Raw genomic sequence first — 368,316 nt, 5'->3', positions numbered from 1 at the left:
ACGTGGTCACCGGCGTCGGGCTCGGTCCAGCGCACGACGAAGAGGCCGTCGCGGAGCTGGGTGGTGGTGTACTCCATCGTCTGCTTCCGGCCCTTGATGGCGCCGCCGGTCACCTCGAAGCTGACCTGCGTCGCCGAGTCGAAGGTGATCTCCACCGTGAAGTGGCCGAGCGGGGTGTCCGGACCGAGGTCCGCCAGCCAGGTCTGCCCGACGCTGGGGAGAGTCGTGTTGCTGTCCATCGTCATTGCCTCTTTCTGTGGTGCTGTGAGCGGTGGTACCGGGCGTCAGCTCAGTGCCTTGACGACTTCCTGGGCGAGCGGGACGGCCGAGGCGGGGTTCTGGCCGGTGAGAAGGGTGCGGTCCGCTTCGAGGTGGGGGGCGAAGTTCTCCTCGCCCTTGCGGTAGTCCGCGCCCACGTCCGAGACGAGGCGGTCCTGGAGGAGCCACTTCGCCCGGTCGGCGAGGCCGTTCTGGATCTCCTCGGAGTTGGACAGTCCGGTCAGGCGGTAGCCGGCGAAGGGGGACTTGCCGTCGGCGTCCACGGTGGACAGCAGGGCGGCCGGGCCGTGGCACACCAGCGACACGATCTTGCCGGAGGCGAGCCAGGCGTTGAGCAGCCTGCCGGTGGCGGCGTCGTCGGACAGGTCCTCCATAGGGCCCCAGCCGCCGGGGACGAACACGGCGTCGTAGTCGTCGATGTTCACGTCCTCGATGCGGATCGGGTTGGCCAGCTCGGTGGCCTCCCGCAGCGCGGTCCGCATCTTCTCCGCGCCCTCCTCGCCACCGTTGAAGTCGGGGGTCAGGCTGAGCGCGTCGGCGGTCGGCGGGACGCCGCCCGGGGTGGCTGCCGCGATCTCGTAGCCGGCTTCCTTGAAGACGCCGTACGGGCCGATGGCCTCCTCGGCCCAGAAGCCGGCCGGCTGCTCGAACCCGTCGGCCAGGGTCCAGTGGTCGGCGGCGGTGACGAGGAAGAGGATCTTCGTCATGGTTTTCTCCCTGCGGGGTGGGTCGAGGGTGGTCAGTCGTCGTTCGCGGCCAGCTGGACGACGTGGCTGTCGGCGGCCTGGATCAGGTGGGTGAGCTTGCCGCCGCTCACCGTCCACAGGTGGATGAAGCGGGCGTCCGACTCGGCGCCGGACGTGGACACCGCGTGGTAGTGGCCGCGGACGAAGACCTGTTCACCGGCGTCGTAGAACTCCTCGGCCACCGCGCCGAAGGACGTGAAGCGGGGCGCGAGCCGGCCGAAGAAGTCGGCCCCTGCGCTCGCCCAGGTCTTGTAGACGCCGCCGTAGGGGAATCCGGGAGTGATGTCCCAGACGATGTCGGGGTCGATGACCTCGGCGACCACGTCCGGGGTCATGCCGGAGTCGTAGAGCCGGCGGACGAGGGCGGCGTTCGGGGAATCGGACATGGGGGTGCTCCTCAAAGTTCTGCGGTGGGTGTCTCAGGCGGCCAGCGCGGCGCGGCCCGCCAGGAAGAACGCGGTCTGCTGAGCGACGCGGGCGCCGAGGCCCTCGGCGGTGGCGATGTCCGACTTGTGGACGGCCTCCGGACCGGCGTCGACCGGGGTCTGGGCGCCGGCGCCGACGAAATAGCCGAGGCGGTTGACGTCGTCCTCGCTGCCCTCGGTGGTGGCCCAGCCCGGCTGCACGCCGAGGCTGATCCAGTGCATGCGGTGCTGGGCGGCCATCGTGAAGAAGTAGCCGAGGGTGGAGGACTTGTCGCCGTTCTTGGCACCGGAGTTGGTGAAACCGGCGGCGATCTTGTCGGCCCAGGTCTGGGTGTACCAGCGCTTGCTGCTGGTCTCGGCGAAGCTGTGGAAGGCGGCGGACGCCGTGCCCATGTAGGTCGGGGCGCCAAAGACGATCGCGTCGGCGGCGTCCAGCTGCGCCCACTGCTCTTCGGTGATGGAGTCCACGGGGATGGAGATCACCTCGGCACCGGCTTCGGCGGCGCCGCGAGCCACGGCCTCGGCCAGGACGGCGGTGTGCCCGTAGCCGGAATGGAAGGCGACGGCGACCGTGGGACGGGAGATGGAGGACATGGAGGTATTACTCCTGGAAAAGGATTGCGTGAATCGTTCTCCGGAAGCATGGCACGGAATTCGACAGCGAAGGTAGGAAGGATTTGTCCCTGCCTCGGAGGAAAGCCCAGGAGGGCATGCCGAAAATCGGAGGGCCCATTTCTTCCGGGCTCTCCTTCATTTCTCCGTACGGCTATGGGCGGAGGTCGCACCCGTCAGGCGGCGGTGTCGGACGCCGGGCCGTCCTGCCGAGTCGCCGCCCAGGAGGAGAGGAAGCGCAGCCCCTCGTAGGCACGCGAGTCGGGTTCGGCGGCCCAGACGATGAGTTGCTGGCCGGGGTCGGCCACGCAGGTGAGTGCGTCCCAGCCGAGGGTGAGTTCACCGGCGACCGGGTGGTTGAACGCCTTGGTACCACCGGCGCGGGGTGCCACATGGCGGCCTCCCCACCACGCACGGAACTGGTCGTCACTCACGGACAGGTCGCCCACGAGGGCGGTCAGCCGCCGGTCGTCGGGGCAGGCCGCGGCCTGCTGCCGCAGCACGGCCACGGTGTTGCGAGCGGATTCCTCCCAGTCGGCGTACAGCGTTCGCATGGCCGGGTCGGTGAAGAGCCGTCGGACGTAGTTGCGCTGCGGCCTGGGGATCTTCGCGAAGTCGGTGCTGAACAGGGCGGCGGCCATCGGGTTCCACGCAAGGATGTCCAGGTGCCGCCCCAGGATCATGCCGGGGGCCACGCTGAGCTCGTTCAGCACGGCACGCAGCCGGGGGTGCGCCTTCTGCGCGGTGCGCCGCCGTGACCCGCCGGCATCCTTTCCGGCCAGCTCGAAGAGATGGTCCCGTTGGGCGTCGCTCAGATGCAGGACGCGGACGAGCTCGGACAGCACGGCTGCGGAGGGGGTGATGCGCCCCTGTTCCAGACGGGTGTAGTAGGTGGTGCTGATGGAGGCCAGTGCGGCCACTTCGTCCCGGCGCAGGCCGGTCACGCGCCTGTGCCGGTCGGTTTCGGGCAGACCGACCGTGCGGGGGCTGAGCTCGGCCCGACGGGCCTTCAGGAATTGGCCCAGCTCCTTACGGTGCGCACTGCTGTTCATACCGACCAGTGTGGGCTGTCCGCCACTTGGCCGGGTAGGACGGTTCTATCCCTGGATACGTCGCCCCTTGGGTGGAATTCTTCTCCGTACCGGCCCTGCGGGCGGTGACAGAGTCGGAGATCGGCAATCATTTGCACTGGCCGTCGACGCTGCTTCCGTATACCCCATTGGCCATCGTCAAGGAATTCGGCAAGTCCGGGTGACATGACCGCCCCCGGCAGCACAGGAATGCACGACGAGAATCACGTGGGAACTCCTGAAGCGGCCGCGGAACGGCAAGGGCCACCCCTCAGTGCGAAGTGCCCACCCGGGCCCGAGCCCCACCCGAGAAACGCATCAGGAGAAAAGTCATGCGCGCGACCGTGATCCACGCCCCCGGCGACATCCGGGTGGAGGACGTCCCCGAGCCCAAGATCGTCAACCCCACGGACGCGATCATCCGTACGGTCGCCACCTGTGTGTGCGGTTCGGACCTGTGGCCGTATCGCGGTCTGGAGCCCGTCGGTGACCCGCACCCGATGGGGCACGAGTACGTCGGCATCGTCGAGGAGACCGGCAGCGAGGTCAGCCACGTCAAGCCGGGCCAGTTCGTGGTCGGCTCCTTCGCCACCTCGGACAACACCTGTGCCAACTGCCAGAGGGGCTGGCAGTCCTCCTGTCTGAACCGCGAGTTCATGAGTACCTGCCAGGCCGAGTACGTGCGCATCCCCAACGCCCACGGCACTCTGGTCGCCACCGACGAGCAGCCGGACGCCGACCACGTGGCCGGTCTGCTGGCCGTCTCCGACGTGATGGGCACCGGCTGGTGGGCCGCCCTCGCCGCCGAGGTCAAGCCCGGCTCGACGGCCGTGGTGGTCGGTGACGGCGCGGTCGGACTGTGCGGTGTGATCGCCGCGAAGGAACTCGGCGCGGAGCGGATCATCGCCATGTCCCGGCACGAGTCCCGGCAGAAGCTCGCCCTGGAGTTCGGCGCCACCGACATCGTCACCGAGCGCGGCGAGGACGGCGTCGCCCGGATCAAGGACCTCACGAACGGCATCGGCGCCGACTCCGTCCTGGAGTGCGTCGGCACCGCCGAGGCCATGAGCCAGGCCCTGCACTCCGCCCGCCCCGGCGGCAACGTCGGCTTCGTCGGCGTCCCGCACGAGGTCGCCGTCGACGGCCAGGAGCTGTTCTTCTCCCAGGTCGGCCTGCGCGGCGGCCCGGCGCCTGTGCGCCGCTACCTGCCCGACCTGATCGACCGGGTCCTGTCCGGCCGGATCAACCCGGGCAAGGTCTTCGACCTCACCCTGCCCCTGGAGCAGGTCGCCGAGGGCTACAAGGCGATGGACGAACGCCGCGCCATCAAGACCCTCCTCACGCCCTGACCCGATCGCCTCGTGGGCGTGAGCTGCGCCGGGCGCGCTCACGGCCACGAGGGCACACCCCACCGGACGGTCGTAGCCGTACAGGGAGGCAAGCCCATGACGACCTGGACGAACGACGAGCTGACCCGGATCGAGCACGCCGAGGAACTGCAGATGGCCCCCTCACGCCGCGACGGAACGCCGCGCACACCCGTGCCGATCTGGGTCCTCCGCGACGGCGACGACCTCTACGTCCGCTCCTTCCGCGGCGGCGCCGGCGCCTGGTACCGCACCGCGCGGGCCAGCCACCAGGGCCGCATCAGCTCCGGCGGCGTCACCAAGGACGTCGCCCTCGCCGAGGTCACCGACCCCGGCGTCAACGACCGCATCGACGCCGCCTACCGCACCAAGTACGGACGCTACGGCGCGCGTTACATCAACCCCATGGTGGCCTCACGCGACACCACCCTGCGGCTCCCCCGCTGAACCAGCCCTTTCGCCCTCCAGGAGGAGCACCTTGCTCGGTCTCGAACTCGTCGTGGTCCTGGCCGTGGCCGTGCTGGTGGGCAACGTCGTGGGACAGCGGCTCGGCATCGCCCTGCCCGTGGTCCTGCTCGTGACAGGTGTGCTCCTGGGGTTCGTCCCGGCGGTGCGGGAGGCGGTCTCCGGAGCGGCCGGTGCGGTCGGCGGCTGTGCCGTGCAGCCGGCCAAGGCGGACGGGTTCCGGGTCATCTCCGACGCCGCGCAGAGGGACGAACAGCTGGTGAAGGAACCTCGGCGCCGACGTCGTGCTGCCCCGCGGAGCCGGGTTCCCGAGTCTGGTGCGCGAGGAGGTACCGGACGGCGTCGACGGACTCGTCGACACCGCGGGCATCGCCAACCTCGCCGTCCATGCGGTACGGGACGGCGACCGGGTGGCGTCATCGGTCCGCGGCGTCAAGGCCCGCAGCACGTTCGTCCCGCAGTACGCGCGCGAACACGCCGAGCTCGACCGCCTGCGCCGGCTCGCGGAGGAAGGCCGGCCGGCACTCCGCGTCGCACGGACCCGGCCGGCCGATCAGGCCGCCGAAGCACACCGGCTGCTGGAGGCCGGCGGCCTCCGGGGGCGCCTGGTACTCACCCTCTGAGCGGGAGTGCGGCGACGTGTGAAACGCGTGAGCCGAAGCCGGTGGACGACCCGACGACCGGCGGTGGATGGCCGAGCACCCGGTCCCGGGCGGTGCTTGCGCTACTGGACGGGGCGCCGGTCGCGCAGGGGACCCGTCAGTTCGGTGCGTCGGGGCAGCCGGTGTATACGTGGGGCAAGCGCTACCACGCAGGTGAGCTGGACGCACTGCTGGACAAGCCGCGGCGACCGCACGTCTCGCCGCACCCCCCGGGGCGGGGCGGCGAAGGACAGGGGCCCTCGCCACGGCGCACGGTGACCGGGCCGGCGCCCGGATCAGGTCGAGGAACTCGGGGATGGTGCGAGCCTGGTGGACGGGGCTTCCGCAGGTGTGCGAGACGCGAGGAGTCCGCTGCAGGCGCTACCGAAAGGCCAGGCGCCGCGCCACTCCTCCATGACGTCGAGGAGGTCCTCCACCTGGGCCGCGCTGGTGAAGCCGAGCGCCTCGTCTTCTCCATGCCCTCTCGAAGTGTCATGTCCGCTGACGAGACCGTTGCACGAGGGCATTGCCTGAACGGCGTACGATCTCCTGCCGATGGATCAGAAAACATGACAGAACCACCTGTCTCATGGCGGATCCTGCGACAATTGATCAGCTGAAACCGATCGAATGGCTCGCGACTGTCCGGCACTGACCCCGTCGATGACCGGGCGCGGTCGGCTCAAAGGCTGCCCGGGCGGACCAGACCGGTCCTCTTGACTCCGGTCAGGATGGGGGTGACTTCGAGGATCGTGACGTGTTCGAGGGCGCCGATGGTCTCGCTGAGAAACACGTAGAGCGCGTTGAGGTCGGCTGCCGCCACGGCCACGAGGAGGTTGGCCGAGCCGGTGGTCGCGGAGGCGAAGCGGACCTGCGGGTGGCGGCTGAGCTGTCGGCCCGTCTCCTCCAGGCCGCCCGGCGCGACGGTGATCCACAGGAGGGCTTCGGCGCGGATGCCCAGCCGGGCCAGGTCGACCTCGGTCGCGAGTCTGAGGACCTGCCCGTTGACCAGTGCGTCCAGCCGGCGGCGGGCGGTGAGGGGGGTGGTGTCGGCGCGGACGGCGAGGTCGGTGCAGGAGGCCCGGCCGTCCTCGACCAGCGCGGCGATCAACTGGTGGTCGAGGGGCAGAAGGGCGGAACGCGTGGGTACGGCGGAGGTGTCCGGCCGGAGTGCGGTCAGCTCGGCTTCCGAGAGCAGGCCGCCGCTCCAGTCGAAGGCGGCGGGGAAGACCCGTAGCAGGACGTGCGAGGTCCAGGACTGGACCGCGGGGGTCGCGGGCAGGTCGCGCAGCAGCAGGTTGTTCCTGGCGTCCGGTCCGTCCAGGAACAGGATGGTGCAGATCTCGTCGCCGCCGCCGAGAACGTCCACCCAGACGGTGTCGGGGCGGCGGGCCAGGGTCGCGGCGATGGCGCTGATCCGGTTGGGCTTGCACCGGATGCGCAGGGCGAGCGGAATCAGATCGGGGAAGTGCACGGGGTTGCGCACGGCCGTGGCCCGCAGTGTCCCGTCGTGGAACAACGGCGCAGCCCGGCGTACGACGGTGCGCTCCGAGACACCCAGGACTCGGCCGACCGTACGCCACGAGGCACGCGGTGCGGCCAGCATCGCGGCGGCGATCCGGCTGTCCGTTTCATTCAATCGATGGCGCACTTTCTCCATGAAATGCGATTCTATGGCGTTCTTACTCGCTCATGGCCGTCGTTTCTGTCTCAGATGCTCACGCCGTCCTAGAAAGGTCTCAGAGCACGCGAGACGAGAGAAAGCAGGTGAGCACGATGACCGGCATCGAGCACAGGGTCGTGGACACCGACCGGGGCAAGGTCAGGGGAATCACGGAGGGCGAGGTGGTTTCCTTCCGGGGTGTCCCGTACGCGGCGTCGCCGGTCGGCGAGCTGCGGTTCGCCGCGCCGCAGCCGCACCCGGGCTGGACGGATGTGCGGGATGCGGCGCAGGCCGGCCCGTCCGTGCCGCAGGCGGCCTCGCGGCTGGAGCGGGTGCAGGGGCAGCGCGTGCCGGACTGGAACGAGGACGGCAGTCTGACCGTGAACGTGTTCACTCCGCGCCGGGCGCTGCAGGACGGCGCCTCCCGTCCCGTCCTGGTCTGGTGGCACGGCGGCGGCTTCACCAGCGGCTCCGGCGGCTGGGACTGGTACGACGGCGGCCGCCTCGCCGCACTCGGCGACATCGTCGTCGTCACCGCCAACTACCGGGTAGGACCGCTGGGTTACCTCTACCTGCCCGCGATCGGCGCGGCCAATCTCGGTGCCCAGGACCAGGCCGCCGTGCTGTCCTGGGTGCAGAACAACATCGCCTCCTTCGGCGGCGACCCGCGCACGGTCACCGTCGGCGGGCAGTCCGCCGGAGCGTACTCGGCCCTGTTCCTCGCGCTCGACCCGGCGACGAACGGGTCCGTCACCCGGGTGCTGCTGCAGAGCGGCCCCTTCGGCCTCGACCCACAGGATCCGCACCAGGCCGACGAGAACGCCGATGCCTACCTGCGCCTGCTGGGCGTCCCGGCCGGCACGGACACCGCGAAGGCCCTGCGCGCGCTGCCGGCGGAGCAGCTGCTGGACGCCTACGGCAGGCTCTCCGTCCAGCTCGCGGCTCCGGGCAACGCGGCTCCGCCGATGTACCCCGTCCTCGGCGCCCCCGGCATGCCCCGCACCCGGCAACAGGCGCTCGCCGAAGGCGCTTTGGAAGGCAAGCCGCTACTGATCGGCACCACCCGCGACGAGGCGACGGCGTTCTTCGCCTTCGACCCCCGTATCCAGAACCTCACCGACGACACCGCCCTGGACGTGCTCACCGCCCAGGTCGGCCGGCAGGCCGCCCTGGACGCCTACCAGCAGCACGCCGACCGCCTCCCGCAGGCGACACCGGCACAGATCTTCACAGCGGTGCAGACCGACGGCCTCTTCCGCGACGGCTCGCTTCAGATCGCCGACCACCACGCGGCCGGCGGCAACAGCACCTACGTCTACCAGTTCGACTACGTCCCCGCCGAGGACCCGTACGCCCTGGGCGCCACCCACTGCGCCGAACTGCCCTTCCTCTTCAACACCTTCGATGCCTACCCCGGCAGCCCGGTCCTCGCCGGCGCAGGCGACGCTCAGCGCGCCCTGGGCCGCGAATTCGCGGCCGCCGTGGCCGAGTTCGTCACCGCCGGAACGACCAGCGGCTGGCTGCCCTACGCCCCCGCGACCGCGGCCCGCATCCGCCACTTCGGCACTCACTGATCATCGCCGACCGGTTCGCGAACCGGAACCAGTGGGTGCGCCCCGCTCCCCTTCACCCTGGGACAGGCGAGCTGCTCGTGCTCGATGCGCGGGAGCTCGCCGTCCAGGCGGTGGTGGAACTGCCGTACCCCGTCCCGGCCGGTTTCCACGGCAGTTGGCTGCCGGAGCCGTCCGGACCGGGGCACGATGCTGCACAGGCACGCCCAGCATCCTCGGCCGGTAGCGGCTCGGGCCCGCGGACGCGAACCACGTCACCACGGAGGCGTACGCCACCATGACAGACTTCGACGCGCCAACGGACGAGGAACTCACCCGCAGAGCACAGGCCGGTGAGTCCGCGGCGCTCGGGCTGCTGCTGGCCCGTCACCAGGCACCGATGCGGGCGGTGGCACTGAGCCTGCACCGAGGACAGCCGCCAGGAGGCCGAGGCGACGCTGGACGGCGCCCGGCGCGGCTGCCGGCCCGGGGAGATCCTCGAACTGTGGCCGCCGGAGACCGAACTGCTCGGCGTCCTGAGCAAGCCGGGCGAACGCTGCCGCCCCTTCCCGGCCATGCGAAGGAACCGGGACAAGGCGTCACCAAGCATCTGCGCCATGTCGCGGCCAGCCGTTCCGTCACCATCTGGGAAATGGACGTCACCAACCCCGCCGGCATCGCCGATCCCTGCCCGCCGACCCTGGCCCGGCTCATGATCCGCCGCAACAGGCGCGTTCAGACCCTCCGCGTGGTCTTCCCCCAGCCACAGCGATGAGGGGACGGCTGCGGTCCCACGTTCTGCCACCCGCTGATCACCACGGCTGTTGAACCTCGCCTCACCCTGCGAACGGCCGCGCACGAGGCGCTGGCCGCCGCCTACCGGCTGCCGACCCGAGCCCTCGACGACGTCACCGGCGGCGCCCGGACCGAGAACTGGGACCGCCTCGGGATCCTCTACACCCTGCTGCTGGTCAGCCGCCGCACCCTGCGGGCCGAACCGTGCAAGCTGCTCGACACCGCGATGGCCCGGCTCCCGCCGGAGACGGTCAGCACGTTCCGGCTGTGCTACGACGCGTAGCGGGCCACGGCCGAGCTTCGCGCCACCGGCGTTTCCGTCGCCCGGCCCGACGTGGCACGGGAGCCGCTGACCGCCCAGGAACGACAGATCGCCGAGTTCGCGGCGACCGGCCTGAGCAACAAGCAGATCGGCGAACGGCTGTTCCTGTCTCACCGCACGGTCGGCTCCCATCTGTACCGCCTGTACCCCAAGCTGGGCATCACGTCCCGGAAGCGCGCTGCCTGACCGTGCCGACGACCGGGCCCGTAGCCGGTGAACCGTGGACGGGTCCGGTCCGTCGAGTCGTCGGCGGCGTCTGACGCCGATTGCCCGCGTGCCGGGTTCGCTCATGTGCGGGCGACTGCGGCTACGGTTACGGCAGGTCGCGCTCACGCGGTGCTAGCCGCATGTCCGATGCGCCCCGGGCCCGTGACATGGCGTCGTTCCCGCCGTCCCCGGAGAGGAAGCCCTCGCGCAGCTGCAGCGGTGCCATGCCGTGCCAGCGGCGGACCGCCCGGCGCAGGGCGCGTTCGTCGGAGAAGCCTGCTTGGCGGGCGACCTCGCGGAGAGTGAGGTGGGGACGGTGCAGGAGCTGTTCGACGCGTTCACGGCGGACGCCCTCGACGATCGCCTCGTAGGAGGTGCCGCAGTCGGCCAGGCGACGGCGCAGGGTGCGTTCGCTCGACGCGTGTCTGCGGGCCTGTTCGGAGAAGGAGGGGACGGCCGGGAGGCTCTGTGCGACGGAGATCTCCAGTACCTCCAGGAGATCCTGCTGCCGGCGACGTGAGGCCATCTGCGCTTCGAGCAGTTCGAGCGTCGAGGCGTACGTGACCGGATCGCGGCCCGGCATCGGCCGGTTGATCCATGCCTGCGGCACCACCATCCGGTTGCGGGGGGCGCCGAAGTGCAGCGGGCAGCGGAAGAGGTCGCGGAAGGGCTGGACGTCGCGTGGGGCGGGGAAGGTGAAGTGGACCTCTTGGGGTGCGAGGCCCGCGCCGGCGGCGAGCCGCCCCAGCGTGACGACGCTGGAGAACGCCTCCTCGACGAGGAAGACGGCGACGTTCGGGTCGACCATCGGATCCGGGAGGTCGGCCCGGACCACGTAGTCGGAATCCTCCTGCGCCGCCGACCAGACCGTCATGGCCCCGGACACGTTCTGGAAGCGCACTCCTGCCTCGATGGCGACCTTGAGGGTGTCGCTGGCGAGCATGGCGAAGCCCAGCAGGCCCCAGGCGGTGAGGTGCTGTGCGGCTCCGACCCGCAGGCCCAGGTTCTCGTCTCCGGTGAGTTCGACGGCGCGTCGGATGACGGCACTGCCCTGGCGGTAGGAGACGCGCAGGGCCGCCGATCGCATCAGCGTCTCGGTGAGACCGACGTGCGTCAGCTCCGGTCCGAGGTCGACGCCGTACTCCCCGGTGATCTGGCCCAGGTAGCGCAGGATGTTCGGGGAGATCGTCGCGGACGTGCTGCGGGTGGTGCCGTTCTCCGGACGGGGCGCCTCGCGCATGGCTTCTCTCCAGGGCCGTACTCGTGACCACTTTAGGCATTCGCATCCGGTTCCGGCCTTGCTAGCGAGTGCGGATCCAGACTGTCTTCTCCCTGGTCCACTGGGCGAAGGCGTCGGTGGATCGCTCCGCCCCGCCGAATCCGGACTGTTTCCAGCCTCCGAAGGGGGCGGTGATCTCGCCCTCGCTGTACGCGTTGACGGAGACCACTCCGACCTGGATGCCGCGGGCGAGGCGCAAGGCGGTGTCGAGGTCGTGGGTCCAGAGGGAGGCGGCGAGGCCGTAGGGGGTGGCGTTCGCCGTACGGATCGCCTCCTGCTCCGAGGTGAAGGTCTGGACGGTGACGACGGGGCCGAAGAGTTCCTCGGTGAGGACCCGGCTGCCGTCGGGGGCGCCGACGACGACGGTCGGCGGGTAGTAGGCGCCGTGCGGGTGCAGGCCGGCCGGCAGACCGGCGGTGTGGGCCACGGCTCCGGCGGCGACCGTTTCGTCCACGGCGCGGGCGACCCGGTCTCGCGCCGCCGTACTGATCAGCGGACCGATCCGGGTCTCCGGCTTGGCGGGGTCACCGATGACCAGGGCCCCGGCGGCGACCGTGAACCGTGCCACGACCTGGGCGGCGATGTCCTCGTGGACCAGGATCCGGGAGCCGGCCGTGCAGTTCTGCCCCGTCGTCAGGAACGCGGCCTCGATCATGTCCTCGATGAGTTCGGCGCCGAAGTCGAGCGCGTCCGGCATCAGGACCTGGGGGCTCTTGCCGCCCATCTCCAGGGAGACCCGTTTGAAGTTGGTCTCCGCGGCATCGGCAAGGATCCGTCGGCCGGTCGCCGTCGAACCCGTGAACGACAGGGCGCCGATGCCGGGATGGCGGGCGAGTGCCCGGCCGGCTTCCCTGCCGTAGCCGGGCAGGACGGTGAGCGCGCCGTCCGGCAGCCCCGCCTCCGTCGCCAGCCGAGACACGTGCAGGACCGAGCGCGGGGTCGCCTCGGCGGGCTTGAGCAGCAGGCTGTTGCCGGCGGCGAGGGCGGGGCCGATCTTCCAGGCGGCCATGGCGAGCGGGTAGTTCCAGGGGAGGATGGCGGCGGCCACGCCGACGGGCTCGCGGCTCATCAGACCGAGGTGCTCATGTCCGGTGGGTGCGATGCGGCCGTAGACCTTGTCGGCCGCCTCCGCGAACCAGCGGATCGACTCGATCGCGCCGGGCACGTCGCCGGTACGGCACTCCGTGATGGGCTTGCCCGCGTCCTCGCAGTCCAGCCGGGCCAGGATCTCGGCGTCGCGTTCCATCAGCTCGGCGAGGCGCAGCAGCACCGCGGCCCGCTCCCGGGGCGGCCGACCCGCCCACACCCCGCTGTCGAAGGCACGGTGGGCCTGGGCCACGGCCGTGTCCACCTCGTCCGCGGTCGCGGCGGGCAGGGTGTCGAGCGTCTCCCCGGTGGCCGGGTTGACGACCCGGAGCAGACGGTCGTCCGGGGGGGTGTCCGTGGTCACGGTCATGCCTCCTTCACCAGTTCCCAGCGGCCGTCGACCTGCCGGGCCAGTCCTCTGCGGCGCAGGTCCTCCAGGTACCGGGCCAGGCCGCGCTCGCCGCGCCTGCGGAAGAGCGGGAGAAGCCTGGGGAGGAGGTTCGGTACGAGCATGGAGAAGCGGACCAGGAGCGATTCGCCGGCGCGTGGATACGCTTCGAGACGCGGCCGGTCGAGCATGCCGACCACGGCGGCGACGACGTCGGACGGCTGTTGCGGCGGGTCCTGGAACTGCAGGGAGTTGCCGCCGTCGACGGCCTCCTGGCGCAGCATCGCGGTGTCGGTCGCCGACGGCAGGACCGAGCCGACGCGGATGCCCTTGCCCTCCAGGTCGAGGGCGATGGACAGCATCGCACCGCGCAACCCGAACTTCGACGCCGCGTAGATGGGGGTCTCGCCCTGCGGGAAGATGCCGGCGAGCGACACGGTGGTGATGATGCGGGGGTCGGCGGAGGCACTCAGCAGGGGGATGGCGAGCCGGGTGGCCACCAGCGGGGAGACCATGTTGAGGTCGATCTCCCGCTCGATGGTCTCCACCGCGCGCACGTCGAACCGCTCGGTGCTGGTCATGCCGACGTTGTTGACCAGGACGTCGAGGCGGCCGAAGGCCAAGGCGACGTGTTCGAAGAGCTCCGCCACTCCGGCCCGGTCCAGCAGGTCGCAGCCGAACCCCAGGTGGCCGGTGCCGGGCAGGCTGTCCGCGACCTGATGCGCCCGGCCGCCGTCGATGTCCACGACGACGCAGATGGCGCCGCCGATCGCGAACCGCCGGCACAGCGCGCTGCCGATGCCGCCCGCGCCGCCGGTCACCAGCATCACCTTGCCGGTGTAGTCGTAGCCGCTCATGCCACCGTCTCCTTGCTGCGGACGGCCGGCACGGCAGGAGGGCGTCCCTCGGTGGGCCAGCCCATGCCCGCGGCGACCTTGGTGAGGTACTTGGTGTACGCGGCGCTGTCGACGTAGCCGGTGTGGCGCGGGGAGTCCACGAACCTGAGCCCGCCGGACAGGTCGGGGCGGTCGCCGCGGATCATGCGGGCGAACCGCTCGGCGTTCGGCAGGCCCCGCCGGGTGTCCTGCACGAAGCCGGCGATCAGCTGTGCCTGTGCGTCGAAGATTTTGTAGGCACCGGAGTTGGTCTCGATGAAGCCGACGCCGAACAGACCCTCGTGCTCGCGGGAGAACGACGACAGGTACAGGTCGGGGTGCTGTTCGTCGCCGAAGTAGCGCTGCGCGACGGGCACCTTGTGGACGTAGCCGGTGGCCAGCAGGATCAGGTCGAAGTCGTTGCTGCTGCCGTCGGTGAAGTGGACGGTGCTGCCCTCGGCGCGGAGGATTCCCGGCCGCGCGGTGATGTCACCGTGCTGCAGGTGGTGGAGCAGCATCGAGTTGACCGTGGGGTGGGTCTCGAAGAGCTTGTGGTCCGGCTTCTGCAGGCCGAGGCGGCGCGGATCGCCGTTGACGATCCGCAGGAGGGTGCCGAACAGCTTCTGCTCCAGCCACTTCGGCATCCGCGGACCGACGCCTTCGAGGGTGTCCACGGGCCTGCCGAACAGGTGCTTGGGGATGAACCAGTAGCCGCGGCGCATGCTGATCTCCGCGTGGTCGGCGGCCCGGGCCGCGTCGCAGGCGATGTCGCAACCGGAGTTGCCCGCGCCCACCACGAGGACTCGCCTGCCGCGCAGTTCGTCGCTGCTGCGGTAGCCCACCGTGTGCCGGATCTCGCCGCTGAAATCACCTGGGATCTCAGGGATGTCGGGGTGCCACTGCGCGCCGGTACAGACCACGACCTGCGCGTGCCGGCTGGTGCGTCCGTCGGCACGGGTGACCGTCCAGGTGCCGTCCGGATTCTTCGCCACGTCCCGGGCCCCGGTGCCGAACTCGATCCGCTCCGTCAGCCCGTACGCGTCGGCGAAGGACGTCAGATACGACAGGATCTGGCGCCGCGAGGGGTAGTCGGCGAAGTGGTCGGGCATCGGCCAGCCGCCGAACCCCGAGAGGGTCTTGCTGGAGATGAAATGCGCCGACTCGTACATCGGGCTGCCCGGGTTGTCGATGTCCCACAGACCACCCGGCCCCGTGTGCCGCTCCACGTGCGTGTACGGAAGCCGTCGCTCACCGAGCGCCCGCGCCACCGCCAGCCCCGCGGGACCGGCCCCGATCACACACGTGTCGAATTCGGACTCCTTCACGAGTCCACCTCCTCTCGTCGCCACGTTCGGCGTGGGAGGAACTTAGGCAGCGTGCGGGCGCTCACGGACTGGCCTGTGCGGCCACAAAGGGGGCCGCAGCGGCCAGCCCCCTGACCGGCCTGGAGCGGCGCGGGCCGGTGCCCCTGCCGCCCGGCCGACGGTGAGCCGGTCCCCTGAGGCACCGCTCGGGCCACCCGGCCCGTCCGCTCGTGGCCGCCAGGGTCCTCCGTGTGGCCGCCGGTGCCCTCCGCTGCGCCGGTCCGCATTCCTACGGTTGCTCCCATTCGCGCACACCGGCCCGTCCGCGGTCCGTGACAGGAAGAGGGTCCCCATGACCGCATCCGTCGGAGCGGCGGCTCCGCCTCGGTCCGCGGGCAGCGGCCCGCTCGCGGGAGCCCGCCGGGTCGCGGCCACCGTGTTCGCCGCCCAGGGCGCGGCGGTGGCCGCCGTGTCCACCACCGTGCCCGCCGTGGAGAGCCATCTGGGGCTGTCGTCCCTGGCGATGACCGCGCTCACGATCGCCCTGACCCTGGCCGCGGGCGCCGGCAGCTTCGCGGGGCTGGCCGCCGTACGCCGCTCGGGCCCCGTCGCCGTCATGCGCACAGCGGTACTGACCGCGGCCGCGGCCCTGCTGTCCGTGGCCTGGGCACCCGGCCGGGTCGCCGCCTCGGCGGCCTATGTCCTCTTCGGGCTGGCGCTGGGCGCCATCGACGTGTCCGTCAACACCCGCGCGGCCACCGTCGAACGCCACTACGGGCGCAGCATCCTCTCCTCCTTCTACGCCGCGTGGAGCGCCGCGGGGGTTGCGGTCGCCCTGCTGACGGCAGGCCTCTCCCGGCTCAGCTGGCCGGTCGAGTACGTCCTGACCGCGCACGCCGCGCTCGTGGCCCTCCTGGCGCTGACCGTCCGGCCGCATGCCCTGCCGCCCGCGCTCTCCCCGTCCGGTGCCGGACCGGCACCGACTGAGGAGGTCCTGGGCGGACGGGTCTGGGCGCGGCTCGTCCCCTTCGGGGTCGTTCTCCTGGTCGCCTACGTCGTCGACTCCACGGTCTCGGCATGGTCGACCGCCTACCTGCATCAGACCCTCGCCGCGTCTCTGGCGGCCGCCCCGCTCGCGTACGCGGCCTACCAGGCGGGCACGGTGACCGGCCGGGCGGGCGCCGACCTCATGGTCCGCCGGGTCGGGCCGGTGGCGATGGTCCGAGCCGCCGCTCTGCTCGCGGCCGTCGCCCTGGCCGGTCTGGCAGCGGCCCCGAGCTGGCCGTACGCGGTGGTCTCGGCATGCTGCGCGGGCCTCGGAGTCGCGGCCCTCACCCCTCTGTGCGTCGCCGCGGCCGGCCGGCTGCGACCCGGTGCCCCCGAGACGGTGCTGGCCCGGCTCAACGTCTTCAACTACGTCGGCGTTCTCGTCGGAGCCGGAGCGAGCGGGGGGCTCGGGGCGACAGGCCACTTCCGCATCGCCTACGCGGTTCCCGCCGCACTCGCCCTGATCCCGGTGGCCTCGGCACGCTTCTTCCGGCCCGGTGACCTCCCTCCCCGCAGCCCCTGATTCGGTCAGGCGACGCCGAATGTCGCAGGTCCGCGACGGTCGTGGCCGGCGCGGTCTGCCAGTGCTCTGACCGGGAAGGTTCCGCTATCGCCGGGCGATGATGCTGCTGGCGTCCGTCGGCGGAAACCGCGTCCCGGTGACCGCCCAGCTGGTCCAGGCCGACGAGGACACGGTGCGGGAGCTGATCCACCGGTTCAACGAGATCGGCCTGGCCTGTCCGGACCCTCGATGGGCGGGAGGCCGTCCCCACCCGCTCAAGCCTGACGACGAGGACTTCGTCGTCCAGACGGCCACCACCCGCCCCACCAAGCCCGGCCGGCCACTTACCCGCTGGTCGATGCGCAAACTCGCCGCCTGCCTGCGCCGCGTGCATGGACGCGTCATCCGCATCGGCCGGGAAGCCTTACGGTGCCTGCTCCGGCGCCGTGGCATCACCTTCCAGCGCACGAAGGCGTGGAAGGAGTCTCCCGACCCGAGCGCGACGCCAAGCTCAACCGTATCGAGCAGGTGCTGGAACGCTTCCCGGACCGGGTCTTCGCCTTCGACGAGTTCGGGCCGCTCGGGACCCGACCTACCGGCGGTTCCTGCTGGGCCGAACAGGGCAAGCCCAACCGCCTGCCGGCCACCTGCCACCGCACCTACGGCGTCACCTGCTTCCACGGCCGCTACTCCGTCGGCGACGACCGGCTGTGGGGCGTCAACCACCGCCGCAAAGGCACCGCCAACAGCCTCGCCGCCTTGGAGTCGATCCGTGCCGCCCGACCCGACGGCGCCCCGATCTACATCATTCTGGACAATCTCTCCGCCCACACCGGCGCGGACATCCGCCGCTGAGCGAAGAAGAACAAGGTCGAACTGTGCTTCACCCCGACCTGCGCCTCCTGGGCCGACCCGATCGAGGCGCACTTCGGCCCGCTGCGGCAATTCACCCCGGCCAACTCAAACCACCGCAGCCATCCCGGGTGGACCCAGGCCCTGATCCGCTACCTGCGCCGGCGAAACGTCAACGCCCGTCACCCCGACGTGCTCGCCGCCCAGCGCAGGGAACGCGCCCGCAGCCGCAGCGAGGCCGCCGAAGTCATCGACCTGATGGCCGGCGGCACGATGATGGAGAAACTGGAGCGCAAGCAGGCATGAGCGCCACGCAGTACGCGCCTGCGGCGAAGGCTTCCGGATACACCGCGCCCCGGTTCGCGGGCCTCCGGGAAGCTTTCGAGAGCAACCTGCGCAACGGGGACGACCTCGGCGCCTCGGTCGCCGTCCACCACCACGGCCGGCTGGTCGTGGACCTGTGGGGCGGCGCCCGGGACACCGGCGCGACGCCGTACCCCGAGGACGCCCTGCACGTCGGGTACTCCACGACCAAGGGCGTCATGGGCCTGGTGCTCGCGAGCCTGGTCGACACGGGCGAGGTCGATCTCGACGCGCCCGTGTCGGCCTACTGGCCGGACTTCGGCGCGGTCGGCAAGGACGGTGTCCTGGTGCGTGAACTGGCCTCGCACCAAGCCGGATTGCCGGCCTTCGAGGAGCCGGTGACCGAGGCCGACCTGGCCGACTGGGACGGCTGCGTGCGGCGGCTGGCCCGCCAGGCGCCGGCGTGGCGTCCGGGTACCCGGCACGGCTACCACGCCCTGACCCTCGGCTACCTGGTCGGCGAGGTCGTACGACGCGCCAGCGGCAAGAGCGTCGGCCACCTGCTGCGCGAACGCTTCGCCCCTGACGGGGACCTCCAGGCATGGATCGGTCTGCCCACCGAGCACGACGGCCGCGTCGTCCGGTACCAGGACGCCTCCCCCACACCGGGAATCGGCGCTTTCGCGGCCACGGCCGCCGAAGCCCCGGACACGCTGACCCACGCCACCTTCCACAACCCCGTCGTCACGGCCGATCTCTTCAACGACCCCGCGCTGTGGCGGCCGGAGATCCCCGCCGCCAACGGCGTCTTCGACGCCAGGTCACTGGCCCGGCTCTACTCCACCGTGGTCGACGGTCCGCTGCGCGTCGTCTCCGCCATCTCCGTCGACCGGGTCCGCCGACCGCAGGTCCACGGGCCCGACGAGGTCCTGGTGGACCAGCCGACCCGCTTCGGAACCGTCTTCGGGCTCTCGTCCCCACGACAGCCCATGCTCGGCAACGGCTCGTTCGGCCACGACGGCCTCGGCGGACATCTGGCCTTCGCCTACCCGGAATCCGGTGTCGCGTTCGCCTTCCTCACCAACCGGGCCATCCCCGACCCCACGCCCCACACCCGGCTGTGGCGCCTGCTGTCGGCGGTGACCGCGGCGCTGTGACGAGTGTGCTGTACCGCGAGTCAGGTCGCCGATGCCGGACCGGGCGGAAGGTGCACCGTCATGATCAGGTGGCAGGTCTCGGTACCGGCGCCGCGGTAGGTGTGCGGGGTGTCGCCGTCGAACGTGGCGGTCTGGCCGGCTTCGACGGTGTGCTCGCTGCCGTCGACGACCAGGGTCATCCGGCCGACGGTGACGCTGACGGTCTCCACGACCCCGGCCTGGTGGGGGTGGCTGGGGTATTCCTCGCCCGGTTCCAGTCGCCAACGCCAGACCTCGACCGGAGCCGGCCCCGACGTCGTCAGCACGAGCCGGGCCTCGCCACCCCGCTCGCCAGTCCACAGGGGCGCCACGGCATCGGCCGCGACGACGCGTACACGCCCTTCGGGCGAGCCCTGCATCAGGGCGGACACCGAGATGCCCAGGGTGTCGGCCAGCCGGACCAGGGTGGCCAGGTTGGGGTTGCCCTGGGCCTTCTCCAGTCCCACGAGGGCGCCCTTGCTGACCTGGGCACGACGGCTGAGTTCGTCCAGGGACAGGCCCGCGCGCACGCGTGCCGCCCGGACGTTGTGCGCGACCGTTCGCAGCGCTGCGGCTGTCTCCGTCACCTGGTCACCTTCCTTACCGTCGGACATTCCACTGCACCGCACGGTCGATCGGTTGTGACCTTCGGTCGATTCAATGTACGGTGTGGTCGTTCCACTGAATGGTAAGGGATTGTGCTGTGATCGCTCTGCTGCTGGCCCTGGGCAGCTCACTCGCGTACGGATGCGCCGACTTCCTCGGCGGTCTCGGCGCCCGGAAAGCCCATGTGCTGCGTACCGTGATGGTCGCCGCCCCGGCCAGCCTCGCGGTCGAGCTGCTGCTGTGGCCACTGCTCGGCGCCTCCTTCGACCCCGGAGCCCTGGGCTGGGGCGCCGCCTCGGGCGTCGCCTCGGCCGCCGCGTTCGCCCTGCTGTACCGCACCCTGGCGATCGGCCCGATGAACGTGCTGTCACCCGTGACCGCGCTGGTGTCCGCCGCGCTGCCCGTCGGCGTCGGCCTGCTGCAGGGCGAGCACCTGGCAGCCACCGGGCTGCTGGGTCTGCCGCTCGCGCTGGTCGCGGTGGTGCTGGTCAGCGCCGGACACGGCGCGGGCTCGACGCGCCCCTCCCGTACGGCGCTGCTGCTGGCCTTCGGCGCGGGCGCCGCCATCGCCCTGCAGCTGGTCTTCCTGCACCAGGCGCCGTCCGACAGCGGGGTGGCCCCGCTGATCGTGGGCCGGGCCGTCTCCTCGGCCGTCACCCTGGCCGCGGCCGGGCTGATGCACCGCAGGCTGGGCCCCGAGCGCCCCGCGTACGCACTCTCGGCGACCGCCGGCGTGCTGGACTCCGTCGCGAACCTGCTGTTCCTGCTCGCCGCCCGCAGCGGAGACCTCACCGTCGTCGCCGTCATCACCGCCCTCTACCCGGCCGGCACCGTCCTGCTCGCCCGTGGCGTGCTCGCCGAACGCATACACCGCGCCCAGTTCGCCGGCCTCGGCACCGCCGCCGTCGCCGTCAGCCTCCTCGCCCTGACCTGAGCGGGCCCGCACAACCAAGGAGAAGAGAATGCTGGTCCACCCCTGGGACGCCGGCCTGGACGAGGCCGAGTGGCAGACCTGGATCGCCGACGGCCACGACTTCGGGCAGCTCAGCGTCAACGGCCTGCCGGGCCACCCGCCCATGGTCGTCCCCACCCACTTCACCTGCGACGGAACCCGTCTCCTGATCCACCTCGCCAAGCCCAACCCGGTCTGGCAGGCGATCGAGCAGGACCCGAACATCGTCTTCACCGTCATCGGCGACTACGCCTTCGTCCCCGGCCCCTGGCGCGCCAAGCCCGGCATCCCGCCCACCGACGGCGTCCCCACCAGCTACTATGCGGCCGTCCAGTTCACCTGCCGCGCCGGGATCGTCGACGACCCCGAGGCCAAGGCCGAGCTGCTGCGCCGCCAGCTCGCGCACTTCCAGCCCGACGGCGACCACGCACCCGTCGCCGTCGACCAGCCGCCCTACGGCCGGATGCTGCCCGGCATCCGCGGCCTGCGCCTCGAAGTCACCGACGTACGGGCCAAGTTCAAGTACGACGACCACAGGCCCGTCGAACACCGCAGCACGGTCGCCGAGCGCCTCACCGAGCGGGGCCAGGGCCTGGACGTGCCCACCGCACGCCAGCAGCTGCGCCGCCTCGACCGCATCGGTCCCTGGAAGTCCTGACCGCGCTACTCACCGCCCGCCCGCAGGAAACGGAAACGCCGCCCATGCCCGCCTTCCGCATCGCCCCCGCCGTCGCCGAAGCCTTCCCCGACACCCTGATCGCCCTGGTCACCGCCACCGGCCTGCGCGGCCGTGAGTCCTGGCCGCACACCTCCGCCGCCGTGGAGGAACTGGAGCAAGAGCTCGCCGACGGCACCTGGCACCCCGCCGACGAGACCGACCCCCGCATCGAGGCCTGGCACACCGCGTACCGCTCCTTCGGCACGAACCCCCGCCGGATCCGCCCCAGCGTCGACGCGCTCGGCCGCCGCCTCGCGAAGAAGGGGAGCCTGCCGCGCATCAACCCGGCCGTCGACTCCTACAACGCCGTCTCCGTCCGGCACGGCCTGCCCGCCGGTGCCTTCGACCTCGACCACGTCACCGGCGACGTCGACATCCGCCACGCGGACGGCACCGAGTCCTTCACTCCACTCGGCGAACCCGACACCGTCGAACACCCCAAGCCCGGCGAGATCATCTACACCGACACCACCGGTGTCCTGACCCGCCACTGGAACCACCGCGACGCCCACCGCACCCGCGTCACCGAGGACTCCACCCACGTCGCCTTCGTCCTCGAAACCCTCCACGCCGACCGCGACGGCGAGCTTCTCAAGGTCGCGGCCGACGAACTGCAGGGTCTGCTCGCCCCGCACGCCGAACAGACCGCCGTGCACTTCATCAGCCCGGCACAGCCCCAGGTCACCACCTGAGACCCGAGAGGCCTCAACCACCAGGAACGCAAACCGACCGCAGCGATTCAAGGGATCTCCATGCCGAATCCGAGCACTCGGCCCTCCGGACCCGACAAGCATGATCCGGCCACACTCGCGTTCCAGACCCAGGCGGTGCACTGCGGGAACCAGGCGGACGTCGGCACGGGCGCGATCCGTACACCGATCATCATGGCGAACTCCTATGCCCTGCCCGAGGATCCGTTCACGCTCGATCCGGACAACCCTGACCTGCTCGTCTACACACGGGAGTCCGGCGCGAACCAGCTCGGACTCCAGACCAGGCTCGCCGTCCTGGAGGGCGGCGAGGACGCGGTCGTACTGGGCAGCGGCGTCGCGGCTCTGCACGCCGTGTTCTTCACTCACCTGCGCGCCGGGGACCACGTCGTCGTCTCCGATGTCACGTACGGCGCCGTATGGCGGCTGTTCGCCGAGCTGCTGCCGGTCAAGTCGGGCATCGAGGCGACGTTCGTCGACATCACCGATCTCGACGCCGTGCGCGCCGCGCTGCGCCCCACCACGCGGATCATCCACACCGAGGTCATCGCCAACCCGACCGTCAAGACAGCCGACATCGCTGCCCTGGCCGACGTCGCCCATGCGGCAGGCGCGCTGCTGACCGTGGACTCCACCTGTACGCCGCCGCCCCTGTTCCGCCCGCTGGAGCACGGCGCCGACCTGGTGGTGCACTCCCTGACCAAGTACATCAACGGGCACGGCGACGCGATGGGCGGCGCCGTCATCGGGCCACGGGAGCTGATCCTCCCCATCAAGTCCGAGGCCATGATCAATGTGGGCGCCGCCATCTCCCCCTTCAACGCGTGGCTGATCTCACGCGGTTCGATCACGCTGCCGCTCCGTCTGCGTCAGCATCTCGCGGGTGCCCAGCGCGTGGCGGAGTTTCTGGACAGTGACCCCCGCGTGCTGCACGTCGCCGCGCGAGTACGGCCGTGGGGGGGGCGGGCTGGTGGAGCAGTCGGATCACCGCGTCCCGCGCCTGCTCGGGGGTGGCCAGATCGCCGACCACCAGCAGCGGGTCCTCCTCGATCCCGGCCTGGGCGAGTGCGTTGCGACAGCCGTTGAGCCGCTGGGCGCTGCGGAGGGAGCCGAGGCGGCCGGCGAGCGCGGCGATACGGCGGTGTCCGAGTCGGAGGAGGTGCTCCGTGGCCTGCTGGACGGCTCGGTCGTCGTCCTGTCCCGCACGAAGACGTGGAGGTGGCGGGTCGGGCTCTCCATGACCTGCCGCAGCCGCTGGTCCTTGGTCTGCCAGAAGCTCTCCGCCACCGCGTCGGTGGCGGTCTCGACGGTGAAGTCCACTGGCGGTCCTAACCTTTCAGGGTGTTCTGGCCGGTGAGGTGGTCGGTGAACCAGTCGCCGGTGAGCGCGTCGCGTTCGGCCGCGTGGTTGTAGAGGGTGTGCTCGCCGTCGGGCCAGACGCGGACGGTCGCGGCGGCGGGGTCGGCGGCGCGCAGGAAGGGTTCTTGGTCCTCGTAGCGGGCCAGGGGGTCCTGGCCGCCGTGCAGCAGGAGCAACGGACAGGTGATGGGGTGCTTGTCCGGGTCGAAGCGCAGGGCGTCCATGACCTCGGTCACCCTGTCCGGGGCGTCGGTGCCGACGACGGCGGCCATCTGTTCGCGGGCGGTGCGGTATTCGGGGACCGTGGGCGTGGCCGGGGCGCCGTTGACCACCACCGCGCCGACGCGCGGGTCGGCGGCGGCCAGGTGGGCGGCGAACAGGCCGCCGAAGCTGACGCCCTGCACCCCGATCGCGCCGCCGAGGCGGGGGTCGGCCCCGACGAAGTCGAGGAAGCGGGCGAAGCCCTCGGTGACGCGTTCGTCGACGTACAGTCCGTGACGCAGCCGCGACTCGCCCTGACCGGGACCTTCCGCGAGCAGGCAGGCCAGGCCGCGCGAGGTGTAGGCGTCGGCGACCGGCAGGTACGCGGCGCCCCAGCCGCTGAGCCCGCCCCAGAGGATGACGGTGGCCTGGGCCTCGCCGGTCGGCGGCAAGCACAGCCAGCCGCCGAGCAGCCCGTCGCGATACGGGATCTCCACGCGTTCCACGGCGGGTGCGAGAGCGGCGGTCGCGGCGGTGTGCCGGGCGTACAGATCCCGTTTTTCCGCGGTGTCCGTCTGGTGCGCCATCTGCGCGAACATCCACGCCGCGGAGGCGAACCGGTACGCCTGCCGGGCGGTCGTGCGGTGCCCTGATTCCTCAGCCAGGCGGGCCCGTTCCAGCTGCGCCTGTGCGACGGCCGCGGCTGCGTCCTGCCACGGTGTCCCGGCCGCGGTGTCGGCGAGGAGGCGGCGGGCGTCGGCCGGGTCCATGCCGCAGTCGGTGAGCCGCGTGAAGGGCATGGCCCGGTGCTGGGCCGCCACCAGCGGCGGCAGAGGTGCCGTCCCGGGGACCGCGGCCGTCACGCGATCGCCTTGGCCGTGCCGGACAGCGCGTCGTCCAGGTCGTCCACGAGCGCGCCGAGGTCCGTGCCGTCGGCCGCCGCGCCGAACAGCACGAAGTCGGGGCGTGCCAGGTAGGCGACCGCGCCGAGCCGCTGGAGGTACTCGCGGTGCCGTCCGTCGAGGTCGTCGACGGTGTCGAGGGCGACCACGGTGCAGCCCAGGCGCGTCAGCCTGGCGAGCCGGTCGGGGCCGAGGGCGGCGGTGGGATCTTCGGTGGTGACCAGGGTGAAGCCGTACCCGGTGAGGTCGTCGAAGCGTCCCGTGCGGCCGTCGGCGAGGCGGACGCGGCCCTGGGGGGTGAGGGTGCCGACGGGCGCGTCCCCGTCCGGCCTGAGAACTCCGCCCGCGAGGGGCGGGAACGGGGGCGGCGGGGGTACCTTGCCCGCGAAGAAGGCCGCGTCCCGGGCCGCCGCTGCCTCGACGTCGTGGGTGTTGGCGACCTTGCCGAGGCCGATCGCCATGTGGGTGAGGGCGGTGACGTGCGGGCGGCGCTCGCTCTCGTAGGTGTCCAGCAGATCCTCGGGGGCCAGGCCACCGAGGACGAGATGGAGTTTCCAGGCGAGGTTGGTGGCGTCGCGCAGACCGCTGCACGCGCCCTGGCCGAGGTAGGGGGGCATGGTGTGGGCGGCGTCGCCGGCCAGGAAGACCCTCCCGATGCGCCAGCGGGTGGCGATGCGGGCCTCGAAGCCGTAGACGAGCTGACGGGTGATCCGTACGTCGTCCGGTCCCAGGTCGTGGTAGTCGCGCAGCAGCCGCCAGGCCGTCTCCGGCGCGGTCATCTCCTCACGGGACTCGTCCGGCAGCAGGGCGAACTCGAAGCGCTGGCGGGTGGTGCCGATGTTGATGGTCATGTGGCCGCGCGCGGGATCGCAGTACTGGGTGCCGTAGGCGAACTCCGGGGGCTGGGGTCGCAGCCACTCGGTGTCGATGTTGACCCACTGCTCGTTGAACCCGAGATCCTCGCGCTCCACTCCGAGCAGTTCCCGTACCCCGCTGCGGCTGCCGTCGGCGGCGATCACATAGCGGGCCCGGACCTCGTCGCGCGGGCCATCCGCACAGCCGGTCTCGGCGTTCCAGCCGCACAGGCGGAGGGTGACGCCGTCGTCGTCCTGGTCGAGGCCGGTGACCGCCCAGCCCTGGCGGACGTCGACCGTGCCGTAACCGCGAAGCCGCTTGTCGATCGCGTGCTCCACGTCCGGCTGGTACATGGAGATGTGGTCCGGATATCCCATCGGGCCGTCGGAGTTGGCCGGGATGCGCACGAGCGTCTCGCCCTTGCCGTTGACCCACAGGTACTGGCACGGGGACGAGTCCCGCAGCGCGTCGTCGGCATCACCCGCCGCCTGGACGGTACGTGCGGTCTCGTCGTCGATGTGGGTGAGCCGGGGCAGCCCGTACAGGGCCGGCCAGCGTTCGCAGACCACCACCCGGTGGCCGAGCCGGCCGAGCAGGGACGCCGCGGCGAGTCCGGTCGGACCGTAGCCGACGACGGCGATGTCATAGTGCGGAGCCATCGGACACCTCCAGAGACAGCCCCGCGCCGTTGCGAGGGGTCGTGGTGGGATGGGAGAGGGGTGCGGCTCGACCGTGCGGTGCGTGCCGCAGCTCCGTGTGAATCTAGATTCACAGTCGGAGTGAAGCGAGATTCACACAACGGCAACATGGACGTCAAGAGCCCGGTCGATAAACTGCGCAGATGACCGAGTCCCCCACCCGCAGGCCTGCCGCCCTCCGTGAAGGCAGTCGCCGTTCGCAACAGGACCTCATGCAGGCCGGGTACGCGCTGCTCGAAGAGGGTGGAGTGGACGCGCTGACCGTGGCTGCGGTCGCCGAACGGGCCGGCATGGCGGTCGGCAGCATCTACCGCCGGTTCGGCGACAAGGAAGGACTCCTGCTGGCCATCCAGCACGCCTTCACCGAGAACCTCCAGGCCGAGATCACGGAACGGATGTCCGTCGAGCGGCTGCGCCTCCTGCGCGATCCGGCCGTGGCGATCGCCGAAGCGGTCGGCGCGATCACCGACGCCTTCCGGGCGCACGAGGCCCTGTTGCGCGTCTTCCTGCTGCTCGGCACCCGGCACGAAGCGGTCCGGGTCGAGGGCTCGCGCGTCAGCGTCGAGGGCAACCGCAACTTCGCCGAGGCTCTGCGCCACATCCCCGTCGCACACCCGGATCCCGCGGCCGCGCTGGACTTCGCCTTCCGTCTGGCCTACGCCACGATCGCGCACCGCGTCACCCAGGGCGAGTTCCTGGAGTCCGACCGCCCGCTGCCCTGGAACGAGCTGCGCAGCCACCTCCAGACCGCGGTCATCTCCTACCTCCTCGGCACCCCAGAAGGCCGCTGACCGCCCGGCTCGCCGTCGCACACAAGTGCGTGCACGGGGCTCGACGCGACGGGATCGGTTGTGAGCTCATGCTCACCACAAGTATGAGCGTTGACTCACACAGGTTCGCTCTCTTCGTTTCCCACACCCTCGTACCGACGGCTCAGACCCTCTCCCCTCCCCGGAACTCCGTCGTGGCCCGAGCAACTCGAAGGAGAGGAGAGTTGTCGATGCGTGCCCACGGTCCTTCCGCGCTACGAGCACGTGCGCGCGGCTCTGGCCGACCACGAGCGCTTCTCGTCCGCGCACGGCGTCGGCTACGAGGACCAGTTCAACGCCCAGATGAAGGGCACCGTGCTGGCCAGTGACCCGCCGGACCACACCCCGCTGCGGGCCCTGCTGTCCGACAAGTTGGCCCCCAAGGCCCTGGCGGGGCTCCGCGCCCGGATCACCGCTCTCGCGGACTCGCGGCCGAACTCGTCGCCGACGCCGTGGCCAAGGGCGGCTTCGACGCCGTGACGGATCTCGCCGCGGTGTTCCCCGTGACCCTGATCGCTGACCTGATCGGGCTCACCGAGGAAGCGCGGGGTCCATGGCTGTCGTTCGCGGACGCGGCGTTCAACACCTTCGGCCCGTCAACGCCCGCGCCCAGGCATCCATCCCCTTCGTCAGCCAGATGTTCGGGTACCTCAACACGGTGACGGTGCCGGAGAATCTCCGCCCGGACGGCTGGGCCGCCGCCATATACCAGGCCGCGGACCGGGGGACACCGAGGCCACCTCCGGGCGGGGCCCCTGCCGCTCAGTGTATTCCACACATGTTCCAGGAAGAGGAGATCAGGCCATGTGCGGTGATCGGCAGGTTCCCACGTTTGCCTGCCGCATCGGCTGCCGCCTCCGTGGCGCCTGACTTCGACTCTGGAGCGGTGGGTGTGTATCGAGATGCGAGCGCGCTAGTACGCGGTCGGGACCAACTGGGACAACTCGCTCAGCTGATGCCAGGTCCGGTTGTGGTAAACCAGCGGACCCGAAGCGTCACTTCGGGCGTCGGCGCCCGCCGGCGCATGGTGCGCGTGGGTGGCGTGGACGACGACGAGCGTCGAGGCCCCGGCTGTGCAGGTGGCCGCGATCCTGCCTCGGATGCTTACCGGAGCCGCGACGAAGTGCGGCTCGCCGGTCGGCAGCCGGGTCCAGGCGGCGGTGTCCGCGAAGCGGTCGGCTCCGCTCGTCGCACAAAGACGTGCGAGGTCGACCTGCCCGGCCCCCAGTAGGTGTACGACCACGGACGACGACTCCAGGATCGTCGGCGTCGAAGAAGACAGGGTCGAGGCGGAGAACACGAGAAGAGGGGGCGTAGCGCTCACTGATATCACCGATGTCGCGGTCAGGGCGACCGGACCTCGGCCGGCGTCAGCGGTCACTACCGCGACGCCGCCCGCATGGTTGCGGAACGCCTCGCGGAAAGCGTCAGGCGACAGCCCCGGCTCCAGAGAAAGTTCGTCGATCAGCGCGACGTGCTCTCGCTCCTGCTTGTAATCAGTGAGTTCAGACATCGGTGGCGTCTCCAGTCAACATCGACGAAACGATGTATTCATGGAACCCGAAGGGTGGACCTGCCCTCTTGCCCGATCTCACCAAATTGTCCTTTGCCGATTGCGCCGACGAACCAACGTCTCGTCGAGCGACTGGTTGTGTGGTCGGCGCGGGAGAGCTCGTCTCTGGGCCGATGACGGCCGCGAGGCGCAACGCGGCGCCCAGTTCGAGTTGCCGGGTCCTGATCTCTGGCCGAGCGGTTCCTCCGTGCGCTTGACGCGATAGATGACGGTGTCTCGCGCAGCACGCGCGGCGTCTCTCCGCTTCCGCTCAGCTTGTTCCACGGTGCTCGGTGTCGCCGGGCTCGGCCGGTTCCTCATTGAAGACGCGGTTTTCGTGCCGGTCGCCGCGGCATCTCCACCTCGAGCTCATCGGCCAGGGGCTGGCGGGCCATGGCTTTGTTCGTGGTTGTCGGCTTCGAACGTGATCCGGCTGCGCCGCTGGGGCGGGCGTGTTCTCAGGCGGTCGGGGGCCCTCCGGCCCAGGCGGCACGCAGGAGGTGGCCGAGGCCTTCCGCGGTCACCATGCGAGGGTTGGCATAGGGGTTGGCCGGCGCGACCTGGACGATCCGGTCGATGTCGCCCTCGGCCATGCCGAGTTCACGCAGGGACCGCGGCGCACCGAGCCGACCGGCGAGATCCCACAGGTACGAGGCCGGGTCGGCGGAGGTGCCCAGAGCGCGGCCGAGCGCGGCCACCGCCTTGGGTGCCGCGACCTGGTTGTAGGCGAGGGCATGCGCGAGGACCACGGCGTGGGTGGGGGCGTGGGGCAGGTCGAGGGTGCCGCCGAGGGCGTGGCAGAGCTTGTGGTGCAGGGACATGGTGGTGGCCCCGAGGCAGGCACCGCACAGCCAGGCGCCGTACTGGGCACGGGCGCGGGTGTCGAGGTCGGCGCCGTCGGCGACGACGCCCGGGAGCGCGGCGGCCAGCGCCCGTACACCTTCCTCAGCCATCAGGCGATGACCGGGGAGGCGTCCGGCGCGTACAGGGCCTCGACCGCGTGCGCGATCGCATTGATGCCGCTGGCCACGGAGACGGCGGCGGGCAGGTTCACGGCGCGCGGGGTCGTGGAGCACCGAGACCGGCAGGCCGGACCGCAGGGCGACGATCTTTCCGAGGCCGATGGCCGAGCCGCCACCGACGGTGACGCAGCCGTCCGCGTTCACCTCTTTCGCACGTCGTTGGGCCTCGGCCGCCGACTCGGCGGGCACGTGCATCCGGGCGTGAGGGGGAAGGGCCGCCGCTCGCGCGCCGTGACATCCGACCCCGACCTGACCAACGCCGGCAAGGTCCCGGTGACCGAGCTGCCCGGGGCGGCGTACTTCCACCACGCCGACTCCTCCGCGACGATGTGCGGCGGGCACCTCGACGTCTGCGTCCTCAATGCCTACCAGGTCGCCGTACGGATCCCGCAGACGTACGGCGTCAGCACCCACGAACTCGCGGAACGACTCGGCATCACGCCGTCTTGGGTTGAGCGTCGAGTCGTTCTACAGCGGGCTACGGCGGGGGAACCACCGGCTCCCGCCCCGCCCGGCCGGTCAGGCGCCGTCGTTCTTCGGGATGAGCACCTGCAGCTCCGTGATCAGCCCGCCCGCGTCGACGGTCACGTGCTCGATGCCGCTCTGGGATCCGAGTCGGCCGTCGGCGGCGCGCCACGCCGCTATGAAGCGGACCTCGATCGTTCCTTCGTCGAGCACCGTGGTGGTCCACACGTGCTTGCTGTCGGCCATGTCCGAGTAGAGGTTTCGGTAGAACTCCGTGATGTCGGCCAGGCCGGTCACCGGAGGGAGTTCGCCGAACTGCACAGTGGCCTTCGGCGCGAACACCGCCTCAAACTGCTTCAGTGCTTCGGGCTCGTGCACCGCGCGGTCGACGGTCGTCATGTAGCGATCGACCACTGTCTCGATCGTCCGAGTCATTCGCTTTCCTCTTTCTGGTGAGGTGTCAGCCCATCAGGGCTTTGCCGAGCTTGGCGCCGACCGGGGTGGAGGCGGCGCGGATCAAGGTGCTGCGGGCGATGCGGCCGAAGCGGTCGGCGGGCATGGAGAAGTGCCGCATAGGCAGGGCCTCCTTCTGGTGACGGGTGCCGAACAGTGGCGCACCCGAGACGCAAGGAAGCGCTGCCACAGCGCCCGGTCACACGCGACTGTTCGTGCCCGCCAACGGGAGCCGATCTCGCGGCAGCGTCCCTGCAGCTACCGGGTGAGCACACGCGGGGCAGAGTCGGACACGTCGAGGTTGGAATGGCTCGTCGGCCCTAGATGGTGTTCAGGTCCAGCCCGAAGTGGGCCCTCGCCGTCGTCACGGTGATGACGGGCACGTGCTCCGCGATCTGCGCCTTCGACATCTGCGTCACCAGGAAGTAGTCCTGCAGCGGCAGGCCCTTCCGCGCCACCGAGGATCCCACCGAGCGGAACAGCAGTTCCGTGGCCTCGTGCGACAGCCGACACGACGCGTACAGCACGTTGCCGAGAGCGACCCAGTCCTCGAATGACGGGAGGTCGCCGCTCACCCAACGCTCACCCAGGCGCTCGTAGTCGCGGGCCGCGGTGAGAAGGACCGCCTGCGCGGCGTCGATCGTCGCCCGCGCCTGGCCCCAGATCCTCTGGCCCTCTTCGTGCTTGTACCGCTCGACCAGCGGCGGGTACAGGCGCTTCTTGGTCAGGATGGTCTCTTCATAGGCATCGAGCGCCGCCCACGCCGCACCGACCTGGACAGCCGCGAGCGAGGCCGGATACAGCGGCTGGATCTGGCCCAGATACAAGGGGTTACCGGTGGAACGGGTGCCGTGCGTGCCTTCAGGGAAGTTCGAGTATCCCCACTCGAACAAGGGAGACACGTTCTCGGCCGGGATGAAGACGTCCTCCACGACGACCGTGTTCGACCCGCTCGCGCCGAGGGCCATCGTGGCGTGTGCTCCCCAGTCGTCCCGTACGGTGTAGTCGCCGCGCGGGAGGAGAGCCACGGCCGGGACGGGGTCACTGCCCTCGGCCAGGATGATCGTGCTCACCATCGCGTGGGTCGAGTACGGGACACCGGACGAGTACGGCCAGGCTCCCGTGAGGCGGAATCCGCCTTCCGTGGGGACGAGCGCGCCTCGGGGGGTGGCGGAGTGCGGCGCGATGAAGACGCCGTCCTCGCCGAAGGCCTTGCGCACGACCGCCTCGGGAAAGTGCGCGACCAGGGGGATCGTGTGACCGGTCCCCAGGGTCAGGCACCAGCCGATGCCGGGGTCTCCGCGCGAGATCTCGATCATCGTCCGGTAGTACGTCTCCAGGCCGAACTCGTACCCGCCGTACTTCCGCGGCTGCACGAGGCGGTAGAAGCCCGCGTCCTCGAACGCCTTGTGGATCTCGGCGGAGTACTTGCCCTCCTCCGCTGCTTTCACGCGATTCTCGCGGAGAGTCGGGCGCATCGCCGCGGCACGGGCGATGACCTGCTGCGGGGTGAGGTCCGGCTCCGGTACCCGGAGATCGCCGATCACAGCGGTTGTGTCGTTCGACGACATCGTCGTTCCCTTCGTCCGCTCCTTCTCACCCGGCCTCGTTGCCGTGGGATGAGGAGTGGATCGAGTCAAGCCCCCCACACCCGCGCGTCGCTTGCCCCGATACGCCAAATCCGGCGCAGCGGATTGCCCCAGGGAGGCAAGCGAAATCGGCGCGCGCCGAACGAGCATGAGAGACGGCTGCTCGACGAACGCGCAGTCCTACGACGAAACGACGGAAGAGTTGGTGGCGATGGTCGACGAGGACTTTTCGTACCCACTGGCGGATCGGGCTGCGAGCCTGCGCGAGCTGGTCGAAGAAGGGCGCTTCTGATGGCGAGTGTCCAGCACCTGGCCGTACGCGTCTCGGACATCGAGCGCTCCACGAGGTTCTACGTCGAGACATTCGGCGGTAAGGAAGTCCTCCACCCGTATCACACCGGCAAGCAGATGACCGAGATCATCTTCGGTCTGAAGGACACCGACTACCGGATCGGATTCATCGAGCTGCCCGACGGCTTCGGCCTCGAGCTGTTCCAGTTCCTCCCCGATCGCAACCCCACGATCGGCGTGCCGCAGCCGGAGGCGTCGTTCATGCACTTCGCCATCGCCGTCGACGACGTCGAGGCCACGTTGGCGCGTGCAGTGGCGAACGGCGGGGAGGGTTTCGGCGATCCGGCCGGGTGGGCTCCGAGCGATCCCGCGAAATACGCCTACGTCAAGGACCCGGACGGCAACATCCTCGAAGTGAACGACACCACGTGGGAGCGCATCCTGCACTCCGCGATCGAGCTGTACCCCGAGGCCAGGCAGTAACATGGGCTGAATCGAAGGGAGGGTCGGAGCACCGTCCCCGCCCCTCCCGCCAGCGCCGCCCCTCCAGCGGGATGCGCGCAGAGAGTGTGCTGCCGGCAGGCCCGACCGCCTCGGGCGCTCGCGACGATGCGAGAGGGGATGCGGATGCCCGCCACCGGGTCCTGGGTGTGTCGGCTGCGCCCTACCGCTCCCCCTGATGCGCTCGAGCCGACCTGTCTCCCGGAGACCTGGAACCGGACCGTTGCCGGCATCGGAATCGGGGCGGCTTCGTGGGCCGTCGAGTTCTGTCACGAGCTCGCGGCGCTCGCAGTCGACCCCGACGTCCTTGCCCTCCGCCGCGCAGAGGCCACGGAAGAGCTGCGCCCCACCGCCGAGGCGGTCGTCATGGAGGCCCTGGTGGCTCTTTGCCTCGGCCGGCCGGTCCCCACGACGGTCCCCACGGAGACCACCCGACAGATCGCCCGAGCGGTGAGACAACGGATTCCGCTCGAGCGCATACTCGCGTTCCAGCGAGCTTCCCATGCCCGCTTCAGCGACGCCCTTGTCTCTGAGTTCCGCCGCCTTGTGCCGGCCGATCAGCAGTCGGAGGGACTCTCCGACCTGTCGCGGTTTCTGGTCGACCTCGTGAGTTCGTTCTCGCTCGCATGCAGCGCCGCATACGCGGCCGAGGAGCAAGCATGGCTCACCAGCATCGACGGCTCGCGTGGGGAGCTGCTCAGGGCTCTGCTGCGTGGCGACCACACGGACCTGGACCCCGCCACGGCGCTGCGGTACGAGCTCGCGAACCGGACCCATGTCGGCCTGATACTGCGACGCGACGCGTGCGACGAGGACGCGGAGTCGGAGGGACTCGATCGGGTGGCCGCCAAGCTCCTGACGCGCATCGGCGCGACCGCACACCTGGTGATCCCGTCGGACGATCGCGAGGTATGGGCATGGGGAGGGTTCACCGACCCGCGGAGTGCGACGGTCCGCTCGATCCCCGTGGTGCCGGGTGCCCTGGTCGCGGCCGGTCGCCCGTCGCGCGGCCTCGATGGCTTCCGAACCACGCACGAAGAGGCGAAGGCAGCGGCCCGCGTCACGCTGTACTCGGCCGCCCGCTCACGCGGCCGCACGGTCTTCTTCGAGGACGTCCGGCTCGCGGCGTTGCTCACCTCGGACCCGGAGCGGGCGCAGAGCTTCGTCCGGGACGAGCTCGGGGCCCTGGGACATCCGCGCGAGGCGCTGCTCCGGGAGACCGTGCGCGTCTACCTCGAATGCAACTGCAGCCCCGCGACAGCGGCGGCGCGGCTCGACGTGGTGAAGAACACCGTCGTGTACCGCATCCGGCGTGCTGAAGAGATGCTGGGACGGAGCGTCAAAGAACAGCAGGGCATTCTGTGGGCGGCGCTCCATCTCGTCGACGTCGTCGACCCCGTGGAGTCGCAATATTCGGCCTGACGACGGAGCGCGCGGGCAGTGCGCCGTAGCGCCCGCTGATCGATCAGACGGTTCGAGCAGCAGCCCGCCGGCACGGGGACGCCCGAGGGCCGCGTCATCGACGGCATGTGGAGCCGGATGCGCTTCGACCTCGTCCGGTGGCTTTCGGTGGCGCCGACGAGGCCGGTTGGATCACTCCGGGGCGGGGTCGTCCCGGGGCGCCAGGTGGCTCGGCGGACGTCGACGACGAGCTGTGGGCGGTGATCGTCCTGCCACTGCTGTCCCGCCGACCCAAGACCGTTGCCGCGGCGCTGAGCACAACGGACACCGCAAGTAGTTGGCCTGTCCAACAAGGCCACCGGTAAGGTCGTCCATGTGACAGGGGAAGAGGCGACATCAGGAAAGTCGGGAGCGGCGTCCGGCAGGCAGCAGCGCCGGAGGCACCCCGGTGATCCCGGTCGTCAGCGCGACCCGGTGGGCACCCGGCGGGCCATTCTGGCCGCCGCCGGCGCGGAGTTCGCCGCCCACGGTTTCGACGAGGCCCGGGTCGTGCGGATCGCGGAGTCGGCCGGCGTCAGCCATCAGCTGATCACTTACTACTTCGGGGGCAAGCGCGGGCTGTACGAGGCGCTGAGCGATCAATGGCTCGAGGAGTCCATGCGCGTCAGCCAGGCCCGTACCTTCGCGGATGCCGCGCGGCGCTACGTCCACTGGGCGCATGAGGATCCCGCGTGGGTGCACACGCTGACACGCGAAGAGCCCGGCACGCGCCCGCCCGCCGAGGACGAGCGGGCCGCCGAGTTGTTCAAGCATGTCGAGGAACTCCGCGAGCGGCAGGCGCGCGGTGAATTCCGGAGCGACCTCGACGTGGGGGCCGTGGCCCTCGTCTTCTTCGCCGCCTCGATCGCTCCGGTGGCCATCCCGTGGATCGCCCGTGAACTCGGCCAACAGGACCCAGAATCACCGGAGTTCATCGACCACTACGCGGAGCAGGTGGGCCGGATCGTCACCGCGCTCGCCGAAGCGACAACAGCGACACAGGCGACACAGGACGAGGGCTCGCCGGTGGACGGCGAGCCCCAGGACTGACGACCACCGGATCCCTGGGTTCCGGGAGTCCGTGCGCCGCTCAGCCAGGCGGCAGCCGCCGAGCCATCTGGAGGTGCGCCAGCTGCCAGCCGCCCGCCTCGGCCGCCACCCAGACCCGGGTGACGGCGGCCTGGATGACGAACGGGGTCAGCTCGGGCACGAAGGCGACCCGCATCTCCTGCAGACAGCTGACCACGGCCGTGGTGCCGAAGCGCTGGACGGTCACGTCGTAGGTGTCCACCTGGCTGGTGCGGCCCAGGCGTGCCGCGTACCGCAGCCAGTCCTCCACCCCGTGGATGTGGCCCACCGCAGAGTGCACGATCACGCAGCCGGGGTGCAGCAGGGCACGGATGGCCTGCTCCGGTCCGGGGAGCGTCTGCGCGGCGAGCCAGGCGGCCTCGGCCTCCTCGACCGTGGCGGGGACGGGGGCAGCGGCGGCGAGGTCTTTTGCCGCGGTCGATGAGGTGGTCACAGCTCCAGCTCCAGGATCGGGGACTTCGACCGGGACGAGCATGGGGTGAACAGACCCTCCCCGCGCTCCTCGTCGGTCAGGACGTCGTCCCGGTGGTCGGGCTCACCGGCGCGCACCCGCACGATGCATTCGCCGCAGATGCCCTGTCCACACGAGTTGGGCGCCTCGACGCCGTTCGCCAGCAGGACGTCCAGGACGCTCTGGTCCTCGGGAACGAGGTACTCCGCTCCCGTGGAGGACAGACGCACGGTGAATCCGCCCTCCCCTCCCCCGCCGGGCTCGGCCGCGACCGGGGGCGAGGCGCTGAAGCGCTCCTTGTGCAGGGCGGACGCGGGCCATCCGAGCTCGGCCGCCCGCCCCAGCGCGTAGTCCATGAACCCGCCGGGGCCGCAGACGTAGATCGCGGTCCCGGGAGCGGGGTCCCCCAAGTCGCTTCCCAGATCCAGGCGTTGCTCCGGGGGCTCGTCGTCGAAGTGAAGGGTGACCCGCGGGTGGTTCTCCAGGTCGGCGAGGAAGGCGGCCTCGCTCCGGCTGCGGGCGCAGTAGTGCAGGTGGTAGTCGCCCCCGGTGGCGTCGAGGCTCTGGGCCATCGACAGCAGCGGGGTGATGCCGATGCCGCCCGCGAGAAGCAGGTGCCGGCGCGCGGACGTCAGGCCGAAGCGGTTGCGCGGCGCGGCGATGCGCAGCGTGTCGCCCTCGGCGAGGGCGTGCATGGCGCGTGAACCGCCGCGCGAGGCGGGTTCGTCGAGGACCGCGAGCCGGTACTGCTTGCGGATGCCCGGTGGTCCGCACAGGGAGTACTGCCGGATCAGTCCCGCCGTACCGACCTGTACGTCGATGTGGGCGCCCGGCTCGTACTCCCACAGCTCGTCGCCGTCGGCCCGGGCGAGGTCGAAGACCGCGATTCTCGGCGTGGCGTCGTACCGGGCCACGACGACCACGTCCGTCCAGGTGGTGCTCACGCTTCGGTCACGCCCCTGCCGCCGTGGGCGCTGCCGCCCGGTCCGTCCCCGTGGGCGCCTCCGGTCGGGTGACGAGGCCGGCCTCCACACGGCGGACCGGCTCGCCGGGGGTGGCGACGCCGAGCGGGGTGCGTCCGGCCTCGACGTCGTCCAGCATCGTGCGCAGCATGCGCCGGAGCATGACGACGCCCTTGTCGGACGGCGCCAGGGTCTCTTCGGAGTGCTGGGTGATGGGGCCCTGTGACCACTGGGCCTCGTAGTCGCCGGGGAAGCGCTGTTTCTCCTCCTCACTCAGCTGCCAGCCGTCCTTGCCGTTCTGCTTGATGCCGAACATGAAGGATGTGGCCCGCCCGGGGTCGGCGGAGCGGATGGAGAAGACCAGCCGGTGGTGGGTGTCGTCGGCGGGGACGACCCAGATCAGCATGTCGTTGCGGACGTCGGGGGTCGAGCGGATGAAGTCGGGCAGGGCGATGATGTTGGGCAGCATGCACTCCACCGACCACTCCAGGTCGACGGGTGCGCCATCGTCGCCCTTGGTGTCCTGGTAGCGCCAGACGTACTTCACGCCGTTGCCGGTGCGGTGGTAGGTGGTGCGCTCGGCGGCGGTGCGGTGGTCGTAGTAGTGCTCGGGGAAGCCGGTCGTGCCGGTGCCCTGGAACTGGAACCCGCTGTGGTTGGAGTGCAGCCACGCGGCGTGCACGGGGTCGACGGCGTTCTCGAACAGCTGGAGCCAGTTGTAGTCCTGCTCCAGGCCGATGACCTCGGCGCCGGGCACCATCCAGCTGGTGTGGTAGCTCTCGCCCTCACCCAGGGGTTCGAGGCTGTCGTAGCGCGGCAGCGGGGGCTTGAGCTCGGGCGGGCCCATGTAGACGAAGACCAGGCCGTAGGCCTCCTCCACCGGATACCACGGCTGACGTGCGAGATTGCGGCGCTTGCCGCCGTCGAGTTCGCAGGCCTGGTCCAGGCAGTGGCCCTGCACGTCGAACTTCCAGCCGTGGTAGCAGCAGCGGATGCCGTCCTCCTCGACACGGCCGTAGAAGAGGCTGCTGCCGCGGTGCGCGCACCGCTCGAAGACGACGCCGGGGCGGCCCTGGCCGTCCCGGAAGACGATCAGGTTCTCGCCCAGCAGACGCACTCGGTGCGGAACGTCGCTGGTCAGGGCAGTGGAGCTGGCGACCGGCTGCCAGTGGCGACGCAGCGCCTCACCCATCGGGGTGCCGGGGCCGACCTCGGTCAGGCGGGCGTCGTGGGAGGAGGGCTTACGGCCGTAGCCGGTTCCCGAGTCGGGCACGGTCGTGTCGGTCATGTGGACCATCTCCTCGGCGTTGAGGCAGTGGGGACGCGGGTACGAGGGCTGTTCGAGGGGGTCGGACAGCCCGCGGTCGAGGCTGCTTCGCGCTGTCGCGAGGCGTTACGGCGCGAGCGTGCGGCGGCTCTCCGGCACGCTCGGACAGGGGCGGACAGGCACGGCGAGCGGTGTGCGCCCCTGAGGCGGTTCATGCCGTTGTACGGCTCTGATGAAAAACTGTCAATGGCTCCGACCTGGTTTGATGAATTACTTGCAGACCCCTGTCGGATCGCCGGACGCCCTTGTTACGGTGACCCGGCACCGAGGTGACGCCCCGCTCGCGGACCTGGCCGCACCTCGCGACAACACCTGAGAACGTGCCGAGCCGGCGACCGCCTCCCTGCGATTTTCCGCAGCTCCTCCAGCGCGCGTTCGCTCCAGAGCCGAAGGAGACGAGATGTCCGGACCCAGCGCAGGACCCTCCGTATGAGCGCCGGACACGGCGCCGAGTACGACTACGTCGTCGTCGGCGCGGGTACGGCCGGCTGCGTCCTCGCCGCGCGCCTGTCCGCGGACACCGGGACACGGGTGCTGCTGATCGAGGCCGGTCCGCCCGCGGACCGCGGTCTGCTCGTTCAACTCCCCCTCGGGGTCGGGCTGCTGTCGGGACGCAAGGACATCGGCTGGGGTTACGAGTCGGAGCCCGAGCCGGGCCTGAACGGCAGGCGTATCCCGGTCCCGCGTGGCCGGCTGGTCGGCGGCACCGGATCGATCAACGGCTCGACCCATGTCCGCGCACACCGCCTCGACTACGACGACTGGGTCAAGTCCGGCGCGAAGGGCTGGGGTTGGGACGACCTGCTGCCGTACTTCCGCCGCTCAGAGAGCAGTTGGCGCGGGGACACCGAGCACCACGGCGGGTACGGACCCGTCACGGTGTCGACCACGGTCCGGCGAGGTCCCTTCGGCCGCCGTCTGGACCGCGCCGCCCGATCGCTGGGCATCGAGTTCCCCGACGACACCCAGAGTGGGGACCCCACCGGAGCAGGCCAGGTCGAGAACGCCATCCACCGTGGGCGACGGCACAGCACCGCCGCCGCGTACCTGCGCCCCGCGCTGCGGCGACGCCCCGGCCTGGCCCTGCTCACGGGGGTGCTGGTGGACACGCTCGTGCTCGACCGGGGACGCGTGACGGGCGTCCGTGTCGTGAAGGGCGGACAGAGCCGGGTGATCCGGGCGGCCCGCGAGGTCGTGGTCTGCGCGGGTGTCTACAACTCGCCGCAGCTGCTGATGCGTTCGGGCATCGGACCGGCGGATCACCTGCGCGAGCACGGCATCGAACCGGTGGCGGACCTGGCCGGCGTCGGCGCCAACCTCCAGGACCACCCGGCGGCTCCTGTGCTGTTCGACGTCAGGGATCCGGTGACCTTCCACGAGCACCTGCGCGTCGACCGCGCGGCGGTGGGCGCGCTCCGCTGGCTGCTCACGGGCAACGGTCCGCTGGCCGGGATGCCCGAGTTCCTCTCCGCGTACATTCGCACCCGCCCCGGCCTGGACCGTCCCGACGGGTTCCTCGGCATCCTGGCCGGCGGTTTCGACGCCCGGCCGTGGTTCCCCGGCATCCGGCCGCTGAAGGACCGCCACTGCGTGGCCCTCAACGCCGTCGCGACCCCCCGCAGCCGCGGCGAGGTCAGGCTGGGCTCCGCCGACCCGGCCGCCCCGCCGCGGATCACGTTCAACCTGCTCACCGAGCCGGAGGACGTCGCCGCGCTGCGGGAAACCGTGCGCACCACGCTGGCCCTCCTGCGCAGCCCGGAGGTCTCCCCGATGATCCGGGCGGAGCTCGCACCGGGCCCCGACGTGCACACCGACGCCGACTTCGAGCGCTATCTGCGCGAGACCGGTTACTCCGCCAACCACGCGTGCGGCACGTGCGCCATCGGAACCTCCGAGACCGCGGTCGTCGACCCCGAGCTGCGGGTGCGCGGCATCGACGGACTGCGTGTCGTCGACGCGTCGGTACTGCCGACCGTGCCCGGCGCGAACATCAACGCCACCGTCATCGCCGTGGCGGAGAAGGCCTCGGACCTGATCCGCGGGATCCCGGCAGCCTCCGGTGCCCCACTCGATGAGAGGACCGCGGGATGAGGGAACCCCTGTCGTACGCCATCGCGCACAAGGCGGCCGAGGCCGCGCTGGACGCGGCCCGGGCGGAGGGGGCGCGGATCTGCGTGGCGGTCGTCAACCGCAGCGGCATCACCAAGGTGCTGCTCAGCGACGACGGAGTCGGCCCCATCGGGATCGAGACCGCGCGCCGCAAGGCCTACACCGCTGCCGTCACCGGTGTGCCGACCTCGAAGTTCGCCGCTTTCGCCGCGTCACCCGCGATGGCGGTCGCGCCCGTGCACCACGTGGACGCCGACCTCCTCGCCGTGCCGGGCGGGGTGCCCATCACCGTGGACGACGGCGAGGTCATCGGTGCCGTCGGCGTCGGCGGAGCCGACGCCGAGACCGACGAACGACTCGCCTCCCGCGCCCTGGAAAGCCTGAAGGACCTGATCGCGTGAGCACCTCTGCCACCCGTGACACCAAAGGAGAACAACCGTGATCGAGGACTTCCTCGTCGTCGAGGGCGTGGCCCACAACTACAACTTCCGGCCCGAGAACTGTGTCAACCCGCACATCGGAGCGGCCATCGGCGAGCACCTCTACAGCCTGCACAAGCGGGTCAGCGGCCCCGCATACACCCTCGAACGCTCCACCTACATGCAGGGCGCGGGCGCGGACATCATCGGCCGGGCCCTGCTCGCGGAGAGCCAGACCGACGTGATCGCCTACCACGAGACGCCCATCTACGGCCACTTTCGGGACGGGGGCTCGGCGCTGGGCTTCGGCCTGGAGATGCGCGAGAAGTGGCCGGAGCGCGTGCTGATCTACGGCGCGGTGTCCCCGCTGCGCCCCGGCGCCCTGGACCGGGTGGACGAGCTGGTGGAGAGGCATCGGGTCAACGCCCTCAAGCTCTATCCGATCGACGTCGTCGAGGGCCGGGCGACCGCGCTGGACATGGGTGACCCGGAGATCTGCTTCCCGCTGTTCGAGCGGGCCCGGCAACACGGTCTGAAGGTCGTGGCCATCCACAAGGCCCTCCCGGTCGGGCCCGGGCCGACCTCCGCCCTCGGGATGGGCGACGTGGAAGCCGCCGCGCTGGCCTTCCCCGACCTCACCTTCGAAGTCGTCCACGGCGGCATGGCCTTCGTCGAGGAGACGGCCCTTCAGCTGGAGTCCTTCCGCAACATATGGGTCAACCTGGAGGCCACGTCGTTCATGGCGGTCTACGCACCCCGCCGCTTCGCCCAGGCAATGGGTGCCTTCCTCCAGGCCGGTGCCGCCGAGCGGATCATCTGGGCGACCGGCTGCGACGCCGTCCACCCCCGGCCGGCGATCGAGGCGTTCTGGAACTTCGAGATGCCCCGTGACCTGATCGAGGAGTACGGGCTGCCCGAGCTCACCAGGGAGATCAAGGCCGACATCCTCGGCCGCAACTTCCTGCGGATGCACGGCATCGACGAGAAGGACCTCCGCGAGCGCATCCGCGGCGACGAGTTCGACACCACCGAACTCCAGGAGCCGTGGGGCGGACGCGTCGCCCCGGTCGACGACGCGTTGGCCGGTGCCCGATGACGGTAACGGAAACCCAGGTCCGCGCGACGCTCAACGAGATCCTCGATCCGTGCAGCATCACCGCGGGAGTCCCCGCCGGACTCGACGACATGGGACTCGTCGGTGACATTCGCGTACAGGACGACGGCGCCGGCGGTCAGCGCATCGCGGTCACCGTCGGCGTGACCGAGCCGAGCTGCGTGCTCATCGGCTCGTTCGCGACCGAGGCCCAGGTCCGGCTCACGGCCCTGCCCGGTGTCTCCGCGGTGGACGTGCGGCTGGCGGACGACTTCGACTGGACCCCGGACCGGCTCGCACCGCACTACCGGCAACGGCTCGACGAACACCGTGAACACAAGCGTCGCGCCCTCCCCCTTCTCGCCATGACCAGGACAGGACCAGCCGTTGACCAGTGAGACCTCGCAGCAGCCGCACACCCCCGACCCGACGGCCGTGGCGGCGAACAACGCCGCGGTCATGGGCCGCTTCATGGAAGGGCTCAGCCGGGCACCGCTCCCGCCCGAGAGGGTCGACCCGACGTCCGTCCGAGTGGTGCGCGACATCACCTACGGCGCGGCACCAGGCGCGGACCTGCGGATGGATCTGTACCTGCCGACGTCGTCCGCGACGGCCCCCACCCCCGTGATCGTATGGCTGCCGGGTGGCGGCTGGCGGCATCAACGCCGGGGCTACGGACCCCACTTGCCCCGGCTCTTCGCCGAACGCGGCTACGCCATGGTGGACATCGAGTACCGCTCCTCCGAGGTCGCCGTCTGGCCCGCGCAACTGCACGACGTCCAGGACGCGTTGGGCCGCCTGCACGACCTCGCGGACACCTACGGCCTGGACCCGGCGTCGATCGGCCTGTGGGGCAGCTCGTCAGGCGCGCACCTCGCACTGCTCACGGCCTTCGCCACCGACGCCGACGGTTCCCCCGCGGTGCCCGGCGTACGCGCGGTGGTGGCGGGCTATCCCCCGACCGACCTGCTCCGGCTCAATGAGGACGCGCTGCCCGGCGGAGTGCTGGGCGTGGATCCCTCCGATCCGGCGTGGGGCCTGCTGGGCGGCCCCCCGTCGGACCGGGCCGCCGCCGCGGTCGAGGCCAGCCCGGCCCGGCAGGCCCACCCGCGGGTGCCGCCCGTGCTGCTTCTGCACGGCGACGCCGACCTGCTCATCGGCCCGGCCCAGAGCCGCCGCCTCCACGACACCCTGGTCGCCACGGGCGCCGAGTCCCATCTGCTGCTGGTGCGCGGCGCCGACCACGGCCTCCTCAACACCGGCGCCTGGGAACTGAACCCCATGACGGCCACGGTGCGGTCCTCACGCTTCCCGGACGCCGAGGGCTCCGTGCGGCTGACCCCCCAGCTGATCGAGCGCTTCTTCGACCGCCACCTGCGAACGGACCCCTGGAACACCTGACCCACCACGGCGCTACGACGACATCGGCCGCGCTCCGCCGCCACCTCGGTGACTCACATCCGGCTCACGGCATCCTGCGCCTCATCGTCACTCCAGGCGTCTCGTGCCGACGCGCTGTCCGGTTGCCGCTCGGCGTTGTCCACCTTTCGCGGCACGTGACAAGGGTCAGGGCACGACGACCCCGCCCGACACTCGCGGGCCCCCAGAACAGGACCGCAGTCCAGTACGGCGTAGCCGGGTTTCCGCGTACGGCGACCGAGGTGGGTGGAGCAAGACGGTCAGGACAGTCTCTGTGGTCCCGACGGAGTGGACGACCCCGACCTGGTTGACGCTGTTCAGCGGCCGGGACAGCGGGGCCGGTCGGCCAGCCAGATGGTCGCCTTCCGCCGGAACGCGGCACAGTCCGGGCGGTGCGGCAAGGAAGCGGTCTACGACAGTTGGATGCCGAGTCGTTCCGCGAGTTCGCGGGCGCTGACGCCGTACGTCTCCCGGATGCGTACGCCGTCGGGGCCGACGTCGAAGACGCCGTGGTCGGTGTAGACGCGGCTGACGCAGCCGATGCCGGTGAGCGGGTAGGTGCAGTGCGGCACGAGTTTCGGTTCGCCGGAGCGGGTGAAGAGCGTCATCATCACGTAGACGTCCTTGGCGCCGATGGCGAGGTCCATGGCGCCCCCGACGGCGGGGATGTCCTCGGGCTTGCCGGTGGTCCAGTTGGCGAGGTCGCCGTCGAAGGCGACCTGGTAGGCCCCCAGGACGCAGACATCGAGGTGTCCGCCGCGCATCATGGCGAAGGAGTCGGCGTGGTGGAAGTACGCCGCTCCCGGCAGCTCGGTCACCGGGACCTTCCCGGCGTTGGTCAGGTCGGGGTCGACCGCGTCGCCCTCGGCCTTCGGGCCCATGTTGAGCATGCCGTTCTCGGTGTGCAGCACCACCCCGGAGCCGGCCGCCAAGTGGTCGGCGATCTTCGTGGGCTGCCCGATGCCGAGGTTGACGAAGGCGCCGGCCGGGATGTCACGTGCGATGACACCAGCCAGTTCGTCCATCGAGAGCCGGTGGTCGGCGCGGGCCTGCTCGCTTGGCGTGGTGGTCATCGTGCCCCCTGCACGGTGTAGTGACGGGCCTCGACCTGGACGACCCGGTCGACGTGGATGGACGGGGTGACGACGGCCTCGGGGTCGAGCTTGCCGGGCTCGACGACCCGGTCGACCTGGACGATGGTCGTCGTCGCGGCCGTGGCCATGACCGGTCCGAAGTTGCGGGCGGTCTTGCGGTAGACGAGGTTGCCCAGCGCATCCGCGACGTGCGCGCCGATCAGCGCGTAGTCGCCCTTGATCGGGTACTCCAGCAGGTACTTCCGACCGTCGATCTCCCGCTCCTCCTTCCCCTCGGCAAGCGGCGTGCCGACCGCGGTCGGACAGTAGAACGCGCCGATACCGGCACCGGCCGCGCGCATCCGCTCGGCGAGATTGCCCTGCGGCACCACCTCGAGTTCGATCTTCCCCGCGCGGTAGAGGCCGTCGAAGACCCAGGAGTCGGCCTGACGCGGAAACGAGCACACCACCTTGCGCACCCGGCCCGCGGCCAGCAGCGCGGCCAGCCCGACATCACCGTTGCCGGCGTTGTTGGACACGATCGTGAGGTCCTTCGCACCCTGCCGGATGAGCGCGTCGATCAGATCGAACGGCATCCCGGCCAGGCCGAACCCGCCGACGAGGATCGTTGAGCCGTCCTCGATCCCGGCGACGGCGGCGTCGGTGCTTTCGATGATCTCCGCCCGGCTCATCGGTCCGCCCCCGTGACAGCGCAGTTCTCGAGTACGACGGCCAGCCCCTGACCGACCCCGATGCAGATCGCGGCGACGCCGTAACGTTGCCCGGTCTCGCGCAGCACCTTGGCCAGGGTGGCGAGGATCCGGCCGCCCGAGGCGCCCAGCGGGTGCCCGATCGCGATGGCGCCGCCCTTCTGGTTGACGATGCCTGGGTCGATCTTCCACGCGTCGAGGCAGGCGAGCGACTGCACGGCGAAGGCCTCGTTGAGCTCGACCGCGCCGACCTGGTCCCAGCCGATCCCGGCCCGGGCCAGTGCACGGTTGGCGGCCTCGACCGGGGCGTAGCCGAAGGCCTGCGGCTCCAGCGCCATCACACCGCGGCCCGCGACACGGGCGATCGGGTCGGCCCCGATCACGGCCGCGGCCTTCTCGCTGCCCAGCAGCACCGCTGAGGCGCCGTCGTTGAGCGGGCTGGCATTGCCCGCGGTGATGGTGCCGCCCTGCTCCGGTGTACGGAAGACCGGTCGCAGCCCGGCCAGCACCTCCGGTGTCGATCCGGCCCGGATGCCCTCGTCGCGCGCCAGGTCGACGCCTTCGATCGGGACCACCAGGTCGTCGTAGAAGCCCGACTCCCATGCCCGGTGGGCGAGTTGGTGGGAGCGGGCGGCGAACTCGTCCTGCCGCTCGCGGGAGATCCCAAAGCGCTCCCGCAACTGCTCGTTGGCCTCGCCGAGGCTGACCGTCCACTCCTTCGGCATCCGCGGGTTGACCAGCCGCCAGCCGAGCGTGGTCGAGACCGCGGTGACATCGCCGGCCGGGAACGGCTTCGCCGGCTTGGGCAGCACCCACGGCGCACGCGTCATCGACTCCACGCCGCCGGTCAGCACCACCTCGGCATCGCCGGACTCGATCGTCCGGCTGGCGGTCATGGCCGCGTCGAGGCTGGAGCCGCAGAGCCGGTTGACCGTGGTGCCGGGCACGCTCACCGGAAGACCGGCGAGCAGCGCCGCCATGCGGCCGACGTTGCGGTTCTCCTCGCCGGCGCCGTTGGCGTTGCCCCACACCACGTCGCCGATCGCTGTGGGGTCGAGGTCCGGCACCCGGGCGAGCGTCGAGGTGATCGCGGCGGCGGCGAGGTCGTCGGGGCGCACCCCGGCCAGCGCGCCGTTGAAGCGGCCGAACGGCGTGCGTGACGCGGCGTAGAGGAAAGCGCTCATGGCAGCGACGCTAATCCCGGGCCACGATATTCTGAAGTACGCATATCCGAGCCGATTGATATGGATGACATATGGATCTGCGTCACCTGCGGTACTTCGTGGCGGTGGCCGAGGAGCGCCACTTCGGTCGCGCCGCCGAGCGGCTCCACATGGCCCAGCCGCCGCTCTCCCAGCAGATCCGCCAGCTCGAGACCGAGCTCGGCGTCGAGCTGCTCCACCGCACCACACGCCGGGTCGACCTCACCGAGGCCGGCCGGGCCTACCTCGAGCGGGCGCGCGCGATCCTCGCCGACGTCGACGAGGCCGCCCACCACGCACGGCTCGTCGCCGCCGGCTCGGTGGGCCACCTCGCGATCGGATGCGTGGGCTCGGCAACGTACAGCCTCCTGCCCGCACTCTCGCGGCGGCTCACGGAGGAGCTTCCCGGCGTCGACTTCTCCTTCCGCGGCGAGATGCTCGCGCCCGACCAGGTCGAGGCGCTGCGCACCGGCGCGATCGACGTCGCCCTGCTGCGCCCTGTGGCGGCCGACCTCTCCCTCACCGTGCGCACCCTGCGCCGGGACCGGCTCGTCGTCGCCGTACCGGTCGGCCACCCACTGGCCCACCGGAAACGGCTGCAGGCAGCGGACCTGGCCGGTGCCGACCTGATCGTGCACTCCGCCGACCGCCGGTCGGTGATGTACGACGTGGTGCTGGGCCTTCTGCGCGACGCCGGTGTCGAGCCGCGCATCCGCCACGAGGTCGGCGAGACCTCGACGCTGGTCACGCTCGTGGCCGGCGGCCTCGGCGTCGCGGTCGTGCCCGAGCCCGTGACCGCGTTGGCGCTCGACGGCGTCACCTATCTGCCGCTGGCCGGCGCCGACGCCCGCGTGGAGCTGGCCGTCGCCCACCGCGCGGACCGCTCCGAGCCGCACCTGGCGCGCACCGTGGGGATCATCCAGGCGATGTTCTGAGACGTCCACCGACGCCGGACAAGGCCCCGCACTTGGCGCGACAACCCCGCCTGGCAACGTCGGGTGATTCAGTGGGCCCGGTGGGCGCCGGCCTGCGAAGCTGCCACCCCAACGGCTGTTCCTCCCCCTGGGCTCGGCCTTTACGGAAACTCATCCTCACCAGGAAGTCTCCGTGGCCGGTGCGCGCCGCGGTCTCGTCGGGCAGCGCGAAGAGTCTGGCCCAAATCGACGCCCGCGGGGTCGGCCGGCCCCTGAAGGAGCGGCCGGGTAGAGCTGCACGAGCACCATCTTCGATCGCATCCCGGTCACTTCCGGCTGTTCAGTGTGATCATTCGATTCGGCTGCACCTGGTTGCCGGAATCCGGGGGAGGCGCTGCTGCCGGTCCCGGCGGCGGCAGGTTCAGGAGGCCGGGCCTCAGTTCAGTACGGCGGGGTTGATCGTTCCGCGCTGCACCTTCGCGTCGTGGGGCTCGGCGAAACCGGCGTCGGTGATGTAGAGCCGGTTTCCGCGTACCGCGACGGAGGTGGGTGAAGCGAGGCCGTCCGACGCGGTCAGGGCGGTCTCGGCGGCCCCGTCGGGATGGACGACCGCGACCTGGTTGAGGCCGTTCTGCGCGGCGAACACCACGTCGGTGCGGTCGTTGAGAAAGTTGAAGTCGTCGACGCCGGTGAGGCCGCTGGTCACGGTGTGGATCCGGCCCGGGGCTCCGGTGGCGGTGACCGGGATCCGCAGCAGGGTGCCCTTGGCGAGGTTGGAGACCCAGACGGCGCCTCTGTGGAAGCGGAGACCGTTCGCACCGAGGGGTACGGGTCCGGACGGGTCGGCCGCGAGGGCGGGGTCGGTCAGCCAGGCGGTCGCCTTTCCGCCTGAGGCCGGGACGGCCCAGACGGTGCCTTTGTTGCTGTCGGCCACGTACAGGGTGCGCCCGGCGCGGTCGAGGGCCAGGCCGTTGGGGAGTCCGTCGGTGGGCAGAGCGGCGACGCGGCTAGGGGCGCCGCCCGGGGGCAGCTTCCATACGCCGGCCCGGGAGGCGTCATCGGAGACCACGTTGTAATAGGTGGTGCCGTCGCGGTCACGCGCGATGCCGCTGAATGCGTCGCCCTGCTGCCCGGCCACGATCACCGTGCTGCGCCCGGACGGGTCGATCCGCAACAGTGCCGGGCGCTCGCCCGCCGCGGTGTGCCCGCCCAGAGTGGAGACGGTCAGCGAGTTGTCCGGGTTGACAGTGATGTTCTCCGGGGAGTCGCCGGCGGTGAAGTCCAATGCGGCGAGAGTTCTCACGTCGGCGACGACCGGCTTGGAGGACTCGTGTTGTGTCGCTGCGGATGCGTACGGCGCCGAGGCGAGGACGGCCGCCGCGGCGGTCAACGCCGCAAGTCCGGACCGCTTCTTCAGGAGGGTTGCTGTGGGGACCCCTACGGAGATTTCCATGTGGACTTCGCACTCTTCTCGAGAGGGCGCAGATGTGCCTGCGCGGGAAGTGGGACATGAAGGGGGGCCGGGGCAGTCGCCCCGGCGTGTTGCGTGGTCAGTCCCGGGTGGCGGGGAGGGGCAGGAGTCGCCGGTAGGCAGGGACGGCGATGGCGGCGACGACGACGTGCATGACCATCAAGGCGATGACGGCACCCCAGCTGGTGCCGGGCCGGCTGTCGGAGATGCCGACCATGATGTCCGGGATCAGGCTGACGATCAGGATGGCGGGCACGAGGGTGCGCAGCAGCCGGGCCGGGTGTGCCGAGCGTGCGCGGATGATCGCCCAGGCGGCAGCGGCGGCCAGGACGCCGAAAACAGTGAGGGGGGCGTAGGCGGAGAGTTGGAGGGGCTGGAAGTCGTCCGAGGCGCCGGCAGCGTGGGCTGTCGCGGAGACGATGGCGTTGACGGCGACCGCGACGGCAGCGGTGCCGGTCAGACCGCCGGTGACGACGAGGCCGCCGGGGCGGGCCGGGCGGGTGGCGAGCTGGTGGCTCATGGTGATTCTCCGGATCGGGTGGGGAGGAGACGGGGGAAACGGAGTCGGGTCAGCCGGCGATGACGACAGAGCGACGGCTGGTGGTCGTGTCGGTGAGTGCGGTGAGCATCCAGGCGGCGACGTCGGCGCGGCTGATGGTGTCCCCCATGCGCAAGGTGGCCGACCCGGGCAGCAGCTTGGTGACACCTGTGGCAGGGCCGTTGGTGAGGCGGACGGCGTGGACGAGGGTGTAGTCGAGGTCGCTGGCGCGCAGCGCGTCCTCGGCGGCCGCCTTGTCCTTGACCATGGCGCCCATGGCCGTGCTGGACATGAGCTTGGCAGGCGCGCTCAGGCGCTCGCGCAGCACGGCGAAGGAGGAAAGCTCCACGAACCGGGTGACGCCGGTGGTGGTGGCACCGGATATGACGGCGTGCGTGGCGTCGGTGATGACGGTTCCGCCGGTGGCGCCGAGCGTGCTGATCACCGCGCCGACGCCCGACATGGCCTGCGTGACGTCATCGGCGTCGGTTGCCTGCCCGGCAACCACGTCGAGGCCGGGCCGGGCATCCAGCTTCTGGGGTGAGCGAACGAGCGCGCGCACGGTGTGGCCCGCGGCCAGGGCCTGGTCGACGACGAGGCGCCCGGTGGCACCGGTGGCACCGAGTACTAGCAGCTTCACGGGAGGACTCCTCAAGGGTTCGATGCTGCACGGAAACTCCGGGCACTGACTTCAAACGTTAACTAAAAACTAGCGGCAATGACTTAAAGCTTCAAGTGAGGATGAGGCGGATTCACTTCAAGCGTGAAGCATCGGTACAGTGGAGGGCATGACGAACACCCCGGCCGACGAGGCTCCCCGCTGGCTCGACGAGGAGGAACGCCGGGCCTGGCTCGGCCTGGTCGGCATCATGCGGCGGCTGGAACACGCGCTCGACACGCAACTGCGCGAGGAAGGGCTGACGCACTTCGAGTACGGGGTGATGGCGGCGCTGTCGGAGTCGCCGCAGCGGGAACTGCGCATGAGCGCGCTCGCCGCGTACGCCGAGGGCTCACTTTCCCGTCTCTCCCAGGTCGTGGCCCGCCTTGAGCGCAAGGGGTACGTCCACCGCCGCCCTGATCCGGCCGACGGCCGCTACACCCTGGCCACCCTGACCGACGAGGGATACGAAAAGATCGTCAGCGCCGCTCCTGGCCACGTCGCCGAAGTGCGCCGCCTGGTGTTCGACCCGTTGACCAAAGCGCAGGTCAAACAGCTCTCCACCATCGGCCGGCGCATCCTGCACGCCATCGACCCCGACAACAGCGACGGCGACCGCGGCTGAACCCTTCACACCGGCCGGGCGCCCACCCGTAGGCTCCGGCGTGCCGTCTTCCCGACGCGGCACGCCTCTCGGAGCAAACACACAGACAAGCCGGCTCGCACGGCCGACTGCTGCCGCTTCTCGCCACCGCCGCTTCTCCCGAATATGGAACACCCCCGGCAACGGCGCCGCCCAACGAGATGAACGGCCATGGAAGGCGCGAAGCTGCGGGGCGCCGGCGTCGCATCGGAGTCCGGGCAGACGACCCGCAAGCGGCTCCGACCAGAAGCTACGGAGAAGCGACCCCTCATGCGACAAGCGCGAGTCGTGATCGCCGCCGCGTCCGACCTCGGCATGAGTCCGACACACACGCTCCTGCTGCGAACTCCCGCTCACCCTTCTGCGTGAGCAGCGTCGTCATCGCATCGACCGGGTCGACGTTCCCGGGAACGCCGGGCGTACCACGCGAGGTCACGCGGACCGGCACCCGGAGATCAGCCACACCCAGGGCCGCGACGACGGCAGCAACGCTCAGCCCAGCCACCGCACCGACCGGAGGGCAGGCCCAGGCGACAACCTACGCCACGATCTTCGCGACGGAATCGCGAGCCTGCTGCGCGATGCGGTCGTCAGTGACGTCGTCAGCCCCGCCCACGCCGATCGCACCGATGACCTCCCCGTCGACCGTCACGATCGGCACGCCGCCGGCGACCGGCAGAAGGTTGGCATCGACCAGGTGGGGAGGCGCCACCTGCATCTGCGGGGACGCGGCGAATGCCGCGAACTTGGCCGTGGGGACACCACTCACCGCCGACGTGTAGGCCTTGCGTCGCGCGGTCTCCACGCCGAGGAGGCCGACGCCGTCGTCGCTGAGGAGGACCTTCGTGACGCCACTTCGGTTGACCACGACAGCACACACCTTGTGCCCGTCGGCCCTTCCTGCTTCGAGAGCGGCAAGTGCGGCGCTGTGCGCGATCTCGTAGCTGAGCGGCTCTCGCATGGAGCGGGTCCTTTCCTCGACGACCGAGCGCCCAGTATGGAGCCGCCCGACGCGAATGTGAAGCGATCCTCGCATTCGCATCACGGGCCCGGAGCTACTGCGCCGGTGCGCCGAGGAGGTACAGGCAGGCGACGCCCACGAGCTCGTCGGTGAGCTGATGCCACGTCAGTGGCCGGTCGGACTCGAACAGTTCGCCGTACAGCACGCGGTTCTGGCAGGTTCCATAGATCAACCGGTAGACGACATCCAGGCGCAACTCCGGCTCCGGCGCATCGATCATCGGCACGATCGGCTCCAAGAACTGCCGGAAGACACGGTTGGCGTCCATGGCGGCCTCGGACCCGACCCGAGCCACGGCGGTGTCGGTGGCGCCCGCGGCCAGAAAGACGCGCATCAGGCGCTCGTGCGCTTGATACGTCTCGGTGAGCCCGGTGACCGCCGAGGCGACGAGCGCGGTCGGATCCGTTCGCAGCGGAGCGAAGCGGTGAATGATGTCGGCGCGAAACTGGTCGATCATGTCGTGCTGCAGCGCCGCGAGCAGGCGGTCCTTGTCGCCGAACCGCCGATACACACTGCCCACCGAGACGCCCGCCCGGGAAGCCACGGCCGCGATGGTGAGCGCCTCAGTGCCGCCCTCTTCGAGGAGGGCCGTACCCGCCTCCAGGATCCGCTGCTGAGTCAGTCGGCTGCGCGCCTGCTGCGCCGGGGGCAGATCGAGTGTCGGTTCGGTACTCACCGCCCCAGCGTAAAGGCAGCCAGGGGCCGTACACCCCGGGCATGGACGGCACCGTGCCCGACCGGCCGCGGCCGGGGACCCCATCGGGCCGTCCCTCCCGGGCCCGAGGGAGCACCTGAACGTGACCCTTGACGCACCGCGAAGTGAAATGCGAATGTGAATTAACAATCCTATTTGAGCCGCACATGGTGGTGCTCTCGCAGGTGATCTCCCCTGCCCTGCGCGCGCCACCGGCTGTGCGCCCGAGCCGCACGGGAGACAGCACGATGACCACCACTTCAGACGTCGACACCGGCACGGCCTACGGCCGCCCGAGGCCCTCGTACAACGCCCGCCTGCGGGAGGTCGGGCCCGGTACACCCATGGGCGAGGCGCTGCGCCGCTACTGGCAACCGATCGCCAGCTCGGAAACACTGATCGCCGGTGCCCTGCCGCAGAAGACCCGCGTACTGGGCGAGGACCTGGTCGTGTTCCGGGACGGGCAGGGCAACCCCGGTGTCGTGATCGAGCGCTGCACACACCGCGGCGCCAGCCTCTTCTACGGGCGCGTCGAGGACGACGGCATCCGCTGCTGCTACCACGGCTGGAAGTTCGACGTCCAGGGCCGCTGTATCGAGCAGGCGTGCGAGCCGGGCCTGGGACGCAGGCGCGACGCCGCCCGTCAGCCGTGGTACCCCGTCGCAGAGCGCTACGGCCTCGTCTTCGTCTACATGGGCCCGCCCGAGCTCAAGCCCGAACTCCCCCGCTACGACGCACTGGAGAACCCCGCCGAGGACGAGAAGTACTTCGCCAGCTGGCCAGTCCCGCACGCCGCGGTTCTCGGCATGCCGGCGGACTTCAGCTGGCTCAACATCTACGAGAACTCCGCCGACCCGACACACGTCACCTGGCTCCACTCCACGCACAGCGGGTACCAGATGCTGGGTACCGGCACCTTCGGCTACCCCGAGAACTTCTTCGACCCGGCCACCATCGCCGAGCGCCTGACGTACGAGCGCACCGACCACGGTCTGAAGTACACCCAGCGGTTCGAGATGGAGGGCGAGGACGGCGAGGTCACCGAGTACGGCTTCGCGGTCGATCAACACCTGCCCAACGTCTTCGGCCTGCCGGACTACGTGAAGCCCACGCCCGACGGGCGGGCAGACCAGTTGCTGTGGGTCGTGCCCTCCGACGACACCAGCCACCGGCTCTTCTTCTCGATCCGCACGAACGATCCCGAACGCATGGTCCGCTTCGTGATCGGCATCACGCAGAACGGGAAGCAGAACCACGAGCTGACCGACGAGGAGCGCCAGAGGTTCCCGGGTGACACGGAGGCCCAGGGCTCGCAGGGAGCGATCACCCTGGACTCCGAGGAGACCCTGGCCACCGGCGACCGCGGCGTCGTCATGCTGCGTCGCATGCTTCTCGCGATGGCCGACGACGTCGAGGCCGGGCGCGACCCGATCAACATCGTCCGCGACGCGTCGGAGGTCCACCGCATCGAGACCGGCCTCTTCACCCTCGGCAGGCGCCCGGCGGGCGACGACGCCGCGGCCGCCGCAGTCTGAGCGAGAACGATGAACAACGAATGGCTCGACACCATCGTGGTCGCCCGGCGCGACGCGACCAGCCGGATCGTGGTGCTCGACCTGGTCAGGCCCGACGGCGGCGAGCTCCCGGAGTTCGCCGCCGGCGCCCATGTCGACGTCCTCGTGGACCGTGCCGCCGGGCTGGTCCGTCAGTACTCCCTGTGCGGGCCGCCGCAGGACCGCACCCGATACCGGCTGGCCGTGCTGGCCGAGGCGGCGTCGCGCGGCGGCTCGCTGGGGATGCACCGGCTCCGCGAGGGCGACAGGCTGCGGATCTCGCATCCACGCAACAGGTTCGGGGTCTCGGACGAGGCACGTCGCCATCTGCTGGTGGCCGGCGGCATCGGCGTCACTCCCCTGCTGGCGATGGCGCACGCGCTCGAAGCCAGGGGCGCGGAGTACGAGTTGCACTACTGCGCCCGGAGCCGGGCGGATTCGGCGTTCGTCGAGGAGTTGGAGAACAACCCCCGCGTGCAGCTCCACTTCGACGACGGCCCGGACGACCAGCGCTTCAGCGTCGCCGACGACATCGGCCCGCCCGACTCCGAGGCGGCGATCTACGTCTGTGGTCCCGGGGGCTTCATGGACTTCGTGATCTCCTCCGCACGCGGAGCGGGATGGCCCGCCCAAGCGATCCACAAGGAGCGCTTCGCACCCGTGGAGGACACCGCCGCGCACACGGCGGGCGGGACCTTCACCGTGCGGCTCGCCAAGTCCGGGGACGAGTACGAGATCAAGGACGGCGAGAGCGTCCTCGACGTCCTGCTCGCGGCCGGCGTGGACGCCCCCTACTCCTGCCAGCAGGGAATCTGCGGCGAGTGCATCGTGCGCGTACTCGCCGGAGAACCCGACCACCGAGACGACATCCTGACCGATCGTGAGCGCGCCGACGGCATGTTCACCACGTGCTCCTCGCGAGCACACTCACCGATTCTGGAGCTGGACCTATGACGACAACCACATCCACCGCAACCACCGGGACCATCGAGGCGATCGAGCAGGCAGAGGCCGCGTGGCTCGCGGCTCTCACCGAGAGCGAAGAAGCGATCGCCTCTCTCATGCTGGAGGACAGCCGGGCCGTCCACGGCCCCGTCGGAAAGATCGACGACTGCAGGACCTTCGCCCATTTCACCTGGACCCGCCGGCGCCACGTTTTCGCCAAGGCCGAGGAGCTCAGCATCACGGTGCGTGGCACCACGGCGATCACCACGTGTCTCCAGGAGATGCACATCGTCTTCGACGAGAGCCTCCCGCCGTTCCCGGTCCAGGAGACGGTGACGCGCGTCTGGGAGGAGACCTCGGAGGGCTGGCGCCTGGCGCACCTGCACCAGTCCAAGCGGATGCCGCCGGTCTGAGGCCCGGGAAGGCCGACACGTCCCCCCACTCCGCTGTTCGATGAACGGACAAGAGGCTTCAGTGCGGGCCGTCGGCCCCAGAGAGTTCGACACGAAGAGTTCGCGCGGCGATCGCCGCTGTCGTGAAGGTGAGGCAACACATGTCAGCCACTGAGACCGAGGCACCCACGTCCGGTGCGGTCCGGACCAGCGATCTCCTCATCGCGGGCGAGCACGTCGCGGCCAGGGACGGCCGTTATTTCGAGACGACCGAGGCCCTGACCGGTGAACCGATCGCGCGGGTCGCGGCGGCCTCCGTCGAGGACGTCAACCTCGCGGTGGACGCGGCGGCGGCCGCCCTTCCGGAGTGGTCGAGCCTCCCGCCGGCCGCACGCCGGTCGGTTCTGGAGCGTGCGGCCGTCCTGCTCGGCGAGCGCACCGACGAGATCGTGGCCACGATGAGCCGCGAGATGGGTGCCACTCTGCCCTGGTGCGGCTTCAACGTGCATGTCGCGAAGGGCATGTTCGTCGAGGCGGCCGCCCAGGCGTACGCGGCCGTCGGCGAGGTCATCCCGTCGGACGTGCCCGGCCTCACTGCCCTCGGCGTACGTCAGCCGGTCGGCGTCGTCGTCGGCATCGCACCGTGGAACGCACCGCTGATCCTCGGCGTACGCGCCATCGTGTGGCCGCTGGTGTGGGGCAACACCGTGGTCCTGAAGTCCTCCGAGCAGACGCCGCTCACCCAGGCCGCCATCGTGCAGGTGCTGCACGATGCCGGCGTGCCCGCCGGAGCGGTCAACCTCATCAGCAACGCGCCCCAGGACGGTCCGAGCGTCGTCGAAGCGCTGATCGCCCACCCGGCCGTGACGCGCGTGAACTTCACCGGATCCAGCAGGGTAGGCCGCATCATCGGCGAGCTCGGCGGTCGCCACCTGACCCGTGTGGTCCTCGAACTCGGTGGCAAGGCGCCCTTCCTGGTGCTTCCCGACGCCGATCTGGAGGAGGCCGCCGCCGCGGCCAGCTTCGGTGCCTTCATGAACCAGGGCGAGATCTGTATGTCGACCGAGCGCGTCATCGTCGACAGAACTGTCGCCGACGAGCTCTCCTCCCGCCTGGCCGAGCGTGCCGCCAAACTGGTCGTCGGGCCGCCGAGCGATCCCGCCTCACAGATCGGTCCGCTGGTCCACGCCGTCGCCCGAGACCACGTGATCGCGCTGATCGAGGACGCCCGTGACAAGGGTGCGCAGGTCCTGACCGGTGGCACGGCCGACGGCCTGTTCGTGCAGCCCACCGTGCTGCGCGGAGTCACGCCGGACATGCGCATCTACCGCGAGGAGTCCTTCGGACCGGTGGTCTCGATCATCGAGGTGGATTCGACCGACGAGGCCGTCGCGATCGCCAACGACACCGAGTACGGACTCTCCGCAGCGGTCTTCGGCAAGGACGCGGCCGCCGCGCTCGACGTGGCCCGCCGGATCAGGTCCGGCATCTGCCACATCAACGGCGCCACCGTGCACGACGAACCCCAGATGCCCTTCGGCGGTGTCGGCGCCAGCGGCTGGGGCCGGTTCGGGTCCCGCGCCGCGCTGGAGGAGTTCACCGAGTTGCGCTGGATCACCATCCAGTCGGGGTCCCGCCACTACCCCCTCTGACGATGCGCCGAGGTCGTACGGCGCACGTGACACGGCGTGCGCCGCGCCTCCGGTCCGTGCTCCCCTGGTTGTGGTGCCTTGCCGCGGCCTTCAGCCCGGCGGTGGGAGCGGCATGGCTGGCGGACGCGCGGGAGACAGAGGCCTCTCAGCAACTCGACCGAGAGCTGGAGGAGTTCTTCCGGCCTCTCTGACGAAGCCCCTGTACCAGGGATCTTCACCTCTCCAAGGAGTCAACAATGTCTCAGGCCGACCATGACCGCGACGAGATCCGCCGGCTCGTCGAGAACTGGGCGCTGTGGCGCGACGCCGGGGACTGGGGCCGCTTCGCCACGGTCTGGCATCCGCTTGACGGCTGGATGAGCGCCACCTGGTTCCAGGGAAGTGCCACCGACTTCATCAAGGCCAGTCGTGAGGGCTTCGAGAACGGAGTCAGCATCCTGCACTTCCTGGGTGGCCACACCGCGGACGTCGTCGGCGACCGGGCCGTCGCGCAGACGAAGATGACCATCAACCAGCGCGCGGGCATCGACGGCGTCGAGGTCGATGTCGTCTGCACCGGCCGCTTCTACGACTTCCTCTCCCGCCACGAGGCGCGCTGGACCCTGGTGCGCCGGCAGCCGATCTACGAGAAGGACCGGCTCGACGTCGTGGATCCCGCCGCCTCACTGACGTTGGATCCCGAGCTGCTGGACCGGTTCCCGACCGGCTACCGGCATCTGGCCTATCTACAGACCAAGGCGGGGTTCACGGTGAAGGACGGGCTTCCCGGCCTCACCGGCACAGCAGTCCAGCAGCTCTACTCGGAAGGCAAGCAATGGCTGGCGGGAGCCTGATGAAGTTCACCCACGAAGCCCTCCCCCAGCGGGTGGTGTTCGCGGCCGGGGAGTCGCCCGCCGCCGTGGCGGCGGAGGTCGAGGCGCTCGGCGGTTCCAAGGTCATGCTGATCGCGTCGGACCGTGAGAAGGAGCTGGCCGACCCGATCGCCAAGGAGGTCCCGGTCGTACTGCGTCACGAGGAGGTCGTGATGCACGTGCCGGTCGAGGTCGCGGCACGAGCCCTCCAGGCGGCGGCCGGCGCGGGCGCGGACATCCTGGTCAGCGTCGGCGGCGGCTCGACCACGGGTCTGGCCAAGGCGGTGGCGCTGACCACCGGACTGCCGATCGTCGCGGTACCCACCACGTACGCCGGCTCGGAGGCGACCAACGTGTGGGGCCTGACCGAGGGTGAGACCAAGACCACCGGTGTGGACGGCAAGGTGCTGCCCGCGTCGGTCGTCTACGACGCCGGTCTGCTGACCACGCTGCCCGGCGAGATGACCGTGGCCAGCGGCCTCAACGCGATGGCGCACTGCGTGGACTCCATGTGGGCGCCGCGTACCGACCCGATCGACCGGGCGCTGGCGCAGGAGGGCATCCGCGCACTGGCGACCGGCCTGCCGGCAGTGGCCGACGACTCGACGAGCGTCGAGGGCATCGAGCAGACGCTGTACGGCGCCTACCTCGCCGCGGTCGCGTTCGCCTCGGCCGGCTCCGGGATGCATCACAAGATCTGCCACGTCCTCGGCGGCATGTTCAACCTCCCGCACGCACAGACCCACGCGGTCGTGCTGCCCTACGTGCTGGCCTTCAACGCCCCGCACGCCCCCGAGGCGGAGGCGCGTATCGCTCAGGCCTTCGGCACGGTCTTCCCCACCGACGGGGCGAGCGCCGGCCTGGCCGCCCTGCGCCAGGTGCTGGACGCACCGAGGGCGCTGCGCGACTACGGCATGCCCGAGGACGGCATCGCCAAGGCGCTGGGGCCGATCACACAGGCGCTCCCGGCCGACAACCCGACCCCCGTCACCGACGAGAACCTGACCGCGCTGCTGCAGGCGGCGTGGGCCGGCGACCCGATCAACTGAAGGAGGCCGTCATGGCTACCTACGTCAACCCCGGCTCGGCCCAGGCCGGTGCCCACGGCACCATCTACCGCGAGGTGTCGCCGGAGCAGCAGGCGGTCGAGCAGCAACTCGTCGACAACGTCGTGGCCTCCTTCGACGCCTGCCAGGACCCGCGGCTGCGGGAACTCATGACCTCCCTGGTCAAGCACCTGCACTCCTTCATCCGCGAGGTCCGGCTGACCGAGGAGGAGTGGGGGACGGCGATCGACTTCCTCACCAAGGCCGGCCACATCACCGACGAGGTCCGGCAGGAGTTCATCCTGCTGTCCGACACCCTCGGCGCGAGCATGCAGACGATCAACGTCAACAACCAGGCCTACAAGGGCGCCACCGAGGCGACCGTCTTCGGTCCGTTCTTCGTCGAGGACGCCCCGGCGATCGAGCTCGGCGACGACCTGGCCTTCGGCGCCCCCGGTGAGCCCTGCTGGGTCGAGGGCACCGTCACCGACACCGACGGCACCCCGCTCGCCGGCGCGCGGATCGAGGTCTGGGAGGCCGACGAGGACGGGCTCTACGACGTGCAGTACGAGGCCGGCAAGCGGGCCGGCCGGGCGCACCTCTTCTCCGCGGCCGACGGCGGCTACCGCTTCTGGGGCCTCACCCCGACGCCGTACCCCATCCCGAACGACGGACCCGTCGGCAAGATGCTCGACGCGGTCGGCCGCTCACCGCTGCGCGCCGCCCATCTGCACTTCATGGTGTCCCACGAGGGCACGCGCACCCTGGTGACGCACATCTTCCCCGAGGGCGACCCGATCGGCCGCAAGGACACCGTCTTCGGCGTGAAGGACTCCCTGATCAAGCGGTTCGAGCAGCAGCCCACCGGCACGCCCACGCCCGACGGCCGCGTCATCGACGGCACGTGGAGCCGGGTGCGCTTCGACATCGTGCTCGCCCCCAAGGGCGTATGACCTGCCTACCAACGCTTCGCGTCTCGCCAGGGCGGAGGCCCTGGCGAGACGGTCCGTCTGTGACAGGTGCTCGGGGCGGCCCAGGCGCCGGGCGAAAGGCTCCTGCCCCAGTCCTGCCACGGGAGCGATGACGGCGAAGAGCAGGACGTCCATTCCCCATCGACCCCGGACCCGGTTACGAAGGCGGCGCCGCCGTCACCGGCAACACCTGCATCGAACTCACCAACGGCCAGTAGCGGTCCACGGGCAACGACGGCGAACGCTGCGGACGACCGGTCGTCCGCAGCGTTCGTCCGGCCTTCGACAGGAGTCAGGCCGGCAGCAACTCCGCGAAGTCGCGCAGAGGTCGCGACCCGTCCCAGTCGACTGATGCCCGCCAGACGCCGGTGAAGATCTCTCGCGTGATCTCGCTGTCCTGGACGAGCTCGATCATCCCCGGGGCATCCTCACCGGCGTCCAGGAAGTAGACGTCACCTCCCGGGGTCACATCGTGAAAGCGCACCGCCGCTCCGCTCACCTCACGACGTTCGACCTCTTCCCTGACGTTCGGCACGGCCTTGGCGACGTGATGGAAGCCGTAGCCGTGGCGTTCGTAGGCGTCCTTGTAGATGGACGGCTCGTCGTCGAGGGTCTGGACGAGTTCGACCATCGTGTGCCCCGAGAAGGCGAGGGCGAGGGCGAACTCGGCCTTCCCCGGCTCACCACGGTAGGTGGAGCCCTCGCCGCCGATCCTCTCGTTCACGAACCAGGGCCCGACGCCGAGTTCGTCGGTCCACCAGCGCATCCCGGCAGCGAGGTCGGGGACCGTGTACGCGACCTGGATGATGGCGTCGGTCGGCTGGCCGAAGGGAAACTCCATGGTGGTTGTCCTCACTCGGGTCCTGGGGCACGACTGGTGATCGACGGCGCCCGTCGCCTCTATGCCGGCGGGCGGGTGAAGCCGGTGGCGCCCCCGTCCACCGGGAGGGCCGCACCCGTGATGTAGCCGGCTTCGGACGAGGCCAGGAACAGCACGGCGTCGGCGAGCTCGTCCGGTTCCCCTTCTCGGAGCATGGGAGTGCTGAGCCTGACCCGCTCCCGGAAGGCGTCGGCTCCGCCCGGTGGAAGGCCCGTCGTACGTGCGGCGATGTCGGTGTTCATGCCGCCCGGGATGACGATGTTGACCCGGATTCCCTCGCCGATGACTTCGGCGGCGAGGATGCGTGTCAGGTGCTCGAGTGCGGCCTTGCTGGTCCCGTAGGCGGCAGTTCCCGCGCTGGCCCTTCGACCGGCCGCCGAGCCGCAGAAGACGACGGCCCCGCCGGGTGCGAGCAAGGGCCTGAGACCCTGCATGAGGAAGAACGAGCCCTTGACGTTGGTGTTGAACACCATGTCCCAGGTGGCTTCGTCCATGTCGTCGAGGCGCTTGATGCCCGCCTGCCCGGCATTGAGGAAGGCGGCATCGACGTGGTCGACTTGTGCGGCGACCTCCGTGACCGCGGCCTTGATGCCGGCCGGCGAGGAGAGGTCGGCTGCCACGGCGATCGTGCCCTCGCCGATCAGACCGCTCGCGGTCTTCAGCTGGTCGGGGTCGCGCGCGATGATGACCACGCGTGCGCCCTCGCGCGCGAACGCCTGCGCGGCTGCCAGTCCCAGTCCTCTGCTGCCGCCGGTGACGAGGCAGGTCTTCCCGAGGAAACGCTGACGCCGGTCCTCGACGGTCCGGTCGTGGGTTCCGGCGTCAGTCGTGTCGTTCATGGTTCTCCTTCGTGGGGGGTCAGGAGTGGTGGTTCATGCGTCGATCTCGATGCCGCCGAACGGAGCTCCGCCGTTCAGGACGCGCTCCTCCGGCGGAATGGGCGCAAGGCTCACGCGCACGTCGATGCACGTCGGCCGGCGGGCCGCGAGGGCGGCCTCGATCGCCGGGCGGAGCTGGTCGAGTTCCGTGACGTCGACACCGTCCGCACCCAGGGCTCGTGCCACGCCGCTGTAGGAGCCGTTCTGCAGGCGGTTGTTGGTGACGCGGTCCTGTCCGAAGAAGAACTGCTGGGTGTGCAGGGTGGCGCCCCAGGCCTGGTTGTTGAGGACGATCACGATGACCGGGAGTCCCGCGCGGACGAGGGTGTCGAACTCGGCGAGGCTGTAGCCGACGGCGCCGTCGCCGGTGACGAGGATGGTCGCCGTGTCGGGGGTCGCGTACTGCGCTCCGACGGCCACGCCGAAGTTGCTCCCCATCGAGCTGAGGTAGCCGTGCCCGAGGTAGTGGGCCAGCGGGGCGAGGGCGATCGTCTCGGAGAGCCACAGCTCGGTCAGGGCACCGTCGACGACCACGGTGGCGTTCTCGGGGACGCTGTCGGCGATCGTGCGGACCGCGAGGTACGGGTGGATCGCGTCGTCCCCGTGCTCCTCGGTCTCGGCGGCGAGCGCGGATCGCCGGGTGGCCGAGATGTCCCGCAGGGTCTTCAGCCAGTCGTCGCGGCCGGGGGGCACGGGGCTGTCGCCCAGGCGCTCGTTCAGCACGCCGACCGTGCCGATCGCGTCGGCCTGGATGCCGAGTTCGACCTCCTGCAGACGGCCGAGTTCACGGCCGTCGGGGTCGATCTGGAAGATCCGTGCGCTCTTCGGGAGCAGTCGGCCCGTGCCGAACTGGGTGGCCATGCCGAAGCGCAGCCCCAGCAGCAGGACCAGGTCGGGCCGCTCGGCCTCGGGGACGGTGGCCAGGGTCTGGAGGAGACCGACGTGCCGCTCGGAGCCGACGATCGCCCCGAGACCCTCCCAGTCGGAGAAGAGGGGCACTCCGGTACGGGCGGCGAACTCGTGCAACCGGGCCCGTGCGTCGGCGGTGACGAAGGACTTGCCGACCAGCGCGATCGGCCGCTCGGCCGTGCTGAGCGCCTCAAGGATCCGATCGACACCGTCGGCGGAGGCGATGCCGCTGCCGTCGATCTCGACGCGGTAGTCCTCGGCCTCTTCGACGTCGACCTGCTGGCGCAGGACGTCCCAGGGAATGTCGAGGAGCACCGGACCCTTGGGCTCCGACTGAGCGATCCGGATCGCCTGCGCGACCAGGCGGGGGATCAGCTCGGTACGGGTGACGCGGTGCGCGAACTTGGTCACCGGGGTTGCCATCGCCACCTGGTCGAACCCGGCCTGCTGGTCGTTGACCTGGTCCGTCTCGAGGGGCCCGGAGCCCACGAGGTAGAGGACCGGGGTCCGGTCCAGATGGGCGTTGGCGACAGAGGTCAGGACGTTGGTGAAGCCGCCGCCGGCCGTGACGATGGCAACCCCCAGGTTTCCGGTGACGCGCGCATAGCCCTCGGCCGCGTGGCCCGCGTTCATCTCGTGGCGTACGTCGACGACCCGGAGCTTGGCATCCAGGGCGTCCTGGAGGATGCCGTCGATATGCGCTCCGGGCAGGCCGAAGGCGACGTTGACTCCGGCTCGCTGCAGCGTTCGCACGACGAGCCCACTACCGGTTGCGGGTGCCATTCGATGATCCGCCCTTCTGGACGTACTCCGGGTTTCAAGAGAAATCACTGGGGACAGGGCCGTGCCTCAGGCCGTCCGCACCGGAGTCTCCGGCGTGGCCTGGGTGACGACAATGGCCGTGTTCGTTGGATGGTCAACGCCTTGTTCCGTATCGAAAGATCAAGACATCGTCGAACGGGCCGTTCACAGAAGCGATGTCAGGTTTCCGGCGTTCTGAGCACGGCCGACGGTGGCCGACTGAAGCCGGACGCCTCAGCCGAGCGCCGTTTACTGCTCGTCGATATGTCGTTCCAGGCAATGGCAGCTCAGTCGGCGCACAGTCCGCCTGGGCAACCGGTCGGTACTGGGACACTGCCGCGAGGACGGTGTGATGCGGCGGCTTCAGCCCTTCCTCGGCGATCGCCTCGTTTCGACCAGGCTCCGGCCACGCGTCGCTCCCCGTCCAGCCGACCAGCACGGCCGCCAGGCCGAAATCGACCACGGCGGCCCGCCTGGCCGGCTGTCGTGCCGACCGCCACGCCCGTGCGGCACCGAGGACACCAACACGGCTGACAGCCATGGCAGGGGCATCCGGTCATCAACCGGTCCGCGAGCTACATCTCGCGCTCGACGATCCGGCGTTGAACCTCGGCGAAACCTTCGCCCAAGACCTCCAGTTGCTGTGGGGTGAGGGCATCGATCACCAGTTCGCGGACCAGGCGGGCGTGACCGGGTGCCGCGCGGCCCATGACCTCCATGCCGAGCGGAGTGATGGTGGCGATCACTCCGCGGTCGTCAGTGGAGCAGGCTCTGCGACTGACCAGGCCCTCCTTCTCCAGTTGCACGATCTGGTAGGTCAGGCCGCTCTTGGTGAGCGCCAACGCTTCGGCGAGCGCCAGCATCCGCATCGACCCGTCGGGGATGTCGGCGAGGCGGGTCAAGATGCCGTACTGCACGTGGGAAAGCCCGGCATCGGTGCGCAACTGCTGGTCGAGCACACGGTTGAGCAGGGTGCTGGCGGTGACGAACGTGCGCCACGCCTGATGCTCGCGCTGGTTCAGCCACTTGGATTCGTTCACAGGCCCAAGATACCACTTGTTCAAGTTGGAACTACATGCTAACTTCTGCCTGTAGTTCAAGTTCGAACGTCTTGTTTCCAGCGCCGTACATTGTGGATTGGAAGCCGCGGCGAGTTCGAGACGACGTTATTCAAGGAGGAATCACATGATCGATCGTCGTGCTGTGCTCCGCGGCAGCGGAGCTGTCGCCGCGGGCGCTCTTGCCATCACCGCAGTGGAAAGCGGCAGCGACCCGGCGTTCGCGTCGGTCCTGCCCGCACTGATGGGCAACCCGGCCGAGACCGGGGAGTCGCTGGGCTACCCCAAGCACCTGACCCACCAGGAGCGGCACAATCTGGAGACCTTCGACGAGCTGGACTTCGTCGTCTACTCCGGCCAGCAGTGGGGCCGAGTCCGCGAAAGCCACTCGGACAAGATCCGCGCGCACTGGCCCGACGGGCACTACACCGACGGTCTGGCCGCGCACATCGAGGACCTGAAGTTCCAGTTCGTCTTCGCGCCCGACACCCGCGCGGTCGACCACCCGGTCCGAGTGGCCAAGGACAACCTCACCGCCGTGACCGGAGTCACCACCGGCACGTTCACCCGGCCCATGCCCGACGGCAAAGGCGGCTTCATCCCGCCCACCGGCAAGAAATACGCCATCAACTTGGTCACCGTCGGCATCTGGAACAGACAAGGTGTGATGGACGAGGAATTCATCATCTACGACCAGCTGACCTTCATGCGGCAACTCGGACTCGCCTGAATTCCTCGTTACGTAACCGCATCGGTCGGTATCGATCGGTATCCATCACGCGCCGGACCGCCGTCGGTGTGGCCGCCATCGCCTCCGATGCCCAATACCGCGATCAGCTGTCCGGCCCCGGGAGGCACATGTGCCTCCCGGGGCTGGTTCACACCGAGGCCGAGACGGCGACCTCGGGGTCGTACTCGTAGATCCAGCCGTTCGCCCTGAGTGGGTCGGCCTGCGAATAGGCGAGGTCGCGTGCCTGCTGCTCGGGGCCGTCCGGAAGGTGGTTGATGTGGGACCTTCCGTGCGACACCTCCTGCAGGCGTGCCGTGCGATGCCGACGCAGTTCTTCGTAGCGCCCCAGCGCCGCGATCGGGTGGTCCGGGTCCTCGGCAAGGCAGAGGGCGAGGACGGCGCCGTCCTCGATCGCCTGGGCGGCGCCCTGGGCGAAGAACGGGAACATCGGGTGGGCAGCGTCACCCAGGAGGGTCGCGTTTCCGCGGTTCCAGTGGTCGAGTGGCTCGCGGTCGAGCAACGCCCAGCGTCCCGGCGTGTCGGCCGACCTGATCAGCTCCACCAGACGCGGATCCCAGCCGGCGAACTCTTCGAGCAGTTCCTCGAGCGTCGCGGTAGCCGTCCACGACTCCACACTGCTCACCCCGGCCGGTGCGAAGGCGACGAGGTTGACGTACTCCTCGCCGGAGACTGGGTAGTGCACGAGGTGGCGATCGGGGCCGATCCAGAGGGTCTGGGCGTGCCGCCTGGCGAAGTCGGGCGCCTTCGCCGCCGGTACGAGGGCCCGGAAGGCGCAGATGCCCGACTCCCTGGCCTGAGTCGGCCCGACGACGGCGCCGCGCACCCGTGAGTGGACTCCGTCGGCGCCGATGAGGATGTCCGGGCGGATCGTGTCACCGTCCTCGAACCGCAGAACCGCCTGGTCGCCTTCGAACTCGACCGAGACGCAGCGCTTGCCGAGGTGGACCGAGTCCTCGGGGACAGCCGACCTCAAGGCGTCCAGCAGGTCGGCGCGGTGGGCGGCATAGGTGTGCTCGCCGTACAGGCGTATGCACCCCTCCTTGAGGTTCTCGGCGGAGAGGACCGTGCCGTTCTCCCAGCGCCGGAACTCCCAACCGATCTCCATCCGGACCGCGCGCTTGTGGAAACGGTCCAACACGCCGAGACGCCGGAGCAGGCGGGCCGCGTTGGGGGCGATCACCAGGCCTGCGCCGACCTCGGTCAGGGCGGCGGCCTGCTCGTAGACGTCACTGTGGAAGCCCTTGTCACGGAGGAAGGCCGCGGCAGCGAGGCCTCCGATGCCGCCACCGAGGATCGCGATCCTGGGTCCTGCTTCCGTACTCATCATGCTCTTTCACTCCCGTGGACCTTGAGCGAGGTAGGTGACTGGCTGCGGTACGAGACTTCAGCAAACCGTGCATTGTTAGAACAGGGTCATCCATCCAACGAACATGAAAGGTAGAGTGACCGGCGCCGCACATGATGAAGGAGAGGCCCATGCCTCGTGCGAACGAGCCAGGACGCACCGTCAGCTCCCGACTCTGGGATCTGCTGTTCGCCTTCGACCCCAACAACACCGAGCTGACCCTCGCCGACCTGGTCCGGCGCACCGGCATGCCGCACGCCACCGCCAGGCGCCTGACACTCGAACTCGTGGCGGCCGGCGCACTGGAGCGCACCAGCGACAACCGGTTCGCGATCGGCCTGCCCCTGTGGCGCCTCGGGACCCTCGCACCGCGCGCCGAGACGCTCCGCAGCGCCGCGCAGCCCTTCGTGGAAGACCTGTACACGGCGCTTCGCCAGCATGTGCAACTGGCCGTCCTCCAGGGCGACCAGGCCGTGATCATCGAGCGGATGTCGGCGGTCAACGCCGTCGGTCTGACGTCGCAGGTCGGCGGCCTTCTGCCCTTGCACTGCTCAGGTGTGGGCAAGGTGCTGCTGAGCCACGGCAGTCCGGCCTTCATCGATGAGGTGCTGGCGGGAAGGCTCCAGCGCTTCACTCCCAAGACGATCGTGGACCCGGCCGAACTCCGTCGCGAACTGGCGTCCTGCCGCTCGACCGGAACGGTGGTCGTCAAGGAAGAGCTGAGCGAAGGGGCCGAGTCGGTCGCGACGCGCATCGTCGACGGCAGCGGCAAAGTCGTCGCGGCCCTGTCCGTCGTGGTGGCCGCCGGCTCGATCAAACTGCAAGCGGCCGTGCCCTCCCTGGTCACGAGCGGACTGGGACTGTCCAGGAGTCTCGGCTGGAGACCGGGCATTCCCATTCGCACCGCGTGACCCTTCGCGGGGCGAGGAATCCGGCACGTCATACCGACGGTTGCCGCCGGGAGAGCTGCATGTGGCCGAGGCGCCATCCCTCGTCGGTCGAGAACCACACCCGGGTGGCCACTGCCTGCACCAGGAACGGCGGCAGGTCGGGCAGGCGCCGGATGCGCATCTTCTGAAAGCACGTCACGATGGCCCGTCCCCCTCGCTCCCGACACGTCACTTCGCTGGTCTCAGCCTCGACGGTGGGTCCCATGGACGCGTTGTAGCCGAGGAAGCGCTCGCGGTCATGGACGTTCCCGACCTGGCCGTGGACGATCACACAGTCGGGGAGCATGAGGTGACGCTGCTCCTCGTCGCCCTTTGTGATCGCGACGAGCCACGCCGCCTCCGCCTGAGCGACCGTGGCCGGCATGCGGTCGTCGTTCGTGCCGGTCGGCTCCGAGTATGCGGTGGTCATTGTTCGGCTCCTGTCCGAGTGCATCTGTCGATCGTTGTGTCGTGTACGCCTCGGCCCGCCGCGACTGCTGCTCCTGAGGAGGAGGTGGAGTCGCGGCGGGCGGTCGGTCGGCCTGGCCGGCCTGCTACCCGTGTACCGGCCCCGGCGCGTTCGTCATGCGGTCAGTCGGCGAGGGTGTGCGGGTCGTCGTCGAGATGAGCCTGGTCCACGCCGCCGCGCACGCCGACGAGAATGAGCGCCGCCGCCACGAGAGCCGCCACGCCGGCGAGCACGTACGCGATGGAGTAACTGCTGCTGAGGGCGTCGAAAGCGACGTCCTTGAGCGGGTTGAAGGGCACCACCTTGCCATCCGGCAGTGTGATGTCGGCCGGCACCGAGTTGGCGCCGAGCGGGCCCGATTGCACGGCGTGCACCGCTGCCTCGAGCTGCGGTCTCTGATCCGCGGGAGCATGCGCCGCGGATGCCTGGAATGCCTCGTAGGCCTTGCTCAGTCCGGGATCGCCGGCCAGCTTGCGGGCGATCTCGTCGGAGGCCCGGCCCAGTGCGACAGCACCGGCGATCGCGGGGCCGAGGGCGAACCCGAGGTCCCGGAACGTGCTCGTGACACCGCTCGCCATACCGGCGAGGTGGTTGGGCAACGTGTTGACGGCGACCGCGGTGATGGAGGCGAAGGCGAGTGCCGAGCCGACACCGGCGAGGATCAGCGGCCCGACGATGGCGCCGATGGACCGGCTGGTCGTCGGGATGACGGCGAACCACAGCCCGCTGGCACCGATGAAGGTCAGGGCCGTGCAGAGAACCCACCGGGGGTTGTAGCGCTCGAGCAGCTTGGAGGTGAGGGGCAGCAGTACGAAGCCGATGCCCCCGAAGAAGAGGTAGGCGACGGAGCTCTGCAGTGGGCTGAATCCCTGGATGATGGTGAGGCGGATACTGGTGCTGTACATGATCACGAGGAACGCGAACATACCGATCAGGGTGACCACCGTGTTGATGGCGAACGCCCGGTTCCGGAACACGCTGAGAAGAAGCAGCGGCGCGGCCGCACGGCTCTCGGCGAAGACGAACAGCACGAGGAAGACGGCCGCGGCGATGAACGCGATGGCGATCTGGGGGCTCCCCCAGCCGGTCTCGGAGCCCTGGATCACGGCGTACATCAGAGCGAACAGGCCGAGCGCGGCAGTGATCTGCCCCGGCCAGTCGACGGAGCGGCCCTGGGGCGAGGCGGAGTTCTGGGCGAGGGCCAGCGACAGGACCACGCTCACCACGGCGATGACAAGGACGCCGACGAAGGCCCATCGCCAGTTCGCGTTCCCGGCCCAGCCGAGGTCGATCTTGGCGGCGAGGCCTGCCAGCAGCGGGCCGAGGAAGCCGCCGACCGAGAGCGCGGTGGCCCAGATCGCCACGCCACGCGCGCGAGTGGCGGTGGTGTGCGTACCGGCCGCCACCATGGCCAGGCTCGTCGGGAAGATGGCCGCGGCCCCGATACCACCGAGGACTTGGGCAAGGATCAGCAACGTCACCCGGGTGTCGGACGAGTGTCCCGTACCCGGCACCAGGATCGCGAGAGCCGACCCCACGGCAATGAGCGCGGCGCCCCCGACGAGCAGGCGCTTGCGGCCGAAGAGGTCGCCGAACACGCCGAAGCCCAGTCCCAGGGCGGCGACGGGAAGCATGAAGGCCTCGGTGATCCACGTCAGTTGGGCCGAGGACGGCGCGAGATCCTGCTGGATCAGCCCGTTGATGAGCGAGGGGACGGAAAGGGCTATCTGCGCGAGGCACACGGCGAGAACCACCGCGGCCAGGGTGCCCGGGGCCAGGGTGTATCTGCCACCCTCTCCCTCCGCTGCCTTGGGTGAATCGATCTGAACCATGGACGACTCCTTGGCGCAAAGCGCTGCTGTCGGAACCGGCGTCCGCTGCCGGACCCTGCTGTGGGTGCTTTTGTCGCGGTCATCCCGGCAACACCGCTGCCGTGCCGCCCCTGAGCCTTGCGGAGTGCCTCCGCGCCGCCCTTCCACCGGACCTGATTCAGGACGCTCGGCGCGGTGGCCGACCCGCCGAGCAGCGTCAAGGTAGGAATGACCCCCGTCACGCTCAACAGCCATGTTCATTGGACGAACAAGCCGCCGCTGATCCGCCGTCTCGAAGCGCACCATCCCTGGAGGACGGCCTTGCCACGGCCGCCCGGAAGCACCGGAAGGAGCAGTGACTCATGGCTGGGAGGCTGACGGGCAGGACCGCCGTCGTGACCGGAGGCAGTACCGGCATCGGGCAGGAGATCGCCCGCAGGCTCGCGGTGGAGGGAGCGGACATCGCGGTCGCGGACATCGATCCGGCCGACGAGACGCGGGACCTCGTCGCGGAGACCGGTCGGCGATTCTTCAGCGACAAGGTCGACGTCTCGGACGAGGACGCGATCGTCGGGTTCGCCGCCCGGGTCCGACGTGAGCTCGGCGCCGCCGACATCCTGGTGAACAACGCGGCCGTCGTTCTGCTGGCCGATATCGACCACGTGACCTTCGACGAATGGCGTCGCACCTTCGCCGTCAACGTGGACGGCCCTTTCCTGACCTCCCGTGCGTTCCTGCCGGACCTGAAGGAGTCCGGGTCGGGACGGATCATCAACATCACGTCCGCGAGCTACTGGACTCCGCCGCCTCCCTTCGTTTCCTATGTCTCCGCCAAGGGCGCGCTGAACGGATTCACCTCGGTCCTGGCCGCCAACCTCGCCGCTGACCACATCACCGTCAACGGCGTCGCGGCGAGCCTGGTCCGGACGGCCACGGCCGCGGAGAAGACGAGCGAGTTCTTCTTCGAGCAGACCGTGCGGATGCAGAACATCAAGCGTGTGCAGATGCCGGCCGACGTCTCGGGCGTCGTGGCGTTTCTCGCCTCCGACGACGCCGCGTTCATCACGGGGCAGATCGTCGTCGCGGACGGCGGAAGCACGCGCCGCTGAGGGGGCTCTTCGGAGTGGGAGCCCCCTCAGCGGCCTCCTGGTCAGGTCCGGCGACGAGATGGCCGTCGACCTGCGCCCTCTCACCGGACCTGGGGAAACGTGCCGCTGTACCGACCATCCCCCAAGAAAGCACCGGCTCACGCACGGTACGGGGACGCATGGATGATCAGGTGGGCGCCAGGAGGCAGGCCGGCCGTCAGAAATTAGTATTTTGACATAGGTTTCTTTTCATAGGTACCTTGGGGTCGTGACCGGAATCAGTGAGGCTCGTCCGAGCCAGGGCGTCGACCAGGTGGCCGCAGGCCTCGTGGCGTGCCTGCCCGCGCTGAACCGGTACGTCAAGCAGAGCATCGACCGGCGACTGCCCTACCCCAAGCTCCCCGAGCGGCAATTGGCCCTGCTCCAGTACGTCGCAGAGCACGACGGCGCGACCGTCCACAAGGCCGCCGACGCGCTGCGGATGATGCCGAACAACGTCAGCGCCCTGGTCACCCGCCTCACCGACACGGGCCTGCTGGAACGGCACCAGGACGACACCGACAAGCGGGTCGCGCACCTGCGTGTCACCGCCGTGGCGCGTCAGCGCATCAGCCAGGCCGAGGGCGTCGCGGCGCGACAGCTCGCGGCCGCGCTGCGGACTCTCACGGACGGCGACCGCGACGCCCTCGGCTCGGCGCTCGGCGCCCTTGAGGCTCTCACCCGGCGCCTGCGCGACCACTCCGCCGCCTGACCGTTCGGTCCGGCTCCCGTACGCCAATTGCCCTTGCCGCTGCTGCGGCAGGGCTCGGCGCGCTGCCCCCCGCACAGCCCACACACAGCTCGCGCCCCACATGTCCACGCGCCCCAGCCGCGCGCCACACATCCCGAGGACAGCTCACACATGTCTGTCACCGCTGTTTCTACAGCGTCCACTTCCGTGTCCGACCCCCGCCCCCGCGGTCTACGCGCCAACCCATGGCTGACGCTGATCGCGGTCGGGCTCGGCCTGTTCATGGTCGGCCTCGACGGCTCCGTCGTCTCGATCGCCAACGCCGAGATCGCCCGCGACCTGAACGCCACCACCGCCGAACTGCAGTGGGTGACCAACTCCTACCTGCTCGCCCTCGCCGCTACCCTCATCCTGGGCGGCAAGCTCGGCGACCGCTTCGGGCGCCGCACGGTCTACCTCGTCGGCGTCGTCGGATTCACCGTCGCGTCCGTGGCGATCGGCCTCGCCGGCTCGGTCGAGGGCGTCATCGCCTTCCGCGCCGTGCAAGGTCTCTTCGGCGCGATGCTCATGCCCAACACGCTGGCGTTGCTGCGTGCGGTGTTCCCGCCGAAGAAGTTCGGCATGGCGGTCGGTATCTGGGCGATGATCTCTTCCGTCGCCACCGCGCTCGGCCCGATCGTCGGCGGACTGCTCGTCCAGCATGTCAACTGGGAGTCCGTCTTCTACATCAACGGCCCCATCGGCGTGATCGCCCTGGTCTTCGGTCTCGTGGTGCTGCCGCAGTCCAGGAACGAGGCGGCGTCGAGCGAGAAGTTCGACGTGCCCGGCGTCGTACTGCTCGCGCTCGGCCTGATCGCCGTCGTCTTCGGCGTCGTCAAGGGCGAGACGTGGGGCTGGACTTCGGCCGGCACGCTCGGAGCGATCGTCGGCGGTGTCGTCGTCCTGGTCCTCTTCGGCTGGTACGAGACCCGCGTCGCGCACCCCCTCCTGCCCATGCGGCTGTTCCGCAACCCGGCCCTGACCATAGGTGTGTTCGTCACCGCGCTGAACTTCTTCGTCCTGCTCGGCGCGATCTTCTTCGTGATGCTGTACCTCCAGAACGTGCACGGCTTCACGCCCGTCGAGTCCGGTGTGCGCACCCTGCCGCTCAGCCTCGCCTCCATGGTGGCCTCGCCGCTCGGCGCGAAGCTCACCGAGAAGTTCGGCCCGCGCCTGACCATGCCGCTGGGGATGGTGCTCCAGGGCGGCGCCGCGTTCACGATGCTCTCGTGGAGCGCCGACTCCTCGTACGCCACCATGTGGCCGCCGTTCGTCGCGCTCGGTCTCGGAGTCGGCATCGTGATGGCCGCGTCCTCCGACGCGATCGTCGGCAACGCCCCTGTCAAGGACGGTGGCATCGCGGGTGGCCTGCAGGCCACCTCGCTCCAGGTCGGCGGCGCGCTCGGCACCTCGGTGCTCGTCTCCCTCATCAGCAGCCGCGTCGGCTCCACGCTCATGGACTCACTGACCGACGCCGGCGTGCCCCGCTCGGCGGCCGCCCGCTTCGAGGAGGCGAAGGACGCGGTCGCGATGGGCGTCGCCCCGGTCTCCGGCGCGATGCCCGCACGACTCAGGGCGGCCGTGGTGGAGGGCAGCCACACCGCCTTCATGAACGGCGTCCACACCGCTGTCCTGGTCACCGGCATCCTCGCCCTCGTGGGCGCCGCCCTGGCGGCGTTCGGCCTCCGCGGCCGGGAGAACGCGACCCACGAGAACACCGAGCACGACGCGACGGTGCCGAGCCCGGCCGCCGTCCCAGCCGCGACCGGCGTCCGGTCCTCCACCGGCATCCCTGTCAGCGGTCAGGTCATCGGCGCCGAGTCGGCACCCGTGCCGCACCGCAGGCGGTCATCACCCTGATCTCACCGGGCGGGCGGCAGGTGGGTCGCATGGTGGCCCACTCGGACGGTGCGTACGCGGTGGACGCGCCGGGCGCGGGAAGCTACGTGCTCATCGCCTCCGCGGAGGGCTACCAGCCGCAGGCGTCCACGGTCGCGGTCGGCGGCGAGCCGGTCTCGTACGACATCCTGCTCTCCGGTACCAGCGGCCTGGTCGGCACGGTCAGGTCGGCCGATCACAGGAAGCCGGTCGCCGGCGCCATGGTGGTCGCGACCGACGTACGCGGCGATGTGCTCGCCGCAGGACTGACCGACACGGACGGCACCTTCAGCGTCACCGAACTCGTGCCCGGCCTGCTGACCCTCGCGGTGACCGCGGCCGGGTACCGGCCGATCGCGCTGCCCGTCGAGATCGTCACGCAGGGCGTCGCCAGGACCGAGGTCGAACTGTCCTCCGGCCTGCGCGTGCGGGGCGTGGTCCAAGCCGCGGGCCGACCGCTGAACGACGCGCGGGTCACACTCATCGACACGGCCGGCAATGTGGTGGCCACCGCGACCACCGGTGAGGACGGCGGCTATGCCTTCACCGACCTGGACGGCGGCGAGTACATGGTCGCAGCGGCCGGCTACCCGCCGAAGGCTACCCTTCTTTCCGTTCGCGGCTCTGGGGTGGAACGCCACGACATCGAGCTCTCCCACCTCGGCGAGTGACACTCGCCGGGTCGGACACTCCCTTCCGTTACATGCGTCTCCGACCCGGCGGTGAAGATCCCTGGACCCGGTGAACCCCGGACCGATGGCGGCGGCCTGTCGCCACCGGTCCGGGGTTCACCACGAAAGCCCGTCCGGCTCTGACTCGACCCCGGCAAGGACCGGTATCCCCGCCGCGCTGAAGCTGAAGAAGCGGATCAAGCGCTTCTTCAGCTGGACAACGATCTCGACCACCTGTCCATCGGCGACATCGTCTCCGTCGCGTTGGACGAATGGCTCGCCATCCGCGGGTTCTGACACACGGAGCCGGGTGGCCTCCCTTGCTGGATGAGGGACGGCCACCCGTTCCGCCGACTAATCCAACATCACGCCCGACGGCTGCGTGAGGTGGCCGACGCACTCGAAGCCCATCCCATCCCAACGATCGTGTCTCCCCCCACCCTGACACGATGGAGATCACTGGCAACCGCCACACCAAGCGAGGACAGCTCAACCACGCCGTTCCCGACGTTCTCCAGCTCCAGCGACGCGTACGCCGCTACAACGCCGACCACGACGTCCCGCACGGCGACATCGTCGCATCGGCTCTCGATGTCTGGTTGCGCGCCAAGGGCTATCCACCTGATCCCAGACCGCCCGAGCGAGACGCACGGTGAGCGGCCGCCCCGATCGCCTCTCAGTGGACGGCACGCCTCAGGGCCTCGTGGCACGCCGAGCGCCGCGGAACAGTTGTCGTTTCCTCGGACAGCCGACCTCCTGACGTTTTCAGCATCGGGTCTCCGGCTCCACGTCGCGGATGTGCGGCTTGACAAACATTGTTATCGGACACATCGTATCCGTTACGGGCTTCCGGCTCACCCCTCAGCCCGGTTAACGGTTCGCCACGGCCCGACTCATCCTGGAGCCGATGCCGGCCGCGTGCGCGGGTAGACATCGCCAGGTCTGTCGTACGGCCGGATCGAGCTCGAGGTTCCTCCTGGCATGCGTGCAAGTCGCCGGGGCGCGACAGAACAAGAAGAGGCCCTTTGATGGAGGACGGGTGCGGCTGGAGGCTGAATCCGCGACGTACGGCGCCTTGGATGACGACCCGGCGGCGGGCGAACAGGACTGAGGCCCCCGGCGAGGTCCCGGATGCCTAGCCATTTCGCGAAAGCCAGGGCCGCGCTGTCCCCCTCGGACACAGAGTCGTACGTCACCTGGGAGCTGAGCCTGAGGCCGCCGGTCCGGGTGCGGGCCCCGTCTGAGATCTCGTCACGGAACAGGCCTTCGGGGATTCCTGAGCAGTGCCGGAGGCAGCCGGCGGCACCGGTCGTACTCGAAACGGCGTACTCCGACTGTAGCGCTGCGCGTGCTCGGCGATGCCCACCTCACCCCGCCCCCGCCCTGCAGGATGGCGCCTGCGCGGACAGTCGGGAGCCGTCCGATCCGGTCCGAGGCGGGAGGGGCCTGTCGCACCGGAGGGTGATCTGCCAACCAAAGGTGTACTGCCAGATCAGTAGTGAGCTTCCTATCAGAAGGACGACGACAGCACGGACCGCTTCCCGACAGCCTGAGCGGGTTCCCGAAAGCAGATGTGGAGAGTCCCGCGTGGCTACCTTTCTTGATCGACTGGGCCGTCTGGCCTTCCGGCGACGATGGACCGTCGTCCTGATGTGGCTGGCCGTCATGGCCGCCGTCGGCCTTGCCGCCTCCCAGGCGCCCGGAACCTCCGACGAGAGGTTCTCCATGCCGGGTATCGAGGCGCAGAAGGCCTACGACCTGGCCCAAGAGCGCTTTCCCGGGGTCCTGGCCGACGGCGCGACCGCCCGCGTTGTGTTCGTCGCCCGGGGCGGGCAGAAGGTGACAGCGCCCGACAACAGAGCGGCCATCGAGAAAGCGGTGGCGAAGCTCGCCGGCGGTCCTCAGGTCAGCAGAGCCGACGATCCCTTCCGGACCGACGCGGTCAGCAAGGACGGTTCGACGGCGTACACGACTGTCACCTATGACGTGAAGGTCGCCGATGTCAGCGACACCAGCCGGGATGATGTGCAGGCGGTCGTCGACCAGGCCCGGGATGCAGGCCTGACCGTCGAGGCGGGCGGTGAGGCGCTGGACAGCGGCGGCGGGCCGGGCGGTGTGTCCGAGGTGGTCGGTATCTCGGTGGCCGCCGTGGTGCTGCTGATCACCTTCGGTTCGCTGGCCGCCGCCGGACTGCCGCTGCTGACCGCGCTCGTCGGTGTCGCCGTGAGCCTCTTCTCGATCACGGCGGTGGCCGACATCTTCGGGCTGTCGGACACGGCCAGCACTCTGGCTGTGATGCTGGGTCTCGCCGTCGGTATCGACTACGCCCTGTTCGTCGTCTCCCGCTACCGCGAGGAGCGCGCGAAGGGCCGCACGCCGCACGAGGCGGCCGGACTGGCGGTCGGCACCGCAGGGTCCGCGGTCGTCTTCGCCGGACTCACCGTCGTCATCGCGCTGGTGGGGCTGTCGGTGGTGGGCATCCCGATGCTCACCAAGATGGGTTTGGCCGCCGCGGGGGCGGTCGTCGTCGCGGTGCTGGTCGCGCTGACGCTGGTCCCAGCGTTGTTCGGCATGTGGCCGAACGCCGCTCTCTCGCGGACCTCCCGCAAGGACGCCGTCAAGGGGCACTGCACCGAGAACAACGGGGGCACCCGCTGGTCACGGTTCGTGCTGCGCCGTCCCGTACCCATGCTCCTGCTCAGCGTGGTGGGCCTCGGAGCGATCGCTGTACCGATGGCGAATCTGCAACTGGGCATGCCGGGAGACGAGGCGAAGCCCACCTCCACGTCCGAGCGCCGCGCCTACGATGACCTGGCCGAGGGTTTCGGGCCGGGCTTCAACGGGCCGCTGACCATCGTCGTGGACGCCAAGGGCGCGTCCGACGCGGCGGGCGCGGTGAAGGTGATCTCGAAGGAGGTCGCTGCCACGAAGGGGATCGTGGCTGTCTCCCCGGCCAAGTTCAACGACGCCGGTGACACCGCGATCTTCAAGGCTGTGCCGTCGACCGCGCCGACGGACGAGAAGACCAAGGACCTGGTGAAGACCGTCCGGGCCGAGCGTCCCGGCATCGAGACCCAGGCCGGGGCGACCTTCCAGGTCACCGGGACCACCGCGGTGAACATCGACATCGCCGACAAGGTCCAGGCCGCGCTGCTTCCTTACCTCGCGGTCGTGATCGGCCTGGCCTTCCTTCTGCTGCTGGTGGTCTTCCGGTCCGTACTCGTCCCCATAAAAGCGGCCCTCGGCTTCCTGCTGTCGGTACTGGCAGCCCTCGGCTCGGTGGTCCTGGTCTTCCAGGACGGCCACGGTGCCGAACTGCTGGGCGTGGACCAGACCGGGCCGATCATGACCTTGATGCCGATCTTCCTCGTGGGCATCGTCTTCGGGCTCGCCATGGACTACGAGGTCTTCCTCGTCTCGCGCATGCGCGAGGCATACGTCCACGGGGAGCGGCCCGCGCAGGCGGTCACCACCGGGTTCCGGCACAGCGCCCGGGTCGTGGTCGCCGCCGCGCTGATCATGATCGCGGTCTTCGCCAGCTTCGTCACCGAGACGGACTCCATGATCAAGATGATCGGGTTCGGCCTGGCCGCCGCCGTTCTCTTCGACGCCTTCGTGGTGCGGATGACGATCGTCCCCGCAGTCCTGGCCCTGTTGGGAGACCGGGCCTGGTGGCTTCCGGGCCGGCTGGACCGGCTGTTGCCCCGCGTCGACATCGAGGGTGAGGCGCTCACTCTCCGGTCCGCCGAAGGTGCCGAAACGGACGGCAGTGCCGCGGACAGCCCGGCCGAGGTTCGCGTCTGATCGGCCCTTCCCACGACCAGCTGTTCCCGAGCCGCCCATGGCGAAGTCCACGGGCGGCTCGTGCCGACCGCACGGAGCAAGTCCATGACTCACCCGGAGTGCCGATGACGAGCGCAACACAGGAGTACGCGAACTTCCGCCCACGTGCCGCCGGCGTGGTGATGTCCCTGGCGCTGTGGACCTGCGCCGCTGTCGGCGACTCGTTCACCGCCTCCGACGCCCCGTCACTGGGTGGGGATTGGCCGGCCAAAGCCCTCGCCGCCCTTTCCTGTCTCGCCCTGTTGGCAAGTCGTCGCCGCCCGCGAACCGTCCTGGTCGTGATCGCCCTGGCCACAGTGATCACCATCCCCCTGGGCTACGCAGTCACCCCTCTGCTTCTGGCACCTCTCATGGCCGGGCTGTACCGGCTGTCCGCCGGCACCGACGACAAGACCACCCACGTCTACGGGTTCACCACCGTGGCGGCGGTGGTGGCCACCGTGGTGATCAACGACCCCTCGGACTTCAAAGGCGGCCCCATCCTGTGGCTGCTGCTGCCCCTGGCGTTGGGACGCGGCGCCCGGCTCCGCACCGCCTACCTCGAGGCCGTCCACGCTCGCGCCGAACACGCCGAGCAGACCCGCGAGGAGGAAGCACGCCTGCGCGTCGCCGAGGAACGCCTGCGCATCGCCCGCGACCTCCACGACGTCGTCGCCCACCACCTGGCCCTGGCCAAGGTTCAGGCGGGCGCCGTCGCTCACTTCCTGCGGGGCCGTCCCGACGAGACGCAGAAGATTCTCGCCGACCTGATCGGCACCACGACCTCGGCGCTACGCGAGCTCAAGTCCGCCGTCGGGCTGCTGCGCGAGGCGAGCGATCCCGGCTCCGCTCCCCTGGAGCCGGCCCCCGGACTCTCACGCCTACCTGAATTGATCACGACGTGCGAGTCCGTCGGCATCACCGTCACGGTCACCACCCAAGGAGAGCCCAGACCGCTCTCGCCGGGAGTGGATCTGACCGCGTTCCGCATCCTGCAGGAGGCTCTCACCAATGTCACCAAGCACGCGCCGACGAAAGTCGCACACATTCGGCTTGCGTACTCCAACGCCCGCCTGGTCATGACGATCGCGAACGACGGAGCCACCGCCCCCGTCGCCGGTTTCTCGCGAGGCCGCGGCTTCGGACTCATGGGCATGACGGAACGCGCCCATTCCGTGGGCGGCGAACTTCGCGCCGGCCCCCGACCCGAGGGCGGTTTCGAGGTCACCACCGCCCTACCGCTGTATCCACCTGCCCCGGAGGAAGAACGAACGCCATGACGATCCGTGTCCTGCTCGCCGACGACCAGGCCCTGATGCGGGCCACCTTCCGGACTCTGATCGAGTCCTGCGAGGACCTGGAGGTGGTCGGTGAAGCCTGCGACGGCAAGGAAGCGGTGGACCTCGCACACATCCACCGCCCCGATGTCGTCCTCATGGACATCCGTATGCCCGGTACGGACGGACTGACCGCCACAGCCGCGATCGGCAAGGCTCCGGAGCTGTCCACGACCCGTGTCCTCGTCCTCACCACCTACGAGACCGAGGAGTACGTCGCCCGGGCCCTGCACGCCGGCGCGAGCGGGTACCTCGGCAAGGACGCCACCGTGGACGAACTCTTCACCGCCATCCGCACCGTGGCCTCCGGCGAGCCACTCCTCTCATCCGGAGCCACCCGCTCCCTCATCACCCACTTCCTCACCATCCGTATGTCTCGCGACCGCCTGGTGCCGTCGGGACGCCTGGCCCATCTCACCGCCCGCGAGCGCGAGGTCATGGCCCTGGCCGCCGAGGGGAAATCCAACGACGAGATCGCGAGCGCGTGCAGCATCAGCCCGCTGACCGTGCGCACCCATATCCAACGCGCCATGGCGAAACTGGAGGCTCGCGACCGCGCCCAACTCGTCGCCATCGCCTACCAGACGGGCCTGGTACAGCCCCCACCGCCGGCTCGCTGAGGGACCCGGCGGCGTCGGGGCGGTCCGCCTTCCGGGATCGCCTGCACCGGTCAGCGATCGCGTGCCGCACTGGGCGCGGTTTCCCTTCGCGATTTTTATGGCTACCATGTAGCCATAAAGATGCCCAACCCCAAGGCGGTTGCCGCGGCGTTCCAGCGTCGATCCGTAGCGGCATGGATACACAGCGCGATCACCCGCGTCGAAGGAGAGCAGTGATGAAGGCAGCAGTGGTGGCGACGGCCGGTGGGGTCGTACCCGAGTACCAGGACTTCCCCGAGCCCGAGGCGGGTTGGGGCCGGCAGATCGTCGAGCTCGTCGCCACAGCGATCCACCCTGTGGTGCGGGCCAAGGCGTCCGGCGGGCACTACAGCAGCACCGGGCAGTTCCCGCTGGTACCGGGCGTGGACGCGGTGGCCCGTACCGCCGACGGCACGCTGGTGTACACCGGCGACGTCGAGGAGCCCTGGGGCACCTTCGCCGAGCGGATGGCGATCACCATGGCCCTCCCCCTCCCGGACGGTATCGACCCGGTCGCCGTGGCGGCGGGCGTGAACCCGGGCATGTCGTCCTGGATGCCGCTCACCGGCCACGCGGACGAACACGGCACCCCGGACACCGTCGTGATCATCGGGGTCACGGGCGCGGCCGGCGGCCTCGCCGTGCAGAACGCCCAGGCACTCGGCGTGCGACGGATCATCGGCGTGGGACGCGGCGCGGACGACCTCAAGCGCGTCGCCGGCCTCGGCGCCGAGACCGTGGAGATCACCGGCGCCAAGGACGCCGACGCGGCGGCCATCGGTGCGGCCCTCGACGGCAAGGCACCCGACCTCGTCCTCGACTTCCTGTGGGGCGGCGCCGCCGAGGCAGCCTTCCAGGCGTTGGCGTACGTTCCCGGCGCGGGCACCACCAGCTATGTGGAGATCGGCGGTGCGGCCGGCGAGCAAGCCACCGTGCCCGCCTCACTGCTGCGCAGCCGCCCCTTCCGCCTCAGCGGCAGTGGCATCGGCTCCTTCGACATGCGCCGCTACTTCGCCCAGGTCGCCGCCTACGTGCAGCTCATCGCCGACGGCAAGGTGAAGGTGGACGCTCAGGCCTACCCTCTCTCCGAGGTCAGCCAGGCATGGACAGCCCCCGCCGGCCCCCGCCCCGTCCTGACCGTCGGCTGACAAGGCGGCATACCCCGTCTGCACACGCGGGCCATGCCGGCGGTCACATCAACCCCGACAAGGCCCGCGCGCCGTGCGCGGGGCTGCGCAGCGCGTCCGCGGGCACCGCCCAGGAGTCCGGCGAAGGCATGACTCGCCGGCCACCGTCACCACCGCCACTGTCACCGCCCGGTATGGCCAACCAGAAGTGACGATCCCCTCATCTCTGACGGGCTACGTATAGGGTGGGCCTGGACCCGTGAGAGGGAGCAGGCATGACGCAGGATGTCCCGAGCCGTGTGGAACGACGGAAGGCGCGCACCCGCGCCGCGCTCATCGAGGCGGCCACGGCCTTCCTCGCGGCCGGTAGGACGAACGTCCCGATCCTGGAGATCACCCAGGCCGCCGACGTGGGGATGGGATCGTTCTACAACCACTTCGAGAGCAAGGAGCAGCTCTACCAGGCCGCGATCGAGCACGCACTCGAGGTGTACGGGGACGTGCTGGACGAGCTGACAACGGATCTGACCGACCCCGCGCGTGTGTTCGCGCAGAGCTTCCGCCTGACTGGCCGTCTGCACCGCCGCCAACCAGAACTCAGCAAGGTCCTGCTGAACAACGGACTGGCTCTGGCCGCGTCGGACAAGGGCATCGCCGCCCGCGCTCTGCGCGACATCAAATCGGCGGTCCGCGCCGGCCGGTTCAGTGTGCGCGACGCCGAACTCGCTCTGGTCACTGTCGCGGGCGCGCAGCTCTGCCTCGGTCAGCTCTTGCACGACCACCCCGAGCGAGACGAAGTGGAAGCCACCGATCAGGTCACCGAGGACCTGTTGCGCATGCTCGGCCTTTCCGCCGACGAGGCCCACGCGATCTGCCGACTGCCCCTACCCGACCTCACCGCCAAAGGCCGTGAGGGCTCCGCCGCTTGAGAGGGCACGCCTCACTGGAGAGACCGGGCGCACAGTCAGCACCCGTCGGACACGTCGGCCACCTCGGACAGTTTGCGCCTGTCCTGCTCCAGGCCGTCGAGGAGCAGGACAAGTCCGAACCGGAACTCCTCCGGCAGCGGTAGAGAGGTCAGGTCGTCGGCCGCACCCTTCACCGCCGGCTGAGCGACCGGGTCCAGGGAGCGGTCATAACCCCGCAGGCGCGCTTGGCCATCGGGATGCGGTGCCCCCGAGCCATGATGCTGGACAGCGAGGCCCTGGTCGTCTGCGGCGAGGACCCCCTCGCGTCGATGGAATGACGGACGATGGAATGACGAAGGAGCCGCCGCGTCACGCGACCACAGACGTAGCGCTGGCCATCCGCGAGGAGGGCACCGGTCGTCGCGGTGCTCGACGCCGTCAGTCGGCGACGCCGGAGGGCAGGGGACACCGGGCGATCTCGCGAGCCTCGGCATCCGGCACGCCCAGCATGCGCAAGGCCATCTCGGCCAGGCTCGCGGCGGCCTCCTCGCCGTGGAGATCAGGGCGGGAGAACCTCAGCTCGACCAACGACAACAACACCCCGCCCAAGGCGGACAGGGCGAGGACCGGGTCGCCGACCGTGAATCGGCCGGCGGCGATGCCCCGTTCCAGGTCGCGTCGAGCACGCGGAGCGACACCCTTCCCGGAGTGAATCCGAGCGAGGCCGCGGTGACGCAGGATGCCCATCAGATCCGGATGCGAGTCGGCGTCCGGGCCGTGAGGCGGAAGCCTGCCGCGACGAGTTCGGCCGGGTCGCCGGTCCCCCGCAGCCGCTCGTCGAGGACCTGACCGAATTCCTCAAGGGCCTCCGACATCGCGGCATCGAACAGCTCCGCCTTCGATTCGAAGTGGGCGCAGAAGGACCCGAATCCCACGTCCGCCCGGTCGGCGATGGCCTGGATGCCGACCCCCGTGTCACCGGTCTCCGCGAGGATCTGCCGGGCCGCGGACACAAGGGCGTCGCGGGTCGCCGCACGGCGCCTCTCGAACCGGTTGCCAGGCGGCGCCGATGTGGGCATGGGGCAGAGCCTGGCAGCTCCCGTGACCGAGTCAACATCTCTGACTTTTTCGTCAGTTAACCAGATGCCAACTATTGACGATGGGGAGTGCAGAGTTGATTATTTCCTCATTACGGCAATGTTGCTTGGAGGACGCCATGTCCGAAACCCAGACCGCCCAGGCCGACCGCAGGACCGCGCACCAGGACCTCCACAGTGAGCAGGGAGCGTTGCGCGGCGAGCACCCCGGGCGCGCCCGGAACCCGGTGATCAAGGTCGCCGACATCGCCTGGGTGGAGTTCGAGAAGCCCGACCTCGACCGCGCCGAGGTCTTCGCGCGTGACTTCGGGTTCTCCATCGCCGCCCGCACGCCGGACGCCCTCTGGCTGCGCGGCACCTTCGCCGGCTCGCCCTGCGTGGTGATCCGCCGAGGGCGCACGTCCCGCTTCATCGGCCAGGCGTTCCGCGCGGCGGAACGGGCCGATCTGGACCGGCTGGCGCGCGCGACGGGGACCAGCGTGCGGGACGCGGACGTCCCCGGCGGCGGCAAGCAGGTCGATCTGCTGGACCCGTCCGGCCTCCCTGTGCGGGTGGTGCACTGCGCCGAGGAACTGCCGGAGCTGCCCGGACAGCGGCCTCTCGTCCTCAACTTCGGGACGGATCACCGTCGTACGAACGCCACCCAGCGCCCGCCGCGCGAGCCGTCGCGGATCCAGCGGCTGGGACATCTGGTGCTGGAGACGCGGGTGTTCACCCGGAGCATGAACTGGTATCTCGACACGCTCGGGATGATCATCAGCGACTTCCACTTCCTGGACGGGCAGCGGGAGCGCGGCCCGGTCATGGCGTTCTTCCGCTGTGACCAGGGAAGCGTCCCCGTGGACCATCACACGCTGGCGATGCATCTGGGACCGGGAACGCACTACGTCCACTCCGCCTACCAGGTCACCGACCTCGACGCGATCGCCGCGGGCGGGGAGTATCTGGCCGAGCGCGGCTACCAGCGAAGCTGGGGCATCGGCCGGCACATCCAGGGCAGCCAGATCTTCGACTACTGGCGTGACCCGGACCGGTTCATGGTGGAGCACTTCGCGGACGGCGACCTGTTCTCCTGCGACGTGGAGCCGGGGTGGGCTCCGCTGTCTGCGAGCGGGCTGGCGCAGTGGGGGCCGCCCATCACCCGCGAGTTCCTCGGTACGAATCCGTCTCCCGCCAAACTCCGCGAGGTGCTGCGCGCCCTGCGCGACGACAGCGAACTCGATGTCGCCCGGATGCTGGGCCTGCTGAAAGCGATGACGCCATGAGCACGAACGTCCTGCGTACCGAGGATGGCTGGTGGGTGGTGCGCGACGAGCGCGCCGTCCGCGTCGGGACCAAGGCCGTCACCACCGCCGAGTTGCTCGCGGACCGTGCAGCGGTGGAGGAGGCAGCCGTGTCCGGCGAGACGGGCACACCGGTCGCGGACCTGGCCGCGCTGCCTCCGGTCACCACCCCGTGCCGGGTGGTCGCGCAGATGGTCAACTACCGCAGCCACGCCCGTGATTCGGGCTTCAGCGGAGAGATCCCGCCCACCTTCTTCCGCAAGGCCTCCGGCTCCGTCAGCGGCCCGCGCGACCCCGTCGTCAAGCCCGCGCACGTGAAGTTCCTCGACTACGAAGTCGAACTCGGCCTGGTCATGGGCGCACCCGTCCCGGTGGGCACCGTGGTCGCCGAGCGCGACCTGCCCTCCTACGTCGCCGCTCTGGTCCTCACCAACGACGTCAGCGCCCGTGACGTACAGCTGACCAAGAGCCAGTTCTACGAGAGCAAGTCGTACCCCACCTTCACGCCGACCGGGCCCTACCTGGCGCTGCTGGAGCCGGAGGACTTCCCTCACCTCCTCGACCTGCGGCTGAGACTGTCGGTCAACGGCAGTCCGCGCCAGGACCGGACCCTGGCCGACATGATCGTCCGGCCGGCCGAGGCGCTGACGCTGCTGGCCCGCTTCCAGCACCTCGACCCCGGCGACCTGCTGCTCACCGGCACCCCGGGCGGCACGGCTCTGAAGGCGCCGCCGAAGCCGGTCGAGAAGATCGGCGCGCTGCTGCCGCCCGCACTGAAGTGGAAGGCGTTCTTCAGCAGCCAGGCCCGCAACCCGCACTACCTGCACGAGGGTGATGTCATCACCGCCACCATCGCCACACCGGACGGGCGCATCGACCTCGGCGAACAGCGCACCCCCGTCACGGACGCACGGTGAGCGCCGGCTCCCGGGTTCCCGTCGTCGTCATCGGTGCGGGGCCGGTGGGGGTGACGGCCGCGCTGCTGCTCGCCCGCCACGGTGTGCGGAGCGTCGTCCTCGAACGCCACCGGGACGTCTACCCGCTGCCGCGCGCCGTCGCCACGGACGACGAGGTCCGGCGGATCCTGCAGGCCGCCGGCGTGCACGAGGAGTTCGCCGCCATCTCCCGCCCGGCCAAGGGCCTGCGTCTGCTCGACGCACGCCATCGGGTGATCGGCGAGTTCCGGCGCTCCGAACACGGACACCACGGCTTTCCGCAGACCAGCATGTTCGACCAGCCGGAGCTGGAGAGGCTGCTGCGCGAAGCCCTGGCGCGGCGGCCGGAGTCCGAACTGCTCAGTGGGGTGGAGGTCGTCGGTATCGACCCGAGCGGCGACGGTCCCGTGCGGGTGAGCTTCCGCCGTGACGGCAGTGAGGTCCCCGAGTACCTGGAGGCGGACTTCGTCCTCGGTTGCGACGGGGCCGGCAGCCTCACCCGCGAGGCCATGGGCGCCGTATGGGAGGACCTGCGCTTCGAGGAGCGCTGGAGCGTCGTCGATGTCCGCACCCACCTCCCCGTCCGGTGCTGGGAGGGTGTCGAGCAGGTCTGCGACCCGGCCCGGGCCGCGACGTTCATGAGGATCGGTGAGGACCGCTACCGCTGGGAGTTCCGCCTGCGGGACGGGGAAGAGCTGGACGACCGACGCGTGCGGGAGCTGATCGCGCCGTGGGTGGAGGTGTCGCACGACGGCGACGTCGAAGTGATCCGGCAGGCTGAGTACACCTTCCGGGCCCGTGTCGCCGACCGCTGGCGCCAAGGGCGTGTCTTCCTGCTGGGCGACGCCGCCCACCTCACTCCGCCGTTCATCGGTCAGGGACTGTGCGCCGGAATGCGCGACGCGTACAACCTCACGTGGAAAATCGGCCGCGTCATCCACCGGGGCGCCCACGAGGGCCTGTTGGACACCTACGAGAGCGAGCGCAAGCCGCACGCCCGCCACATGATCCGCCTCGCCGTCGCAATGGGCTGGGCCATGACCGGCGGCCAGGGCCGTGCCGCCGCGCTGCGCCGGAGCCTCACGAGCGCCGCCTGCCGCATACCGGCCCTGCGGGAGGCGGCCGGCCGCGACCTCAGTCCGGCCCTGAGCCAGAACGCCCTCATACGGCGGCGCGCCCGCCTGGGCGGGCGGGACCTGGCCGGCACGGCCTGCCCGCAGCCCTGGGTGAACGTCGACGCCGCGCGGATCCGGCTCGACGACCTGCTCGGCGACTCCTTCACCGTCCTGAGCGCCGTTCCTGTCGCGCCCTGGCTGCGAGCCGTCGCCGAGGCGATCGGTGCACGGCTCATCCGCACGGACGACCTCGGCGACGACCGCACGCTTGCCGCCTGGCTGCGCGGTGGCCGGGCCGACGCCGTTCTGCTGCGCCCGGACCGGGTCGTCGTGGACGTCGTACCGGCGGGTTCCGCCGACTTCACGGACACCGTCGTCTGGGCACCGCTGCTGTGCACCACCCGGCGCCCGTCCCCCACCGAACCGCTCGCCACCGCATCCCTGTCGAGGAGCGCATCGCAGTGAACAGTGCATGGCTCACCCCGCCGGGGAAGCCCTTCTGGGCCCCTGACCCGGAGGCCACCACCACCAGCCGTATCGCGGACTTCGGCCGCTGGGTCACCCGACACCGGGGCGTCCAAGTCGCCTACGACCACACCGACTACGCCGCCCTGCACCGCTGGTCCGTCACGGACCTCGAAGGGTTCTGGAGCGCGGTGTGGGAGTACTTCGACGTCGACGCGTCCACCCCGTACGAGCAGGTGCTGGCCGAGGAGAAGATGCCCGGCGCCCGCTGGTTCACCGGAGCCACCCTCAACTACACCCATCACGCCCTGCGCCACCTCCACGACGACCGGCCTGCGATCATCGCACTGGACGAGACGGGGGCCGGCCACGAGGTGTCCGGGAAGCAGCTGCGCGCCCAGGTCGCCTCCGTCGCCGCCACCCTGCGCGACCTGGGCGTCGGCCCCGGCGACCGGGTCGTCGGCTATCTGCCCAACACCCCGCATGCCATCGTCGCCTTCCTCGCCGCCGCCAGTCTCGGCGCCGTCTGGTCGGTGTGCGGCCAGGACTACGCCCCCCAGGCCGCCGCCGACCGCTTCGCGCAGCTGGAGCCCACGGTCCTCATCGCGGCCGACGGCTACCTGTTCAACGACGCCACCCACGACCGCCGGGGCGCCGTAGTGGAGTTGGCCCGCGCGCTGCCCACCCTGAAGGCCACCGTCCTGGTGGACCACGTGGGGCTGGCCTGGTCCCAGGAGAACTACCCTGAACTCACTGTCCCTTGGGAGGACGCCTCCACCCGCACCGAGCAACTCATCTGCACGCCGGTGCCGTTCGACCACCCTCTGTGGATCTTGTTCTCCTCCGGGACCACCGGCCTGCCCAAGGGCATCGTCCACGGCCACGGCGGTGTCGTGCTCGAACATCTCAAGACCCTGGGCCTGCAGTCCGACCTGGGCCCCGGCGACCGCCTCCTGTGGTACACCACCACGCACTGGATGATGTGGAACCTTGCCGTCTCCACACTCCTGACCGGAGCGGCCACCTGCACCTACGACGGCAGCCCGGCTCGGCTCACCCGCCCCGACGTCCTGTGGGAACTGGCCGCACGGCACCACGTCACCCTCTTCGGCACCAGCCCCCAATACCTGCTGGGCATGGCCAAGTTCGGCATCGACCCGTCCGTCCACGACCTGTCGTCCGTCCGTGCCGTCGGCTGCACCGGTTCCACCCTGCCCGCCTCCGCGTACCCCTGGGTCCGCGACCACCTGGGCGAGCACGTCCAGCTCGCCTCCAGCAGCGGCGGCACGGACGTCGTCTCCGGTTTCGCCGGCAGCGCCCCCACCACGCCCGTCTGGGCTGGCGAGCTGTCCGTCCCCTATCTGGGGGTCGCCCTGGCCGCGTACGACGCAGAGGGCCGGCCGGTCGTCGACGAGGTCGGCGAGCTGGTGGTCACCCGTCCGATGCCGTCCATGCCGCTGTACTTCTGGAACGACCCCGACGGCAGCCGCTATCGGGACGCCTACTTCACCGGCTACCCCGGCGTGTGGCGGCACGGTGACTGGATCACCCTCACCTCCCACGGTTCGGTGATCGTGCACGGCCGCTCCGACGCCACCCTCAACCGCAACGGCGTACGGCTGGGCAGCGCCGACATCCACGACGTCGTCGAACGCCTCCCCGAGATCACCGAAGCCCTCGTCATCGGCGCCGAGGAACCCGACGGCGGCTACTGGATGCCCCTGTTCGTGGTCCCCGCCGCCGGGGTGGAAGTGGACGACGCCCTCAAGGACAAGATCCGCCACGCCATCCGCACCGGCGCCTCACCCCGGCACGTGCCCGACGAGATCCTCGAAGCCCCGGGCATCCCCCACACCCGTACCGGCAAGAAACTCGAAGTACCCGTCAAGCGCCTGCTCCAAGGCGCCCCCGCCGAACAGGTCGTCAACCCCGCGGCCGTCGACAGCCCCGACCTCCTCGCCTATTTCACCCGTCTCGGCGCCGCACGCCGGGAAGCGACAGACGGCACGTGATGTCGCCTATCGCCTCACCACGCTGCTCGAAGTAACCACTGCCGCAGGCCACTTCACGTCGGCGGCGACCGTGGGACACCGGTGCGGAACCGGCGCCGTACTCATGGCCGGGCGTCGAGTCGGGCTTGGAGACCGTCGAGGATCACCCGCAGGCCGAAGGCCAGGTCCTCGGCGGTCGACGCGGTGGCCTCGCCCTTGTGTTCGCCGAAGGCGGTGCCGAACACGAACGTCAGCACGGTCTTCGTCGCCTGCTCCGCTTCCCGTCCGGTGAACCCGGCGGCTTCGCACGCCGCGCGGAGGTGCTCCTCGTGGCGGGCTCGGCCAGGGGCGTGCGGGGCATGGCAACTCATGGCCGCTACGACCCACGGATGCCGCAAGGTCATCGCGTGCAGGTCGTTGGCCATGGTCGTGACCACCGCCCGCCACCCGCTCCCCTCCAGGTCGGGCAGTTGAATTTCCCTCCAGACCGCGTCGGCGGCCAGCGCGAGGATCTCTTCCTTGTCCTTCACGTGCCAGTAGACCGCTGCCGCGGTGGCTCCGAGGCGGCTGCCGAGTTGACGCATGCTCAGGCCGTCGGCTCCCCCGGCGTCCAGCAGCCCGACGACGGCCTGAACGATCTGCTCCCTGTTCAGCGCCTTGCACGGCACCTGGGCACTCCTCCCCTCCGAAACACGTGGCACCGCATCAGGACCGCGGGACGCCGGGCATGCCCAAGACGCGGAGAAGCCGTTCGCCGGAGTCCAGCAGTCGTCCCTTGACCCCTGCGACGTCCGCTCCGAGCAGAGAGTGCTCTCGCTTGCGCCATCGACCGGCGATCATCACGGCTTCGATGTTGGCGATCTCGGCGTGCAAGGCCGCGGCGATCGGGTCATGGGCGGGCCAAAGGTTCAGTGCGCGGGCGTCGATGACGACGAGGTCGGCCTGCATACCCGGCTCGATCCGGCCGACTCGATCCGCCAGGCCGAGGGCGCGGGCTCCTGCGACGGTCGCCCAGGCAAGCGCCTGCCTGCCGGTGATCGACGGTCGCTCGGATGCCGCGCCGTCCGACCGCCGGTGGTGCTCGTGATCGAGGGCGCGCTGGTGGGCCAGAGCGATGCGCGCGGCCGTGAGGAGCTGGCCGGGCACGACGCTGTCGACGTCGGTGCCGAGCGAGGGTGCCGCGCCGAGCCGCAGCAGTGGTCCGGTGATGGGGGTGCCGTGGCCCTGGCCGAGCTCGTTCTCGGGAGTCGTGGTGAAGCTGACGCCGGCATCGACCAGCGTCTTGACCCAGTCGTCGGTAAGACCGGCGCCGTGGACGACATTGGTGCGGGGCCCGAACAGGCCGGCGGTGCGCACCGCCTCCCAGGCGGCCGAGGGCTCACCGCCGCTCTGATGCATCGACACGACGACACCTCGCTCGTCGGCGGCCCGGAAGTCAGCCACCGCGACATCGGGCGTCGAATACTGTGGCCCCTGGAGTGCCATCCCGAGGGTGAGCAAGGCGTGCCCGCCGACGGCCTCCGACAGCCGGTCGATCTCGGGGAGCGGGTGGGCGACATCCGGCGCCCGATAGGGCGTCCCGTGCAGGAAGACCGCGCGGATTCCCGACTCCAGTAGTCCTGCCACAGCCGCGTCGGCGTGCGCGGGCGACAGGCTGTTGTGACACCAGTCGCCGATCGTGGTGGTACCGCAGTTGATCTGGTTCAGCGCGCCGGCGAGGGTGCCGATGAACATGTCGTCGGGGCTGTAGTGCGCGGCGACGCCGCCGTGCAGGTGGGCGAGGTACTGCAACAGGGTCCAGTCGGCGCCCACACACCGCAGTCCGGCCTGCCAGGTGTGCAGGTGTGCGTTGACCAGGCCGGGCATGACGATGCGCCCGGAGAAGTCGACGGTGTCGTCGTCGGGCCTGCCCATGTGCTCGCCCACGGCGGCGATGCTGTCGCCGTCGACCAGGATGTCGACGCGCTCAACGTCCGGCCGGCCGGGCGCCATGCTGATCACCTGCGCGCCGCGCAGCAACGTGCGGCTCATGTGACCGACCCCGCGCTGGTGAGGGCGTGACTCTTCGCGTACATGTCGCAGCTCCTTGCCAGGGGCGCAATTGACTGCGTGGCGGTTCGGACCCGGGTACCGGCCACCACATGCGTGAAGCCGTGCAGCAGCCGGTTGCGGGCCGTCCGGCGCGCTTGTGGGGATCGGTGGGCCGGCCGCGACTGCGCCGACGGCCGGGATGGGTGTGGGACGCCACGGATAGTTACGGATACATTGTTGCCATTATCAACCTCGGCGTCAAGGAAATCGTGCCTGCACGCCGTCCGTCCACGGGCCACGGGTGGGGTTCCTGGACCGGCTCCGGCACCTACATGCACGTCCTCGACCAGTCCACGGGCAAGCTGTCCACCACCGACAACAACCTCTGGCACATCGCCGTCGGCATCGAGAACCCGACGATCATCCTCAACGACGGCTACTACTACCTCTTCGGCTCCAAGGGCCTGTGCTGCAGCGGAACCAACAGCACCTACTACACCGTGGTCGGACGGTCCACCAGCATCACCGGCCCCTACCTCGACCAGAACGGCGTGGACATGGTCTCCGGCGGCGGGACCACCGTGCTCGCCGGCGCCTACCCGAAGGTGGCGGCCGGCGGCGCGGACGCCTACGACGACGGCACGTCGAAGTTCCTCGCCTACCACTACTACGACGGGAACAACAACGGGCAGGAGACCCTCGACATCCGCCAGGTCACCTTCTCGGGCGGGTGGCCCGTCCTGGCCGCCCCGCTGGGCTCCGCGAACAACCACCTGCTGAACCGCAACAGCGGCAAGTGCGCCGACGTCTGGTACGCGAGCACCGCCGACGGGGCGGCCGTGAACTCCGGGAACTGCAACTCCGGGACCAACCAGCAGTGGGTACCGACGCCCGTCGGGTCGAACTACCGGCTGGTCAACGTCAACAGCGGCAAGCGCCTGGAGATCCCCGGCGGTTCCAAGGCCGACGGTGCCACGGCCGACCAATGGACCTGTGACGGCGGCACGCACCAACTGTGGCGGAAGACCGCGGTGATCGGCGGCTACGTCACCTTCACCAACGTCAACAGCGGCCTGTGCCTCCAGGTCGCCGGAGCGTCTACCGACAACGGGGCGGCCCTCAGTCAGTCGAGTTGTGACGCCGGCGCCAACCAGCAATGGCTTGTCGTCTGACGATGGGGAAGCGGTCTTCCGACAGGAGGCGGAACGGGCGGGCCGAGGAACACCTCGGCCCGCTGCGACGGGATTCGGACCACCCGGCACGTTCCCAACCGGTCGTGATTCCTCAGGCGTTGATCAGGCCTCCCCCGTCCGCGTGGAGGTTCTGTCCCGTGATCCACCGGCTGTCGTCCGACGCGAGAAACACGGTCACCGGTGCGACATCCTCGTAGGGGTCTCCGGCGCGGCCGAACGGGTTGTTCACGAAGCTCTTCTCGATGTGTTCGCGTGTCCGGGGTTCCATCCACTCGAGGCCACCGGAGATGTTGTCCGTCATGCCGTTGGGACACAGGGTGTTGACGCGAATCCCGTACTGTCCCCATTCCCTCGCGACGACCCGCGACAGCCCTCGGACCGCCTCCTTCGACGCGGCGTACGGGGCGTACAGCGCGTCGCCCATGACGCCTGCTTCCGAGGCGAAGTTGATGATGGACGCGCCGGCTCCGGGCCGGTCACGCAGGTAGGGGAAGCAGAGCTTCATGAGGTGCCAGTAGGCGTACACGGAGCTGCGCATCTCGACATCGAGATCGTCGATGGTCTTCTCCAGGAACGGGGCCGGGACGGTGACGGTGTGCGCGTTGTTGACGAGCACGTCGATGGTGCCGAACCTCTCGACCGTCGCGGCCACGAACGCGGACAGCGCGTCGTGGTCCATGATGTCGGCCGGCATCGCCAACACCTCGGCGCCCCGGTCCTCGCAGATCTTCCTGGTCTCAAAGAGCTTGCTCTCGGTCCTCGCGCATATCGCGAGGTCGGCGCCCTCTTCGGCGATCCGTATCGCCTGCTGCTTGCCCAGGCCCGAGGAGGCTCCCGTGAGCATGACGACTTTGCCGTCCAGCTTTCCCATGTTTCTTCCTTCTTGGTATCGAGAAGTTGATGGCAACCGATCGGATTGCGCTGCCGGGCAGCCGTCAGGGGCGCATCGTGGTGCCGCCGTCAACGCAGAGGATCTGGCCGGTTGTCCATTGGGCGAGGTCGGACAGGAGGAAGGCGACGGTGGCGCCGACGTCCTCGGGCCGGCCGTGGCGCGGCGCCGGGGTGGTCGCGAGGATCATGTCGCGGAACTCCTCGGGCAGGTTGCGTTCGGTCTGCTCGGTCATGACCAGGCCGGGGGCGACCCCGTTGCAGCGCACGCCGTCCTTGCCGTAGCGGCGGGCGACGTGGCGGGTGAGTGCGCCGATGCCGGCCTTGGTCGCCGAGTAGGCGACCTTGTCGGGCATCCCGGCGTAGACCGCGCCGGACAGGGTGTTGACCACGGATCCGCCGCCGCCGGCGACCAGATGGGGCAGCGCGTGCTTGAGCGTGAGCAGGTATCCGGTGAGGTTGACGTCGATCGTGCGCTGCCACGCGCCCAGGTCGATGCCGGTCACGTCGGTGTCCTTGGCGACCTCGTCCTGGTGGATGTTCGCGGCGACATTGAACAGGCCGTCGATGCGGCCGTATGTCTTGATCGCCAGGTCGATCTGGTGCTTGACCTGGCTCTCGTCCGCGATGTCGACGACGGTGGCGATGCCGTCGCCGCCGGCGTCCCGGGCTGCCTGGGCAGTGGTCTCGGCCGACGCCCCGACGACGTCACCTACCACGATACGGGCGCCCCCGGCGCCGAGGAACTTCGCGGTGGCGGTGGCGATTCCGCCGGCGCCGGCGAAGACGATGACCTTGTCGTGCAGGCCCTGCATGAGTGATCTCCTACGTTCTTGTCGGTGACGGGGTGGCTGCGGGTCGGGCGGATCTCAGGTGATCTTCACGACCGGGCCCGGGGTGATGCCGTTCTCGTTGAAGGAGTCGACGGCCACCCAGTAGTCGTGTCCCGCGTTCAGGCTTCGGAGATCGAGAGCGTTCTGCTCGTAGAGCAGCCAGCTGTGGTACAGCTTGTCCGGCGCGATGCCGTAGCGGACGTTGTAACCGTGGGCCGTCTCGCAGGGCTCCCAGTCGAGCCTGGCCGTGAGGTCGTCGACGCGCCTGGCTCGCGCGGTGGCGGCCGCGGGTGCCGTTCCGTCGCCGGTGCCGAAGACGCGCAGGCCGCTGACGGAGACGGGGCCGTCGAAGGGCATCCGGCCGGCCGTGACCTTGACGAACCGGGCTCGTCGGGCGTGATCGAGCACCACGAGCGCGTGCGGAGCGTCCTCGCCCGATCCTCGGTTGTCCGAGACCGTGTCCCACTGCTCGCCGTCCCGCGAGATCTCGATGAGCACTTCGGTCGGCTGGAGATCGGGGTAGATCGCCCTCCAGGCCCCGGTGGCCTCACCGCCGTCGGTCCTCTCCGGCGCGTGCGCGGCCAGGTCCTGGTCGGCGAGGTTGAGCTGGATCGCCGAGACGGTGCGTTCCTCGCCCAGGTCGATCTGGAGCCACTGTCCGGGCTCGGCCGTCGCGGCGGTCCACCAGGTACGGATGTCCTCGTTGACCGCGAGGTCGGGTTCGTGGCCTTCCGCGAAGGACGACGCGGTCGTCCTCGCGCGAAACGACTGCAGCATCCATCCGGCGAAGGTGCCGGTCCACGGATCGACCCTGCGGTCCGGCATGATCATCGGATAGTCCGCGAAGTTCTGGTTGCAGAAGAGGACGCCCTCGGCGTCGAAACCGGCGGGGAACAGTCCGACGCGCCGTTCGAACTCGTGGTGCACCGAGATCCGCATGGTCGAGGCGTGCCACCAGTTGCCGTACGCGTCCTGGAAGGTGCTGCCGTGGCCCGCGCCGGTGATGAAGCCGCCGGGCTTCGACGAGAACGGGCTGTTCGGCGCGTACGCGAACGGCCCGAGCGGCGATGACCCGGTGTAGTAGCCGTCCGCGTAGGTGTTCCATTCCGTGCCCGGTGCGGAGTACTGCAGGTAGTAGGTGTCCTCGTGCCGGGTCATCCAGGCACCCTCGATGAACGGGGCGTCACCGAGGTACTCGGCGATCGCCTTCGCCAGTTCCGTCGTGGGTTCGGTCTTGACGTGGTTCTCCCCGACCTGTTCCCAGCCGTGGTGTTCGGGATCGCCGCTGACGAGCGGGACCGGTTCGCCGATCCTGTCCATGGTCTCCGGGTCGACGCGGACGCCGGTGATGGGTTCCTTGTTGGAACACCCCCAGTAGAAGTAGACGGCACCGTCGTCGTCCTGGAAGAGGTTCGGATCCCAGAAGGGGAAGCCCGGGTTCACCTGGGTGAAGTCGTCCGACAGGGGGTCCTCGCTGCGGAAGAACGGGCTGTCGGTCTGCCGGGACGCCGAGACGTAGAGGGCGCCGTTGATCTCTCGGACGTCCGGAGCGTAGTCGAGCGCGGGAAGTGTCTGGCTGGGCCGGTACTCCCAGGTCAGCAGGTCCGTCGAGTGCCAGAAGCCGGCCGACATCGACGCGAAGAGGTAGAACCGGCCGCGGTACAGGATCACCGACGGGTCGGCCGCTTCCCGGTGCACGGTCCGGCCCCCGGACATGGGGCGCAGGTCCTGGTAGCGATAGGGGAGGTTCAGCGGATTGCAGACAGCCCGTGTCGTGCCGTCGCGGGAGTCGGATGTCATCAGTTCCTGCTTTCTTCTTCGCTGGGGGAAGTGGGGCCGGAGTCGGCCAGCAGCGACAGGAGCCAGTCGCCGTCGATGGCTCCGCCGCTCAGGTTGAGGATCTGCGCCATCGGCATCGACGCCACCATGCTCATCTGGTCGCCGGCGTCGTCGAGTTCCGCCCCGCTCTGCGCCATGAGCGGAGCCATACGCGTCCGAAGCGGGGGGCCCGCGACGGGGTGTGCGAGCCATTCGCCGACGTTCGACTGCAGCGACGGCGGCGGCTGGATACCGTCACCGTCGAGGTGGACGGCGCGCTCGTGAAGCACGGTGGCGGCGTTCTCGCCGACCTGGACGACGTAGGTGCCGTCCGGCACGACCCATCGGGAGAGGAGGACGTCCCAGTACGCGAAGGCTCGCCGGTCCAGCCGCAGGTGGACCTCCTTCGCCTGTCCGGGCTCCAGGTGTGTCTTGGTGAAGGCCGCGAGCGCGCGCTCCGGGCGCCGCACGGGACCGGCCTGCGTGGAGACGTACACCTGCACCACGTACTTGCCGGCGCGCGTGCCCGTGTTGGTGACCGTGACGGCCACCGTTGCTTCGGCCGGCCCTTCGACCCGCACCTGCAGCTCGGAGACGTCGAACTCGGTGTAGCTCAGGCCGTGTCCGAACGGGTAGCGGACCGGGGCACCGACCGTCTCGTAGTAGCGGTACCCGACCATGACGCCCTCGCTGTAGCGGACGTGTCCCTGCTCCCCGGGGAACGACAGACAGGTGGGGGTGTCCTCGATGCGGTGGGGGATGGTCTCCGCGAGGCGGCCGGAGGGGTTGGCCGCGCCGAAGAGGAGATCGGCGAGCGCCGCGCCGCCGCCCTGTCCGAGGAGGAAACCCTCCAGGATCGCGTCGACGTCGTCGTGCCAGTCATCGAGCGAGACGACCCCTCCGTTCGCGAGCACGACCACGGTCCGCGGGGCGACCGCTGCGATCTCTTTGATGAGCTTCACCTGCGCGGGCGGGAGTTCGAGGCGCTCGCGGTCCAGACCCTCGGTCTCCTCGGCCTCCGGGTTGCCCGCGAACACGACGACCACTTCGGCGTCGGCCGCCGCGCGCACCGCCTCCGCGCGGAGCGCTTCGCCGTCCTCGTCCCGGGTGTCGAATCCCCGCGCGTACATGAGCGTGGTCCCCCGCGAGGCGGCATGGGCTTCGACGCACCCGAGCGGGATGTCGACACGTGTGGCGTTCACGTGTGAGCTGCCGCCGCCCTGATAGCGAGGTGTGGTCGCGAACTCCCCGACCACGAGGACGGACGACGCTCGGTCGAGCGGGAGGGTGCCGTGCGCGTTCTTCAGGAGGACCGCGCATTCGGCCGCGAGCTCGCGAGCCAGTTCGTGGTGCGCGTCCAGATCCGGAGCGGTTGTCCGGTCTCCGGCCGCGTCGACGAGTGCGAGCACGCGCTCCGCCGCGCGGTCCACCGCCGCTTCCTCGACACGACCGTCCCGGACGGCTTCGACGAGGGCCTGCGTAGCGTGGTGCCCTGGTCCCGGCATGCACAGATCCAGACCGGCGTTCAGGGCCGCGGGACGTGTGCGCACCGCGCCCCAGTCGGAGATCACCGCGCCGGTGTACCCCCATTCATCGCGCAGGACCTGTGTGAGCAGCCAGTGGTTCTCCGACGCGGGAACGCCGTTGATCTTGTTGTAGGAGCACATGACCGTGGCCGGCTCGGCCTCCGTGACGACGCGTTCGAAAGCCGCCAGATGGATCTCCCGCAGCGTACGTTCGTCGACATCGGCGCTGATGACCATGCGCTCGGTCTCCTGGTCGTTGGCCGCGAAGTGCTTCAACGACGCCCCTACGCCGCCCGCCTGAAGTGCCCTCACGTAGGCGGTGGCCAGCACCCCGGACAGCAGCGGGTCCTCCGAGAAGTACTCGAAGTTGCGTCCGCCGAGGGGGGAGCGCTTGATGTTGACGCCGGGTCCGAGCAGGACATCCACGCCCAGGGCGCGGGCCTCCTCGGCGAGCGCTGCGCCGATCTTCGCGGCCACCTCCTCGCTCCAGCTCGACCCCACCGCGACAGCGGGCGGAAAGCAGGTCGCCGGTTCGCTGTGGTGCAGCCCCAGGTGATCGGTGCCGTGCTTCTGACGCCGGACCCCGTGGGGACCGTCGGAAAGCACGATCGCGTCGATGCCTTCCTCGGGGACGGCCGCGGTGGACCAGAAGCCGCCGCCGGTCAGCAACGATGCCTTCTGTTCGAGCGACAAGGCCTGCAGGTCGACTTTCGCCATGAGATTTCTTTCTGTGCCGGCCCGGGCGGGGCCACGGTGAGAGTGGTGGGCGGGCTGTCGCGACGGGCGCGCGGCACCGCTCGCCCGTGCGGGTGGGTGAACGGATCCGGCTCGTTGGACGACGAGGTCGCCGAGGGAGCCGTATGAGAGCCGCGTGGGCGCCCAGAGACCGTGAGGGTCGGTCCGGCCCTGGGGCCGGACCGATTAAGTGCGGTCAGGAGGCCGCCGCTTGGCCCACTTCGGCTTCGTCGAGCCGCTTGACCTTCGGTATCAGCAGGATGAGGAGACCGCCCAGCGCTACGCAGCCGGCCTCCAGCCAGAACCCGTTGGCGAAGCCGGAGTCGCCGTAGAACTGGGTGCCCTTGAGCACTGTGCCGCCCTTGGCCATGACCACGAAGGTGAGTTGGAGGACGACCGCCTGGATAACGCCCTGCACCATGCTCTGGGCCCCGTTGGCCAAGGCCTGCTCCTCGGGCGGAACCGCACCGATGATCATGATGGGCACGATGGAGGCCGTCATGCCGGTGCCTACTCCGGAGATGAGGCCCATGATGATGATCTCGGACGCCGAGTGGTGCAGATGGGAGCCGAGAGCGAAACCGGCTGCGGCGAATACTGCGGCGGTGCCCAGCAGGATCCGGGCGTCCATCCGGCGGGCCAGCACCCCGGTCAGGACTGCCACCGCGATGATCAGGACGCTCATGGGGCTGGTCACGACCGCGTTTCTCGTCGCCGACCAACCCAGGCCCGCGGACATGCCGGGGATCTTCGGCATGAGGGCCAGCAGCTGCATGACCGTGCCCACCGAGTAGACCCCGGCCGCGACCACCGCCGTCGCGACCAGGACCGTCCACACTCTGCGCCGCCGGAGCATCGAGAGTGGGAACAGAGGGCTCGTGACGCGGCTCTCGACGACCGCGAACGCGATCAGCGCGAGCGTGCCCGCACCGAGGTAGGTGAAGAGTTCGCCGCTGGTCCAGCCCCACTCGGTGCCCTTCCCGATGGCATAGACGATGGCCGTGAGGCCACCCCCCAACAGCACTCCGCCCAGCCAGTCCATGCGGGCACGCTCCTCACGGACAGGGCTCTCGGGCACGACCGTGATCAGTAGGATCAGGCTCAGCACCGTGGCGATCGCCATGAACCACAGAGCGCCGCGGAAGCCGTAGTCGTCGATGACCCACCCGGACAGGAACGGCCCGCCCAGGCCGACCAGGCCGAGACCCCCGCCCATGAGTCCACTGGCAGGCCCCACCAGGTGGCGGGGGAACACGTCACGCGCGATCGAGTAGGAGAGCGCCGCGATCGGCACGTACAGGCCCGCGACAGCCCGCCCTACGAGCAGCGTGGCGTAGTTCGGCGCGAGGGCCGCGATGACGTCACCGACGAGCCCGAGCACGGAGATGGCGATCATCATGCGCCTCTTGCCGTACATTCCGGCGGCCTTCACCACGAAGGGCATGACGAACGTTCCGATCAGGACGCCCATCAGGCCGAACCAGGCGATCTGCGTGGTGCGGAAGTGGATGGCGACGGCGGACTGCGCGTTGCCCGCCAGCAGGCTGACGACCGGGAGGACCTGAGCGGTCCACACCAGGGCGAGCAGGGTGAGTGAGTGCCGGACACCGAACCGGATTTTGGCGTTCGGCTCTGCGGCGCCCTCAGTGATCGCGAGTTTCTGTGACATGTGCGGCCCTTCAATCAGGTGGTTCGGAAACGTGCGGAGCCTCCGGGATCGGCGTGCGTGCCGGAGTGTGCATGCCGCGGGCGGGCTCACGAAGTCGGGGCGCTGCCGCGCTCAATCAACTTGATGAGGGGTCGGGACCCATGCGGCCTCCGTGCAGGGAGGTCGCCATGTACGGCTCCCGGCACCTCGCCGGTAGTTCAGGTATCACGCGGCGACAGGCCACTGACTGTTAACGCGCGTCAAGACCTAAGCAGAGCGCATTAACGCGCGTCAATAGTGCTGCAGACTGTAGGTGTCACGCGTTAATAGCGATAGACTGCAGTGAGGGCCATGAGGGAAACGGAGGCAACGGTGATCGCTACCAGTCAGGACGTCGCCGACCGGGCAGGCGTCTCGCGATCCACCGTCAGCCAGATCCTGAACGGCCGCGGAGACCAGTTCGCAGCGGAGACCCGGGCACGCGTGCACCAAGCCGTAGCCGAACTCGGCTATGAACCCTCCGCAGCGGGGCGGACGCTGGCCAAGGGGTCGAGCGACATCGTCATCGCGCTCATCCCCGACACGACCTTCGGTGGGAACCTGCAGGACATCTACGGCGCCCTCACCGACGAGTTGTCCCGGCGTGGACTCGCCCTGGTCCTACGGCTCTCCACCCACACCACGGCGTCACTGGATCGCCTTGTCATCGGGATGAAGCCGCGGGCCATCCTGTCCCTCACCCCGTTCTCCGACGCCGACAGACAGCTACTCGAGCGTCGAGGCGTCGAGGCGATCGACCCGGAGAGCACGTCACACCGCGACGTCAACTCCGAGATCGGCAGGCTCCAGGCGCGCCACCTGATCGACCGGGGCTACCGGCATCTCGCCTACGCCCACCTGCACGACGCGCGCAGCGACACCTTCGGCGGCCCTCGTGAGCGTGAGTTCGTGGACGAGTGCCGTACACGCGGCGTCGACGACCCGCGGATCCTCACGCTCGGGATCAACGCCGCGGACGCCGTGGCCGCACTGGACCAGCTCGGCGATCCGGGCTTCGCCGTCGGCTGCTACAACGACGACGTGGCGACCGCCCTGCTCCACGCCGCCTCGCTCCGCGGATGGCGAGTGCCGCAGGACCTGGCGCTGATCGGCATGGACCACACCCCTCTCTCCCGTCTCACCACTCCCCCGCTGACGACCATGGAGTACGACACATCCGCGGTGACAGAAGCAACCGTCCAGTCGATCCTCTCCCGCCTGGACAAGGACGCGATCAGTGACACGCACACCGAAGTGCGCCTCCGGGTCATCCAAGGCGGGAGCAGCTGATCTCAGGGCTCTGCCCCGACCGAGGTGATCGGCGATGGCTGTAGTGGCGGGCGGCTGACGGCACGCAGCGGAATTCGCGTAGCCGCAGAAGTCATTGAACTGCGAAAGCAGGCACCGGCTGCAGCACTGGCCACCGGATGCGCGCACCTGGGGGATCGTCAGCCGGATGCGGCCTTGGTGTCGACGTTGTCGTGGATTACCTGTGGGGCCACGTCACCGAGACGGCGATGACCGCCATCGCCGGCGCGCGCAAGGACGCAGCTCGCCGGCTGCGCTGGATCCACGTCGGCGCGATGGCCGGTCCCGCCATCACCCTTCCCGGCGCAGCGCTGCGCAAGGTCAACATCGACCTCGTCGGCAGCGGTCAGGGCTCCGTCTCCCCCACGGACATGAACACCGCATACCGCGGACTCGCCGACCGCCTTCCCACCGCCAACCTGACCATCGAGACGCTCGCCATGCCTCTGAGCGAGGTGCAAGCCGCATGGAACACCACCACCCCGTCCGGCACCCGCATCGTGCTGGTCCCATGACGCACGCGCGCTTTCGAACAGGCGAAAGCTGTCTCGACCTGCCGCCAGGTTGACCACGCGCCCCGTCGGCGTCGCGGATGCCACAGACCGATCCGCGCCCTGGCCCTGGCGCGCTTGGCTACGCCGCCAGAACGGACTGTCCAACCGAGGAACCGCCGACTCACGGCCCCCAGCCGCACACACCTGGTCCGGGCAACGATTGCTCCATCCATTCCAACGTGGCTACACTGCAGCCACAGAAAAGGCTACGGCGTAGCCAATAATCAGGTCATCAAAGGTCCAGCCGTCGACACGCCATCGCCGGAGACGCGGCACTGCCGGGCGGCGACGGCATGCGCCCAGTGCTTCCACGTCCGCACCACCACCGTTCGAGAGGCAGACGATGCCCGTCCTCATCGCGATAGCGATCTACGCGATCCGGCTCGCGCGCGCCCCCATGGACGTGCGGCTGAAGAAGCGCCACGCCGGACCGCTGACAGTGACAGCCGGGGCCGTGGTCCTCTACCTGGCGTGGGACTGGCTCCGCCAAGACGGCATCAGCACCGTGTACTTCGTCGGCGAGTTCGCCGGTGTCGCGGCCGCCTATCTGATGACCTGCACCCTGGTGCTGGCCACCCGGCTCACGTGGCTGGAGCAGTGGTTCGGCGGACTGGACCGCATGTACTTCTGGCACAAGCAGTACGCCCTGGGATCCATGCTCCTGCTCTCGCCCCACCTCCTTCTCCACTTCTTCTCCGGCTTCGACGGCAGCGCGGACCACTACGCCGGCACCCCCCGGGCCGGCCAGCTCGTGGGGATGGGCCACGTCCTCGGCGCCGCGTCCGCCATCGGCCTGCTCGTGCTGGTCCTCATCTCGCTGGGCCAGGTCGGTCGCATCCTCCGCTTGCCCTACGAACGCTGGCTCTTCCTGCACCGCCTCACCGGTCTCCTGCTCCTGTCCGCTCTCATGCACGGCTGGTTCCTCGACCTCGTCATCAACGGATCCGCGATTCTCCTGGCCCTCTACGTCACCATGGCCACTGTCGGCCTGGCCGCCTACGCCTATGACGAACTGGTGCTGCGACGCAGGGAACCCCAGGCCGACTACACCATCCGCCGTGTCTCGCGGCCCGCCACCGACATCGTCGATCTCACCCTGGCCCCCACCGGCTCGCACGCCCTGCCCCTGATCGGCGGCCAGTTCGTCTACCTGCGCGTGGGCGGCCGACGCGCCTGGCGCGAGCACCCTTTCAGCGTGGCCGGAGTCCAGCCCGACGGATCGGTCCGTCTCACCGTCCGCGCGCTCGGCCGCGGCACCCGGAGGCTCTACACGGACGTACGCGAAGGACTGCCCGCCACCCTCAACGGCCCGTACGGCATGTTCGACCACACTCTCGGCGGACCCCGCCAGATCTGGATCGCCGGCGGCATCGGCATCGCTCCGTTCCTCGGCTGGCTCACACACCCGAGCGGCACGCTCCCCCGCGCCGACCTCTTCTACTGCGCTCCGACCGCCGACACCGCACCTTTCCTTGCGGAGCTGACGGAGGCGGCCGAGTGCCTTCCCGGACTCCGCCTCCACCCGACGTTCAGCCGCAGCCAGGGCCATCTCACCGCCGACAGGATCCGGACAACGGCCGGCCCGCTCACGCCGGACACCCACGTCTTTCTCTGCGGCCCCGCGTCCATGGTCGAAGACCTCAGCCGGGACCTCCACCGCCAGGGCATCCCCCGGAACCACGTCCACGCCGAACACTTCGCCTTCCGCTGACGAGCCGCCAGCCGGGACTCCCATAAGTGTGGGTCTTCCGGCGCCGTTGACAAAAAGGCCACGCCGGAAGCCGGGAAGACGATCGCCGTTGCCTTTCCTCCACCGAAGCCGGTCGGCCGACGTCGGCTCCCGTCAACGGGCCGACGGCGGTGGCCGGGGGGGGTCTCGTCGGTGTCCACCCGGATGATGGTCGCGCCGCCCATCGGGCGAGGGCCGGCTGTCGTGAGCGCCAGCCCCTAGGCCCCGCCCTCCAAGGCACCGCCCTTGCGGGCGACGCCGCCGAGCCAGGCCAGGCTCGGCTTGGGGGTGCGCTCGAACGTCTCACGGTCGACGGCGATGAGCCCGAACGTCGGTCCCCACCGGCCCCACTCGAAGTTGTCGAGCGCGGACCAGTGCAGGCAGGTACCCGCGGACGTCGACACCCTCGGCGACCGCGTCGTACAGGTGCCCCAGCGCCTCGCTCGTGTAGGCGATCCGGCGTGTGTCGTCGGCGGTGGCGATGCCGTTCTCGGTGACGAGCAGGGGGATCCCCTCCGTGGCCTCCCAGGCATGGCGCAGCGCGATGCCGAGGGCGTCCGGTCGGTACGCCCAACCGGTGAGCGTGTTGTCGGGGCTCTCGGGAGCGGGAACGATGCCGTCCCTGCTCACCAACTGGCTGGTGTACGACTGCACGCCGAGGAAATCGTCCCACGGGCCCCGTGGTGGTAGAGGTCCTCCCAGGCCCACCGCAGTTCGGCGTACACCTCCTCGCTGCCGGCCATGGGAACGAGGGCCTGTTGCGCCACGGTCCTGCCGACCTTCGCCGACGTGTGCTCGCGCACCACGGCCACAGCGGCCCGGTGCGCTCGCACGAGGGCCTCGCCAATGACCGGGGCGGGGGTGGGCATCCGGACGTCCGCGCCGAGGTTCATGTCGGCGCCCTCCGCCACCGCCGCGGCCATGCCGCTCATCATGGCCAGGATGTTCGGCTCGTTGATGGTGCAGACCCAGGTGACGTCGTGGAGGATCGCGCAGGCACGCTCGATGTACCGGGTGAAGCGGTCGACGGCGCTCGGGCTCGTCCATCCGCCCTCGTCGGTGAACCAGCGGGGGTCGCGTCGCCGCTGAGCTCCAGGTGCCCCGCGTTCTGGTGCTCCGTGCGCCACCAGTCGCTGTTGAGGTTGTTGCCCTCGATCTGGTGCGGCGAGGTGGACGCACCCCACAGGAAGTCGGGGCGAAGGTCCGTATTGCGGCTCATCGGGTTGCCTCCAGGATCTCGCTCAGGTCGTCGGCGCACTCGGGACGCCTAGGACGTTCGGGTATGGGCAGGCCGGGATGGACGCGAGGGGTGGGGTGGCCGCATGAGCATGAGCGGGAAGGGGGAACCCTGAGATCACAGAAACGTCGTCGAGTCGAAAATCTATCACTCAAAAAACTTCAGAGCCAGCCTGCGCGCCAGGAGTACACGGGCTCGGCTCCGGTAGCGCTGCCGTGGGCGGCCCGAACGAGCGGCCTCATCGTCCTGAGGGGGCGAAGGCCAGTCCGAGATCGCGATCCAGTACCACCCCGCCGACGCGGATCGTCGTGGAGGCCGGCTCCGGTAACGAGACGGAGCCGGCCGAGTGGCCGCTGGGGCCCCAGACCACACCAGAACGGCCCGTGCCCTCAGAACATGGCTCCAGCGCTGATGCCGCCCGAGAGGATCGCGGAAATCTCCGGTCCCGCCACGAAGACGCGGTCGCAGGGCGAGGGTCGGAGACCGCAGGGTGCCGCCGAACCCTGGTAGTCCGGTCAGTCGGCCCGCCTGGCCTCTCGCCCCGAGTCGGCCGACGGCAACAACATCCTGGTGAACGTCTCGGCGATCGCGGCGATGTCCACCGTGGGGTCATGCATCCACTGGACCTGCAGACCGTCCAGCACCGCCAACACTGTCCTGGCCACGTGGTCGGCCGGCACATCGGACCGGACCACACCATCCCGCTGCTGACCCTGGACGTACTGCGTGCTCTCGGCCGCGAGGCTCCGGTAGCGCTCGGTGAAGTAGCTGTGCGCCGGGCTCTCCGGATCCGTGGCCGCCGCCGAGAGCGTGACGTACAGCTTGGCCAGGCCAGGATGGTCGGTGGTGTGGCGTGTGCTCGCCACCATGCCGTCGACCATGGTCTGGCCTTCGCCAGCGCCGCCGGCGAAGGCCTTGCCCACCACGTCCCTCCGGTCCAGAACCGCAAGAAGCAGGTCGTCGCGCGTGGGGAAGTAGTAGGTCAGCGCCGGCTGCGTCACCCCGACCCGGTCGGCGATGTCCTGCAGCGAGGCTCGTTCTCCGTGCTCGTCGATGGCCTCGTAGGCGGCCTGGAGGATCTGCTCCCGGCGCTCCGCGCTCTTGCGGTACGGGCCGCGTGGCTTCCGCTGGTTCGTCACTCGACAGACCGTACTTCACCGTGTTCGTCGGCGAGTCGGCGTATGGCCTGCACTGTCGTACCTCGACGTCGACGGTCGCTCGCCAGCGGCCTGAAGGCACGGCAGGACGGAGGCGCTCACCGATGTCGCAGGCGCGGCCGCCCGACCGTCTCGGCGCGGCAGGGCACCGATGTGTCAGGGCACCGGCGCCCCGCCGGCCGTTCCCAGCGACCGTGATCGTCGCGGCGCGGGGAGTGCGTCGGCGGGCGGGGCCGCGGTCCGACGGCTGAGTGAACCGGTCATCAGCGCACGTGCCGCTGAGCCGGACGACTTTCGTTCCGGCGTCGCCGCGCGACCGGACGCCAGAGGCCGTCGGGCTTTCACCCGACCGTGGCCATGCCGGTCTGTTTCGTCGGCAGGTGATCTCAACGTCAGGGCCAGACCATGAAGCCCTCGTGCCGGACCTGCCATGTGCCGTCGCGGGGGAAGCCCGGACAGTCGGTGCCGGCGGCCTCGGTGCAGTCCCAGCCGGCCGCCATGAGGGACACGGCGGCGAGCAGGCCGCCGTTGGCCGCGTTGTAGAGCGGCAGGGGGCTGCCGAACTGAGGGCTGTGGCCGACCGGCGAGTACGTGTTCTTCGGGGTGTCCATGAGCAGGGCGTCCACGGCGAGGTCCGGACGGCCGACGCGGGTCGCGGTCATCGCCATGGCCGGGAAGTCCCAGCCCCAGGCGGACTCCCACTGCCAGTCGCCGAGGACGTCGAGGAGCGTCGCCTCCATCACGCCCGCGTCGATGAGCGGGCCGTCGGGGACGACACCGAGGGCGCACAGCATCGAGGGGTGGTCGTCGCGGCGTAGATGGGGCTCGGTCGCGATCGCCGTGTACGTCCCGCGCTCCGGATCCCGGTGCGGCGCGGCCAGGTTGTCCTGGACCCGCTGCCACCGCTTGTCACGCTCCAGGCCGAGGCGTTCGCGCCAGGACTGGGCGATCTCCAGTCCGTACCACCAGTAGGCGAGTTCGAAGGTGGGGTCCTCGGTGGTCTTCGCGTCGTAGAACTCCTGCGCGGGCATCACGGGCGCGGGCAGGTGGTAGGTGCCGGAGCGCTCCTCCACGAAGGAGACCATGAACCGGGCCGTCTCCTCGACGAGTTCGGCGAAGCGGGTGACCAGCCGCGTTCGCTGGTCCTCCTGGCCGCTGCGATGGAGCAGTTCGAGCAGGTAGAGGGGATGGGGCTGCTGCCAGACGAGCAGTGCGCCGATGTCCGACGGGCTCTCCCGTCCGTCCGGGCCGACATGTTTGGGCCAGCGGGCGCCCTCATAGCACTGCCGCCGGGCGGTCTCACGCGCGGAGTCGAGGATGGACAGGTACCAGTCCATGCTGCGGGCAAGCAGTTCGGGGCGGCCCCAGGCGGCGAAGTGGGCAGCGTGCCACCAGTGCATCTCCAGGTGGAACTTGCCCTGCCAGGAGTTGGCGACGAGTCCCGACTCCTGGGGCGGGAGAGAGCCGGCGTTGTTCACGGCGGTCTGGTACTGCGACAGCACCACGCGGCGCTCCAGCTCGGCCGCGCGCGGGTCGGTGCTGCCCGCGAAGTCGATGGCGGCACCCGAGGTCCAGAAGTCGCGCCACCATGCCGTTGCCGCCCCGGCCACAGAGGCGAACGTGTCGCCACCCGGTTCCTCGTCCGGAGCGAAGCCGACCACGAGTTCCAGCGTGGTCGCCGAACCGGTCAGCTCGAACTCGTGCGGCTGCCCGGTCGCGGACAGCGCGCCCTCCGTCCAGTCCAGCGTTACCGCGTAGGTCGTGTCGTCGAGAACCCGCCGGATCCGGGCCGCGCCTTCGCCCAGGTGCTCCGGTGTCGACTCGTGCCGGTCGGGTGAGGTCCAGTCGGAGGTCTGGAAGAAGCCGTCACTGGCATAGGGGAACCGCACGGCGATCCCCGCGAGGCCGCTCGCCAACAGCTCCGACTCGATGCGGAAGGCGACCCGTGCGTGGTGCGGGTGGGCGACCGTGGTGACCCGCACCTCCTGACCGGCGTACTCGAAGCCGCTGTGGATGGTGCCTGACCAGAGGTCGAGTCGCTGGTGAGTGTTCGTGAGCGCCTCGGGGTCGTTCTCCGGCTCGGCGCCGGGGGCGGGACGCAGGCGCAGTCCGACGCGTCCGAGGTCGATGCGGTGCGGGTTCATGTGCAGCCAGGCACCGGCGCGGAACTCCTCCGCGATCTCGCCCCCCATCATCGAGGCGATGTCGAACTTGTCCGGGTACTGCACCGGGCCACGTGCCGTCTGATAGGTCGACATCGCGTCGTCCAGGACGAACCCGTCGGGATTGGGCATGGAGTGCCATCCCCAGTTCGACATGGTCGCGTTGTGGACGGCGAGCCGCTGCTCGGCGAGGGCCGCGGACTGGTCGTGGTAGGCGACGAAGGTCTGCATGCCGGTGATGTCGGCGGTGTAGGCGAAGTCGCCGTTGCCGACCGTCAGGACGTGGGAGGGATCGGGGCGGGTGATCTCGATGGTGTGCCGGCGCACGAGGGATTCTCGGTCGATCATGGTCACTGTTCCTGGTAGTGGTGGCTACGGCTGCTGTTCGGCCGTGACGACGACGTCCACCGGATCGCATCCCGGCGCGGTCGCGGTGAGTCGGATCTTTCCCACGGCGGTGGGTCGCAGGACGGCCAGCGCGCGCCCCTCGTACGTACGGCGTTCCGTGGCGTCGAACCGCTCCTCGGTCGACGGATCGGCGCTGCCGAAGCCGATCAGTTCCCCGGCCCCGGACACCTCGACGCTGATCAGGCGGTCGGCGCCGGTGTGGCGGGTGCCGTTCGCGTCGGTGAGGGTGAGGGTTACGTAGGCCAGGTCGCCGCCCGTCGCGCGGATGACCTGGCGATCGGCCTCGGCGGTCAGCCGTACCGGCCCGTTGGCCCACTGCAGGCTGGAGCGGCCGGTCTCGGCGCCGTCCCGGTAGGCGACGGCGACCAGTTCCCCGGGCACGTAGACGATGTCGAACTCGGTGCGGAAACGGTGCCGCGCGCCCACCGGTCGCCGCCCGAAGGAGTTTCCGTTGCCGAGGAGTTCGACCTCGTCGGCGTCGCTGTAGACCTCGACCGTGATCGGCTTGCCCTCGAAGCCGGGCCAGGTCCAGCTGGAGACGGTGTCGCTCCACGCCCACGGCGACCCCGCCCAGGTCTTGCCGTGGTGCTCGGGTCTCCGCACCGCGATGTACGGCTCGGCGCGCAGGCCGAAGACGATCTCACGGTAGTAGGAAGCGGGCCTGCGATGGCCGGTGATGTCGATGTCGCCGCACCCCGCCACGAGGTGCGGGTACGGCGCGTTGTGCGCCTGCCGGGGCCCGTCCTCGGTGAGGTACTGGGGGCGGCCGATGCCGACCTCGCCCAGGTAGTCCCAGCCGGTCCAGGTGAAGTCGCCGATGACGTGTCCGTACTCCTCCACCAGGTGCCAGTTGCCGGCGATGCGGGTGGGGAAGGTCTCGGTACCGAGGATGATGCGGTTCGGGAACAGGTCGCGGTCGAGGGCGTAGCGGGCCTCGGCGTAGTTCATGCCGGCCACGTCGAGGACGGCGAAGGACTCGGCCGTGCGCTCGCTGACCAGGTCCGAGGAACTGATCGCGTTCATCGCGTCGCCCGCGTCCGCCATGAGGGTGTTGATGCCGGCGCCGTCCTCCGTGGCCTGCTCCAGCGCCTGCTGCTGGAAGGCGCCCAGCTCGGACATGACGGCGAGCATGCCGTTGACGGCGTTGGTGACATAGCGCGTGGGGTCCAGGGCACGGACTTTCTCGGCGAGCCTGCGTCCCCATACGGCCCCGAAGGGCGATCCGGTCTCGGGGATCTCGTTGCCGATCGAGTACATGATGACGCTGGGGTGGTTGACGTCCTTGGCGACCATCGCCTCGATGTCGCGCTCCCACCATTCGGGGAAGTTCAGGCTGTAGTCGAACTCGCTCTTGCCGGAGGTCCACACGTCGAACGCCTCGTCCACGACGAGCACGCCCAGGCGGTCGCAGGCGTCCAGCATCGGCCTGCTCATCGGCTGGTGGGAGATGCGGATCGCGTTGAACCCGGCCTCCTTGAGGATCTCGACCCTCCGTTCCTCGGCCCTGGCGTAGGTCGCTGCGCCGAGGACTCCGTTGTCGTGGTGGACGCAGGCCCCGCGCAGCTTCACGGTCTCGCCGTTGAGCCGCAGGCCCCGCTGCGGATCGAGTCGCAGCGAGCGGATACCGAAGGTGACCGTCTCCTCGTCCACGCCCACCAAGGCCACATGGCAGTCGTAGAGGGTCGGCGTCTCGGGACTCCACAAGGCCGGGAAGGGCACGTAGAGGCGCTGCCGGACCGTCGCCGGCTCGCCGGGCGGCACCGTCGCCTTCGACACGTCGGTCGCGACAACCGCCCCTGACTCGTCCCGTATCTCCGTGACGACATCGACCGTACGCACCTCGATCGAGTCATTGGCCACGTCGGTCGCGACCTCGACGACGGCCCGTGAGTCGTCGATGTCGGGGGTGGTGACCCTGACACCGTCGGGTGCGATGCGGACCACGTCCCCGACGAGCAGCCAGGCGTCGCGGTAGATGCCCGCGCCCGTGTACCAGCGGGAGTCGCGGTGGGCCCGGGCCTCGACACGGATCTCGTTGTCCTCGCCGAACCGCAGGAAACGATCGGCGTCGATGCGGAAGCGGGAGTAGCCGTAGGGTCGTTGGCCGGCATAGGCGCCGTTGATGTGGACGGTCGCGTCGCGGTACACGCCCTCGAACTCGACGAAGATCCGCTTCCCCCGGTACTCCCCCGGGACGGTGAAGGTCTTGCGGTACTCGAAGACGCCGCCGGGGAAGTACGCGCCCGCGGCACCCTCCATCGTGACCTCGCCGTCCGGAGCCGTGCGGTGCTGCTCGATCACCGCGTCGTGCGGCAGGGTCACCGGCCGGAACGGCACCACGTGACCGGACAGCTCGGCGAACGGGTTGACCTTGGGCCGGACCTGCCAGCCGTCGTTGAAGGACGTGCGGATCATGTGGACTCCCGGGCTCCATGAGTGGTCGACTCCCAGCCGACCGAGGGCGCACACACGGCCCCGCAGGACGCGATACACCTCGGCGAGCTCACGTTGAGTGACCGCGTTGTCTCGGTCCCGAAAATCTATCACTCAAAAAACTTGGCGGCCAGGACGAGCGCTCACCGCCATCCGCCGCACTCCGCCCCGGAGCCGAGCACGATGGATACCGCCCCGCCCACCGCCTGCCGCGTCCCACCAAATGACCCACCCACCACCGGCTTCTTCGCGGCGCCGACCGCGAGCGGCCGGCCGAACTGGCTGATTGCACGGCCCTCGACCGACGGCGTGCTCCTACGGGTTCGACCGTGGCCAAGGCGAGCCGGACGACTGCGCAGCTTGAGTGGAACCACCACCACTACGGCGACGCGACCGCCACGCAGGTCGTCGGCCACCGGGCGACCACCCATGTCGCCAGCACCCTGATCGGCTTCGCCAACCAGCCTCTCGTCACCGCGTTGCGTTCATGTGCCGTAACCAATACCGCCGTCACGCCCACCCGCGTGAACCGGGTGCCCGTCCACGACGGGACCGTCACCGTGCACGCTGTCGACGTCCCCGCCTACTCCGCAGTGGTGGTCGTGCTGTCGGGCAGGGCAACTCCACGCGTCCCTCCGGCACCGTGAAGCGGCACTGAACAGCACGTGCCGCGGAGAGCGCGAAGGGAATGGCCGTCCCTGGTCACGGCCTGCGTGACGGTCCGCCGAGTCGGCGGAGTCGGCGGAGTCGGCGGAGTCGGCGGACCGTCATGCCGTCCCTGCGGTCGACGGCCACCAGGACCGGGGCGAGCCTGGCCGGGCAGTACTCGACGAGGCTGCCGGTGAGGCGCTTCGATGTGCCTACTGGTCGAGGCCGACGGCGTTCGAGGGAACGTCGAAGGCCATCAGGGTGAGCGAGACCGCGCTGAACCAGCCCATCAGGACCGTCACGTCGGCGATGCCGGCGTCGCCGAGCAGTTCCTGCGCCCGCTGGAACATCCCCTGCGGCACGATGCGCGCAGCGGCCAGCGTCGAGGAGAGCTCGTACACCATCTGCTGCCGCGGGTCGTCGAACGCGGTCGGCAGCCCCGCGATCAGCGCCTGCGCCTTCTCCGCCTCAAGCCCTCCGAAGATCACACCGATCTTCTCGTGCTCGTAGCTGGCGTACGCGGCGCCCCAGCGCCCGCAGATCACACAGGTGGCGATCTCGATCTCGGCCTTCGACAACGTCGATTTCGTCTGGAAATACGCCCCGACCGGCGTGACCGTCTTGAGGAGCGTCGGGTTCGCCGCCCAGATCTTGTGCGGACCCGGAACGAGGCCGCGCAGCTTCAGCGTGAAGTCGAACGCCTCGCGCATCTCCGGCGACATCTGGTCGACCGGTGTCTCGGTGAAGCGCCCGAACGTACCGAAGTCCTCCGGGTGTTCGAGCATCGCCTTGAGTTCGTTGATATCGGGCATGATTCGCTCCTAGTCGGTCTGGGGCACGGCGCGGCCGGCGGGCACGTCGTACGCGTTGAGCAGGGTGCCGAGCGCCAGGTAGTGGACGGTGATGAATGCGACCGCGGCGAAGCCCTGCCGGCCGAGCTTCGCGACCGCGGCGTCGTACAGCGGCCCCGGCACCGCGCCGCCGCGGGTCAGGGCGGAGGCGACATCCGCGGCGAGGAGCTCGTCCTCGCCCAGGTCGGCCGGGCGCGAGCCTGCGCTCAGGGCCGCGATCTGGTCCGGGCGCAGCCCGGCGCGCAGGGCCAGCGGCGTGTGCGCGTAGAGCTCGTAGGCGACGTTGAACCTGCCGCCGATGGTCAGGATGACGACCTGCCGCGCCCGCTCGCTCAGGCCCGGCAGCTTCTGGGCGACGTCGATGAACTGGCCGAGCGGCACCGCGAGGTCGGGGAAGTGGAGCATCACGCCCCACGGCCCGACGAAGGCACCGTCGGGGTCGCGGACCTCGAAGCCCTGGTACTCCTCGGCCTGGATCATCTTCTCGAAGGCGTCGTAGAGGGGACGCTGCTCGGCGGTCAGCTCCGTGGGGGGAATCAGGGGCAGTCGCATGGTGCTCTCCTTGAGCTAGACGGCCAGAACACCGAGCGTTCACGCAGTTCTCAGGGCGGTGAGACACCGGTGGACCAGCCGATCAGCACGTCGTCGTGTCGACGTTGCCTTCGTCGTGGTTACCGGGCCGGCTCAGACGTCGCGTTCGAGCAGCGCGTCGAACGTGGTGACCGGGGCGATCCGTTCCTTGTCGACCACGACGTCGATCAGTGCCGGGCGGGCGCCGGCGATCGCCTGCTTCAGGGCTCCCCGGAAGTCCTCCGCCGAATCGACGCGAGCCGCGAACAGTCCGTACGCGGCGGCGACCTTCGCGTGGTCGACGTCGATGAAATCGCAGACCTCGTGCACGACGTCGCCTCCGAGGGCGTGCTTGAAGCCGACGTGCTCGTACCCGAGACTCGCGTTGTTCAGGACGATGGTCACCGCCGGGATGTCCAGTCGCATCGCGGTCTCGAGGTCTCCGACGTTGTAGCCGAAACCGCCGTCGCCGACCAGCGCGAAGGCACGCTGCCCCGCCGGCGCCGCCAGCTGGGCTCCGAGAACGGCGGGGAAGGCCCAGCCGAGTGTGCCGGCGGCACGCAGGAACGTCCGGCCGGGCGAGTGGACGGGAAACAGCGCGCCGCCCCAGGCCCCCATGAAGCCCGTGTCCACGACAAGCAGGTCGCGCTCGTGGGTGAGTTCCCGAAGGATCGAGACGATGGCCTCGGGCCGCACATGCCCGGTGGCAGGTCGGCGCGCCACTGCCTGGAAATCCTCCTTCCAGGCGGCGCGCCTTTCCTGGACGGACTCGCACCACGCGCGGCGCGCGTCGGTGACCGGCTCCGAGGCCAGCGCCGCGGCGAGTGAACGACACAACTCACCGGCGTCGGCGACCACGCCTGCCTGCACGGCGAGCGTCCGGCCGATGGCCTCGGGCGAGAGGTCGATCTGGACCACCTCGGTGGCAGCCGAGGGCAGCCTGTAGGTGTCGGTCGCGAGACCTCCGAGATCCGTACCGATGGCCAGGACGAGATCCGCCTCGCGCGCGATCTCGTTGGTGATCTTGCTTGAGTATCGTCCCGCGACGCCGACCGACAACGGATGATTCTCGGGTATGGCGCCCTTGCCGCCGAGGGTCGTCAGTACGGGGACCGACGCGGTCTCCGCGAGTTCGACGAGGTCGAGCGCGGCATCGGCGAGCAGCACTCCGTTTCCAGCGAGGATCATGGGCCGCTCACTCCGGGCGAGCCTGCTGACGATGTCGTCCACCGCGCTCGCCGACGGGGCCGGCGGCGTCGGTGTGAAGGCAGGCGCGTAGCGGGCGTTCGGCGCGACTTCCATGATCGTGTCGAAGGGGATGTCGAGGTGCACAGGCCGTGGGCATCCCGCGGCCGCGGTGCGCACGGCCTGAGCGACGAGTTCACCGGCGCGGTCCGCGCGGGTGACACGCGCCTGCCACTTCGTGACCGACTGGAACATCGGCGGCTGGTCGAGCTCTTGGTATTCGTTCTTGTACTCAACCTGTGTGGAGACGGTGCTGGTGAGTGCGACGAGGGGGCTGTGTGCCCACCAGGCGTCCGCGAGCGCGCCGGCGACGTTCGCAGCACCCGGCCCCCACTGGCCGTAGACGACCGCGGGTTTGCCCGTCACCCGGGCGTACGCGTCGGCCATGACGACGGACGCGGCTTCGCTGCGGGCGAGGTGCATGGCGATGCCGTGATCGCGCAGCGCCTGCCAGAGCAGCAGATCGCCACCAGTGACCAGGAAGACACGGTCGATCCCGTTGTCCTTCAAGGCCTTCGCCACAGCGTGCGCGACCCGGGGCGCACCAGCCTCGGCCTTTCGTTCCGCTGCGGTGCCACCGCTTACATTCGTCACGATTTTCTCTCTTCGTCGGCTCAGAACATGTGATTGCTACGCCGCTGGAACGCGGCACCTCGGCCGCCGTCGAAACTGCACGGCGCAAAGGAAGTCGGTGACAGCGCCTACCGGTGGAGCACCGGGGCTCGGATGGATGCGGAAGGACCAGAAGCCGGAGCGGCCACGGAACTCGCAGCGCAATGGTCGGTCGAAGGTGGGCGTCACCTGCTGTCAGACCTGCTCGGAGGCCTGCGGCCCGGAATGACGGGGTGGCGGCGGCCTTCGTCAAGCCACGGCGGAATGCCGTCAGAGGATGAGGCCCTTGGTGATCACGTTGGGCAGGGTGGTCATCTCGGCGAAGGCGCGTTGGTCGTGGGCGGGCACGACGATCATGTCGGGGATGCGCTGGAGGATGGAGGCCATCCGCAGGAGATTGCGCCGGTTGCCGTCCGCGTCCAGATCGGCGAACCTCCGCACCAGCCAGGGACGTTCTTCCAGCCGGGTGAGACCTTCGCGCTGCCACACAAGGTCCCCCACCAGGGCGTACCGCACGTGGTTGGCGAGCGTCACGAACACGATGATGCTGCCCGGGGTGTGCCCCGGGGCGGGGACGCAGACGATCGATCCGTCGCCGTGAACGTCGTGGCTGCGGGGGAAGCCGAGGTAGGGACCCGCCTCGAAGCGGATGCCCCTCCAGGGGATGCCGGTCTCGCTGAAGGGTGCGCCGAAGTAGCCGTGCATGCCCTCCCTGTCGAAGGCGGCCTTCTCGCGCTCGGTGACCAGTACCGGCACCCCGGGGAAGTCCGGGAGGCCGCTCACGTGGTCCCAGTGCGCATGGGTGAGGAGGATGCCCGCGAGCCGGCCGAAGTCGTAGCCGGCGGCCTCCAGTTGGTCCCGGGCCGGCTTCCACGTCTCGTACTTGGTCATGCGCTGGAACAAGGGCGGCATGGTGGTCATCTGCTGGTCGATACCGCGCCCGAACCCGGTGTCGACCAGCAGATCGCCGCTGGGGTGCCTGATGAGGACGGCGCCCATGTTGAAGTCGCGCTTCTCGAAGAACGACCCGCCGCGGTAACCGTACGCGGCGACGCGCTTGTTGACGCCGGTCGGCACCGCGACGACGTCCAGTTCCGCCGGTGGCTTGGCCTCGGGCATCGGAATCGAGTCGGACAGCGGGGGAGGCACAGGCAGTGGCGACGACGCGAAGCTGCGGGCCAGGCGCGCCACGGGCACCGCGGCGGCCGCGGCGACGATGAACCGCTTCTTCATGATTCGTTCTCCTTCTGGCGGGTCCGCGGTGGCCACGGCTCGGCGGGGAGTTTCCAGGAGCAAGGGCACGGGGCCGCGAGCGAGCTCGGAGCGCTGAGCGGCCACCCGTGCCTGTCTGATCGGAGACACAGCTGCACAACTGCGTCCTGTGCTTGGGGGAGCCCAGCCGGGGCTCCGTGGAAGCACGCCAGACATAAAAAACGAACGCACGCTGTCTTTGTCCACTGTGCACCGGCCGTCGACCAACGTCAAGGAGAACGACGCCTCGTTTTTCATGTACGCTGGCAGCATGCCCAAGGTGAGCCAGGAGTACCTAGACGCCCGCCGCGCAGAGATCCTGAGCGCCGCGAGGCGCTGCTTCGTGCGCAACGGCTTCCACGCGACGACCGTGCAGGACGTGCTGACGGAGACCGGCCTGTCCACGGGAGCCGTGTACAGGTACTTCTCCGGCAAGCAGGACATGATTGTCGCGATCGCCGAGGAGAACCTGGGCGAGGTGGTGGCCGAAGTCCGCAAACTGGCCAACCAAAGACCCACGGTCGGCATCGGAGAAGCGCTCACGGACCTCTTCGAGGTCATCAAGGCGAAGCATGCGGAGAACGGCTTCGCCGCGCTCACGCTGCTGGTGTGGTCCGAATCGCTGTACATCCCGGCACTCACCGAGCGGATCAACGCCACAATCGCCGAGGCCTGCAGTGAAATCGTCAAGATCGTGCGGGAGCATCAAAATGCCGGCACCCTGCCCCTGGGGGCCTCAGCAGACGAACTCGCACAGTTGATCGCGACGATCGTGCCCGGTTTCATTCTCCAGTTGACGGTCCTGGGCCCCTCAGGAGTTGCCGGACTGTCGGACGCCGCCCGCGCGCTGTGGCCGGAGGGAGGGACGCACGCGACCACTCCGCATACCGCAGGACAACTGGGCGACTGATTCGCCCTCAGCATGCGCGCAGGGACGGCTCGATACCGCGCCCGCCCAGCAGGGTGTCCGCCTTCGACGCGACGGAGACCCGCGACGTCGGGAGCAGCGACGGTAACCTCCGCCTCGCTCCCGTTTCCGCGTTCCCGAACCGCATACGGAATTACGCCTGCTTCACCATGTTACAGCCGGCGAAAAATCCAGCCGATCATGGTGTAGCCGTCGAGCGCGCAGAATTCCAGCCGGCATCTCCAGCCCTTCACACGGTCACACCGCCGCCCCCCTCCACAAGCACGCGCTATTCATTAACTGCCTCTTGACGCGACGAATGAATAGTGGCAACAATGTATTCGAAACGGGTCGGTTACTTCACCGCCGCCGCCAAGGCCAGTCCTCCTCATAAAGGACACCGCTCTGTCCAGCGGTTTCTCCGGCGCGCGCTCACCTGTTTTCCGCAACCACTCAGAGGATCACCATGGCAGAATTGAAGCGTTATGTCGTCGGCCTCGACGACAAGGGCAAATCGGCCGTTCTCCAAACGGGCGTATCCAACCAGCAGGAATTCCCCGGCTTCTTCTGGCGCGCAACGCTGTGGAAGACCCGCGAAACCCCTGTCGACAACAGCATCGCCGGAGATCGTTCGGTCGAGGGCGGTGCGGCCCGCTCCCCGTTCCCGAACGGGATGTTGGTGCGCGCCATGGAGTTCTGGCCTGAGCCCGACCCCGAGACAGCCGAGAAACTGTTCGCCGACCTCAACAAAGTGGCCGCGGAGAGCCACCAGCCCACGCAGGCCGAGAAGCTGCGCCACCCCACGATGCACAAAACCGACACTCTCGATGTCTTCCACATCGTCCGGGGCGAGATCTACCTCGTCCTCGACGAGGACGAGATCCTGCTGAAGCCGTCCGACACGGTCGTCATCCAGGGCACCCATCACGGCTGGAGCAACCGCGGCACCGAGCCGTGCCTGATACTCGGCAGCATGACCGACGCACTGCCGCGGGAACTCGCCGAATAGGTGCCGCACGCCGGAATGAGCTGCCGTGACCGGGCCCGTGCGGGCTCACCCTTGCGGGCTCGGTCACAGCAGCCGGATGCCCTGCCCCGCCAACTGCTGCGCGAAGCACCAGGAGTGCTCAGGTGCGCGCCCGAGCAGCCGGCGCGCGATGGGCGGTGGCCGGATTCCGCATTCCGTAGGCGCCGACGGTGGAACGCCCGTCGGGCCGTGCCCAGGTGATTAGACACGCACGGCGTGCTGCGCCAGGTCTTCGACGCGTACAGCGCCGAGCGGGTGTTCTGGGGCAGCGACATCACACGTCTCCACCACTCGTGGCACGAGGCGGTGACGATGTTCACCGAGGAACTGCTCTGGCTGCGAGGCCGCGACCTGGAGCCGGTCATTGGCCGCGCCGTGGCCGAGTGGATCGGCTGGCACCGAACGGCGGAACGACCGACACGGGGCGAGCGCCGTACCGCTGCCGGACAGCCGTTACGGCGAGCCACTCCCCAAGATCACGGGCCACCGCCCAGCACGCGCGCAACGCCACGGTGAGCGCCTCGCACCGAGATCGGTCCCACCGGCGCCGTCACCGTGCTCGCCGTGTCCGCTGCCGAGCTCAGTGCCCCACGGCTGCTTCGGACTCCCTCAGCGAGTCGGCTCTGGCCTTCTCCAGCCCGTCGAGGAGCAGGCCCAGGCCGAACCAGAACTCTTCGTCCACCGGTACGGAGGTCAACTCGTCGGCCGCGGCCATCGTCGCCGGATAGGCAGCCGGATCGAGCGAGAGGTAGTAATCCCGCAGCTGCGCATGGTCCTCCGGACCCGGGGTCCCGGGGCCGTGCTGCTGGATGGCGAAGCCGATCACATAGTGGCCGATGGCCGTGAAGGCACGGGCGGCCAGGCCGACCGGGAACCCGTGGCCCAGGAAGAGAGTGATGAACCGCTCCCTGGCTCGCAGAGCGTTGGGGCCGACGGGAACCTGGGCCGCCAGCAACGACAGCGCGTTGGGATGCCGGCACAGAGCACCGTAGAAAGCCTCCGCCACGGTGTTGACGGCTTCCCGCCAGGACAGGCCGTCCAGTTCCTCGGGCGCGACGCGGACTTCGCCCAGGATCCTGTCGGCGACCAGAGCGAGCAGTTCGTCCTTGCCGGTGAAGTGCCGGTAGAGCGTCGCCGTGCCCGAGTCCAGGGCATCGGCGAGCATACGCAGGGTCAGCGCCTGGATCCCCACTTCGTCGATGAGCTTCAGAGCCGTGTCGACGATTCGGCCGACGTCCATCGGGGGGCGCCCGCGCCGGTACGCAGGGGCAGGTGTCCGGCTCGCCCACCAGGCAGCACTTCCCGGAACGGACTGGGCCTCCGAAGCCATGAAAACGGTCACCCTTTCGGCGAGATCGACTGAGGACACGCGTCCCATACAAGAGTTTCGGCTCTATCGTATCCGTTTTCGCCGGCGGCAGGCGGGATGCCCCGCATCGCCAACGCCCCGATCAAGCGCCTTCTGATGGCTGCCCTGGGTCTCGCGGCGCTGGTGCCGAAGCCGGTGCTCGAGGCGGTGCAGCGCGAAGGGGAGTGCTTCCCCAAGGTGTCCCAGGATGACGTTTATCTTCGGGTGGCGGTCGAACAGGCCGGCTCAGCATCATCCGCAGTGCGTGTGTGGCGGCCTCGAGGCCGAATGCCCACGCAGAGCCCAGGAGTCCTTCGTATCCACGGTAGAGCCCGTGCTGGCTCGGCAGCGGCTCGCGCGGGTGCAGGTACCGCCTTGAAGGACCCTGGAACGACGAACATTCGCCGCCAACGACACAACACCATCGGCACGGCCGGTGCTCCTCCGCTGCCTCCTTGCCGTGAATCCAGCCTTGGGCGTTAGCGCGCACGCAGGTTATCGGCTACATTGTATTCGTAAAGCGCCGGGGAACCGGCCTTCCGCTGGAGACGGTTATGCGACGTCACAGCATCAGCCTTGGGTTCGCATGGGAAGTCCATGACACGGCTGCGCCATGGCTCGACGCCCCGTAGAACGGCTTGCGCCTTGGAGCGAAGACGGGCTGGGGCGCGCAGAACCGCACTGCGACGCCAACCGCACCGCGGGCCGACCTTCCCCGGTTCGAATGGAGAGCAGCACTATGGCCACGCTCAGGATCGGAGTGCTCGGTGCCGCGGAGATCGCGCCTGCCGCGCTGGTCGAACCAGCGCGTGAGACGGCGGGGGTGGAGGTCGCGGCGATCGCGGCACGCAGCCGCCCCCGGGCCGAAGCCTTCGCCGCAAAGTACGGCATCCGGACCGTCCATGACAGCTACGCGGCCCTGCTCGACGACCCAGAAGTGGACGCGGTGTACATCCCGCTTCCCAACGGTCTCCACGCCGAATGGACGCTCAAGGCGATCGAGCGCGGCAAGCATGTGCTGTGCGAGAAGCCCATGGCGTCCAACCGCGCCGTCGCCGAAAAGGTCGCTGCCGCGTCCGAGACGGCCCGGTTGCGATCAGGGCTGGTGGTGATGGAAGCGTTCCACTACCGGTATCACCCCCTGGCCGAGCGCGTGCGCACCCTGATACACGGCGACGAACCGAACTTCGGCGCGCCAGGGGCCGCCGGCCAACTCGGAGCGGTACAACGTGTCGAAGTCTCCGTTTGCATCCCTCTGCCCCGCTTCTCCGACATCCGGTACCAGTACGCGCTCGCCGGCGGAGCCACCATGGACGCGGGCTGCTACGCCGTGCACGCCGCTCGCCTTTTCGGCGGCGAGGACCCCAAAGTCGTCTCCGCAGCTGCCCGAACCCTGCGCACGGATCCGCGTATCGACCGGGCCATGACTGCGGAACTCGCCTACCCCGGCGGTGCCACCGGGCGCATCCGGGTCTCCCTGTGGTCGCGAACCCTGCTTTCGGTCGGGGTCCGCGTAACGGGTGAGCGAGGTGAGCTCAAAGTCACCAACTTCATCCTTCCCCAGCTCTACAACCGCCTGACGGTGCGCACCGATGGCAAACGTCGAAGCGAGCGGGTCCAGGGCGAGACGTCGTACACCCTCCAGCTACGCGCTTTCATGGCGGCGATCGCGGAGGGCAGGCCGCCCGTGACCTCCGCGCAGGACGCGGTGATCACCATGGGACTGCTGGATGACATCTACCGTGCGGCAGGCTTGCCGTTGCGGGAGTGACCGCCTCGTCGGAGGCCGTCCAGCCAACAGCCCTGTCTCGTGATCAGTGGTGCCGACGTGTGAGCAGGGGTGCGATCCGATCGGAAGACACCCCAAGTCATCGGCATCACACCCGGTCGAACAGCTCAATGACATCCTCCGCGCACCTCGATGACCGTTGCAGCGCCCGCCAAGAACATCTGCACGGCCTGCCCCCTGCCCCACTGCGGGCAATACCGGATAGAAGCCGCCACCCCATCGGTGAGCTTTCTCGCCGGGGCTGGACACGGCAACGAGCACGCTCAAGGGACAGGGCCAGCAGGCAACGAGGCTGGATCCCGGAGACTGCGCGACTTCATGGATCGCCCACCGATTGGGGCTGCTACGTGGTTTCGGAGATCCAGCCCGCGCCGGGCAGCCCCGCCTGGTGGGCGAACCGGGCACCAGGCCTTGCCCATCAGGCGGGCGTCCGCAGGCGGAGTCGGCCGGATCGTCGACGCCGCCCTGAAGCTCATCGACGACATCGGAATCCAGGCACTGACCCTGCGCACACTCGCCGAGACCCTCGAACCCGGGACGGCGACGTTCTACCGACGCATCAACGGCAGGGATGAACTCCTCATCCTCGTAGCAGAGAGAATCCTGGGCGAAGTCCGCATCGCACCCGAGGATCTGGAAGACCTGCCTTGCGGGAGGGCGCAGCCGTCGCCGCGAACGCCATGCACCACACCCTGCGCCAACACCCCCACGCGACATCCCTGCCGACAGGCCAGATCCCCAACGACCCCAACGCCCCCGCCAGGAAACGGCTCGGCGGGCTGTTTTTGATGCACGGGTTCGGCTTCGCCGTCCAGCAGCATGACCCCGGAACACCGAACCCAGAAGACCAAATGCAGCGACGGGACTACTTCCACTCGCTCGACCCGGCCGTCCACCCCAGCACTACAGCGGCAGCCGACGAACTGATCTCCATGCCGGTCCACGAGAAATCCCGCTTCGGCCCGGACCTGCTCCTTGACGGCCTGGAGCAGGGCACACACCGTCAGCCCCAGCGCTCCGCACTACCGGACAGGCGCCCACCCAAGCCCGCCCCGCTTGCCCCCTCACCCATAAGTGGATACACTGTATCCGAAATAAGCCGGTTCAAAGAGCCCCACAGCACAGCGTGGCCGCTCGCCGCCCGTCCGAGAGAACCACCTGAGGTCGATCACCATGACCCGAACCCCCGACTTCGACGTCCTAGTCGCCGGAGCCGGCCCGACCGGCTCCGCCCTGGCTTCCGACCTGCTGCGTCGCGGTCTGCGCGTCCGTGTCGTCAACAAGGCGCCGCACGCCTTCGAAGGGTCCCGCGCCAAGGGGATCCAGCCACGCACCCAGGAAGTCCTCGAGGATTTCGGCGTGCTCCACGAGGCACAGGCGGAAGGCGGACCCTACCCGCTCGCGGGACTCCACCTCGGGCCTTTCACCGCGCCATGGAGGATGCAGCAGCGGAACAAGCCGACCCCGGACGTGCCCTACCCGAACATCCTCCTGCTGCCGCAGCACCGCACCGACGCCATCCTGCACCGCCTGCTCGAACGCCTCGGACTGACCATCGAGTACGGGGTCGCCCTGGAAGGCTTCGAGCAGGACGCCGACGGCGTCACGGCGACGCTCTCCACAGGCGAGCTGGTGCGCAGCAAGTACCTCGTCGGCGCCGACGGCGGAGCGAGCGCGGTCCGCGTGGCCACCGGGCTCGGCTTCGTCGGGGACACCGACGAGTCCGACAAGACCCTCATCATCGACTGTACGATCGACGGACTGTCCCGCGACCGGTGGCACATGTGGCCCAAGGCATCCGCGGGAGCGTGCCCGCTGCCGCACTCCGACCAGTTCCAGGTGATGATCCGGCTGAAGCCGGGCGACACACCGAACCTCGACCACGCCGCCCTGGCCGACCAGTTCCACGCGCTCACCGGCCTCAAGCTCCGCGACATCACCTGGACTTCGGTGTTCCGGCCCAACGTCCGACTCGTCGAGCACTACCGCCAGGGCCGGGTCTTCCTGGCGGGCGACGCCGCCCACGTGCACACCCCGGCAGGCGCGCAGGGCCTCAACACCGGCGTGCAGGACGCCTACAACCTGGGCTGGAAGCTCGGTCAGGCGATCGCCGGCGCACCGGACAGCCTGTTGGACAGCTACGAGGCCGAGCGGCTCCCGATTGCCGCAGGCGTCCTCGGCAAGTCCAGCGAGCTCTACCAGAGCCTCAGCAAGCACCGCGTGTCCGGCCTCAAGCGCGGCGACGAAGAGCGTCAGCTCTCGCTCTCCTACCGTGGTGGCCCGCTCGCCCCCGCCGACTCTCCGGCCACCAGGACCCTGCATGTGGGCGACCGCGCGCCGGACGCGCCGTGCACCGCACCCGGCACGAACCGGCTGTTCGAGGTCTTCCGGGGACCGCATTTCACCGTGCTGGCGTTCGGCCCCGACGCCACCGAGGCTCTGCCCCGGCTGACATGGCCGGCCGAGGGCGCTGAACTGCGCCGCTACGCCGTCCGCGAGGGCCGTCGCGCCCGCCATGCTGCTGGTCGTGCCGAGGGCGGAATCGACAGTGGCTACGTCACCGACGCCACCGGCCAACTGGCCGGCACCTACGGCGCCGACAGCGACGCGCTGATCCTGATCCGGCCCGACGGATACATCGGCGGCATCATCACGAGCGACTGGGCGGCCTCGTTCACCGCCGCGGCCAAGGCGTTCATCCCGAGGTGACAGCCGTCCCGGCACCGCGAGCGTTGCTCGACGCGCAGACCGCCCCAACCCACTCGCCGAGACCAGGAATCGGACATGACCCAGGCGAGTGAGACCACCGACGGCCCCGCCCTGGCCGACAACGAGCGTCTGATCTTCTTCAGTGACGCGGTCGTCGCCATCGCCCTGCCCCTTCTGGCCCTGGAGCTGCCGGTGCCTCATGGGTCAGGCGATGCCGAGGTGTGGCGGGCGTTCCGGGAGCACCTCCCGGACTACGCGATGTTCGTGCTGAGCTTCGCGGTCATCGCCGCGTACTGGATGGCGCACAGGTGGCTGTTCGGGCGCATCGGCGGGTTCAGCCCTCGGCTGCTGTGGCTGAACTTCGTCTGGCTGCCGGGGATCATCCTGATCCCCTTCGCGACGAGGGTCCTCGTCGAGGACAGCCCGTACCAGCTCAGCGCCGTCCTGTACGCCGCGGTCGTCGGGGGCACCGGACTGGTTCTGATCAACTCGCTGCACCGTTGTCGGGCCCGTGGCCTGCTGCGGCCGCACGCCGCGTCCGACAGCATGCGGCGTTTCCAGCTGTTCCTCACGTTCCCGACGGCCGCCTTCCTGCTGTCGATCCCGTTCTCCTTCGTCAGCCTGAACGGCGCCAAGTACAGCTGGGCCGTGGTCTTCGTGCTCACCGCGCTCGCCGCCCGGTGGGCCACCCACCCCGGGGCTCAGCCGGGGCGCACGGTCGTCAAGCAGTAGGCGTCACCGAATCGCCGCTTTTGAGATGCAGTCCCTTCCTCGGCGCGCCGAGGCTCTGACTTCCGGAGGTTGTTGCCGTGCACGCAGCGGTCGTTACTTCGTTCGGTGATCCACCGCAGTACCGTGATCACCCCGATCCCGTCGTCCGCGGAACCGACGAGGTCGTCGTCGAGGTCCTCGCGGCCGGCCTCCACCCGCGTGTTCGCTCCCAGACGTCCGGCTCGCACTACACCAGCACCGGCGAGCTCCCGCTCGTCCCCGGCATCGACGGGGTCGTACGCGACCCGAAGGGCCGTATCCGGTACGCCGTCCTGGACGACACCGTCCTCGGCACGATGGCCGAGCGCACCGTGATCGACGTCCGGCGCAGCGTTGTCCTCCCGGACGGAATCGATCCGGTCCAGATCGCGGCGGCGATGAACCCCGTAATGTCCTCGTGGGTCGCGCTGCGCCGACGCATCGACTTCGGGCGTCGGCAACGCGTCCTCATTCTGGGCGGGACCGGAAACGCCGGCCGGATGGCGATCCAGGTCGCGAAACGGTTCGGGGCCGCACGGGTGATCGCGGCCGGACGCGACACAGCTCGCCTTGGCGAACTGCGGGCCCTCGGCGCCGACGAGACCTGTACCTTCGACGAACTCGCCCTGGCGGCCGACGTCGACATCGTCATCGACTATGTGTGGGGAGAGCCCACGGCCCAGGCCATGGTCGACATGCTCACCGCTCGCGCCGACCGCAGTGCACCGCTGACCTGGATCGAGATCGGCTCGGTCGCCGGTCCGACGGCACCGATCCCCTCCGCGGCGCTGCGCTCGACGCGACTGCGGATCGTCGGTTCCGGTATCGGATCGGTCCCCGGCCGCGACTTCGTCAAGGAACTCCCCAAGCTCGTATCCGCCGTCACGCATGGCGATTTCGACGTCAGGGCGCGCGCTGTACCCCTTGCGGAGGTCGAGCACGCCTGGACCGCGACCGCCGGCATGTCCGACCGGATCGTCCTGGTGCCCTGACCCGCACCGGCTTCGCTCCCCGTGTCCGTTGCGCAGGCCGGTCATTACGGCTACGTTGTAATCGAAATTAAGGCTGCCGGTCATTTCCGGACAGGCCGCCTTCCAGCGCCGCCTTTCCCTACGACGGCCGTTACCGACGCACCTCGCGCTTTCGCGGCTCGCCCGGCAGCCGCTGGGTGCAGCGCCCTGGGCCAGACCGCACAGGAGGAGCTTCAGGAATGTCAGCACAGCAGGAGGCCGCCGAAGACCGCCCGGCACCGGTCGTGGCCCTCGACTTCGTCGGCAGCCGCGCGGAGACGGAGGAAGTCACATCGAAGCTCTCGGTCGAATCGCAGGCCGCGCTGCGCCAGTTCTCGCTGGAGCGCATGACCGGCTACGGCGTCGACTACGCGGACGCCGTCGAGGTGCGTGCCCGCGTGGTCGAGGGACAGGACTGGCGATCGGCCGCCGCGGAGCTCGCGGAGGTGTGCCTGCGTCGCGTCGAGGGCGCCACGGAGCCCGCCGGGACGCCCACCCGGATCGGGTACCTGCGGCGTGCGTCCGCCCTGCTCCGCATGAGTCAGATGATGATGCTGTCCGACACCGCCGAGCGCCGGCAGATCTTCGCGCGGGCCGCGGAACTCTACGCACAGGCCGCCGCGTTGAGCGCCGACCGCGAGCGCGTCGCGGTCAAAACCGACCACGGTCCCTTGACGGGATGGCTGATTCCCGCACGCGGCACCGCGGTCGCCTCGACCATCGTCATCGGGGGCGTCGAGGGCTGGGCCATGGATTTCGACAGCATCGGCGAGGCACTCGCGGCGCGTGGCGTCGACGCTCTGATGCTCGACGGGCCGGGACAGGGCGAGACGCGGCTCACCCACGATCACTACCTCACGGATCACTGGCGTGACGCCTACGGGCTAGCTGTCGACTTCCTCGACGAGCGCTCGCCGGGCCGCCCGATCGGTTTCATCGGCAACAGCATGGGCGGCAGCGTCGCCATGGCCTTCGCGGCACAGGACGCCCGGATCCGGGCGTGCGTCGACAACGGCGGCATCCACGCCCCGTGGCTCGTACCGCCGAGCATGGGGACCTTCTTCTCAAAGATGGTGGCCGCGTGCGGAACCGATGACCCGGACCGGGCGACGAACGTGTGGAAGACCGTCACCCCGCTCGCCGACGGACCGAACGCCGGCTATCCGCTGCTGGTCGTGCAGGGCGGCAAGGACCCCATGGTCTCGAACGACCTCGCGCAGATCCTTCTGCGGGGCGCCCCCACGGACGACAAGCAGATGGTCGTCTTCTCCGACGGCAACCACTGCGTCTACAACCACAAGCACGACCGCGACGCCCTCGTCGCCGACTGGGCCAGGGCACGCCTGTGCGGCGGGCCGAGCCCCGAGGCCGCGAACTGAGAGGAAAGCCCCGTGCAGATCACCGACGCGCAGATCCACCTCTGGTCCGGCGAGAGCGCGCCGCCCCACCACTGGCGCGCACCGTACACTCTCGCCACCGCCCTGCGTGACATGGACGAGGCCGGCGTGGACCGCGCCGTCAACTGCCCGGCGATCTGGGATGCCGAAGCGAACGACTACGCGGTCGAGGCGGCAAAGCGTCATCCTGACCGGTTCGCGACCCTCGGCTGGTTCCCCCTCGACGGGGCCGCGGACGAGTCCCTCGTCGACGCATGGCTGGACAAACCCGGCATGCTGGGGCTGCGCTTCATGCTGGCGGCGCCGGAGATGGCCGACCGCCTCGCATCCGGCGGGCTCGACTGGCTCTGGGCGGCCGCCGACCGGCGCGGGATCGCCATGGGGCTCATGGTGCTGCCGCCGTACTTGCCCGCCGTCGACGACATCGCCGCGCGGTATCCGCGGATGCGTCTGATGATCGACCACCTCGCGGTCAACCCCTTCGAGAAGCTGCCCGTCGCGACGGCACACCTCGACGCCCTGCTCGCCCTCGCACGCCACCCCAATGTCGCGGTCAAGGCGACGGGCGTACCGAGCATGGCGACGGACCCGTACCCGTTCGCCAGCACCCACGGCGTCCTGCGGCAGGTCTTCGACGCGTACGGCGCCGAGCGGATGTTCTGGGGCACGGACATCACGCGTCTCCACTGCTCATGGCGCGAGGCGGTGACGATGTTCACCGAGGAGTTGCCCTGGCTGAAGGGGCGCGACCTGGAGCTGGTCATGGGCCGCGCCGTGGCCGACTGGATCGGCTGGAGCTGAGGTACGGAAGGCCCCCCACGTCTCCGGTGACGAGGTCGGACAAGTGCGGCAGTCCCACTGGCGTGCCCCGCACGGATTGCCGGCCGAGCACTTCAGCGGCGGCGATCCGTTCGACGACACTCTCGAATCCGAATGCGGAGTGTTCACTCCATCAGCCCGCCCCGGTGGGGGCAACCGCCCGACAAGGACTTCCCCGGCATCACATCAGGCCGGGAACCACTCCGCGAGTGCGTGATCATCAGCGCGCCGTGTGAGGACAACGAGAACGAGTTCGACCTGAATCGTCATCGCGGCCTGTTGAAAGTAGCCACCGCATGAGCATCTCCGTCCTGCGCACCGCCGACGCCTGGTGGGTCCTCACCCCCACAGGCGCCTCCCGGGTGCACACCAACGCCAGCACCACCGGGCAGCTGCTCGCCGACCGTCAGGCAGTCGCCGCGGCGGCGGCGAGCGGCGGCAGCGTCGCCGTCACCGATCTGTCGCTGATCTCGCCCGTCACCGCGCCCTGCCGCCTCATCGCCCAGATGATCAACTCCGTCTCGCACGTCAAGGACACCGGAGGAAATCCGGAATCCGCGCCGCTGGCGTTCTTCCGCAAGTCGTCGTCCTCCATCAGCGGTCCCTTCGACGACGTGATCCGGCCCAGCCATGTGCGCCTACTGGACTACGAGGTCGAGATCGGGCTTGTCATAGGCAAGCACATGCCGGTCGGCACCCGGATCAGCGAGGGCACGCTCTCCGACTACGTCGCCGGCCTGGTGGTCACCAACGACGTCTCGGCACGCGATGTCCAGCTGCCCAGCTCGCAGTACTACGAGGGCAAGTCCTATCCGACCTTCACGCCCGTCGGCCCCGCCCTGGTGCTGCTCGACGCCGACGACCTCAAGCGGTTCGGCGACCTGCGACTCAAACTGTGGGTCAACGGCGAGCAGCGGCAGAACATGCCGGTTGCGGGCGACATGATCTACCAGCCCCTCGAGGCGCTGCAAAGCCTGGCGCGCTTCCAGCGTCTCGACGCCGGCGACCTCATCCTGACCGGGACACCTGTCGGTACGGCCATCAGCGCTCCCCCGAAGCCGGTTCAGGCCCTCGTGTCCCTGATTCCGGAGGAAACCAAGTGGAAGCTCTTCTTCCAGAGTCAGTCCCGGAATCCGAAGTACCTCAAGCACGGTGACGTCATCGAGGCCACGGTGGCCACCGATGACGGCGCGATCGACCTCGGCCGACAGCGCACGGTCGTAAGGGACGCCGGATGATCGAGTGTCCCGGTGTGGAGTTCCTGTCGCAGTAGCGAAGGACGCGATCGACGGCCTTCAGCGATCCGGCAGGCATGGCAGCCGTACGCCCGAGCGTTCGATCTGCGGCCCGCAGGCAAACGGATCGCCACGGCGGCCCGGCACACCGACATCTGATCGGAAAGAGTTGACGTGAGACCCCATCCGCCCGCCAGGGCCGTCACACCGGACCGAGGGGACGGCACATGACCGTGCCCCGCTCAAGCGCCCGCCTGCCCGGAACTCCCCCGCCATCGCGGGCAGGCGGGCTTTCTCACCGGTGGACGGTTCCGCGCCGTACAGCGTTCTGGCTGGTGGCCCTGGCGTTCCACGTCACGATGCTGGGCACCACGTTGCCGACCCCGCTCTACCTGCTCTACCAGCGTCAGATGGGTTTCTCGACCCTGACGACCACAGTGATCTTCTCGGCCTATGCGTTCGGCGTTCTTGCCGCACTCGTGCTGTTCGGACAGGTATCGGACTCCATCGGACGCCGGCGGACCCTCCTGCCCGGACTGGTGTGCTCGGCACTGAGCGCCGTGGTCTTCCTGAACGCGCACGATCTGACACTCCTGCTGGTGGGACGGCTGCTGTCAGGGCTGTCCGCGGGCGTCTTCACCGGCACCGCAACCGCCACCCTGGTCGACCTGGCCGACAGGAACGCAACCGAGCGCGCCACTCTGGTGGCTACCGTGGCGAACATAGGCGGGCTGGGAGCGGGACCCGTGGTGTCGGGGGCGCTGGCTCAACTCGCCCCGGATCCACTCCGGTTGCCCTTCCTGGTGCACCTGGTCCTGGTAGCAGCAGTGGCGGTGGGTGTCTGGCTGGCTCCCGAGCCACTGATGACAACCACGGCTCGCCCGCGTCTGCGGGTGACACGGCCGCGGGTGCCTGCGGCTGTGCGGGGCACTTTCATACAGGCGGCCACAGCCGGGTTCGCCGGGTTCGCGGTACTCGGGCTGTACACCTCGGTCGTGCCGTCCTTCCTGGGTCGGCTCCTCGGCCTGTCCGCCCCTGCCCTGGCCGGGGCCGTGGTCTGCACTGTGTGCGCTGCCTCGGCGCTGGGGCAGATCACCCTCGTACGACCACTCGGCCGCGCCGCCCTGCCTGTCGCCTGCGTCCTGCTCATCGCCGGCATGGGCCTGCTGGCCGCGGGACTCACCGCCGGATCGCTCACGCTGCTGCTGGCCGCCGGTACGGTGGCCGGGCTCGGTCAGGGCGTGGCCTTCCGGGCAGGCCTGACCGTGCTCAACTCGGAGGCGCCCGGCGGGCAGCGCTCCGAAGTCGCATCAGCCTTTTTCCTGGTCATGTACACAGCGACCTCGCTGCCGGTGGTCGGTGTGGGTCTGGCCGCCGACGCCGTGGGACTGCGGGCAGCCGGTACCGGCTTCAGCCTGGCTGTGGCCCTGCTGGCTGCGAGCGCCCTGATGACCCTGCGAGAACAGGGCAGTAGCGGAAGAGGCGAGGCGCGTACTTCATGAGCGCTGCCGTCGTCCCGGCCAAGAGCATCGCAACGGTTTCTGGCACACCGAATTCGTCGACCGTCTCGACGACGCCGACCTTGCCGTGCCCGGGCCGACGGACCGCGCGGATCGGGTCGCGTCACCGACCCGCCCTCGGTTCCGGTCTCGTGCGGCGCCGCCCGCCGACCGCCCGACGGTTGACCCCCCGCAGGTCAGCGCGGCCCGGCACACCCCTGCCCGGACGAAGCCGTGGACGACGACGCGGAGTCGGCCTTCGACACAGAGGTGCCCGCGTCGTCCCGGGTGCGTTCCCGCCGTCCGGCCATTCAGCCCTCACTCCGGCCGATGCCGCTGATCCACAGCAGGGCCTCCAGCAGCGCGGCACGCTTCGCGTCCGGCAGGCCGCCGAGGACGGCCTCGTCGACCGCCTCGCCGAGTGGAAGGAGCCGGTCGAGGGTGGCGATTCCCTCGGCGGTGAGGGTCAGGAGCTTGCGGCGGCGGTTCGCGGGGTCCACTTCGCGGACGAGCAGGCCCCGCAGTTCCAGGCGGTGCACCAGGGGGGCCAGGGTGGCCAGGTCGATACTGGTGGCCTCGCCGAGCCGGGACTGGTCGATGCCAGGGCGATCGCGGACGGTCAGCAGCACGGCGAACTGCGGCGGCGTGACGTCGCCGACCGCTTCCTGCCACTTCGCTGAGTAGCTCTGCAGGGCGCGACGCAGCAGGTGCATGGGTGCACCCGCGAGGCCCTGCGGTGTCTGCGGCGTGGCGATGGCGGCCTCCGGGCGTGCGTGGCGTGTGGTGTGCGCGGCAATTTGATTCTGCCAGTTGATTACGGGACCAAGCGGCGTACTATCGTGCACGAAAGATTCGTACACGAAGGGATCTCGATGAGGCGACTGGTCGTAGGAATGACAGGCGCCACAGGGGCGGTTCTGGGCATCCGGCTGCTCCAGGAGCTTCAGCGGCAGCCAGATGTCGAGACCCACCTGGTGATGAGCCGCTGGGCCCGCGCCACCATCGAGCTGGAGACCGACTGGACGGCACGCGAGGTGGCCCGGCTCGCCGATGTCGTGCACGGACCGGAGGACCAGGCCGCGTCGATCTCCAGCGGGTCCTTCCGCACCGACGGCATGGTCATCACACCCTGCAGCGCCAAGACCCTCGCCGCGATACGGGCGGGGTACGGCAGCGACCTGATCGCCCGCGCGGCCGACGTCCAGCTGAAGGAGCAGCGGCGGCTGGTCCTGGTCGTGCGGGAGACTCCGCTGTCGACCATCCACCTGGAGAACATGCTGGCCCTGTCCAGGATGGGTGTCAGCCTGCTGCCTCCCATGCCGGCGTTCTACAACCGCCCCGCGAGCGTGGACGACGTGGTCGATCACATCGTCGCGCGCGTGCTGGACCAGTTCGGTCTGGACAGCGAGCGTGCGGTCCGCTGGGAGGGCCCCGCCACCGCCCGCACCGGCCGCCCCCGGCCCCTCGCCCCTCTCGGCAGCACCGATACCGACCGGGCGGCCGGCTGAACCACGAACTCCCGTCGGAGCGCCCTGTCCGCGTGCCCCGACGGGCCTGAAGGAAGGAACTCCCATGGCCCGTATCAAGGACCTGCGCACCTATCTCGAAGCCCTCGACGAACTCGGCGACCTGCGCACCGTGGACCGGCTCGTCGACCCCCACCTGGAGGTCGGCGCGATCATCCGCCGCTCCTACGAGACCGTCGCCCCGGCGCCCCTGTTCACCAACATCAAGGGCACGGCACCCGGCTACCGGCTGCTCGGCGCCCCCGCCGCCCTCAGCTCCGCACCCGGCCGGCCTCTGGCCCGTATCGCGCTCTCCCTCGGCCTGGACTCCGGTGCGAGCGCCCGCGAGATCGTCGACGCCCTCGCCGACGCCCGCACCCGCGAGCCGCTCCAGCCCGTGCTGGTCGACAGCGCGCCGTGCAAGCAGAACATCCTGCTCGGCGACGACGCCACGCTCGACCGCTTCCCGACCCCGCTGCTGCACGACGGCGACGGCGGCCCGTACGTCAACACCTGGGGCACGATCATCGCCCGCACCCCGGACGGCTCGTTCACCAACTGGTCGATCGCACGGATCATGCTGGTCGACGGCAAGCACATGACCGGCCTGGTGGTGCATCCCCAGCACATCGCGTACGTGTGGCAGCAGTGGGCCGACCGGGGGGAACCGATGCCGTTCGCCCTGGTCCAGGGCGGCGAGCCGGCCCTTCCCTTCATTTCCGGCATGCCGCTGCCGGACGGCGTGGAGGAGGCCGGCTACCTCGGCGCCCTGCTCGGCGAGCCGCTGGAGCTGGTGCAGTGCGAGACCGTCGACCTCCAGGTGCCCGCGAGCGCCGAGCTCGTCATCGAGGGGCACCTGTCCGTCGAACGCACCGGTGTCGAGGGTCCGATGGGCGAGTTCGCCGGATACCGGCCGAACGAGACCTCGATGCAGCCCGTCTACACGATCGAGGCCATCACCCACCGCGACGACCCGATCTGGCCCACCGTGGTCGAGGGCGAGCCCGTCGACGAGTTCCACACCGCCACAGGCCTCACCCTGGCCGCCGAGGCCCTGTGCGCTCTGCGAGCGGCGGCCCTGCCCATCACCTCTGCCTGGGAGCCCTTCCACGCGGCTTCACACATGCTGGTGGTCAGCGTCGCCGCCGACTGGCGCGAGAAGCTCCCCGGACTGTCCAGCGGCGAACTCACCCAGCGCATCACCGATGTCATCGACGCCCAGCGCTTCGCGCCCACACTGCCGCGCGTCTTCGTCCTCGACGACGACGTGGACGCCTCCGACACCACCGAACTCATGTGGGCGCTCGCCACCCGGGTACACCCCACCGGCCGGCGTATCGTGCGGCAGGGCAACATATTGCCGCTGCTGTCCGTGTACACACCCGAGGAACGGCGCGGGGCGGAGGGGCCGAGGGTCACCTACGACGCCCTGCTCCCCTCCGCCGATGAGGGCCGTGAGACCCGCAGCTCCTTCCGGTTCATCTTCCCGGAAGAAGTACAGCAGCGGGTGCTGCAGCACTGGGACAACTAACCCTGCCCGCGGCGACACGAACTCCGACCATCTGATGGACAGTGTGTCGTCTGACGGTGCTTCGATGGGTTCTGGTTCTGGTGAAGGGCGGCCGCAGGTGGTGCAGGCGCCGGTCCAGCACCTCAGCAGGTCCTGCACACCTCCAAGAACAGCCCCAACGCCGCCCGTATGCGATCCACTTCATGTGAGTCCACACACCCAACATGCCCTTGACCAGCGCCGACACATGGCCTTGACGAACCACCACTGACCGATGCGCGAGCCGGACATGACGGACGTCGGCCGATGCAGGTGGGCTGCGGCGAGTCGCCGGTCATCGGTACGGATCTCGGGGCGGATCCGGCACTTACTGCCGCCGGGTCCGCCCGGGGAAGTACCAGGACAATACTGCGTGGCGGGACCTGTCCGAGCGGTTCGGTCCTTGGCAGACGGTCTTCAACCGCTTCCGGCGTCGGGCAAAGGCCCGCACCGGCAGCGGATCCTTACCAACTCCAGGCCCAGGCGGGCGCGGCCAGAGGCATCGGCTTGCCGGTGAGCGTGGACTTCACACCATGCGCGCCCACCAACACGCCGCCGGCGCCCGTAAGAAGGGGCTGCAGCATGCCAACCGGACGACGACGCTCTCGGGCGGTCCCGCTTCGCCGTCGAACTCGGCCCGCACACGGCGCATACGGCGCCGAGCTCGACGACATACCGCGCCGCCCGGCCTCGTACCGGGAGAACGGCGCCCGTGCCGCGGTCCTGCCGGTGGCGGGCGTCATCTCCCCCACCGCACCGTTGGGGCTTGCGCACCGCACATCCGCACCGTGCTCGACACGCCAGCCACGTCATCGCCCAGGCCCATGCGGGCACGTACACCGACCCGGCCGCGTTGGGTATCCGGCCAGCCGCAAGTGCCCAGCCTTGACGGTGTGGGCCTCGACCGAAGCCGCCGAGTGGGAGCGCGGGCCCCTGCGGGCACCCTGATCCCGAGTCGACCGGCCACGACCTGCACGGGGAACGCCCGGGCCGCACAATCCGGCTCATCGAGATGGACTGACGGATCGGGCCGCGGACCGGGTGAGACGCCCTTCACTCGCCATTGACTGCACGACATCCCAGCAGCCTTCCCCTGCACCGCCGCATGTGCGGACCTCGCAGGTGAGTCCCCGGGCATCAATGCATGCCGAGATCAGGCCGGATCGACGAATATGTCGAGCGCGAGGTCTCCCACGAGGCCGGCCGGGCCGTAGACGGACAGGTCGGTGAGGCCTTCGGCCGACAGGACCTCGTCGTCGATGAACAGGTTGCCGGTGCACTTTCGCGCATCACGCGTGAGGACGGCGTACGCGGCGTCGGCCATGATCTGCGGGCTGCGGGCTTGTCCGGCGCCCCCGACCACATTGCGCACGGCTGCTGTGTCGATCAGGGTTCGCGGCCACAGCGAGTTGGCGGCGATGCCGTCGGCGGCGAGTTCCTCGGCAAGGCCGATGGTGCAAAGGCTCATGCCGTACTTCGACAGCGTGTAACCGAGATGCTTCCCCACCCAGTACGGCGCGAGGTTCAACGGAGGGGAGAGCGTGAGGATGTGCGGATTCTCCGCCCTGCGCAGGTGGGGGATCGCGGTCCTGCTCAGCAGGAACGTGCCGCGCGTGTTGATGTCCTGCATCAGGTCGTACCGCTTCGTCTCCAACTGCTCCGACGGCGAGAGGTCGATCGCGCTGGCGTTGTTCACCACGATGTCGATGCCGCCGAAGGCGCTGACCGCGGCGTTGACGGCGGTGCGCACATCGTCCTCGTTGCGGACGTCACCCACGATGGCCAGCCCCTTGCCACCCGCGCACTCAATCTCGTCGACGGCGGTGTGGACCGTGCCTTCGAGCTTCGGGTGCGGCACTGCGGTCTTGGCGAGCATCACCACGTTCGCACCATCGCGGGCCGCACGCTGGGCGATGGCGAGTCCGATGCCGCGGCTGCCTCCCGACATCAGGACGGTCCTGCCGGCCAGTGTCCGTGTCATGGTCGAGCCCGCGAACCAGCACTGGCAGTTCCTGCTCGCCGAACGGGCCACCGAGATCGAGAACGCCCGCACCCTTTACACCAAGGCCGCCCTGCGCCTGGACGCCGGCAACCCGTCCCCGGAGCCCGAGGCCGCGATGGCGAAGTACTACGCCACCAAGCTGTCCGTGGACATGGCACGCGACGCCGTCCAAGCCTTCGGAGGCCTCGGCTTCGCGCGCGAACTGGGTGCCGACGGCACTCCCGGTCCCGTCGAGGCGATCTACCGGGACAGCAAAATCGGCGAGATCTACGAGGGCACAAACGAGATCCAGAAGTGGGTCATAGCCCGGCAGATCTTCGGGCGGAGCATCGTCGGCTGACCGCCAAGTACGCGCTGGGCCGCGCACAAACGGTGAAACGAGTGGCCAGGCCGGACAGACCTGGCCACCAGCCGCAGGCGTTCCACCCCCTGTTCGCGGAGATCCCGACAACCTTCCCGCGGTCCGCCGGCCCGTGCTTCCTCGTACGATGGACCCAGACCATACGTCCGACTAACCATAGGCGGGATGAACGATGTCCGAGGCTCCGCTGGTACCGGGGACCGTGGCCGAACACACCACCTGCCTCCTTATCAAGCTCGGGCAGGTAGCGTTCAAGATCGCCGAGGACGGCATCGGCGGGACCGGTCTGCGAGTGAGGCACTACAGCGTCCTGCAGGCCCTGGCGGACAACGGCGCGATGCCGCAGCTGGCACTCGGTTCGTTCCTTCGCATCGATCCGGCGACGATGGTGACCAGTCTTGACGACCTGGAGCGATCCGGGTACGCCGAGCGGACACGAGATCCACAGGACCGCCGTCGGTACGCCGTGGACATCACCGCCGACGGACGCAAGGTCCTGGCCGACCTGAACCGCACACTCGTCGGTCTCGACGGCGAGATCCTGGCCGACCTCGGCACCACGGAGCGGCAGTCGCTTCATGCCCTGCTGAGCAGCCTCGCCGGAAGTCCCACCTTGACCTCCTTGTTCGACACCGTCCGGGAACAGAGCGGAACGAAAAGGGCTTAGCCCTTTACGGAGAAACTCACTCGGCCACCAGGCCTTCTCGCGGCAAGGAACTGCTCGCCGCGCATTCCGCCTGGGTTTGTCACCCCCCTGGCTACGCCGGCACCGTCATGGGTGACGCCAGGGACTCTCATCGGTTGTGAGGGCCTGTTCCGCCCAGATGACCTTGCCCTCGCGGCTGTATCGCGTGCCCCAGCGCTCGGTGAGTTGGGCGACCAGCATCAGGCCGCGGCCGCCCTCGTCGAAGGTGCGAGCACGGCGCAGATGAGGGGCGGTGCTACTGGTGTCGGAGACCTCGCACGTCAAGGTCGACTGGAGGATCAACCGCAGCTGGATGGGGCCTGTGCCATAGCGGATCGCGTTCGTCACGAGTTCGCTGACCACGAGCTCCGTGGTAAAGGCCACCTCCTCCAGTCCCCAGACCGTCAGCTGGTCGAGTGCGAACGTACGGGCCGTGGAGACGATCGCCGGATCGGAGGGGAGGTCCATGGTGGTGACGTGGTGGGCGTCGAGAGCTCGGGTCCGCGCCACGAGGACAGCGATGTCATCGACAGGCCGCCCTGGGAGCAGCGCGGACAGCAGTCCGTCGCATGTGTCCTCCAGCGAGACCGGTGCCCCGGCGAGGGCGTTGCACAGCAGTGCGAGTGCTGTGTCCACGTCACGGGTGCGGCTTTCGATGAGGCCATCGGTGTACAGAGCCAGGAGGCTGCCCTCCTGCAGTTCGAACTGGGCGGTTTCGAAGGCATACCCGCCCAGGCCCAGTGGGGGGCCGACGGACAGTTCAGGGAAAGCGACCTCAGAGGAGGCTCCAGCACCGCCTGCTGCGGCCAAGGGGGTCGCCACGACTGGTACAACGTGTCCGGCGCTGGACATGGAGCACGAGCGGGAGACCGGGTCGTAGACCGCGTAGAGGCAGGTGGCGCTGATCTCGTCTGCTCCCTCTTCCTCGCGCTGGAGACGGATGACCACGTCGTCCAGGTGAGTCAGGAGTTCGTCGGGTGCCAGGTCGATGTCCGCGAGAGTACGAACGGCGGTCCGCAGGCGGCCCATGGTGGCGGCGGCATGAAGACCGCGGCCGACCACATCACCTACGACGAGGGCGACGCGAGCTCCGGAGAGCGGTATCACGTCGTACCAGTCACCTCCCACACCCTCGCGGGATCCGCAGGGCAGGTACCGGGAGGCTGTCTCGACGGCGAGTTGTTCGGGCATGTGGTGCGGCAGCAAGCTCCTCTGAAGGGTGAGCGCGGTGGAATGCTCGTGGGTGTACTGCCGAGCGTTGTCGATGTAGACCGCCGCTCTGGAAGCGATCTCCTGGGCGAGGAGCAGATCGTCGTCGTCGAAGGGAGCCGCGGTTCGGTGGCGGAGGAATTGTGCGAGACCCAGGGTGCTACCGCGGGCACACAGCGGGACGAGCAGCACGGAATGGATACCGAATGCGAGGAGGGTCCGTCTGCAGTCCGAGGAGGCCGCCAGCCATGAGGGGACACCGGAGGCCGTGATGCTGTGCCGCAGGGGCTGTCCGGTAGCCAGTGCGCGAGCCGGCAGCGACCCCTCGGGGTAGGTGTGCCTCTGCCCCGAGGCGACTGTTGAGTCCGGACAGCCGTCCAGCACGGACCGCTGGGCCACCCGGTACAGTGCCGGGAAAACGGCTTCCGAGCGCGACTCATCATCCGGGAGCTCGGCGTCGAACAGGTCCACGGTGACGAGGTCGGCGAAGCGGTCCGTGGCGACCTCTGCCAGTTCCTGGGCGGTTCGTGTGGTGTCCAGGGTGGTCCCGATCCGTGTGCTCGCCTCATTGAGCATGATCAGCCGCCGCTGGAGCCAGCGGTCGCGCTCCTCCTGGTACGACGCGACGGCCTCTTCCGACATACGATCCACGTACTCGAAGCCGATGCCGCTCAATGCGGTCATCGTCGAGCTGACCAGTTCCGTATCGCTGGTGAGCTGGGGGACCTCGTCGTACAACAGCCGAAGCAGACCAGCGTGGCCGACGCGATAGACACGCAGGAGCTTACTGATCGGCACCCCGTGCTCAGCCAGTCGGCGAGCGAACTCAATGGCAGCGGGCGGCGCGTTGACCTCGGAGACGTCGAAGCCGTGCTCGAAAACATCCAGGGTGGCGTTGACATACTCGGACAGGGCCACAGGCTGGAGAGCCACAAGGTCCTCGTACTTCGACAACTCGGGAAATTCGGTGCGGAAACGCTGCGTCATCACGTCGATCAGCCGGTCGGCTCGGGGTCTGAGTTCTCGGGCGATACCGCAAAGCAAAGAATCGACGGTGCTCTCCACAATCAAGAATGTACGCCCAATCACCTGGACAGACATGTCATCAAGGCGGCGCTGCGGTGACAAGAGGCGCACATCTGACTACTAATCGTAGTTACATCTTGTACGGAGTGGCCTTCGATTCCCAACGACGGGGCCCGTAATGCTTCACTTCACGGCGGGCCTTTATAGCCGTCGCTGAGATGAGGATCGCCTCGGAAATGACCTTACTGCGCGCCAAGGTTGGGCCTGCCGTAAACGGCATCATCGACGCGCCCGGTATCCGCCTGCGTCCCCACGCCCATAGCGCTGAAACGGCCCCAGCGTGCTCACCGCCAGCCCGCAGCACTGACGCCGCGAAGAAGGTCGCCGGCCGCAAGCACAGCATCGCCGTGGCGCCTTCGGCTGCTGCCACTCACATGATTCCGGACAAGCAGTATCGGCGGGCGCAGAACCCGTCGCGGCGGTCGACGCGCCCCCGGTGCGGATGGCGTGACGTACGTCCCGCACGGCGCAACCGGAAGCACGGGCCGACCGGTCAAGGTCGGTCCGCGCTGCCGTGCGGATGGCCGACCCGATGAAACGGGACGTACGGCCGCGACGGATCACCGTGCACGGCGAGCCTGCGAACGCAGGCAACCACAGCGCGCGCCCGCTACGGGCGGCGATCCCGAAGCCGAGGCCGCGCGGGAAGACCTCCGCGCGGTAGAGGTCGGACTTTTAAAACTCCAGCCAGGCCAGGTCGGCTACGTTGACCAGAGAGTCGCGGGGGCGCCCGGGATGTTTGCCGCGCATGTCGCCCGGACCGCTGTGGATGCCCTGTGGGCTGTTGTGACACCGATCAATGTCGCGCGCGTTGAACCGGCCCGCGCGGAACCCGTCACTGATTTCCGGCTGACCGGCCTGACGGCGCGGTCCGTCAGTGAGCCGCCCCTGCCCGGTGTTCCGCGAGGACGTCCAGGCCGAAGTCGGAGGCCGGGTCACGCCATACCGAGTGGGCGTGGTTGGCGTGCCGTTGGGTGTTGTCGTACTCGATGAGGACGGCGGGGCCGTGGAGCCGGTAGTAGTGGGGTTCGCCGGCCTCCAGGCTGCCGGCCCAACTGAAGTGGACCTCGTCGAGGACGCTGTCGGAGGCGTAGTGGGCGCCGTGGTCCTTGGCGAGGTCCTCCGGGGCCCGGCCGGTGTACAGGGAGAGCAGCTGTCGCAGCCCATGGCGTTGCTCTTCGTCCAGGTCGCGGGCGCTGATGCCTCGGGGAGGGGCCGTGATCGCCACGCGCGCGTGGTCCTCCTCGGTGTATCCGCTGCCCTCCTCGGCCCGGCGGTCGATGTCGTCGACGAGACGTGCCAGAGCCGGGTCCTTGAAGCTCCCCCGCCACAGGTCCTGCATGTGCATCATGGTGTCGCCGTGGCGAACTCGCGGCCTGTTGCCGGAGACGATGTCGGACACGGCTGACGGGTGGAGCAGCGCGTGCCGGAGTTGCGGTGCGCTCAGCGTCCGTACGAGGTGCCGTGCCTGGTCCTCGCTCCCGCCCAGCGGGTGCAGGGATCCGCCGAGCAACGGGGTCTTCGCGGGGTCGGCGCCGATGAAGCACGGCGTCGTCGAGACGACTCTGTCCGCCACGATCAGGTTGTTCAGGGAGATGTGATGGCCCCCGAACCGCCAGGCCCACACCGGGTCGCTGGGTCGGCCGAAGAGCCGCAGCCAGTACAGGCCGGGATCGCGCCCACGCTCGCGGCCCCAGCCGACCCGCCACCCTTCCACCTGGTCCAGGATGTTCTCCAGACCCATCACCGTGGCGACCGTGGCGTATCCGGCCTCGGACAACCCGGTCGCCACCAACTGCATGGCCAGGCTCTGCTGGTAGGCGGTCTGCTCTCGGATGGCCAGTCCGCCGTGATGGGTCGGCGTGTAGTACCACCGCAGTCTCTCCGCGTCCCCTTCGGCGTCGAGCGGCGATTCGTACAGGGCGAAGGACATTTGTTCCCGACTCAACGTGCCCAGCCAGGTGGCGGCGGCTGTCGCCATGGCCGCTGCCGCCCTCTCGCGGCCGGCTGGAGGGGCAGCCGGCTTCCCGCCGTTGCGGCCGTCGTTCGTCACCGGGGCGCTCCCCCGTCCTCGGACACGTCCAGCATGACTTTGATGGCGTTGCCCCGGCGTTCGGCGTACGTGTCGAAGGCTTCGCCGATGTCCCGCAGAGGGAAGTGGTGTGTGATCAGTTCAGCGGTACGCAGACGTCCGCGGGCCGCGAGGGAGACCGCTCGGGCCAGCGAGCCTGTGCCCTCGCCGCGCACCGTCCCGATCGAGATGCCGTTCATCACCGCGCGATTGAGATCGGCGCGCACCGGCTCCTCGAAGAAGCCCACGAGCACGATCTTGCCGCCCCGCTTGGCCATACGCAGGGCATCGTCCACCGCGCCGGGCGCGCCCGAGCATTCCAGGACGATGTCGGCGCCCATGCCCTGCGTCGCGTCGCGGACCGCGGCGACGGCGTCTCCGTGCCGGGAATTGATCACGACGTCCGCACCGAACGACTTGCCGATCTCCAGACGGGCGTCACGGGTCCCGATCAGGGCCACCGTCCGGGCGCCGAGCTCGCGGGCGACCTGGGCGGCGAGGAGTCCGATCGGGCCCGGTCCGATCACGGCGACGCCCGCGCCGATCAGCAGGGAGTCGAGGATGTCGAAGGCGTGCATGACCGTGCCCACCGTGGTGAGGACGACAGCGGCGTCGAAGTCGACCGAGTCCGGAAGCCGGTGAAGGGTGGAGACATGGTTGACCGCGTACTCGGCGAATCCCCCGTTCACGGTCATCCCCTGCACACGATGACCCTTGGCGCGGTGACCGTAGTTGAGGCAGTCGGTGTAGCCGCCGGCCAGGCAGTTGGCGCAGCGCATGCAGCCGCGGTGCGCCTCCGTGACGACTCGGTCGCCGACGCGGAACTCGTCGACGGTGGCCCCGATGGCGACGACGACTCCCGCGTACTCGTGGCCTGGGACGAACACGTCGGGGGCCGGCCCGCCGTCGGGGAAGAAGTGCCGGCTGCGGACCTTGAGGTCCGTGCCGCACAAGGACGCTCTCCGGACCTGCACCAGGACGTCTTCCGGACCCACGTCGGGCACGGGCAGCGTTGCCGTCCTGATGACGCCCGGCCCGCCCAGCACTGCCGCCTGCATGGTCTCCGGCAAGGACATATCGCGTCTCCAACTGCGGGCCATGACGCCACGCGTCAACCGGGGTGAACGGGACGTTCACGACTCGCCACCATCCTCGCCATATTCATGCCGCCTGCCTACCGGTGTCACATAGGGGTTACCTATAGGACGCAAGGTGAATTCCTATTGGTGACGGCTTGCCCCGCGTGCCACAGTCGTCGGGATATGGCGACTCACCGTATTACCGGTGGGGCGAGGTGCCTTTGAGGAGCGGAACCGTGGATCTGGGAATTTCCGGGAAAACTGCGCTTGTGTTGGGGGGAGGCGGGGGTATCGGCGGCGCTGTCGCACAGACGCTGGCGGAGGAGGGTGCCGACATCGCCATTGCCGATATCGATCCGCAGGCCGCACAAAAGCGTGCAGAGGCGGTACGGAATGTCGGCGGAAACACCCTGGCAGTGGAATGGGATCTCAGCGACCTGGGCGCGATCGACGCGAATGTCGCACTCGTTGAGGATTCCCTGGGCCCGGTCGACATTCTCGTCAACAACACCGGCGGGCCTCCACCCTCCCCCGTGCTGGGTCAGGACCCCGGGGTCTGGTTGAGCTACTTCCAGTCCATGGTGCTGTCGGTGATGGCGATCACCGACAGGGTGGCGCCGTCGATGAGGAGTCGCGGCTGGGGCAGGATCATCACCAGCACCAGCTCCGGCGTGGTGTCCCCCATCCCCAATCTGGGTCTCTCGAACACGCTGCGCACCGCTCTCCTCGGCTGGTCGAAGACATTGGCACGGGAGGTCGCGGCCGACGGAGTCACCTGCAACGTGGTGGTTCCGGGCCGGATCCGCACGGAGCGAGTGCGGTTTCTGGACCGGTCGAGGGCCGAACGGGAGGGAAAGACCCCGGAGCAGGCAGCCGCGGAGAGTTTCGCGTCGATCCCCGTGGGCCGTTACGGCGAGCCGCGTGAGTACGCGTCCACGGTCGCCTTCCTGGCGAGCGTACAGGCCTCCTACATCACCGGCTCTGTCGTCCGGGTCGACGGCGGCCTCATTGCCGGCATCTGAACGTGAAGACCTGACAAAAAGAAGGTTGCGGCATGGCACTGCTGACGCGCACGACCCAGGGTGTTTTCGCTATCGCACCGACTCCGTTCGACGATGACGGGGCCGTCGATTTCGACTCGCTCAGCCGGCTCACGGAGTTCTATTCACGTGCCGGTGTCACCGGACTGACACTGCTCGGTCAGATGGGCGAGGCCCCCAAGCTGTCCCACGACGAGAGCGTGGGCATCGTCAGGCATGTGCTCAAGCGGACCGGCCTGCCCATCGTCGTGGGAGTGTCGGCGCCCGGCTATGCCGCCATGCGGGCGCTGTCCACGGAGGTCATGTCCGCCGGCGCGTCCGGCGTCATGATCGCACCGCCCAACACACTGCGCACTGATGACCGGATCGTGGCGTACTACGAGGGAGCTGCCGCAGCCGTCGGCGAGGACGTGCCCTTCGTGATCCAGGACTACCCGCTGTCGTTCTCCGTGGAGATGTCCCCGTCCGTCATCGCCCGCATCGTGCGCACCCTCCCCGGGTGCGTGATGCTCAAGCACGAGGACTGGCCGGGCCTGGAGAAGATCAGCAGCCTGCGGCGGATGGAGGCGACCGGTGACATGCCGCGTCTGTCGATCCTGTGCGGAAACGGCGGCCTCTTCCTCGACTTCGAGACGGAGCGTGGAGCTGACGGCGCCATGACCGGGTACTGCGTTCCGGAACTCCTCGTGGACGTGGTCCGTCACACGGCGGCCGGTCACCGTGACGCCGCCCATGACGTCTTCGACGCCCACTTGCCCCTGTTGCGGTACGAGCAGCAACCGGGCACCGGTCTGGCCGTTCGCAAGTACGTCATGATGCGGCGAGGGCTGCTGACGTCGGACGCGCAGCGCAGGCCCGGGGCCAGGCTCTCCGCCATGGCCCGCGCCGAGGTCGACTACCTGCTGACGCGGCTGGCACGCAGGGACAGTAGGGTCACTCTCGTGGCCTGACGAGCCCGGACCAGCCGCCAGCCGGGTAGGGCCGAACGACCGGCCGAAGCCCTGATGAGGCAGGAGAGCTCGATCGCATGCAACTGCGTCAGCTGGAGTACTTCATCGGCATCTGCGAGGCCGGCTCCTTCAGCGCAGCCGCTGTCCGGCTGTATGTCACACAGCCCTCGCTGTCCCAGCAGATCCGCGCTCTCGAGAAGGAACTCGGGGCGGATCTGCTCGAACGCGGCCGTCACGGCATCACGTTGACCCCCGCCGGCCGGGTCTTCCTGCCGCAGGCCCAACGCGCCGTTCAGGCCGTGCAGGACGCCCAGGACTCAGTTCGCCAGGTTGTGGAGGGCCGCAAGGGTGACGTCCACGTGCTGACGGTGAGATCCGTGGCATCGGGCATCCTGCCGTCGTCCGCCGCACGTTGGCACGCCCTGTTCCCCTCCACCGTCCTGCGCCTGCACGACTTCTCGCACCGCCGCGCCCTGGAGGGCGCCGTACGGAGCGGCCAGGGTGACATCGCCGTCGGGCCACGGCCGTCCTCATGGGAGGGGCCCGTGGTCTCACTCGGCTACGAGGAGATGGTGGTGGTCGGTCCGGTCGGGCACGAGGCGGAAGAGGTTGCAGAGCCCGCCGAACTGGCGGGCGCCGACTGGGTGCTCTACGAACCGGAGCAGGGCATGAGCGAGGTGGTGAACCGGGTGGCAGCCCATCTCGGGTTCACGCCACGCGCCGTTGCGCGTACGGGCCAGGTGTCGGCGGCTCTCCTGTTCGCGGTCGAGGGCCTCGGCATGACGGTGGCACCGGAGAACGCGGTGCCCCTCGGGTGGGGCAGGCACGCACGGCGCATCGACTCCGGGTTCTACCGGGAGCTCGTGGCGTACAGCAGAAGGCATCCCTCGCAGCTGGCGGAACGCTATCGGGACATGCTCACCTCTCTCGAGCTGCCACTGACGGCACAGAAAGACCTGCCCGAGGATGCCGTCCGCTGCTGAGGCGCCGCGGTTGTGTGCCGACATGGAGCCGGCCACGGCGCACGTCGGCCGGTGCGATCGTGCCTGAAGGCCGTCGCGTCGCACAGGGTGCCCCCTGCATTGCGGAGGTGGCACAGCTCCGGGCGCCGGCGGAGGTGCCGATGGGGCGAAGCTTCTGACCCGCATGTCCGTCGCCGGGAGCTGGTCAACCGACGGCGGACAGCCGGGTTTTGGACAGCGGGGTCAGGGTTGTTCCGGTGGCCGGGTGGTCACGCGGCGTGGCGGTGACGAGCGCGGTCTTCGAGTTCCTGGGCGAGCTGGTCCTCCAGCTGGACGCCCGTGGCGTTGAGGGTCATGGCGACCATGACGTAGTGACCGACGAGCAGGCACAGCTCCATGGCCTCGTCCGCCGAACAGTGGGAGGTCAGACGGGACCAGGCGGTGTCCGTCAGAGCTCCGCTGGCGAGCAGTTCGTCGGTGGCCTGGATCAGGGCGCGCAGGCGAGGGTCGTCGTCGAGGGTGAGCTGTTCTTGAGCCATGGTGTCGATCCGTTCGTCCGGTACGGCCAGACTCCCGGCGAGGTGGACGTGATGCGCCCATTCGTAGGCGCAGCCCCGGCGCCAGGCCACCCTGAGGACGACGAGCTCCTTCTCGGTCCGTGAGAGCTGTCCCCTGAGAAGGATCTGGGACAGGAAGAGGGAGTGAGCGGGGAAGATGCTGCCGAGCCGGGCCAGTGTCCGGAACACGTTGTAGTCGCAGGGCGCTTTGGTGCGGCGCCGGATCAGCCGCAGAACGAGGCGCGCCGTGCGGCCGAGTGAGTGTTGATCAGCAGGCAGAACGCGTGGGTGGGTCGGCATCTGCCAGGTGCCGGCGGGAAGGCCCTCGATTGCCGGTGCGCGGGTCATGACCGTTGCCCCCTTCGCTGAGTTGACCCGGCGCATCGTCGTCGTCGGGCCGCGATTGCCACTCACGAACTTATGGCATAAGTTTATGGGCGGTCAACAACGTGTCGCCGCCGCATGAAGGGATCACCCATGGCGCAGAGGATGACCCGCCGCGGTCCGCTGAGCAGGGAAGAGATCGTGCAACGGGCCCTGGAGCTAGCCGAGGCGGGGGGCATCGACCAACTGTCACTCCACAAGGTCGCCACCGCGGTGGGCGTGCGGACCATGTCGCTGTACAACCACGTCGACGACAAGGCCGATGTGCTGGACGCGATGGCGGACGTGATCCTCAGGAAGATGGCGATCCCCGACGTCGAGGCCATGACCTGGCAGGAAGGTCTGCGCGGCCTGGCCAGGTCCTTCCGGGCCGCCACGCTGGAATATCCGCGCTCCGCCCCGCTCGTGCTGACCAGGCGACTGAACGCACCGGCGGCGCTGCCCATCGTGGAGGCGGCCATGCGGACGCTGGGGCGAGCCGGCCTGGAGGGCGCGGCCGCCGTGCACGTCCTGCGTGCGTTCATCGCGTTCCTGATCGGTACCCTGTCACGGGAAGTGGGCACCGCCCCCACCTACGCGGGTGCCCTGCCCGCAGTCGTCGCCTCTCGCCGACAGGATCTGGTGGACAGCGGTTTCCCTGCCGTCGCCGCGGCGGCGGACGAGCTCGCCGTGTGCGATCACGAGGCGGAGATGGAGTTCGGTCTTGAACTCCTCATCGACGCGGTGCACCGCCGGGTCGGGGCCCGGGCATGACCGGGCGCGCCGACGGCCTGGACCGGGTCCTCCTCACCGGGCCCAGCGGCACGTCGGCCGGCTCCTTCTCACTGCCTTCGCCGGACGGTCCGAGCACGTGCGTGTCGTCACCGCCACCGAATGCCTCACCCCCGAGCACTCCCGCATGCCCGGCCTGGCCCGCTGGGCCCGCACGTGGCAGCAGGAAGTCGTCCTCAACACCAACACCATCGAGGCCACCGCCGAGCAGTACAACGCCCTGATCCTGAAGAAGGGTCCCGTCGACCGCTCCCAACGCGCCCCGCGGTCCCTTCAGTTCTTCCCCTCCAGCGAACTGGCCGCCCACCGGCTCAGCCCCAGTACCCGCCCCATCTTGACCCACGGGCGGATCCACCACGGTACGCCCAGCCGCGCGGCCGTCGGCACGCCCACCGCCCGGAGCACCTCATGAGCATCTCCGTCAGCATCCTGGAGACCGGCACCATCCGCATCCGGCCCAGTCACCGCACCCAGTCCGCCACCAGGCCGGTTCCCCTGCGCCGCCTGCGCGTGCTGACCGACCGGCGCTGGACCGAGCCACTGCCGATCAACACCTACCTGGTCGACCACCCCGAGGGGTACATCCTCTTCGACTCCGGAGAATCGCCGCACTCCACTGAAAAGGGGTACTTTCCCTGGTGGCAGCCCTTCTTCCACGTGGCCGTCGACATCCGCGTCGGCGCCGACGAAGGGATCGGAGCCCGCCTGCGGCAGCGCGGCCTGGATCCGGCCCGGGACCTGAAGGCCGTGGTGCTCTCCCATCTGCACCACGACCACGGGGACGGGCTGCCCGACCTCGTCGGCGCCCCCGTCCACATCACCCGCGAGCACTGGAAGGCGTTCGGCAAGCCGTTCCCGGCCACCATGGAGGGCGCGGTCCCCAAGCGGTGGCCGAAGGGCTTCACCCCGCACTTCCTGGAGGCCACCGGCGGCCCGGTCGGCCCCTGGAACCGCAGCTACCCGCTGGCCTCGGACGGCCGTATCCTCGCCGTCGACACACCCGGGCACGTCCCCGGGCACGTCTGCCTGATCGTCTTCGGTGATCAGGCAACATATCTCCTGGGCGGCGACTCCACCTACGACCAGGATCTCCTCGACGCCGAACTCACAGACGGCGTCAACAACAATCCGCGCCAGGCCATCGAATCCCTCCGCAAGATCAAGGAGTTCGCCCGGCAGCACGACGTCGTCGTCCTGCCCGCCCACGACCCCCGAGCGGCCGAACGCCTGGCCGACTCCGAGACCTTCCGCCCGAGCCCCGGCAGGACCTGAACAACCGGTGTCCTTTGCGGGGCAGGCCCCCTCGCACTCCGCACGCCTACCGGAGGAACCATGAGGACACGAAAACGGCTCCGTCTTCCCCACCGGACGCCGACGCGATGACCAGGAAAGGGTGCGCGTAGTGAACCAAGCAGAACAATCGGACGGTCATGGCGAACCTGCGATACGAGAGATAGCTGGACGCCGCGTCTGGCCGATCGCTCTCGGAGGAGCGGCGCTGTCCCTTCGACCAGACCTGAGCCGAACAGCGGCCGTATCCACGATCAACGCTGCGATCGACAGCGGAGTGAACCTCATCGACACTGCTCGGGCCTACACGACCGTCGACGATGAAGCGCACAACGAGCGTCTCATCGGCGACGTACTGGCCGCCCGCCAGGACGGAAGCACCGTGATGGTCGCAACCAAGGGCGGCCACTTCAGGGCAGGACCGACGGAATGGAAGAACGACGCCCGGCCCGCCGCGCTGAGAGCGGACCTCGAAAGCAGCCTTCGGGCGCTGAAGCGTGAGACGGTCGAGCTGTACTTTCTGCACTGGCCGGATCCCGACGTACCGTTCGCCGAGAGCGTCGGTGCTCTCAGCGAGATGCGCTCGGAGGGGAAGATCCGAGCCATCGGCATCTCCAATGTCGACCCTGCCCTCCTGGCTCTCGCACGCACCGTCACATCGGTCGACGCCGTGGAAAACCCGTATTCCGCGCTCGGCGGAGGCGACGACACGCTCCTTCGTGAATGCGAACGCCAGGGCATTCCGTTTCTGGCCTACTCACCGCTGCGAGGGTGGAACGCAAGCGATGCTTCGCCGTGTCTCCTGGATCTCGCGGCACATCGAGGTGTCTCGCCCGAGCAGTTGCTTCTCGCCTGTCTGCTGCACCGGTCCGACACACTCCTGCCGATCAGCGGCGCCGGACGCCCTGAGACGGCGGTGGATTCGGCCTCCTCGGCCCGGCTCTCGCTGAGCCCGGACGAACTGCGGATCGTTGCCGCCGTTGCAGAGACGGCCGCTCCGGACGCCGCAACATCCCCGCAGCCCTGACGATCCCACTGCCGACGGCCGGCCTGCCCACGTTGCCTCGTGCCCGTGGGCTGAACTGTCGCGCCGCAGCATCACCGCAGAACGGCGGCGAGCGACCCGTGGCCGCCCATCGTGCGTGTACCGGCTCCTGGGTGCCGGGGGCGTTGCAGCCCACCGACTCCCCGTAGCCGGCTTTGGCCAGGATGTCCGCCTGTCGCTCCCCGAAGATCTTGCCGCCGTCCGGCGTCGGAGGCGTGATCTGCGGAACGCGTGTCCGTGTGGTGCTGACGCGAGGTGATGGTCAGGGGATGAGGGCGAGCTTGCCGCCGGGGTGCCCGGTGGCCAGCCGGGCGATGGCAGCCTGCGCGTCGGCCAAGGAGTACGTCGCGGCCACCGGAACCACCAGTGTGCCGTCGGCTGCCATGTCGATGACTTCCTGCCGAACGCCGTTTCGGTAGGCCATGCTCTCGGGCAGCACGCCGATGAGAGCCCGAAGTCCGTCCTTGTGGGCCCGGGCGATCGCCGCGATGGTGGCGAACCTGGCGCCGTCCCCGCCCAGCAGGCTGAGCGAGGTGTCCACGGCTTCGTCCGTTCCCACGCAGTCGACCGCCGCGTCGACACCGTGCGGGGCCGCCGCGCGCACCCGCTCCAGGAGACCTTCGCCGTAGGCCACGGGAACGGCGCCGAACCCCCGCAGGAGGTCCGCGTTCGCGGCCGAAGCCGTCCCGATCACCCGCACACCACGGGCCGCGGCCTGCTGCAGCACGCTCACGCCGACCGCGCCGGACGCGCCGTGCACCATGACGGTTTCCCCGGGCTTCGCACCGACCGCGTCAAGTGCCTCCGTTGCCGTGGTGCCGGCCAGCAGGAGGTTGGCCGCCGCCGCGAAGTCGACGTTCGCGGGCTTGGCGAAGACGTCGGCCGCCGGAACGGTGATCGCGGCGCTCCAGGCGTTCCGCACCGGGTAGGCGATCACCTCGTCTCCGACGGCGACGGCGCCCGAGGCGATGCGCGTGTCCTCACCGACGGCGGTGATCACGCCCGCAGCTTCGAAGCCGACCCCTACGGGGAACCGGGAAGGGTCCCCGGGACCGACGTGGATGTCGGCGGGGTTCACTCCCGCGGCTCGGACGGCGATGGTCACCTCGCCCTTCCGGGGCGTCGGCACCTCGGCATCCACCAGTGTGTACACGCTGGTGTCGCCGTACTCCGGGACGATCCACCGTTGCACCATGGGCTCTCTCCTTCGCAGCTCACTTGCCGATTTACTTCGAATTCGAAGCACTAAATGGACGGTAACATACTTCGAAGTCGAAGCAAGGGCGGTGAACCGTGGGTCAGACAGAGGCGACACCCGAGCACCTCGCCGCGTACTTCGCGCTCATGGAAGCCGGCGCCCTGCTGCAACAGATGGTCGAACAGCAGCTGCGCCAGGATGGCGACCTCAGCTACGTCCAGTTCAGGCTGCTGACCCGGTTGGCCGACGCGGCCGACAGCAGTGTGCGCATGACGGATCTCGCAGACGGCCTCGTGCACAGCCGCAGCGGGCTGACCTACCAGGCCGACCTCCTCGAACGGGACGGGCTCATCGTCCGCAGCCCCTCGCCGGACGACGAGCGTTCGGTGACCGTCGCCATCACCGAGGCAGGACGCGACGTGCTCGCACGCGTGCGGCCCGGGCACATCGCCCTGGTGGCGAAGGAGCTCTTCGGCCCCTTGAACGAGCAGGACGTCGCCGCGATGGCGGACGTGCTCACGCGGGTCCGCGACCACCTGCGTACGGTTCCGCGCCCGCCCACAACCCGACGGCGCACTGCGAGGAAGTGAGCCCAGGCCGCATGCCCGGCGGAGTCGGCCGGACTCGGTCCTGGACTCCCGCGCGTCCTGCAGACTCTCTCGCAGAACCACCGGTACCGGGGCGGCAGTCGGCTCGAGCGCATGGACGTTGGTCCCATGTCGGTGAGTGGCGCGTCGAACGGGCCATTGGGGTTGAACGAGAAGCCAGTCATGCGGATCGACGTCCTCTCGCTGACGCGGCTCGCGGTGCCGGGCCGCACGCGAAGCGCCCGGCTCGGCACCGCGAAGGGGAGTCAGCCTGCGTAGACGTCCTCGACGTAGCGGTCCTGGTCCATCAGGTGCCGCAGCCACTCCTCGGCGGCCGCATCGTCGGCACCAGGCGTGCGCTGCACGTACAGGTCCCGGAACGCCGCACGCACACCGGGTGCCATGTGCCGGCCGTCACCGCAGACATAGACCTCGGCCCCCGCTTCCAGCAGCGCCCACACCTCGTCGCCGTCGGCGGCGATCCGGTGCTGCACGAACCGCAGGCCGTCTTCCGGCTCCTCACTGAAGACGGGGCGCATGGACACCGCGCCCGCCTGATCGGCGGCCCGCAACTCCTCGGCGTGCAGGTAGTCCGCGTCGGGCGCGTCACAGCCGAAGTAGCAGAGCGCCGGGGCGAGTCGCGCTCCGGACTCGGCGAGCCTGAGGCGGTCGGTGATCGCGCCACGGAACGGGGCGAGCCCGGTACCCGCGGCGATCATGATCACCGGGATCTGCTCGTCGTGGGTGATGCGGAAGGCCTCTCGGCAGGGCTGGAGCCGGCCCAGGACGACATCACCGGCGCCTACGGCGTTCAGGTACCCGGAACAGGCGCCCCGGTGGGTTCCGCGTCCCGAACGGGCCGGTGCCTGAAGCAGCGAGACCATCAGGTCGACGTGGCCCGAGGCGGTGACAGGTGAGGAGGAGACCGAGTAGGTACGCGGACGGATCGGGGGGAGCAGGTCGAGGACGATCGGCCAGGTGAGGGCCCCCCGCAGGGCCGGGTTGTCCTCGATGATGTCGAGCAGGGTGCGCGGATCGGCGGCCAGGGCCTGCTCGTCGTCCGCCAGGGCCGTCAGCGCCCGCTGTTCCGGTGGGCAAGGGTTGGCGGCGGCCAGGATGCGCAACTGGTCGGCGGTCGGCCGGTCCTGGAGTTCGACGTGGTGGGTGAGCAACTCCCGTACGGTCACGGGCCGGTCGACGGCGAGACCGTCGGGGCGGGGGCGTGCGGAGGCGATGTTGAGGACGGTGGCGAGGTCGGCGCCCAGCAACTTGGCGGCCCGCTCGACCAGGCCCGGATCGTTGGCGGGCAGTACGGCCAGGTGGTCCGCGGTCCGGTAGGTCTGCCCCGTCGGGAGCGCGACCCGCACGAACCGCTTGACGCGCGGGTGGGAGGGATCGCACAGGCTCCTGGAATCGGTGACGGTCATCGCGGTCATGCCGTGGCGGGCGGCCAGGCCATCCAGCGGGCCGCCGGTCACCTCGGTCACGAGGTATCCGCAGCCCTGCGCGGCAGGGGCAGCCGCCCCGACGGACGCCGGGTCCCCCGCGTGCTCCAGCAGGGCGGTGCACATCCGCTCCGTGAACTGCCCTACGGCATCGGCGAGATCACCGGACGCATCGGCCTCGGCACGCTCCACCAGCCGCGTGCCGCCGAGTTCGGCGAGCCGTCGGTCGATGAGGGCGGGGACACGTTGGTAGGTGGCCACCCAGTTACGGTCGCCGATGCCCAGCACGGCGTAGGTGACACCGTCCGCCGCACCGGGCTCGGCCGTCTCCAGCCACCGCACGAAGGCGGCCGCGTCGTCGGTCGGCTGCCCGTTGTAGGACGCGGCTGTGATGATCAGAGGCCGGTCGACGGGCAGTACGCCGGCGTACGCGTCGAGCGGCGCCACCTCCGTATCACAGCCCAACTCCCTTGCGGCAAAGGCCAGTCGGCTGGTGAACTCGCGGCAGGCGCCATAGTTGGAGCCGTGCAGCAGGAGCACACCCGTGCCCTGCTGCACGCGTGCGGGCAGGGAGCTGTCGACGGTCGGTGCGGGGGCGGAACCAGTGGTCGGAGTGGTTCGCGTGGCACGGTCGGCGGGTGTGCGCGGGAGGACGCCCAGAGTGAAGCCGTCGGGCTTGATGGTGAGCGTCTGCCTGATGGTGAGCTCGTACCGGCCGTGGTCGATCAGGCGGTAACGGTGGGCCAGCATGCCCAGCAGCATCGTTGCCTCATGGAGCGCGAACTGCCGCCCAATGCAGGCACGTTCACCGGTGCCGAACGGCTTGAACGCGTGCGGGGAGCGGGCCGCCTCCATCCCGGGGTCGAAGCGGGAGGGGTCGAACAGGTCCGGGTTGTCACCCCACACCGGGTTGCGGTGCAGCATCGGGATCGACACTATGGCGGGCTGTCCGGCGTGCATCCGGATGCCGTCGCCGATCACCGTGTCCCTCAGGGCCTGCCGGGCGAAGGCGGAAGCCGCAGGCCACAGCCGCAGGGTCTCGTTCAGCACCTGCCGGGTGTAGCGCAGGCGGCCGACATCCTCGTACGTCGGCTCGGGGTCGGCCGTGTCTCCCCACAGTTCGTCCACCTCCCTCTGCACCCGGTGCAGGACTTCGGGGTGCTTGGAGAGGAAGTACAGCGCGAAGGCGAGCGTGTTGGACGTCGTCTCGTGGCCGGCGATCAGGAAGGTGATGACCTGGTTGCGGATGTTGGCCTTGTCCAGGGTGATGCCGTCGGACGGATGCCGGGCGTTCAGCATGAGCCCCAGAAGGTCGTCGGCGTCAGGCTGCGGTTCTGCGGTACGCGCGGCAATGACGTCTTCCACCACGGAAGCCAGGTAGGCGGCGTCGGTTCGGAACGCCTCGTCCACCTCGCCGTAGTCCACACCGGACTTGCGGTCCATCTTGGCCATCGCCCAGGTCAGACAGCGCACCGCCGCGGAGACGAACGGATGCGGGCGAACGCTGTCGAAGGAGCCGAAGTCGAAGCCGAACCCGGCCAGGCCAATGGTGTCCAGTGTCATCCGGGACATGTCGCCGGGTACGTCCACCGGTGTGCCCGCGGCCGCGTGACGGTCCCAGGAGTCGAGCAGGCGGCGGGCCACACGCAGCATGACCGGGTGATACCGGCGCATCGACCCGAGAGCGAAGGCCGGCATGAGCAAGTCGTGGGCCTTGGCCCAGTTCGGCTCGTCGTTGAAAGCGGTGAACAGACCGTCGCCCGCGAACTCGCGGATGTTCACCTGCGCCGCGCCGACGAACTTCGCGAAACGCTCGTCGTCGGCCAGTTCGGTGACCAGGCCGAGGTCGCTGACGAAGAGCACGTCGTGACCACCGAACCGCTGGAAGTAGGCGGGTCCGTACGTTCTGGCCCGCTCCATGTTCGCCAGCACCGGCGGGGCGGAGTGGGAGGACGCGGCGGGATCGATGACAGGCAGGCCGTCGCGGATCTCGGTGTGCGGCGGGAGGATGACCTCGGTCATGTGGGGTTCCCTCTGCGTGCAAGGCTGTTGGGACTGCCGCCGACACCGACGGCCTACCCCCATGCTTGCGCCGCGCGAGTGGCGCCCGACGCCCCGCTCCTACCAGAACTGGTAGTCGGCAGTCGCCGGCCGGGCTTGCCCTTGCATCGGACCGGCGCCCGAAGCGGCATGACACACAGGAGAGGACCGTATGGACTACGGGGAGCCCCACTCGGACATCCCGTCGGACAGCCTTCCGGCCACCCACTCACCGGTGCCGGACAGCGCGGCGGCCGTCTTCTGGCGCAACCGCGCCACCAGCCTGTTCGACCGCATCCCACTGCCCGCCGCCTTCTGCAAGGCCGACTCCACCATCCTGCGGGCCAACCCCGCCCTGGCCGCCGAGTGGGGCCAACTCGCCGGATCGTTGCGCGGGCACAGCGCCCTCGACCTGTTCCATCCGGAGTCCAGGGACCAGATCCGCTCGATCGCGGAGGCCATCCGCCTGCACCGCCGGTCCCGCTATCCGGTCGCCGTTCGCTGGACCACCGCCGACGGCGTCGAGCGGCGCGGGAACGTGAGCGTCGACCTCGTCGACGACACCTCAACCGACGAGCCGAACCTGCTGGTCATCGTGCGCGTACTGGAGGAGAGACCGATCGCGCCCGCAACCCCGGCCACTGCGGTGGAGGACACCGAGGTCCGTATCCTCGCCCTGACCGCCCGCGGTGCCACAGCGGCGCAGATCGCCTCGGCCGTCGGCCTCACGGCGGACGGAGTCAACTACCACCTCAAGCAGTTGTCCCGTCGCTGGGGGGTGTCCGGCAAAGCGGCCCTGGTCGCCCGCGCCTACGTGGAGGGGATCCTGACACCGGACGTCTGGCCGCCGGCCCCGATCCCGTATCCCCCACGGACAATGCGGTAGGCGTTCCAGCTCCTTTGGTCCCCGCGCTCCTCGTCGCACTCACCGTCGCCCTCTCCGGCCAACCCAAGCGCGAACCGAACAGCAGTACCACCCGGGCCACCTACTCTGGCGACTAGGGGCTGACGGAACAGGGCTCCGACCAGCCTCTTTACAGAAGTTCTTTCGCCTGACAGAAGCCGCCTTGCCGAGCCGACACAAGCCTCACGACCCTGATTCCAACCACGGCACGCGGGGCGACGACGCCCCGCCGACAGGGACGGGAACTGCCATGCCGCACATGACCGCTTTTGCCAGGAACCAGTGGTACAGCTAGCGCATCTTCCTGACCTGCGCTTATGCGAGGCGATGAGGCTGCGACCTGCTAGGACGGGTTGCAGAGGCGTACGGAGGCAGTCAGAGGAAACCGCTCTGATTCGACCCGGGGTCCGGATCGCACGCAAAGGCATCGAGTCCAGCTAGCGATTGGGCCGCCGTCGCTGGGTGGTCGAACGCACGATGTCGTGGCTATCGGGCTACCGCAGACTCAGCCCCCGCTACGAGCGAAATCCCCGCAACTACCTGGCCTTTCTCGGCTTGGCCGCTGCCCTGTGCTGCTACAAGCGACTCGTCCGCCTGACCACGTAGGACACGGTCTAAGCCCGTCTCGCTCCATTCTGCTCCCGGACGGCGTCGAACAGGGAGGTCAGAGTGGGACTTCCCGCGAGGCTGCCCAGCAGGGCGTGAAGCGAGTCTCGTTCCGTGGCACCCAGGTCTGCGAGGATTTCGCCGTCGAGATCGACGAGTGTGCGGTTGAGGCGGGCCAAAACCTTGCGCCCTTCGGCGGTGATGTCCACGGCGTAGCGGCGACGATCCTGCGGGTGTCCGCTCCGCGTATCCGGCGCGCTCCAGGTCGTCGAGACTCGTCACCATCGTCGCGGGGTCGATGCGCAGGAACGAGCCAAGTGCCAGTTGCGGCATGGCACCGTTGTCCGCCAAAGCCTGCAGGACGCTGTAATGCCGCACTCGCAGGCCGGTCCCGCCGATGCCGTCCTCGGCGATCCTGAACGCCACCTGTCCGAGTTTGACCAGCAGGCAGATGGTGTGTTCGGCCACTGTCCCCGGTACCAGCGGAGCCTCGGACATCGTTTGTCCCGCCCATGGTTAGTCATACGTATGGTCCTGTCCATCGTACGAGAAAGCCCGAGGCGGCGAACCGCTGCAGGCCGACGGGATGCCCCACTGTCCGTCGGCTTACTGCACCGGCGCGTCCTGGGCGATCAGCCGACGATGGCCCGGCCGAAGATCTGCCGAGCTATGACCCACTTCTGGATCTCATTGGTCCCCTCGTAGATCTCGCCGATTTTGCTGTCCCGGTAGATCGCCTCGACAGGGCCGGGGCTGCCGTCGGCACCCAGTTCGCGCGCGAAGCCGAGGCCTCCGAAGGCTTGGACGGCGTCGCGTGCCATGTCCACAGACAGCTTGGTGGCGTAGTACTTCGCCATCGCGGCCTCGGGCTCCGGGGACGGGTCACCGGCGTCCAGGCGCAGGGCGGCCTTGGTGTAAAGGGTGCGGGCGTTCTCGATCTCGGTGGCCCGTTCGGCGAGCAGGAACTGCCAGTGCTGGTTGGCGGCCACCGGCTTGCCGAAGGCGTGTCGCGTCGACAGGTGGGCCACGGTGTGGTCGAAGGCGGCCTGCGCCATGCCGACCCCGGCAGCCGCGATGCCGATCCGGCCATAGGTCAGAGTCGACAGCGCATGGCGCAGTCCGTGCCCTTCGGCGCCACCAAGGAGGTCGTCGTCGGAAAGCTGCACTCCCGTGAAGCGGATGTCCGCGGTGAGCTGGCCGCGGTTACCCATCTTGCGGTCGGGAAGGCCGACTTCCACTCCGGGACGTGCCGTGTCGACGATGAACATGCTCAGCCGGGTGCCGGTGCGGGCGAGAACCACCACGAACCCGGCGACGGGCGAGTTGGAGATCCACCGCTTGTGGCCGTTCAGCACCCAGCCGGCCTCGGTGCGTATCGCCTCGGTCTGTACCGCTTGCGGAGACAGGTCGCTGGAGGCATCCGGCTCAGTGGTGGCGAAGGCACCGACCACTGAGCCTTCCGCGACCCTTCGCAGCCACCGCTGCTGCTGCTCCTCAGTGCCCTGCCGCAGGGCGTTGCCCGCCAGGATGCAGTGCACATCGAAGACGGCCGCGACGCTGCTCGAGTAATAGGCCAGTTCCTCGATGGCCGCGGCAGTGGCGGTCGCCGGGTGGGTCAGGCCATCGCCGCCGACCTCGCCGGGGAAGGGGATTCGGAAGACCCCCGCCGACGCAAGCCCGTCAAAAACATGCTGGGGGAAGCCGTCCGTGCGCTCGTCGCCACCGGCGATCGCCACGGCGTGCGGAGCCACTTCGCGTTCTGCGATCCGGCGCACGGCAGCGCGAACGGACTGTGTCTCTTTGGGGGCCAGGAGCTCGTGGTAGAGCCGATCGATCTGGCGTGTGGGAGTCGAAGTCATACGCGGAAGATACCATTAGCATCGCGTATCATTAGTCGGACAATCTATTTTGGAGGTTCAGCCATGACTCAGACGCTGGCCGGCAAGACCGTCCTGATGTCGGGAGGCAGCCGCGGCATCGGACTCGCCATCGCCCTGCGCGCGGCCCGCGACGGGGCGAACGTGGTGATGCTCGCCAAGACCGCCGTGCCGCATCCAAAGCTCGAAGGCACGGTCCACACCGCCGTCGACGAGGTTGAGCGCGCGGGCGGCAAGGGGCTGGCCGTGGTCGGCGACGTGCGCGAAGAGGACGATGTGCGCACCGCCGTCAACGCGGCGGTCAGCGCCTTCGGCGGCATCGACATCGTGGTCAACAACGCCAGCGCGATCGACCTGTCGTCGTCGGAGCAGCTGGAGATGAAGCGGTACGACCTGATGCAGGACATCAACACGCGTGGCACGTTCCTGCTGAGCAAGGCAGCGATCCCACATCTGCGCAAGGCGAGCAACCCGCACATCCTCACGCTCTCCCCTCCGTTGAACCTCGCGCCGCACTGGGTGGGAAAGCATCTCGGTTACACGCTGTCGAAGTACGGCATGAGTCTGTGCACCATCGGGCTCGCCGAGGAGTTCGCCGCCGACGGCATCGCCGCCAACTCGCTGTGGCCGCGGACCCTGATCAACACAGCCGCCGTGCGCAACGTGGTCGGCGGCGCCGGACAAGCCCGTAGTCCGCGGATCATGGCTGACGCCGCGTACGCCATCGTCACGCGTGACGCGCGGAGGTGCAGCGGCAACCTGTTCGTCGACGACGAGGTCCTCTCGGACGAGGGCGTCACCGACCTGTCCGCCTACAGCCCTGCCGGCTTTGAGGGTGATCTCGCGCTCGACATATTCGTCGATCCGGCCTGATCCCGCACCGCTCAGCACATGAACGCGAGGGCGTTCTCAAGGACCTCGTCGGCGAGCTTCGAGCCGAAGGCGACGCGGGACAGTTGCAGCGACCCCGCCGTCATCGCGAAGAGTCCGAGGGCCTTGGCGCATGCGGGCTTGGGATCCTCGGGTGCCAGATGGCCAACGATCTCGTCCACGATGGCCCGCGCGCCGTCGCTGCCGACCCGATTGACCGCGCCCGGGCAGCGGCTGACTCCTCGAGTAAGGCGACGGAAGGACATCCGACGCCGCACTGGTACCGGAGCCACCGACACCGTCCCGTCTGGAGCGCCAGCCGACGTGGCGAATGCCGGAGGCGGCACGAAGCCGTCCACTTCCCGGCCCAGCAGCGCGGCGAACTCGATGGTGGTGAGATCGCCCCCGCTGGGGCCCATGGCCTGGAGACCGATGGGCAGCCGCTCCTGCCCTTGCTCACCATCTCCTCTATCTGACTGTCTCGCGCGCAGGTCGGCAACGCGGCAGACCCCCGATGCATCCCCACACCGCATTTCGAGGGGACGGCGCCCTGCTACATGTTGATCATGTGGCCCGCGAGGCCGTGGACGGCTTCCTTGACCGCTTCGCCCAGGGTCGGGTGGGCATGGACGTTGCGGGCGACCTCGTGGACGGTGAGGTCCCACTGCTGGGCCAGGGTCAGCTCGGGGAGCAGTTCGGTGACGTCCGGGCCGATGAGGTGGGCGCCGAGGAGCTCGCCATACCTGGCGTCGCTGATCAGCTTCACGAAGCCGGTCGCATCGCCGAGGCCGTGGGCCTTGGCGTTCGCGGTGAACGGGAACTTGGCGACCTGGACGTCGTACCCCTGCTCCCTCGCCTGGGCCTCGGTGTAGCCGAAGCTGGCGATCTGGGGCTGGCAGTAGGTGGCGCGCGGGATCATCGCGTAGTCGAGCTCCATGGTCTCGGCATCGGCGAGGGTCTCGGCGGCGATCACGCCCATCGCCTCGGCGGCGTGCGCGAGCATCAGCTTCGCGGTGACGTCGCCGATGGCGTAGATGTGCGGCACGGAAGTGCGGCAGCGGCCGTCGACGTCGATCGCGCCGCGCTCGGTGACGCGCACGCCGGTGTTCTCCAGGCCGTAGCCCGTGACATTCGGCGCGAACCCGATCGCCTGGAGGACCTTGTCGGCCTCCAGGACCTGCTGGACGCCGTCCTTGCCGGTGACCGTGACACGGACCTGCGCGCCGGACTCGTCGATCGACTCGACGCGGGTCGAGGTGAGGACGTCGATCCCCAACTTCCGGTACTGCTTGGCCAGCTCGGCGGAGACCTCCTCGTCCTCCAGCGGCGCGACCCGGTCCAGGAACTCTACGACGGTGACCTTCACACCGTAGTTGTTCAGGACGTAGGCGAACTCGATGCCGATCGCGCCGGCGCCCGCGATCACGATGGACTGCGGCAGATCCTCGGCGAGGATCTGTTCCTCGAACGTCACCACTCGGGAGGTACGGCGGGTGCCCGGTAGCAGCTTCGGGGTGGCGCCGGTGGCGATGATGCAGTCGTCGAAGCCGATGGTGCGGGTGTTCCCGTCGTAGTCGGCGACCTGGAGCGTGTGCGGGTCCAGGAACGTGCCACGGCCGCTGATTTCCGTGATCTTGTTCTTCTTCATCAGGTAGTGGACGCCCTTGACCCGGCCGTCCGCGACCTTCCGACTGCGGCGGAAGGCTTCCCCGTAGTCGAAGGAGACCTGCCCGTCGACCCTGATGCCGAAGGTCTTCGCCTCGCGCGTGAAGATGTGCGCGAGCTCGGCGTTGCGCAGCAGGGCCTTGGTGGGGATGCAGCCCACGTTCAGACAGACACCGCCCCAGTACTTCTCCTCGACGACCGCCACGCGCTTGCCCAGTTGGGCGGCCCGGATGGCGGCGACGTATCCGCCGGGGCCCGCACCAAGTACGACGACGTCGAAGTGCTCGCCCTGCTCGTCCATGGAAGGTTCCTTTCCGCTGGGGTGGTCGGCTCCTCGCGAGGGACCGGCCGGCTCCCGATCGAACAACGTGTTCATCAACTCATCAGTGGCAGCTTCAGCCACCGCCTGCCTCAGGGAAAGCGCAGGCAGTCCCCTATACGTCCATCTCAGCGCCCCGACGCCATGATCTATGCCCGGGCAGCGATCAGCGGCCACGCGCCGACACCTCATGAACCTCATGCACTCCGGCCTCGGCTGCACCGAGCCTGAGGGTGTCGAGCCCGAAGGCCGCGACCGGTCCGTGCGCGCCAGGTTTGAGGACCGCATCCGGCGCCGCTGCCTGCACCGCGCCCCACGCCAGAAGAGATCCCGTCATCTCGTACGGATCCGGCCCGGTGAGGGTTGTCGTGACCAGGGGCCGGCCCTGTCCGTCACGGGCTACAGCGATCACCAGGGAACGGCCGTCGAGATCCGGTTCACGGCGGGATCCCGGGAGCCGCTCGGACCATCGCACCAACGCGGCCCGCACCTTCGCCGACCGCAGCAATGGCGCCTGCAGGGTGGCGGCGATCTGTATCGGCCGGGTCCACCGTCCGAGCCACCCCAGGCCTACCTCGACACTCTCCAACTGGGGGAAAACCGCCGGGAGTCCGAGATGCTCCGTGCCTGGGACAGTCATGGCCGAGCGCTTCACACCGGCGTAGCGAAATGTGCGGACCCTCTTGGCGGCACGCTCGTCGATCAGCCGGGGAGGCTGTCCGCGACGTGCAGGACGGTAAGCGAAGCCGTCCTCGGCCACCGCGGCAACGAGTGTCTGCCGCGTACCTGCCGTGGTCAGGGTGTAGGAGTCGCGCAGAGTGGTGCGGTAGAGCAGTTCGTCCCCGTGTCCCGAGCGGGTGATGAAGTAGCCGATCTCGACATGTCGTGCCCGCTCGCCTGCCGTGTCCAGAGCCAGCGCGCCGGCGAGGTTGCCCGGCACGTAGTCATAGCCGAACGACGGCACGAGAGTCGCTCCCCGGGCGGCGGCCACGGAGTCCAGCTCATCGCGGACACGGCGAGCGAAGGGCCCCTCCCCCGCGGAGTCGAAGTAGTGGGCCCCTGCCCGCGCGGCGGCCGTGACCGGGACCATCTACCACCACTTCCCGGACAAGAAGGCAATGTTCGCCGAGCTCTACACAGAGCTGATTCATCAGGTCGGGGCCTTGGGCGATGCAACGTCCGAGGCAGTCCGAGCCACGCCGGACGAACCCGCCACCACCGCGGTGGCCGGCCTCACGCACGCCTTCCTGCGCCGGACCATCGACGACCCCCTGCACCGTGAGCTGATGGCACAGGCACCCGCGGTCCTGGGCGAGCAGTACCGGCACATCAACGAAACCGTCGCCCAACCGCCGATCGAACGGCTCCTGACCGTTCTGGCCGAACGCGGCGACCTGCAACCGGATGTGCCCGTCGCCACCGTCGCCCGGCTGCTCCTGGCAGGCCTGTGCGAGGGCAACCAGATCATCGCCGCCGCGGCGGACCGGGAAGATGCCCTGGCCAGGACGTTCCGCGCGATCACCCTGCTGATGTCGGGCCTGGCCGCCGACGACATCAGCGCCCGCGGCTTGACCTGACCGGGACCGTGTCGACGGCGCCGACGCTGAGCGGCCCTCGTTGGCCGGCATGACCCGTCGCTACTGTGCCGCCTCGTCCTCGATGTCGCGGACCAGGTCGATGGCCCGGCCCAAGGTCGCGAGTCGGGCGGCGAGGGTCTCGCCGGCGGGATAGAACCGAACGGTGTCGACACCGGTGTCGCGCCACACCCGCAGCCGCTCGCGCACCATGTCCTCGGTTCCGATCAGCGTGGTCGCCAGCACCATCTCGTCGGTGACCAGGCCGGCCGCGCCGTCCCGGTCCCCCGCCTGCCAGCGTGTCCGGACCTCGGCCGCCACCTCGGCCCAACCCTGGCGGCTGTAGGCGTTGTTGTAGAAGTTCGTGGTCGCCGAGCCCATACCGCCGAGGCTGAAGGCAAGCTCCTTCTTGCGCCCGGCGACCATTGCGCGCAGCGCGTCCTCGTCTTCGGCGAAGGCGACCTCGGCGCCCTGGCAGATGTCCAGGTCCGAGCGGCTGCGACCAGCGGCAGCCAGGCCCTGGTCCAGGTGGTCGAAGTACGCCTTCTTGGCGCCCTCGGGTACGAAACTGGTGCCCAGCCAGCCGTCCGCGATCTCACCGGTCAGGTGCAGCATCTTCGGGGAGAGGGTCGCCAGGTAGACCGGGATGTCGTACTCGGCGCGCATCGACAGCCGCATGGGCTTGGCTTCCCCGCCCGGCAGGGGGATCTGGAACTCCCGCCCGGAGTAGGCGACTTTCTCCCCCGACGCGGCCCGCCGCACGATCTCGACGGTCTCTCGCATCCGTGACAGCGGACGGTCGAAGGGCACTCCGTGCAGCCCTTCGATCACCTGCGGCCCGGAGGGTCCGAGTCCGAGAAGGAAGCGCCCGTCGGAAATCCGGGACAGCGTGATCGCGGCGCGGGCGATGGCCATCGGCGTGCGGGTGCCGAGCTGGATGATTCCCGATCCGAGCAGCATGCGCTCGGTCCTCGCGGCGAGGTAGCCCAGCGGCGAGGGCGCCTCGGAGCCCCACGCCTCCGCCACCCAGCAGATGTCCAGACCGAGATTCTCCGCCTCGGTGACGTAGTCGACGATCTCCTGCCAATCGGCGCCGGAGGCTTCGATCGTGGTAGAGGTGCGCATCAGAGAGTCGCCTCGCCAGAGGCCCCGGCGCCCTCAGCCAGCTTCTTGATCCCCTCGACAGTGGCGGTCATGTTGGCCTCGAACTCCCGCATGCGCACGAAGACGATCTTCTGCTCCTTCTCCGGCATACGGTCGATGGCGAAGGAGAGACCCGAGCGAGCGGGCCCCATCTGCATCCATTCCCGCAGCAGAGTGCCGCCGTCCTGCGGCTCCAACGAGAACCGCCAGATCGCCGTCGGGTTCAACGGGTCCTCCACCGCCCAAGCGAGCCTCCTCGACGGCTCACACTCGACGATGTGGGACGTGGTGGCCCACTCCCCCAAGGACTCATGACTGCTCCGGCCGATGAATCGGGCCCCCAGGGCAGGGCCGCCTCCGCCATCCAGCCACTCGACCGATTGCAGCTCGGGACTCAGGCGCGGCATCAGCTCGATGTCGGACACCAGCGTCCACACCTCTGCCGGTGGGGCGGCGATCCAGGTGTGGACCTCAACCGTCGGCTTGTCCGCATAGCGCGCGCCCGTCCACTCCATGATCCCGCAGCCTCTCGCCAATGACACCCACGTAAGCTTGTGACCTGTAAAGTTGCGTAGATAGACTTACCTGTCAAGGGTGAGTGCGGATCTGCGGAACCGCTGAGTCAGCCCGCGAAACGCTCCTTCACATCCGGCCGCTCGGCCAGGTGCGGCGGATAGCCAGGGCCCATCCGAGCGCGGGTGTTGTCCGCGGTCATCGGCTCACCACAGGCGGCGCACATCACCTCGGCATGGGATTCCTCCCCGCTCACCTCGTGATGCATGGCGACCGGCGGGCCCGCTTCACCGGCCAGCCAGCGGTCCCCCCAGCGATTCATCACCAGCAGCACGCCGTAGAAGTCGCGCCCCTTCTCGGTGAGCACGTAGTCGTAGCGAACCGGCTCCGCCTGGTACGGCCGCTTCTCCAGCAGCCCCTCCTCCACCAGCCGGCGCAGCCGGTCCGTGTGCGTGTTGCGCGCGATCCCCAGCGACTCCTGGAACGCGTCGAACCGCCGGATCCCGTAGAACGCCTCGCGCAGCACCAAGGGCGTCCACCAGTCCCCGAGCAGGTCCATGGTCCGCGCGATCGAGCAGGGCCACTGAGCAAAGGATGTCCGCCTCATGAGAGCCAGCATAGGTTCGTCCAGTCATGAGACCCAGCAGGTACAGCGAGTACGGAACCTGCGCGCGATGCCTTGTGTTCCGAAAATAACGAAGTTATGTTGCCGCCATGAAACGTGACTTGCTGGGCAGAAAGCTGGTTGTCACCGGAGCGGCACGCGGGATCGGCGAGAAGGTGGCCCGCCTGGCCGCCGCCCGAGGGGCTCGTGTGGCCCTGATCGGCCTGGAGTCCGATCGGCTGCGCGCCCTCGCCGATGATCTGGGCCCCGCCGCCTCATGGTCTGAGGCCGATGTGCGTGACGGTGCCGCCCTCCGGTCAGCGATCGACGGGGCCGCGGAGGTCATGGGCGGCGTCGACCTCGTCGTCGCCAATGCCGGCGTCGTGGCGTACGGAACGGTGCGGCAGACAGATGAGGCGTCGTTCGAGCGGGTCCTGGACGTCAATTTGAACGGGGTGTTCCGCACCCTCAAGTACGCGACGCCCCATCTGGAGCGCAGCCGGGGCCATGTACTGGTCGTGGCGTCCGCGCTCTCCTTCACGCCGCTGGCCGCGATGGCCTCGTACGGCGCGAGCAAGGCCGCGGCCGAGTTGCTCGCCCTGACCTACCGCCAGGAGGTGGCACACCTCGGGGTCACGGTCGGCCTCGTGCACCCCTCCTGGATCGACACGGACCTCGTGCGGGGAGCCGAGGCAGACCTCCCCTCGTTCCAGGGGCTGCGCCGACGGCTGCCCTATCCGGGCAATGTCACCACCAGCGCCGACCGGGCTGCCGCTGCGATCGTCGACGGGCTCGTGCGCCGACGCAGCCGCGTGTACGTCCCGCGCGCCGTCGCCGTGGCCAACTGGGCCAAGGGAGCACTGAACTCGCCGCTGACCTGGCCCTGGGCTCGGCGTTTCGCGGCCCGGGCGGTTCCGTCCCTGGAACGGGAGGTCGAGGCATTGGGGAGGCATGACCAACTCACGCCGGGTACCAACAGCCCCACCGTGGAGACCAGGTCGCCCTAGCGTGGAGCGCAAGGGGCGGCACCCGGCCGCCCCCTTCTCACAGGCCTTGGATGATGGATTCGTACAAGCGCGCGCCGGCCTCGTGCGAGGCCTCGGCACGTTCACGCCTGTCACCCAAGCCGACAGAGAAGTTCACACCCATCGGTAGAAGCACCTGCATCACCGCGTCGTCGAACTCGACGAAGTGCTCGGCCAGTTCAAGGGTGATGTAGCCGTGCACGAAGCTCCACAGCTGAGCGGCTATGACCTCGGGGCGCTGCTGCCGGCCCCTGCCGGAGCGCACGAACCGTTCGCACGCCGCGGCGACATGGGCGTGGGCTTCTCGAAATCCCGGTGAGCGCCCACTCAGGCGAAGGTCCGCGTCCGACAGCGGCCGGTATGTCGCGCGAGTGGACAGGCCGAACATCAGGTCGTAGAGGTGAGGGTTCTCGTGGGCCATTCGACGACACGCCAAGGCCATGGCGAAGAGTTCCGCGATCGGATCCTCAGTCACCGGCACCTGGGCAAAAGCTCTACCGAGTTCCTTGAACCCATGGTCGGCAACGGCGCCCATCAGCTCAGGGATCCCGCCGAAGTGGCTGTAGACCACCATGGTCGACAGTCCGCTCGCGGAAGCCACCGTGCGCGCCTTGATGGCCGACGGCCCCTGCTCGGCCAGCAGACCGATGGCCGCCTGGACAAGTCGCTCCTGCGCGTCTCCGACCCTCGCCCGCCCTGCCACGTCTCGCTCGCCTCCACCGTTGACACATTGAAAATAACTTGGTTATCTAACTCTTCACGGCAATGTTACACATTGTGGGCGACATGTCGTCACGGACACGGCGTACGTCTCTGGACCCGTCGTCACGCGCTGCCCAGTCTCATGCCGCCTGCGCGGACACAACCCCCGGGGCGAACACGACCCCATCACCGCCACACGCGGCCGCAACTGTCCCACGCACTTTCCCACCCCTCCATGAACTCAGCACGGGAGCAGACTTCATGCCGTACACAGACAAGGGCCATCTCAAGATGAGGACCGGGGAGCCGTCCTGGTCGTCCGTGTCGACGGTGGCCCGCACCAGGAGTTCGGCCTCGACATCTCCACCCAGCTGGACAAACTGGTGGACCGGGCCGACCGCGATCCGAACATTCGTGCCGTCGTCTTCACCGGGGCGCATCCCGAACGGTTCGTCAGCCATGCCGCGGTCCGATGGCTTCAAGAAGAGGGCGCAGCCAGCCCTACCGTCGGCCGCCGCGGAGCCGCCGCCGTCGTGCGCATGGCAAAGCACGTGGACCGATCTCGTCTCCTGGGCACCTTGATGCGCAAGACTCCGATGCGAGGTGCCCTCCAACTGGAGCGCCTGCACACGACGTTCCTCCGGATGAACCGCAGCGGTGTCCTCTTCGTCGCTGCCCTCAACGGTTCGGCTCTCGGCCTCGGCGCGGAGTTCGCCTGGGCCTGCGATCTGCGGGTCATGGCTGACGGAGACTTCTTCATCGGCCAGCCAGAAGTCCTCCTCGGCATCATTCCCGGCGGAGGCGGCACCCAGCGGTTGACTCGCCTGATCGGTACCCACCGGTCCTTGGCAGCGATCCTCGAAGGCAAGCCCTTCACACCTGCGGAGGCTCTTGCCAATGGAGCGGTCGACCAGGTCGTTCCGCAGGACCAGGTGGTCACACAGGCGATAGAACTCGCTGAACGCCTCGGCAAGCGATCGAAGGGATCGGTCGCGGCTGCCAAGAGGTCGGTGTACTTCGGCGGCTCCATGTCACTGGAGGACGGTCTGCACGTCGAACGCGCCGAGTTCTTCACCAGGGTGATGTCGCAGGAAGGTCAGGAATTGATGCTCGGCTACCTGAATGCGACAGACGTGATCGGCGAACTCCCGCTCTACAGGCCTGACACCTACACGCAGGCACTCGCCTCGGGCAGCGTGCCCCGGCGCCGCTCGACGAATGAACGGTGACTCGACATGACAGCACCACAGCCCTTCATCCGGCACAACGTCACCTTCCCCTCCGGCGACAGTACCTGCGCCGGCTGGCTCTACCTGCCCACGGGTGTCACCTCCCCGCCCGTCGTCGTTCTCGGACACGGCCTGGGCGCCACCCGCGAGATGCGCCTCGACGCCTTCGCCGAGCGTTTCGCTCAGGCCGGCATCGCCTCCCTTGCCTTCACGTACCGACACTTCGGGGACAGCGGCGGCCACCCTCGCCAGCTCCTGTCGATCAAGCGTCAGCTGGCCGACTGGGACTCCGCCCTCGCCTACGTCAAGACACGCCATGATGTCGACCGCGCACGCGTCGCGGTGTGGGGCAGCTCCTTCGGCGGCGGCCACGCCATCACGGTGGCCTCTCGACACCCGGAACTGCGCGCGGCCGTGGCCCAGTGCCCGTTCACCGACGGTCTCGCCTCCGCGCTCGCGCTCGGCCCGGTCGCCTCGCTCAGAATGACTCCGGTGCTCGCCCGGGATCTGACGGCCAGAGTGCGTGGTAAGGCACCCGCGATGGTTCCCATCGCCGCCGCCCCTGGCTCGCCGGCCCTCATGAACGCTCCGGACGCCCTCCCCGGATACCAGGCACTGCAGCCACCCGGGAAGACGTTCCGCAACGAGGTCGCGGCACGCGTGATCCCGACCATCGCCGGCTATCGGCCCGGGCGGGCCGCGAAGAAGGTCGCCATGCCGATCCTCTTCTGCGTCAGCAACACCGACTCCGTCACCCCTCCCGCCCAGACCCTGCGGTACGCGCGCACCGCGCCCCAGGGAGAGATCAAGCGGTACGACGCCGGTCACTTCGACTTCTACACCGGTGAGACGTTCGAGGAACTGGTACGCGACCAGATCGAGTTCCTCGCCCGCCAGCTGCACCCGGCACCCGCCGCATCGACGACTTGACCGGATCGCATCACACCGAGACAGGTATGCCCGCCATGAATTTCGCTTCTCTGCCCGATCGCCGAGCCGAGGTCGACCCCCAGGGGGCCGCGGTCTCGGACGGGCGGCAGTCCCTCACCAACGCCCAGCTATTGAGCCGCGTCCGACGGACAGCACGTCAGCTCCACGATCTCGGAATCGGTCCCGGTGACGTCGTCGCCCTCAAGCTGACGAACCGCGTCGAGTTCGTCCTTCTGCTGTTCGCCGCCTGGCGGCTCGGCGCCACCATCACGCCGGTCAACCCGAGCATGACCGATGTCGAAGTGGTCCGGCAGCTCAAGGACTCCGGTGCGCGCCTGCTCGTGGTCGAGGACGGTTCGGAAACCACGGCAGGCCTGGCCACACTCAGCGTCGGTGAACTGAGCGAACATCAGGCGCCGGAGTGGGATCAGGCACCGCGTCTGGACTCGTCCGCGCTGGCTCTCCTCATCTACACCAGCGGCACGACCGGGGTACCCAAGGGCGTGATGCTCGACCACGCCAACATCGACGCCATGGTGGAGATGGGACGCCAGGCTCTCGAGCTGGGGCCGAGCGACCGCTGCCTGCTGATCCTGCCGCTCTTCCACGTGAACGGCATCGTGGTAAGCATCCTGACGCCGCTTCTTGCCGGCGCCAGTGTCGTCATCGCGGGCCGCCGGTTCGACCCCCACCACTTCTTCGACCTCGTCGAACAGGAGCGCCCCACCTTCTTCAGCGCCGTCCCGACGATCTACAGCATGCTCGCAGCACTCCCTGACGACGTTCGGCCCGACACATCGTCGGTGAGGTTCGCGGTCTGCGGCGCCGCACCTGCCTCCGACGAGTTGCTGACCCGGTTCGAGGCCCGGTACGGGTTTCCCCTCGTCGAGGGGTACGGGCTCTCCGAAGGAACCTGCGGCTCCACCATCAACCCCGTCGGGGGACCCCGTCGCGCAGGAACCGTGGGGCTTCCCTTCCCCGGCCAGGAGATCCGGATCCTCGACGCCGACGGTACGGAGGTGGCGCCGGGCACGGACGGTGAGGTCGTCGTGAGGGGCCCCAACGTCATGCGTGGCTATCTCGGCCGCCCGGACGACACGGCCCGGGTCATCGTCGACGGCTGGTTGCACACGGGCGACGTGGGCCACCTCGACGCCGAGGGCTATCTGACCCTGGTCGGACGCTCGAAAGACATGATCATCCGTGGTGGGGAGAACATCTACCCCAAGGAGATCGAGGACGTGCTCGCGAGCGACCCGTCGGTCCTCGAGGCCGCAGTGATCGGCGTACCCGACGAGAAGTGGGGCGAGGTGGTGGTCGCCTACGTTCAACCCCGGCCTGGTTCGACCGTCGACCCGGCGGCGCTCAATGCGCTTTGCGCGCGCAGCCTGACCGGCTTCAAGCGCCCGGCCTCATACGTCGTGGTGGAAGCCATCCCGAAGAACGCGGTCGGCAAGATCGACAAAGGCTCCTTGCGGGCAGGCCACACTGCCGTCCTTGCAGGGTCCTGATCAGCACAGTTGGGGTTATGGTCCGCACCTGTCCGACCGCATCGGCGGCACTCCCGCTGTCACAGTCGGCATGGCCCTGAACACAGTGGGCCTGGGGCTCTGGGCGCTGGCCGTCGAGCCGCAGGTGTCGTACACCTCGCTTCTGCCGGCGCTGATCGTCTGCGGAATCGGCATGGGTGTGTTCTTCGCTCCCAGCGCGAACCTCGTCATGAGCACGGTCCGCGCGCAGGAGCAGGGCAGAGCCTCCGGTGCCAACAACGCGATCCGCGAGGTCGGCGGTGCCATGGGCGTCGCATCGCTGGCGGCGGTGTTCTCCGCGCAGGGCGGCTACGAATCGGCCTCACTGGTCGTGGACGGGCTGGTGCCGGCGCTCTGGGTCGGTGCCGGTGCGGTCGGCCCGGCGGCGGCCCTGGCTCTCCTGATGCCCCGGCGGCACGGGGCTGACGGCCCAGCTGCCGGCCTTGCCACGGAGGACGCTCCGGCCGGCGCATCGGTCGCAATCTGAGCTCCACGCCGGGGGGTGGCCCAGCCTGTTTCAGCTGGGCCACCCCCCGGCGCTCCCGTCCTTCACGCTTCAAGCTCATTCGCCGCACACGGGGGCATCGCACCGTGGTCGAAGCCCCTCCGACGACTTGCCCATGCGGCCAGTGCGCACCCTCCGGAGGGACGCAATGTCCGTCACCGTGACGGCGTCAGCGGTTCGTCTCTCCGGCCAGGAACGGGCGCAAGTGCGCCAACAGCGCCTCCGGCTGCTCTTCCGGGATGAAGTGACCGCATTCCGGGATCTCGGCACCCGTGACGTCATCCGCGTAGTCGCGCCAGATCTCCAGCGTCGGCAAGCGGGCCGGCAGCCCTGCGGCACCCCACAAGGCCAGCACCGGCATGGCGAGGCGGCGCTCCGCGGACGCGTCGATGTCGTCCAGCGCGATGTCCTGCTCCATGGCCCGGTAATCGTCGAAACTCGCGCGCATGGCACCCGGACGGGAGAAGGCGCGGACGTACCCGTCGACTGCATCGGGTGTCAGTCCGTGGCGGTTGTAGGTCCACCGCTCGAAGAAGTACTCGAGATACCCCCGCATGTCATGCCCCACCAGCCGCTCGGGCAGATCGGGCTGCATCTGGAACAGCCAGTGCCAGTACCCGGAGGCAAGCGAGGCGTCCAGGCGGCGGAACATCTCCCGGGTGGGCACGATGTCGAGCACGGCCAGTCGTTCCACCTGCTCCGGGCGGTCCAGCGCCCAGCGGTGCCCCACCCGCGCGCCGCGGTCGTGCCCCACGACCGCGGCCTTCTCGAAGCCGAGGACTTCGACGAGGCCGGCGATGTCGGCGGCCATCCGCCGTTTGTCGTAGCCGGTGGTGGGTTTGTCGCTCAGGCCGTAGCCGCGCAGGTCGGGTGCCACGACGGTGTGGTCGGCAGCGAGATCCGCCAGCACCGGCCGCCAGCAGTCGGAGGTCTGCGGCCAGCCGTGGAGCAGGACGAGCAGAGGGCCGGAGCCCGCGCGGAGGTAGTGCAGACGGACCCCGTCCACCTGACTCACTCCGGTCGCCACTGTCGGCTGCCCCATGGATCCGCCTCCTTCGCACGCACTAACCCTCTTAGATGGTTAAGCTAACGTGCAGAATAGGGACGTGGCAACGGACGACATGTGGATCTGGGACGGCGGGCGGGTCTGCCTGGACCTCGTCAACACCCTGCGCGACCGTTGGCGGACATCGCCGACGGAGACACTCCGGAGTTCAGGCGACCTGGTCCTCTGGCTTCACGAGGCCGGGCTGCTCGCACCGGACCCCCCGCACCCCGCCACTGCCGCCACCCTGGCGTCGGGCCGCCGACTGCGCGAGGTCGTCGACCGGGCCGTGCTGGCGGGCGCCGACGGCCGTCTGCCGGCAGCCGACGACATCATGATGCTCAACCGATCAGCAGCGGAGGCCCCGCGCCCCGCCCTGCAGATCGCCATCACGGACGGACGCCTGGAGCCTGCCGGCACCGCGAAGCTGGCCACCCACCCCGCGGTCGCCTTGGCGCTCGTCGCTCAGGATGCCGTCGATCTACTTCTGTCCGCCGAGATCCGGCGCGTACGCGTCTGCGGCGCGGACACCTGCGCCCTGCGCTTCTTGGACCGCTCCCCTGCCCACAACCGCCGCTGGTGCTCCATGGCGCGCTGCGGCAACCGCACCAAGGTCCGCCTCCACCAGGCCCGGGCCAGACGGAGCGAGCACACCCCGAGAGGCTGAGGCCCCCCACCCGGCACCCTCGTCCACAGCCGGCGACGTCGCGCCGATCGCCCGATGCAACCGCGTTCAGCTCACTCGGCGGCCTTCATGCGAAAAGCGGGCCCAGGAACGCTCTCGATGTCTTCCTCCCGCACGGAGTGGCCTTGTTCGCAGCGGACGTGGACGTTGACGTGCGCGCCGCACCCACGGTGCCGCGTCAGCACGGCCGGCCCCTCCGGATCGGCGCGATACCGGTCGCCCCACTGCAGGAGCCCCATCACGGCCGGTACGAGATCCATGCCCTTCGGGGTGATCACGTACTTCGGCCGGCTCCGCGCACCCGGCTCCTTGTAGGCCTCGGTGGCCAGGATCCCTTCCTCCACCAGCATCCGGAGTCGCGCCGCGAGCAGGTTGCGAGGACAGCCCAGGACGCGTTCGAAGTCACCGAAGCGGGACGAGCCGTACCAGACCTCACGGAGGATCAGGATCGTCCACTTCTCCCCCACGACCTCAAGGGTCCGCGCGATCGAGCAGTTCGACATGTCCCGGTCGAGACGGGGGTCCATGCCGGAGTCCTGAAGAGCTTCGGTCCACACATCCATGGGGTGATACTAACCTCGCCTAAGTTTACTTTCCTATACCCAGCAAGTAGCGTCACAACTGGCACATCAACCCGGCCGCGCACGCGAAGCGGGGCCTCCCAGAAAGGCGGCCGGCATGAAGGCATTCGTCGTCGCGAAGTACGGCAAGGACGGCGCCCGCGCCGCACAGGTACCCGAGCCCACCGTCGGGGACCGCGACGTCCTGGTCAGAGTGAGCGCCGCCAGCATCAACCCGCTGGACAAGATGGTCCGCAACGGGGAGTTCAAGCAACTCCTGAAGTACAGGCTTCCGTTCACCCTCGGCCACGACGTGTCCGGCGTCGTGACGCGTGTTGGTTCCGCCGTACGCGGCTTCGAAGTGGGGGACGAGGTCTACGCCCGTCCCCGCGACCTGCGGATCGGCGGTTTCGCGGAGTTCATCGCGATCGACCAGGACGACGTCTCGCCCAAGCCGGCCTCACTCACCTTTGAAGAGGCAGCCGCAGTACCGCTGGTGGCCCTGGCTGCCTGGCAGATCCTCGTCGACCGCGCCCGCGTGCAGCCGGGCCAGAAGGTACTCATCCACGCCGGTGCCGGTGGCCTCGGATCGACGGTCATCCAGCTCGCCAAGCACCTCGGCGCCACAGTGGCGACGACGACTGGCACCGACACCGAGAAGCTGGTCAGGAGCCTCGGCGCCGACGTCGTCGTCGACTACACCAAGGAAGACTTCTCCAAGGTGCTGTCCGGCTACGACCTGGTGCTGGACTCCCTGGGCGGGACAAACCTCGAGAAGTCCCTGACGGTGCTGAGGCCCGGCGGTCTGGCCATCGGTGTCGTCGGCCCGCCGGACGCCGGGTTCGCCAAGCAGCTCGGCGCCCCCTCGTTCATGGGCCTGGTGATGAACACGCTCAGCCGCAAGGTCCGCAAGCAGGCCAAGGCGCTGGGCGTGCGCTACCAGTTCCTCTTCATGCAGGCCGACGGCTCCCAGCTGCGCAAGCTCAGCGCCCTCTACGACAGCGGGAAGCTCCGCCCGGTCGTCGACAGGACCTTCCCGTTCGACCAGACGCTCGAGGCGATGGCGTACGTCGAGCAGGGCCGCACCAAGGCCGGCAAGGTCGTGGTCTCGATGGTGCCCGACGGCGACTGAGATCAGGCCGGGCCGCTACGCCGCCCCGAACCGTGGTCGATACCTCGCACCCGTTGCGCGTCAGGCTGGGTCACGAGCCCGCCGAGGCGGAGAGACGGAGATTTCACCGCGCCAGGCGAAACCCCCTTACGGCTCGCGGTCATCGACGCTCATGACGGACAGGGCCTGACAGGCTTGCATCGACCAGGCACCGGCGCCGTGGACGGCTCCGCGTCCCTCCCGACCCCGCGGAATTACTCAGGACTGCAGCGTCCGTCCGCCGTGCGACGCGCGTTGCCAGTGGGGACTGCGGTCCTTGTCGACCAGGGCCGCACGGACGCCCTCCAGGAAGTCCGGCGTGCGGATGGTCGTGCGGGTGAGAGCGAGTTCGATGGCGAGGCATTCGCGCAACGTGTACTGCCTGCCCCGCGCGAGCAAGGCGTGAGTGATCTCCAGGCTCTGCGGCGAGGCCCCCTCCAGGGCGGCCAGCGCTGCTGCGGCCCAGGGGGCGTCGAGGTGGTGCAGGCGTTTCTCGATCTCGCCGAGGGTCGGCGCACCGAACGCCCAGTCCACGTCACCGCGTACGTCCGCCAGCCTGCTCTCCGCCACCGGGGAACGGCCGGCAAGACGGTTCAGGACGACGTCCACCGGGTCACCGGGGCTGTCGGCCAAAGCGTCCGCGACCGCGGCGAGCCGGTCGCTGGGGACGAAGTGCGTGGCCAGCCCCGTGTACAGGGTGTCGGCCGCGTCGAGCCGGTGCCCGGTCAGTCCCAGGTACATGCCGATCGCGCCGGGCAGCCTCGGCAGAAAGTAGCTGGCCCCGATGTCCGGGAAGAACCCGATCCCGGTCTCGGGCATCGCCAGCACCGCGCTCTCGGTGACGACGCGGAAGCCGCCGTGGACGGACAGCCCCAGACCGCCACCCATACAGAGGCCGTCGATGAGCGACACGATCGGGACGGGATACTCGGCGATCCGGGCGTTGAGCCGGTATTCGGAGGCGAAGAACCCTTCACTGGCCGCGGCATCCCCGGCAAGGCTGTGCTCTCGGATCGTGCGAATGTCTCCGCCGGCGCAGAACGCCTTCGTGCTGGTGCTGGCGAGCACCACAGCGGACAGGCGGGTGTGCTCCCGTGCGGCGAGTGCGCCGTCGATGGCGCCGACCATGCTCGTCGTCAGGGCGTTGAGCGCCTTGGGCCGGTTCAGCAGGATCCGGCCGACGCCTCGGTGCACGTCGGTGAGAACCGCGACCGCAGCGGTATCAGTCATGGCTCGTCATCTCGCACTCCGCGTGGACCTGACTGTCCTGGCCATCACGGTTCCTCACTCGCCGGGTGTCAGGCATAGATCTGGGCGTAGAGCTCCTGGATCTCGTCCGTGGTGGGTACGACGGGGTTGTTGGCCGGGGATCCGGACTCGAGCGCCTGCTCTGCCATGAGGGGCAACAGGCGGAACCACTCGTCCTTGTCGATGCCGTGGGCCCGAGGGGTGGGCACTTCAAGATCCTTGCACAGGTCACGGAGCGCCTCCACGAACCTCTCGGCGGCCATGGCGTCACTGTCGCCGTCGGTGGCGGCTCCGAGGGCGCGGGCGCAGTCGGCGTACCGGCTCTCGGCGGCGGGCACGGAGAACGCCGTCACCGCGGGGAAGAGAATCGCGTTCGACAGACCGTGGGCAACGTGGAAGTGAGCGCTGATAGGACGGCTCATGCCGTGCACGAGCGCCACGCTGGAGTTGGAGAAGGCGATGCCGGCCTGGGTCGCGGCGAGCATCATCGCCTCGCGAGCCTCGACGTCTCCGCCGTAGACGTAGACGCGGCGGAGGTGGCGGCCGATGGTCCGGATCGCGTTCAGGGCAAGGCCTTCGGAGAACGGATTGGCCTTGCGGCTCACGTACGCCTCGACGGCATGGGTGAGCGCGTCGACACCGGTGTCCGCGGTCAGCCGGGCCGGCATCGACAGGGTCAGTTCGAAGTCGACGGCGGCGGCGACCGGCAGGAACGCCGGCCCCGGACAGAGCATCTTCTCGTCCGTCGCGCTGTCGGTGATGATGGTGAACTGGGTGGCCTCCGAGCCGCTGCCCGCGGTGGTCGGGACCGCGATCACCGGAAGCGCCGGGCCGAGGCTGGTGTGCGGGGCCTTGTAGTCCCGCATCCGGCCGCCCTGGACGCCCAGCAGGCCGAGGGCCTTGGCAGTGTCCATCGGGCTGCCGCCGCCGAACCCGATCACCGAGTCCGCCCCGTGTTCCCGCAGCACGGCCAGGCCCGCCTCGAGCGAGTCGGTCGTCGGATCCGGGACGGTGCCGGCGAACAGGCACGGCTGTAGCCCGGCATCCCTCAGCGTCGACATCAGACGTTCCGCCACACCCGTCCCGGCAAGGAACGCGTCCGTCACCAGCAAGGGGCGGTGCAGGCCCAACCCTGCAACGACGTCACCCAGCTCGCCGACGGCACCGCCGCCGACGCGCAGGATCCGCGGGAGGGAAGGCTGGCAACCATGGCGGCCCTTTCGGCAAGAACAGCGGAGCATGTCGCGCCCGCTGCCCCGACTGTGAGGACCAGCTCGGCGCGCTGGGACTGGCCCTGAACGCCGTGGTGCTGTGGAAAAGCCTCTACCTGGACGGGCGGTCAAGCAACTCTCCGCTGGCGGCTTCCCCGGCACCGACGACCTGCTGGCTCGCCTGTCACCGCTGCAGTTTGACCACATCAACTTCCTCGGCCGCCATGCGTTTTTCCGTCCGCAGGAGGCCGGCCGCAGGCCGCTGCGCGAACCCTCGACCGGCGGGGAGGACGACGGCGAGTGATAGGAGCGCCAATCGCGCAACGGAAGGGCTGCGCGGACGCGGACAGCCGGCCTTGCGAAGGCCGCGCCCGGATGGCGACGGCATTCCTGGGAGTCTTGGGCGGACCGCGCAATGCGCGGCCCGACGCTTCTTACGGGATGAACTTCACCTCTGGGAAGGCCGCGCTCGGGCCGTCGAGCAGATGTCCCCGGCGGTGTCGCAGGTGTCGGTCGAAGAACGCGAGCGGGTAGGCCTGCTGGATCCGGACCGCCCGAGCCGGATCGAGGGTGCCGATCATGTCCTGGATCTGCTGGCTCGTCATGCCGAGGACCTTGCCCGCTTGCGGGATCAGTGTCGCGTCGTCGCCGTACGTCTGGTGGATGGCCCCGTCGGCCTGGATGTTCAGCCGCCAACCGCGAAGGTGTGTCCAGAACTCGGCGACGTCCGGCATGGCAGCCCGGCTAAACGAGGCGGTCATCATCATGAACGGCCGGTCCAGGTCGGTGGTGATGGTCGGCTGCATCGGACCGTCGATACTGAGCCCGGCGCCAACGCGCTGGTCGGCAAGCATGGTGAGCGCGGTGGCGGTGCCGCCCTTCGACCAGCCGAACGCGCCGATGCACCTCGGGTCGAGGGCGCCGGGCAGTCCCTGGGGCAGTGGCCTGCCGTCGACGTCGGGGTTGTGCCCGGCGGCCATGGCCTCGACGGTGTCGAGCACGAACCGGAGGTCCGTGGCGAAGTCCCGGGGACCCAGGAACGGCGGGGCCTCTGCCGGCACGGTGAGTCGGCCGTCGGGGAACTCGCTGAACGCGTCGTACGTGTGGTCGACGGTGACCACGGCGTAGCCGTGGCTGGCGAGTTCCTGGACCATGATGGTGTGGTCGCCGCGATGGCTGCCCGCGCCGTGCGAGTACACGAGGACGGGCAGGCGGTGGTCCGTTTGGTGCACGGGTGCGCCCATGTGTGCGGCGGTGAGTGGGCCGAGGGCGGGATCGAGGGGGAAGCCGACGTCCGCCAGAATCGCCCGCAGCGCACCCTGGGTCATCCAGGGAGCACGCGGCAGGTCCTTCGTCTTGCAAGCGGGGTACCAGACGCTGGCCATCAGCTCGCGGGGATGTCCCGGGCCGGCCGCAGGATCCGGACGCGAGGTGTCGACGAGGTGGAGCGGCACCGTGCCCACTGGGTGCGGCCCGGTGGGCTTGGACAGCGTGAGCCGCGACAGACCGGGGGCGGTCGGAGCCGCCCACGCCTGGCGCGCTGCGCTGATCGGCACGGCGGCCCCGACCCCCGTTGTCAGTGCGGTTGCGAGCATGCGACGGCGCGTCATGTCCGTCGTGGTGACCGGTGTGATGGTCACGTGTCCTCCCTGGGTTTCTTGGACGATGTTCGGCGTGCTGTCCGGGTCCGCCGGACGTCGGCGGGAGCCGCTCACGGCTCACCACGGTTCGCCGGGACGCGGATCAAAACTCTGGGCTGAGCTGCCGTGCTCGATCTGGTGGATGAGTCGCTTGAGCTGGGTTACCTCGTCCCGCAGGGCGCGGTCCCCCGCGGGGGTGAGGGAGAGCCAGGTGCGGGCACGTTTGCCCTCGTAGCCCTTCTCGATCTCCACCAGCCCGGCCTTCTCCAGCACGGACAGATGCTGGCTGAGGTTTCCGGCAGTGAGGCCGAGCGCCGTGCGCAAGAAGCCGAACTCGACCCGGCGCGCCTGGTGGGCAACGGTGAGGATGCCCAGGCGCACGCGCTGGTGGACCACGTCGTCCAGGCCGGTGACGGGGTGCTGCTCGGGCTGATCGGTCATGACGCGTTGCGCCTGCCGGACAGCTCGGCCAGGCCGAAACCGAGGGCACCGAGCAGGAGAAGCACGCCGGGGATGCCGAAGGTGGGCAGAGCGGACCACGGCGAGGTGAACGGGATCCCCGACCAGCCGGTGGTGAGCGGCACCAGCTCGATGGCCAGGTACACCACAGCGAGCAGCAGCAAGGCGAGGCTGCGCTCCACCCAGGCCAGCACCAGCAGTGGCAGCCCGACGGCCATGGCGCTCCCGGCGAGCCGTTCGAGGAACCTCGTCACCTCGGAAGCGGGGTCGAGGTGCAGGCCCCAGAAGTCGAGTGGTTCGCCGAGCTGTGGCATCCCGTGTCGCAGGCTCCACATCGCGGTGGCACTCGCCAGGGCGACCAAGACGATCCCCGTCAGGACGTAGGGCCGGACCCGGGTCCCGACGCCGCGGTTGCGGGAGCGGCGGATGTAGAAGAACGCCGTCGCGGCGTAGGCCAGGGCGAGACCGAGGGGCCAGTAGACCGCCGAGCCCTGCGTGACCAGGGTGCAGCCGCTGCCCGCGGCTTCACCCGCTGGGCAGGCAACGGTCTCGACCGCGAAGGTGAAGCGGCCGACCAGGATCCCGCCCAGTGTGAGAACGCCCAGCAGCAGGAGGGGGAACCAGGTGCCGCGCTGCGCGGCACGGACCTGGCGGGTCAGGTCGCCGAGGCCTGCGAGGACTTCGTGGGGAGTGCCCGGAGAGGACGTCGATGCGTCTGTCATGCCGTCAGCTTTGCATCACAAACTAGTTATGGCAAGAAATCTGTGTGCACTCCAAGTTCGGATCCGGGAACCCGGCGGGCAAAAGCTCGACCGCCAGATCGACGCACTCACCGCCGCCGGGTGCCGACGCATCTTCGCCGACAAGAAGTCCGGCAAGGACGACCTCCGGCCCGAGCTCAAGGCCGACCACGCCTTCCTCGCCGTCGGCGACACCTTGGTGGTCCCCGCGCTCGACCGCTACGGCCGCTCCTTCAAGGACTTGGGGAACATGGTCGGTAGCTGCGCCGCCGGGTGATCGGGTTCTGCTCGCTGCACGAGTCCCTGGACACCACCACCCCGGCGGCCGGCTCGTCTTCCGCGTCTTCGCCGCGCTCGCCGAGTTCATCCGCGAGCCGATCGTTTCCGGCACCCGCGAGGGCTTGGACGCCGCACGCTCCCGCGGCCGGGTCGGCGGTCGGCCCACCGTGGCCCCGAGATCATCCGCGCCGCCCGCGACATACTGCCCAACCCCGAGAACTCGATTACCTCGATCGCCAAGCTCCTCGGGGTCAGCCCCGGCACCCTCTACAACCACATCCCGGATCTGCAGGAGCTCTGAGCCTCCGGCCGCGTTCCGAACCAGCTCACTGACAGCTGACCGCTCCTGCTACTGGCCGTTCCGATCCTCCCCGAGGGCCACCTTCCTCGCGCGCTAAAGGGCGCCGAATCGTGATCGTTTTCTTAGTCCGGAAAAGACGCCTGGTGACAGCCGCCGACGCACTCGGGGTGGACCACACCACCGTGTCACGCCGTGTCGCCGCGCTGGAGAAGAGCATCGGCCTGCGCCTCATCGAACGCGGCCCGGACGGATGGACGCTGACGGAGATCGGAAGAGCCATCTCGGACAGCGCGCGCGTGATCGAGGAGGCCATCGACCGCGTCGTCGACACCGTGGAGGGCCAGGACTCGCCGTCCCTGCACGGCACGGTGCGCGTCAGCGCGCCCGACGGCTTCGGCACCGCCTTCGTCACGCCCGCCCTCGTACGGGTGCGCCACCACCCCCAGCTCCAGGTCGAACTCATCACCGCGACACGGCAGCTCGCCCTGCGCCCGTCCGGTTTCGATCTCGCCGTAGTCATCGGCGTTCCCTCCAGCAGCCGCCTGGTGACCGAGCACCTCACCGACTACACGCTGGGGCTCTACGCCTGCGACGACTACCTGGCCAAATACGGCCGGCCGAAGTCGCTGGCGGAGCTGCGCGAGCACCCGCTCATCTTCTACATCGAGTCCATGCTGCAGGTCGGCGACCTCGACATCGAGCGCCACCTTCCCGGCATGCCCCCCTTCTCCTCGACGAACGTCTTCGCCCAACTCGAAGCCACCCGGCAGGGAGCCGGCATCGGCGTCCTTCCGGCCTTCCTGACCCAGCGGAGGCAACTGCGCCGGCTGCTCCCCGACGAGATCGACATCCGGCTCCCCATCACCCTGGCCGTCCGCCGGGAGACGGTGACACACGCCGCCGTGCGCGCCCTGTGGGCCGCGCTACGGCAAGAGGTCGCCGAACGGGCCGATGAACTGCTTCCGGAGTGAACGCCGGCGAGATGCAGGTGCGGTGGAATCCCGCCGATCGAACCACAGCCGCCGCCCGGTCGCGGCGGTCGGGATCAGAGCCATGGCGTAGCCGAAAACCATCCTGATGATCGCCTGGGACGGAGTGCGGCCGCACTTCAGCGAGGCAGCAGGACGTCGACCTGCCCCCGGATGTCCTGCACGATCTCCTCGACACTCAAGGCGATGTTCACGCTCACCGCCATGCTGAGGAACATCACGGCGGACACGATGTGTGCCAGCGTCGCGGCGTCGCCCTCTGCGACCCGCTCGTCTCGGCGGAGCACGGCGGCGACGGCCTCCTCGGTCTGCGCGACGATGGCGAGTGCCGCACCGTGCCGGGGCTCCTCGGGGTCGCCGAAGACCATCTCTCGCAGGTAGGTACGTCCGTTGTCGATCTGGGTGCGATTGCACTCCACGATCGGCCGGACGATCGCCATCACCGCGTCCAGCACGCCGGGGACGGTCTCGGCGTCGGCCCGGCCCTGCTCGAGCGCTTCGATGTACTTGGCGTTCTGCACGAGCAGGAGGAGTTCGCCCTTGGTCTTGGCATAAAGGAACAGGGTCCCGGTGCCGATGTCGGCCTTGTCGGCGATCTGCTGGGTCGTGACCTCATCGACGCCGTGTTCGGCGAACAACTCCGTCGCGGCAGCGACGATGCGGTCGAATTTCTCCTGCTTGTTCCGCTCGCGCCGTCCGACCGGCCGGGGGGCGACAGACATGGCGGTGTCCTCCGGGAATAGATTATGACTGCAGTCAGTTATGATTACACTCGCCACCGCGTGGGCTCGAATATGGCTGTGCTCATTCTCCCACGACAGGGCGAGCAGTCATTGCTCCACCCGTGCAGAGCCACGCACCTCACATCCCCCTGGAACGAAGGAACACCCATGCCCTCCCTCGATGGAGCAGTCGTCCTCGTCACCGGCGCCAATGGCGGCATCGGCACCCACTTCGTCCACGACGCCCTGGCTCGCGGCGCCGCCAAGGTCTACGCCACCGCCCGTTCCCCCCGCGCCTGGGACGACGAACGCATCGTCCCCCTGACCCTTGACGTCACCGACCGCGCGTCGATCGACGCGGCCGTCGCCGCCGCGGCGGACGTCACCGTGCTCGTCAACAACGCGGGCGCCACCCCGCCGAGCGCGAGCCTGCTGGACGTCACCGAGGCGGACATCCGGGCGAACATGGAGACGAACTTCTTCGGACCAGTTCTTCTTGCCCGCGCCTTCGCACCGATCCTCGCCGCCAAGCAGGGGTCAATCCTCATCGACGTGCACTCCGTTGCCAGCTGGTACGCCTTCGGCGGCGCCTACAGCGCGTCCAAGGCCGCACTGTGGTCGGCCACCAACTCTCTGCGCATCGAGCTCGCACCCATGGGCGTCCACGTGACGGGTGTGCACATGGGCTACGTCGACACCGACATGGCCGCGCACGCCGAGGGACCCAAGATGCTGCCGACGCAGCTGGTGACGACGGTCTACGACGCGGTCGAGGCCGGCGAGTACGAGGTCCTGGCCGACGAGTTGACCCAGGGGGTCAAGGCGGCTCTGAGCGGCCCGGTCGAGGCGCTCTACCCGGACCTGCGCGGCACGAACGCCTGAACCTCGCCTTCGGTCCCGATGTGATGTCCTGACGTCGGGACCGCTTGATCCATGGGGTTCGAACGGTGTGCCGGCATCGCGGAGGCGTGCACCGTCGTATCGGCAGTCGGCCCAAGCAGCAGTCCGATCGATCAGCAGCCCGGCACCATCGGTGCAGTCGCCCAGCGACCGCCAAGGACACTTCCCCGACACCACCCGCAGCCCTGTCGGCGTACAAACCGCGCCACTGGGTGGTGAGCCCTGGACCACGGTACGGAAGACGTCGAACACCGCACCGCGTCCGCAGCAGCCCCGATCCGTCGGTCTTCCTCGATGGTGACCGGGCTTCGCGCCATCGTTCCCCTCCTCCATCGGGCAGGCGTACGACGACCCAGATGGGACTCGCGACAAAGCGAGCACGGCCGCGGCATCTGCTGCGTACGTGCTCGCTTCCTGCCGGGTGTCAGCGTTGCTGGTTGGCGACGCCGATGTGGTGCCCGAGACGGTATTCGAAGTCGATGCCGGCCTGTTCGGCGAGGGCCTGCGTGCCTGCGGCCCGGGTGAGGAAACCGGGGAGGGTGAGGGAGTGGGCGAACTCGCCGTACGCGGCGACCAGGTCCGCGTCCGGGGGCAGGGATGCCCGGTTGATCTGGGCTTTGGCCGAGGCGAGTGAGGTGCGGTCGAAGGAGGCCAGCCGGGCGGCGACGGTGCCGACGAAGGCGTCGAGTTCGCTGTCGGGGAGGGCGCGGGTGACCCAGCCCCAGCGCTCGGCGGTGTCGGCGTCGTAGTCGTCGCTGGTGAGGATGGCTTCCAGGGCGCGGTCGCGTCCGATGGCCCGGGGGAGGCGTTCGGCGCCGCCACCGCCGGGCAGCAGTCCGCTGCCGACCTCGGGCTGTCCGAAGATCGCCTTCTCACGACTGGCGTAGCGCAGATCGAGGGCGAGGGCGAGCTCGTTCCCGCCACCGCGGGTGCGTCCCCGGATGGCCGCGATGGTGATGTAGGGCGCTTTGGAGAGTTCCAGGACCAGATTCGTCCATGCCGGCACTGCTTCCGGGTCCTCGGGGGCGGGGAAGTCGGCGGCGGCAGCCAGGTCGAAGTGGTTGTAGAAGAAGTCGGGGGTGGCGCTGTCGAACAGCACGACCTGGATGTCCGGGTCGGTGGCCAGTTCTTCGACGATCTCGATGAGGCGCAGGACGGTCTCGCCGGTGATGAGGTTGACGGGCGGGTTGGCGAAGGTGATCTTCGCGATCTGCGGTGAGGTGCGCTCGAAACGGATGGGGCTGTGCTCGCTCATGGCTGGCTCCGGATACGGATTCGGATGTGTGAGGAGTGTCAGACGGCTACGGGGGCGCGAGGAGGGCGGGGAAGCATGGCGCGGATGCATTGCTGAGCAGAGCCCGCGCCGCTCACTCCTCGTAGTGCGGGAGGATGTCGCCGTTCCTGACGTAGGTGAGGGCGGCGGTGACGTCGTAGGCGTGGATCGCGGAGACCTGCGGTGCCAGACGGTTGGACAGGTCCTCGATCGCGTTGCCGGTGAAGAAGGCGTCCCGTGCTGCGGTGTCGGCGAACCCGAGGCTGACCGAGGCGTGGAAGTGCTGGTCGTGGGGGTTGTCGTGGGCGACGTCCGGGGTGTCCCAGAGCTTTTCGCTCCAGGGCAGGAACGTCTGCGTGCGCAGTTCCGTCAGCGCTCCGGTGCCGGCGAGCGTGGGGGCGAGCTGCTCGTTGACGAACTTCCGGAAGGCGCCGGAGACGACCCCGTTTCTGCGGCGAAGGTAGATCAGCGCGCGGGCACCGACCGTCTGTCCGGGGCCTGCGACGTCGTACCAGCGGGATGAGTTCGGCGGGCCGGCGTAGAGCAGGGTGCGGCGGAACACGTTGATCTCGTCGGCGTAGGCCAGCTTCGTCTGCTTGCGCCCTTTCAGGGGTGCAAGCACCGATTGGAAGGTGACTTCCGCGACGCCGTCGATCTTCCGGTCGGCGGGGATCGCGGTCTGGACCCCGTCGATGGCCGGCCACAGGCCCGGGTTGTGCTCGGCGAGGTGGATCTGCCGGTACTCGTCCAGGCCCGGGGTGGCGGAGATGATCCCTGAGTGCGGGCCCTTCCAGTGGTCCATGCCGGTCTGGCGGGGCTGGTCGGTGCGCACCCACAGCAGGATCGAGGAGGTGAGAGGCTTCTTCACTTCCGGGGGCGCAGCGACCGGTGACGTGCTCATGATGTTGCCCCTTTTTCCTGGTCAGGTGGTGGTCATCGGGCCAGGAACTCGACCGCTACGGGGGCGAACTCCTGGTGGTACTGGAAGATGCCGCCGTGCCCGGAGTCGGGGTAGATGATGAGCTCGCTGCCCTTGATGCGCCGGTGCAGGTCCTCCGACAGGACCGACGGCACCATGCGGTCGTTGTCGCCGTTGGCGATGAGGGTGGGCTGCGTGATCGACGACAGGTCGTCGGGGGCGGAGCGCCCCCACTTCTTGATCGCCTTCAGCTGTGTCTGGAACGCCTTGGTCTTGATGTCCGCGTCGCGGTCGACGGTGCGCTCCTTGAGCCGGTTGACGAACGCGCGTGCGGCGGGCTTGCCGGTGGCGTTGCGGTTGAAGAACAGGAACTCCTTGGGGTCCGAACGGGTCAACGTGGCACGCAGGATGTCCCAGTAGGTGACTCGGGCGACCTTGTCCATGTCCTTGCCGCCCTTGGGCCCGGTGCCGGTGAGGACGAGCTTGCGGACGAGCTCGGGATGCTTGACCACCAGGGCCTGGGCGACCATGCCGCCGAGGGAGAAGGAGAAGACGTCGATCTTGTCGTACCCGAGCGCCTTGACGAAGGTGTAGGCGTCGTCGGCCATCGCCTCGACACTGTCCGGCACCTGGCCGGTGGACGCCCCGACACCGCGGTTGTCGAAGGCGATGACGTGACGGCCCTTCGCGATGGGATCGATGATGCGGGGGTCCCAGTTGTCCAGGGTCGCGGCGAGGTGGACGAAGAAGACGACGGGGATGCCGCCCTTCGGTCCCAGCTCGCGGTAGGCGTAGGTGACGCCACCGGCACTGACGGTGCGGGCCGGGGCCTTCGCATAGGACGTGATGACGGCTTCGTTCGGGATGTCGGTGCTGCTCATGACGGATTCTCCTTGCGTGTTCTGTGTCGCTGTGTGTTTCGTGTCGCCCGTCGCGGTTGCGGCGGGTCAGCTGTTGCCGATGACGGCCTTGCCGCGGATGCCGCCCTGGGACAGGGACTGCAGCGCCTGCGGGGTCTGGTCGAAGCCGGCCACCTTTCCCACGACTGGGCGCACCACGCCCTGGTCGATGAGGGTGGTGATCTGGCGGAGCTGGTCGCCGCTGGCGCGCATGAGCAGGAACTCGTACGTCACGCCGAGCTTCTTCGCCTGCTTGCGGATCTTGCGGCTCAGGGCGGCGACCGCCAGGCGCAGCAGCGGGTTGAGGCCGGCCTCGCGCGCGAAAGTGGGCTCCGGGGGACCGGCGATCCCGATGGCTTTGCCGCCGGGCTTGAGCACCCGCAGGGACTTCTCGAGAGTCTCCCCACCGAGGCTGTCCAACACCAGGTCGTAGCCGGTCAGGAGCTGCTCGAAGTCCTGGGTGCGGTAATCGATCACCGTGTCCGCGCCGAGCGCGCGCACGAAGTGCGCGTTGTAACTGCTGGCGGTCGTGGCGACGCTCGCACCGAGGTGCGCGGCGAGCTGGATCGCGATCGAACCGACCCCGCCGGCGCCGGCGTGGATGAGAACCTTCTGCCCGGGCCGCACCTTCCCGCGCTCCACCAGCGCCTGCCACGCTGTGAGCGCCACCAGCGGCAGCGAGCCGGCCTCATTCATGCTGATCGATGCGGGCTTGAGCGCCAGGTCGCCCTCCGCGACGGCGATGCGTTCGGCGAAGGTGCCGATGCGGTCCTGGTCGGGCCGGCCGTAGACCTCGTCTCCGGGCTTGAAGCCGCGGACCGCCGTCCCGACGCCGATGACGGTGCCCGCGACATCGTTGCCCAAGATCAGCGGCAGCTTGTAGGGCAGGATCTGCTTGAACTCACCGGCGCGGATCTTCTCGTCCAGCGGGTTCAGCCCGGCGGCCTCCACCCGGACCAGTACGTCGTGCTCCCCGACGGTGGGCTCGGGGACTTCCGCCTCTTGCAGCGGCTCCTTGTACTTGGTGACGACGAACGCTCTCATGGGGCGCCACTCCTAGAATTTGTCTGGTTTATCCATGTTTGCGATTGGATCGCCCAACTCGGTGCGACATCCGGGGTCTCGCCCCGCCCGGCCAATCCGAGTACACTCAACTATGAGTCCACTCAGAAATATTGTCAAGGGAGGTCCCCATGGGAAGCGGTCACATGCCGATCGGGCGCCGCGAGAGGGCCAAACAGGACAAGCGCGAGCGCATCATGACCGCAGCCCGCGAGCTGTTCGCCGAACACGGCGTCGACAAGGTCACGACGCAGCAGGTCGCCCGCCGGGCCGATGTCGCGATCGGGACGCTCTACCTGTACGCGTCCACCAAGGCCGAGTTGCTGATCATGGTGCAGAACGAGAAGTTCGCCGCCGCCGTCGATACCGGCCTCGCCGCCGCGAACACCGCCGTCGGACAGGGCGCGCTGGAGCGGGTCATCGCTCTCATCCGTCCCGTCGTGGAGTGCGTGAGGGAGCACATCGAGAACGGCCGCACATACCTGCACGAACTCGTCTTCGGCGACCCGGCCGAGCCCTACCGGCGAGCGGGTCTGGCCCTTGCCGGCCGCCTCGAGGACGGCATCACCGGCCTGCTCACCCGCGACGAGCACGTCGGCGCAGCCGACGCGGCGACGCTGGCACGGGTGATTACCGCGATCATCCACATCAGCACCACCGCCACCCTGTATCTGCACCGCAGCGACGATGCCGTCCTCGCCGACATCCGCGACCAGATCCACGCCACCCTGGCGCCCCACCACCGCGCCGCATGACCGCTCGCTCCACGAGCCAGCCATCAAGCCCCCGGAAAGGGGGCACTTCATGAGCACGCACTACGGCGTCGTCGCCCTCGGCGCCGGAACAGCGGGTACGTCGCCGCGATCCGCGCCGCGCAACGCGGCAAGACCACTCGGCTGCGGTCAGGCTTCCGGGCCCCCGCCTCCGCCCCGTCGACATCGCCGTGTGTCAGTGATGCAAGAATCCCCGCGCGGCAGACATCGAGGATTTCGTCCGCCAGCGGAAAACCGTCGGGGCATGCGCGCGACAACATGACCGCGCCGACCGAGTGGGCGAGCATGTCGATCACCATGGTGCGGGTCGCGCGCTGGTCCGCATCCCCCGGCGTATCACCCTGAGCCTGAAGGGCCGTCAGCAGGTTCTCGATCCCGGCTGCGAACTCTGTTCTGATGTCCGCCGGCTGGCGTGCGGCGTCGCCGCTGAGGGCCGCGATGTACAGCCGTCACCGCGCCCGTCGCGATGCTCCCTCGAGACGTAGCGCTCGACGACCTCGGCGGGGTCCAGGCCTTCCGCCCGTTCCGCGGTCTGCGCGAGCCCGCTTGCGGACGCTTCGGCCATCAGGTCGGCCCTGGAGCGGAAGTGCCTGTAGAACCGCCATGCGTGAACCCGGCGGCCGCCATCAGTTCCGCCACACCGACACCGTCGTAGCCGCACTCGCGGAACAGCCTGGCGGCTGTCGCGACGATGTGGGCACGGTTGCGCTCTGCCTGCGCCTTGGTGACCCGCACGATCGGCCGCCCCTTCCTCAATTGACGCTCGACGATCAAGCGCACATAGATGTCGATCGACATCAAAGGTCTTGACTTATTGAATTACGATCGTCATTCTATTGCTTACCTGTTCCAGAGAGGCCAGACCATGAGTGACACCCACGCGACCGCACCGACCCAGTACATCGAGGTCGACGGCGACCGCTTCGCCTACCGACGCTGGGGCAAGCCCTCCGGCGTCCCGATCTTCCTGCTCCAGCACTTCCGCGGCGGAATGGACAACTGGGATCCGCTGCTCACCGACGGCCTGGCCGAAGGCCGCGAGGTCATCCTGTTCAACGGGCGCGGCATCGCCTCGTCTTCGGGCACCCCACGCAACCGGATGGAGGACATGGCCGACGACATCGCCGCCGTCATCCGGGCGTTGGGACTGGAGCAGGTCGATCTGCTCGGCTTCTCACTCGGCGGCTACCAGGCGCAGGAGGTCACGCTGCGCCACCCCCAGCTGGTACGCAAGCTCCTCCTGCTCGGCACCGGCCTCCGCGGCGGGGACCCGACGAGCGACCCCCAGGTGCCTCAGTACGCGCTCAATCCGGTCCCCACCCTGGAGGACTTCCTCTTCCTGTTCTTCGGCCGCTCGGAAGCCGCGGTCGAAGCGGGCCGGGCCTTCTGGGAGCGACGTCACCAGCGGGCCGACCAGGACACGCCAAGCTCGCCCGCAGTCGCGCAGGCACAGTTCGAAGCGGTTGTCGCCTACGCAGAACCGCTGCCGGGCGAGAATCCCTATGCCTTCCTGAACGCGATCACCCAGCCGACGCTGGTCCTCAACGGCGAGAACGACGTGATGATCGCCTCGATCAACTCCTGGCACCTCGCCCAGAACATCCCCAACGCGCAACTGCTGATCTACCCCGATGCCGGGCATGGAGCGCAGTTCCAGTACCCCGAGCGCTTCCTGAAGCACGCCATTCAGTTCCTCGAGGAGTAGCACCCGTGCAGTCGCTGATGCCTGGTGTGCAATGACGGCCCAGCCCAACGGGTCCCAGGACTGCGACAAGCGCGCCTGTTCATCCATGAAGTCATGTGCGCCTCCACGGTCGCGGACACAGGACAGTCCGGCGGCCGGATCGCCGCCGATCCCGTCGGCCTGACCAGTTGCTCGGCAAGCCGACAGGCCTACCGGTACGGCCGGCCGAGGCAGGCAAGCCCGCGCGATGCAGGCAGGGCGCACTGGCGCCCTGCTGTCGCGCCCGCACCCACCGCCACGCGACCGCACCGAAGCCAAGCTGGACGCGGCGGCAGAATCCCCGGATCGCCGGCGCGGGCGCCGCCCACAGGCGCGTCGCACGCACTCGCCCCACCGGCCCCGGGCGGTCCGGTCCACAGGTCGCGACCCGCCCGGCAGGCGCCCTGAAGGATCCATGCCCGATGCCCCGTCATGGGCCTCCGCGCATCCATCAGGTGACTCCGACTCACCTGAGTTTACTTTCTTATACTCAGCTACTAGCGTCAGGACCAGTACATCGACCCGCCCGCCGCGGGGGAACGCGGCACGGCACCCGCCCGACGAGGAGCAGCACCATGACAGTAAGCCAAGAGGCACACGAGTTCGCGGAGTTCCTCGCGAGCGTGAGCGCGAAGTCGTCGACACCCGGTCTCGACCTGGCCGTCATCCGCGACATCGTGGACTCGAACCACAAGGCGTCGACCGAGCCGGAAGGCGTCACCTACGCCGAGGTGGACGCGGGCGGCGTCCCCGCCCTCTGGGCCATCCCCGAGGGCGCCGACCCCGACAAGGCACTGCTCCACTTCCACTTCGGCGGATCCGTCACCGCCTCCATGCACTCCGACCGCAAGGCCGCCGGCCACATCGCCAAGGCCGCCGGCGCCCGCTCCCTCGTCGTGGACTTCCGCCTGGCGCCCGAACACCCCTACCCCGCACAGCTCGACGACGCCGAGACGGCCTACCGCTGGCTGCTCTCGCAGGGCTACGAGCCGCGGAACATCGGCAGCACGGGCCACTCGATCGGCGGCACCCTCGCGGTGCTGCTCCCGCTGCGCCTGCTCGCGCAGGGCGAGGCGACCCCGGGCGCGATCGTCAGCGTCTCACCCTGGACCGACCTCACCATCCAGAACGCGTCGGTGGACGAGAACGAGGACAACGACAAGATGCTCAGCAGGAACACCCTCGAACTCTTCCGAGCAGCCTGGCTCCAGGATCCCGGAGTGGACTTCGCCGACCCCGCGATCAGCCTCGTGAACGCCGATCTGACCGGCCTGCCGCCCACGGTCGTCCACTACGGCGAGTACGAGACCCTCGCCGACGACGGCGCCGAACTCGGCCGCCGCCTCGCGGACTTCAAGGTCACTTCCGAGGTCCACCCGCTGCCTGAGGGACAGCACTCGTTCGTCCTGGGCGCGGGGCGCGTACCCGAGGTGGACGAGGCGATCCAGCAGATGGGTCAGTGGCTCCGCAAGCACCTCGGCGCGTGAGCTCAAGCCGCACCTGGCGGAGAGGCCTGTCGGCCGGACCGCCGCACCACCGCGATGCCGGTGACCGGACCGCCGGTCGCCGGCATCCTGCTCGACCAGATCGGCCGGCATGCGGTACTTGTGTCCGACACGGTTCCGCACACAGCCACACCACCGTCCCTTGATGCCACAAAGGAGTGCGCGATGGGAACGTACGAGGATGTCTTCCGCGCCAGTACCGAGAACCCGGAGAGCTTCTGGCTGAAGGCGGCGGAGGGCATCGACTGGGATGTCACCCCACGACGCGCCCTGGACTCCTCTGGCGCCCCCTTCTACCGCTGGTTCCCCGACGGTCGGCTCAACGTCTGTTTCAACGCGCTCGACCGGCACGTCGAAGCCGGCCGCGGCGAACAGGCTGCCCTCATCTATGACTCACCGGTGACCGACACCCGGCGCACCTACACCTACGTGCAGTTGAGGGACGAGGTGGCGGCGTTCGCCGGGGCGCTCTCGCGGCTCGGTGTCGAGCACGGCGACCGTGTGGTGATCTACATGCCGATGGTCCCCGAGGCCGTTGTCGCGATGCTGGCCTGCGCACGTATCGGCGCGGTGCACTCGGTCGTCTTCGGCGGGTTCGCCCCGCGCGAACTCGCCCTGCGCATCGACGACGCGGCTCCGAAGGTGGTCGTCTCCGCCTCCTGCGGCATCGAGGGCAAGCGTGTCATCGCGTACAAACCCCTGCTCGACCGGGCGATCGAACTCGCGGCCCACAAGCCGGAGAAGAGCGTGATCCTGCAACGCCCGCAGGAGACGGCCGAATTGGGTCCCGACGATCTCGACTGGGGCGAGCTGGTAGCCGCCGCACCGCCCGCCGACTGCGTTCCCGTCGCCGCCACCGATCCCCTCTACATCCTCTACACGTCCGGAACGACCGGAAAGCCCAAGGGAGTCGTACGTGACTGCGGCGGCTACGCGGTCGCCCTCCACTGGTCGATGGGGTCCGTCTACGACGTGGGCCCGGGCGAGACGATGTTCACCGGCTCCGACGTCGGCTGGGTCGTCGGGCACTCGTACATCGTCTACGCACCGTTGCTCGTCGGAGCCACGACGGTCCTGTACGAGGGGAAGCCGGTCGGCACACCGGACGCGGGCCAGTTCTGGCGCGTCGCCGCCGAGTACCAGGTCAAGACCATGTTCACGGCGCCCACCGCCTTCCGGGCCATCCGCAAGGAGGACCCGAAGGGAACGCTCACCGCGGACCACGACCTGACCGGCCTGCGCCACCTCTTCCTCGCCGGTGAGCGCCTCGACCCCGAGACCTATCACTGGGCGAGCGATCTGCTCGGCATCCCGGTCATCGATCACTGGTGGCAGACCGAGACCGGGTGGCCCATCGTCGCGAACCCGGTGGGCATCGAGGCGGCTCCCCTCAAGCCCGGGTCTCCCACCCGCCCGCTGCCCGGGTGGGACGTCCGTGTCCTCGACCCCTCGGGCAAACCGGTGCCCGCAGGCGTCGACGGCGCAATTGTCGTACGACTCCCCCTGCCGCCCGGCGCACTGCCCACGCTCTGGCAGGACGACGACCGCTACATTGCCTCCTATCTCTCCGCCTACGACGGCTACTACCTCACCGGCGACAGCGGTCACATCGACGACGACGGCTACGTCTTCGTCATGGGCCGCACCGACGACGTCATCAACGTCGCCGGGCACCGTCTGTCCACCGGCAGCATGGAAGAGGCCCTGGCCGCCCACCCCGACGTCGCCGAATGCGCCGTCATCGGCGTCGCCGACGCCCTCAAGGGACAGGTACCGCGCGGTTTCGTCGTCCTCAAGGCCGGCGTCGACCGCGAACCGGGACAGGTCGAGTACGAACTCGTCCAGCTCGTGCGTGAACGCATCGGAGCCGTCGCCTCCCTCAAGGAGGTCGCGGTCGTGGCCGCCCTGCCCAAGACCCGTTCGGGAAAGATCCTGCGCAAGACGATGCGCGGCATCGCCGACGGGCACGACGAACCCATCCCCTCCACGGTGGACGACCCAGGCGTCATCGAGGCCCTGCGCCCTGTTCTCCGACGCCCTGGCCAAACCGCGTGAACGGCTGACCCGCAGCCCGGTCGACGACGGGCGAGCTTCCGGACCGTGCCGTGCGGCACACCAACTCGGAGGCCCCGAAGACTGCCGACTCCTGCTTGCAACTGCCCGCACACCCACATAGTATTACGATTGTAATTCCATAGATCGCGCCGACACAGCTCGGCCGACAGGGGTCATGACGGGTCCCCATCGGGCCCCAAGCAGGACGGCCCGGTCCTCCCGCTCGGCTGATCACACCTACTGCCGGCCCCCGCCCTCAGCGATCGACTACTCATCATCTGAGGAATCACCCATGCTCAACGCCCTGTGGAACCCGACCGTCGCCGGAGAGATCTCCCTGCCGCACCGGCTCGCCATGGCCCCCCTGACCCGAAGCCGGGCCACCCTCGACGGCGTGCCGACCGAGCTCAACGCCGAGTACTACGCTCAGCGCGCCTCGCACGCGCTCATCATCACCGAGGGCACCCAGCCCTCCGCCGACGGCCAGGGCTACCCCGTGACCCCGGGCATCTACACCGAGGAACACATCGCCGGCTGGCGCAAGGTCACCGACGCGGTACACGAGGCCGACGGACGCATCGTCATCCAGCTCATGCACGTCGGGCGCATCTCCCACCCGGACAACACCCCCCACCACCGGCAGCCGGTGGCACCCTCCGCGATCAAGCCGGCCGGACAGACGTTCACCCCGTCCGGGCTCCAGGAGATGCCGGTGCCGCGCGAGCTGTCGACAGCAGAAGTCGCTGCGACGGTCGACGACTTCCGGCGTGCCGCCGCGGCCGCCATCTCGGCCGGCGCCGACGGCGTCGAGATCCACGGGGCCAACGGCTACCTGGTCAACCAGTTCCTCTTCCCCAGCACCAACCAGCGCACCGACCAGTACGGGGGCTCCCTCGACAACCGCATCCGTTTCGCGGTGGAGGTCGCCACGGCCGTGGCCGACGAGATCGGCGCCGGCCGCACCGGCATCCGGATCTCTCCCGGCAACCCCTTCCAGATCAACGACCTCACGGAGAGCGATCCCCACGAGCTCTACCCGCACCTCCTGCGCGCCCTCGCTCCCCTCAACCTCGCCTACCTGCACATCGGCCACGGCGGCGACGAGGAACTCCTGCACACCCTCCGGAAGCTGTGGCCGACCACGCTGCTCCTCAACCGGGGCGGTGCCGATCTCTCCACCCGCGCCAAGGACATCGAAGACGGCCTGGCCGATGTGGTCACCGTCGGCACCATGGCACTCGCCAACCCCGACCTCGTCGAACGCGTACGCTCCGGCGCACCCCTGAACACCCCGGACCCCGCCACCTTCTACGGCGGCGGCGCGACCGGCTACACCGACTACCCCACCCTCCCCGCCTGACGAAAGACCGCGCCTCCGGGCGAAATCATCGCCCTCGCATGCCTGGAACAGGCCTACGCCGCACGGTGGTGACGCCCCGAGGAGCAGCGGGCCGTCACCACCGCGCCCGTAGGCATTTCCCTCGCACCTTCGAGAGGGAGACACACCGAAAAGGAGCATGCGGTTGCTGGAACCATGGGCAAGAAGGAGGTCCGCCCGGGCTGCCAACTGCGCCTGGGCCAGGGCGGTTTGACAGCCCTGGCCGACAACGGCGCCGATGGCCCGCACCGTGCCCGTGTCATGGAAATGGACGTTGCCGATCCCGCGTGACGCGACCAAGGAGTCCGACGCTTCGACGACTTCCACCGCCACATCGGCCTGCCGGAGGCGTCCCCAGTGACCGTTTCCAGAAGTTGATCTCGGCCGGCATCCTGAAGGCCGTCCCACTGAGCCAGTGGGGCGAAGCATACGTACTCGGCCCCGAGGGTCCCGTCCGGAGAACCGGCACCCGAATGGCCTGCCGATCGTAATATTACGTACATCAGGTCATGGATTAGGCTTGACTGCGAGGCATCGGCCTTACGGAGCGAACGGAGGATTCTCGTGGTGCGCTACGCCAAGGAGCACAAGCAGGCGACACGGCAACGGATCATCGAGACGGCGGGCCACCGATTCAAGCAGGACGGCATCGACGGTTCGGGCGTCTCCACTCTGATGTCGGATGCCGGGCTCACCAACGGAGCCTTCTACGCCCACTTCGCATCCAAGGACGACCTCGTCGCCAACGTCGTGACCGACCAACTGCGCACACAGGTCGCGAGGTACGGCACTCTGCGGCCCGGCCGCCAGGGTCTCGAAGACCTGGTTCGCGACTACCTGTCGCCTGAGCAACGGGACCACCCCGGCGACGGATGCCCCTCCGCCGCGCTGCTCGACGAGATCAGCCGCTGCGGGGACGAGACGCGGCAGGCTTACACCGACGGCGCACGAGACATCGTGGACGAGATCGCCGCCCGCCTGACGCCTGCGAATCCGCAGTCCGCCCGGGGCAAGGCCATCGGGCTCTTCACCATGATGGTGGGCACGTTGCAGCTCTCCCGAGCCCTCTCCGACCAGAAGTTCTCAGACGAGGTCCTGGCGCAGGGGATCGAGAACGCCCTCTCCTTCATGCGCTGAGGGGAACCGTTCACGGCCTCGCACAACGCCGCCGAGGGCAACGGCCGCGAGGCTGGAAGCCGCCCGATGCGACGGTCACGGCCAGTGGAATCACGATCATCGCGGACGGCGGCCATCCAAGGGAAACGCCATCGCGCGCGCCACGAGGCTCGTCCCCGCGTCGACCACGCCCTCGCCCGGCCGACGGACTGGGGCGGCCGGGCGTCCACCAGGCCAACCCCCCGTCTCATACGGCGACCGCACTCGACGCCTACTACCGTTCGAGGAACTCGAGAGCCGTCTGCACGAACTGTCTGTGGAACTGGAAGATGCCGCCGTGACCGGCGTCGGGGTAGATCACCAACTCGCCGTTCGGCACCCGCCTCGCCAGGTCGGCCGAGTTCTGCGACGGAACCATCCTGTCGCTCTCACCGTTCGCGACGAGCACGGGCTGATGGATGACGGAGAGATCGTGGGGCTGCTCCAGCCCCCAGCGATGAATGGCCTTGAGCTGAGCACCGTACAACGTGAGCCAGATCGCCTTGCCCCTGTCGTGGGTACGTTCCTTTAACCGGGCCAGGAACTCCTTGCCGACCCGGCGCCCGCCTGCGGTGCGGGTGAAGAAGAGGAACTGCTTCGGGTCCTGAAGGGTGAGCAGCCCACGGACAGTGCCGAAGTGGGACAACCGGCTCACGTTCTTGATGCCCTCACCGCCGGCCGGGCCGGTACCCGTGAGGATCAGCTTGCGGACGAGCTGCGGTTCGGTCTGCGCGATCACCTGGGCGACCACGCCGCACATCGAGAAGCCATGGAGATCGACGTACTCGAGCCCGAGCGCCCGGATGAAGGTGACGGCATCCTTCGCCATCGCCTGAATGGTGCGCGGAGTCGTACCGGTAGAGGCGCCGACGCCCCTGTTGTCGAATGTGATGACCGAGTCCGTCCAGCACTCCGCAGACCTGACGGCCGCTACCGCAACGCCGGCCGGCCCGACCTCACCGTCAACGGCAAGAACGCCAACGACCAGGCACTCTCCGCCGCGCCGCCCAGCGACGTCGTCCGGCATTGGAAACGCCACCGGCAAGTCCCGCACGCTCAGCGTCAACACACCTACGGCTGGCACGTACGCCATGTCGGCCGAACGGATGTCCCTGGGCAAACGCGACGAACACACCGGCACCGCGTCCCGCGTGTCGTCACCCTTCCTGGCAGAGCCATCGTCGACACCGGCATGCCTACCTGCCCGACGGTTCCACGCTCCACGCCGCGGTGTCTCAGCGTGAGAGCCGGACAGCCCGGCACAAGCGACTGTCGGCCGCCCGCTTGGGCAAGATCCGGACCAGGTCCGGGCTAAGGGCTGTCCCGTAATCCCTGGTGGATCAGCGCGCGGCGTCAGATGCGGTGCATCGCAAGGCGGAGGGTCGTCCTCATACTGGGCGTATTCGGGCGAGCCCGACAACGCTGCGAGGTGCCGTAGCTGTCGTCGTGCGCCCGCCGGGGATTACGGGACAGCCCTTAGCTGACTCAACGAGGAGCCACAGGCGCGCAATTGACCTGGTAGGCGGCCTGCCACGCTGGTACCACCAGCAGACGAAGAACCTGTCGGTGACCGCCTCCCGACCCTCGGGTACGGCAGCCGCTGACGCGACCAGGCGCATGACGTCTGATCACGCTGTTGACCTGCAGCAACCGACCGAACGTGGCGGGAGGAAGGCTAATTCGACCCCGATTCGACCCCGCCCCCTCCCTTCGCGGCAACGACCAGCCCTGATCTGCAGCCATGCGAATTCTGCCGCTGTACCAGCCATACACAGCCAGGAAGTCACCACAAAGAAACCAAATCAGCCACTCTTCGCAATTCATCGAAGCTGCAGTGACACGAGTCGCAGGCGAAGAACAGAAGGCACGGCTGCACGTTCCACTCGGGTCGAACTCCGAGGCGTATCCAGACCAACCCTCTGACCAGGCCCTTTACATCGACCCTTCCGTGAGGCGGAAGCAGTGTTGCGCCCCCCTGACGCCCTTCCGGACGATGTCGCCATCACCCAACGACGGGAGCCGCAGCCATGCCGCACATGACGACCTTCGCCAGGAACCAGTGGTACGTCGCCGCCTACAGTCACGAGGTCGGGCGGGAGTTGCTCGGGCGGACGATCCTCGGGGAGCCCCTCGTGTTCTACCGGGCCGAGGAGGACGGCACGCCCGTCGCGCTCAACGACCGCTGTGTGCACCGCCGTTACCCGCTGTCGGAGAGCGGGCTGGACGGGGACAGGATCGTGTGCGGGTACCACGGCTTCACCTACGACCGGACCGGCGCCTGCGTGTACGTGCCGGGGCAGAAACGCATCCCGCGCACCGCCCGCGTCGCCTCCTATCCGGTGGTCGAGCAGGACTCCCTGGTGTGGGTGTGGATCGGCGACCCGGCGCTCGCCGACCCGCAGTCCATACCGCGGGCGCGTCACCTCGACGCCCCCGGCTGGACGACCGTGCGGGGCATGGAGCCGATCGACGCCGACTACGGCCTCCTCGTCGACAACCTTCTCGACCTCTCCCACGAGACCTACCTGCACGGCGGCTACATCGGCACCCCCGAGGTCGCCGAGACGCCCATCACCACGGAGGTCGACGAGGGCGCCGGGATCGTGCGCGTCAGCCGGCACATGGACGACGCCGAATGCCCGCCGTTCTACGCCCGTTCGACCGGGATCGAGGGCCGGATCACCCGCTGGCAGGACATCGAGTACCACGCGCCGTGCCTGTATCTGCTGCACAGCCGGATCGCGCCGGTCGGTGTGGTGCCGGAGGCCGACGGCAGCGACCCGAACGGCTTCCACACCGAGATCACCTATGCGATCACCCCGTCCTCGGACGGCAAGGTGTACGACTTCTGGATGGTCTCCCGGGACTGGGCGACGGACGACGCCGAGGTCACCGAGTTCCTGCGGGGAAACAACCACACGGTGGTGATGCAGGACGTGGACGCCCTCAACCTCCTCCAGAAGACGCTGGGTTCGGAGCGGGCCGGCTACCAGGAGCTGAGCATCAACATCGACACGGGCGGCCTCGCCGCCCGCCGCATCCTCGCCCGGCTGGTCGAGGAGGGCGACAAGCCCGTGGAGAAGGTCCTGTGACCGCACCGACCGGCGAGACCGGTGAGATCTACCGCATCGACTGGCTGCCGGGCACCGACGTGCTGCACGGCACCTGCCACTGCGGAGCCGAGCACACCGCCCAGGACCCGGTCGAGATGTGGGAGTGGATGCTCGGCCACCCCGCAGGACACCAGCCCCCGGAGCGCACCCCATGAGCCTGTACGAAGCCGAACTCGTCGTCGCCGAGCGCGTGTCGGCGGCCGAGGGAGTCGTCGCCCTGACCCTGAGGCATCCGCTGGGCGAGGAACTGCCCGGATGGGAGCCCGGCGCCCACGTCGATGTCGTGCTCGGGCCGGAGCTGGAACGGCAGTTCTCGCTCTGCGGGGATCCCGGGGACCGGTCCGGCTGGCGGATCGCGGTGCTCAGGGAACCGGACGGGCGGGGCGGATCCGCCCACGTCCACGAGCAGTTGGGTGTCGGCGACAAGGTGCGGGTGCGCGGGCCGCGGAACCACTTCCGGCTCGAACCCGCCCCCCGCTACCGGTTCGTCGCGGGCGGCATCGGCATCACCCCGATCCTGCCCATGCTCGCCGCCGCCGAGGCCGCGGGCGCCGAGTGGACGCTGCTGTACGGCGGCCGGAGCCGTCGATCCATGGCTTTCACCGGTGAGTTGGCGCGGTACGGGGACGAACGGGTCATCGTCGCCCCGCAGGACGAGACGGGACTGCTGGACCTGGCCGCCGTCCTCGACGACATCCCGGACGGCACCCTCGTGTACTGCTGCGGTCCAGGGCCGTTGCTGGACGCGGTGGAGGGGCGCTGCCCGGCCGGCGTGCTGCGGGTCGAGCGGTTCCAGCCGAAGGCCCAGGAGGCGGGCGAGGAGCGGGAGTTCGAGGTCGTCCTCGCGCAGAGCGGTCGTACCGTCACCGTCGCGCCCGGCGTCTCCGTGCTCGACACCGTCCGGGCCGCCGGGGTCGAGGTGCTCTACTCGTGCACCGAGGGCACCTGCGGGACGTGTGAGACGGACGTCCTCGAAGGCGACCCGGACCACCGGGACTCGGTGCTCACCGAGGAGGAACGGGCGGCCGGGGAGACCATGCTCATCTGTGTGTCGCGGTGCCGAGGGACGCGTCTGGTGCTGGATCTGTGATCCGCAGGTCCGCCTCGATCGCCGCCACGGCCGCCCGGAGACGCGGCAGCAGATCGCGGCGGACCGTCGTGGCGGACATCCGCCCGGAGTGCACCGCGAGGCTCACCCCGGCCACCACCTGGCCGCCCCGGTCCCGGACCGGGGCGGCCAGTGTCGTCACGCCGTCCTCGGGGTCGCCGTCGAGCAGCACGTACTCTTCCGTCGGGTGAGCCAGCATCGCGCGGCCCACCGCCGTACCGTGCGCAGGGAAGCGCGCCCCCACAGCGACGGCCGCCGCCATGACCCGGCGGGCCGGCACCTGCGCGACGCAGACGGCCTCGTCCCCCTCCAGGACGCACAGCGCCGCCGACTCCCCCACCAGCGACACGAGTTGCTCCAGGTAGGGGGCGGCGAGGCGCGGCAGGTCGAGGCCGGAGGGGTAGGCGTAGCCGAGTTCGAGGATGCGCGGGGTGAGGCGGAACAGGCGGCCGTCCGAGCGCACGTATCCCAGGTCGGCGAGGGTGAGCGGCAGGCGGCGGGCGGCGGCGCGGGTCAGGTCGCAGGCGCGGGCCACCTCGCTGAGCGTGCGCGCCGGATGCTCGGCGTCGAAGGTGCGGATGACGGCGAGGCCGCGCTCGAAGGACCTCACGAAGTGCGGTGCGCGGGCGTTCACGGGCATCGTCGCCTCCCCGGTCCGACTTGGCCGACACCTGGAACACGGTGAGAGCGCGGTTCGATAACTGTCAACAATTTTGTCAGCCAAGCCCATTGACCCGCTCCTTCGGCCGGTTCTACCGTCCCGCTCAGCACCCCCCGATCGAGCACCACTGTGCGCGGTGCGCACAGCCTGTCGGAACACCGTTGTCTGCACAGGAGGAGCCATGCGTCGTCTGCTCGCCGGTCTCGCGGCCGGCACCTTCCTGCTCGCCACGGCGGCCTGCGGCTCCTCCGGGGGCTCGTCGTCGACTGCCGGCTCGTCGGGCGTCACCACCACGGTCAAGGTGGGGATCATCCCCATCGTCGACGTGGCCCCCCTCTATCTCGGCCAGAAGGAGGGCTTCTTCAGCAAGCGCGGCCTGAAGCTGTCGACGACACTCGCGCAGGGCGGCGCGGCCATCGTGCCGGGTGTGACGAGTGGTCAGTTCCAGTTCGGGTTCTCCAACATGACCTCGCTGATGATCGCCCGGTCCAACGGTGTGCCGGTGCAGGCGATCGCCAACGGCGTGGCTTCGACGGGCGTGGCCGGCAAGGACTTCGGCGGGCTGGTCGTGAAGAAGGGCAGCATCACGTCGCCGAAGCAGCTGGAGGGCAAGAAGGTCGCCGTCAACACGCTGAAGAACATCAACGAGACCGCCGTGCGCGAGTCCGTCCGCAAGGCGGGCGGCGACCCGGACAAGGTGAACTTCGTCGAGCTCGCCTTCGACCAGATGCCGGCCGCGCTCGACAAGGGCCAGATCGACGCGGCGATGGCCGTCGAGCCCGCGCTTGCGACCATGAAGCTCCAGGGCGCCACCGAGATCGCCTCGCCGTTGGTCGACGTGGCGCAGAACCTCACGGTGGCCATGTACTTCACGTCGACGTCGTACGCGCAGAAGAACCCGGCCGTCGTGAAGAAGTTCCAGGAGGCCGTCGCGCAGTCGCTGTCCTACGCCGACGCGCACCCGGACGAGGTCCGGCAGATCGTCACCACCTACACCAAGACCCCGGCGGACGTCCTGGCCGAGGTGACGCTGCCCAAGTGGCCTGCCGCGGCGAACCGTTCGTCGATCGAGACGCTGGAGAAGCTCAGCGAGCAGGACGGCCTCTTCAAGACGGCCCCCGACCTGGACAAGCTGCTGCCGTGACCAAAGCCGTGAAAGGTCCCGTGCAGGGTCTGAACGCCGTGCTGGGGGCGGCCGGGCTCGCGGCCTTCCTCGCCCTCGGCGAGGCGGTGCCGCGGCTCGGCCTGGTCAAGGCGGACTACTTCCCGCCGACCAGCCGGATCGCCCGCGCGCTGGGCACCGAACTCACCGACGGGGCCTTCTGGTCGGCGCTCGGCGAAACCCTCACCGGCTGGGCGGTGGGCCTGGCCGTCGCGGTCGGCGCCGGCATCGTGGCCGGCGTCGTCCTCTCGGTCGTCCCGCACCTGCGCGCGGCCACCGCCTCGACGATCGAGTTCCTCCGCCCGATCCCCTCGGTCGCCCTGATCCCCCTCGCGATCCTCCTCTACGGCACCGAACTCCGCTCGGTCCTCCTGCTCGTCGTCTACGCCTCCTTCTGGCAGGTCCTGATCCAGGTGATGTACGGCGTCCAGGACGTCGACCCGGTCGCCGAGGAGACGGCACGGTCGTACGGCCTCGGCACCTGGGCCCGGGTCCGCCACGTGCTGTGGCCGACCGCGCTGCCGTACGTGATGACCGGCGTCCGGCTGGCCGCCGCGGTCGCGCTGATCCTCACCATCACCGCCGAACTGGTCATCGGGGCACCGGGGCTGGGGCAGCAGATCGCGGTCGCGCAGGCCTCGCAGGCGGTGCCGGACATGTACGCCCTGATCGTGGTGACCGGGATGCTGGGGCTGGTCATCAACGTGGGCGCCCGGTCGGTGGAGCGGCGGGCGCTGGCCTGGCACCAGTCGGTGCGCGGGGAGGTGGCGGTGTGAAAAACGTCCTGCTGAAGGCCGGGTACGTCCTCGCCCTGCCCGCCGTCCTGGTCGCGCTGTGGTGGCTGGCCTCCGCCGGCAGCACGAACGTCTACTGGCCGCCGCTGCGCACGATCCTGAAGACCTTCCCGGACGTCTGGACCGGTCAGCGGCTCCGCGACGACCTGCTGCGCAGTGTGCTGCGGCTGCTCGCCGGATACGCGTCGGCGGCCGTCGTGGGCGTGGCCCTGGGCACGGTCATCGGCTCGTACCGGCGGGTGCGGGCGGTGTGCGAACCGGTCCTGGAGTTCCTGCGGGCGGTGCCGCCGCCCGTCCTGGTCCCGGTCATCATGCTGTTCGCGGGCATCGGCGACTCCATGAAGATCGTGGTGATCGCCAGCGGCTGCGTCTGGCCGATCCTCCTCAACACGGTCGAGGGCGTCCGGGCGGTCGACCCGGTGATGGCGGAGACGGCCCGTTCCTACGGCATCACAGGCGTGGCCCGGCTGCGTACGCTGGTGCTGCGTTCGGCGAGCCCGCAGATCTTCGCGGGCCTGCGGCAGGCGCTGTCGATCGGGATCATCCTGATGGTCATCAGCGAGATGTTCGCGGCCAGCAACGGGCTCGGTTTCACCATCGTGCAGTTCCAGCGCGAGTTCGCGATCCCCGACATGTGGACCGGGATCCTGCTGCTGGGCCTGCTCGGCTTCGCGCTGTCGGTGGTCTTCCAGGTGGTCGAGCGGCGCGTGCTCGGCTGGTACCACGGGCTGCGCGCGACAACCCGGCGGTCCTGAATGAACCTCGCGAAGGGGCGGTCCATGCTCGACGTACGCGGTCTGCAGAAGGTCTACGACGGATCCGGCCGCCGCGTGGAGGCGGTGCGGGACCTCACCTTCACCGTGGCGGCGGGTGAACTCGTCTGCCTGGTCGGGCCGTCGGGCTGCGGCAAGACCACCCTGCTGAAGTGCATGGGCGGCCTGCTCACCCCGACCGGCGGTGAAGTCCTCCTGGAGGGGCGGAAGGTGACCGGGCCACCGCCCGGGATGGCGTTCGTCCTCCAGGAGTACGGCCGCAGCCTGTTCCCCTGGATGCGGGTCGCCGAGAACGTCGAACTCCCGCTGAAGCAGAAGCACCTGCCACGCGAGCGACGCAGGGAGCTGGTCGCCGACGCGCTCGGCTCGGTCGGTCTCGCGGACGCCGCCGGCGCCTACCCGTGGCAGCTCTCCGGCGGTATGCAGCAGCGGGTGGCGATCGCCCGCGCCCTCGCCTACGAGCCCCGGGTGCTGCTCATGGACGAGCCGTTCGCCGCCGTCGACGCCCAGACCCGGGCCGATCTGGAGGACCTGGTCCGGAGGCTGTGGCGGGAGCGCGGGATCACGATCCTGTTCGTCACCCACGACATCGACGAGGCGGTCTACCTGGGCCAGCGGGTGATCGTCCTGTCCGCCTCCCCGACCGTCGTCCGCGAGCAGCTGAAGGTCGATCTGCCGGACGACCGCGACCAGCTGCACACGCGGGTCGCCCCGCGCTTCGCCGAACTGCGGACCCACGTCTACGAGCAGATCCAGGCGGCGAAGCGCGGGGTTCCCCGGGAGGAAGACCCGGTCACGAAGTCGGATACGCGTCCACTTCGCTGAACCGGCCCGTCGGCCGGCCCTTGTTGACGGTGACGGTGAGCCGCAGGCAGCGCACGTCCGGGCGGCTCAGCTCGTCAGCCAGGCCGCCGTGTCCTGCGGCAGCCGGCCGGCGTCGTCCAGCGGGCCGCTGCTGAGCAGGAGTCGGGAGTGGGCGGGGAGTTCGGCGGGGGCGGCGGCGAGGTTGACCACGCACGTCACGCCGTCGGCGCGGGTGAAGGCGAGGACGCCCTCGGGGGCGGGCAGCCAGGTCAGGGGGCCGTCGCCGAAGCGCGGGCGCAGCGCGACGGCGCGCCGGTAGAGGGCGAGCACGGAGTCCGCGTCGTCCTGCTGCCGGTCGACCGCGTACGACGCCCAGCCGGCCGGCTGCGGCAGCCACGGCTCCTCGCGCGAGCCGAAGCCCGCGTGCGGCGCCCCGGCCGCCCAGGGCAGCGGCACCCGGCAGCCGTCCCGGCCGGGGTCGGTGCCGCCGGACCGGAAGTACATCGGGTCCTGGATGCGGTCGACCGGGATCTCGGCCTCCGGCAGCCCCAGCTCCTCGCCCTGGTAGATGTAGACCGCGCCGGGCAGGGCCAGGGACAGCAGGGCGGCCGCGCGGGCCCGGCGGGTGCCGAGGGCGAGGTCGGTCGGGACGCCGAAGGCCTTGGCCGCGAAGTCGAAGCCGGTGTCCTCGCGGCCGTACCGGGTGGCCGTACGGGTCACGTCGTGGTTGCACAGCACCCAGGTGGCGGGGGCGCCGACCGGGGCGTGCTCGGCGAGGGTGGTGTCGATCGAGGTCCGCAGGCGGGCCGCGTCCCAGGGGCAGGACAGGAAGGAGAAGTTGAAGGCGGTGTGGAGTTCGTCGGGGCGCAGGTAGCGGGCGAAGCGTTCGGCGTCGGGGAGCCAGACCTCGCCGACGAAGACGCCGTCGTAGGCGTCGGCGACGGCGCGCCAGGAGCGGTAGACGTCGTGGAGTTCGTCGCGGTCGACGAAGGGGTGGGGGTGCGGGTGCGTGGCCAGGTCGGGCAGGTCCGGGTCCTTGGCGAGCAGGGCGGCCGAGTCGATGCGGACGCCGGCGACGCCCCGCTCGAACCAGAAGCGCAGGATGTCCTCGTGCTCCTGGTGGACTGCCGGATGGGCCCAGTTGAGGTCGGGCTGTTCGGGCGTGAAGAGGTGCAGGTACCAGTCGCCGTCGGGCAGCCGGGTCCAGACCGGTTCGGTGGAGCCGACGAACTGCGAGGGCCAGTCGTTGGGCGGGAGGTCGCCGTTCGGGCCGCGGCCGGGGCGGAAGTGGAACAGCTCGCGCTCGGGGCTGCCGGGTCCGGCGGCCAGCGCGGCCTGGAACCAGGGGTGCTGGTCGGAGACGTGGTTGGGGACGATGTCGACGATCGTCCGGATGCCCAGCTCCCTGGCTTCCGCGATGAGCTTCTCGGCCTCGGCGAGGGTGCCGAAGGCCGGGTCGATGGCCCGGTAGTCGGCGACGTCGTAACCGCCGTCCTTCATGGGTGACGGGTACCAGGGGCTGAACCACAGTGCGTCCACGCCGAGTTCGGCGAGGTACGGCAGCCTGGCGCGGACGCCCGCGAGGTCGCCGGTGCCGTCGCCGTCGCTGTCGGCGAAGCTGCGGACGTACACCTGGTAGATGACGGCCGAACGCCACCAGTCGTGGTCCTCGTGGTCCTCGTGGTCCTTCGGGGCATGGCTGGGCTGTCCCACTGGGCGAACCTTTCTGTCGGAGGAGGGGCCGTCAGCCCTTGGTGCTGCCCGCGCTGATCCCGGCGATGATGTGCCGCTGGAAGACGAGGAACAGCGCGACCATCGGGATGCTGGCGATCACCATCGCGGCGATGAGCACGGTGAGCTGGATGTTCTGCGACAGCTGGACCAGGGCCACGCTGATGGGCTGCTTGTCGGTGTCGGAGAAGACCATCAGCGGCCACAGGAAGTCCTGCCAGACCGCCACCAGGGCGAAGATCGACACGACCCCGAGGACCGGACGGGACATGGGCAGGACCACGGACCAGAGGGTGCGCAGCTTTCCGGCGCCGTCGATCTCGGCGGCCTCCAGCACGTCGCGGGGCAGCTGGTCGAAGAACCGCTTGAGGAGATAGAGGTTGAAGGCGTTGGCGACGGCCGGCAGCCAGATGCCGAGCGGGTCGTTGAGCAGACTTGTGTGGATGAGCGGCAGGTCGGCGACGGTCAGGTACTTGGGTACGACCAGCGCCTGGGCCGGGACCATCAGGGTGGCCAGGATGCCGCCGAGGATCACCTTGCCGAAGGCCGGCTTCAGCTTCGACAGGGCGTAGGCGGCGGCCGTGCAGAACACGAGCTGGAAGGCCCAGGCACCGGCCGCCTGCACCACCGTGTTCCACAGGTGCTCCGGGAGCTGCATCAGGTCCCAGGCGTCGGTGTAGCCGGACAGGTGCCAGTGCTGGGGAATGAGGGTGGGCGGGGTCTGGGCGACCTCGTCCGGCGACTTCATCGCCCCGGTCACCATCCAGTACACGGGGAACAGGAAGGCGAGCGCGAAGAGGACGACGACACCGGTGAAGACGCTCCAGTAGACCGCCCTCCCGCGCGGACGGGCGAGCGTCGCGGGCGAGATCAGGGTGCGGGTGGCGCTGCTCATCCGTCCTCCCCGGACCGGGTCAGCCGCAGGTACACGGCGGAGAAGATGCCGAGCAGCACCAGGAGCATCACGCTGAGTGCGCAGGCGCCGCCGAAGTCGTTATAGAGGAAGGCGTACTTGTAGATCAGGTAGAGCACGGTGACCGTGGCGTTCTCCGGGCCGCCGCCCGTGATGACGAACGGCTCGGTGAACACCTGCATGGTGGCGATGATCTGAAGCAGCATCAGCATGAGGATGACGAACCGGGTCTGGGGGATCGTCACGTGCCGGACGCGCTGCAGGAGATTCGCGCCGTCCAGTTCGGCGGCCTCGTACAGCTCGCCGGGGATGGACTGGAGAGCGGCCAGGTAGATCAGGACGGTGCCGCCCATGTTGGCCCAGGTGGCCACGATCACCAGGGAGATCAGCGCGGTGCCGGTGCCGTTGGTCCAGTTCGAGGTGGGCAGGTGCAGGAAGCGCAGCGTCTCGTTGGCGAGGCCGGCCCCGGGGTCGTAGAACCACTTCCACAGCAGGGCGCTGACCACCGGCGGGATCATCACCGGGAGGTAGACCACGACCCGGAAGAACGCCTTCGCGTGCCGCAGTTCGTTGAGGACCAGGGCGAGGACGAAGGGGATCGCGAAGCCGATCAGCAGGGCCAGCAGCGTGAAGGTGAGGGTGTTGCGCCAGGCCGCCGAGAACTCGGGGTCGTGCAGGACCCGGGTGAAGTTGGCGGTGCCGACCCACTCGGCGGACGAGCCCGGCGTGTACTTCTGGAAGGAGATCACGACGGCGCGGATCGCCGGGTACCAGGAGAACAGGGCGAAGCAGATCAGTCCGCCGAGCAGGAAGCCGTAGGCGCGGGCCTGCTCGGTGATCCGGCGCCGCCTCCGGTCCCCTGCCGGGGGCGGCGCCGGGGTCTGGCGGGCGTCGGCCGCCGCCGGGGCGGGCCGTCGCGCGGCCGTCTTGGTCGTCACGGGTCAGCCCCTGGCCAGGATGCCGTCGATCTTGTCGTTGGCGTCCTTGAGGAGCTGGTCGATGTCGGCGTCCTTCTTGGTGAGGACCGCGGAGACGGTGCCGTCGAGGACGGAGTAGATCTGCTGGGCGTCCGGCGGCTCGATCTTCATCTGCAGCGACTGGTTGCCGTCGAGGAACGCCTGGTAGTTCTCCACCGGCACGTTGGCGTTGGCCTTCTTGACCGCCTGGTCCTTGGCGTCGGCGGCGCCGGTGAACAGGCGGGGCTCGGGCAGGCCGACGGGCGCGTTGTTCTTCTTGGCGCGGGCGTAGTCGCCGAGGAAGCCGTCACCGGGGGTGAGGAACATGGAGTCGAGCCACTTGAGTCCGGCGCGGATCTGGGCGGGGGTGTCCTTCTTGTTGAACATGTAGCCGTCGCCGCCGATGAGCGTGCCCTTGCCGCCGGGCATCGGGCCGAGGGCGAGGTCCTTGTAGTTGCCGCCCTTCTCCTTCACCAGGATCGGGATGTTGTCCGGCGCCGAGAGGTACATGCCGAGCTTGCCCGAACCCATCATCTGCTGCACGTCGTTGATGATCAGCAGCTGCTTGCTGCCCATCGAGTCGTCGGTCCAGCGCATGTCGTGCAGGTTCTGCAGGACCGCGTGGCCCTCGGGGGTGTCGACGGTCGCCGACTTCCCGTCGGCCGACACCACGTCACCGCCCTGGGAGTACATCTCCGCGGTGAAGTGCCAGCCGCCCTGGTTCTGCGCGCTGTAGTCGGCGTACCCGACGGTGCCGTTGCCGAGGGCGGCGATCTTCTTGGCGTCGGCGCGGACCTCGTCCCAGGTCGTCGGCGGCTTGTCGGGGTCGAGGCCTGCCTGCTGGAAGAGCTTGCGGTTGTAGATCAGGCCCATCGAGTAGCCGGTGCGCGGGATGCCGTAGACCTTGCCGTCGACGGTGTAGATGTCCCGCAGCTGCTTCTGGATGGTGTCGTAGCTCTTCAGTTCCTTGAGGTACGGCGTGAGGTCGGCCGCCTGGTTGATGTCCACGACGTGCTTGGCGTCGGTGAAGTACGTGTAGAACACGTCCTCCATCTGGCCGCCGGCGAGCTTGGCGTCGAAGGTCTTCGGGTCCTGGCAGGGGAACGCGTCGTGCGCGACGACGTCGATGTCCGGGTTCTTCTTCTCGAAGTCGGCGATGTCCTGGTCGAAGAAGGACCGGTCGACCTTGGCGCTCTTCGGCGGCTCGCAGTTGACGGTGATGCGCGTCCTGCCGCTGCCCGCGTCGTCGTCGCCCGACCCGCAGGCCGTGGCGGAGAGCGCGAGTGAGGAACAGACGCCGATCGCGACGAGAGCACGGCGGAACCCGGTGCTGGACATCGGTGGACCCCCCAGAACAGGAGCAGTTGGGCGCCGCACCGGGACCGGTGGGCGCCGCACACTCAAGCACCGGCAGCACCGCCGCGCAAGATGTCACGCAGAATCTGTAATTATTCGACAGTGGATGGGATCTCCTGGGCTCAGGCTTTCGGCGCTTGCGCGGTCGACCCCCTGACGACCAGTTCGGGCTCGAACAGCAGCTCCTCCGCCGGTACGACCGTGCCGCCGATCTGCGCGTTGAGCAGCTCGACGGCGGCTCTGCCCATGGCCTCGATGGGCTGGCGGACGGTGGTGAGCGGGGGCTCGGTGCAGTTCATGAACGCCGAGTCGTCGTAACCGACCACCGAGACCCGGGAGGGCACCTGGTACCCCTTGCGGCGGGCCGCGCGGACGGCGCCCAGGGCGAGGGGGTCACTGGCGCAGATGATGCCGGTGACACCGCGGTCGATGAGCCGGGACGCGGCCGCGTGGCCGCCCTCGATGGAGAAGATCGCACGGGCCACGAACTCGTCCGGCACGTCGCCGATCGCCCGCGCCGCCGCCAGCTTCCGCGCCGAGGGGACGTGGTCGCCGGGGCCGAGGACCAGGCCGATGCGCTCGTGCCCCAGGGAGGCGAGGTGCCGCCAGGCCTGCTCCACCGCCACCGCGTCGTCGCAGGACACGCCGGGGAAGCCGAGGTGCTCGATGGCCGCGTTGACCAGCACCACCGGGATGTTGCGGTCGGCGAGCAGCCGGTAGTGGTCGTGCGGCGCCTCGGCCTGGGCGTAGAGCCCGCCGGCGAACACCACGCCGGAGACCTGCTGTTGCAGCAGGAGCTCCACGTAGTCCGCCTCGGAGACCCCGCCCTTGGTCTGGGTGCACAGCACGGGCGTGAGCCCGAGCTGTGCCAGGGCGCCGCCGATGACCTCGGCGAACGCCGGGAAGATGGGGTTCTGCAGCTCGGGCAGGACCAGACCGACGAGCCGGGCGCGCTCGCCGCGCAGTTGGGTGGGGCGCTCGTACCCGAGCACGTCGAGGGCCGAGAGCACCGCCTGCCGGGTCGCCTCGGAGACCCCCGGCTTGCCGTTGAGCACCCGGCTGACCGTGGCCTCGCTGACCCCGACCTTCTTGGCTACTTCCGCAAGTCGTCGCGTCATGCACGCAAGAGTAGCGTAATTTACGCAAGCTGCTTGCGTAAGCGGCACCCGCCGCTGCCGAGGGGCGGTCCAACCGGCGCCCCGGCCCCTTCGACAGCTGGAACTCGAAGAAGAGGCAATGGGGGTCAGTTGACCGACGGTTCGCTGTTCTCCCGTCGGGAGGTGGTGCCGAGCAATGCACGTGCGACGTCTTCCAGAGGTCCGAGCAGTGGGTTGGGGTCGTCTGCGCGCGTGACGAGGACGACCTCGCAGGGATCGATGTCGATGACCGGCACCAGGGCGATGTCCTCGCGCGCAGCGGCGCGTCGGTCGCCGGCAGGGAAGATCGCGACACAGTGGCCGGTCGCGATGAGTTCCAGCTTGTCCTCGTAGCTGTCGTCGATCGCGGGCGGGGGTGGTGCCGGACGGTCGCCGACCGGCTTGGGCGTGCTCCAGACGACCGGAGTGCTGACGCAGGCCACCAGTTCCTCGGCCGACAGGGTCCGCAGGCTGACAGCCTTCTCTTTCGCCAGACGATGTCCGGCCGACGTGACGAGAACCCGCGACTCCTCGTGGAGCTTGGTCACCCGGAAGCCGTCCGTGGGGAAGGACAGCGGCCTGTACGCGACGAGTGCGTCGACCCGCCTCTCGGCGAGGGCGTGCATGTCCCGCCAGTCGAGGTGCCGGGTGCGGACCTGGCCGTCAGGGTGCCGGCGGCGTAGTTCCTGCACACAGGCGGTGATGACCAGTCCTTCGGCGTAGCCGATGGTGACGGTTCGGGGCTGGGCGGCTGCCCTGGCCGTGCGAGCGGCTTGCTCGGCCTCCTGGAGCAGTGTCCGGGCCCTGGGCAGGAATGCCCGACCGGCGTCGGTGAGGCTGCTGCCCTGCGGCGAACGGTCGAAAAGCCGGACACCGAGCCGAGCCTCCAGTCGCTGGATCTGACGGCTCAGCGACGGCTGCGCCAGGTGCAGCTCGGTGGCGGCCCGGCCGAAGTTGCCGTACTCCGCCACGACCGTGAAATAGCGCACGAGCCGCAGATCGACGTCCATTCGCCCAGGGTACGTCGCATGTCTTCATACGCCTGGGACATGACGGCATACGGAACAGGTCTTGGACAGGGGGTGCGGGTGGATATTTGGGTTGAGGGCATGAGCACTTACGACGGCAAGAAGATCGTGATCACGGGTGGAAGCAGCGGTATCGGCCTGACTACGGCCCGGTTGTTCGCGGACGGTGGGGCGCGCGTACTGATCACCGGCCGCACCCGGTCCACCCTGGACGCCGCGCTGGAGCAGTTGGGGGACAAGGCGGTCGCCGTCCGCAGCGACGCCGCCGACCTGAAGGACATCGAGGCGCTGGCCGGTACGGTCAGCGAGTGCTTCGGCACCGTGGACGCGCTGTTCGTCAACGCCGGTGTCACTGCGTCCGCGCCGTTCGACGCGACGACGGAGGAGATGTACGACGCGCTGTTCGGCATCAACACCAAGGGCCCGTACTTCACGGTGCAGGCGTTGGCGCCGCTTTTGCGCGAGGGGAGCGGCGTGGTCCTCACCACGTCGGTGGTGAACGTCCTGGGCCTCGACGCGCTCAGTGTCTACTCGGCGAGCAAGGCGGCCCTGCGGTCGATGACGCGCACCCTGGCCCGCGAGTTGCTGCCGCGCAAGGTGCGCGTCAATGCCGTGAGCCCCGGCCCGATCGACACCGGCATCCTGGACCGCTCCCTGCCCGCCGACGTCGTCGAGACGATGAAGGACACCTACCGGAGCACCAACCCCATGCAGCGACTGGGGATGTCCGAGGAAGTGGCCGCCGCGGTGGCCTACTTGGCGTTCGGTGCGACCTTCTCGACGGGAACGGAGTTCCCTGTCGACGGAGGGGCTTCGCAACTCTAGGTGCTCTGACCGGTGGTCAGACGCCAGCGAAGGCGGACAGGAGGGTGTCCGTGCGGAGCCGGAGCTCACTTGTGTCTGCTCCTGTGACGCTGACGGACACTTCCTGGCCGCCGGCTTCGATGGTGTCCCACTCGGTTCCGTCCAAGGCGTATCCGGCGTAGCGGGAGAGCAACTCGAGGAAGGCACGCCGGTTCCGGCCCCAGATCCATCCGGCGATCGGCTCGGTCATACGTCTCCCGTCTCTGCGAGAGGGACGGCATCGCAGACGTGGTCTGCCGTCAGGCCGCGCCGGCGGCCCGAACGGGGAAGGCGGTCTGTTCGTCGAACGGCTCGCGGTGCCGGAGGCAGTGGCGGAGCTGTCCGAGCGTGCGGTTGAAAAGGTCCCTCTGGGCGGCAGCGCGCCAGTCTCCGTGGCTGTCGCGGCGCCTGGGTTCGGGGGCGACGGCAGGAGCACACGCAGCCGAAGCTCGGCTTCCCGGCTCGCCGTTCTCAGACGCGGCTGGCGGTCGCCGTGTCCGCCGAGAGCCGTTGCGCGACGTAGATCGGGACGACGGACAGCAGGACGAGCACCGCCGCCACCACGTTCACCACCGGCGCCTGCTGCGGGCGGGTCATGTTGTCGAAGATCCACAGGGGCAGGGTCTGGACGCCCGGACCGGCGGTGAAGGTGGTGACCACGATCTCGTCGAAGGAGAGCGCGAAGGCGAGCAGCCCGCCCGCGAGCAGCGCCGAGCGCACCAGCGGGAAGGTGACGTCGGCGAAGGCGCGGAAGGTGTCGGCACCCAGGTCGGCCGCCGCCTCCTCGTAGCTGCCGGAGGTGCGGCGCAGCCGGGCGACGACGTTGTTGAAGACGATCACGACGCAGAAGGTGGCGTGCCCGACGACCACGGTGAACAGGCCGAGCCCGACGCCGAGGGGTTCGAGGACCGCGCTGAAGGCCGAGTTGAGGGCGATGCCGGTGACGATGCCGGGCAGCGCGATCGGCAGGACGACCACGAAGGAGAGCGCGTCCCGGCCGAAGAAGCGGTACCGGGCGACCGCGAAGGCGATCAGCGTGCCGAGCACCAGGGCGATCGCGGTGGCGCCGAGCCCGGCCTTCACGGAGGTCCACAGGGCGTCGCGGGCGCCGGAGCTGTGCCAGGCGGCCGACCACCAGCGGGTGGTCAGGCCGGGTGGGGGCCAGCTCGCGCTGCGGTCGGGGTTGAGGGAGTTGACGAGGACCAGCAGCAACGGCACGTAGATCACGGCGAAGCCGAGGCCGGCGGCGAGGCGCAGGGCGACTCGGGCGGGCCGGGAGAGTGTCATGTGTGACATGTGACATAGCATCCTGTTGTCAGAGGCTGCTCAACGCCCCCGTCCGCCGCATCGCCAGCAGATACAGCACGATGACGACGACCGGGACGGTGGCGAGGGCTGCGGCCATGGGCAGGTTGAGTTCGATGTTGGCGTAGACGAGGTTGCCGATGAGCTGGGTCTTGCCGCCGACGATCTGCACGGTGATGTAGTCGCCGAGGCTGAGCGAGAACGTGAACACCGACCCGGCGGCGACCGACGGCAGCACCATCGGCAGCACCACGGACCGGAAGGTCCGCCCCGCACGGGCGCCCAGGTCCGCCGACGCGTCGAGGAGGTTGTCGGGCAGCTGCTCCAGCGCGGTGTGGATGGGCAGGATCATGTACGGCAGCCACAGGTAGGTCAGGGTCAGCACGGTGGCCGGCAGTCCGAAGCCCGGCCCGCTCAGCCCGAGCGGTTTCAGCAGCCAGTCGGCGAGCCCGCCCTCGGACAGGATCAGCCGCCACGCGTACACCTTGACCAGGTAACTCGCCCACAGCGGCGTGAGGATGGCGACCACGAGCAGCGGGCGCCGGCTCGGCTTGGCGACGCGGGCGGTGTAGAACGCGACCGGGAAGGCGAGCACCGCGCACAGGGCGGTCACCGCGAGGGCGACGCCGACGCTGCGCAGAATCACCTGCCGGAACACCGGCGTGGTGAACAGCTCGTGGAAGTTGTCGGTCGACCAGACCTTGACGACCTCGGAGGTGAAGGAGTCCGTCGTCCAGAACGCGGAGACGAACAGCACGGCCAGTGAGCCGAGATAGAGCAATGCCAGCCACAACAGCGGGGCGGTCAGCAGCAGGGCGAGGCGGAGCCGGGGGCGCCGGTGCAGCGCCCCCGCGGTCCGGGTGAGCAGGGCCATGGGTCAGCCCTTGATCTCGGTCCAGGCCTGCACCCACTTGGCGTACGGCACGCACTTGACGTCGGTGCGGCCGTCCAGGCACTGCTCGATGGGCGTGTTCCAGAAGGCGATGTTCTTCCAGTAGCTCTCGTCGGCCGCGTGGTAGGTGGTGCAGAAGTTCTTGTCGCTGGTCAGGGCGCAGGCCTTGGCATTGGCGGGGGCCTCGCCGAAGTACTCGGCGACCTCGGCGTTGACCTTCGGGGAGACGATCCAGTTCAGCCACCGGTAGGCGCAGTCGGGGTGCTTGGCCTTGGCGGAGACCATCCAGGTGTCGGACCACCCGGTGGAGCCTTCCTTGGGCACGAAGGCTTTCACCTTGGCGCCCTCGCCGGCGGCCAGGTTGGCGATGACCTGCCAGCTGGTGCCGATGACGGAGTCGCCGCTCTTGAAGGCGGAGATCTCCTTGAGGTAGTCGCTCCAGTACTCGCCGATGTCCGCGTTCTGCTGCTTGAGCAGGGCGACGGCCGCGTCGAACTGCTTCTGGTCGAGCGCGTAGGGATCCTTGATCTTCAGCTCGGGCTTGGTGGCCTTGAGATACAGGGCCGCGTCGGCGATGTAGATCGGCGAGTCGTACGCGGTGACATGGCCCTTGTACTTCCCGGCGTCGTCGAAGACGGCCGACCAGGAGGTGGGTGCGGGGCTGACCTTCTGGGTGTTGTACATCAGCAGGTTGGCGCCGCGGCCGTGCGGGATGCCGTACATCTGGCCCTTGACCGAGTTCCAGGCGCCGTTCTTCAGGCCGCTGAAGACATCCTTGTAGTTGGGTACGAGCTTGGTGTTGACGGGGGCGGCGTCGCCGGAGGCGATCAGGCGCAGGGAGGCGTCGCCGGAGGCGGAGACGGCGTCGTACTGGCCGGTCTTCATCAGTTTGACCATCTCGTCGGAGCTGGCGGCGACCTTGGAGTTGACCTGGCAGCCGGTCTGCTTCTCGAAGTCGGTGACCCAGTCCACCTTGGGGTCGTCGGAGCCGTCCTCGACATAGCCGGCCCAGGCGATCAGGTTCACCTCGCCCTCGGACTTGCCCAGCTTTGCCAGGGGTTTGAGGTCGGGCGGGTTGAGGCCGGTCGAGGAGCCGGAGCCGGAGGAGCCGCAGGCGGTGGCGGCCAGCAGCAGCGCGGCGAAGGCGGCCGCGGTGAGGGGACGGGTGAGGCGCACGGCGTACTCCAGACGTGAGGGACGGCGGATCCGGACGTGAGGGGACGGCGGGTCAGTCGGGGACGTGGACGGTGTGCCGGCGCTGCCAGCGCAGCCGGACGCGGGTGCCGCGGTAGGCGGTGACGTCCTCGGCGGAGGTGTCGAGGTTCTGCTGGAGCGCGGTGAGCCGGCCGCCGCCGTCCAGGTCGACCAGGAAGCGGGTGGCGTCGCCCAGGTAGACCACCTCGGCGACGGTGCCGAGAGCGGTGACGTGCCCTTCCGGGTCCGGGCCGGCGCTCTCGCCGAGGACCCGGATCTTCTCCGGGCGGACGCTGTGGGTGCCGCTCTCGCCGAGCACGCGCAGGGCGGTCTGGCCGGTGAGCAGGTTGGAGGTGCCGACGAAGGAGGCGACGAACGCGGTCTCGGGGCGTTCGTAGATCTCGGCGGGGGTGCCGACCTGTTCGATGCGGCCCTGGTGGAAGACGGCGACGCGGTCGCTCATCGTCAGTGCCTCCTCCTGGTCGTGGGTGACGAAGACGAAGGTGATGCCGACCTCGCGCTGCAGGGCCTTGAGTTCGATCTGCATCTGCTCGCGCAGCTTGAGGTCGAGGGCGCCGAGCGGCTCGTCGAGGAGGAGGACGCGGGGGCGTCCGACGAGGGCGCGGGCGAGGGCGACGCGCTGGCGCTGGCCGCCGGAGAGCTGGGAGGGGCGGCGGGCGCCGTAGCCGTCGAGGCGGACCTCGGCGAGGGCCTTGCGGGCGCGGACCAGGCGTTCGGCCTTGGGGATCCCCCGGACCTTGAGGGAGTAGGCGACGTTCTGCTCGACGCTCATGTGCGGGAACAGGGCGTAGTCCTGGAAGACGGTGTGCACGTCGCGTTCGAAGGGGGCGCGGCGGGTGACGTCCTGCCCGGCGAGTTCGATCGTGCCCGAGGTGGGGGTCTCGAAGCCGGCGATCAGGCGCAGCACGGTGGTCTTGCCGGAGCCGGAGGGGCCGAGCATCGAGAAGAACTCGCCGTCCCGGATCTCCAGGTCGACGCCGGCCACGGCGCTCGTGTCGCCGAACGACTTCCGCAGATCCCGCAACCGGATCGCGCTGGCCTCCATGGGCGGGAACCTCTCTGCCGCTCTCGTGCGTTGCACCTGGTGACCGGAAAGATATGAAGTCATAGTTCACATCTCAAGACCCTTCCGAGGTAAAGGTTGGGTCAACGCATAGGGTGGTGGGCCGTGAGACAGCACCAGACGGTGGGCGGCGCCCGAAAGGCCGTCTTCGCCCCGGTGGACAGCGGGGCCCGGGTCGACGCCGTGGTCCGCCGGATCGGCGACGCCATCGAGCTCGGCCTGCTCTCCGACGGGGAGCAGCTGCCCGGCGAGACCGAACTGGCGGGACAGCTCGGGGTGTCCACGGTGACCCTGCGGGAGGCGCTGATGGCCCTGCGCCAGCAGGGTCTGGTCGTCACCCGCCGGGGCCGGGGCGGCGGCAGCTTCGTGGCCTCCCCCGAGGTGCCCGACCGGGAGCGGCTCACGGAGCGGCTGCGCCTCTGGAGCCCCGAGGAGCTGCGCGACCTCGGCGACCACTGGGCGGCCCTGTCCGGCACCGCCGCCGACCTCGCATCGCGGCGCACCGAGGACCACGATCTCGACCAGCTCCGCCGGACCACCGAGGAGCTGCGCGGCGCGCCGGACGCGGCGGCGCGCAGCCGGGTGTACGGCCGCTTCCATGTGGAGCTGGCCGCCGCCGCCCAGTCGGCCCGGCTCACCCGGGAACAGGTCGCACTGCAGACGGAGATCGGGGCGCTGCTCTGCCTTGTGCTCGGCGACGACGAATATCGTGAAGAGGTGGCGGACCGTCACCGGTCCGTAATCTCGGCCGTGCAGGATGGGGCGCACACATCGGCCAGGGAGCTGGCCGAGCGGTGCGTACGGGACTCGACGGCACGGCTCATCGCCCTGCGGCTGGCCCTGTAGCCGCGCCGCGCCCGCTCCCCCGTCCGCCGGAGGGCACCATGAGCCGCGGCACCGTCCCCTCCGGTCCGGCGGCGGCCACGCTCGACGCCGCCGAGGAGTACGTGGCCGCGCGGGTCGGCCACGCCCTGGAGGCGGTGTTCGACGCCGTCGCGGCCACCCGCGCCGACACCGCCGCGCTGCTGGCCCGGGTGGCCGCCGAGGGCCGCCGGCCGGTGACCGCGGACCTGGCCGCGCTCCGCCCCGGGCTCCATCTGCGCCTCGCCCGGCAGGAGTTGGTCTCCGGTGTCGGGTTCGTGGCCGCGCCCGGGGTGCTGGCCGACGTCCCGGCGTGGCTGGAGTGGTGGCAGAGCGACGCGTCCGGGGACGTACGGCCGCTCCTCCTCGACCTGGACCCGCGCACCTCGGCCTACTCCGACTACACGCACTGGGACTGGTTCGCGCTGCCCCGGGAGACCGGGCGGCGGGCGGTGGCCGGGCCGTACGTCGACTACCTCTGCTCGGACGAGTACAGCCTCACGCTGTCCGCGCCGGTGGAGGTCGGCGGCCGGTTCCTGGGCGTGGCCGCGGCCGACGTGTACCTGCGGCACTTCGAGGCGGCCGCGCTGCCGTTGCTGCGCGAGCTGCCCGGACCCGCGCGGCTCGTCAACGCCAGGGGCCGGGTGGCGGCGTCGGCGGACCCGGCGCAGCTGGCCGGTTCGCTGGACAGGGGGCCGGACTTCGCGGCGGTCCTGGAGAGCGGGCGACCGGGCACGTTCGGCGGGCTTCGGCTGGTGCCGTGCCGGGGTGTGCCGCTGGTCCTGGTCGTGGCGGGCGGATGAGCGGGAGCCGAGACGGCCCGGGGCGGGGTCGCGCGAGGGCTGAGCCGAGGCCGGCGTCCGGCCCGGCGCCGTCGGCGACCTGAACGCCGACGGTGCCGGGTCAGCCTTCGGGGACCGGGACGACGGTCAGATGGGCGCCCAGGCCGCCGGGCCGCCGGGAGCGGCGCGGGGCGGCGGGGCGGGGGGCGGCGCGCAGCACCAGGGTGTAACGCGCGTAGCCCATGTCCTGAAGGGTCTTGGGGGTTTCACCGACGACCCGGCACTCGGTGGCGCCCAGCAGCGGGTCCGGGTGCAGCAGCAGCCGGACGGCTCCGTCGAGCTGCGCGCCGTCCTCGCCCACCGCGCGCAGCCAGTGCGGCAGGCCCTGCCGGAAGGCGGCCTCCATGATGGGGTCCTGGGCGATCTCCCGGCGGATCGACTGGAGTTCGTGGTCGTGACCGAACCGCTCCAGGGTCGCCTTGAACTGCGCCAGCATCGGCAGGCACCAGCCTGCCTCGTGGGCGCCGAGAATCGTTCCGGCATCCGGGTGGAACAGGACGAAACGCAGGAAGTTGTCCCCGGGCATCGCGGTGGGATGCGGGGCGACCGCCCGGAAAAGTGTCTCGAACGCGCCGTTGGCCAGCACCACGTCCCATCGGTGGTCCACCACCAGGGACGGGAAGGGGACGGCGTCCAGCAGTAGCACGTAGTCCTGGAGGTACGCCTGGGCCTCAAGGCTCTCGGGGACGGGCCGCGGCGCCGGCCGCCGCCCACCTGCCTGATATGCCATCGGGAGGTCACCCCTCTTGCCTATGCGGCCTTCTCGCGGCGTTGTGATCCTGCTGCCCCACCCTGAGTCATGTCAACTATCGTGGCATTTCATGCCTGTTGACGTCCGAAATTGGCCACAGTTGTGGCGAGACCTGGATGTGAGTTCGAACGACCCGCTAATCTCCGGGGGGTCGTGCGGGTGCCGGGACGTTCACGGCGCAGCTTGCGAGAAGCCCCTGATTCCCCTGAGAGACGTAGGAGTTCTGTCGGTGACGGATGGCTACGAGGATCCGGGCGCCACGGCGACCGCCCAGCTGCCGGCCGCCGTCGCCCGTGTCACCGCGCTCGCCGACCGGCTCGGCGTCGCGCATGCCGAGGTTCTCCACGTCGGACGGCTCTCCCACGCCTGCGGTGTCCCCGAGCCCGTGGTCCGGGCCCTGCTGACCGGCCGCCCGGCGGGCGAGCCCGACGTCCAGGCCCGCTTCCTGCAACGCCTCGACCTGCTGCGCCGCACCCGGCTCAAGCCGAACGGCCGCAAGCACACCCAGCAGGAGATCGCCGACGGCGCCGGCATGTCACGGCAGCAGGCAGGCGCCCTCATCAACGGCGACCGGCGGCCGACCATGGAGCACTGCGACGCCCTCCAGCGCTACTTCCGCGTGCACGCGGGGTTCCTCACCGCCGAGGACCCCGAGGCGCTCGCCGGCGCCCTGCAGCGCGTCGAGCAGGAGCTGCTGCAGAAGCTGGCCGACCGGGAGCGGGCCGCCGCCGAGGCCGCCGAGGACCCGCTGGAGCGGCTGCTGCAGGACCACGGGGTGCGCGGCATCGCCTGGCGGGCCGCCCAGCTGCCCACCGACCAGCACCGGGACAAGGTCGCGGAATGGCTGGACATGCTCCTGGAGAGCGTCAAGCGGCCCGAGTCGTGAGCCGACAGTCGTGAGCCGAGGGAGGAAAGTGGGCATCGGCAGGGACATGCGCCGGCTGAGCGGTGAGCTGGTCGGGGAACTGACCCTGCCCACGCCCGCCCCGCCGCAGGAGCTGTACCGGGCGCTGTGCGACGCGCTGGGCCGCCGCCGCGGCCGCCCCGTCCAGTTCCGTACGGCCGTCTTCCCGCCCGGCACGGCCAGCGGGCTGTGGCTGGACCTGGCCGACCGCGACCTGGTCGTCGTCGAGGAACGCACCGTGCCCGACCACCAGTTGGTGATCCTCGGCCACGAGCTGTGGCACATGCACGCCGAGCACTGCGGCCACGACGTGGAGGGGGTCGGGGTCGCCGCGCGACTGCTCGGCGCGGTCACCGGCACCGGCTCCGACGCGGGCACCGAAGCCGATCGGGCCGCGCTCCGGGCCGCCGTCCAGCGGGTGGTCGCCCGCACCCGCTTCGACCGGGCCGAGGAACGGGACGCGGAGACCTTCGGGCTGCTGCTGGCCAGCAAGTGCCGGACCTGGCTCACGGGTTCGGCGCTGCGCGGGCCGGTGCGACGGCACGACGTGGCGGGGCGCATCGAGGCGTCGCTGGGCTACCTGGGTAAGTGATCCGCCCCCGGCAGGGGCGGAACCATGTCCGCACGCCCGGGACGGGTGCCGGGCACGGCCGGTCGTCGTCCCGTCGTCCCGTCGTGGCGGCGGGGGATGCAGCGACCGGCGCGGCGCGGACTCAGGTGGCGCTGCGTTCGCTGGCCTCCCGCAGGTCACGTTGCGCGGCCGGGCCGGGTCCGGGGTCGGGGCGGCCGTCGAGGAGCAGGCTGCGCCAGTGCTCGCGGCTCCAGTCCGCCGGGGCGGTGGTGGCGGTGAAATCCTGGACCAGGGCGACGAACCGGGCGGGGTCGGCGTGGAACGGGAAGTGCCCGGCTCCCTCGAAGATCTCCAGCCGGGCGCCGGGCATCGCCTCGCGGGCGCGGTGGGCGTGCCGGACCGGGACCACGCTGTCGCGGTCGCCCCACAGGAGCATGGTCGGCATGCCCTCGGTGAGATAGCAGCGGTCCAGCATGGTGACGACCTGGCCGCGCCAGTCGACGACCGCGCGCAGGGTGCGCACGAAGGCGTTGCGGGAGGTCTCGTCGGGGAGCGCGTCGACCAGGGTGAGCAGTTCCGGGGCGTCCTGGCCGAGGCCGGTGTCCAGGAGCCTCAGCAGGCGTACGGCCAGGCCCACTTGGAGGCGCATGCCGGGCAGCCGCAGCGCCGACAGCAGCAGATGGGCGCCGGGGAGCGAGACGAGCCGGAGCGCCGGGTTGACCTCGCGGCCCACCCCGCCAGCGCTGACCAGGATGAGCCGCTCGGTGCGCTCGGGGAACTGGTAGGCGAACTGCATCGCGACTCCCCCGCCGAGCGAGTGCCCGACGAGGGTCGCGGACTCGATGCCCAGGGTGGTCAGCAGGTCCCGCACCCCGTTGGCGTAGGCGGCGACCGAGTAGTCGGCCCGCGGTTTGTCCGACTCACCGTGGCCGAGCAGGTCGGGGGCGATCACGGTGTGGGTGCGGGCGAGGTCGGGGATGAGCCGTGCCCAGGTCGCCGAGGAGTCCCCGATGCCGTGGACGAGGACCAGGGCGGGCCCGTCGCCTGCGATGCGGTAGGCGCGCCGGTAGCCGTGCACGACCCGGTGGCGCGTCTCCAGTTCGCCGTCGCCCACCGGGCGCAGGTGCGCCGTGCGCTGCGGACGGCTGGGCACCGCTTCTGGCACGGTCGGCCTCCCCCGCTGTCCCGGGCCCGCTGCGGCCCGGCCGGATTCGTCTCCTTCCAGGGTAGGAAGACTTTTCCCCGGGGAGTTTCGGTGAGGTTTCGCCTCCGCTAAGCGAGCGAACCGGGGCCCGGCACGGGGGCGTTGTCAGTGGCGACCGGCAAGCTGGGGGGTGCGCACCGCACAGCCGGTGTGCCCGCGCCGTCCGGGCGCGTGACCACGACGACCGACGGGGAGAGCCGACCGATGCACACCGCCGTACTGACCGACCGTGAACGCGCCGCCGTCCAGGCCTATCTGCGCCTGCTGCACACCGTGCGCGCGGCCTTCGACGGACCGCCCGACGCCCCGCGCCCCTTCGTGGTGCCACCCGCCGTGCTCGCCGAGGCCGAGGAGGCCCTGGCCGGCGCCGGACTGGCGGGCAACGAGGAGGCGTTCTTCCGGCTGCTGCACGACTGGTGCCCACCCACCTGAGCCGACGGCGCGTCAGGGGTGCGGCACGACCACGGCCGAGGTCAGCATGCCGTGCCCCACGCTCCAGCGGCCCTCGAAGACCTCCAGCCGCCGCCCGCCGACCTCCGGGCCGGGGACGAGGAGGCGGGCGCGCAGGATGCCGTACGGCCGCCCACCGGGCTCCGGGACGAGCTCTATGTCGGCCTCCATGAAGTCCAGCCACTTCCCGGTGAGGGGGAACCACGCCTTGTAGACCGACTCCTTGGCGCTGAACAGCAGCCGGTCCCAGTGCACGCCGGGCCGTGCGGCCGCGAGCAGGCCGAGCCGCTGCCGCTCGGCGGGCAGCAGCACGGCCTCGGCGACGCCCTCGGGCAGCGCGGCGTGCGGTTCGGCGTCGATGCCGAGGGAGGCCAGGTCGGTGGCGCGGACCAGGGCGGCGGCGCAGTAACCCTCGCAGTGGGTCATGCTGCCGACCAGCCCGTCCGGCCAGCGCGGGGCGCCGCGCTCGCCGCTCAGGACGGGCTGCGGCGGGACTCCCAGCTTCTCCATGGCGCTGCGGGCACAGGCGCGCACGGCGGAGAACTCACGGCGGCGCTTGGGCACGGCCCGGGCGACCAGCGCCGCCTCCTCGGGGTAGAGCGGGGCCTCGCGGATCGCCTCGTCACCGAGCATCTCCACGGCCACCACCGACTCCGGGAGCAGCTCCTCGATCACCGGTTCCGACCTCCATCGGCAGAATGCGGCGCAACCGGCCCGGTTCCCCGGACCGCTTGCGCCACTCGCGGGGATATCCCACGGAGACCTCTTCGAAGCGGACCCCGTCGAGCCAGGTGGTCCGGGGGATGTGCAGATGACCGTAGACCATGGTGGCGACACGGAACCGGCGGTGCCAGTCGGCGGTGCGGGTGGTGCCGCACCACATGGCGAACTCCGGGTACCAGAGCACGTCCGTGGGGTGCCGGTCCAGCGGATAGTGCCCCGCCAGCACCGTCGGCAGGTCCTCCGGCAGCTCGGCGAGCCGGCGCTCGGTCTCCTCGACCCGGGCGAGGCACCAGTCCTCGCGGGTCGGGTAGGGGTCGGGGTGCAGCAGGTACTCGTCGTTGCAGACGACGCCGGTGCCGTGCGCGTACGCGAGGCCCTCCTCCTTCGTGGCACAGCCGGCGGGCAGGAAGGAGTAGTCGTACAGCAGGAACAGCGGCGCCACGGCGACCGGGCCGCCGGGCCCCTCCCAGACCGGGTACGGGTCCTCGGGGGTGAGCACGCCCAGCTCCCGGCAGAGGCCGACGAGGTGCTCGTAGCGGGCGACCCCGCGCAGGGTGACCGGGTCCTTGGGGTGGGTCCACAGGTCGTGGTTGCCGGGCGCCCACAGCACCTTGCGGAAGCGGCCGGCGAGGGTCTGAAGCACCCAGCGGATGTCCGCGACGGTCTCCGCGATGTCACCGGCGACGATCAGCCAGTCCTCGTCCGTCTCCGGACGCATCTTCTCGACGAGCTCGCGGTTCTCCGCGTACGAGATGTGCAGGTCGCTGATGGCCAGCAACTGCCCGGCACCCGCCGTGGACTCCACCCCGTACCCCTTCCGATCACGTCGTCGGCCCCCACCCCAACACATTTCGGGGGCCGGGAACAAGAGCACCCGCCCGGGGGCGGGGCCGGGCTTCGGGCCGTCAAGGAAACCGGCGTGGACGGTGCAGGAGAACGCGCGTGGACAGTACGGGGAAATCCGTAACACTCGCGTTGCACGCGGGGCCCCTCGAAAGCCGTATGATCCCCCCAACACCACCGCCACGAACTTCCCTTCGCCCAGGGCGGTTTGGTGTCCCTCCAACCACCCTGCCCGGGCACGGGCCCGCTGCCCCCTGCCCGAAAACCCCGAAAGGCGGCTTTAATGCGCTCTCGCGTACGCGTCTGGCTCAACCGCACGTACGCGGAGAACGTGTTCTTCATGGATCAGCTGCGGAGAAATCCCAGCGACCGGGCGGTCGAGATCCATGCGACGCACGGTGACGCCGACTCCCCCGTGCTGGCCGCCGCCGACACCGCCGACCTGGAGCCGGAGGGCCTGTCCCCGGCCGGCTACGTCGAGTACGCCCTCGACCAGTGCCAGCGTCGCGGCATCGATGTCTTCGTGCCCCGGCTGCACCAGTCGGCGATCGTGGCCCACCGGGCCGACTTCGAGGCGATCGGCACGGCCCTGCTGGCGCCGACGCCGGAGGGCACCGCGGTCTTCGAGGACAAGGCGACCGCGTACGAGGCGGTGAGCTCGGTGGGCGTCCCGGTGCCGCCCTGGTCGCGGGTCCGCACGGCGGACGAACTCGTCGCCGCGGTGGAGGAGTTGGAGGCGGGCGGGCACAAGGCCTGCTTCAAGCCGGCCGCCGGTGCGGGTGGTGTCGGCTTCCGCGTGATCACGCGCGCCCCCTTCTCGCTCTTCCACCTCAACGGGTTCCCCGGCCCGTACGTCCAGCTCGACCTGGTCGTGGACGCGCTGCGCCGCGCCGACCAGCCGGTGGACTGGCTGGTGATGCCGCGCCTCGAGGAGCCGGAGGTGTCCGTCGACTGCCTCACCGGGCCGGACAACCGGGTCCGGCTGGCCGTGGGCCGCACCAAGAAGGGGCGCCGACGCGGGTTCACCCTCGACGAGCAGTGGCTGAAGCCGGCGCGGATCATCGCCGAGGGCTTCGGGCTGCACTACCTGTCCAACATCCAGTTCCGGATGTACGGCGACCAGCCGGTGCTGCTCGATGTGAACACGCGGCCGGCGGGCGGGTTGCACCAGCTGTCGCTCTGCGGGGTCAACGCGCCTTGGGCGGCCGTGCAGTTGGCGCTCGGCGAGGACCCCGGGGTGATCGAGCCGCCGTTCCTGGGGCAGGACTACGCGGTGGTGTCCGGGCCGAAGCCTGTTCTGCCGTCGGTTCCTGTACAGCGGGAAGAGGCGGAAGAGGTGGTGCTGCAGGCGGCGGTGCCTGCGCCTGTTGCCGTCGGGTCGGTGGAGGCGGCGGAGGCGCTGCCGCTGTAGGCACGACGCCGACTGCGGGTCCGTTGTGGCTGATCGCGCAGTTCCCCGTGCCCCTTTCGGGGCGCTTCATCTCACCGGTATGGACCAATTCACGTCTGTCTTCTTGACAGGCGGATTGGTCCATACCAACTTTGTTGCGCACCTCCTTGCACCTTCGTGCAACTCCCGAACACCCCCACTCCTTCAGGGAGATCGCGTGCGCAACTCGCTCAGACGTTCCAGACGTCGGATATTCGCCCTGCTCGGGTCCGCCGCTCTCGCGCTCGCCGGAGCCATCGCGCTGCCCGGTACCGCGCAGGCGGCCAACATCCTGTCCAACCCCGGTTTCGAGTCGGGGAGCCTCTCGCCGTGGTCCTGCTCCGGGAACCTCGGCTCGGTCGTGTCCTCGCCCGTGCACGGCGGCTCCAAGGCGCTCGCGGGGGCCGCGAGTTCCAGTGACAACGCCCAGTGCACGCAGACCGTCGCCGTGCAGCCCAACACGACGTACTCGCTCAGCGGCTGGGTCCGCGGCTCGTACGTCTACCTCGGGGTGACCGGCGGTGCGTCCACCTGGACGACCTCAACGTCCCAGTACAGCCAGCTGACGGTCTCCTTCACCACCGGGGCCTCGCAGACCAGCGCCCAGATCTACGTCCACGGGTGGTACGCCCAGGGGACGTACTACGCCGACGACATCAGCCTCGACGGGCCCGGCGGCAGCTCCGACACCCAGGCGCCCACCGCGCCCGCGAACCTCACCTCCACCGGGAAGACCTCGTCGAGCGTGTCCCTGTCGTGGTCGGCGGCGACGGACAACGTCGGGGTGACGGCGTACGACGTCTACCGCGGGTCGACCCTGGCGACGAGCGTCTCCGGGACCTCCGCCACGGTGAGCGGGCTGTCGGCCAGTACGGCGTACACGTTCACGGTGAAGGCGCGGGACGCGGCCGGGAACGTGTCGGCCGCCTCCAACTCCGTCTCCGTGACGACGAGCGCGGGCAGCGGCGGCGGGACCGGGTTCAAGCAGGCCGCGCCCTACCTGTACGAGGGCTGGGGCGACCCGCCGAACCCGGCCACGGTGATGAACGCGACCGGCATCAAGAACTTCACCATGGCCTTCGTGCTGGACTCCGGCGGCTGCACCCCGGCCTGGGACGGCAGCCGGGCGCTCACCGGCGGCGTCGACCAGAGCGCGATCAACCAGGTCCGGGCGGCCGGCGGTGACGTCACCCCGTCGTTCGGCGGCTGGCAGGGCAGCAAGCTCGGCGCCAACTGCTCCTCGGCGAGCGCGCTGGCCGGGGCGATCCAGAAGGTGATCGACGCCTACGGTCTGAAATCCGTCGACATGGACATCGAGAACACGGACGAGTTCGAGAACGAGGCCGTGCAGGCGAAGATCCTGACCGCCCTGAAGACCGTCAAGGCCAACAACGCCGGTCTGAAGACGATCGTCACCTTCGGGACGTCCACCACCGGCCCGACGTACTACGGCAACCGGCTCATCGAGCAGGCCCAGTCGATCGGCGCCGACATCGACGTCTTCACGATCATGCCGTTCGACTTCGGCGGCGGCTCCGACATGTACGGCAACACCGTGGCCGCGGCCGAGGGGCTGAAGACCAAGCTGAAGTCCACGTTCGGCTGGGACGACGCGACGGCCTACGCGCACATCGGGATCTCCGGCATGAACGGACTGTCCGACCAGCAGGAGAACACCACCCCGGCGATCTGGACGCAGATCCGTGACTGGGGGAACTCGCACCACATCGCCCGGCTCGCGTTCTGGGCGGCGAACCGGGACCGCGGCTGCGCGGGCGGCGGCGTGGTGAGCAACTGCTCCGGCATCAGCCAGAGCGACTGGCAGTTCACCTCGATCACGGCCGGCTTCACCGGCTGAGCGAAGGCTGAGCGAACAGGAACCGTCGGCGTGGGGGTGCCTAGACCGGGTATCCCCACGCCTTCGCCATCTCGGCGAGCCGGGGCGGGAGTTCGGCGGCCGGGTCGGCCTGGCGGGCGGCCTGGATCCGGCCGGACTTGATCTCCTTGCTCCAGTCGCCGAGCTTCGGCCTGAACGTGCCGTGGTCCTGCTTGCCGTAGTCGAGCATGCCGCTCTCCCACGGGACACCGAGGTACTCGCAGAGGCCCCGGGTGACCCGCTCCGGGTCGGCGGTGAGGTCCTCGTACGTGATCACATGGGCGCCGGTGAGGTTCTGGCGGGCCTCTTCGAGCTTCTCGGCGTAGCTCAGCACCTCGGCGCGGATCGCCTCGTGGTCGGGGTCGGCGCGGCGGCTGGTCAGGGACCGGATGACGGCGCCGGGGTGGCGCAGCAGCAGGATGAACCGGGCCTCGGGCCAACATCGGTGCAGCCGGGGCCAGATGAGGGTGTTCGGCGGGGTCTTGTCGACGATGACGTCCTTGCCGCTGCGGCTGAGCTCCAGGTGCAGCACCCGGTCCCACAGGACGTGCTCCAGCTCCTCGCGGTCGAGGGCGAGTTCCTTCATGGCGTCCGCCGTGAACTCCCGGGACATGCGGACGTGCACCGTGCGCAGGTGCATCTCGTGCGGGGCGCGGATGCGGCTGTGGCTGTTCAGCAGGACCCGCAGCAGCGTGGAGCCGGAGCGCACCGAGGAGAGCACGAAGGCCGGGGACTGCACGAGGCGCGGGGCGAGCGGGGCCGTATACCCGTCGTCGGGGGCCTGCTGCGGCCGCTCGGCGGGGCGCTGGGTCGGGATGGCGTCCAGGGTCTTGCGCGGCGGGCTCACCGCCTGTGCCATGAGCCGGCCACGGCGCTTGAGCCCCTTGGCGATCGCTGACATTCGCGGGTCTCGCACGGTGATGCCTTTCTGTCGTCCCTGCCGTCCCGCATCCCAGGGGTGTCAGGCGAACCCAAGGTGTCCAGGAGGGAAACCGACAGGGTCACGGCGGCCCGAAAAGCCGCCGTGACCAGCCTACTTACCGTTCTCTTAATTCTTCATATGAGAAATCCAGACTTATAGCTCGAACCGGTTCAGAACCGGCCGGAACCGCGGTACAGCTCCAGCTCCCCGTCCAGTTCGACGGCGAGCACGGTGGCGTACGGGTCGAGGTCGGCCGCCGCCGGCGGGTCGATCCACAGCACACCGACCGCCTCGTGCAGCCCGCCGACCACCCGGTGACCGAGTTCGGTGCCGGTGCCGAGGACGGTGACCCTGTTCACCTTGGTCGCCAGGCCCCGGACGCCGATCTCGGCGCGCGGCGCGTCGAACAGGGTGAGGTAGAGGGTGCGCCGGTCGGCGGAGAGGGTGCTCGGGCCGTAGTGGTGCCCGGCCGGCAGGCCGCGTCCCGTCCCGTACACCGCCTCCGCGTGCCGGCGGATCCACTCCCCCAGCCCCTCCAGGCGCTCGACCTGCGGCTGCGGGATGGTGCCGTCCTCCATGGGACCGACGTCCAGCAGCAGGTTGCCGCCGCCCCCGATGGTCTCGGTGAAGTAGCGGATCAGCTGGGCGAGGGACTTGTGGTTGTGGTCGTGGTGCTGGTACCCCCACGAGTCGTTGATCGTCAGGCACAGCTCCCACGGGCCGTCCGGTGGCACGATGGGGGCGCCCTGCTCGGGGGTCGCGTAGTCGCCCTCGCTGAGCATCCGCGCGTTGAAGACGACGTGCGGGACGTACGACCGGATCAACGCGGCGAGTTCGGGGATCCGCCACTGCTCCTCGCTGCGGTCCCACTCCCCGTCGAACCACATCAGGTCCGGCCGGAAGCGGGAGGCCAGCTCCGTGATCTGGCCGTCCCGGTAGGCGATGAAGCGTTCCCAGGCGGCCAGGTCCTCGTCCTCGGCCGCCACCTCCGAGTACCGGTTGTCCTCCAGCTCCGGCGGGCGGCCCGGCTTGCGCGTGGAGGCGTAGTCGGGATGGTTCCAGTCGGAGTGCGAGTAGTAGAGGCCGACCTTGAGGCCGTGCGCGCGCAGAGCCTCGGCGTAGGGGCCGAGGTAGTCCCTGCCGAGGTTGAGGTCGCCGTACCCGGTGTCCCACAGGGCCACACCGTCGTGGTGACGGCTGGTGAGTACGGCGTACTTCGCGCCGGCGCGGGCGAACAGGTCCGCCCACGCCTTCGGGTCGTACTTGGCGCCGGTGAAGCGGCCCAGCTGGGACATGTACTGGTCGTGCGGCACGATGTCGTCGTAGAAGGACCAGGACTCCTGGACCCCGTCCACGGCGTAGATGCCCCAGTGCACGAAGATCCCCAGCTTGGCATCGGTGAACCAGGGTTGCATGGCCATCCGGTCAGCTCCTCTGCAGGCGGAGGGTGAGGATCTGGAAGGGGCGCAGCGCGACGGAGACGGTGTCGCCGTCCACGTCGGCGTCCTCCAGGGGGCGCTCGAGGAGGTCGGTCACCCGGGCGCCGGCCAGCGGGAAGCCGGTGCGCAGGACGCCCTGGGCGCGGCCGCCCCGGGACTCGTAGAGGCGGACCACGACATCGCCGGAGCCGTCGTCGGCGAGCTTGACGGCCTCGACGGTCACGCCGTCGCCCTCCACCGAGACGACCGGCTGCGGCTCGCCCGCCGCGTCGGCCACCCGCAGCGGGAGGTTGAGGGCGTAGCCCTCGGCGACCGCGTCCCCGATGGTGGCGCCGGGCAGCAGCGCGTAGGTGATGCGGTGGCGGCCCTGGTCGGCGCCCGGGTCCGGGACGCGCGGGGCGCGCACCAGGGAGAGCCGGACCGTGGTGGTCGTACCGCCGTCCTCGCGGACCGTGCGGGAGACGTCGTGGCCGTACGTCGAGTCGTTGATGACGGCGACGCCGTAGCCGGGCTCCCCGATGTGCACCCAGCGGTGGCCGGAGACCTCGAAGCGGGCCGCCTCCCAGCTGGTGTTGGTGTGCGTGGGCCGCTGGACGTGGCCGAACTGGATCTCGGCGGAGGAGTGCGCGGCGCGGATGTCCACCGGGAAGCCTGCCTTGAGGAACTTCTCGGCCTCGTGCCAGTCGATGTCCGTCTCGAAGTCGATCCGGGGGCTGCCGGCGCGGACGGTGACCGTCTGGGTGATCGTCGAGCCGTTGCCGAAGAGGCGGGTGACGCGGATCGCGCCGAGCAGCGGGTCCGTGTCGACGACGGTGATCTCGGAGGGGTCGAGCAGGTCGGTGTAGCGGTTCTTGTAGTGCTTGTCGACGTCCCAGGCGTCCCAGTAGTTCGGGAGGTCGGTGTGCAGGCGGAGCAGGTTGCCCTGGCCGGCGAGGACCTCACGGTTCGCGCGGAGGTCGTACACCGACGACAGGGTGCCGTCCTCGGCGATCTCCACCCGGACGAGTCCGTTGTCGATGACCCGGCCGTCCACGGTCACCGGCCGCGGGGCCTCGGCAGCGGCCGTCAGCGGCGCGCTGCCGCCCGCGGGGACCTCGACGTACACCGGAGTGCCCGCGGCGTCCCGGACGACCTCCGCACGGCCGTAGGGACTGGTGTTGAAGACCCGGGCCGCGCCGCCGCCCAGGGCGGTGACCGCCTCGGTGGTGAGCGCCTCCAGCTCCGCGGCGACACGCGCGTACTCGGCCTCGGCCTCGCGGTGCACCCAGGCGATCGAGGAGCCGGGCAGGATGTCGTGGAACTGGTGGAGCAGGACCGTCTTCCAGAGCCGGTCGAGCTTCTCGTGCGGGTAGCGGTAGCCGGGCGCGTGCAGCGCGGCCGTCGTCGCCCACAGCTCGGCCTCGCGGAGCTTGTGCTCGCTGCGCCGGTTGCCCTGCTTGGTGCGGGCCTGCGAGGTGTAGGTGGCGCGGTGCAGCTCCAGGTAGAGCTCGCCGACCCAGACCGGGGCGTCCTCGTACTCGGCGCGGGCCTTGGCGAAGAAGGCGTCCGGGTGCTCGACCTCGACGCGCGGGGAGCCCTCCAGGTCCTTCAGGCGGCGGGCCCGCTCCATGATCTCGCGGGTGGGGCCGCCACCGCCGTCGCCCCAGCCGAACGGGGCCAGCGAGCGCGTCGCACCGCCCTTCTCGGCGTAGTTGCGGACCGCGCGGGACATCTCCTCGCCGCTGAAGCGGGCGTTGTAGGTGTCGACGGGCGGGAAGTGCGTGAAGATGCGGGTGCCGTCGATGCCCTCCCACCAGAAGGTGTGGTGGGGGAACTTGTTGGTCTGGTTCCAGGAGATCTTCTGGGTGAGGAACCACTCGTTGCCGGCGAGCTTGGCGATCTGCGGGTAGGCCGCGTTGTAGCCGAAGGAGTCCGGCAGCCACACCCCCTTGGTCTCGACCCCGAAGTGCTCCATGAAGAACCGCTTGCCGTGGACGAACTGGCGGGCGACCGCCTCGCCGCCCGGCAGGTTGCCGTCGGACTCCACCCACATGCCGCCGACCGGCGCCCACTGGCCCTTCTTGACCGACTCCTGGATCCGGGCCCAGACCTGCGGGTAGTTGTCGCGGACCCACTCGTACTGCTGGGCCTGCGAGCAGGCGAAGACGAACTCCTCGTACTCGTCCGCCAACGATGTCACGTTGGAGAAGGTGCGGGACGTCTTGCGCTTGGTCTCGCGGATCGGCCAGAGCCAGGCCGAGTCGATGTGCGCGTGGCCGACGCCGGAGATGCGGTGGGCGCTGGCGTGCGCGGGCTTCGACAGCGCGGGCCTCAGGGCCTCGCGCACGGCGGCGGCCGAGCCGGAGACGTCGTCCAGGTCGAGCAGGTCCATCGCGTGGTCGAGGGCGTGCGCGATCTCGTGCCGGCGCGGGTCGTGCTCGCCGAGCTCCAGCATCAGCTCGCGCAGCACCTGGATGTCCAGGTCGAGGTGCCAGACGTCCTCGTCGAGGACGGCGATGTCGGCGCGCCTGAAGGTGTAGAGCGGCTTGTCCCCGGCCGTCAGCACGTCGCCGAGCGGGGTCGGCGCCGCGAAGTCGTTGGCGAGGATGTCGGGGTTGGAGGCGGCCTCGACCAGGTAGTCGATCACCTCGCCGCCCGTCGCCGGGTTGGCGATCGCCACGTACTGGTTGAGCGGGTTGACGGCCTTCAGCGGGGTCCCGTCGGTGAGGTGGACCAGGGCCTCGGCCTGGTTGCCCGGCCAGTCGCCGACGAAGCCGAGGTCGATGACGGCCTCGACGCGGCGGCCCGCGAACTCGGCGGGCACCTGGCCACGCATCCGGAACCAGGTGGTGCCCCAGGGCGGACCCCACGGGGTGTCCATGGCGAACGGCTCGTACGCGGCGGCCGCGGCCTCCTCGAAGGAGACCGGCTCCCCCGGGGCCTGCCACGCGGCGACCTCGAAGGGGACGGTGGCCGCGTAGATCGCGGGCTTGATGCGCTGGTTGTGGAGGCGCTCTACGCGCTCCTCGATCCGGCGGCGTTCGTCGTGCATGGGAAGTCTCCAGAAGAGGTTTGGAAAGCGCTTTCCGAGCGGCTGGTCACTTAAGATACGCGAGGCCCGGGTGGACCTCGGTGTACCCCTCCACCAGCCGTCGGGCGACGTTCACCGAGTCGACCAGCGGGTGCAGCGCGAACGCCTTCACGGCCGTCGTACGGGAGCCGGACTCGGCCGCGGCGAGCACCTCGCGCTCGACCGCCTTGACCGCGCAGACAAGACCGGTGGCGTGGTCGGGGAGCGGGGCGACGGCGACCGGGTGGGCACCGTTGGCGTCGACCAGGCAGGGCACCTCGATGACGGCCTCGCCGTCGAGGGCCGAGAGGGTGGAGCGGTTGCGGACGTTGAGGATCAGGGTGGTGCGCTCGTCGCGGGCGATGGCCCGCATCAGGGCGAGGGCGACCTTCTCGTAGCCGCCGGAGAGGTCGTCGGCGTCGCGCTCGCCGGCGCCGGCCGTCTCCCGGTTCTCCGCCATGTAGGTGGCCTCGCGCTCGGCGCGGGTGCGGTCCCAGACGTCCAGGGCCCTGGCACCCGGGTCGGTGACCGCCTCGTAGAAGTGCGCCTGCTGGTCGCGCAGGAAGGCGCCGCGGGTCTTCTCGGCCTGCTGGTAGGCGCGGACGGCCTCGCGGTTGAAGTAGTAGTAGTGCAGGTACTCGTTGGGGATGGCGCCGAGGGACCGGAGCCAGTCGACGCCGAAGAGCTTGCCCTCCTCGAAGGAGCCGAGCAGGTCGGGGTCGGCGAGCAGGCGCGGGAGTTCGTCGCGTCCCTCGATGTGCAGGCCGCGGACCCAGCCGAGGTGGTTGAGGCCGACGTAGTCGATCCAGGCCTCCTTCGGGTTCCCGCCGAGCACCCGGGCGATCCGGCGGCCGAGGCCGACCGGGGAGTCGCAGATGCCGATGACGCGGTCGCCGAGGTGCCGGGACATGGCCTCGGTGACGAGGCCCGCGGGGTTGGTGAAGTTGATGACCCAGGCGTCCGGGGCGAGCCGGGCGACCCGCCGGGCGATGTCGACCGCGACGGGCACGGTCCGCAGGCCGTAGGCGATGCCGCCCGCACCCACCGTCTCCTGGCCGAGGACGCCCTCGGCCAGGGCCACCCGCTCGTCGTTCGCCCTGCCCTCCAGGCCGCCGACCCGGATCGCCGAGAAGACGAAGTCCGCGCCGGTGAGGGCCTCGTCCAGGTCGGTCGTGGCGGTCACGGCGGGGGCGCCCGGGACGCCGGCCGCCTGTTCGGCCAGGACCCGGGCGACGGCGGAGAGCCGGCCGGCGTCGAGATCGTGCAGCACGACCTCGGTGACCCGCCCCTCGGCCCGGTCCGTCAGCAGTGCGCCGTACACGAGCGGCACGCGGAACCCGCCACCGCCCAGAATCGTCAGTTTCACGCTTGAGCCTTTCCTGCCAGGACCACCTCGACGCGGGCTTCCTCCAGGGAGGCCCGCGTCGCCGGGTCCACCGGCGCGTTGGTCACCACCATGTCCAGGTCCCCGGGACCGCAGACCTTCGCCATGCCCGTGCCCGGGAACTTGGCGGCATCGGCGAGCAGCACGACCTTGTCGCTCGCCCCGATCATGGCGCGCTTGACCGGCACCTCCACGACCGTCGTGTCCATCACCTGGCCGCCCGGGCGCACCCCGCTGGTCCCGAGGAACAGCCAGTCGGCGTGCAGCTGGCGCAGGTTGTCCTCGGTGAGGAACCCGACCAGGGAGCGGTACTCACGGCGGAGCATGCCGCCGAGCAGCACCAGTTCGATGCCCTCGTCGTCGGCGAGCTCCTCGTAGACCACCAGGTTGCTGGTGATGACGGTGAGGCGGCGGCCGTGCAGCTGCCGGGCGAGCCGGAAGGCCGTGGTGCCGATGTCGAGCAGCACCGACTGGCCGTCCTTGACCAGCGCCGCCGCGCACGCGGCTATGGCGTCCTTCTCGGCCACGCGCACCTCGGCGACCTCGGCGAAGGGCTGGTCGCCCTCCTCGACGACGGCGCCGCCGTGGACACGTGTGAGCAGCCCGTCCTCCTCCAGCTTGACCAGGTCACGCCGGATGGTGGCCGGACTCACGCTCAGCTGCTCGGAGAGGTCGGTCACAGAAGCGGGGCCACCAGCGCGCAGGGCCCGCAGGATGAGTTGGTGTCGTCGTTCTGCCAGCACGCGGCGAACACTACTCGTCATCTTCAATCAAATCCATGCTCAGTTCTGCTCGGGTATTGACCAATCTCTCCGAGCAGCGCACGATTCCCGTCATCGAAAATGACGAGTTTTGACGAGAGGCTGCGCACGTGGACGACGACAGGCCCGATGTGCTGCTGACCGGGCTGCTCTTCTACGACCTCGTCCTCACGGGGCTCGGCAAGCCGCCGACGCCGGGCGAGGAGATCTGGACGGCCGGTATGGGCTGCGGCCCCGGCGGCATCGCGAACCTCGCGGTGGCCGCGTCCCGCTTCGGCCTGCGCACCTCGCTGGCCACGGTCTTCGGGGACGACTTCTACGGCGAGTACTGCCGGGACGTCCTGTGCGACCAGGAGGACATCGACCTCTCGCTCTCCCGCACCGCGGACGGCTGGCCCACCCCCGTCACCGTCTCGCTCGCCGCCGGCCACGACCGGGCCCTCGTCACGCACGGCCAGGAACCCCCGTACTCGCAGGACACGCTGATGGGCGACCCGCCCGAGGCGCGCACCGCGCTCGTGCACATCGAGGCCGAGCCGCGCGAGTGGATCGCCAAGGCCGCGGCGAACGGCACCCACGTCTACGCCGACGTCGGCTGGGACCCCACCCAGGAGTGGTCCCGCGACCTGCTCGACCAGCTCGCCCTGTGCCACGCCTTCCTCCCGAACGAGACCGAGGCGATGGCCTACACCCGCACCGACACCGCGGTCGCGGCCCTCGGCACGCTCGCGGAGCTGGTGCCGGTGGCGGTCGTCACCCGGGGCGGGGACGGCGCAGTCGCCGTCGACCAGACCACCGGCGAGTACGCCGAGGTCCCGGCCCTCCCCGTCGACGTCCTGGACGCCACGGGCGCCGGGGACGTGTTCGGGGCGAGCTTCGTCACCGCCTCCCTCGGCGGCTGGCCGCTGGCCGAGCGGCTGCAGTTCGCGGTCCTCGCGGCCGGGCTCTCCGTACAGCACCACGGCGGCGCCCTCGCGGCCCCCGGCTGGTACGGCGTCGACCGCTGGTGGCGCTCACTGACCGATCCCGAACTGAGGAAGACCTACGGCTTCCTCGCCGACCGCCTGCCGGCGGACGTGGGCCCCCCGGTGCACCACGCCCCGGTCACCCCGCCCGCCCGGCAGCCCTGATCCGCACCCGTCCGCAGCCCGACGCCCCACCGTCCAACGCCCCACCGCCCCACCGCCCCACCGCCCCCACGATCCACAGCACCAACGCCCCTCAGTACCACGAACAGGAACAACAGGAGTGACCCGTGGACCTTTCACGTAGAGGCTTCCTCCAGGCCGCCGCACTCACCGCGGCCGCGTCCGGCCTGACCGTCGCATGCGGCGGCTCCGGATCGAGCGGTACCAAGAACGGCAAGAACCTCACCCTGTGGTACTGGGGCGGCGCGCTCAGCGACAAGGTGGTCGCGGAGGCGAAGACCCACTTCAGCGGTTCGGTCAAGCTGACCGCATCCTCCATCGGCGGCGACTTCAAGCAGAAGCTCACCACCACCCTCGCCGCGGGCGGCTCCTCCGTGCCCGACATCACCGGCATCAAGGGCGAGGACATGGCGTCCTTCCTGCCCAACGCCTCCCGCTTCCTCGACCTGAACGACCTGGGCTTCAAGAAGCTGTCCTCGCAGTACCTGGGCTGGAAGACCAAGCTCGCCCAGACCAGCGACGGCAAGCAGATCGGCTTCCCGATCGACATCGGCCCCACCGCGCTCTTCTACCGCGAGGACCTGTTCGCCAAGGCCGGCGTCGCCACCGACCCCGACAAGGTCGCCGCGCTGGTCACGACCTGGGACGACTACTTCACCCTCGGCACCGAGCTGCAGAAGAAGAACCCCGGCACCTTCCTGGTCAACAACATCAGCTCCGTCTTCAACATCGCGGTCGGCCAGGGCACCCAGCGGTTCATCGACAAGAACAACCACTTCATCGGCGACCAGGACCACATCCGCAGCGCGTGGACCACGGCCGTCCGTCCCTACACCCTGGGCATCGACGCCAAGATCAACGACAACAGCTGGAACGCCGCCGTCGGCAAGAACCTCCTCACCGAACTCGGCGCGGCCTGGCACGCGCTGGACATCGAGCAGGCCGCGCCCCAGACCAAGGGCAAGTGGCGGGTCTGCGCGAACCCGGTCGGACCGGCCAACCAGGGCGGCTCCTACCTGGCGCTGCCCAAGCAGTGCCGGAACCCCGAGGAAGCCTTCAAGATCATCAGCTGGATCCTCAGCCCCACCAACGACGCCCGCGGCTTCACCGACGCCGCCATCTTCCCGGCCGCCCCGGCCGCGTACGCCATGCCGGCCATGACCGGTCCCGACGCCTTCTTCGGCGGGCAGAAGATCATCGAGGTCTTCGGCCCGGCCGCCAAGGCGATACCGGACAGCTACGAGGCACCGGCCGACGCCGCCGTCATGGCCCCGTACATGACGGAGCTGACCAACATCGAGGCCAAGGGCAAGAAGCCCGACGACGCCTGGAACGACGCGGTCAGCCAGGCCAAGCAGATCGCCCGGCGGCAGGGGGTGAACTGAGGTGACGTCACCTCCGGTGACCGGTCCCGCCGCGGTGCCCGAACACCGCGGCGGGCCGGGCCCGGCCCGGTTCCGCCCGCGGCGCGCCACGCCCGCGGGCACCACCGCACGGCCCCGGCGGCGCGGGCCGCTGTCGTACTGGCGGCAGTACCTCGCGATCTCGCCCTTCTACCTGATCTTCGCCGCGTTCTCCTTCTTCCCGGTCTTCTACTCGCTGTACCTGGCCTTCCAGCGCTGGGACGGCCTCGGCGACATGCAGTTCGTGGGCCTGCAGCAGTTCAGGTTCCTGTGGTCGGACCCGGTCTTCTGGCTGTCGATCCGCAACACCCTGGTGATCTGGGTGCTGTCCACCGTGCCCACCCTGCTGGGCGCCCTGGTGCTGGCGACGCTGCTGCACTCGGTGCGCCGTTTCAAGGGCTTCTACCGGATCGCCCTCTACGTACCGAACGTCACCTCGATCGTCGCGGTGGCGATCTTCTTCGGCGCGGTGTTCAGCAACAACTTCGGCCTGGTCAACGCGATCCTGGGCACGGTCGGCATCTCGCCGGTGCCGTGGCTGAGCAACCCGTGGCTGATCAAGGTGGTCATCTCGCTGCTGATGACCTGGATGTGGACCGGCTACAACATGATCATCTACCTGGCCGGTCTCCAGGCGATCCCGACCTCGATCTACGAGGCGGCGAAGATGGACGGCGCCGGCCCGGTCCGCACGTTCTTCCAGATCACCATCCCGATCATGCGGCCGATCATCCTGTTCACCGTCATCATCTCGACGATCAACGGTCTGCAGAGCTTCAGCGAACCCCAGGTCCTGTTCGCCAGCAACGCCGCCAACGCGAACCTCGGCGGCCCGGGACAGGCCGGTCTGACCACGCTGCTGTACTTCTACCAGTCGGCCTTCCTCAACAACGACTACGGCTACGGCGCGGCCATCGTGTGGGCCTTCTTCCTGCTGATCATCGTCCTCGTCGCCGTCAACTGGCGCATCACCCAACGAGGGAGGAAGCCGTGACCACAGCCGACCCGGCAGCCGGCCCGACGCGGCCGGCCCCGCGCGCGAGGCGGCTGCGCCGCCCCAAGGGCCTGACCGCGCACATCATCCTCATGGCGGCCGTCCTGCTCTCGGTCTTCCCGTTCCTGTGGACGATCGTCATGGCGACCAACACCACCCAGGACATCTACAAGAGCCCGCCGAAGTTCACCTTCGGCTCGCACCTGCTGGAGAACATCCGGCACGTGCTGAACACCATCGATTTCTTCGGGTCGATGCTCAACACGGTCATCGTCGCGACCGTCACCACCGTCCTGGTGCTCTTCATCGACTCGCTGGCGGCCTTCACCTTCGCCAAGTTCGACTTCCCCGGCCGCAAGGTGCTCTTCGGCACGCTGCTGCTGTTCATGATGCTGCCGCTGCAGCTGGCGATCCTGCCGCAGTTCATCCTCATGTCGAACATCGGCTGGGTCGGCATGCTCAAGGCGCTGATCCCGCCAGCCCTGGCCAACGCCTTCGGCATCTTCTGGCTGCGCCAGTACATCGAGAACGGCGTGCCCGACGAACTCCTCGACGCCGCGCGCATCGACGGCGCCGGGTTCTTCCGCCAGTACTGGAACATCGCGCTGCCGATGATCAGGCCCGCGCTGTCCTTCCTCGCCATCTACGCCTTCGTCGGCGCCTGGAACGACTACGTCTGGCCGCTCATCGTGCTCACCAACCCCGACCACGTGACCCTCCAGGTGGAGCTGGCCCAGCTCAACGTCGGCCACACCACCGACTACAGCATGGTCATGGCCGGGGTGCTGATGGCCTCCCTGCCGCTGGTGCTGGTGTTCGCCATATTCGCCCGCGGTTTCATCGCGGGCGCCACCGAGGGCGCGGTCCAGGGCACCTGACCCGCGCGCGACAGAGGAGGGATCCGGTGAGGGACATCGGCCGGGACGGCAGGGTACTCGTGGTGGGCATGGACGGGCTGCGCCACGACCGGCTGACCCGGCCCGGTGCCCACGCGCCCGTCCTGCACGGCCTCATGGCATCGGGCGCCCACGGCACCAGCCTGCTGCCGTACGGCGAGGTGGACGGCCAGGCCGGGGACGGGCCGTCCACCAGCATGGCCTACACCGACTCCGGCCCCGGCTGGTCGAGCGTGCTGACCGGGGTGTGGCCCGACCGGCACGGGGTCACCGGCAATGACTTCGCCGGCGCCGACTACACCCGCCACCCCGACTTCCTCAGCCGCGCCGCCACCGCCCGTCCCGGTCTGCGCACCGCGGCCGTGGTCTCCTGGCCGGAGCTGGTCCACCGCGGCGCCCTCGGCCCCGCCATCGGCCGGCGGGTCCACCACGACGGCGAGAGCGACGGCTACGCGGCCGCGGACGACCTCGTCGCCCGCACCGCCGTCCACTGGCTCACCGAGCACGACCCGGACCTGGTGTTCGTGTACTTCGGCGCCACCGACGAGGCCGGCCACGCCACCGGCCCGCTCTCCCCCGCCTACGACGCCGCCCTGCTCGCCCAGGACAGCCATCTCGGACGCCTGCTGGCGGCCGTCGGCGCCCGGGGCTCCGGCGAGCGGTGGACCGTACTGGTCACCACCGACCACGGCCACCTCGACGCCGGCGGCCACGGCGGCGACACGCGCGCCGAACGGGAGGTCTTCGTGATCCTGGCCGAGCCCTGCTCGCCCGGCGGCACCCTGCTCGACACCCCCCGCCTCATCGACATCGCCCCCACCGTCCTGGACCGGCTCGGCATCCCCGTCGACCCCGCCTGGGCCTGGGCGGGTCGCGTCCTGCCCGGACCCGCCACGTCACCCACGCCACCCACGACACCAGAGAAGTGAGCCACCAGCCGATGAACGGTCCGTCGATCCCCGGGCCCCGGCCCGCCGATCCCCTGATCGCCCTCCGCCCCTGGGAAGCCCCCGAGGTGACCTCCTGGGGGCGGCTCCCCATGAACGCCGTCGACCGGCGCGCCGGAGCACTCCCCCTGGACGGCGACTGGCACTTCCAGTTGCTGCCAGCTCCGGACGCGGCGGTCGGCGGCTCCTGGTCCACGGCCCACGTCCCGGGAGCCTGGACCGTGCAGGACACCGACGACCTGCCGCAGTACACGAACGTCACCATGCCGTTCCGCGAGTTCCCGCCGGGCTCCCCGGCCGCCAGCCCGACGGGGGTCTACGAGCGTGAGCTGGACGTGCCCGCGGAGTGGGCCGGGCGCCGGATCGTGCTCCAGGTCGGCGCCGCCGAGAGCGTGCTCCTCGTGCACGTCGACGGGCGGCCGGTGGGCGTCTCCAAGGACTCGCACCTGGCGGCCGAGTTCGACCTGACCGACGCCGTCCGCCCCGGCGCGCGGTCGGTCCTCAGGCTCACCGTCGTCAAGTGGTCGGACGCCTCGCACGTCGAGGACCAGGACCACTGGTGGCACGGCGGGATCACCCGCTCGGTGCTGCTGTACGCGACCGACCCGTTCCGGCTCGCGGACGTGACCGTGCGGGCGCGGCGGGACGGCGAGCTGCGCGTGGACTGCCAGGTGCGCAACGCGGCCGGCGACGGGTCGCTGCCCGGCGGCTGGTACGTCACCGGGGACCTCGACGGCGAACCGCTCGCGCAGGACGCCGAGTTCGACCGGCTCAACACCGAGGACGACCGGGTCTCCGACTTCCTCGGCGAGGCCCGCATCCGCGCCGCCGTGCCGGAGGTGCGCACCTGGAACGCGGAGCAGCCCGAGCTGTACGGGCTGACCGTGCGGCTGCACCGCGCGGACGGCACGGTCGCCGACACGTCGTACCACCGCGTCGGCTTCCGGGACGTCGAGATCGTCGGCCGGGACCTGCTCGTCAACGGCGAACGGGTGTTCATCCGGGGCGTCAACCGGCACGACTTCCACCCCCTCACCGGGCGGACGGTGTCCTACGACGACATGCGCACCGACCTCGTGGTGCTGAAGCGCTTCGGGTTCAACGCCGTCCGCACCTCGCACTACCCGAACGACCCGGCCCTCTACGACCTCGCCGACGAGCTGGGCTTCTACGTCGTCGACGAGGCGGACATCGAGTCCCACGACCACGCCCACGAGATCGCCGACGACCCGCGCTACCTGAACGCCTTCGTGGACCGGGTCTCGCGGATGGTGCTGCGCGACAAGAACCACCCGTCGATCATCATCTGGTCGCTGGGCAACGAGTCCGACTACGGCGCCAACCACGACGCGGCGGCGGGCTGGGTCCGGCGGCACGACCCGACCCGGCCCATCCAGTACGAGGGGGCCGCCAAACTCGGCTGGGCCGACCCGGACGTGGCCTCCGACATCGCCTGCCCGATGTACGCGGCACTGGAGGACTGTGTCGCCCACGCCCTGTCCGGGGAGCAGACCAAGCCCCTGATCCAGTGCGAGTACTCGCACGCCATGGGCAACAGCAACGGCACGCTGGCCGACCACTGGGCCGCCATCGAGTCCACTCCGGGTCTTCAGGGCGGGTTCATCTGGGAGTTCTGGGACCACGGAATTCTCCAGCGGGTGAGCGACGGAAGACCGGTCGGGCGCGCGGGCGCCGGACTGTACGACAACGGTGTCGCCGCGCCCGGCCACCGCTGGGCGTACGGCGGCGACTTCGGCGAGGCCCTGCACGACGGGGCCTTCGTCGCGGACGGGATCGTCTTCCCCGACCGCACCCCCAAGCCCGCGATGTACGAGCACCGGGAGATCGCGGCGCCGGTCCGCATCCGGTGTTTCCGGCACGAGGGCATCGTCCTCGCCAACCACCAGCACTTCCGGGGCTTCGACTGGCTGGCCGGCACCTGGGAGCTGGCGCTGGCCGACGGCCGTACCCTGACCGGCCCGGCCGAGCTGCCCGAGCTGTGCCCCGGCGAGACGGCGGCCGTACCGCTGCCGTTCGAGGTGCCGGCGGACGGCGGTGAGGCGTGGCTGACGCTGCGGGTGACGGTCGCCGAGGACCAGCCGTGGGCACCGGCCGGTACGGAGCTCTGCGCGCCGCAGATCCGGATCCGGGCGGCGGACCCGCTCGGGCCGCCGGTACCGGCGGGGCCCGCCGTCGAGGTGGACGGCGAGGGACTGCTGCTGCATCCGCTGCTGACCGCCGCGCCGGCCCTCTCGCTGTGGCGGGCGCCCACCGACAACGACGAGCTGGGCGGGATGGCGCTACGCTGGCGCGCCTGGGGCCTGGACCAGCTGGTGCGCAAGGTGGTCTCGGTACACCGCGACGGCGCCCGGGTGACCGTGCTCGCGGAGTACGCCGGCACGGTCGGGGTCGTACGGCACCGGCAGGAGTTCACGCCGGTCGAGGGCGGGGTCCGGGTCGACGAGTCGGCCGAGCTGCCCGAGGAGTTCGCGGACGTGGCCCGGGTCGGCTCGGTCTTCGAGACGGCGGCCGGGCTCGATCTGCTGGAGTGGTTCGGTCAGGGTCCCTGGGAGTCGTACCCCGACCGTGCCGCGGGAGCCCCGGTCGGCCACCACTGCCTCCCGGTGGACGAGTTGTTCACCCCGTATCTGCGGCCCCAGGAGAGCGGCGGCCGGCACGGCGTACGGCGGTTCATGCTGTCGGCGCCGGACGCCACCGGACTCGCGGTCGAGCTGGACGAGCCCCGCCAGGTCTCCGTCAGCCGCTACCGCGCCGAGGACCTCACCGCCGTCACCCACCACGACGAACTCGTGCCGCGGGCCGGCTGCGTGGTCCACATCGACGCCGCGCACCGGGGCCTCGGCACGGCATCGTGCGGTCCCGACACCTTCCCCTCCTACCTCGTCGCACCGGGCGTCCACCGCTGGAGCTGGACCCTGCGCGTGCTGTGAGATCCGTCTGCCGAGATCCGTCTTCCGAGTCCCCCCACGCCCTTGTCCCCCCACGCCCTTCGCCGTCACTTCTGCTTACTCACGGAGCACACGTGTGTACTTCGCATGACCACCCTCAGGGCGAGGCCGCGCAGGCCGGAGCCGGACGCCGCAGTTTCCTCCGGGCGACGGCGCTGCTCGGGGCCGCCGCCACCGCCGGGGTGGCGCTGCCCACCGTCGCCGACGCGTCCTCCGGCTCCGGCCGGCGGCCCGACCCGGAGAGCCGGCGCTTCACCCTCGCGGTGATGCCCGACACCCAGTACCTCTTCGACGGGCCGAGCATCAACCCGGCGCCCATCGAGGCGTCGCTGCGCTACCTCCTCGAGCACGGCGGCGAGTCCGACGAGAACATCGTCTTCCTGTCCCACCTCGGCGACCTCACCCAGAACGGCGCGGCGGAGGAGTTCGCCGCGATCAGCAAGGCGTTCGAGATCCTCGACCGGCGCGGGGTCGGCTACAGCGTGCTGGCCGGGAACCACGACATCAGGTCGTCCACGGACGACCAGCGCGGTGCCACGCCGTACCTGGACGCCTTCGGCCCGCAGCGCTTCGCAGACCAGCCGACGTTCGGCGGGGCCTCCGCGGACGGCTACAACACCTACCACCTGTTCAGGGCGGCCGGGCGCGAGTGGCTCGTGCTGGCGCTGGACTGGCGGCTGTCGGCCAAGGGGTACGCCTGGGCGAAGGACGTCATCGCCGCGCACCCCACGGCGCCGGTCATCCTCACCACGCACGAACTGGTCGTGGACGACGACGAGTTGTCGTCGTACGGGCAGCAGCTGTGGGACCAGCTGGTCGACGAGCACGACCAGATCTTCCTCACCCTGAACGGCCACTACTGGCCGGCCCGCCGCGCGACCCGCAAGAACGCGGCCGGGAACGACGTGCACCTGCACCTGACGAACTACCAGAACCGGTACTTCGGCGGCGCGGCGATGATCCGCCTCTACCACTTCGACCTGGACCGCGACGTCATCGACGTGGAAACGGTCTCGCCGTGGATCCTCGGCCGGGCCAAGAAGGGCCTGAACGAGCTGGAGCGGCAGGAGATGGAGCTGAGCGGCGACGCGGACCGCTTCTCCGTCGACATCGACTTCGCAGCCCGCTTCGAAGGCTTCGCCCCGGTGCCGGTCCGCCCGGCGCGGCCCGCCTCGCAGATGCTGGTCCGGGGCACGGCCGCCTACTGGCGGTTCGACTCGGCGGTCTCCGGCACGGTCCGTGACCTGTCCGGCAACGGCAACGACCTCACCGTGGTCCCGGTGGGCGGCGGCACCCTCGGCTGGTCGGCGGACCACCACCCGGACCAGCCGGGCCACGGCAGCCTGGAGTTCAGCGGCTACAAGTCGCCGCTGAAGGGCGCCTACCTGCAGACGGTCAGCGGCGCCCCGCTCAACTCGGCCATGTTCAAGGACGGTTACACCATCGAGGCGTTCTTCCGCCTGCCCGCCGACTGGGACCCCGACCACAACGCCTGGGCCGGCGTGGTCAGTCGCCGCGGCACCGGCGGAGCCGCCGGCAAGACCGCCGACGACCCCGACGAGCCGGTGGCCACCCTCTCGCTGTCCAACGACCGCGAACCGCAGTGGGCGATGCGCCCGCTCAACCAGGAGGGCATCGCCACCAACTGGGGCCAGGAGACGCCACTGGAGACCTGGTGCCATCTCGCCGTCGTCAACGACGGCAGACACACGACCCTGTACGTCGACGGCTGCCCGGTCGTGCGCAACCCGAAGGCCTCCGCGGTGGGCATCACCTCGGTCGGCGAGCCCTGGCTGCTCGGCGGCTACACCTACGCCGACAAGATCGACCAGATCCTCTACGGCCGCCTCGGCGACGTCCGGATCGTCTCGCGGGCCCTGCCCGTCTCCTCCTTCATGACCCACTGACCCCCGTTACGAGGATCATCTTCATGACCGAGCAGCAGCTGCCCACCTGGGCCGACCCTGCCGTCTCCCCCGCCGACCTGGACGCCCAGGGCATGTCGAGGCGTGGACTCCTGCGTCGCGCGGGCCTGTTCGGCGCCGCGTTCGCGCTCGGGTCGGCGGCGACCCCCGCGTTCGCCGCGTCCGGCCGGGGCCTGGGCGGCGAGGACCCCCGCCTCGCCTACCTGGTCGGCGACCACCACGTGCACTCCGTGTACAGCCACGACGCCAAGTACACGTTCTCCCAGCAGGCCCGGGCCGCCGCGAAGTACGGCCTGGACTGGATGGTGTTCAACGAGCACTCCAACTTCGGGCACGCCTACTACGGCGCGAAGACGGAGCACGCCGAGATCCTCAAGGCCCGTGCCGAGAACCCGCGCCAGCTGATCTTCCAGGGTCTGGAGTGGTACATCCCGGCCGCCGAGCACTGCACGGTGTTCGCCGCGCCGGGACCGCACGAGACCGACCTGCTCACGCAGTTCGAGCTGGCCTACGACGGCAAGCTCCTGGGCTACACCGAGGGGTCGGCGGGCGCGGCCGACACCGCCCGCAACGAAGGGCACGCCGTCAAGGCCATCCAGTGGCTGGCCGAGCAGCGCCGCACCGGCTACGTCGACGACGTCCTCGTCCTCGCCAACCACCCGCTGCGGCTCGGCATCGACTCCCCGCACGAGATGCGCAACTGGCGGGACGCGGCCGCCGAGATCATGATCGGCATGGAGGGCGCGCCCGGCGCCCAGGGTGCCGCGATCCCCGGCTGGCGCGGTGCCACCTCGATCCGCGGTGAGTACGAGAACAAGCCGTCCGCGCAGTCGTGGTCGGGCTACCCGGCGGACGCGTATCTGACGTACGGCGGCTTCGACTGGGCCACCGCGACGGTCGGCGGTCTGTGGGACGCCATGCTGTCCGAGGGCCGCCTGTTCACCATCACCACCAACTCCGACAACCACCGCACGGTCTTCGACACCTGGAAGAACGGCGACTGGCCGGCGGGGCAGAACTTCGACAACACCGGCAAGCTGCCCGACCCGGTGAACACCGACACGCCGCAGCCCGGCAGCGACTTCTGGCCCGGCGAGTTCAGCCGGACCCACGTCGGTGTCACCCGGTACGGCTACCGTGCGGTGATGGCGGGCCTGCGCGCGGGCCGGGTCTGGCTGGACCACGGGCACCTGCTGGACGGCCTCGACGTCCGGCTGAAGCGGGACTGCGACCACGGCGCCGGTGTCACGCTGGGTGGCCGGCTGCGCGTCCGCAAGGGCGAGCGGATCACCCTGAACGTGACGGTGACGACCGCGTCCCGGGCCAACGCCCAGGGCATCCTGCCCCAGTTGGCGCACGTCGACGTCATCCGGGGCGCCGTGCGCGGCCCGGTCGCCGACCGCGACACCTGGCAGGCGCCCGACACCAAGGTCGTCCAGACGAAGGACGTGTCGGGCCGCGAGGGCACCTACACCCTGCGCATCCCGATCACGGCCGGGGACGAGTCCTTCTACGTCCGCCTGCGCGGCAGCGACGGCAAGCGCAACGGAACGGGCTACCTGGGCGCGGCGATCGACCCGCACGGCCCGATCCCGCACGAGCCGGGCAACGGCGACCCGTGGGCGGACACGTGGTTCTACTCGAACCCGATCTTCGTGGACGTGGTGAACTGAGCTGAGCTGAGCGTCCCACAGGGGCGCGGGGAACTGCGCGACCAGCCCCCACCGGCCCGCAGTTCCCCACCACAGCAAGCCCCTACGCGTAAAAGCGCGACAGGCTCTGCAGTACGGCTGCGGGCTTGGCCCCGCCCTCGATCTCGATCGTCCCGTCGACGGCGATCTGCACACCGCCCGGCACGTCCTCGACCTCCGCCAGCCTCGCGGCCAGCCGGATCCGCGAGCCCACCTTCACCGGGGACGGGAAACGCACCTTGTTCAGGCCGTAGTTGACCTTCGTGGTGACGCCCTGGACGTCCAGCAGCTCGGTGAACAGGGGGATGAACAACGACAGGGTGAGGTAGCCGTGGGCGATCGGGGCGCCGAAGGGGCCCGCGGCCGCCCGCTCCGGGTCGACGTGGATCCACTGGTGGTCGCCGGTGGCGTCGGCGAAGGTGTCGATGCGGTCCTGGGTGACCTCGATCCAGTCGCTGGTGCCGAGGTCGCTGCCGGCGAGCTTCTTCAGTTCGTCGAGTCCGTTGACCGTGACGCTCATGTCGCTTTCCTTACTGGGAGTCGGTGCCGTAGCGCTTGCGCACCCGGGCCTTGAGGAGTTTTCCGGAGGCGGTGCGCGGGAGTTCGTCGGCGAGCACCACCGATTTGGGGAGCTTGTACTTGGCGAGCCGCCCCGCCAGCGAGGCCAGCACCTCCTCGGGGTCGAGGACGGCACCCTCGCGGGGCACGACCACCGCGCGCGGCACCTCGCCCCACTTCTCGTCCGGTACGCCGATCACGGCGCACTCGACGATGTCGGGGTGGGCGAGGAGCAGGTCCTCGATCTCGGCGGGGTACACGTTCTCACCGCCGGAGATGATCATGTCCTTGAGGCGGTCGACGATGAAGACGTAACCGTCCTCGTCGACCGTGGCCGCGTCCCCGCTGCGGAACCAGCCGTCCGCGAAGCAGGCCGCGGTCTCCTCCGGCAGCCCCCAGTAGCCGGGCATGACGTGGGGGCCGCGGACCACGACCTCGCCGGGCTCGCCGACCTCGACCGGGGTGAGGTCGGGACGCAGCACCCGCACGTCGCTGAAGAAGTGCGGTACGCCCGCCGAGCCCGCCTTGTCGATCGCGTGCTCGGCGTCGAGGAAGAGGGTGCCGGGCGAGGCCTCCGTCATGCCGTAGCCCTGGAGGAAGGTCAGGTCCCGCGCCTGGTAGGCGGCGATCAGCGGGGTCGGGACCGGGGAGCCGCCGCAGGTCAGGATGCGCAGCGAGGAGAGGTCCGCGGCGGGCCAGCGCGGGTGGCGGGCCACCTGCTCGAACATCGTGGGCACCCCGAACATGAAGGTGATCCGGTGCTGTTCGATCAGGTCGAGGGTGGTCCCCGGGTCGAAGGCCTCGACCAGGACGCAGGTGCCGCCCTTCAGGAGGACCGGCAGGGTGAGCATGTTCAGGCCCGCCGTGTGGAACAACGGGGCGGAGACCAGGGCACGTTCGTCGGCCATCAGGTCGGTGTCGACCAGGACGTTGAGCGCGTTCCAGGTGAGGTTGGCGTGGGTGAGCATGGCGCCCTTGGGGCGGCCGGTCGTCCCCGAGGTGTACATGATGATGCAGGTGTCGTCGGGGAGGACCGGCTCGTCGATCGTGTCGTCCGCCGCGGCCGCCAGCAACTCCTCGTACTCGGGGCCCACTTCGACGTAGGTCCGGACGTCGGTGGTGCCGGGCAGGCCCGCGACGAGTCCGGCGTGCGAGGGGCCGTACAGCAGGGCCTTGGCGCCGGAGTCGGCGAGCTGGTAGGCGATCTCGGGGCCGGCCAGGCGGGTGTTGAGCGGGACGAAGACCGCGCCGAGGGTACCGGCCGCGAACAGGGCCTCCAGGTAGGCGGGGTGGTTGGGGCCGAGGTAGGCGACCCGGTCGCCGCGGCGGACCCCCAGGGCGCGCAGGGCGTGCGCCAGGCGCGTGGTGCGGGTGTACAGCGTGCGGTAGTCGGTCTTCTCCTCACCGAACACCAAAGCCGTGCGGTGCGGGGTCTTGCGGGCCCGGCGTGCGGGCCACGATCCCAGTCCCTCGTTGCGCATCTGCGGCCCCTTACGGCGTGGCCAGCCCGAGCAGGCGGGCGGCGTTCTCCTTGAGGATCTTCGGCCTGACCTCGTCCTTGATCGGCAGCTTCGCGAAGTCGGCGAGCCACCGGTCGGGGGTGAGGACGGGGAAGTCGGAGCCGAAGAGGACCTTGTCCCTGAGCAACGTGTTGGCGTACTGCACCAGCTGCGGCGGGAAGTACTTCGGCGACCAGCCGGACAGGTCGATGTGCACGCCCGGCTTGTGGGTGGCGACGGCGAGCGCCTCGTCCTGCCAGGGGAAGGACGGGTGCGCCAGGATGATCTTCAGGTGCGGGAAGTCGGCGGCCACGTCGTCCACGTGCAGGGGGTTGCTGTACTTCAGCCGGATGCCGCCGCCCCCGGGCACCCCGGCCCCGATGCCCGTCTGGCCGGTGTGGAAGAGGGCGATGGTGCCGGTCTCCTCGATCACCTCGTAGAGGCCGTAGGCCACCGCGCGGTCGTTCGGGAAGAAGCCCTGGATGCTGGGGTGGAACTTGAAGCCCTTCACCCCGTACTCCTCGACCAGGCGGCGGGCCTGCCGGATGCCGGCCCTGCCCCGGAAGGGGTCGACGGAGGCGAAGGGGATGAGGACGTCGGCGTTGGCGGCGGCGGCCTCGGCGACCTCCTCGTTGGGGACGGGCGCGGTGCCGGTGGCGGACTCGGCGTCCACCGTGAAGATCACGGCGGCCATGTTCCGTTCCCGGTAGTAGGCCGCGGTCTCCTCGATCGTCGGCTTCCGCTTGCCCTCGACCTTGAAGTAGGCGGCGGAGGCGTCGTGCAGGTCGTCGTCGAGGGAGGAGTGTCCCCGGGAGGAGACCTCCGCGTGGGTGTGGACGTCGATCGCGGTGAGGGATGCCAGGTCCATCACGCCTCCGGGAGCTTGGGCGCCGGGATTCCGACCGTCTGGAGTTCGGCACCGACCGAGGTGGGGAAGGCCTCGGCCAGGGTGTCCGGGGTCCAGCCGCCGTCGGCGTAGGCCGCACTGATCTCCTGCGGATGCGACCAGAGTGCCACCTTGTCGCCGCCGATGCCGATGGCCTGGCCGGTGATCGAGCGGGCGGCCTCGGAGGCCAGGAAGGGCACGAGGGCCGCGCAGTCCTCGGGGGTGCCGAAGCCCTCGCCCTTGCGCAGGAAGCCCGGGAGCGGCTCGCCGTTCCGCATGGCCTCGATGTAGGGGGCGAAGGCGGGGATGGTCTCGGTCATCGCGGTGGCGGCCACCGGGACGATCGCGTTGACGGTGATGCCCGCCCGGCCCAGCTCCATCGACCAGGTGCGGGCCATGGCGGCGATGCCGGCCTTGGCGGCGGCGTAGTTGGTCTGGCCGAAGTTGCCGCGCTGGCCGGCCGGGGAGCCGACCAGGATCAGGGTGCCGCCCTCGCCCTGCTCGCGCATCCGGACGGCGGCGGCGCGGGCGCAGGTGAAGGTGCCCTTGAGGTGGGTGGTGACGACGGCGTCGAAGTCGTCGTCGGTCATCTTCCACAGCACCTTGTCGCGCAGGATGCCCGCGTTGGTGACGAGGATGTCGAGGCGGCCGAACTCCTGGACCGCCCTGTTCACGAGCCGGTCCGCGGCCTCTGCGGTGCCGACCGGGACCACCTCGGCGAGGGCGGTGCCGCCGGCCGCGGTGATGGACTTCACGGCCTGCTCGGCGACGGTCTCGTCCACGTCGTTGACGACCACCGAGGCGCCGTGGGCGGCGAGGGCGTGGGCGTAGGCGAGGCCGAGACCCCGGCCGCTTCCGGTGACGACGGCGGCCTTGCCGGTGAGATCGATGGTGGGCACGGTCGGTCCCTTCACAGACGACGGCGGCGGCCCCTGAGGCCACCTGCGGCTTTCGAGATCGAAGCTAAGAGCAATAATTGTTGTCGTCAATAGTTGTTGTCGTCCCACGGGTGCCTCATGCTGGAATCTGTGCCACAGACCGCCCCGCCGCCAGGGCCAGGACCAGGGAGACCGCCATCACCCGCCAGCACACCGAGAACCCGACCTCGATCGACGCGGACGAGCCGTGGATGCGCGGGCTGCACGCGGACACGGGCTACCTGCTGTACCGCCTGGGTCTGCGCTCCGGGCAGGTCTTCAACACGTTCCTGCAGGAGTCGGGGCTGCGGCTGCGCCACTACGCGGTGCTGCGTTTCCTCGCCGGCTCGGAGGGCTCGCTCCAGCGGGAGCTGAGCACCCGGCTCGGCTACGACCCGAGCGCGATCGTCGGCCTGGTCGACGACCTGGAGAAGCTGGGTTTCGCCGAGCGGCGCCCCTCTCCCGACGACCGCCGCAGCCGGATCGTCGTCCTGACCGAGGCCGGCCGGGTGTTCCTGCGGGACACCGACGAGGCGGGCCAGCGGGTGACGAACGAACTGCTGGCCCCGCTGGACCCCGCCGAGCGGGCGACGCTCCACGCCCTGCTGCTGCGCGTCGCCGACCAGCCATGACCGCCGCCGCCCGCTCCGCGCCCGACCGGCTGCTCGCGGTTCTGGCCGCCTTCGACCACGGGCACCCGGCGCTGAGCCTGACGGACATCAGCCGCCGGGCCGCGCTCACCCTGACCACCGCGCACCGCCTGGTCGGCGCGCTCACCGCGTGGGGCGCGCTGGAACGGGACGCGGACGGGTTCTACCACGTGGGACTGCGGCTCTGGGAACTGGCCGCACTGGCGCCGCGCGGTCTCGCGCTGCGGCAGATCGCGCTGCCGTATCTGGAGGACCTGTACGAAGCGACGCACGAGAACGTGCAGCTGGCGGTGCGGGACGGGTCGGACGTCGTCTACATCGAGTGGCTGTCGGGGCGTTCGGCGGTGGGCGTGCACATCCGGGTGGGCGCCCGCTGGCCGCTGCACGCGACCGGAGTGGGGCTCGCCCTGCTCGCGCACGAGACGCCCGGCTTCCAGCAGGACTACTGCGCGGGCCCGTTGACGTCCTTCACGCCGTACACCGTCACCGATCCGGCCCGGCTGCGCCGCTCGCTGGCCGAAGTGCGGCGTACCGGCGCCGCGGTGAGCAGCCGTCAGGTCACCGACGACGCGCTGTCGGTGGCGGCTCCGGTGCGCGGGGCGACGGGACAGGTGGTGGCGGCCGTCTCGGTGGTGGTGCCCGAGGCCGACGCCCAGGTGCCGGTGCTGGCCCCGGCGGTGCGGCTCGCGGCCCGCGGGATCTCCCGGGCGCTGGGCTGGCAGCCGGACCGGACGGCGGGCCAGGCCCTGTAGCGTGTCCGGGTGACGGCGAGCGAGGTGTACCGGGAGCTGGGCGAGGCCGCCTGGGCGTGGGTGCTGGGGCAGGTACGGCAGGACGAGGGTCCGTGGCTGCCGGAAGAGGTGCGTGACGAGGACCCCGACCCGGTCCCCGGCGAGGACCGCGACTCGCTGTACGCGGGGATCGCCGGACTCGCCCCGGTGCTGGCCGAGATCGCGCGGTACCGGCCGCTGAGCGGGCCGGAACAGGCCCTGGCGGCCGGGATCGTGAGCCGCCTGTCCGCGCAGGCCCCCGTCGTGACCGAACCCTCGCTCTACCTCGGCCTGGCGGGCCATGCCACGGCGCTGCGGCTCCTCGCCCCGGGCAGCGAGGCGGTCGTGCTGCGGCGGCTGGCCGAGCTCGCGACGCCCGAGGGCTGGCGGACCACCACCACGTTCGTGCCGGACTCCGACGCGCCCCTCAGCGACATCATCATGGGCGTCGCGGGCGTGGTCATGACGGCGGTCTGGGCGGGCGGCGAGTACGCGGAGCCGATCGCGACGACCGGCGGCGAGGCCCTGCTGCGGATGGCGGACCGCACGGAGGCGGGCCTGGACTGGGGGATCTCGCCGACCACGGAGTGGCGGTGCCCGAACTACTCCCACGGCGCCGCCGGGGTGGGCGCCGCCCTGGCGGTGGCGGGCGCGGCGGTGCGACGCGCGGACTTCGTCGCGGCCGCCGCGGACGCGGCCCGTCATGTACTGTCCGTGGGCTCGCTCGCGGACGGCGGTTTCGTCGTCCCGCACACGATCCCGCCGTCGAAGCGGGAGGTGGAACCGGTCACGTACACCTGGTGCCACGGCCCGGCGGGCACCTCACACCTGTTCACCGCGCTCGCCCACGCGGGCGTCACCGAGGTGGCGGGGCACGGCGTCGGGGAGCTGCGGCAGCGCTGCCTGGCCTCGACCCTCGCCTCGGGGCTCCCGGAGCGGCTGCGCCCCGGGTTCTGGGACAACGACGGCCGCTGCTGCGGGACGGCCGGCGTCGGGGACATCGTCCTCGACGCGGCACAGGACCTCGCGGGGACACCGGGGGCGGACCCGCTGGTGGACGCCGCGCTCCGGATGGGCGACGCGCTGGTCGAGCGGGCCGTCAGGGACGGGGACGGGGCCCGCTGGCGCTTCGTGGAGTACCGCATCGAGACCCCGCTGCTGCCGCCGGGCACGTCCTGGATGCAGGGCGCGGCGGGCATCGCGGCCTACCTGCTGCGCCTCGCCCGGTACCTCGACACCGGTCCGGACGCCCCGGTCGTGGACCGCCCGGACCAGTGGTGGGCGGTGCCGGCGCGGGTGCGCCGTGAGCGGCCGACCCTGGTCAGCTGACCGCCGCCGTCGCCGTGTAGGTCACCTCGTCGTCCCCGTGGTGGGCGGTGCCGTGGCAGGTGAGCGCCGTGGCGGTGGAGACCCCGGGGCGGGTGACACGCCAGTGCACCGTGAGGTGCTCGCCGGGGTCCAGGCGGGGCGCGGTGGCCGCCTCCCGGGCGTGGGCGGTCCAGCCGCTCGGGGTGTCGAGGGTGAGCCGAGCGGCGTTCCACGGGCGCGCGGAGCCGTTGGCGAGTGTGGCGGTGACCGTGAACTCCGTGCCCCGGCCGCTGACTTCGAGGCTCACGCCGAACGGCTTGCGCGGATACGCCGGCGCCCACGACGCGTGCATCAGCTTCACCAGCGCGTCCGCCCGGGCGGGCCGGGCGGCGGCCAGGTCGTGCTCCTCGCCGGGGTCCCGGGCCAGGTCGTACAGCTCCACGTCCCACTGGTCGTCCGGGGCGCGGCGGCTCTGGCCGGGCGCGAACCGGATCGCCTTGAGGTCGCCGTGCCGCAGGGCCTCGGCGAGCCGGTCGCCGCGGCCGTGGTCTGCGGCGTTCTGGCGGGCGGTGACGCCGTCGTGGTTGCGGTAGAAGTAGAGGCTGTCGTGGCGGGCGGTGTCGGCGGAGCCGCGCAGGAGCGGGGCGACGGAGAGGCCGTCGACGTCCGCGGGGGCGGGCGCGCCGGCGAGGTCGGCGAGGGTGGGCAGCAGGTCGGTGAGCGGGGTGGGCCGGTCGGTGGTGCCGGCCTTGACGTGCCGCGGGGACCAGGCGATGAACGGGACGCGGATGCCGCCCTCGTACAGGTTGCGCTTGTAGCCGCGCAGCGGGCCGTTGCCGTCGAAGAGGTCGGGGTCGGTGCCCGCCTCCTCGTGCGGTCCGTTGTCGCTGGTGACGAGGACGACGGTGCGGTCGGCGAGGCCGAGCGCGGTGAGCTTGTCGGTGACGTCGCCGACCAGGGTGTCGAAGGTGGTGACCTGGGCCGCGTGCCGCTTGTTGGGTCCGGTCCAGGGGCGGTCGGCGTACGCGCCGACGTGCGGGTCCTTGCTGGGGGCGTGCGGCACGGTTGGGGCGAGGTAGAGCAGGAACGGCTCGTCGCGGTGGGTGTGGAGGAAGCCGAGGGCGCGTTCGGAGATGAGGTCGGGGGCGTAGACCTGCTGGGCGCCGCCCTGGTTCGCCGGGATCTCCTCGCGGGTGCCGTTGTGCCACAGGTAGTCGGGGAAGTAGTCGTGGGCGTGGTGGTGGGTGAGGTAGCCGTAGAACTCCTCGAAACCACGGGCGTTGGGGTGGCTCGGCTGGCCCGGCGCGTTGGGCCCGAAGCCCCATTTGCCGATCAGGCCGGTGCGGTAGCCGAGCGCCCTGAGCGCCTCGGCGAACGTGAAGTCCCGGTCGGTGAGGGCGCCCTGGCCACCGGGACCGAAGGGGTTGGTGCGCACGGTCGCGTGTCCGCCGTGCAGGCCGGTGAGCAGCGAGCAGCGCGACGGAGCGCACACCGGGGCGGCCGCGTAGGCCTGGGTGAAGCGCAGGCCCTCGGCGGCGAGGGTGTCCAGGCGGGGGGTGTGCATCAGCTGCTGGCCGTAGGAGCCGAGTTCGCCGTAGCCGAGGTCGTCGGCGAGGATCACGACGAAGTTGAGCCGGCCGGAGGGGTGCTGCGCGGCCGGCGCCGCCACGGCGGGCTTGACGGTGTGCCGGGGCTGCTCGGCGGCCGGCTGGGCCGCACCCCCGTCCTCGCACCCGGTGACCGCCGCGAACGCGAGAGGCGTGGCGGCGGCCCCGGTGAGGAAACGGCGGCGGCTGGGCATACGGGTCCCCCGGTGTGACGACGGTGCGAGGTGCTGAGGAGATGATGATCGCAGCCATCTGTCCAGGACCATGCACACGTTTTGAATCCTCCCCTCCCTGAAGCAAGGGGATTCCTGGCTCAGGCCGCCTCCTGGAGCAGCGCTCCAGGAGGTCTTGCGCCGTCGGCACCAGCCGGGTCGAGACCTGCCCGGACGAGCATCACGCGCGCGCGGAGTTCTTGTCCCTTGGGGACACGGTTTCACACACGATGCAGGTGTACGTACGCTCACCCAGCGGCTGGGGGTCCCCCCACGCCCTTAAGGCAGTGGGGGAGCGTGCTTGGCTCTCGCTCCGCAGTGCGCGCAGTCCATCGTGGTGTACGCGGGGTGAACCAGGCGGATTTCCCGGCCGTGCTTGCGGCCCATCTCGATCAGAGCCGTCCTGGTGGCGCCGATGGCGGCGTCAGCGGCCTTGCGGGCCATCGCGGTCCTGGCCAGAAACTTCGGCTTGAAGTCCTCGACTGCGACGGCGTCGTGGTCAGTCACGACCTTCTTGGCCCACTTGCGGCCGGTGTCCTGCCGCTGCCGGGCAACCTTCTTGTGCGCCTTGGCCCGCAGATGCTTGGCCGCGCGGTAGCCCTTCGAAGCGGCCTGTCCCTTGGCCGGTCTGCGGCGGGCCATCATCCGGTCGTACCTGGTCAGCTTCTTCTGAGCCTTCCTGCCGTGCTCGGCGTGTGGCAGGTCGTGGTCGTCGGATGTGGTGGTGGCGGTCTCCTTCACACCCCGGTCCACACCGATCACACGGCTGGTCTCCGGCAGGGGTTCGGCCTGGGCGGGAACGACGAAGCTGGCGTACCAGGCGCCGGTGGCATCCTGGTACACCCGGACCGAGGAGGGACCGGCCGGAAGATCGCGAGACCACACCACGGTCAGGACGATACCGGCCGCCAGGTGCAACTTGCCGTCCTTGAGGCGGAATCCGCGCTGGGTGTAGTTCAGGGTCGGCTGGGCTTCCCGCCTCTTCTTCCACTTGGGCATACCGGTCCGGTGGCGCATCGGCCCGGTCCTTGATGTCCTTGTGCGCTTTGGCACGGGACTTGCCGAAGTCGCGCACGGCCTGCTGCTGCACCACGCTGGATCCCTCCGCGAGCCACGGGATCGTGCGCCTCGCCTCGGTCAGCATCTTGTCCAGCTGGGCCGGGCCGCACGTCCGACGGTCCCGTGGATGGGCCCTGTTGTGCTGATGCGTGGCCCTGGTCTTGGCCACGCACTCGTTCCACACCCACCGACACCGATCCCACTCCGCCATCAGGGCCGTGCGGGCGGTGGACGACACACGCAGCCGGAACGTGTACCTGGCACGTCCCGCACTTCCGGCCCCGGCCGCTGCCGCCATGCCTACGCTCCCGCCCGCTCTCCGGTCACACGCCCCTGTCGTCACACGACCGTACGAGCGAGATTCGCGCACCCACACCTGACTTCCGCCGCGATCACCTCCATCGGTGAACGCAGGCGCGTGTGTTCGACCCCACCTGGCAACGCCGCGCGAACGCGGTGGCGCTGCAGGGCGAAGTGCGAGGAGACGTGTGCCCCGTGCACCGCGCCCCGACGCCGCCCGAACACCCACCCGTCGAACCGGTCCCGCCTCCTGCGCCCCGGACTCGTAGTACACACGGGCGAGGGTGTGCACCGCGCGGATCACCCAGGGTCAGGGGACGGGACTCCCCTTACCCCCGGCCGGATCTCGCACCGCTCCGCAGAGTGATCACCCGCCTCCTCATCGGAATCTCAGGGATCACCCCCGTGATTCAAAGGAACCACCCATACAACCGGCGCAGGATGCCCTGACACAGGTGGACAAGTCAGGAAGGCGTGTCGTGGGCGTCCAGCACATATCGAACGGGTCCGGACGGCAGTCGGGGAAGTGGTCCCGGCGCGGGATCCTCGCCGCTCTCGGCGCGGTGCCCGCGGGGGCCGCGCTGGCCGGATGCAGTTCCTCCGCGGACGCCTCGGCCGGCTCCGACGGCAAGGGTGCCACGGCCTCCGTGAAGTCCGCGACCAAGAAGGCGACGATCACGGTCACGCCCGTCTCGGGCACCAAGAAGGCCGAGTTCACCACTCCGGTCGAGGTCACGGTGACCGACGGCACGCTGGCCTCCGTGACGGTCGCGGGCAACGACGGGACGACGCTGTCGGGCACCTTCAACGACGCGAAGACGAAGTGGACCTCGGCGAAGAACCCGTACTCCGGCACGAAGTACACGGTGACGGCGAAGGCGCAGGGCGCGACCGACGAGACGGTGGCCACCTTCACCACGAAGTCCCCCGGCGAGACGTTCATCGGCTACTTCACGCCCGAGGCGGACTCCACGTCCGGCGTCGGCATGCCGGTGTCGATCAACTTCACGCACGCGGTCGCGGACCGGGCGGCGGTGCAGAAGGCGATCACCGTGACCGCCGAGCCGGAGGTCGAGATCGTCGGGCACTGGTTCAGCGACACCCGGCTCGACTTCCGCCCGGAGACGTACTGGGCGAAGGGCACCACGATCACGCTGAGCCTGAAGCTGAAGGACGTGGAGGGCTCGGACGGCGTCTACGGCGTCCAGTCGAAGGACGTCACCTTCCACATCGGCCGCGAACAGATCTCCACCGTCGACCTGTCGACCAAACAGATGGTCGTGAAGCGGGACGGCGCCACCCTGGCCACCTACCCCGTCTCCGGAGGCAACGCGCAGCACACCACCTGGTCCGGGATCATGGTGATCAGCGAGCGGTTCAAGCAGACCCGGATGGAGTCCTCCACGGTCGGCCTCGGCGACGAGTACGACATCTCCGACGTCCCGCACGCCCAGCGGCTGACCACCTCCGGCACCTTCGTGCACGGCAACTACTGGGCGTCCACCTCGGTCTTCGGGCACGAGAACACCAGTCACGGCTGTGTCGGCCTGCACGACGCCAAGGGGGCGAGCGACTCCTCGGTGGACGGCTACAAGTTCTACGAGAGCTCGATCCTCGGGGACGTGGTGATCGTCAGGAACTCCGGCGAGAAGACCGTGGAGGCCTCCAACGGCCTGAACGGCTGGAACCTGTCCTGGGCGGACTGGAAGGCCGGCAGCGCGGTCTAGCGAGCGGCCGGCTTCACAGAGTGAACTCCCGTGAGAAACAAGGAGATTCTTTGTTTTAACTCTTGACGGCCGCAGCCACGGAGAGCACATTGGGCCCACTTTGAGAGCGCTCTCAGCCAGTCCCCCGTCACGCCTGGCGCTCTCGGAGGCACACCCGCGCACCCCCCTCCGTACCCGAGAGGCACCCCCATGAGCGAAACCTCCGGTATACCTCCTGCGGACCACAGACGGCGGCGCTCGTTCCGGCGCGCTCTCCTCGCCGGGCTCGCCACCATGGGCCTGGCGGTCGCGGCCGCCACGACCGCCACCCTGCCCGCCAACGCCTCGGCTCCCTCCGTCCCGTCCGGCTGGAGCCAGGTCTTCCTCGACGACTTCAACGGCACCGCCGGCACCGGCGTCAACACCTCCGACTGGCAGTACGACACCGGGACCTCGTATCCCGGAGGCGCCGCCAACTGGGGCACCGGCGAGGTCGAGACGATGACCTCGTCCACCGCCAACGTCGCCCTGGACGGCAGCGGCAACCTGAAGATCACGCCGGTCCGGGACGCGTCCGGCAACTGGACGTCGGGCCGGATCGAGACCACGCGCACCGACTTCCAGCCCCCGGCCGGCGGCAAGCTGCGCGTCGAGGCCCGCATCCAGATGCCGAACGTCACGGGCAACGCGGCCCTCGGCTACTGGCCGGCCTTCTGGATGCTGGGCGCCCCCTACCGGGGCAACTACCAGAACTGGCCGAGCGTCGGCGAGCTGGACATCATGGAGAACGTCAACGGCATCAACAAGACGTGGGCGACCATGCACTGCGGCACGGCCTCGGGCGGCCCGTGCAACGAGACGACGGGCCTCGGCAATTCGACCGCCTGCCCCAACACCACCTGCCAGTCCGGCTTCCACACCTACACGATGGAGTGGGACCGCTCGGTGAGCCCCGAAGCGATCCGCTTCTACGTCGACGGCGTCAACTACCAGACCGTGACGGCGAACCAGGTGGACGCCACCACCTGGACCAACGCCACGAGCCACGGCTTCTTCGTCATCCTGAACGTGGCGATGGGCGGCGGCTTCCCGGCCGCGTTCGGCGGCGGCCCGACCTCCGCCACCGAGTCCGGCCACCCGATGGTCGTGGACTACGTCCAGGTGCTGTCGCAAAGTGGGAGCGGTACCACCACCCCGCCGACCGGCAACCGTGACGCCTACAGCGCCATCCAGGCCGAGTCCTACGACAGCCAGGCAGGCGTGAGCACGGAGACCACCACGGACACCGGCGGCGGCTCCGACATCGGCTACGTCGCCAACGGCGACTGGGCGCTCTACAAGGGCGTCAACTTCGGCTCCACGGCGGCCACCCAGTTCTACGCGAGGGTGGCGAGCGGCGCCGCCTCCGGGGTGAGCGGCCTGGTCCAGGTCCGGCTCGACAGCCCCTCCAACTCCCCCATCGGCAGCTTCTCGGTCGCCAACACCGGCGGCTGGCAGACCTGGACGACGGTCCCGGCCAACATCAGCTCGGTGACGGGCACCCACGACGTCTACCTGACCTTCAGCAGCGGCCAGTCGGCGGACTTCGTGAACGTGAACTGGTTCGACTTCGGTCACTGACACGGGAGTCGGGCACGCGGCGCCGGAGGGGCCCCCTCCGGCGCCGTCGCCGTGTCAGCGCAGCTCCGCCCGGAACGCCACCGGGGTCTGCCCGGTGTGCAGCTGGAAGAACTTGGAGAAGTTCGCCGCGTCCGGGAAGCCGACCGCCGCGCCGACCCGGCCGATCGGCAGGTCCGTGTGGGCGAGGAGGCGTTTGGCCTCCAGGACGACCCGCTTGTCGATGAAGCCCTTGGGGGTCTCGCCGGTCGCGGCGCGGACCGCGCGGACCAGGGTGCGGCGGGAGTAACCGAGGGCGTCCGCGTAGGCGCTGACGCTGTGGTTGGTGGCGAAGTCCTTCTCGACCGCGTCCCTGAACAGGGTGAAGGTCGTATCGGCCTGGCGGCGGGCCGCCTCCGCCGAGCTCGCCGCGAGGTGGGCGAGGCGGAGGAGAAACGCCGTCAGGGAGTGCCGCAGCACCGAGGTGTGCAGGCTCAGGGGGAGGGTTTCGGTGTCCTCGTACTCGCGTTGCAGGTGGGCGAGCGACGCCTGGAGCGCGGCGAGCCGCGGGGCGTCGGGACGGAGCAGGGGCGGCAGGTCGTAGCGGTAGAGGCCGGTCGCCTCGACGGTGGCCCGCGGCAGGAAGCCGGGCTGCATGGTCAGGACGGTTCCGCGGTACTCGCAGGTCCGCGAGAAGCGGTGCACCTGTCCCGGGCGGATCCAGAGCAGGTCGCCGGCCCGGGCCTCGTACTCGGCGAAGTCGATCATGTGCCGGACCGGGCCCTCGGTGAAGAGCATGACCACGTGGAAGTCGATGCGGTGGACGCGCTCCAGCGGGGCGTCGGCGTGCCACCGGCGTTCGGTCCCCATCGGGCCGACCTGGATGCCGACGCCGCCGACGCTCAGATCCACCGGGAAGGGGAAGGTTCTGATCCCGTCACCGTCGCCTGCCCCATTGGGCGTTCTGTCCGCCATGTCCTTCTCGTGCCGTCCCTGTCGAAGATCCGTGTCCCACTTTCACCACAGGCTGACACACCCCGACCTTCCCTCCCAAAAGTCAGACTTTTACTTTTGAACGCGTCAGGCCAGCCAGAACGCTTCGAACGAGGACTTCTTGAAGATGAGCACGCAGACATCAGTGGGCGTCGACGACGGCTTCGAGTGGACCGACCTCGACCGGCGTGCCGTGGACACGGCGCGCCTCCTCGCGGCCGACGCGGTCCAGCAGGTCGGCAACGGGCACCCCGGCACCGCGATGAGTCTGGCCCCGGCCGCGTACACGATCTTTCAGAAGGTGATGCGCCACGACCCGGCCGACCCCGAGTGGACCGGCCGGGACCGTTTCGTCCTCTCCCCCGGGCACACCTCGCTCACCCTCTACACCCAGCTGTTCCTCGCCGGGTACGAGCTGGAGCTGGACGACCTCAAGGCCTTCCGCACCCACGGGTCCAAGACGCCCGGCCACCCCGAGTACGGCCACACGGCCGGCGTCGAGACCACCACCGGGCCGCTCGGGCAGGGCGTCGCCAACGCGGTCGGCATGGCCATGGCCGCCCGCTACGAGCGCGGCCTCTTCGACCCGGAGGCGCCCGAGGGCACCTCGCCCTTCGACCACACCATCTGGGCGATCGTCTCCGACGGCGACCTGGAGGAGGGCGTCTCCGCCGAGGCCTCCTCGCTGGCCGGCCACCAGAAGCTCGGCAACCTGGTCTTCGTCTACGACGACAACCACATCTCCATCGAGGGCGACACCGCGACCGCCTTCTCGGAAGACGTCCTCAAGCGGTACGAGGCCTACGGCTGGCACACCCAGCGCATCGAGCCGACCGCCGAGGGCGACGTCGACGTCCACGCCCTGTACGCGGCGCTCAAGGCGGCCCGGGCCGAGACCGGGCGGCCGTCCATCATCGCCATGCGGACGATCATCGCCTGGCCCGCCCCGAACGCGCGGAACACCGAGGCCTCCCACGGCTCCGCGCTCGGAGCCGACGAGGTCGCCGCCACCAAGCGCGTCCTCGGCTTCGACCCGGAGCGGAGCTTCCAGGTCGACGCCGACGTCCTGGCCCACACCCACCGGGCCCTGGACCGGGGTGCCGAGGCCCACGCGGCCTGGGACAAGCGCATCGCCGAGTGGCGGACGCAGCACGCGGAGCACGCCCGGCTCTTCGACCGGGTCGTGGCCGGTCAGCTCCCCGAGGGGTGGGAGTCCGAGATCCCCGTCTTCGAGGAGGGCAAGGCGGTCGCCACCCGCGCCGCCTCCGGCAAGGTCCTCCAGGCGCTCGGCCCGGTGCTGCCCGAGCTGTGGGGCGGCTCCGCCGACCTCGCGGGCTCCAACAACACCACCATCGACAAGACGTCCTCCTTCCTGCCGAAGGGCAACCCGCTGCCCGAGGCGAACCCGTACGGCCGTACCGTCCACTTCGGCATCCGCGAGTTCTCGATGGCCGCCGAGATGAACGGCATCGCCCTGCACGGCAACACCCGGATCTACGGCGGCACCTTCCTGGTGTTCTCCGACTACATGCGCAACGCCGTCCGTATGTCGGCCCTGATGCAGCTGCCCGTGACGTACGTCTGGACCCACGACTCGATCGGCCTGGGCGAGGACGGCCCGACCCACCAGCCGGTCGAGCACCTGGCCGCGCTGCGGGCCATCCCGGGCCTGAACGTCGTCCGCCCGGCCGACGCCAACGAGACCGCGACGGCCTGGGCCGAGATCCTGAAGAGGCACGCCACGCACCCCGCCCCGCACGGGCTCGCGCTGACCCGCCAGGGCGTACCGACGTACGCGCCGAACCCGGACGCGGCCAAGGGCGGCTACGTACTGCGCGAGTCGTCGACCGAGACCCCGGAGGTGGTCCTGATCGCCACCGGTTCCGAGGTGCACCTCGCCGTCGGGGCGCGCGACCTCCTGGAGGCCGAGGGGATCGGCACCCGGGTGGTGTCGATGCCGTCCGTGGAGTGGTTCGAGGAGCAGTCCCGCGAGTACCGCGAGAGCGTCCTGCCGCCGGCCGTGAAGGCGCGGGTCGCCGTCGAGGCCGGGATCGGCCTGACCTGGTACCGCTTCGTCGGCGACGCCGGACGGATCGTCTCCCTGGAGCACTTCGGCGCCTCCGCCGACGCCGGGACCCTGTTCGCCGAGTTCGGCTTCACCGCCGAGAACGTGGCGGCCGCGGCCCACGAGTCCCTCGCCGCCGCCCGCACCGTCTGATCCACCAGCCAGAAACAGTTCAGTAAGGGAAGATGATCACTGTGACCGAAGCAACCGCCACCGCGGGAGCACTGAAGCGCCTCTCCGACGAGGGCGTCTCGATCTGGCTGGACGACCTGTCGCGCAAGCGGATCAGCACCGGCAACCTCGCCGAGCTCGTCGCCGACCGCAACGTCGTGGGCGTGACCACGAACCCGTCGATCTTCCAGGCCGCCATCGGCTCCGGCGAGGGGTACGAGGAGCAGCTGTCCGACCTCGCGGTGCGCGGGGTCACGGTCGAGGAGGCCGTGCGGATGATGACGACGCAGGACGTGCGGGCCGCCGCCGACATCCTGCGTTCCGTATACGACGCGTCGCACGGCACGGACGGCCGGGTGTCCATCGAGGTCGACCCCCGCCTCGCCCACGACACCACCGCCACCGTCGCCGAGGCCAAGCAGCTCTTCTGGCTGGTCGACCGCCCCAACGTGATGATCAAGATCCCGGCCACCAGGGCCGGTCTCCCGGCGATCACCGCGGTCGTCGCGGAGGGCATCAGCGTCAACGTCACGCTGATCTTCTCGCTGGAGCGCTACCGCGAGGTCATGGCCGCCTACCTGGCCGGCCTGGAGCAGGCCGCCGCCAGGGGCCTGGACCTCTCCACGATCCACTCCGTGGCCTCCTTCTTCGTCTCCCGCGTCGACAGCGAGATCGACAAGCGGCTGACGGTGATCGGGACCGACGAGGCGCTCGCGCTGAAGGGCAGGGCGGCGCTGGCCAACGCGCGGCTCGCCTACGAGGCGTACGAGGAGGTCTTCGCGGGCGACCGCTGGACCGCGCTGGCCGCCGCGAAGGCCAACAGGCAGCGCCCCCTGTGGGCCTCCACCGGCGTCAAGGACCCGGCGTACAAGGACACCCTCTACGTCGACGAGCTGGTGGCCCCCGGCACCGTCAACACCATGCCGGAGGCGACGCTGAACGCGACCGCCGACCACGGTGACATCCACGGCGACACGGTGACCGGGGGCTACGCCCAGGCCCGTGCCGACCTGGAGGCGGTGGAGCGGCTCGGCATCTCCTACGACGAGGTCGTGGGCAAGCTGGAGGACGAGGGCGTCGCCAAGTTCGAGGTGGCCTGGCAGGAGCTGCTGGACGCCGTCACGAAGTCCCTGGACAGCAAGGGAGTTGAGGCGTAATGAGCGAGACCGCCAAGGAGGTGCGGGTGCCGGTGGTGCCCGCCGCCGACTGGGACAACCCGTTGCGCGACGCGCGCGACCGGCGGCTGCCGCGGGTCGCCGGCCCGTCGGGCCTGGTCATCTTCGGGGTGACCGGCGACCTGTCCCGCAAGAAACTGATGCCGGCCATCTACGACCTGGCCAACCGCGGCCTGCTGCCGCCGGGCTTCTCCCTCGTCGGCTTCGCCCGCCGGGACTGGGAGGACCAGGACTTCGCCCAGGTCGTCCACGACGCGGTGCGCGAGCACGCCCGGACCCCCTTCCAGGAGGAGGTCTGGCAGCAGCTCGCCGAGGGCATGCGGTTCATCCCCGGCGACTTCGACGACGACACCGCGTTCAAGCAGCTCAAGGCGGCCGTCGACGAACTGGACAGCTCCCGGGGCACCGGCGGCAACTTCGCCTTCTACCTCTCCGTGCCGCCGAAGTTCTTCCCGAAGGTCGTGCAGCAGCTGAAGAAGGTCGGCCTGGCGACCCCGCCGGAAGGGGCCTGGCGGCGGGCGGTCATCGAGAAGCCGTTCGGCCACGACCTGGCGTCGGCGCAGGACCTGAACGCGGTCGTCCACGACGTGTTCGATCCGGACCAGGTGTTCCGCATCGACCACTACCTGGGCAAGGAGACCGTCCAGAACATCCTGGCGCTGCGCTTCGCCAACCAGATGTACGAGCCGATCTGGAACCGGTCGTACGTCGACCACGTGCAGATCACCATGGCCGAGGACATCGGCATCGGCGGCCGTGCGGGTTACTACGACGGAATCGGCTCGGCCCGTGACGTCATCCAGAACCACCTGCTCCAGCTGATGGCCCTCACCGCGATGGAGGAGCCGATCGCGTTCGACGCGGACGCGCTGCTCACCGAGAAGCTGAAGGTCCTCAAGTCGGTGCGGCTGCCGGAGGACCTGGGCCGGCACACCGTGCGCGGGCAGTACGCCGAGGGCTGGCAGGGCGGCGAGAAGGTGATCGGCTACCTCCAGGAGGACGGCATCGACCCGAAGTCGAAGACCGACACCTACGCGGCCGTCAAGCTCGGCATCGACAACCGCCGCTGGGCGGGCGTCCCCTTCTACCTGCGCACCGGCAAGCGGCTCGGCCGCCGCGTCACCGAGATCGCGGTGGTCTTCAAGCGGGCCCCGCACTCCCCCTTCGACTCCACGGCCACCGAGGAGCTCGGCGCGAACGCGATCGTCATCCGCGTCCAGCCCGACGAGGGCATGACCGTCCGGTTCGGCTCCAAGGTGCCCGGCACCTCGATGGAGATCCGGGACGTGACGATGGACTTCGCGTACGGCGAGTCGTTCACGGAGTCCAGCCCGGAGGCGTACGAGCGGCTCATCCTGGACGTGCTGCTCGGCGACGCCAATTTGTTCCCTCGTCACCAGGAAGTGGAAGAGTCCTGGAAGATCCTCGACCCGATCGAGACGTACTGGGCGAAGCATGGTAAGCCCGCACAGTACGAGTCGGGCAGCTGGGGACCGCAGGAAGCCGACGAGATGCTCGCACGAGACGGACGGAGCTGGCGCAGGCCATGAAGATCGACCTGACCGACACCACGGCAAGCAAGATCAACAAGGCGCTGGTGCAGGGTCGCCGCGCCATCGGCACGCCCGCCGTGGGCATGGTCCTGACGATGGTGATCGTCACGGACGAGGAGAACGCCTACGACTCGATCAAGGCGGCCGAGGAGGCCTCGCACGAGCACCCCTCGCGCACCCTGGTCGTCATCAAGCGGCACGCCCGCACCCTGCGCGACCGCACCACTTCCCGTCTGGACGCGGAGGTCCGGGTCGGCTCCGAGGCCGGCACCGGCGAGACGGTCGTGCTGCGCACCTACGGCGACGTCTCCGACCACGCCGACTCGGTGGTGCTGCCGCTGCTGCTGCCGGACGCCCCGGTGGTGGTGTGGTGGCCGGTGGAGGCCCCCGACACCCCCTCCAAGGACCCGCTCGGCGCGCTCGCCCAGCGCAGGATCACCGACCTGTACGCGGTCGAGCGGCCGATGCAGGTCCTGGAGTCCCGCGCCCGCAACTACGCGCCGGGCGACACCGACCTCGCGTGGACCCGGCTCACCCTGTGGCGGTCCATGCTGGCCGCCGCCCTCGACCAGGCCCGGGTCGACGTGACCTCGGCGGCCGTGGAGGCCGAGGCGGACAACCCGAGCGCCGAACTCCTCGCCCGCTGGCTGGAGGCGCGGCTCAAGGTCAAGGTGGACCGCGTGGTCTCCCCCGGCCCGGTCGTGACGAAGGTACGGCTCGGCACGGCGAGCGGCGAGATCGTCATCGACCGCCCCGAGGGCCCCCTCGCGACCCTGACCCTGCCGGGCCAGCCGCCGCGCACCCTCGCCCTGAAGGTCCGCGCCACCTCCGAACTCATCGCCGAGGAACTGCGCCGCCTCGACGCCGACGAGATGTACGCCGTCGCTCTTCGGGGCGAGGGCACCAAGGAGACCGCTTCCCATGCCTGACACCCCCGAGCTCACCCGGCGGCCCGAGTGGGCCGCCCTGGAGGACCACCGGGCCGAGGGACAGCCCGTCCTGCGTGAGCTGTTCGAGGCCGACCCGGCGCGCGCCGAGCGGTACGTCGTACGGGTCGGCGACCTGTACATCGACTACAGCAAGCACCTGATCACGGACGAGACCCTCGCCCTGCTCCAGGAACTGGCCACCGCCACCGACGTGTTCGGGCTGCGGGACGCCATGTTCCGCGGCGAGAAGATCAACATCACCGAGCGGCGGGCGGTCCTGCACACCGCCCTGCGCGCCCCGCGCGACACGGTGATCGAGGTCGACGGGGTGAACGTCGTCCCGGCCGTGCACGCCGTGCTGGACAAGATGGGCGGCTTCGCCGAGCGGGTCCGCTCCGGCGAGTGGACCGGCCACACCGGCAAGCGCATCCGGAACGTCGTCAACATCGGCATCGGCGGCTCGGACCTCGGTCCCGCGATGGCCTACGAGGCCCTCCGTGCCTTCACGGCACGGGACCTGACGTTCCGTTTCGTCTCCAACGTGGACGGCGCCGACCTGCACGAGGCGACCCGCGACCTGGACCCGGCGGAGACGCTGTTCATCGTCGCGTCGAAGACGTTCACCACGATCGAGACCATCACCAACGCGACCTCGGCGCGCACCTGGCTGCTCGACGGGCTGGGCGGCGACGAAAAGGCGGTGGCGAAGCACTTCGTGGCCCTGTCCACGAACGCCGGCAAGGTGACGGAGTTCGGCATCGACCCCGACAACATGTTCGAGTTCTGGGACTGGGTCGGCGGCCGCTACTCGTACGACTCCGCGATCGGCCTCTCGCTGATGATCGCCATCGGCCCGGACCGCTTCCGGGAGATGCTGGACGGCTTCCACCTGGTCGACGAGCACTTCCGCACCGCCCCCGCCGAGGCCAACGCGCCTCTGCTGCTCGGCCTGCTGGGCGTCTGGTACGGCAACTTCCACGACGCCCAGTCGCACGCGGTGCTGCCGTACAGCCACTACCTCTCCAAGTTCACCGCGTACCTCCAGCAGCTGGACATGGAGTCCAACGGCAAGTCGGTGGACCGGGACGGCCGGCCGGTGCAGTGGCAGACCGGCCCGGTGGTGTGGGGCACGCCCGGCACCAACGGCCAGCACGCGTACTACCAGTTGATCCACCAGGGCACCAAGCTGATCCCGGCGGACTTCATCGGCTTCGCCGAGCCGGTCGCCGAGCTGAGCGGTGCGCTCAAGGCGCAGCACGACCTGCTGATGGCGAACTTCTTCGCCCAGACCCAGGCGCTGGCCTTCGGCAAGACGGCGGAGGAGGTCCGCGCGGAGGGCGTGGCCGAGGAGCAGGTGGCGCACCGCACCTTCAAGGGCAACCACCCCACCACCACGATCCTGGCCCGCGAGCTGACCCCGTCGGTCCTCGGCCAGCTCGTCGCGCTCTACGAGCACAAGGTCTTCGTGCAGGGCGCGATCTGGAACATCGACTCCTTCGACCAGTGGGGCGTGGAGCTGGGCAAGGTGCTCGCCAAGCGCATCGAGCCCGCCCTGACGGAAGGCGCCGACGTGCCCGGCCTCGACCCGTCCACCACCGCCCTCGTCTCGACGTACCGAACGCTTAGGAAGTGAATGACATGCAGCTCGGACTGATCGGCCTCGGCAAGATGGGCGGCAACATGCGCGAGCGGATCCGCCGCGCAGGGCACACCGTCATCGGCTACGACCGCAACCCCGACGTCTCCGACGTCAAGTCCCTCGAAGAACTGGTCGAGAAGCTCGACGCGCCGCGCGTGGTGTGGGTGATGGTCCCGGCCGGCCACGCCACCCAGTCCGTCGTCGACGAGCTCAAGGACCTGCTGTCCGAGGGCGACACGGTGGTCGACGGCGGCAACTCCCGCTGGACGGACGACGAGAAGCACGCCGCCGAGCTCGGCATCAAGGGCATCGGCTTCGTCGACGCCGGTGTCTCCGGCGGCGTGTGGGGCCTGCAGAACGGCTACGCCCTGATGGTCGGCGGCGACAAGCAGCACGTGGAGCGGCTGGAGCCGATCTTCGAGGCGCTCAAGCCGGAGGGCCCGTACGGCTACGTCCACGCCGGCAGGGTCGGCGCCGGGCACTTCTCCAAGATGGTCCACAACGGCATCGAGTACGCCATGATGCAGGCCTACGCCGAGGGCTGGGAACTCCTTGAGAAGGTCAAGTCGGTGGACAACGTCCGCGAGGTCTTCCGCTCCTGGCAGGAGGGCACCGTCATCCGCTCCTGGCTGCTCGACCTCGCGGTCAACGCCCTGGACGACGACGAGCACCTGGACAAGCTGAAGGGCTTCGCGCAGGACTCCGGCGAGGGCCGCTGGACCGTCGAGGCGGCCATCGACAACGCGGTGCCGCTGCCGGCGATCACGGCCTCCCTCTTCGCCCGGTTCGCGTCCCGCCAGGACGACTCCCCGCAGATGAAGATGATCGCGGCGCTGCGCAACCAGTTCGGCGGCCACGCCGTCGAGTCGAAGGAGTAGTGCACGGTGGGGGACCTTCTCCTGGTCCGCCACGGTGAGACCGAGTGGAGCCTGTCGGGACAGCACACCAGCTGGACCGACCTGCCCCTCACCCAGCACGGCGAGGAACAGGCCAAGTCCCTCGCCCCGCTCCTCACCGGCCGGACCTACGCACTGGCGCTGTCCAGCCCGCTGGACCGCGCGATACGCACCGCCGAACTCGCCGGCCTGACCGGGGTCGTGCCCGACCCCGACCTGCACGAATGGGACTACGGCGGCTACGAGGGTGTCACCACGGTGGACATCCACCGCACCCGCCCCGACTGGTACCTGTGGACCGACGGCGTCCCGCCCGGCCCCGAGGGCCACCCCGGCGAGTCGCCGGAGCAGATCGGTGCGCGGGCCGACCGGGTGCTCAGGAAGGTCGAGACGGCGCTCAACACCGGCACGGGTGACGTGATCCTGGTGGCCCACGCCCACTTCCTGCGGGTGCTGACGGCCCGCCGCCTGGGGCTGCCGCCCGCCGAGGGCAGGCTGTTCCAGCTGTCTACGGGAACCGTCAGCCGGCTGTCCACCGAGCACGGGTGGCCCGTGATCGCCGAGTGGAACACACAGCCGTAACCCATATCGCGACGGCCCGTCAGTGACAACTGGCGGGCCGTTTCGACTGCCGGCCCCCGGCCACCGCCGCGAAAGTTTCTACGGCCCCTTTCCTAACCCCTTGTCGAAAGTCCCGCGAAGCCCATAGCCTGACGCGGCGCCGGTGCCGTCGTACGCCCCGGCCCGGCCGTGACGGGATGGGAGGGGCAGCCGCGTGAAGCGCACGTCGCGTGACATCCGCACCGCGAACCGCTACGAGGTGCTGCGCCAGATCATCGCCCGGTCCCCCACCTCCCGGCAGACGCTGGCGGCCGCGACCGGACTCAGCGTCGCCACGGTCGCCACCCTCGTCGGTGAGCTGCTCGACCTCCGGATGATCACCGAGGTCGGCTTCGAGGACTCGGCGGGCGGCCGCCCCCGGGGCCTCGTCGCCGTCAACTCCGCGGGCGGCGCGCTGATCGGTGTCGACATGGCGGAGACGTACGTCCGGGTCGAGCTGTTCGACCTGGGGCTGAACGTGCTGGCCCGCGCGGTGGAGGACATGCGCCCCGGGGAGAGCCGCCCCGAGCAGGCGGTCGGCCATGTGGCCACGGCCATCGGCTCGGTGGTCGCGCAGGCCGGCGTCGAGGGCGCCCGGGTGCTGGGCGTCGGGGTGAGCGTGCCGGGGCAGGTCGACCGGGCCACCGGCATCGCCGAGTACGCGCCCAACTGGGACTGGCACGACGTGCCGTTGCTCGACCTGCTCGCCGAGCACATCGCCTATCCGCTGTATCTCGACAACCCGTTGCGGGCGAGTGCCGTGGCCGAGCTGTGGTTCGGGGCCGCGCGCGGGCGCGAGGACGCCGTCGTGGTGAACCTCGGGACCGGGGTCGGTGCCGGACTGGTGCTGGGCGGCGGGCTGTACCGAGGTGTCAGCAACAGCGCCGGGGAGTGGGGTCATACGACACTCGTGCTGGACGGGCGGCTGTGCCACTGCGGCAACCACGGCTGCGTCGAGACGTACGTCGGCGCCCCCGGCATCATGCTCAACCTGCGCGAACTCAGCCCCCGCTCCACGCTGTTGCATCCCGAGGACCAGACGGCGACCATCGACGCCCTGGCCCACGGAGTCGCCGCGGGCGATCCGGTGGCGGTCAAGGTGGTCCGCGACACCGCCCGGTACCTGGGCGCGGGCATCGCGGACCTGGTGAACCTGTACAACCCCGAAGTGGTCGTGCTCAGCAGCTGGGTCGCCAGGAAGCTGGGCGCACCGCTGCTCGACGAGGTGCGCGAGGCCGTCCGGCGGCACGCGCTGAGGCGGCCGTTCGCCGCCACCGAGATCGTCCTCTCCCCCGTCCCCACCGACCCGGTCTGCCTGGGCGCGGCCACGTTCGCGCTGGAGGGCGCACTGCAGTCGGTGGGGCAGCGGGGCGCCAGACGCACCGCCGGCCCCGCAAGGAGCCGTACCGCACCACCTTCATGACGACGGAAGGGATGCACGTGTCACACCCCCACCGCAGGAGATCGGTCCTCCTGACGGCCGCGGCCGCACTGGCCGTCGCCGGCCCCCTGATATCCGCCCCGCCCACCTCGGCCGCCACCGCCACGGCATCCGCTGCCGAGGTCTCCCCGCACGCCGCCCAGACCATCGACGACATCGGCGCCTCGGGCGCCTGGTGGGTCAACGACCTCCAGCACTTCTCCCCCAAGGTCCAGGCCAGGGTGGCGAAGCTGCTCTTCTCCAAGCAGGGCCTGGACCTCAGCTCGTACCGCTACAACATCGGCGGTGGCGGGGTCGCGGTCACCACCCCGGCCCGGGCCGCCGAGGACTTCCTGGACTCCGACGGCTCGTACGACTGGAGCCGGGACAAGGGCGGTCAGACCTTCCTCCAGTACGCGGCGAAGTACGGCGTCGAGGACCTGATCGGCTTCGTCAACAGCGCGCCCGCCCGGTGGACGACCAACGGGCAGAGCTGCGGCGGGCAGTTGAAGGCCGAGGACGAGACCGCCTACGCGAACTACATCGCCGACGTCACCGACCACTTCGCCCGGCAGGGCGTGAAACTGGACTACATCAGCCCCTTCAACGAGCCGGACAACGACTTCGGCTCGTGCGGCCAGGAGGGCATGCAGGTCACGGTCGACCAGCGCGACGACATCGTCAGAGCGCTGGGCGCCGAGCAGCAGGCCCGGCACCAGAAGACCTCGGTCATCGCCGACGAGTCCAGCCAGACGACCCAGTTCGTCTCCGAACTCCCGCAGTGGATCTCGCAGCCCGGCACCGCACAGTACGTGTCCGCGCTGGCCCACCACACCTACAACAACCCCAACGACGGCCAGCTCGCCAACGTCTACGAGACGTCGAAGACGGTCGGCCAGAAGTCCTGGGCCACCGAGATCTGCTGCTTCGGCAAGGGCTCCACGGGCTGGAACCAGGAGTACGACCCGTCCATCGACAACGCCCTGTTGATGTCCCGGATCATCTACAAGGACTTCGCGAGCGCCCACGACTCGGCCTTCCAGTGGTGGGTGGCGCTGGCCAGCGGCTACGGCACCGACCCGTACGCGAAGAACGACGTCGGCTGGAACGACGGCCTGATCTACTACGACCCCGACTACGCGACGAACGGCAACCAGACGCTGTACTTCACCAAGCGGTACTACGCCCTCGGCCAGTACAGCAAGTTCGTGAAACCGGGCTCGGTCGCGCACAACGTGACCGGGGCGCCGGACGGGGTCGAGGTGTCGGCGTACGACAGCGGCGACCGGTGGGTGGTCGTGGTCAACAACCACAACACCACCGACACCCCGCTGAGTCTGCACTTCAACAACGCGACGCCGGTGAAGGCCAGGCAGGCGGTGCGTACGTCGGCCACCGAGGACTGGGCCGAGGTCGCGAAACCGTCGGTGAGCGCGGGGACGGTCTCGGCCACCCTCGCCGCCCGCTCGGTCACGACGTACGTCTTCGACCAGAAGGGCCACGGCAGTTCGGCCGTGACCGGCGCGCTGGCCGGCAAACAGTCCGGCAAGTGCCTGACCGCAGGCGCCTCCGGGGCCGCCATCAGCACCTGCACGGGCACGGCGGACCAGTCGTGGTCGTACGACGCGAGGGGCACCCTGAAGGGCGCGAACGGCTATCTGACGGCGTCGGGTTCCGGCCTGACGACGAGCGCCGACTACACCGGTGACACCGGCCAGCGCTGGCTGCTGAACGCCAACGGGCAGATCCTCAGCGAGGCCTCCGGCAAGTGCCTGGACGTGAGCGGGCAGGCCACCGCCGACGGCGGCAAGGTGATCCTCTACAGCTGCAACGGCGGCACCAACGAGGCCTGGACCAGGCAGTAACGGACCCCGCTCCCCCGCAGACCGAGGGCCGCCGGCCCCTCCCTGACCCGGCGGCCCTCAACTCCCCCCGCCCCCCTCTCTGTTCGTCATCCCGAACCGGGTACAACGTTTCGCGCAGACTTCGTCCAACCTCTTGCCGAAGTATTAGCCGAAGGTTAACGTCCCGCTCCGCAACGCAATTTCAGCCATCCGGCTCCCGAGGTTTTCAGGGCCTCCCACGGCCACGGCGCCCAAGCCGCACTCGACAGACAAGGACGTCAGCATGTCGGCACTCAGCAACAACAACTGGTCCCGCCGGTCTCTCTTCCGGGCGGCCGCGGGCATGGCCGCCGCCGGCACCCTGGCCGCGTGCGGCAGCAACAACGGCAGAGGCGGGGGCAGCGGGTCGGGCACCCAGCTCACCCAGTACTTCCACGCCTACGGCGAGGCGGGCACCGAGCAGGCCCTCAAGCGGTACGCGGCGGCCTACAAGAAGGCCGATGTGAGCACCAGCTGGATCACGGGCAACAACTTCGAGTCCGCACTCTTCGCGGCCCTGCTCACCAAGAAGGCCCCCGACGTCTTCGAGTTCCACCCGCAGCTCCAGCTCGTCAAGAGCGGCCAGGTGGCGGACCTGAGCGACCTCATCGACCCGGTCAAGGACGACTTCAACCCGAACGACATCAACTCCCACACGGTCGACGGGAAGATCTACGGGATCCGGATGATCGACGACCCGCAGTTCTTCTACTACCGCAAGTCGATGCTGGAGAAGGCCAAGGTCGACGTGCCGACGACGCTCGACGAGCTGATCGAGGCCGCCGCCAAGCTCACCACGAGCAAGGTCAAGGGCGTCTTCCTCGGCAACGACTTCACCGCGATCCAGAACACCCTGATCTGGTCGGCCGGCGCCGACACCCTCGACGCGAAGAACCAGATCGCCTACCACACCCCGGGCGTCATCGAGGGCCTGAAGAAGCTCAGGACCCTGTTCACCAGCGGCCACGTGCTGCTGGACGCCCCGACCGACTTCTGGGACCCCTCCTCGCTCAACCAGGGCCTGTGCGCCATCCAGTGGGGCGGCATGTGGTCCATGCCGGCCATGCAGCAGGCCCTCGGCGACGACCTCGGCATCTTCCCGTTCCCGAAGATCGGCAGCGCGGGCAAGCCGTCCGTCTACAACGGCGGCTGGTCGATCTTCGTCAACGCCAAGGGCAAGAACGTCGACGCGGCCAAGGAGTACGTCAAGTGGCTGTGGATCGACCAGAAGCAGTACCAGGAGGACTGGGCCACCTCGTACGGCTTCCACATCCCGCCGCGCACCTCGATAGCCCAGTCGGCCACCAAGCTGAAGTCGGGCCTGCCCGCTGAGGGCGTCAAGCTCTTCACCGACTACGGCCACTTCGACAACATCGGCTTCGACCAGACCATGATCACCGCCTTCAACGACGTGATCGCCTCCTCCGTGCGCAAGAACGGAGACCCCGAGGCCGCGCTCGACGCCTGCGACAAGAAGGTCGACGTCGAACTCAAGAAGCTGTTCGGATAGGCCGCCGGGAAGACCACGACATGTCGACCACCACCACACGCGGGGTCGCCCAACCCGCCCCGGCCAAGGCCTCCCCGGCCCGGCCGCGGCGGGGTCTGCGGGGCAACCCGACGCTCAACTTCTGGCTCTTCACGGGGCCGTTCCTCATCGGCCTGGTGATCTTCGTCTTCGTGCCGATCGTCTGGAGCTTCTGGCTCAGCTTCTTCGACGCCCGGTACACCGTCACGCCGAGTCATTTCATCGGCTTCGACAACTACAAGCAGATCCTGACCAACAGCAACTTCCCCTCCTCGCTGGTGACGTTCACGGTGTTCGCCGCGTTCATCGTGCCGACCACCTGGGCGCTGTCGCTGGGCCTCGCGCTCCTGGTGAACCAGCTGCGCTTCATGAGGGCGTTCTTCCGGTCGGTGTTCTTCCTGCCCACCGCCGTCTCCTACGTGGCCGCGGCGCTGATCTGGAAGATGTCCATCTTCAACGGTGTCCGGTTCGGCCTGGCCAACACCGTCATGAGCTGGTTCGGCGTGGACAACACGTCCTGGATATCCAACCCGAGCCCGCCCTGGTACTGGCTGGTCATCGTGACCCTGCGGCTGTGGATCCAGGCCGGCTTCTACATGATCCTGTTCCTGGCGGCGCTGCAGAACATCCCGCCGGAGCTGTACGAGGCCGCCTCCATCGACGGCGCCAAGCGGGGCTGGCAGACCTTCCGGTACATCACGCTGCCCCAACTGCGCGCCACCTCCACCGCGGTGATCCTGCTGCTGCTCATCGCCGCGTACCAGGCGTTCGACGAGTTCTTCAACATCATCGGGACCAAGGCGACCTGGGCGCAGACACCGCTCATGGAGCTGTACAAGACGGCCCTGGGCACCGACCAGGACTACGGCGCCGGCAGCGCGGGCGCGGTCATCCTGTCCGTGCTGATCTGCATTGTCACCCTGGCCCAGGGCAAGATCATGGGCTTCGGCGGAGGGGAGGAAAAGTGACCGTCACCGCACCGCACGTCCGCAAGAACCGCAAGAAGCGCGGAGGCGTCCTCGGCAACACCGGTCTGTACATCGCCGTCAGTGTCGCCGCCTTCCTCTTCCTGATCCCCTTCTACCTGATCGTCCGCAACTCGCTCTCCACCGACCCGGAGATCACGGGCGAGAACTGGAAGCTGCTGCCCTCCTTCCAGTGGGGCAACATCTCCGAGCTCTTCGACGACCCCACCGTCGAGTTCGCCCACTCCATGTGGAACTCCACGGTGATCGCCGTCCTGAGCACCGTCGGCACCCTGTTGTTCTGCTCCATGGCGGGATACGGGCTCGCCCGCATCCCCTACAAGCACGCCAACAAGGTCTTCTACGCCGTTCTGGCGACCCTTATGGTCCCCACGGCCGTCACCTTCGTGCCCAGCTTCGTGCTGGTCTCGTCCCTCGGCTGGATCGACACCTACCGGGGCATGATCATTCCGGGCCTGTTCAGTGGTTTCACCTGCTTCCTTTTCCGGCAGTACTTCCTGGGGTTCCCCAAGGAGCTGGAGGAGGCGGCACGCGTGGACGGGCTCGGCTACTGGGGCGCGTACTGGCGGATCGTCGTCCCCAACTCGCTGAACTTCTTCGCTGCGATAGCCACGATCACATTCATCAGCGGCTGGAACGCCTTCCTGTGGCCGCTGGTCATCGGCCAGGACCCGAACGCCTGGACCGTGCAGGTCGCGCTCTCCTCGTTCATGACCAACCAGACCGTCAACTTCCATCTGATCTTCATGGCCACGGCCATCTCCATCCTGCCCCTGGTGTTCGTGTTCCTCTTCCTCCAGCGCTGGCTGGTCCAGGGGATCGCGCAGACCGGCATCAAGGGCTGACACCGCACTCTCACGACCTGGAGACCGATGTCTTTCCGCACCTCCGCCACCGACTATGTCGAGGACGTCTCCCCGGGTTCGGGCGCCCTGCCTCCCCGGGCCTGGTGTCCGCGCTCGGACGCCGCGTCCCTCTCCCTGAACGGCAGCTGGCGTTTCCGGCTGTCGCCCACGGCGGACGCCGAGGACGACGCGTTCGCCGAGCCGGGGTACGACGCCGGCGGCTGGGCGGAGGTGTCGGTCCCGGGGCACTGGGTGCTCCAGGGGCAGGGCGCGCCGATCTACACGAACCACCTGTACCCGTTCCCGGTCGACCCGCCGAGGGTGCCGACCGAGAACCCCACGGGTGACCACCTGCGCGCCTTCGACCTGCCGGAGGACTGGGACCTGACCGACGGCGGGACGGTGCTGCGCTTCGACGGGGTCGAGTCCTGCGCCCGCGTCTGGCTGAACGGCACGGACATCGGCGAGTTCAAGGGCTCCCGGCTGCCGCACGAGTTCGCGGTCGGCCACCTCCTGAAGGCGGTCGGCAACGTGCTCGCCGTCCGCGTCCACCAGTGGTCGGCCGGCTCCTACCTGGAGGACCAGGACCAGTGGTGGCTGCCCGGCATCTTCCGGGACGTGACCCTGCTGCACCGCCCGGCCGGGAGCGCCCTCGACTTCTTCGTGCACGCCTCCTACGACCACGTCACCGGCGCGGGCACGCTGCGCGTCGACTCCGACGTGGACGGCAGGGTCACCGTGCCGGAACTGGGCGTCGACATCGCGACCGGTGAGCCGGTCACCGTCCCGGTCGAGGCGTGGACGGCCGAGACCCCGAGGCTGTACGACGGGGTGCTGGCCACCGAGGGCGAACGGGTGCCGTTGCGGATCGGCTTCCGGACCGTCGTCCTGGAGGACGGCCTGATCAAGGTCAACGGGAAGGCGGTCCTCTTCAAGGGCGTCAACCGGCACGAGTGGCACCCCAGGAAGGGCCGGGCCCTCGACCCGGAGACCATGCTCGCTGACGTGCTGCTGATGAAGCGGCACAACATCAACGCGGTCCGCACCTCCCACTACCCGCCGCACCCGGCCTTCCTCGACCTGTGCGACGAGTACGGCCTGTGGGTGATCGACGAGTGCGACCTGGAGACCCACGGCTTCACCGAGCAGGCCTGGCGGGACAACCCGGTCGACGACGACCGCTGGACCCCGGCGCTGCTCGACCGGGCCGCCCGGATGGTCGAGCGCGACAAGAACCACCCGTCGGTGGTGATCTGGTCGCTCGGCAACGAGGCGGGCACCGGGCGGGGCCTGACCGCGATGGCCGAGTGGATCCACGGCCGGGACGCCTCCCGGCTCGTGCACTACGAGGGTGACATCGACTGCCGTGACACGGACGTCTATTCACGGATGTACGCCGACCACGCCGAGGTCGAGCGGATCGGCCGGAAACTGGACGGCGGTACCCATCGGCGTCGTCAACTCCCCTTCATCCTGTGCGAGTACGGGCACGCGATGGGCAACGGTCCCGGTGGGCTCGCCGACTACCAGCGGATCTTCGAGTCGTACGACCGGCTCCAGGGCGGCTTCATCTGGGAGTGGATCGACCACGGCATCGAGGACGAGCGGTACGGCTACGCGTACGGCGGCGACTTCGGCGAGGAGCTGCACGACGGGAACTTCGTCTGCGACGGACTGGTCTTCCCGGACCGGCAGCCCTCCCCGGGGCTGGTGGAGTACAAGAAGGTGATCGAGCCCGTCCGCATCGAGGGCGACGGCGCCACCGTCCGGGTCACCAACAGGCAGGACTTCGCCGATCTGTCGGCGCTGGACTTCGAGTGGTCGTACCAGGTCGGCGGCGAGACCGTCGAGTCGGGCCCGTTGGCGGTACCGGCCCTGGCGGCCGGCGAGTCGGCGGAGGTGAAACTGCCGGAGCCGCCGGTCGCCGCCGGCAGCGGCGAGACGCAGTGGACCGTACGGGCGGTACTGGCCGCCGACACCGGCTGGGGACCGCGCGGTCATGTGGTCGCCTGGGGTCAGTTCCCCGTCTCGGGGCGGCAGCTGCCGGCCTTCGCCGCCTCCGCCGGACCCGTGGTGTCCGGTGACGGGTCGATCGCCCTCGGCCCGGCCGCCTTCGACGCGCGCAGCGGCGCGCTGAGGAGCATCGGCTCTGTGGCGGTGACCGGACTGCGCCTGGACGTGTGGCGGGCGACGACCGACAACGACGACGGTGCCGCCTGGCAGACGGACATCCGCTACGGCGCGCTGTGGCGGAAGTTCGGTCTGCACCGGATGCGGCACCGGCTGGACGCGGTGGAGCAGACCGCCGACGCGCTGACCGTGCGCACCCGGGTGGCGCCCGCCGCCTGGGAGTTCGGGCTGGTGACGGTCTACCGTTGGACCACGGACGGCAGCCGCCTCGGACTCACCGTCTCCGTGACCCCGGACGGCGACTGGACGGTGCCGCTGCCCCGGCTCGGCGTCCGCTTCGGGCTGTCGGCGGCGGACCGTGTGCGGTGGTTCGGCGGCGGGCCGGGCGAGGCGTATCCGGACACCAGAACGGCTTCGGTGGTGGGCCGTTGGCAGTCGACGGTGGACGACCTGCAGACGCCGTACCTCCGTCCGCAGGAGAACGGCGCCCGCGCGGACGTCCGTTGGGCGGAGATCGGCGGGCTGCGGATCGAGGGCGACCCGGAGTTCTGGTTCACGGGCCGCCGCTGGACCACCGAGCAACTGGACGCGGCCGCTCACCGCAGCGACCTCACCCCGGGTGACACGGTCTGGGTCAACCTGGACCACGGCCAGCACGGCATCGGTTCGCAGTCCTGCGGCCCCGGCGTCCTGCCGCAGTACCAGCTGCACGCCGCACCCGCCGAGTTCTCCTTCGTGTTCTCGGACATCGGCTGATCCGCAGCACCCTGGAAGGCCCCGGACCGTGCGTGGTCCGGGGCCTTCGGTCCGCTCAGCGTCCGTGCCCGGCGGCCCCGCAGCGGTAGAGGGTGTAGCGCGCGACGTGGACCGGTGAGCAGTGGCCGATGGTCCAGCGGACCAGGGCCCGGCCCGGGGTCTTCGCGCCCCGGGCGCGGTGGGTGAGGTCGGCCGCGGAGAGCAGGACGTAGCGGAGCCGGCCGGTGTCGATCAGGTGGTGGAAGGTGCCGGGCGCGGGGTACGGCACATGGGCGGTGAAGCCGCCGAGCGGGAGGATGGAGGCGTTGTCCGAGAGGATGTACGGCGCCGCCATCTGCCAGCGGGGCACGGCGGCCAGGTAGCGGGCGCCCTCGCGGTGGGCGGTGAGGTAGGCGAGGACGCGCTGCTGGGCCGGGGTCAGGGCGGAGGCGCCGTTGCGGGTGGCGATGCTGCCCGGGCCGATCCGGCCGAACCCGCCGGGCTGGTTGTAGCGCAGGGAGGTCGCGGACGCGGACCAGACCGTGGGGACGACCAGGACCGCGGCGAGGGCGACGGCCAGGGCGGCCCTGCGCGGACGTGACCCGCCGACGGCGAGGAGGACCAGCGCCGGCAGGGCCAGGGCCGCGGCGACGCCGACCGACCAGGCGAAGAAGCGCGGGTAGTGCAGGGTGAGGGCCGCGCACCAGCCGACGTTGACGGCGAGGACCGCGCACAGTACGGTCCGGCGCCGCACCCGGGTCACGGCCGTCGCGGCCAGGGCCGACAGGCCGACCGCGACCACACCCATGTAGTAGGTGTGCCCGGTCACGCTGCCGAAGCTGAAGACCAGGAAGAACGTCACCAGCCAGACGCTCCACAGCAGGTACCCCGCCAGGAAGGGGTCGGTGCGCTGCGGGCGGCGGCGCCACAGGCCGTACAGCCCGGCGGCCAGGCCCAGCGCCGCCAGCGGGTACAGCCAGCCCGTCTGGCTGGCCAGCCCGGGGCTGAACATCTTCCAGACGCTGTCCCCCATTCCCACCGACGCCCTGCTGTGCGCCCGGTCGGCGACGATGCTCCCGGTGCCGGCCGCGTCGACGCCCAGCGTCTGGAAGCGGGTCAGGAAGTTGTAGCCGACGACCAGGGCGATCGGCGAGTTGTCGGTCGTGCCGTCGAGGTAGGGGCGGGCGGCGGCCGGGGTGAGGCCTGCGGCCAGCATCCAGGACAGGGACACCGCCAGCATGACCGCCCCGGACAGGGCGAGGTCCCGGATCCGGCGGCGCACCGTGGTCGGAGCGGCCACCAGGTAGGTCACGGCCAGCGCGGGCAGCACCGCCCAGGCCTCCAGCATCTTGCACTGGAAGGCCACCCCGACCCAGACGCCCGCCAGGACGAGGGTGCGCAGCCGGGCGCGGGCGGTGGCCCGCTGGGTGGCCTCGGCGGCCAGCAGCAACAGCAGGACGAACGGCGCGTCCTCGGTGACCGAACGGCCGAGGCCCACGGTCACCGGGGTGAGCGTGAGGAAGGCGGCGGCCAGCAGCCCGGCCGGTACGCCGGCCCAGCGCCGTACCACCACGTGGAGCAGGACCACCGAGGCCACGCCCTCCAGGGCCTGCGGGACCACCAGGGACCAGGGGTGGAAGCCGAGGACCAGCGCCGACAGGGCCTGCGGCCACAGGAATCCGGGCAGCTTGTCCAGGGTGATGGAGTTGCCCGGGTCGAAGGAGCCGTAGAGGAAGGCGACCGGGTTGTCGGTCATGCTGCGGACCGCGCTCGCGTAGAAGGTGTGGTAGGCGCTGTGCCAGATGCCCCAGAAGAAGAGCAGCGCGGCGACGGTGGCGATGCCGGCGAGGATCGGGCGCTCGTAGCGCCGGGTACGGCTCCGTGCCGGGGCCGGCGCGGGGGGCGGCCCCTCGACACGGACGAGCGGCTCGGCGCTGACAGGGCTCGGCATCGCGGACGGCCTCCAGGACTCCCGGTGTCCAGGGCTTCCTGAGCGCCCCGGAGTGCTACGGCCTGTAGGACGACTGGATTCCGGCGAACGTCACGTCCGGGTTGTCAAGGAACATTCAGGATGTTCGTGAGTATCACCCATGGAAGCTGTAAGAATCCTGAACCCCGCCTGTGACTCACCGTCCGGCGTGCTGGGCCGCGAGGCGCACCGGGGCGTTCTGGGCGCCGTAGCCGCGATACCCGGGATCCCGCTCGACGAGTTCGAAGAACACCCGTCCGACCGTCCGTGTGTAGCAGTGCCGGAAGACCCCGTCCGCGTCCCGGTCGTAGAGGATGCCGAGGTCGCGGTACGTCTCCAGCTCGCCGTCCGCGAACTCGTACCGGGCGGCGAGGTCGTCGTGGTAGTTGGCGGGGATGGGCAGCAGACCGCCGCCGGCCGCCCGGAAGGCCCGGGCGGCGGCGACCACGTCGGAGACGGCGAGGGCGATGTGCTGGGCGTGCAGGGTGTCGTCGGCCGGGGCGGCGCCGACCCCGAGGACGATCCGGACGGTGCCGTCGGCGTTGGTCACGGCTCGGGAGCGCAGTAGCCCGTAGGGGTCGGCGACGTCGACGCTCTCCTGGGGGTGCAGGCCGAGGACGCTGCGGTGGAAGAGGGCCGCCTCGTCGTACTGGTGCCAGGGCTGGGTGAGCGCGAGGTGGTCGAAGTACGCCGGGCCCGGCGCCGGTTCGTGCGGCACCTCGGCGAAGTCGGCGCGCCAGTCACGGAGTTCGGGGTCGTGGCCGGTGGCGCAGAAGAACAGTTCCGTGCCGTCGGGGGCGGCGACCGCGTCGAGCGGGGCGTCCTCCGGGGCGCGGCGGCGGGGCAGCACGGGGGCGAGCAGGGCCTCGGCACGGCGGGCTGCGGCCCGCGGGTCCGGTGACTCCAGGCCGATCGCGGCGAGGCCGGTGCCCTCGCGGCGGGCGGCGGGACCGGTGTTGACCAGGATCCGGGCCTTGCCCTGTTCCCACAGGTCGACGGGCTTGCTGCGGTGCCTGGCGGTCCGGGCGAAGCCGAGGGCGCCGAGCAGCGCCGAGACCGGTTCGGCGTCCGGCGTGACGAGTTCGGCGAACGCGACCCCCGTCGGCACGACCGGCGGGGGCAGCTCCCCCACCCCGACGGCCTCCTGGAGCACCAGCAGCGAACGGTGCGCGTCGACGGCGGTCGGCCCGGCCTCCGCCTGCCGGAAGACGTCGTTGAAGACTTCCAGGGAGAGCGGCCCGTCGTACCCCGTGCGCAGAACATGCCGCACCAGCCCGGCGACGTCGAACCCGCCCTGCCCCGGGAAGCACCGGTAGTGCCGGCTCCACTGGAGCACGTCCATGGCGAGCAGCGGGGCGTCGGCCAGCTGGAGGAAGAAGATCTTCTCGCCGGGGATGTCCTCGATGCCCTTCGGATCGGACCCGCGGGAAAGGATGTGAAAGCTGTCCAGGCAGGTCCCGAGGGCGGGATGACCGGCCGACTCGACGATCTGCCAGGCGTGGTCGTACGTACTCACGTGCCGCCCCCAGGCGAGCGCCTCGTAGGCGACCCGGATGCCGAAGTCCTGTGCCAGATCAGCGAGTCGGGCCAGTTGGGAGGCGGCGAGATCGTCGTCGTCGATCGCGAGCGCGCAGACGGAGGAACAGACGAGGACGGTGTCGGCGCCCAGTTCCCGCATGAGCTCGAACTTGTGCCGGGCGCGCCGCAGATTGCGCGCGAACTCGTCGTCGGGGACGGCTTCGATGTCCCGCATGGGTTGGTAGAGATCGACGGTGAGCCCCAGATCGGCGCACCGGGCCCGTATCTCACGGGGCGGGAGCGGGCTGGCGAGCAGGTCGTTCTCGAAGATCTCGACCCCGTCGAACCCGGCCCGGGAGGCCGCGGTGAGCTTCTCGGTGAGAGACCCGCTGAGCGAAACGGTGGCAATGGAAGTACGCATGACCCTTTTCCTCACGTGCACTGCAATTCCCTGCTTTCAGGGGCGCGGGGCTGTATCGATGTGCGGCTGCCGCCGCGTGGGCGCGATCAACCCCCACCGGCCCGCACCCGTCACACAACCTGACCCGCCGAGCTCTCTGCCAGCTCCTCGATATCGACGAGCATCCGAGCAGTGTCCGGCTCCCTCCCCGTGAACAACCGAAACGCATCCGCGGCCTGGAACACCGCCATCCCGCCCCCGTCCAGCACCGCGCACCCCAACGCCCGAGCGGTCCGCAACAACTCCGTCTCCAGCGGCCGATACACGACCTCAGCCACCCACAGCCCGGGATGCAGCAACTCCGCGGGCACCGGCAGCCCCGGATGCGCGGCCATCCCGGTAGGCGTCGCGTGGACGAGCCCGTCCGCACCGGCCAGCATGTCCGGCAGCCGCTCCAGGCCCGCGGCCACCGCGCGGCCCGCCCCGAACTGCCCGCACAACTGCCCGGCCAACCCGCCCGCCCGCTCGGCCACCGCGTCCACGACAGTGACCCGCTCGGCCCCCAACGTGAGCGTCGCGTGCGCGACCGCGGCCCCCGCGCCCCCGGCACCGAGCTGCACCACCCGCTCCAGCGAGGCATCCGGCAATCCCCGCGCGAACGACGCCGCGAACCCGGTCACGTCCGTGTTGTGGCCGACGGCCCTACCGTCGGCCCCGAAGACCACCGTGTTGACCGCACCGAGCGCCTCGGCCTGCGGGGCCAGGGCGTCGAGGTGCTCGATGACGAGCTGCTTGCAGGGGTGCGTGATGTTCAGCCCGTCGAAGCCGAGGTCCTGCGCGGCGCGCACCAGCTCCCCCACGGCCTCCGGTGCCACGCCGAGCGCGTCGATGTCGATCAGCCGGTACAGGTACCGCAGCCCCTGCCGGCCGGCCTCGCGCTCGTGCAGGGCGGGGCTGAGCGACGGGCCGATGCCGGCACCGACCAGTCCGACGAGATACGAGTCCTTGGCCACGTGGCCCTCCAGAGCGGCATCACAAACGTTAATGTACGAACTAGTACGTTAGCTATAACACCGGAGGCCGCGGCAGGGGAAGACCTCGCCGACAACACCTCCGCCCCGGGCTTCTACAATCTCCGCACCGGCCTCCCCGCGAAGGAACCCGATAGGAACCCGATGACCAGCGTCGACGAACCGGCACAGACCCACGGGCGGCTCCGTGACGCCGCCCGCACCCAGGCCGAGATCCTCGACGTGGCCACCCAGGAGTTCGCCCGGGCCGGCTACGACGGGGCCCGCGTCGACGAGATCGCGGCCCGCACCCGCACCACGAAGCGGATGATCTACTACTACTTCGGCGGCAAGGAGCAGCTGTTCACGGCGGTCCTGGAGCGCGCGTACGGCGTGATCCGCGAGGCCGAGCAGCAGCTGGACGTCGAGCACCTGGACCCGGTCGCGGCGATCCGCCGGCTCGCCGAGCTGACCTTCGACCACCACGAGCAGCACCCGGACTTCATCCGGCTGGTCAGCATCGAGAACATCCACGGCGCCGAGCACATCGCGGCCTCCGAGAAGCTCGGCAGGATCGGCTCGCCGGCGCTGGAGGTGATCCGCCGGATCCTGGCCGCCGGGCAGGAGTCCGGCCTGTTCACGGCCGACGTGGACGCCGTCGACCTGCACGCGATGATCAGCTCGTTCTGCTTCTTCCGGGTGGCGAACCGGGCGACCTTCCGCGCCCTCTTCGGCCGCGACCTGGTGGACCCGGCGCAGCGCGCGCACTACCGGGCCATGCTGGGCGACATGGTGATCGCCTACCTCACCGCGGAGCGCGCGGCGGACTGACCGCGCCGGGCACCGGACACCGGGCGGGACCGGACGGGAACGGCCCGACCTCTTGACACCGGGGAAACGCGAGCGCAACATCCGTACCCATCGCGACTAACTATCCAGTGGGTTAATTAGCACCGACCCCTGGTCCGCCGACCCCGTCATCCCTGGGAACCGGCCTTCTCCCCCGCCGCTCACTCCGCCTACGTTGGAGTTTCCCGAAGGAGCACCGCCGTGTCCGTCCCCGCCCAGTCCGCCGCCACCGCCGTACCGCCCGGTGGCCAGCCGAGGAAGGCCGCCCTGGCCGCCTGGATCGGCAGCGCCCTGGAGTACTACGACTTCTTCATCTACGGCAGCGCGGCCGCGCTGATCTTCCCGAAGGTCTTCTTCGACGAGTCGGACCCGGCCAACGCGACCCTGCTCTCGCTGGCCACGTTCGGTGTCGCGTACGCGGCCCGTCCGGTCGGTGCGCTGTTCCTCGGGCACTTCGGGGACCGGATCGGCCGCAAGAAGGTCATGGTCTTCACGCTGCTGCTGATGGGCCTGTCGACGTTCCTGATCGGCTGTCTGCCGACCCGCGCCCAGGTGGGCGGCCTGGCGCCGGTGCTGCTGGTGCTGTGCCGGGTGCTGCAGGGCATCTCGGCGGCCGGCGAGCAGGCCAGCGCGAGTTCCATGAGTCTGGAACACGCGCCGCCGAACCGGCGCGGCTTCTTCACCAGCTTCACGCTCGGCGGCACCCAGGGCGGCCAGCTGATCGCCACCCTGGTCTTCATCGCGGTCTCCCAGCTGCCCGAGGACCAGCTGATGTCCTGGGGCTGGCGGGTGCCGTTCTGGCTGAGTGTCGCGGTGGCCGTGGTCGGCTGGTTGATCCGGCGCAAACTCCAGGAGACCCCGGCCTTCGCCGAGCAGGCGGCGACCGAGGGTGTCGTACGGCTGCCGCTGGTGACGCTGGTGCGGTACCACTGGGCCGACGTGCTGCGGGTGGTCGGCGGTGCGCTGATCGCCTCGGTGAGCACGATCTTCACGGTGTGGGCCCTGGCGTACGCGACCAGCGACTCGGTCGGGATGTCGAAGACGTCGATGCTGTGGGTGGGTGCGCTGGCGAACCTGGTGGCGCTGGGCGCGATCCCGGCGTGGGCGACGCTGTCGGACCGGATCGGGCGGCGGCCGGTCTACCTGATCGGCGCGGTGGGCAGTGCGGTGGCGATGTTCGGCTACCTGTGGGCGATCTCCACCGGCTCGTACCCGCTGATCATGCTCCTCGGGACCGTCGCCTTCGGTGTCGTCTACAGCGCGGCGAACGGGGTCTGGCCGTCCTTCTACGGCGAGATGTTCTCGACCCGGGTCCGGCTGTCGGGCATGGCGATCGGTACCCAGATCGGGTTCGCGGTGGCCGGGTTCGCGGTGACCTTCGCGGCGCAGATCGCGGGTCCGGGCGGCGACGACTGGTCGGCGGTGGCGCTGTTCACGGCCGCGCTGTGCGTGCCGCCGGTGATCGCCGCGCTGTCCGCCCGCGAGACCCACACGGTGGCCACGGAGGACCTCGGGTCCCGCACCCCCCGCGAGGCGTCCCGGCCGGAGACCGTGACGGCCTGAGGGCCCGTCCGTACCGCGAAGCAGGCACACGTCCGCCCGGGCCGGCGCCCGGGCGGACCGTCGCCGCCGCTCAAGGAGATTTGGTCCCACGCCGTTCACACCCTGGACATGAGCGATGACCTGCGGGGATGCCGTTCGCTGCGATGGTGTGCCGTAGGCGGCACCATGTCCGACAACCTCGAGCAACGGCGGGGAACCGATGAGCCCGAGCACAGCTGACCGTTCTGAACAGACCGTCGCCGAGGGCGACGCCGACACCGCGGCCGGAGTCAGGCCGCTGCTCGACGCCCCGCAGAACGCCGCGGCCGGCGTCGCGATGTGGATCTTCGTGGTCGGCCCGCTGATCTGCCTGGTCGTCGCGGTGCCGCTGCTGTGGGGGCGGGGGCTGTCGGCGCTGGACGTCACGATGGCCCTGGTCGCCTATCTGGTGTCCGGCTTCGGCCTCACGGTGGGCTATCACCGCCTCTTCACGCACCGCTCGTTCAAGGCGAAGCGGGGTCTGCGCATCGCTCTGGCGGTCGCGGGTTCGCTGGGGGTCGAGGGCTCGCCGGTGCAGTGGGTGGCGAACCACCGCCGCCACCACGCCTTCGCCGACCGCGAGGGCGACCCGCACTCGCCGTGGCGCTTCGGAACCGACACGCGCGCGCTGCTCAAGGGGCTGCTGCACGCGCACATCGGCTGGATGCTCAAGCGCGAGCTGAGCAACCGGGCCAGGTTCGCGCCCGACATCGACGCCGACCGCGACCTGCGGATCGTCGGCCGGCTCTTCGGGCCGCTGACCGTCGTCTCCCTCCTGGCCCCCGCACTGGTCGGCGGGCTCGTCACCGGCACCTGGGCCGGTGCGCTGACCGGGTTCTTCTGGGCCGGCGTCATGCGGATGGCGCTGCTGCACCACGTCACCTGGTCGGTGAACTCGGTCTGCCACGTCGCCGGCAGGCGCCCGTTCGCCAGCCGGGACAAGGCAACCAACTTCTGGCCGCTCGCCCTGCTGTCCTTCGGGGAGAGCTGGCACAACTCGCATCACGCCGACCCCACGGGCGCACGCCACGGTGTACTGCCGGGCCAGATCGACCCGTCGGCACGTCTGATCCGGATCTTCGAGAAACTGGGCTGGGCCCACGACGTCCGCTGGCCGAGCCCGGACCGCCTCAGCGCCCGCCTGCTGCCCGAGCCGGCCGGCCGGCCGGAGTCGGCGGCCTGACGCCCCTCCCGGCGAAACCGCCGGACGCGGGGTCCTCGGGCACCGCGTGTCCCGCCTGGCCTCACCCGGACACCAGCAGCTCCGTCCACTCCCCGGCCACCCGCTCCAGCGAGAACCCCTCCCGCACCTGTTCGCGGGCCGCCGCCCCGGCGGACTGCCAGTCCTCCTGTTCGGCGAGGCCGGTGATCGCGTCGGCCATCGCCTCGGGGGTGTCGTGGATCCAGCGCCGGTCGTAGATCTCGTCGGCGCCCGGCCACGGCAGCAGCGCGGGTACGGCGCCGGAGGCCATGCCCTCGGCCGGGGAGAGGTGGAAGCTCTCGTCGTCGCTGGTGGAGAGCACGTGGCCGATGCGGCGCAGCCAGTTGGGGACGTCGGGGCCGAACTGGTCGAAGACGACGGCCCCTTCGAGGAGCGGCGAGGTCTGCATGCGGCGCAGGATCGCGTCGTAGTGCTCGCGTTCCTCGGGCTTGTTCCAGATCCACCAGTACTCCCACGGCGGCTTGGACTTGACCGAGAGGTGCCAGCGCCGGTCGCGGGCGCGGAGTGCTTCGAGGACGTCGAGGCCGAGGTCGAGGCGTTTACGGCTGGGCGCGATGCCGATCATGCCCAACCGGTGGCGGGCGCCGGGCGCCTTGGGCCGGTCGAGCTGGTCGACGTCGACCCAGTTGCCGATCGTGGTGATCTTCGCCGCGGGCCAGCCGGTGCGGTCCCGGGTGGCGCGGGCGTAGTAGGGGCTGACGCACACCACCCGGTCGACGGCGTCGATGTCGACCTGCCGCGGGTATCCGGCGTCGAGTTCGAAGCGGTGCAGGCGCACGATCAGCCGGCTGCCGCGCCGCTTGTGGCGGCTGTACCAGATGGCCGCCGGGCCGCACCACTCGACGACCACCACGTCGGCCCAGGCGGCGAGTTCGCGGCTGGCGGCGACGTCGTGCCGGGCGAGCGCGGGCCAGGCGTCGATCCGGACGTCGAGGCCGGGCAGCGCGCGGAGGTGGTCGAGGAGACGGGTGAGGAACTTCAGGTCGTGGCCGGCGACACCGACCCGCAGCGGGCGGGCCCGGTCGGCGACGGCGGCGGGTGCGGCGGGGAAGGCGCGGTCGAGGTGGCCGCGCCAGCGGGCCGCCGCGGCCTCCATGGTGTACTCCCGGGCGGCCGCCGCGCACCGGTCGGCGGCGAGGTGCCGGGCGGCGGTGTCGCGTACGGCGAGACAGACGGCGTCCGCCGCGTCCGCGAGGGTGGCGGTGCCCGGGACGAACAGGGGGTAGTCGGCGCCGAGCAGGGCCTCGTGGGCGGGGGTGCGGTTGAGCACGACGGGCAGGCCGAGGGAGCCGAACTCCAGTACTTTGGTGGAGAGTTCGAGGCTGGCGTCGAGGGAGGCGTCGCGCCAGCCGAGGCCGAGGTCGCAGTCGGCGGCGAGGCGCATGGCCTCCTCGCGCGGTACGCCGCCGTGGTGGACGACCTCGGGGGTGGTGCGCAGCGCCTCGGCCATGGCGGTGTCGAAGCCGGGGTGGCCCGGGTCCTTGTGGATCTTGTCGCCGACGGCGTGCAGTTCGGTCCTGATGCCGCGTTCGGCCAGCATCGCGGGCAGCCGGGTCATGGGCAGGGTGTTCCAGCGGGGCGCGAACTTGCCGGTGTAGACGAGGCGTACGGGATCGTGCAGGCCGTTACGGGCCGGGACCGGGAAGCCCGGCTCGGGCACCGCGGGCGGGCAGAGCACGGACCGGCCGCAGGCCTCCGGCACCCAGGCCTCCAGAAAACAGCGCAACTCCTCGGTCTGGCACAGGAGTTGCCGGGAGGCCGCGGCGATCCGGGCGAGGTCGGCGCGGGCCTCCTCGGTCATGTCGGCCGGGGACTGCGGGATGTCGGTGAGGTAGGCCCAGATCCGGCCCTCGAAGGCGCCGTCGCCGACGATCTGCTTGACCAGCCGGCGGCCGCGCAGCACCAGCAGGTCGCAGGGCTCCTCCGCGTCCAGCCGGGCGAGCAGCTGCGAGGCCTGGAAGGGCGAGAGGGGGTGCGCGCCCTGGCCGGGGACGAGGTGTTCCTCGTACGGCCGCACCACGGTGACCCCGGGCAGGCCTGCGAGGGGGTCGGTCAGCCTGCCCGTCTCGACCGGGGCCTTGAGGACGAGGCGGGTCCGGCAGCCCACGCGGGACAGGGCCTGGACCGTCGACTGGGCCCAGACGGCGGAGCCGTCGATGAGGTTGAGGTCCACGTCGCCGTAGACGAGCGCCCTGAGGGTGCGGGTCATGACGGTTCCTTTCCACGCACGGCGAACAGGCGGTGCCCGGCCCGCGACCAGGTGTCCGGCGGGGTGCCGGTGTCGAGGAGGGACCGGCGCACGAGCAGCGGCTTCAGGGCCGGTACGAAGGCGTAGTCGTCGGCGGCGGGGGTGTGGCCCACCGCGTCGGCGCCCGAGAACTCCTGGGCGCAGAGCAGGTCGAGGAGGAGGGTGTCCGGGCGGTCCTCGGTCAGGTCCGTCCAGTCGGCGACCCAGGGTGCGGTGGGCGGTCCGGCGTGCACGGCGACCGAGGCGGCGGTGAGTTCGTCGAGGGCGAGGCCCGCCGGGTCGGCGACGACCACCTCGGCCGGCCGGTGCAGCTGGCCGAGCGCCTGGGCGACGAGCCGGGCCACGTCGGTGGCGTCCCGGGGCGCGGCGAGGACGGCGATCCGGCGCTCGGCGAGCGGGTCGGGGCCGCCGGTGAGGGCGGCGAGCCGGGCCAGCCGGACCCGGGTGCTGTCCTGCACGAAGACGTCCCGGAGCCGGTCCCGGCCGTCGGTGACCGGGTCGAGGCGGAAGAGCGCCGTCCCGGTGTCGCCGTCGAGGACGGTGTCCCAGGGCAGCAGGGACAGCCCCGGGGCGGACGACGCCGGGCCGTCCCGCCACAGCACCGCGGTACGGCCCAGCCCCCTTGCCCGGGAGACCAGTTCGGCGAGCCGCCGGTCCAGGTCGGGGGCGAGCCCGGTGCCGGTGAGCGACCAGGGCCCGTCCTGGGCCGCACAGGCGCTCAGCTGGACGAGGAAGACGTCCGGGTCGGTGCGCTCGACCAGCAGCCGCCCGTCGTGCGGCAGCACCCGGCTGACCACCGCGTCCGCCGCGAAGTCCTGGGCGGTGCCGTCCGTGAGCACGCCGGTGATCACCAGCCGGTCGCGGGGCACGACGGACAGGGCGCGGTGGGAGAGGTGGAAGCGGTCGTCGGCGTGCGGCTCCGGCGCGAAGGCAGGGGCTGAGACGGCGGCCCGGGAGCCGGCGGGGCGGCCCTTGGCCTTCCGCTGCCGCCACAGCCCGTACAGCTCGCCCGGCAGCCGGGCCGCGCGGCGCTTCGGCGACCGGGCCGCCGACACCAGTGCCTTGCCGACCCGGAGCGAGGTGGAGCCCTCCAGCATGGACACCCGCGCCTCCAGCACGCCGGTCCGCTCCCGGGCCCGGCGCAGCGCGGAGGAGAGCTGGTCCTTGTCCCGCAGGGCGGCGGCGAGCCGTTCGGCGAGGCCGTCCTCGCGGGCGGTCTCCAGGGCGCGGGCGGTGTCCTCGGCGGCCCGCTCCAGGTCGATCAGGCGGGCCCGCTGGGAGCGGGAGACGAAGTCGGCCAGGACGTACTCGTCGGCGATCCTCAGGGCGGTGGCGAAGCCGTCGGCCGGCAGCGGGCGGCCGAACCAGTCGTGCGGGGGCAGGAGTTCCTCGGTGCAGGCGAACACCGCCCCGGCGTGCAGGTGGGTGTAGCCGAGCGAGGCGGCGTGCAGCACCTGGCAGCGGTGTGCCACCAGGGCGTCGAGGAGCCGGTGGTAGGGCAGGTCGGTGCCGGGGTGGCCGAAGACGATCAGGCCGCGGCCGCCGGGCCGCATCCGTTCCAGTGCGGCCAGACAGTCCGCCTCGGCGCCGTGCAGGGCGGGGTCGGGTCCGTAGCAGAGGAGCATCAGCTCCCCTTCGCCGACGGGTTCCTCGTGCCGCCGCAGCTCGACGCCGGGCGGCAGGTGCAGATAGGGGTCCAGACACAGGCCGCCGCTCGTCGCGTCCACGACCGAGGTCACGTCGTCCAGGTGCGGGTGGAGCAGATCGGTCAGGCGCATCAGCGGGTCCTTGTGAAGACATGGAAGCCGACCCGGTTCTCGCGGAAGCCGTAGGGCCGGAAGAGGGTGTGGCGCAGGCCCAGGGGATCGAGTTCCTCGCGGTAGGCGGCGATCGGCCGGTGCAGGATGTAGTCGCCGCGCGGGACGGGTTCGTCGGTGTTCTCGTCGGTGACGATCAGCCGGCCGGTGATCCGGACGAGCGAGGCGAGGTTGCGCAGGCTCGCGGCCCACTGCGCGTCGTCCAGGACGTGGAAGAGGACGTCCACGCACATCACCACGTCGTAGAGCCAGGGGCTGCGCCACTCGTCGAGGGCGGCGACGGTGAAGCGGGGGCCGCCGCCCTCGGACCGCGCGTGGGTGACGGCCTCCTCGCTGGCGTCGAAGGCGTCGACGTGGTGGCCGCAGCGGGCGAGGGAGCGGGCGAAGTGCCCCTTGCCGCAGCCGGCGTCGAGGACGAACAGCGGGGAGGCGGGGCTGGACAGGTCGCCGATCAGGGTGAGGAGCTGGCCGAGCCGGATCGCGTAGAAGATCTCGTTGCCGGGCCGGTCCAGGCCGATGTGGCCGCCGGAGGCGAGGTCGTCGCGTTCGCGGTGCCGGGTGTCCCAGTAGGTCAGAGGGGCTTCGGGGTAGGTACGGGTGGCGTCAGTCATGGCGCTCCAGCCACTCGGTGAGCACACGGGCGATGCGGGGGCCGGCCTTGCCGTCCCACAGCGGTGGTCCCTCGGGGTCGGCCGCCGTCTGCCCGTCGAGGACCTTGCGCAGGGCGGGCACCAGTTCGCTGTGCCGGACCAGGCGGTTGGTGCCGTGGGTGACGGTGACCGGGCGTTCGGTCGTGGTGCGCAGCGTCAGGCAGGGCACGCCGAGCACGGTGGTCTCCTCCTGGACGCCGCCCGAGTCGGTGATCACGGCGGCGGCCCCGCGGACCAGGCCCATGAACTCGACGTAGCCGAGCGGTTCGAGGAGATGGATGCCGGGCGCGTCGGCGAGGCCCGCCTTGCGCAGCGCCTCCCGGCCGCGCGGGTGCAGGGGGACGGCGAGGTCGAGGTGGCCGGCGGCCTCGGTGAGGGCCCGGGCGGCGGCCGCGGCGGCCTCGGGGTCGTCGACGTTGGCCGGGCGGTGCAGGGTGACCACGCCGTACCGCTCGGGCAGCGCGTGGGCGGTGCGGGCGGCGGCCGGGTCGAAATGCTCCAGATGGGTGAGCAGGGTGTCGATCATGGGGTTGCCGACGAAGTGCACCCGACCCGGGTCGACGCCCTCGCGGGCGAGGTGTCCGACGGCTTCCGGGCTGGTGACGAAGAGCAGCTCGGCGAGCTGGTCGACCAGGCGCCGGTTGACCTCCTCCGGCATCGCCATGTCGAAGCTGCGCAGCCCCGCCTCCACATGGGCGACCGGGATGCCCAGCTTGGCGGCGACCAGGGCCGCGGCCAGGGTGGAGTTCACGTCGCCGTAGACGACGACCAGGGCCGGGGCGCGGGCGAGCAGCTCGCCCTCCAGGGCCACCAGCAGGTCTGCGGTCTGCCTGGCGTGGCTGCCGGAGCCGACGCCGAGGTCGGTGTCCGGGGCGGGCAGGCCCAGCTCCCGGAAGAAGACGTGCGACATCCGTTCGTCGTAGTGCTGACCGGTGTGCACCAGGACCTGGTCGTGCCCGGTCGCGCGCAGGGCGGCGACGACGGGCGCGGCCTTCACGAAGTTCGGCCTGGTCCCTACGACATGGAGTACGCGGCCGTTCATGTCGTACGTTCTCCGCTCTGTCGGCCTACCTTGGCGACATGGCCCGACGTCCGTCCCGGTACCTGCCGCGTGGTGTGCTGCGGTTCCCCCGTGCACTCAGCTTGGCCGCATCCGTCGCCTGGGGCGAGTTGCGGCACGACCCCGCCCGGGCCGCGCTGCTCGGCGTACGGCTGCTGCCGGGGCGGGTGCGGCGCCGGCTGCTGCCTGTGGAGAAGCGGCTCGCGGCCCGGGCCCGTACGGCCGGGCCCGCCGCCGCCCCGTCCGCTGCCCGGGTACCGGCGCCCGCCGGGCGGGCGGTGCGGCCCGAGCCGGGCCGGGTGCTCCATCTGGTCACCAACGGGCTGCCGTTCAAACACGCCGGCTACACCGTGCGCACCCAGGCCCTCGCCGAGGCCCAGCGGGCCGCCGGGCTCGACCCGCACGTGGTGACCCGGATCGGGTTCCCGGTGGCGCAGGGCGTCCTGGACGCCCGCCCGTCGCAGGTCGTGAACGGGGTGCCGCAGCACCGGCTGCTGCCGTACGGGCTGCCCTACGGCCAGGGGGCGGTCCTGGCCCGCAACGCCGAGCTGGCCGGGCGCCTGGTGGAGCGGCTGCGGCCGGCGGTGCTGCACGCGGCCACCGACCACGGCAACGGGCGGGTGGCGCTGGCCCTGCGGGAGACCTACGGGCTGCCGGTGGTGTACGAGGTGCGGGGGTTCCTGGAGGAGACCTGGCTGACCCAGGCGCCCGGCCGCAGTGCGGACGACCCGTCGTACCGGGCCCGGCGTGCCCTGGAGACGTACTGCATGCGCGGGGCCGATCTGGTGCTGACGCTGGGCGCGGCGATGAGGGCCGAGATCGTGGCCCGCGGGGTGCCCGGGGAGCGGGTCCTGATCGTGCCCAACGCGGTGGACGACGCCTTTCTCGCGCCGCCGCCGGACGGGGCGGAACTGCGTGCCCGGCTCGGCATCGCGGCGGACGACTTCGTGGTGGGCACCGTGAGCAGCCTTACTCCACACGAGGGAATCGGAACATTGCTCCATGCGGGTGCCGAACTGCGCCGTCGGGGTGTCCCGCTGCGGCTGCTGATCGTCGGCGACGGGCCCGAGCGCGGCAGGCTCCAGGCACTGGCCGAACGGCTCGGGCTGGGCTCCGGCGCCGCCCTGTTCACCGGACGTGTGCCGCACCACCAAGTGCGCGCCTACCACGCTGTTCTGGACGTCTTCGCGGTGCCGCGCACCGACGAACGGGTCTGCCATCTGGTCACCCCACTCAAGCCGGTCGAAGCGATGGCGAGCGGTCTTCCCGTGGCGGCCAGTGATGTCACAGCCCTACGAGAACTGGTGAAAGACGAAGTGAACGGACGGCTGATCCCGCCTGAATCTCCGCAGGCTTGGGCAGAAGCTCTCGAAGTATTGCTCTACAGTCGAAATCGGCGGCATGAATGGGGAGCATCCGCCCGCGCGCTGGTGGCGCGTGAACGCACCTGGAAAAGGGTCGCTGCCACGACCCGAGACGCGTACCGCGCTCTTGGATGTGTCTGAGACCCCGCGCCCGGAACCGCTCACCGTCCGGGCTCTTCGGATCCATACGGCGTCTGCCGTTGCTGCCGTCGAGGGCGGAGTGAATCCCTATGCAGGTCGAAAAGGCCGTACCGCTCGGGGAATCGAGCGCATCGCTCGGGGATGAGGAACAGACCGACAGTTACGAACTGGCCGTCATCGGACTCGGCTACGTCGGGCTCCCGCTCGCGCGGGAGGCGTCGCTGGTCGGCCTGAGAGTGGCCGGGCTCGACCTCGACCCACGGGTCGTGGAGGGCCTCAACGCCGGGCACTCCCATGTGGACGACGTCTCCGACGAGGACGTCGCCCGGATGCGGGCGGCCGGGTTCACCGCGTACACCGACGACAAGTGCCTGGACCGGGCGCAGACCGTGGTGATCTGCGTGCCGACCCCGCTCAGCGAGGACGGCGGCCCCGACCTGAGCGCGGTGACCTCCGCCGCGCGGGCGGTGGCGGGCCGGCTGCGCCGCGGGCGGCTCGTCGTCCTGGAGTCGACCACCTATCCGGGCACCACCGAGGAGATCGTCAGGCCGCTCCTGGAGGAGTCGGGGCTGCGGGCCGGCGAGGACTTCGCGCTGGCCTTCTCACCGGAGCGCATCGACCCGGGCAACACCACGCACGGGCTGCGCCAGACACCCAAGGTGGTCGGCGGCTGCACCCCGGCGTGTGCGGCGAAGGCCGCCGCCTTCTACGGCAAGCTCGTCGACACGGTCGTGCAGGCGAAGGGCACCCGCGAGGCCGAGATGGCCAAGCTCCTGGAGAACACCTACCGGCACGTCAACATCGCCCTGGTCAACGAACTGGCCATCCTCTGCCGCGAGTTGCACGTCGACGTGTGGGACGCGATCCGCTGCGCCGGGACGAAGCCGTTCGGTTTCCAGCCCTTCCGGCCGAGCGCCGGGGTGGGCGGGCACTGCATCCCGATCGACCCCAACTACCTGTCTTACAAAGTGCGTTCGATCGGCTACGAGTTCCGGTTCGTGGAACTCGCCCGGGAGATCAACGCGCACATGCCGGAATACGTCGTCCGGCGCGCCCAGGACCTGCTCAACCACGAGGGCCGGGCGCTGCACGGCTCCCGGGTGCTGCTCCTCGGCGTCACCTACAAGCCGGACGTCGCCGACCAGCGCGAGGCACCGGCGGTGCCGGTGGCCCGGCTGCTGCGGGAGCGGGAGGCCGAGATCGCCTTCCACGACCCGTTCGTACCTGCCTGGTTCGTGGACGGGGAGGCCGTGCCGCGGGTCACGGACGTCATGGCCGCGGTGCGGTCGCACGACCTGACGATCCTGCTCCAGGACCACTCCGCCTACGACCTCCCGGCCCTCGGCGACGAGGCCCGCCTGCTCTTCGACACCCGGGGGCGGATCTTCCGGCCCGGCGTCGAGGTGCTGTAGCCGACCCGTGTAGCAACTCCCCTTCCGTGGCTCGGAGTCGAAGGGCTCCGAGCCACGGAGCCGAAAGGCGCTCAGATGCGGATACTCGTCGTCACCGTCGTCCACCACCCCGAGGACGCGCGCATCCTGCACCGGCAGATCACCGCGCTGCGGGACCGCGGACACCACGTCGTCTACGCGGCGCCGTTCTCGGCCCGCGAGGTGCGGCCCCGCCCGGACCTCGAAGGCATCGACCTGCCGCGGGCCGCGGGCCGCAGCCGCCGCGCGGCCGTGGGCGCGGCCCGGACCCTGCTGGCCCGGCGCGGCCACGAGGCGGACCTGATCCTGCTGCACGACCCGGAGCTGCTGCTGGCCCTCCCCGGCACCCTGCGCCGCTGGCGGCGGTCCGGCACCGGTCCGGTGGTCGTCTGGGACGTGCACGAGGACACCGCGGCCGCGCTCGCCATGAAACGCTGGGTGCCGGGAGCGCTGCGGCCACCGCTGCGGCTCGGTGTCCGCGCGGCCGAACGGCTGGCGGAGCGGCATCTGCGACTGCTGCTCGCCGAGGACGCCTACCAGGAGCGGTTCCGCCGCAGCCATCCCGTGGTACCGAACTTCACCACCGCCCCGACCACGGCACCGGAACCGCCGGGCACCGAACGGGTCGTCTACGTCGGTCACCTGTCACGGGCGCGCGGCGCGCTGGACCTGATAGAGACGGCCCGGCACCTGGGCCCCGGCCTGCGCGTCGAGGTGGCCGGCGCGGCCGACCCCGACGTCCGGGACGCGCTCACGGCCGCCAACCGGGACGGCGTCCTGCGCTGGCACGGCTTCCTGCCCAACGACCGTGCCCTCGCCCTGTTCCCGGGCGCCCTGGCCGGCCTCTCCCTCCTGCACGACCAGCCCAACTACCGCCATTCCCGGCCCACCAAGGTCGTGGAGTACATGGCCCACGGCGTCCCCGTCATCACCACGCCCACCCCGCTGGCCGCGGACATGGTGGAGCGGCACGGCTGCGGGCTCGTCGTCCCGTACGAGGATCCGCGGGCTGCGGCGGAGGCGATCCGCAGGCTGAGCACCGACGCGATCCTGCGTCACACCGCGGCCCAGCGCGGCCGTGAGGCGGCCCTCACCCACTTCAACTGGCCGGACAAGGCGGCAGAGTTCACGCAGTGGCTGGAGACCTGGGTACGGGAGGAGACCGGTGCTAGGCGCGCGGGTGACGCGGCTCGTACAAGGCGACCTCGCCTCCGCCCGGCAACCGGAAGCCCGTCACCCGGCCCCAGGCCGCGACCTGGACAGGTCGGCTGAACTCAACTCCCTTGCCGGTGAGTTCGGTGACCGTCTCGTCCAGGTCGTCGCACATCAGCATCAGTTCGTGCGAGGGCTCGCCGTCGGCCGGATGGCACGCCACCTCGGCCGGCGGCAGCCGGAAGATCAGCCAGCCGTGCCCCACGTCGACGTGCGGCCAGTCCAGCACGTCCCTCAAAAAGGCCCGGTCCGCCTCGGCGTCGCGGGTGTAGATCACCACATGTGCCCCATTGATCACGCGCGGAGGCTAGTCCCGGGAGGCCGGGACGGCAAGGACCTCGCGTCACGCGTTGGACCAGCCGCGCTCGCAGAGCACCAGCCGGTACCCGTCCGGGTCCTCGACCGTGACGCCCCACCGGTTCCAGTACGGGTTCGGCGAGGGCACCCGCTTGCCGCCGTGCTCCTCCAGCCGGGCGACCAGGTCCGCCGGCACCGGCCCGTCGACGTAGACGACCAGCAGGTCCTCCTCGGTGGGCCGGGGCTCCACGGGCCGGGCGGGCTCGTGCACCAGTTCCAGATGCCAGTCGGCGTCCGGCCAGCCCAGCATCAGCAGGTCGTGCTCGCCGGGTTCCGGCCCGCCCTCGGCCCGCCACAGCACACCGAGCCCCAACCCCCGCACCCAGAACCGCTCGGCCACCGCCAGGTCCCGGGAGGGCCGGGCGATCCGGATGTGACTACGGCCGTTGACGGACATCGTGACCTCTTCCCGAGCTGCCGTTTCCTCCTCCGCAGCCTAGGTGTGCGCCGCTCGCGCGGCCATCGGCCGATCGCCCTGCACCACAGGTCCTAGGCCCCGTCAGGCGCGCGGCATGCCGTACGCCCGCTCCACGCGCAGCCGCAGCACCAGCCGGCGGTCGCGGACCATCGCGGCGCGGTAGTCGTCCCAGTCGGGGTGCTCGCCGCGGACGTCGCGGTAGAGGCGGATCAGCTCCTCGACGGTCGCGTCGTACGGGTCCTCCGCCACCGGCGACAGCTCGGCGATGCCCTCGGCGACCGTGTAGGCCCAGCGGTCGGGGCTCGTGACGTGGTACGAGGCGCGGGGGTCGCGGCGCAGGTTGCGGGTCTTGGCGCGGTCGTCGGTGATCGACACGCGCACGGTCCGCTCGTCCGGGTCGTAGGCGTGGTTGACGTTGGACAGCTGGGGGCGTCCGTCGCTCTTGAGGGTGACCAGCACCCCGTCGTGTCCTTCGCCGAGCAGCTTCAGAAGAGCTTCCTGGGTCATGTCAGGTGGAACCCCGCCGCGTCCGTCGGGCATTCCCGCCGTCGCTTCCCCGCCCTTCTCGGACGTCCCCCGGCCATCGCACGCCGGTGCCGCACCCAACCGGCCGTGCGCGGAGAGTGGCCGTCGGGCCACAGTGCGGTCGCGCCGGGCGCACAATGTGCCGCGCCGAGCCGGGTGTGCCCGGAGTCGGCGCGGGGCGGCGCGGGCATGTACGAACTGATGAGCCATCATGACCTGCCATACGACTCGGGCGCCCGGCCGTGCTCGGCGTGGCGGCGGCGCGTCCGTTTCCGGGGTCCCCTCTATAGCGTCCGTCACACCACACGTGGATGAGCGGGACCGTTCCCCTCTTCCTGCGCGACGATGAGGTCCGAGGTCGGACCGCACCGCGGACGACACGACCCAAGGAGAGCGATGGCACAGCTGCGACAGGAAGTCGACCCCGGTGAGGTGGGGCTGGACGTGAAGGCGCTCGACCGCCTCGACCAGCACTTCGCCCACTACGTCGACGAAGGGCGGCTGCCCGGTTACCTGGTGGCCGTGGCACGCGGCGGCCGGGTCGCCCACCTCACCGCCCAGGGCCACCGCGACCGCGCGGCCGGGCTGCCGGTCGAGGCGGACACCATCTGGCGGGTCTACTCCATGACCAAGCCGGTCACCGCGGTCGCCGTGCTGCTGCTCATGGAGGACGGGCTGCTGTCGCTGGACGACCCGGTCGACCGCTTCCTGCCGGAGTTCGCCGCCCCGCGGGTCCACGTCTCCGGTTCGGGCGACGACATGGTGACCCGGCCGGCCGACGGCCCGATCCGGATCCGCCATCTGCTCACCCACACCGCCGGGTTGACCTTCGCCTTCTACCACACGCACCCCGTGGACGCCTGCTACCGCGAGGCGGGCCTGGAGTTCTCGGTGCCGTCGGGCGCGGACCTCGCCGAGGCGATGGCGGTGTACGCCCGGATGCCGCTCCAGTTCGAGCCGGGCGCCCAGTGGAACTACTCCGTCGGCTTCAACGTGCTCAGCCGGGTCGTCGAGGTGGCCTCCGGGCAGCGGCTCGACGAGTTCTTCGCGGACCGGATCTTCCGTCCGCTCGCCATGCCGGACGCGGGCCTGCACATCGTGCCCGAACAGGCCGACCGGCTCTCGGAGTTGTACGGCGAGACGGAGGGCGGCGGCATCGAGGTGATCCCCGGGCTGCCGTTGCGCGGCCGCCCCCGCTTCCTGTCCGGCAGCGGGGGTCTCGCGGCCACGGCGTACGACTACCACCGTTTCATGGAGATGCTGCGCCGGGGCGGCGAACTGGACGGCGTCCGGCTGCTGTCCCCCGCCTCGGTCGGGCTGCTCGCCGCCAACCACCTGCCCGGCGGGGCCGACCTGCGGACCTACGGCGCCCCGGTCCACCGGGAACCCGGCAACGACGGGCTCGGCTTCGGCCTCGGCGTCTCCGTGGTGATCGACCCGGACCGCACCCTCTCCCCGAGCAGCCCCGGCGCCTACGGCTGGACCGGCGCGGCCACCACCGCGTTCTGGGTCGACCCCACCCACGACCTGACCGTGCAGTTCCACACCCAGCTCCGGCCGAAGACCCTGAAGGTCTTCCCGGACCTGCGCCGGCTGGTGCACGAGGCGATCCTGGACTGAGCGTCGTTCACACGAGGTTCGACTCCGGACGTGGGGCGCCGGCCGCGAACCGGCCGGCGCCGAGCGGGCGGACGTCCAGGAAGGGGGCGCGGCCCAGGTAGAGGTCGCGCACCACCTCGCCGACCGCCGGTGCCTGCAGGAAGCCGTGGCCGGAGAACCCGGTGGCGTACAGGAACCGGGAGACCGAGGGTGCCTCGCCGATCAGCGCGTTGTGGTCGGGGGTGTTCTCGTACAGGCCCGCCCAGCCGCCGGTGCGGCGCAGGTCGAGCAGGGCCGGGGCGCGGCGTTCCATCGCCGCGTACAGGCGCGGGATCCACCGGTCGTGGGTGTCGGTGGCGAAGCCCGGCCGTTCGTCGGGGTCGGACATGCCGAGCAGCAGTCCTGGGCCCTCGGCGTGGAAGTACAGGCTGGTGGTGAAGTCGATCGTCATCGGGAGCGTCGGCGGCAGTCCCGGTACCGGCTCGGTGACCGCGATCTGCCGGCGCAGCGGCTGCACCGGCAGATCGACGCCGGCCATCGCGCCGACCGCCCGCGACCAGGCGCCGGCCGCGCAGATCACGGTCTCGGTGACGATCCGGCCGAGAGTGGTGTGCACGGCGGTGATGCAGGGGCCGTCCCGTTCGACGCCGGTGACCTCGGTGTGGCGCAGGACGCGGGCGCCGTGGGCGCGGGCGGCGGCCGCGTAGCCGTGCACGACGGACTCGGGCGTGCAGTGACCGTCGTCCGGGGAGTAGGCGGCGGCCAGCAGTCCGTCGGTGGCGATCAGCGGGGAGAGCCGGGCCGCCTCCTTCGGGGTGAGCATCCGGCTGGGCACGCCGAGGTGGTTCTGCAGCCGGACGCCCGCCTCGAAGGAGGCGACCTCCTCGGGGGTGGAAAGGAGAAAGAGGTAGCCGACGCGGTGCAGTCCGATGTCGTACCCGATCTCCTCGCCGAAGCGGGCGAAGGCCTCTAAGCTGCGCGCGCCCAGCTGGATGTTGAGCTCGTCGGAGAACTGGGCACGCACACCGCCCGCGGCCTTCGAGGTGGATCCGGCGGCGAGTTCGTCGCGTTCGACGAGGACGACGTCGCGGACGCCCGCCCTCGCGAGATGGCAGGCGATGCTGGTGCCCATCACCCCGCCGCCGACGATCACGACCTGGGCCCGAAGATTCACGCGTGTCCCTCCTGTCGGTCTCCCCCGATCCTTCCCCGGGAGGCCGCCCGGTACCTCAGGACCAGTGCGCCACCGCGTCCAGGTGGGGCAGCACGTGGTCGAGACGCTCGCGCTTCGTCCGCAGGTAGGTGATGTTGTTCTCGCACGGCTCGATCAGCAGCGGGACCGTTTCGGCGACCTCGATGCCGTGCCGTACCAAGGACTCTCGTTTGCGCGGGTTGTTGGACATCAGGCGTACCGAACGCACCCCGAGGTCGCTCAGGATGCCGGCGGCGACGCCGTAGTCACGGGCGTCCACGGGCAGTCCGAGCGCGAGGTTGGCCTCGACCGTGTCCAGGCCCTCCGCCTGCAGGGCCATCGCGCGCAGCTTGGCCAGCAGGCCGATGCCGCGGCCCTCGTGACCCCTCAGGTAGACGACGATGCCGCTGCCTTCGGTGACGACCGCGCGCAGCGCGGCGGCGAGCTGGTCGCCGCACTCGCAGTGCTGGGAGCCGAACGCGTCCCCGGTCAGGCACTCGGAGTGCAGCCGGGTCAGCACCCGGTCGCTGTCGATGTCCCCGTACACCAGGGCGACTTGCTCGTCACCGCGGTCGTGGTCCAGGTAGCCGATCGCCTGGAACTTCCCGTAGACGGTGGGCAGCGGTGCATTCACGACGCGTTCCACGCCCGAACGCCGTGGGGACTTCTTGCCGAGTACGCCGATGTTCTCTGTCATGATCTGATTCCTAAGAGGAGACGAAAGGCCGTGAAATGATGAGTGGTTCGGGCGCGCGTACGGCGGCATACGGCTTGGTGCCGACGGACACTACGGAAGAGGTACGGACCAGGGGGGCGGGCGTTTCAACACAGGTCGCCGTCCTTCCCGTGGGGAGCTTCGAACAGCACGGCCCCTACCTTCCGCTCGCGACGGACACCCTCGTCGCCTGTGCCGTCGCCCGGGAGATCGCCGCCGCGTACCCGGTGCACCTCCTCCCTCCGGTGACGGTCTCCTGCTCGCACGAGCACGCGGCCTGGCCGGGGACCGTCAGCATCTCCGCGGTGACGCTGCACGCGGTGGTGAACGACATCGCCGGCTCGCTGCGCCGCTCGGGCGTCGAGGCGCTGGTCGTGGTCAACGGCCACGGCGGCAACTACGTGCTGGGCAACGTCGTACAGGAGGCGTCCGCGCGGGGCGAGCGGATGGCGCTGTACCCGGCCGCGGAGGACTGGGAGGCAGCCCTGGAGCGGGCCGGGGTGGAGACCTCGGCGCTCACCGACATGCATGCCGGAGAAATCGAGACCTCCATTCTGCTGCACGCTCATCCCGAATTGGTCCGCCCTGGTCACGAGTCTGCCGATTTCATCGCTGACGACCGTCGTCATCTCCTCACCCTGGGAATGTCCGCCTATACCGAGTCGGGCGTCATCGGCCGTCCTTCCCTGGGCTCGGCGGAAAAGGGGAAGGAACTCCTGTCGAGCCTCGCGGATTCCTTCGGCGCGATTTTCGAACTGCTCACCGCCGGGCGGGAGTAGCGCAGCCCCGCGTACCAGCGGACGACCAGGACCACCAGACCCGGCAGGGCCGCCACGAAGCTGAGGACGCCGTAGACGACGGCGGTGGCGAGCCCGCTGTCCGCGCCGAGGCCGGCCGCGGCGAACGCCCAGGCGGTGACGCCCTCCCGGGGGCCCCAGCCGCCGACGTTCAGCGGCAGGCCCATCGCGACCAGCGCCAGGACCGCGATCGGCGTCAGCGCCGCCACCGAGGCGGTGGAACCCGCGACCCGCGCGGCCACCACGAACATCCCGACGTGCCCGGCGAGGATGACCGCCGAGGACAGTGCGACGCCCGGCGCGTTCCGCCGCGACAGCAGCGCGCGGCGGGCCTCGCCGAGGGTGGCGCGCAAGGCACCGGCACGCTTGCCCGGGGCCTTGTTCATGCGGACGGCGACCACGATCGCGCACGCGCCGGCCAGCCCGGCCGCCGCCAGCGGGGCGAAGCTGCGCACCTCGGCGCGCACCGGCGAGGGCAGGATCAGCAACGCGGCCGCGCCGAACACCGTCAACGCGATCTGTCCCGCGGTGCGTTCGAGGACGACGGCGCGGACCCCGCGGCCGATGTCACCCTCGCTCTGCCCGTGCCGGACCGCCCGGTGCACGTCGCCGAGCACCCCGCCGGGCAGGGCCGCGTTGAGGAACAGCGCCCGGTAGTAGTCGCCGACGGCGGGCCCGAGCGGCAGCCTGAGGCCGAGGCTGCGGGCCACCAACTGCCAGCGCCAGGCGCTCAGTACGGTCGTGACCGCGCCGACCGCCAGGCCGACGACCAGCGTCGGGGTGTCGATGCGGCGCAGTCCGTCGAGGAAGACGCCGGTGCCGAGCCGCCACAGCAGCACGGCGATGATGGCGGCCCCGGCGACGGTGCCCAGGTGGGTGCGGACGGCGCGGAGGTTGAGCCGCCGGGGCGCGGCGAGCGTGGCGGCGACGGGCGCGGCCTCGCGGACCAGGGTCGGGGTGCTCATGCGGTGCCTCCGGTCGGCCGGGCGAGCGCGAGCAGGTCGCTGTGGTGCACGACGACCCGCAGTTCGCCGGCCGTGTTGGCGGCGAGCCGTTCGGCCAGGTAGGCGTCGGCGCGGCCGGCCAGTTCGGGGCGCTCCTCGACGGCCGCGCCGACCCAGCCGCGCAGCCACTGCTCGGTGAGCGCCTTCTCGTCGGGGCCGAGCCGCCACGCGCTGGGGTGCACCTTCACGGTGGCGCCCCGGTCGGCGAAGGCCTCGCAGGCGGCGGTGACGGCGTCCGGGCCGAGCAGTCCGCCGCGCCGCTGATGGGCGTTGAACGCCTCGGTGAGTTCCGCGTCCAGCGGGTGGGCGGGGGTCAGCTCGACCCGCCCGGCGACCGAGAGGGTGAGCAGCGCGGGGCAGCCGGCCCCGGTGCAGGCCTCGGCGAGTATGTCGACCTCCTCGCGGGTGAGGACGTCCAGGAGCGCGGACGCGGTCACCAGGGAGGCGCCGATCAGCGCGTCGGGGGTGAGCCGGGCGACGTCGCCGCGCCGGGTCTCCACGGTGACCCGGCTGCCGTCGGCGGCCGCGCGGGGCGAGGCGACCGCGGCGAAGTGCAGCAGGTACGGGTCGCGGTCGTGCAGGATCCAGTGCTGGGAGCCGTCCAGACGGGGTGCGAGCCAGCGGCCCATCGAGCCGGTGCCGCAGCCCAGGTCGTGCACGACGGTCCCGCCCGCCTTGCCGGGCAGGTTGGCCAGCCGGATCCGCAGCGGGTCCAGCAGCTCGTGCGCCCGGGCGGCCGCGTCCGCGCTCTCCCGCAGCTCCAGCCACTCGGGGGCGTAGCGCGGCGGCTCCTCCGGCCCGGTCTCCCGCAGCCGCACGGTGGCCCGTTCGCCCGGACGGACGACGGGACCGGCTCCGGCGATCACCTCGGAGGGCGCCTGTTCGCGTTCTCGTCCCATTCCCGCATCCGTAACATCCATCGGTCCCGGCTGCGCGGGTATCGCGCCGACCGGAGTAGTGGTCGTGGTCTCGCTGGTCATGCCGCCCTCCGGGGTTCGTCAGGGAGCCGCAGCAGGACTCCGGCGAGGCTGCGGGCGGTGGTCGCCCAGCCGTCGAGTGCCGCCCGCCGGCCGCGCGCGGCGGCCTTGAGGCGGCGGCGTACGTCCGCCTCGCCGAACCAGCCGCGCAGTTCGGCGGCGAGCGCGGCGGGGTCCTCCGGCGGCACGAGGATGCCGGGCACCCCGCCGTCGGGGGCGCGGCCGACCGCTTCCGGCAGGCCGCCGACATCGGTCGCGAGCACCGGGATGCCACGGGCGAGGGCCTCGGTGACGGCCATGCCGTAGGTCTCGGCGTACGAGGTGAGGACCATCAGGTCGGCGGCCGCGTAACTGGCGTCCAGGTCGGCGCCGGCGCGCGGGCCCGCCAGGTGCAGCCGGTCCGTCAGCCCGTGCTCCGCGATCAGCGACCGCAGGTGGGCGACGTACTCGGGAGCCGCGTCGAGACCGCCGACGCAGGTGCAGGTCCACGGCAGGTCCCGGACCGCCGCGAGCGCCTCGACGAGCCGGTGCTGGCCCTTGCGCGGGGTGACGGCGGCGACGCACAGCAGGTGCGAGACGCCGTCGGTGCCGGCGGCCAGCGGGGCGATGTCGGCGCCCGGGGCGGCCACATGGACCCGCTCGGGGGCCAGGCCGTGGTGCGAGACCAGCCGTCGTACCGCCCAGTCGCTGGTCGCGATCACGGCCGGTACGGCGCGCAGCACCGTGCGCTCGCGGGCGTCCAGGTCGGCTGCCACGGCCGCGTCGAGCCCCGTCTCGGCGCCGAGCGGGAGGTGCACGAGGACGGCGAGCCGCAGCCGCTCCGTCTCCGGTACGACGATCTCCGGGACCCCGCAGGCCACCAGACCGTCCAGCAGGACGGCCGTGCCGTCGGGCAGTTCCCGCAGGGTGCGGGCGAGGGCGTCGCGGGCGGCCGTGTCGGGGCGCGGCCAGGAGCCGGGCACCGCGTGCTTGGTGACCTGCCAGCCGAAGCCGGGCAGGTCGAGGCAGACCCGCCGGTCGTAGGCGTTGCCGCCGCTCGGGTTGGCCGGGTCGTCGACGCCGCCGGGCATGACGAAGTGCACGTTGCGCAGGGACATGGGGAGGATCCCGATGTTCGCCGGAGTCTCGCTGTCGGTGGTGGACACGCGCTGTGCGGGCACGTAGGTGAGGGCCGGTTTGCGGCCGACGGTCATGTCGGTCACAGGGCACGCTCGTAACTCGCCCAGGCGACGTGGGACTCGTGGAGGGTGACGGTCAGCCCGGCGAGGCCCCGGGCGCCCTCGCCGAGCGCGCCCTTCTCGATGCGCTCGGCGAGCCGGTCGGCGATGACCTTCGCGAGGAACTCCGTGGAGGTGTTGATCCCGGCGAAGTCGGGCTCGTTGTCCAGGTTTCTGTAGTTCAGCTCGCTGACCACGGCGCCGAGTTCCTGGGTGGCAAGACCGATGTCGACGACGATGTTGTCGTCGTCCAGCTGCTCACGGCGGAAGGTGGCGTCCACCAGGAACGTGGCGCCGTGCAGGCGCTGCGCGGGCCCGAACACCTCGCCGCGGAAGCTGTGGGCGATCATGATGTGATCGCGGACGGTGATGCTGAACAACGGACGACCCTCCAGGTGCGGCGCGTCTGGTCCCCCGGCTGATCCCTGCCGGGGGATGCCCTTAATACGGCTCTTGGCTTCCCCGCGTTCAGTCCACTCTCACTCTTTTCTCAGGTCAGGACCTCTTGGCGGCCCGCACCGGTGGTCATTGGACGTTCCGTCAGCCGTTGTCGCCGTAGCGGACCCGGTGGCAGAGGGCGGGAAGCTCCCCGGAGGCGAGCCTCGGAAGCACCTCCGGCAGCTCTTCGAACGCGCTTTCCCCGGTGATGAGGGCGTCCAGCGCCGGGTCGGCCAACAGGTCCAGGGCCAGGGCGAGCCGGTCGGCGTAGGTGCGGCCGGCGCGGGCGGCCGGGGAGACGGTGCCGACCTGGCTGCTGCGCACGGTGAGCCGGCGGGAGTGGAAGGCCTCGCCGAGCGGGAGGGCGATGCGCCGGTCGCCGTACCAGCTCAGGTCGAGGACCGTGCCCTCCGGCGCGAGGAGCTCCAGCGCGCGGCCGAGGCCCTGCTCGGTGGCGCTGGCGTGCACGACCAGGTCGCACTCCCCGAGGGCGTCCCCGGGGGCCGCGAAGTCCACGCCGAGCGCCTCGGCGGTCCCGGCCCGGGCCGGGTCGGCGTCCACCAGCTGGAGCCGTACGCCGGGGAAGCGGGCGAGCAGGGCGGCGACCGAGCAGCCGACCATGCCGCCGCCGATGACCGCGATCCGGTCGCCGACCAGCGGCGCCGCGTCCCAGAGGGCGTTCACGGCGGTCTCGACCGTGCCCGCGAGTACCGCACGTGCCGGGGGTACCCGCTCCGGTACCACCGTCACCGCGCTCACCGGAACGACGTAACGCGTCTGATGCGGATACAGACAGAAGACCGTACGCCCGATCAGCCCATCGGGTCCCTGCTCGACCTCGCCGACGCTGAGGTAGCCGTACTTCACCGGACCTGGGAACTCGCCCTCCTGGAAGGGCGCCCGCATCACGGCGTGTTGGCTCTTGGGCACCCCGCCCCGGAACACCAGTGTCTCCGTGCCCCGGCTGACCCCCGAGTACAGCGCGCGCACCAGTACCTCACCCTCGCCGGGCTCCGCGAGGGAGACCTCACGGAGCTCGCCATGGCCCGGAGAGCGGAGCCAGAACGCGCGGGCCGAGGAGTTCATCGGCATCCTCCTGAACGATCGGGAAGTGGTTCACGTACGGAGATGTGCACAGCGAGAAGTGCACAGGCCGCGCACAGTACGCGGCGTTGATCGACTCTGTCACTCGGCCGGAGGACGTGCGGTGGCCCTGAACAACACTTACGAAGCCAGGCTGGTCCAGCAGGAGACCGCTGTGGGAGCGGGCGTGCAGATCCTGTTGCTGGCCCTGCTCGGGACGGCGATCGGCATGGGGCCGGCCGGCTGGCTGACGGGTCTCGCGTTCGCGATAGCCACCTGGGCCGTGCTCTCCCGGGCCCTGCACCGCAGTCGCCCCCGCTCCTTCGGCCCCGCCAACCGGGTGACCCTCGGCCGCGCGATCCTGGTCGGCGGCGTGACCGCCCTGGTCGCCGACTCCTTCGAGAGCTCCCCGCCGGTCACCCTGCTGGTCGGCCTGACGGCCGTGGCCCTCATCCTCGACGGCGTCGACGGCAAGGTGGCCCGCAGGACGGGTACGTCGACCGCGCTGGGCGCCCGCTTCGACATGGAGGTCGACGCGTTCCTGATCCTGGTGCTGAGCGTGTACGTCTCGATGCAGCTCGGCCCGTGGGTCCTCCTGATCGGCGGAATGCGCTACGCGTTCGTCGCGGCGGCGAAGGCCGCGCCCTGGCTGAACGCCCCGCTGCCGCACTCCATGGCCCGCAAGACGGTCGCCGCGATGCAGGGCATCTGCCTGCTGCTGGCCGGCGCGGACCTGCTGCCCTACCTGGCCAACCTGGGCGTGGTGCTGCTGGCGCTCGGCTCCCTGGTGTGGTCCTTCGGCCGGGACGTGCGGTGGCTGTGGCGCAACGCGCGGCCGGCTTCCCTCGAGGCGGCGCCCGCGGTCACAGCGGAGCGCGTGCCGGATTCCGCCGAGGAACTGGAGCTCCTGGAGCTGGCGGTGCGCTGAACCGCGCACGGCGAAGGGGCCCGGACCGGTGAACGGTCCGGGCCCCTTCGCCGTCTGCCGACGCACCGACGGGTGTTGGCCTACGACTTCGCGCCCCGCGTCCGTACGACGGCGAACGCGGCCGCCGCCAGGCCCAGGACGCCGACGATCAGGCCCGCGATGCCGAGGCCGCGGGCGGTCGAGTCGCTGGAGTCGGCGGCCGCGGTGGCCGTCTTCCCGCTGCTCCCGGTGGCCGGCGCGGCCGACGCGGCGGAGTCGTCGTCGGCCGCCGTCAGCTTGAGCGTCGGTGCCGGGTTCTCCGGCTCGTCGTCGCCGCTCTGCGCTTCCTCGATCCAGCGGACGACCTTGCCGTCGGAGTAGGTCTGCAGGGTCTTGAAGGTCAGCTGGTCGGTGTCCTCGGGCAGTTGCCCGAAGGCGACGTCGAAGTCCTCGAACTGGCCGGCGCCGATCTTGCCGCCGGTCCAGGTGATCTCGGAGGCGGCCTCGGTGATGGTGCCGTCGTCGGTCTTCACGGGCGTCTTGAGCTTGGTGGTGGTCACCTTGGCGGTCCAGCCGTCGTGCGGGGTGACGAGGACGCCCAGGACCGGGTGGTCGGTGGGCAGGTAGACCTGGACCTTGGTGGTGGCGGCGGTGTCCTCCTCGTTGGGTACGCGGAAGGTGAGCACGCCGTCGGTGGCGCCCTTGGCGTAGCTCTCGGGGTGAACGGTGACGTGCGCGGCGGCGATACCGGCGGCGGCCAGGACCGACACGGCGGTGAGCGCGGTGACGGTGGCGGCGCGGCGGAGGGTCAGTCGGGTGGTGGACATGAGCGAGTCGATCTCCGTACGAGTGAAGTCTGTTTGGGCGTCTTACGACTGTCAGGCCGGGTACGGGATCGGGTTCGGGGGGGCCGCGCCGGCTCACCGCGTGCCGCAGCGCGAGCAGCCGGCGGGGCCGTATCGGGCCGGCCGGGGCCAGGCGGGGCCCGCCGGCCGGGACGGGCAGCGGGGCGTCGTGCCACCAGGCGGCCAGACCGGGGACGAGCGCGGCGGCCCGCCTCAGCAGCGACCAGAGCGCGGCCTCGCCGCGCCGCAGCCACCAGGAGGCGACGAGCGCGGCGACGACGTGGGCGAGGGTGGCGTGCGCGGTCAGGACGTGGACGTGCGGGTACTGCTGCGCCACACCGTGGATCCCCGGCATGCCCGACATGTTCGCCATACCGGCCATGGCATGTCCGTGCATGCGCGTGGGGGCCATGGTCATGGGGGGCGCGGGAGCCGCCGGAGTGACCGCGCGGGCCGCGTCGAAGCCGAAGTGCAGACCGGCCTGGGTGAGCAGCATGCCGACGCCGATCTCCGGCAACCCGCGCTCACGCTCCGCGAGGGCCCGCCCGAGGGCGAACACGACTGCGAACCCGGCCGCGTCGGCCCACAGCGGCGGCATGTCGCCCATGGCGAGACCGTGCCCGGCGGCAGCCAGCAGCACGCACACCGCGGCGAACACCGCGGCACGCAGGCTCCGTACCGCCGGTGACGCACTCATGGTGAGCGATCCTCCCACGGTGGGGGGATACGCGAGGCGAGGACGCCCCGTTCACTCCCGGCTGGGGTTTTCCCGTGTGTTGGCCGGGGTTCGCTGTGAGCTCGCGGGCGCCGGCCCTCAGCAACCTCGGCGCGGCGTCCGCCGGCTCCGGGACTCCCCGTTTGGCGTTCTTAATCGAACGGACTAGTTTGTCTGATTAAGGAGGGTCGGATCATGGTGACACAGATCAGGAAGACGAAGTCCGAGGAGAGGATCCTCAAGGCGGCGGCAGAGCTGTTCTACGCGAACGGGCTTCGCGGTGTCGGCGTCGATCAGGTCATCGCGGCGTCGGGCGTCGCGAAGTCGACGCTGTACGTGCACTTCCGCACCAAGGAAGAGCTCGTCGCGGCGTACCTGCGCAGGACCGACGACTCCTGGACGGCACAGCTGCAGGAGGCCGCCGCGCGGAGCGGGGGCGACCCTCGCGAGCAGCTCGTCGGAGTGTTCGACGCGCTGACGGACGCCTTCGACCGGCACGGCTTCTTCGGGTGTCCGTTCGTCAGCGCGGCGGTCGAGGCGGACCTGGACTCGGAGGCCCGGGCCATCACCGTGCAGCACACGCAGCGCCGTCAGGCATGGCTGACCGAACTGAGTGAGCGTGCCGGCGCGGAAGCCCCCGGCGCGCTCGCCCGGCAGATCGGACTTCTGATCGACGGCGCCCTGGCCTCGGGACGCCTGCTGCAGGACCGCTCCGTCGTGGCGGAAGCGAAGTCGGCGGCGCGCCTGCTCGTCGGCAGCCACGTCTGACCGCGGTCGGTGCGCCACCGTGCCGACCGCGCCCCACCGGCAAGACAGGAAGGAGGCGCAGTCATGCGCGCAGTGGTTCTCCGGGAGTTCGGCGCTCCGCTGGTCCTCAGCGAGATCGACGAGCCCGACGCCGGCCCGGGCCAGGTGCTCGTCAGGATCAAGGCCAGCGGCGTGAACCCGTTGGACACCAAGATCCGGGCCGGCAAGGCCGCCCACGCCCAGCGCACGCTCCCGGCCGTCCTCGGCCTGGACCTGGCCGGCGTGGTCGAACAGGTCGGCCCCGGCGTCACGGACTTCGCCCCCGGCGACGAGGTCTTCGGCATGACCGGCGGCGTCGGTGACGTGCAGGGCACGCTCGCCGAGTACGCGGCCGTCGACGCCCGCCTGCTGGCCCGCAAGCCGGCCGCGCTCACCATGCGCGAGGCAGCGGCCCTGCCCCTGGTCGTCATCACGGCCTGGGAGGGACTGGTGGACCGGGCGCAGGTCCACGCGGGGCAGAAAGTTCTCGTCCACGGCGGAGCCGGCGGCATCGGCCACGTGGCCGTACAGATCGCCCGGGCCCGCGGTGCCGAGGTCTTCGCCACCGCCTCACCCTCCCGACGGGAGGTCGTCCAGCGCCTGGGGGCCACCCCGATCGACCACACCACCACCGCCGTGGAGGAATACGTCGCCGAGCACACCGGCAGCGAGGGCTTCGACGTCGTCTTCGACACCGTCGGCGGCTCCGTGCTCGACGACTCCTTCGCAGCGGTACGCACCTACACGGGGCACGTCGTGAGTGCCCTGGGCTGGGGAACCCACAGCCTCGCGCCCCTGTCCTTCCGCGGCGCGACCTACTCCGGTGTCTTCACCCTGCTGCCTCTGCTGACCGGACGCGCGCGGCAACACCACGGAGAGATCATGCGCGAGGCGGCCGCACTCGCCGACGCCGGGGCGCTCAAGCCGCTGCTCGACCCGAGGCACTTCACGCTCGCCGACGTCGCCGGGGCCCACGCCGCCGTGGAGAGCGGCACCGCACAGGGCAAGATCGTGATCGACGTCGGCTGACCGGGCCGGGCGCCGATGTCCGAACCGGTTCGGCGCCCTGCGGCCGGCCCCGCAAGGCCGGTCCCGCGCCTCGGCCCCGATCGCTCCCTCTCGTGGTCGCGCGGAGTCTCGGACCAGGACAGCCCCGGAGCCGCGGCAACGTCCGGACACTCCCGCCGCCGCGCGTGCTGTGGCCGCTCTTTCGCCGGGCGGTTTCCGGCACGGCGTGCGCCATGCGAAGCGCGCGGCGCGGAGCACCGCGCGGATCCGGCACCCGGAGTCGCGGTGGGCGCGGTACTCCCCTGGTCCGCGCCCACCGCAGTGTGTGTCAGGCCGCCCGGCGGGCCTGTCCCCGGTGGTCGCGGATGATGTCGGCGTAGCGGTGGCCGCTGCCCTTGATCGTGCGGGCCTGGGTGCGGTAGTCGACGTGGACCAGGCCGAAGCGCTTGTCGTAGCCGTACGCCCACTCGAAGTTGTCCAGCAGCGACCAGGCGAAGTAGCCGGCCAGCGGGGCCCCCTTGCGGGCCGCCGAGGCGCAGGCCGCGAGGTGGCTGACCAGGTAGGCCTGGCGCTCGGGGTCGTCGACCGTGCCGTCGGGGCGGACCACGTCCGGGTAGGCGGAGCCGTTCTCGGTGACGTAGAGCTTGCGGGCGCCGTACTCCTCGGTCAGGCGCAGCAGCAGCGTCTCGATGCCGCTCGCGTCGATCTCCCAGTCCATGCCGGTGCGCGGGACGCCGGGGCGGTGGACCGAACGGGCGTAGGGCGCGGGGCCGTCCGGGTCGTTCTCGATGTAGGCCGGGAAGTAGTAGTTCAGGCCCAGCCAGTCGAGCGGGGTGGCGATGGTCTCCAGATCGCCCGGGCGCTCGGGGAGTTCGACGCCGTAGGTCTCGACCATGTCGGCCGGGAAGCCGCGGCCGTGCACCGGGTCCAGCCACCAGCGGTTGACGTGCCCGTCGTGGCGGCGGACGGCGGCCGCGTCCTCGGGGCGGCCCGTGGCGGCGAACACGGTGGAGAGGTTGTTGACGATGCCCACCTCGGCGCCGGGCGCGGCGGCGCGGATGGCCTGGGCGGCCAGGCCGTGGCCGAGGAGCAGGTGGTAGGAGGCCCGGACGGCGGCCGTGAGGTCGGTCCAGCCGGGGGCCATCGTGCCCTCCAGGTGGCCGATCCAGGCGGAGCAGGAGGGCTCGTTGAGGGTGGTCCAGTGCCGGACACGGTCGCCGAGGCGTTCGGCGACGACGGAGGCGTACGCGGCGAAGTGCTCGGCGGTCGCCCGCTCGGGCCAGCCGCCCCGGTCCTGGAGGGCCTGCGGCAGGTCCCAGTGGTAGAGGGTGACCGACGGGGTGATGCCGGCCGCCAGCAGGGCGTCGATCAACTCGTCGTAGAAGTCCAGGCCCTTGGCGTTGACCGGGCCGTCCCCGCCGGGCCGCACGCGCGGCCACGCGACCGACAACCGATAGGCGTTCGCGCCCAGTTGCCGCATGAGGTCGATGTCATCGCGCCAGCGGTGGTAGTGGTCGCATGCGACGTCGCCGTTGTCGTCGCCCGCGATCTTCCCCGGGGTGTGCGAGAAGGTGTCCCAGATGGAGGGTGCACGGCCGTCCTCGGCGACGGCTCCCTCGATCTGGTACGCCGCTGTTGCCGTGCCCCACAGGAAGTCGTGCGGGAGGGCGGCGAGGTCGATGGTCACGAAATTCCCTTCGGAACTGGCTTCGTTGCGAAGCGGGTTCACTTGACGGCGCCGGCGGTCAGCCCGGCGACGAGGTAGCGCTGGAGGAGCAGGAAGCCGGCCACGACAGGGACGCTCACCACGAGCGAGGCGGCCATGATCTGGTTCCAGTACACGTTGTTGAGCGTGGAGTAGCCCTGGAGGCCGACGGCCAGCGTGCGGGTGGTGTCGTTGGTCATCACCGACGCGAACAGCACCTCGCCCCAGGCGGTCATGAAGGCGTAGACGGCGACCGCGACGATCCCGGGGACCGCGGCGGGTACGACGATCCGCAGCAGCGCGCCGAGCGGCCCGCAGCCGTCCACCAGCGCCGCCTCGTCCAGATCCCGCGGCACCGAGTCGAAGTACCCGATCAGCATCCAGATCGAGAACGGCAGCGAGAACGTCAGGTAGGTGAGGATCAGGCCGCCGCGGGAGCCGAACAGGGCGATGCCGGTGGCGTTGCCGATGTTGACGTACAGGAGGAACAGCGGGAGCAGGAAGAGGATGCCCGGGAACATCTGCGTGGACAGCACGGTGACCGTGAAGACGCGCTTGCCGCGGAACTCGTAGCGGCTGACCGCGTAGGCGGCGAACACCGCGACGACGACCGAGCAGACCGTCGCCGCGACCGACACGATCAGCGAGTTCACGAAGTACCGGGCGAGCGGGATCGTCGACCAGATGTCGATGTACGGGCGGACGGTCAGCCCGCTCGGCAGCCAGCGGAACTTGCCGGTGACGTCCGAGAGGGGCTTCAGCGAGCTGGAGATCATCACGTACACGGGGATCAGCACGAACCCGGTGAGCAGCGTGAGGAAGATCCGCCGGGACCAGAGGAAGGAACGCGGCGGGGCCATGGGCGAGCTGGGGCTAGACATCCGAGGTCCTCCGTCCGCGCGAGGTGAGCACCAGGTACACGCCGGTCACCACCAGCAGGAAGAGCAGCAGGAGCACGGACATGGCCGAGCCGGTGCCGAAGTTCCAGGTGACGAAGGAGGCCTGGTAGATGTGGACCGAGATGAGGTCGGCGGCCTCCGGGGCGGACTTGCCGAACAGCACGTACGGCGTGTTGAAGTCGTTGAACGTCCAGAGGAACAGGACCAGGATCAGCACCTGGTTGACCGGGCGCAGCGACGGCAGGGTGATCCGGCGGATCTGCTGCCACAGGCCGGCGCCGTCCAGGGCGGCCGCCTCGTACAGCTCCCGCGGGATGTTCTGGAGGCCGGCCATCACGATCAGGAAGGCGAACGGCCAGCCCTTCCACACCGACACGGTGAGCAGCGCGTAGAAGCTGTTGTCGCCGATCAGCCAGAAGGACGGCTTGTCGGTGAGGTGCAGCTGGTCGTGCAGGACGTGGTTCACCAGGCCGTTGTCGTGCTGGAACATGAACACCCAGGTGATGACGGCCGCGTAGACCGGCAGCGCGTACGGCACCAGGAACAGGGCGCGCAGCAGGCCGCGGCCCTTGAAGGTGTCCTGCATGAACACGGCGGCCGCGGTGCCGATCAGCCAGCACAGGCCGACCGAGAGCAGGGTGAAGCCGACGGTGACGAGGAACGAGTGCAACAGGGCCTTGCCGATGGGGGCGTTGAACTCGACCGACAGCTTGTAGTTGTCGAATCCGGCCCAGGGGGCGGTGGTCCAGTCGCGGATGTAGAACTGGGTGAGCTCCTTGAAGCTCATCACGACGCCGATGACCATCGGGACGAGATGGACGAGGAGTTCGAGCAGCAGGGCGGGCAGGAGCAGCAGGTAGGGCAGTCCGATCCGGCGGATCCGCCCGGGACGGCGGCCCGAGCCGCCCGCCGTCCCGGGGGAGTTCGCACGCACCGGCTCTTGTACGGCGGTGGTGGTGGTCGTCATGGTGCTCAGGCCGCCGGCATCTGCTGCTGGGCCTTCTCCAGCTCGGCCTTCACGGAGTCGGTGGTGATGGCGCGACCGGCGGCGGCGTCGGCGAACAGGTTCTTCACCGCGGTACCGACCGTGGTCTCGAACTGCGACTCCGACGCCACCTGGGGCAGGGCCGCGGCGCTGGTGGCGAGGGTGTTCTTCAGGACGGAGTTGGCCGGGGTGTTGAAGGCCGCGTCCTCCTGGGCGGTCTTGACCGGCGGTATGGAGCTGTAGGCGGTGTTGAGGATCTTCTGCTCGTCGTCGCTGGTCATGAACTTCACGAACTTGGTGGCGCCGTCGAGGTTCTTGGTGTTCTTGAAGACCGCCAGGTTGATGCCGGCGACCATCGAGTTGACCTGGGCACCGGTGCCGGGGGTGCCGGACTGCACGGGCACCGGGGCGATGCCGTAGTCGCTGTCGCTCATGCCCTGCGACTTGAGGTTGGAGGACGCCGACTGCCACAGCAGCATGGCCTGCTTGCCCTTGGCGAAGTCGCTGACCGACTGGTTCTGCGCGTACTCGGCGTCACCGGTCGGGATGACCTTGTCCTTGGCCATCAGGTCGACGTACTGCTTGACCGCGGCGACGACGTTGTCGTCGGTGAAGTTGGGCTTGCCGTCGGAGGTGAAGAAGTCGGCGCCGTGCTGCTTGGCGAAGACGAAGACGTGGTGGATGTTCTCCGAGACGTTGCCGCCCTCGGCGCCCAGCACCGACTTGCCCTTCGCCGATATCTTCTTGCCGTCGGCGATCAGCTCGTCCCAGGTGGCCGGGGGCTTGGAGATGCCGGCATCAGCGAAGATCTTCTTGTTGTAGTAGAGCGCGTACGCCATCGAGTACAGCGGTACGGCCGCCGGGTCCTTGCCCTCGGCGCCCGTGGAGCCGAGCGCGGAGTCGACGAACCGGTCCCTGCCGCCGATCTTGCCGAAGTTCTTGGCGTCCCAGGGCAGCAGCGCGCCGGTCGCCTGCAGCGAGGCGCTCCAGGTGTTGCCGATGTTCAGCACGTCGGGGCCCTGGCCGGAAGTGGTCGCGGTCAGGATCCGGTTGAGCAGGTCCGACCAGGGCACGACCTCCAGCTTGACCTTGATGCCGGTCTGCTTCTGGAACTTGTCGAGCTCCGGCTGGAGGACCTTCTTGTCGACCTCGATGCTGGCGCCCTGGTTGGAGGCCCAGTAGGTGAGCGTCTTCGGGGAGTCGTCGGACCCGCCCCCGGTGGACGAACCGCCACCGCAGGCCGTGGCCGCGAGGGCGAGAGACATGGTGACGGCGCCTACGGCCGCGGCTCGGATGCTGCGCATGGCTCCAGCTGTGCCTTTCCGGGAGTCGATAACACCGAGAGGGCTTCGCGAAGGCCGGCGCCCGCGCGGTGCGGACGCCTGGGCCGACGTTCGGCTTCCAAAGCCCCTCATGGCTTAATTTAGGACGTGAGTTAATCCCTCGAACAGTGGCTCGTCAAGGGATCCGGCACGGGTATCGGTGCAGGCGGGCCGGGGAACAGCCGGTTCCGCGGCGACAGCACCCCCGCCCCGGCGGCGTGACCTGGGCCGAAGCGGAGTGGCCTGGGCGGGGCGGGGGCGGCCTGCGTTCCACAACGGTTGTGTTTCGGCGGGCGGTTGCGGACGGTTACGGGCGGTGCGGCGAGGCCGGGCGCCCGGCGCGTCGGCAGGTGCGAGGGGCCGGGCGCGGACGGCGAGGGCGTCGCCGGGCGCCGTCGGCGGAGGCGTCGCCGGGCACCGTCGGCGAAGGCCTCGCCGGGCGCCGGGAGGCGGATCCGGAAGGCGGGTACGACGGTGCAGGCGGAGGAGACCGTCGGGTACGGGTACCGGCGGCAGCGCGTGACCGGGCGGCGGCAGGCGCGCGCGTGACCGAGCGTCGGCGGAGGGCGCACGGCCGGGCGGCGCCGGAGGGCGCACGTGGCCGGGCGGCGGCGAAGGGCGCGCGGCCGGGCGCCGACGGGCGCACGCGTGCCGGCGGGTGCCGGGGAGGTGGTCCCCGGCACCCGCCGTGGTTCACCGGACGGGCGCCGCGACCGGAGCCGGGGCGTGGCCGACCGGGCGCGCGGTGAAGGTGCCGCGCCCCTGGGTGCGGCCGCGCAGCCGGGTCGCGTAGCCGAAGAGTTCGGCCAGCGGCACGGTGGCGGTGAGCACCGCCGCGCCGCTCCGCGTGACGGAGCCCGTGACCCGGCCGCGCCGGGCCGCCAGGTCGCCGAGCACGCCGCCCACCGCGTCCTCGGGCACGGTGACCGTGACCTCGGCGACCGGCTCCAGGAGCGTCATCGCGCAGGCCCGCAGGGCCTCCCGGAGGCCGAGCCGCCCCGCCGTACGGAACGCCGTGTCGGAGGAGTCCTTCACATGCGTCGAACCGTCGGTCAGCGTGACGCGCAGCCCGGTCACCGGATGCCCGCCGAGGGGACCCTCGGCGAGGGCGTCCCGGCAGCCGGCCTCGACCGCGCGGACGTACTCCTGCGGCACCCGGCCGCCGACGACCGCCGACCGGAACGCGAAGCCGCCGTCGTGGCCGCCTTCACACCCGACCTCGGGCCCGCTCTCGTACCCGAGCGGTTCGACGTCGAGGACGACGTGCGCGAACTGCCCGGCCCCGCCGGTCTGGTGGACGTGCCGGTGGACGAAGCCGGTCACCCCGCGGGCCACGGTCTCCCTGAGGGCGACCCGCGGCCGGCCCACCGTCACCTCGGGGCCGCCGTCCCGGCGGATCTTCTCCACCGCGACCTCCAGGTGCAGTTCGCCCATCCCGGACAGCACGGTCTGCCCGGTCTCGGCGTCGGTGCGCACCACCAGCGAGGGGTCCTCCTCCGCCAGCCGGGCCAGCGCCTGCGCCAGCCGGTCGGTGTCGGTACGGCGGCGGGCCTCGACGGCGACCGAGACCACGGGTTCCGCGACGGCCGGCGGCTCAAGGAGCAGCGGGGCGTCCGGAGTGCACAACGTGGCACCGGGGCGGGCCGACTTCAGCCCGACGACGGCGACGATGTCACCGGCCGCCGCCCGGTCGAGGGGCTCGTGCCGGTCGGCCATGACGCGGAGGATCCGCGCCACGCGTTCGGTGCGGCGCGTCGCCGGGTCCCACACGGTGTCTCCCTTCCCGATCGTGCCCGAGTAGACCCGGACGTGGGTGAGGCGCCCGGTGGCGGTCGCGGTCACCTTGAACGCGAGCGCCGCGAACGGCCCCTCGGGGTCGGCGGCCCGCCGCTGCTCGGCGCCCTGATGGGTACCGCGCACGGCGGGGACGTCGAGCGGCGAGGGCAGGTAGGCCACGGCCGCGTCGAGGAGCGGTTCGATGCCCCGGTTGCGGTAGGCGGAGCCGCACAGGACGACGACGCCCTCGCCGCTCAGGGTGAGGTCGCGCAGGGCGCCGGCCAGCGTGACGGCGGACAGCCGGCCGGGCGGGGCGCAGAACTCCTCCAGCGCGGCCGGGTGCAGCGCGGCCACCGCCTCCTCCAGCGCGTGCCGGCGCCGGTCCGCCACCTCCCTCAGCTCCTGGGGAACGGGCCCCTCCGTCGCCGTACCGCCGCCGTCCGCCCAGACCAGCGCGCGCATGCGTACGAGGTCGACGACGCCGGTGAAGCCGTCCTCTGTGCCGATGGGCAGCTGGACGACGAGCGGGACCGGGTGCAGCCGGTCGCGGATCGACGCGACGGCCCGGTCGAGGTCGGCGCCCGCGCGGTCCAGCTTGTTGACGAAGGCGATCCTCGGGACGCCGTGCCGGTCGGCCTGGCGCCACACCGACTCGCTCTGCGGCTCGACGCCGGCGACCGCGTCGAACACGGCGATCGCGCCGTCGAGGACGCGCAGGGAGCGCTCGACCTCGTCGGCGAAGTCGACGTGGCCGGGGGTGTCGATGAGGTTGACGCGGTGGCCGCGCCAGGCACAGCTGACGGCCGCGGCGAAGATGGTGATGCCGCGGTCGCGTTCCTGGGGATCGAAGTCGGTGACGGTGGTGCCGTCGTGGACCTCGCCGCGCCTGTGGATGGTGCCCGTGGCGAAGAGGATGCGTTCGGTGACGGTGGTCTTCCCTGCGTCGACGTGGGCGAGGATGCCCAGGTTGCGGACGACGGCAAGGGGGTTGACGGAGTTCGGGTGGAGTTCGGTGCGCATGGCCCGGTGCCTTTCGGATGACGGTTCCCGGAATCGCTCCCGGAAGGGGCGGCGCGATGTCCCGTGCGGCGAAGCCCACCGGTCAGGCCTGACGGCACGTCAAAGTAGGTACATGTACCGGTGGGCGACTGATCCGGTCGCGCGTCACGGAGTCCGGTGCCCGCCGCGCAGCGGGCACCGGAGGGACGGGGACACGAGGATCACGTCGTAGCGGGAAAGGGAGGGGACGACAGCGGCGCGATCCCGCATGGCCCTCTCCCCTCGTTCGTCCGGACTCGTCACGGCTCAGCACCGCGCCCGCGGTTCGCGGCTACGGTGCGTGACAGTAGATGAGTGTAGGGAGGGGGCACGGGGCACGGCACCCGGTTTTCGACCGGCCGTCCCGATCCTTCAAGTCCCGGACAGACCTCTGCACTTCGACTGTCACCTCGTGGCCGCCCGACCGGGAGCGCCGCTGGGTAGCGTCGTCGCGTTTGAGCCACCGGCACGGGAAAGGCGGCCCCTGTCCCATCGAGACGACACCCCGGCGCAGGAGAGCACCGGGCAGAGCCGGCGCGGTTTTCTCTTCAGTACGGCGCTGGCCGGAGCGGCGGCAGCGGGAACCGGTGCGTCCATGCTGGGCGCGACACCCGCGTCCGCCGCGGAGGCCACCGGCGGCACCGGGAGCGGCGCCTGGAGACCGGATCCGAACGCCCTCCGGTTCACCCTCGCGGTGATGCCGGACACCCAGTTCCTCTACTGGGGCTGCCAGGACAGCGTCAACCGGACGCCCCAGGAGGCGTCGTTCCGCTACGTGATCGACCACAGCGGAAACGCGAACGGCGACAACATCGTGTTCATGGCGCACCTCGGCGACCTGACCCAGGACGCGGACCCGTCCTCGTTCCAGCAGGTCGACAAGGCGTTCGCGCTGCTGGACGCGCACGGTGCCGGGTACAGCGTGCTGGCCGGCAACCACGACGTGAGCGGCGACGACGGCCGCGGCGACACCACGCCGGCCTGAAGTTCAGCGGCGGCCGCAACCCACTGCACGGCTCGTACCTGACCACCGGGGCACAGTCTCCGCTGAACGGCGAGACGTTCAGGTCCGGATACACCATCGGGACGTTCGCGATGCTGCCGCCGGACTGGGACGCCGGGAACAACGGCTGGGCGTCGGTGCTCAGCCGCCGCGGCTCCGCCGGGGACGCCGGCAAGCACGGCTGGAACACCGACCCGGGTGAGCCGGTGCTCCAGCTCTCCATCTCGAACAACGGCCGCGAGCCGCGCAGTTCGACCACTACCCGCTGAACGACACCTGGCCGACCACCAACTGGGGGCACGGGCTGGTTGAGCTGAAGTGGTGGCACCTCGCGGTGGTCAACGACGGCCGCCGTACGAGGCTGTACGTCGAGGGTGCCCCTGTCGTCGACAACCCGAACCGCCTGTCGGCCGGCCTCAGCTCGCTCGGGCTGCCGTGACTGGTGGGCGGTTACGAGTACGCGGGCGCCGTCGACATCGTGTCCCGCGGCAGTATCGGTGACATCCGCATCTTGAATCCTCCCCCTCATGAATGAGGGGGATTCCTGACTCAGACAGCCTCCGGGAGCAGCGCTCCCGGGGGTCTTACGCCTTCTGCGCCAGCCGGGTTGAGACCAGCCCGGACGAGCATCACGCGGGCGGAGTTCTTGTCCCTGGGGGAGGCGGTTCCGCATGCGGTGCAGGTGTACGTTCGTTCCGACAGCGGCAGGGCGTGCTTGGCTCTCGCTCCGCAGTGCGCGCAGTCCATGGTGGTGTGGGCCGGGTGCACCAGGTGCACGATCCGGCCGTACTTGCGGGCCATCTCGGTCAGAGCCCGTTTGGTGGCGCCGATCGCGGCGTCAGCGGCCTTGCGGGCCATCGTCGACTTCGCGAGGAACGCGGGCCGGAAGTCTTCCACCACGATGGCGTCGTGGTCGCGGACCACGTGCTTGGCCCATTTGCGGCCGGTGTCCTGACGCTGCCGGGCGATCTTCGCGTAGGTCTTCGCGCGCCACTTCTTCGCCTCCTGGTAGCCCTTCGATCCAGGCTGCCCCTTCCTGGGCTTGCGGCGGGCCGTCATGCGGTCGTACCTGGACAGTCCGGCCTGGGCTTTCTTCCCGTGCTGGGCGTGCGGGAGGTCGTGGGCATCGGACGTGGTGGTCGCGGTCTCCTTCACGCCCCAGTCGACACCGATCACCCGGCCGGTCTCCGGCAGCGGCCGTACCTGGGCAGGGATCACGAACGAGCAGTACCAGTGCCCCACCGTGTCCTGGTACACGCGTACCGAGGAGGGCGCGGCGGGTAATTCCCGCGACCACACCGGTGCCAGGACGATGCCCCCGGCCAGGTGCAGACGGCCGTCTTTCAGCCGGAACCCGCGCTTCGTATAGTTCAGGCTCGGCAGCGCCCCGTGCTTCTTCTTCCACCCCGGCATCCCGGCCCGCTGCCGCTGAGGAAGGCGCTCGCGGATGTCCTTGTGCGCCTTCGCCCTGGATTTCCCGAAGTCGCGGATGATCTGCTGCTGCGGCACCGACCTGCCCTCCCGCAGCCAAGGAGTACGCGCACGGGCCTCGGTCAGCATCCGGTCCAGCTGTGCCGGACCGCACGTCTCCTTGCCCGTGCCCTCGGGCCGGGTCCTGTTCCCGGCGTGGACCCGCCGGGACTTGGCCACACTTTCATTCCACACCCACCGGCACCGGCCCCACTCGTCCATCAGCGCGGCGAGCGCGGTGGACGACACGCGCAGGCGAAACGTCCACCGGGCATGCCCGGCAGCCTCTGCGACCGCTCCCGCTCCCGCTCCCGCTCCCGCTCCCGCTCCCGCTCCCGCCACACCCTCACCCCCTCCGCGACCCTCGCGACCCTCGGGACCGAAAGTCCGCGGCCTGCCGACGCCTTGTGATGAGACCGTACGTGTGACAGCCGCACGCCCGTACCCCGATCACACGATCACCACTCCAACCGGCGGCCACCGGCACGCGCGTTCGCATTCCCCAGCGTCACCGGGCAGCCATACAGGCGCTCCGCGCCCACAGACCGGAGGCGGCGGCGCTCCGCGCCGCACCACCGGGATGCGATTTCTCCCCGGCGTGAACGCCGGGGCATCCTCGCAAGAAGGAGGTGAACCGCCCCCTGGCCGCGGACGAGTTCCTGACGGCGCGGTGAGCCGAGGTCTCCCGTCTCTGGTCCGCCCGCCGGAGACGGAAGACATCCCCGAATGGTATGGAGTTGGTCTAGTCCTCTTGACTGACAGGCCTCGACGGCGGTTTGGTATGTACCAAATCTCGGCCCACCCCCCACCACCCCGCCCTCGATGGGCATCCCGAAAGGGCCACTGTCATGCACCTGGCAAGATTTGCGGCCTCCGCGTGTGCGCTCGCACTCGCGGCCACCGGCGTCACCATGGCGCTGGCCCCCGCCGGCAGCGCCGCGGGGAGCAGCGTCTACTCCGTGGCTCCCTACGTCGACATGTCGAACGGTCAGGAAGGACTGCTCGACACCGCCGTCACGGGACACGGGCTCAAGGCCTACACGGCGGCCTTCGTACTCGGCGAGGGCTGCACCCAGATCTGGGGCGACACGCTCCCCATGGGCAACGACTCCTACACCGACCCCGAGATCGCCAGGGCGAAGTCCGAGGGCGCCTCCGTCATCATCTCCTCCGGCGGGGCGAGCGGTGAGCCGCTCGCCTGGACGTGCTCGACCCAGAGCAGCATCGACGCCGGGTACCAGGCCATCATCAACGACTACGGCGTCACCCAGCTCGACTTCGACGTCGAGGGCGCCGCCATCGCGGACACCGCGGCCGCGGCCCGTCAGATGCAGGCGATGAAGGACCTCAAGGCGTCCAACCCCAACCTGAAGTTCTCCATGACCCTGCCCGTGCTGACCAGCGGACTCACCGGCGACGGCGTCAACATCCTCAAGGCCGCGAAGACGGCGGGCATCAGGATCGACGTGGTCAACATCATGGCCATGGACTACTACGCGGGCACCGGCACCGAGATGGGCCAGGGCGCGGTCTCCGCGGCCAGGGCCACGCTGGCGCAGATGCAGTCCGTCGACTCCGGCTACACCTATGCCAACCTCGGCATCACGCCGATGATCGGCAAGAACGACGACGGGTCCACCTTCACCCTCGCGGACGCCCAGACGGTGGAGTCCTTCGCCGCACAGAACGGCGTCGGGCGCCTGTCGTTCTGGTCGGCCAACCGGGACCAGCCGTGCAGCGGAAGCGCCAACTCGCTGTCCACGTGCAGTGAGATCAGCCAGAACACGCTCGCGTTCACCGACGCGTTCGTGCCCTACGAGGGCAGTACGGGCGGCGGAGGCGGCACCACCACCGACTTCTCCCTGTCCCTGTCGCCGGGTTCCGCCTCGGTCGCCCAGGGCGGTTCGGCGACCGCGACCGTCTCCACGGCCGTCACCTCCGGCAGCGCCGAGTCCGTCGGCCTCTCCGCCTCCGGCGCGCCCTCCGGCGTCAGCGTCTCCTTCTCCCCCACGTCCGTGACGTCCGGCGGCAGTTCCACGCTGACGGCGACGGTCGGCTCGTCCGTGGCCGCGGGCACCTACCCGATCACCGTCACCGGCACGGCCGCGAGCGGCAGCCACAGCGCGACCTACTCGCTCACGGTCACGTCCTCCGGCAGCGGCGGAGGCGGCGGGGGCTCGCTGACCAACGCGGGCTTCGAGACCGGCAGTCCGAGCCCCTGGACCTGCACGGGCGGCAGCGCGGTGGTCTCCAGCCCCGTCCACAGCGGCAGCCACGCCCTCCAGGTCACGCCGAGCTCCAGCAGCACCGGCGAGTGCGACCAGAGCGTCACCCTGTCCGCCAACCACACCTACACCCTCACCGCCTGGGTGCAGGGCCCGTACGCCTACATCGGGGTCAGTGGCGGCGCCACCGCCAGCACGTGGTCCAACAGCAGCAGCTGGAACCAGCTCACGGTCAGCTTCACCACCGGGAGCAGCGGAGCGGTGACCGTCTACGTGCACGGCTGGTACGGCCAGTCCAACGTCACCGCGGACGACTTCACCCTCGGCTGACGGCCCCGTCCACCCGCGCCCCGGCGGCGACCTCGGGCTTCATCACCCGGGCGAGTCGACGGGGCGCGTCTCGCGCTCCGGTCCGGACGACAAGGCTCCGCACCCGTATTGACTTGCACGCGTCAACCCTGCTTGCCTGGACCCACTCCCGATTGGTCTGCACCACTCGCCCATCCTAGTTTTGAATCGATTCACATACATTCACACACCTCGACAATCCGAAGCTTCATCGCGTGCGTCTCTTTTCTGGCGACTCGTTGAAGCGAGTTGAAACGTTCTAATCAACCGAGGGGACCCTCCCGTGAACCATCCCTTCAAAGGCGCGTTCCGTATCGCGCTCGTCGTCGGCCTCGGCCTGGCCTTCGGCGGCGTGGCACCCTTCGAGTCCCCGCCCCCGGCGGTGGCCGCCACGCCGGCCGCGGCCACCCCCGGCGACCCCTACAACCTCGCTCCGACCTCGCGGACGCTCGCACCGGTCTCGGTGTACCGGACCGCCGGCTCGGTGAGCGATCCCACCCATGTGCTGTCGCACCAGGCCACCCGGCTGAACGGCAGCGGCTCGGCCGTGACCCTGGACTTCGGCAAGGAGGTCGGCGGCATCGTCACCCTCAGCTTTTCCGGGGCGAGCAGTGCCGGGCAGAGCGTGGGGCTGGCCTTCAGCGAGTCGTCGCTGTACGTCGGCAACAGCAGCGACAACTCGGGCGGCGGTACGGACGGCGCGATCTACGCGACGGTCAACGGCGCCGGCAGCTACACCATGCCCGCCGACAAGCTGCGCGGCGGATTCCGTTATCTGACGCTCTTCCTCGACTCCGGTGGCTGGGTGGACGTCAACGGCGTCTCGCTCGCGTTCTCGGCCGCCCCCGGAGCCACGAATCCGGCGGCCTACCCGGACTACTTCTACTCCAACGACACGCTGCTCAACCGCATCTGGTACGCGGGCGCCTACACCGTCCAGATGGACACCATCGACCCGGCCCAGGGGCGGCCGTATCCGCCGGTCTCCTCCGGGTGGGAGAACAACGCGGTGGTGGGGGTGGGCAGCGAGGTCCTGTCCGACGGCGCCAAGCGCGACCGCTCCGTGTGGCCCGGCGACCTGGGCATCTCCCTACCCACGGCGTACGTGAGCACCGACGATCTGACCGCCGCCCGCAACTCACTGACCACCGTGTACCAGATCCAGAAGTCGTCAGGCGAACTCCCCTGGGGAGGCCCGCAGTTCAACCTCTTCGGTTCCGACACCTACCACATGTGGACCCTGCTCGGCACCTACACCTACTACCTGGACACCGCCGACCGGAGCTGGCTCGACGGCATCTGGTCGCAGTACAAGCGCGGCGTGGACTTCATCACCGGCAAGGTGGACGCCAACGGCCTGCTCAACGTCACCGGCACCCTGGACTGGGCCCGCACCGGCCAGGGCGGGGAGAACATCGCGGCCAACGCCATGCTCTACCGGGTCCTGACCACCGGCGCGTCCCTGGCCCGCACCGAGGGCGACAGCACGCTGGCGACCAGCTACGGCAACCAGGCCGCGGCCCTCCGGACGCAGATCGACTCCCGTCTCTGGGACGCGTCCGCCGGCGCCTACAAGGACAACCCCACCAGCACCGTCCACCCGCAGGACGGGAACGCCCTCGCCGTCTGGTACGGCGTGACCTCCTCCGCCGCACAGGCCGACAGCGTGACCGCCTACCTGCGCACCCGCTGGGGCAGCCGCGGCTCGCAGACCCCGGAGTGGAACAACAACATCTCGCCGTTCACCGGCTCCATGGAGGTCTACGCCCACCTCGCCGCCGGTGACGACACCAACGCCCTGAACCTCATCAGGACCGAGTGGGGCTTCATGCTCGACTCCCCGATCGGCACCAACAGCACGTTCTGGGAGGGGTATTCGAACCAGGGCGACGTCGGCCCCTACGGCGGCTCCTTCACCAGCATGGCGCACGGCTGGTCGACCGGCCCCACCGGCGCGCTCACCTCCGCCGTCCTGGGCATCCAGCCGACCGGCGCGGGCGGCACCGCCTACCAGGTGGTCCCGCACCCCGGCGATCTCACCCACGTCGAGGGCACCCTGACCGTCGCCGCCGGAAAGACCGTCCACGTCAGCTACGACCACCCCGCCTCCGGCAGCTTCGCCCTCCAGGTCGACACGGGCTCCGACACGGGCTCCACCGGGGTGATCGCCGTACCCAGGTTCGGCCAGAGCCACACGGTCACGATCAACGGCACCACCGCCTGGAACGGCACCGCCTTCACCGGCGCCACCGGCGTCGCGAGCGCGGACCAGGACGCCGACTACATCTACTTCCGCGGCGTGCAACCCGGTTCGTACACCGTCGCCTACCCCACCACGGGCACCGTGTCTCCCACCGAGCACACCTCGCTGCCGGGCACCTGGGCACAGTGCGCGCTGGAGAACGGCACCTGCGCCGTCTCCGGCACGCAGACCCTCGCCTTCGGCGCCCAGGGCCGGTTCGACTACCTCACCGCCACCGGAAACACCGCGTGCACGAACACGGCGTTCGGCGACGACCCGATCAGCGGCATGGCCAAGGCCTGTTACGTCCAGACCCCGCCGCCCACGACGAACGTCTGGGCCCCGTGCGCCACCGAGGGCGGCACCTGCTCGTACGCCGGCGTGATGACCGTCGCCTACGGCGCCAACGGCACATACACCTATGCCACCGTGCCGAGCACCGCCTGCAGCAACGCGGCCTTCCCCGACCCCACCCCCGGCACCGCCAAGTCCTGCTACCTGACGGCCCCGCCGCCCACGTTCACGACGTGGACCACCTGCGCGGCCGAGAACGGGAGTTGCTCGTTCACCGGCACCCACGAGGTCGCCTACGGGGCCGACGGCCACTACGCCTACGGCAGCTTCACGGGCGGCACGCCCTGTGACAACGCTGTCTTCGACGACCCGGCCGCCGGGACGGTCAAGAACTGCTACGTCCAGTAGCGGCAGGCATCGAGGAGGGCCGGTTCCCCGGGCACACGCCCGGGGGACCGGCCCTCTCTTTGCCGGAGTTACTGGCCGAAGCCGTAGGCGAACAGGTGGTCGGTGCCCGTCTGGCCGGTCACCGGCAGCGTCACCGACGCCACCTGCTTGGACGGATCCAGCGCGACCTTCGTCGCGAAGACGTAGGTCTTCACGCCGTCCCGGCCCCCGCTCCCGGTGTTCCGGTAGGCGGTGGTGACGGCCGTCGTGTCACTCGGCAGCGGCTTGCTCGGGCCGCCGTTGAGCGTCCAGTCCGAGAAGCCGACCGTCGCCTGGGAGGTGGTGCCGTCGGTGTAGGTGACGGTCAGCGTGCCCGAGACCCCGCTGCCGTCGGTCGGGGCGTTGACCGCGGCGCCCAGCAGGCCCAGCGACGACCCCGAGGTGCCGGCCGGCATCGGAATCGTCTGGCCGGCCATCTCCAGGTTGTCGAGCTGACCGGACGTCACCGCCGGCCAGGTGTAGGAGATGCCGTCGACGGTGAGGGTGGAGCCGCTCGTGACGCCGGCCGCCGACAGCGCGTTCTGCGAGTAGGCCCAGCCGCCGCCGTCGAACCCGCCCGAGTAGGTCGTGCCGTCGGGGTAGATGCCCTCGTTGGTGGCGTACGGCCACAGCGCCCCGGCCTTGGCGACGGCCACGCGCAGGGTCGCCCCGGACAGTGCCGTACCGGTGCCGTGGTCGGTCAGGGCGAAGGTGACCGGGTACGTCCCCTCGCTCGCGCCCGCCGTCACGTGGACCTTGGCCTCGGCGCTGCCCGACGCGGGAACCGTCAGCGAGCCGGACGCCGTGTCCAGCGTGACGCCGGAGGGCGCCGTCGCCGTCCAGTCGACCGTGACGGCCTTGCTGCCGAGGTTGGTCAGGTCGAGGGTGGCGTCGTCGCCCTTGCCCGGCTGGAGGACCAGGCCGTTGCTGGGACCGGTCGCCGCCAGTACCCGGCCGCCGCCCGTGGTGTCCGACGGCGGCACCGCCGACGGGCCGGACGCCCAGGAGGTGTTCGGCTGGGTGCCGAGCGTGTAGTCGAGCGTGCCCGCGCCCTTGAACTGCTGGTAGGTCAGCCAGGAGGCGTTCCAGGCCTTGCCCTTGACGTTCAGGGACTGCACGTACGGCGCGTCGGGCGCGGCCTGCGGGGCGTTGATCCGCACCGTCTTGCCGTTGCCTAGGGTCACCTGGGCGACCGGGAACGCCGGGCTGCCGAGCACCAGGGTGTCCGTGCCCGGGGTCTCCGGGTACATGCCGAGCTCGGACCAGACGTACCAGGAGCTCATGGCGCCGAGGTCGTCGTTGCCGAACGAGCCGACCGGGGCGTTGAAGTAGAGGTCCTGCTGGGCCGCGCGGACGGCCGCCTGGGTCTTCCAGGGCTGGCCCGTGTAGTCGTACTCCCAGGGGATCTCGACGCTGGGCTCGTTGCTCAGGTCGGCGTCGGTGCCGCCGGGGGCGGTGATGTCGTCGAGGAGGCTGTCCAGGTAGGACGAGTACGCCTCGGTGCCGCCGCGGGCCTGGATGAGCTGTTGCAGGTTGAAGGGGACCATGGGGGTGTACTGGGCGGAGGTGCCCTCCACGAAGCCGTTGGAGGTGCCGGGGGTGAAGCCGCCCGCGAACTGGCCGTCCTTGTTCTTGGCCTGCATGTAGCCGGTCTGCGGGTTGAAGACGTTCATCCAGTCCTGGGCACGGGTGGCGAACTTCTGGTAGACGGCGGTCTTTCCGAGCGACTTCGCGAAGGCCGCGAGGGCGTAGTCGGCGGAGTCGTACTCCAGCTGGGTGGAGACCGGGCCGTAGAAGTTGCAGCAGTTGTAGTCGTTCTCGTCCAGCGGGAGGTAGCCCTTGGAGTCCCGCACGGACTCGCCGGGGCGGTCGTTGTTCGGGACGGTGGCCTCGTGCTGGAGGGCGGCGAGGGCCTTGGCCGTGTCGAAGTCCGTCGCGCCGAAGGCGTACGCGTCGGTGATGATGCCGGCGGCCGGGTCACCGACCATCACGTAGCTCTCGCCGTTGTTCGAGGCCCACTTGGGCAACAGGCCCGTCTGGTCGTAGCCGTTGAGCATCGAGGTGACGACGTCGCTTGCGACCTTGGGCTCGGCCATCGCCATCAGCTGGGTCTGGGAGCGGTAGGTGTCCCAGCCCGAGTAGTTGGCGTACTGGGCCTGCTGCCCCTTGGCCAGCTTGTGGATCTGGTTGTCCATGCCCATGTACTGGCCGTTGTCGTCGGAGAAGACGTTCGGGTGCAGCAGGGCGTGGTAGAGCGCGGTGTAGAACTGCGCCTGCTGGTCGGCGGATCCGCCGCCCACCTCGATCTTCTTCAGTACCGCGTTCCAGGCGTCGTGGTTGGCCTTCTCGACGGCGCCGACGTTCCAGTTCCTGATCTCCGTGGCGAGGTTGCCCGCCGCGTTGGCGTCGCTCGTGTACGAGATGCCGACCTTCGCCGTGACCGTGGTGTTCGCGGTGGTGTCGAAGGTCAGGTACATGCCGTTGGCGCCGGTCGTGGGCGGCTGGGCGGCCTCGGCGGCCTTGGACAGCCGGGAGGCGGCACTGGCGCTCGGGGCCGCGGAGGCCTTGGCGGAGGCCTTGGCGGCGCTCCCGTGGACCGTCGGGGCCGGCTTCGCCGGGACGGTGAAGTGCTTCTCCTTCAGCGGCTTCGACGTGGACTTCTGCGGGGTCTGGCCGACCCTGCCCGCCTTCAGCGACTTCGCGTCGGGGGTGATGGTGCCGCCGACCCAGGTGCCGCTCGCCGCGAACGGCCGGTCGAACTTGATGTCGAAGTGCAGCGTGTACCGGTTGCTCGCGCCGCAGAAGTGGCCGCTGTCGATCGCGCCGCTGATCTCCTTGCCGTTCACCACCTGGACGCGGGTCCCGTCCACCTGGGTGGCGCCCCCGCTGAGCTTGAACAGCAGGTTCGCCTGCTGTCCGGCAGGGAAGGTGAAGGTGCCCAGTCCGGCGCGGGTGGTGTCGGTCAGCTCGGTCTTCACACCGTTGGCGTCGGTGAGCTTGTAGGAACCGATGGCGGCCTGCTCGTCGGCGTGGCTGAAGCCGACCGAGGTGCTGCCGAGGTCGCCCGAGAGCGCGCCGGTCACCGGCAGCACGGGCAGGTCGCCGGCGACCGGGCAGCCCGGGCCCGAGACGTGGGTGAGGCTGAAGCCGGAGATCTTCTGGTCGGCGTACTCGTAGCCGCCGCCGTCGGGGCGGTTCGGCGTCGTGTCGGGACCCCACTGCACCATGCCGGCCGGCATGTCGGGGCCGGGGAAGGTGTCCACCGCACCGGAGGTGCCGATGAGGGGGTTGACGAGGGACGCGGGGTCCGTCACGAGGGCCGGCGTCCCGGCGCTCGCGGCCAGGGCGCTTCCCGTCGCCGAGAGCGGCAGGGCCGTCATGCCCAGGACGCAGACGACGGCAAGGCGTCGGCGGAATCTCGCTCGGGTGGAGGGTGGTGCGGCTGAACGTCGGGGTCTCACCATCGGTTGCCTCCGCAGCAGTTCGTGCTTCGCACATCAGGTGTCGGCGCGCCGACAGTCACCGGAATGCCGGCGACAGGCAACGAATCCGGTCGCTCCCACGGCCTGACAACGTTGCCATGCACGAGAGTTGAGTGAAACGCCTGCGCTTGCGGCATGTCAACGAGGCCAACAAGACTTTCTGGGTGCGAAGTTCACGAAGGGGCGTATGCCGGGCTCAATGCCGGTGCCGCTTGCGCGAGTGACGACTCCCCGGCAACGCCCCTACTGCCCCCGGGTGACGAGGCCGAGTGCGTCGGCGAGCTGTTCGCGGTGCCGGCGCAGCGCCTCGGGGGTGACGCCCTCCCCCACCACGGCCCGGGCGAGGTCGTCGGTCGCCACCTTCAGCACGGCGCTCATGGTGGCGGCCCGCATCCGGATGCCCAGCAGGTCGGCGGAGCCGCCCGCGCGTTCGGCGAGCACTTCGGCGAACGTGCCCTCCGCGCGCTCCCGGAGCACCAGGTAGACGGCCCGCAGCGCGGGTTCGTCATGGGTCAGCCGGATCACGGTGAGCACCGCCTCGGCGTCCCCGCCGGACGACGGGTCGAGTACGGGCCGGTAGGCGGAGCGCAGGTGCTCGGTGAGGTCGACGCCGGGCGGCCAGGCGCGCAGGACCGCCCGGAAGGCCGCGATCGACTGGGTGAGCAGCGGCTCCACACAGCTCTCCTTGCTGGGGAAGCAGCGCCACAGCGTGCGTTCCGAGACGCCGGCCGCCCGCGCGATCTGCTCGCCGGAGGTGGCGGCCACGCCCTGTTCGGCGAAGAGCCGGACCGCGTGGCGGGAGATGTCCAGGCGCTGCCGCTGCCGTTGCCGGTCGCTGGCCGGGGGCCGTCCCCGGCGGGGCGCTATCGGGCCACTGTCCACGGTCACGTCCTCCATCGGGCGATCCAACCACGCCCGGGCCGCGGGGCGACTGGCCGAAAACATTATTGGCAGTGACTGACAATAAAGTGTTACGGTCGAAGTGCCGGAAGATCGCGTTCCGAGGTCCAGGAGGAGGACCATGAACGGTGCCGCCGAGCGTTCCCGACTACCCTTCGCACGGCCGAACGTGCTCGATCTCGCACCTCTCTACGAGGTGCTGCGCCGGGAGGCGCCGATCACGCCGGTCACCACACCGGCCGGGGATCCGGCCTGGCTGGTCACCCGTTTCGAGGAGGTCCGCGACCTTCTCGGCGACAAGCGGCTCGGCCGCTCCCATCCGGAGCCGGAACGGGCGTCCCGGATCACGAGCGCCGCGGTGCAGGAGGGCCCCTCGGGCAACTACGCCACCGAGGAGGCCGATCACACCCGGATGCGCCGGCTGCTGACCCCGGCCTTCTCCGCCCGGCGCATGGTGATGCTCTCCGATCACGTACGGCAGCTGGTGGACGGCTGCATCGACCGGCTGCTCGCCGAGCGTGCCGCGGCCCCCGACGGGGTGGTCGACCTGCATGCCGGGCTGGCCTTCCCGGTGCCCGTCGCGGTGATCTGCCGGCTCCTCGGCGTGCCCGAGTCCGACCGCGAGCACTTCGCCTCGCTGTCGGCGCGCATGGCCGACTACGCCATCGGGGACGAGGCCGAACGGGCCCGGGAGGAGTTCAACGAGTACATGACGACGCTCGCCGAGGCCAAACGGGCCCGGCCGGGCGAGGACGTCATCTCCGACCTCGTACACGCCCAGAGCGCCGACGCGGACTTCGACTACTCCGAAATGATCAGGCTCTGCGTCGGGCTGCTGTTCGCCGGCCACGAGACCACCGTCAACCGCATCGGGCTGGGGACGCTCTTCCTGCTCACCCGCCCCGACCACTGGCAGGCGCTGACCGCCGACCCGGCCGGCCGGGTCAACGCCACCGTCGAGGAGATCATGCGCCTGGGCGCACCCGGCGACCTCGGTCTGCTGCGCTACGCCCACACCGACGTCGACGTCGCCGGGGTCACCATCCGCAGCGGCGACGCCGTGATCCTCTCCATCAACTCGGCCAACCGCGACGCGTCCGTCTACACCGACGCCGAGACGTTCGACCCCGACCGTCCGGAACGCAACCACCTCGGATTCGGCCACGGCCCGCACTTCTGCATCGGGGCGAGCCTGGCGCGCACGGAGCTGCGCATCGTCTTCGCCGCCCTGGCCGAGCGCCTGCCCGGTCTGCGGCTCGCCAAGGACGTCGACGACCTCGCCGTGCGCACCACCCTCACCGGCGGGGTCAGCGAGCTGCCCGTGACCTGGTGAGGGCACCCCCCGGACAGGGGCGCGGCATGGCCCGGCCGGGGCCGGGCCACGCCGCGCCCACCGGGTCACCCCTCGTCGCGCAGCCGGGCCGCCAGGGTGGTCAGCTGCTCTGTCTCCTCGGTGTGGCCGAGGGCGGTGAGCCGGGAGACCGCACCGTCCAGGCGGGCGAGGGCGGGATCGGGGCGTTCCAGGTAGAGGCCCTCCACGACGGCCGCGAGCCGGACGCACTCGGCCCACTCGCCGACGTGGTCCCTGTCGTGGGAGGCGGGTTCGGGTTCGCCGAGGAGGGTGAGCGCCTTGTCCAGGGCGGTCAGGGAGGTCTCGTACTCGCTGGCGTAGGCGTTGACCCGCCCGTGTTCGTAGGCGAGGGCGCTGTCCAGGTCGCGGCCGCGGGCCTCGTACCCCACGGCGCGGGCCTCGTCGGCGACCCGGCCCGCGTCGGCGAGCAGGGCGAGCGCGTCGGCCAGGCCCTCGGCACCCTGCTGCTGGGCCTGGAGACGGGCGAGTTCGCGCAGGCAGCTGCTGAGCTGCTCGTAGCGCGGGTCCCGGGCGTGCGCGGCGAGGGCCTGGCCGGCGGCCTCGCGGGCCCGGCCGAACTCGCCGGACTCGGCGAGGACCACGGCGGTCTCCGCGGCGATCATGGCGTGGCTGCCGGGGTCGTCGTCCCAGCCGGCCGACTCGGCCGCGAGGGCGGCGTACTCCACCGTGGCGGCCTTGAGGTCCTCCCCCGCGTGCAGCGCGCGGGCGCGGGCCAGGCGCAGCTGGGCGACGAGCCGGTCGTCCAGTTCCCCCGCGGCGACGTCCGGTTCGGCCAGCACGGAGTCGAGCAGCGCGATGCAGTCCTCGACGCGGCCCAGGTCGAGGCTGAGCTGGGCCGCGTTGCTGTAGGTGCAGAACGCGTCGAACCGACTGCCGTGGCGCAGGTCCAGCTCCGCGGAGCGGGTCAGGTGCCGCAGCGCCTCGTCGGGGCGGCCCAGGCGCATGCAGGTCCGGGCCAGATCGGTGTGCAGGCGGGCGGTGGCCACCGCCTCGGCGGGCCATTCGGCGGCCAGGCGGAGAGCCTCGGCCAGGTCCTCGTGGGCCGCCTGCGCGTCCCTGAGACCCAGCCGGATCCGCCCCCGGAGTCCGAGGGCGTGGGGCAGGTGCCAGGCGGGGCCGTGTGTCCTGAGCCGGTCGAGGAGGGCGTCGCTCGCGGTGACCGCGGCGGGCAGGTCGCCGGAGAGGGCGTGGGTGCCGGCCCGGAGCAGCAGGGCTCCGGAGATCTGCCCGGCGACCTCGTGCCGGACGGCGAACGCGTGCAGCAGGTCCGCCTCGGCGAAGACCGGCGCGGCGTGCTCCTCGTCGTGGGACGTCTGGAACCGCAGGCCGAGCGCGGTCGCCCGCAGTCGCAGCAGCCGGGCCTCCTGGTACGGGGCGAGGCCGGTGGCCCTCTCGTGGAGGCGGACCATGGACGCGTGGGCGTCGGTCAGCGCTGCGGTCCTCGCCCCGGCTTCGTCGGCGCCCTGCGGGGCGACCTGGGCCGCGGCGAGCAGGGCACAGGCGCGGACGAACGCCGCGTGCCCCGGCTGGGCGGCCTCGTCGTACAGGCCCGCCGCCTCCTCGTACAGGGCGGCCGCCTCGTCGAACTTCTCCTTCTCGCCGGCCCGGCCCGCCTCGTCCTCCAGCAGGTCCGCGCGCAGCCGTACGAGCGGGCCCACGGCCGGGTCGTCGGGGTGGGCGTAGCCGGGGGCTGCGACGAGCGCGCGCAGCCGGGCCCAGCAGGCCGCCGCGTCCGGATGTCCCTGCTCGTCCAACTCCCGGGCCCGGACGATGAGTTCGGACAGCGACTCGGGGACGGCGGCGCTCGTGCGGACGGCGGCGGGGGCGGCTGCCGGGGCCACGTCGTCGAGGCCGCGGGTGCGCAGGGTCAGTTCGAGTGCGTCCAGGATGGGGGCGCGGTCGAGGCGGGCCCGGCGCCGGTCGGTGTGGGCCGTGGTGCCGTTGCGGGCGTCGAAGCGGGCGGCGAGGTCGTCGGCGCGGCCGCGCACCTCGGCGCGCAGGCCGGCCACCGTCCAGGTGCGGCCCGCGTATCCGGCGGCGGGCAGCTCGCCGTGGCCGAGGAGTTCGACGCGCTGCAGGAGGACCTCGACGCCGGTGAGGAAGCCGAGCAGGTCCTGCGGCGAGTCGACCTCGTCGAACAGGTTGCGGTTCTCGGCGAGGAGTTCCAGACCGCGGGCCTCGTTGCCGGTGAGCGCGCAGAACTCCAGGTGGCGGCCGACCTCACCGGACATCGAGGGGTTGCGGCGGCAGGCGCGGTAGCCGGTCAGGTGCAGCGCGCGGGCCCGGTCGGCGGCGCCGGCGCGCAGCAGGGGAAGCAGCGCGTACGAGACGGAGCGGGCGGGCTCCTCCTGGCAGGACTCCTTCCCGTCCAGGACGGGCTCCCAGGTGCGCAGCGCCCGCTCGTCGTCGTCCGCGGCGAGGTGGTACAGGGCGCGGTCGCAGATCTCGCAGGCCTCGCAGTCGCTGAGCCGGGTGCGGGTGCGCCCCGCCCACAGTTCGTAGGCGAGGTCGGTGTCCTCGCCGACGTGGGCGGCGAGCCGGTAGGCCTGTGCGTAGTAGGGCTGGAGCTCCAGACCGGCCTTCTCGTACCGGTCACGCATCTCGGTCAGCCACTGGCGCAGACTCGCGAGGGGTATCTCGGGCAGGGCGACCAGGGCGTTGGCCACCCACTTGAACCGCCAGAACAGCATGTGCCGCAGCCGCTCGTCGAAGACGTCGGGCTGTTCGTCGAAGAGGGTGAGCAAGCGGGCGAAGACGACGGGCGACTTACGGGGTTCGGAGCCGTAGGTGTAGGCCTCCTGGAGTTCGAGGAGCGCGTGGACGAGCGCGCGGGGTTCCTCGAACTGCTCGGCGGCCTCGGCCAGTTCCTCGGCCGCGACGGTGCGGGTACGGCCGTACGGGCGCCGGTCGTTCTCCTGGAGCGCCTGGTACAGCTCATCGGTGGTCTGGGGTGCGGTCGGCATCGTCAGCTGTCCTTGCGGAGGGCGTGGGCGAGGAGGTCGAGGAAGGAGCGGTTGATGAGGCTCGACTCGGCGGGCCTGAGCGGGCGCCGGGACAGCATCGCGGCCTGCCCGTAGAGGGCTTCGGCGCTGGTGCGGGCCAGTTCGGGCTCGTCGATGGTGATCGCGGTGCGGACCAGCGGGTTGAGCTGGTTGAGGATCAGCTGGGCGCGCGGGGCCTCCTGGCGCAGGTGGCCGAGGATGTCGCCCCACACGCCGCCCTGCTGCTCGCGGGCGAGCTGGGAGCGGGTGCGCTCGTGCCGCGCCTCACGGCTGTCGAGGAGGAGGGCGGGGGCGGAGGCGGGCTGGAAGGTGCGCAGGGCGACGTCGCAGTCGAAGACGGCGAGGGCGTCGCGGGCCTGCGCGAGGTAGGCCGCGGCGGCGAGTTCCGTCTCCCGGTCGACGGGGTCGAGGTGGGCGGTGAGGGTGCCGGGGTCGAGGTCGGCGACGACCACCTCGGGCCTGATCTCCGGCAGCCGGTGGACCAGTTCGCGGTCGTAGGTGTAGCCGCCGTTGACGACGCCGAGCCCGGCGGCCGCGGCGATCGCCGCCACCTGCCGGAACTCCTCGACGCTGGAGGTCACGAGGACGGTGCGGTGGCTGCGCGCGAACTCGTCCAGGGTGGCGTGTCCGTCGGTGGTCTCGAACGGCAGCCACGGCAGCAGCATCCGCAGGATCTCGTCGTCGTGCACGGCCAGCGACTTCACGGCCAGGTGGTGGGTCTGCAGGAAGCGGCCGAGGAGGTCCGGGTCGCTGGCGGCGGTCCGGGCGATCCAGGCGCGCAGCCGTTCGGCGAGGGCGTCACGCACCGCGGCGAGGGTGTCGTCCTCGTACAGGGACTCCCGGGAGGCGGTCGGGCGCAGGCTCTCGGCGTCGAGGACGCAGCGGACGAAGAACGCCCACTCGGGGAGGATCTCCTCGGCCTGCTCGGACAGCAGCATGCCCTTGACGTGCACGCGGTGGCCGTGGCGGCGCCCGGCCGGCACCGCCTCCGGGAGCACGCAGGCGATGCCTTTCAGGCCCACGGCCGGCAGGTCCAGGTCGATGGTGTCCAGCGGCGTGAAGCCGAAGATCTCCTCGCCGTACGCGGCGAGCGCGCGGGAGCGTGCCCCCGGTGTGGGGTAGCTGCGCGCCCAGGGTGCGGGCTCGGGGTTGACGGGTGCGGCCGCGCCGCCGGTGCCGTCGTCGAAGGTCACCGGGTGGCGCAGCAGGGAGCCGAAGTGCCGGGCGAGCGCCTGTACTTGGACCGGCCGGGTCCAGTCCCCCGCGTCGGCGCGGGGCGTGAGCGTGACGGTGGTGCCGGGCCGGGGGCGGGCGGAGGCGGGCAGCGCGCGGACGGTGTAGCTGCCGTCGCCGCGACCCCGCCACTCCACGGCGGGCGCGTCGGGGGTGCGGGCGGACCGGCTGACGACGTGGATCTCGTCGGCGACCAGGAAGCAGGAGAGCAGGCCTATGCCGAACTGGCCGATGAAGTCGGCACGTTGCTCGGCGACCTGCTCGGCGCGCTTGCTGCTGCGGCCGATGGTGGCGAGGAAGGTGTGCACGTCGGCCTCGGTGAGACCGACCCCGTCGTCCTCCACCCGGACCACCGCACCGTCGGCGTACAGGCGGATGCCGAACGCATCGGCGGCGGCGCCCGGTTCGAGGCCGTGCCGGGCGGTCAGCGCGTCCACCGCGTTCTGCAGGAGTTCGCGCAGGTAGACCCGGGGGCTGGAGTAGAGGTGGTGGGAGAGGAGGTCGACGAGGCCGCGCAGGTCCACCTGGAAGGTGCGGTCGGCGCCGGCCGGGCTCGCGGGGGTGTGGGGCAGAGTCATCACAGAGTCCGGGGTGGGGTTGTCGAGGGGTGGCGGGCGGAAGGTGTGCCGGGCGGCTCGAGAGGCACCGGTGACGGCGGCCGGCTCAGGCGCGGCGCCGGAAGCGGGCGTACGTCTTCTCCGGCTGCGCCATGTAGGTCCAGGGCCACCGGGTGTAGGCGCCGTCCAGCTCGTGGTAGACCCGCGGGGCCACGACACTCTCGGCCGCCAGCGCCAGGGCCATGGCGAAGATGTTGAAGTCCTCCTGCCAGCCCGGGCGCCGCTGGTAGCCGGGGTGGAGGATGCTGCGCTTGGCCGCGTCCCTCAACTCACGCTGGATCTCGGGGGTGTCGAGGCAGTTCTTGTCGTCCGACTCCACCCAGTCCTCGACATGGGCCATGGCGACCACGCAGCCGAGACGGTGGCCGTCGGGAGCGCCCGCGAACGCCTTGCGCGCGAACTCCAGGGCCTGGCCCGGCTCGCCGTGCCACCGGGGCTGGAGGTACGACACCCACTCGAGGTGGGTCGCCAGGTCCAGCGGGTCGCGGCGCAGGGCCGCGCCGAGCCGGGCCTCGTTGACGGTGGTGCCCACCGACATGCCGCGGCCCGAGGTGAGCAGGCGCCGCCAGGGCGTGATCCACTCCGGCCGCAGCTCGGCGGCTTCGAGCAGGTGCTCCTCGGCGATGTGCAGCCGCTCGTGGAAGAGGCGCCACTGCTCCCGCGACACGTCCGAGGCACGCGCGGAGGTGCGCGCCTCCCAGCCCCAGCTGATGTGCCGCGCCCCGGATATCAGCAGGGCCGTCGCCCGGTGTTCCTTGTCCTCCTCGGCAGCCCGGCCGATCCAGTCCTGCAGTCCGTCCACGTCGGACAGCTCGCCCAGCACCTGGTGGTCGCGGCCGAGATCGAAGTGGGCCGACGCCATCTTGACCGCGTCCCAGTCACCCGACTCCGCCGCCACCAGCAGCGCCATGACCCGGGTGTCCCCGAGGAACTGCAGCTTGTACACACCGTTCTGCCTGCGCGGCGCAGGAAGGGCGTGCGGGTCCGTCGCCGGTCTCTCCCCGCCCCTGCCGAACAGCTTGCCGAACATGCCGCGCCCTCCCCAGGTTCCGCGTGATCATTCCGGTGCAGCATAAGGGGGCCCACTGACATCGTTTCCACAGGGTTTTCACCGGGGGCACACGCGGACCGGTCCCGCCGGCCGCGGGACGGACGCGACGACCAGAGGGTTTTCAGCCGCAGTGGACGGGTTTCAGCGACGGTGGACGCTGACGGCGTACCCGCCGCCGTCGTACGGTTCGGCGTCCCAGGTGGCGAACCGGTCGACGAGGGCGAGGCCGGCCTCGGCGCAGCAGTCGTCGTACTCCGCCAGGGTGATGCCGGGCGGCACGGGCAGATGGGCCTCGTCCAAACCGAAGCCGGCGACCAGCAGACCGCCCGGGCGCAGGGCCGCGGCCAGGCGCCCGACCACGGCGGCCTCGGTGCCGGCGGCGAGCAACGGGAAGATGTTCCCCGCGGCGACCACGAGATCGAAGTCCGCCGCGATACCGAGCCGGCGAGGCTCGAACTCGGCCAGATCGGCCTGGAACCACGGCAGTTGCGGCGCCTGCTCGCGCGCCACCGTCAGCATCGACGCGTCGAGGTCCACACCGACGCAGTCGTACCCGAGCTCCGCGAGCCGGATCATGACCCGCCCGGTACCGCACCCGGCGTCCAGCACCCGCGCTCCGGCCGGTACGAGCGCCGCACAGAACCGCGCCTCACCGTGCACGTCCTTGCCGCTCCGGGCGACGGCGGCGAACCGTGCGGCGTACTCCCGTCCGGACGTCCCACCGGTCAGCTCATGCCAGCGACTCATGCGCCGAACTATAGGCCGCCGGCGTGCCCGGTCCAGGACGCGCCTGAGGCACCGCGAAGGCACCACGGGGACCAGGACCGTGCGCCCGGGACCACCGGTCCCGGAAGACCGGCGTGCGGGTCCGCCGGCTGCGCCGCCGATCCCGTACGCGCCGCCCCTGCCCGGGGATTCCCTGCGGAGTCGAGACGCGCCCCCGACGCAGCTCCACGGCCCCGCCGCTACACCACCTCCTCCTCGCTGGGTACCGATCCGCCCCAGGCCTTCATCCGTAGCTCCTCCTCCCGGGTGCTGTCGATCCGTCTCATGGCGAAGCTCAGGACGGGGGGTGCCATGACGGACGTGACCACCGCGACCAGAACGATGATCGTGTACGAGTCGGTCGTCAGGACACCCAGCCGCAGCCCGACCATCGCCACGATCACCTCGACCACGCCGCGTGCGTTCATCCCGGCGCCCAGCGCCAGCGCCTCCCAGCGGCTCAGCCGGCTCAGGCGCGCGCCCACGAACGCGCCGGTGAACTTGCCGATCACCGCCACGACGAGCACCATCAGCGCCGCCGCGAGCACCGGGGGCTTCGCCAGGGCGCGCAGATCGATCCGCAGCCCGGCGGTCGCGAAGAACACCGGTGCCAGGGCGGCCGGCACCACCGTGCGCAGGGACGCCGTCCTGGCCGGCACCCACTCCCGGCTGGAGCCGATCACGATGCCGCAGACGAACGCCCCGAACACCGGCTCGAGACCCAACGCCTGCGTGCCCGCGGCCGACATCAGCAGCAGGGCCGCCACCGCAGCCACGGTCCGCTCTGCGGAGTGGCTGCACCGGCGCAGGACCCGCCCGGCTACCGGCCTGCCGACCACCACGGCCAGCACCAGCACCAGCACCAGCGCGCCGACCGAGTGGCCGACCGTCCCTGCGGTCAGCCCGCCGACCGCCGCCGCCGAGATCACCGACAGCATCATCCAGCCGAACGCGTCGTCGATCATGCCCGCGGCGAGCGTGAGCTGACCGATGTCCCGGTGGACCAGCCCCATGTCCATCAGCGTCTTGGCGATCACCGGTATGGCGCTCACACACATGGCCACGCCCATGAACATCACGAACACCGGGGGCGTCGGAGTCCGAGTCGAGCAGGCCGGCCAGCGGGTAGCCGAGCGCGATGCCGAGGCCCAGCGGAACGAGCAGCCCGGCGAGGCTGACCCTCAGCGCGGTGGACCGTCGGCGGCGGATCATCCGCAGGTCCGTCTCCATGCCCGTCAGCCCCACCAGCAGCAGCACCGCGACCTGCCCGACCGCGTCGAGAAGGTGCGTCTGCTCCGGCTGCCGGGGCAGCAGCCAGCCGGCCGCGGCGGGGGCGGCCCAGCCGACCAGTGAGGGGCCGAGCAGCACCCCCGCGCTCAACTCCCCGACGATGGGCGGCAGTCCCAGCCTTACGGCCAGTCTGCCCAGCACGATCGCCAGGGACAGCAGCACGCCCACCTGGAGCAGGAAGAGCAGCATCGGGTGCGCGCCGATCGGCGGGACCGGCGCGGCCGTCAGGATGTCAGTCACGCGCACCCCGGGAGACGGGCAACGGACGGGGCAACTCGCCGTACTGCCGGAAGCCGTAGAGCAGGGAGCTGTCCCGGTCGAAGCGTTCGACGGACCGCACCACCCCGACGACGGTCACGTGGTCGCCGTCGGGGTGGGTGCGCCCGACGGTGCAGTCCGCGATGGAGTGCGCGGCCTCCACCAGGGCGGGGCTGCCGGTCCGGGCGGACGGTTTCCACACCACCCGCTCGAACCGGTCCACCGCGCCGGAGGCGAAGAGCGCCGCCACCGGCTCGGCGTCCCCGTGCAGCAGGTTCACCGCGAACGCGCCGCTGGCGAGCACCGCGTCCAGGGTCGGGCTCTGGGCGCGCAGACAGACCAGCAGTCTCGGCGGGGCAGTGCTCAGACTGCACAGGGACGAACAGGTCATGCCCCATGGCGGGTCGACGCCGCGCCGGGCGGTGACCACCGACACGCCGGTGGGGAAGCCCGCCATCATCTCGCGGAACTCGCCGTCCATCGGCACCCTCACCTCACCCGTGCCGCCCGGCGCCGGCCCGTGTGTCCCACGCTCATGCGCCGTCACGCGTCCTCCGGAAGTACTCGTTCTGGGTGGGCAGGCTCGCCACCAGGGCCCGGGCCTTGTCCTTGATGAGCTGGAACCCGGCGAGCGCGTCCTTCTCGTCGATCAGGTCGAGCGCCGGCGAGGGCCGTACGTCGATACCGCCGGTACCGAGCAGGATGCAGTTGTAGGAGTACGGCGGCAGCCCGTGGTAGCGGGGGTAGACGCTGCCCGTGTCCGGGACCTTGCTCTCCCACTGCTCCAGCCGCTCGGCGAGCGCGTCGGGTACGGCCCGGGTGTTGGTGTCCCGCCAGTACTGGTTGTCGGCACGCTTGGCGCCCCGGTAGTGCAGGCAGAGGAACTCACGGACGCCGTCCATGACGTTCATCACCGCGCTGTTGTACTGCTCGCGCAGCGAGAGGTCCCAGTCGGCGGCCGGGTAGTACTTGACCAGCTGCTCGATGGCGTAGTGGATGAAGAAGATGCCGGTGGACTCCAGCGGCTCCTCGAACCCGCGACAGGCCTATGGCCACACAGTTGTCGACCCATGACCGCCGGCTGCGGCCGATCCGTATCCTGATGTGGTTGGCCTCGACGTCCGCGGCGGCGGGGCCGACGAACTCGCGCAGCGTCCGCTCGGCCTCCTCGGGCTCCAGGTAGTCCCGGGAGTGGACGTATCCGGTACCGATCCGGCTGATCAGCGGGATGGTCCAGATCCAGCCCGCGTCCTGGGCGGTGGCACCGTCCCCTCCGCCCCGGATCATCCTCACCACGTACGACCTCGACCAGTACGTCTACGGGGCACTGGCCGTGGGCGCCAGCGGGTTCCTGCTCAAGGACGTCACCCCGGAGCACCTGGCCGCGGCCGTGCGGCTGGTCCGCTCCGGGGATGCGCTGCTCGCGCCGTCCATCACCCGCCGCCTGGTGGAGCGCTTCGCCAGGCCCGCGGGGCGTACGACCGCGCTGCACCGCGACCTGTCCGCGCTCACGCGCAGGGAGCTCGAGGTCCTGGAGTCGCCGGCCCGCGGGCTGACCAACGCGGAGCTGGCCGCCCGGCTCCATCTGAGCGAGGCGACGGTGAAGACGCACGTGACGCACGTCCTCGCCAAACTCCAGCTCCGCGGCCGCGCCCAGCCGGTCATCGCCGCGTACGAGACGGGTCTGGTCACCCCCGGCTCGATGGAGCTGCCGCCGAACTGACACCCCCGGGCGAGGCGAGGCCGTCAGGTACCGAAGACCCGGAACTCGGCGATCTGACCGGCCGGCCAGCCGTTGTTCGCCGTGATGTCCACCCGGAAGTACCGCTGGGTGGTCGCGGTGAAGGTGATGGTGACCGTGTTGCCGGTCGTGGGGTCGAAGGTGTACGTGGCCGACGACTTGACGGTGGTGAAGGAGGAGCCGTCGGTGCTGCCCGACAGGGACAGCGTCTGGTTGCGGGCGCCCCAGGTCGCGGGGAGCTGGAGGACTACGCGGCTCGCGCTCTGCGCGGAACCGAGGTCCACCTGCACCCACTGCGGGAAGGCGTTGTCGGCGCTCTCCCAGTAGGTGCCCTGGTTGCCGTCCGTCACGTTCGACGACGGGTACACGTCGGTGTGGCTGGACTCGGTGGTGGCCGCGCCCGCTGCCAGGTTCCTGCTCACCGTGCCGGCGCCGGTGCCGGTCAGCGCGACCGTGGTCGTGCCGTTCGACGCGTTGCCGGCGATGCTGAGATCACCGGTGCGGGTGCCGGACGCGGTGGGCGTGAACGTGACGGCCACCGTGCAGGAGGCGCCTGCCGCGATCGACGTCCCGCACGTGTTGGTCTGCGAGAAGTCACCCGTGACCGTGATGCCGGAGACGGTCGCGGCCGCGGTACCGGTGTTGGTCACCGTGACCGTCTGCGCGCTGCTGGCGGTGTTGAGCGCCTGGGTGGGAAACGACAGTGACGTCGGGGTCGCCGACAGCGTCGCGTGGGAGGAGCCGCCGTCGCCGGGGAACACCTCGAAGTCCGACAACTGGGCGGCGTTCCAGCCTGTGTTGGCGGTGATGTTCACCCGCACGTATCGCGCCGTGGCGGCGCTGAACGTGAGGGTCACCGTGTTGCCGTTGGCGTTCGGGTCGAAGGTGTACCCGGCCGACGCCTTGATCGTGGAGAAGGTGGAGCCGTCCGTGGATCCCTGCACCGACAGCGTCTGGGTGCGGGCCGACCATGCGGTCGCCGGCGGGAGCTTGAGCACGACCTTGCCGACGCCGTAGTTCTGGCCGAGGTCGACCTGCGCCCACTGCGGGAACGAACCGTTCGTGCCCTCCCAGTAGGTGGAGGCGTCCGGGTCGGTGAGGTTCGAGGCGACGTACGGGCTGTTGCTGGAACTCGCCGTGGCCGGCCGTCCGGCGGCGACGTTCGTGGTGCTGTCGACGCCGCTGCCGGACAGGGCGACGACGGTCGGGCTGTTGTTGGCGTTGCTGGTGACGGTCAGGTTGCCGGTGCGCGCTCCGCCCGTGGTGGGCTTGAACCCGACGGTCACCGTGCAGGAGGCGCCGACCGCGAGGGTGGTGCAGTTGTTGGTCTGGCTGAAGTCACCGGTCGCCGTGACGCCCGAGACGGTCGCCGAGGTGGTGCCCGAGTTCGTCACCTTCACCGTCTGTGTGCCGGCCGAGGAGCCGACCACCGTGGCGGCGAAGGCGAGGCTCGCCGGGTCGGTGTTCAGCACCGGGCCCGGCGCGCTGCCGGTACCGGAGAGGGTGACGGTGTCGGTGATCCCGCCCGCGTTGACGGTCAGGGTGCCGCTCCGGCTGCCGGTCGCCGTCGGCGCGAACTTCACGCTGACGGTGCACGAGCCGTTCGCCGGTACGGACGAGCCGCAGGTGTTGGTCTGGGAGTAGTCACCGCTGGTGGAGATCGACGAGACGGACGCCGCGGTGTTGGTCGGGTTGGAGACCGTCACGGTCTGCGCGTCGCTGGCCGAACCGGTGGGGACCGAACCGAAGTTCAGCGCGCCGGGGGTGGCCGTCACGCCTTCGGACGGGTAGGGCGGGTAGACCGGGGCCGGCCACCCTCCGCAGTACGGTGTGCCGCCGATGCCGGAGTTGCCGCCGCCGTCGGTCACCGTGAAGCTGCCGGTCGAGCAGCTGTACACCGGCGAGGAGTAGCCGACACCGGTGGCCGTGACGTCGGTGAACTTGGCGGCGCCGCCGGTCTGTTCCTGGAGGGCGAAGGTTCCGGTGCCGGCGATGGTCACGGTGTCGAGGCTGACGCCGCTGATGGTGCCCTCGACCCACTGGACCGCCTCGTACGGGCTCTGCTGGATCAGCGCGTTGGTCACGTTGATCGGCCCGGTGATCGCGCCCTGGCTGCCGTCGAACCACAACGCGCCCACGCCGAACTGCCAGTTCGGGTCGAGGCTGCCGTCCCGGACCAGGGTGTTGCCGGAGATCGTGGTGGTGCCGACCGGCGTCGACGAGAAGCGCTGCCCCACGTGGATGCCGCCGCCCTGGGTGATGCCGGAGTCCACCACCCGGTTGCCGCTGACGGTGTTGTCGTGGCCGCCGTAGATCGCGATGCCGTTGGCGAGGATCTGCAGGGACACGGTGTTGTCGGAGATGGTGTCGTTGGCGTCGGCGCCGATGCCGGAGTCCGCCCACGTGGCGATGCCGTCGTCACCGGTGTTGCGGATGTCGCTGTTGGTCACCTTCGAGTTGGTGACGCCGCCGTGGAAGTTGATGCCGTCCGCGGTGGTGTCGCGGATGCGCATCCCGCTGAACGTCAGGCCGTCCATCGGGCCGTCCATCCAGGCGCCGACCTTCATGTGGTCGATCCACAGGTTGGCGGCGGTCGAGTTGCTCATCGCGCCGCCGATGCCGTTGACCTGGGCGCTGTCGTTGCGCTCCTGCACGTTGCCGAAGATCGCGAAGTTCTGCAGGTGCACGCCGGTGCTCGGTGAGGGGGCCGAGTTGCCGTAGAAGCCGGGTGCCGTGCCGGTGACGGTCGAGTACCACATGCCGGCGCCGGCGATCGTGACGTTGTTGACGCTGAGGTGGCCGGGGATGTTGTAGGTGCCCGGCGGGATCCACACGGTGCCGCCGGGGCCTGCCGCGCTGATCGCGGCGTTGAACGCGCTGGTCGCGTCGGTCGCACCGGTGGGGTCGGCGCCCTTGCCGGTCACCGACACCGACCCCGAGGGCGCGGTCAGGGCGGCGCCGACCTGCTCGAAGTCGGCGAAGTCGATGGTGCACGAGGAGGCGGTGTCGCCCGGGTCGACCTGCAGCTTGAAGGTCGTTCCCGCCGGATAGGTGGTGGAGAACAGGCGGTGGGCCTCGTCGAAGAAGTGGTGCGGGTTGCTGCCCGGCGTGTTGGTGAAGGGGTAGCTGCCGTAGTACCAGCTGTAGGCGTTGGTCAGGGTGAAGTCGGGCTGCTTGACGCCGTTGATGTAGAGGGACAGCGCGGCGGTGTAGACCGAGCCGCCCGACGTGTCCGGGATGCTGTACCGGAAGTTGATCGAGTTGGTCGCCACCGGTGTGGTGAACGTGACGTACTGGCCGGTGCCCTGGAGGGTCGTCGCCTTGCGGTACGACGCCTCGTCGGCCAACTGGCCCTGGGTGTAACTCGGTCCGATGGTGGTGCCGTTGGTGGCGGAGTTCTCCGCCTGTACCTCGACGTACGGCAGGCTCGCACCGCTGCCGCCGGTGGCGGCGGTCGCCGCGGCGGCCGGCTGGACGGCCAGCGCGAAGACGCCGGCGACGGTCAGCATCGCGGTGCTGACCGCCCAGACGAGAGCTCGTCTCAGATCTCGGACGGAATGGAACACTTACCACTCCTTTCATCACGGGATGCCCGAAAGCTTCCGCCTACACCGCCAGGGGCGGGAGGGGAGACGGAGGATGGTGATGACGCACGGGGGGACCGTAATGTCGTCGACATAGCAACGCAATAACTAGACAATGCATTGCAACAATAAAAATTTGACATGCAAGATCTAATGCTTCCTGCTGCCCCATGGCTGCCGACAAGACGCACACGCACAGCGCGCCGACCGCGGCGCCAGCGGCCACCCTCAAGATCTCATGCAAGTTTCTTATCAGATGACGCAAATATCGGATCTGGCGATCCTCCGCGGGGCAGGAGTGCGGAATATTGCCCCGTACGGTGGGAACAGCCGGTCCGGCCGACGATGTTGCACCGGCCGAGGGAGCCCGCCCAGGTGCCCGCCGCGGACTCGGACCGAGACCTTGTCACACAGGAGGACTGTTATATGAACGACCGGCCCTTGACGCTCATGGCGGTACACGCCCACCCCGACGACGAGGCCACCGGAACGGGCGGCGTCCTCGCGCGGTACGCGGCGGAGGGCATCCGCACGGTCCTCGTGACGTGTACCGACGGCGCTTGCGGCGACGGACCGGGGGGCGTCAAGCCGGGCGATCCCGGGCACGATCCGGTCGCCGTCGCCGCGATGCGCCGTCAGGAACTCGAGGCGAGCTGCGATGTCCTGAAGATCAGCCATCTGGAGATGCTGGACTACGCCGACTCCGGAATGATGGGCTGGCCGGCCAACGACGCCCCCGGATCCTTCTGGCGGACGCCCGTGGCGGAGGGCGCTGCCCGGCTCGCGGAACTCCTGCGTCGCTACCGCCCCGATGTGGTCGTCACCTATGACGAGAACGGCTTCTACGGCCACCCCGACCACATCCAGGCCAACCGCATCACGATGGCGGCGCTGGCGATGACCGAGCCGACGCCGAAGGTGTACTGGACGACGGCACCGCGTTCGATGATGCAGCGGTTCGGGGAGATCATGCGCGAGTTCGGTGCGGACGTACCGGAGCCGGATCCGGCGGAGGCCGCCGCGATCGCGGAGATCGGGCTCCCCGACGAGGAGATCACCACCTGGGTGGACACCACCGCGTTCGGGGGCCAGAAGTTCGACGCACTGGCCGCGCATGCCAGCCAGGGCGAGAACATCTTCTTCCTCAAGATGGGCCGCGAGAGGTTCACCGAGCTGATGGGCGTGGAGACCTTCGTCCGTGTCCAGGACACCACCGGCGCGGCCGTACCCGAGAACGACCTCTTCGCCGGACTGCGCTGACCCGCCCGCCCGCGGGGCTGCCGGTCTCTTCCGCCCCTTCGAGGACGGCAGCCTCGGCCTCCTCGAAGGGCCCGGCGAAAAAATGCCGAACCCGGGGGCTGCACCCGCGCCGGGACGACGCCCAAAGCCCAGGTCAGGGACGTAGGAAGTGGTGGTAACCCCCCGGAGGCCCGGAGGCGGTCCCCCTGCGGATCCGGTGGCTGGCCCGCTGTCGGCGCGGAGCGGCCGTGCCCAGACTCGGCGGCATGACGTTCTCCATCGACGCTCCCGTCGCGCCCGCCGTCCCTGGCCGGCCCTCCGGTCCCTGCAGCGATTTCGCCAGACTCTCCCGACGCATCGGCGAGGCGGGTCTGCTGGACCGGCGCCCGGGCTACTACACGGTGCGGCTCGGCATGGTGATCGCGGCTCTGCTGGGCGGCGCGGCGGCCTTCCTCGCGCTCGGCGACAGCTGGTGGCAGCTGGCTCTCGCCGCCGCCATGGCCCTCGTGTTCGGCCAAGTGGCGCTCGTGGCCCACGATCTGGCGCACCGTCAGGTCTTCCGTCGGCGCCGACCGAGCGAGACGTGGGGGCGCCTCTTCGGCAACCTCGCCATCGGCATGAGCTACGGGTGGTGGATGAACAAGCACACCCGTCACCACGCCAACCCCAACCACGAGGAGCTCGACCCCGACGTCGCTCCGGACATCCTGGTGTGGTCCACCGACCAGGCACGCAACAGCAACGGCACGGCCCGCCTCATCGGCGGCCACCAGGCGTTCCTGTTCTTCCCGCTGCTGACGCTGGAGGGCTTCAACCTGCACGTGTCGAGCGTGCGGGCGCTGCGCTCGCCGTCCATGAAGAACCGGCTGACCGAGGGCGTGCTGCTCCTCCTGCACTTCGCGGCATACCTGTCCGCGCTGTTCCTGGTGCTCTCCCCCAGCAAGGCCGTGGCGTTCCTCGCCGTGCACCAGTGTCTCTTCGGTGTCTATCTCGGCTGTACGTTCGCCCCGAACCACAAGGGCATGCCCACCTTCACCGGCGACGAGCGGCCCGACTTCCTGCGCCGCCAGGTGCTCACCTCCCGCAACGTGAAGGGCGGTCGGCTCACGGACGTACTGCTCGGCGGGCTCAACTACCAGATCGAACACCACCTGTTCCCGAGCATGCCCACACCTCACCTGCGACGCGCCCAGGTGATCGTGCGCGAGTACTGCGCGGAGATCGGTGTGCCGTACCACGAGACCGGTCTGCTCCGGTCCTACCGCGAGGCCCTCGCCCACCTGCACCGGGTGGGAGAACCCATCCGGCGCCGACGCAGGGCGACTTGACGGTGAAGGCGCGGGGCCGGCCGGGCGCCGCCGCCGAGGAGGCCGGGGCCTGTCCTCGACGAGCGGCATCCTGGCCGGCACCGCCTACCGTCTGCCGCCGGCCTGACGGCCCGGCCTCACCTCAGGTGCCGGGCGAAGAACCGGTTCCCGTCCTCCAGCTCGAACCACGGGGTGCCGGTGTGCCCGCCGAGATTGGCGTGCAGCGTCTTCTCCTTGCTGCCGAAGGCGTCGAACAGGTCGAGGGCCCGCTGCCGGGGGTTGCCTTCGTCGTCCCACTGGAGCAGGAACAGCAGGGGCACGGTAACCTGCCGGGCCTCCTCGCGCTGGGCGCGCGGCACGTATCCCCCGGCGAAGAGACCGGCGGCCGCGATGCGCGGCTCGACCACCGCGAGGCGGATGCCGACGGCGGTCCACCCGGAGTACCCGACCGGGCCGCCGGTCTCGGGCAGCGCGAGGAGGGCGTCCAGGGTGGTCCGCCATTCCGGCACCGCGTTCTCGACCAGCGGGCCGACGAAGGACTCGAAGATCTCGTCGACGGGTTCGCCGGCCTGCATCGCGCGGCGGAGGTCGGCGCGGGCCTGCTCGCCGGCGGCGGAACGGGGCCGGTCGCCGCATCCGGTGGCGTCGATGGAGGCCACCGCGTAGCCGTACGCCGCGGTCCTCCGGGCCCGGGCCACCAGCCGGGGCTCGCTCTTGGGCAGGCCGTTGTTGTGGGCCATCAGGATCAGCGGAGCCGGTGTGGCGGATTCCGGCGTCCACAGGGTGCCGGGGATCTCGCCGAGGATGAACTCGCGTTCGAGGACACCGTCGTCGAGGTGCCGTTCGGAAGTGAAGTGCATGGTCGTGCCTTTCGGGAGTGCGCTTGAACGGCGCTCCCGGACGACCTATCGTCCGACCGCGACCCCGGAGGGGAGCACCCATGTCGATACTGCGTTCACGGGTACCACCTCCTCTTCTCCGGCACGGCCACCGGAAAGCTAGCAGCGGTCGCCGTGGTCCGCCAACGGGTTTCAGCTCAGGGTGTCCAGCAGGGCGGTGACGTAGGCGTCCAGCCGCCCCTCCACCGTCCGCGTCGTCAGTTCCGTCCTGCCCGCCTCCTGCCACGGCCGCGCCACCCACCGCATCTGCCCCGCGAACCCCAGGGCGTCCATCAGCCGCCAGTGGAGCCGTTCGCCCGCGGCCGCGGCAAGCACCCCGCCGGCCTCCTCGTACGCCTCGGCGAACCGCAGACCCCACGCCGGGCCGTGCAGCATCGCGAGATTGGTGGAGCAGTGCGCCACATCGATGTCCGCCGGGCCCCAGGAGGTCTGCACCCAGTCGACGACCCCGGTGATCCGGGGGCCGGCCAGGCCTGGTGGCGGCACGTCGAACAGCACGTTGCCGGGGTGGAAGTCCCGGTGCAGGAACCGCCCTTCATAGCGGGGCGCCGGCTTGCGGATGACGTCCGTCGCCGCGGCCCATGCCGCCGTGTCGGCGCCGTCCGGCGGGACGACGGCGTCGGCGGTCGTCCACGCCTGGTACTCCCGGGGACGCACGGCGGGCCGCAGCGCGTGGATCGCCACGAGCTGACGGGCCAGCAGGGGGACGCGTGCCTCCAGTCCGCGGTCGTCGAGGACCGTCCGGCCCGGCAGATGCGTCATCAGGAGTGACGGGTACTCGCAGTGCGCGGCGGCCGGGTCGACCGCGACCGGTCCGGGGGCCGGCACGTCTGTCCCCGCGAGCAGGGCAAGGACGCCCGCCTCGCGGTTCAGCAGGTCCTCGGCGTGCTCCACGAACCCCGGGTCGACGAAGGTCCGCAGCACCAGGTCGCGGGTGCCGCCGTCCCGCGTGCCGATGGTCAGCCGCCGCATCTCGGCGGTGATGCCCCCGTGCAGTGCCTCGGTTGCGACGACCCGTTCGCCGGCCGCCAGATGGCGGCCGACCCAGGCCAGTGCCAACGGCCGGACGGCCCCTGCCTCATCGTGGTCGGACACCGTGCCACCCCATCATCCGGACGGGGGCACGCGCAAAGGCTTTCCGGACGGGCGCGGTGCACGCCCGGCCGCGTCGCCGGGCTTGTGGGGCGCTTCGCTACGGTCGCAGGGCGGCGGCGCCCGCCCGCACCATCGCGGACACCGGTGACCTTGCCCATTGCACGAGGTCACGCGGCAAACCGGTGTCCAGCTCGATGGTCAACCGCACGTAGCGGGTGTGCAGCCGGGTCACTTTGACGGGACGCGGTACGACCGCGTCCGGCCCGCGCTGCAAGGCGGCTCGGTAGGTGTCCTTGCGCTGGTTCATGCCGGGTCCTGTCGCTTGATGAGTTCGTCTGCGAGGTCCATGTACGCCGAGCCCTTGACCTGCACCTGGCTTCCGAACGACTGGGCGTACAGGTCGAGCCGGGGAATGTGGGTGGACAACACGTCGAAACCCCGCTCGGTGAGGGCTTCGCGGGCGTCGGCGTCGGGACCCGTACGCGTGGCGTCGGCCCGGTTCGTCCGGTTCAGCAGCACGGCGGCGTGGGCGGGCTGGGCGCGCAGGGACTGTACGTCGCCCATCTCGCCGCCGATGGGCGCCATGCGGTCCAGCTCGATGGGAGCCGGAGTGACCGGCACGATCCATTCGCTCGCGTATCTCATGATGCTGCGGGCGATGTGCGCGTGGTCCTCCAGTTGCGGGGCATCGAACACGACGGCCTGCCGGTCGCCCAGGAAGTCGTTCACGCGCCGGTGCACATCGCCCACCGGAAGGGCGACCACCGGAAACGGGAAGCCGCCTGCCAGTTCGCTCCAGCGCAGCGCGGAGGAGGCGGGGTCACTGTCGACCAGCAGCGGTGGGATGCCCGACTCGTGGAGTGCGTGGGCCAACCAGACCGCGCTGGTCGTCTTTCCCACCCCGGGCTTCAGGTTCACGAAGGCATAACTCAGCGACACACGGGCCAACGTACGGGCGCGAACGGCTGCCGGCGGTCGACTCGGGGCGCGGAGTGCCACCGTTCACCCTGAGGCGCCGGTGAATCATTCGTATGGGCCAGTGCGGAGGCCGGCCACCGCATCGCCCGGTCACGCCCCGGCGTGCACGAAGGCCGCCCACAGAAAGGGGGCCTGCGGTGTCCGGTCGCGCAGCCTGCGTACCGCCCGGTGCAGGGCGAACGCGGCCCGGTCACTGTCGAAGACACCTTCTTCGTTCCGTATCTCCGTGTAGAAGTGGTCCGCGATCTGCACGGCTCTGGCGTCGCTGATCTCCCACTGGGTGCCGACGACGTGCGGAAATCCGGCCAGCTGGAACGCGGACACCAGGTGGATCGCCTCGTCGGCGAGCTGCGGGGAACCGCCGAAAGCGGTCCGGCACGCCGACAGATAGGCCAGCTGAGCCCGATCGAGGCGTAGGGGGGCGAGTCCGGCGACTGTGAACGGCGCCGTCTCGTGGTCCAGGAGGAACAGCCGGCTGCTGGACGGGTCGTCGGCGCGGGCCTCGCCGTGGCAGGAGAAGTGCGCCACTGTGCAGCCGGGCAGGTGGGCCATCACGTTGTCCCTGGTCGGGAGGCGGTCTCCGGTGGCGTTTCCGTTCCCCTTCGCGTCCGGGGAGAGAACGACCGGTCGCGGCAGCCGGCTGCTGACCTTCTCGACCTCCTGCCGGACCTTGTGCAGCGGTGGTGCGCCGGGCGTGACGGGCATGGCGACGATCAGCGACCGGTCCTCCTCCGCGGCCGTTCCCGCCCCGGCCGCCCCGGCCGTCCTGGCGGCCGTCGCCGATGCCCGTGCCCGCTGTGTCTCGCGTCGGCGCCGGGCGTGGCTCAGCGCCCGGATGGTGGGCGTGTGGGAGGAGACCACGCGGTCCATGACCGTGCGCCGTCCCCCTGCCGAGGCCGCGCCGGGCGGGTCGGCGTGATGACCGGCCGCGTGCACCGGCAGCAGTCCCAGCACTCCGCCGGTCGCCCACCACACCCGGGGCCACGGCGTGCCGGGCGCCGGTTCGGCGGTGTGGCCCAGCGCCTCCAGGACCGGCCCTGTCGCACGGTCCCAGAGCCATTCCAGGACACCTCGCAGTGACTTCTGTGCCTCCTGGATCTGCTGCCGGGACGACTCCGCGTCCCCGGCGACCGCCAGGGCACGGTGGCAGAGGCGGATCTGTTCCAGCAGGTCGTCCCAGGTGAGCCGGGGCAAGGGGAGAGCGGTGACGTCCGTCCCGTGGAGCAGCAGGGCGTCGCTGCGATAGCGGCTGACGGCGAAGGCCACGACCGCACCCTCCCGGGCCTCGTCGAGGAGGTCGGAGAGGGCGGGAGGACGGGCGAACGAGGCGAAGCCGTCCAACTCGCGGATACCGGCGAGGAGATCGGTGAGACCGGCCGCCCACCGGCGGCGGTCGGCCGGGGCACCGGACTGTCCGTCCAGCAGGGCTCGCAGCCGGATGAACCGCTCCGCCAGGTCCGCATGTCGCTCACGGAGTTCGCTCAGGTCGCCCCGCACGTCGAGGGCCTGACCGAGGAGGACCGCCCGGCCGGCCTCCAGCAACCGCAGCGCCCGCACGGCCCGTTCTCTCTCTTCCCCTGTGCCGCCCCCGGCCAGAGCGAGTGAGGCTGCTTCGCCCGCCAGCCCGGCCGTACGGCCGAGTTCGTACTGCTGATCGCCTCGCTCCTGCTGCCCGGGGGCCACTTGAGGAAGCAGGCGGACGGCGAGTTCCAGCAGTTCGGCGGCGCGCCCGGGATCGGCGGGCACGGTCAGGTCGGCCGCGCTGCGAGCGGCGTAGACGCGCAGCGAGGGTGCCGCTGTCTCCGTCCGGGCGGCGTCGGTGAAGACCGAGACGGCTTCGCGGAGGTCCTCGTCCGCCGTCGTACCGGCCGTGTCCGCGGGACCCGTCGCCGTCTCCGTGCCGTCCGCCGCGCTGTCCCCGGGGCCGCTGTCCTGCCGCGTCCTCAGATGGCGGAGACGGAGCGCGAGGCCGAGATTGGAGGAGACCCCGGCCGTGTCGGGGTGGTCCGGGGACAGCAGGCCGACGGCGTCCCTGCCTTTCTCGATGGCCTCGTCCAGGTCGGTGAGATCACCGCGCCCCTCGTACCGCTTCCGCAGCGCCAGACCGAGATTGGACAGCCGGGCGGCCCGCTCGGCGTGATCGGAGGGCGTGCGGGTCAGGGCTTCCCGGCTCGCCTCGATCGACTCGTCGATGTACTCCGCGCCGCGTTCCCGGCGCTCCGCGTCCCCCTCCCCGTCCTCCTCGCGTCGTCCTTCCCGGTCCCCTTCCTGGAAGAGTTCGTACCGTGTCCGCAGCACGAGGCCGAGGTTGGACAGGAACCCGGCACGTTCGGGGTCGTCCGCCGGGGTGAGCCGAACCGCCTCTTTCGCGGCGTCGACGGCGTCGTGCACATCCCTCTCCCGGGCGTCCGTCTCCCCGCGCCCGGCTCGTCGGCGGAGCGCGACGACGAGACCGTTGAGCATGGTGGCCCGGTCGGGGTGGTCGAGGGGGGCACGGTCCACGGCCGCTCTGGCCGTACGGACCGCCTCGTCGAGATCCCCGGCCATACCGTCCCTGCCGAAGCGGACGGCCTGGGCGATGCCGAGGTTGGTGAGTACGGCGGGGCGGTCGGGGTGCCCTTCGGGGGTGCGGGCGACGGCCTCTTCGGCGGCCTGGATCGCGTCTTCCAGGTCTGCCGGCCGGCCGCCGTGCTCGTACCGTTTGCGGAGCGCCTGTCCGAGGTTGGAGTGACGGCGGGCGAGAGCGGGATGGCCGGCCGGGGTGAGACGGACCGCCTCCCACGCCGCGTCGACGGCGGCGTCCAGATCTTCCGGGTCTGCCTGGGTGCCGAAGCGCTGCAGGAGGGCGGTCGCCAGGTTGGTCAGCATGACGTCCCGGTCGGGATGGTCACCCGGGGCCACGTCGAGGATACGGCGCCACCGACGGACGGCCCGATCGGGAAGGCCGGGGTCGGCGGAGCGGAGGACCTGCTCCAGCAGGGCCGTGGCCTCCACGATCGCCCGATGGATCAGCAGCGGGCGGAGCGGGTCGGGGAGAGAGGTCACGCCGGCGAGCAGGCAGGGGGTGAACATGACCGCGGCGGCGTCGAGTTCCCGCTCTTCCGCAGGCCGGTCGTCGGGCAGGGCACGGTAGCGGTACCAGTGGAGCCAACCGAGGCGGTAACGGGCGGTGAGCGCGGCCTTCCGGCCCTCCTCGGGGCCGCCGGTGCCGCCGTTCTCGTTGTCGTAGCCGTGCGGGTCCAGCAGGGCGGCCAGCCGGAGGGCCTCGTCCTGTGCGCCGGGCTCCAGGACGGGGGCGAGATCCCGGGACTCGGCCACTCTGCGCAGCCGTTCCGCCACCATCGCGCTCAGCTCGTCCCGTGTCACCGCGCCCCGCCCCTCGTCGCGACGTCCCCGTACGCAGTCCTCGCACATGGCGCGCTGTGGACCCCGCTGTTCGCCCGGTACGCATACCCGGCCCGCGCCCCTCGCCAACCCCATGGTGGCCCGGACGTACCGGTCCTGCAGCGGCGGGCGGTCAGCCCTCGCCGACCAGGACGAAAGCCGCCCAGTGCGAAGGCCGCTCGGTGTACGTGGCGCGGGTCCGGCGCAGGCCCACGGACGCGGCGAACCGGTTGAGTTCGGCCGTGTCGGCGTCCCGCAGCCAGGCCTGGGCCCGGGCCAGTGCCGCCGCGGGCGGCATCGGCGGCTCGTCCTGTTCCGGGTCGCCCAGCAGGTGGCAGGCGTAGAACCTGGCGATCAGGAGCGCCGTGGAGCGGTCGTTGACCTCCCACAGGCTTCCGACGACGCCGGCTGCTCCGGACTGCACCAGTCCGCCCGGCAGGCCGATGCCCTCGTCGGGCAGTCGCGCCATGTCGGTCACCGCCGTCCGGCAGGCGGAGGCCACGACGAGCCGGATGCCGGCGAGGGCCTGGCCGTCCAGTAGTTCACGAAGGGTGAGCCGGTCGCCGTCGGCGAGCTCAAGACAGGACGCGACCGGGTCGGCCGCGTCGTAGTAGCCGTGCCCGGCGAAGTGCAGATGGGTCGCGGCCGGCAGTGCCCGAAGCAGGTTCTCCCGGGTGGCGTCGGCCCCGGTCAGGGCCGCACCGGGCTCGGTGAACAGCCCGCGCACCGCGCCGAGTTCGGATCCGGCCCAGGGAAGGGGCGGGTCGCACGGGTGGGGCTCGGCGACTCCCAGCAGCCGGGCCCTGCCGTGCGGGGGCTCCGTGCTCGTGGCCCGGGCGGCGATGAGCACGCGCGCGGAGGGCGTGTACGACACGGCGACGTCGTCGAACAGGCAGCGCGTCGTGCCTTCCACCGGGATGCGGGCGGCGTGAACGGGCAGGACGCCGAGGACGCCGGTGGTCACCAGGACGGCACGGTTCACGTCCAGGGAGCGCAGCCGCCTGGCGAGCGGAGCCAACAGCCGGGCGCCCAGCAGGTCGAGCAGCGGCAGGAGGTGCTCGTCCTCCTCCAGCGACGGGTGTGCCCCGAGCGCGACGAGCAATTCCGGTTCGGTCAGCGGCGCCTGTACGACGTCGATGCGGATCCCGGGTTCCTCCGGCGCCGCCTGGACGAGCAGGGCCACGCTGCCGTGTCGTGCCGTGATGAGGTAGACCAGCGGTGGTCCGTCGGTCACGGCCCGGCGCACGGCCGTCATCGGTGCCGAACGCAGGAAGTCGTGGCGGCCGGGCAGGGCCCGGATGGCTTCGGTGGCGGCGGTGAGCTGCGCCTGAGCGTCCGTCATCGCGGCGCGCAGGCGGCGCGGGGTGCCGGACTCCCGCGGGTCCCGGTCGGCGCGCTGACGAGCCTCCACGGTCCGGACGCGCTGCACGGCTGAGCGGAAACCGGCCACGGCGTCCGGGTGTTCGCGGGCCAGGACCTCCAGTCCGACGCGGTCGCGCTGCAGCCTGTCGCCCAGGTCCCGGGCCCGGCTCTGTTCCAGGACGGCCACCGCGCGCTCCGGGCGGCCGGCGCGCACCAGGGCATGGGCGGCCTCCCTGGGAAGGTCGGCGGTCTGGACGATTTCCGCCTCCTTGCCGCCGGGCAGCACGGTGATCCGGTAGAGGCTCTCAGCCGCCTCCAGCGCCCGCTCGTAGGCGTCGGCCGCCGCGTACCAGGCCCCGGACTCGGCGTGCGCGTCGCCCAGCAGTCCCCAGGCACGCCGGGCGTGATCGGGGGCGGTCGCCGGGGACACGACGGACACGACCTCGGTGAGGAGCCGCACCGCCTTGGCGACCCGGTCGCCCCTGTCCCGGGGACCGAGTGACGTCAGCCAGGCCCTGGCCAGCTCGGTGGCGGACTCGGCCCACTCCAGGGGCACCGTGTCCGGCGTGCGTGTCTCGAGACTGCTTTCCAGGAGCCGGACGGCACGTTCGGAGTCGGGCCGGTCCCCGCGGCGCAGGGTGGCTGCCAGGTTGTACCGGGCGCGTGCCGCCTCGTGGCGGTCGCCGTGCGCTTCGTACGTCTCCAGCGCCGTCGTGTGCAGTTCGATCGCGGTGCCGAGGTCCTCGGCCGTGACCTCGCGGCGCTGGACGAGGGTGTTGGCCAGGTTGTCCGCGATGGCGGCGTGCATGAGGGGGTCCTCGGCCGCGGGGGCCAGTTCGAGGCCGCGCCGGTACCACCTCACCGCCTCGTCGAGGGCGGCCGTGCCGCTCCGGACCGCGGTGTTGGCCAGGGCGTCCGCGATGGCGGTGGCGGCGTTCGCCATGTCCAAGGGGAGCCGCAGCTCCTCGTAGAGTGCGAAGGCCTCCTGCGCGTGGTGCAGGGCCGTGCTCTGGTTGGCGTCGTGGTCGCCCTGGAGCCGCATCCGGTAGCAGCGGCTGAGGTTGACGAGCGCGTGGGCGCGGGCACGGCCCCTCAGTTCCGGCGCCCGCACCGCCTGTTCGAGGTGGCGTCGGCCGAGTTCCAGGGCGTCGGGGTCCGCGGCGAGCGCCGGTTCGGACAGGACGAGGCCGATGTTGCTCTGCGCGATGGCCCAACGGTCCGGGTGTTCCTCGCGGTTGAACACGGTCAGGGCCGCCATGTGACGGTGCAGCGCCCGGCGCAGGTTACGGGTCCGGTCGTCCGGGCATTCCCAGTAGGCGTTCGCCAGGTTGGCGACGGTCGCCGCCCACTCCACGGGGCTGGTGGACCGGCGGAAGTGGGTGAGGGCGGCACGGAGGGCACGCTGGGCCCGGGCGACGTTGTCGGCCTTGTTCCCGCGCGGGCGGGAGCGCCAGACCGATCCCAGGAAGGCCTGCATCGTCGCCCACTTGTCCCGGCTCTCCGGCCGGTTCAGCAGACGGGTCGCCTCCTCGGCGAGCCGGATCGCGTGGTCGTGGCTCTCTGGGTCGCCGCCGGAGCCCGTGGCGTACAGCTGGGCGAGTTCGGCGAGGAGGAGACCGTGTACTCCTGGATGGCGGTCGGCGGGGACGACGGCGAGCGCCTCGGCGAGCAGGGCACCGCGCCGGTCGGGCCGGTCCGTGAGCAGCCTGAGCCGCAGCAGTCCGGGCAGGTCGGGTGGCAGTCGGTCGGCGTCGTCCCCCGCGACTGCGCATACCTCCGCCCAGTCGATCCGGTGCCACTCGGCCAGGGCGCCGTCAGGGAGTGCCGCGAGGTGGTCCAGCGCCGCGTCCAGTCCGTCTGCTCCGGTCCGCCCGCCCGTCGCGCCCGGAGCCGGGCCGACCGCGTCCCGCCGGTTGACGAGCATCTGCAACGCCAGCCCGCCGCACAGCGCTGGATGACCGGCGACGGCCGCGTCCCGCTCCTCCTTCGTCGCGGCGGTGAGCAGAACGGCCAGGGCTTCCTCCGCCTCCAGGACGGCGTTCAACTGCTCCAGCTCGGGGGCGGGCGCGCCGGTGGCGCGGGCCCTGTCCAGGGCTTCGTGTGCGGCGGCCCGCGCGGCCGGCGTGTCTCCGCGCCGCACGTGCAGGCGTGCGGCGGTGTGCAGTGCCTCCGCCGCGTCGGGGGCGGCGCCGTCGGCGTCGAACATCCCGACAGCGGCCTGGAGAGTGCGCAGTGCCTCCTCGTCCGCCCCCGCCTCGGCCTGGGCCGCCGCGATCAGCCGCAGGGAGCGTGCCTCGTTCAGCCGGTCGCCCAGGTCGTGGAAGAGGCGCCGGGCCCGGGCCGAGTAGTCGGCCGCCTGGTCTGGATCGCCGAGCGCGTGCAGCAGCGGAGCCAGATCGCCCGACGTCCGCGCCTCGCCGCGCGGATGGCGGGCGTTGCGGTAGGCCAGCGCCGCCTGCTGCAGCAGGGCCGCGGCCTGGGCCAGGTCACCACGCCGGTGGTGAAGTTGCCCGAGGTGGGCCAGGGCCGAGGCCCGGACCGGCTGGTCGTCCAGGTCGGCGGCGAGGTCGGCGACCTCCTGGAACTGCCGCTCGGCGTCGGCGTCCCGTCCCTGATGCTGGAGCGCGACTCCCAGGCTCTGGAGCAGGTCCATACGCACCCGGTCGGCTCCGAGCCGCACCGCGCCCGCCACGCCGAGACGTCCGGTCGCCTCCAGGGCAGCCCAGTCCTGTACGGCGATCAGGAAGTGCACCAGGTGCTGGGCCAGTTCGACGGTCCGTTCGTCGTCTCCCGCGCCGGCCGACGACTCCAGTCGCTCCGAGAGCTCCGCTCTGGCGGACGAGAACCAGGCGAGGGCGGCGCCGCGCGCCTCTCCGTCCGGTGCGACGAGGCCGTTCAGCCGCCCCGCCATCTCGGCGAGCAGGTCCGGCTCCCCCGTGTTCGTGCCCATACCCCTCCCCCGGGTCGGCGATCACCGTCGTTCCGTTGTTCGGATCCGCGGGCGGGAACCGGAACGGCTGTCCCGACCGTATAGATCTGTGTCGAGACGGATACGCTAAGTGAAGCGTACGGGGTCGAGGGGGATCGGTGACCGGGCGGCAGACGATCGACGACGAGACGCGGACCGACGTACTGGAGATCCTCGGAGATCTGCTCGAATGGAGGCTCCCACCGCAGCGTTGGGACCGCGTGCAAGCTCTTGTCGACGCACTCGCCGAGGCCCTGGCGGCCGGCGACGGCGACGGCGTACGCGACGTCACCGCCGAACTCGAGCTGTCCGGTCCGGTGCGGATCACCAGGATCGGTGCCGACCCGGTGCTCCCGGCCCCACCGCACACCCGGGACCAGGCGAACCATCTGGTCCACTCGCTCGGCGGCCCGCCGCCGCAGGATGCCGGTGACGGTGCCGGCACCGTCACCGGGGGAGGTGGCGATGACGACGGACCCGACCAGGTCTCCCGTTGACCAGGAGCTCGTCGTCCACCTCTGCACGGCGCTCGACGGACCACAGGCCGCCCGGGGGTACGAACAGATCCGCCGCATCTGGGAGCGCTGCCGGGACGAGCTCGGCATGGATCAGCCGATCGCCGGCACGGGGCTGCCGACCACGCTGCCGCCCGGCCCCCGAACCCTCGTGCCGGGAAAGCCCGCGGCAGCCCAGGAGCACCCGACGGCGGACTTCCAGGCGGTCGTGCGGCGCGAGCACGACATGGTCAACCTGTCGGTCGCGCTCGCCGCGCCGCTCGGGGCCGCCTCCAGGCGCCTGCGCATCGGTTCGGCGTCGCCGCCCGGCTGGGTGGAGTTCGACCGGTGGTGGGCCGGGCTGACCGCCGACGGCACCGAGGCGGTGCTGGGCGAGACGCGGGTGTACCAGGCGAAGTCCGTCGGTACGGACGTCCCGCCGCTCGACCTCGCGGCGGCCGAGGTCCGCCGGGCCCTTCCCGACGGCGACAACGCTCCGTACTGGTGGCAGCGGGGCTGGACCACCGAGCAGGGCTTCGCCGTCTGGGAGCTGTCGCCGGACGACACCGGGCCCCGGCGGCGCATCGTCGTACTGGCCCCACAGGACCAGGACGCCGAGCTCAGCGCCTGGACGTGGAGCCGGGGACAGCCCGACATGCCGCCCCTGTGCCGCTACTCCATGCACGCGGCGAAGCTGCGCTACCAGGCCCGGGTGCGGGACGACGGGGATGTGATCGGCACCCTGATCCGGCAGGTCGTCGAACGCACCGATCAGCTGCCCGAGTTGTCTCACCGCCGCCCTGCCGACGCGTCGGCCGAGCTCGGTGCGCTGCGCGACGACGAGGCTCGTCTCGCTCTGGTGCACGCCGATGTGCGGGACATGCTGCACACCGTGCGCATAGCCGTCGACAACATGGCCAAGGCCCAGTCCGCCCTCTTCCCCACCGACCGGGAGCTCGCCGAGTGGCTCCCCCGCCAACTCGGCAACGACGCCGACTACCTGACGAGCGCCCGGCAGCGCGCCGAGGATCTGCGCCGCCTGCTCGGCCCCGCGGCCGACGCGGCGGGCCCTGCGACCGACGGCGGGACCCGACGGAACCCGTCTCAGCCGGGCGGCGGTGCCATCCGCTCGGGCGGCGGAGCCGTCCGCTCGTCCGCGGCGGCGGACGCACCCCGTTCTGCCCGCCCGCCGGCCGGCGGCGTCCCGGAGCCCGTCAGGCTCCGCATGGGGTTCGCCGTGGACATCGAGGGATACAGTCGCCGCACCGCCCCGGAACAGAGCGACCTGCAGGTCCGGCTCGCCCTCGTCGTCCGGCAGGTCCTCGAAGGCCTGGACATCGCCCTGGAGGAGACCGACCACCAGGGGACGGGGGACGGGATGAACGTCTTCCTCCCGGCCGGGGCGGAACTGCACCGGGCGCTTCCCCACGTACTCCGTTCCTGGCAGGACCGACTCGCCGCCGACAACCGCCGCTTCCGCGACCGGATGCGCCTGCGCCTCGCCACCGTCGTGGGACCGGTCGGGATCGCCGCCCTCGGCTACTCGGGCAGCACCATCGTCAAGGTCAGCCGCATGCTCGACAGCGCGGTGCTGCGCACCGCCCTCCGGGACAACTCGCAGGTCGACTACGCGGCCCTGGTCTCCGAACCGCTCCACGAGTACGTCGTCGGGGAGGGCCATCCGGGGCTGGACCCGCAGGAGTTCCGGCGTGTGCTGGTCGAGTTCAAGGAGTACCAGGCACACGCGTGGCTGTGGCTTCCCGCCTGACGCCGCAAGCATCACCGAGGAACGAAGGGAGCAGTACGGTGCTCGGACCACGCCGTCGGCACACGTCCCCACCGCAGATACCGCCGCCGCAGGCATCCGCGGTGGACAACGCCTGGCGAACGCTCCAGACCGTCACCGACTGGATCAAACACGCCGAAGCGAAGGCGGCGGTGACGCTCACCGCGGCGGGAGTCATCGGCGGCATCGTGTACAGCCTGGTCACCACCGCGCGCCTGCACGACCTCCCCTTCGCCCTCGCCGCGTCCCTGTGCGCTCTGCTGACCGCAGGCTCGGCGACCGCCACCGCCATGGTCCTGCGCCCGCGGAGGAAGAACATCGGGCAACCGCCCAACCTGCTGTTCTTCGAACACGTGGCCCACGCCTACCGTTCCCCCGAGGACGGCTACCCCGAGGCGCTGGCGCGCCTCCTGGCCGACGACAGGGCACTGACCGTCGCCGTCGCCGAACAGATCTGGGCCAATGCGCACGTCGCCCGCCGAAAGTACTTCTGGAGCGGTGTCGCCACCGTCCTTCTGCTGTGCGCCTTCGCGGCCCTCGCTCTGACCGCGGCCCTCGCCGTGCTCGGCGACGCATCATGACGCACTTCGCTCGGGGAAATGAGCGGCAGGGTCCCCCTGGTACGCGGTACGGTGCGCCGATGCCAGCGATCAAGAAGTTCCAGGTCACCTTCGACTGCGCAGAACCCGAGCGCGTCGCCCGCTTCTGGTGCGAGGTGTTGGGGTACGTCGCACCGCCGCCGCCGGAGGGGTTCGCCACCTGGGAGGATTTCAACCGCACGCTGCCCCCCGAGAAGCGGGGTTCGTGGTTCGCCTGCAGTGATCCCACAGGTGTGGGCCCGCGCCTGTACTTCCAGCGCGTGCCCGAAGGCAAGACCGTCAAGAACCGGGTGCATCTGGACGTCCGGGTCGGCACCGGGCTCGTGGGGGACGAGCGTCTCGCCACCCTCGAAGCCGAGTGCGCACGTCTGGTCGCGCTCGGTGCGACCCATGTGCAGACGCTGTATGCCGACGGGGAGAACGAGTCGTGCATCCCCATGCTGGACATCGAGGGCAACGAATTCTGTATCGACTGAGCATGAGGAAGGCTCAGTGCGGGAACGCCCGCGGCGGACGCTGACGGGGCAGCGTGGTGCGGAACTCCTCGATCACGGAACTCACCTGCCGCATCAGCGAAGTCCCCTCCAGCAGACCGAGGTAGAGATTGCGGCGGGCCAGTCCGGGCAGGTCCACACAGAAGTACAGCGCCATCAGCGGGTTGACGAACAACTCGCCGCCCCTGGTCCGTTCCGTGAACCGGACGTCGCCGAAGTCACCGCGCACGGCGGCGGCGACGGATCCGTTCACGATGCTCGGACGGCTCGCGGTGTGGCGCTGGGCGTGCGCCACCGCGTCGAGATAGAGCGCACCCTCCCGTGCCGCCCCGAGCAGCGAGAACGCCCCGAGGTAGGCGCCGTCCCGGTCCAGGGCGGCCAGGTTCTCCAGTACGAGCGAGTGGTTCACGCCGTGATAGGCGTCCACCCCGAAGCCGAGGCAGGCCACCAGCCGGTGCGGGACCTCGTCGAGCCCGCTCACGGCGGCCAGGCTCGCCATGTCCTCCTCCGGAGTACCGAGACCGTGTTCGTCGCCGCGCATCAGGATGTCGGTGCCGCCGTCCACCAGCACGACCGCGTCGACACCGCCGAGATGCGTGATCAGCGTCCGGTAGGCCGCCCGCAGCGGGACGACCCCGATGCTCGGGAACGCGTACACGGTCGACGGCATGTCCTGGGCCGCGAGCCACCGGGCGAGCGTCCGCTCGGGGAAGTAGTCGCCGCGCAGCGGGGTGTCGGGCCCGACCGCCGCGACGTCCTGGTCCACCCACACATCGAGGTCCAGGCCGTACAGGTCGGCGAAGGACAGGTTCGCGAGGTGCACCTCCTTGCCCGCCGACCGCAGCGCGAGCGCGAGCGGCAGCCCGGCGTACACGTCGAAGCCGCCGCCCGCACCGGCGACGAGCACCCGTCGCGCAGCGCGCAGGCGGGTGAAGAACGCAGGTTCCCCCAGAGTGATCACCGCAGGACGCTACCAGGAGGGCGAGCGGGGGGCTGGCGATCGTGTCTGCTCCGGCTTCCGCCTGCTGTCGCCCCCGGCTCGTCGGGCTCCGGTTGCGCTCCGGCAGGGTGCACCACAGGCTGCTGGTATGGAGGGCGTCCCGCAAGCCAGTGTGCTGCCCATACTGGTGACGGGCGCGGCGGGCAGCACCGGTGCCGTCGGACGATCCGTGGCCGAAGGCCTTCGGCAACGGGGCCTGCCCGTCCGGGCCATGGTGCATCGCGAGGACGAACGGGCGGAGACGCTGCGCGCGACGGGCTGCGAGGTCGTCGTCGGAGACCTGACGCGCACCGGCGACGTCGCCGACGCCCTGGCCGGCTGTGGACGTGTGTACTTCGGCATGGGTGTGTCGGCGCAGTATCTGGAGGCTGCCGTGACGGCAGCGGCCGTCGCACGCGAGTACGGCCGCTTGGAAGTCTTCGTGAACATGTCGCAGCTCACTGTCTCCGAGATGGACCTCACCAGCACCTCCGAGTCCGTGCAGCAGCGGCAGCACTGGCTGGTGGAGCAGGTCCTCGGCTGGTCCGGCCTGCCCGTCGTCGAGGTCAGGCCCACCGTGTTCATGGAAAACCCGCTGTTCCGGGTGGGCTTCGCCTCGATCGCGAAGAACGGAAGCATCAGACTGCCGTTCGGCCGGGCGAAAACCTCCCCGGTGGCGGCCAGGGACGTCGCCGCGGTCGTGGAGGAGATCCTGGCCGATCCGGCCCCGCACATCGGCCGAACCTACGAGCTGACCGGCCCTCGCTCGCAGGACGTCGCCGCCATGGCGGCAGAGGTTTCCGCAGCCCTGGGACGACCGGTCGGTTACACCGACGTCCCCCTGCAGGAATGGATCGACGACTGTCTCAGACCGCTGGGACTGCCGGAGCACACCTTCCAGCACATCTCCACCATGGCCCGCCTTCACGCGGAGGACCGGTACGACCGCAAGGCGGACGGCGTCGAGCAGGTCACCGGGCGGCCTCCGTCGGGGGTGGCCGACTACGTCCGTGAGAACCCCGGCCTCTTCAGCCTCTGAACTCGCGTCGTCGTGCGGTGTACAGAGTCTTCGGAGGGACGGCCCGGTCGCCGCCGCCGCGACAGGCAACCGAGACCGCCACGTACCGGCTCATTGCGGAGTCGACGGACAGCCTCTCCGCCCGCGAACCGGTCGGCTTGCCGACCGAGCGGGGCGTCCAGAGATGTCGTACGGGACGGCGTAACCGTTCTGCGACGCCCGTCGGGCCGTCGGCCCCGTCAGGGCATCGCGAACAGTCGCCCGCCGCACCCACTGCCCGCACCGATCACCGATCACCGGTCCTGACGAGACCACTCGCCTCGGCTCACGCCGGCTCCGTCGCGCACCGCACCGTCAGGCGACGGCGCCGGGGACAGGGTGGGCGGCGCCCTGGAGGAGGAGGGTGTCACGGCGGCCGGTTCGACCCGGCCCGGTTCGTGCTGGGGATCAGCCAGCGCGGGGATGCCTGCAAACGCTCCGACAACGCTCTCGCAACGCGTGGAATTCGCCACAATTCCTATCTTCAGGGCGTATGAATCCATAAAAGTAGTTCTTCAAAGCTGGTTGCACTCTGCCGGTAACCAGCTCCAGGGATTCAACGACCGGCGTCACGGGAGAAGCGTTTGATCACGGTACGTAAGCGAACCACCGGGCTGATGGCTACGGCCGGCGTACTGGGCGGCATACTCGCGCTCACGGCCCTCGGCGGCACCAGCAACGCTGCCACCAGCGGCAACGACACCGGGACTCACCCGAAACCGCAGGCACAGGTAGATCGGGCGGCCGCCCAGGACGCTTCCGACGCCCGAATAAGGATCACGCCCGGGCAGGGCGCCTACGGCGTCGGAATCAACGGCCCCGTCAAAGTCACCGTCAGCGACGGGAAGCTCACCAAGGTGACCATGACAGCCGTCGCGACCGGTACCGAGATTCCGGGCACCCTGTCCGCGGACGGCACGTCCTGGAAGCCGAACGGCCCGCTGGAGCGGGCCACCAGGTACCAGGTCGCCGCAGAGGCCGAGGACGCCAAGGGCCGCTCCGCCACCGGGAACGCCACGATCACCACGGTCTCCCCGGCCAACGACTTCGTCGGGCACCTCTCCCCCGAGGACGGCTCGACCGTCGGCGTGGGCATGCCGGTGACGGTCAGCTTCGACAAGGCGATCGGCGACAAGGCCGCCGTGGAGTCGGAGATCCAGGTCAGCTCCAGCAGCGGGCAGCAGGTCGTCGGTCACTGGCTCAACGACGCCCGCCTGGACTTCCGCCCCGAGAGCTACTGGAAGCCCGGCTCCACCGTCACCGTCAAGCTCACCCGCCACGGCGTCCAGAAGACGGTCACGTTCACCATCGGCCGGAGCCAGATCAGCACCGTGGACGCCAGGACCAGGCAGATGACCGTCGTACGGGACGGCAAGACGATCAAGACCGTCCCGATCTCGTCCGGCAGCCCCGAGCACCCGACGTACAACGGTCGGATGGTCATCTCCGAGAAGTTCGGGCAGACCCACATGAACGGTGCGACCGTCGGCCTCATGAAGGACGGCAAGCCCGCGTACGACATCGACGACGTACCGCACGCCATGCGCCTGACCGCCTCGGGCACGTTCATCCACGGCAACTACTGGGGTGCCGACTCGATCTTCGGCAAGATCAACACCAGCCACGGCTGCGTGGGTCTCAACGACGTCAAGGGCGGCAGTGACGGCAAGCAGCCCGCCGCGTGGTTCTTCGACAACTCGATGATCGGTGACGTCGTGATCGTCAAGAACTCCGCGGACAAGACCGCCCTGGCCCCGGACAACGGCCTCAGCGACTGGAACATGCCGTGGACGGAATGGGTCTCGGGCAGCGCGACCGGCTGACACCGCTTCACTCCACGCGTGGGAGCTAGCGCTTCCCCACTGGTCCATCCATTTCGAGCGCGGCCATCCGCGCCCGGCGGCCGGCGGCACACAGCGCCTCGTCACTCACCCGGAAAGAGTAATCACGGTCCGTTATCCCCTTGTCCCCACTGGCCCGTCCCCCATTCGGAGTTGCGTCCGCACGGGGGACATGAGGCCGTTGGAGTCGTGTCCTGCCGGATCTCACCCTCAGGAGGAGACATGGGCACGAGGAACAACGGCCGGCCGGCCGACAAGCTGAGCGTCGTCTTCACGGTCCGAGTGATCGAGGGCGGCGAGCAGGGATTCCTGGATCTGTACGACCAGCTCCGCAAGTCCGTCGCCCGGACCCCCGGCCACATCGTCGAGAGGCTGGGAGCACCCGTGGACGACTCCCGGCAGTGGGTCATCACCAGCGAGTGGCAGACGGCCGAGCACTTCTTCGCCTGGCAGCAGAGCGCGGAGCACCGCGCACTGGTGGCTCCGCTGCGCGAGTGGGTCGACTCGACGCAGTCGCTGCGGTTCCGGGTCGTCAAGGAGACCAAGGGGGTGACGTCATGACGCGCACCGCCAACGGCCCCGTCGCCGTACTCGGGCTCGGCACGATGGGCACCGGCCTGGCCACCCGTCTCCTCGACCGGGGAATACCGGTCCGGGTCTGGAACCGTACCGTGGAGCGGGCCGAACCGCTTGCCGAGGCAGGCGCCTTCGTCGCCGCACACCCGGCCGACGCCGTCGAGGGCACGAGCGCTGCCCTCTGCGTCGTCGCCGACGGCGAAGCCCTCGGCTCCGTGCTGCGCGGACCCGACGGCGTCCTGTCCAAGGGCCCCTACCCCGGGGTCCTCATCTGCGCCAGCACCGTCTCCCCCGACGAGGTCATCCAGATCGCCGGGGACATCCCCTCGGTCGTGGACGTGGGCATGCTCGGCAACCGCGACCACGCCCGTGACGGCGAGCTCCGGCTCTTCGTCGGAGGCGAGGAGCCGGCGTTCGACGCCTGCCGCCCGCTGTTGGAGGCGCTGGGCAAGGAGGTCGTCCATCTGGGCGCACTCGGTTCCGGCATGCGGATGAAACTGTGCCTCAACCTCCTGATGGGCATCGAGGTGCAGGCCCTGGCCGAGGTCACCGAACTGGCGACCGCCTGCGGCCTCGACCGGCAGCTGGTCCTCAAGACCATAGCGGGCAGCGGTTTCGCCTCTCCGGTCATGGCGTTCAAGTCGAGGCGCCTGGGTTCCGGCCGCTTCGAAGAGCCGGACTTCCGGCTGCGGCTGATGGCGAAAGACCTCATGCTCGCTACCAAGCAGGCGGCGGCAGTCGGCCTGAGTCTGCCGCTGGCGACCGCCGCGGCAGAGACCCACGTCAATGCCACCGAGCAGGGACTGGGCGACCAGGACTGTGCCGCGGTCACCCGCGCACTCACACCGAAACCGGGTAGCGACACGTGATCATCGACATCCACGGGCATCTCTCCCCGCCGGAGGCGGCCAAACGCTTCCCCATGCCCCCGAGCCTGACCGACGTCGACGGCATGCTCGCCGCTCGCGCCGAGGCCGGCATCGACCTCACCATCATCGGCAGCCCCGTCGGCGCCGGAGCGATGGCGCGGGTACCGGGCGTGGACAACTACGCGCAACCACGAGACCGGCTGCGCAGTTTCCACGCCTGGATGTCGGGGCTGATCGCCAGGTTCCCCGACCGGTTGCGCGGCTATGTGTACGCCAACCCGTTCGGTGACGACGATCATCTCGACGGGGTGCGGGAGACCCTGGAGGACCCGGCCTTCGTCGGCCTGATCACCACGTCCAGCGTCCACGGGGAGCTGCTCGGCTCCCCGCGCGCCGACTCCTTCTTCGCGCTGGCCGCGGAGGCGGGCGTACCCGTCCTGGTGCACGCCCCCGCTGAACCGGTCGGCACGGAACGGGTCGACGAGATCGGCTTCGTCGAGCAGATCGGCCGGTTCGGCGACGTCACCATGGGCATGGCCATGATCGCCTTCGCGGGGTGGCTGGACAAGTACCCGGATCTACGGCTGATCGGTGCGACCGGCGGCGGCGCGATGGCGCTGCTGCCGGAGCGCCTGCAGACGGCGGCGGGGCCCCCGCCCCGGGGCCGGGGGGCGCCCCCCCCCCCCCCCCCCCGGGGGGGCGCCGGGGGGGGGGGGGGCCCCGGCCCCCCCCCCGGCCCCCCCCCCGGGGGGCGGGGCCCCTTGGGCGGGCCCA

Annotated in this window: 312 protein-coding genes and 16 pseudogenes; 171 read left to right on the top strand and 157 right to left on the bottom strand. The window is 70.3% G+C overall.

All coding sequences use genetic code 11. The annotated features are described in order from the left end of the window. The 5 genes from ACZ4UV_RS12630 to ACZ4UV_RS12610 all read right to left on the bottom strand — a co-directional run. The coding region (locus ACZ4UV_RS12630) for a MoaF-related domain-containing protein (RefSeq protein ID WP_467837695.1) at positions 1-239 on the bottom strand (239 nt) is incomplete at its 3' end. A gap of 45 nt (positions 240-284) precedes the next feature. Beyond that, a complete protein-coding gene (locus tag ACZ4UV_RS12625) occupies positions 285-986 on the bottom strand; it encodes a type 1 glutamine amidotransferase domain-containing protein (protein ID WP_451016754.1) in 702 nt (233 codons plus the stop codon). A gap of 32 nt (positions 987-1,018) precedes the next feature. Next, the gene (locus ACZ4UV_RS12620; protein ID WP_467837693.1) at positions 1,019-1,411 is read right to left on the bottom strand and encodes a nuclear transport factor 2 family protein; all 393 of its coding nucleotides are present in this window, start codon (positions 1,409-1,411) and stop codon (positions 1,019-1,021) included. Positions 1,412-1,444: 33 nt separating this feature from the next. Continuing rightward, entirely contained in the window at positions 1,445-2,044 is a 600-nt protein-coding gene (locus ACZ4UV_RS12615; protein ID WP_467837691.1) for a flavodoxin family protein, read from the bottom strand. 194 nt (positions 2,045-2,238) lie between these two features. Further along, positions 2,239-3,114, bottom strand: a complete 876-nt coding sequence (locus tag ACZ4UV_RS12610) for a helix-turn-helix domain-containing protein (RefSeq protein ID WP_451016757.1) — start codon at positions 3,112-3,114, stop codon at positions 2,239-2,241. A 350-nt stretch (positions 3,115-3,464) separates the two neighbouring features. Between ACZ4UV_RS12610 and ACZ4UV_RS12605 the strand changes: the two genes are divergently transcribed. From ACZ4UV_RS12605 to ACZ4UV_RS12590, 4 genes are all read left to right on the top strand, one after another. Then, a complete protein-coding gene (locus ACZ4UV_RS12605) occupies positions 3,465-4,481 on the top strand; it encodes a zinc-dependent alcohol dehydrogenase family protein (protein ID WP_451016758.1) in 1,017 nt (338 codons plus the stop codon). A gap of 96 nt (positions 4,482-4,577) precedes the next feature. Further along, positions 4,578-4,946, top strand: coding sequence for a DUF2255 family protein (locus ACZ4UV_RS12600; protein WP_451016759.1), 369 nt, complete (start codon positions 4,578-4,580; stop codon positions 4,944-4,946). A 302-nt stretch (positions 4,947-5,248) separates the two neighbouring features. Beyond that, positions 5,249-5,587: a zinc-binding dehydrogenase gene (locus ACZ4UV_RS12595; protein ID WP_467837688.1), complete on the top strand. Its 339-nt coding sequence runs from the start codon at positions 5,249-5,251 to the stop codon at positions 5,585-5,587. A gap of 41 nt (positions 5,588-5,628) precedes the next feature. Further along, complete coding sequence (locus ACZ4UV_RS12590) at positions 5,629-6,225, top strand: helix-turn-helix domain-containing protein (protein WP_467837686.1); 597 nt, start codon at positions 5,629-5,631, stop codon at positions 6,223-6,225. A gap of 62 nt (positions 6,226-6,287) precedes the next feature. Here ACZ4UV_RS12590 and ACZ4UV_RS12585 read toward each other — a convergent pair whose 3' ends face one another. Beyond that, positions 6,288-7,265 carry an Lrp/AsnC ligand binding domain-containing protein gene (locus tag ACZ4UV_RS12585; protein ID WP_451016761.1) on the bottom strand — a complete coding sequence of 326 codons (978 nt, stop codon included), beginning with the start codon at positions 7,263-7,265 and terminating at the stop codon, positions 6,288-6,290. Positions 7,266-7,381: 116 nt separating this feature from the next. Between ACZ4UV_RS12585 and ACZ4UV_RS12580 the strand changes: the two genes are divergently transcribed. From ACZ4UV_RS12580 to ACZ4UV_RS12570, 3 genes and pseudogenes are all read left to right on the top strand, one after another. Then, positions 7,382-8,842 (top strand): carboxylesterase/lipase family protein, encoded by a 1,461-nt coding sequence (locus ACZ4UV_RS12580; RefSeq protein WP_467837941.1) that lies wholly within the window; start codon positions 7,382-7,384, stop codon positions 8,840-8,842. A 274-nt stretch (positions 8,843-9,116) separates the two neighbouring features. Next, a complete protein-coding gene (locus tag ACZ4UV_RS12575; RefSeq protein WP_467837684.1) occupies positions 9,117-9,593 on the top strand; it encodes a hypothetical protein in 477 nt (158 codons plus the stop codon). 303 nt (positions 9,594-9,896) lie between these two features. After that, a pseudogene (locus tag ACZ4UV_RS12570) lies at positions 9,897-10,121 on the top strand (response regulator transcription factor); the annotation flags it as partial. Between the two features lie 127 nt (positions 10,122-10,248). Here the strand turns inward: ACZ4UV_RS12570 and ACZ4UV_RS12565 are convergent. From ACZ4UV_RS12565 to ACZ4UV_RS12550, 4 genes are all read right to left on the bottom strand, one after another. Next, positions 10,249-11,382, bottom strand: a complete 1,134-nt coding sequence (locus ACZ4UV_RS12565) for an AraC family transcriptional regulator (protein ID WP_451016766.1) — start codon at positions 11,380-11,382, stop codon at positions 10,249-10,251. A gap of 61 nt (positions 11,383-11,443) precedes the next feature. Then, positions 11,444-12,877 carry an aldehyde dehydrogenase family protein gene (locus ACZ4UV_RS12560; RefSeq protein WP_467837682.1) on the bottom strand — a complete coding sequence of 478 codons (1,434 nt, stop codon included), beginning with the start codon at positions 12,875-12,877 and terminating at the stop codon, positions 11,444-11,446. Further along, on the bottom strand, positions 12,874-13,752 hold the full coding sequence (locus ACZ4UV_RS12555) for an SDR family NAD(P)-dependent oxidoreductase (RefSeq protein WP_451016767.1): 879 nt from the start codon (positions 13,750-13,752) through the stop codon (positions 12,874-12,876). The genes ACZ4UV_RS12560 and ACZ4UV_RS12555 overlap by 4 nt, the downstream gene beginning before the upstream one ends. Beyond that, a complete protein-coding gene (locus ACZ4UV_RS12550; RefSeq protein ID WP_451016768.1) occupies positions 13,749-15,095 on the bottom strand; it encodes a flavin-containing monooxygenase in 1,347 nt (448 codons plus the stop codon). The genes ACZ4UV_RS12555 and ACZ4UV_RS12550 overlap by 4 nt, the downstream gene beginning before the upstream one ends. Positions 15,096-15,426: 331 nt before the next feature. Between ACZ4UV_RS12550 and ACZ4UV_RS12545 the strand changes: the two genes are divergently transcribed. The 3 genes and pseudogenes from ACZ4UV_RS12545 (at position 15,427) to ACZ4UV_RS12535 (ending at position 18,935) form a co-directional block, all read left to right on the top strand. Further along, positions 15,427-16,644: an MFS transporter gene (locus ACZ4UV_RS12545; protein ID WP_467837679.1), complete on the top strand. Its 1,218-nt coding sequence runs from the start codon at positions 15,427-15,429 to the stop codon at positions 16,642-16,644. Positions 16,645-16,726: 82 nt separating this feature from the next. Then, positions 16,727-17,781, top strand: a pseudogene (locus ACZ4UV_RS12540) (IS630 family transposase); the annotation flags it as partial. Beyond that, complete coding sequence (locus ACZ4UV_RS12535; protein ID WP_467837677.1) at positions 17,778-18,935, top strand: serine hydrolase domain-containing protein; 1,158 nt, start codon at positions 17,778-17,780, stop codon at positions 18,933-18,935. The pseudogene ACZ4UV_RS12540 and the gene ACZ4UV_RS12535, both read left to right, overlap by 4 nt. Positions 18,936-18,955: 20 nt before the next feature. On the opposite strand, the gene ACZ4UV_RS12530 is transcribed toward ACZ4UV_RS12535, so the two are convergent. Next, positions 18,956-19,540 carry a helix-turn-helix domain-containing protein gene (locus ACZ4UV_RS12530; protein WP_384565886.1) on the bottom strand — a complete coding sequence of 195 codons (585 nt, stop codon included), beginning with the start codon at positions 19,538-19,540 and terminating at the stop codon, positions 18,956-18,958. Between the two features lie 116 nt (positions 19,541-19,656). Between ACZ4UV_RS12530 and ACZ4UV_RS12525 the strand changes: the two genes are divergently transcribed. From ACZ4UV_RS12525 to ACZ4UV_RS12510, 4 genes and pseudogenes are all read left to right on the top strand, one after another. Continuing rightward, positions 19,657-20,493 carry an EamA family transporter gene (locus ACZ4UV_RS12525; protein WP_451019288.1) on the top strand — a complete coding sequence of 279 codons (837 nt, stop codon included), beginning with the start codon at positions 19,657-19,659 and terminating at the stop codon, positions 20,491-20,493. Positions 20,494-20,521: 28 nt separating this feature from the next. Continuing rightward, entirely contained in the window at positions 20,522-21,169 is a 648-nt protein-coding gene (locus tag ACZ4UV_RS12520) for an FMN-binding negative transcriptional regulator (RefSeq protein ID WP_467837675.1), read from the top strand. A gap of 44 nt (positions 21,170-21,213) precedes the next feature. Continuing rightward, positions 21,214-21,921 carry a B3/B4 domain-containing protein gene (locus tag ACZ4UV_RS12515; protein ID WP_467837673.1) on the top strand — a complete coding sequence of 236 codons (708 nt, stop codon included), beginning with the start codon at positions 21,214-21,216 and terminating at the stop codon, positions 21,919-21,921. 60 nt (positions 21,922-21,981) lie between these two features. Beyond that, positions 21,982-22,863 (top strand): annotated as a pseudogene (locus ACZ4UV_RS12510) (trans-sulfuration enzyme family protein); the annotation flags it as partial. Here ACZ4UV_RS12510 and ACZ4UV_RS12505 read toward each other — a convergent pair. From ACZ4UV_RS12505 to mhpA (ACZ4UV_RS12495), 3 genes are read right to left on the bottom strand one after another with little or no spacing between them, the layout of a single operon-like run. Next, a complete protein-coding gene (locus ACZ4UV_RS12505) occupies positions 22,787-23,212 on the bottom strand; it encodes a substrate-binding domain-containing protein (RefSeq protein WP_467837939.1) in 426 nt (141 codons plus the stop codon). The pseudogene ACZ4UV_RS12510 and the gene ACZ4UV_RS12505 overlap by 77 nt on opposite strands. A gap of 55 nt (positions 23,213-23,267) precedes the next feature. After that, positions 23,268-24,362 carry an alpha/beta hydrolase family protein gene (locus ACZ4UV_RS12500; protein WP_467837671.1) on the bottom strand — a complete coding sequence of 365 codons (1,095 nt, stop codon included), beginning with the start codon at positions 24,360-24,362 and terminating at the stop codon, positions 23,268-23,270. After that, positions 24,359-25,915 carry a bifunctional 3-(3-hydroxy-phenyl)propionate/3-hydroxycinnamic acid hydroxylase MhpA gene (gene mhpA / locus ACZ4UV_RS12495; RefSeq protein ID WP_467837670.1) on the bottom strand — a complete coding sequence of 519 codons (1,557 nt, stop codon included), beginning with the start codon at positions 25,913-25,915 and terminating at the stop codon, positions 24,359-24,361. The genes ACZ4UV_RS12500 and mhpA (ACZ4UV_RS12495) overlap by 4 nt, the downstream gene beginning before the upstream one ends. 182 nt (positions 25,916-26,097) lie before the next feature. Between mhpA (ACZ4UV_RS12495) and ACZ4UV_RS12490 the strand changes: the two genes are divergently transcribed. Then, the gene (locus ACZ4UV_RS12490) at positions 26,098-26,745 is read left to right on the top strand and encodes a TetR/AcrR family transcriptional regulator (RefSeq protein ID WP_467837668.1); all 648 of its coding nucleotides are present in this window, start codon (positions 26,098-26,100) and stop codon (positions 26,743-26,745) included. Between the two features lie 213 nt (positions 26,746-26,958). Continuing rightward, positions 26,959-27,243, top strand: a complete 285-nt coding sequence (locus tag ACZ4UV_RS12485) for a hypothetical protein (RefSeq protein ID WP_451019282.1) — start codon at positions 26,959-26,961, stop codon at positions 27,241-27,243. Between the two features lie 433 nt (positions 27,244-27,676). Here ACZ4UV_RS12485 and ACZ4UV_RS12480 read toward each other — a convergent pair whose 3' ends face one another. Beyond that, positions 27,677-28,276: a flavin reductase family protein gene (locus ACZ4UV_RS12480; RefSeq protein WP_467837666.1), complete on the bottom strand. Its 600-nt coding sequence runs from the start codon at positions 28,274-28,276 to the stop codon at positions 27,677-27,679. Positions 28,277-28,773: 497 nt separating this feature from the next. Further along, positions 28,774-29,643, bottom strand: a pseudogene (locus tag ACZ4UV_RS12475) (dehydroquinate synthase/iron-containing alcohol dehydrogenase family protein). Here ACZ4UV_RS12475 and ACZ4UV_RS12470 point away from each other — a divergent pair. Beyond that, positions 29,575-29,715 (top strand): annotated as a pseudogene (locus ACZ4UV_RS12470) (3-oxoadipate CoA-transferase); the annotation flags it as partial. The pseudogenes ACZ4UV_RS12475 and ACZ4UV_RS12470 overlap by 69 nt on opposite strands. A 141-nt stretch (positions 29,716-29,856) precedes the next feature. On the opposite strand, the gene ACZ4UV_RS12465 reads toward ACZ4UV_RS12470, so the two are convergent. Next, on the bottom strand, positions 29,857-30,237 hold the full coding sequence (locus tag ACZ4UV_RS12465; RefSeq protein WP_467837664.1) for a nuclear transport factor 2 family protein: 381 nt from the start codon (positions 30,235-30,237) through the stop codon (positions 29,857-29,859). Between the two features lie 338 nt (positions 30,238-30,575). Next, positions 30,576-31,826 (bottom strand): acyl-CoA dehydrogenase family protein, encoded by a 1,251-nt coding sequence (locus ACZ4UV_RS12460; protein ID WP_467837662.1) that lies wholly within the window; start codon positions 31,824-31,826, stop codon positions 30,576-30,578. A gap of 166 nt (positions 31,827-31,992) precedes the next feature. Between ACZ4UV_RS12460 and ACZ4UV_RS12455 the strand changes: the two genes are divergently transcribed. The 4 genes from ACZ4UV_RS12455 to ACZ4UV_RS12440 all read left to right on the top strand — a co-directional run bounded on the left by ACZ4UV_RS12455 (position 31,993) and on the right by ACZ4UV_RS12440 (position 35,126). Then, positions 31,993-32,136, top strand: coding sequence for a hypothetical protein (locus tag ACZ4UV_RS12455; RefSeq protein WP_451019278.1), 144 nt, complete (start codon positions 31,993-31,995; stop codon positions 32,134-32,136). Beyond that, entirely contained in the window at positions 32,136-32,618 is a 483-nt protein-coding gene (locus ACZ4UV_RS12450) for a VOC family protein (protein WP_451019277.1), read from the top strand. The genes ACZ4UV_RS12455 and ACZ4UV_RS12450 overlap by 1 nt, the downstream gene beginning before the upstream one ends. Positions 32,619-32,762: 144 nt before the next feature. Beyond that, the gene (locus ACZ4UV_RS12445) at positions 32,763-34,058 is read left to right on the top strand and encodes a PucR family transcriptional regulator (RefSeq protein WP_467837660.1); all 1,296 of its coding nucleotides are present in this window, start codon (positions 32,763-32,765) and stop codon (positions 34,056-34,058) included. Positions 34,059-34,412: 354 nt separating this feature from the next. Continuing rightward, positions 34,413-35,126, top strand: coding sequence for a TetR/AcrR family transcriptional regulator (locus ACZ4UV_RS12440; RefSeq protein ID WP_316766024.1), 714 nt, complete (start codon positions 34,413-34,415; stop codon positions 35,124-35,126). Between the two features lie 40 nt (positions 35,127-35,166). Here the strand turns inward: ACZ4UV_RS12440 and ACZ4UV_RS12435 are convergent, their stop codons facing one another. From ACZ4UV_RS12435 to ACZ4UV_RS12425, 3 genes are read right to left on the bottom strand one after another with little or no spacing between them, the layout of a single operon-like run. Beyond that, positions 35,167-35,598, bottom strand: a complete 432-nt coding sequence (locus ACZ4UV_RS12435) for a nuclear transport factor 2 family protein (RefSeq protein WP_467837658.1) — start codon at positions 35,596-35,598, stop codon at positions 35,167-35,169. After that, the gene (locus ACZ4UV_RS12430; protein ID WP_467837656.1) at positions 35,595-36,560 is read right to left on the bottom strand and encodes a PDR/VanB family oxidoreductase; all 966 of its coding nucleotides are present in this window, start codon (positions 36,558-36,560) and stop codon (positions 35,595-35,597) included. Before ACZ4UV_RS12430 ends, ACZ4UV_RS12435 begins: the two co-directional genes overlap by 4 nt. A gap of 7 nt (positions 36,561-36,567) precedes the next feature. Beyond that, the gene (locus tag ACZ4UV_RS12425; protein ID WP_467837654.1) at positions 36,568-37,866 is read right to left on the bottom strand and encodes a Rieske 2Fe-2S domain-containing protein; all 1,299 of its coding nucleotides are present in this window, start codon (positions 37,864-37,866) and stop codon (positions 36,568-36,570) included. A gap of 468 nt (positions 37,867-38,334) precedes the next feature. On the opposite strand from ACZ4UV_RS12425, the gene ACZ4UV_RS12420 reads away from it, so the two are divergent. Genes ACZ4UV_RS12420 through ACZ4UV_RS12400 form a run of 5 tightly spaced genes read left to right on the top strand, consistent with a single transcriptional unit; the run spans position 38,335 to position 42,927 of the window. Then, positions 38,335-39,996: a GMC family oxidoreductase gene (locus tag ACZ4UV_RS12420; RefSeq protein ID WP_467837652.1), complete on the top strand. Its 1,662-nt coding sequence runs from the start codon at positions 38,335-38,337 to the stop codon at positions 39,994-39,996. Continuing rightward, positions 39,993-40,415: a GlcG/HbpS family heme-binding protein gene (locus tag ACZ4UV_RS12415; protein WP_467837650.1), complete on the top strand. Its 423-nt coding sequence runs from the start codon at positions 39,993-39,995 to the stop codon at positions 40,413-40,415. The genes ACZ4UV_RS12420 and ACZ4UV_RS12415 overlap by 4 nt, the downstream gene beginning before the upstream one ends. A 37-nt stretch (positions 40,416-40,452) precedes the next feature. After that, a complete protein-coding gene (locus ACZ4UV_RS12410) occupies positions 40,453-41,529 on the top strand; it encodes an amidohydrolase family protein (protein WP_467837648.1) in 1,077 nt (358 codons plus the stop codon). Further along, on the top strand, positions 41,526-41,924 hold the full coding sequence (locus ACZ4UV_RS12405; protein WP_266393613.1) for a metal-sulfur cluster assembly factor: 399 nt from the start codon (positions 41,526-41,528) through the stop codon (positions 41,922-41,924). The genes ACZ4UV_RS12410 and ACZ4UV_RS12405 overlap by 4 nt, the downstream gene beginning before the upstream one ends. Continuing rightward, entirely contained in the window at positions 41,914-42,927 is a 1,014-nt protein-coding gene (locus ACZ4UV_RS12400) for an alpha/beta hydrolase fold domain-containing protein (protein ID WP_451023191.1), read from the top strand. The genes ACZ4UV_RS12405 and ACZ4UV_RS12400 overlap by 11 nt, the downstream gene beginning before the upstream one ends. Before the next feature lie 428 nt (positions 42,928-43,355). On the opposite strand, the gene ACZ4UV_RS12395 is transcribed toward ACZ4UV_RS12400, so the two are convergent. Genes ACZ4UV_RS12395 through ACZ4UV_RS12385 form a run of 3 tightly spaced genes read right to left on the bottom strand, consistent with a single transcriptional unit; the run spans position 43,356 to position 45,912 of the window. Then, complete coding sequence (locus tag ACZ4UV_RS12395; RefSeq protein ID WP_467837646.1) at positions 43,356-44,018, bottom strand: 3-oxoacid CoA-transferase subunit B; 663 nt, start codon at positions 44,016-44,018, stop codon at positions 43,356-43,358. Further along, a complete protein-coding gene (locus ACZ4UV_RS12390) occupies positions 44,015-44,710 on the bottom strand; it encodes a 3-oxoacid CoA-transferase subunit A (protein WP_467837644.1) in 696 nt (231 codons plus the stop codon). The genes ACZ4UV_RS12395 and ACZ4UV_RS12390 overlap by 4 nt, the downstream gene beginning before the upstream one ends. After that, positions 44,707-45,912, bottom strand: a complete 1,206-nt coding sequence (locus ACZ4UV_RS12385; protein WP_467837643.1) for a thiolase family protein — start codon at positions 45,910-45,912, stop codon at positions 44,707-44,709. Before ACZ4UV_RS12385 ends, ACZ4UV_RS12390 begins: the two co-directional genes overlap by 4 nt. Positions 45,913-45,983: 71 nt before the next feature. Here ACZ4UV_RS12385 and ACZ4UV_RS12380 point away from each other — a divergent pair, with 71 nt between their 5' ends. Continuing rightward, positions 45,984-46,865, top strand: coding sequence for a LysR substrate-binding domain-containing protein (locus ACZ4UV_RS12380; RefSeq protein ID WP_467837642.1), 882 nt, complete (start codon positions 45,984-45,986; stop codon positions 46,863-46,865). Between the two features lie 415 nt (positions 46,866-47,280). On the opposite strand, the gene ACZ4UV_RS12375 is transcribed toward ACZ4UV_RS12380, so the two are convergent. The 3 genes from ACZ4UV_RS12375 to ACZ4UV_RS12365 form a co-directional block, all read right to left on the bottom strand. Further along, positions 47,281-48,297, bottom strand: coding sequence for an SMP-30/gluconolactonase/LRE family protein (locus ACZ4UV_RS12375; RefSeq protein WP_467837641.1), 1,017 nt, complete (start codon positions 48,295-48,297; stop codon positions 47,281-47,283). A 97-nt stretch (positions 48,298-48,394) separates the two neighbouring features. After that, positions 48,395-48,835 carry a DUF6069 family protein gene (locus tag ACZ4UV_RS12370; RefSeq protein ID WP_451021388.1) on the bottom strand — a complete coding sequence of 147 codons (441 nt, stop codon included), beginning with the start codon at positions 48,833-48,835 and terminating at the stop codon, positions 48,395-48,397. Positions 48,836-48,884: 49 nt separating this feature from the next. Beyond that, positions 48,885-49,493 carry an NAD(P)-dependent oxidoreductase gene (locus tag ACZ4UV_RS12365; protein ID WP_451021387.1) on the bottom strand — a complete coding sequence of 203 codons (609 nt, stop codon included), beginning with the start codon at positions 49,491-49,493 and terminating at the stop codon, positions 48,885-48,887. A gap of 148 nt (positions 49,494-49,641) precedes the next feature. On the opposite strand from ACZ4UV_RS12365, the gene ACZ4UV_RS12360 reads away from it, so the two are divergent. Beyond that, entirely contained in the window at positions 49,642-50,136 is a 495-nt protein-coding gene (locus ACZ4UV_RS12360; RefSeq protein ID WP_467837639.1) for a MarR family winged helix-turn-helix transcriptional regulator, read from the top strand. A gap of 556 nt (positions 50,137-50,692) precedes the next feature. Here ACZ4UV_RS12360 and ACZ4UV_RS12355 read toward each other — a convergent pair. Then, complete coding sequence (locus ACZ4UV_RS12355) at positions 50,693-51,115, bottom strand: GlcG/HbpS family heme-binding protein (protein WP_451021385.1); 423 nt, start codon at positions 51,113-51,115, stop codon at positions 50,693-50,695. Positions 51,116-51,209: 94 nt separating this feature from the next. After that, on the bottom strand, positions 51,210-51,851 hold the full coding sequence (locus ACZ4UV_RS12350) for a TetR/AcrR family transcriptional regulator (RefSeq protein ID WP_451021384.1): 642 nt from the start codon (positions 51,849-51,851) through the stop codon (positions 51,210-51,212). Between the two features lie 266 nt (positions 51,852-52,117). Between ACZ4UV_RS12350 and ACZ4UV_RS12345 the strand changes: the two genes are divergently transcribed. The 7 genes from ACZ4UV_RS12345 (at position 52,118) to ACZ4UV_RS12315 (ending at position 59,261) form a co-directional block, all read left to right on the top strand. Then, positions 52,118-53,404: a Rieske 2Fe-2S domain-containing protein gene (locus ACZ4UV_RS12345; protein WP_467837636.1), complete on the top strand. Its 1,287-nt coding sequence runs from the start codon at positions 52,118-52,120 to the stop codon at positions 53,402-53,404. Between the two features lie 9 nt (positions 53,405-53,413). Further along, complete coding sequence (locus ACZ4UV_RS12340) at positions 53,414-54,376, top strand: PDR/VanB family oxidoreductase (protein WP_467837634.1); 963 nt, start codon at positions 53,414-53,416, stop codon at positions 54,374-54,376. Continuing rightward, positions 54,373-54,780: a nuclear transport factor 2 family protein gene (locus ACZ4UV_RS12335; RefSeq protein ID WP_467837632.1), complete on the top strand. Its 408-nt coding sequence runs from the start codon at positions 54,373-54,375 to the stop codon at positions 54,778-54,780. Before ACZ4UV_RS12340 ends, ACZ4UV_RS12335 begins: the two co-directional genes overlap by 4 nt. 140 nt (positions 54,781-54,920) lie before the next feature. Then, complete coding sequence (locus ACZ4UV_RS12330) at positions 54,921-56,411, top strand: aldehyde dehydrogenase (RefSeq protein WP_467837630.1); 1,491 nt, start codon at positions 54,921-54,923, stop codon at positions 56,409-56,411. Between the two features lie 236 nt (positions 56,412-56,647). Continuing rightward, positions 56,648-57,244: a nuclear transport factor 2 family protein gene (locus ACZ4UV_RS12325; protein WP_467837628.1), complete on the top strand. Its 597-nt coding sequence runs from the start codon at positions 56,648-56,650 to the stop codon at positions 57,242-57,244. After that, a complete protein-coding gene (locus ACZ4UV_RS12320; RefSeq protein WP_467837626.1) occupies positions 57,244-58,311 on the top strand; it encodes a maleylacetate reductase in 1,068 nt (355 codons plus the stop codon). Before ACZ4UV_RS12325 ends, ACZ4UV_RS12320 begins: the two co-directional genes overlap by 1 nt. A gap of 11 nt (positions 58,312-58,322) precedes the next feature. After that, positions 58,323-59,261, top strand: a complete 939-nt coding sequence (locus tag ACZ4UV_RS12315; protein WP_467837624.1) for a dioxygenase family protein — start codon at positions 58,323-58,325, stop codon at positions 59,259-59,261. A gap of 310 nt (positions 59,262-59,571) precedes the next feature. On the opposite strand, the gene ACZ4UV_RS12310 is transcribed toward ACZ4UV_RS12315, so the two are convergent. The 4 genes from ACZ4UV_RS12310 to ACZ4UV_RS12295 form a co-directional block, all read right to left on the bottom strand. Beyond that, a complete protein-coding gene (locus ACZ4UV_RS12310; RefSeq protein ID WP_467837622.1) occupies positions 59,572-60,120 on the bottom strand; it encodes a VOC family protein in 549 nt (182 codons plus the stop codon). 59 nt (positions 60,121-60,179) lie between these two features. Further along, positions 60,180-60,998: an SDR family NAD(P)-dependent oxidoreductase gene (locus tag ACZ4UV_RS12305; protein WP_467837620.1), complete on the bottom strand. Its 819-nt coding sequence runs from the start codon at positions 60,996-60,998 to the stop codon at positions 60,180-60,182. 33 nt (positions 60,999-61,031) lie between these two features. Beyond that, positions 61,032-62,729: a thiamine pyrophosphate-binding protein gene (locus tag ACZ4UV_RS12300; RefSeq protein ID WP_467837618.1), complete on the bottom strand. Its 1,698-nt coding sequence runs from the start codon at positions 62,727-62,729 to the stop codon at positions 61,032-61,034. A 593-nt stretch (positions 62,730-63,322) separates the two neighbouring features. Continuing rightward, the gene (locus tag ACZ4UV_RS12295) at positions 63,323-63,787 is read right to left on the bottom strand and encodes a MarR family winged helix-turn-helix transcriptional regulator (RefSeq protein WP_037744618.1); all 465 of its coding nucleotides are present in this window, start codon (positions 63,785-63,787) and stop codon (positions 63,323-63,325) included. 145 nt (positions 63,788-63,932) lie between these two features. On the opposite strand from ACZ4UV_RS12295, the gene ACZ4UV_RS12290 reads away from it, so the two are divergent. Beyond that, a complete protein-coding gene (locus tag ACZ4UV_RS12290; protein ID WP_451022831.1) occupies positions 63,933-64,535 on the top strand; it encodes an ester cyclase in 603 nt (200 codons plus the stop codon). Positions 64,536-64,683: 148 nt separating this feature from the next. Here the strand turns inward: ACZ4UV_RS12290 and ACZ4UV_RS12285 are convergent, their stop codons facing one another. Beyond that, the gene (locus ACZ4UV_RS12285; protein WP_467837616.1) at positions 64,684-65,883 is read right to left on the bottom strand and encodes an FAD-dependent monooxygenase; all 1,200 of its coding nucleotides are present in this window, start codon (positions 65,881-65,883) and stop codon (positions 64,684-64,686) included. Positions 65,884-66,032: 149 nt separating this feature from the next. Here ACZ4UV_RS12285 and ACZ4UV_RS12280 point away from each other — a divergent pair, with 149 nt between their 5' ends. Continuing rightward, positions 66,033-66,812, top strand: a complete 780-nt coding sequence (locus ACZ4UV_RS12280; protein WP_451022896.1) for an IclR family transcriptional regulator — start codon at positions 66,033-66,035, stop codon at positions 66,810-66,812. 28 nt (positions 66,813-66,840) lie between these two features. Here the strand turns inward: ACZ4UV_RS12280 and ACZ4UV_RS12275 are convergent, their stop codons facing one another. Together ACZ4UV_RS12275 and ACZ4UV_RS12270 are read right to left on the bottom strand one after the other, a co-directional pair. Further along, on the bottom strand, positions 66,841-67,260 hold the full coding sequence (locus ACZ4UV_RS12275; protein ID WP_451022895.1) for a nuclear transport factor 2 family protein: 420 nt from the start codon (positions 67,258-67,260) through the stop codon (positions 66,841-66,843). Positions 67,261-67,421: 161 nt separating this feature from the next. Continuing rightward, positions 67,422-69,131: an MFS transporter gene (locus ACZ4UV_RS12270; RefSeq protein WP_451022894.1), complete on the bottom strand. Its 1,710-nt coding sequence runs from the start codon at positions 69,129-69,131 to the stop codon at positions 67,422-67,424. Positions 69,132-69,472: 341 nt separating this feature from the next. Here ACZ4UV_RS12270 and ACZ4UV_RS12265 point away from each other — a divergent pair, with 341 nt between their 5' ends. The 4 genes from ACZ4UV_RS12265 (at position 69,473) to ACZ4UV_RS12250 (ending at position 73,516) form a co-directional block, all read left to right on the top strand. Then, positions 69,473-70,219 carry an SDR family NAD(P)-dependent oxidoreductase gene (locus ACZ4UV_RS12265; RefSeq protein ID WP_467837614.1) on the top strand — a complete coding sequence of 249 codons (747 nt, stop codon included), beginning with the start codon at positions 69,473-69,475 and terminating at the stop codon, positions 70,217-70,219. Positions 70,220-70,475: 256 nt separating this feature from the next. Continuing rightward, complete coding sequence (locus ACZ4UV_RS12260; RefSeq protein WP_467837937.1) at positions 70,476-70,949, top strand: MarR family winged helix-turn-helix transcriptional regulator; 474 nt, start codon at positions 70,476-70,478, stop codon at positions 70,947-70,949. A gap of 150 nt (positions 70,950-71,099) precedes the next feature. After that, positions 71,100-72,827 (top strand): MFS transporter, encoded by a 1,728-nt coding sequence (locus ACZ4UV_RS12255; protein WP_467837612.1) that lies wholly within the window; start codon positions 71,100-71,102, stop codon positions 72,825-72,827. 29 nt (positions 72,828-72,856) lie between these two features. Next, a complete protein-coding gene (locus ACZ4UV_RS12250) occupies positions 72,857-73,516 on the top strand; it encodes an MSCRAMM family protein (RefSeq protein WP_451020609.1) in 660 nt (219 codons plus the stop codon). 117 nt (positions 73,517-73,633) lie between these two features. On the opposite strand, the gene ACZ4UV_RS12245 is transcribed toward ACZ4UV_RS12250, so the two are convergent. After that, positions 73,634-73,816 carry a hypothetical protein gene (locus tag ACZ4UV_RS12245; RefSeq protein ID WP_467837611.1) on the bottom strand — a complete coding sequence of 61 codons (183 nt, stop codon included), beginning with the start codon at positions 73,814-73,816 and terminating at the stop codon, positions 73,634-73,636. A gap of 149 nt (positions 73,817-73,965) precedes the next feature. Between ACZ4UV_RS12245 and ACZ4UV_RS12240 the strand changes: the two genes are divergently transcribed. The 6 genes from ACZ4UV_RS12240 to ACZ4UV_RS12215 all read left to right on the top strand — a co-directional run bounded on the left by ACZ4UV_RS12240 (position 73,966) and on the right by ACZ4UV_RS12215 (position 81,369). Further along, positions 73,966-74,172, top strand: a complete 207-nt coding sequence (locus ACZ4UV_RS12240) for a hypothetical protein (RefSeq protein WP_451020610.1) — start codon at positions 73,966-73,968, stop codon at positions 74,170-74,172. 931 nt (positions 74,173-75,103) lie between these two features. After that, positions 75,104-77,320: an MMPL family transporter gene (locus ACZ4UV_RS12235; RefSeq protein WP_451020611.1), complete on the top strand. Its 2,217-nt coding sequence runs from the start codon at positions 75,104-75,106 to the stop codon at positions 77,318-77,320. A gap of 104 nt (positions 77,321-77,424) precedes the next feature. After that, positions 77,425-78,618: a sensor histidine kinase gene (locus ACZ4UV_RS12230; RefSeq protein WP_467837609.1), complete on the top strand. Its 1,194-nt coding sequence runs from the start codon at positions 77,425-77,427 to the stop codon at positions 78,616-78,618. After that, positions 78,615-79,295 (top strand): response regulator transcription factor, encoded by a 681-nt coding sequence (locus ACZ4UV_RS12225; protein WP_451020613.1) that lies wholly within the window; start codon positions 78,615-78,617, stop codon positions 79,293-79,295. Before ACZ4UV_RS12230 ends, ACZ4UV_RS12225 begins: the two co-directional genes overlap by 4 nt. Before the next feature lie 215 nt (positions 79,296-79,510). Then, positions 79,511-80,461 (top strand): quinone oxidoreductase family protein, encoded by a 951-nt coding sequence (locus ACZ4UV_RS12220; RefSeq protein ID WP_451020614.1) that lies wholly within the window; start codon positions 79,511-79,513, stop codon positions 80,459-80,461. A gap of 254 nt (positions 80,462-80,715) precedes the next feature. Next, entirely contained in the window at positions 80,716-81,369 is a 654-nt protein-coding gene (locus ACZ4UV_RS12215) for a TetR/AcrR family transcriptional regulator (RefSeq protein WP_451020615.1), read from the top strand. Between the two features lie 35 nt (positions 81,370-81,404). On the opposite strand, the gene ACZ4UV_RS12210 is transcribed toward ACZ4UV_RS12215, so the two are convergent. Both ACZ4UV_RS12210 and ACZ4UV_RS12205 read right to left on the bottom strand, forming a co-directional pair. Beyond that, positions 81,405-81,542, bottom strand: coding sequence for a hypothetical protein (locus ACZ4UV_RS12210; protein WP_451020616.1), 138 nt, complete (start codon positions 81,540-81,542; stop codon positions 81,405-81,407). 244 nt (positions 81,543-81,786) lie between these two features. Then, positions 81,787-82,427 (bottom strand): annotated as a pseudogene (locus ACZ4UV_RS12205) (TetR/AcrR family transcriptional regulator). A 137-nt stretch (positions 82,428-82,564) separates the two neighbouring features. Between ACZ4UV_RS12205 and ACZ4UV_RS12200 the strand changes: the two are divergent. From ACZ4UV_RS12200 to ACZ4UV_RS12185, 4 genes are read left to right on the top strand one after another with little or no spacing between them, the layout of a single operon-like run. After that, positions 82,565-83,710: a VOC family protein gene (locus ACZ4UV_RS12200; RefSeq protein WP_467837605.1), complete on the top strand. Its 1,146-nt coding sequence runs from the start codon at positions 82,565-82,567 to the stop codon at positions 83,708-83,710. Beyond that, the gene (locus tag ACZ4UV_RS12195; RefSeq protein WP_467837604.1) at positions 83,707-84,645 is read left to right on the top strand and encodes a fumarylacetoacetate hydrolase family protein; all 939 of its coding nucleotides are present in this window, start codon (positions 83,707-83,709) and stop codon (positions 84,643-84,645) included. Before ACZ4UV_RS12200 ends, ACZ4UV_RS12195 begins: the two co-directional genes overlap by 4 nt. Beyond that, positions 84,642-86,243 (top strand): bifunctional 3-(3-hydroxy-phenyl)propionate/3-hydroxycinnamic acid hydroxylase MhpA, encoded by a 1,602-nt coding sequence (gene mhpA, locus ACZ4UV_RS12190; protein WP_451020619.1) that lies wholly within the window; start codon positions 84,642-84,644, stop codon positions 86,241-86,243. Before ACZ4UV_RS12195 ends, mhpA (ACZ4UV_RS12190) begins: the two co-directional genes overlap by 4 nt. Then, positions 86,240-88,255 carry an acetoacetate--CoA ligase gene (locus tag ACZ4UV_RS12185; RefSeq protein ID WP_467837602.1) on the top strand — a complete coding sequence of 672 codons (2,016 nt, stop codon included), beginning with the start codon at positions 86,240-86,242 and terminating at the stop codon, positions 88,253-88,255. The genes mhpA (ACZ4UV_RS12190) and ACZ4UV_RS12185 overlap by 4 nt, the downstream gene beginning before the upstream one ends. Before the next feature lie 101 nt (positions 88,256-88,356). On the opposite strand, the gene ACZ4UV_RS12180 is transcribed toward ACZ4UV_RS12185, so the two are convergent. Both ACZ4UV_RS12180 and ACZ4UV_RS12175 read right to left on the bottom strand, forming a co-directional pair. Further along, positions 88,357-88,902, bottom strand: coding sequence for a TetR/AcrR family transcriptional regulator C-terminal domain-containing protein (locus ACZ4UV_RS12180; protein ID WP_467837600.1), 546 nt, complete (start codon positions 88,900-88,902; stop codon positions 88,357-88,359). Positions 88,903-88,939: 37 nt separating this feature from the next. Further along, positions 88,940-90,265, bottom strand: coding sequence for an amidohydrolase family protein (locus ACZ4UV_RS12175; RefSeq protein WP_451022676.1), 1,326 nt, complete (start codon positions 90,263-90,265; stop codon positions 88,940-88,942). A gap of 269 nt (positions 90,266-90,534) precedes the next feature. Between ACZ4UV_RS12175 and ACZ4UV_RS12170 the strand changes: the two genes are divergently transcribed. Then, positions 90,535-91,437 (top strand): RICIN domain-containing protein, encoded by a 903-nt coding sequence (locus ACZ4UV_RS12170; protein ID WP_451022675.1) that lies wholly within the window; start codon positions 90,535-90,537, stop codon positions 91,435-91,437. A 112-nt stretch (positions 91,438-91,549) separates the two neighbouring features. Here the strand turns inward: ACZ4UV_RS12170 and ACZ4UV_RS12165 are convergent, their stop codons facing one another. The 5 genes from ACZ4UV_RS12165 to ACZ4UV_RS12145 form a co-directional block, all read right to left on the bottom strand. After that, on the bottom strand, positions 91,550-92,329 hold the full coding sequence (locus ACZ4UV_RS12165; RefSeq protein WP_451022674.1) for an SDR family NAD(P)-dependent oxidoreductase: 780 nt from the start codon (positions 92,327-92,329) through the stop codon (positions 91,550-91,552). A 64-nt stretch (positions 92,330-92,393) separates the two neighbouring features. Next, a complete protein-coding gene (locus ACZ4UV_RS12160) occupies positions 92,394-93,161 on the bottom strand; it encodes an SDR family NAD(P)-dependent oxidoreductase (RefSeq protein ID WP_467837597.1) in 768 nt (255 codons plus the stop codon). Between the two features lie 54 nt (positions 93,162-93,215). Then, positions 93,216-94,979: a family 43 glycosylhydrolase gene (locus tag ACZ4UV_RS12155; protein WP_451017210.1), complete on the bottom strand. Its 1,764-nt coding sequence runs from the start codon at positions 94,977-94,979 to the stop codon at positions 93,216-93,218. Then, a complete protein-coding gene (locus ACZ4UV_RS12150; RefSeq protein ID WP_467837595.1) occupies positions 94,979-97,240 on the bottom strand; it encodes a beta-glucosidase in 2,262 nt (753 codons plus the stop codon). The genes ACZ4UV_RS12155 and ACZ4UV_RS12150 overlap by 1 nt, the downstream gene beginning before the upstream one ends. A 214-nt stretch (positions 97,241-97,454) precedes the next feature. Further along, positions 97,455-98,927, bottom strand: coding sequence for an MFS transporter (locus tag ACZ4UV_RS12145; RefSeq protein ID WP_451017212.1), 1,473 nt, complete (start codon positions 98,925-98,927; stop codon positions 97,455-97,457). Positions 98,928-99,278: 351 nt separating this feature from the next. On the opposite strand from ACZ4UV_RS12145, the gene ACZ4UV_RS12140 reads away from it, so the two are divergent. The 3 genes from ACZ4UV_RS12140 (at position 99,279) to ACZ4UV_RS12130 (ending at position 102,518) form a co-directional block, all read left to right on the top strand. Further along, positions 99,279-100,235 (top strand): LacI family DNA-binding transcriptional regulator, encoded by a 957-nt coding sequence (locus ACZ4UV_RS12140; protein WP_451017213.1) that lies wholly within the window; start codon positions 99,279-99,281, stop codon positions 100,233-100,235. 191 nt (positions 100,236-100,426) lie between these two features. After that, the gene (locus ACZ4UV_RS12135) at positions 100,427-100,768 is read left to right on the top strand and encodes a hypothetical protein (protein ID WP_451017214.1); all 342 of its coding nucleotides are present in this window, start codon (positions 100,427-100,429) and stop codon (positions 100,766-100,768) included. A gap of 382 nt (positions 100,769-101,150) precedes the next feature. Then, positions 101,151-102,518 carry a ferredoxin reductase family protein gene (locus ACZ4UV_RS12130; RefSeq protein WP_467837593.1) on the top strand — a complete coding sequence of 456 codons (1,368 nt, stop codon included), beginning with the start codon at positions 101,151-101,153 and terminating at the stop codon, positions 102,516-102,518. 236 nt (positions 102,519-102,754) lie between these two features. Here ACZ4UV_RS12130 and ACZ4UV_RS12125 read toward each other — a convergent pair. From ACZ4UV_RS12125 to ACZ4UV_RS12110, 4 genes and pseudogenes are all read right to left on the bottom strand, one after another. Then, positions 102,755-103,755: pseudogene (locus ACZ4UV_RS12125) on the bottom strand (family 1 glycosylhydrolase). Between the two features lie 533 nt (positions 103,756-104,288). After that, positions 104,289-104,912 carry a TetR/AcrR family transcriptional regulator gene (locus ACZ4UV_RS12120; RefSeq protein WP_451017216.1) on the bottom strand — a complete coding sequence of 208 codons (624 nt, stop codon included), beginning with the start codon at positions 104,910-104,912 and terminating at the stop codon, positions 104,289-104,291. Positions 104,913-105,322: 410 nt separating this feature from the next. Then, on the bottom strand, positions 105,323-107,440 hold the full coding sequence (locus ACZ4UV_RS12115) for a hypothetical protein (protein ID WP_467837591.1): 2,118 nt from the start codon (positions 107,438-107,440) through the stop codon (positions 105,323-105,325). Between the two features lie 24 nt (positions 107,441-107,464). Continuing rightward, positions 107,465-109,915 carry a glycoside hydrolase family 2 TIM barrel-domain containing protein gene (locus tag ACZ4UV_RS12110; RefSeq protein ID WP_467837589.1) on the bottom strand — a complete coding sequence of 817 codons (2,451 nt, stop codon included), beginning with the start codon at positions 109,913-109,915 and terminating at the stop codon, positions 107,465-107,467. A 347-nt stretch (positions 109,916-110,262) separates the two neighbouring features. Between ACZ4UV_RS12110 and ACZ4UV_RS12105 the strand changes: the two genes are divergently transcribed. After that, positions 110,263-110,580 carry a hypothetical protein gene (locus ACZ4UV_RS12105; RefSeq protein ID WP_451017219.1) on the top strand — a complete coding sequence of 106 codons (318 nt, stop codon included), beginning with the start codon at positions 110,263-110,265 and terminating at the stop codon, positions 110,578-110,580. Positions 110,581-110,793: 213 nt separating this feature from the next. Here ACZ4UV_RS12105 and ACZ4UV_RS12100 read toward each other — a convergent pair whose 3' ends face one another. From ACZ4UV_RS12100 to ACZ4UV_RS12085, 4 genes are all read right to left on the bottom strand, one after another. After that, positions 110,794-111,393, bottom strand: coding sequence for a carboxymuconolactone decarboxylase family protein (locus ACZ4UV_RS12100; protein ID WP_451017220.1), 600 nt, complete (start codon positions 111,391-111,393; stop codon positions 110,794-110,796). A gap of 9 nt (positions 111,394-111,402) precedes the next feature. Further along, on the bottom strand, positions 111,403-111,984 hold the full coding sequence (locus tag ACZ4UV_RS12095) for a carboxymuconolactone decarboxylase family protein (protein WP_451017221.1): 582 nt from the start codon (positions 111,982-111,984) through the stop codon (positions 111,403-111,405). Between the two features lie 132 nt (positions 111,985-112,116). After that, positions 112,117-113,841 (bottom strand): thiamine pyrophosphate-binding protein, encoded by a 1,725-nt coding sequence (locus ACZ4UV_RS12090; protein WP_451017222.1) that lies wholly within the window; start codon positions 113,839-113,841, stop codon positions 112,117-112,119. 288 nt (positions 113,842-114,129) lie between these two features. Continuing rightward, the gene (locus ACZ4UV_RS12085) at positions 114,130-115,092 is read right to left on the bottom strand and encodes an MBL fold metallo-hydrolase (RefSeq protein WP_467837586.1); all 963 of its coding nucleotides are present in this window, start codon (positions 115,090-115,092) and stop codon (positions 114,130-114,132) included. 289 nt (positions 115,093-115,381) lie between these two features. Here ACZ4UV_RS12085 and ACZ4UV_RS12080 point away from each other — a divergent pair, with 289 nt between their 5' ends. The 3 genes from ACZ4UV_RS12080 to ACZ4UV_RS12070 all read left to right on the top strand — a co-directional run bounded on the left by ACZ4UV_RS12080 (position 115,382) and on the right by ACZ4UV_RS12070 (position 117,560). Then, positions 115,382-116,020 (top strand): TetR/AcrR family transcriptional regulator, encoded by a 639-nt coding sequence (locus ACZ4UV_RS12080; protein WP_451017224.1) that lies wholly within the window; start codon positions 115,382-115,384, stop codon positions 116,018-116,020. A gap of 463 nt (positions 116,021-116,483) precedes the next feature. Further along, positions 116,484-117,026: a cupin domain-containing protein gene (locus ACZ4UV_RS12075; RefSeq protein ID WP_451017225.1), complete on the top strand. Its 543-nt coding sequence runs from the start codon at positions 116,484-116,486 to the stop codon at positions 117,024-117,026. Positions 117,027-117,260: 234 nt separating this feature from the next. Then, positions 117,261-117,560, top strand: a complete 300-nt coding sequence (locus tag ACZ4UV_RS12070) for a hypothetical protein (protein ID WP_451017226.1) — start codon at positions 117,261-117,263, stop codon at positions 117,558-117,560. Between the two features lie 64 nt (positions 117,561-117,624). Here ACZ4UV_RS12070 and ACZ4UV_RS12065 read toward each other — a convergent pair whose 3' ends face one another. Next, positions 117,625-118,284, bottom strand: a complete 660-nt coding sequence (locus ACZ4UV_RS12065) for a TetR/AcrR family transcriptional regulator (protein WP_451017227.1) — start codon at positions 118,282-118,284, stop codon at positions 117,625-117,627. An 847-nt stretch (positions 118,285-119,131) separates the two neighbouring features. Between ACZ4UV_RS12065 and ACZ4UV_RS12060 the strand changes: the two genes are divergently transcribed. The 8 genes from ACZ4UV_RS12060 (at position 119,132) to ACZ4UV_RS12025 (ending at position 129,603) form a co-directional block, all read left to right on the top strand. Then, positions 119,132-120,163 carry a Gfo/Idh/MocA family protein gene (locus ACZ4UV_RS12060; RefSeq protein WP_451017228.1) on the top strand — a complete coding sequence of 344 codons (1,032 nt, stop codon included), beginning with the start codon at positions 119,132-119,134 and terminating at the stop codon, positions 120,161-120,163. 1,191 nt (positions 120,164-121,354) lie between these two features. Beyond that, positions 121,355-122,890, top strand: a complete 1,536-nt coding sequence (locus ACZ4UV_RS12055; RefSeq protein WP_451017229.1) for an FAD-dependent monooxygenase — start codon at positions 121,355-121,357, stop codon at positions 122,888-122,890. 75 nt (positions 122,891-122,965) lie between these two features. Beyond that, complete coding sequence (locus ACZ4UV_RS12050) at positions 122,966-123,622, top strand: TMEM175 family protein (protein ID WP_467837584.1); 657 nt, start codon at positions 122,966-122,968, stop codon at positions 123,620-123,622. 77 nt (positions 123,623-123,699) lie between these two features. After that, positions 123,700-124,632: a quinone oxidoreductase family protein gene (locus ACZ4UV_RS12045; protein ID WP_451017231.1), complete on the top strand. Its 933-nt coding sequence runs from the start codon at positions 123,700-123,702 to the stop codon at positions 124,630-124,632. A 218-nt stretch (positions 124,633-124,850) separates the two neighbouring features. Beyond that, positions 124,851-126,029, top strand: coding sequence for an alpha/beta hydrolase (locus tag ACZ4UV_RS12040; RefSeq protein ID WP_451017232.1), 1,179 nt, complete (start codon positions 124,851-124,853; stop codon positions 126,027-126,029). 12 nt (positions 126,030-126,041) lie between these two features. Next, positions 126,042-126,848, top strand: coding sequence for an amidohydrolase family protein (locus tag ACZ4UV_RS12035; RefSeq protein ID WP_451017233.1), 807 nt, complete (start codon positions 126,042-126,044; stop codon positions 126,846-126,848). A 314-nt stretch (positions 126,849-127,162) separates the two neighbouring features. Continuing rightward, complete coding sequence (locus tag ACZ4UV_RS12030) at positions 127,163-128,104, top strand: fumarylacetoacetate hydrolase family protein (RefSeq protein ID WP_451017234.1); 942 nt, start codon at positions 127,163-127,165, stop codon at positions 128,102-128,104. 332 nt (positions 128,105-128,436) lie between these two features. Then, positions 128,437-129,603 (top strand): MFS transporter, encoded by a 1,167-nt coding sequence (locus tag ACZ4UV_RS12025; protein ID WP_467837581.1) that lies wholly within the window; start codon positions 128,437-128,439, stop codon positions 129,601-129,603. 308 nt (positions 129,604-129,911) lie between these two features. Here ACZ4UV_RS12025 and ACZ4UV_RS12020 read toward each other — a convergent pair whose 3' ends face one another. After that, positions 129,912-130,313 carry a MarR family winged helix-turn-helix transcriptional regulator gene (locus ACZ4UV_RS12020; protein WP_451018836.1) on the bottom strand — a complete coding sequence of 134 codons (402 nt, stop codon included), beginning with the start codon at positions 130,311-130,313 and terminating at the stop codon, positions 129,912-129,914. A gap of 180 nt (positions 130,314-130,493) precedes the next feature. Here ACZ4UV_RS12020 and ACZ4UV_RS12015 point away from each other — a divergent pair, with 180 nt between their 5' ends. After that, on the top strand, positions 130,494-131,108 hold the full coding sequence (locus tag ACZ4UV_RS12015; RefSeq protein ID WP_451018837.1) for a UbiX family flavin prenyltransferase: 615 nt from the start codon (positions 130,494-130,496) through the stop codon (positions 131,106-131,108). A gap of 64 nt (positions 131,109-131,172) precedes the next feature. Further along, positions 131,173-132,636, top strand: coding sequence for a UbiD family decarboxylase (locus ACZ4UV_RS12010; RefSeq protein WP_451018838.1), 1,464 nt, complete (start codon positions 131,173-131,175; stop codon positions 132,634-132,636). A 1,171-nt stretch (positions 132,637-133,807) separates the two neighbouring features. Here ACZ4UV_RS12010 and ACZ4UV_RS12005 read toward each other — a convergent pair. Beyond that, positions 133,808-134,635, bottom strand: a complete 828-nt coding sequence (locus tag ACZ4UV_RS12005; protein ID WP_451018839.1) for an SDR family oxidoreductase — start codon at positions 134,633-134,635, stop codon at positions 133,808-133,810. Between ACZ4UV_RS12005 and ACZ4UV_RS12000 the strand changes: the two genes are divergently transcribed. Continuing rightward, positions 134,634-134,996, top strand: coding sequence for an acyl-CoA dehydrogenase family protein (locus ACZ4UV_RS12000; RefSeq protein WP_467837577.1), 363 nt, complete (start codon positions 134,634-134,636; stop codon positions 134,994-134,996). The two genes, ACZ4UV_RS12005 and ACZ4UV_RS12000, sit on opposite strands and share 2 nt — an antisense overlap. A 193-nt stretch (positions 134,997-135,189) precedes the next feature. Then, positions 135,190-135,684, top strand: a complete 495-nt coding sequence (locus ACZ4UV_RS11995) for a MarR family winged helix-turn-helix transcriptional regulator (protein WP_451018841.1) — start codon at positions 135,190-135,192, stop codon at positions 135,682-135,684. Between the two features lie 105 nt (positions 135,685-135,789). On the opposite strand, the gene ACZ4UV_RS11990 is transcribed toward ACZ4UV_RS11995, so the two are convergent. The 4 genes and pseudogenes from ACZ4UV_RS11990 to ACZ4UV_RS11975 form a co-directional block, all read right to left on the bottom strand. After that, entirely contained in the window at positions 135,790-138,012 is a 2,223-nt protein-coding gene (locus tag ACZ4UV_RS11990) for an ATP-binding SpoIIE family protein phosphatase (protein ID WP_467837575.1), read from the bottom strand. A gap of 441 nt (positions 138,013-138,453) precedes the next feature. Then, positions 138,454-138,747: pseudogene (locus ACZ4UV_RS11985) on the bottom strand (VOC family protein); the annotation flags it as partial. Positions 138,748-138,871: 124 nt separating this feature from the next. After that, positions 138,872-139,978, bottom strand: coding sequence for a DUF3500 domain-containing protein (locus ACZ4UV_RS11980; RefSeq protein WP_451018843.1), 1,107 nt, complete (start codon positions 139,976-139,978; stop codon positions 138,872-138,874). Between the two features lie 68 nt (positions 139,979-140,046). Continuing rightward, positions 140,047-141,144 (bottom strand): zinc-dependent alcohol dehydrogenase, encoded by a 1,098-nt coding sequence (locus ACZ4UV_RS11975; RefSeq protein ID WP_467837572.1) that lies wholly within the window; start codon positions 141,142-141,144, stop codon positions 140,047-140,049. 239 nt (positions 141,145-141,383) lie between these two features. Here ACZ4UV_RS11975 and ACZ4UV_RS11970 point away from each other — a divergent pair, with 239 nt between their 5' ends. The 3 genes from ACZ4UV_RS11970 (at position 141,384) to ACZ4UV_RS11960 (ending at position 144,120) form a co-directional block, all read left to right on the top strand. After that, positions 141,384-142,169 carry an SDR family oxidoreductase gene (locus ACZ4UV_RS11970; RefSeq protein ID WP_467837570.1) on the top strand — a complete coding sequence of 262 codons (786 nt, stop codon included), beginning with the start codon at positions 141,384-141,386 and terminating at the stop codon, positions 142,167-142,169. Positions 142,170-142,201: 32 nt separating this feature from the next. Further along, positions 142,202-143,137 (top strand): dihydrodipicolinate synthase family protein, encoded by a 936-nt coding sequence (locus ACZ4UV_RS11965; protein ID WP_451018846.1) that lies wholly within the window; start codon positions 142,202-142,204, stop codon positions 143,135-143,137. Positions 143,138-143,214: 77 nt separating this feature from the next. Beyond that, on the top strand, positions 143,215-144,120 hold the full coding sequence (locus ACZ4UV_RS11960) for a LysR family transcriptional regulator (protein WP_451018847.1): 906 nt from the start codon (positions 143,215-143,217) through the stop codon (positions 144,118-144,120). 248 nt (positions 144,121-144,368) lie between these two features. On the opposite strand, the gene ACZ4UV_RS11955 is transcribed toward ACZ4UV_RS11960, so the two are convergent. Further along, complete coding sequence (locus ACZ4UV_RS11955) at positions 144,369-145,004, bottom strand: carboxymuconolactone decarboxylase family protein (RefSeq protein WP_467837568.1); 636 nt, start codon at positions 145,002-145,004, stop codon at positions 144,369-144,371. Positions 145,005-145,133: 129 nt separating this feature from the next. On the opposite strand from ACZ4UV_RS11955, the gene ACZ4UV_RS11950 reads away from it, so the two are divergent. The 4 genes from ACZ4UV_RS11950 (at position 145,134) to ACZ4UV_RS11935 (ending at position 148,128) form a co-directional block, all read left to right on the top strand. Next, positions 145,134-145,793, top strand: coding sequence for a TetR/AcrR family transcriptional regulator C-terminal domain-containing protein (locus ACZ4UV_RS11950; protein ID WP_451018849.1), 660 nt, complete (start codon positions 145,134-145,136; stop codon positions 145,791-145,793). Positions 145,794-145,890: 97 nt separating this feature from the next. After that, entirely contained in the window at positions 145,891-146,223 is a 333-nt protein-coding gene (locus ACZ4UV_RS11945) for a hypothetical protein (RefSeq protein ID WP_467837565.1), read from the top strand. Further along, a complete protein-coding gene (locus ACZ4UV_RS11940; RefSeq protein WP_451018851.1) occupies positions 146,220-147,083 on the top strand; it encodes an N-acyl homoserine lactonase family protein in 864 nt (287 codons plus the stop codon). The genes ACZ4UV_RS11945 and ACZ4UV_RS11940 overlap by 4 nt, the downstream gene beginning before the upstream one ends. Before the next feature lie 121 nt (positions 147,084-147,204). Further along, positions 147,205-148,128 (top strand): aldo/keto reductase, encoded by a 924-nt coding sequence (locus tag ACZ4UV_RS11935; RefSeq protein ID WP_467837563.1) that lies wholly within the window; start codon positions 147,205-147,207, stop codon positions 148,126-148,128. Positions 148,129-148,408: 280 nt separating this feature from the next. On the opposite strand, the gene ACZ4UV_RS11930 is transcribed toward ACZ4UV_RS11935, so the two are convergent. Continuing rightward, the gene (locus ACZ4UV_RS11930) at positions 148,409-149,341 is read right to left on the bottom strand and encodes an NADP-dependent oxidoreductase (RefSeq protein WP_451018853.1); all 933 of its coding nucleotides are present in this window, start codon (positions 149,339-149,341) and stop codon (positions 148,409-148,411) included. Between the two features lie 98 nt (positions 149,342-149,439). On the opposite strand from ACZ4UV_RS11930, the gene ACZ4UV_RS11925 reads away from it, so the two are divergent. Then, entirely contained in the window at positions 149,440-149,934 is a 495-nt protein-coding gene (locus tag ACZ4UV_RS11925) for a MarR family winged helix-turn-helix transcriptional regulator (protein WP_451018854.1), read from the top strand. Between the two features lie 263 nt (positions 149,935-150,197). On the opposite strand, the gene ACZ4UV_RS11920 is transcribed toward ACZ4UV_RS11925, so the two are convergent. Next, positions 150,198-153,398, bottom strand: coding sequence for a cytochrome P450 (locus ACZ4UV_RS11920; protein ID WP_467837560.1), 3,201 nt, complete (start codon positions 153,396-153,398; stop codon positions 150,198-150,200). Between the two features lie 190 nt (positions 153,399-153,588). Here ACZ4UV_RS11920 and ACZ4UV_RS11915 point away from each other — a divergent pair, with 190 nt between their 5' ends. Then, positions 153,589-154,302, top strand: a complete 714-nt coding sequence (locus ACZ4UV_RS11915) for a helix-turn-helix transcriptional regulator (RefSeq protein ID WP_451018856.1) — start codon at positions 153,589-153,591, stop codon at positions 154,300-154,302. A gap of 414 nt (positions 154,303-154,716) precedes the next feature. After that, positions 154,717-154,926 (top strand): annotated as a pseudogene (locus tag ACZ4UV_RS11910) (transposase); the annotation flags it as partial. A gap of 240 nt (positions 154,927-155,166) precedes the next feature. On the opposite strand, the pseudogene ACZ4UV_RS11905 reads toward ACZ4UV_RS11910, so the two are convergent. Both ACZ4UV_RS11905 and ACZ4UV_RS11900 read right to left on the bottom strand, forming a co-directional pair. Continuing rightward, positions 155,167-155,424: pseudogene (locus ACZ4UV_RS11905) on the bottom strand (MarR family transcriptional regulator); the annotation flags it as partial. Positions 155,425-155,558: 134 nt separating this feature from the next. Continuing rightward, entirely contained in the window at positions 155,559-156,785 is a 1,227-nt protein-coding gene (locus ACZ4UV_RS11900; protein ID WP_451020927.1) for an acyl-CoA dehydrogenase family protein, read from the bottom strand. A 63-nt stretch (positions 156,786-156,848) separates the two neighbouring features. On the opposite strand from ACZ4UV_RS11900, the gene ACZ4UV_RS11895 reads away from it, so the two are divergent. Next, a complete protein-coding gene (locus ACZ4UV_RS11895) occupies positions 156,849-157,676 on the top strand; it encodes an SDR family oxidoreductase (RefSeq protein WP_467837557.1) in 828 nt (275 codons plus the stop codon). An 11-nt stretch (positions 157,677-157,687) separates the two neighbouring features. On the opposite strand, the gene ACZ4UV_RS11890 is transcribed toward ACZ4UV_RS11895, so the two are convergent. The 3 genes from ACZ4UV_RS11890 to ACZ4UV_RS11880 all read right to left on the bottom strand — a co-directional run bounded on the left by ACZ4UV_RS11890 (position 157,688) and on the right by ACZ4UV_RS11880 (position 160,621). Beyond that, positions 157,688-157,855, bottom strand: a complete 168-nt coding sequence (locus ACZ4UV_RS11890) for a hypothetical protein (protein ID WP_467837555.1) — start codon at positions 157,853-157,855, stop codon at positions 157,688-157,690. Positions 157,856-158,226: 371 nt separating this feature from the next. Beyond that, positions 158,227-159,639 (bottom strand): dihydrolipoyl dehydrogenase, encoded by a 1,413-nt coding sequence (gene lpdA / locus ACZ4UV_RS11885; protein WP_451020924.1) that lies wholly within the window; start codon positions 159,637-159,639, stop codon positions 158,227-158,229. A 184-nt stretch (positions 159,640-159,823) separates the two neighbouring features. Next, on the bottom strand, positions 159,824-160,621 hold the full coding sequence (locus ACZ4UV_RS11880) for a saccharopine dehydrogenase family protein (protein WP_451020923.1): 798 nt from the start codon (positions 160,619-160,621) through the stop codon (positions 159,824-159,826). A gap of 154 nt (positions 160,622-160,775) precedes the next feature. On the opposite strand from ACZ4UV_RS11880, the gene ACZ4UV_RS11875 reads away from it, so the two are divergent. Then, entirely contained in the window at positions 160,776-161,234 is a 459-nt protein-coding gene (locus ACZ4UV_RS11875; protein ID WP_467837552.1) for a hypothetical protein, read from the top strand. Between the two features lie 60 nt (positions 161,235-161,294). Here ACZ4UV_RS11875 and ACZ4UV_RS11870 read toward each other — a convergent pair whose 3' ends face one another. The 3 genes from ACZ4UV_RS11870 to ACZ4UV_RS11860 form a co-directional block, all read right to left on the bottom strand. Further along, complete coding sequence (locus ACZ4UV_RS11870; protein ID WP_451020921.1) at positions 161,295-162,356, bottom strand: LLM class flavin-dependent oxidoreductase; 1,062 nt, start codon at positions 162,354-162,356, stop codon at positions 161,295-161,297. Further along, positions 162,356-162,889, bottom strand: a complete 534-nt coding sequence (locus ACZ4UV_RS11865; RefSeq protein ID WP_467837550.1) for an SRPBCC family protein — start codon at positions 162,887-162,889, stop codon at positions 162,356-162,358. Before ACZ4UV_RS11865 ends, ACZ4UV_RS11870 begins: the two co-directional genes overlap by 1 nt. A gap of 107 nt (positions 162,890-162,996) precedes the next feature. Further along, the gene (locus tag ACZ4UV_RS11860; RefSeq protein ID WP_467837549.1) at positions 162,997-163,494 is read right to left on the bottom strand and encodes a winged helix-turn-helix transcriptional regulator; all 498 of its coding nucleotides are present in this window, start codon (positions 163,492-163,494) and stop codon (positions 162,997-162,999) included. Positions 163,495-163,601: 107 nt separating this feature from the next. On the opposite strand from ACZ4UV_RS11860, the gene ACZ4UV_RS11855 reads away from it, so the two are divergent. Beyond that, entirely contained in the window at positions 163,602-164,498 is an 897-nt protein-coding gene (locus ACZ4UV_RS11855) for a short-chain dehydrogenase/reductase (RefSeq protein WP_451020918.1), read from the top strand. Between the two features lie 37 nt (positions 164,499-164,535). Here the strand turns inward: ACZ4UV_RS11855 and ACZ4UV_RS11850 are convergent, their stop codons facing one another. Then, a complete protein-coding gene (locus ACZ4UV_RS11850) occupies positions 164,536-165,219 on the bottom strand; it encodes a TetR/AcrR family transcriptional regulator (protein WP_467837547.1) in 684 nt (227 codons plus the stop codon). 382 nt (positions 165,220-165,601) lie between these two features. Between ACZ4UV_RS11850 and ACZ4UV_RS11845 the strand changes: the two genes are divergently transcribed. From ACZ4UV_RS11845 to ACZ4UV_RS11830, 4 genes and pseudogenes are all read left to right on the top strand, one after another. Continuing rightward, complete coding sequence (locus ACZ4UV_RS11845; protein WP_467837545.1) at positions 165,602-166,447, top strand: enoyl-CoA hydratase/isomerase family protein; 846 nt, start codon at positions 165,602-165,604, stop codon at positions 166,445-166,447. 6 nt (positions 166,448-166,453) lie between these two features. Continuing rightward, positions 166,454-167,377 (top strand): alpha/beta hydrolase, encoded by a 924-nt coding sequence (locus ACZ4UV_RS11840; protein WP_316783493.1) that lies wholly within the window; start codon positions 166,454-166,456, stop codon positions 167,375-167,377. A gap of 26 nt (positions 167,378-167,403) precedes the next feature. Beyond that, positions 167,404-168,888, top strand: a complete 1,485-nt coding sequence (locus tag ACZ4UV_RS11835; RefSeq protein WP_451020915.1) for a class I adenylate-forming enzyme family protein — start codon at positions 167,404-167,406, stop codon at positions 168,886-168,888. Between the two features lie 28 nt (positions 168,889-168,916). Then, a pseudogene (locus ACZ4UV_RS11830) lies at positions 168,917-169,393 on the top strand (MFS transporter); the annotation flags it as partial. A gap of 187 nt (positions 169,394-169,580) precedes the next feature. Here the strand turns inward: ACZ4UV_RS11830 and ACZ4UV_RS11825 are convergent. Beyond that, a complete protein-coding gene (locus tag ACZ4UV_RS11825; RefSeq protein WP_351613347.1) occupies positions 169,581-170,453 on the bottom strand; it encodes an alpha/beta fold hydrolase in 873 nt (290 codons plus the stop codon). A gap of 64 nt (positions 170,454-170,517) precedes the next feature. Between ACZ4UV_RS11825 and ACZ4UV_RS11820 the strand changes: the two genes are divergently transcribed. Continuing rightward, on the top strand, positions 170,518-171,123 hold the full coding sequence (locus ACZ4UV_RS11820; RefSeq protein ID WP_451018732.1) for a CGNR zinc finger domain-containing protein: 606 nt from the start codon (positions 170,518-170,520) through the stop codon (positions 171,121-171,123). Positions 171,124-171,194: 71 nt separating this feature from the next. Here the strand turns inward: ACZ4UV_RS11820 and ACZ4UV_RS11815 are convergent, their stop codons facing one another. Further along, positions 171,195-171,704 (bottom strand): winged helix-turn-helix transcriptional regulator, encoded by a 510-nt coding sequence (locus ACZ4UV_RS11815; protein ID WP_451018733.1) that lies wholly within the window; start codon positions 171,702-171,704, stop codon positions 171,195-171,197. A gap of 115 nt (positions 171,705-171,819) precedes the next feature. Here ACZ4UV_RS11815 and ACZ4UV_RS11810 point away from each other — a divergent pair, with 115 nt between their 5' ends. Beyond that, entirely contained in the window at positions 171,820-172,833 is a 1,014-nt protein-coding gene (locus tag ACZ4UV_RS11810) for an NADP-dependent oxidoreductase (protein WP_451018734.1), read from the top strand. A 237-nt stretch (positions 172,834-173,070) separates the two neighbouring features. Here the strand turns inward: ACZ4UV_RS11810 and ACZ4UV_RS11805 are convergent, their stop codons facing one another. Then, complete coding sequence (locus tag ACZ4UV_RS11805) at positions 173,071-174,081, bottom strand: enoyl-CoA hydratase/isomerase family protein (protein ID WP_451018735.1); 1,011 nt, start codon at positions 174,079-174,081, stop codon at positions 173,071-173,073. 68 nt (positions 174,082-174,149) lie between these two features. Then, entirely contained in the window at positions 174,150-175,340 is a 1,191-nt protein-coding gene (locus tag ACZ4UV_RS11800) for an iron-containing alcohol dehydrogenase (protein WP_467837541.1), read from the bottom strand. A gap of 70 nt (positions 175,341-175,410) precedes the next feature. On the opposite strand from ACZ4UV_RS11800, the gene ACZ4UV_RS11795 reads away from it, so the two are divergent. Further along, the gene (locus ACZ4UV_RS11795; RefSeq protein WP_467837539.1) at positions 175,411-175,614 is read left to right on the top strand and encodes a hypothetical protein; all 204 of its coding nucleotides are present in this window, start codon (positions 175,411-175,413) and stop codon (positions 175,612-175,614) included. A gap of 130 nt (positions 175,615-175,744) precedes the next feature. Here the strand turns inward: ACZ4UV_RS11795 and ACZ4UV_RS11790 are convergent, their stop codons facing one another. From ACZ4UV_RS11790 to ACZ4UV_RS11780, 3 genes are all read right to left on the bottom strand, one after another. Next, positions 175,745-176,950: an alpha/beta hydrolase family protein gene (locus ACZ4UV_RS11790; protein ID WP_467837537.1), complete on the bottom strand. Its 1,206-nt coding sequence runs from the start codon at positions 176,948-176,950 to the stop codon at positions 175,745-175,747. A 78-nt stretch (positions 176,951-177,028) separates the two neighbouring features. After that, positions 177,029-177,391, bottom strand: coding sequence for a winged helix-turn-helix domain-containing protein (locus tag ACZ4UV_RS11785; RefSeq protein ID WP_467837535.1), 363 nt, complete (start codon positions 177,389-177,391; stop codon positions 177,029-177,031). Beyond that, positions 177,388-178,131: a hypothetical protein gene (locus ACZ4UV_RS11780; protein WP_467837534.1), complete on the bottom strand. Its 744-nt coding sequence runs from the start codon at positions 178,129-178,131 to the stop codon at positions 177,388-177,390. Before ACZ4UV_RS11780 ends, ACZ4UV_RS11785 begins: the two co-directional genes overlap by 4 nt. 28 nt (positions 178,132-178,159) lie before the next feature. Here ACZ4UV_RS11780 and ACZ4UV_RS11775 point away from each other — a divergent pair, with 28 nt between their 5' ends. Further along, positions 178,160-178,426, top strand: coding sequence for a recombinase family protein (locus ACZ4UV_RS11775; RefSeq protein ID WP_467837532.1), 267 nt, complete (start codon positions 178,160-178,162; stop codon positions 178,424-178,426). Positions 178,427-178,839: 413 nt separating this feature from the next. Then, entirely contained in the window at positions 178,840-179,700 is an 861-nt protein-coding gene (locus ACZ4UV_RS11770; protein WP_467837529.1) for a LysR family transcriptional regulator, read from the top strand. Positions 179,701-179,837: 137 nt separating this feature from the next. Here the strand turns inward: ACZ4UV_RS11770 and ACZ4UV_RS11765 are convergent, their stop codons facing one another. Beyond that, positions 179,838-180,440: a TetR/AcrR family transcriptional regulator gene (locus ACZ4UV_RS11765; protein WP_351613366.1), complete on the bottom strand. Its 603-nt coding sequence runs from the start codon at positions 180,438-180,440 to the stop codon at positions 179,838-179,840. A gap of 168 nt (positions 180,441-180,608) precedes the next feature. On the opposite strand from ACZ4UV_RS11765, the gene ACZ4UV_RS11760 reads away from it, so the two are divergent. Next, positions 180,609-181,322 carry an SDR family oxidoreductase gene (locus ACZ4UV_RS11760; RefSeq protein WP_351613369.1) on the top strand — a complete coding sequence of 238 codons (714 nt, stop codon included), beginning with the start codon at positions 180,609-180,611 and terminating at the stop codon, positions 181,320-181,322. Between the two features lie 442 nt (positions 181,323-181,764). Here ACZ4UV_RS11760 and ACZ4UV_RS11755 read toward each other — a convergent pair whose 3' ends face one another. The 4 genes from ACZ4UV_RS11755 to ACZ4UV_RS11740 all read right to left on the bottom strand — a co-directional run bounded on the left by ACZ4UV_RS11755 (position 181,765) and on the right by ACZ4UV_RS11740 (position 185,475). Then, on the bottom strand, positions 181,765-182,595 hold the full coding sequence (locus ACZ4UV_RS11755; protein ID WP_388871024.1) for an enoyl-CoA hydratase/isomerase family protein: 831 nt from the start codon (positions 182,593-182,595) through the stop codon (positions 181,765-181,767). Between the two features lie 112 nt (positions 182,596-182,707). After that, positions 182,708-183,514: a strictosidine synthase gene (locus ACZ4UV_RS11750; protein ID WP_388341431.1), complete on the bottom strand. Its 807-nt coding sequence runs from the start codon at positions 183,512-183,514 to the stop codon at positions 182,708-182,710. A gap of 32 nt (positions 183,515-183,546) precedes the next feature. Then, positions 183,547-184,413 (bottom strand): alpha/beta fold hydrolase, encoded by an 867-nt coding sequence (locus ACZ4UV_RS11745; RefSeq protein WP_316783518.1) that lies wholly within the window; start codon positions 184,411-184,413, stop codon positions 183,547-183,549. 66 nt (positions 184,414-184,479) lie between these two features. Next, entirely contained in the window at positions 184,480-185,475 is a 996-nt protein-coding gene (locus tag ACZ4UV_RS11740; RefSeq protein WP_316783520.1) for an NADP-dependent oxidoreductase, read from the bottom strand. A 149-nt stretch (positions 185,476-185,624) separates the two neighbouring features. On the opposite strand from ACZ4UV_RS11740, the gene ACZ4UV_RS11735 reads away from it, so the two are divergent. Further along, positions 185,625-186,248 carry a TetR/AcrR family transcriptional regulator gene (locus ACZ4UV_RS11735; RefSeq protein WP_451018742.1) on the top strand — a complete coding sequence of 208 codons (624 nt, stop codon included), beginning with the start codon at positions 185,625-185,627 and terminating at the stop codon, positions 186,246-186,248. A 582-nt stretch (positions 186,249-186,830) separates the two neighbouring features. Here the strand turns inward: ACZ4UV_RS11735 and ACZ4UV_RS11730 are convergent. Continuing rightward, entirely contained in the window at positions 186,831-187,064 is a 234-nt protein-coding gene (locus ACZ4UV_RS11730) for a TetR family transcriptional regulator (RefSeq protein ID WP_467837525.1), read from the bottom strand. Here ACZ4UV_RS11730 and ACZ4UV_RS11725 point away from each other — a divergent pair. The 6 genes from ACZ4UV_RS11725 to ACZ4UV_RS11700 all read left to right on the top strand — a co-directional run bounded on the left by ACZ4UV_RS11725 (position 187,051) and on the right by ACZ4UV_RS11700 (position 194,064). Further along, entirely contained in the window at positions 187,051-187,971 is a 921-nt protein-coding gene (locus ACZ4UV_RS11725) for an alpha/beta fold hydrolase (RefSeq protein ID WP_467837524.1), read from the top strand. The two genes, ACZ4UV_RS11730 and ACZ4UV_RS11725, sit on opposite strands and share 14 nt — an antisense overlap. A gap of 593 nt (positions 187,972-188,564) precedes the next feature. Next, entirely contained in the window at positions 188,565-189,476 is a 912-nt protein-coding gene (locus tag ACZ4UV_RS11720) for an alpha/beta hydrolase fold domain-containing protein (protein ID WP_467837522.1), read from the top strand. A gap of 183 nt (positions 189,477-189,659) precedes the next feature. Next, positions 189,660-191,549, top strand: coding sequence for a propionyl-CoA synthetase (locus tag ACZ4UV_RS11715; RefSeq protein WP_467837520.1), 1,890 nt, complete (start codon positions 189,660-189,662; stop codon positions 191,547-191,549). A gap of 292 nt (positions 191,550-191,841) precedes the next feature. Next, entirely contained in the window at positions 191,842-192,909 is a 1,068-nt protein-coding gene (locus ACZ4UV_RS11710; RefSeq protein WP_388341434.1) for an alkene reductase, read from the top strand. 174 nt (positions 192,910-193,083) lie between these two features. Further along, positions 193,084-193,218, top strand: a complete 135-nt coding sequence (locus ACZ4UV_RS11705; protein WP_382146396.1) for a hypothetical protein — start codon at positions 193,084-193,086, stop codon at positions 193,216-193,218. Between the two features lie 273 nt (positions 193,219-193,491). Beyond that, positions 193,492-194,064, top strand: a complete 573-nt coding sequence (locus ACZ4UV_RS11700; RefSeq protein ID WP_266695800.1) for a TetR/AcrR family transcriptional regulator — start codon at positions 193,492-193,494, stop codon at positions 194,062-194,064. A gap of 253 nt (positions 194,065-194,317) precedes the next feature. Here the strand turns inward: ACZ4UV_RS11700 and ACZ4UV_RS11695 are convergent, their stop codons facing one another. Further along, positions 194,318-195,109 (bottom strand): alpha/beta fold hydrolase, encoded by a 792-nt coding sequence (locus tag ACZ4UV_RS11695; RefSeq protein ID WP_467837517.1) that lies wholly within the window; start codon positions 195,107-195,109, stop codon positions 194,318-194,320. A 1,000-nt stretch (positions 195,110-196,109) separates the two neighbouring features. Here ACZ4UV_RS11695 and ACZ4UV_RS11690 point away from each other — a divergent pair. From ACZ4UV_RS11690 to ACZ4UV_RS11680, 3 genes are read left to right on the top strand one after another with little or no spacing between them, the layout of a single operon-like run. Then, positions 196,110-197,174, top strand: a complete 1,065-nt coding sequence (locus ACZ4UV_RS11690; RefSeq protein WP_451018575.1) for a Rieske 2Fe-2S domain-containing protein — start codon at positions 196,110-196,112, stop codon at positions 197,172-197,174. Beyond that, complete coding sequence (locus ACZ4UV_RS11685) at positions 197,171-197,350, top strand: hypothetical protein (RefSeq protein WP_451018574.1); 180 nt, start codon at positions 197,171-197,173, stop codon at positions 197,348-197,350. Before ACZ4UV_RS11690 ends, ACZ4UV_RS11685 begins: the two co-directional genes overlap by 4 nt. Further along, the gene (locus ACZ4UV_RS11680) at positions 197,347-198,285 is read left to right on the top strand and encodes a PDR/VanB family oxidoreductase (RefSeq protein WP_451018573.1); all 939 of its coding nucleotides are present in this window, start codon (positions 197,347-197,349) and stop codon (positions 198,283-198,285) included. The genes ACZ4UV_RS11685 and ACZ4UV_RS11680 overlap by 4 nt, the downstream gene beginning before the upstream one ends. Here ACZ4UV_RS11680 and ACZ4UV_RS11675 read toward each other — a convergent pair. After that, complete coding sequence (locus ACZ4UV_RS11675; RefSeq protein WP_451018572.1) at positions 198,236-198,943, bottom strand: IclR family transcriptional regulator domain-containing protein; 708 nt, start codon at positions 198,941-198,943, stop codon at positions 198,236-198,238. The two genes, ACZ4UV_RS11680 and ACZ4UV_RS11675, sit on opposite strands and share 50 nt — an antisense overlap. 202 nt (positions 198,944-199,145) lie before the next feature. Between ACZ4UV_RS11675 and ACZ4UV_RS11670 the strand changes: the two genes are divergently transcribed. Genes ACZ4UV_RS11670 through ACZ4UV_RS11655 form a run of 4 tightly spaced genes read left to right on the top strand, consistent with a single transcriptional unit; the run spans position 199,146 to position 202,518 of the window. Then, the gene (locus ACZ4UV_RS11670; protein WP_451018571.1) at positions 199,146-200,108 is read left to right on the top strand and encodes an ABC transporter substrate-binding protein; all 963 of its coding nucleotides are present in this window, start codon (positions 199,146-199,148) and stop codon (positions 200,106-200,108) included. A 20-nt stretch (positions 200,109-200,128) separates the two neighbouring features. Then, a complete protein-coding gene (locus tag ACZ4UV_RS11665) occupies positions 200,129-200,902 on the top strand; it encodes an ABC transporter permease (RefSeq protein WP_451018577.1) in 774 nt (257 codons plus the stop codon). Continuing rightward, positions 200,899-201,675 (top strand): ABC transporter permease, encoded by a 777-nt coding sequence (locus ACZ4UV_RS11660; RefSeq protein ID WP_451018570.1) that lies wholly within the window; start codon positions 200,899-200,901, stop codon positions 201,673-201,675. Before ACZ4UV_RS11665 ends, ACZ4UV_RS11660 begins: the two co-directional genes overlap by 4 nt. Positions 201,676-201,699: 24 nt before the next feature. Further along, positions 201,700-202,518 carry an ABC transporter ATP-binding protein gene (locus ACZ4UV_RS11655; RefSeq protein ID WP_451018569.1) on the top strand — a complete coding sequence of 273 codons (819 nt, stop codon included), beginning with the start codon at positions 201,700-201,702 and terminating at the stop codon, positions 202,516-202,518. 66 nt (positions 202,519-202,584) lie between these two features. Here ACZ4UV_RS11655 and ACZ4UV_RS11650 read toward each other — a convergent pair whose 3' ends face one another. From ACZ4UV_RS11650 to ACZ4UV_RS11625, 6 genes are all read right to left on the bottom strand, one after another. Then, the gene (locus ACZ4UV_RS11650; protein ID WP_451018568.1) at positions 202,585-204,210 is read right to left on the bottom strand and encodes a glycoside hydrolase family 13 protein; all 1,626 of its coding nucleotides are present in this window, start codon (positions 204,208-204,210) and stop codon (positions 202,585-202,587) included. 31 nt (positions 204,211-204,241) lie between these two features. Next, the gene (locus ACZ4UV_RS11645) at positions 204,242-205,123 is read right to left on the bottom strand and encodes a carbohydrate ABC transporter permease (RefSeq protein WP_390037246.1); all 882 of its coding nucleotides are present in this window, start codon (positions 205,121-205,123) and stop codon (positions 204,242-204,244) included. Further along, positions 205,120-206,079: a carbohydrate ABC transporter permease gene (locus ACZ4UV_RS11640; RefSeq protein ID WP_451018567.1), complete on the bottom strand. Its 960-nt coding sequence runs from the start codon at positions 206,077-206,079 to the stop codon at positions 205,120-205,122. The genes ACZ4UV_RS11645 and ACZ4UV_RS11640 overlap by 4 nt, the downstream gene beginning before the upstream one ends. Before the next feature lie 3 nt (positions 206,080-206,082). Continuing rightward, positions 206,083-207,435, bottom strand: a complete 1,353-nt coding sequence (locus ACZ4UV_RS11635; RefSeq protein ID WP_390037250.1) for an ABC transporter substrate-binding protein — start codon at positions 207,433-207,435, stop codon at positions 206,083-206,085. A 140-nt stretch (positions 207,436-207,575) separates the two neighbouring features. After that, positions 207,576-208,571 (bottom strand): LacI family DNA-binding transcriptional regulator, encoded by a 996-nt coding sequence (locus tag ACZ4UV_RS11630; protein ID WP_451018566.1) that lies wholly within the window; start codon positions 208,569-208,571, stop codon positions 207,576-207,578. Positions 208,572-208,696: 125 nt separating this feature from the next. Continuing rightward, entirely contained in the window at positions 208,697-209,599 is a 903-nt protein-coding gene (locus tag ACZ4UV_RS11625) for a LysR family transcriptional regulator (RefSeq protein ID WP_467837512.1), read from the bottom strand. A 99-nt stretch (positions 209,600-209,698) separates the two neighbouring features. Here ACZ4UV_RS11625 and ACZ4UV_RS11620 point away from each other — a divergent pair, with 99 nt between their 5' ends. Beyond that, on the top strand, positions 209,699-210,442 hold the full coding sequence (locus ACZ4UV_RS11620) for an SDR family oxidoreductase (RefSeq protein WP_451018564.1): 744 nt from the start codon (positions 209,699-209,701) through the stop codon (positions 210,440-210,442). A 16-nt stretch (positions 210,443-210,458) separates the two neighbouring features. Here the strand turns inward: ACZ4UV_RS11620 and ACZ4UV_RS11615 are convergent, their stop codons facing one another. The 5 genes from ACZ4UV_RS11615 to ACZ4UV_RS11595 all read right to left on the bottom strand — a co-directional run bounded on the left by ACZ4UV_RS11615 (position 210,459) and on the right by ACZ4UV_RS11595 (position 214,917). Beyond that, positions 210,459-210,671: a hypothetical protein gene (locus ACZ4UV_RS11615; RefSeq protein ID WP_467837510.1), complete on the bottom strand. Its 213-nt coding sequence runs from the start codon at positions 210,669-210,671 to the stop codon at positions 210,459-210,461. A 260-nt stretch (positions 210,672-210,931) separates the two neighbouring features. After that, positions 210,932-211,747, bottom strand: a complete 816-nt coding sequence (locus ACZ4UV_RS11610; protein WP_390037643.1) for an ABC transporter permease — start codon at positions 211,745-211,747, stop codon at positions 210,932-210,934. 28 nt (positions 211,748-211,775) lie between these two features. Beyond that, a complete protein-coding gene (locus ACZ4UV_RS11605) occupies positions 211,776-212,639 on the bottom strand; it encodes an ABC transporter permease (protein WP_451018562.1) in 864 nt (287 codons plus the stop codon). A gap of 3 nt (positions 212,640-212,642) precedes the next feature. Beyond that, positions 212,643-213,833, bottom strand: a complete 1,191-nt coding sequence (locus ACZ4UV_RS11600; RefSeq protein ID WP_390037262.1) for an ABC transporter substrate-binding protein — start codon at positions 213,831-213,833, stop codon at positions 212,643-212,645. 52 nt (positions 213,834-213,885) lie between these two features. Continuing rightward, the gene (locus ACZ4UV_RS11595; protein ID WP_451018561.1) at positions 213,886-214,917 is read right to left on the bottom strand and encodes an ABC transporter ATP-binding protein; all 1,032 of its coding nucleotides are present in this window, start codon (positions 214,915-214,917) and stop codon (positions 213,886-213,888) included. 123 nt (positions 214,918-215,040) lie between these two features. Between ACZ4UV_RS11595 and ACZ4UV_RS11590 the strand changes: the two genes are divergently transcribed. Together ACZ4UV_RS11590 and ACZ4UV_RS11585 are read left to right on the top strand one after the other, a co-directional pair. Continuing rightward, positions 215,041-215,781: a FadR/GntR family transcriptional regulator gene (locus ACZ4UV_RS11590; RefSeq protein WP_451018560.1), complete on the top strand. Its 741-nt coding sequence runs from the start codon at positions 215,041-215,043 to the stop codon at positions 215,779-215,781. Positions 215,782-215,819: 38 nt separating this feature from the next. Further along, positions 215,820-216,599, top strand: a complete 780-nt coding sequence (locus ACZ4UV_RS11585) for a cache domain-containing protein (RefSeq protein WP_451018559.1) — start codon at positions 215,820-215,822, stop codon at positions 216,597-216,599. Positions 216,600-216,699: 100 nt separating this feature from the next. Here ACZ4UV_RS11585 and ACZ4UV_RS11580 read toward each other — a convergent pair whose 3' ends face one another. Then, entirely contained in the window at positions 216,700-217,368 is a 669-nt protein-coding gene (locus ACZ4UV_RS11580; RefSeq protein ID WP_351496198.1) for an MmyB family transcriptional regulator, read from the bottom strand. Between the two features lie 250 nt (positions 217,369-217,618). Here ACZ4UV_RS11580 and ACZ4UV_RS11575 point away from each other — a divergent pair, with 250 nt between their 5' ends. Beyond that, positions 217,619-218,275: a helix-turn-helix domain-containing protein gene (locus ACZ4UV_RS11575; protein ID WP_390037269.1), complete on the top strand. Its 657-nt coding sequence runs from the start codon at positions 217,619-217,621 to the stop codon at positions 218,273-218,275. Between the two features lie 46 nt (positions 218,276-218,321). After that, positions 218,322-218,885, top strand: a complete 564-nt coding sequence (locus tag ACZ4UV_RS11570; protein WP_390037645.1) for a toxin-antitoxin system, toxin component — start codon at positions 218,322-218,324, stop codon at positions 218,883-218,885. Positions 218,886-219,006: 121 nt separating this feature from the next. Here the strand turns inward: ACZ4UV_RS11570 and ACZ4UV_RS11565 are convergent, their stop codons facing one another. Further along, positions 219,007-220,029, bottom strand: coding sequence for an alpha/beta fold hydrolase (locus tag ACZ4UV_RS11565; RefSeq protein WP_390037271.1), 1,023 nt, complete (start codon positions 220,027-220,029; stop codon positions 219,007-219,009). A 243-nt stretch (positions 220,030-220,272) separates the two neighbouring features. Here ACZ4UV_RS11565 and ACZ4UV_RS11560 point away from each other — a divergent pair, with 243 nt between their 5' ends. Then, positions 220,273-220,500, top strand: a complete 228-nt coding sequence (locus tag ACZ4UV_RS11560; RefSeq protein WP_351496258.1) for a hypothetical protein — start codon at positions 220,273-220,275, stop codon at positions 220,498-220,500. Between the two features lie 12 nt (positions 220,501-220,512). Here ACZ4UV_RS11560 and ACZ4UV_RS11555 read toward each other — a convergent pair whose 3' ends face one another. Continuing rightward, positions 220,513-221,193, bottom strand: coding sequence for a 4'-phosphopantetheinyl transferase family protein (locus ACZ4UV_RS11555; RefSeq protein WP_451018558.1), 681 nt, complete (start codon positions 221,191-221,193; stop codon positions 220,513-220,515). Then, on the bottom strand, positions 221,141-222,046 hold the full coding sequence (locus ACZ4UV_RS11550; protein ID WP_451018576.1) for a metallophosphoesterase family protein: 906 nt from the start codon (positions 222,044-222,046) through the stop codon (positions 221,141-221,143). The genes ACZ4UV_RS11555 and ACZ4UV_RS11550 overlap by 53 nt, the downstream gene beginning before the upstream one ends. A gap of 321 nt (positions 222,047-222,367) precedes the next feature. Here ACZ4UV_RS11550 and ACZ4UV_RS11545 point away from each other — a divergent pair, with 321 nt between their 5' ends. Both ACZ4UV_RS11545 and ACZ4UV_RS11540 read left to right on the top strand, forming a co-directional pair. Next, a complete protein-coding gene (locus tag ACZ4UV_RS11545) occupies positions 222,368-223,495 on the top strand; it encodes an ATP-grasp domain-containing protein (RefSeq protein WP_467837505.1) in 1,128 nt (375 codons plus the stop codon). A 196-nt stretch (positions 223,496-223,691) separates the two neighbouring features. Next, positions 223,692-225,371: a carbohydrate binding domain-containing protein gene (locus ACZ4UV_RS11540; RefSeq protein WP_390037277.1), complete on the top strand. Its 1,680-nt coding sequence runs from the start codon at positions 223,692-223,694 to the stop codon at positions 225,369-225,371. Between the two features lie 40 nt (positions 225,372-225,411). Here ACZ4UV_RS11540 and ACZ4UV_RS11535 read toward each other — a convergent pair whose 3' ends face one another. The 5 genes from ACZ4UV_RS11535 to ACZ4UV_RS11515 form a co-directional block, all read right to left on the bottom strand. Beyond that, the gene (locus tag ACZ4UV_RS11535; RefSeq protein WP_390037279.1) at positions 225,412-226,290 is read right to left on the bottom strand and encodes a sulfotransferase family protein; all 879 of its coding nucleotides are present in this window, start codon (positions 226,288-226,290) and stop codon (positions 225,412-225,414) included. Between the two features lie 191 nt (positions 226,291-226,481). After that, positions 226,482-227,732: an alpha-L-fucosidase gene (locus tag ACZ4UV_RS11530; RefSeq protein ID WP_451021071.1), complete on the bottom strand. Its 1,251-nt coding sequence runs from the start codon at positions 227,730-227,732 to the stop codon at positions 226,482-226,484. Positions 227,733-227,736: 4 nt separating this feature from the next. Then, positions 227,737-230,781 (bottom strand): alpha-mannosidase, encoded by a 3,045-nt coding sequence (locus tag ACZ4UV_RS11525; protein WP_467837502.1) that lies wholly within the window; start codon positions 230,779-230,781, stop codon positions 227,737-227,739. Between the two features lie 46 nt (positions 230,782-230,827). Continuing rightward, a complete protein-coding gene (locus tag ACZ4UV_RS11520) occupies positions 230,828-232,165 on the bottom strand; it encodes a 6-phospho-beta-glucosidase (protein ID WP_467837500.1) in 1,338 nt (445 codons plus the stop codon). Continuing rightward, the gene (locus ACZ4UV_RS11515) at positions 232,162-232,926 is read right to left on the bottom strand and encodes a DeoR/GlpR family DNA-binding transcription regulator (protein ID WP_351496176.1); all 765 of its coding nucleotides are present in this window, start codon (positions 232,924-232,926) and stop codon (positions 232,162-232,164) included. Before ACZ4UV_RS11515 ends, ACZ4UV_RS11520 begins: the two co-directional genes overlap by 4 nt. 128 nt (positions 232,927-233,054) lie before the next feature. Between ACZ4UV_RS11515 and ACZ4UV_RS11510 the strand changes: the two genes are divergently transcribed. The 8 genes from ACZ4UV_RS11510 (at position 233,055) to ACZ4UV_RS11475 (ending at position 244,899) form a co-directional block, all read left to right on the top strand. Beyond that, positions 233,055-234,074 carry a carbohydrate kinase family protein gene (locus ACZ4UV_RS11510; protein WP_451021067.1) on the top strand — a complete coding sequence of 340 codons (1,020 nt, stop codon included), beginning with the start codon at positions 233,055-233,057 and terminating at the stop codon, positions 234,072-234,074. A 125-nt stretch (positions 234,075-234,199) separates the two neighbouring features. After that, complete coding sequence (locus tag ACZ4UV_RS11505; protein ID WP_390037287.1) at positions 234,200-235,477, top strand: ABC transporter substrate-binding protein; 1,278 nt, start codon at positions 234,200-234,202, stop codon at positions 235,475-235,477. Between the two features lie 34 nt (positions 235,478-235,511). Beyond that, positions 235,512-236,489, top strand: a complete 978-nt coding sequence (locus ACZ4UV_RS11500) for a carbohydrate ABC transporter permease (protein ID WP_390037647.1) — start codon at positions 235,512-235,514, stop codon at positions 236,487-236,489. A 92-nt stretch (positions 236,490-236,581) separates the two neighbouring features. Further along, positions 236,582-237,367, top strand: coding sequence for a carbohydrate ABC transporter permease (locus ACZ4UV_RS11495; RefSeq protein ID WP_351498473.1), 786 nt, complete (start codon positions 236,582-236,584; stop codon positions 237,365-237,367). Positions 237,368-237,435: 68 nt separating this feature from the next. Further along, a complete protein-coding gene (locus ACZ4UV_RS11490) occupies positions 237,436-238,314 on the top strand; it encodes an alkaline phosphatase family protein (protein ID WP_467837933.1) in 879 nt (292 codons plus the stop codon). Positions 238,315-238,325: 11 nt separating this feature from the next. Beyond that, positions 238,326-241,283: a glycoside hydrolase family 2 TIM barrel-domain containing protein gene (locus ACZ4UV_RS11485; RefSeq protein ID WP_467837497.1), complete on the top strand. Its 2,958-nt coding sequence runs from the start codon at positions 238,326-238,328 to the stop codon at positions 241,281-241,283. Positions 241,284-241,375: 92 nt separating this feature from the next. Continuing rightward, positions 241,376-243,208: a LamG-like jellyroll fold domain-containing protein gene (locus tag ACZ4UV_RS11480; RefSeq protein ID WP_467837495.1), complete on the top strand. Its 1,833-nt coding sequence runs from the start codon at positions 241,376-241,378 to the stop codon at positions 243,206-243,208. 23 nt (positions 243,209-243,231) lie between these two features. Further along, positions 243,232-244,899, top strand: coding sequence for a PHP domain-containing protein (locus ACZ4UV_RS11475; RefSeq protein ID WP_451021115.1), 1,668 nt, complete (start codon positions 243,232-243,234; stop codon positions 244,897-244,899). Positions 244,900-244,981: 82 nt separating this feature from the next. Here ACZ4UV_RS11475 and ACZ4UV_RS11470 read toward each other — a convergent pair whose 3' ends face one another. The 4 genes from ACZ4UV_RS11470 to ACZ4UV_RS11455 are packed head-to-tail and all read right to left on the bottom strand — an operon-like array spanning position 244,982 to position 248,759. After that, positions 244,982-245,437 carry a MaoC family dehydratase gene (locus ACZ4UV_RS11470; RefSeq protein ID WP_451021116.1) on the bottom strand — a complete coding sequence of 152 codons (456 nt, stop codon included), beginning with the start codon at positions 245,435-245,437 and terminating at the stop codon, positions 244,982-244,984. 10 nt (positions 245,438-245,447) lie between these two features. Then, entirely contained in the window at positions 245,448-246,956 is a 1,509-nt protein-coding gene (locus ACZ4UV_RS11465) for an acyl-CoA synthetase (protein WP_467837492.1), read from the bottom strand. 10 nt (positions 246,957-246,966) lie between these two features. Further along, complete coding sequence (locus ACZ4UV_RS11460) at positions 246,967-247,842, bottom strand: amidohydrolase family protein (protein WP_390037299.1); 876 nt, start codon at positions 247,840-247,842, stop codon at positions 246,967-246,969. Next, positions 247,842-248,759 carry an SDR family NAD(P)-dependent oxidoreductase gene (locus ACZ4UV_RS11455; RefSeq protein ID WP_467837490.1) on the bottom strand — a complete coding sequence of 306 codons (918 nt, stop codon included), beginning with the start codon at positions 248,757-248,759 and terminating at the stop codon, positions 247,842-247,844. The genes ACZ4UV_RS11460 and ACZ4UV_RS11455 overlap by 1 nt, the downstream gene beginning before the upstream one ends. A gap of 230 nt (positions 248,760-248,989) precedes the next feature. Here ACZ4UV_RS11455 and ACZ4UV_RS11450 point away from each other — a divergent pair, with 230 nt between their 5' ends. Genes ACZ4UV_RS11450 through ACZ4UV_RS11440 form a run of 3 tightly spaced genes read left to right on the top strand, consistent with a single transcriptional unit; the run spans position 248,990 to position 251,526 of the window. Continuing rightward, a complete protein-coding gene (locus tag ACZ4UV_RS11450; protein WP_467837931.1) occupies positions 248,990-249,409 on the top strand; it encodes a MarR family winged helix-turn-helix transcriptional regulator in 420 nt (139 codons plus the stop codon). Further along, a complete protein-coding gene (locus ACZ4UV_RS11445; RefSeq protein WP_451020409.1) occupies positions 249,406-250,179 on the top strand; it encodes an IclR family transcriptional regulator in 774 nt (257 codons plus the stop codon). Before ACZ4UV_RS11450 ends, ACZ4UV_RS11445 begins: the two co-directional genes overlap by 4 nt. 9 nt (positions 250,180-250,188) lie before the next feature. Then, positions 250,189-251,526, top strand: coding sequence for a lanthionine synthetase LanC family protein (locus tag ACZ4UV_RS11440; protein ID WP_467837488.1), 1,338 nt, complete (start codon positions 250,189-250,191; stop codon positions 251,524-251,526). Here the strand turns inward: ACZ4UV_RS11440 and ACZ4UV_RS11435 are convergent. Both ACZ4UV_RS11435 and ACZ4UV_RS11430 read right to left on the bottom strand, forming a co-directional pair. After that, complete coding sequence (locus tag ACZ4UV_RS11435) at positions 251,519-253,306, bottom strand: sulfatase-like hydrolase/transferase (protein WP_467837486.1); 1,788 nt, start codon at positions 253,304-253,306, stop codon at positions 251,519-251,521. The genes ACZ4UV_RS11440 and ACZ4UV_RS11435 overlap by 8 nt on opposite strands. Positions 253,307-253,425: 119 nt before the next feature. Next, positions 253,426-254,681 (bottom strand): annotated as a pseudogene (locus ACZ4UV_RS11430) (RNA-guided endonuclease InsQ/TnpB family protein). Between the two features lie 481 nt (positions 254,682-255,162). On the opposite strand from ACZ4UV_RS11430, the gene ACZ4UV_RS11425 reads away from it, so the two are divergent. Next, the gene (locus tag ACZ4UV_RS11425) at positions 255,163-256,410 is read left to right on the top strand and encodes a L,D-transpeptidase (RefSeq protein ID WP_451020412.1); all 1,248 of its coding nucleotides are present in this window, start codon (positions 255,163-255,165) and stop codon (positions 256,408-256,410) included. Between the two features lie 189 nt (positions 256,411-256,599). Beyond that, positions 256,600-258,009 carry a glycoside hydrolase family 16 protein gene (locus ACZ4UV_RS11420; RefSeq protein WP_467837484.1) on the top strand — a complete coding sequence of 470 codons (1,410 nt, stop codon included), beginning with the start codon at positions 256,600-256,602 and terminating at the stop codon, positions 258,007-258,009. 54 nt (positions 258,010-258,063) lie between these two features. Here ACZ4UV_RS11420 and ACZ4UV_RS11415 read toward each other — a convergent pair whose 3' ends face one another. Then, positions 258,064-258,960 carry a helix-turn-helix domain-containing protein gene (locus ACZ4UV_RS11415; protein ID WP_390037309.1) on the bottom strand — a complete coding sequence of 299 codons (897 nt, stop codon included), beginning with the start codon at positions 258,958-258,960 and terminating at the stop codon, positions 258,064-258,066. Between the two features lie 145 nt (positions 258,961-259,105). Between ACZ4UV_RS11415 and tkt the strand changes: the two genes are divergently transcribed. From tkt to ACZ4UV_RS11350, 13 genes are all read left to right on the top strand, one after another. After that, positions 259,106-261,196 (top strand): transketolase, encoded by a 2,091-nt coding sequence (tkt, locus tag ACZ4UV_RS11410; RefSeq protein ID WP_451020414.1) that lies wholly within the window; start codon positions 259,106-259,108, stop codon positions 261,194-261,196. A gap of 32 nt (positions 261,197-261,228) precedes the next feature. Beyond that, positions 261,229-262,371: a transaldolase gene (gene tal / locus ACZ4UV_RS11405; protein ID WP_451020415.1), complete on the top strand. Its 1,143-nt coding sequence runs from the start codon at positions 261,229-261,231 to the stop codon at positions 262,369-262,371. Further along, on the top strand, positions 262,371-263,939 hold the full coding sequence (zwf, locus tag ACZ4UV_RS11400) for a glucose-6-phosphate dehydrogenase (RefSeq protein WP_451020416.1): 1,569 nt from the start codon (positions 262,371-262,373) through the stop codon (positions 263,937-263,939). The genes tal and zwf overlap by 1 nt, the downstream gene beginning before the upstream one ends. Continuing rightward, positions 263,936-264,871, top strand: coding sequence for a glucose-6-phosphate dehydrogenase assembly protein OpcA (opcA, locus tag ACZ4UV_RS11395; RefSeq protein WP_451020417.1), 936 nt, complete (start codon positions 263,936-263,938; stop codon positions 264,869-264,871). Before zwf ends, opcA begins: the two co-directional genes overlap by 4 nt. Beyond that, positions 264,864-266,504: a glucose-6-phosphate isomerase gene (pgi, locus tag ACZ4UV_RS11390; protein WP_467837481.1), complete on the top strand. Its 1,641-nt coding sequence runs from the start codon at positions 264,864-264,866 to the stop codon at positions 266,502-266,504. Before opcA ends, pgi begins: the two co-directional genes overlap by 8 nt. A gap of 5 nt (positions 266,505-266,509) precedes the next feature. Beyond that, the gene (gnd, locus tag ACZ4UV_RS11385; RefSeq protein WP_467837479.1) at positions 266,510-267,388 is read left to right on the top strand and encodes a phosphogluconate dehydrogenase (NAD(+)-dependent, decarboxylating); all 879 of its coding nucleotides are present in this window, start codon (positions 266,510-266,512) and stop codon (positions 267,386-267,388) included. A gap of 6 nt (positions 267,389-267,394) precedes the next feature. Then, positions 267,395-267,988, top strand: coding sequence for a histidine phosphatase family protein (locus ACZ4UV_RS11380; protein WP_467837477.1), 594 nt, complete (start codon positions 267,395-267,397; stop codon positions 267,986-267,988). 193 nt (positions 267,989-268,181) lie between these two features. After that, complete coding sequence (locus tag ACZ4UV_RS11375; RefSeq protein ID WP_467837475.1) at positions 268,182-269,429, top strand: ROK family protein; 1,248 nt, start codon at positions 268,182-268,184, stop codon at positions 269,427-269,429. A gap of 11 nt (positions 269,430-269,440) precedes the next feature. Further along, the gene (locus tag ACZ4UV_RS11370) at positions 269,441-271,291 is read left to right on the top strand and encodes a glycoside hydrolase (RefSeq protein WP_467837929.1); all 1,851 of its coding nucleotides are present in this window, start codon (positions 269,441-269,443) and stop codon (positions 271,289-271,291) included. 262 nt (positions 271,292-271,553) lie between these two features. Next, a complete protein-coding gene (locus ACZ4UV_RS11365; RefSeq protein ID WP_451021850.1) occupies positions 271,554-272,819 on the top strand; it encodes an ABC transporter substrate-binding protein in 1,266 nt (421 codons plus the stop codon). A 20-nt stretch (positions 272,820-272,839) separates the two neighbouring features. Beyond that, positions 272,840-273,805, top strand: coding sequence for a carbohydrate ABC transporter permease (locus ACZ4UV_RS11360; RefSeq protein WP_451021849.1), 966 nt, complete (start codon positions 272,840-272,842; stop codon positions 273,803-273,805). Continuing rightward, on the top strand, positions 273,802-274,668 hold the full coding sequence (locus ACZ4UV_RS11355) for a carbohydrate ABC transporter permease (protein WP_451021848.1): 867 nt from the start codon (positions 273,802-273,804) through the stop codon (positions 274,666-274,668). Before ACZ4UV_RS11360 ends, ACZ4UV_RS11355 begins: the two co-directional genes overlap by 4 nt. Positions 274,669-274,695: 27 nt before the next feature. Further along, complete coding sequence (locus ACZ4UV_RS11350) at positions 274,696-277,554, top strand: glycoside hydrolase family 2 TIM barrel-domain containing protein (RefSeq protein ID WP_467837472.1); 2,859 nt, start codon at positions 274,696-274,698, stop codon at positions 277,552-277,554. Positions 277,555-277,609: 55 nt separating this feature from the next. Here the strand turns inward: ACZ4UV_RS11350 and ACZ4UV_RS11345 are convergent, their stop codons facing one another. The 3 genes from ACZ4UV_RS11345 to ACZ4UV_RS11335 all read right to left on the bottom strand — a co-directional run bounded on the left by ACZ4UV_RS11345 (position 277,610) and on the right by ACZ4UV_RS11335 (position 282,433). Then, positions 277,610-279,484, bottom strand: a complete 1,875-nt coding sequence (locus ACZ4UV_RS11345; protein WP_467837470.1) for an ArnT family glycosyltransferase — start codon at positions 279,482-279,484, stop codon at positions 277,610-277,612. A 175-nt stretch (positions 279,485-279,659) separates the two neighbouring features. Then, positions 279,660-281,441 (bottom strand): bifunctional sugar phosphate isomerase/epimerase/4-hydroxyphenylpyruvate dioxygenase family protein, encoded by a 1,782-nt coding sequence (locus ACZ4UV_RS11340; protein ID WP_467837468.1) that lies wholly within the window; start codon positions 281,439-281,441, stop codon positions 279,660-279,662. Positions 281,442-281,551: 110 nt separating this feature from the next. Next, a complete protein-coding gene (locus ACZ4UV_RS11335) occupies positions 281,552-282,433 on the bottom strand; it encodes a shikimate dehydrogenase (protein ID WP_451021278.1) in 882 nt (293 codons plus the stop codon). 162 nt (positions 282,434-282,595) lie between these two features. On the opposite strand from ACZ4UV_RS11335, the gene ACZ4UV_RS11330 reads away from it, so the two are divergent. From ACZ4UV_RS11330 to ACZ4UV_RS11320, 3 genes are all read left to right on the top strand, one after another. Continuing rightward, a complete protein-coding gene (locus ACZ4UV_RS11330; RefSeq protein WP_351499861.1) occupies positions 282,596-283,261 on the top strand; it encodes a TetR/AcrR family transcriptional regulator in 666 nt (221 codons plus the stop codon). Positions 283,262-283,480: 219 nt separating this feature from the next. Next, positions 283,481-284,842: an MFS transporter gene (locus ACZ4UV_RS11325; RefSeq protein ID WP_451021279.1), complete on the top strand. Its 1,362-nt coding sequence runs from the start codon at positions 283,481-283,483 to the stop codon at positions 284,840-284,842. A gap of 199 nt (positions 284,843-285,041) precedes the next feature. Beyond that, on the top strand, positions 285,042-286,043 hold the full coding sequence (locus ACZ4UV_RS11320) for an acyl-CoA desaturase (RefSeq protein ID WP_451021280.1): 1,002 nt from the start codon (positions 285,042-285,044) through the stop codon (positions 286,041-286,043). 61 nt (positions 286,044-286,104) lie between these two features. Here ACZ4UV_RS11320 and ACZ4UV_RS11315 read toward each other — a convergent pair whose 3' ends face one another. The 4 genes from ACZ4UV_RS11315 to wecB are packed head-to-tail and all read right to left on the bottom strand — an operon-like array spanning position 286,105 to position 291,839. Continuing rightward, on the bottom strand, positions 286,105-288,291 hold the full coding sequence (locus ACZ4UV_RS11315; protein ID WP_451021281.1) for a glycosyltransferase: 2,187 nt from the start codon (positions 288,289-288,291) through the stop codon (positions 286,105-286,107). Further along, entirely contained in the window at positions 288,288-290,108 is a 1,821-nt protein-coding gene (locus ACZ4UV_RS11310) for a hypothetical protein (protein WP_451021282.1), read from the bottom strand. The genes ACZ4UV_RS11315 and ACZ4UV_RS11310 overlap by 4 nt, the downstream gene beginning before the upstream one ends. Then, entirely contained in the window at positions 290,108-290,758 is a 651-nt protein-coding gene (locus ACZ4UV_RS11305) for a class I SAM-dependent methyltransferase (protein ID WP_451021283.1), read from the bottom strand. Before ACZ4UV_RS11305 ends, ACZ4UV_RS11310 begins: the two co-directional genes overlap by 1 nt. Beyond that, positions 290,751-291,839, bottom strand: a complete 1,089-nt coding sequence (gene wecB / locus ACZ4UV_RS11300) for a non-hydrolyzing UDP-N-acetylglucosamine 2-epimerase (RefSeq protein WP_467837467.1) — start codon at positions 291,837-291,839, stop codon at positions 290,751-290,753. Before wecB ends, ACZ4UV_RS11305 begins: the two co-directional genes overlap by 8 nt. A gap of 38 nt (positions 291,840-291,877) precedes the next feature. Here wecB and ACZ4UV_RS11295 point away from each other — a divergent pair, with 38 nt between their 5' ends. The 3 genes from ACZ4UV_RS11295 (at position 291,878) to ACZ4UV_RS11285 (ending at position 296,064) form a co-directional block, all read left to right on the top strand. Next, positions 291,878-293,362, top strand: a complete 1,485-nt coding sequence (locus tag ACZ4UV_RS11295; RefSeq protein WP_467837466.1) for a glycosyltransferase family 4 protein — start codon at positions 291,878-291,880, stop codon at positions 293,360-293,362. An 89-nt stretch (positions 293,363-293,451) separates the two neighbouring features. Further along, the gene (locus ACZ4UV_RS11290) at positions 293,452-294,774 is read left to right on the top strand and encodes a nucleotide sugar dehydrogenase (protein ID WP_451018970.1); all 1,323 of its coding nucleotides are present in this window, start codon (positions 293,452-293,454) and stop codon (positions 294,772-294,774) included. 75 nt (positions 294,775-294,849) lie between these two features. Then, positions 294,850-296,064, top strand: a complete 1,215-nt coding sequence (locus ACZ4UV_RS11285) for a glycosyltransferase (RefSeq protein ID WP_467837464.1) — start codon at positions 294,850-294,852, stop codon at positions 296,062-296,064. Here ACZ4UV_RS11285 and ACZ4UV_RS11280 read toward each other — a convergent pair. The 3 genes from ACZ4UV_RS11280 to ACZ4UV_RS11270 all read right to left on the bottom strand — a co-directional run bounded on the left by ACZ4UV_RS11280 (position 295,961) and on the right by ACZ4UV_RS11270 (position 297,286). Next, a complete protein-coding gene (locus tag ACZ4UV_RS11280) occupies positions 295,961-296,302 on the bottom strand; it encodes a VOC family protein (protein ID WP_451018968.1) in 342 nt (113 codons plus the stop codon). The genes ACZ4UV_RS11285 and ACZ4UV_RS11280 overlap by 104 nt on opposite strands. A 45-nt stretch (positions 296,303-296,347) precedes the next feature. Continuing rightward, positions 296,348-296,758: a VOC family protein gene (locus ACZ4UV_RS11275; protein ID WP_451018967.1), complete on the bottom strand. Its 411-nt coding sequence runs from the start codon at positions 296,756-296,758 to the stop codon at positions 296,348-296,350. A 102-nt stretch (positions 296,759-296,860) separates the two neighbouring features. Then, positions 296,861-297,286 (bottom strand): PPOX class F420-dependent oxidoreductase, encoded by a 426-nt coding sequence (locus tag ACZ4UV_RS11270; RefSeq protein ID WP_390037359.1) that lies wholly within the window; start codon positions 297,284-297,286, stop codon positions 296,861-296,863. A gap of 414 nt (positions 297,287-297,700) precedes the next feature. Here ACZ4UV_RS11270 and ACZ4UV_RS11265 point away from each other — a divergent pair, with 414 nt between their 5' ends. Continuing rightward, positions 297,701-298,924, top strand: coding sequence for a serine hydrolase domain-containing protein (locus ACZ4UV_RS11265; RefSeq protein WP_467837461.1), 1,224 nt, complete (start codon positions 297,701-297,703; stop codon positions 298,922-298,924). 7 nt (positions 298,925-298,931) lie between these two features. On the opposite strand, the gene ACZ4UV_RS11260 is transcribed toward ACZ4UV_RS11265, so the two are convergent. Both ACZ4UV_RS11260 and ribA read right to left on the bottom strand, forming a co-directional pair. Beyond that, a complete protein-coding gene (locus tag ACZ4UV_RS11260; protein WP_390037363.1) occupies positions 298,932-300,077 on the bottom strand; it encodes an NAD(P)/FAD-dependent oxidoreductase in 1,146 nt (381 codons plus the stop codon). A 55-nt stretch (positions 300,078-300,132) separates the two neighbouring features. Continuing rightward, positions 300,133-300,792, bottom strand: a complete 660-nt coding sequence (gene ribA / locus ACZ4UV_RS11255; RefSeq protein WP_362594758.1) for a GTP cyclohydrolase II — start codon at positions 300,790-300,792, stop codon at positions 300,133-300,135. A gap of 38 nt (positions 300,793-300,830) precedes the next feature. Between ribA and ACZ4UV_RS11250 the strand changes: the two genes are divergently transcribed. Further along, positions 300,831-301,589 (top strand): creatininase family protein, encoded by a 759-nt coding sequence (locus ACZ4UV_RS11250; RefSeq protein WP_390037659.1) that lies wholly within the window; start codon positions 300,831-300,833, stop codon positions 301,587-301,589. Between the two features lie 101 nt (positions 301,590-301,690). Here the strand turns inward: ACZ4UV_RS11250 and ACZ4UV_RS11245 are convergent. The 5 genes and pseudogenes from ACZ4UV_RS11245 to ACZ4UV_RS11225 form a co-directional block, all read right to left on the bottom strand. Continuing rightward, positions 301,691-302,572: pseudogene (locus ACZ4UV_RS11245) on the bottom strand (lysylphosphatidylglycerol synthase transmembrane domain-containing protein); the annotation flags it as partial. After that, on the bottom strand, positions 302,569-303,510 hold the full coding sequence (locus ACZ4UV_RS11240) for an SAM-dependent methyltransferase (RefSeq protein ID WP_467837458.1): 942 nt from the start codon (positions 303,508-303,510) through the stop codon (positions 302,569-302,571). The gene ACZ4UV_RS11240 and the pseudogene ACZ4UV_RS11245, both read right to left, overlap by 4 nt. 77 nt (positions 303,511-303,587) lie before the next feature. Beyond that, positions 303,588-304,781, bottom strand: a complete 1,194-nt coding sequence (locus tag ACZ4UV_RS11235) for a glycosyltransferase family 4 protein (RefSeq protein WP_451018973.1) — start codon at positions 304,779-304,781, stop codon at positions 303,588-303,590. 5 nt (positions 304,782-304,786) lie between these two features. After that, positions 304,787-305,185 (bottom strand): 6-pyruvoyl trahydropterin synthase family protein, encoded by a 399-nt coding sequence (locus ACZ4UV_RS11230; protein ID WP_093497951.1) that lies wholly within the window; start codon positions 305,183-305,185, stop codon positions 304,787-304,789. Positions 305,186-305,345: 160 nt separating this feature from the next. Further along, entirely contained in the window at positions 305,346-306,329 is a 984-nt protein-coding gene (locus ACZ4UV_RS11225) for a zinc-dependent alcohol dehydrogenase (RefSeq protein ID WP_467837456.1), read from the bottom strand. A 121-nt stretch (positions 306,330-306,450) separates the two neighbouring features. On the opposite strand from ACZ4UV_RS11225, the gene ACZ4UV_RS11220 reads away from it, so the two are divergent. Further along, complete coding sequence (locus tag ACZ4UV_RS11220; RefSeq protein WP_451018963.1) at positions 306,451-307,254, top strand: CDP-alcohol phosphatidyltransferase family protein; 804 nt, start codon at positions 306,451-306,453, stop codon at positions 307,252-307,254. An 80-nt stretch (positions 307,255-307,334) separates the two neighbouring features. On the opposite strand, the gene ACZ4UV_RS11215 is transcribed toward ACZ4UV_RS11220, so the two are convergent. Further along, positions 307,335-308,060, bottom strand: a complete 726-nt coding sequence (locus ACZ4UV_RS11215; RefSeq protein ID WP_467837454.1) for a YcnI family protein — start codon at positions 308,058-308,060, stop codon at positions 307,335-307,337. Between ACZ4UV_RS11215 and ACZ4UV_RS11210 the strand changes: the two genes are divergently transcribed. The 3 genes from ACZ4UV_RS11210 (at position 308,059) to ACZ4UV_RS11200 (ending at position 310,608) form a co-directional block, all read left to right on the top strand. Then, positions 308,059-308,766, top strand: a complete 708-nt coding sequence (locus tag ACZ4UV_RS11210) for a hypothetical protein (protein ID WP_467837452.1) — start codon at positions 308,059-308,061, stop codon at positions 308,764-308,766. The genes ACZ4UV_RS11215 and ACZ4UV_RS11210 overlap by 2 nt on opposite strands. A gap of 222 nt (positions 308,767-308,988) precedes the next feature. Continuing rightward, positions 308,989-309,561 (top strand): TetR/AcrR family transcriptional regulator, encoded by a 573-nt coding sequence (locus ACZ4UV_RS11205; RefSeq protein WP_351500305.1) that lies wholly within the window; start codon positions 308,989-308,991, stop codon positions 309,559-309,561. Positions 309,562-309,624: 63 nt separating this feature from the next. Then, positions 309,625-310,608, top strand: coding sequence for a zinc-dependent alcohol dehydrogenase family protein (locus ACZ4UV_RS11200; protein ID WP_451018960.1), 984 nt, complete (start codon positions 309,625-309,627; stop codon positions 310,606-310,608). Positions 310,609-310,915: 307 nt separating this feature from the next. Here ACZ4UV_RS11200 and ACZ4UV_RS11195 read toward each other — a convergent pair whose 3' ends face one another. The 5 genes from ACZ4UV_RS11195 to fusA form a co-directional block, all read right to left on the bottom strand. Beyond that, positions 310,916-312,274: a GH1 family beta-glucosidase gene (locus ACZ4UV_RS11195; RefSeq protein WP_467837449.1), complete on the bottom strand. Its 1,359-nt coding sequence runs from the start codon at positions 312,272-312,274 to the stop codon at positions 310,916-310,918. A 38-nt stretch (positions 312,275-312,312) separates the two neighbouring features. Next, on the bottom strand, positions 312,313-313,152 hold the full coding sequence (locus ACZ4UV_RS11190) for a carbohydrate ABC transporter permease (protein WP_451018972.1): 840 nt from the start codon (positions 313,150-313,152) through the stop codon (positions 312,313-312,315). Between the two features lie 13 nt (positions 313,153-313,165). After that, complete coding sequence (locus tag ACZ4UV_RS11185; protein ID WP_451018958.1) at positions 313,166-314,158, bottom strand: carbohydrate ABC transporter permease; 993 nt, start codon at positions 314,156-314,158, stop codon at positions 313,166-313,168. A gap of 5 nt (positions 314,159-314,163) precedes the next feature. Beyond that, the gene (locus tag ACZ4UV_RS11180; protein ID WP_451018957.1) at positions 314,164-315,480 is read right to left on the bottom strand and encodes an ABC transporter substrate-binding protein; all 1,317 of its coding nucleotides are present in this window, start codon (positions 315,478-315,480) and stop codon (positions 314,164-314,166) included. A 711-nt stretch (positions 315,481-316,191) separates the two neighbouring features. Beyond that, positions 316,192-318,294: an elongation factor G gene (gene fusA / locus ACZ4UV_RS11175; protein WP_467837446.1), complete on the bottom strand. Its 2,103-nt coding sequence runs from the start codon at positions 318,292-318,294 to the stop codon at positions 316,192-316,194. A gap of 613 nt (positions 318,295-318,907) precedes the next feature. Between fusA and ACZ4UV_RS11170 the strand changes: the two genes are divergently transcribed. Both ACZ4UV_RS11170 and ACZ4UV_RS11165 read left to right on the top strand, forming a co-directional pair. After that, the gene (locus ACZ4UV_RS11170) at positions 318,908-319,297 is read left to right on the top strand and encodes a metallophosphoesterase family protein (RefSeq protein WP_467837444.1); all 390 of its coding nucleotides are present in this window, start codon (positions 318,908-318,910) and stop codon (positions 319,295-319,297) included. 110 nt (positions 319,298-319,407) lie between these two features. After that, positions 319,408-319,584 carry a hypothetical protein gene (locus ACZ4UV_RS11165; RefSeq protein ID WP_451020623.1) on the top strand — a complete coding sequence of 59 codons (177 nt, stop codon included), beginning with the start codon at positions 319,408-319,410 and terminating at the stop codon, positions 319,582-319,584. Positions 319,585-319,864: 280 nt separating this feature from the next. Here ACZ4UV_RS11165 and ACZ4UV_RS11160 read toward each other — a convergent pair whose 3' ends face one another. Continuing rightward, a complete protein-coding gene (locus ACZ4UV_RS11160) occupies positions 319,865-321,034 on the bottom strand; it encodes an RNA-guided endonuclease InsQ/TnpB family protein (protein ID WP_467837442.1) in 1,170 nt (389 codons plus the stop codon). 599 nt (positions 321,035-321,633) lie between these two features. On the opposite strand from ACZ4UV_RS11160, the gene ACZ4UV_RS11155 reads away from it, so the two are divergent. Beyond that, complete coding sequence (locus ACZ4UV_RS11155; RefSeq protein ID WP_467837440.1) at positions 321,634-323,340, top strand: carbohydrate binding domain-containing protein; 1,707 nt, start codon at positions 321,634-321,636, stop codon at positions 323,338-323,340. A 301-nt stretch (positions 323,341-323,641) separates the two neighbouring features. Next, a complete protein-coding gene (locus ACZ4UV_RS11150; RefSeq protein WP_451020626.1) occupies positions 323,642-326,302 on the top strand; it encodes an alpha-L-rhamnosidase-related protein in 2,661 nt (886 codons plus the stop codon). Positions 326,303-326,370: 68 nt separating this feature from the next. Here the strand turns inward: ACZ4UV_RS11150 and ACZ4UV_RS11145 are convergent, their stop codons facing one another. After that, positions 326,371-329,700: a lectin gene (locus ACZ4UV_RS11145; RefSeq protein ID WP_451020627.1), complete on the bottom strand. Its 3,330-nt coding sequence runs from the start codon at positions 329,698-329,700 to the stop codon at positions 326,371-326,373. Positions 329,701-330,045: 345 nt separating this feature from the next. Further along, the gene (locus tag ACZ4UV_RS11140; protein WP_467837438.1) at positions 330,046-330,690 is read right to left on the bottom strand and encodes a TetR/AcrR family transcriptional regulator; all 645 of its coding nucleotides are present in this window, start codon (positions 330,688-330,690) and stop codon (positions 330,046-330,048) included. 133 nt (positions 330,691-330,823) lie between these two features. Between ACZ4UV_RS11140 and ACZ4UV_RS11135 the strand changes: the two genes are divergently transcribed. Further along, a complete protein-coding gene (locus ACZ4UV_RS11135; protein ID WP_451020629.1) occupies positions 330,824-332,035 on the top strand; it encodes a cytochrome P450 in 1,212 nt (403 codons plus the stop codon). Positions 332,036-332,100: 65 nt separating this feature from the next. Here ACZ4UV_RS11135 and ACZ4UV_RS11130 read toward each other — a convergent pair whose 3' ends face one another. The 8 genes and pseudogenes from ACZ4UV_RS11130 to ACZ4UV_RS11095 form a co-directional block, all read right to left on the bottom strand. Next, a complete protein-coding gene (locus ACZ4UV_RS11130; protein ID WP_467837435.1) occupies positions 332,101-335,037 on the bottom strand; it encodes a hypothetical protein in 2,937 nt (978 codons plus the stop codon). A gap of 2 nt (positions 335,038-335,039) precedes the next feature. Continuing rightward, a complete protein-coding gene (locus tag ACZ4UV_RS11125; RefSeq protein WP_451017256.1) occupies positions 335,040-336,887 on the bottom strand; it encodes an HSP90 family protein in 1,848 nt (615 codons plus the stop codon). Positions 336,888-336,972: 85 nt separating this feature from the next. After that, entirely contained in the window at positions 336,973-337,956 is a 984-nt protein-coding gene (locus ACZ4UV_RS11120) for a hypothetical protein (RefSeq protein ID WP_451017255.1), read from the bottom strand. Positions 337,957-338,118: 162 nt separating this feature from the next. Further along, complete coding sequence (locus ACZ4UV_RS11115) at positions 338,119-338,724, bottom strand: class I SAM-dependent methyltransferase (RefSeq protein WP_451017254.1); 606 nt, start codon at positions 338,722-338,724, stop codon at positions 338,119-338,121. 218 nt (positions 338,725-338,942) lie between these two features. Beyond that, entirely contained in the window at positions 338,943-339,794 is an 852-nt protein-coding gene (locus ACZ4UV_RS11110) for a cation:proton antiporter (RefSeq protein ID WP_451017253.1), read from the bottom strand. Between the two features lie 133 nt (positions 339,795-339,927). After that, a pseudogene (locus ACZ4UV_RS11105) lies at positions 339,928-340,221 on the bottom strand (cation:proton antiporter domain-containing protein); the annotation flags it as partial. A gap of 43 nt (positions 340,222-340,264) precedes the next feature. After that, positions 340,265-340,771 carry a flavin reductase family protein gene (locus tag ACZ4UV_RS11100; RefSeq protein WP_467837433.1) on the bottom strand — a complete coding sequence of 169 codons (507 nt, stop codon included), beginning with the start codon at positions 340,769-340,771 and terminating at the stop codon, positions 340,265-340,267. A 52-nt stretch (positions 340,772-340,823) separates the two neighbouring features. Then, a pseudogene (locus ACZ4UV_RS11095) lies at positions 340,824-341,577 on the bottom strand (tryptophan 7-halogenase). Between ACZ4UV_RS11095 and ACZ4UV_RS11090 the strand changes: the two are divergent. After that, positions 341,552-342,013, top strand: a pseudogene (locus ACZ4UV_RS11090) (LuxR C-terminal-related transcriptional regulator); the annotation flags it as partial. The pseudogenes ACZ4UV_RS11095 and ACZ4UV_RS11090 overlap by 26 nt on opposite strands. A gap of 23 nt (positions 342,014-342,036) precedes the next feature. Here the strand turns inward: ACZ4UV_RS11090 and ACZ4UV_RS11085 are convergent. Then, positions 342,037-345,597 (bottom strand): choice-of-anchor D domain-containing protein, encoded by a 3,561-nt coding sequence (locus ACZ4UV_RS11085; protein ID WP_467837431.1) that lies wholly within the window; start codon positions 345,595-345,597, stop codon positions 342,037-342,039. A gap of 444 nt (positions 345,598-346,041) precedes the next feature. On the opposite strand from ACZ4UV_RS11085, the gene ACZ4UV_RS11080 reads away from it, so the two are divergent. Together ACZ4UV_RS11080 and ACZ4UV_RS11075 are read left to right on the top strand one after the other, a co-directional pair. Further along, positions 346,042-346,875 (top strand): PIG-L family deacetylase, encoded by an 834-nt coding sequence (locus ACZ4UV_RS11080; RefSeq protein ID WP_390037419.1) that lies wholly within the window; start codon positions 346,042-346,044, stop codon positions 346,873-346,875. A 245-nt stretch (positions 346,876-347,120) separates the two neighbouring features. Next, complete coding sequence (locus tag ACZ4UV_RS11075) at positions 347,121-348,182, top strand: fatty acid desaturase family protein (protein ID WP_467837429.1); 1,062 nt, start codon at positions 347,121-347,123, stop codon at positions 348,180-348,182. Between the two features lie 116 nt (positions 348,183-348,298). Here ACZ4UV_RS11075 and ACZ4UV_RS11070 read toward each other — a convergent pair whose 3' ends face one another. The 6 genes from ACZ4UV_RS11070 to ACZ4UV_RS11045 form a co-directional block, all read right to left on the bottom strand. Beyond that, on the bottom strand, positions 348,299-349,021 hold the full coding sequence (locus tag ACZ4UV_RS11070) for a dienelactone hydrolase family protein (protein ID WP_451017248.1): 723 nt from the start codon (positions 349,019-349,021) through the stop codon (positions 348,299-348,301). A gap of 171 nt (positions 349,022-349,192) precedes the next feature. Continuing rightward, positions 349,193-350,155: a phosphotransferase family protein gene (locus ACZ4UV_RS11065; RefSeq protein WP_451017247.1), complete on the bottom strand. Its 963-nt coding sequence runs from the start codon at positions 350,153-350,155 to the stop codon at positions 349,193-349,195. 97 nt (positions 350,156-350,252) lie between these two features. Beyond that, entirely contained in the window at positions 350,253-350,462 is a 210-nt protein-coding gene (locus tag ACZ4UV_RS11060) for a hypothetical protein (RefSeq protein WP_351500176.1), read from the bottom strand. Next, on the bottom strand, positions 350,459-351,094 hold the full coding sequence (locus ACZ4UV_RS11055) for a ParA family protein (RefSeq protein WP_351500174.1): 636 nt from the start codon (positions 351,092-351,094) through the stop codon (positions 350,459-350,461). The genes ACZ4UV_RS11060 and ACZ4UV_RS11055 overlap by 4 nt, the downstream gene beginning before the upstream one ends. Positions 351,095-351,223: 129 nt before the next feature. After that, positions 351,224-354,499, bottom strand: a complete 3,276-nt coding sequence (locus ACZ4UV_RS11050; RefSeq protein ID WP_467837425.1) for a CHAT domain-containing protein — start codon at positions 354,497-354,499, stop codon at positions 351,224-351,226. A 151-nt stretch (positions 354,500-354,650) separates the two neighbouring features. Beyond that, the gene (locus ACZ4UV_RS11045; RefSeq protein WP_467837423.1) at positions 354,651-358,829 is read right to left on the bottom strand and encodes a CHAT domain-containing protein; all 4,179 of its coding nucleotides are present in this window, start codon (positions 358,827-358,829) and stop codon (positions 354,651-354,653) included. 137 nt (positions 358,830-358,966) lie between these two features. Here ACZ4UV_RS11045 and ACZ4UV_RS11040 point away from each other — a divergent pair, with 137 nt between their 5' ends. The 4 genes from ACZ4UV_RS11040 to ACZ4UV_RS11025 are packed head-to-tail and all read left to right on the top strand — an operon-like array spanning position 358,967 to position 362,202. Continuing rightward, a complete protein-coding gene (locus ACZ4UV_RS11040; protein WP_451017244.1) occupies positions 358,967-359,344 on the top strand; it encodes a CATRA system-associated protein in 378 nt (125 codons plus the stop codon). After that, complete coding sequence (locus tag ACZ4UV_RS11035; protein ID WP_451017243.1) at positions 359,313-361,109, top strand: CATRA conflict system CASPASE/TPR repeat-associated protein; 1,797 nt, start codon at positions 359,313-359,315, stop codon at positions 361,107-361,109. The genes ACZ4UV_RS11040 and ACZ4UV_RS11035 overlap by 32 nt, the downstream gene beginning before the upstream one ends. Before the next feature lie 38 nt (positions 361,110-361,147). Continuing rightward, complete coding sequence (locus tag ACZ4UV_RS11030) at positions 361,148-361,708, top strand: Pycsar system effector family protein (RefSeq protein WP_467837421.1); 561 nt, start codon at positions 361,148-361,150, stop codon at positions 361,706-361,708. A 59-nt stretch (positions 361,709-361,767) separates the two neighbouring features. Next, positions 361,768-362,202, top strand: coding sequence for a VOC family protein (locus ACZ4UV_RS11025; protein WP_351500172.1), 435 nt, complete (start codon positions 361,768-361,770; stop codon positions 362,200-362,202). 13 nt (positions 362,203-362,215) lie between these two features. On the opposite strand, the gene ACZ4UV_RS11020 is transcribed toward ACZ4UV_RS11025, so the two are convergent. After that, positions 362,216-363,181 (bottom strand): DUF1152 domain-containing protein, encoded by a 966-nt coding sequence (locus ACZ4UV_RS11020; RefSeq protein ID WP_451017240.1) that lies wholly within the window; start codon positions 363,179-363,181, stop codon positions 362,216-362,218. Positions 363,182-363,308: 127 nt separating this feature from the next. On the opposite strand from ACZ4UV_RS11020, the gene ACZ4UV_RS11015 reads away from it, so the two are divergent. From ACZ4UV_RS11015 to ACZ4UV_RS10995, 5 genes are all read left to right on the top strand, one after another. Continuing rightward, positions 363,309-364,238: an NAD(P)H-binding protein gene (locus tag ACZ4UV_RS11015; protein ID WP_451017239.1), complete on the top strand. Its 930-nt coding sequence runs from the start codon at positions 363,309-363,311 to the stop codon at positions 364,236-364,238. 635 nt (positions 364,239-364,873) lie between these two features. Continuing rightward, a complete protein-coding gene (locus ACZ4UV_RS11010) occupies positions 364,874-366,079 on the top strand; it encodes a L,D-transpeptidase (RefSeq protein ID WP_467837418.1) in 1,206 nt (401 codons plus the stop codon). A 240-nt stretch (positions 366,080-366,319) separates the two neighbouring features. After that, positions 366,320-366,658 carry an antibiotic biosynthesis monooxygenase family protein gene (locus ACZ4UV_RS11005; RefSeq protein WP_123972261.1) on the top strand — a complete coding sequence of 113 codons (339 nt, stop codon included), beginning with the start codon at positions 366,320-366,322 and terminating at the stop codon, positions 366,656-366,658. Further along, entirely contained in the window at positions 366,655-367,542 is an 888-nt protein-coding gene (locus ACZ4UV_RS11000; RefSeq protein ID WP_451017237.1) for an NAD(P)-dependent oxidoreductase, read from the top strand. The genes ACZ4UV_RS11005 and ACZ4UV_RS11000 overlap by 4 nt, the downstream gene beginning before the upstream one ends. Further along, positions 367,539-368,316, top strand: a 778-nt coding sequence (locus ACZ4UV_RS10995) for an amidohydrolase family protein (RefSeq protein ID WP_467837416.1), incomplete at its 3' end; no start/stop codon positions are given. The genes ACZ4UV_RS11000 and ACZ4UV_RS10995, both read left to right, overlap by 4 nt.

Source organism: Streptomyces sp. NPDC028289 (assembly GCF_055565975.1).
The sequence above is the reverse complement of the archived record's forward strand: the minus strand, read 5'-3'. Positions and strand labels throughout refer to the sequence as shown.

What these genes read in the sequence shown, in the direction of transcription:
- ACZ4UV_RS11475 (WP_451021115.1), top strand. Translation starts at nt 243,232, where the DNA reads ATGACCGAGCAGCAGCTGCCCACCTGGGCCGACCCTGCCGTCTCCCCC.
- ACZ4UV_RS12360 (WP_467837639.1), top strand. Translation starts at nt 49,642, where the DNA reads ATGACGAACACCCCGGCCGACGAGGCTCCCCGCTGGCTCGACGAGGAG.
- ACZ4UV_RS11315 (WP_451021281.1), bottom strand. Translation starts at nt 288,291, where the DNA reads ATGACCCGCACCCTCAGGGCGCTCGTCTACGGCGACGTGGACCTCAAC.
- ACZ4UV_RS12395 (WP_467837646.1), bottom strand. Translation starts at nt 44,018, where the DNA reads ATGACCACCACGCCAAGCGAGCAGGCCCGCGCCGACCACCGGCTCTCG.
- ACZ4UV_RS11965 (WP_451018846.1), top strand. Translation starts at nt 142,202, where the DNA reads ATGGCACTGCTGACGCGCACGACCCAGGGTGTTTTCGCTATCGCACCG.
- tkt (WP_451020414.1), top strand. Translation starts at nt 259,106, where the DNA reads ATGAGCACGCAGACATCAGTGGGCGTCGACGACGGCTTCGAGTGGACC.
- ACZ4UV_RS12160 (WP_467837597.1), bottom strand. Translation starts at nt 93,161, where the DNA reads ATGCAGGGCCTGCACGACAAGGTCATCGTCTTCGCCGGCGCCGGCGGA.
- ACZ4UV_RS11350 (WP_467837472.1), top strand. Translation starts at nt 274,696, where the DNA reads ATGTCTTTCCGCACCTCCGCCACCGACTATGTCGAGGACGTCTCCCCG.
- ACZ4UV_RS11290 (WP_451018970.1), top strand. Translation starts at nt 293,452, where the DNA reads ATGCAGGTCGAAAAGGCCGTACCGCTCGGGGAATCGAGCGCATCGCTC.
- ACZ4UV_RS12155 (WP_451017210.1), bottom strand. Translation starts at nt 94,979, where the DNA reads ATGACATCCGACTCCCGCGACGGCACGACACGGGCTGTCTGCAATCCG.
- ACZ4UV_RS11145 (WP_451020627.1), bottom strand. Translation starts at nt 329,700, where the DNA reads ATGACGGCCCTGCCGCTCTCGGCGACGGGAAGCGCCCTGGCCGCGAGC.
- ACZ4UV_RS11750 (WP_388341431.1), bottom strand. Translation starts at nt 183,514, where the DNA reads ATGAGCACGTCACCGGTCGCTGCGCCCCCGGAAGTGAAGAAGCCTCTC.
- ACZ4UV_RS12075 (WP_451017225.1), top strand. Translation starts at nt 116,484, where the DNA reads ATGGCAGAATTGAAGCGTTATGTCGTCGGCCTCGACGACAAGGGCAAA.
- ACZ4UV_RS11435 (WP_467837486.1), bottom strand. Translation starts at nt 253,306, where the DNA reads ATGCCCAGCCGCCGCCGTTTCCTCACCGGGGCCGCCGCCACGCCTCTC.
- ACZ4UV_RS12460 (WP_467837662.1), bottom strand. Translation starts at nt 31,826, where the DNA reads ATGTCGTCGAACGACACAACCGCTGTGATCGGCGATCTCCGGGTACCG.
- ACZ4UV_RS11840 (WP_316783493.1), top strand. Translation starts at nt 166,454, where the DNA reads ATGACAGCACCACAGCCCTTCATCCGGCACAACGTCACCTTCCCCTCC.
- ACZ4UV_RS12535 (WP_467837677.1), top strand. Translation starts at nt 17,778, where the DNA reads ATGAGCGCCACGCAGTACGCGCCTGCGGCGAAGGCTTCCGGATACACC.
- ACZ4UV_RS12445 (WP_467837660.1), top strand. Translation starts at nt 32,763, where the DNA reads ATGCCCGCCACCGGGTCCTGGGTGTGTCGGCTGCGCCCTACCGCTCCC.
- ACZ4UV_RS11130 (WP_467837435.1), bottom strand. Translation starts at nt 335,037, where the DNA reads ATGCCGACCGCACCCCAGACCACCGATGAGCTGTACCAGGCGCTCCAG.
- ACZ4UV_RS11710 (WP_388341434.1), top strand. Translation starts at nt 191,842, where the DNA reads ATGCTCAACGCCCTGTGGAACCCGACCGTCGCCGGAGAGATCTCCCTG.
- ACZ4UV_RS12370 (WP_451021388.1), bottom strand. Translation starts at nt 48,835, where the DNA reads ATGAGCCACCAGCTCGCCACCCGCCCGGCCCGCCCCGGCGGCCTCGTC.
- ACZ4UV_RS11295 (WP_467837466.1), top strand. Translation starts at nt 291,878, where the DNA reads ATGGCCCGACGTCCGTCCCGGTACCTGCCGCGTGGTGTGCTGCGGTTC.
- ACZ4UV_RS11125 (WP_451017256.1), bottom strand. Translation starts at nt 336,887, where the DNA reads ATGACTCTGCCCCACACCCCCGCGAGCCCGGCCGGCGCCGACCGCACC.
- ACZ4UV_RS11670 (WP_451018571.1), top strand. Translation starts at nt 199,146, where the DNA reads ATGCGTCGTCTGCTCGCCGGTCTCGCGGCCGGCACCTTCCTGCTCGCC.
- ACZ4UV_RS11305 (WP_451021283.1), bottom strand. Translation starts at nt 290,758, where the DNA reads ATGACTGACGCCACCCGTACCTACCCCGAAGCCCCTCTGACCTACTGG.
- ACZ4UV_RS11180 (WP_451018957.1), bottom strand. Translation starts at nt 315,480, where the DNA reads ATGCGCAGCATCCGAGCCGCGGCCGTAGGCGCCGTCACCATGTCTCTC.
- ACZ4UV_RS11310 (WP_451021282.1), bottom strand. Translation starts at nt 290,108, where the DNA reads ATGCGCCTGACCGATCTGCTCCACCCGCACCTGGACGACGTGACCTCG.
- ACZ4UV_RS11815 (WP_451018733.1), bottom strand. Translation starts at nt 171,704, where the DNA reads ATGGATGTGTGGACCGAAGCTCTTCAGGACTCCGGCATGGACCCCCGT.
- ACZ4UV_RS11200 (WP_451018960.1), top strand. Translation starts at nt 309,625, where the DNA reads ATGCGCGCAGTGGTTCTCCGGGAGTTCGGCGCTCCGCTGGTCCTCAGC.
- ACZ4UV_RS12130 (WP_467837593.1), top strand. Translation starts at nt 101,151, where the DNA reads ATGCCCGTCCTCATCGCGATAGCGATCTACGCGATCCGGCTCGCGCGC.
- ACZ4UV_RS12145 (WP_451017212.1), bottom strand. Translation starts at nt 98,927, where the DNA reads ATGTCACAGAAACTCGCGATCACTGAGGGCGCCGCAGAGCCGAACGCC.
- ACZ4UV_RS11825 (WP_351613347.1), bottom strand. Translation starts at nt 170,453, where the DNA reads ATGGGGCAGCCGACAGTGGCGACCGGAGTGAGTCAGGTGGACGGGGTC.
- ACZ4UV_RS11675 (WP_451018572.1), bottom strand. Translation starts at nt 198,943, where the DNA reads ATGCCCGTGAACGCCCGCGCACCGCACTTCGTGAGGTCCTTCGAGCGC.
- ACZ4UV_RS12560 (WP_467837682.1), bottom strand. Translation starts at nt 12,877, where the DNA reads ATGACCGTGACCACGGACACCCCCCCGGACGACCGTCTGCTCCGGGTC.
- ACZ4UV_RS11370 (WP_467837929.1), top strand. Translation starts at nt 269,441, where the DNA reads ATGCACGTGTCACACCCCCACCGCAGGAGATCGGTCCTCCTGACGGCC.
- wecB (WP_467837467.1), bottom strand. Translation starts at nt 291,839, where the DNA reads ATGAACGGCCGCGTACTCCATGTCGTAGGGACCAGGCCGAACTTCGTG.
- ACZ4UV_RS11170 (WP_467837444.1), top strand. Translation starts at nt 318,908, where the DNA reads ATGCTGGGCGCGACACCCGCGTCCGCCGCGGAGGCCACCGGCGGCACC.
- ACZ4UV_RS11995 (WP_451018841.1), top strand. Translation starts at nt 135,190, where the DNA reads ATGTCCGAGGCTCCGCTGGTACCGGGGACCGTGGCCGAACACACCACC.
- ACZ4UV_RS11980 (WP_451018843.1), bottom strand. Translation starts at nt 139,978, where the DNA reads ATGGCGACAGCCGCCGCCACCTGGCTGGGCACGTTGAGTCGGGAACAA.
- ACZ4UV_RS12380 (WP_467837642.1), top strand. Translation starts at nt 45,984, where the DNA reads ATGGATCTGCGTCACCTGCGGTACTTCGTGGCGGTGGCCGAGGAGCGC.
- ACZ4UV_RS11100 (WP_467837433.1), bottom strand. Translation starts at nt 340,771, where the DNA reads ATGGACGGCGAGTTCCGCGAGATGATGGCGGGCTTCCCCACCGGCGTG.
- ACZ4UV_RS11630 (WP_451018566.1), bottom strand. Translation starts at nt 208,571, where the DNA reads ATGACGCGACGACTTGCGGAAGTAGCCAAGAAGGTCGGGGTCAGCGAG.
- ACZ4UV_RS12425 (WP_467837654.1), bottom strand. Translation starts at nt 37,866, where the DNA reads ATGACCGACACGACCGTGCCCGACTCGGGAACCGGCTACGGCCGTAAG.
- ACZ4UV_RS11240 (WP_467837458.1), bottom strand. Translation starts at nt 303,510, where the DNA reads ATGGGACGAGAACGCGAACAGGCGCCCTCCGAGGTGATCGCCGGAGCC.
- ACZ4UV_RS12450 (WP_451019277.1), top strand. Translation starts at nt 32,136, where the DNA reads ATGGCGAGTGTCCAGCACCTGGCCGTACGCGTCTCGGACATCGAGCGC.
- ACZ4UV_RS11800 (WP_467837541.1), bottom strand. Translation starts at nt 175,340, where the DNA reads ATGCTCCGCTGTTCTTGCCGAAAGGGCCGCCATGGTTGCCAGCCTTCC.
- ACZ4UV_RS11025 (WP_351500172.1), top strand. Translation starts at nt 361,768, where the DNA reads ATGCCAGCGATCAAGAAGTTCCAGGTCACCTTCGACTGCGCAGAACCC.
- ACZ4UV_RS12415 (WP_467837650.1), top strand. Translation starts at nt 39,993, where the DNA reads ATGAGGGAACCCCTGTCGTACGCCATCGCGCACAAGGCGGCCGAGGCC.
- ACZ4UV_RS12390 (WP_467837644.1), bottom strand. Translation starts at nt 44,710, where the DNA reads ATGAGCCGGGCGGAGATCATCGAAAGCACCGACGCCGCCGTCGCCGGG.
- ACZ4UV_RS11275 (WP_451018967.1), bottom strand. Translation starts at nt 296,758, where the DNA reads ATGTCCGTCAACGGCCGTAGTCACATCCGGATCGCCCGGCCCTCCCGG.
- ACZ4UV_RS12055 (WP_451017229.1), top strand. Translation starts at nt 121,355, where the DNA reads ATGACCCGAACCCCCGACTTCGACGTCCTAGTCGCCGGAGCCGGCCCG.
- ACZ4UV_RS12625 (WP_451016754.1), bottom strand. Translation starts at nt 986, where the DNA reads ATGACGAAGATCCTCTTCCTCGTCACCGCCGCCGACCACTGGACCCTG.
- ACZ4UV_RS11715 (WP_467837520.1), top strand. Translation starts at nt 189,660, where the DNA reads ATGGGAACGTACGAGGATGTCTTCCGCGCCAGTACCGAGAACCCGGAG.
- ACZ4UV_RS11450 (WP_467837931.1), top strand. Translation starts at nt 248,990, where the DNA reads ATGCGCGGGCTGCACGCGGACACGGGCTACCTGCTGTACCGCCTGGGT.
- ACZ4UV_RS12030 (WP_451017234.1), top strand. Translation starts at nt 127,163, where the DNA reads ATGAGCATCTCCGTCCTGCGCACCGCCGACGCCTGGTGGGTCCTCACC.
- ACZ4UV_RS11975 (WP_467837572.1), bottom strand. Translation starts at nt 141,144, where the DNA reads ATGTCCTTGCCGGAGACCATGCAGGCGGCAGTGCTGGGCGGGCCGGGC.
- ACZ4UV_RS11210 (WP_467837452.1), top strand. Translation starts at nt 308,059, where the DNA reads ATGAGCGAGTCGATCTCCGTACGAGTGAAGTCTGTTTGGGCGTCTTAC.
- ACZ4UV_RS12285 (WP_467837616.1), bottom strand. Translation starts at nt 65,883, where the DNA reads ATGATGAGTACGGAAGCAGGACCCAGGATCGCGATCCTCGGTGGCGGC.
- ACZ4UV_RS11250 (WP_390037659.1), top strand. Translation starts at nt 300,831, where the DNA reads ATGAGTGGTTCGGGCGCGCGTACGGCGGCATACGGCTTGGTGCCGACG.
- ACZ4UV_RS11035 (WP_451017243.1), top strand. Translation starts at nt 359,313, where the DNA reads ATGACGACGGACCCGACCAGGTCTCCCGTTGACCAGGAGCTCGTCGTC.
- zwf (WP_451020416.1), top strand. Translation starts at nt 262,371, where the DNA reads ATGAGCGAGACCGCCAAGGAGGTGCGGGTGCCGGTGGTGCCCGCCGCC.
- ACZ4UV_RS11855 (WP_451020918.1), top strand. Translation starts at nt 163,602, where the DNA reads ATGAAACGTGACTTGCTGGGCAGAAAGCTGGTTGTCACCGGAGCGGCA.
- pgi (WP_467837481.1), top strand. Translation starts at nt 264,864, where the DNA reads ATGCCTGACACCCCCGAGCTCACCCGGCGGCCCGAGTGGGCCGCCCTG.
- ACZ4UV_RS12065 (WP_451017227.1), bottom strand. Translation starts at nt 118,284, where the DNA reads ATGGACGTCGGCCGAATCGTCGACACGGCTCTGAAGCTCATCGACGAA.
- ACZ4UV_RS11940 (WP_451018851.1), top strand. Translation starts at nt 146,220, where the DNA reads ATGAGCATCTCCGTCAGCATCCTGGAGACCGGCACCATCCGCATCCGG.
- ACZ4UV_RS12585 (WP_451016761.1), bottom strand. Translation starts at nt 7,265, where the DNA reads ATGGAGAAAGTGCGCCATCGATTGAATGAAACGGACAGCCGGATCGCC.
- ACZ4UV_RS11205 (WP_351500305.1), top strand. Translation starts at nt 308,989, where the DNA reads ATGGTGACACAGATCAGGAAGACGAAGTCCGAGGAGAGGATCCTCAAG.
- ACZ4UV_RS11560 (WP_351496258.1), top strand. Translation starts at nt 220,273, where the DNA reads ATGCACACCGCCGTACTGACCGACCGTGAACGCGCCGCCGTCCAGGCC.
- ACZ4UV_RS12150 (WP_467837595.1), bottom strand. Translation starts at nt 97,240, where the DNA reads ATGGCGAAAGTCGACCTGCAGGCCTTGTCGCTCGAACAGAAGGCATCG.
- ACZ4UV_RS12230 (WP_467837609.1), top strand. Translation starts at nt 77,425, where the DNA reads ATGACGAGCGCAACACAGGAGTACGCGAACTTCCGCCCACGTGCCGCC.
- ACZ4UV_RS11120 (WP_451017255.1), bottom strand. Translation starts at nt 337,956, where the DNA reads ATGTTCGGCAAGCTGTTCGGCAGGGGCGGGGAGAGACCGGCGACGGAC.
- ACZ4UV_RS12330 (WP_467837630.1), top strand. Translation starts at nt 54,921, where the DNA reads ATGTCAGCCACTGAGACCGAGGCACCCACGTCCGGTGCGGTCCGGACC.
- ACZ4UV_RS12265 (WP_467837614.1), top strand. Translation starts at nt 69,473, where the DNA reads ATGGCTGGGAGGCTGACGGGCAGGACCGCCGTCGTGACCGGAGGCAGT.
- ACZ4UV_RS12375 (WP_467837641.1), bottom strand. Translation starts at nt 48,297, where the DNA reads ATGGAAATCTCCGTAGGGGTCCCCACAGCAACCCTCCTGAAGAAGCGG.
- ACZ4UV_RS12565 (WP_451016766.1), bottom strand. Translation starts at nt 11,382, where the DNA reads ATGCGCGAGGCGCCCCGTCCGGAGAACGGCACCACCCGCAGCACGTCC.
- ACZ4UV_RS11585 (WP_451018559.1), top strand. Translation starts at nt 215,820, where the DNA reads ATGAGCCGCGGCACCGTCCCCTCCGGTCCGGCGGCGGCCACGCTCGAC.
- opcA (WP_451020417.1), top strand. Translation starts at nt 263,936, where the DNA reads ATGAAGATCGACCTGACCGACACCACGGCAAGCAAGATCAACAAGGCG.
- ACZ4UV_RS12175 (WP_451022676.1), bottom strand. Translation starts at nt 90,265, where the DNA reads ATGAGCCGCACGTTGCTGCGCGGCGCGCAGGTGATCAGCATGGCGCCC.
- ACZ4UV_RS12325 (WP_467837628.1), top strand. Translation starts at nt 56,648, where the DNA reads ATGTCTCAGGCCGACCATGACCGCGACGAGATCCGCCGGCTCGTCGAG.
- ACZ4UV_RS12355 (WP_451021385.1), bottom strand. Translation starts at nt 51,115, where the DNA reads ATGCGAGAGCCGCTCAGCTACGAGATCGCGCACAGCGCCGCACTTGCC.
- ACZ4UV_RS12575 (WP_467837684.1), top strand. Translation starts at nt 9,117, where the DNA reads ATGACAGACTTCGACGCGCCAACGGACGAGGAACTCACCCGCAGAGCA.
- ACZ4UV_RS12255 (WP_467837612.1), top strand. Translation starts at nt 71,100, where the DNA reads ATGTCTGTCACCGCTGTTTCTACAGCGTCCACTTCCGTGTCCGACCCC.
- ACZ4UV_RS11070 (WP_451017248.1), bottom strand. Translation starts at nt 349,021, where the DNA reads ATGCACTTCACTTCCGAACGGCACCTCGACGACGGTGTCCTCGAACGC.
- ACZ4UV_RS11730 (WP_467837525.1), bottom strand. Translation starts at nt 187,064, where the DNA reads ATGTCGATCGACATCTATGTGCGCTTGATCGTCGAGCGTCAATTGAGG.
- ACZ4UV_RS11615 (WP_467837510.1), bottom strand. Translation starts at nt 210,671, where the DNA reads ATGACCGAGCCGATCGCCGGATGGATCTGGGGCCGGAACCGGCGTGCC.
- ACZ4UV_RS12515 (WP_467837673.1), top strand. Translation starts at nt 21,214, where the DNA reads ATGCCCGCCTTCCGCATCGCCCCCGCCGTCGCCGAAGCCTTCCCCGAC.
- ACZ4UV_RS11655 (WP_451018569.1), top strand. Translation starts at nt 201,700, where the DNA reads ATGCTCGACGTACGCGGTCTGCAGAAGGTCTACGACGGATCCGGCCGC.
- ACZ4UV_RS12275 (WP_451022895.1), bottom strand. Translation starts at nt 67,260, where the DNA reads ATGACCACCGCATACTCGGAGCCGACCGGCACGAACGACGACCGCATG.
- ribA (WP_362594758.1), bottom strand. Translation starts at nt 300,792, where the DNA reads ATGACAGAGAACATCGGCGTACTCGGCAAGAAGTCCCCACGGCGTTCG.
- ACZ4UV_RS11950 (WP_451018849.1), top strand. Translation starts at nt 145,134, where the DNA reads ATGGCGCAGAGGATGACCCGCCGCGGTCCGCTGAGCAGGGAAGAGATC.
- ACZ4UV_RS11755 (WP_388871024.1), bottom strand. Translation starts at nt 182,595, where the DNA reads ATGAGCGAGCACAGCCCCATCCGTTTCGAGCGCACCTCACCGCAGATC.
- ACZ4UV_RS11690 (WP_451018575.1), top strand. Translation starts at nt 196,110, where the DNA reads ATGCCGCACATGACGACCTTCGCCAGGAACCAGTGGTACGTCGCCGCC.
- ACZ4UV_RS12040 (WP_451017232.1), top strand. Translation starts at nt 124,851, where the DNA reads ATGTCAGCACAGCAGGAGGCCGCCGAAGACCGCCCGGCACCGGTCGTG.
- ACZ4UV_RS11530 (WP_451021071.1), bottom strand. Translation starts at nt 227,732, where the DNA reads ATGGCCATGCAACCCTGGTTCACCGATGCCAAGCTGGGGATCTTCGTG.
- ACZ4UV_RS12250 (WP_451020609.1), top strand. Translation starts at nt 72,857, where the DNA reads ATGGTGGCCCACTCGGACGGTGCGTACGCGGTGGACGCGCCGGGCGCG.
- ACZ4UV_RS12100 (WP_451017220.1), bottom strand. Translation starts at nt 111,393, where the DNA reads ATGCCCGATATCAACGAACTCAAGGCGATGCTCGAACACCCGGAGGAC.
- ACZ4UV_RS11865 (WP_467837550.1), bottom strand. Translation starts at nt 162,889, where the DNA reads ATGGAGTGGACGGGCGCGCGCTATGCGGACAAGCCGACGGTTGAGGTC.
- ACZ4UV_RS11810 (WP_451018734.1), top strand. Translation starts at nt 171,820, where the DNA reads ATGAAGGCATTCGTCGTCGCGAAGTACGGCAAGGACGGCGCCCGCGCC.
- ACZ4UV_RS11525 (WP_467837502.1), bottom strand. Translation starts at nt 230,781, where the DNA reads ATGCACGACGAACGCCGCCGGATCGAGGAGCGCGTAGAGCGCCTCCAC.
- ACZ4UV_RS12305 (WP_467837620.1), bottom strand. Translation starts at nt 60,998, where the DNA reads ATGAACGACACGACTGACGCCGGAACCCACGACCGGACCGTCGAGGAC.
- ACZ4UV_RS12335 (WP_467837632.1), top strand. Translation starts at nt 54,373, where the DNA reads ATGACGACAACCACATCCACCGCAACCACCGGGACCATCGAGGCGATC.
- ACZ4UV_RS12465 (WP_467837664.1), bottom strand. Translation starts at nt 30,237, where the DNA reads ATGACTCGGACGATCGAGACAGTGGTCGATCGCTACATGACGACCGTC.
- ACZ4UV_RS11470 (WP_451021116.1), bottom strand. Translation starts at nt 245,437, where the DNA reads ATGAGCGTCACGGTCAACGGACTCGACGAACTGAAGAAGCTCGCCGGC.
- ACZ4UV_RS11955 (WP_467837568.1), bottom strand. Translation starts at nt 145,004, where the DNA reads ATGACCCGCGCACCGGCAATCGAGGGCCTTCCCGCCGGCACCTGGCAG.
- ACZ4UV_RS12620 (WP_467837693.1), bottom strand. Translation starts at nt 1,411, where the DNA reads ATGTCCGATTCCCCGAACGCCGCCCTCGTCCGCCGGCTCTACGACTCC.
- mhpA (WP_467837670.1), bottom strand. Translation starts at nt 25,915, where the DNA reads ATGGCTCCGCACTATGACATCGCCGTCGTCGGCTACGGTCCGACCGGA.
- ACZ4UV_RS11835 (WP_451020915.1), top strand. Translation starts at nt 167,404, where the DNA reads ATGCCCGCCATGAATTTCGCTTCTCTGCCCGATCGCCGAGCCGAGGTC.
- ACZ4UV_RS12220 (WP_451020614.1), top strand. Translation starts at nt 79,511, where the DNA reads ATGAAGGCAGCAGTGGTGGCGACGGCCGGTGGGGTCGTACCCGAGTAC.
- ACZ4UV_RS11045 (WP_467837423.1), bottom strand. Translation starts at nt 358,829, where the DNA reads ATGGGCACGAACACGGGGGAGCCGGACCTGCTCGCCGAGATGGCGGGG.
- ACZ4UV_RS11680 (WP_451018573.1), top strand. Translation starts at nt 197,347, where the DNA reads ATGAGCCTGTACGAAGCCGAACTCGTCGTCGCCGAGCGCGTGTCGGCG.
- ACZ4UV_RS11075 (WP_467837429.1), top strand. Translation starts at nt 347,121, where the DNA reads ATGACGTTCTCCATCGACGCTCCCGTCGCGCCCGCCGTCCCTGGCCGG.
- ACZ4UV_RS11960 (WP_451018847.1), top strand. Translation starts at nt 143,215, where the DNA reads ATGCAACTGCGTCAGCTGGAGTACTTCATCGGCATCTGCGAGGCCGGC.
- ACZ4UV_RS11270 (WP_390037359.1), bottom strand. Translation starts at nt 297,286, where the DNA reads ATGACCCAGGAAGCTCTTCTGAAGCTGCTCGGCGAAGGACACGACGGG.
- ACZ4UV_RS11485 (WP_467837497.1), top strand. Translation starts at nt 238,326, where the DNA reads ATGAACGGTCCGTCGATCCCCGGGCCCCGGCCCGCCGATCCCCTGATC.
- ACZ4UV_RS11080 (WP_390037419.1), top strand. Translation starts at nt 346,042, where the DNA reads ATGAACGACCGGCCCTTGACGCTCATGGCGGTACACGCCCACCCCGAC.
- ACZ4UV_RS11610 (WP_390037643.1), bottom strand. Translation starts at nt 211,747, where the DNA reads ATGACACTCTCCCGGCCCGCCCGAGTCGCCCTGCGCCTCGCCGCCGGC.
- ACZ4UV_RS11005 (WP_123972261.1), top strand. Translation starts at nt 366,320, where the DNA reads ATGGGCACGAGGAACAACGGCCGGCCGGCCGACAAGCTGAGCGTCGTC.
- ACZ4UV_RS12110 (WP_467837589.1), bottom strand. Translation starts at nt 109,915, where the DNA reads ATGATCCGCACGTCCTTCAACGACGGCTGGCAGGTCCGGCCCAAGGTC.
- lpdA (WP_451020924.1), bottom strand. Translation starts at nt 159,639, where the DNA reads ATGGACGAGCAGGGCGAGCACTTCGACGTCGTCGTACTTGGTGCGGGC.
- ACZ4UV_RS12615 (WP_467837691.1), bottom strand. Translation starts at nt 2,044, where the DNA reads ATGTCCTCCATCTCCCGTCCCACGGTCGCCGTCGCCTTCCATTCCGGC.
- ACZ4UV_RS11285 (WP_467837464.1), top strand. Translation starts at nt 294,850, where the DNA reads ATGCGGATACTCGTCGTCACCGTCGTCCACCACCCCGAGGACGCGCGC.
- ACZ4UV_RS12240 (WP_451020610.1), top strand. Translation starts at nt 73,966, where the DNA reads ATGGAGATCACTGGCAACCGCCACACCAAGCGAGGACAGCTCAACCAC.
- ACZ4UV_RS11635 (WP_390037250.1), bottom strand. Translation starts at nt 207,435, where the DNA reads ATGTCCAGCACCGGGTTCCGCCGTGCTCTCGTCGCGATCGGCGTCTGT.
- ACZ4UV_RS11625 (WP_467837512.1), bottom strand. Translation starts at nt 209,599, where the DNA reads ATGGACGTCGATCTGCGGCTCGTGCGCTATTTCACGGTCGTGGCGGAG.
- ACZ4UV_RS11010 (WP_467837418.1), top strand. Translation starts at nt 364,874, where the DNA reads ATGGCTACGGCCGGCGTACTGGGCGGCATACTCGCGCTCACGGCCCTC.
- ACZ4UV_RS11900 (WP_451020927.1), bottom strand. Translation starts at nt 156,785, where the DNA reads ATGACTTCGACTCCCACACGCCAGATCGATCGGCTCTACCACGAGCTC.
- ACZ4UV_RS12610 (WP_451016757.1), bottom strand. Translation starts at nt 3,114, where the DNA reads ATGAACAGCAGTGCGCACCGTAAGGAGCTGGGCCAATTCCTGAAGGCC.
- ACZ4UV_RS11135 (WP_451020629.1), top strand. Translation starts at nt 330,824, where the DNA reads ATGAACGGTGCCGCCGAGCGTTCCCGACTACCCTTCGCACGGCCGAAC.
- ACZ4UV_RS12455 (WP_451019278.1), top strand. Translation starts at nt 31,993, where the DNA reads ATGAGAGACGGCTGCTCGACGAACGCGCAGTCCTACGACGAAACGACG.
- ACZ4UV_RS12010 (WP_451018838.1), top strand. Translation starts at nt 131,173, where the DNA reads ATGGCCCGTATCAAGGACCTGCGCACCTATCTCGAAGCCCTCGACGAA.
- ACZ4UV_RS12605 (WP_451016758.1), top strand. Translation starts at nt 3,465, where the DNA reads ATGCGCGCGACCGTGATCCACGCCCCCGGCGACATCCGGGTGGAGGAC.
- ACZ4UV_RS11875 (WP_467837552.1), top strand. Translation starts at nt 160,776, where the DNA reads ATGTTCGCCGAGCTCTACACAGAGCTGATTCATCAGGTCGGGGCCTTG.
- ACZ4UV_RS12290 (WP_451022831.1), top strand. Translation starts at nt 63,933, where the DNA reads ATGATCGATCGTCGTGCTGTGCTCCGCGGCAGCGGAGCTGTCGCCGCG.
- ACZ4UV_RS11060 (WP_351500176.1), bottom strand. Translation starts at nt 350,462, where the DNA reads ATGAACCAGCGCAAGGACACCTACCGAGCCGCCTTGCAGCGCGGGCCG.
- ACZ4UV_RS11620 (WP_451018564.1), top strand. Translation starts at nt 209,699, where the DNA reads ATGAGCACTTACGACGGCAAGAAGATCGTGATCACGGGTGGAAGCAGC.
- tal (WP_451020415.1), top strand. Translation starts at nt 261,229, where the DNA reads ATGATCACTGTGACCGAAGCAACCGCCACCGCGGGAGCACTGAAGCGC.
- ACZ4UV_RS12020 (WP_451018836.1), bottom strand. Translation starts at nt 130,313, where the DNA reads ATGCACCTGCTGCGTCGCGCCCTGCAGAGCTACTCAGCGAAGTGGCAG.
- ACZ4UV_RS12300 (WP_467837618.1), bottom strand. Translation starts at nt 62,729, where the DNA reads ATGGCACCCGCAACCGGTAGTGGGCTCGTCGTGCGAACGCTGCAGCGA.
- ACZ4UV_RS11495 (WP_351498473.1), top strand. Translation starts at nt 236,582, where the DNA reads ATGGCGGCCGTCCTGCTCTCGGTCTTCCCGTTCCTGTGGACGATCGTC.
- ACZ4UV_RS12095 (WP_451017221.1), bottom strand. Translation starts at nt 111,984, where the DNA reads ATGCGACTGCCCCTGATTCCCCCCACGGAGCTGACCGCCGAGCAGCGT.
- ACZ4UV_RS11870 (WP_451020921.1), bottom strand. Translation starts at nt 162,356, where the DNA reads ATGCGCACCTCTACCACGATCGAAGCCTCCGGCGCCGATTGGCAGGAG.
- ACZ4UV_RS11930 (WP_451018853.1), bottom strand. Translation starts at nt 149,341, where the DNA reads ATGGTGCAACGGTGGATCGTCCCGGAGTACGGCGACACCAGCGTGTAC.
- ACZ4UV_RS11415 (WP_390037309.1), bottom strand. Translation starts at nt 258,960, where the DNA reads ATGGCGGACAGAACGCCCAATGGGGCAGGCGACGGTGACGGGATCAGA.
- ACZ4UV_RS12225 (WP_451020613.1), top strand. Translation starts at nt 78,615, where the DNA reads ATGACGATCCGTGTCCTGCTCGCCGACGACCAGGCCCTGATGCGGGCC.
- ACZ4UV_RS11705 (WP_382146396.1), top strand. Translation starts at nt 193,084, where the DNA reads ATGGGCAAGAAGGAGGTCCGCCCGGGCTGCCAACTGCGCCTGGGCCAG.
- ACZ4UV_RS12520 (WP_467837675.1), top strand. Translation starts at nt 20,522, where the DNA reads ATGCTGGTCCACCCCTGGGACGCCGGCCTGGACGAGGCCGAGTGGCAG.
- ACZ4UV_RS12060 (WP_451017228.1), top strand. Translation starts at nt 119,132, where the DNA reads ATGGCCACGCTCAGGATCGGAGTGCTCGGTGCCGCGGAGATCGCGCCT.
- ACZ4UV_RS11760 (WP_351613369.1), top strand. Translation starts at nt 180,609, where the DNA reads ATGCCCTCCCTCGATGGAGCAGTCGTCCTCGTCACCGGCGCCAATGGC.
- ACZ4UV_RS12420 (WP_467837652.1), top strand. Translation starts at nt 38,335, where the DNA reads ATGAGCGCCGGACACGGCGCCGAGTACGACTACGTCGTCGTCGGCGCG.
- ACZ4UV_RS11155 (WP_467837440.1), top strand. Translation starts at nt 321,634, where the DNA reads ATGCACCTGGCAAGATTTGCGGCCTCCGCGTGTGCGCTCGCACTCGCG.
- ACZ4UV_RS11225 (WP_467837456.1), bottom strand. Translation starts at nt 306,329, where the DNA reads ATGAACTCCTCGGCCCGCGCGTTCTGGCTCCGCTCTCCGGGCCATGGC.
- ACZ4UV_RS11000 (WP_451017237.1), top strand. Translation starts at nt 366,655, where the DNA reads ATGACGCGCACCGCCAACGGCCCCGTCGCCGTACTCGGGCTCGGCACG.
- ACZ4UV_RS11695 (WP_467837517.1), bottom strand. Translation starts at nt 195,109, where the DNA reads ATGCCGGACGACGTCGCTGGGCGGCGCGGCGGAGAGTGCCTGGTCGTT.
- ACZ4UV_RS11765 (WP_351613366.1), bottom strand. Translation starts at nt 180,440, where the DNA reads ATGTCTGTCGCCCCCCGGCCGGTCGGACGGCGCGAGCGGAACAAGCAG.
- ACZ4UV_RS11345 (WP_467837470.1), bottom strand. Translation starts at nt 279,484, where the DNA reads ATGCCGAGCCCTGTCAGCGCCGAGCCGCTCGTCCGTGTCGAGGGGCCG.
- ACZ4UV_RS12320 (WP_467837626.1), top strand. Translation starts at nt 57,244, where the DNA reads ATGAAGTTCACCCACGAAGCCCTCCCCCAGCGGGTGGTGTTCGCGGCC.
- gnd (WP_467837479.1), top strand. Translation starts at nt 266,510, where the DNA reads ATGCAGCTCGGACTGATCGGCCTCGGCAAGATGGGCGGCAACATGCGC.
- ACZ4UV_RS11235 (WP_451018973.1), bottom strand. Translation starts at nt 304,781, where the DNA reads ATGACCGTCGGCCGCAAACCGGCCCTCACCTACGTGCCCGCACAGCGC.
- ACZ4UV_RS12165 (WP_451022674.1), bottom strand. Translation starts at nt 92,329, where the DNA reads ATGGGAAAGCTGGACGGCAAAGTCGTCATGCTCACGGGAGCCTCCTCG.
- ACZ4UV_RS12005 (WP_451018839.1), bottom strand. Translation starts at nt 134,635, where the DNA reads ATGACACGGACACTGGCCGGCAGGACCGTCCTGATGTCGGGAGGCAGC.
- ACZ4UV_RS11215 (WP_467837454.1), bottom strand. Translation starts at nt 308,060, where the DNA reads ATGTCCACCACCCGACTGACCCTCCGCCGCGCCGCCACCGTCACCGCG.
- ACZ4UV_RS12555 (WP_451016767.1), bottom strand. Translation starts at nt 13,752, where the DNA reads ATGAGCGGCTACGACTACACCGGCAAGGTGATGCTGGTGACCGGCGGC.
- fusA (WP_467837446.1), bottom strand. Translation starts at nt 318,294, where the DNA reads ATGCGCACCGAACTCCACCCGAACTCCGTCAACCCCCTTGCCGTCGTC.
- ACZ4UV_RS12195 (WP_467837604.1), top strand. Translation starts at nt 83,707, where the DNA reads ATGAGCACGAACGTCCTGCGTACCGAGGATGGCTGGTGGGTGGTGCGC.
- ACZ4UV_RS12315 (WP_467837624.1), top strand. Translation starts at nt 58,323, where the DNA reads ATGGCTACCTACGTCAACCCCGGCTCGGCCCAGGCCGGTGCCCACGGC.
- ACZ4UV_RS12080 (WP_451017224.1), top strand. Translation starts at nt 115,382, where the DNA reads ATGCCCAAGGTGAGCCAGGAGTACCTAGACGCCCGCCGCGCAGAGATC.
- ACZ4UV_RS12490 (WP_467837668.1), top strand. Translation starts at nt 26,098, where the DNA reads ATGACCGAGTCCCCCACCCGCAGGCCTGCCGCCCTCCGTGAAGGCAGT.
- ACZ4UV_RS12545 (WP_467837679.1), top strand. Translation starts at nt 15,427, where the DNA reads ATGACCGCATCCGTCGGAGCGGCGGCTCCGCCTCGGTCCGCGGGCAGC.
- ACZ4UV_RS11805 (WP_451018735.1), bottom strand. Translation starts at nt 174,081, where the DNA reads ATGACTGATACCGCTGCGGTCGCGGTTCTCACCGACGTGCACCGAGGC.
- ACZ4UV_RS11580 (WP_351496198.1), bottom strand. Translation starts at nt 217,368, where the DNA reads ATGGCATATCAGGCAGGTGGGCGGCGGCCGGCGCCGCGGCCCGTCCCC.
- ACZ4UV_RS12280 (WP_451022896.1), top strand. Translation starts at nt 66,033, where the DNA reads ATGCCTCGTGCGAACGAGCCAGGACGCACCGTCAGCTCCCGACTCTGG.
- ACZ4UV_RS12085 (WP_467837586.1), bottom strand. Translation starts at nt 115,092, where the DNA reads ATGAAGAAGCGGTTCATCGTCGCCGCGGCCGCCGCGGTGCCCGTGGCG.
- ACZ4UV_RS11745 (WP_316783518.1), bottom strand. Translation starts at nt 184,413, where the DNA reads ATGAGCAGCACCGACATCCCGAACGAAGCCGTCATCACGTCCTATGCG.
- ACZ4UV_RS12000 (WP_467837577.1), top strand. Translation starts at nt 134,634, where the DNA reads ATGGTCGAGCCCGCGAACCAGCACTGGCAGTTCCTGCTCGCCGAACGG.
- ACZ4UV_RS11915 (WP_451018856.1), top strand. Translation starts at nt 153,589, where the DNA reads ATGGACTACGGGGAGCCCCACTCGGACATCCCGTCGGACAGCCTTCCG.
- ACZ4UV_RS11595 (WP_451018561.1), bottom strand. Translation starts at nt 214,917, where the DNA reads ATGGAGGCCAGCGCGATCCGGTTGCGGGATCTGCGGAAGTCGTTCGGC.
- ACZ4UV_RS12600 (WP_451016759.1), top strand. Translation starts at nt 4,578, where the DNA reads ATGACGACCTGGACGAACGACGAGCTGACCCGGATCGAGCACGCCGAG.
- ACZ4UV_RS11860 (WP_467837549.1), bottom strand. Translation starts at nt 163,494, where the DNA reads ATGAGGCGGACATCCTTTGCTCAGTGGCCCTGCTCGATCGCGCGGACC.
- ACZ4UV_RS12405 (WP_266393613.1), top strand. Translation starts at nt 41,526, where the DNA reads ATGACGGTAACGGAAACCCAGGTCCGCGCGACGCTCAACGAGATCCTC.
- ACZ4UV_RS11785 (WP_467837535.1), bottom strand. Translation starts at nt 177,391, where the DNA reads ATGACCGATCAGCCCGAGCAGCACCCCGTCACCGGCCTGGACGACGTG.
- ACZ4UV_RS11365 (WP_451021850.1), top strand. Translation starts at nt 271,554, where the DNA reads ATGTCGGCACTCAGCAACAACAACTGGTCCCGCCGGTCTCTCTTCCGG.
- ACZ4UV_RS11420 (WP_467837484.1), top strand. Translation starts at nt 256,600, where the DNA reads ATGAGCGAAACCTCCGGTATACCTCCTGCGGACCACAGACGGCGGCGC.
- ACZ4UV_RS12310 (WP_467837622.1), bottom strand. Translation starts at nt 60,120, where the DNA reads ATGGAGTTTCCCTTCGGCCAGCCGACCGACGCCATCATCCAGGTCGCG.
- ACZ4UV_RS11535 (WP_390037279.1), bottom strand. Translation starts at nt 226,290, where the DNA reads ATGTCAGCGATCGCCAAGGGGCTCAAGCGCCGTGGCCGGCTCATGGCA.
- ACZ4UV_RS11445 (WP_451020409.1), top strand. Translation starts at nt 249,406, where the DNA reads ATGACCGCCGCCGCCCGCTCCGCGCCCGACCGGCTGCTCGCGGTTCTG.
- ACZ4UV_RS12580 (WP_467837941.1), top strand. Translation starts at nt 7,382, where the DNA reads ATGACCGGCATCGAGCACAGGGTCGTGGACACCGACCGGGGCAAGGTC.
- ACZ4UV_RS11645 (WP_390037246.1), bottom strand. Translation starts at nt 205,123, where the DNA reads ATGAGCAGCGCCACCCGCACCCTGATCTCGCCCGCGACGCTCGCCCGT.
- ACZ4UV_RS11360 (WP_451021849.1), top strand. Translation starts at nt 272,840, where the DNA reads ATGTCGACCACCACCACACGCGGGGTCGCCCAACCCGCCCCGGCCAAG.
- ACZ4UV_RS11735 (WP_451018742.1), top strand. Translation starts at nt 185,625, where the DNA reads ATGGGAAGCGGTCACATGCCGATCGGGCGCCGCGAGAGGGCCAAACAG.
- ACZ4UV_RS11895 (WP_467837557.1), top strand. Translation starts at nt 156,849, where the DNA reads ATGACTCAGACGCTGGCCGGCAAGACCGTCCTGATGTCGGGAGGCAGC.
- ACZ4UV_RS11545 (WP_467837505.1), top strand. Translation starts at nt 222,368, where the DNA reads ATGCGCTCTCGCGTACGCGTCTGGCTCAACCGCACGTACGCGGAGAAC.
- ACZ4UV_RS12385 (WP_467837643.1), bottom strand. Translation starts at nt 45,912, where the DNA reads ATGAGCGCTTTCCTCTACGCCGCGTCACGCACGCCGTTCGGCCGCTTC.
- ACZ4UV_RS11330 (WP_351499861.1), top strand. Translation starts at nt 282,596, where the DNA reads ATGACCAGCGTCGACGAACCGGCACAGACCCACGGGCGGCTCCGTGAC.
- ACZ4UV_RS12345 (WP_467837636.1), top strand. Translation starts at nt 52,118, where the DNA reads ATGACCACCACTTCAGACGTCGACACCGGCACGGCCTACGGCCGCCCG.
- ACZ4UV_RS11740 (WP_316783520.1), bottom strand. Translation starts at nt 185,475, where the DNA reads ATGAGAGCGTTCGTCGTCACCAAGTACAAGGAGCCGCTGCAAGAGGCG.
- ACZ4UV_RS11265 (WP_467837461.1), top strand. Translation starts at nt 297,701, where the DNA reads ATGGCACAGCTGCGACAGGAAGTCGACCCCGGTGAGGTGGGGCTGGAC.
- ACZ4UV_RS11320 (WP_451021280.1), top strand. Translation starts at nt 285,042, where the DNA reads ATGAGCCCGAGCACAGCTGACCGTTCTGAACAGACCGTCGCCGAGGGC.
- ACZ4UV_RS12340 (WP_467837634.1), top strand. Translation starts at nt 53,414, where the DNA reads ATGAACAACGAATGGCTCGACACCATCGTGGTCGCCCGGCGCGACGCG.
- ACZ4UV_RS11570 (WP_390037645.1), top strand. Translation starts at nt 218,322, where the DNA reads ATGCGCCGGCTGAGCGGTGAGCTGGTCGGGGAACTGACCCTGCCCACG.
- ACZ4UV_RS12270 (WP_451022894.1), bottom strand. Translation starts at nt 69,131, where the DNA reads ATGGTTCAGATCGATTCACCCAAGGCAGCGGAGGGAGAGGGTGGCAGA.
- ACZ4UV_RS11185 (WP_451018958.1), bottom strand. Translation starts at nt 314,158, where the DNA reads ATGACGACCACCACCACCGCCGTACAAGAGCCGGTGCGTGCGAACTCC.
- ACZ4UV_RS12115 (WP_467837591.1), bottom strand. Translation starts at nt 107,440, where the DNA reads ATGATCGACCGAGAATCCCTCGTGCGCCGGCACACCATCGAGATCACC.
- ACZ4UV_RS12050 (WP_467837584.1), top strand. Translation starts at nt 122,966, where the DNA reads ATGACCCAGGCGAGTGAGACCACCGACGGCCCCGCCCTGGCCGACAAC.
- ACZ4UV_RS11725 (WP_467837524.1), top strand. Translation starts at nt 187,051, where the DNA reads ATGTCGATCGACATCAAAGGTCTTGACTTATTGAATTACGATCGTCAT.
- ACZ4UV_RS11720 (WP_467837522.1), top strand. Translation starts at nt 188,565, where the DNA reads ATGACAGTAAGCCAAGAGGCACACGAGTTCGCGGAGTTCCTCGCGAGC.
- ACZ4UV_RS12215 (WP_451020615.1), top strand. Translation starts at nt 80,716, where the DNA reads ATGACGCAGGATGTCCCGAGCCGTGTGGAACGACGGAAGGCGCGCACC.
- ACZ4UV_RS11990 (WP_467837575.1), bottom strand. Translation starts at nt 138,012, where the DNA reads ATGTCTGTCCAGGTGATTGGGCGTACATTCTTGATTGTGGAGAGCACC.
- ACZ4UV_RS11920 (WP_467837560.1), bottom strand. Translation starts at nt 153,398, where the DNA reads ATGACCGAGGTCATCCTCCCGCCGCACACCGAGATCCGCGACGGCCTG.
- ACZ4UV_RS11340 (WP_467837468.1), bottom strand. Translation starts at nt 281,441, where the DNA reads ATGCGTACTTCCATTGCCACCGTTTCGCTCAGCGGGTCTCTCACCGAG.
- ACZ4UV_RS12480 (WP_467837666.1), bottom strand. Translation starts at nt 28,276, where the DNA reads ATGTCTGAACTCACTGATTACAAGCAGGAGCGAGAGCACGTCGCGCTG.
- ACZ4UV_RS11775 (WP_467837532.1), top strand. Translation starts at nt 178,160, where the DNA reads ATGGCAAGAAATCTGTGTGCACTCCAAGTTCGGATCCGGGAACCCGGC.
- ACZ4UV_RS11165 (WP_451020623.1), top strand. Translation starts at nt 319,408, where the DNA reads ATGCTGCCGCCGGACTGGGACGCCGGGAACAACGGCTGGGCGTCGGTG.
- ACZ4UV_RS11605 (WP_451018562.1), bottom strand. Translation starts at nt 212,639, where the DNA reads ATGGCCCTGCTCACCCGGACCGCGGGGGCGCTGCACCGGCGCCCCCGG.
- ACZ4UV_RS11115 (WP_451017254.1), bottom strand. Translation starts at nt 338,724, where the DNA reads ATGAGTCGCTGGCATGAGCTGACCGGTGGGACGTCCGGACGGGAGTAC.
- ACZ4UV_RS11190 (WP_451018972.1), bottom strand. Translation starts at nt 313,152, where the DNA reads ATGGCCCCGCCGCGTTCCTTCCTCTGGTCCCGGCGGATCTTCCTCACG.
- ACZ4UV_RS11490 (WP_467837933.1), top strand. Translation starts at nt 237,436, where the DNA reads ATGGACGGGCTGCGCCACGACCGGCTGACCCGGCCCGGTGCCCACGCG.
- ACZ4UV_RS11780 (WP_467837534.1), bottom strand. Translation starts at nt 178,131, where the DNA reads ATGACAGACGCATCGACGTCCTCTCCGGGCACTCCCCACGAAGTCCTC.
- ACZ4UV_RS11015 (WP_451017239.1), top strand. Translation starts at nt 363,309, where the DNA reads ATGGAGGGCGTCCCGCAAGCCAGTGTGCTGCCCATACTGGTGACGGGC.
- ACZ4UV_RS12200 (WP_467837605.1), top strand. Translation starts at nt 82,565, where the DNA reads ATGTCCGAAACCCAGACCGCCCAGGCCGACCGCAGGACCGCGCACCAG.
- ACZ4UV_RS11465 (WP_467837492.1), bottom strand. Translation starts at nt 246,956, where the DNA reads ATGCGCAACGAGGGACTGGGATCGTGGCCCGCACGCCGGGCCCGCAAG.
- ACZ4UV_RS11460 (WP_390037299.1), bottom strand. Translation starts at nt 247,842, where the DNA reads ATGGACCTGGCATCCCTCACCGCGATCGACGTCCACACCCACGCGGAG.
- ACZ4UV_RS12015 (WP_451018837.1), top strand. Translation starts at nt 130,494, where the DNA reads ATGACAGGCGCCACAGGGGCGGTTCTGGGCATCCGGCTGCTCCAGGAG.